Source organism: Staphylococcus epidermidis (genome assembly GCF_006742205.1).
Taxonomy (GTDB): domain Bacteria; phylum Bacillota; class Bacilli; order Staphylococcales; family Staphylococcaceae; genus Staphylococcus; species Staphylococcus epidermidis.
Map to the genome: position 1 here is coordinate 1,211,103 of NZ_AP019721.1, position 461,373 is coordinate 1,672,475.

At 31.8% G+C, this 461,373-nt stretch carries 405 protein-coding genes, 1 other RNA gene, 6 pseudogenes and 3 riboswitches (2 of these 415 running past the window's edge); of the genes and pseudogenes, 219 read left to right on the plus strand and 193 right to left on the minus strand.

Annotated elements, in window-relative coordinates; translation table 11 throughout:
- The 24 genes from FNL83_RS06005 to holA form a co-directional block, all read left to right on the plus strand.
- Positions 1-51 carry the 3' end of a peptidase U32 family protein gene (locus FNL83_RS06005; protein ID WP_002456168.1) on the plus strand. Its footprint begins 873 nt before the window's first position, so the window shows 51 of its 924 coding nt (coding positions 874-924); the start codon falls outside the window, past its left edge; it ends in the stop codon at positions 49-51.
- Positions 52-68: 17 nt separating this feature from the next.
- Positions 69-1,337, plus strand: a complete 1,269-nt coding sequence (locus FNL83_RS06010) for a peptidase U32 family protein (protein ID WP_001830748.1) — start codon at positions 69-71, stop codon at positions 1,335-1,337.
- The gene (gene udk / locus FNL83_RS06015; protein WP_001830824.1) at positions 1,337-1,960 is read left to right on the plus strand and encodes a uridine kinase; all 624 of its coding nucleotides are present in this window, start codon (positions 1,337-1,339) and stop codon (positions 1,958-1,960) included. The genes FNL83_RS06010 and udk overlap by 1 nt, the downstream gene beginning before the upstream one ends.
- Positions 1,961-1,990: 30 nt before the next feature.
- The gene (gene greA, locus FNL83_RS06020) at positions 1,991-2,467 is read left to right on the plus strand and encodes a transcription elongation factor GreA (protein WP_001830881.1); all 477 of its coding nucleotides are present in this window, start codon (positions 1,991-1,993) and stop codon (positions 2,465-2,467) included.
- A 297-nt stretch (positions 2,468-2,764) separates the two neighbouring features.
- Positions 2,765-3,247, plus strand: a complete 483-nt coding sequence (gene tnpA / locus FNL83_RS06025) for an IS200/IS605-like element ISSep3 family transposase (RefSeq protein ID WP_001832700.1) — start codon at positions 2,765-2,767, stop codon at positions 3,245-3,247.
- A 519-nt stretch (positions 3,248-3,766) separates the two neighbouring features.
- Positions 3,767-4,498, plus strand: coding sequence for a 5-oxoprolinase subunit PxpB (gene pxpB / locus FNL83_RS06030; protein WP_001831296.1), 732 nt, complete (start codon positions 3,767-3,769; stop codon positions 4,496-4,498).
- On the plus strand, positions 4,488-5,492 hold the full coding sequence (locus tag FNL83_RS06035; RefSeq protein WP_001832780.1) for a 5-oxoprolinase subunit C family protein: 1,005 nt from the start codon (positions 4,488-4,490) through the stop codon (positions 5,490-5,492). Before pxpB ends, FNL83_RS06035 begins: the two co-directional genes overlap by 11 nt.
- Positions 5,493-5,933, plus strand: a complete 441-nt coding sequence (locus FNL83_RS06040) for an acetyl-CoA carboxylase biotin carboxyl carrier protein (protein WP_001832766.1) — start codon at positions 5,493-5,495, stop codon at positions 5,931-5,933.
- 13 nt (positions 5,934-5,946) lie between these two features.
- Positions 5,947-7,305, plus strand: a complete 1,359-nt coding sequence (locus FNL83_RS06045) for an acetyl-CoA carboxylase biotin carboxylase subunit (RefSeq protein WP_002493556.1) — start codon at positions 5,947-5,949, stop codon at positions 7,303-7,305.
- A gap of 2 nt (positions 7,306-7,307) precedes the next feature.
- Positions 7,308-8,060 carry a 5-oxoprolinase subunit PxpA gene (pxpA, locus tag FNL83_RS06050; RefSeq protein ID WP_001830928.1) on the plus strand — a complete coding sequence of 251 codons (753 nt, stop codon included), beginning with the start codon at positions 7,308-7,310 and terminating at the stop codon, positions 8,058-8,060.
- A gap of 11 nt (positions 8,061-8,071) precedes the next feature.
- Entirely contained in the window at positions 8,072-9,316 is a 1,245-nt protein-coding gene (locus FNL83_RS06055; RefSeq protein ID WP_001831227.1) for an NRAMP family divalent metal transporter, read from the plus strand.
- Positions 9,317-9,514: 198 nt separating this feature from the next.
- On the plus strand, positions 9,515-10,201 hold the full coding sequence (locus tag FNL83_RS06060; protein ID WP_001831322.1) for a 5'-methylthioadenosine/adenosylhomocysteine nucleosidase: 687 nt from the start codon (positions 9,515-9,517) through the stop codon (positions 10,199-10,201).
- Between the two features lie 43 nt (positions 10,202-10,244).
- Positions 10,245-10,748, plus strand: a complete 504-nt coding sequence (locus FNL83_RS06065) for a YqeG family HAD IIIA-type phosphatase (RefSeq protein WP_153647389.1) — start codon at positions 10,245-10,247, stop codon at positions 10,746-10,748.
- Positions 10,749-11,849 (plus strand): ribosome biogenesis GTPase YqeH, encoded by a 1,101-nt coding sequence (yqeH, locus tag FNL83_RS06070; protein ID WP_001832784.1) that lies wholly within the window; start codon positions 10,749-10,751, stop codon positions 11,847-11,849. It begins immediately after the preceding gene.
- A 15-nt stretch (positions 11,850-11,864) separates the two neighbouring features.
- Positions 11,865-12,674 carry a shikimate dehydrogenase gene (gene aroE / locus FNL83_RS06075; protein WP_001831091.1) on the plus strand — a complete coding sequence of 270 codons (810 nt, stop codon included), beginning with the start codon at positions 11,865-11,867 and terminating at the stop codon, positions 12,672-12,674.
- Positions 12,674-12,967 (plus strand): ribosome assembly RNA-binding protein YhbY, encoded by a 294-nt coding sequence (yhbY, locus tag FNL83_RS06080; RefSeq protein WP_001830956.1) that lies wholly within the window; start codon positions 12,674-12,676, stop codon positions 12,965-12,967. Before aroE ends, yhbY begins: the two co-directional genes overlap by 1 nt.
- Entirely contained in the window at positions 12,964-13,539 is a 576-nt protein-coding gene (locus FNL83_RS06085; RefSeq protein WP_001831250.1) for a nicotinate-nucleotide adenylyltransferase, read from the plus strand. The genes yhbY and FNL83_RS06085 overlap by 4 nt, the downstream gene beginning before the upstream one ends.
- On the plus strand, positions 13,526-14,110 hold the full coding sequence (yqeK, locus tag FNL83_RS06090) for a bis(5'-nucleosyl)-tetraphosphatase (symmetrical) YqeK (RefSeq protein WP_001831144.1): 585 nt from the start codon (positions 13,526-13,528) through the stop codon (positions 14,108-14,110). The genes FNL83_RS06085 and yqeK overlap by 14 nt, the downstream gene beginning before the upstream one ends.
- Complete coding sequence (gene rsfS, locus FNL83_RS06095; protein WP_001831075.1) at positions 14,111-14,464, plus strand: ribosome silencing factor; 354 nt, start codon at positions 14,111-14,113, stop codon at positions 14,462-14,464.
- Positions 14,465-14,466: 2 nt separating this feature from the next.
- Positions 14,467-15,186 (plus strand): class I SAM-dependent DNA methyltransferase, encoded by a 720-nt coding sequence (locus FNL83_RS06100; protein ID WP_001831220.1) that lies wholly within the window; start codon positions 14,467-14,469, stop codon positions 15,184-15,186.
- A 58-nt stretch (positions 15,187-15,244) separates the two neighbouring features.
- Positions 15,245-15,919, plus strand: coding sequence for a helix-hairpin-helix domain-containing protein (locus FNL83_RS06105; RefSeq protein WP_001830931.1), 675 nt, complete (start codon positions 15,245-15,247; stop codon positions 15,917-15,919).
- A 79-nt stretch (positions 15,920-15,998) separates the two neighbouring features.
- The gene (locus FNL83_RS06110) at positions 15,999-16,460 is read left to right on the plus strand and encodes a ComE operon protein 2 (RefSeq protein WP_001831274.1); all 462 of its coding nucleotides are present in this window, start codon (positions 15,999-16,001) and stop codon (positions 16,458-16,460) included.
- A gap of 3 nt (positions 16,461-16,463) precedes the next feature.
- Entirely contained in the window at positions 16,464-18,680 is a 2,217-nt protein-coding gene (locus FNL83_RS06115) for a DNA internalization-related competence protein ComEC/Rec2 (protein ID WP_001831012.1), read from the plus strand.
- A gap of 44 nt (positions 18,681-18,724) precedes the next feature.
- Positions 18,725-19,699 carry a DNA polymerase III subunit delta gene (holA, locus tag FNL83_RS06120; RefSeq protein WP_001831125.1) on the plus strand — a complete coding sequence of 325 codons (975 nt, stop codon included), beginning with the start codon at positions 18,725-18,727 and terminating at the stop codon, positions 19,697-19,699.
- Between the two features lie 117 nt (positions 19,700-19,816).
- Here holA and rpsT read toward each other — a convergent pair whose 3' ends face one another.
- Positions 19,817-20,068 (minus strand): 30S ribosomal protein S20, encoded by a 252-nt coding sequence (gene rpsT, locus FNL83_RS06125; protein ID WP_001831221.1) that lies wholly within the window; start codon positions 20,066-20,068, stop codon positions 19,817-19,819.
- A 292-nt stretch (positions 20,069-20,360) separates the two neighbouring features.
- Here rpsT and lepA point away from each other — a divergent pair, with 292 nt between their 5' ends.
- From lepA to recO, 19 genes are all read left to right on the plus strand, one after another.
- Complete coding sequence (gene lepA, locus FNL83_RS06130; RefSeq protein ID WP_001831284.1) at positions 20,361-22,184, plus strand: translation elongation factor 4; 1,824 nt, start codon at positions 20,361-20,363, stop codon at positions 22,182-22,184.
- Between the two features lie 118 nt (positions 22,185-22,302).
- The gene (hemW, locus tag FNL83_RS06135; RefSeq protein WP_001831094.1) at positions 22,303-23,427 is read left to right on the plus strand and encodes a radical SAM family heme chaperone HemW; all 1,125 of its coding nucleotides are present in this window, start codon (positions 22,303-22,305) and stop codon (positions 23,425-23,427) included.
- A 99-nt stretch (positions 23,428-23,526) separates the two neighbouring features.
- Positions 23,527-24,504 (plus strand): heat-inducible transcriptional repressor HrcA, encoded by a 978-nt coding sequence (gene hrcA, locus FNL83_RS06140; protein WP_001831038.1) that lies wholly within the window; start codon positions 23,527-23,529, stop codon positions 24,502-24,504.
- Between the two features lie 28 nt (positions 24,505-24,532).
- A complete protein-coding gene (gene grpE, locus FNL83_RS06145; protein WP_001831117.1) occupies positions 24,533-25,165 on the plus strand; it encodes a nucleotide exchange factor GrpE in 633 nt (210 codons plus the stop codon).
- Between the two features lie 55 nt (positions 25,166-25,220).
- Entirely contained in the window at positions 25,221-27,050 is a 1,830-nt protein-coding gene (dnaK, locus tag FNL83_RS06150) for a molecular chaperone DnaK (protein ID WP_001831007.1), read from the plus strand.
- Between the two features lie 144 nt (positions 27,051-27,194).
- Complete coding sequence (gene dnaJ, locus FNL83_RS06155; protein ID WP_001830934.1) at positions 27,195-28,316, plus strand: molecular chaperone DnaJ; 1,122 nt, start codon at positions 27,195-27,197, stop codon at positions 28,314-28,316.
- Between the two features lie 3 nt (positions 28,317-28,319).
- Positions 28,320-29,258 carry a 50S ribosomal protein L11 methyltransferase gene (prmA, locus tag FNL83_RS06160; protein WP_001831256.1) on the plus strand — a complete coding sequence of 313 codons (939 nt, stop codon included), beginning with the start codon at positions 28,320-28,322 and terminating at the stop codon, positions 29,256-29,258.
- 1 nt (position 29,259) lies between these two features.
- Complete coding sequence (locus FNL83_RS06165; RefSeq protein WP_002456176.1) at positions 29,260-30,012, plus strand: 16S rRNA (uracil(1498)-N(3))-methyltransferase; 753 nt, start codon at positions 29,260-29,262, stop codon at positions 30,010-30,012.
- A 5-nt stretch (positions 30,013-30,017) separates the two neighbouring features.
- The gene (mtaB, locus tag FNL83_RS06170) at positions 30,018-31,364 is read left to right on the plus strand and encodes a tRNA (N(6)-L-threonylcarbamoyladenosine(37)-C(2))-methylthiotransferase MtaB (protein WP_001831098.1); all 1,347 of its coding nucleotides are present in this window, start codon (positions 30,018-30,020) and stop codon (positions 31,362-31,364) included.
- Between the two features lie 125 nt (positions 31,365-31,489).
- The gene (gene rpsU, locus FNL83_RS06175; RefSeq protein ID WP_000048060.1) at positions 31,490-31,666 is read left to right on the plus strand and encodes a 30S ribosomal protein S21; all 177 of its coding nucleotides are present in this window, start codon (positions 31,490-31,492) and stop codon (positions 31,664-31,666) included.
- An 845-nt stretch (positions 31,667-32,511) separates the two neighbouring features.
- The gene (locus FNL83_RS06180; protein WP_001831053.1) at positions 32,512-33,222 is read left to right on the plus strand and encodes an NfeD family protein; all 711 of its coding nucleotides are present in this window, start codon (positions 32,512-32,514) and stop codon (positions 33,220-33,222) included.
- 14 nt (positions 33,223-33,236) lie between these two features.
- The gene (floA, locus tag FNL83_RS06185; protein WP_001830989.1) at positions 33,237-34,226 is read left to right on the plus strand and encodes a flotillin-like protein FloA; all 990 of its coding nucleotides are present in this window, start codon (positions 33,237-33,239) and stop codon (positions 34,224-34,226) included.
- 15 nt (positions 34,227-34,241) lie between these two features.
- Positions 34,242-34,925, plus strand: coding sequence for a hypothetical protein (locus FNL83_RS06190; RefSeq protein WP_002456484.1), 684 nt, complete (start codon positions 34,242-34,244; stop codon positions 34,923-34,925).
- A gap of 285 nt (positions 34,926-35,210) precedes the next feature.
- A complete protein-coding gene (locus FNL83_RS06195) occupies positions 35,211-36,158 on the plus strand; it encodes a PhoH family protein (RefSeq protein ID WP_001831049.1) in 948 nt (315 codons plus the stop codon).
- A complete protein-coding gene (ybeY, locus tag FNL83_RS06200; RefSeq protein ID WP_001831142.1) occupies positions 36,159-36,626 on the plus strand; it encodes an rRNA maturation RNase YbeY in 468 nt (155 codons plus the stop codon).
- Between the two features lies 1 nt (position 36,627).
- The gene (locus FNL83_RS06205) at positions 36,628-36,984 is read left to right on the plus strand and encodes a diacylglycerol kinase family protein (protein ID WP_001831257.1); all 357 of its coding nucleotides are present in this window, start codon (positions 36,628-36,630) and stop codon (positions 36,982-36,984) included.
- Positions 36,984-37,388 (plus strand): cytidine deaminase, encoded by a 405-nt coding sequence (gene cdd, locus FNL83_RS06210; protein ID WP_001830967.1) that lies wholly within the window; start codon positions 36,984-36,986, stop codon positions 37,386-37,388. The genes FNL83_RS06205 and cdd overlap by 1 nt, the downstream gene beginning before the upstream one ends.
- Positions 37,388-38,287 carry a GTPase Era gene (era, locus tag FNL83_RS06215; protein WP_001831081.1) on the plus strand — a complete coding sequence of 300 codons (900 nt, stop codon included), beginning with the start codon at positions 37,388-37,390 and terminating at the stop codon, positions 38,285-38,287. The genes cdd and era overlap by 1 nt, the downstream gene beginning before the upstream one ends.
- A 25-nt stretch (positions 38,288-38,312) precedes the next feature.
- Positions 38,313-39,074, plus strand: a complete 762-nt coding sequence (recO, locus tag FNL83_RS06220) for a DNA repair protein RecO (protein WP_001830983.1) — start codon at positions 38,313-38,315, stop codon at positions 39,072-39,074.
- Positions 39,075-39,203: 129 nt separating this feature from the next.
- Here the strand turns inward: recO and FNL83_RS06225 are convergent, their stop codons facing one another.
- A complete protein-coding gene (locus FNL83_RS06225; protein WP_002456487.1) occupies positions 39,204-40,595 on the minus strand; it encodes a glycine--tRNA ligase in 1,392 nt (463 codons plus the stop codon).
- Positions 40,596-40,930: 335 nt separating this feature from the next.
- Here FNL83_RS06225 and FNL83_RS06230 point away from each other — a divergent pair, with 335 nt between their 5' ends.
- The 31 genes and pseudogenes from FNL83_RS06230 to FNL83_RS06390 form a co-directional block, all read left to right on the plus strand.
- Positions 40,931-41,554, plus strand: coding sequence for a transcriptional regulator CcpN (locus FNL83_RS06230; RefSeq protein ID WP_010959185.1), 624 nt, complete (start codon positions 40,931-40,933; stop codon positions 41,552-41,554).
- Positions 41,555-41,565: 11 nt separating this feature from the next.
- Entirely contained in the window at positions 41,566-42,384 is an 819-nt protein-coding gene (locus FNL83_RS06235) for a pyruvate, water dikinase regulatory protein (RefSeq protein WP_001831146.1), read from the plus strand.
- A 173-nt stretch (positions 42,385-42,557) separates the two neighbouring features.
- Entirely contained in the window at positions 42,558-44,354 is a 1,797-nt protein-coding gene (gene dnaG, locus FNL83_RS06240) for a DNA primase (protein WP_001831005.1), read from the plus strand.
- Positions 44,355-44,624: 270 nt separating this feature from the next.
- Positions 44,625-45,731, plus strand: coding sequence for an RNA polymerase sigma factor RpoD (gene rpoD / locus FNL83_RS06245; RefSeq protein WP_002440071.1), 1,107 nt, complete (start codon positions 44,625-44,627; stop codon positions 45,729-45,731).
- 154 nt (positions 45,732-45,885) lie between these two features.
- Positions 45,886-46,575: a tRNA (adenine(22)-N(1))-methyltransferase gene (locus FNL83_RS06250; protein ID WP_001831175.1), complete on the plus strand. Its 690-nt coding sequence runs from the start codon at positions 45,886-45,888 to the stop codon at positions 46,573-46,575.
- A complete protein-coding gene (locus FNL83_RS06255) occupies positions 46,565-47,665 on the plus strand; it encodes a Nif3-like dinuclear metal center hexameric protein (protein WP_001831093.1) in 1,101 nt (366 codons plus the stop codon). The genes FNL83_RS06250 and FNL83_RS06255 overlap by 11 nt, the downstream gene beginning before the upstream one ends.
- Positions 47,666-47,699: 34 nt before the next feature.
- Entirely contained in the window at positions 47,700-49,046 is a 1,347-nt protein-coding gene (locus FNL83_RS06260) for a DEAD/DEAH box helicase (RefSeq protein WP_001832762.1), read from the plus strand.
- A 9-nt stretch (positions 49,047-49,055) separates the two neighbouring features.
- Entirely contained in the window at positions 49,056-49,946 is an 891-nt protein-coding gene (locus FNL83_RS06265) for a deoxyribonuclease IV (protein WP_002456488.1), read from the plus strand.
- Positions 49,947-50,147: 201 nt separating this feature from the next.
- Positions 50,148-50,946: pseudogene (locus tag FNL83_RS06270) on the plus strand (metal ABC transporter ATP-binding protein).
- Between the two features lie 33 nt (positions 50,947-50,979).
- The gene (locus tag FNL83_RS06275; protein WP_001831102.1) at positions 50,980-51,828 is read left to right on the plus strand and encodes a metal ABC transporter permease; all 849 of its coding nucleotides are present in this window, start codon (positions 50,980-50,982) and stop codon (positions 51,826-51,828) included.
- Positions 51,829-51,830: 2 nt separating this feature from the next.
- On the plus strand, positions 51,831-52,250 hold the full coding sequence (locus FNL83_RS06280; protein ID WP_001831164.1) for a Fur family transcriptional regulator: 420 nt from the start codon (positions 51,831-51,833) through the stop codon (positions 52,248-52,250).
- A 412-nt stretch (positions 52,251-52,662) separates the two neighbouring features.
- Positions 52,663-53,262 carry a superoxide dismutase gene (locus tag FNL83_RS06285; RefSeq protein WP_001831217.1) on the plus strand — a complete coding sequence of 200 codons (600 nt, stop codon included), beginning with the start codon at positions 52,663-52,665 and terminating at the stop codon, positions 53,260-53,262.
- A gap of 400 nt (positions 53,263-53,662) precedes the next feature.
- The gene (locus FNL83_RS06295; RefSeq protein WP_002456490.1) at positions 53,663-55,753 is read left to right on the plus strand and encodes a peptidoglycan D,D-transpeptidase FtsI family protein; all 2,091 of its coding nucleotides are present in this window, start codon (positions 53,663-53,665) and stop codon (positions 55,751-55,753) included.
- 104 nt (positions 55,754-55,857) lie between these two features.
- Complete coding sequence (gene rpmG, locus FNL83_RS06300; RefSeq protein WP_001830957.1) at positions 55,858-56,007, plus strand: 50S ribosomal protein L33; 150 nt, start codon at positions 55,858-55,860, stop codon at positions 56,005-56,007.
- A gap of 182 nt (positions 56,008-56,189) precedes the next feature.
- Positions 56,190-56,741: a 5-formyltetrahydrofolate cyclo-ligase gene (locus tag FNL83_RS06305; protein WP_001831001.1), complete on the plus strand. Its 552-nt coding sequence runs from the start codon at positions 56,190-56,192 to the stop codon at positions 56,739-56,741.
- Positions 56,742-58,202: a rhomboid family protein gene (locus FNL83_RS06310; protein ID WP_001832757.1), complete on the plus strand. Its 1,461-nt coding sequence runs from the start codon at positions 56,742-56,744 to the stop codon at positions 58,200-58,202. It begins immediately after the preceding gene.
- The gene (locus FNL83_RS06315) at positions 58,186-58,386 is read left to right on the plus strand and encodes a YqgQ family protein (protein ID WP_001831138.1); all 201 of its coding nucleotides are present in this window, start codon (positions 58,186-58,188) and stop codon (positions 58,384-58,386) included. Before FNL83_RS06310 ends, FNL83_RS06315 begins: the two co-directional genes overlap by 17 nt.
- Positions 58,386-59,372 (plus strand): ROK family glucokinase, encoded by a 987-nt coding sequence (locus FNL83_RS06320; RefSeq protein WP_001831113.1) that lies wholly within the window; start codon positions 58,386-58,388, stop codon positions 59,370-59,372. The genes FNL83_RS06315 and FNL83_RS06320 overlap by 1 nt, the downstream gene beginning before the upstream one ends.
- Complete coding sequence (locus FNL83_RS06325; protein ID WP_001831234.1) at positions 59,372-59,698, plus strand: MTH1187 family thiamine-binding protein; 327 nt, start codon at positions 59,372-59,374, stop codon at positions 59,696-59,698. The genes FNL83_RS06320 and FNL83_RS06325 overlap by 1 nt, the downstream gene beginning before the upstream one ends.
- The gene (locus FNL83_RS06330) at positions 59,698-60,321 is read left to right on the plus strand and encodes an MBL fold metallo-hydrolase (protein WP_001831016.1); all 624 of its coding nucleotides are present in this window, start codon (positions 59,698-59,700) and stop codon (positions 60,319-60,321) included. The genes FNL83_RS06325 and FNL83_RS06330 overlap by 1 nt, the downstream gene beginning before the upstream one ends.
- 56 nt (positions 60,322-60,377) lie before the next feature.
- Positions 60,378-61,352: a competence type IV pilus ATPase ComGA gene (gene comGA, locus FNL83_RS06335; RefSeq protein ID WP_001831109.1), complete on the plus strand. Its 975-nt coding sequence runs from the start codon at positions 60,378-60,380 to the stop codon at positions 61,350-61,352.
- Positions 61,324-62,391, plus strand: a complete 1,068-nt coding sequence (comGB, locus tag FNL83_RS06340) for a competence type IV pilus assembly protein ComGB (protein ID WP_001831131.1) — start codon at positions 61,324-61,326, stop codon at positions 62,389-62,391. Before comGA ends, comGB begins: the two co-directional genes overlap by 29 nt.
- A gap of 17 nt (positions 62,392-62,408) precedes the next feature.
- A complete protein-coding gene (comGC, locus tag FNL83_RS06345; RefSeq protein WP_001831271.1) occupies positions 62,409-62,726 on the plus strand; it encodes a competence type IV pilus major pilin ComGC in 318 nt (105 codons plus the stop codon).
- A complete protein-coding gene (comGD, locus tag FNL83_RS06350) occupies positions 62,716-63,153 on the plus strand; it encodes a competence type IV pilus minor pilin ComGD (RefSeq protein ID WP_001831025.1) in 438 nt (145 codons plus the stop codon). The genes comGC and comGD overlap by 11 nt, the downstream gene beginning before the upstream one ends.
- Complete coding sequence (locus FNL83_RS06355; RefSeq protein WP_001831116.1) at positions 63,140-63,433, plus strand: hypothetical protein; 294 nt, start codon at positions 63,140-63,142, stop codon at positions 63,431-63,433. Before comGD ends, FNL83_RS06355 begins: the two co-directional genes overlap by 14 nt.
- Positions 63,357-63,848: a competence type IV pilus minor pilin ComGF gene (locus FNL83_RS06360; protein WP_002440043.1), complete on the plus strand. Its 492-nt coding sequence runs from the start codon at positions 63,357-63,359 to the stop codon at positions 63,846-63,848. The genes FNL83_RS06355 and FNL83_RS06360 overlap by 77 nt, the downstream gene beginning before the upstream one ends.
- 164 nt (positions 63,849-64,012) lie before the next feature.
- Positions 64,013-64,525: a shikimate kinase gene (locus tag FNL83_RS06370; protein WP_002440040.1), complete on the plus strand. Its 513-nt coding sequence runs from the start codon at positions 64,013-64,015 to the stop codon at positions 64,523-64,525.
- A riboswitch (glycine riboswitch) is annotated at positions 64,522-64,664 on the plus strand. (Overlaps the previous gene by 4 nt.)
- 78 nt (positions 64,665-64,742) lie before the next feature.
- Positions 64,743-65,834 (plus strand): glycine cleavage system aminomethyltransferase GcvT, encoded by a 1,092-nt coding sequence (gene gcvT, locus FNL83_RS06375; RefSeq protein WP_001831107.1) that lies wholly within the window; start codon positions 64,743-64,745, stop codon positions 65,832-65,834.
- A gap of 19 nt (positions 65,835-65,853) precedes the next feature.
- The gene (gene gcvPA / locus FNL83_RS06380) at positions 65,854-67,200 is read left to right on the plus strand and encodes an aminomethyl-transferring glycine dehydrogenase subunit GcvPA (protein ID WP_002456181.1); all 1,347 of its coding nucleotides are present in this window, start codon (positions 65,854-65,856) and stop codon (positions 67,198-67,200) included.
- A complete protein-coding gene (gene gcvPB, locus FNL83_RS06385) occupies positions 67,193-68,701 on the plus strand; it encodes an aminomethyl-transferring glycine dehydrogenase subunit GcvPB (protein WP_001831087.1) in 1,509 nt (502 codons plus the stop codon). Before gcvPA ends, gcvPB begins: the two co-directional genes overlap by 8 nt.
- 407 nt (positions 68,702-69,108) lie before the next feature.
- Positions 69,109-69,451: pseudogene (locus FNL83_RS06390) on the plus strand (transposase); the annotation flags it as partial.
- Between the two features lie 98 nt (positions 69,452-69,549).
- Here FNL83_RS06390 and FNL83_RS06395 read toward each other — a convergent pair.
- Positions 69,550-69,936: a rhodanese-like domain-containing protein gene (locus FNL83_RS06395; RefSeq protein ID WP_001831303.1), complete on the minus strand. Its 387-nt coding sequence runs from the start codon at positions 69,934-69,936 to the stop codon at positions 69,550-69,552.
- A gap of 159 nt (positions 69,937-70,095) precedes the next feature.
- On the opposite strand from FNL83_RS06395, the gene FNL83_RS06400 reads away from it, so the two are divergent.
- The gene (locus tag FNL83_RS06400; protein ID WP_001830993.1) at positions 70,096-70,926 is read left to right on the plus strand and encodes a lipoate--protein ligase family protein; all 831 of its coding nucleotides are present in this window, start codon (positions 70,096-70,098) and stop codon (positions 70,924-70,926) included.
- Between the two features lie 40 nt (positions 70,927-70,966).
- On the opposite strand, the gene FNL83_RS06405 is transcribed toward FNL83_RS06400, so the two are convergent.
- Both FNL83_RS06405 and FNL83_RS06410 read right to left on the minus strand, forming a co-directional pair.
- On the minus strand, positions 70,967-71,185 hold the full coding sequence (locus tag FNL83_RS06405; RefSeq protein WP_001831076.1) for an SA1362 family protein: 219 nt from the start codon (positions 71,183-71,185) through the stop codon (positions 70,967-70,969).
- 13 nt (positions 71,186-71,198) lie between these two features.
- The gene (locus FNL83_RS06410; RefSeq protein WP_001831193.1) at positions 71,199-71,777 is read right to left on the minus strand and encodes a hypothetical protein; all 579 of its coding nucleotides are present in this window, start codon (positions 71,775-71,777) and stop codon (positions 71,199-71,201) included.
- A gap of 102 nt (positions 71,778-71,879) precedes the next feature.
- Between FNL83_RS06410 and FNL83_RS06415 the strand changes: the two genes are divergently transcribed.
- From FNL83_RS06415 to FNL83_RS06515, 21 genes are all read left to right on the plus strand, one after another.
- Entirely contained in the window at positions 71,880-72,941 is a 1,062-nt protein-coding gene (locus FNL83_RS06415; RefSeq protein WP_001831174.1) for a M24 family metallopeptidase, read from the plus strand.
- Between the two features lie 26 nt (positions 72,942-72,967).
- Positions 72,968-73,525: an elongation factor P gene (efp, locus tag FNL83_RS06420; RefSeq protein ID WP_001831269.1), complete on the plus strand. Its 558-nt coding sequence runs from the start codon at positions 72,968-72,970 to the stop codon at positions 73,523-73,525.
- Positions 73,526-73,674: 149 nt separating this feature from the next.
- A complete protein-coding gene (gene argC, locus FNL83_RS06425) occupies positions 73,675-74,700 on the plus strand; it encodes an N-acetyl-gamma-glutamyl-phosphate reductase (protein ID WP_001830986.1) in 1,026 nt (341 codons plus the stop codon).
- A gap of 17 nt (positions 74,701-74,717) precedes the next feature.
- Positions 74,718-75,911 (plus strand): bifunctional glutamate N-acetyltransferase/amino-acid acetyltransferase ArgJ, encoded by a 1,194-nt coding sequence (gene argJ, locus FNL83_RS06430; protein WP_001831095.1) that lies wholly within the window; start codon positions 74,718-74,720, stop codon positions 75,909-75,911.
- A 9-nt stretch (positions 75,912-75,920) separates the two neighbouring features.
- Positions 75,921-76,658, plus strand: a complete 738-nt coding sequence (gene argB, locus FNL83_RS06435; protein ID WP_001830946.1) for an acetylglutamate kinase — start codon at positions 75,921-75,923, stop codon at positions 76,656-76,658.
- The gene (locus tag FNL83_RS06440; RefSeq protein WP_001831058.1) at positions 76,658-77,788 is read left to right on the plus strand and encodes an acetylornithine transaminase; all 1,131 of its coding nucleotides are present in this window, start codon (positions 76,658-76,660) and stop codon (positions 77,786-77,788) included. The genes argB and FNL83_RS06440 overlap by 1 nt, the downstream gene beginning before the upstream one ends.
- Before the next feature lie 257 nt (positions 77,789-78,045).
- Positions 78,046-78,513, plus strand: coding sequence for an acetyl-CoA carboxylase biotin carboxyl carrier protein (gene accB / locus FNL83_RS06445; protein WP_001831211.1), 468 nt, complete (start codon positions 78,046-78,048; stop codon positions 78,511-78,513).
- Positions 78,513-79,871, plus strand: a complete 1,359-nt coding sequence (gene accC, locus FNL83_RS06450; protein WP_001831301.1) for an acetyl-CoA carboxylase biotin carboxylase subunit — start codon at positions 78,513-78,515, stop codon at positions 79,869-79,871. Before accB ends, accC begins: the two co-directional genes overlap by 1 nt.
- 11 nt (positions 79,872-79,882) lie before the next feature.
- The gene (locus FNL83_RS06455; RefSeq protein ID WP_002456495.1) at positions 79,883-80,245 is read left to right on the plus strand and encodes an Asp23/Gls24 family envelope stress response protein; all 363 of its coding nucleotides are present in this window, start codon (positions 79,883-79,885) and stop codon (positions 80,243-80,245) included.
- Positions 80,246-80,320: 75 nt separating this feature from the next.
- Entirely contained in the window at positions 80,321-80,710 is a 390-nt protein-coding gene (nusB, locus tag FNL83_RS06460; RefSeq protein WP_001831090.1) for a transcription antitermination factor NusB, read from the plus strand.
- Positions 80,711-80,724: 14 nt separating this feature from the next.
- Positions 80,725-82,062 carry an exodeoxyribonuclease VII large subunit gene (gene xseA, locus FNL83_RS06465; RefSeq protein WP_001831186.1) on the plus strand — a complete coding sequence of 446 codons (1,338 nt, stop codon included), beginning with the start codon at positions 80,725-80,727 and terminating at the stop codon, positions 82,060-82,062.
- Positions 82,055-82,285, plus strand: a complete 231-nt coding sequence (locus FNL83_RS06470) for an exodeoxyribonuclease VII small subunit (RefSeq protein WP_001830935.1) — start codon at positions 82,055-82,057, stop codon at positions 82,283-82,285. Before xseA ends, FNL83_RS06470 begins: the two co-directional genes overlap by 8 nt.
- Positions 82,263-83,144, plus strand: coding sequence for a polyprenyl synthetase family protein (locus FNL83_RS06475; RefSeq protein WP_002456496.1), 882 nt, complete (start codon positions 82,263-82,265; stop codon positions 83,142-83,144). Before FNL83_RS06470 ends, FNL83_RS06475 begins: the two co-directional genes overlap by 23 nt.
- Positions 83,145-83,458: 314 nt before the next feature.
- On the plus strand, positions 83,459-83,911 hold the full coding sequence (gene ahrC / locus FNL83_RS06480; protein WP_002456185.1) for a transcriptional regulator AhrC/ArgR: 453 nt from the start codon (positions 83,459-83,461) through the stop codon (positions 83,909-83,911).
- A 15-nt stretch (positions 83,912-83,926) separates the two neighbouring features.
- Positions 83,927-85,603 carry a DNA repair protein RecN gene (recN, locus tag FNL83_RS06485; protein ID WP_001830981.1) on the plus strand — a complete coding sequence of 559 codons (1,677 nt, stop codon included), beginning with the start codon at positions 83,927-83,929 and terminating at the stop codon, positions 85,601-85,603.
- A gap of 259 nt (positions 85,604-85,862) precedes the next feature.
- On the plus strand, positions 85,863-87,284 hold the full coding sequence (gene lpdA / locus FNL83_RS06490) for a dihydrolipoyl dehydrogenase (protein WP_001830939.1): 1,422 nt from the start codon (positions 85,863-85,865) through the stop codon (positions 87,282-87,284).
- 14 nt (positions 87,285-87,298) lie between these two features.
- Positions 87,299-88,297 (plus strand): thiamine pyrophosphate-dependent dehydrogenase E1 component subunit alpha, encoded by a 999-nt coding sequence (locus tag FNL83_RS06495; protein WP_001831036.1) that lies wholly within the window; start codon positions 87,299-87,301, stop codon positions 88,295-88,297.
- Positions 88,290-89,273: an alpha-ketoacid dehydrogenase subunit beta gene (locus FNL83_RS06500; RefSeq protein WP_001830933.1), complete on the plus strand. Its 984-nt coding sequence runs from the start codon at positions 88,290-88,292 to the stop codon at positions 89,271-89,273. Before FNL83_RS06495 ends, FNL83_RS06500 begins: the two co-directional genes overlap by 8 nt.
- Positions 89,274-89,285: 12 nt before the next feature.
- Positions 89,286-90,605: a dihydrolipoamide acetyltransferase family protein gene (locus FNL83_RS06505; RefSeq protein WP_001831238.1), complete on the plus strand. Its 1,320-nt coding sequence runs from the start codon at positions 89,286-89,288 to the stop codon at positions 90,603-90,605.
- Between the two features lie 204 nt (positions 90,606-90,809).
- The gene (gene brxB, locus FNL83_RS06510) at positions 90,810-91,247 is read left to right on the plus strand and encodes a bacilliredoxin BrxB (protein ID WP_001831204.1); all 438 of its coding nucleotides are present in this window, start codon (positions 90,810-90,812) and stop codon (positions 91,245-91,247) included.
- A 12-nt stretch (positions 91,248-91,259) separates the two neighbouring features.
- Entirely contained in the window at positions 91,260-92,237 is a 978-nt protein-coding gene (locus FNL83_RS06515) for an aromatic acid exporter family protein (protein ID WP_002456499.1), read from the plus strand.
- Positions 92,238-92,288: 51 nt separating this feature from the next.
- Here FNL83_RS06515 and prli42 read toward each other — a convergent pair whose 3' ends face one another.
- Positions 92,289-92,384, minus strand: a complete 96-nt coding sequence (gene prli42, locus FNL83_RS12070) for a stressosome-associated protein Prli42 (protein ID WP_002493579.1) — start codon at positions 92,382-92,384, stop codon at positions 92,289-92,291.
- Positions 92,385-92,614: 230 nt separating this feature from the next.
- On the opposite strand from prli42, the gene FNL83_RS06520 reads away from it, so the two are divergent.
- The 3 genes from FNL83_RS06520 (at position 92,615) to FNL83_RS06530 (ending at position 97,050) form a co-directional block, all read left to right on the plus strand.
- Positions 92,615-93,739, plus strand: coding sequence for a M20/M25/M40 family metallo-hydrolase (locus FNL83_RS06520; RefSeq protein ID WP_001831086.1), 1,125 nt, complete (start codon positions 92,615-92,617; stop codon positions 93,737-93,739).
- A 79-nt stretch (positions 93,740-93,818) separates the two neighbouring features.
- Positions 93,819-95,225, plus strand: coding sequence for an NADP-dependent phosphogluconate dehydrogenase (gene gndA / locus FNL83_RS06525; RefSeq protein WP_001831189.1), 1,407 nt, complete (start codon positions 93,819-93,821; stop codon positions 95,223-95,225).
- Positions 95,226-95,394: 169 nt separating this feature from the next.
- The gene (locus FNL83_RS06530) at positions 95,395-97,050 is read left to right on the plus strand and encodes a glycoside hydrolase family 13 protein (protein WP_002456500.1); all 1,656 of its coding nucleotides are present in this window, start codon (positions 95,395-95,397) and stop codon (positions 97,048-97,050) included.
- Between the two features lie 262 nt (positions 97,051-97,312).
- On the opposite strand, the gene FNL83_RS06535 is transcribed toward FNL83_RS06530, so the two are convergent.
- Both FNL83_RS06535 and zwf read right to left on the minus strand, forming a co-directional pair.
- Positions 97,313-98,194, minus strand: a complete 882-nt coding sequence (locus FNL83_RS06535) for an AraC family transcriptional regulator (RefSeq protein ID WP_001831085.1) — start codon at positions 98,192-98,194, stop codon at positions 97,313-97,315.
- Between the two features lie 200 nt (positions 98,195-98,394).
- Positions 98,395-99,879 carry a glucose-6-phosphate dehydrogenase gene (zwf, locus tag FNL83_RS06545; protein WP_001831167.1) on the minus strand — a complete coding sequence of 495 codons (1,485 nt, stop codon included), beginning with the start codon at positions 99,877-99,879 and terminating at the stop codon, positions 98,395-98,397.
- A gap of 423 nt (positions 99,880-100,302) precedes the next feature.
- Between zwf and rnz the strand changes: the two genes are divergently transcribed.
- A complete protein-coding gene (rnz, locus tag FNL83_RS06550) occupies positions 100,303-101,223 on the plus strand; it encodes a ribonuclease Z (RefSeq protein ID WP_001831008.1) in 921 nt (306 codons plus the stop codon).
- Positions 101,224-101,272: 49 nt separating this feature from the next.
- On the opposite strand, the gene proC is transcribed toward rnz, so the two are convergent.
- A complete protein-coding gene (gene proC, locus FNL83_RS06555; RefSeq protein WP_001831307.1) occupies positions 101,273-102,088 on the minus strand; it encodes a pyrroline-5-carboxylate reductase in 816 nt (271 codons plus the stop codon).
- A gap of 160 nt (positions 102,089-102,248) precedes the next feature.
- Here proC and FNL83_RS06560 point away from each other — a divergent pair, with 160 nt between their 5' ends.
- The gene (locus FNL83_RS06560; protein ID WP_001831231.1) at positions 102,249-103,007 is read left to right on the plus strand and encodes an SDR family NAD(P)-dependent oxidoreductase; all 759 of its coding nucleotides are present in this window, start codon (positions 102,249-102,251) and stop codon (positions 103,005-103,007) included.
- Between the two features lie 222 nt (positions 103,008-103,229).
- Here FNL83_RS06560 and FNL83_RS06565 read toward each other — a convergent pair whose 3' ends face one another.
- A complete protein-coding gene (locus FNL83_RS06565; protein WP_001831310.1) occupies positions 103,230-104,138 on the minus strand; it encodes an aldo/keto reductase in 909 nt (302 codons plus the stop codon).
- Between the two features lie 82 nt (positions 104,139-104,220).
- Between FNL83_RS06565 and FNL83_RS06570 the strand changes: the two genes are divergently transcribed.
- The 3 genes from FNL83_RS06570 to xerD all read left to right on the plus strand — a co-directional run bounded on the left by FNL83_RS06570 (position 104,221) and on the right by xerD (position 106,247).
- Complete coding sequence (locus FNL83_RS06570; RefSeq protein WP_001831173.1) at positions 104,221-104,763, plus strand: NUDIX hydrolase; 543 nt, start codon at positions 104,221-104,223, stop codon at positions 104,761-104,763.
- Between the two features lie 104 nt (positions 104,764-104,867).
- Positions 104,868-105,317, plus strand: coding sequence for a ferric iron uptake transcriptional regulator (fur, locus tag FNL83_RS06575; RefSeq protein WP_001831103.1), 450 nt, complete (start codon positions 104,868-104,870; stop codon positions 105,315-105,317).
- Positions 105,318-105,359: 42 nt separating this feature from the next.
- Positions 105,360-106,247: a site-specific tyrosine recombinase XerD gene (xerD, locus tag FNL83_RS06580; protein WP_001831286.1), complete on the plus strand. Its 888-nt coding sequence runs from the start codon at positions 105,360-105,362 to the stop codon at positions 106,245-106,247.
- A 52-nt stretch (positions 106,248-106,299) separates the two neighbouring features.
- Here xerD and FNL83_RS06585 read toward each other — a convergent pair whose 3' ends face one another.
- A complete protein-coding gene (locus FNL83_RS06585) occupies positions 106,300-106,824 on the minus strand; it encodes a DUF309 domain-containing protein (RefSeq protein ID WP_001831156.1) in 525 nt (174 codons plus the stop codon).
- A 97-nt stretch (positions 106,825-106,921) separates the two neighbouring features.
- Here FNL83_RS06585 and FNL83_RS06590 point away from each other — a divergent pair, with 97 nt between their 5' ends.
- The 6 genes from FNL83_RS06590 to FNL83_RS06615 all read left to right on the plus strand — a co-directional run bounded on the left by FNL83_RS06590 (position 106,922) and on the right by FNL83_RS06615 (position 112,658).
- Positions 106,922-107,653: a segregation and condensation protein A gene (locus FNL83_RS06590; RefSeq protein ID WP_001831064.1), complete on the plus strand. Its 732-nt coding sequence runs from the start codon at positions 106,922-106,924 to the stop codon at positions 107,651-107,653.
- The gene (gene scpB / locus FNL83_RS06595) at positions 107,646-108,188 is read left to right on the plus strand and encodes an SMC-Scp complex subunit ScpB (protein WP_001830975.1); all 543 of its coding nucleotides are present in this window, start codon (positions 107,646-107,648) and stop codon (positions 108,186-108,188) included. Before FNL83_RS06590 ends, scpB begins: the two co-directional genes overlap by 8 nt.
- Positions 108,181-108,918: a pseudouridine synthase gene (locus FNL83_RS06600; protein WP_001830978.1), complete on the plus strand. Its 738-nt coding sequence runs from the start codon at positions 108,181-108,183 to the stop codon at positions 108,916-108,918. Before scpB ends, FNL83_RS06600 begins: the two co-directional genes overlap by 8 nt.
- 133 nt (positions 108,919-109,051) lie before the next feature.
- The gene (locus FNL83_RS06605; protein ID WP_001831066.1) at positions 109,052-109,777 is read left to right on the plus strand and encodes a response regulator transcription factor; all 726 of its coding nucleotides are present in this window, start codon (positions 109,052-109,054) and stop codon (positions 109,775-109,777) included.
- Positions 109,761-111,527 carry an ATP-binding protein gene (locus FNL83_RS06610; RefSeq protein WP_001831150.1) on the plus strand — a complete coding sequence of 589 codons (1,767 nt, stop codon included), beginning with the start codon at positions 109,761-109,763 and terminating at the stop codon, positions 111,525-111,527. The genes FNL83_RS06605 and FNL83_RS06610 overlap by 17 nt, the downstream gene beginning before the upstream one ends.
- Before the next feature lie 393 nt (positions 111,528-111,920).
- Positions 111,921-112,056, plus strand: a riboswitch (FMN riboswitch).
- A gap of 62 nt (positions 112,057-112,118) precedes the next feature.
- Complete coding sequence (locus tag FNL83_RS06615) at positions 112,119-112,658, plus strand: ECF transporter S component (RefSeq protein WP_001830988.1); 540 nt, start codon at positions 112,119-112,121, stop codon at positions 112,656-112,658.
- A gap of 404 nt (positions 112,659-113,062) precedes the next feature.
- On the opposite strand, the gene FNL83_RS06625 is transcribed toward FNL83_RS06615, so the two are convergent.
- Positions 113,063-113,311: a ferredoxin gene (locus FNL83_RS06625; RefSeq protein WP_001831262.1), complete on the minus strand. Its 249-nt coding sequence runs from the start codon at positions 113,309-113,311 to the stop codon at positions 113,063-113,065.
- A gap of 108 nt (positions 113,312-113,419) precedes the next feature.
- Between FNL83_RS06625 and FNL83_RS06630 the strand changes: the two genes are divergently transcribed.
- The 4 genes from FNL83_RS06630 (at position 113,420) to ypdA (ending at position 118,406) form a co-directional block, all read left to right on the plus strand.
- Entirely contained in the window at positions 113,420-114,382 is a 963-nt protein-coding gene (locus tag FNL83_RS06630; RefSeq protein WP_001831191.1) for a YpbB family protein, read from the plus strand.
- Positions 114,369-115,748 carry a RecQ family ATP-dependent DNA helicase gene (locus FNL83_RS06635; protein WP_001831100.1) on the plus strand — a complete coding sequence of 460 codons (1,380 nt, stop codon included), beginning with the start codon at positions 114,369-114,371 and terminating at the stop codon, positions 115,746-115,748. Before FNL83_RS06630 ends, FNL83_RS06635 begins: the two co-directional genes overlap by 14 nt.
- 156 nt (positions 115,749-115,904) lie before the next feature.
- Positions 115,905-117,287, plus strand: a complete 1,383-nt coding sequence (gene ebpS, locus FNL83_RS06640; protein WP_010959181.1) for an elastin-binding protein EbpS — start codon at positions 115,905-115,907, stop codon at positions 117,285-117,287.
- 132 nt (positions 117,288-117,419) lie between these two features.
- Complete coding sequence (ypdA, locus tag FNL83_RS06645; protein ID WP_001831121.1) at positions 117,420-118,406, plus strand: bacillithiol disulfide reductase YpdA; 987 nt, start codon at positions 117,420-117,422, stop codon at positions 118,404-118,406.
- Between the two features lie 211 nt (positions 118,407-118,617).
- On the opposite strand, the gene FNL83_RS06650 is transcribed toward ypdA, so the two are convergent.
- On the minus strand, positions 118,618-119,586 hold the full coding sequence (locus FNL83_RS06650; RefSeq protein ID WP_001831213.1) for an asparaginase: 969 nt from the start codon (positions 119,584-119,586) through the stop codon (positions 118,618-118,620).
- 78 nt (positions 119,587-119,664) lie between these two features.
- On the opposite strand from FNL83_RS06650, the gene cmk reads away from it, so the two are divergent.
- From cmk to FNL83_RS06775, 25 genes are all read left to right on the plus strand, one after another.
- Complete coding sequence (cmk, locus tag FNL83_RS06655) at positions 119,665-120,312, plus strand: (d)CMP kinase (RefSeq protein ID WP_001830943.1); 648 nt, start codon at positions 119,665-119,667, stop codon at positions 120,310-120,312.
- Between the two features lie 483 nt (positions 120,313-120,795).
- Positions 120,796-121,974: a 30S ribosomal protein S1 gene (rpsA, locus tag FNL83_RS06660; RefSeq protein WP_001831057.1), complete on the plus strand. Its 1,179-nt coding sequence runs from the start codon at positions 120,796-120,798 to the stop codon at positions 121,972-121,974.
- A gap of 215 nt (positions 121,975-122,189) precedes the next feature.
- Positions 122,190-123,500, plus strand: a complete 1,311-nt coding sequence (gene der / locus FNL83_RS06665; protein ID WP_001831042.1) for a ribosome biogenesis GTPase Der — start codon at positions 122,190-122,192, stop codon at positions 123,498-123,500.
- Positions 123,501-123,520: 20 nt separating this feature from the next.
- Positions 123,521-124,519 (plus strand): NAD(P)H-dependent glycerol-3-phosphate dehydrogenase, encoded by a 999-nt coding sequence (locus FNL83_RS06670; RefSeq protein ID WP_001831154.1) that lies wholly within the window; start codon positions 123,521-123,523, stop codon positions 124,517-124,519.
- Positions 124,520-124,689: 170 nt separating this feature from the next.
- A complete protein-coding gene (locus FNL83_RS06675; protein ID WP_001043863.1) occupies positions 124,690-124,962 on the plus strand; it encodes an HU family DNA-binding protein in 273 nt (90 codons plus the stop codon).
- Between the two features lie 469 nt (positions 124,963-125,431).
- The gene (locus FNL83_RS06680) at positions 125,432-126,010 is read left to right on the plus strand and encodes a hypothetical protein (RefSeq protein WP_001831003.1); all 579 of its coding nucleotides are present in this window, start codon (positions 125,432-125,434) and stop codon (positions 126,008-126,010) included.
- Positions 126,003-126,728: a demethylmenaquinone methyltransferase gene (locus FNL83_RS06685; RefSeq protein ID WP_001831089.1), complete on the plus strand. Its 726-nt coding sequence runs from the start codon at positions 126,003-126,005 to the stop codon at positions 126,726-126,728. Before FNL83_RS06680 ends, FNL83_RS06685 begins: the two co-directional genes overlap by 8 nt.
- Before the next feature lies 1 nt (position 126,729).
- Complete coding sequence (locus tag FNL83_RS06690) at positions 126,730-127,689, plus strand: polyprenyl synthetase family protein (protein WP_001831120.1); 960 nt, start codon at positions 126,730-126,732, stop codon at positions 127,687-127,689.
- 139 nt (positions 127,690-127,828) lie between these two features.
- Positions 127,829-128,278, plus strand: coding sequence for a nucleoside-diphosphate kinase (gene ndk, locus FNL83_RS06695; RefSeq protein WP_001831235.1), 450 nt, complete (start codon positions 127,829-127,831; stop codon positions 128,276-128,278).
- A 480-nt stretch (positions 128,279-128,758) separates the two neighbouring features.
- On the plus strand, positions 128,759-129,925 hold the full coding sequence (gene aroC / locus FNL83_RS06700; protein ID WP_001831020.1) for a chorismate synthase: 1,167 nt from the start codon (positions 128,759-128,761) through the stop codon (positions 129,923-129,925).
- A gap of 27 nt (positions 129,926-129,952) precedes the next feature.
- Entirely contained in the window at positions 129,953-131,017 is a 1,065-nt protein-coding gene (aroB, locus tag FNL83_RS06705) for a 3-dehydroquinate synthase (RefSeq protein WP_001831320.1), read from the plus strand.
- Positions 131,018-131,026: 9 nt separating this feature from the next.
- Entirely contained in the window at positions 131,027-132,328 is a 1,302-nt protein-coding gene (gene aroA / locus FNL83_RS06710) for a 3-phosphoshikimate 1-carboxyvinyltransferase (RefSeq protein WP_001831249.1), read from the plus strand.
- A 3-nt stretch (positions 132,329-132,331) separates the two neighbouring features.
- Positions 132,332-133,576, plus strand: coding sequence for a tetratricopeptide repeat protein (locus FNL83_RS06715; RefSeq protein WP_001831060.1), 1,245 nt, complete (start codon positions 132,332-132,334; stop codon positions 133,574-133,576).
- A 13-nt stretch (positions 133,577-133,589) separates the two neighbouring features.
- Positions 133,590-134,153 (plus strand): YpiB family protein, encoded by a 564-nt coding sequence (locus tag FNL83_RS06720; RefSeq protein WP_001831161.1) that lies wholly within the window; start codon positions 133,590-133,592, stop codon positions 134,151-134,153.
- 11 nt (positions 134,154-134,164) lie between these two features.
- Positions 134,165-134,758, plus strand: coding sequence for a DUF1405 domain-containing protein (locus FNL83_RS06725; RefSeq protein ID WP_001831230.1), 594 nt, complete (start codon positions 134,165-134,167; stop codon positions 134,756-134,758).
- Positions 134,759-134,802: 44 nt separating this feature from the next.
- The gene (locus FNL83_RS06730) at positions 134,803-135,498 is read left to right on the plus strand and encodes a zinc metallopeptidase (protein ID WP_001831045.1); all 696 of its coding nucleotides are present in this window, start codon (positions 134,803-134,805) and stop codon (positions 135,496-135,498) included.
- 180 nt (positions 135,499-135,678) lie between these two features.
- Positions 135,679-135,996 (plus strand): nucleotide pyrophosphohydrolase, encoded by a 318-nt coding sequence (locus FNL83_RS06735; protein WP_001832769.1) that lies wholly within the window; start codon positions 135,679-135,681, stop codon positions 135,994-135,996.
- A gap of 21 nt (positions 135,997-136,017) precedes the next feature.
- Positions 136,018-137,160 carry an N-acetyl-alpha-D-glucosaminyl L-malate synthase BshA gene (bshA, locus tag FNL83_RS06740; protein ID WP_001831222.1) on the plus strand — a complete coding sequence of 381 codons (1,143 nt, stop codon included), beginning with the start codon at positions 136,018-136,020 and terminating at the stop codon, positions 137,158-137,160.
- Positions 137,150-138,352 carry a CCA tRNA nucleotidyltransferase gene (locus FNL83_RS06745; protein WP_001831104.1) on the plus strand — a complete coding sequence of 401 codons (1,203 nt, stop codon included), beginning with the start codon at positions 137,150-137,152 and terminating at the stop codon, positions 138,350-138,352. The genes bshA and FNL83_RS06745 overlap by 11 nt, the downstream gene beginning before the upstream one ends.
- Positions 138,339-139,310, plus strand: coding sequence for a biotin--[acetyl-CoA-carboxylase] ligase (locus FNL83_RS06750; RefSeq protein ID WP_001831050.1), 972 nt, complete (start codon positions 138,339-138,341; stop codon positions 139,308-139,310). Before FNL83_RS06745 ends, FNL83_RS06750 begins: the two co-directional genes overlap by 14 nt.
- Before the next feature lie 24 nt (positions 139,311-139,334).
- Positions 139,335-142,043: a helicase C-terminal domain-containing protein gene (locus tag FNL83_RS06755; RefSeq protein ID WP_001831318.1), complete on the plus strand. Its 2,709-nt coding sequence runs from the start codon at positions 139,335-139,337 to the stop codon at positions 142,041-142,043.
- A 120-nt stretch (positions 142,044-142,163) separates the two neighbouring features.
- Positions 142,164-143,456, plus strand: a complete 1,293-nt coding sequence (asnS, locus tag FNL83_RS06760) for an asparagine--tRNA ligase (RefSeq protein ID WP_002439780.1) — start codon at positions 142,164-142,166, stop codon at positions 143,454-143,456.
- A gap of 92 nt (positions 143,457-143,548) precedes the next feature.
- On the plus strand, positions 143,549-144,235 hold the full coding sequence (locus FNL83_RS06765) for a DnaD domain-containing protein (RefSeq protein WP_001831014.1): 687 nt from the start codon (positions 143,549-143,551) through the stop codon (positions 144,233-144,235).
- The gene (gene nth / locus FNL83_RS06770; protein WP_001831179.1) at positions 144,225-144,884 is read left to right on the plus strand and encodes an endonuclease III; all 660 of its coding nucleotides are present in this window, start codon (positions 144,225-144,227) and stop codon (positions 144,882-144,884) included. The genes FNL83_RS06765 and nth overlap by 11 nt, the downstream gene beginning before the upstream one ends.
- Positions 144,885-144,888: 4 nt before the next feature.
- Positions 144,889-145,221 (plus strand): YpoC family protein, encoded by a 333-nt coding sequence (locus FNL83_RS06775; RefSeq protein ID WP_001831277.1) that lies wholly within the window; start codon positions 144,889-144,891, stop codon positions 145,219-145,221.
- Between the two features lie 189 nt (positions 145,222-145,410).
- Here the strand turns inward: FNL83_RS06775 and FNL83_RS06780 are convergent, their stop codons facing one another.
- Positions 145,411-147,642, minus strand: coding sequence for a transglycosylase domain-containing protein (locus FNL83_RS06780; protein WP_001831032.1), 2,232 nt, complete (start codon positions 147,640-147,642; stop codon positions 145,411-145,413).
- The gene (gene recU, locus FNL83_RS06785; protein ID WP_002476769.1) at positions 147,639-148,265 is read right to left on the minus strand and encodes a Holliday junction resolvase RecU; all 627 of its coding nucleotides are present in this window, start codon (positions 148,263-148,265) and stop codon (positions 147,639-147,641) included. Before recU ends, FNL83_RS06780 begins: the two co-directional genes overlap by 4 nt.
- A gap of 343 nt (positions 148,266-148,608) precedes the next feature.
- Between recU and FNL83_RS06790 the strand changes: the two genes are divergently transcribed.
- The 9 genes from FNL83_RS06790 (at position 148,609) to ebh (ending at position 187,960) form a co-directional block, all read left to right on the plus strand.
- Complete coding sequence (locus FNL83_RS06790; protein WP_001831244.1) at positions 148,609-148,941, plus strand: YppE family protein; 333 nt, start codon at positions 148,609-148,611, stop codon at positions 148,939-148,941.
- Between the two features lie 11 nt (positions 148,942-148,952).
- Positions 148,953-149,519, plus strand: a complete 567-nt coding sequence (locus FNL83_RS06795) for an SLOG family protein (RefSeq protein WP_001831285.1) — start codon at positions 148,953-148,955, stop codon at positions 149,517-149,519.
- A 13-nt stretch (positions 149,520-149,532) separates the two neighbouring features.
- Positions 149,533-149,871 carry a cell division regulator GpsB gene (gpsB, locus tag FNL83_RS06800; protein ID WP_001831034.1) on the plus strand — a complete coding sequence of 113 codons (339 nt, stop codon included), beginning with the start codon at positions 149,533-149,535 and terminating at the stop codon, positions 149,869-149,871.
- A 68-nt stretch (positions 149,872-149,939) separates the two neighbouring features.
- Positions 149,940-150,323: RNase P RNA component class B (rnpB, locus tag FNL83_RS06805), an RNA gene on the plus strand.
- A 190-nt stretch (positions 150,324-150,513) separates the two neighbouring features.
- On the plus strand, positions 150,514-151,650 hold the full coding sequence (locus FNL83_RS06810) for a THUMP domain-containing class I SAM-dependent RNA methyltransferase (protein ID WP_001831166.1): 1,137 nt from the start codon (positions 150,514-150,516) through the stop codon (positions 151,648-151,650).
- A gap of 167 nt (positions 151,651-151,817) precedes the next feature.
- Positions 151,818-152,456 (plus strand): SDR family oxidoreductase, encoded by a 639-nt coding sequence (locus FNL83_RS06815; protein WP_001831317.1) that lies wholly within the window; start codon positions 151,818-151,820, stop codon positions 152,454-152,456.
- A 376-nt stretch (positions 152,457-152,832) separates the two neighbouring features.
- Positions 152,833-156,270 carry a dynamin family protein gene (locus tag FNL83_RS06820; protein WP_001830977.1) on the plus strand — a complete coding sequence of 1,146 codons (3,438 nt, stop codon included), beginning with the start codon at positions 152,833-152,835 and terminating at the stop codon, positions 156,268-156,270.
- Between the two features lie 18 nt (positions 156,271-156,288).
- Positions 156,289-157,167 (plus strand): 5'-3' exonuclease, encoded by an 879-nt coding sequence (locus FNL83_RS06825; protein WP_001830929.1) that lies wholly within the window; start codon positions 156,289-156,291, stop codon positions 157,165-157,167.
- A gap of 343 nt (positions 157,168-157,510) precedes the next feature.
- Positions 157,511-187,960: a hyperosmolarity resistance protein Ebh gene (gene ebh, locus FNL83_RS06830; RefSeq protein WP_080388512.1), complete on the plus strand. Its 30,450-nt coding sequence runs from the start codon at positions 157,511-157,513 to the stop codon at positions 187,958-187,960.
- 171 nt (positions 187,961-188,131) lie between these two features.
- Here ebh and FNL83_RS06835 read toward each other — a convergent pair whose 3' ends face one another.
- Together FNL83_RS06835 and FNL83_RS06840 are read right to left on the minus strand one after the other, a co-directional pair.
- Positions 188,132-188,527: a ribonuclease HI family protein gene (locus tag FNL83_RS06835; RefSeq protein ID WP_001831152.1), complete on the minus strand. Its 396-nt coding sequence runs from the start codon at positions 188,525-188,527 to the stop codon at positions 188,132-188,134.
- 324 nt (positions 188,528-188,851) lie between these two features.
- The gene (locus FNL83_RS06840; protein ID WP_001831106.1) at positions 188,852-189,556 is read right to left on the minus strand and encodes a queuosine precursor transporter; all 705 of its coding nucleotides are present in this window, start codon (positions 189,554-189,556) and stop codon (positions 188,852-188,854) included.
- A gap of 250 nt (positions 189,557-189,806) precedes the next feature.
- On the opposite strand from FNL83_RS06840, the gene FNL83_RS06845 reads away from it, so the two are divergent.
- From FNL83_RS06845 to sucB, 27 genes are all read left to right on the plus strand, one after another.
- A complete protein-coding gene (locus tag FNL83_RS06845; protein ID WP_001831026.1) occupies positions 189,807-190,001 on the plus strand; it encodes a zinc-finger domain-containing protein in 195 nt (64 codons plus the stop codon).
- Positions 190,002-190,012: 11 nt separating this feature from the next.
- On the plus strand, positions 190,013-190,273 hold the full coding sequence (locus tag FNL83_RS06850; protein WP_001831110.1) for a NifU N-terminal domain-containing protein: 261 nt from the start codon (positions 190,013-190,015) through the stop codon (positions 190,271-190,273).
- Between the two features lie 51 nt (positions 190,274-190,324).
- Positions 190,325-190,762: a bacilliredoxin BrxA gene (gene brxA / locus FNL83_RS06855; RefSeq protein ID WP_002457670.1), complete on the plus strand. Its 438-nt coding sequence runs from the start codon at positions 190,325-190,327 to the stop codon at positions 190,760-190,762.
- Between the two features lie 211 nt (positions 190,763-190,973).
- Entirely contained in the window at positions 190,974-192,023 is a 1,050-nt protein-coding gene (locus FNL83_RS06860) for an ABC transporter permease (RefSeq protein ID WP_001831083.1), read from the plus strand.
- A 15-nt stretch (positions 192,024-192,038) separates the two neighbouring features.
- The gene (locus FNL83_RS06865) at positions 192,039-192,701 is read left to right on the plus strand and encodes an ABC transporter ATP-binding protein (protein ID WP_001832777.1); all 663 of its coding nucleotides are present in this window, start codon (positions 192,039-192,041) and stop codon (positions 192,699-192,701) included.
- Between the two features lie 313 nt (positions 192,702-193,014).
- A complete protein-coding gene (locus FNL83_RS06870; protein WP_000282655.1) occupies positions 193,015-193,971 on the plus strand; it encodes a thymidylate synthase in 957 nt (318 codons plus the stop codon).
- Between the two features lie 41 nt (positions 193,972-194,012).
- Positions 194,013-194,498 carry a trimethoprim-sensitive dihydrofolate reductase DfrC gene (gene dfrC, locus FNL83_RS06875; protein WP_001830952.1) on the plus strand — a complete coding sequence of 162 codons (486 nt, stop codon included), beginning with the start codon at positions 194,013-194,015 and terminating at the stop codon, positions 194,496-194,498.
- Between the two features lie 9 nt (positions 194,499-194,507).
- Positions 194,508-195,356, plus strand: coding sequence for a fatty acid kinase binding subunit FakB2 (gene fakB2 / locus FNL83_RS06880; protein ID WP_001831247.1), 849 nt, complete (start codon positions 194,508-194,510; stop codon positions 195,354-195,356).
- Positions 195,357-195,458: 102 nt separating this feature from the next.
- Positions 195,459-195,983 (plus strand): peptide-methionine (S)-S-oxide reductase MsrA, encoded by a 525-nt coding sequence (gene msrA, locus FNL83_RS06885; RefSeq protein WP_001831118.1) that lies wholly within the window; start codon positions 195,459-195,461, stop codon positions 195,981-195,983.
- Positions 195,980-196,408 (plus strand): peptide-methionine (R)-S-oxide reductase MsrB, encoded by a 429-nt coding sequence (msrB, locus tag FNL83_RS06890; RefSeq protein ID WP_002439748.1) that lies wholly within the window; start codon positions 195,980-195,982, stop codon positions 196,406-196,408. The genes msrA (FNL83_RS06885) and msrB overlap by 4 nt, the downstream gene beginning before the upstream one ends.
- 12 nt (positions 196,409-196,420) lie before the next feature.
- On the plus strand, positions 196,421-196,921 hold the full coding sequence (locus FNL83_RS06895) for a PTS sugar transporter subunit IIA (protein WP_001831133.1): 501 nt from the start codon (positions 196,421-196,423) through the stop codon (positions 196,919-196,921).
- A complete protein-coding gene (locus tag FNL83_RS06900) occupies positions 196,921-197,145 on the plus strand; it encodes a YozE family protein (RefSeq protein WP_001831241.1) in 225 nt (74 codons plus the stop codon). Before FNL83_RS06895 ends, FNL83_RS06900 begins: the two co-directional genes overlap by 1 nt.
- Positions 197,146-197,489: 344 nt before the next feature.
- On the plus strand, positions 197,490-198,965 hold the full coding sequence (locus FNL83_RS06905) for a S41 family peptidase (protein WP_001831212.1): 1,476 nt from the start codon (positions 197,490-197,492) through the stop codon (positions 198,963-198,965).
- A gap of 335 nt (positions 198,966-199,300) precedes the next feature.
- Positions 199,301-199,804 carry a GNAT family N-acetyltransferase gene (locus FNL83_RS06915; protein ID WP_001831293.1) on the plus strand — a complete coding sequence of 168 codons (504 nt, stop codon included), beginning with the start codon at positions 199,301-199,303 and terminating at the stop codon, positions 199,802-199,804.
- Positions 199,805-199,821: 17 nt separating this feature from the next.
- Positions 199,822-200,895, plus strand: coding sequence for an undecaprenyldiphospho-muramoylpentapeptide beta-N-acetylglucosaminyltransferase (locus tag FNL83_RS06920; RefSeq protein ID WP_001831309.1), 1,074 nt, complete (start codon positions 199,822-199,824; stop codon positions 200,893-200,895).
- A gap of 12 nt (positions 200,896-200,907) precedes the next feature.
- Entirely contained in the window at positions 200,908-201,522 is a 615-nt protein-coding gene (locus tag FNL83_RS06925; RefSeq protein ID WP_001831017.1) for a phosphatase PAP2 family protein, read from the plus strand.
- A 350-nt stretch (positions 201,523-201,872) separates the two neighbouring features.
- Entirely contained in the window at positions 201,873-202,964 is a 1,092-nt protein-coding gene (locus FNL83_RS06930; RefSeq protein ID WP_002456515.1) for an ABC transporter ATP-binding protein, read from the plus strand.
- Positions 202,961-203,917, plus strand: a complete 957-nt coding sequence (locus FNL83_RS06935; RefSeq protein ID WP_001831280.1) for an ABC transporter permease — start codon at positions 202,961-202,963, stop codon at positions 203,915-203,917. The genes FNL83_RS06930 and FNL83_RS06935 overlap by 4 nt, the downstream gene beginning before the upstream one ends.
- Positions 203,918-203,928: 11 nt before the next feature.
- Positions 203,929-205,617 carry an extracellular solute-binding protein gene (locus tag FNL83_RS06940; protein WP_001831225.1) on the plus strand — a complete coding sequence of 563 codons (1,689 nt, stop codon included), beginning with the start codon at positions 203,929-203,931 and terminating at the stop codon, positions 205,615-205,617.
- A gap of 15 nt (positions 205,618-205,632) precedes the next feature.
- A complete protein-coding gene (locus FNL83_RS06945) occupies positions 205,633-206,529 on the plus strand; it encodes a carbohydrate ABC transporter permease (protein ID WP_001830948.1) in 897 nt (298 codons plus the stop codon).
- Between the two features lie 13 nt (positions 206,530-206,542).
- A complete protein-coding gene (locus tag FNL83_RS06950; RefSeq protein ID WP_001831294.1) occupies positions 206,543-207,397 on the plus strand; it encodes a metallophosphoesterase family protein in 855 nt (284 codons plus the stop codon).
- Positions 207,384-208,709, plus strand: a complete 1,326-nt coding sequence (locus FNL83_RS06955; protein WP_001832781.1) for an MATE family efflux transporter — start codon at positions 207,384-207,386, stop codon at positions 208,707-208,709. Before FNL83_RS06950 ends, FNL83_RS06955 begins: the two co-directional genes overlap by 14 nt.
- Positions 208,710-208,715: 6 nt before the next feature.
- Positions 208,716-209,483, plus strand: coding sequence for a DeoR/GlpR family DNA-binding transcription regulator (locus FNL83_RS06960; protein ID WP_001831263.1), 768 nt, complete (start codon positions 208,716-208,718; stop codon positions 209,481-209,483).
- Between the two features lie 558 nt (positions 209,484-210,041).
- On the plus strand, positions 210,042-210,701 hold the full coding sequence (locus FNL83_RS06970) for a response regulator transcription factor (RefSeq protein WP_001830971.1): 660 nt from the start codon (positions 210,042-210,044) through the stop codon (positions 210,699-210,701).
- Positions 210,698-212,068 carry a HAMP domain-containing sensor histidine kinase gene (locus FNL83_RS06975; RefSeq protein WP_001831043.1) on the plus strand — a complete coding sequence of 457 codons (1,371 nt, stop codon included), beginning with the start codon at positions 210,698-210,700 and terminating at the stop codon, positions 212,066-212,068. Before FNL83_RS06970 ends, FNL83_RS06975 begins: the two co-directional genes overlap by 4 nt.
- Before the next feature lie 414 nt (positions 212,069-212,482).
- Positions 212,483-215,287, plus strand: a complete 2,805-nt coding sequence (locus FNL83_RS06985) for a 2-oxoglutarate dehydrogenase E1 component (RefSeq protein ID WP_002456517.1) — start codon at positions 212,483-212,485, stop codon at positions 215,285-215,287.
- Between the two features lie 18 nt (positions 215,288-215,305).
- The gene (gene sucB, locus FNL83_RS06990; protein ID WP_001832759.1) at positions 215,306-216,568 is read left to right on the plus strand and encodes a dihydrolipoyllysine-residue succinyltransferase; all 1,263 of its coding nucleotides are present in this window, start codon (positions 215,306-215,308) and stop codon (positions 216,566-216,568) included.
- Positions 216,569-216,724: 156 nt separating this feature from the next.
- On the opposite strand, the gene FNL83_RS06995 is transcribed toward sucB, so the two are convergent.
- Entirely contained in the window at positions 216,725-216,898 is a 174-nt protein-coding gene (locus tag FNL83_RS06995) for a hypothetical protein (protein WP_001831077.1), read from the minus strand.
- A 200-nt stretch (positions 216,899-217,098) separates the two neighbouring features.
- Here FNL83_RS06995 and FNL83_RS07000 point away from each other — a divergent pair, with 200 nt between their 5' ends.
- The 5 genes from FNL83_RS07000 to brnQ3 all read left to right on the plus strand — a co-directional run bounded on the left by FNL83_RS07000 (position 217,099) and on the right by brnQ3 (position 222,537).
- Entirely contained in the window at positions 217,099-217,908 is an 810-nt protein-coding gene (locus tag FNL83_RS07000) for a VOC family protein (RefSeq protein WP_002456519.1), read from the plus strand.
- 24 nt (positions 217,909-217,932) lie between these two features.
- Positions 217,933-218,136 carry a DUF6501 family protein gene (locus FNL83_RS07005; protein WP_001831030.1) on the plus strand — a complete coding sequence of 68 codons (204 nt, stop codon included), beginning with the start codon at positions 217,933-217,935 and terminating at the stop codon, positions 218,134-218,136.
- 177 nt (positions 218,137-218,313) lie between these two features.
- Positions 218,314-219,105, plus strand: a complete 792-nt coding sequence (locus FNL83_RS07010) for an ATP-binding protein (protein WP_002469511.1) — start codon at positions 218,314-218,316, stop codon at positions 219,103-219,105.
- Positions 219,106-219,117: 12 nt separating this feature from the next.
- Positions 219,118-221,007 (plus strand): vWA domain-containing protein, encoded by a 1,890-nt coding sequence (locus FNL83_RS07015; protein WP_001831071.1) that lies wholly within the window; start codon positions 219,118-219,120, stop codon positions 221,005-221,007.
- 186 nt (positions 221,008-221,193) lie between these two features.
- The gene (brnQ3, locus tag FNL83_RS07020) at positions 221,194-222,537 is read left to right on the plus strand and encodes a branched-chain amino acid-like transporter carrier protein BrnQ3 (protein WP_001830938.1); all 1,344 of its coding nucleotides are present in this window, start codon (positions 221,194-221,196) and stop codon (positions 222,535-222,537) included.
- Positions 222,538-222,612: 75 nt separating this feature from the next.
- On the opposite strand, the gene FNL83_RS07025 is transcribed toward brnQ3, so the two are convergent.
- From FNL83_RS07025 to FNL83_RS07035, 3 genes are read right to left on the minus strand one after another with little or no spacing between them, the layout of a single operon-like run.
- Entirely contained in the window at positions 222,613-223,743 is a 1,131-nt protein-coding gene (locus FNL83_RS07025; RefSeq protein ID WP_001831251.1) for a toxic anion resistance protein, read from the minus strand.
- A 22-nt stretch (positions 223,744-223,765) separates the two neighbouring features.
- Positions 223,766-224,392, minus strand: a complete 627-nt coding sequence (locus FNL83_RS07030) for a 5-bromo-4-chloroindolyl phosphate hydrolysis family protein (protein ID WP_002476740.1) — start codon at positions 224,390-224,392, stop codon at positions 223,766-223,768.
- Between the two features lie 39 nt (positions 224,393-224,431).
- On the minus strand, positions 224,432-224,701 hold the full coding sequence (locus FNL83_RS07035) for an acylphosphatase (protein WP_001831190.1): 270 nt from the start codon (positions 224,699-224,701) through the stop codon (positions 224,432-224,434).
- Between the two features lie 158 nt (positions 224,702-224,859).
- On the opposite strand from FNL83_RS07035, the gene msaA reads away from it, so the two are divergent.
- From msaA to FNL83_RS07065, 6 genes and pseudogenes are all read left to right on the plus strand, one after another.
- Positions 224,860-225,168: a regulatory protein MsaA gene (gene msaA / locus FNL83_RS07040; protein WP_002439708.1), complete on the plus strand. Its 309-nt coding sequence runs from the start codon at positions 224,860-224,862 to the stop codon at positions 225,166-225,168.
- Positions 225,169-225,348: 180 nt separating this feature from the next.
- On the plus strand, positions 225,349-225,549 hold the full coding sequence (gene cspA, locus FNL83_RS07045; RefSeq protein ID WP_001831260.1) for a cold shock protein CspA: 201 nt from the start codon (positions 225,349-225,351) through the stop codon (positions 225,547-225,549).
- A gap of 358 nt (positions 225,550-225,907) precedes the next feature.
- A pseudogene (locus FNL83_RS07050) lies at positions 225,908-226,488 on the plus strand (lysostaphin resistance A-like protein).
- Positions 226,489-226,493: 5 nt separating this feature from the next.
- A complete protein-coding gene (locus tag FNL83_RS07055) occupies positions 226,494-226,904 on the plus strand; it encodes an Msa family membrane protein (RefSeq protein WP_001830954.1) in 411 nt (136 codons plus the stop codon).
- Positions 226,891-227,754 (plus strand): ABC transporter ATP-binding protein, encoded by an 864-nt coding sequence (locus FNL83_RS07060; protein WP_002456525.1) that lies wholly within the window; start codon positions 226,891-226,893, stop codon positions 227,752-227,754. The genes FNL83_RS07055 and FNL83_RS07060 overlap by 14 nt, the downstream gene beginning before the upstream one ends.
- A gap of 8 nt (positions 227,755-227,762) precedes the next feature.
- On the plus strand, positions 227,763-228,512 hold the full coding sequence (locus FNL83_RS07065; RefSeq protein ID WP_001831136.1) for an ABC transporter permease: 750 nt from the start codon (positions 227,763-227,765) through the stop codon (positions 228,510-228,512).
- 131 nt (positions 228,513-228,643) lie between these two features.
- On the opposite strand, the gene lysA is transcribed toward FNL83_RS07065, so the two are convergent.
- From lysA to FNL83_RS07110, 9 genes are all read right to left on the minus strand, one after another.
- Complete coding sequence (gene lysA, locus FNL83_RS07070) at positions 228,644-229,909, minus strand: diaminopimelate decarboxylase (RefSeq protein WP_001831198.1); 1,266 nt, start codon at positions 229,907-229,909, stop codon at positions 228,644-228,646.
- The gene (locus tag FNL83_RS07075; RefSeq protein ID WP_001831203.1) at positions 229,910-230,983 is read right to left on the minus strand and encodes an alanine racemase; all 1,074 of its coding nucleotides are present in this window, start codon (positions 230,981-230,983) and stop codon (positions 229,910-229,912) included. It abuts the gene before it with no gap.
- A 5-nt stretch (positions 230,984-230,988) separates the two neighbouring features.
- Positions 230,989-232,140, minus strand: coding sequence for an amidohydrolase (locus FNL83_RS07080; RefSeq protein ID WP_001832789.1), 1,152 nt, complete (start codon positions 232,138-232,140; stop codon positions 230,989-230,991).
- 157 nt (positions 232,141-232,297) lie between these two features.
- Positions 232,298-233,020: a 2,3,4,5-tetrahydropyridine-2,6-dicarboxylate N-acetyltransferase gene (gene dapD / locus FNL83_RS07085; protein WP_001830955.1), complete on the minus strand. Its 723-nt coding sequence runs from the start codon at positions 233,018-233,020 to the stop codon at positions 232,298-232,300.
- A gap of 21 nt (positions 233,021-233,041) precedes the next feature.
- Positions 233,042-233,764 carry a 4-hydroxy-tetrahydrodipicolinate reductase gene (dapB, locus tag FNL83_RS07090; protein ID WP_001830951.1) on the minus strand — a complete coding sequence of 241 codons (723 nt, stop codon included), beginning with the start codon at positions 233,762-233,764 and terminating at the stop codon, positions 233,042-233,044.
- On the minus strand, positions 233,764-234,648 hold the full coding sequence (gene dapA, locus FNL83_RS07095) for a 4-hydroxy-tetrahydrodipicolinate synthase (protein ID WP_001831141.1): 885 nt from the start codon (positions 234,646-234,648) through the stop codon (positions 233,764-233,766). The genes dapB and dapA overlap by 1 nt, the downstream gene beginning before the upstream one ends.
- 1 nt (position 234,649) lies before the next feature.
- Positions 234,650-235,639: an aspartate-semialdehyde dehydrogenase gene (locus FNL83_RS07100; RefSeq protein WP_001831123.1), complete on the minus strand. Its 990-nt coding sequence runs from the start codon at positions 235,637-235,639 to the stop codon at positions 234,650-234,652.
- Between the two features lie 70 nt (positions 235,640-235,709).
- A complete protein-coding gene (locus tag FNL83_RS07105) occupies positions 235,710-236,942 on the minus strand; it encodes an aspartate kinase (RefSeq protein WP_002456528.1) in 1,233 nt (410 codons plus the stop codon).
- Positions 236,943-236,995: 53 nt separating this feature from the next.
- Positions 236,996-237,175: riboswitch (Lysine riboswitch) on the minus strand.
- 343 nt (positions 237,176-237,518) lie between these two features.
- Positions 237,519-239,126 carry an ABC-F family ATP-binding cassette domain-containing protein gene (locus tag FNL83_RS07110; RefSeq protein WP_001830940.1) on the minus strand — a complete coding sequence of 536 codons (1,608 nt, stop codon included), beginning with the start codon at positions 239,124-239,126 and terminating at the stop codon, positions 237,519-237,521.
- Positions 239,127-239,340: 214 nt separating this feature from the next.
- On the opposite strand from FNL83_RS07110, the gene cvfB reads away from it, so the two are divergent.
- The 6 genes from cvfB to phoU all read left to right on the plus strand — a co-directional run bounded on the left by cvfB (position 239,341) and on the right by phoU (position 245,481).
- The gene (cvfB, locus tag FNL83_RS07115; RefSeq protein WP_001831239.1) at positions 239,341-240,237 is read left to right on the plus strand and encodes an RNA-binding virulence regulatory protein CvfB; all 897 of its coding nucleotides are present in this window, start codon (positions 239,341-239,343) and stop codon (positions 240,235-240,237) included.
- A 603-nt stretch (positions 240,238-240,840) separates the two neighbouring features.
- Positions 240,841-241,818, plus strand: a complete 978-nt coding sequence (locus FNL83_RS07120; RefSeq protein WP_001831206.1) for a PstS family phosphate ABC transporter substrate-binding protein — start codon at positions 240,841-240,843, stop codon at positions 241,816-241,818.
- Between the two features lie 207 nt (positions 241,819-242,025).
- Complete coding sequence (gene pstC, locus FNL83_RS07125; RefSeq protein WP_001830936.1) at positions 242,026-242,952, plus strand: phosphate ABC transporter permease subunit PstC; 927 nt, start codon at positions 242,026-242,028, stop codon at positions 242,950-242,952.
- Between the two features lies 1 nt (position 242,953).
- Positions 242,954-243,859, plus strand: coding sequence for a phosphate ABC transporter permease PstA (gene pstA / locus FNL83_RS07130; protein ID WP_001831209.1), 906 nt, complete (start codon positions 242,954-242,956; stop codon positions 243,857-243,859).
- 92 nt (positions 243,860-243,951) lie between these two features.
- Positions 243,952-244,827: a phosphate ABC transporter ATP-binding protein PstB gene (gene pstB, locus FNL83_RS07135; RefSeq protein WP_001831097.1), complete on the plus strand. Its 876-nt coding sequence runs from the start codon at positions 243,952-243,954 to the stop codon at positions 244,825-244,827.
- 6 nt (positions 244,828-244,833) lie between these two features.
- Entirely contained in the window at positions 244,834-245,481 is a 648-nt protein-coding gene (gene phoU / locus FNL83_RS07140) for a phosphate signaling complex protein PhoU (RefSeq protein ID WP_001830968.1), read from the plus strand.
- Positions 245,482-245,574: 93 nt separating this feature from the next.
- Here the strand turns inward: phoU and pepF are convergent, their stop codons facing one another.
- Positions 245,575-247,386 (minus strand): oligoendopeptidase F, encoded by a 1,812-nt coding sequence (pepF, locus tag FNL83_RS07145; protein WP_001831236.1) that lies wholly within the window; start codon positions 247,384-247,386, stop codon positions 245,575-245,577.
- A gap of 247 nt (positions 247,387-247,633) precedes the next feature.
- Here pepF and FNL83_RS07150 point away from each other — a divergent pair, with 247 nt between their 5' ends.
- The 5 genes from FNL83_RS07150 to FNL83_RS07170 all read left to right on the plus strand — a co-directional run bounded on the left by FNL83_RS07150 (position 247,634) and on the right by FNL83_RS07170 (position 251,433).
- Positions 247,634-247,969 carry a hypothetical protein gene (locus FNL83_RS07150; RefSeq protein WP_001831305.1) on the plus strand — a complete coding sequence of 112 codons (336 nt, stop codon included), beginning with the start codon at positions 247,634-247,636 and terminating at the stop codon, positions 247,967-247,969.
- Between the two features lie 178 nt (positions 247,970-248,147).
- Positions 248,148-249,149 carry a nickel ABC transporter permease gene (nikB, locus tag FNL83_RS07155; RefSeq protein WP_001831013.1) on the plus strand — a complete coding sequence of 334 codons (1,002 nt, stop codon included), beginning with the start codon at positions 248,148-248,150 and terminating at the stop codon, positions 249,147-249,149.
- Positions 249,139-249,993, plus strand: coding sequence for a nickel transporter permease (gene nikC / locus FNL83_RS07160; RefSeq protein WP_001831062.1), 855 nt, complete (start codon positions 249,139-249,141; stop codon positions 249,991-249,993). Before nikB ends, nikC begins: the two co-directional genes overlap by 11 nt.
- Complete coding sequence (locus tag FNL83_RS07165; protein WP_001831134.1) at positions 249,956-250,732, plus strand: ATP-binding cassette domain-containing protein; 777 nt, start codon at positions 249,956-249,958, stop codon at positions 250,730-250,732. The genes nikC and FNL83_RS07165 overlap by 38 nt, the downstream gene beginning before the upstream one ends.
- A 2-nt stretch (positions 250,733-250,734) precedes the next feature.
- The gene (locus FNL83_RS07170) at positions 250,735-251,433 is read left to right on the plus strand and encodes an ABC transporter ATP-binding protein (RefSeq protein ID WP_001831327.1); all 699 of its coding nucleotides are present in this window, start codon (positions 250,735-250,737) and stop codon (positions 251,431-251,433) included.
- A gap of 230 nt (positions 251,434-251,663) precedes the next feature.
- Here the strand turns inward: FNL83_RS07170 and FNL83_RS07175 are convergent, their stop codons facing one another.
- From FNL83_RS07175 to FNL83_RS07230, 11 genes are all read right to left on the minus strand, one after another.
- Positions 251,664-252,428 carry an HAD-IIB family hydrolase gene (locus tag FNL83_RS07175; protein WP_001831126.1) on the minus strand — a complete coding sequence of 255 codons (765 nt, stop codon included), beginning with the start codon at positions 252,426-252,428 and terminating at the stop codon, positions 251,664-251,666.
- Between the two features lie 1,020 nt (positions 252,429-253,448).
- The gene (locus FNL83_RS07180) at positions 253,449-254,702 is read right to left on the minus strand and encodes an aminoacyltransferase (RefSeq protein ID WP_001831101.1); all 1,254 of its coding nucleotides are present in this window, start codon (positions 254,700-254,702) and stop codon (positions 253,449-253,451) included.
- Between the two features lie 25 nt (positions 254,703-254,727).
- A complete protein-coding gene (locus FNL83_RS07185; protein WP_001830979.1) occupies positions 254,728-255,981 on the minus strand; it encodes an aminoacyltransferase in 1,254 nt (417 codons plus the stop codon).
- Between the two features lie 272 nt (positions 255,982-256,253).
- Positions 256,254-256,913: a type 1 glutamine amidotransferase domain-containing protein gene (locus tag FNL83_RS07195; RefSeq protein WP_001830963.1), complete on the minus strand. Its 660-nt coding sequence runs from the start codon at positions 256,911-256,913 to the stop codon at positions 256,254-256,256.
- A gap of 190 nt (positions 256,914-257,103) precedes the next feature.
- The gene (gene trpA, locus FNL83_RS07200) at positions 257,104-257,835 is read right to left on the minus strand and encodes a tryptophan synthase subunit alpha (RefSeq protein ID WP_002456200.1); all 732 of its coding nucleotides are present in this window, start codon (positions 257,833-257,835) and stop codon (positions 257,104-257,106) included.
- On the minus strand, positions 257,828-259,036 hold the full coding sequence (gene trpB, locus FNL83_RS07205) for a tryptophan synthase subunit beta (RefSeq protein ID WP_001831324.1): 1,209 nt from the start codon (positions 259,034-259,036) through the stop codon (positions 257,828-257,830). The genes trpA and trpB overlap by 8 nt, the downstream gene beginning before the upstream one ends.
- Before the next feature lie 3 nt (positions 259,037-259,039).
- Positions 259,040-259,663 (minus strand): phosphoribosylanthranilate isomerase, encoded by a 624-nt coding sequence (locus FNL83_RS07210; RefSeq protein WP_001832767.1) that lies wholly within the window; start codon positions 259,661-259,663, stop codon positions 259,040-259,042.
- Complete coding sequence (gene trpC / locus FNL83_RS07215; protein WP_001831115.1) at positions 259,653-260,441, minus strand: indole-3-glycerol phosphate synthase TrpC; 789 nt, start codon at positions 260,439-260,441, stop codon at positions 259,653-259,655. Before trpC ends, FNL83_RS07210 begins: the two co-directional genes overlap by 11 nt.
- Before the next feature lie 3 nt (positions 260,442-260,444).
- Positions 260,445-261,440: an anthranilate phosphoribosyltransferase gene (trpD, locus tag FNL83_RS07220; RefSeq protein WP_001830976.1), complete on the minus strand. Its 996-nt coding sequence runs from the start codon at positions 261,438-261,440 to the stop codon at positions 260,445-260,447.
- A gap of 2 nt (positions 261,441-261,442) precedes the next feature.
- Complete coding sequence (locus FNL83_RS07225) at positions 261,443-262,009, minus strand: anthranilate synthase component II (RefSeq protein WP_001831157.1); 567 nt, start codon at positions 262,007-262,009, stop codon at positions 261,443-261,445.
- Positions 262,006-263,412 (minus strand): anthranilate synthase component I, encoded by a 1,407-nt coding sequence (locus FNL83_RS07230; protein WP_001831072.1) that lies wholly within the window; start codon positions 263,410-263,412, stop codon positions 262,006-262,008. Before FNL83_RS07230 ends, FNL83_RS07225 begins: the two co-directional genes overlap by 4 nt.
- Before the next feature lie 658 nt (positions 263,413-264,070).
- On the opposite strand from FNL83_RS07230, the gene FNL83_RS07235 reads away from it, so the two are divergent.
- Positions 264,071-265,159, plus strand: a complete 1,089-nt coding sequence (locus tag FNL83_RS07235; protein WP_001831297.1) for a prephenate dehydrogenase — start codon at positions 264,071-264,073, stop codon at positions 265,157-265,159.
- A gap of 71 nt (positions 265,160-265,230) precedes the next feature.
- Here the strand turns inward: FNL83_RS07235 and FNL83_RS07240 are convergent, their stop codons facing one another.
- Positions 265,231-266,493, minus strand: a complete 1,263-nt coding sequence (locus FNL83_RS07240; protein WP_001831129.1) for a Y-family DNA polymerase — start codon at positions 266,491-266,493, stop codon at positions 265,231-265,233.
- 143 nt (positions 266,494-266,636) lie between these two features.
- Here FNL83_RS07240 and FNL83_RS07245 point away from each other — a divergent pair, with 143 nt between their 5' ends.
- Together FNL83_RS07245 and FNL83_RS12345 are read left to right on the plus strand one after the other, a co-directional pair.
- The gene (locus tag FNL83_RS07245) at positions 266,637-266,822 is read left to right on the plus strand and encodes a 2-hydroxymuconate tautomerase (RefSeq protein ID WP_001831035.1); all 186 of its coding nucleotides are present in this window, start codon (positions 266,637-266,639) and stop codon (positions 266,820-266,822) included.
- Between the two features lie 54 nt (positions 266,823-266,876).
- Positions 266,877-267,064 (plus strand): annotated as a pseudogene (locus FNL83_RS12345) (hypothetical protein).
- A gap of 298 nt (positions 267,065-267,362) precedes the next feature.
- On the opposite strand, the gene FNL83_RS07255 reads toward FNL83_RS12345, so the two are convergent.
- Positions 267,363-268,352: an LCP family protein gene (locus FNL83_RS07255; protein WP_001831067.1), complete on the minus strand. Its 990-nt coding sequence runs from the start codon at positions 268,350-268,352 to the stop codon at positions 267,363-267,365.
- A gap of 135 nt (positions 268,353-268,487) precedes the next feature.
- Between FNL83_RS07255 and msrA (FNL83_RS07260) the strand changes: the two genes are divergently transcribed.
- The gene (gene msrA, locus FNL83_RS07260) at positions 268,488-269,003 is read left to right on the plus strand and encodes a peptide-methionine (S)-S-oxide reductase MsrA (protein ID WP_001831153.1); all 516 of its coding nucleotides are present in this window, start codon (positions 268,488-268,490) and stop codon (positions 269,001-269,003) included.
- Positions 269,004-269,196: 193 nt separating this feature from the next.
- Here the strand turns inward: msrA (FNL83_RS07260) and mprF are convergent, their stop codons facing one another.
- The 6 genes from mprF to parE form a co-directional block, all read right to left on the minus strand.
- The gene (mprF, locus tag FNL83_RS07265) at positions 269,197-271,719 is read right to left on the minus strand and encodes a bifunctional lysylphosphatidylglycerol flippase/synthetase MprF (RefSeq protein WP_001831275.1); all 2,523 of its coding nucleotides are present in this window, start codon (positions 271,717-271,719) and stop codon (positions 269,197-269,199) included.
- A gap of 253 nt (positions 271,720-271,972) precedes the next feature.
- Complete coding sequence (locus FNL83_RS07270; RefSeq protein ID WP_001832647.1) at positions 271,973-273,190, minus strand: AI-2E family transporter; 1,218 nt, start codon at positions 273,188-273,190, stop codon at positions 271,973-271,975.
- Between the two features lie 145 nt (positions 273,191-273,335).
- Positions 273,336-274,184, minus strand: a complete 849-nt coding sequence (glcT, locus tag FNL83_RS07275) for a glucose PTS transporter transcription antiterminator GlcT (RefSeq protein ID WP_002456203.1) — start codon at positions 274,182-274,184, stop codon at positions 273,336-273,338.
- Between the two features lie 194 nt (positions 274,185-274,378).
- Positions 274,379-275,836 (minus strand): glutamine transporter AlsT, encoded by a 1,458-nt coding sequence (gene alsT / locus FNL83_RS07280; RefSeq protein ID WP_001831046.1) that lies wholly within the window; start codon positions 275,834-275,836, stop codon positions 274,379-274,381.
- A gap of 211 nt (positions 275,837-276,047) precedes the next feature.
- On the minus strand, positions 276,048-278,450 hold the full coding sequence (gene parC / locus FNL83_RS07285) for a DNA topoisomerase IV subunit A (protein ID WP_002439655.1): 2,403 nt from the start codon (positions 278,448-278,450) through the stop codon (positions 276,048-276,050).
- On the minus strand, positions 278,447-280,441 hold the full coding sequence (gene parE / locus FNL83_RS07290; RefSeq protein ID WP_002456533.1) for a DNA topoisomerase IV subunit B: 1,995 nt from the start codon (positions 280,439-280,441) through the stop codon (positions 278,447-278,449). The genes parC and parE overlap by 4 nt, the downstream gene beginning before the upstream one ends.
- A 209-nt stretch (positions 280,442-280,650) precedes the next feature.
- Here parE and plsY point away from each other — a divergent pair, with 209 nt between their 5' ends.
- Both plsY and FNL83_RS07300 read left to right on the plus strand, forming a co-directional pair.
- Positions 280,651-281,259, plus strand: a complete 609-nt coding sequence (plsY, locus tag FNL83_RS07295; RefSeq protein ID WP_002439653.1) for a glycerol-3-phosphate 1-O-acyltransferase PlsY — start codon at positions 280,651-280,653, stop codon at positions 281,257-281,259.
- 243 nt (positions 281,260-281,502) lie between these two features.
- Positions 281,503-281,799, plus strand: coding sequence for a HesB/YadR/YfhF family protein (locus FNL83_RS07300; RefSeq protein WP_001831009.1), 297 nt, complete (start codon positions 281,503-281,505; stop codon positions 281,797-281,799).
- A gap of 50 nt (positions 281,800-281,849) precedes the next feature.
- Here the strand turns inward: FNL83_RS07300 and menI are convergent, their stop codons facing one another.
- From menI to FNL83_RS07315, 3 genes are all read right to left on the minus strand, one after another.
- Positions 281,850-282,317, minus strand: a complete 468-nt coding sequence (gene menI, locus FNL83_RS07305) for a 1,4-dihydroxy-2-naphthoyl-CoA hydrolase MenI (RefSeq protein ID WP_002487683.1) — start codon at positions 282,315-282,317, stop codon at positions 281,850-281,852.
- Between the two features lie 122 nt (positions 282,318-282,439).
- On the minus strand, positions 282,440-285,145 hold the full coding sequence (gene acnA / locus FNL83_RS07310) for an aconitate hydratase AcnA (protein ID WP_002487711.1): 2,706 nt from the start codon (positions 285,143-285,145) through the stop codon (positions 282,440-282,442).
- Between the two features lie 420 nt (positions 285,146-285,565).
- A complete protein-coding gene (locus FNL83_RS07315; protein ID WP_001831122.1) occupies positions 285,566-287,206 on the minus strand; it encodes a BCCT family transporter in 1,641 nt (546 codons plus the stop codon).
- A 211-nt stretch (positions 287,207-287,417) separates the two neighbouring features.
- Between FNL83_RS07315 and mscL the strand changes: the two genes are divergently transcribed.
- Positions 287,418-287,768, plus strand: coding sequence for a large conductance mechanosensitive channel protein MscL (gene mscL / locus FNL83_RS07320; protein ID WP_001831237.1), 351 nt, complete (start codon positions 287,418-287,420; stop codon positions 287,766-287,768).
- 117 nt (positions 287,769-287,885) lie between these two features.
- Here the strand turns inward: mscL and sbcC are convergent, their stop codons facing one another.
- From sbcC to sosA, 7 genes are all read right to left on the minus strand, one after another.
- Positions 287,886-290,915 carry an exonuclease subunit SbcC gene (gene sbcC, locus FNL83_RS07325; protein ID WP_002456208.1) on the minus strand — a complete coding sequence of 1,010 codons (3,030 nt, stop codon included), beginning with the start codon at positions 290,913-290,915 and terminating at the stop codon, positions 287,886-287,888.
- A 3-nt stretch (positions 290,916-290,918) separates the two neighbouring features.
- Positions 290,919-292,043, minus strand: a complete 1,125-nt coding sequence (gene sbcD / locus FNL83_RS07330; RefSeq protein WP_001830960.1) for an exonuclease subunit SbcD — start codon at positions 292,041-292,043, stop codon at positions 290,919-290,921.
- Between the two features lie 107 nt (positions 292,044-292,150).
- Positions 292,151-292,618: a CcdC family protein gene (locus FNL83_RS07335; protein ID WP_001831312.1), complete on the minus strand. Its 468-nt coding sequence runs from the start codon at positions 292,616-292,618 to the stop codon at positions 292,151-292,153.
- A 231-nt stretch (positions 292,619-292,849) separates the two neighbouring features.
- Entirely contained in the window at positions 292,850-293,077 is a 228-nt protein-coding gene (locus FNL83_RS07340; protein WP_001831215.1) for a YneF family protein, read from the minus strand.
- A gap of 206 nt (positions 293,078-293,283) precedes the next feature.
- Complete coding sequence (tkt, locus tag FNL83_RS07345; RefSeq protein WP_001831061.1) at positions 293,284-295,272, minus strand: transketolase; 1,989 nt, start codon at positions 295,270-295,272, stop codon at positions 293,284-293,286.
- Between the two features lie 231 nt (positions 295,273-295,503).
- Positions 295,504-295,740, minus strand: a complete 237-nt coding sequence (locus tag FNL83_RS07350; RefSeq protein ID WP_001831015.1) for a DUF896 domain-containing protein — start codon at positions 295,738-295,740, stop codon at positions 295,504-295,506.
- Between the two features lie 160 nt (positions 295,741-295,900).
- Positions 295,901-296,134: a DNA damage-induced cell division inhibitor SosA gene (sosA, locus tag FNL83_RS07355; protein ID WP_001831148.1), complete on the minus strand. Its 234-nt coding sequence runs from the start codon at positions 296,132-296,134 to the stop codon at positions 295,901-295,903.
- A gap of 143 nt (positions 296,135-296,277) precedes the next feature.
- Here sosA and lexA point away from each other — a divergent pair, with 143 nt between their 5' ends.
- Positions 296,278-296,898: a transcriptional repressor LexA gene (gene lexA, locus FNL83_RS07360; protein ID WP_001831182.1), complete on the plus strand. Its 621-nt coding sequence runs from the start codon at positions 296,278-296,280 to the stop codon at positions 296,896-296,898.
- Between the two features lie 353 nt (positions 296,899-297,251).
- Here lexA and FNL83_RS07370 read toward each other — a convergent pair whose 3' ends face one another.
- The 5 genes from FNL83_RS07370 to FNL83_RS07390 form a co-directional block, all read right to left on the minus strand.
- The gene (locus FNL83_RS07370; RefSeq protein ID WP_002439636.1) at positions 297,252-298,277 is read right to left on the minus strand and encodes a CAP domain-containing protein; all 1,026 of its coding nucleotides are present in this window, start codon (positions 298,275-298,277) and stop codon (positions 297,252-297,254) included.
- Positions 298,278-298,290: 13 nt separating this feature from the next.
- Positions 298,291-299,268 (minus strand): GMP reductase, encoded by a 978-nt coding sequence (guaC, locus tag FNL83_RS07375; protein ID WP_001832645.1) that lies wholly within the window; start codon positions 299,266-299,268, stop codon positions 298,291-298,293.
- Between the two features lie 153 nt (positions 299,269-299,421).
- Complete coding sequence (gene rpsN / locus FNL83_RS07380; protein WP_001831302.1) at positions 299,422-299,691, minus strand: 30S ribosomal protein S14; 270 nt, start codon at positions 299,689-299,691, stop codon at positions 299,422-299,424.
- Between the two features lie 165 nt (positions 299,692-299,856).
- The gene (gene rpmG / locus FNL83_RS07385; RefSeq protein ID WP_001831295.1) at positions 299,857-300,006 is read right to left on the minus strand and encodes a 50S ribosomal protein L33; all 150 of its coding nucleotides are present in this window, start codon (positions 300,004-300,006) and stop codon (positions 299,857-299,859) included.
- A gap of 89 nt (positions 300,007-300,095) precedes the next feature.
- Positions 300,096-301,610, minus strand: a complete 1,515-nt coding sequence (locus FNL83_RS07390) for a catalase (RefSeq protein WP_001831169.1) — start codon at positions 301,608-301,610, stop codon at positions 300,096-300,098.
- Positions 301,611-301,840: 230 nt separating this feature from the next.
- Between FNL83_RS07390 and FNL83_RS07395 the strand changes: the two genes are divergently transcribed.
- Both FNL83_RS07395 and FNL83_RS07400 read left to right on the plus strand, forming a co-directional pair.
- Entirely contained in the window at positions 301,841-303,289 is a 1,449-nt protein-coding gene (locus tag FNL83_RS07395; RefSeq protein WP_002456211.1) for an amino acid permease, read from the plus strand.
- A 305-nt stretch (positions 303,290-303,594) separates the two neighbouring features.
- Positions 303,595-303,909: a hypothetical protein gene (locus tag FNL83_RS07400; protein WP_002439628.1), complete on the plus strand. Its 315-nt coding sequence runs from the start codon at positions 303,595-303,597 to the stop codon at positions 303,907-303,909.
- A gap of 331 nt (positions 303,910-304,240) precedes the next feature.
- Here the strand turns inward: FNL83_RS07400 and FNL83_RS07405 are convergent, their stop codons facing one another.
- The 4 genes from FNL83_RS07405 to FNL83_RS07420 form a co-directional block, all read right to left on the minus strand.
- A complete protein-coding gene (locus FNL83_RS07405) occupies positions 304,241-305,047 on the minus strand; it encodes a Cof-type HAD-IIB family hydrolase (RefSeq protein WP_001829516.1) in 807 nt (268 codons plus the stop codon).
- 62 nt (positions 305,048-305,109) lie between these two features.
- A complete protein-coding gene (thrB, locus tag FNL83_RS07410) occupies positions 305,110-306,030 on the minus strand; it encodes a homoserine kinase (protein WP_002456538.1) in 921 nt (306 codons plus the stop codon).
- A gap of 1 nt (position 306,031) precedes the next feature.
- Positions 306,032-307,096, minus strand: coding sequence for a threonine synthase (gene thrC, locus FNL83_RS07415; RefSeq protein WP_002456539.1), 1,065 nt, complete (start codon positions 307,094-307,096; stop codon positions 306,032-306,034).
- Positions 307,097-307,101: 5 nt separating this feature from the next.
- Positions 307,102-308,382: a homoserine dehydrogenase gene (locus FNL83_RS07420; protein WP_002468463.1), complete on the minus strand. Its 1,281-nt coding sequence runs from the start codon at positions 308,380-308,382 to the stop codon at positions 307,102-307,104.
- 188 nt (positions 308,383-308,570) lie between these two features.
- Here FNL83_RS07420 and FNL83_RS07425 point away from each other — a divergent pair, with 188 nt between their 5' ends.
- Positions 308,571-309,947 (plus strand): aspartate kinase, encoded by a 1,377-nt coding sequence (locus FNL83_RS07425; protein ID WP_001829461.1) that lies wholly within the window; start codon positions 308,571-308,573, stop codon positions 309,945-309,947.
- Positions 309,948-310,024: 77 nt separating this feature from the next.
- Here FNL83_RS07425 and FNL83_RS07430 read toward each other — a convergent pair whose 3' ends face one another.
- Positions 310,025-310,624 (minus strand): hypothetical protein, encoded by a 600-nt coding sequence (locus FNL83_RS07430; protein ID WP_002439621.1) that lies wholly within the window; start codon positions 310,622-310,624, stop codon positions 310,025-310,027.
- Positions 310,625-310,950: 326 nt separating this feature from the next.
- Here FNL83_RS07430 and FNL83_RS07435 point away from each other — a divergent pair, with 326 nt between their 5' ends.
- A complete protein-coding gene (locus FNL83_RS07435) occupies positions 310,951-311,823 on the plus strand; it encodes a hypothetical protein (RefSeq protein WP_002468460.1) in 873 nt (290 codons plus the stop codon).
- Positions 311,824-312,558: 735 nt separating this feature from the next.
- On the opposite strand, the gene nucI is transcribed toward FNL83_RS07435, so the two are convergent.
- On the minus strand, positions 312,559-313,095 hold the full coding sequence (gene nucI, locus FNL83_RS07440; RefSeq protein WP_002468003.1) for a thermonuclease NucI: 537 nt from the start codon (positions 313,093-313,095) through the stop codon (positions 312,559-312,561).
- A gap of 164 nt (positions 313,096-313,259) precedes the next feature.
- Between nucI and FNL83_RS07445 the strand changes: the two genes are divergently transcribed.
- Complete coding sequence (locus FNL83_RS07445) at positions 313,260-313,448, plus strand: membrane protein (protein WP_001829458.1); 189 nt, start codon at positions 313,260-313,262, stop codon at positions 313,446-313,448.
- Positions 313,449-313,616: 168 nt separating this feature from the next.
- On the opposite strand, the gene FNL83_RS07450 is transcribed toward FNL83_RS07445, so the two are convergent.
- From FNL83_RS07450 to FNL83_RS07475, 6 genes are all read right to left on the minus strand, one after another.
- Positions 313,617-314,219 carry a response regulator transcription factor gene (locus FNL83_RS07450; protein ID WP_002439610.1) on the minus strand — a complete coding sequence of 201 codons (603 nt, stop codon included), beginning with the start codon at positions 314,217-314,219 and terminating at the stop codon, positions 313,617-313,619.
- Positions 314,216-315,310 (minus strand): sensor histidine kinase, encoded by a 1,095-nt coding sequence (locus tag FNL83_RS07455; RefSeq protein ID WP_002456544.1) that lies wholly within the window; start codon positions 315,308-315,310, stop codon positions 314,216-314,218. The genes FNL83_RS07450 and FNL83_RS07455 overlap by 4 nt, the downstream gene beginning before the upstream one ends.
- The gene (locus tag FNL83_RS07460) at positions 315,310-316,041 is read right to left on the minus strand and encodes an ABC transporter permease (RefSeq protein ID WP_002469377.1); all 732 of its coding nucleotides are present in this window, start codon (positions 316,039-316,041) and stop codon (positions 315,310-315,312) included. Before FNL83_RS07460 ends, FNL83_RS07455 begins: the two co-directional genes overlap by 1 nt.
- On the minus strand, positions 316,038-316,913 hold the full coding sequence (locus FNL83_RS07465) for an ABC transporter ATP-binding protein (protein ID WP_002468002.1): 876 nt from the start codon (positions 316,911-316,913) through the stop codon (positions 316,038-316,040). The genes FNL83_RS07460 and FNL83_RS07465 overlap by 4 nt, the downstream gene beginning before the upstream one ends.
- Positions 316,914-317,090: 177 nt before the next feature.
- A complete protein-coding gene (gene cls, locus FNL83_RS07470) occupies positions 317,091-318,563 on the minus strand; it encodes a cardiolipin synthase (protein ID WP_002456547.1) in 1,473 nt (490 codons plus the stop codon).
- A 57-nt stretch (positions 318,564-318,620) separates the two neighbouring features.
- Positions 318,621-318,818 (minus strand): hypothetical protein, encoded by a 198-nt coding sequence (locus FNL83_RS07475; protein ID WP_001829481.1) that lies wholly within the window; start codon positions 318,816-318,818, stop codon positions 318,621-318,623.
- A 313-nt stretch (positions 318,819-319,131) separates the two neighbouring features.
- On the opposite strand from FNL83_RS07475, the gene FNL83_RS07480 reads away from it, so the two are divergent.
- The gene (locus FNL83_RS07480) at positions 319,132-320,157 is read left to right on the plus strand and encodes a threonine aldolase family protein (protein WP_002456217.1); all 1,026 of its coding nucleotides are present in this window, start codon (positions 319,132-319,134) and stop codon (positions 320,155-320,157) included.
- 69 nt (positions 320,158-320,226) lie between these two features.
- Positions 320,227-320,910: an Ltp family lipoprotein gene (locus FNL83_RS07485; RefSeq protein WP_002456548.1), complete on the plus strand. Its 684-nt coding sequence runs from the start codon at positions 320,227-320,229 to the stop codon at positions 320,908-320,910.
- Positions 320,911-321,160: 250 nt separating this feature from the next.
- Here FNL83_RS07485 and FNL83_RS07490 read toward each other — a convergent pair whose 3' ends face one another.
- From FNL83_RS07490 to hflX, 10 genes and pseudogenes are all read right to left on the minus strand, one after another.
- The gene (locus FNL83_RS07490) at positions 321,161-321,544 is read right to left on the minus strand and encodes a DUF4355 domain-containing protein (protein WP_002468913.1); all 384 of its coding nucleotides are present in this window, start codon (positions 321,542-321,544) and stop codon (positions 321,161-321,163) included.
- A complete protein-coding gene (locus FNL83_RS12210; RefSeq protein ID WP_002456550.1) occupies positions 321,541-321,708 on the minus strand; it encodes a hypothetical protein in 168 nt (55 codons plus the stop codon). Before FNL83_RS12210 ends, FNL83_RS07490 begins: the two co-directional genes overlap by 4 nt.
- Positions 321,696-321,792 (minus strand): annotated as a pseudogene (locus FNL83_RS12215) (hypothetical protein); the annotation flags it as partial. The pseudogene FNL83_RS12215 and the gene FNL83_RS12210, both read right to left, overlap by 13 nt.
- A 76-nt stretch (positions 321,793-321,868) precedes the next feature.
- Positions 321,869-322,063, minus strand: coding sequence for a hypothetical protein (locus FNL83_RS07495; RefSeq protein WP_002456551.1), 195 nt, complete (start codon positions 322,061-322,063; stop codon positions 321,869-321,871).
- A gap of 1 nt (position 322,064) precedes the next feature.
- On the minus strand, positions 322,065-322,418 hold the full coding sequence (locus FNL83_RS12080; RefSeq protein WP_002456552.1) for a polymorphic toxin type 50 domain-containing protein: 354 nt from the start codon (positions 322,416-322,418) through the stop codon (positions 322,065-322,067).
- A gap of 42 nt (positions 322,419-322,460) precedes the next feature.
- On the minus strand, positions 322,461-323,108 hold the full coding sequence (locus tag FNL83_RS12085; protein ID WP_002456553.1) for a minor capsid protein: 648 nt from the start codon (positions 323,106-323,108) through the stop codon (positions 322,461-322,463).
- Positions 323,109-323,371: 263 nt separating this feature from the next.
- Entirely contained in the window at positions 323,372-324,712 is a 1,341-nt protein-coding gene (gene glnA / locus FNL83_RS07505; protein WP_001829492.1) for a type I glutamate--ammonia ligase, read from the minus strand.
- Between the two features lie 18 nt (positions 324,713-324,730).
- Positions 324,731-325,096 carry a MerR family transcriptional regulator gene (locus tag FNL83_RS07510; RefSeq protein ID WP_001829488.1) on the minus strand — a complete coding sequence of 122 codons (366 nt, stop codon included), beginning with the start codon at positions 325,094-325,096 and terminating at the stop codon, positions 324,731-324,733.
- A gap of 480 nt (positions 325,097-325,576) precedes the next feature.
- Positions 325,577-326,815, minus strand: a complete 1,239-nt coding sequence (locus tag FNL83_RS07515) for a methionine gamma-lyase family protein (RefSeq protein ID WP_002456554.1) — start codon at positions 326,813-326,815, stop codon at positions 325,577-325,579.
- 15 nt (positions 326,816-326,830) lie between these two features.
- Complete coding sequence (gene hflX / locus FNL83_RS07520; protein ID WP_002456218.1) at positions 326,831-328,072, minus strand: GTPase HflX; 1,242 nt, start codon at positions 328,070-328,072, stop codon at positions 326,831-326,833.
- Positions 328,073-328,181: 109 nt separating this feature from the next.
- Between hflX and FNL83_RS07525 the strand changes: the two genes are divergently transcribed.
- Entirely contained in the window at positions 328,182-328,658 is a 477-nt protein-coding gene (locus FNL83_RS07525; RefSeq protein WP_002456556.1) for a glutathione peroxidase, read from the plus strand.
- 221 nt (positions 328,659-328,879) lie between these two features.
- Here FNL83_RS07525 and hfq read toward each other — a convergent pair whose 3' ends face one another.
- The 17 genes from hfq to FNL83_RS07610 all read right to left on the minus strand — a co-directional run bounded on the left by hfq (position 328,880) and on the right by FNL83_RS07610 (position 349,109).
- Positions 328,880-329,119 (minus strand): RNA chaperone Hfq, encoded by a 240-nt coding sequence (hfq, locus tag FNL83_RS07530; RefSeq protein ID WP_001829517.1) that lies wholly within the window; start codon positions 329,117-329,119, stop codon positions 328,880-328,882.
- On the minus strand, positions 329,073-330,071 hold the full coding sequence (gene miaA, locus FNL83_RS07535) for a tRNA (adenosine(37)-N6)-dimethylallyltransferase MiaA (protein ID WP_002439583.1): 999 nt from the start codon (positions 330,069-330,071) through the stop codon (positions 329,073-329,075). The genes hfq and miaA overlap by 47 nt, the downstream gene beginning before the upstream one ends.
- An 11-nt stretch (positions 330,072-330,082) precedes the next feature.
- A complete protein-coding gene (locus FNL83_RS07540) occupies positions 330,083-331,009 on the minus strand; it encodes an alpha/beta hydrolase (RefSeq protein ID WP_002456557.1) in 927 nt (308 codons plus the stop codon).
- A 223-nt stretch (positions 331,010-331,232) separates the two neighbouring features.
- On the minus strand, positions 331,233-332,906 hold the full coding sequence (locus tag FNL83_RS07545) for a glycerol-3-phosphate dehydrogenase/oxidase (protein WP_001832566.1): 1,674 nt from the start codon (positions 332,904-332,906) through the stop codon (positions 331,233-331,235).
- Between the two features lie 176 nt (positions 332,907-333,082).
- The gene (gene glpK, locus FNL83_RS07550) at positions 333,083-334,582 is read right to left on the minus strand and encodes a glycerol kinase GlpK (protein ID WP_001829522.1); all 1,500 of its coding nucleotides are present in this window, start codon (positions 334,580-334,582) and stop codon (positions 333,083-333,085) included.
- Between the two features lie 153 nt (positions 334,583-334,735).
- Positions 334,736-335,560, minus strand: coding sequence for an MIP/aquaporin family protein (locus FNL83_RS07555; protein ID WP_001829504.1), 825 nt, complete (start codon positions 335,558-335,560; stop codon positions 334,736-334,738).
- A 374-nt stretch (positions 335,561-335,934) separates the two neighbouring features.
- Positions 335,935-336,468: a glycerol-3-phosphate responsive antiterminator gene (locus tag FNL83_RS07560; protein ID WP_001829471.1), complete on the minus strand. Its 534-nt coding sequence runs from the start codon at positions 336,466-336,468 to the stop codon at positions 335,935-335,937.
- Positions 336,469-336,481: 13 nt separating this feature from the next.
- Entirely contained in the window at positions 336,482-338,419 is a 1,938-nt protein-coding gene (gene mutL, locus FNL83_RS07565; RefSeq protein ID WP_002456559.1) for a DNA mismatch repair endonuclease MutL, read from the minus strand.
- A 14-nt stretch (positions 338,420-338,433) separates the two neighbouring features.
- Positions 338,434-341,055 carry a DNA mismatch repair protein MutS gene (gene mutS / locus FNL83_RS07570; protein WP_001832553.1) on the minus strand — a complete coding sequence of 874 codons (2,622 nt, stop codon included), beginning with the start codon at positions 341,053-341,055 and terminating at the stop codon, positions 338,434-338,436.
- A 197-nt stretch (positions 341,056-341,252) separates the two neighbouring features.
- On the minus strand, positions 341,253-341,747 hold the full coding sequence (thiW, locus tag FNL83_RS07575; RefSeq protein ID WP_001829480.1) for an energy coupling factor transporter S component ThiW: 495 nt from the start codon (positions 341,745-341,747) through the stop codon (positions 341,253-341,255).
- A 23-nt stretch (positions 341,748-341,770) separates the two neighbouring features.
- The gene (locus tag FNL83_RS07580) at positions 341,771-342,136 is read right to left on the minus strand and encodes a YlbF/YmcA family competence regulator (RefSeq protein WP_001829463.1); all 366 of its coding nucleotides are present in this window, start codon (positions 342,134-342,136) and stop codon (positions 341,771-341,773) included.
- A gap of 1 nt (position 342,137) precedes the next feature.
- Positions 342,138-343,682, minus strand: a complete 1,545-nt coding sequence (miaB, locus tag FNL83_RS07585; RefSeq protein ID WP_002439565.1) for a tRNA (N6-isopentenyl adenosine(37)-C2)-methylthiotransferase MiaB — start codon at positions 343,680-343,682, stop codon at positions 342,138-342,140.
- 342 nt (positions 343,683-344,024) lie between these two features.
- Complete coding sequence (locus FNL83_RS07590) at positions 344,025-344,315, minus strand: thiamine-binding protein (protein ID WP_001829496.1); 291 nt, start codon at positions 344,313-344,315, stop codon at positions 344,025-344,027.
- Between the two features lie 56 nt (positions 344,316-344,371).
- A complete protein-coding gene (locus tag FNL83_RS07595; RefSeq protein WP_001832558.1) occupies positions 344,372-344,989 on the minus strand; it encodes a poly-gamma-glutamate hydrolase family protein in 618 nt (205 codons plus the stop codon).
- Between the two features lie 585 nt (positions 344,990-345,574).
- Positions 345,575-346,441, minus strand: a complete 867-nt coding sequence (locus FNL83_RS07600; protein ID WP_002439562.1) for a 2-oxoacid:ferredoxin oxidoreductase subunit beta — start codon at positions 346,439-346,441, stop codon at positions 345,575-345,577.
- On the minus strand, positions 346,442-348,202 hold the full coding sequence (locus tag FNL83_RS07605) for a 2-oxoacid:acceptor oxidoreductase subunit alpha (protein ID WP_002469373.1): 1,761 nt from the start codon (positions 348,200-348,202) through the stop codon (positions 346,442-346,444).
- A gap of 112 nt (positions 348,203-348,314) precedes the next feature.
- Positions 348,315-349,109 (minus strand): TIGR00282 family metallophosphoesterase, encoded by a 795-nt coding sequence (locus FNL83_RS07610; RefSeq protein ID WP_001832548.1) that lies wholly within the window; start codon positions 349,107-349,109, stop codon positions 348,315-348,317.
- Between the two features lie 163 nt (positions 349,110-349,272).
- Between FNL83_RS07610 and FNL83_RS07615 the strand changes: the two genes are divergently transcribed.
- Positions 349,273-349,488, plus strand: coding sequence for a hypothetical protein (locus tag FNL83_RS07615; RefSeq protein WP_002439555.1), 216 nt, complete (start codon positions 349,273-349,275; stop codon positions 349,486-349,488).
- An 88-nt stretch (positions 349,489-349,576) separates the two neighbouring features.
- On the opposite strand, the gene rny is transcribed toward FNL83_RS07615, so the two are convergent.
- From rny to ylqF, 42 genes are all read right to left on the minus strand, one after another.
- Positions 349,577-351,136: a ribonuclease Y gene (gene rny, locus FNL83_RS07620; protein WP_001829512.1), complete on the minus strand. Its 1,560-nt coding sequence runs from the start codon at positions 351,134-351,136 to the stop codon at positions 349,577-349,579.
- A 225-nt stretch (positions 351,137-351,361) separates the two neighbouring features.
- Complete coding sequence (gene recA / locus FNL83_RS07625; RefSeq protein ID WP_002439552.1) at positions 351,362-352,411, minus strand: recombinase RecA; 1,050 nt, start codon at positions 352,409-352,411, stop codon at positions 351,362-351,364.
- A gap of 170 nt (positions 352,412-352,581) precedes the next feature.
- Complete coding sequence (locus FNL83_RS07630) at positions 352,582-353,727, minus strand: CinA family nicotinamide mononucleotide deamidase-related protein (protein ID WP_001829470.1); 1,146 nt, start codon at positions 353,725-353,727, stop codon at positions 352,582-352,584.
- Positions 353,728-354,174: 447 nt separating this feature from the next.
- Positions 354,175-354,756 (minus strand): CDP-diacylglycerol--glycerol-3-phosphate 3-phosphatidyltransferase, encoded by a 582-nt coding sequence (pgsA, locus tag FNL83_RS07635; protein WP_001829485.1) that lies wholly within the window; start codon positions 354,754-354,756, stop codon positions 354,175-354,177.
- 28 nt (positions 354,757-354,784) lie between these two features.
- Positions 354,785-355,177 carry a helix-turn-helix domain-containing protein gene (locus FNL83_RS07640; protein ID WP_001832565.1) on the minus strand — a complete coding sequence of 131 codons (393 nt, stop codon included), beginning with the start codon at positions 355,175-355,177 and terminating at the stop codon, positions 354,785-354,787.
- Between the two features lie 18 nt (positions 355,178-355,195).
- Positions 355,196-356,023 carry a YmfK family protein gene (locus FNL83_RS07645; RefSeq protein ID WP_002456562.1) on the minus strand — a complete coding sequence of 276 codons (828 nt, stop codon included), beginning with the start codon at positions 356,021-356,023 and terminating at the stop codon, positions 355,196-355,198.
- A gap of 152 nt (positions 356,024-356,175) precedes the next feature.
- Positions 356,176-356,880, minus strand: a complete 705-nt coding sequence (ymfI, locus tag FNL83_RS07650) for an elongation factor P 5-aminopentanone reductase (RefSeq protein ID WP_002439542.1) — start codon at positions 356,878-356,880, stop codon at positions 356,176-356,178.
- Entirely contained in the window at positions 356,877-358,166 is a 1,290-nt protein-coding gene (yfmH, locus tag FNL83_RS07655) for an EF-P 5-aminopentanol modification-associated protein YfmH (protein WP_001832569.1), read from the minus strand. Before yfmH ends, ymfI begins: the two co-directional genes overlap by 4 nt.
- On the minus strand, positions 358,166-359,437 hold the full coding sequence (gene yfmF, locus FNL83_RS07660) for an EF-P 5-aminopentanol modification-associated protein YfmF (RefSeq protein WP_002439538.1): 1,272 nt from the start codon (positions 359,435-359,437) through the stop codon (positions 358,166-358,168). The genes yfmH and yfmF overlap by 1 nt, the downstream gene beginning before the upstream one ends.
- Before the next feature lie 30 nt (positions 359,438-359,467).
- Positions 359,468-360,181 carry a GntR family transcriptional regulator gene (locus FNL83_RS07665; RefSeq protein ID WP_002439536.1) on the minus strand — a complete coding sequence of 238 codons (714 nt, stop codon included), beginning with the start codon at positions 360,179-360,181 and terminating at the stop codon, positions 359,468-359,470.
- Between the two features lie 2 nt (positions 360,182-360,183).
- The gene (locus FNL83_RS07670; protein WP_002439534.1) at positions 360,184-362,577 is read right to left on the minus strand and encodes a DNA translocase FtsK; all 2,394 of its coding nucleotides are present in this window, start codon (positions 362,575-362,577) and stop codon (positions 360,184-360,186) included.
- A 265-nt stretch (positions 362,578-362,842) separates the two neighbouring features.
- Positions 362,843-364,516 (minus strand): ribonuclease J2, encoded by a 1,674-nt coding sequence (gene rnjB / locus FNL83_RS07675; RefSeq protein ID WP_002457357.1) that lies wholly within the window; start codon positions 364,514-364,516, stop codon positions 362,843-362,845.
- A 367-nt stretch (positions 364,517-364,883) separates the two neighbouring features.
- Positions 364,884-366,989 (minus strand): polyribonucleotide nucleotidyltransferase, encoded by a 2,106-nt coding sequence (gene pnp, locus FNL83_RS07680; RefSeq protein WP_001832554.1) that lies wholly within the window; start codon positions 366,987-366,989, stop codon positions 364,884-364,886.
- Between the two features lie 131 nt (positions 366,990-367,120).
- Positions 367,121-367,390, minus strand: coding sequence for a 30S ribosomal protein S15 (gene rpsO, locus FNL83_RS07685; RefSeq protein WP_002439528.1), 270 nt, complete (start codon positions 367,388-367,390; stop codon positions 367,121-367,123).
- Positions 367,391-367,509: 119 nt separating this feature from the next.
- A complete protein-coding gene (locus tag FNL83_RS07690; RefSeq protein ID WP_001832563.1) occupies positions 367,510-368,481 on the minus strand; it encodes a bifunctional riboflavin kinase/FAD synthetase in 972 nt (323 codons plus the stop codon).
- A 15-nt stretch (positions 368,482-368,496) separates the two neighbouring features.
- Positions 368,497-369,414, minus strand: a complete 918-nt coding sequence (gene truB, locus FNL83_RS07695; protein WP_002456563.1) for a tRNA pseudouridine(55) synthase TruB — start codon at positions 369,412-369,414, stop codon at positions 368,497-368,499.
- Positions 369,415-369,551: 137 nt separating this feature from the next.
- On the minus strand, positions 369,552-369,902 hold the full coding sequence (gene rbfA / locus FNL83_RS07700) for a 30S ribosome-binding factor RbfA (RefSeq protein WP_001829509.1): 351 nt from the start codon (positions 369,900-369,902) through the stop codon (positions 369,552-369,554).
- Positions 369,903-370,204: 302 nt separating this feature from the next.
- Positions 370,205-372,367 (minus strand): translation initiation factor IF-2, encoded by a 2,163-nt coding sequence (gene infB, locus FNL83_RS07705; RefSeq protein WP_002468903.1) that lies wholly within the window; start codon positions 372,365-372,367, stop codon positions 370,205-370,207.
- Positions 372,368-372,371: 4 nt separating this feature from the next.
- The gene (locus FNL83_RS07710; RefSeq protein WP_002439520.1) at positions 372,372-372,689 is read right to left on the minus strand and encodes a YlxQ family RNA-binding protein; all 318 of its coding nucleotides are present in this window, start codon (positions 372,687-372,689) and stop codon (positions 372,372-372,374) included.
- Positions 372,689-372,973, minus strand: a complete 285-nt coding sequence (gene rnpM / locus FNL83_RS07715; protein ID WP_001829465.1) for an RNase P modulator RnpM — start codon at positions 372,971-372,973, stop codon at positions 372,689-372,691. Before rnpM ends, FNL83_RS07710 begins: the two co-directional genes overlap by 1 nt.
- A gap of 17 nt (positions 372,974-372,990) precedes the next feature.
- Positions 372,991-374,214 carry a transcription termination factor NusA gene (gene nusA / locus FNL83_RS07720; RefSeq protein ID WP_002456565.1) on the minus strand — a complete coding sequence of 408 codons (1,224 nt, stop codon included), beginning with the start codon at positions 374,212-374,214 and terminating at the stop codon, positions 372,991-372,993.
- A 20-nt stretch (positions 374,215-374,234) separates the two neighbouring features.
- Positions 374,235-374,702 carry a ribosome maturation factor RimP gene (gene rimP, locus FNL83_RS07725; RefSeq protein ID WP_002439519.1) on the minus strand — a complete coding sequence of 156 codons (468 nt, stop codon included), beginning with the start codon at positions 374,700-374,702 and terminating at the stop codon, positions 374,235-374,237.
- Positions 374,703-374,880: 178 nt separating this feature from the next.
- Entirely contained in the window at positions 374,881-379,191 is a 4,311-nt protein-coding gene (locus tag FNL83_RS07730) for a PolC-type DNA polymerase III (RefSeq protein ID WP_002456566.1), read from the minus strand.
- A gap of 249 nt (positions 379,192-379,440) precedes the next feature.
- On the minus strand, positions 379,441-381,144 hold the full coding sequence (locus tag FNL83_RS07735) for a proline--tRNA ligase (protein ID WP_001829513.1): 1,704 nt from the start codon (positions 381,142-381,144) through the stop codon (positions 379,441-379,443).
- Between the two features lie 18 nt (positions 381,145-381,162).
- Complete coding sequence (gene rseP / locus FNL83_RS07740) at positions 381,163-382,449, minus strand: RIP metalloprotease RseP (protein ID WP_001829501.1); 1,287 nt, start codon at positions 382,447-382,449, stop codon at positions 381,163-381,165.
- Between the two features lie 233 nt (positions 382,450-382,682).
- Positions 382,683-383,465: a phosphatidate cytidylyltransferase gene (locus FNL83_RS07745; protein WP_001829499.1), complete on the minus strand. Its 783-nt coding sequence runs from the start codon at positions 383,463-383,465 to the stop codon at positions 382,683-382,685.
- 3 nt (positions 383,466-383,468) lie between these two features.
- Complete coding sequence (locus FNL83_RS07750; RefSeq protein WP_001832561.1) at positions 383,469-384,239, minus strand: undecaprenyl pyrophosphate synthase; 771 nt, start codon at positions 384,237-384,239, stop codon at positions 383,469-383,471.
- 220 nt (positions 384,240-384,459) lie between these two features.
- Complete coding sequence (gene frr / locus FNL83_RS07755; RefSeq protein ID WP_001829472.1) at positions 384,460-385,014, minus strand: ribosome recycling factor; 555 nt, start codon at positions 385,012-385,014, stop codon at positions 384,460-384,462.
- Between the two features lie 16 nt (positions 385,015-385,030).
- Positions 385,031-385,753, minus strand: a complete 723-nt coding sequence (gene pyrH, locus FNL83_RS07760) for a UMP kinase (protein WP_002439511.1) — start codon at positions 385,751-385,753, stop codon at positions 385,031-385,033.
- 140 nt (positions 385,754-385,893) lie between these two features.
- Positions 385,894-386,772 carry a translation elongation factor Ts gene (gene tsf, locus FNL83_RS07765; protein ID WP_002439509.1) on the minus strand — a complete coding sequence of 293 codons (879 nt, stop codon included), beginning with the start codon at positions 386,770-386,772 and terminating at the stop codon, positions 385,894-385,896.
- 151 nt (positions 386,773-386,923) lie between these two features.
- On the minus strand, positions 386,924-387,712 hold the full coding sequence (gene rpsB / locus FNL83_RS07770) for a 30S ribosomal protein S2 (protein WP_001832557.1): 789 nt from the start codon (positions 387,710-387,712) through the stop codon (positions 386,924-386,926).
- Between the two features lie 362 nt (positions 387,713-388,074).
- Positions 388,075-388,845: a GTP-sensing pleiotropic transcriptional regulator CodY gene (codY, locus tag FNL83_RS07775; RefSeq protein WP_002439506.1), complete on the minus strand. Its 771-nt coding sequence runs from the start codon at positions 388,843-388,845 to the stop codon at positions 388,075-388,077.
- A gap of 23 nt (positions 388,846-388,868) precedes the next feature.
- Positions 388,869-390,272 (minus strand): ATP-dependent protease ATPase subunit HslU, encoded by a 1,404-nt coding sequence (hslU, locus tag FNL83_RS07780; protein WP_001829474.1) that lies wholly within the window; start codon positions 390,270-390,272, stop codon positions 388,869-388,871.
- Between the two features lie 68 nt (positions 390,273-390,340).
- Positions 390,341-390,883 (minus strand): ATP-dependent protease subunit HslV, encoded by a 543-nt coding sequence (hslV, locus tag FNL83_RS07785; RefSeq protein WP_001829498.1) that lies wholly within the window; start codon positions 390,881-390,883, stop codon positions 390,341-390,343.
- A 3-nt stretch (positions 390,884-390,886) separates the two neighbouring features.
- Positions 390,887-391,747: a tyrosine recombinase XerC gene (xerC, locus tag FNL83_RS07790; RefSeq protein WP_002439503.1), complete on the minus strand. Its 861-nt coding sequence runs from the start codon at positions 391,745-391,747 to the stop codon at positions 390,887-390,889.
- 254 nt (positions 391,748-392,001) lie between these two features.
- Positions 392,002-393,309 (minus strand): FADH(2)-oxidizing methylenetetrahydrofolate--tRNA-(uracil(54)-C(5))-methyltransferase TrmFO, encoded by a 1,308-nt coding sequence (gene trmFO / locus FNL83_RS07795; protein ID WP_001832560.1) that lies wholly within the window; start codon positions 393,307-393,309, stop codon positions 392,002-392,004.
- Positions 393,310-393,333: 24 nt separating this feature from the next.
- Complete coding sequence (gene topA / locus FNL83_RS07800) at positions 393,334-395,403, minus strand: type I DNA topoisomerase (protein WP_002489763.1); 2,070 nt, start codon at positions 395,401-395,403, stop codon at positions 393,334-393,336.
- 182 nt (positions 395,404-395,585) lie between these two features.
- A complete protein-coding gene (dprA, locus tag FNL83_RS07805; RefSeq protein WP_001829468.1) occupies positions 395,586-396,458 on the minus strand; it encodes a DNA-processing protein DprA in 873 nt (290 codons plus the stop codon).
- 805 nt (positions 396,459-397,263) lie between these two features.
- The gene (sucD, locus tag FNL83_RS07810) at positions 397,264-398,172 is read right to left on the minus strand and encodes a succinate--CoA ligase subunit alpha (RefSeq protein ID WP_002446283.1); all 909 of its coding nucleotides are present in this window, start codon (positions 398,170-398,172) and stop codon (positions 397,264-397,266) included.
- Positions 398,173-398,193: 21 nt separating this feature from the next.
- Entirely contained in the window at positions 398,194-399,360 is a 1,167-nt protein-coding gene (gene sucC / locus FNL83_RS07815) for an ADP-forming succinate--CoA ligase subunit beta (protein WP_002439496.1), read from the minus strand.
- 107 nt (positions 399,361-399,467) lie between these two features.
- Entirely contained in the window at positions 399,468-400,238 is a 771-nt protein-coding gene (locus FNL83_RS07820) for a ribonuclease HII (protein WP_001829514.1), read from the minus strand.
- A 4-nt stretch (positions 400,239-400,242) separates the two neighbouring features.
- On the minus strand, positions 400,243-401,106 hold the full coding sequence (gene ylqF / locus FNL83_RS07825; protein WP_001829495.1) for a ribosome biogenesis GTPase YlqF: 864 nt from the start codon (positions 401,104-401,106) through the stop codon (positions 400,243-400,245).
- A 328-nt stretch (positions 401,107-401,434) separates the two neighbouring features.
- Between ylqF and FNL83_RS07835 the strand changes: the two genes are divergently transcribed.
- Both FNL83_RS07835 and FNL83_RS07840 read left to right on the plus strand, forming a co-directional pair.
- The gene (locus FNL83_RS07835) at positions 401,435-404,035 is read left to right on the plus strand and encodes a YfhO family protein (protein ID WP_002468914.1); all 2,601 of its coding nucleotides are present in this window, start codon (positions 401,435-401,437) and stop codon (positions 404,033-404,035) included.
- Positions 404,028-406,631 (plus strand): YfhO family protein, encoded by a 2,604-nt coding sequence (locus tag FNL83_RS07840; protein ID WP_002470232.1) that lies wholly within the window; start codon positions 404,028-404,030, stop codon positions 406,629-406,631. The genes FNL83_RS07835 and FNL83_RS07840 overlap by 8 nt, the downstream gene beginning before the upstream one ends.
- Positions 406,632-407,160: 529 nt before the next feature.
- Here the strand turns inward: FNL83_RS07840 and rplS are convergent.
- The 17 genes from rplS to FNL83_RS07925 all read right to left on the minus strand — a co-directional run bounded on the left by rplS (position 407,161) and on the right by FNL83_RS07925 (position 425,120).
- Positions 407,161-407,511, minus strand: coding sequence for a 50S ribosomal protein L19 (rplS, locus tag FNL83_RS07845; protein WP_054828570.1), 351 nt, complete (start codon positions 407,509-407,511; stop codon positions 407,161-407,163).
- Positions 407,512-407,616: 105 nt separating this feature from the next.
- Positions 407,617-408,354 carry a tRNA (guanosine(37)-N1)-methyltransferase TrmD gene (gene trmD / locus FNL83_RS07850; protein WP_001829466.1) on the minus strand — a complete coding sequence of 246 codons (738 nt, stop codon included), beginning with the start codon at positions 408,352-408,354 and terminating at the stop codon, positions 407,617-407,619.
- Positions 408,354-408,857 (minus strand): ribosome maturation factor RimM, encoded by a 504-nt coding sequence (gene rimM / locus FNL83_RS07855; protein WP_001832559.1) that lies wholly within the window; start codon positions 408,855-408,857, stop codon positions 408,354-408,356. The genes trmD and rimM overlap by 1 nt, the downstream gene beginning before the upstream one ends.
- A 126-nt stretch (positions 408,858-408,983) precedes the next feature.
- Positions 408,984-409,259, minus strand: a complete 276-nt coding sequence (gene rpsP, locus FNL83_RS07860; RefSeq protein ID WP_002439483.1) for a 30S ribosomal protein S16 — start codon at positions 409,257-409,259, stop codon at positions 408,984-408,986.
- A 245-nt stretch (positions 409,260-409,504) separates the two neighbouring features.
- Positions 409,505-410,872, minus strand: a complete 1,368-nt coding sequence (gene ffh / locus FNL83_RS07865; RefSeq protein ID WP_001830113.1) for a signal recognition particle protein — start codon at positions 410,870-410,872, stop codon at positions 409,505-409,507.
- 30 nt (positions 410,873-410,902) lie between these two features.
- Complete coding sequence (locus tag FNL83_RS07870; RefSeq protein ID WP_002457379.1) at positions 410,903-411,235, minus strand: putative DNA-binding protein; 333 nt, start codon at positions 411,233-411,235, stop codon at positions 410,903-410,905.
- Between the two features lies 1 nt (position 411,236).
- Complete coding sequence (gene ftsY / locus FNL83_RS07875; protein WP_001830080.1) at positions 411,237-412,463, minus strand: signal recognition particle-docking protein FtsY; 1,227 nt, start codon at positions 412,461-412,463, stop codon at positions 411,237-411,239.
- Positions 412,460-416,029, minus strand: a complete 3,570-nt coding sequence (gene smc, locus FNL83_RS07880; RefSeq protein ID WP_002468549.1) for a chromosome segregation protein SMC — start codon at positions 416,027-416,029, stop codon at positions 412,460-412,462. Before smc ends, ftsY begins: the two co-directional genes overlap by 4 nt.
- Positions 416,030-416,155: 126 nt before the next feature.
- Positions 416,156-416,893: a ribonuclease III gene (gene rnc / locus FNL83_RS07885; RefSeq protein ID WP_002470220.1), complete on the minus strand. Its 738-nt coding sequence runs from the start codon at positions 416,891-416,893 to the stop codon at positions 416,156-416,158.
- Between the two features lie 114 nt (positions 416,894-417,007).
- Complete coding sequence (locus FNL83_RS07890; RefSeq protein ID WP_001830184.1) at positions 417,008-417,241, minus strand: acyl carrier protein; 234 nt, start codon at positions 417,239-417,241, stop codon at positions 417,008-417,010.
- 226 nt (positions 417,242-417,467) lie between these two features.
- Positions 417,468-418,202: a 3-oxoacyl-[acyl-carrier-protein] reductase gene (gene fabG, locus FNL83_RS07895; RefSeq protein WP_001830161.1), complete on the minus strand. Its 735-nt coding sequence runs from the start codon at positions 418,200-418,202 to the stop codon at positions 417,468-417,470.
- On the minus strand, positions 418,195-419,121 hold the full coding sequence (gene fabD, locus FNL83_RS07900) for an ACP S-malonyltransferase (RefSeq protein ID WP_002489765.1): 927 nt from the start codon (positions 419,119-419,121) through the stop codon (positions 418,195-418,197). The genes fabG and fabD overlap by 8 nt, the downstream gene beginning before the upstream one ends.
- Position 419,122: 1 nt before the next feature.
- A complete protein-coding gene (gene plsX / locus FNL83_RS07905) occupies positions 419,123-420,100 on the minus strand; it encodes a phosphate acyltransferase PlsX (RefSeq protein WP_001830112.1) in 978 nt (325 codons plus the stop codon).
- A gap of 1 nt (position 420,101) precedes the next feature.
- Positions 420,102-420,662, minus strand: coding sequence for a transcription factor FapR (gene fapR / locus FNL83_RS07910; protein ID WP_001830099.1), 561 nt, complete (start codon positions 420,660-420,662; stop codon positions 420,102-420,104).
- A 158-nt stretch (positions 420,663-420,820) separates the two neighbouring features.
- Complete coding sequence (gene recG / locus FNL83_RS07915; protein ID WP_001830069.1) at positions 420,821-422,869, minus strand: ATP-dependent DNA helicase RecG; 2,049 nt, start codon at positions 422,867-422,869, stop codon at positions 420,821-420,823.
- Between the two features lie 203 nt (positions 422,870-423,072).
- Positions 423,073-424,731, minus strand: a complete 1,659-nt coding sequence (fakA, locus tag FNL83_RS07920; RefSeq protein WP_001830116.1) for a fatty acid kinase catalytic subunit FakA — start codon at positions 424,729-424,731, stop codon at positions 423,073-423,075.
- Between the two features lie 14 nt (positions 424,732-424,745).
- Positions 424,746-425,120 carry an Asp23/Gls24 family envelope stress response protein gene (locus FNL83_RS07925; protein ID WP_001830156.1) on the minus strand — a complete coding sequence of 125 codons (375 nt, stop codon included), beginning with the start codon at positions 425,118-425,120 and terminating at the stop codon, positions 424,746-424,748.
- 357 nt (positions 425,121-425,477) lie between these two features.
- On the opposite strand from FNL83_RS07925, the gene rpmB reads away from it, so the two are divergent.
- Positions 425,478-425,666, plus strand: a complete 189-nt coding sequence (gene rpmB, locus FNL83_RS07930) for a 50S ribosomal protein L28 (protein WP_001830107.1) — start codon at positions 425,478-425,480, stop codon at positions 425,664-425,666.
- An 82-nt stretch (positions 425,667-425,748) separates the two neighbouring features.
- Here the strand turns inward: rpmB and FNL83_RS07935 are convergent, their stop codons facing one another.
- From FNL83_RS07935 to FNL83_RS07975, 9 genes are all read right to left on the minus strand, one after another.
- Positions 425,749-426,384 carry a thiamine diphosphokinase gene (locus tag FNL83_RS07935; RefSeq protein ID WP_001830164.1) on the minus strand — a complete coding sequence of 212 codons (636 nt, stop codon included), beginning with the start codon at positions 426,382-426,384 and terminating at the stop codon, positions 425,749-425,751.
- Between the two features lie 4 nt (positions 426,385-426,388).
- Positions 426,389-427,033 (minus strand): ribulose-phosphate 3-epimerase, encoded by a 645-nt coding sequence (gene rpe, locus FNL83_RS07940; protein WP_001830173.1) that lies wholly within the window; start codon positions 427,031-427,033, stop codon positions 426,389-426,391.
- Positions 427,034-427,909: a ribosome small subunit-dependent GTPase A gene (gene rsgA / locus FNL83_RS07945; protein ID WP_001830137.1), complete on the minus strand. Its 876-nt coding sequence runs from the start codon at positions 427,907-427,909 to the stop codon at positions 427,034-427,036.
- A 308-nt stretch (positions 427,910-428,217) separates the two neighbouring features.
- The gene (pknB, locus tag FNL83_RS07950; RefSeq protein WP_001833032.1) at positions 428,218-430,221 is read right to left on the minus strand and encodes a Stk1 family PASTA domain-containing Ser/Thr kinase; all 2,004 of its coding nucleotides are present in this window, start codon (positions 430,219-430,221) and stop codon (positions 428,218-428,220) included.
- Positions 430,218-430,961 carry a Stp1/IreP family PP2C-type Ser/Thr phosphatase gene (locus FNL83_RS07955; RefSeq protein WP_002439460.1) on the minus strand — a complete coding sequence of 248 codons (744 nt, stop codon included), beginning with the start codon at positions 430,959-430,961 and terminating at the stop codon, positions 430,218-430,220. The genes pknB and FNL83_RS07955 overlap by 4 nt, the downstream gene beginning before the upstream one ends.
- 6 nt (positions 430,962-430,967) lie before the next feature.
- Complete coding sequence (gene rlmN / locus FNL83_RS07960) at positions 430,968-432,062, minus strand: dual-specificity RNA methyltransferase RlmN (RefSeq protein ID WP_001830070.1); 1,095 nt, start codon at positions 432,060-432,062, stop codon at positions 430,968-430,970.
- Positions 432,063-432,064: 2 nt separating this feature from the next.
- Positions 432,065-433,372: a 16S rRNA (cytosine(967)-C(5))-methyltransferase RsmB gene (gene rsmB / locus FNL83_RS07965; RefSeq protein ID WP_001830124.1), complete on the minus strand. Its 1,308-nt coding sequence runs from the start codon at positions 433,370-433,372 to the stop codon at positions 432,065-432,067.
- Positions 433,369-434,301 (minus strand): methionyl-tRNA formyltransferase, encoded by a 933-nt coding sequence (gene fmt / locus FNL83_RS07970; protein WP_002439455.1) that lies wholly within the window; start codon positions 434,299-434,301, stop codon positions 433,369-433,371. Before fmt ends, rsmB begins: the two co-directional genes overlap by 4 nt.
- Complete coding sequence (locus FNL83_RS07975; RefSeq protein ID WP_054828569.1) at positions 434,294-434,782, minus strand: peptide deformylase; 489 nt, start codon at positions 434,780-434,782, stop codon at positions 434,294-434,296. The genes fmt and FNL83_RS07975 overlap by 8 nt, the downstream gene beginning before the upstream one ends.
- A gap of 221 nt (positions 434,783-435,003) precedes the next feature.
- Between FNL83_RS07975 and FNL83_RS07980 the strand changes: the two genes are divergently transcribed.
- A complete protein-coding gene (locus tag FNL83_RS07980) occupies positions 435,004-435,207 on the plus strand; it encodes a TM2 domain-containing protein (protein WP_001830141.1) in 204 nt (67 codons plus the stop codon).
- 107 nt (positions 435,208-435,314) lie between these two features.
- Here the strand turns inward: FNL83_RS07980 and priA are convergent, their stop codons facing one another.
- From priA to gmk, 4 genes are all read right to left on the minus strand, one after another.
- Complete coding sequence (gene priA / locus FNL83_RS07985) at positions 435,315-437,723, minus strand: primosomal protein N' (RefSeq protein ID WP_001830152.1); 2,409 nt, start codon at positions 437,721-437,723, stop codon at positions 435,315-435,317.
- Positions 437,723-438,922: a bifunctional phosphopantothenoylcysteine decarboxylase/phosphopantothenate--cysteine ligase CoaBC gene (gene coaBC, locus FNL83_RS07990; protein WP_002489766.1), complete on the minus strand. Its 1,200-nt coding sequence runs from the start codon at positions 438,920-438,922 to the stop codon at positions 437,723-437,725. The genes priA and coaBC overlap by 1 nt, the downstream gene beginning before the upstream one ends.
- A 537-nt stretch (positions 438,923-439,459) precedes the next feature.
- The gene (rpoZ, locus tag FNL83_RS07995) at positions 439,460-439,672 is read right to left on the minus strand and encodes a DNA-directed RNA polymerase subunit omega (RefSeq protein ID WP_002456586.1); all 213 of its coding nucleotides are present in this window, start codon (positions 439,670-439,672) and stop codon (positions 439,460-439,462) included.
- Entirely contained in the window at positions 439,672-440,295 is a 624-nt protein-coding gene (gmk, locus tag FNL83_RS08000) for a guanylate kinase (RefSeq protein WP_001830096.1), read from the minus strand. Before gmk ends, rpoZ begins: the two co-directional genes overlap by 1 nt.
- A gap of 269 nt (positions 440,296-440,564) precedes the next feature.
- Between gmk and FNL83_RS08005 the strand changes: the two genes are divergently transcribed.
- Positions 440,565-442,262, plus strand: a complete 1,698-nt coding sequence (locus tag FNL83_RS08005) for an Rqc2 family fibronectin-binding protein (protein ID WP_002456587.1) — start codon at positions 440,565-440,567, stop codon at positions 442,260-442,262.
- Positions 442,263-442,323: 61 nt separating this feature from the next.
- Here FNL83_RS08005 and FNL83_RS08010 read toward each other — a convergent pair whose 3' ends face one another.
- The 17 genes and pseudogenes from FNL83_RS08010 to FNL83_RS08090 form a co-directional block, all read right to left on the minus strand.
- Positions 442,324-442,731, minus strand: a complete 408-nt coding sequence (locus FNL83_RS08010) for a VOC family protein (RefSeq protein WP_001830181.1) — start codon at positions 442,729-442,731, stop codon at positions 442,324-442,326.
- Between the two features lie 537 nt (positions 442,732-443,268).
- Positions 443,269-443,475 (minus strand): hypothetical protein, encoded by a 207-nt coding sequence (locus FNL83_RS08015; RefSeq protein WP_001830061.1) that lies wholly within the window; start codon positions 443,473-443,475, stop codon positions 443,269-443,271.
- Between the two features lie 25 nt (positions 443,476-443,500).
- The gene (gene pyrE, locus FNL83_RS08020; protein WP_001830179.1) at positions 443,501-444,112 is read right to left on the minus strand and encodes an orotate phosphoribosyltransferase; all 612 of its coding nucleotides are present in this window, start codon (positions 444,110-444,112) and stop codon (positions 443,501-443,503) included.
- Positions 444,113-444,805 carry an orotidine-5'-phosphate decarboxylase gene (gene pyrF / locus FNL83_RS08025; protein ID WP_002469379.1) on the minus strand — a complete coding sequence of 231 codons (693 nt, stop codon included), beginning with the start codon at positions 444,803-444,805 and terminating at the stop codon, positions 444,113-444,115. It abuts the gene before it with no gap.
- A gap of 34 nt (positions 444,806-444,839) precedes the next feature.
- The gene (carB, locus tag FNL83_RS08030) at positions 444,840-448,013 is read right to left on the minus strand and encodes a carbamoyl-phosphate synthase large subunit (protein ID WP_002439440.1); all 3,174 of its coding nucleotides are present in this window, start codon (positions 448,011-448,013) and stop codon (positions 444,840-444,842) included.
- Positions 448,006-449,106: a carbamoyl phosphate synthase small subunit gene (locus tag FNL83_RS08035; RefSeq protein WP_142191178.1), complete on the minus strand. Its 1,101-nt coding sequence runs from the start codon at positions 449,104-449,106 to the stop codon at positions 448,006-448,008. Before FNL83_RS08035 ends, carB begins: the two co-directional genes overlap by 8 nt.
- The gene (locus FNL83_RS08040) at positions 449,107-450,384 is read right to left on the minus strand and encodes a dihydroorotase (RefSeq protein ID WP_001830129.1); all 1,278 of its coding nucleotides are present in this window, start codon (positions 450,382-450,384) and stop codon (positions 449,107-449,109) included.
- Positions 450,385-450,401: 17 nt separating this feature from the next.
- Positions 450,402-451,283 carry an aspartate carbamoyltransferase catalytic subunit gene (locus FNL83_RS08045; protein WP_001830068.1) on the minus strand — a complete coding sequence of 294 codons (882 nt, stop codon included), beginning with the start codon at positions 451,281-451,283 and terminating at the stop codon, positions 450,402-450,404.
- 25 nt (positions 451,284-451,308) lie between these two features.
- Positions 451,309-452,616, minus strand: a complete 1,308-nt coding sequence (locus FNL83_RS08050; protein WP_001830174.1) for a uracil-xanthine permease family protein — start codon at positions 452,614-452,616, stop codon at positions 451,309-451,311.
- 232 nt (positions 452,617-452,848) lie between these two features.
- Positions 452,849-453,376 carry a bifunctional pyr operon transcriptional regulator/uracil phosphoribosyltransferase PyrR gene (pyrR, locus tag FNL83_RS08055; RefSeq protein ID WP_001830167.1) on the minus strand — a complete coding sequence of 176 codons (528 nt, stop codon included), beginning with the start codon at positions 453,374-453,376 and terminating at the stop codon, positions 452,849-452,851.
- A 302-nt stretch (positions 453,377-453,678) separates the two neighbouring features.
- The gene (locus FNL83_RS08060; RefSeq protein ID WP_001830176.1) at positions 453,679-454,596 is read right to left on the minus strand and encodes an RluA family pseudouridine synthase; all 918 of its coding nucleotides are present in this window, start codon (positions 454,594-454,596) and stop codon (positions 453,679-453,681) included.
- Between the two features lie 2 nt (positions 454,597-454,598).
- Positions 454,599-455,084, minus strand: a complete 486-nt coding sequence (gene lspA, locus FNL83_RS08065; protein ID WP_002494957.1) for a signal peptidase II — start codon at positions 455,082-455,084, stop codon at positions 454,599-454,601.
- 88 nt (positions 455,085-455,172) lie between these two features.
- A pseudogene (locus tag FNL83_RS08070) lies at positions 455,173-455,643 on the minus strand (CHAP domain-containing protein).
- Positions 455,644-455,647: 4 nt separating this feature from the next.
- Complete coding sequence (locus FNL83_RS08075) at positions 455,648-456,445, minus strand: VOC family protein (RefSeq protein ID WP_001830106.1); 798 nt, start codon at positions 456,443-456,445, stop codon at positions 455,648-455,650.
- Between the two features lie 788 nt (positions 456,446-457,233).
- A complete protein-coding gene (gene ileS, locus FNL83_RS08080) occupies positions 457,234-459,984 on the minus strand; it encodes an isoleucine--tRNA ligase (protein WP_002469567.1) in 2,751 nt (916 codons plus the stop codon).
- Positions 459,985-460,298: 314 nt separating this feature from the next.
- On the minus strand, positions 460,299-460,955 hold the full coding sequence (locus tag FNL83_RS08085) for a DivIVA domain-containing protein (protein ID WP_001830163.1): 657 nt from the start codon (positions 460,953-460,955) through the stop codon (positions 460,299-460,301).
- Positions 460,956-460,977: 22 nt separating this feature from the next.
- On the minus strand, positions 460,978-461,373 hold the 3' portion of the coding sequence (locus FNL83_RS08090) for a YlmH family RNA-binding protein (protein ID WP_032604113.1). Its footprint extends 381 nt past the window's final position; the window shows 396 of its 777 coding nt (coding positions 382-777); its start codon lies off the right edge, out of view; its stop codon occupies positions 460,978-460,980.

Here is a 461,373-nt window from a genome sequence, read left to right on the forward strand (position 1 = left end):
GAACATCGTCCATTCGACGAAGGTTTCTTGTATAAACAAACAGTATATTAAGGAGGCTTATCATTAAAATGAAAACTTTAGAAGAAGTTAAATCCAAAACCCAAAAGATAATGAAAAAGCCTGAACTACTTGCACCAGCTGGTAACTTAGAGAAACTTAAGATTGCTGTTCATTATGGTGCAGATGCAGTGTTTTTAGGTGGCCAAGAATATGGATTACGTTCTAATGCTGATAATTTTACTATGGAAGAAATTGCTGAAGGTGTAGACTTTGCTAATCGTTATGGCGCTAAAATTTATGTTACAACGAATATTATTGCACATGATGAAAATATGGAGGGACTAGAAGAGTACTTACAAAACCTTGAATCTACAGGTGCTACTGGTATCATAGTAGCGGATCCTCTTATCATAGAAACTTGTAAAAAAGTTGCGCCCAGATTAGAAATTCATTTATCAACACAACAATCACTTTCAAATTATAAAGCTGTTGAATTTTGGAAACAAGAAGGATTAGACCGTGTTGTACTTGCACGTGAAACTGGTGCAATGGAAATGAGTGAAATGAAAGAAAAAGTTGATATTGAAATAGAAGCGTTTATACATGGCGCAATGTGTATCGCATATTCTGGTCGTTGTACTTTAAGTAATCATATGACAGCTCGAGATTCTAATCGAGGTGGTTGTTGTCAGAGTTGTCGTTGGGACTATGATTTACTTGAAGTTGATAGTGATGGAGAATTAGATTTATATTACGACAATAGTGATGTTACTCCTTTTGCAATGAGTCCTAAAGATTTAAAATTAATAGAATCTATACCTCAAATGATGGAATTAGGCATCGATTCGTTAAAAATTGAGGGACGAATGAAATCTATACATTATATTGCCACAGTTGTTTCTGTATATCGTAAAGTCATTGATGCATATGCCGAGGACCCCGAAAACTTTAAAATAAAAACGGAATGGTTAATGGAATTAAATAAATGTGCCAATCGTGACACAGCACCAGCTTTCTTTCAAGGTACACCTGGTTATGAAGAGCAAATGTTTGGTGAAGAACAGTCTAAAAAATCATCTTATGATTTTTGTGGCCTCGTGCTAGATTATGACCATGAAACACAATTAGCAACAATACAGCAGAGAAATCATTTTAAACCAGGACAAGAAATTGAGTTCTTTGGTCCAGAAATTGATAGTTTTAAACAAGTTGTTGAAGCGATTTACGACGAAGAAGGTAATTCTTTAGATGCAGCACGTCATCCATTACAAATTGTACAAATTAAAGTAGATAAGCCTATTTATTCTAACAACATGATGAGAAAGGAAATTGGCTAATGAATCAGACAACGATTATTGGCATTGCAGGGGGTTCAGGCTCTGGGAAAACCACAGTTACTAATGCAATCATGAAGAATTTAGAAGGTCATAGTGTCGCACTCTTAGCACAAGATTATTACTATAAAGATCAATCACATTTAACTTTTGAAGAACGGCTTGAAACAAATTATGACCACCCATTTGCATTTGATAATGATTTACTTATTCATAATTTAAAAGATTTAAGAAATGGAAAACCAGTAGAGGTACCTACGTACGATTATTCTCAACATACACGTAGTAAAGAAACAATTGCATTTGATCCAAAAGATGTTATTATCGTAGAAGGTATCTTTGCTTTAGAAAACAACACATTACGAGACATGATGGATGTGAAAATTTATGTCGATACTGATGCTGATTTACGAATTTTACGTAGGCTTACAAGAGATACTAAAGAGCGTGGTCGTACAATGGAATCAGTAATTAATCAATATCTTAATGTAGTAAGACCTATGCATGAGCAATTTATTGAACCTACAAAAAAGCATGCTGACATCATAATTCCTGAAGGAGGCAGCAATAAAGTTGCCATAGATATTATGACTACTAAAATCCAGTCACTCGTAAGCAAAAAATAGTAATTTTTATAGTAAAGGAAGATGAGATTTATGGAAAACCAAAAACAATATCCTATGACTCAAGAAGGTTATGAGAAACTTGAACAAGAATTAGAAGAATTAAAAACGGTTAAAAGACCTGAGGTAGTTGAAAAAATAAAAGTAGCTCGTTCATTTGGAGACCTATCTGAGAACTCTGAATATGATGCTGCTAAAGATGAACAAGGCTTTATTGAACAAGATATACAACGTATTGAACATATGATTAGAAATGCGTTAATCATTGAAGATAACGGTGATAACAATGTAGTTCAAATTGGTAAAACAGTTACTTTTATTGAATTACCTGGAGATGAAGAAGAAAGTTATCAAATCGTTGGTTCTGCTGAAGCTGACGCATTTAAAGGAAAAATTTCTAACGAATCTCCAATGGCAAAAGCACTAATCGGTAAAGGATTAAATGATCAAGTACGTGTTCCACTTCCTAACGGTGGCGAAATGAATGTTAAAATCGTTGAAATTAAATAATTTACTAAATGGGGGAAATCGAACTTAAATATCATTGAAGTACTTTCCAAACTCGGTTCCGGATAGTAATATATATAAATTTTGAGTTCAATGAGTCTGGGATATAATTCCTAGCAAAATAGCCAGTAAATGAATTTTTTATAAATTCATTACTGGCTTCTTTATTGTATAAAGAAAACCATGCGCTATGCGTATGGTTCAGAAAAGGTTTTACCGTTATCTAAAAAAACATCTCATCATGCTAGAATATATATTGGTCAGCCAACCAAAATATTCAACACGAGGAGATGCTTTTTTATGTCATCTGACACAAACAGTTTAGCACATACAAAATGGAATTGTAAGTATCACATAGTCTTTGTACCAAAATATAGAAGACAAGTGATATACGGAAAAATCAAAAGAGATATTGGAGTTATTTTACGTCAACTATGTGAAAGAAAAGGCGTAGAAATAATAGAAGCAGAAGCATCTAAAGATCATATTCATATGTTAGTTAGTATTCCACCTAAATTAGGAGTATCCTCATTTGTTGGATATTTAAAAGGTAAAAGCAGTTTAATGATTTTTGATAGACATGCTAATTTAAAATATAGATATGGAAATAGAAAGTTTTGGTGTAAAGGATTTTATGTAGATACAGTAGGTAGAAATAAAAAGGTAATTGAAAATTACATTCGTAATCAATTACAAGAAGATATCGTTGCAGATCAAATTTCAATGGAAGAATACCTAGATCCCTTTACAGGAGAAGAAATTAAAAAAAGACGAAAAAAATAGTACCCCTTTAGGGGTGCTGGGAAAGTAGTGCAGTTGGCTGACCTATCAGTGCCCTTTTAGGGCTGGCCAGTAAGAAAGGCTTATAGCCGTAGAACAAACCACCCGTTCATACGGGTGGTTTTGATTTACTTATCCTGGAACTTTATGTCCCTGACTCATAAAAAGTGCATTATACTTGTAGTTTGATAGTTATGATTACACTTCAATGCACTTTAAAAGTTGAGACTATTTTCGATGTCTCAGGTATTTTGTGTAATTTGAGAATGGTTTAAATAAATGTTTGATGAGGTTTTATCCACCAAAATATGACAAACTGTTATCAATATGATTAAATGATAATAGAAATTTAATGTTTGGAAGTTTGCAATAATTAAGATAACCCAATAACTTTAATTCAATTTATTATTTGTTATTATTAGCTATTTGAATTAATTATTAAACAACATCTTTATTGCAATGGTACAATAAAATTGTTGTAACAAATAATTCCTTAGTATTTTTAAAAGGAGGGATTTTGTTTTGAGGACACAATTTATTAATGAACAAACAATGATGATTTACTTTGAAAATGAAATTAGTGAATCAACTTTCAAAAAGGTACAACAAACAATTCAATATATAAAATCGAAAAATTTATCTGAAATAACAAACATGATACCTTCATATCGTGCTATTCTAATTTACTTTGATAATTCGGGGATAAACGGAACTGAATTATTAGAAAATTTAGAACTCGATGAAAATTCGAACAGTAGAAAACAATCACATTTTAAACAGCGTATCATTCATATACCTGTATTATATGGTGGAGATTTTGGTCCAGATTTATCAGAAGTAGCTAACGTTAATAAATTAAGTCAGGAAGAAGTTATTCAAATACATACACAACAACCTTATCTAATCTATATGCTTGGGTTTATGCCGGGTTTCCCATACTTAGGTGGATTGGATGCTAAGTTGCACACACCTAGACGGTCTGAACCTAGAATCAAAATTAACGCTGGTTCTGTTGGAATAGCAAATAATCAAACAGGTTTATATCCTATGGACTCACCTGGTGGTTGGCAGATAATTGGTCGCACACCAATAAAAGTCTTTGATTTAAATAGGACACCAATGACGTTATATGAAGCTGGTGATTACATACAATTTTATAGTATAAATTATCAAGAGTTTGAAAAAATATCAAACGATATTAATAAAGGAAAATTTGATATAGATAAGTGGGTGACATATCAAGATGAGTATTAAAATTTTAAAGCCTGGCCTGTTTTCAACAATTCAAGATATAGGTAGATTAGGGTATCAGGATTTAGGATTTTCTGAAGCAGGTGCATTAGATTACTATAGTTTATCTATTGCCCAAAAACTTATCGGAAATCATGGACCAGCAATTGAATATACTTTAGTAGGTCCTAATATAGAATTTTTAACAGACAATACTTTTGCCATTGTCGGTGGTGATTCAGAACCGAAACTTAATGGTAACAAAATTGACTTATTAACTGTTTATCATGTAAGAAATGGAGACCAATTAGACATTGGTCAAATCACTGAAGGAGCAAGAGGATATATTGTTTTTGGACACCCACTTAAAATTAATAAAGTGGCTCAAAGCTATTCTACACATGTTAGAAGTGGAATGGGCGGATTTAAAGGTCGTGCATTAAAGAAATACGATGTTATTGCAACTCAAGTAAATCATAACTATAAAACTAATTTAGGAAAAACAATTGATTTCTCATCTATACCTGATAATAATTACATACACGTCATTGAAGGACCTCAGATCAATGAATTTGATGAAGAAACGATAGCTAAATTCGTAAATAGCGATTTCAAAATTTCTGATCAATCAGATCGAATGGGATACAGATTAAAAGGTAATACAGTAGCACCTAAAAATAGTGCTGATATCATTTCTGAACCTGTCGCTTTGGGAAGTATTCAAGTACCTAACGATGGTAATCCCATTATTCTTTTAAATGATAAGCAAACAATTGGTGGTTATACAAAAATTGCAACGGTAACACAATTAGATTTAAGAAAATTAGCACAGATGAAGCCTGGAGACATTATACAGTTTAAATGGATAACTGTTGAAGAAGCTTCAAAAAAGCTTAAAGAATTTAATACTAAATTTGAACAATTATTAAAGCGTTTTGATGAGCAACCATTGTTTAACCTAAATCAACTTAGACATACTTCTAATAAAATCGCAGAAATAATTAAGGAGGATAGATAAATGGATATTAAAAAAATTGAGGAAGTCATTAAATTGGTAAAAGCTAATGATGTAAAAAAATTTAAGTATAAGGACTCTCATAATGAAATAGAACTTGATTTTACTAATGGAGCATCTCAACAACATTCGCAACAATCATCTCAAGATATTCAACAAGAGAATATTAAATCCTTAGATGAAAAGCAAGAGTCCATATCAAATGACCAGCAAGAGATTAAATCTCCTATGGTTGGAACATTTTTCTTACAAGATAGTAAAGAACTAACAGAACCTAAGATTAAAGTTGGCGATACTGTAACTGAAGGAGATATTATCGGTTACATTGAAGCTATGAAAGTTATGAATGAAGTAACTACGGATGTTACTGGTGAGGTCACTGAAATATTAGTAGAACATGGAGACAATGTTGAATATGATCAGCTACTAGTCAGAGTTAAATAGGAGGAATTCAATGATGTATCGATGTTTGATTGCAAATAGAGGCGAAATAGCAGTAAGAATTATAAGAGCTTGTAGAGAGCTTAACATAGAGACAGTTGCCATTTATGCAAAAGGTGATGAAAATAGCTTACATGTAAGTTTAGCCGATCAAGCAATATGCATAGGTGAAGCAAATCCATTAGACAGTTATTTAAATATTGATCGTATTATATCTGCTGCAAAAGTTACAGAATCAAACGTAATTCACCCTGGCTATGGTTTCTTATCGGAATCTACGAATTTTGCGAAAGCCGTTGAAGACAATCATATACATTTTATTGGACCTAGTAAGACAACTATGGAAATGATGGGGGATAAAATTACTGCCAGACAAACTGTTAAACAAGCAGGAGTACCTGTTATACCAGGTTCTAATGATGCTGTTCAAAGTGTAGATGAAATTAAATTATTATCCAAAGAAATAGGATTTCCAGTTGTACTAAAAGCAGCTAGTGGTGGTGGTGGGAAAGGCATCAGAATTGTTAAAGAAGCATCTCATTTGGATCAGGCTTTGAAAGAAGCTAAAAGTGAAGGACAAAAATATTTTAATGATGATCGAGTGTATGTAGAGGCGTTCATACCAGTAGCAAAACATGTAGAAGTGCAGATTATCGGAGACGGTAAAAATAACTATGTTCACTTAGGTGAACGCGATTGTTCTGTTCAACGAAAGAATCAAAAATTAATAGAAGAAGCGCCTTGTGCTGCATTAACTGAAGAAAGAAGAACAAGAATATGTGGCGACGCAGTTAAAGTAGCTCAAGCTTCAAGATATCGTAGTGCTGGAACAATAGAATTTTTAGTTACAGAAGATGCACATTATTTTATTGAAATGAATGCTCGTATTCAAGTTGAACATACAGTTACAGAAATGCGTGCTGATAGAGACCTATTACAAGCTCAGTTATATTTATTAACACACGGTGAATTACCATTCACTCAGAAAGATATTTTATTTAATGGTCATGTAATTGAGGCGCGTATAAATGCTGAAAATCCTGAAAAAAACTTTTTACCCACTCCAGGAAAAGTTAATAAATTACACTTACCACAAGGATTTAATATACGTGTAGATTCTTTACTTTACACAGGTTATCAGGTTTCTCCTTATTATGATTCACTTGTAGCTAAAGTGATTGTAAAGGATTCTAATAGACAAACTGCTATTAATAAATTAAAAGTTGCGTTAGATGAAATGGTCATCGAAGGTTTTACTACTACAGCTGACTTTTTATATGCGGTTTTAAATTATCCAATATATGCAAAAGGCGATGCCAGTAAAGTAGATATAAAATTTCTTGAAAAACATCAAATCATTAAAGAGGTGAAATGAAGTTGAAAATTGATTTAAATTGTGATTTAGGAGAAGCTTTTGGTAACTATACATTCGGTGGAGATCAGCACATTTTACCATTAATAACTTCTGCTAATATTGCTTGTGGTTATCATGCAGGTGATGAAGATGTTATGAATGAAACTGTTCAATTAGCGAAAAAAAATAATATAAGTATTGGAGCACATCCGGGTCTTCCTGATTTGAAAGGCTTTGGTCGTCGTAAAATGGATCTTACTCCAAATGAAATTTATAACTTAGTTATATATCAATTAGGTGCGTTAAGTGGCTTTTGTAAAATCAATCATGTAAAAATGATGCATGTTAAACCTCATGGTGCCCTTTATCAAATGGGGGCTAGAAATAAAGAAATTGCACATGCAATTGCTCAAGCAGTTTTTGATTTCGACTCAAATCTAATTTTCGTCGGCTTAGCGAATACATTACTTATTTCGGAAGCTGAATTAGTGGGGCTTAAGGTAGCTTCGGAAGTATTTGCTGACCGTCGTTATGAAGATGACGGACAATTGGTAAGTAGAAAAAAAACCGATGCCACTATCACTAATACTGACGAAGCAATCCAACAAGCATTAAAAATGGTTTTGGAAAATAAAGTTGTAAGTAAAAATGGAAAAATCATCGATTTGAAAGCTGATACAATTTGTGTTCACGGAGATGGAAAACACGCATTAGAATTTGTTACGCAAATTAGAAATGAATTAATGAAAGAAGGCATTGATATTCAATCCTTATAGGGGGTCAAAAGATGGGGGAAAATACAAAACAAGATTTCAATCAAAAAGGACAAAATTTTAAATTCACAAAAAAACATAGACGATTATTATATGGTTCAGTTTTTTTAATGGCTACATCAGCTATTGGTCCAGCATTTCTGACTCAAACTGCAGTGTTTACTGCACAATTTTATGCTAGTTTTGCATTTGCAATATTAATTTCTATTATTATAGATATAGGCGCTCAAATAAATATTTGGAGAATATTAGTGGTAACTGGATTACGTGGACAAGAAATATCTAATAAAGTATTACCTGGACTTGGTACTATTATCTCCATACTAATTGCATTTGGTGGTCTCGCATTTAACATAGGTAATATTGCTGGTGCAGGTTTAGGTTTAAATGCAATGTTTGGTCTTGATGTAAAATGGGGTGCTGCAATAACAGCTATTTTTGCGATACTTATCTTTGTTAGTAGAAGTGGTCAGAAAATAATGGATGTTATTAGTATGATTCTAGGTATCGTAATGATTTTAGTAGTCGCTTATGTCATGGTTGTTTCAAATCCCCCTTATGGAGATGCATTAGTACATACATTTGCACCTGAACATCCTTTCAAACTTATATTACCTATAATTACATTAGTTGGTGGTACAGTAGGGGGTTATATTACTTTTGCAGGTGCACATAGAATTCTAGATTCTGGTATAAAAGGTAAGTCATACCTTCCTTTCGTAAATCGATCTGCTGTAGCAGGTATTTTAACAACTGGTGTCATGCGCACCTTATTGTTTTTAGCTGTACTAGGTGTTGTTGTAACTGGCGTTACGCTTAGTTCAGAAAATCCACCAGCATCAGTTTTCCAACATGCATTAGGTCCTATAGGTAAAAATATTTTTGGCGTAGTAATATTTGCAGCAGCAATGTCCTCAGTAATTGGTTCTGCATATACAAGCGCAACATTTTTAAAAACACTACACAAATCGTTACTCAATAAAAATAATCTTATCGTTATTACATTTATTGTAATTTCAACTTTTGTTTTCTTATTTATTGGTAAACCGGTGAGTTTACTTATAATAGCTGGTGCGATTAATGGTTGGATTCTACCAATCACATTAGGTGCAATTCTCATTGCAAGTAGGAAAAAATCTATCGTTGGTAATTACCAACACCCAACATGGATGCTTGTTTTTGGTATTATAGCCGTAATTGTCACAATAATGACTGGTATCTTTTCATTACAAGATTTAGCAAGTCTTTGGAAAGGTTAATTGTATAATAAAGTTCTATGACTACCCGCAACTGTTTTTAAATCAATTGCAGGGTAGTTTTTAATTATAAATAAGAAGAGATATTATTTAATCATAGTGATTTAAGCATTGATACTTTAAAACTAGCTATCGTGGAGATATTTAAAATGTGATAAAATACTTATGCTAATGCTTTATAAATGAGGTGTGAAAAGATATATGATAGGAATTATTGGAGCAATGGAAGAAGAAGTGACGATTTTAAAGCGTAAATTGAATGATATGAATGAAATAAATATTGCGCATGTTAAATTTTATGTTGGCAAGCTAAACCACAAAGAGGTGGTTTTAACACAAAGTGGTATAGGTAAAGTTAATGCTTCTATCTCAACGACTTTGTTAATAGAAAAATTTAATCCAGAAGTCGTCATTAATACTGGATCAGCAGGTGCACTAGATCAAACACTATCTATTGGAGATATATTAGTGAGTAATCATGTATTATATCATGATGCTAATGCTACAGCGTTTGGTTATGAATATGGACAAATACCTCAAATGCCTAAAACTTATACTACTGATCCTACTTTGTTGAAAAAAACAATGCATGTATTAGAACAACAACAACTGAATGGTAAAGTAGGTATGATTGTTAGTGGTGATAGTTTTATAGGTAGCTCAGAACAGCGACAAAAAATTAAGCAACAATTTCCAGAAGCTATGGCTGTCGAAATGGAGGCAACTGCAATTGCGCAAACATGTTATCAATTTAAAGTACCATTTATCGTAACTAGAGCTGTTTCTGATTTAGCAAACGGTAAAGCCGATATTTCTTTTGAAGAATTTTTAGATAAAGCAGCTTTATCATCTAGTGAGACAGTTTCATTATTAGTAGAATCATTATAAAGGTAAAGGTGAAAAGATAGTGGGAATCATAAAAAAATTATTTATGCCAAATGCATATGTGAAATCAATATTTGAAATTGATATAGAAAAACTTGCCGATAGTGGTGTTAAAGGTATCATAACTGATTTAGATAATACACTTGTTGGTTGGGATGTTAAAGAACCTACTAAGGGTGTTAAATCATGGTTTGCTAAGGCTAAAGATTTAGGAATAACTGTCACAATTGTGTCAAATAATAATAAAAGTCGAGTATCAAGTTTCTCAAGTAATTTAGGTGTAGATTATATATTCAAAGCACGTAAACCGATGGGGAAAGCCTTTAAGATGGCTATTAAAAAAATGAAAATTCAACCGAGAGAAACCGTTGTTGTAGGAGATCAAATGCTTACTGATGTGTTTGGTGGCAATTGTAATGGTTTATATACAATTATGGTAGTACCTGTTAAACGGACTGATGGATTAATTACAAAGTTTAATCGATTAATTGAAAGACGATTATTAAATCATTTTAGAAAAAAAGGTTATATTAAATGGGAGGAAAATTGATTGAATGAAATACTAAAATGTATTGGATGTGGTGCACCCCTACAGTCAGAAAATAAAGACGCACCCGGCTATGTTCCAGAACATAATATGTTTCGAGAAGATGTCATCTGTAGAAGATGTTTTAGATTGAAAAATTATAATGAAGTTCAAGATGTGGGTATGGAAAGTGAAGATTTTTTAAATCTACTTACTGGACTATCTGAAAAAAAAGGAATTATTGTCAATGTAGTAGATGTGTTTGATTTTGAAGGGTCATTCATCAATGCAATACAACGGATTGTTGGTAATAAAAAAATTATATTAGTGGCAAATAAAATAGATTTATTACCTAAACAAATTAATCATCGACGTGTAAAAGAATGGTTGAGAAAATCTGCTCGTAAATATGGATTAGAAGCAGAAGATGTCGTTCTTATTTCTGCAAATAAAGGTTGGGGGATTGATGAATTATTGCAATCTATAAACCATGTAAGAAATAAAGATGACGTATACATTGTAGGTACAACGAATGTTGGAAAATCTACATTAATTAATAAATTAATTGAACAGAGTGTGGGAGAAAAAGATGTAGTAACTACATCACGCTTTCCAGGAACAACTTTAGATATGATAGATATTCCATTAGACGAAAAATCATTTATGTTTGATACACCAGGTATCATTCAATCACATCAAATGACAAATTATGTATCTGAAAATGAGTTGAAAATCATTATACCTAAAAATGAAATAAAGCAACGTGTGTATCAACTTAATGAAAAACAGACATTATTTTTCGGAGGATTGGCACGCATTGATTATGTATCTGGTGGTAAAAGACCACTTGTTTGTTTCTTTTCAAATGATTTAAATATTCATAGAACTAAAACCGAGAAAGCTAATGATTTATGGAAATCCCAATTAGGCGCATTGCTTTCACCGCCTCAAGATGCACAACAATTTAATCTTAATGATGTAAAAGCAGTAAGACTGGAAACTGGTAAAACTAAACGTGACATCATGATATCTGGTTTAGGATTCATAACTATTGATGCTGGTGCAAAAGTGATAGTTCGTGTTCCAAAACATGTAGATGTTATTTTAAGAAATTCAATTCTTTAAAAAGAGGTGATAAAAGTGAAATTTGCAGTAATTGGAAACCCCATTTCTCATTCATTATCGCCATTGATGCATCATGCTAATTTTCAATCTTTAAATTTGGAAAACACGTATGAAGCGATAAATGTACCAGTTAATCAATTTCAAGACATTAAAAAAATAATTTCAGAAAAGAGCATTGATGGATTCAATGTTACTATTCCACATAAAGAACGTATTATTCCGTACCTAGATGATATTAATGAACAAGCGAAATCTGTTGGGGCGGTAAATACAGTTTTAGTTAAAGATGGTAAGTGGATTGGTTATAATACTGATGGAATTGGTTATGTTAATGGTTTAAAACAAATATATGAAGGTATAGAAGACGCTTATATATTAATTTTAGGTGCAGGTGGAGCAAGTAAAGGTATAGCAAATGAATTATATAAAATCGTTCGTCCGACTTTAACAGTTGCAAATAGAACGATGTCTCGTTTTAATAATTGGTCGTTAAATATTAACAAAATAAATTTAAGCCATGCAGAAAGCCATTTAGATGAATTTGATATTATAATAAACACTACACCTGCTGGTATGAACGGCAATACAGATTCTGTAATTTCTTTAAATCGTTTAGCTTCACATACTTTAGTAAGTGATATTGTTTATAATCCATATAAAACACCAATACTAATAGAAGCTGAACAAAGAGGTAATCCAATCTATAATGGTCTTGATATGTTCGTTCATCAAGGTGCTGAAAGTTTTAAAATTTGGACTAATCTAGAACCAGATATAAAAGCAATGAAAAACATAGTAATTCAAAAATTGAAAGGAGAATTATGATGTTAACTGGTAAGCAAAAAAGATATTTACGTAGTTTAGCTCATAACATTGATCCAACTTTCCAAATAGGTAAAGGTGGTATTAATGAAAATATGATTCAACAAATTTCTGAAACATTAGAAAAGAGAGAATTAATTAAGATTCATATATTACAAAATAATTTTGATGATAAAAAAGATTTAGCAGCAATAGTATCTCAACAAACGCAAAGTGAATTGGTACAAATAATCGGGTCAATGATTGTGTTATATAAAGAGTCTGAAGAAAATAAAGAAATCAAATTGCCACAATGAATAAAAAAATCGTTCTCTTTGGCGGTCAATTTAACCCGATTCACACTGCTCACTTAGCAGTAGCAAGTGAGGTTTATCATGCTATTAAACCAGATATATTTTTCTTTTTGCCTAGTTATATGGCTCCTTTAAAGCATCATAATACACAATTATATTCTGAACATCGAGTGAAAATGATACAGCTCGCTATTAAGGAGATTGGATTTGGTGAAATTTGCACTACTGATTTAGATAGAAAAGGTCCAAGCTATACGTATGAAACCATTTTGCATCTCAAAGAAATATATCATAATGCACAGTTATACTTTATTATTGGAACAGATCAGTATAATCAATTGGATAAGTGGTATAAAATTAATGAATTAAAAAAACTTGTAACCTTTATTGTAGTGAATAGAGAAACTGATAACCAAAATGTAAGTAAAGAGATGATTTCTATAAAGATACCTCGAATAGATATAAGCTCAACAATGATTAGAAATAGAGTGAGAATGAACCAATCTATAAAAGTTTTAGTACCTAAAAGGGTAGAGAATTATATTAAAGAGGAGGGGTTTTATGGAGATAAGTAGAGCTAAAGAACTGGTAAAAGAAAAACTGCCTGATAAACGTTATCAACATTCATTACGAGTGGCGGATACAGCAGTTAAGTTAGCAGAAATATACGATGGTGATATCAAAAAAGCTGAGTTGGCAGGTATATTACATGATTACTGTAAATACGAAGACTTAAGTACAATGTATCAAATTGTTAGACAATACGAACTTGAAAGTGATTTGCTTAGCTATGGTGGAGAGATTCTTCATGGACCAGTATGTGCGGCACTTATGAAGCATGAATTTGATGTAAATGATGAAGAAGTTTTACTTGCTATAAAATATCATACGACTGGGCGTCAACAAATGACTAAAACAGAGAAACTTGTTTTTATTGCAGACTATATAGAGCCTGGTAGAAAAACGCCTGGAGTTGAAGAAATTAGAGATATGGCATACAATCAAGGTAGCTTAGATAAGACAATTTATGAGATTTCTAAGCGTACTGTATTATTTTTAATAGAAAAGGATATTACTGTATATGGCGCCACAATTGCGTGTTTAAATTATTATAATTATAGCGATGAAAGAATAAAGGATGATTAAATGAATTCAGAAGAATTATTAAATATTGCTGTCGAAGCGGCAGAGAATAAGAAAGCAGAAGATATTATTTCTCTCAATATGAATGAAATTAGTGATATGACAGATTATTTTGTAGTCTGTCACGGGAACAATGAACGTCAAGTTCAATCCATTGCTAGATCTGTTAAAGAAGTGGCACATAAACATGATATTGACGTTAAACGTATGGAAGGCTATCAAGAAGCTCGATGGATACTTATTGATTTAGCAAATGTAGTTGTTCATGTTTTTCATAAGGATGAAAGAAGCTATTACAATTTAGAGAAATTATATCAAGATGCACCTATTAAAGAATACGGTCAGGCAGTATTTTAGTCATGAATCAATATGAAGATATGAGTTTAGTATATGACAAACTTACTCAAGATCAACCGTATCATTCGTGGTTTAATATTGTTGAGCATTTCTTACCTTCTGATAGTCATGATTTGTTAGATATTGGTTGCGGTACTGGCAACTTAACACAATTACTAACGTCACTAGGTGAAGTCACTGGTATGGATATTAGTGTAGATATGTTATCAATAGCTAGACAAAAAACAAATCAAGTGAAGTGGATCGAAGGTAATATGACTCACTTTAATTTGAACAAAAAATTTAATATGATTACAATATTTTGTGATTCACTGAATTATTTAGAAACATTAAATGACGTAAAAATGACATTCAAAAGAGTGTATCAACATTTAAATAAAAATGGTGTTTTTATTTTTGATGTACATACTGTTCATAAAATGAAAACATTATTTAATAATAAAAGTTATATTGATGAATCTGATAATGTTTTTGTAGGTTGGGATGCAATATGTGGGGATGAACCATTAAGTGTTTATCATGAAATGACTTTCTTTGTATCACAGCAAAATGGATTGTATCAACGCTTTGACGAATCACATTATCAAAGAACATATGAGGAACAAATTTATCGAAATTTACTAAAAGATGTTGGGTATCATAGTGTTAAGACTTTTACAGACTTTAACATTCACAGTCATGAAGAAGATGCCCATCGCTTGTTTTTTGTTGCTAAAAAATAAATTTTTAAAAGTAAAATCACTTCTCAGTACGTTAATAATACTGAAGGAGTGATTTTTTGTGTTTAATATTAACAGACGATATATCGATTTTTTTATGAAATGGAAGTTGTACATCTTGATTATATTAATAATGTTAACAACATTCTTTTTTTACTTACTCAATGATAACAATAATGATTTGATACAGAATAGTCAGGAAAGACAATCTAAAATATCTGACCAGCAAATAAAAAATAGCAAAAAGTTAAATAAAAAAGAAGTGTCTATTCAAAAAGATAATACAAAAGAAACTAAAATATTTATCGATATTAAAGGTGCTGTTAAACATCCGAATGTATATGAAATGTCTTCTTCGAATAGAGTCATTGATGCTTTAAATAAAGCAGAGGTATTAAAGGATGCAGACTTATCACAATTAAATCTTTCTGAAAAATTAGTTGATCAAAAACTTATCTATGTTCCTAAAAAGGGTGAGAATAGTATGAAAATCAACTCACAGCAATCAACATTGAATTCGAGTGACGTAAAAATCAACACGAATCAACCTTTAAATTTAAACTCTGCTACTGAAGAACAATTGAAAAACATACCAGGAATAGGTCCAAGTAAAGCTAAAGAAATTTTAAATTACAGAGAACAAAATCATGGATTTAATAGTATCGATGACTTAATGAAAATAAAAGGATTCGGAAAGAAAACATTTGAAAAACTGAAAGAACATTTTACTATTTAAATTATCATTCATTGCAATATTAAGTCTAAATGATTAAGCTATAAATATTACAACTACTTAATTTAAGGAGGCATAGTTAATGGAACGAATTAAATGGGAAGAATACTTCATGGCTCAGAGTCATTTACTGGCATTAAGATCAACGTGTAAAAGATTATCAGTTGGTGCTACAATCGTAAAGGATAATAGAATAATAGCGGGTGGATATAACGGCTCAGTAGCTGGAGAAGTGCACTGTATTGATGAGGGGTGCTTAATTGAAGATGGACATTGTATACGTACTATACATGCAGAAATGAACGCACTACTACAATGTGCAAAACAGGGTGTATCAACAGAAGGAGCAACGATTTACGTTACTCATTTCCCTTGTTTAAACTGTACGAAATCAATAATACAAGCAGGTATCAAAACGATTTACTATGCACAAGATTATCATAATAATGACTATGCCATTAAATTATTGAAGCAATCAGGAATTGAATATAAAAAAATTCCGTTTTCACCTGAATATGTTGCTCAATATCTGACTCAAGAATAACCAATGTTTTACATTGCTCTTGCTTTTTTGGTAGGGGTACTTTGGATAAAATTCAAAGTAATCTCTATCTCCTTAATATTAACTCTTTTGTTACTAATTATGATAAAAAGGCTTAATATTATAATACTATTATTAATGTTTATTTCAGCTATAAGTTCATTTTTTTTAATAAGTTCCTATAACCAAACCGAAATTAAAAACATAAATAGTTTATATAATGAACCGTTTATTGATGATTTTGTTACTTTCAAATCTTTTACGCCTAAATCAACATACTATACTGGCATATTAAATTATAAAAATAAAGACTATAGATACTTTTACAAAATATTAAAGTCAAATTTCAAGCAAGATTTAACTCATAAAAGTTGTCGAGTTAAAGGAGAATTTAAATTCGAAAAAGAGTTGTCCTTGTTGAATATTTCAACAGTTCAATTTAAGTCTTGCCAAGAAAACAATATTTTCACTCCTATATATCATCATCAAAATTATATCACCAAAATAATTCATAAATCTGGGGTCACGCATCCTGAAAGAATATTAGCGTTGATAACAGGTGATACCTCTCTAATTGATGAATATTACAAATCTAACATCAAAGATATAGGTATTTACCATTTACTAGCTATAAGTGGTACACATGTTGGTACAATTATTGTCCTCGTTTATCAACTGTTAGTACGTTTAAATATACCTCTAGTTCTCATTAAAGGTGTAACTATTTTACTATTATTAATCTACGCTGTTTATACTGGATTTGTACCTAGTGCCATGCGTGCCATTTCAATTGCAATCATTATACTTATGTTGCCAATCCATTTTAGGAAAAGTTCTATACATGTGCTTTCATTTATATTTGTGTTAATGATTCTCTTAAATCCTCAATTTATAAATCACATTGGTTTTCAGTTCTCTTTTTTGATAAGTTTATTTATTATATTGGCAAAACCATATATAAGTGCTTTAAAACCACTTAAATGTTTGTTTATTATTAGTTTTTTGGCTCAATTAGGTTCAATTGTAATTAATACCTATCATTTTAATCAATTTCAATGGATAGGTTTGCTATCTAATTTTATATTTGTTCCATTCTATTCTTTTATATTATTTCCTTCGGTCATTATCTACTTTATTTTAATTCACTTTTTTCAACATAGCTTCCTATTAAATACTTATATAAATATGCTTTTTAAAATTCATGACTGGCTAGTTCAATTATTTTTAAATTTAAATCATTTAAAGTGGTACATTCCTAAATTAAACCAATATAGTTTACTTATTTTGATTATACTAACGTTAATTTTTCTTTACATACTTGTCTATAGAGGGTTTGTTACATCCGTACTAAGTTTTTTAATTGTTTTAATCATTTTTACACATTTAATTAGACCACATTATGCCGAGTTAACACTTTTTGATGTGGGTCAAGGAGATAGCATTTTATTCAAAACAAAGTCAAATAAAAGTGTTTTGATTGATACAGGAGGTAAAAGAAATGAAAATGTAAGTTTTAAACATAATAATATTGCCAAATATAAAATTTTACCAAGTATTAAGAAAAAGGGTATTACCACTATAAATTATTTAGTAATTACACATCCTCATGCCGATCATATGGGTGAATTAATATATTTTTTAAATAATATTAATGTGAATAATCTCGTTTTAAATATTGAAAGTTTCCCATTAGAATTACTTAAAGAGGTTACGACAAAATGCAAGGAAAAAAAGATAAATATCTTGGATGTAAATCAAGTTAAAAAAATAGATATTGATAATAGTAAGATAAGCTTTTTAAATAGTTTTATACCATTAAGTGATGATAAAAATGAACATTCCATTGTTACATTAATTGAATATAACGGCATTAATATTCTACTGATGGGAGATGCAACTGTTAATAATGAAGACATTCTATTGAAGAGATATAATTTACCAAAAATAGATATTCTAAAAGTTGGTCATCATGGAAGTAGGACAAGTAGTTCGAAATTATTTATTAAAGATATAGAACCTAAAATCAGTCTTATATCTAGTGGTAAAAATAATAAGTATCATTTACCTAATTTGGATGTTATTCAAAGATTAAAATATTATGGTAGTAAAGTTTTTGATACTCAAGACAACGGGGAATTAACTATAAATTTAGATGAAGAAGTTTACATAGTCTACCGTGATAATTTAAATCAAAAGAGTTTAGCTAGAGAAAGTGTATCGTAAAGTGATATAATTCATGAGTATGATATATAGAGGAAGGTGTACGTATGAGCAACAATATCTTCACTGTCTACGGTGAAGTACCAGAATTAGTCGAAAAGAAAACAAAAGAAATTGTAAATGATTATCTAGGACAAGAGATAGATGACTTTAATTATGTAAAATACAACTTGTATGAGAGTGACCTAACTCCGATTATTGAAGAGACACTTACTATGCCTTTTTTCTCAAATAAAAAAGCAATTGTTGTAAAGAACTCGTATGTTTTTACAGGGGAAAAATTTTCTAAAGATTTAAATCACAATTCTGACGAGCTTATAAAATTTTTAGAAAAATATGATGGTGAAAATCTCATTATCTTTGAAGTGTATCAGCCTAAACTAGATGAGCGCAAAAAACTCACGAAAACGTTGAAGAAAAATGCACAACTTAAGAAAATTGAACAAATGTCTGAAAAGGAATTAAAGCATTGGATTAAAAATACACTAAACAATAATTATAAAGATATTAAGCAAGATGCTCTTGAATTATTTATTGAATTAACTGGTGTTAACTATAATATTGTTTCTCAAGAATTAGAAAAATTAATTTTATTCATAGGTGAGAGACCTATAATTAATAAAGAAGATATCGATTTAATTATTAATAGAAGTTTAGAACAAAATGTATTTCTACTAACTGAATACATTCAAAAAGGTAATAAGAATAAAGCTATACAATTAGTCAATGATTTAATCATTATGAAAGAAGAACCTATAAAATTACTGGCATTAATTACTAGTAATTATAGATTATATTATCAATGTAAAATTCTTAGTCAAAAAGGCTATAGTGGGCAACAAATTGCAAAGACTGTAAATGCACACCCTTATAGAGTAAAACTAGCACTCAATCAATCCCGACATTATAAACTAGAAAGTTTGTTTAACATCATAAACGCTTGTGCAGAGACTGACTACAAACTAAAATCATCTTATATGGATAAACAACTCATTTTAGAATTATTCATACTATCTCTATAAAAAATTTGAGGTAGGAGATATAAAATAAATCCTATCGACAATAGAAATATTGGTTGTAAAGTAATAAAACAGAGCCTAGGACAATTCGTTTTGTCCTAAGCTCTGTTTTAATAATCATTATTTATTAGCTGACATAAGTTTAGATTTAATACGGTCAGCTTTATTAGAATGGATTAAATTACTTTGAGATGCTTTGTCAACTTGTTTGATAGCAAATCTTAATAATTCATCTTTGTTTTCAGCATCAGTAGAGATAGCTGTTTTAGCTCGTTTCACAGCTGTACGCATAGCGTTTTTCTTAGAAATATTTCTTTCTTCAGCTGTTTCAGTTGTTCTTACACGTTTGATTGCAGATTTAATATTTGGCATTACTGTCACCTCCTAAAAGTGATCATAACTTATCAAAATTTATTTGATTACAACAAGAAATATTTTATCAAATGTCTTATATTTGTGCAATCATTTATTTAAAAGTAACTTCATTTGAATTTATTACTTTTTAATTGTTGGAATGAACTACTGAACTAGATATAATAGTTATGTTAGAATTTACATTTAATTAATTATGTCAAAGATATATTGCATTAAAGTAATAAAAACGTTACTATATCAAAGATACATAGAAGTGACAGGTTATAAAGATGAAAGCGAGAAGGATAAAATGGATAAGCAAGAACGATACAATAGAAGAGAAAATATTAGAAATTTCTCCATTATTGCTCATATAGACCATGGTAAATCGACATTAGCTGATCGAATTTTAGAGAATACAAAATCAGTTGAAACTCGAGAAATGCAAGATCAATTACTTGACTCTATGGATTTGGAAAGAGAACGAGGCATCACTATTAAACTAAATGCTGTTCGATTAAAATACGAAGCTAAAGATGGAGAAACTTACACATTTCATTTGATAGATACACCAGGACATGTCGACTTTACATATGAGGTTTCTCGCTCATTAGCTGCATGTGAAGGTGCAATTCTTGTAGTTGATGCTGCCCAAGGTATAGAAGCACAAACCTTAGCAAACGTTTATTTAGCATTAGATAACGATTTGGAACTTTTGCCAGTTGTTAATAAAATAGACTTGCCTGCAGCTGAGCCCGATAGAGTTAAGCAAGAATTAGAAGATGTTATAGGTATAGATCAAGAAGATGTAGTACTTGCAAGTGCTAAGTCAAATATAGGTATTGAAGAAATTTTAGAGAAAATAGTTGATGTTGTACCAGCACCGGACGGTGATCCAGAAGCCCCACTTAAAGCACTTATCTTTGATTCAGAATATGATCCATACAGAGGAGTAATATCTTCAATTCGAATTATTGATGGTGTTGTTAAAGCTGGAGATAGGATTAAAATGATGGCTACCGGTAAAGAATTTGAAGTTACAGAAGTCGGAATCAATACACCTAAGCAACTACCGGTAGAAGAATTAACAGTTGGTGATGTGGGTTATATTATCGCAAGTATCAAAAATGTTGATGATTCTAGAGTAGGTGACACAATTACTTTAGCTGAAAGACCTGCTGACAAACCGTTACAAGGATATAAAAAGATGAATCCAATGGTATTTTGTGGTCTATTCCCTATTGACAATAAAGACTATAATGACCTAAGAGAAGCTTTAGAAAAATTACAACTTAATGACGCATCCTTAGAGTTTGAACCAGAGTCTTCACAAGCACTTGGTTTTGGATACAGAACTGGATTTTTAGGAATGTTACATATGGAGATTATTCAAGAAAGAATTGAAAGAGAATTTGGTATTGAACTCATTGCAACAGCGCCTTCTGTTATCTATCAATGTATCTTAAAAGATGGTTCTGAAGTTTCAGTTGATAATCCAGCACAAATGCCCGAAAGAGATAAAATAGAACATATTTATGAACCATTTGTCAAAGCTACGATGATGGTGCCGAATGATTATGTAGGTGCAGTGATGGAATTATGTCAACGTAAAAGAGGTCAATTTATAAACATGGATTATCTTGATGATATAAGAGTTAATATTGTTTATGAAATTCCATTATCAGAAGTAGTTTTCGATTTCTTTGATCAACTTAAATCTAACACAAAAGGGTATGCTTCTTTTGATTATGAATTTATTGAGAATAAAGAAAGTAATCTTGTTAAAATGGACATATTACTGAATGGAGATAAAGTTGATGCTCTAAGTTTTATTGTCCATAGAGATTTTGCATATGAAAGAGGGAAAGCGCTTGTCGAAAAATTAAAAACATTAATTCCACGACAACAATTTGAAGTGCCAGTTCAGGCGGCTATTGGTCAAAAAATTGTTGCACGAACAAACATTAAATCTATGGGTAAAAATGTTTTATCTAAATGTTATGGTGGAGATATCAGTCGTAAACGAAAACTTTTAGAAAAACAAAAAGCAGGTAAAGCTAAAATGAAAGCAGTAGGCAATGTAGAAATTCCGCAAGATGCATTTTTAGCAGTATTAAAAATGGACGATGAATAATGTAGATTAATGGGGTATAGACATTCTTAATGTCTTACCTCATTTTATAATGTCTAGAATGATATAAATATATAATGTAAAAACTATACTAAATGATTTAAAGATTGGTGGTTATAAAGTGAATGTAAAAAGTGCATATATTCATATTCCATTTTGCTATAGAATTTGTACTTATTGTGATTTCAACAAATACTTTATCGATAAACAGCCAGTTGATGAATACTTAGACGCACTTATTAGCGAGATGCAAGTTAAAAATAATAGAGACCTTGAAACAATGTATGTCGGAGGTGGTACACCGACAGCCTTGAATATGAGACAACTTGAGAAGCTACTTAGAGCAATTAATCAAACATTTACAATTAGCGGAGAATTTTCTTTTGAAGCTAATCCTGATGAGTTAACTTATGAAAAAGTTGCACTTTTAAAACAATATGGCGTAAATAGAATATCGATGGGTGTACAAACATTTAAACCTGAATTATTAAAAATTTTAGGCAGAACCCATAAAACTGAAGATATATATGATGCTGTTAGTCATGCCCGAAAGGCAGGTATTGAATCAATAAGTTTGGATTTAATGTATCATTTACCACAACAAACTATCGACGATTTTAAAGACAGCCTGGAGCGTGCCATTGCATTGGATATTGATCATATTTCAAGTTATGGATTAATTCTTGAACCTAAAACCCAGTTTTATAATTTGTATAGAAAGGGACATTTAAAATTACCAAATGAAGATTTAGGGGCAGAAATGTATCGGTTTTTAATGGAGCGTATGAAAAACTCACCATTTCATCAATATGAGATTTCTAATTTTGGTAAACTTAATCATGAATCAAACCATAATAAAGTATATTGGTTAAATGAAGAATACTATGGCTTTGGTGCTGGTGCAAGTGGTTATGTAAACGGTGTACGTTACACAAATCTTAATCCAGTAAATCATTATATTAAAGCGATAAATGAAGGGAAAAAACCAATACTATCTGAAACGTCTCCTACTTATAACGAAAGAATGGAAGAAGAAATGTTTCTTGGTTTAAGAATGAATCAAGGTGTGAGTAAAAGCCGTTTTAAGAAAAAGTTTAATAAATTAATCGATGAGGTGTTTGGTGAAACTATTAAAGATTTGAGGTGTAGGGGACTCATAAAAGAAGAAGGAGAATTTATATCTTTAACCGAACGCGGAAAAGTTATAGGTAACGAAGTTTTTGAAGCATTTTTACTAAACTCATAAAAAGTTAGAAATTTTAGTGCTTTAACATTGACTTACTTTGACCAATTTGATAGATTATAATTAGCACTTGAGATAAAAGAGTGCTAATGAGGTGAAAACATGATTACAAAAAGACAATTAAGCATCCTTAATGCTATTGTTGAAGATTATGTTGATTTTGGACAACCGATTGGATCTAAAACTCTAATTCATCGTCATCACTTGGATGTGAGTCCAGCTACCATTAGAAATGAAATGAAGCAACTTGAAGAAATGCATTTCATTGAGAAGACACACACATCTTCTGGAAGGGTGCCATCTGAATCAGGGATTAGATATTATGTCAATCGCCTTTTAGAACAAACATCTCATCAAAGTCAAAACAAAATTCAACGTTTAAATCAATTATTAATTGAGAATCATTATGATAGTTCGACTGCACTCACAAACTTTGCACACGAATTATCTATGAAATCTCAATATGCAACGTTGGTAGTCCGCCCTAATCATAAACAAGATGTTATAAATGATATACATCTTATTCGTGCTAACAACCATTTGATTATTTTAGTAATGGTATTTTCCTCTGGACATGTTGAAAATATACATTTTGTATCACATGCTCAACTAAATAATATTAATTTAAATAAAATAGCAAACTTTTTGACCGAACATTTCAGTTTTAATCGTAAAGTACTAACTCAAAACATTGAGTCTTACTTTAGTCAAAAAGAAGAGCTATTACTTGCAAATGAAGTAGTTGAGATGATAAATTTACAAATTGGTAATCAAAGTAATAGCATTTATATGGGTGGAAAGGTTAAACTTATTGATGCGTTAAATGAGTCCAACGTTTCATCTATTCAACCGATTCTTCAATATATAGAATCAAATAAAATAACTGAATTATTAGAAGATATATCAACATCTCAAATCAATGTCCGAATTGGTAAAGAGATTGATGATAGTTTAAGCGATATATCAATTGTGACTAGTCAGTATCATTTTGATGAGTCACTAAAAGGTCAAATTGCAGTAATCGGACCAACTGCAATGCATTATCAAAATGTAATTCAATTATTAAACCGTATATGGTAGTAATTGGAATTGTATTGGAGGTCAGACTATGTCAGAAAAAGATCAGTCAGTGAATAATACTGAGGAAGATTTCAATGTAGAAACTGAAGACAATCAGAATGATACAAATATTGAAAACTCAGTATCTAACACAGATAATAGTGAAGCTAATGCTAGCGATTCAGAAAATAATTCAGAAGAAAGTATCAAGGATGAAGAGTCAGAGTCTCAAGATACTAAAATTAAAGAATTAGAAAAGCTTGCAAATGACAATGAAGAAAAATATTTAAGATTATATGCTGAATTCGAAAATTATAAACGTCGAATTCAAAAAGAAAATCAAATTAATGCTACTTATAAAGCTCAAGGTGTTTTAACTGACATTTTACCGTCTATAGATAATATTGAGCGTGCACTACAAATTGAAGGTGATGATGAATCGTTCAAATCACTTCAAAAAGGAGTGCAGATGGTTCATGAAAGTTTACTAAGAGCTTTAAAAGACAATGGTCTTGAAGAAATTTTAGCTGAAGGTAAGGAATTCGATCCTAATTTACATCAAGCTGTCGTTCAAGATGACAATCCTGATTTTAAATCAGGAGAAGTTACTCAAGAATTACAAAAAGGATACAAACTTAAGGATCGTGTTTTAAGACCATCAATGGTAAAAGTAAATCAATAATTTGATTGAAAATACATTGAAATAAATAAAATGATTAAATTGGAGGAATTATATTATGGGTAAAGTAATTGGAATTGATTTAGGTACAACTAACTCTTGTGTTTCTATCTTAGAAGGAGATGAACCAAAAGTAATTCAAAACCCAGAAGGTGCACGTACTACACCATCAGTGGTTGCATTTAAAAATGGTGAAACTCAAGTGGGTGAAGTAGCAAAACGACAAGCTATCACAAACCCTAACACTGTACAATCTATTAAACGTCATATGGGTACAGATTATAAAGTAGATATTGAAGGTAAATCATATACACCACAAGAACTTTCAGCAATGATTTTACAAAATTTAAAAAGCACTGCAGAAAACTATTTAGGGGATACAGTAGACAAAGCTGTTATCACTGTCCCTGCTTATTTCAATGATGGTGAACGTCAAGCAACTAAAGATGCTGGTAAAATTGCAGGCTTAGAAGTTGAACGTATTATCAACGAACCTACAGCTGCTGCACTTGCTTATGGTTTAGATAAAACTGAAACAGATCAAAAGGTTCTCGTATTTGACTTAGGTGGGGGAACATTTGACGTATCTATTCTAGAGTTAGGCGACGGCGTATTTGAAGTATTATCAACTGCCGGAGATAATAAACTTGGTGGCGATGACTTCGACCAAGTGATTATTGATTATCTTGTTTCAGAATTCAAGAAAGAGAATGGTGTAGATTTATCACAAGATAAAATGGCATTACAAAGATTAAAAGATGCTGCCGAAAAAGCTAAAAAAGATTTATCAGGTGTTTCTCAAACTCAAATTTCATTACCATTCATTTCTGCTGGAGAAAATGGCCCATTACACTTAGAAATTAGTTTAACTCGTTCTAAATTTGAGGAATTAGCTGATTCATTAATCAAAAAAACTATGGAACCGACTCGTCAAGCATTAAAAGATGCTGGTTTATCTACTTCAGAAATAGATGAAGTTATTTTAGTTGGTGGTTCAACACGTATTCCGGCCGTTCAAGAAGCTGTTAAAAAAGAAATTGGGAAAGAACCACATAAAGGTGTTAACCCAGATGAAGTTGTAGCAATGGGTGCTGCTATTCAAGCTGGTGTAATCACAGGTGATGTTAAAGATGTAGTATTACTTGATGTTACGCCATTATCTTTAGGTATCGAAATTATGGGTGGACGTATGAACACATTAATTGAACGTAATACTACTATTCCAACTTCCAAATCACAAGTTTATTCTACAGCAGCTGACAATCAACCAGCAGTAGATATTCATGTATTACAAGGTGAACGTCCAATGGCATCTGACAACAAAACTTTAGGAAGATTCCAATTAACTGACATTCCACCTGCACCACGTGGTGTACCTCAAATCGAAGTAACATTTGATATCGATAAAAACGGTATTGTTAACGTTACAGCTAAAGATTTAGGTACTAATAAAGAACAAAACATTACAATACAATCAAGCTCATCTCTATCTGATGAAGAAATCGATCGCATGGTGAAAGATGCTGAAGAAAATGCTGAAGCAGATAAAAAACGTCGTGAAGAAGTAGACTTGCGAAACGAAGCAGATAGTCTAGTATTCCAAGTTGAAAAAACAGTTAAAGACTTAGGCGAAAATATTAGCGATGAAGATAAGAAAAATGCTGAAGAGAAAAAAGATGCACTTAAAACAGCATTAGAAGGTGAAGACATCGACGATATTAAAGCTAAAAAAGAAGAACTTGAAAAAGTAATTCAGGAATTATCTGCAAAAGTTTATGAACAAGCTCAACAAGCACAACAACAAGGCCAAGAAGAACAAGGTTCTCAAGATAGCACTGTTGAAGATGCAGACTTTAAAGAAGTTAAAGATGACGAAGATAAAAAATAAGTTTAGTATCTAACTTATAATTATCTATTAATTTTTAGTAAAAAAAGTCAAAGTCAATCGATCATTGACTTTGACTTTTTATTTGGATATTAAGAAACAATTAGATAAACTATTCTTGTTAAACGTATAAAAGGAGAGGTAATTATGGCCAAAAGAGACTATTATGAAGTCTTAGGCGTAAACAAAAGCGCTTCTAAAGACGAAATTAAAAAAGCTTATCGTAAATTATCAAAAAAATACCATCCAGATATAAATAAAGAAGAAGGCGCAGACGAAAAATTCAAAGAAATCTCCGAAGCATATGAAGTTTTAAGTGATGAAAACAAACGTGCAAATTATGATCAATTTGGTCATGACGGACCACAAGGCGGATTTGGAAGTCAAGGCTTTGGTGGCAGTGACTTTGGTGGATTTGAAGATATTTTCAGCTCATTCTTTGGTGGCGGTTCACGTCAAAGAGATCCTAATGCACCTCGCAAAGGTGATGACCTTCAATACACAATGACAATAACATTTGAAGAGGCTGTATTCGGGACAAAAAAAGAAATATCAATAAAAAAAGATGTAACATGTCATACATGTAACGGTGATGGGGCTAAACCTGGTACAAGTAAAAAAACTTGTAGCTATTGTAATGGCGCTGGTCGTGTTTCTGTTGAACAAAATACTATTTTGGGTAGAGTGAGAACTGAACAAGTTTGTCCTAAATGTGAAGGTAGTGGACAAGAATTTGAAGAACCATGTCCAACATGTAAAGGAAAAGGTACTGAAAATAAAACAGTTAAACTAGAAGTAACTGTTCCTGAAGGTGTAGATAACGAACAACAAGTTCGTTTAGCTGGAGAAGGTTCACCTGGTGTTAACGGAGGACCACATGGTGACCTATATGTGGTGTTCAGAGTTAAACCATCCAATACATTTGAACGTGATGGAGACGATATCTACTATAATCTAGATATTAGCTTTTCACAGGCTGCACTAGGTGATGAAATTAAGATACCTACATTAAAAAGTAATGTTGTTTTAACCATTCCGGCAGGTACACAAACGGGTAAACAATTCCGACTTAAAGATAAAGGTGTAAAGAATGTTCATGGTTATGGCTACGGGGACTTATTTGTCAACATAAAAGTGGTTACACCAACAAAATTAAATGACCGTCAAAAAGAATTATTAAAAGAATTTGCTGAAATTAATGGTGAAAATATAAATGAACAGTCCTCTAATTTCAAAGATAGAGCGAAAAGATTCTTTAAAGGAGAATAGTCAATGAATTGGATGGAACTCTCAATTGTAGTTAATCACGAAGTAGAATACGATGTTACAGAAATTCTTGAAAGTTATGGCTCTAATGGAGTTGTAATTGAAGATTCAAATATTTTAGAAGAACAACCTGTTGATAAGTTTGGAGAAATTTATGACTTAAACCCTGAAGACTATCCTGAAAAAGGAGTTCGATTAAAAGCTTACTTTAATGAGTTCACTTATAATGAAAACTTAAAATCTAACATCAATTATGAAATATTAAGTCTTCAGCAAATTGATAAAACAATTTATGATTACCAGGAAAAACTTATTGCCGAAGTAGATTGGGAAAATGAATGGAAGAATTATTTTCATCCATTTAGAGCTTCAAAACAATTTACGATAGTACCAAGTTGGGAATCATATGTTAAAGAAAATGATAACGAATTGTGCATTGAATTAGATCCAGGTATGGCTTTTGGAACAGGTGATCATCCAACGACAAGTATGTGTTTAAAAGCAATTGAAACTTTTGTAAAACCAACTGATTCAGTTATCGACGTTGGAACAGGGTCAGGCATTTTAAGTATTGCTAGTCATTTACTTGGAGTTCAAAGAATAAAGGCATTAGATATAGATGAAATGGCTGTAAATGTGGCAAAAGAAAACTTTAAGAAAAATCATTGTGATGATGCAATTGAAGCAGTTCCAGGTAATTTATTAAAAAATGAAAATGAGAAATTTAATATCGTTATTGCAAATATTCTTGCTCATATTATTGAAGAAATGATTGAAGATACTTATAATACTTTAATTGAAGATGGTTATTTTATCACATCAGGTATTATTGAAGAAAAGTATCAAGATATAGAATCACAAATGAAGCGTATTGGTTTCAAAATTATTTCAGTAGAACATGACAATGGCTGGGTTTGTATAGTTGGTCAGAAAGTGAGTGGATAATTTGCAAAGATATTTTATGAATCAAAGCGCTGATGAAAATCAGTGCTTTTTTATTGAAAACAAAGAAGACTATCATCATATCGTGAATGTTATGCGCTATAAAGAAGGACAAAATATTATTGTCACTTTTTCAGATGAAAATGTATTCAAATGTAAAATTATTTCAATAAACGATCAATCGATTGAAATTAAATTAGTAGAAAAGCAACAAATTAACACTGAACTACCTCAGAACATTACAATATGTAGTGGTTTAATCAAAGCAGACAAATATGAATGGATGATACAAAAAGCAACTGAAATGGGGGCAAATGAGTTTATAGCTGTAGCCATGGAACGTTCTGTGGTCAAGCTCAATGATTCTAAAGTAGAAAAGAAATTATCGAGATGGCAAAAAATTATAAAGGAAGCTGCAGAACAAAGTTATCGTTTAACAATACCAAATATAAAATTTAAGTCGAATTTAAAAGAAATTTATGGTATGATAAGTCAATATGACTATGTTCTTATAGCATATGAAGAACAAGCAAAGCACGGTGAATTAAGTCAATTTAAGCAAACAATTAAACAATTTAAGACACAGGATCGTGTTTTAATCATATTTGGACCTGAAGGTGGGCTATCAGATAGTGAAATTTCATTATTCGGTGATGTAAGTACTATAGTTGGATTAGGTCCACGTATCTTGCGTGCTGAAACTGCACCTCTTTACGCTTTAAGTGCAGTAAGTTATGAAAAAGAATTATTGGGGTGAAGATTATGTCAACAGTTGCGTTTCACACATTAGGTTGTAAAGTAAACCATTACGAAACTGAAGCAATTTGGCAATTATTTAAAGATGCAAATTATGAAAGAGTAGAATTTGAAACAAATGCTGATGTATTTGTTATTAATACATGTACGGTGACAAATACAGGGGATAAAAAAAGTCGTCAGATAATAAGAAGAGCTATTAGACAAAATCCTGATGCAGTCGTTTGTGTAACTGGGTGTTACGCACAAACATCATCTGCCGAAATTATGGAAATCCCTGGTGTTGACATCGTTGTAGGTACTCAAGACCGACATAAATTGTTAGACTATATACAACAATTTCAGGACGAGAGACAACCTATTAATGGTGTAGGCAATATCATGAAAAATAGAACTTATGAAGAATTAGAAGTTCCTTACTTTACTGATAGAACACGTGCTTCATTAAAAATACAGGAAGGCTGCAATAATTTTTGCACGTTCTGTATTATCCCGTGGGCACGTGGATTGATGCGTTCTAGAGATCCAGAAAAAGTAGTAGAACAAGCTACTCAACTTGTTAACTCTGGTTATAAGGAGATTGTATTAACAGGTATTCACACTGGTGGTTATGGGCAAGACCTTAAAAATTATAATCTAGCACAATTGCTAAGAGATTTAGATACTATTGAAGGGCTTGAACGTATACGTATTTCTTCTATTGAAGCAAGTCAACTTACTGATGAAGTTATTGATGTCATTGGAAACTCAAATAAGGTGGTACGTCATTTACATATACCGCTACAATCTGGGTCTGATGATGTGTTAAAACGTATGAGACGTAAATATACCATGGCACATTTTTCAGAAAGATTGACAAAATTACATCAAGCATTACCTGATTTAGCAGTTACTAGTGATGTAATCGTTGGTTTCCCTGGAGAATCTGAAGATGAATTCCAAGAAACTTACGATTTCATCGTAAATCATCATTTTTCAGAGTTACACGTATTCCCTTATTCTCCTAGAATAGGAACGCCTGCTGCAAGAATGGACAATCAAATTGATGAAGAAACAAAAAATGTTCGTGTACACAAACTAATTAGTCTAAGTAATCAATTAGCCAAAGAATATGCTTCTAAATTTGAAGATGAAGTTTTAGAAGTTATACCTGAAGAAATGGGTGAAGAACCACATACACTTGTTGGCTATGCTGACAATTATATGAAGGTAAGATTTGAAGGAGATGACTCATTAATAGGTCAAATAGTAAAGGTCAAGATAGTTAAAGCCAATTATCCAATTAATGAAGGCAAAGCAATACGTGTTGTTAAACATGCAACGAATCAATCTGAAAAAGAAGTACTTGTTTAATTAATAAAAAATTGTAAATTTTACTGATTGACCGTCATTTAGAGTTATATTATACTAATAACTGCATAGTTTTACTATGCAATGACTATAAAGTTCCGTTGATATTTGGAGGGAGGGAAATACAGATGTCTAAAACAGTAGTACGTAAAAATGAATCACTAGAAGATGCTTTACGTAGATTTAAACGTTCAGTATCAAAAAGTGGAACTATTCAAGAAGTACGTAAACGTGAATTTTACGAAAAACCAAGCGTAAAACGTAAAAAGAAATCTGAAGCTGCACGTAAACGTAAGTTCAAATAATTAATAGCTCTGTTGACTCCCTCAACAAGAATGTTAATTATATATTAGGACAGAATTTGAATTGAATTCACTGTTCTATCGAAAAATGAAGACTAGAACTGATTTATTTGTTTTTAACTTATTTCAGTTCTGGTCTTTAATTGTTAATAAGTAAAAAACTTGGGACAATGTCCCAAATATCGAAAAAAACACTTTCGTTGAATTCATATTAAAATTGATTCATGCGAAAGTGTTTTTCTATTAAAAGGAAATCTTATTCAATAGAAACAAAATATCAAGTAGTTGAAATGAAAGTAGATGAGTATAATTTAAAACAATTATGGAACCATTGAATATTCAAAATCATACACAAGTTAAGTATTGTTGGCGATGATATAAAAATATTATAAGCTACACATTTTCTCAACATACTAGAAAATATCAGAAAAGATATAGAATTGGAGATTAAAAGAGTATAAGGTAATGAAAAAACGGTATCAGCAAAAATGATTGAATTAGTGGAGCACTTAAAACTAAAATATCTATCCAAACTGATAATAAAAGTATTGTGCATATCTAAATTACCATAATACTATGATAGAAAGTTTCCATTCTTTTCAAGCGTGTGTTATTAATTATGCTCAGTTTTTTATTTTTATGCCCCGACTTCACGCTTGTACCTATAACAAACTGTTGTAACTAAATCTAAATGCGTTTGAGTAATAGTTAAAATGCTTTGATTTTATATTGTCTAATATTGCGTTTTTATTTTACTAAATTAACATACTATTTTTATTATAGATAAGTAAATGACTATATGATATGTTTCATTTCATGTATAATTATTTTGAGGGCGAGGTGAAAAAATGGATAACTTACATCTAATACATATGCTATTTATGGCAAAACCTTTAAATGGAATGAATTGGGTTGAAAACCTTGCACAGTTTATCACTCAACCTTTTGTTTCTCTTATTTTCACTTGTATTATATTTATTGGCTTTTTATACCAACTATATTCAAAGCGCATAAACTTAATGGGAATAATAGCATTACTTGCTTTACTACTTTTATTTTTAGCATTCCTAATTAATGGCGATGTCAATGTGATGTCAGTATTACTGTTTACAATTGGCCTCATACTACTGATTGTTGAATTATTTGTTATAGGCGCTGTAATAGGTATTATTGGTATTATTCTAATAACACTAAGTATTATTATACTTGGTGACAATATTTTATTAATGCTTGGAAATGTTATAGTTGCATTAATATTATCAATTGTAGAATGGGTGATTTTAGTGAAAATATTCAATAGAAAAATTCCATTTTTAGATAAAGTTATTTTAAAGGATTCAACAAATTCTGAAGCAGGTTATCGTTCACATGACGACCGCTCTCATCTTGTAGGAAAAACTGCACATACTGTTACCGATTTAAGACCAGCAGGAATTATAACTTGTGACAATGATCGAATAGACGCAGTATCTGATGGATCATTTATTTTACGTAATCGACAAGTTAAGATTCTTGAAGTTGAAGGTACACGTGTTGTTGTTAGAGAAATCGAAAAATAAAAAGGAGCGATTTAATGTTTAGTATTGGTTTTATAATCATTGCAGTCATTATAGTAGTTGCACTACTCATTCTGTTTTCATTTGTTCCGGTCGGATTATGGATTTCAGCACTAGCTGCTGGAGTACATGTTGGAATAGGCACACTTGTGGGGATGCGTTTAAGACGGGTTTCACCAAGAAAAGTTATCGCACCTCTGATCAAAGCGCATAAAGCTGGTTTAAACTTAACTACAAATCAACTTGAGTCTCATTACCTAGCAGGCGGTAATGTTGATCGTGTTGTAGATGCAAACATTGCAGCACAACGAGCAGATATCGACTTACCATTTGAGCGAGGCGCTGCCATTGATTTAGCAGGTAGAGATGTATTAGAAGCAGTACAAATGTCAGTTAATCCAAAAGTTATTGAAACGCCATTTATTGCAGGTGTAGCGATGAATGGTATCGAAGTTAAGGCGAAAGCTCGTATTACCGTACGCGCTAACATAGCAAGACTTGTTGGTGGTGCTGGTGAAGAAACAATCATTGCTAGGGTCGGAGAAGGTATAGTATCTACAATTGGTTCTAGTGAGCATCATACAGAAGTGCTCGAGAATCCAGATAATATCTCAAAAACAGTACTAAGTAAAGGTTTGGACTCTGGAACTGCATTCGAAATTCTATCTATCGATATTGCCGATGTTGATATTAGCAAAAACATCGGTGCTGATTTACAAACAGAACAAGCACTTGCTGATAAGAACATTGCACAAGCTAAAGCAGAAGAACGTCGCGCAATGGCTGTTGCTTCTGAACAAGAAATGAAAGCGCGTGTTCAAGAAATGAGAGCTAAAGTTGTTGAAGCTGAATCCGAAGTGCCTTTAGCTATGGCGGAAGCATTAAGATCAGGCAATATTGGAGTTAAAGATTATTATAACCTTAAAAATATTGAAGCGGATACAGGTATGAGAAATGCAATAAATAAGCGCACTGATCAAAACGATGATGAATCACCACAACAATAATGAAGAGGTGATAAGATGAATATTGGCATTATCATTTTCATCATATCTGTGATAATTACAGGTGTTAGCGCATTACGAGATAAAAGTCACGAGGACAGACAAAATCAAAGACCCAATCAAAAAACCTCAAACGAGCAACATCAAGAAGGTGGTTTCTTTGAAAAATTAGAAAAAACTTTTCAAGAAATTAGTGACGAATTAAATGATGAACCTGAAAAAAAACAGAGTAAACCTTTTGAAACTTCATTACCACCACTGAACGAAGATTGGAATGAAAATGAAAAGAAAAAAACATCACATCATAAAGAAAAACAAAATACTTCACAATCCAAACGTCAAACAACGTCTACTCATGAACATCAAAATATCCCTCAGCCAGATAAAACAACATCAAGAGATGATAATTATGAAAAACTTAAGCAAGAACTTGAACAAGATGTAACTAAAAATTTAATTGACGTACGTAAAGAAATTGATAAAGAAAAAGAAAAGCAACTTGTTATGATTGAGAGGAAAGCTCAAGACATTATCAACGATAAATATCTTTCAGAAAGAACAAAACGATATAGAATAAAACAACTACTAAATTCTAGGAATGTTGAGAAAAACATGTCGCGCTCTGCTTTTCAATATGATAGTGATGAAGTTATTAATGGTATTATTTGGTCAGAAATTTTAAATAAACCAAAACAGCTTTAATTATTTTTTTCAAACATTAATTTAAATATTTAAGCATATAAGAGAGTATATTGTAATTTATTACGGTATACTCTCTTTTTAGTTTGTCTAAAAACACGTATTTTAGTAAAATTTAATTAAGATTTAAAATGAATTTTAGCTATGAATGATAATAAGAGTTTAATTCAACATTTATTTATAGCAAGCATGATACAATATTGATGTATCAAGCTAAAATTTATATTATGAAATTTATCTCATGTTGATGAAACATTAAATTTACGTAACTTGAAAAGGAGCGCGTTTATGCCAGGAATAATTCAAATTGACGATATTAATCAATCTCAAGCTTTAATAGGAAATAACGATGAAAACCTAAAAGCGATTGAAGCACATTTTAATGTCGTAATACATGCTAGAGGTCAAGAAATTGCTGTTAAAGGTGAAAAAATAGAGCATGTTGAAAAAGCAGAATTAGTTCTAAAGAATTTACTTAAAGTAATTGAATTAGGTAATACAATTACGCTTAAAGATGTAGAAGCTGCTATAAAAATGGCCGACAATAATACAATTCATCATTTATTAGATTTATACGATGAAGAAATTACAAAAGATGCTTATGGTAAAACAATTCGTGCTAAGACTATGGGACAACGTATATATATTAATGCTATGAAACGTAATGATTTAGTATTTGGCATTGGTCCAGCTGGAACTGGTAAAACCTTTTTAGCAGTCGTATATGCGGCTAAACAACTACGTAAAGGATCTGTTAAGCGTATTGTTCTAACGAGACCTGCTGTTGAAGCAGGTGAATCTCTAGGATTTCTACCAGGCGATTTAAAAGAAAAAGTAGATCCATATTTAAGACCTCTTTACGATGGGTTAAATACTGTTTTAGGTAGAGAGCAAACTCAAAGACTCATCGAACGAGGTGTAATAGAAATTGCGCCATTAGCATATATGAGAGGTAGAACCCTAGATGATGCATTTGTTATATTAGATGAAGCTCAAAATACGACACATGCACAAATGAAAATGTTTCTTACCCGCTTAGGATTTGGATCAAAAATGGTTGTCACTGGTGATCAAACTCAAATCGATTTACCAAAAGGTGTAAAAAGTGGTTTGAAAGAAGCGGTAAAAAAACTAAGTGGTGTCAGCGGCATAAGTATCATGAAAATGGATCAAAGTGATGTAGTTAGACATCCACTTGTAAGTAAAATTATTAATCGTTATGAAGGAGTTGAATAAATGTTTACTATAGATTTTAGTGACCATACAGGTCTAGTAGAAACGTCTTGGTTTGACCAAATAGATCAATTATTAACATTCGCTAAGAAGAAAGAAAATATTCATAATGATGCCGAATTGTCAGTAACTTTTGTAGATAAAGATGAAATTCAAAATATAAATAAAGTATATCGCGACAAAGATAAAGTTACTGATGTCATCTCATTTGCTCTAGAAGAAGATGAACCAGAAATAGATTTCAATGACTTTGATATACCACGTGTTCTAGGTGATATTATTATATGTACAGATGTTGCCAAAGAACAATCAGAAAGCTACGGACACTCATTTGAGCGTGAATTAGGATTTTTAGCATTACATGGCTTTTTACATTTGCTAGGATATGATCATATGAATGATAATGATGAAAAAGAAATGTTTGGTCGACAAGATGCTATACTAAACGAATTTGGTCTAACTAGAAATTAATATGAAACGTTTTAAATATGCATATGAGGGTTTTTGCGCAATTTTAAAAAAAGACCAAAATTTCTTATTACACATTTTAGCGGCCATAATTATTATCATATTAGGATTTGTGTTAAATATTGATCGTATAGATTGGATATTAATCATCGTAGCTATAGGACTTGTTTTAAGTTTTGAAGCTATTAATACCTCAATTGAATTTGTTGTTGACCTAATTACAACTGACTATCATGAATATGCAAAATACGCTAAAGATATAGCTGCGTTTAGTGTTGTCATCGTTTCAATCGTTTCAATATGTATTGGGTTAATCGTTTTTTTACCATATATATTAGAAATATTTAAGGGAGGAATGTAATGAGTTATCAATCACACTACTTTAAAGAAGTCCGAGAGGCACAAAAAAATGCTTACGCACCATACAGTAACTTTAAAGTTGGTGCTTATTTAAAGACGAAAGATGGTCGATGTTTTTATGGAGCAAATGTTGAGAACGCTGCATATCCGATGGGAATATGTGCAGAAAGATCAAGTTTAGTAAGCGCTATATCAGAAGGTTATCAACCAGGTGATTTTGAATCCATTACAGTTACTGTCGATGCTGATAAACCATCATCCCCATGTGGCGCATGTCGCCAGGTGATGATGGAACTTTGTGATAAAGATATGCCTGTATATATGACCAATCAAAACGGAGATATGATAGAAGCTACAGTTGATGAATTATTACCATTAGGATTTTCTGGAAAGGATTTAAATTAATGACAGAACATAAATCAGGATTTGTTTCAATTATCGGTAGACCTAATGTAGGTAAATCTACCTTTGTAAACAGAGTAATAGGACATAAAATTGCTATTATGTCAGATAAAGCTCAGACGACTAGAAATAAAATACAAGGTGTGATGACAAGAGATGATGCTCAAATCATCTTTATCGATACACCTGGTATCCATAAGCCTAAACATAAATTGGGAGATTACATGATGAGAGTAGCTAAAAACACACTTTCTGAAATTGATGCTATTATGTTTATGGTTAATGTAAATGAAGATATAGGTAGAGGAGACGAGTATATAATGGAAATGCTAAAAAACGTCAAAACACCTATATTTTTAGTTTTAAATAAAATTGATTTGGTTCATCCAGATACATTGATGCCAAAAATTGAACAATATCAGTCATATATGGATTTTACAGACATAATTCCAATTTCTGCTTTAGAAGGGTTGAATGTTGATCATTTTATTGATGTATTAAAATCTTTTTTACCAGAAGGGCCTAAATATTATCCTGACAATCAAATTTCAGACCATCCTGAGCAATTTGTGGTGAGTGAAATCATTAGAGAAAAAATTCTACATTTGACTAGTGAAGAAATTCCACATGCAATTGGTGTCAATGTCGATCGTATGATTAAAGAGGATGAAGATAGAGTACGTATTGAGGCGACAATTTATGTTGAAAGAGATTCACAAAAAGGTATAGTAATAGGTAAAGGTGGTAAAAAGCTTAAAGAAGTGGGTAAACGTGCACGTAGAGATATCGAGATGTTACTTGGCTCGAAAGTTTATCTTGAATTATGGGTGAAAGTACAACGTGATTGGAGAAATAAGGTTAATTTTATAAGACAAATTGGATATGTTGAAGATCAAGATTAATCAATAGAAGGTTGGTGATCAACTGATGCTAATGAAACAAAAGGGCATCATTATCAAATCTGTTGATTATGGTGAATCAGACAAAATTATTACAATTTTAAATGAATACGGAGCTAAAATACCACTAATGGCCAGACGAGCAAAAAAAGTTAAGTCTGGACTTCAAGCAAATACACAGCTTTTCGTATATGGCTTATTTATATATAATAAATGGCGAGGCATGGGAACACTAAATTCTGTTGATGTGATTAATCAACATTATGAACTCCAACTCGACTTATTTGAAAGTAGCTATGCATCTTTATGTGCTGAAACAATTGACCGATCAATGGAAGAGAATGAGGTTTCAAAATATAATTATGACTTACTTCAATTTGTTCTTTCCAAAATTAACGAAGGAACCCCTGCACAATTAATGTCTGTAATCGTCTTATTAAAAAATATGTCTAAATTTGGATTCACAGCTTCATTTGATCACTGTGCAATTACCGGCATTCAAGATCAATCAAAACTTATAGCGTATAGTTTTAAATTTGACGGTGCTATTTCAGAATCTGCATTATATCAGGATCAACATGCTTTTCATCTCTCTAATCGCACCTTATATCTTCTTAATATCCTGCAGCAATTACCTATAAGTAAGATGAATCATTTAAATATTCAGCAAGACATATTAAATGAAATGTCTGAACTACTTATCATGCTTTATCGTGAGTATGCTGGTATGTTTTTTAAAAGTCAAAAATTAATAAATCAATTAAATAGATTAGAAAAAGATTCATTGTAAAAAGATTTCTATTATAATGAAAGATCTTAAAATAAATTTATCAATAAAAAGCTCCTATCTTTTGTTGTTAAAACTTAAGATAGGAGCTTTATTCGTATTCAAAATTTTTACTTATAACTAAATAGTAAACTAAAATTTAACTTTCTCAGCTAAAAATGTTTCAAGTTCTGATATTGGCATACGTACTTGTTCCATACTATCTCTGTCACGCACTGTTACTTGGTTGTCCTCTAATGAATCAAAATCAAAAGTAATACAATATGGTGTACCTATTTCATCTTGACGACGATAACGTTTACCAATAGATTGTGATTCATCAAAGTCTATTGCAAAGCTAGAGCTTAGTTGTTCAAAAATTTTAATAGCTTCACTTGATAATTTTTTACTTAATGGTAATACTGCCGCTTTATATGGTGCTAAAGCAGGGTGGAAGTGCATAACTGTACGTGCATCTTTACTACCTTCAACACCTTCTTCAGCATACGCGTCACATAAAAATGCTAAAGTCACACGATCTGCACCAAGAGATGGTTCAATACAATAAGGAATGTATTTTTCGTTTGTTTCAGGATCGTGATATTTAAAATCTTCACCTGAATGTTCACTATGTTGTCTTAAATCATAGTCTGTACGACTCGCAATACCCCATAATTCACCCCAACCAAATGGGAATTTATATTCAATATCAGTAGTAGCATTGGAATAGTGTGATAATTCATCTTCATCATGATCTCTAAGGCGCATATTGTCTTCTGAGATGTTTAAATCTGTTAACCATTCACTTGCAAAAGTTTTCCAATAATTTTGCCACTCAATTTCTTCGCCAGGTTTACAGAAGAATTCAAGTTCCATTTGTTCGAATTCTCTTGTTCTGAAAATAAAGTTTCCTGGTGTGATTTCATTACGGAATGATTTACCAATTTGACCAATACCAAAAGGTAATTTTTTACGCATAGAACGTTGAACATTTTTATAGTTCACAAAAATACCTTGAGCTGTTTCAGGTCGTAAAAATAATTCATTAGTAGAATCTTCAGTAACACCTTGGAAAGTCTTGAACATAAGATTAAATTGACGGATATCGGTCCAGTTTGCAGTCTTACTGACCGGACAAACAATTCCTTCATCATCTATAATTTTTTTCATCTCATCAAAACTTAAGCCATCTGCTATAAAGTTTTCGTCACCTTTTTCATTTTGCATATAATCTTCGATTAATTTATCTGCACGATAACGAATTTTACTGTCCTTATTATCAATCATAGGATCATTAAAATTTCCTAAATGTCCTGATGCTTCCCATGTTTTTGGATTCATAAGAATCGCAGCATCAATACCCACATTGTAAGGTGATTGCGTAATAAATTTTTGCCACCAAGCTTTTTTAATATTATTTTTTAATTCAACACCTAACGGACCATAATCCCATGTATTCGATAATCCACCATAAATATCACTACCAGGGAATACAAATCCTCTATGCTTCGCAAGTTGTACAATTGTATCCATATTTTTAACCATAAAAGCCTCTCCTTATACATAAAAACGCCCCAAGACAATACACATAGATTATGCAATATTATCTTGGGACGAGTTTAAATTATTTAAAACACATTGTTGTAATAACATGTGTTTATTTACTTTTCAACCCGCGGTTCCACCCAAATTAGTGTAAACACTCGCTTTTATAAAAATTTAATCATATGCCAAAATATATTTGTTAAGCTCACACCATCCTTAACTCGCTTATTAATAATTCTAATTGAAATAATTTTTAATAGCAAGTGTTTATATGTATTTGTAGCAATTGAAAATAAAAGTTATAATGAGTAAGTATTAAAAAGGGGTGAAGACCTATAGAATTAAGTCAAAGACAAGAACAAATAATAGAGATTGTTAAATCGGAAGGACCTATCACGGGCGAGCATATAGCTGAAAAAATCAATTTAACTCGTGCTACATTACGTCCTGACTTGGCTATACTCACGATGTCTGGTTTTATAGAGGCACGTCCTCGAGTAGGTTATTTCTATTCTGGTAAATCTAAAAATAAAATCATAAACGAAAAATTACGAAAATATGTTGTAAAAGATTATATGTCGCATCCTGTTGTCATAAAAGAAAACATGACTGTTTATGATGCTATATGTACCATCTTTTTAGAAGATGTCAGTACATTATTTATTACAAATGAGAATAACGATTTTGTAGGAGTATGTTCTAGGAAAGACTTACTTCGTGCCTCAATGATTGGTGAGGACATACATACAATGCCTATCAGTGTAAATATGACTAGAATGCCTCATGTTTCATATTTAAAAGAACAGGAACTCGTTATTTATGCTGCAAATCAAATGATTGATAAAGAGATAGATTCATTACCAATTGTTAGACCTAAAGAAAACGACAAATTTGAAGTAATAGGTCGCATCTCTAAAACAACAATCACTAAATTATTCGTTTCATTATTTAAAGAATAGGTGGTAAGTACATGGATAATATAAAGATAATTGTTGCCTCTGATTCAATTGGTGAAACTGCGGAACTCGTTGCAAGAGCAGGCGTTTCACAATTCAACCCTAAACAATGTAAGCATGAATTCCTTCGATATCCATATATCGAATCATTTGAAAATGTTGATGAAGTGATTCAGGTTGCTAAAGATACGAATGCAATCATTGTTTATACATTAATAAAACCCGAAATTAAAAAGTATATGATATCAAAAGTCAATGAACATGCATTGAAATCTGTTGACATCATGGGTCCACTAATGGAATTGTTATCGAATTCTATTGAAGAAACACCTTATTATGAACCAGGAATGGTTCACCGATTGGACGATGCTTATTTTAAAAAGATTGATGCAATCGAATTTGCTGTTAAATACGATGACGGAAAAGATCCTAAAGGATTGCCGAAAGCAGATATTGTGTTACTTGGCATTTCAAGAACATCAAAAACACCTTTATCTCAATATTTAGCACATAAAAGCTATAAAGTAATGAATATTCCAATAGTACCTGAAGTGACTCCACCAGACGGTTTATTTAATGTTGATCCATCAAAATGTATTGCGTTAAAAATTAGTGAAGAAAAATTAAATCGTATACGTAAAGAGAGATTAAAACAATTAGGATTAGGTGACAAAGCTAGATATGCAACTGAAGCAAGAATTCAGGAAGAATTAGATTACTTTGAAAAGTTAGTCGATAAGATTGGTTGTCCTGTTATTGACGTTTCAGATAAAGCCATTGAAGAAACAGCAAATGATATTATTCATTTTATCGAACAAAATAAATCGAAATGATTTCTTTTCCAATAAATTGAAGGTATAATAATAGAACTTTAATAAGATTGCTACCATAGAAATAAATGTATTTTATAGGTGGTATTTAATGTTTGAAATATATTCCTTCATTCTTTTAGCAACCACATAAAAATAAACAATTAGCAATTATGAATATTGATAGGTGATGTCTTTTGCGTATAGATCAATCCGTCATTGATGAAATAAAAAATAAAACTGATATATTAGATTTAGTTAGTGAATATGTAAAACTTGAAAAAAGAGGACGCAATTATATCGGTTTGTGTCCTTTTCATGATGAAAAAACACCCTCATTTACAGTTTCAGAAGATAAACAAATTTGTCATTGTTTTGGATGTAAAAAAGGTGGTAATGTTTTTCAATTTACGCAAGAAATTAAAGACGTATCATTTGTTGAAGCTGTAAAGGACTTGGGTGAACGAGTTAATATTCAAGTTGATATCGGGCAGAACCAAACAAATTCCTCGACAAAAATTGCGTCTGATGAGTTGAAAATGATTGAGATGCATGAACTCATTAAAGATTATTATCATTATGCTTTAATGAAAACAGTTGAAGGTGAGGAAGCCCTAAATTATTTACATGAACGCGGCTTTACGGATGACCTTATTAAAGAAAGAGAAATTGGATATGCACCTGATAACTCACATTTTTGTCATGATTTTCTTGAAAAAAAAGGATATGATATAGAACTAGCATTTGAAGCGGGTTTGTTATCTCGTAATGAAGAGAATTTCACATATTTTGATAGATTTAGAAATAGAATTATGTTTCCATTAAAGAATGGACAAGGACGAATTGTTGGGTATTCAGGACGGACATATACTGATCAAGAACCAAAATATTTAAATAGTCCAGAAACACCTATTTTCCAGAAGCGTAGAATTTTATATAATTTAAATAAAGCACGTAAATTTATTCGAAAGCAAGATGAAATTATTTTATTAGAAGGTTTCATGGATGTAATTAAATCAGATTATGCTGGTTTAAAACAAGTTGTCGCTAGTATGGGTACACAGTTATCACAAGAACATATTACTTTTTTACAAAAACTAACGCAAAATGTAACATTAATGTTTGATGGTGATTATGCTGGTAAAGAAGCTACTCTAAAAACTGGACAAGCACTGTTGAATCAAGGCTTAAATGTGTATGTGGTTCAACTACCTTCAGGTATGGATCCTGATGACTATATTAGAAAATATGATAACGAACAATTCTTAAAATTTGTTCAACAAGACAAACAATCATTTGTGCTATTTAAAGTTAAAATGTATCAAAATGAGATTAATCATAATGATCTTGCATACGAAAAACATTTTAAAGAAACTGTGCGAGACCTTTCTTTAGTCAATTCAGGTATCATTCGTAATAAACTTATTCAAAACATAGCTGATATATTTAAAGTTAATCCAGAAACCATTCAATATGAGTTAGATGCAACTTATCAACATCAGATGTCGTCGAACACTTATCCCACTTTTCAAGATGAGCCAAGCAAACAACAATTAATACTCGGTCGTCTGACTAAAAATGAGAAAGCAGAAAGAGCTTTAATTAAGCATTTAACGAAAGATAAAGATACTTTTTTGAATTATTATCAAAAAATTGTGCCAGAAGACTTTACAAATAGCTATTTAAAGCGTATATTTAGTTATTTGTACGACTATTATTCAAAAAATGATTATTATACAATTAGCGATATGATGCAATATATTGAATCTAATGAATTGAGAGAAGTTCTTATTGAATTAGATCAATATCATCTAAATGATGAACCTTATGAAAACGAAATAGAGGACTATATTCAAATTATTAAAAATAATAATAACGAAGATTCCTTAGAAAGTTTGAATTATAAATTAAGGGAAGCATCGCGTATTGGAGATTCAGAATTACAAAAATATTATTTGCAACTTATCGTTAACAAAAATAAAAATCGAATGTAAAAGCAATATTTAAAAGGATTTAATTTAAAATTCAAGAGTAGTTAATCGAATATGGTTACTTTAATTATTTATCGGGTAAATTTGTTATATCAGAACTTCAAAAGTGTATATTTATTCAATTGAACACCGCTTATTTAAGGTAATATCACTTGATTTTCACTTACTCAGTGTAATCTAGTGATTATTTAGAATATACAAATCATATTAAATTGATATAATATATAATTATTAATAGATTATCAGTATTTACTAAAATCGGGAGGCCTTTTCATGTCTGACAACCAAGTTAAAATTAAAAAGCAAACAATTGATCCGACTTTAACACTAGAAGATGTTAAAAAACAATTAATTGATAAAGGAAAAAAAGAAGGTCATTTAAGTCACGAAGAAATCGCTGAAAAACTGCAAAATTTTGAAATGGACTCAGATCAAATGGATGATTTCTTCGACCAATTGAATGACAATGACATTACACTTGTTAATGAAAAAGATAGTTCTGACACGGATGATAAAATCAATCCTAATGATTTGAGTGCCCCTCCTGGTGTCAAAATCAATGACCCAGTGCGTATGTATTTAAAGGAAATTGGTAGAGTTAATCTTTTAAGTGCTCAAGAAGAAATTGAGCTTGCAAAAAGAATTGAACAAGGTGATGAAATTGCTAAATCACGATTAGCTGAAGCAAACTTGCGTTTAGTTGTTAGTATTGCTAAACGATATGTTGGTCGTGGAATGTTATTCTTAGATTTGATTCAAGAAGGTAATATGGGCTTAATTAAAGCTGTGGAAAAGTTTGATTTTAGCAAAGGATTTAAATTTTCAACATATGCCACTTGGTGGATTAGACAAGCTATTACACGAGCAATTGCTGACCAAGCACGTACAATTCGAATACCAGTACACATGGTAGAAACGATTAATAAATTGATTCGTGTTCAACGTCAATTATTGCAAGATTTAGGAAGAGATCCAGCTCCTGAAGAAATTGGAGAAGAAATGGATTTACCACCAGAAAAAGTCAGAGAGATTTTAAAAATTGCACAAGAACCCGTTTCATTAGAGACGCCAATTGGTGAAGAAGATGATAGTCATTTAGGAGATTTCATTGAGGACCAAGAAGCTCAAAGTCCATCTGACCATGCAGCATACGAATTGTTAAAAGAACAATTAGAAGATGTTTTAGATACACTTACTGACAGAGAAGAAAATGTTTTACGTTTACGTTTTGGTTTAGATGATGGACGAACAAGAACACTAGAAGAAGTTGGAAAAGTATTCGGTGTAACACGTGAAAGAATTCGTCAGATTGAAGCAAAAGCTTTAAGAAAACTAAGACATCCTAGTCGAAGTAAACGTCTTAAAGATTTCATGGATTAAATTAAAGGAATAAGACATTGGCGTTTGAATTATTAATTAATAGTAATGTCGTTTAACTAAATCATCACACTAAAGAAGGGTGGGATAGTGAATTCAAATTTCTTATTACTGAATTCTATCCTACTCTTTTTTAATACATATAAGGAGTTTAAAAATGATTAACCTTAACCAAAGATTATCAATTGTATGCTCATTTATTAAAAGAGGAACATTGGCTGATATTGGCTCAGACCACGCATATCTACCTATATATGCAATTCAAAACGACTTATGCACAAAAGCAATAGCGGGAGAAGTGATTCAAGGACCTTATAAGGCTGCTAAAAGAAATATTGCAAATTATGAATTAAATCAACAGGTTGATGTACGTCTAGGCGATGGTCTAAGCGTTATAAACTCAGAAGACCAAATTGATAATATAACTGTTTGTGGTATGGGAGGGCCATTAATTGCAAAAATATTAAACGATGGAAAAGATAAATTAGTTAACCATCCAAGACTCATACTACAAAGCAACATACAAACTCAAGCATTAAGACAAACTCTTAATAAACTTTCATATGAAATCGTTGATGAAAGAATCATTGAGGAAAAGGGTCACATATATGAAATCGTGGTAGCTGAGTTTAATAATAACTTAGTTAAATTAAATATATTACAAGAAAAATTCGGACCATTTTTACTTAGAGAATGTAATAACATTTTTCAAAAAAAATGGCAAAGAGAGTTAGAAGCACTGCGTGATATAAAATCCCAATTGAATTCAACATCACATCATGAGAGACTAAAAGAAATAGAAGATGAAATTAACTTAATACAAGAGGTGTTAATTAATGAAAATTAGTGAACTGATGGAAGTTTTAAATAATCACGTTCCATTTCATCAAGCTGAATCATGGGATAATGTAGGATTATTAATTGGTAATGATAAGTTAGATATTACAGGTATTCTGACAACACTCGACTGCACCGATGATGTTGTTAACCAAGCAATTGAACTTAATACCAATACCATCATTGCTCATCATCCACTTATTTTCAAAGGAGTAAAACGTATCGTTGAAGATGGATATGGTAGTATAATTCGTAAACTTATCCAAAATAATATCAATCTTATAGCATTACACACTAATCTTGATGTAAATCCTAAAGGTGTCAATCGAATGTTAGCGGATCAAATAGGTTTAGAGAACATATCAATGATTAATACAAATAGCTCATATTATTACAAAGTTCAAACTTTTATACCTAAAAATTATATTGAAGATTTCAAAGACAGTTTAAACGAACTTGGATTAGCTAAAGAAGGTAATTACGAATATTGTTTCTTTGAAAGTGAAGGTAAAGGGCAATTTAAACCAGTAGGTGATGCAAGTCCTTATATAGGGAAGTTAGATAGTATCGAATATGTTGATGAAATAAAACTTGAGTTTATGATAAAAGACAATGAATTAGAAATAACTAAACGTGCTATTTTAGATAATCACCCATACGAAACACCAGTTTTTGATTTTATTAAAATGAACAAAGAAAGTGAGTATGGATTAGGGATTATTGGACAATTAAACCAAACTATGACTTTAGATGAATTTTCTGAATATGCCAAAAAACAGCTCAATATACCGAGCGTACGATATACAGGTCAACATGATAGTCCAATTAAGAAAGTAGCTATCATAGGTGGTTCAGGTATAGGATTTGAGTATAAAGCTAGCCAACTTGGAGCAGATGTTTTTGTTACTGGTGATATTAAACACCATGATGCTTTAGATGCTAAAATCCAAAATGTAAATTTATTAGACATCAATCATTATAGTGAGTATGTTATGAAAGAAGGATTAAAAGAATTATTAGAAAAATGGTTATTTAAATATGAAAATCAATTTCCAATATATGCTTCTGAAATCAACACAGATCCATTTAAATATAAATAAATGTTATTGATAAACATTTAAAGGAGAACAAATTATGTCAAAACATCCATTTGAACACTTTAATTTAGATGAGAATTTAATTGAAGCTGTTAAAAATCTCAATTTTGAAAAACCGACTGAAATCCAAAATAGAATCATACCGAGAATTCTTAAAGGAACAAATTTAATAGGACAATCTCAAACTGGAACTGGAAAGTCACACGCTTTTCTTTTACCATTAATTCAACTTATAGAAAGTGACATTCAAGAGCCACAAGCCATCGTAGTAGCTCCAACACGTGAACTTGCTCAGCAACTATATCAAGTTGCTATGCATTTAGTAAAATTCAAAAAAGGTATAAATGTAAAACTTTTCATTGGTGGTACCGATTTAGAAAAAGATAAACAACGATGTAGCCATCAACCACAACTCATTATTGGTACACCAACAAGAATTAATGATTTAGCACATTCAGGTTATCTTCATGCACATTTAGCGTCATATTTAATTATAGATGAAGCTGATTTAATGATTGACCTCGGTCTCATTGAAGATGTTGACCATATTGCAGCGAGATTAGATGATGAAAATGCTCATCTAGCGGTATTTAGTGCAACAATACCTAAATCATTACAACCATTTTTAAATAAATATTTAAGTCAACCAGAATTTGTAGAAGTTGATGGCAAAGCTCATAATAAAGAAAATATCGAATTTTATCTAATTCCTACAAAAGGTTCTGCTAAGGTAGATAAAACATTGGAATTGATAGATATATTGAATCCTTATCTATGTATTATTTTCTGTAACAGTCGTGAAAATGCCGATGAATTGGCAGACACTTTAAATAAAGAAGGAATTAAAATAGGTATGATTCATGGTGGTTTAACACCAAGAGAACGTAAACAACAAATGAAAAGAATAAGAAATTTAGATTTTCAATTTGTCATTGCAAGCGATCTTGCTTCTAGAGGAATAGATATTGAAGGCGTAAGTCATGTTATTAATTTCGATGTACCCAATGATATCGATTTCTTCACACATCGCGTAGGTCGAACAGGAAGAGGTAATTATAAAGGTGTAGCCATTACATTATATAGTCCTGATGAAGAAAGTAATATTACTCTTATTGAAGACAGAGGTTATAAATTTGAAAATGTAGATATTAAGAATGGTGAATTAAAACCGATAAAGGCATACAATATGCGTAAATCAAGACAGCGCAAAGATGACCATTTAACAAATGAAGTTAAACACAAAGTAAGAAGTAAATCAAAACGTAAAGTTAAACCAGGCTATAAAAAGAAGTTTAAACAAGAAGTTGAAAAAATGAAACGTCAAGAAAGAAAGCAGTATAGTAAAAAGCAAAATAGACAAAAACGAAAAAATAATAAAGGATAGGTGAAATGAATGTTAATAGGATCACATGTTTCAATGAGTGGCAAAAAAATGCTGCAAGGGTCAGCAGAAGAAGCACATAAATATGGTGAATCTACATTTATGATTTATACAGGTGCGCCTCAAAATACAAGACGTAAAAATATTGAAGATTTAAATATCGAAAAAGGCCAGCAGGCAATGAAAACATATGGCTTATCAAATATCGTTGTACATGCACCATATATCATTAACATTGCAAATACAACCAAACCTGAAGTATTTAATTTAGGAGTCGACTTTCTACAAAAAGAAATCGAAAGAACTCAAGCGCTCGGAGCGAAAGATATTGTACTGCATCCTGGAGCGCATGTCGGAGCAGGTGTAGATAAAGGAATTCAAAAAATTATTGAAGGACTTAATGAAGTACTCACACATGATAATGATGTAAGAATAGCACTTGAAACTATGGCGGGTAAAGGAACAGAAGTAGGGAGATCTTTTGAAGAAATTGCTCAAATAATTGATGGTGTTACACATAATGATCGCTTATCAGTATGTTTTGATACGTGCCACACTCATGATGCCGGTTATAACGTCAAAGAAGATTTCGATGGTGTACTAGAAAAATTCGACAGCATAATTGGAGTAGATCGAATTAAAGTAGTACATGTTAATGACAGTAAAAACCTAAGAGGTGCTCAGAAGGATCGTCACGAAAATATCGGCTTTGGTCATATTGGCTTTGATGCACTTAATTACGTAGTACATCATGATACTTTTAAAAATATTCCCAAAATATTAGAAACTCCATATGTTGGTGAAGATAAAAAAAATAAAAAACCACCGTATAAATTAGAAATAGACATGTTAAAATCACAAAAATTTGATCCAGAACTCAAAAACAAAATTTTAACTCAATAAAATATTTATAAAATTAAGCCATTCATCGTCTTTTCATTCAGTGAATGGCTTAATTATTTCATCATGTTAAATAAAAATAACATCGTTTTAATTGCGACTATAAAGTCACTAGACTAATTATAGAACAAGCAAAACTATATGTAATTTAAAATAGTCGTAAACATTACTATTTACATAAAAATTAATAAGTTGTATAGTTATATGCGAGGTGAAAACCATGACAACACCAGTTTTTGAATTACGAAATTTAGATTATTATTTCGATAATAAGCATGTATTAGAGAACATAAATATCAAAATTAATCAGGGAGAATTTTTAGCAATTGTTGGTCCGAACGGGGCAGGCAAATCTACTTTACTAAAAGTTATACTAGGGCTATTGCCTATACAAAAGGGCGAGATAATTGTTGATGGAAAACCATTTAAAGGTAATAAATCTTCATTGAAAATTAGCTATGTTTCTCAAAAAGCTTCTGCCTTCAATGCAGGTTTCCCAGCTAGTGTAAAGGAAGTTGTTTTAAGTGGTCTGACTAAAACAAAAAAATTATTTCAAAGATTTAATAAAAATGACTATCAAAAAGTCACAAAGGTATTAGAGAGATTAAATATATCTCATTTAATAAATAAAAATATAGCTGAACTATCTGGTGGTCAACAACAACGTGTACTTATTGCTAGAGCACTTATTTCAGACCCAAGTGTGCTAGTGTTAGATGAACCTACAAACGGAATTGATGCAAAACATGTAAGCAAATTTTACGATACACTTGATAAATTAAAAAAACAGGGGATTACAATAATTTTAGTCACTCACGATATTGGCGTTGTAGCAGATACCGCTACTGAAGTAGCATGTTTAAATAAACATCTTCATTTCCACGGTTCCACAGAAGCATTTAAGTCTTTAGATGAAGTTGAAATTTCAAAAATTTATGGTCATCCTATTCAATTTGTTGATCATCAACACAACCGAACATGTTGTAATGAGGGAAATGAATAAATTTATATTAGAAACAAAGAGGAAGTGTAACTTTTGATAGATGCGTTATTAAATTTTGATTTTATTAGATATTCTTTGATTAGCGGTCTGCTTATTGGCTTTATCGCACCATTAATAGGTGCATTTATTGTAGTTCGGAGACTATCTTTAATTGCTGACGCTTTAAGCCACGTGACATTAGGTGGTATTTCCTTTGGTATGTTTTTGCTTACCATTATTCCAGTTTTCTCAGTAATAAACCCTATGTGGTTTGGTATTCTTTTTGCTGTTATTGGAGCGTTATTAATTGAAAAATTAAGGACTTCGTTTTCTAATTATCAAGAAATTGCAATTCCTATTATAATGAGCGCTGGTATTGCTCTAAGTGCTATTTTTATTTCTCTAGCAGATGGTTTTAATCAAGAAATCGTAGGCCTACTATTTGGATCAATTAGTGCAGTAAATATTAGTGATTTAACTACAATTATTATCATTACAATAATTGTTCTCATATTTATTGTTTTATTTTATAAAGAATTGTTTATTTTATCATTTGACGAAGAATATAGTAAGGTCATAGGTATACCAAAGTGGATTCAATTTTTATTTATAGTAATTGTTGCTATGGTAATATCTGCATCAATGAGAGTTGTAGGTATATTATTAGTAAGCGCGTTAATAACTCTTCCTATAGCAATTTCAATGAGAATAACTAAAGGATTTAAACAATTAATAGCATTAAGTGTTATATTAGGAGAATTATCTGTAATTCTAGGATTAATTATAGCTTTTTATATGAATATATCACCTGGTGGCGTCATTGTTGTACTATTGGTATTAATGCTCATACTAACGATGATTATTCAGAAGTTAAAAATTAAGTTTAAAAAGGGAGTCGTTTAAGAATGAATACAAATGATGCAATTAAAGTTTTAAAGGAAAACGGACTTAAATATACTGATAAACGTAAAGATATGCTAGATATCTTTGTTAAAGAGGATAAATATTTAAATGCTAAACATATTCAACAACAAATGGATAAAGACTATCCTGGAATATCATTTGATACTGTATACAGAAATCTTCATTTATTTAAAGATTTAGGCATTATAGAGAGTACCGAATTAGATGGAGAAATGAAATTCAGAATCGCATGCACAAATCATCACCATCATCATTTTATTTGCGAAAATTGCGGAGAAACTAAAGTGATTGATTTTTGTCCAATAGAAAAGATTAAAAGTCAATTACCCAATGTAAATATTCATACTCATAAATTAGAAGTGTATGGTATTTGTGAAGAATGTCAACGTAAAGCAAACTAAAATATCATTCGGATTATAATACTGGCACATTTCATCATTTAAATTTAAGATTTTCAATCATCGAATTTTAAATATTTAATTCTTAGCATAAAGTGAATACTCATGATTAGTAGGAAAAGAACCTAGTGACAATAACTGAGGTTCTTTTTATTAATTATAGGCCATTGGTCGTATTTATTAAAATTTATGCATTTTTATGTTTAATCTTCACAAATTTGAGATATATTTATAGTATATCAATTAGTAGGTTTAGAAAAATATTAACAAGATTCACATTAACAATTTTGTTTAATTGTCGTGTGAGTCGGGAAAATAATTTAATAATTAAAACTTTTTTGAAAGCATATTCTTTGTTGCTTATAAATCTACTTGTTATGATATAGTTATAGACAATTTAGGAGGATGATTATTTATGGCTTTTGAATTACCAAATTTACCTTATGCATATGATGCATTAGAACCACACATCGACAAACAAACTATGGAAATTCATCATGACAAACATCATAACACATATGTTACAAAATTAAATTCAGCAGTTGAAGGGACAGATTTAGAAGCTAAATCAATCGAAGAAATTGTTGCTAATTTAGATAGTGTGCCATCTAATATTCAAACAGCTGTTCGTAATAATGGCGGTGGTCACCTTAACCATTCATTGTTCTGGGAACTATTATCACCAAATTCTGAAGAAAAAGGTGAAGTAGTAGATAAAATTAAAGAACAATGGGGTTCTTTAGATGAATTTAAAAAAGAATTTGCAGATAAAGCTGCAGCACGCTTTGGTTCAGGATGGGCTTGGTTAGTTGTAAACAATGGACAATTAGAAATTGTTACAACACCAAATCAAGATAATCCAATTACTGAAGGAAAAACACCAATTTTAGGTTTAGATGTTTGGGAGCATGCTTATTATCTTAAATATCAAAATAAACGCCCAGATTATATCAATGCATTCTGGAATGTTGTTAACTGGGAAAAAGTTAATGAATTATATAATGCAACTAAATAATCAATATTAAATAACTTTAGAACATAAAAATTCTAAAAATCAGTTTGAACAATACCTTATATTTATTGTCATAGCCCTTAGATGATTTGCATCTAAGGGCTAATTACATATATAACTATATACTATCTACAACACGTGAGAAATGAGATTCATTACTTAATATCCATTTTTATTAAAATCTAAATGAACATAAAAGTATATACATTTAGTTTGAATTACAATACTGATGAAACCGATGTAAAAATTTTTGTTATTGATTATTGTTTAAAAGTATATTTATAAATTTGACTATCAATTGATAAAGGAATTTTTCTGCGCTTCTTTTTTGTTAAAATGATAGAAAAATAATCTAATATCATATATCATTTGTATGAGAGACTTTGAATAGAGGTAGGTTGTTTTGCTAAAAAGATTAAAAGAAAAATCAAATGATGAAAAAATGAGAAACACCATGAATAAAAGAATCAATTTCATATTTGGATTTATAGTATTTATCTTTGCTATAGTCGTATTGAGATTAGGTTATTTACAAATAGCACAAGGATCTCATTACAAACAATTAATCAAAAACGATGAAAACATAACTGTTAATGAATCAGTACCAAGAGGCCGAATACTAGATAGAAATGGCAAAGTACTAGTTGATAATGCTTCAAAGATGTCTATTACATACACTAGAAACCGTAAAACATCACAAAAGGAAATGTTAAATACTGCTAAGAAACTGACAGATTTAATTAAAATGGATACAGATAAAATTACTGAGAGAGATAAAAAGGATTTTTGGATTCAAATGTATCCGTCATCTGCTAAAAAGTTAATGAGAAAAGAACAATTAATGTTAGAGGATGGCAGTATTTCACAAGACCAATTTGATACCCAACTTAGAGATAAAATAGGAAAAAAACAATTAAAACAGTTAACTAAAAAAGATTTGCAAGTTTTAGCAATTTATCGGGAAATGAACGCTGGGTCAACTCTAGATCCTCAAACAATTAAAAATGAAGACGTAAGCGAGAAAGAATATGCAGCCGTATCACAACAGCTTTCTAAATTACCTGGTGTAAATACTACAATGGATTGGGATAGAAAATACCCATACGGTGATACTTTAAGAGGCATATTTGGAGATGTGTCGACTTCGACTGAAGGTATACCTAAAGAATTAACTGAACAATATTTATCAAAAGGTTATTCACGAAATGATCGGGTCGGTAAATCTTATCTTGAATATCAATACGAAGATGTTCTTAAAGGCACGAAGAAACAAATGAAATATACAACTGATAAATCTGGAAGAGTAATAAGTTCAGAAGTACTTAATCCTGGCTCAAGAGGTCATGATTTACAATTAACTATAGATATTGATTTACAGAAAAAAGTAGAATCTTTATTAGAAAAACAAATTTCTAAATTACGTAGTCAAGGTGCTAAGGATATGGACAATGCGTTAATGGTTGTCCAAAATCCTAAAAATGGAGACATTCTCGCTATTGCAGGAAAGCAAATTGATAAGCAAGGTAAACTCAAAGATTATGATATCGGCAACTTTACAGCTCAATACACAGTAGGTTCTTCAGTAAAAGGAGGAACATTATTAGCTGGATACCAAAATAAAGCTATTAATGTTGGAGAAACTATGGTAGATGAGCCATTAAAATTCCAAGGTGGTTTAACTAAGCGTTCTTATTTTAATAAAAATGGTCATGTATCTATCGATGATAAACAAGCACTTATGCATTCATCAAACGTATACATGTTTAAAACCGCACTTAAATTAGCAGGTGACCCCTATACTTCAGGTATGTCATTACCTAATAATATAGCAGATGCTGGTCGTAAATTGCGTAAAGGGTTAAATCAAGTAGGTCTTGGCTTAAAAACAGGTATTGACTTACCGAACGAAACGCCAGGCCAAATAGAACCCTTAACTAATAATCCTGGTAACTATTTAGACTTAGCTATTGGACAATACGACACATATACACCACTTCAGTTGTCCCAATACGTATCAACTATTGCTAATGATGGCTATAGAATTCAACCACATATTGGATTGTCTATTTATGAATCTACTAATAAAGATGAAACTGGTCCATTAAAACGTAAAATTAAGGGTAATGTTTTAAATAAGGTAAATAACTCAAATGACGAAATTAAAGAAGTTCAAGAAGGCTTCAAAATGGCTTTCAATGAAAAGCAAGGTACAGGTTATGCTAGTTTTAGAAATACTGTAGTACCTTCAGCTGGTAAAACAGGAACTGCTGAAGTTTTTCAAGACGGAGAACCTAGAGTTAACTCAACATATATCGGTTATGCACCCGTCGATGATCCTAAATTATCTTTTTCAATTGTCTATACAAATCAACCTGTTCCACCACCTTGGTTAAATGGTGGAGATTTAGGTAGAGACGTAATCAACTACTATTTTAAAGATAAGGATAATAAAAAAGATGACTCTCAATCTAATAACGAAGAGAAAGAAGATTAATTTAAATTGTCAACTCAACTAATCACGAAATTATACTTTGCAATTAGTTAAGTAATTGGTATAATAAAAAAGTCGTATTTTGAAAAGGTAAGGAGGAGAAACTCATGCGCGTAAACGTTACATTAGCTTGTACAGAATGTGGAGATAGAAACTATATCTCAACAAAAAACAAAAGAAATAATCCTGAACGTGTAGAAATGAAAAAATATTGTTCACGTGATAACAAACATACTTTACATCGTGAAACTAAATAATAAATTTTTTAAAATTTGTACATGACAATATAAAATCGATTTAATCCCTTTAAAGTAACCACTTATAAAAGTGAAAACTTTGAAGGGATTTTTCATTTACTTTTTTTATCATTAAATACCAACTTAATGACATTAGTAACTATAAACGTTATAATGTTAAGTGAACGAAATGGGTGAATAAAATGGATAAAAAAGGACTACGTAGAAATATAATTAAAAAGATGAAATCTTACGACAAAGAACAAAAATATTTGGCTGATGAATGGTTGGCTAAGAAATTATATCAAAGTGAAGCTTATCGCAAAGCTAACACAATTGGTTTTGTTTTATCGATGCCTCATGAAGTTAATACATATCCAATTATTACTCATTCGCTAAACAATAATAAGAAAATTTTTGTTCCTGAAACAAATTATCAACAGCAAGACATGACTTTTAAGCAACTATTATCAATTGAGGATATCGAGAAAGATAGCAAAGGTATTTATCATTCTATTTCCCCAGTCGGTACAACGAATAAAATGGACTTAGTTGTAGTACCGGGGGTTGCATTTGACAAATTGGGCTATCGAATAGGATATGGTGGTGGTTATTATGACCGATTCCTGAGCCAACATAAATGTAATACAGTTAGTTTACTATACGATTTTCAGTTAGCCCAATTCAATATAGAACCACACGATCAACCTGTAGAGCAATTAATTATTTATCACAATAAAGTGGTGGAGGAATAAATGAATATTAATAAACTTTATTGGAAGGCTTTATACTACTGGATTAGGTATCTTAATTATAATGTAATTTATCGTGATAAAGAGGACGATGAAATATGGTTGTCTCATAAGAGAAAACATTCAATTGTTGTATTTAGAAAAGATGTCACATCTACCCAAGAGATTAGGTTTGATAAATCAAAAATTATGGAACGACCTGAAGAAATACAACAATTCATCGGTTATATACCTGAATCTTATGAATTTTATTATTTTACGGATAAAGAGCTTTCAAAAGAAAATTTAAATGAAGAAAAACCAATTAAACTGAAATTTAAAATTATAAGCAATGAGCAAAGCTTAAATTCACTCCCTATAAACTTTTTACTTTTAAAAATGCTAATTAATAATGAAGATAAAAGGACTTACCTTCATTACAAAAGAAAAGTTTTAACACAAAATCTTGTTGATAAACATATGCAACGTTTTACCCCTATTACATATACACTTATCTTAATTAATATTGTGATATGGTTATGTATGATTTTATACTTAAATCGATTTTCTGATGTTAAACTATTAGAAGTAGGTGGACTTGTTCATTTTAATGTTGTTCACGGAGAATGGTATAGACTTATTTCGTCAATGTTTTTACATTTTAATTTCGAACACATTTTAATGAATATGCTCTCTCTATTTATTTTTGGTAAAATTGTCGAATCAATCATTGGATCATGGCGAATGCTAATAATTTATATAATATCCGGATTATATGGAAATTTTGTTTCTCTATCATTTAATACGACTACAATTTCAGTCGGTGCTAGTGGAGCAATATTTGGTCTAATTGGTTCTATTTTTGTGATTATGTATTTAAGCAAGAATTTTAATAAAAAAATGATTGGCCAGTTATTAATTGCTTTGGTTGTTTTAATCGTTTTTTCACTTTTTATGTCTAATATTAATATAATGGCACATTTAGGTGGATTTATCAGTGGTGTATTAATTACATTAATAGGCTATTATTTCAAAACACAACGCTCTTTATTTTGGTCATTTTTGATTGTATTTTTACTTATATTCATCATTTTACAAATTAGAATATTTACTATAAGTGAGGATAATATCTATGATAAATTAATTCGGGATGAAATGATTAAAGGTAATTATAGCGAAGCAAAAAATGTTGTAAAACAAACACTTAATAATAATTACGCCGATGATGAAACATATTACCTTAGTGGTTTGATTACTGCAACTAAGAGTTCGCAAGCAGAGGCCGTATCAGAATGGGAAAGAGGTTTAAGAAAATTTCCAAATTCAGGTGTACTTAATTATGAATTAGCTATAGCTAATCGTTCTTTAAGTGATGATAAAAAGGCTTTAAAATATATAAAAAAAGCTGTAGCAATTAATCCTAATAATAAAAAATATGTTAATTTAAAAAAAGAGTTGAGTAAATCTAATGACACGAAAAATTAAAAGTTTTTATGACGTGTTACAATTACTTAAAACATATGGTTTCATTATATATTTTAAAAATCCAGATGATATGTATGAAATGATGATACAAGAGATTAAATCCTTATATAGTTATCAATTGTTAACGAAGGATGAATATCTAAATTGTATACTGATAATTAATCAAAGAAGGAATGAAAAGTAATGACAGATATTATTTTAGCTGCTGATATAGGCGGAACAACTTGTAAATTGGGGATATTTGACAAGGATTTAGAACAATTGCATAAATGGTCTATTGATACTGATACAAGTGACCACACTGGTGAGTTACTTTTAAAAAACATTTATAATTCTTTTACTGAAAAGATTGCAGAATATAAATATGATTTTAACAATGTAGTTGGAGTCGGTATTGGTGTTCCTGGGCCTGTTGATTTTGATACTGGAGTTGTATACGGAGCTGTTAATTTACATTGGCCCGATAGTGTCAATGTAAGAGAAATTTTCAAACAATATGTTAATTGTCCAGTTTATGTTGATAATGATGCTAATGTTGCTGCTTTGGGAGAAAAACATAAAGGTGCCGGCGAAGGTGCTGATGATGTAGTAGCCATTACTTTAGGTACCGGCCTAGGTGGAGGTATAATTTCTAATGGAGAAATTGTACATGGACACAATGGGTCTGGCGCTGAGATTGGACATTTAAGAGCTGATTTTGATCAACGTTTTCAATGCAATTGTGGTAAATCAGGTTGTATAGAAACAGTTGCTTCTGCTACTGGTGTAGTAAATTTAGTTAATTTCTATTATCCTAAATTAACGTTTAAATCATCAATTTTACAACTTATTAAAGATAACCAAGTAACTGCAAAAGCTGTATTTGATGCGGCTAAAGCTGGCGATCAATTCTGTATATTTATAACTGAAAAAGTGGCAAATTATATCGGTTATTTATGCAGTATCATTAGCGTTACTAGTAATCCAAAATATATTGTTCTAGGAGGGGGCATGTCTACAGCGGGACTTATCCTTATAGAAAATATTAAAACTGAATACCGTAATTTAACTTTTACTCCAGCTCAAAATAATACTGAGATAGTACAAGCTAAGTTAGGGAATGACGCTGGTATTACTGGTGCAGCTGGGCTTATCAAAACATATATCATAGATAAAGAGGGTGCTAAATAATGGCAATTGTTGATGTAGTAGTTATTCCAGTAGGAACAGAGGGACCTAGTGTAAGTAAATATATAGCTGAAATCCAAACAAAGTTAAATGAATTTAAACAACAAGGGAAAATTGATTATCAATTGACACCAATGAATACATTAATCGAAGGTGATTTGAAAGACCTTTTTGAGGTGATTCAAGCGATTCATGAATTACCTTTTGATAAAGGGTTAGATAGGGTTTGTACAAATATTAGAATTGATGATCGTCGAGATAAATCAAGAAAAATGAATGATAAATTAAAATCAGTACAAAAACATCTAGACCATAGTGGTGAATTATAATGCGAATTTCAAATTTAACATTAGGAATAGTTGATACTAATACGTATTTCATTGAGAATGAAGAAAATGTAATATTAATCGATCCCTCAAGTGAAAGTCAAAAAATAATAAAAAAATTAAATCAAATCAATAAACCTTTAAAAGCAATTTTATTAACACATGCACACTATGATCATATCGGAGCATTAGATAATATTATTGAAAAATATCAGGTTCCAGTTTATATGAGTAAAGATGAGTTTGATTTTTTAACTGATCCAGATAAAAATGGCTCATCTAAATTTACACAATATGGTTTATCTAAAATAGAAAGTCACGCAAATCCCTTAAGTTTATCAGAAGGTCCTGCAGAGATTGAAGGATTTAAATTTAAAGTATTACATACGCCAGGTCATTCGCCAGGTAGTCTTAGTTTTGTTTTTAATGACTTTGCTGTTGTTGGCGATACTCTGTTCAAAAATGGTATCGGTCGTACAGACCTTTATAAGGGAGATTATGAAACATTAATTGATTCAATAAAAGATAAATTATTTGAATTAGAGGGTGATATGCCACTTTTCCCTGGACATGGGCCTTACACTACAGTTGACGATGAGCAACTCAATCCGTTTATAAATGGTTAAATATTATAGAGTAAAAAAATCACCTCCTACGTTTATATATGTAGGAGGTGATTTTTTTGAAAATTTTATTTGAACAGATTATCAATCATGCAATTAAGCAAGAAGCAAGTGACATACACTTTATACCATGTGAGGAACACACTATAATTAAGCTAAGAATTAAAGATGAGCTCACAATATATGATAGACTTTCATTTCCAATTTATAAAAAATTACTTATATACATGAAGTTTCAATCTGGCTTAGATGTATCAACACAGCATAGAGCACAAAGTGGTAGATATAGTTATAAGATGAAGCATTTATATTATTTAAGAATCTCTACATTACCTTTATCATTAGGCAATGAAAGTTGTGTAATTCGTATAGTACCTCAATACTTCCAAACTACACGAGAATCATATGAATTTAAAGATTTTAAACACTTTATGAAAAAGAAACAAGGTCTACTTTTGTTTAGTGGACCAACTGGCTCTGGCAAAAGTACTTTAATGTACCAAATGGTCCTTTATGCACATCAAAAATTGAATTTAAATGTAATATCAGTTGAAGATCCAGTTGAGCAAATACTTAATGGAATCACACAAATATCAGTCAATGAAAAGGCAGGTATAAATTATGAAAGCTCTTTCAAAGCCATTTTAAGGTGTGATCCAGATGTAATTTTAATTGGTGAAATCAGAGATTCTACCGTAGCTAAATACGTGATTCAAGCCAGTTTAAGCGGGCATTTAGTTTTGTCGACAATGCACGCGAATGATTGCAAGGGAGCACTATTACGATTATTAGAAATGGGTATTTCTGTCCAAGAGTTGTGCCAGGCAATCAATTTAATTTCTAATCAAAGATTAATCACTACTACTACAAATTATCGTCAACTAGTATCGGAATTAATGTTTCAAAGCCAAATAAATTATTTTTTTGAACATAATCATTCTTTACCTAAAAATTTCACAAAATTAGCTACACATTTAAACAAAATGTCTAAAGAAGGTGTTATATGTGAAGAAGTTGTCGATAAATACATTTAAATATAAGAGGAATAAATATCTTACTGAAATACAATCAATAGACTTACTACAGAGATTACAACAGCTTTTAAGTCACGGATTCACTTTATATCAAAGTTTTAAATTTTTAAACTCCTATTTTAAATATAAAGAGCGAACAATAAATAAAAAGATTATCCAACATCTACAAAACGGTGCTACATGTTATGATATTTTAAAAATAATAGGGTATCCAGAATTAGTTCTTCTTCAAATAAAATTTGCTGAAAACTACGGCAACATTGAGGAGGCTCTCGTTGATACTGTTCAATATATGAAAAGAAATCTGAAAGCTAAAAAACGACTCATCAAAACCTTACAATATCCTGTTGCATTAATTTCTATCTTCTTATTCATATTAACCATTTTAAATATAACTGTCATACCTCAATTTCAACAACTTTATGAGACTATGAATGTTAAATTATCAACATTTCAAAATCTACTAACTCTTATTATTACCCGTCTTCCCAAACTAACTTTCATTTTTATCTTTATTAGTGGTATAGCATTTTTTATCACTTATAAATTCTACTATTATCTACCAATTGAGAAAAAGTTAAAATCTATTTTAAAAATCCCAATGATTAATACGTATTATAAAATATATAGAACTTATCAACTTTCCAATCAACTTTCTTTATTTTACAGAAATGGTACAAGTCTTCAACAAATTGTCCGTATATATCGTAATGAGCAAGATAACGATTTTCTTAAATTTCTGGGTGATTATCTTTTTAAAGAAGCTAATAAAGGGCTCCCGTTACCTGTTATATTAATGAATTTAAAATGTTTTCAAAATGATTTGATTAAATTCATAGAACAAGGAGAGAAAAATGGGAAATTAGATATAGAATTAAAGTTATACAGTCAAATGCTATTACAGCAATTTGAAGAAAAAGTGTTAAAACAAACAAAATTTATACAACCTATCATCTTCTTTATCTTGGGAATTTTTATTGTATCTTTATACTTAGTCATTATGCTTCCTATGTTTGAACTTATGCAAACAATAAAATAATTTGAGGAGTGACATCAATGAAAACATTGAAATTATTGAAAAAAACACGAGCATTTACCTTGATAGAAATGCTTTTAGTATTACTAATAATAAGTTTATTGTTAATACTTATAATTCCAAATATTGCAAAACAAACATCTCATATTCAGTCAACTGGATGTGATGCTCAAGTTAAAATGGTAAACAGTCAAATAGAAGCCTACGCTTTAAAACATAATCGCAACCCTTCTAATATTGATGATTTGGTTTCAGATGGTTTTATAAAAGAAGGACAAAAAACATGTAAATCCGGTCAGACAATTAGTATTGCAAATGGAGAAGCAGTTGCCAATTAAAAACATTAAAGCATTTAGTTTAGTCGAGATGATTTTTACTTTATTTATTATCAGTTGCTTGTTGATAACAACTTTATGGTCACGAAGCCTGTTCGACATTCAGCTAATTGATGAAGAATATGAAATTAAACAATTAATAACAAAATTTAATTACTATAAATCTAAAGCTATTAGCAACAACGAATCAATAACTTTATTATTTTTTAATAATTCAAATAGAGTACAAGTAATTGAAGAAAATGGAGATAAATATAGTTTTAAACTTAATAAAGGCAAAGTGATTAATATAGCTAAAATTCAAACATTAAATTTTGATAAAAATGGAAATATAAATCATTTTGGATCGCTCATTTTACAATATAATTCACATGCTTATAGATTAATCTTCCATATTGAAAAGGGGCGTTTGAGATTTGTCAAAATATAAATTTAAAGGGTCTTTAATTATTGATGCATTGCTAGCCTTTTTTATAGTTAGTACAATAACAATGATTTTAATACCTATGTTTTCAAACTTAAACAATCAGTATCTTATCAATTTAAATAATATAAAAATCAAGCAAATCATGATAACTAGCCTTCAACACTATAAAAAGAAAGAACTTTATCAAGGGGTTGTAATAGAAAATTATGAAATACAATTATTCAATAATAAAATATGTGGGGAGGATAAAGCATTTAATACGCGAACATGTATTTCAATTTAATATAAAAGCATTTACTTACATCGAAGCATTATTTGCTTTATTTGTGACTACTTTAATTCTCGCTTTATTACCTACTATACTTAAATTGACTTCGTTTTATCTTAATACTGCTCAAAATAACGAAGATATTCAATTTGAATTTTTTAGAAGAGATTTACTTAAAGAGAAAATGACGACTCAAAACAATTATGAGATAGAAAATGCATATACAATTAAACTTAAGAAAGATAAAGATGTTATTAGATATATTTATAAAAACCGTAAAATTTACAAAAACATTAATCAAAAAGGTAATATTACATTGTTAAATCACGTCTTGTCTACTCGTATATTAAAAACGAACGATAATATAGTAAAATTATTAATAACAACAGGAGAAACGAACGATGAACACAAAGAAATCCTGTTTATATAGCCGAAAAGCGTTCATTAGTTTATATTTAATAGTAATTTTTTCAATTTATTTATCAATTATATCTTTTTATATCTCTCAATATAGTTTAAAATTAAAGACAATACATAACTTAGATGTTTACTACAATAAAGTTATCGTTAATAAGTTAAAAGAGGTAGATTAATTTGAAGAGTATTCAAGTGCCTATTATTTTAGTTGGTTTCATGGGAACTGGTAAAACTACTGTTGGAAAATATCTTTCAGATTTATATAATTTAAGTTATGTGGATTTAGATAATTTTATTGAAGTAAATGAATGTAAATCTATACCTAATATATTTAATGATATCGGAGAAAAAGGATTTAGATCATTGGAGACTAGATACCTAAAATCTTGTCTCAATACTTTCGATATTATTTCAACTGGAGGAGGTATTATAGAAGATACGAATTCATTAAAGCTCTTAAAAAATCAAAAGCATGTAGTTTGGCTAGACTGTGACATTGAAATCATTTTCAAACGAGTTAAAAATGATTCACATAGACCCAATGCTAAAAGTAAAAATCTTAACCAACTTGATGCCTTGTATTCTTCAAGACTTTCAAGATATAATGAAATCGCATTCATGAAAGTTGATAGTGCACAGAGTGTTTCTGAAATTTGCACTTTAATTAAAACAAAATTATTAAGCGATTGATCAGTATTAGAGAGAATAGAGATCAAAACTTGAATCATTATAAGTTAAACGTTTTTAGTCTATTACAATTTTGACTCTCTATCGCCGAAGGTGCAAGTGAAATAACGAAACTCTCAGGCAAAAGGATAATACTGTAACGCATTCCTGAAATGTGTATTAAAACAGGGTAGCTTTATGCTATCCTGTTTTTTAAAAATTATTAATTGGGGGTACACGTATGACAACAGATTTGAAAAAAACACCTTTATATCAAAATTACGTTGATAGTGGTGCTAAAATTGTTGAGTTCGGAGGATGGGCAATGCCTGTTCAATTCTCAAGTATCAAAGAAGAACATAATGCAGTTAGATATAATGTTGGTCTTTTTGATGTAAGTCATATGGGAGAGATAGAAATTAGTGGTAAAGATGCAGAACAATTCATACAATACATCCTTTCTAATGATACAAATCTTCTAACAAATGATAAAGCAATGTATAGTGCGTTATGTAATGATGAGGGGGGCATCATTGATGATTTAGTTACATATAAACTTAATGAAAACCACTACTTGCTTATTGTAAATGCAGCCAATACCAATAAAGATTATCAATGGATTAAGAAACATAGCTCTAATTTTACTGTAGATGTGAGCAATACTTCAGACAAATACGGCCAATTAGCTATTCAAGGTCCTCATTCAAGAGCATTAATAAATGAATTAGTGGATATAGATGTAAGCCATATGGCAATGTTTGAATTCAAACAGAACGTACAAATCTTTGGTAAATCTATTATTCTTTCGCAGTCTGGTTATACTGGAGAAGATGGCTTTGAAATTTACTGTAAGCAAGAAGATACTAAGGATATATGGGAGCAATTATTAGAATACGATGTTACACCATGCGGTTTAGGTGCTCGTGATACGCTAAGACTTGAAGCAGGATTACCTTTACATGGTCAAGATTTATCTGAATCAATTACTCCTTATGAAGGAGGGATAGCCTTCGCTGCTAAACCGTTAATTGAAAATCATTTTATTGGCAAATCCGTACTCAAAGCTCAAAAAGAAAATGGTTCCGAGCGTAGAACAGTAGGTCTTGAACTATTAGGTAAAGGCATTGCTAGAACAGGTTATGACGTACTAGATGAAAATAGTAATGAAATTGGTTTCGTTACATCAGGAACACAATCCCCATCTTCTGGTAAATCTATAGCACTTGCAATAATAGATAGAGATGCATTTGAAATGGGCAAAAAAGTAATTGTGCAAATACGTAAGCGTCAAGTTGAGGCAAAAATAGTTAAAAAAAATCAAATTGAGAAATAAATATAAAGGGGTGTAAATATTGAGTCATCGTTATATACCATTAACAGAACAAGATAAAAATGAAATGCTAAATAGTATTGGGGCAAAATCTATTTCCGAATTATTTGATGATATACCTACAGATATTTTATTAAAAAGAAATTTAAATATTGCCGAAAGCGAAGCGGAGACGATATTACTTAGAAGGTTAAATCGTCTCGCAGCTAAAAATACAACTAAAGAAACACATGCAACATTTCTAGGTGCGGGCGTTTATGATCATTATACTCCAGCTGTTGTCGATGCAATGATTTCAAGATCTGAATTCTACACCGCATATACACCTTATCAACCTGAAATTTCTCAAGGTGAGTTACAAGCAATTTTTGAATTTCAAACACTCATTTGTGAATTAACAGATATGGATGTAGCAAATTCTTCTATGTATGATGGTATGACTAGTTTTGCTGAAGCATGTATATTGGCACTAAGTCATACGAAAAAAAATAAAATTGTAGTTTCAAGTGGACTACATTATCAAGCTTTACAAATTCTACACACATACGCCAAAACTCGTGATGAATTTGAAATAATTGAAGTTGATCTTAAAGGTACTATTACTGATTTAGAGAAATTAGAACAACTTATCGATGACAACACAGCAGCTGTCGCTGTCCAATATCCCAATTTTTATGGTTCTATTGAAGATTTAGAACAAATTAATAACTATATAAAGGATAAAAAAGCTTTATTTATCGTATATGCCAATCCACTTTCTTTAGGATTACTAACACCCCCAGGTACATTCGGGGCAGACATAGTAGTGGGAGATACACAGCCTTTTGGTATTCCTACACAATTTGGGGGTCCGCATTGTGGATACTTTGCTACAACAAAGAAATTAATGAGAAAAGTACCTGGTCGATTAGTTGGGCAAACTCAAGATGACGAAGGTAATCGTGGATTTGTTCTCACGTTACAAGCTAGAGAACAACATATCCGCCGTGATAAAGCAACTTCTAATATTTGTTCAAATCAAGCTTTAAATGCACTTGCATCTTCAATAGCAATGTCAGCTTTAGGTAAACAAGGTATTTATGAAATTGCAGTTCAAAATCTTAAAAATGCCAATTATGCCAAAAATAAGTTTGAAGAACATGGTTTTGAGGTACTAAAAGCACAATCTTTTAATGAATTTGTAGTCAAATTTAATCAACCAATAAAAAATATTAATCTTAAATTAGCAGAATATGGATATATTGGTGGTTTTGACTTAGGTGAAGTATCTGATGATTTTAAAAACCATATGTTAGTAGCAGTTACAGAGTTAAGATCTAAAGATGAAATCGATGATTTCGTTACGAAAGCAGGTGAGTTAAATGATTAGTAAATCAAGTCCTTTAATATTTGAAAGATCCAAAAAAGATAGATATGCGTATTCATTACCACAAAATGACATTGAGAATATCAGTATTGCTTCACTCTTAGATGATAAGTATATTCGTAAACATAAGGCTGAATTTCCCGAGGTTTCAGAATTAGATTTAGTTAGACATTATACCGAACTATCAAATAAAAATTTCGGGGTAGATACTGGATTTTACCCATTAGGTTCTTGTACGATGAAATATAATCCTAAAATCAATGAAAAGGTAGCGCGTATTTCTGGTTTTAGTGAATCTCATCCTTTACAAGAAGAAGAACACGTTCAAGGTTCTCTTGAAATTATATATAGTTTACAAGAAGAATTGAAGGAAATTACTGGTATGGATGAAGTTACCCTACAACCTGCTGCAGGTGCACATGGTGAGTGGACTGCTTTAATGATTTTCAAAGCTTATCATGAAAAAAATGGACAAAGCCATCGTGATGAAGTAATAGTGCCTGATTCAGCACATGGTACTAATCCTGCTTCTGCCTCATTTGCTGGATTTAAATCAGTAACTGTAAAATCTAATCAACGTGGGGAAGTTGACATAGAAGATTTAAAAAGAGTAGTAAACGATAATACAGCTGCAATCATGTTAACTAATCCAAATACATTAGGTATATTTGAACAGGATATTATTGAAATAGGGAAAATCGTTCATGAAGCAGGAGGTTTATTATATTACGATGGAGCAAATTTAAATGCTATTTTAGATAAAGTACGTCCTGGTGATATGGGCTTTGATGCGGTACATCTTAATTTGCACAAAACATTCACTGGTCCTCATGGCGGTGGTGGACCAGGATCAGGACCAGTTGGAGTAGTAGAGAAATTAGCCAGTTATCTACCTAAGCCTATGGTTATAAAAGATAACGATAGGTATAAATATGATAATGATATTCCAAATTCAATTGGACGAGTAAAACCGTTTTATGGAAATTTCGGCATTTATTTAAGAGCATATACTTATATCAGATCAATGGGAGCCAATGGTTTAAAAGAAGTATCTGAAGCTGCCGTTCTTAATGCGAATTATATAAAATCTCGCCTTAAAAATCACTTTGAAATTCCGTTCAATCAATATTGTAAACATGAATTTGTATTAAGTGGAACTTTACAAAAACAATATGGTGTCAGAACATTAGATATGGCTAAGCGACTGTTAGATTTTGGTGTGCATCCACCTACAATATATTTTCCTCTCAATGTCGAAGAAGGAATGATGATTGAGCCAACAGAAACTGAATCTAAAGAAACACTTGATTACTTTATTGATGCGATGATTCAAATCGCTGACGAAACAAAAAATGATCCAGATAAAGTTTTAGAAGCACCACATACGACTATAATTGATCGATTAGATGAGACCACTGCAGCACGAAAACCAATTCTTAAATTTGAAGAACTTAAGGACGAAAAGTATAAAGAACACACAAATATTGATTCTGAAGATAATTAAATCGCTAATTAGAAATCTATATACTAGCTAAAACTTCTAAAAGTAACAATAATCAAAAGTTAACTTATACTAATCTTTTACTAAATAAAAAATATCTTTTTTAAAACATTTAAAAATAAGATTATATGTTAATACGTAGTGTTTTTACGATATTTCTGTGAAAGGTGCGCGAATCCAAAATACAGGCTGAAACGGTAACTTTTGATGACGAGTCGTTCAATATGAAAGTTATATAAATAAAGAAAAAGCAGGGACATAATTACTGGCTTCTTTATTTACAATACTTCGTATTGTTGACTCGCATTCTTAGGAGGTAGCTTCAGCCTGTAGTCTTCAGCTATCCTGTTCTCTCAAGAGTCTCGCCAAAATATTTTTGTTGATATGTAATTTTACATTGAAATGTTTAAAAAATAATGAAGAATTTTAAATGGAAATATTTTATAAAACCCAAATTAATAAAACTTTCAGAACAAAAAGCAAAAACCATCTACAGTCAAAGAAAATTTGGTCTGGAAGCTTTTTTGGATTTGTGAAGTCTATTTTGAGTTTCACTCGAATGTCCGTTCGAGAGATAAATAAAGCCAAAAGAGAACTAGAATTTGTACTAATGGCACTTAATATAAGAAAAGTAACAGTTCAACGAGCTAAAAATAATCAAAAAAATTATAAAAAGACAATTTCTATATTTTTTCAATAGAAATTGTCTTTATTAACTTATCTTGGAACTTTATGTCCCAGCTTCTTCTTTGAAAGGTTTATATATCATCATCTAAAAAAACTCTTTGAAAGCATCTATTAACATAATCCTTTCAAAGAGTTTAATAACTTAAAGACATCATTTCGTAAAATTACTTTTTAGATTTTATTTTACCTGTCCATTTTTTGTAACCGCCTTTAAGCATGTAAATATTTTTATATCCATTTTTTCTTAATATACGTGCAGCACGATAACTTGCTATACCATTAGCATCACATAAATAAATAGGTTGGTCATTTCTTAGTCCTTGATATCGTTGCTTAAATACTGTGATAGGAATATTACGTGCACCATTAATATGTCCATAATCATAATCCACTTTTTCCCTCACATCAATAACTTGAGCTTTTCTTAAACCTTTATGGAATTCATTTTGGTCTAATTCATTTACAGCTCGCTTATTAAGAATTTGTTGGATAATCATATATGCAATGATAATAACAATAATACCAATTGCAATGTACAAAGAGATACTCATCTTGCATCCTCCCTAATTTACCGATATTATAATTATAAGACTGTTAGTACAATTTATCAAAATATTTTTTCGAGTTAGATTATGTTTATATCACATAATCTAAATATACAAAGAGATACATAATAGTTTTAATTTTAATATTTCGATAGGGGTATGATTATGACTGAAATATGGAATTTTATAAATACTGGAAGCAAAAATCCTTATTATAATATGGCAATGGACGAAGCGTTACTAAATTTTGTATCGCGTGGAGAAATCGATCCAGTTATAAGATTTTATACTTGGAATCCTGCAACACTCTCAATAGGCTACTTTCAGCGTCTCCAAAAAGAAATTGATATTGATAAAGTAAAAGAAAAGGGCTATGGCTTAGTAAGACGTCAAACGGGTGGTAGAGGCGTGTTACACGATAAAGAATTAACATATAGCGTTATTGTTCCTGAGTCTCATCCAAATATGCCTTCAACTGTAACTGAAGCTTATAAAATTATTTCACAAGGATTATTAGAAGGTTTTAAAAATTTAGGTTTTGAAACTTATTTCGCTATCCCCCGTTCTAAAGAAGAACGAGACAAATTAAAGCAACCACGAAGTTCAGTATGTTTTGATGCACCTAGTTGGTATGAGCTTGTAGTAGAAGGCAGAAAAATTGCAGGTAGCGCTCAAACCAGACAAAAAGGTGTCATTCTTCAACATGGTTCAATTTTACAAGATATAGATATCGATGATTTATTTGATATGTTTAAATTTAAAAATGAACGACTAAAAGCAAAAATGAAAGAAAATTTTGTTCAAAAAGCTGTAGCTATTAATGACATTTCAAATCAACATATTACATTAAATGAAATGGAGAACGCCTTTGAGGCAGGTTTTAAAAAAGGACTGAATATAGATTTTAAACCTCTAGAATTAACGGAAAAACAATTAGAGGAAGTACAAGAACTCGAAGATAAATACCGCTCTGAAGCATGGATGTACCGTAAATAATTATGAAGAGAGCAATAAGGCGACATCATTTGATATCGCCTTATTGCTTTCTTTTTTGTCTTTTATATTTACGAAGTGCTTTTTTATACTTTCTTTGATCTTCTGTTAAAAAGAAGAAATAGTATATAATATAAATAATTAAAGCTATAATTGCAAAACTAATAATGGCTTTCATAATCGAAAATAAAAACTCATCAAGATTCATCATTAAACCAAATGCAGCTATCGCTAATATTAAATAAAAGATGAATTTGCGCATCTCAAAACTCCTATTAATTTAAATTTGTATTTATTGTTGCAAGTTTTTTTTGACCTTTTTCTATTTTTTTATTATCTTTCGTTTCATATCCTTTTTTTATTGTATTGAATGCTGAAGATAAGTCTTTATTAAGTTGACGTATTTCTTTTTCTTTTTTCTTATCTTCTTCAGATTGTGATTCAGAGTCTACAGATTCTTTATATTTAATGAAAGTACCGTCAATATCATTTAAAATGTCATCTAATTTTCTTTGAATCGCTACTTTATTATTATTTTTATTAACTTTTGATTCAATATCTCTATAATCTTTAATGGTTTTTGCAATAGAGTCGTAATAATCAGATGATGCTTTTAAATTTTTTATTTTTAACTTATTAGATGAAGCCTCTTTAGTATTTTCTTTATCTTGTTTAAGGGCGGCTATTTTAGATTTATGTTCGCCAATTTCTTGATTAAGTTCTTGAATATCAAGTTTTAATTGATGATTATCATCACGTAACTCAGTCGTTTTATCTTCTAAAGGAGCTAAGTTCTGACTTCCACAACCCATAAGCAAACTGCTCGCACCAACTATTAATATTAACTTTTTCATTGTCTTCTCCCTAAACCAAAAACTATTATTATTATTACTAGTTATGCTATCATTTTAATGTATAAAATAAAAATGTACAAATGTAAACGTAGGAGGGAAAAAATGAATAAATTAAGAAAAGTTCTAGATATCATTGAACATAAGCACTTAGATGCAATCATAGTATTATCAGATTATAATAGACGTTATCTTTCAGATTTTACTGGTACAAGTGGTGCACTAATCATAACACCTAAAAAACAATATCTTATTACTGATTTTAGATATATAGACCAAGCTACAGAACAGGCACAGGATTTTGAAATTATAAATCGAAAATCAAGTTTGATTTCTGAAATTAAATCCATATTAGAAAGAGAAAATTTATCAAATATTGGTTTTGAAGGTCATTTAATCAGTTATGATACTTATGTTGAACTTAATAAAGGATTAATTACTTTAATAAGCATATCTAATGAAATTGATAAGATTAGAGAAATTAAAAATAAGGAAGAAATTCAGCTCATTCAAAAAGCGGCTAAGATAGTAGATCAAACATATGAATATATCCTCACTCAAGTAAGTATCGGAATGACAGAACGAGAAATTAAAGCTAAATTAGAAAGTAAGATGTTAGAATTAGGCGCAGATGGCCCTTCATTCGACACAATAGTGGCTTCAGGTTACCGAGGTGCGTTACCGCATGGTGTTGCAAGTGATAAGCGTATTGAAAAGGGTGATATGATTACATTAGATTTTGGTGCATACTATAGAGGATATTGTTCAGATATTACGCGCACGTTTGCAATAGGAGAACCGGATCCAAAACTCAAAGAAATATTTAATATAGTTCTAACTTCTCAAAAGAAAGCTATTGAACAAATCAAACCAGGTATGACTGCAAAAGAAGCAGATGCTATATCTAGAGAGTATATTTCATCTCACAACTATGGTGAGCAGTTTGGCCATTCACTTGGTCATGGTATCGGCCTTGATATTCATGAAGGTCCACTATTATCTCAAAATAGTTCAGATGAATTAAAAATAAATAACTGTGTTACTATAGAACCAGGCATATACATTGAGGGATTGGGTGGCGTTAGAATAGAAGATGACATTCTTATTACAGAAAATGGATGTCATGTCTTTACTAAATGCTCAAAAGACCTTATTATTTTAGAGTAAGCGCGTATAATTGAGGAGGAGACTGAATGATTTCAGTAAATGATTTTAAAACAGGTTTAACGATTTCTGTTGATAACGGAATCTGGAAAGTTATTGATTTCCAACATGTCAAACCAGGAAAAGGTTCAGCTTTTGTTCGTTCTAAATTACGTAATTTAAGAACAGGTGCTATTCAAGAAAAAACTTTCAGAGCTGGCGAAAAAGTTGAGCAAGCAATGATCGAGAATCGTCGTATGCAATATTTATATGCTGATGGCGATAACCATGTATTCATGGATAACGAGACATTTGATCAAATCGAATTACCTGGTGACTACTTAAAAGATGAATTAAATTACTTAAAAGCGAATATGGAAGTTCAAGTTCAATCTTATGAAAGTGAAGTTATTGGTGTTGAATTACCAAAAACTGTAGAACTTGAAGTTACTGAAACTGAACCTGGAATCAAAGGTGATACTGCCACTGGCGCAACAAAATCTGCGACTGTTGAAACAGGTTATACTCTAAATGTACCTTTATTTGTAAATGAAGGTGACACACTAGTGATAAATACTAGTGATGGAAGTTACATTTCTAGAGGATAAACACTAATTAACTAAACTCCAGAGTATACATCAATTAGATGTTATACTTTGGAGTTTTTGTTTTCAAAATGTAAAATTACATAATATAGTATTGTAATTATTAATAAATATGTATATAATTACATAATAATACAATAAGGAGTGTATATATGCATATTTCTATAGTAGGTATCACAGGCTATACAGGACTAGAATTGTTAAGATTAGCACTTAATCACCCTCATGTAACAGTTTCATCGATTCATGCTACAAAAGAAGTGGGAGTGCAAATTTCTGATATATTCCCTCATTTGAAAGGTATTTTTGATAAAGAAATTCAGGTTTTCGACAGTGAATTTATTATGACACATTCAGATTTGGTATTTTTTGCTACTCCGAGTGGCGTTGCAAAAGATTTATCCAAAAATTTCGTTAAAAATAATTTTCCTGTTATAGACTTATCAGGTGACCATCGTTTATCTCCAGATGTTTATCTCAAATGGTATAAAAAATCACCGTGTACTGTTGATATACAAAAGCGTTTTACATATGGTCTCTCAGAAGTAATGAATATTAGTCATCGCAATAGATTTATTGCTAACCCTGGTTGTTATGCAACTGCAACTGAATTAGCGCTATATCCCATAATCAGCAATCATTTAATCCGTGTTGATTCTATAATTGTTGATGCTAAAAGTGGTCTTACTGGAGCTGGTAAAAAATTAAATCAGTCATCGCATTACGTAAATGTAAACAATAATTATGTGACGTATAAACTTAATAAACATCAACATATTCCTGAAATTGTACAAACGTTGCAGTTTTTTAACAAAAGTTTACAGAATATTCAGTTTTCGACATCGCTTATTCCGGTTAATAGAGGTATTGTTGCAACTATATACACACGGCTTGAAAACGGAGTTAAAATAAATCAAATAGAATCTACCTACAAGGATGTATATAAAAATAAGCCTTTCATAAGAATTAAAGATGGATTACCACAGTTAAATGAAGTAATAGGAACAAATTACACTGATATTGGTTTTGTTTATAACGAAACCACGGGTGTTTTAACAATTTCATCAGTTATTGATAATTTAATTAAAGGTGCCGCTGGACAAGCAATTCAAAACATGAATCTGATGTTTAATTTCGACGAAACTGATGGTTTAATTTTGGCGCCTTTATATATCTAATATAGGGGGACTAAATTATGAATATAATTAAGGGAAATATTGCAAGTCCTCTTGGATTTTCAGCTGATGGTCTGCACGCTGGCTTTAAAAAGAAAAAATTAGACTTTGGTTGGATTGTTTCAGAAGTACCTGCAAATGTAGCTGGTGTATTTACAACTAATAAGGTCATTGCTGCACCATTAAAATTAACAAAAAACAGCATCGAAAAAAGTGGTAAAATGCAAGCTATTGTTGTTAATTCAGGTATTGCTAATTCTTGTACTGGTAAACAAGGAGAAAAAGATGCTTTTAAAATGCAACAACTGGCCGCAAATAAATTACAAATTCAACCAGAATATGTTGGTGTCGCATCTACTGGTGTTATTGGAAAGGTGATGCCAATGTCTATTCTAAAGAATGGCTTTTCCAAACTAGTTAAAAACGGTAATGCTGATGACTTTGCAAAAGCGATATTAACAACGGATACTCATACAAAAACATGCGTTGTAAACGAAGAATTTGGTAGCGATACAGTAACGATGGCAGGTGTAGCAAAAGGGTCAGGAATGATACATCCTAATTTGGCTACAATGCTAGCATTTATAACCTGTGACGCTAACATCTCATCACAAACATTACAACAGGCTTTAAAAGATGTGGTTGAAGTTACATTCAATCAAATCACTGTAGATGGTGACACTTCAACAAATGATATGGTGCTTGTGATGTCAAATGGATGTACAAATAATAACGAAATTAAAAAAGACAGCGAAGACTACTATAAATTTAAGCAGATGCTTCTATATATTATGACCGATTTAGCAAAAAGTATTGCAAGGGATGGCGAAGGTGCTTCTAAATTAATAGAAGTCACGGTTAAAGGTGCAAAAGAATCTAGTGCTGCAAGAATGATTGCTAAAAGTGTGGTGGGTTCAAGTTTAGTAAAAACCGCAATTTTTGGCGAAGATCCTAATTGGGGTAGAATTATTGCTGCTGCAGGTTATGCTAAAACATATTTTGATATTAATCAGGTAGACATTTTTATAGGTAGGATACCTGTATTAATAAGATCCTCACCAGTAAAGTACGATAAAGAAGAAATTCAAGAAATAATGAGTGCTGAAGAAATATCAATTCAGCTTGACCTTCATCAAGGGAATTGTGAAGGTCAAGCATGGGGATGTGATTTATCGTATGACTACGTTAAAATCAACGCACTATACACCACTTAGGAGGAACATATGAAAAACATCATCGTAATTAAGCTCGGTGGTATAGCTATAGAAAATTTAAACGACGCATTTATACAACAAATTAATGCTTGGCACCTTGAAAACAAAAAAATAATTATTGTTCACGGTGGCGGCCAAGTCATCAGTAATTTATTAACTAAAAACAATCATTCAACTATTAAAATTGATGGCATGAGAGTAACTGCTAAAAATGATTTACCTATCATATATGATGCTTTAATTAACATAGTTGGCCATCAACTTTTAGAAAGACTTAAAGAATCTAATTTAGAATTTTTTCAATTTAAAGAAAAGATAAAAGAACTTGTAAGCGCCGAATTTTTAAATAAAAATATCTATGGTTACGTTGGTAAAGTTAAAGAAATCAACACGATGCTATTAGAAAAAATGTTATCACGCGACATAATACCAATTATCACTAGTTTGGGTGTAAATGAGCAAGGGGAGTATCTTAATGTTAATGCTGATCATCTCGCCACCGCAATTGCTAAGAAACTAAAAGTCGAAAAATTAGTATATATGACTGATGTCCCTGGTGTAATTGAAAAAGATAAAACGCTTGCTACTCTTACAATTAATGAAGCAAAAACAAAAATTGAAAATAAAATAATTACAGGCGGAATGATACCTAAAATTGAGAGTGCAATCCAAACATTAGAATCTGGTGTTGAATCGATTTTAATTGCAAATAATTTACAAAAAGGAACAATCATAAGGGGTGATTAATGATGAGTTATCTTTTTAATAATTACAAGCGTGACAATATAGAGTTTGTTGATGCTAATCAAAATGAATTAATTGATAAAGATAATAATGTCTACCTAGATTTTTCGTCAGGTATAGGTGTGACAAATCTGGGTTTTAATATGGAAATTTACCAAGCAGTTTATAATCAACTGAATTTAATATGGCATTCACCCAATTTATACCTAAGTAGTATCCAAGAGGAAGTGGCTCAAAAATTAATTGGTCAACGAGATTATTTAGCTTTCTTTTGTAATAGCGGAACAGAAGCGAATGAGGCAGCTATCAAACTCGCACGTAAAGCTACTGGTAAGTCGGAAATTATTGCTTTTAAAAAGTCTTTTCACGGCAGAACGTACGGCGCAATGTCTGCAACAGGACAGAAGAAAATTACAGATCAATTTGGTCCGGTTGTTCCTGGATTCAAATTTGCTATTTTTAATGATTTTAATTCATTTAAATCATTAACTTCAAATAATACTGCTGCTGTAATTATAGAAATAATTCAAGGTGAATCAGGAGTACTACCTGCTGATTCTTTATTTATGAAGCAATTAAATGAGTATTGTAAACAAAAAGATATCCTTATAATTGTAGACGAGGTTCAAACGGGCATAGGTAGAACCGGTAAGTTATATGCTCATGAACATTATCAATTGTCTCCAGATATCATCACATTAGCTAAAGGATTAGGTAATGGCCTTCCTATTGGAGCAATGTTAGGCAAAAAAAATTTAGGTCATGCATTTGGCTACGGTTCTCATGGTACAACATTCGGTGGAAATAGATTATCATTGGCTGCTGCAAACCAAACGCTTTCTATCATTAATGATGCTGATTTGCTGAATGATGTTCAATCAAAGGGGCAATTTCTTATTGAAAACTTAAGAAAAAGTTTAGTAAATAAAAGAAATGTAATTGAAGTACGTGGTGTAGGTTTAATGGTAGGAATAGAGGTCACTAATGATCCTAGTCAAGTAGTGCGAGAAGCTAAACGTATGGGGTTAATCATTTTAACAGCTGGTAAAAATGTGATTAGGTTATTACCGCCATTGACCATCACTAAAAAACAATTAGAAAAAGGTATAGAAATATTAACTGAAATCATTTGATTTATAAATGGTAACTTATCTAAAATATCGAGTTGATATACAGAGTGTACAATTCAGCAAAGTAACTTTTAAAACACCGTTTCGTTAAAATACAAAAAATAAAACGAAACGAGTGTCTTTTTTATGCTTTTAGTCAATCTCTAAAATATTTAAATAAATACCGACGTTTTGATGTTTAATGAACATGCTTGAATTGAATCTTTTACTCAAGTAAAATAGATGGGTAGATGAAAACAAACCTAAGGAGTCAGTAAGAAATGAACTTTAAAGAAATAAAAGAATTAATCGAAATTCTTGATCAATCTAGTTTAACTGAAATAAATATTGAAGATAATAAAGGTAGCGTAGTTAATTTAAAAAAAGAAAAAGAGACTGAAATAGTTACACCGCAAGTTACTCAACAACCAACTCAACCGATAAATCATACGCATAATGAAACACAACAAAAGCCATCACATAGCTCTAAAGATGAACAAAGTAGTGATAATGAATACAATACCATTAATGCACCAATGGTTGGTACATTTTATAAATCACCTTCACCAGATGAAGAAGCATACGTTCAAGTTGGAGATAAAGTTACGAATGAAAGTACTGTTTGTATATTAGAAGCTATGAAATTATTTAATGAGATTCAAGCCGAAACAACAGGTGAAATCATAGAAATTTTAGTAGAAGACGGACAAATGGTAGAGTATGGCCAGCCGTTATTTAAGGTGAAATAATGAAAAAGATTTTAATCGCTAATCGTGGTGAAATCGCAGTAAGAATAATAAGAGCGGCACACGATTTAGGTATTCAAACAGTAGCTATATACTCAGAAGGTGACAAAGATGCATTACATACTCAAATTGCTGATGAAGCATACTGCGTCGGTCCTACTTTATCAAAAGATTCTTATTTAAATATACCAAATATTTTATCTATCGCTACTTCTACAGGATGTGATGGTGTTCATCCTGGATACGGCTTTTTGGCTGAAAATGGTGATTTTGCTGAATTGTGTGAAGCATGCCAATTAAAATTTATTGGGCCAAGCTATCAATCAATTCAGAAAATGGGAATAAAAGATATTGCTAAAGCTGAAATGATTAAAGCCAATGTACCTGTAGTACCAGGAAGTGAAGGACTTATTCAAAGTATAGATGACGCTAAAAAAATAGCTAAAAAAATCGGCTATCCAGTTATCATCAAAGCCACAGCAGGTGGTGGTGGAAAAGGTATTCGGGTTGCTCGTGATGAGAAAGAACTTGAAACTGGTTACCGTATGACACAACAAGAAGCTGAAACCGCGTTCGGAAATGGTGGTTTATACTTAGAAAAATTTATAGAAAACTTTAGACATATAGAGATTCAAATTATTGGCGATACTTATGGAAACGTTATACATTTAGGTGAACGTGATTGTACAATTCAAAGAAGAATGCAAAAGCTCGTTGAAGAAGCACCCTCACCAGTTTTAAGTGAAGATAAACGCCAAGAAATGGGTAATGCTGCAATTAGAGCCGCAAAAGCTGTAAATTATGAAAACGCAGGTACAATTGAATTTATATATGATTTAGATGATAACCAATTTTATTTCATGGAAATGAATACACGTATTCAAGTTGAACACCCAGTAACTGAAATGGTAACAGGAGTAGATTTAGTAAAATTACAACTCAAAGTTGCTATGGGTGAGGCGTTACCTTTTAAACAAGAAGATATTTCCATTAACGGTCACGCTATTGAATTTCGAATCAATGCTGAAAATCCTTACAAAAACTTTATGCCATCACCAGGCAAGATTACCCAATATCTTGCTCCAGGCGGTTTTGGAGTGAGAATTGAATCAGCATGTTATACTAATTATACGATACCACCTTACTATGACTCCATGGTGGCAAAACTTATAGTTCACGAACCTACACGTGAAGAATCAATTATGACAGGCATTCGTGCTTTAAGTGAATATCTTGTTTTAGGTATCGACACTACGATTCCATTCCACTTAAGACTTCTAAATAATCATATTTTTAGAAGTGGGGAATTTAATACAAAATTCCTAGAAAAGTATAATATTATAGACGATAATAACCAATAGGAGGATAAAGAATGGTCAATGTAGCAGATTATTCTCAATCTAATTTAGGAAAAATTGAAATAGCACCAGAAGTATTATCTGTTATCGCATCCATTGCGACATCAGAAGTAGAAGGTATTACAGGCCATTTTGCTGAACTAAAAAAAACAAATCTAGAGAAGATTAGTCGAAAAAATTTAAACAGAGATTTAAAAATCGAAGCTAAAGAAGACGGAATATACATTGATGTATTTTGTTCTTTAAAACATGGCGTAAATATTTCTAAAACTGCAAATCAAATTCAAGAAGCAATTTTCAATTCAATTACGACAATGACAGCTATTGAACCACAGCAAATTAATATTCACATCAGAAGTATCGTCGCAGAAAAATAAATAATTTAAATTATAGGTGCACTTTACTAGAAAGTTGTACCTATAATTTTATAAATACATTTGAAGGAGTAAAATATGAGTCGTAAAGATGCAAGAGTACAAGCTTTTCAAACTTTATTTCAACTTGAAATAAAAGAGACAGATTTAACAATTCAAGAAGCAATTGAATTTATTAAAGATGATCATTCTGATTTAGACTTTGATTTTATATACTGGTTAGTTACTGGAGTCAAAGATCATCAAATCGTTTTAGACGAAACAATTAAACCCCATTTAAAAGACTGGTCTATCGATCGTTTACTGAAATCAGATCGTATTATTTTAAGAATGGCAACTTTTGAAATATTGCACAGCGACACACCTAAAAAAGTAGTTGTTAATGAAGCTGTAGAACTCACAAAACAGTTTAGTGATGATGATCATTATAAATTTGTTAATGGTGTTTTAAGTAATATAAATGATTAAAATGAGTGATAACTATGACTGAATATTTAAGTGTTTCTGCACTAACTAAATATATAAAATATAAATTTGACCAAGATCCTCATCTACAGTCAGTTCTTATTAAAGGAGAATTATCTAACTTTAAAAAGCATTCAAGCGGACATTTATATTTTAATGTCAAGGACAAAGAAAGTGTCATCAGTGGAATGATGTTTAAAGGAAATGCTTCTAAGTTAGGCTTTGAGCCTAAAGAAGGTGATGAGGTTTTAATTGAAGCTCGCGTTTCTGTTTATGAAAGACGAGGAAATTATCAAATATATGTTAATAAGATGCAACTCGATGGTATTGGTAATTTATACCAAAAGCTTGAACTACTAAAAAAGAAATTGAAAAAAGAAGGCTATTTTGATCAAAGTAACAAAAAACTCATACCAAAGTATCCAAAGAAAATAGCGGTTTTAACAGCGAGCACAGGTGCAGCCATTAGAGACATACATAGTACGATTAACAATCGCTACCCTTTGGTCGAACAAATTCAAATCAGTACCCTTGTTCAAGGCACGCAAGCTAGACAAGATATAATAGAAAAGATTCAATATGCTGATTCATTAGATGTTGATACAATAATAGTTGGACGTGGTGGTGGTTCAATTGAAGATTTGTGGAACTTTAATGAAGAAGATGTTGTTAAAACCATCTTTAATTGTCAAACACCTATTATATCAGCTGTAGGTCATGAGACTGATTTTACATTGAGCGATTTTGTAGCAGATGTTAGAGCTGCGACACCTACTCAAGCTGCTGTTATAGCAACACCTGATCAATATGAGTTATTACAACAAATTAAACAGTATGAATATACATTATCAAGATATATAAAACAATATATCGAACATCAGAAGAAACAACTTAATCACATATCATCATATTACAAATTTAAGCAACCGAGTTTATTGTACGATCAACAAATTCAAAAACGAGATGAATTAGAAAGACAATTAAATCATCTATTAAATACTAAAGTTGAAAAGTCAAAACATCACCTCAAGTTACTTCAACAAAGTTTTAATTTTAAAAATTTAAATCAGCAGATTACTCAGGAAAAGCAATCTATTTATCAATTGCATTCTAGATTGTCCAAAATAATGTCCAATAACATTACTAATTTAAAAACAGTGCTAAAAAACAAATTAGAAAGTCTTAATAATTTAAGCCCCACCAATACGATGCTTAGAGGGTACGCAATTGTCAATAAAGACAATGAAGTGGTTACAAGCACACATAAATTGAATGAAAACGACCAAATATCTTTAACAATGAAAGACGGAAGTGTCGATGCAACGGTTAAGAAAGTAAGGTGTAATGATGAGTAAAGAAAAGCAAAGTTTCGAAGAAATGATGAAAGAACTTGAAAATATCGTTCAAAAATTGGATAATGAAGCAGTTTCTTTAGAAGAATCCCTCGATTTATACCAACGTGGTATGAAACTATCTGCTAATTGTGATTCAACTTTAAAAGAAGCAGAGAAAAAAGTGAATGAATTAATGCAAGAAGAAGTTGGTGATAAAGGAAATGAAGAAACTACAGATGAATAAATTAATAAATATAATTAATACATCACTGAATAAGTCAATACAATCATCACCATTAAAAACTAATTTAGAAGAAAGTATGAAATATTCATTAAATGCTGGTGGTAAAAGAATCAGACCAGTCATATTATTATTAACACTAAAAATGCTTAACAAAGATTATCAACAAGGACTAAATAGTGCTTTAGCATTGGAAATGATTCATACTTATTCTTTAATTCATGATGATTTACCAGCAATGGATAATGACGATTACCGTAGAGGAAAATTAACAAATCATAAAGTTTATGGTGAATGGAAAGCCATTCTTGCTGGTGATGCATTATTAACAAAAGCTTTTGAATTAGTTTCTAATGATACTACCATTGAAGATAGTGTGAAAGTAAGTATTATAAAAAGACTTTCAAAAGCAAGTGGACATTTGGGAATGGTGGGTGGCCAAGCGCTTGATATGGAAAGTGAAGGGAAGTCAATTCGTTTAGAAACTTTAGAATCAATTCATGAAACTAAGACAGGCGCTTTACTAAATTTTTCAGTTATGGCTGCGGTAGACATTGCTCAAGTAGAACAAAATATTGCTAAGAATTTAGATGAATTTAGTCATCATTTAGGAATGATGTTTCAAATTAAAGATGATTTACTGGATGTGTATGGTGATGAATCAAAACTTGGCAAAAAAGTAGGCAGTGATATAGTAAATCATAAAAGTACTTATGTTTCTTTACTTGGAAAAGAAGGAGCAGAAGAAAAGTTAAACAATCATCAATATCTTGCTATGAACTGCTTAAATCAAATTTCTGATCAATATGATACTTCTGAATTAAGTGATATTGTAGATTTATTCTATAACAGAGACCATTAATTTATAAAAAAATATACTATATTTAGAATGTCTATTTTAACGTTATAACGCATTTATATCTATAGGTTGTCTTCATAGCTTATCTATGAGGCAATCTTTTTTAATTCTTCAATTTATATACAAGAATTATTCACATTTTTATTTCTAAACACTTATTTTAGTATTATTAATTAGGAAAATGATTTTGTAATAAATACTGATATAGTGCTCGTTAGATATTTTAACTTTACAATTTCAAAATAGTGTTTAGTAGTAGTTCAGAACTCCATGTGTTAAAATCAATGTATAAATATTCGTAATTTGAGGTGTTAATTGTGCCAAAAAAGTCAGTGAGACATATAAAAATAAGAGAGATAATTTCAAATGAACAAATAGAAACACAAGATGAACTAGTTAAACGTTTGAATGAGTATGATTTAAATGTTACACAAGCTACTGTTTCACGAGATATTAAAGAATTGCAATTAATTAAAGTTCCTGCACCTACAGGGCAATATGTTTATAGTTTACCAAATGATCGTAGATATCATCCATTAGAGAAGTTGGGTAGATATTTAATGGATTCATTTGTAAACATTGAGGGTACTGGTAATCTACTAGTTCTTAAAACGCTTCCTGGTAATGCTCAATCCATTGGTGCTATACTTGATCAAATTGATTGGGATGAGGTACTTGGTACAATTTGTGGTGATGATACATGCTTACTTATTTGTCGAGACGAAGAAGCGAGTGAAGAAATCAAAACTCGAATTTTCAATTTATTATAAGGATGCGATGAATTTATGTTACAAACCTTATCAATAAAACAATTTGCCATTATTGACGAACTTGATATAAACTTTTCTGACGGTCTAACAGTTATGAGTGGTGAAACTGGCTCAGGAAAATCTATCATTATTGATGCCATTGGACAGTTAATCGGTATGAGAGCTTCTTCTGATTACGTCAGACATGGTGAAAAGAAAGCAATTATCGAAGGTATCTTTGATATAGACGAGAGTAAAGACGCAATTAATATACTAGAATCATTAGCTATAGATGTTGATGAAGATTTTTTATTAGTTAAAAGAGAAATTTTCAGTTCTGGTAAGAGTATTTGTCGTATTAATAACCAAACTGTCACTCTACAGGACTTAAGAAAAGTGATGCAAGAACTGCTTGATATTCATGGTCAACATGAAACGCAATCTTTACTTAAGCAAAAATATCATCTTCAACTATTAGATGATTATGCAGACAATCAGTATTCAGATTTACTTAATCAATATCAACTTTCTTATAACCAATATAAAAATAAACGTAAAGAATTAGAGGAATTAGAATCCGCGGACCAGGCTTTATTACAACGATTAGACTTAATGAAATTTCAATTAGAGGAACTAACCGAAGCTTCACTGAAAGAAGGCGAAGTGGACCAACTTGAATCCGATATTAAAAGAATTCAAAACTCCGAAAAATTAAATCTAGCTTTAAACAATGCACATCAAGTTCTAACTGATGAAAGTGCAATACCCGATAGGTTGTACGAATTAAGCAACTACTTGCAAACGATTAATGATATCGTTCCAGAAAAATTCGTAAGATTAAAAGAGGACATTGATCAATTTTACTATATGCTAGAAGATGCAAAGCATGAAATTTACGACGAAATGGCTAACACTGAATTCGATGAGCAAGTTTTAAATGAGTATGAATCCAGAATGAATTTACTTAATAATTTAAAACGTAAATATGGTAAGGATATTACTGAACTTATTGCTTATCAGAGTAAACTTGCAAATGAAATTGATAAAATAGAAAACTATGAACAAAGTACATCACAATTAAGGGAAGAAATTAAAACGCTTTATAACGAAGTGATAGATATAGGAAAAAAACTTTCTCAAGAACGTAGGCGTGTAGCGAGAGAGTTAAGGGACCATATTGTTTCTGAAATACAAAATTTACAAATGAAAGATGCTAACCTTGAAATTTCGTTTAAACCATTAGATGAACCTACAATTGAAGGTATTGAATTTGTGGAATTTTTAATTAGTCCAAATCGTGGTGAACCACTTAAAAGTCTTAATAAAATCGCTTCAGGTGGTGAACTTTCAAGAATTATGCTTGCTCTAAAAAGTATATTTGTTAAATCACGCGGCCAAACCGCGATTCTTTTTGATGAAGTTGACTCGGGTGTATCTGGTCAAGCAGCACAAAAAATGGCTGAAAAAATGCGAGATATTGCTCAATATATACAAGTTATTTGTATTTCACACTTACCTCAGGTAGCTTCAATGAGTGACCATCATCTTCTAATAAGCAAGGCATCCAATGCCGATAGAACTACAACTCAAGTCAAAGAATTGAAAGATGAAAACAAAATAGATGAAATAGCACGTATGATTTCAGGAGCAAGTGTGACTGAGCTCACGAGAGAAAATGCAAAAGAAATGATTAAGCAAAATCACAATATTTAATTATGATTACCAAATTCAAACATAATGATTTTGGTTTTGATTAAATTTACAAATGATGTAAAATAGTTAAGTATTATTTTAAATTGAAGAAAACAAGATTGTAATTAGAAATATCAATAATGTTGGTACAACTATTTCCATTTCTTGTTTATTCTTTTTATCTAATGAAAAGCGTGAACATTAAATAAACCATTAGAGGACTAAAATACAGAATTTATATTTGTATTTTTAGTCTTCTATAAATTTAAGGAGTTAGACCATGTCAGAAAAACAATACGATTTAGTCGTGTTAGGTGGTGGTACGGCAGGATATGTAGCCGCCATCAGAGCTTCTCAATTAGGAAAAAAAGTAGCGATAGTAGAAAAATCACTCTTAGGTGGTACGTGTTTACATAAAGGATGTATACCTACTAAAGCACTTTTAAAATCGGCTGAAGTCAATCATACTATTAAAAACGCGCATACATTTGGAATTGATGTCAATCATTTTAAAATTAATTTCCCTAAAATTTTAGAACGTAAAGATGCTATTGTTAAGCAATTGCATGAAGGCGTCAATCAACTGATGAAACATCATCATATAGATATTTATAACGGTATTGGACGAATTATGGGAACATCTATATTTTCTCCTCAAAGCGGTACAATTTCTGTGGAATATGAAGACGGCGAATCAGATATACTCCCTAATAAAAATGTGCTTATAGCTACTGGGTCATCACCACAGTCTCTTCCGTTCATTAAATTTGACCATAAACAAATACTATCGAGTGATGATATCCTAAGGTTAAATACACTACCACAAAGATTAGCAATCATAGGTGGAGGTGTTATTGGTTTAGAATTTGCATCTCTGATGAATGATTTAGGTGCTGATGTAGTAGTAATCGAAGCGAATGACAGAGTTCTTCCTACCGAGAGCACACAAGTTGCGTCATTGCTAAAAGAAGAATTAACTAATCGAGGCGTTACATTCTACGAAAATATTCAATTGACCAAAGATCATTTTAACCAAACTGATAAGGGTGTAACTATTAATATTTCAGATGAGCCCGTCCAATTCGATAAAGTACTTGTTGCAATTGGTAGAAAGCCTAATACAAATGATATTGGTTTAAATAACACTCAAATTAAGACTTCTGATGCTGGTCATATTATAACAAATGGTTATCAGCAAACTGAAGATAAACATATATACGCAGCAGGAGATTGTATAGGGCAATTACAATTGGCACACGTCGGTTCAAAAGAAGCTATAGTTGCAGTTGAACATATGTTTGATTGTTCTCCTATACCTATCAATTATGACCTGATACCAAAATGTGTTTATACAAACCCAGAAATTGCTTCAATTGGTAAAAATTTAGAACAAGCAAAAAAAGCAGGCATCAAAGCAAAAAGTATCAAAGTTCCTTTTAAAGCTATAGGAAAGGCAATAATTGAGGATGTAACCCAATCAAAAGGATTTTGCGAGATGGTAGTTAACAAAGATGACGATGAAATCATAGGTCTTAATATGATAGGGCCACATGTTACAGAATTAATAAATGAAATTTCATTGTTACAATTTATGAATGGCTCATCTTTAGAACTTGGTTTAACAACACATGCACATCCTTCATTATCCGAGGTAGTCATGGAATTAGGTTTAAAAGCTAATGGTCAAGCAATTCATGTATAGTTGGAGGTAAAAAAATGATAGATTACAAGTCAGCAGGCCTTACAGAAGAAGACCTCAAAAAAATATATAAATGGATGGACTTAGGAAGAAAAACAGACGAAAGGCTATGGTTACTCAATCGTGCAGGTAAAATTCCATTTGTTGTCAGTGGTCAAGGGCAGGAAGCAACTCAAATTGGTATGGCATATGCAATGCAAAAAGGTGATATCTCATCACCTTATTATCGTGATTTAGCATTTGTCACTTATATGGGAATTTCTCCATTGGATACTATGTTATCAGCTTTTGGAAAACGTGATGACATTAACTCAGGAGGTAAACAAATGCCTTCTCATTTTAGTCACAAAGAAAAAGGCATTTTATCTCAAAGTTCTCCAGTAGCCACTCAAATACCACATTCTGTCGGTGCTGCATTAGCACTTAAAATGGATAACAAGCCAAATATTGCTACCGCAACAGTTGGAGAAGGCAGTTCAAATCAAGGTGACTTTCACGAAGGTATGAACTTTGCTGCAGTTCACAAATTACCTTTCGTCTGTGTAATAATTAACAATAAATATGCGATATCTGTACCAGATTCACTACAATATGCTGCTGAAAAGTTATCAGATCGTGCATTAGGTTACGGTATGCATGGAATACAGGTAGATGGAAATGACCCAATTGCAGTATACAAAGCGATGAAAGAAGCAAGAGAACGAGCGCTAGCAGGTGAAGGTCCAACATTGATAGAAGCTGTCACTTCACGTATGACACCACATTCATCTGATGATGATGATACATATCGTACAAAAGAAGAAAGAGACCTATTGAAACAAGAGGATTGTAATATAAAATTTAAAACGGCCTTACTCGATCAAGGCATCATAAACGAAAATTGGTTGAGTCAATTGGAAAAAGAGCATAAAGAACTCATTAATGAAGCTACTAAATCTGCTGAAGCAGCACCATATCCTTCAGAAGAAGAAGCTTTGACATATGTTTATGAAGAGGGAGGTCAACGAAATGACTAAATTATCATACTTAGAAGCTATACAAAATGCACAAGACTTAGCACTAAATCATTTTAGTAATGCATTTATACTTGGCGAAGATGTAGGAAAAAAGGGTGGCGTTTTCGGCACAACCAAAGGATTACAAAGTAAGTATGGTGATGAACGTGTAATTGATACACCTCTTGCGGAATCGAATATTATTGGTACTGCTATTGGTGCAGCAATGCTAGGTAAGAGACCTATTGCCGAAATACAATTTGCAGATTTCATTTTGCCTGCTACAAATCAAATTATAAGTGAAGCAGCTAAAATGAGATACCGTTCAAATAATGACTGGAATTGCCCACTGACTATCAGAGCACCTTTTGGTGGTGGAGTTCATGGTGGATTATATCATTCACAAAGTGTTGAAAGCATTTTTGCTTCAACTCCTGGATTAACTATTGTTATTCCTTCATCACCTTATGATGCTAAAGGTCTTCTATTGTCCTCTATAGAGTCTAACGATCCAGTCTTATACTTTGAACATAAAAAAGCATATCGTTTTCTAAAAGAGGAAGTTCCCGAAACATATTATACTGTACCTCTAGGTAAAGCAGATGTTAAAAGGCCAGGCGAGGACATCACTGTATTTTGTTACGGATTGATGGTGAATTACTGTTTACAAGCTGCAGATATTTTGGCAAATGACGGCATCGATGTTGAAGTAGTCGACTTAAGAACAGTTTATCCACTAGATAAAGCAACTATCATTGAACGCTCTCAACGTACTGGTAAAGTTCTTCTTGTTACTGAAGATAATCTAGAGGGAAGCATTATGTCTGAAGTATCTGCAATTATAGCTGAAAACTGTCTGTTCGATTTAGATGCGCCAATCATGCGATTAGCTGCACCGGATGTCCCATCTATGCCATTTTCACCAACATTAGAAAATGAAATTATGATGAACCCAGAAAAGATACAGGACAAAATGCGTGAACTCGCACAATTTTAAGGAGGGTGTCAATTGGATATAAAAATGCCTAAGCTTGGTGAAAGTGTGCATGAAGGTACGATTGAACAATGGTTAGTATCAGTAGGAGATCATGTAGATGAGTATGAACCATTATGTGAAGTTATTACAGATAAAGTAACAGCTGAAGTGCCTTCAACAATTTCTGGAACAATAACAGAATTAGTGGTTGAAGAAGGACAAACTGTCAATATTAACACGGTGATTTGTAAAATCGATTCGGAAAATGGTCAAAATCAAACAGAATCGGCAAATGAGTTTAAGGAAGAACAAAATCAGCATTCTCAATCAAATATAAACGTGTCACAATTCGAAAATAATCCTAAAACTCATGAAAGTGAGGTGCATACAGCCTCTAGTCGCGCAAATAACAATGGACGATTTTCACCAGTTGTCTTTAAATTAGCTTCTGAACATGATATTGATTTAACACAAGTCAAAGGAACTGGTTTTGAAGGTCGTGTTACTAAGAAAGATATTCAAAATATTATTAACAATCCAAACGATCAAGAAAAAGAGAAAGAATTTAAACAAACAGATAAAAAAGATCATTCAACGAACCATGGTGACTTTTTACATCAATCCTCAACTAAAAACGAACACTCACCATTATCAAATGAACGTGTCGTACCAGTTAAAGGTATTAGAAAAGCTATCGCACAAAATATGGTTACTAGTGTCAGCGAAATACCACACGGTTGGATGATGGTTGAAGCTGATGCAACGAATTTGGTTCAGACTAGAAACTATCATAAAGCTCAATTTAAACAGAATGAGGGTTACAATTTAACTTTCTTTGCGTTTTTTGTAAAAGCTGTTGCAGAGGCTTTAAAAGTAAATCCATTACTCAATAGTACATGGCAAGGAGATGAAATTGTTATCCACAAAGATATTAATATCTCTATTGCTGTTGCAGACGATGATAAGTTGTATGTGCCAGTCATTAAAAATGCAGATGAAAAATCAATTAAAGGTATCGCGCGTGAAATCAATGATTTAGCTACTAAAGCAAGATTAGGAAAATTAGCACAAAGTGATATGCAAAACGGTACATTTACGGTTAATAATACTGGTTCTTTTGGTTCTGTTTCTTCAATGGGAATCATTAATCATCCACAAGCTGCCATTTTACAAGTAGAATCAGTCGTTAAGAAACCTGTAGTTATAGATGATATGATTGCAATTAGAAATATGGTTAATTTGTGTATTTCAATCGATCATCGTATTCTCGATGGTGTTCAAACGGGAAAATTTATGAATCTTGTTAAGAAAAAAATAGAACAATATTCTATTGAAAACACTTCTATTTATTAATTACAAACAATGATTACCAATTAAACTTCATATTAAAGTTGAACGCTTTAAGGAGGATAATTTCTTCTTAAAGCGTTCTTCAGTATTCGTTTTAAATTTCAACTAGAATTTTTCAATCATCATAAATTAATCCTGTTGAACAATGTGTTGTTAATTAGTAGAATAAAATAAGTAAAATTAACTTATTATGGAAGGTGACAAATCATGGATTTAAACTTTGATTTATATATGAATGATGTTGTTGAACAAGCACGAAACGAAATTGAGCATGCTGGTTATCAACAATTAACTTCTGCTGAGGATGTTGATCAAGTTTTACAACAAAAGGGGACATCTTTAGTCATGGTAAATTCCGTATGCGGATGCGCAGGTGGGATTGCACGTCCTGCAGCGGCACATGCATTACATTATGATAAATTACCTCAACGATTAGTTACAGTATTTGCAGGACAAGATAAAGAGGCAACACAACAAGCTAGAGAATATTTTGAAGGATATGCACCCTCAAGTCCATCTTTTGCTTTGATTAAAGATGGTAAAATCACCGAGATGATTGAACGACATCAGATTGAAGGTCATGATGTAATGGACGTAATCAATCAGTTGCAAGCATTGTTTGATAAATATTGTGAAGAAAGATAAAAGGTTAGTTCCATGCTTAAGTTAAATCCCTATAAAATAGGATTTAGAACTGTCAAAACTGCTGTGGGAATGACTTTAGGAGTAATCATATGTAAACTTCTAAGCTTAGATAATTATGCATCCAGTGCTATTTTAGTTGTATTGTGCATAAAGCACACTAAGATGCATTCAGTACAAGCAATTTTATCTCGACTAGTTTCATGTTTACTCATATTATTTTTAGGTTCAGCAATTTTTAGTCTTTTAGGACAACATGCATTTGTTTTAGGTTTAATTGTTTTGTTGTTTATTCCTTTGACAGTTGTTCTAAATGTGCAAGAAGGTGTTATCACTAGTTGTGTCATATTATTACATGTCTTTAACGCCAAAGCTATTAATGGGCACCTTATTTTAAATGAAATAATGCTATTAATAGTGGGCTTAGGTATAGCATTTCTAATGAACTTAATGATGCCTAGTTTAGATAAGAAATTGAATCATTTTAAGCAGGATATAGAAAATCAAATAACTGAAATATTTAATATTTTTAGTCAAGCCTGCTCAATGCATAATGATCATTTAAATATTAAATTTGATTCATTACTTTTAAATATTAAAAAAGCAAAATCACTTGCTTTTAGAGATGTTAAAAATCACTTTGTACGAAACGAAAATTCATTTTATCATTATTTTGATATGAGAGAAGAACAAGTTGAATTATTAAAACGTATGACATCGTTATTAGAAAGAATAAATACAGATGATCCTATACTCGAAAAGATTTCACAATTAATGTATGAAATTGGAAGTAACGTAAATAGCAATGATTATACGGCTCTAAGACTACATTCACTTTATGAAATACGTTTATCTCTCGATGATTTACCATTACCGACTACTCATAAGACTTTAAATTCCCGAGCACATATTATTCAAATTCTAAATGAACTAGAAGAATACTTAAATATTAAATCTCAATTTGGTTCTTTAAAATTGCATAGTGAAATATAAAAAAGCCGTTACGTGACGAAATATTAATTAACGCCATGTAACGGTTTTTTATTAGTTCATTAATGGTGCTATGCTAGTTAATAGCAATGCTAGTACTACTGCAATTAACATAACAACAATAATGACACGTAACACTTTATTATTCAATTTCAATCCTCCGCATCATTAGGTCATATATAACCATTGAGTAATTGACACTATAAACTATAATTCATTCACTCGTAAAATATCAACTTTATAATAATAAAATTATATACTTTATCTTGTAGGTTGTAAAATGTCATAGAATTAAATCATTAGTGAGTAGTTAAATTAGTTTTGACAATTCATAATGTCAGTTAAAATATATTTATACAAGTAAAAAAGGGGTACCATATATGATTAATCAAAAACGTTTATTAGATTGTTTTCTAGAATTAGTGCAAATTGATTCGGAAACAGGGCACGAAGAAACAATTCAACCTTATCTTAAAGATACGTTTGAAAAAATGGGGCTCCATGTTATTGAAGATGAAGCTTCAAAAAATAATAGATTAGGTGCTAACAATCTTATTTGTACGTTAAAAAGTAATATAAGTCATCAGAATGTGCCGAAAATTTATTTTACAAGCCACATGGATACTGTCGTTCCAGGAAAAAACATCCAACCTGTAGTAAAAGAAGATGGATACGTTTATAGCGATGGAACTACGATACTCGGGGCGGACGATAAAGCCGGTCTTGCGGCAATAATTGAAGCGATTAAACAAATTAAGGAATCAAATTTGCCACACGGACAGATTCAAATAATTATTACCGTGGGAGAGGAATCTGGATTAGTAGGTGCTAAAGCAATAGATACTCGCCTTCTTGATGCAGATTTCGGCTATGCTGTAGATGCAAGTAAAGATGTTGGAACTACTGTTATCGGTGCTCCAACTCAAGTAAAGATTTATACAACTATAAAAGGGAAAACCGCCCATGCAAGCACACCTAAAAAAGGTATTAGCGCAATAAATATTGCATCAAAAGCAATCAGTCGAATGAAATTGGGACAAGTCGATGCATTAACAACAGCCAATATAGGTAAATTTCACGGAGGTTGTGCCACTAATATTATAGCTGATGAAGTCACTTTAGAGGCAGAAGCACGGTCACATGATGATCAAAGCATTAATAAACAAGTGAAACATATGAAAGAGACTTTCGAAACGACAGCAAATGAATTAGGCGGTCAAGCTGAAGTGTTAGTTGAAAAAAGTTATCCGGGATTTGAAGTTAGTGAAGCTGACAAAGTAACACAATATGCTATATCTAGTGCATTAGCCCTCGGTCTAAAAGGTGATACTTGTATTGCTGGTGGTGGTTCAGACGGCAACATCATGAATCAATATGGCATTCCTTCTGTGATTTTAGGAGTAGGATATGAAAACATACATACTACTTCGGAAAGAATAGCAATAAAGGATATGTATATGCTCACAAGACAAATAATAAAAATTATTGAGCTAGTAGCTGAATAAAACATGCATATCGTAATTGTTAATTAGCGATTTATGTTACAATATTATTGAAAATTTTTGAACAAGAGAGGTAAGTAATATGACACAACAAATTGGAGTAGTGGGTTTAGCAGTAATGGGGAAAAACCTAGCTTGGAATATTGAATCACGTGGTTATAGTGTTTCTGTTTATAACCGATCAAGACAAAAAACTGATGAAATGGTTAAAGAATCGCCTGGAAGAGAAATTTACCCAACATACTCATTAGAAGAATTTGTAGAATCTTTAGAGAAACCTCGTAAGATTTTATTAATGGTAAAAGCTGGACCTGCAACAGATGCCACTATAGATGGTTTATTACCTTTATTAGACGATGATGATATTTTAATTGATGGTGGTAATACTAATTACCAAGATACGATTCGTCGAAATAAAGCTTTAGCTGAAAGTAGTATTAACTTTATTGGTATGGGAGTTTCTGGTGGAGAAATCGGCGCACTCACGGGCCCTTCTTTAATGCCAGGTGGTCAAAAAGATGCTTATAACAAAGTCAGCGATATCTTGGACGCAATTGCTGCTAAGGCACAAGATGGTGCTTCATGTGTAACTTACATTGGCCCTAATGGTGCAGGACATTATGTTAAGATGGTACACAATGGTATCGAATATGCAGATATGCAATTAATTGCTGAAAGTTATGCAATGATGAAAGATTTATTAGTCATGTCACATAAAGAAATTTCTCAAACTTTTAAAGAATGGAATGCTGGAGAACTTGAAAGTTATTTAATAGAAATTACAGGTGATATTTTCAATAAATTAGATGATGACAATGAAGCACTTGTAGAAAAAATATTAGATACTGCAGGTCAAAAAGGCACAGGTAAATGGACTTCAATTAACGCACTAGAATTAGGTGTTCCTTTAACAATCATTACAGAATCTGTATTTGCGAGATTCATCTCATCAATTAAAGAAGAACGTGTTACTGCTTCTAAATCTTTAAAAGGACCTAAAGCACATTTTGAAGGCGATAAAAAAACATTCTTAGAAAAAATACGTAAGGCACTTTATATGAGTAAAATATGCTCATATGCACAAGGTTTCGCTCAAATGAGAAAAGCCAGTGAAGATAATGAGTGGAATTTGAAATTAGGCGAATTAGCAATGATTTGGCGTGAAGGTTGTATTATTCGTGCACAATTCCTACAAAAAATTAAAGATGCCTACGATAATAATGAAAACTTACAAAACTTATTATTAGACCCTTACTTCAAAAACATTGTTATGGAATATCAAGATGCACTACGTGAAGTAGTAGCTACTAGCGTGTACAATGGCGTGCCAACACCTGGTTTTTCAGCAAGTATAAATTATTATGATAGTTATCGCTCAGAGGATTTACCTGCAAACTTAATTCAAGCACAACGTGATTACTTTGGCGCACATACTTATGAACGTAAAGACCGTGAAGGTATTTTCCATACACAATGGGTAGAAGAATAATTTACGCTATAAAATCTCACTCTAAATTGGGTGAGATTTTATAAAAATTTTAATGTAAACGTTTTCTCTTAGTATAGTTTTTATCAAAATTAATGAGTCCTTTTATTTAAACTTATTAATTTTGTTTATATAAATTATTTAGTTTTTTAATAACATAGGAGGAGATATTATGAAAAGAAATTGGTGGAAAGAAGCAGTTGCATATCAAGTATATCCACGAAGTTTTAATGATAGTAATGGAGATGGAATAGGTGATCTACCTGGATTAATTGAAAAATTAGATTATCTAGAAAATTTAGGAATAGATGTCATTTGGTTAAGCCCAATGTATCCATCACCAAACGATGATAATGGATATGATATTAGTGACTACAAAGGCATTATGAGTGAATTTGGTACAATGAACGATTTTGATCAATTGTTATCAAGCATACATCAAAGAGGGATGAAATTAATATTAGACTTAGTGGTTAATCACACATCAGATGAACACCCTTGGTTTATTGAATCAAAATCTAGTAAAACAAATGCAAAAAGAGATTGGTATATTTGGGCAGATCCTAAACCTGATGGATCTGAACCTAATAACTGGGAAAGTATCTTTAATGGTTCAACTTGGGAGTTTGACGAATCGACTAAGCAATACTATTTCCATTTATTTAGCAAAAAGCAGCCAGATTTAAATTGGGAAAATCCAGATGTAAGACAAGCTGTGTTTGAAATGATGAATTGGTGGTTTGAAAAAGGTATTGACGGATTTAGAGTTGATGCCATTACTCATATTAAAAAGAATTTTGAAGCAGGAGATTTACCTGTACCTGATGGCAAAAAATTTGCTCCAGCATTTGATGTAGATATGAATCAGCCAGGAATACAAGAATGGCTCCAAGAAATGAAAGATAAATCGTTAAGTCGGTATGACATTATGACTGTAGGCGAGGCTAATGGTGTTACTCCTAATGATGCTGAAGAATGGGTAGGAGAAGAAAATGGGAAATTTAATATGATATTCCAGTTTGAACATCTTGGTTTATGGAGTACTGGCGATACGAAATTCGATGTTAAATCCTATAAACAAGTCTTAAATCGTTGGCAAAAGCAACTAGAAAATGTAGGTTGGAATGCTTTATTTATCGAAAACCATGATCAACCACGTCGTGTTTCAACCTGGGGTGATGATAAAAATTATTGGTATGAATCAGCAACTAGTCACGCTACTGCCTACTTTTTACAACAGGGCACACCTTTTATTTACCAAGGTCAAGAAATAGGTATGACTAATTATCCATTTGAAAGCATTGAAAGTTTCAACGATGTCGCAGTGAAAACTGAATATCAAATAGTCAAAAAAGAAGGTGGAGATGTCAATCAATTACTAGATAAATATAAAATGGAAAACCGAGACAATGCAAGGACTCCAATGCAATGGAATAATTCTATCAATGCTGGATTCACTACTGGTAAGCCATGGTTTCATGTAAACCCTAACTATACAGAAATTAATGTTAAACAACAACTAAATGATAAGTTTTCGATACTTTCTTATTATAAAGCGTTAATTCAACTAAAAAAATCTGATTTGATTTACACCTACGGTAAGTTTAATATGGTCGATGCTGAAAATAAGCAGGTTTTTGCATATACACGCACATTTAAAAACAATACTGTATTAATTGTAGCCAATCTCACAAATGAAGTATCAGAACTAAACCTACCTTTTGAATTAGATATTTCATCTGTAGATATAAAATTGCATAATTATCACTTAAATGATATAAATTTAGACCATATTAAACCTTATGAATCATTCGTCGTTGAAATATAATACCATGACGATAATTCAAAAATTAAAAATAAACACGCCAGTGATTTTAAATACGTCACTGGCGTGTTTCACTATACATTGGTGGTATTGGTAGTCCATAACTTAATTAATTTGAAAAACTCATTTATATTAAGTTTGTCCCAACTAAATTTAGGTGAACACAACTCGAAGAATTTCATTCTAAAATTCAACAAATCTATCGAGTTGAAATTCGAAACACGATTCATATAATACTGATAATCTCATAACTCTATGTCACATCTTAATTTTGATAACCTTCATCTAAATCATAGATTTCTTGTTTAATAGGCAACCATAATTGAATCTTAGTGAATGGGTCATTAAATGAAATATCAAGTGGATAAATCTCAACATATAAACTATTTCGCTCATAAGGTAAAGTAAGTTGCAAGCTAGACTCAATATAATACCAAGCCTCGTTTGTAGCATAATCAATTTCACCTTGTAAATTAAACAATGCATAATGGCGACCAGGTAAAAATCTGCTTTCAAGATGTGAAGGGTAACGTTCACTCGGAACACCAACAAATATTTCTAAACCTTGTTCCAGAGGACAGCTGACTACAAATAATTCATACGGGCTCGTATCATTATAACGTTTAAGTTCTTTAATATAACCATCTACTAATAGATCCTCTAAAAAGTCTGGAATATTAAATGGATTTGATAATTGCTCAGTAGGAATAAATCTTGAATAGCCAACTAAAGAAATATCATCAGTCTCTTGAAGTCTGTATGTATAGGGTGCATTTTCAGTCGTTGATAATTTTATATACAGTCGTTGCTGTATTTTTAGTTCATCTTTTTTTGTTGTAGCTTGAATAGGTGAGATACCATGAAAATCGCTAAAATCATTTGCGAAATCATTAGAATTCGCATAACGATATTTCTTAGCAACATCCATTAATCGACTAGCTCCATTAACTACATCGTTTGCTGCTATTGTCATTTTACGTGCACGCGCATATTCCTCTGGGGACTGACCAACTATCATCTTAAAAGATTGATCCAAATGATACGGAGAAAGACCAACGTAATCACTTAATTCTTGCAAATTAAAAGGCTCTAACAAACGATCCTCAATATATACAATTGCCTGTTGTATTTGCTTGATAACGTCCAAAACTTTCACTCCAATTAAATTCAATCATAATCTTTATTGTACATTATTTTTAAATATTATACATCTTAAAGCCAGATTAATTTTTTGCAAAATATAAAAAATGTGAATGATTAAGTCCTAAATCACTACAAGTTCTTTTAAACGTTGCGTAATTTAAGATATCATCATTCACACTAATCTATATTTATATAAAATCCATATTAGTGGATATCATCCCACCAATGATTTCCATCACGACTTAATAAAAGATCACTTTCAAGAGGTCCATTCGTACCCGCTTCATAGTTAGGGAAACATGGTTCAACCATTGTCCATTGATCTTGGATTGCATCTACAAATTTCCAAGTAGATTTTAATTCTTCCCAATGTGTAAAATTAGTCGCATCACCTTTAAGACAATCAAACAATAAGTTTTCATATGCATCAACTGTATTCATTTTATCTTGAGCACTCATTGCGTATGATAATTGCACTGGCTCAGTATCAATTCCTTGAATGTTCTTTTTAGCATTTAAATGCAATGAAATTCCTTCATTTGGTTGAATATTAATGACTAGCAAATTAGAATCTAGTAAATTGTCAGTTTCATAATATAAATTCATAGGTACTTCTTTAAATTCTACTACGACTTGTATCGTTTTTGATTTCATACGTTTACCCGTTCTAATGTAGAAAGGAACTCCAGCCCATCTAAAGTTATCAATTGTTAATTTACCCGATACAAATGTCGGTGTAACCGAATCCTTTGCTACGCGATCTTCTTCTCGATATGACTTAACCTGTTTACCATCTATATTGCCTTGATCATATTGACCACGCACGAAATTCTTTTTAACTTCTTCTGGTTTTAATTGTCTAAGAGATTTAAGTACTTTGACTTTTTCTGCACGTATATCTTCACTATTCAAACTTATCGGTGCTTCCATTGCAAGTAAAGCAACCATCTGTAGCATGTGATTTTGTACCATGTCTTTAAGTGCACCACTAGATTCATAGTAGCCACCACGATCTTCGACACCTAATACTTCTGATGATGTAACTTGAATATTTGAAATGTATTTATTATTCCATAAAGGTTCAAACATCGCGTTTGCGAATCGCAAAACTTCTATATTTTGCACCATATCTTTGCCAAGATAGTGATCTATCCGATAAATTTCTTCTTCTTTAAACGAACGTCTTATTTGATTATTTAATGATTCAGCAGATTTAAGATCACTGCCAAATGGTTTCTCTATAACTAAGCGTTTAAATCCTGTAGTTTGAGTAAGACCAGAAGATTTAAGGTAATCTGAGATCACTCCAAAAAATTGTGGTGCCATCGCTAAGTAAAACAGACGATTCCCACCTAAAGCAAATTCTGAATCTAGTCGCTCACTAAATTGAAGTAATGACTGATAACTTTCTTTATCACTCACGTCAGTTTTATGATAAAAAACATGCGTCATAAACTCATCAATTCTATCTGTATCTTTAACATAAGTTTGAATTGACGCTTTAACTTGGTCGCGAAATTGTTCGTTATTATAATCGCGACGTCCTATACCAATAATAGCAATATGTTCATCTAAATTGTCTTGTTGATATAAATGGAATATAGAAGGAAATAGCTTTCTATGACTCAAATCTCCTGTGGCACCGAATATTGTAATCAAACAGGGAATGTGTTTTTGTTTAGTACTCAAGATTAAAACCTCAATTCTTAAATAAATATAATAAAAGATGATATTCTTTATGATTAAACATAATTTTAGTTACGATACTTTTATTGCGTAGTATTAAAAGTAACTCAATCGCATAGTCAAATATGTTTATGGATTTCATTTGATATGAATACAATTTTAATTCATATCAAAGCATACTAGATTAATTTATTATATGATAATCACAACCTAAGGTCATTATATTTGCTTAAAGTTAAGTAAAATAAATTGAAAAATACATTATGACTTAAAAATCAACTTTAACAAATATGAGACACAAGTTTGCGCTTAATAAAATAATATCAAAAATGATTATTCGATAATAGTTTATAATTATATTTTATTTCTTGATATAGAAATTATTCTTACGTATGATAAAATGAGTTAAGAAGAGGAGGATGAAGCATGGAAGTTACATTTTTCGGTACAAGTGCTGGGTTACCGACGAAAGAGAGAAACACACAATCCATTGCTTTAAATCTAGAACCATATTCAAATTCGATATGGTTATTTGATGTGGGCGAGGGAACACAACATCAAATTTTAAGACACTCTATTAAGTTAGGGAAGATAGATCATATTTTTATAACACACATGCATGGTGATCATATTTTTGGTCTCCCTGGACTTTTAACAAGTCGTTCGTTTCAAGGTGGAGAAAATAAACCCCTTACTATTATAGGGCCTAAAGGTATTCAAAATTACATAGAAACATCTTTACAACTTTCTGAATCGCATTTGAATTATCCGATTACCTATATCGAAATCAATCAACAATTAGCGTATCACCACAATGGTTTTACTGTACAAGCTGAAATGCTTAACCATGGCATACCTTCATTCGGATATCGTATTGAAGCCCCAATCACGCCTGGTACAATCAATGTAGAGGCCTTGAGAGGTATTGGACTAGAGCCTGGTCCAAAATATCAGGAAGTCAAATTACAAGAAACGTTCGAATATAAAGGATTAATTTACAATTCGGATGATTTTAAAGGTAAAGCTAAACCTGGTCCAATTATCAGTATATTTGGTGATACAAAACCGTGTGAAAATGAATATGAATTAGCAAAGAACTCAGATTTAATGATTCATGAAGCAACTTACATTGAAGGAGATAAGAAACTTGCTAATAATTACCATCATAGTCATATAGACGATGTATTTAATCTAATTAAGCAAGCTAATGTAAATAAAAGTCTTATCACTCATATCAGTAACAGATATAACATTGATGAAGTTACATCAATATACAATGAGTTATCCCTTGATCAAACTTCTCCACATTTTTATTTCGTTAAAGATTTTGATACTTTCAAAATATAATAAAACGCTTTTCTCTCAGAATACTATCTTAGGAGAAAAGCGTTTTTATTTATTCATCTTCTTTATGTGATAATTCCATACTTCTATTCACAGCTGCACCTAAACAATCTTCAAACATCGATACAATATCATATTGAGATAGTGCATCAAGTCCAGCTTGTGTAGTACCACCTTTAGATGTAATATTTTTCCTTAATTGAGACATACTTAAGTCTGAACGCTCAATCATTTTACTTGTTCCAATAATTAAATTGCGTATAGATTCTTCGACTTGATTTCGTTCTAAACCTAATTCTGTACCTGCTTTTACATATTGTTCAAATACATGATATAAAAATGCAGGCCCACTTCCTGTAATTGCAGTAACTTGATGTAGATGTTCTTCGGAGACTTCTATAACTGATCCAAATGCATTGATTAATTCATCCACTTCATTTTTAGATTTAGGATCAAAATTATTTGAAAAACTTATTCCAGTAACCGAATGTCCAACTTGAGCATTTGTATTTGGCATAATACGAGCTAATGGATTATTGGTATTAAGCTGCTGACGAATATAATCAATAGATAAACCTGCCATTATAGAAATAAACCTATTATCATTAGTAATGTGTTCTCTAATACGATTAGCTAAATTTTCAAAATCATGGGGCTTTGTACCTAAAAATACATAATCGGCATCTTTGAGTAATGCTTCATCATCATAACTATAATTAACCCCTAATTTTTCTGCAAAGCTTTTTAATGCTTGTTCATTGGATTTATTAGTTAAATAAATATCATTTGCATTTAAATTGTTGGAATTAATAATTCCAGTAAAAATTGCCTGCGCCATATTACCAGCACCATAAAATACAAGTTTCATATTCAACTCAACTCCTTCAATTTTGAATTCTATTCATTGACTTAAAGTTATGCATATATAGTATCATATATCATAGATAAGTAATATTACACATAAATAAAATTGAATGCTATCACACTTATTAAGCTTGTTATTAAAATATACATAAAGGAGGAGCGACGTGATAGGCAAACACTTTATTATAACTGGAGCAACGAGTGGGTTAGGTTTTGCAATAACCAATGAATTACTTCAAAGAGGGGCCCATGTTACTATACTTGCAAGAAATATAGATAAGTTCAATCGAATCAAAGAAAACTATTTTAAACCTGAACATATCAATGTGATTAAATGTGATTTAATGCAACGAAAAGATATTGAATCATTACAAAAATTTTTAAATACACCTATAAATGGTTTCATCTACAGTTCAGGTGTTGGATATTTTAAGTCTATAAGTGAGCATTCAACTCGTGAAGTAGTAGAAACTTACGAGGTTAATCTTACAAATTTTAATTTGTTATACAAAGTGATTCAACCACAATTAGTAAAAGCAGCATATATCGTTGGTATATCTAGTCAAGCTGCTCTTGTTTCACAGGCTAATGCGGCACATTACGGTGCATCGAAAGCAGGGTTTAGCGCCGTTCTTAATGCATTGAGATTAGAACAACCGGAATTAAAAGTGCTCAATGTACAGCCCGGTCCAATAGATACACCATTCCAAAAAAACGCAGATCCTACTCTAAAGTATTTTAAAAATTATAGACACATGATGATACAACCTCAACAACTTGCCAAGCAAATAGTGGAAGGAATAATACTAAATAAAATTGAAATTAATCAACCATCATGGATGCAAATAATGCTTAAATTTTATCAATTATGTCCACGTACACTAGAAAAATTATGTCCAAATCTATTTAAAAATAAAGTTTAAACACAGGTCAATTTTAAGGTAATCAAAAGTATTGACTGAATGAACATTTTATAAATGATTTTTTCAAAAACTCATCTTTGGCTTTTGTCAACGTTATCAATATGATTTTTGTATTGCCTTAAAGTAAAGAGATCCTACAGACGTCATTTAACCGTTTCATCTGTTGGATCTCTTTATTTAAGTATAGTCATCTAGGTATTTAACAAGTTGGTTAATATCCTTTTATTTCAAATGTTGTGTATATTCAATATCTTTAACTCTATTACGTGCAGATTTGATTTGATCTAAACTGATTTCTTTATAATAATTGCGGACATTCTCTTCAAGTTGTTCAACGCTACTAGCTCCTACAATAATTGACCCCATAGCATCATGAGAAGTTAAATATTTAAATGATAACGCGGTTAAATTACTTTCCAATTCTTTAATAGAAGCAATCGTGCTACCTAATTCGTCTTGAGTGTAATCTAACACACCGTTTTTAAATTTTTCATCTATAACATCAACACTTTTTGAAGTTAATAAACCTTTAAATACAGGGCCACGTGCTAGAATTTTAACTTGCTTATCATGAACGTCATTAATAAGACTTTCAGGGCGATTATCTATTAAATTAAACTGGGACATAAGTGTTTCAATTTGACTATTTTTAAGATAATAGTCTATCACGTTAGGCCGTATAGATGAAATTCCATATGCACGAATATATCCTTCTTGCTTTAATTCATCAAATGCACTAATAGTTTCGTCTAGAGGATCATCTATTGTTCCGCCATGTAATTGATATAAGTCTAAATGGTTTAATCCTAATCGTTTCAATGATCCCTTAACACTTTCTTTAATATGTTTTTTCGAAGGATCCCACGTCATATGTCCATCGTCAGTTAATCGATTTCCAACTTTAGTTCCGATAACGATGTCATCACGATTTTGATATTTTTTTAAGGCTTTACCAACAATTTCTTCATTAACTCCTTGATCGTAAATATCTGCAGTATCAAAATACGTAATACCATTATCAATTGCACTTTCAATAATTGGTTGCGCTTTTTTATAATCTGTGCCTAAACTCATGCAACCTAACCCAAGTTCAGAAATTTCGATGCCACTTTTTAGAATATTTTTTTGCATGTCCAGTCTCCTTTCGATACACTTTAACTGACGAATTCAGTTTATCAATTTATAAAACCAATTAAAAGGAACGTGTTTAAATATGAGATTAAACGAAAAAACAATCGATAGAACAGTTATATATAATGGTAGTATTATTGATTTAGAAGTACATGATGTTGAATTACCCGATGGTAGCACATCTAAACGTGAACTTGTATTTCATCATGGTGCGGTGGCAGTGTGTGCAATAACTCCTGAAAATGAAGTTTTATTAGTTAAACAATTTCGTAAGCCTGCAGATCAACCACTTTTGGAAATTCCCGCAGGCAAATTAGAAAAGGGTGAAGATCGTAAAGAAGCGGCTATTAGAGAACTACAAGAAGAAACAGGATATATTGCTTCAGATTTGCAATTTGTCACTAATATGTATGGGTCTCCTGGATTTTCAAGTGAAAAACTTTCTATATACTTCACAGACCAATTAACGGTTGGAGAAACCAATTTAGATGATGATGAATTTGTGGAGCTTCACAAAGTACCTTTAAGTCAAATCGATTCATTGTTAAAAGATAATAAAATTGAGGATGCCAAAACAATCATTGCATTGCAACATCTATTATTAAATTATAATCATTCTAAATAACAAGCAAATCTCCTTGCTTTTTACCGACAATATTGGTATTTTATTAAATGAATCATGGATTAAATTAAAATGATTATAATTCTTAGTAGAGGAGTGAGGCTTCCGTGGAAGAACGATTAAATCGCGTGAAGCAACAATTACAACAATCTTCATATAAATTGACTCCACAAAGAGAGGCAACTGTTAGAGTATTAATTGAAAATGAAAAAGATCATCTTAGCGCAGAAGATGTGTACTTAAAAGTCAAAGATAAGGCTCCAGAAATAGGATTAGCTACCGTTTATAGAACTTTAGAATTGCTAGCTGAAATAAAAGTGCTAGATAAAATAAATTTTGGTGATGGTGTAGCTCGTTTTGATTTAAGAAAAGAAGGAGCCAAGCATTTCCATCATCATCTTGTTTGTATGGAATGTGGTAAAGTTGAAGAAATTGAAGAAGATTTATTACCTGAGGTTGAAAATCGTGTTGAAAATGAGTTTAATTTCAAGATTTTAGATCACCGTTTAACGTTTCACGGTGTATGTTCTGAATGCCAAGCCAAAAATAAGCAATAACTTATCCAATAGACAAGTTACCGCTTCAATAGGGGTGCCAACATGAATACTATCATTGAAGAATATTTAAATTTCATTCAAATTGAAAAAGGATTAAGTAACAATACTATAGGAGCGTATCGAAGAGATTTAAAAAAATATAAAGATTATCTTGAAGATAACAAGATTTCACATATCGATTTTATTGATAGACAAATTATCCAAGAGTGTCTTGGACACCTTATAGATATGGGGCAATCTTCAAAATCTCTCGCAAGGTTTATTTCTACAATAAGAAGCTTTCATCAGTTTGCATTACGCGAAAAATATGCTGCTAAAGACCCAACTGTTTTAATTGAAACACCCAAATATGAAAAGAAATTACCAGATGTGCTTGAAATAGACGAAGTAATAGCATTACTGGAAACGCCTGATTTAACTAAGAATAATGGATATCGTGATCGTACGATGTTGGAGCTTTTATACGCCACAGGTATGCGTGTAACTGAAATTATTCAATTAGATGTTGAAGACGTAAACTTAATGATGGGATTTGTAAGAGTTTTCGGGAAAGGGAATAAGGAAAGAATCGTTCCCTTAGGAGATACCGTCATCGAATATTTAACTACATATATTGAAACCGTAAGACCTCAATTACTCAAACAAACCACAACTCAAGCGCTATTTCTTAACATGCATGGAAAGTCTTTATCAAGACAAGGCATTTGGAAAATCATTAAACAATATGGTTTGAAAGCTAATATCAATAAAACGCTTACACCACATACATTACGGCATTCATTTGCAACACATCTCTTAGAAAATGGTGCTGATTTAAGAGCCGTACAAGAAATGTTAGGTCACTCTGATATTTCTACAACTCAACTTTATACACATGTATCTAAATCACAAATTAGAAAAATGTATACGCAGTTTCATCCAAGAGCTTAGTAATATAGGAATATGTAACCAGTAAATTTATGTTTAATAGCCAACCATAAATTTACTGGTCTTTTTTATTGCTTTTGTTTCGATACTGTCTATGGAATAGAGCACGTTCTCTATTTTTTATCACTTCAGTTCTGTCACGTTTAATATGATGATCAACAATATAAGGTTCCTTAATTATTTGAGAGGTAAACAAATAATCCGGATATTTACGTTTAATAAGTGTCTGAAACTCTGGTTCAATAGGTAATTGTAACGGAGTAAATTGTTTTTGTAATTTTACTGCTTCAATCATTTTCACAATAAGTTGTTTAAATTCATTGATATTAAGGTGTAATTGAGTGTCATCTTTAGCGTGGTTAATAGTTAATAAAGCTTTTTCAAAAGATTTTAATGCGCCTTTTAAATTCCCACGACGATAGTGATAATTAGCTGTTGCAAACAAAATGAGACTTACTACTGCATCATGTTTTGAAAAAGTATTTTGTGATTTCCAAGCATCTTCTAAAATATCATGACATAGGAAGTAATGTTGATGCTTATGAAATTGATAATAATAATCCATTAATGATTGATCCATTAGATTTCACCCATAATTTAAAAGTTGTATGTATTCATGCTATAATAATTTAGTGAAATATGCATTAACGATGCAATTTGATATAGAGGTAGATGTAATGTATGAAGTAAAACTCGATGCATTTAATGGTCCATTAGACTTATTATTGCATCTAATTCAAAAATATGAAATTGATATTTATGATATCCCTATGAAAGCCTTAACTGAACAGTACATGCAATATGTTCATGCGATGAATCAGCTAGAAATTAATGTTGCTAGTGAATATTTAGTTATGGCATCAGAATTACTAATGATTAAAAGTAAATTACTATTGCCTCAAACGAGCATCGAAGAAGATATAGAAGAGGATCCTCGTGAGGATTTAGTAGGAAGACTTATTGAGTATCAAAACTATAAAGAATATACTGAAATATTAAATACTATGAAAGAAGAACGCGATCTTTATTTTACTAAACATCCGACGGACCTTACTCATTTAGAGACAAATGAATCGTGGGATCCTAATCAAACGATTGATTTAACTGAATTGATTGTAGCTTATCAAAGAGTAAAAAATCGAGTTGAACTTAACACTCCTAAATCTGTAGAAATTAAAAAAGAAACCTTTACGATTCAACAAGCTACAGCACAGGTTACCGAACGATTAAAACAACATGAATCGTTTAACTTTTTCAGTTTATTTACATTTCATGAACCGGTCGAACAAGTTGTTACTCATTTTTTGGCAATTTTAGAAATGTCAAAATCAGGAATAGTTAATATCAAACAAACTAAACAATTTGATGACATTGACATAATTAGAGGAGTGAACTATAGCATTGGATAATATTGCAATACTTGAGGCATTACTATATACTTCTGGCGATGAAGGATTAGAACAAAAACAAATTATTGACATATTAGACATCAACCTCAATCAATTAGAAGATTTAGTTAGTAAATATCATTCACATGGCTTAACAATTCAAAGATACGGCTCAACTTATGTACTTACAACAAAAAAAGAAACTTCTACATACATAGAACAATTAGTCAAAGAAAAGTCTAAAATGAAATTATCCCAAGCAGCAATGGAAACACTCTCTATTATTGCATATAATCAACCGCTGACTCGTGGAGATATAGAAATGATTAGAGGAATTAATTCGGATGGAGCTGTAAAGACTTTAATCGCTAGGGGATTAGTAGAAGCCAAAGATGTTGATCATTCTAGAAGCCATCATTTAATAACCACAGATTTATTTCTAAATGTATTTGGAATCGAAAACTTAGATGCATTACCTACTACAGAAGAAGATGAAGCAGAAATGGATGAATTCTTTAGTAATTTAGTTAACCAAAAAGGAGAGTCAAATGAGTAAAGAACAAGAGAGATTACAAAAAAGAATCGCTAATAGCGGATATACATCTCGTCGAAAAGCAGAAGTACTTATCACTGAAGGACGAGTTAAAGTCAATGGACAAACTGTAACAGAATTAGGTTCCAAAGTGATGCCATCAGATTTAGTTGAAGTTGATGGTATTAAAATCGAACAAGAAGACAAAATTTATATTTTATTTTATAAACCAACTCAAGTCATTACAAGTGTCTCTGATGATCGTGGACGTAGGGTGGTTACGGATTACTTTGATGATCTAGAATCACGTATTTATCCGGTTGGACGATTAGATTATGACACATCTGGAGTTTTATTATTAACTAATGATGGAGAATTTACTAATTTGATGACACATCCTCGATATCACATTAAAAAGAAATACGTTGCTAAATTAAAAGGTTATTTAATGAGAGAGGAAATTAAGCAACTTGAAAAAGGAATAGAATTAGAAGATGGTTACACACAACCAGCACAAGTTAAAATAAAAAAGCAAGATAAAGAAAAAAATACGACTTTAGTTGAAATTACAATTAGTGAAGGGCGAAATAGACAAGTTAGACGTATGTTTGAGTATTTCGGTCATCAAGTTAATAAGTTAACAAGAATTCAATTTGGCCCTATAGATTTAAAAGGTTTGAACGCCGGTGAAGGAAGAGTTCTTACACCACATGAAGTAAAAATATTAAGACATTTGGCAGAAAACGGTAAATAAACACCAAAAAGATGTAATTACCATTAAGATTGATATTTTTTTCACAAGGTTAACCTTTGAGTCACTCAATAACGTTAACCTATGATATAATGACAAATGTATTTAACAGCAAGTGTAGGAGGTAGTAGAAAGTATGACTAACGAAATTTTAATCGTTGATGATGAAGATAGAATTAGAAGATTACTTAAATTATATTTAGAAAGAGAATCTTTTGAAATTCATGAAGCAAGAGATGGTAAAGAAGCCTACGAGCTTGCTCTTGAAAACAACTATGCGTGCATCCTCTTAGATTTAATGCTTCCTGAAATGGATGGAATTGAAGTTGCCTCTAAACTTAGAGAACATAAAGATACACCTATCATCATGCTTACTGCAAAAGGTGAAGAAACAAATCGTGTTGAAGGATTTGAATCGGGAGCAGATGATTATATTGTTAAGCCTTTCTCACCTAGAGAAGTAGTATTGAGAGTAAAGGCGTTATTAAGACGTACACAAACTGCAAACACTGAGCAAAGCGAACCGCATGCACGCGATATTATTGAATTTAGTCATCTAGTGATTGATAATGACGCTCATCGAGTCCTTGCGGATGATCAACAAGTGAATCTAACACCTAAAGAGTATGAATTACTCATCTATTTAGCTAAAACTCCAAATAAAGTATTTGATCGAGAACAGTTACTTAAAGAGGTTTGGCATTACGAATTTTATGGGGACTTGCGTACAGTAGACACTCACGTCAAAAGACTTAGAGAAAAGTTAAATCGAGTATCAAGTGATGCTGCACAAATGATACAAACTGTGTGGGGTGTCGGTTATAAATTTGAGGTAAAACCTAGTGATGAACCGACTAAATAGTGTTGTTATAAAACTGTGGTTAACTATTATTTTAATAGTAGCGACAGTTTTAATTTTATTAAGTGTTTCATTAATCACTTTTATACAATATTACTTTACGCAAGAAACAGAAAATGCAATTAAAGAAGATGCCAAAAGAATTAGTTCACTTGTTGAGAAGTCTCATAACAAAACATTAGCTATCCAAAATAGCCAAACACTCATTGATGGTGATGGACCGGGTGGCCTCATTATTATGAAAGACATGAGCGAGAAACCAGACTCATCGTATAAAGACACTAAAAAACAAATGTTTAATGAAATAAAAAAGAGTACTAAATTTAAAAAAGTGTTTAAAGAAGGTGAGTATGAAACTCAAAATATTACAATAAAAAATAAAGGTAATTCTCAATCTTATCTTTTGCTAGGATACCCAATGAAAGCTCAAAAAGGTGCTCAAAGTCATTATAGTGGTGTTTTTATATATAAAGATTTGAAATCTATCGAAGATACAAATAATGCTATTACAATTATTATATTAATAACTGCTATTATATTTACTATAGCAAGCACAATATTTGCATTCTTTTTATCTAATAGAATAACGAAACCCTTACGTCAATTAAAAACACAAGCACAAAAAGTTTCTGAAGGGGATTATAGTCAAATTTCAACTGTCGCTACTAAAGATGAAATAGGTGATTTATCACGTGCATTTAACAACATGAACGTAGAAATTCAAGAACATATCAAAGCAATTTCTTCATCTAAGAATATAAGAGATACATTATTAAACTCTATGGTAGAAGGCGTTCTAGGCATTAATAATCAACGTGAAATCATATTGTCAAACAAGATGGCTGATGATATTATGCGTCACATTGATGATTTTTCAAAAGAATCTATTGAACAGCAAATTGAAGCAACATTTGAATCACAACAGAATGAGTATTTAGAATTAGAAATTAATACAAGGTACTATGTATTTATCTCCAGTTATATAGATAGAATTCAAACAAATGGTAGAAGTGGTATTGTCATGGTCATCCGTGATATGACAAATGAACATAATCTTGATCAAATGAAAAAAGATTTTATAGCAAATGTATCACATGAATTACGTACGCCAATCTCTTTATTACAGGGTTACACTGAGTCCATAGTAGACGGTATAGTTACCGAACCAGATGAAATACGTGACTCATTAGCAATCGTTTTAGATGAATCTAAGCGACTTAATCGTTTAGTCAATGAATTACTAAATGTAGCTCGTATGGATGCTGAAGGATTATCAGTTGAGAAGGAATTACAACCTATTCAACACCTTCTTGATAAAATGGAGTCTAAATATCGCATGCAAAGTGAAGAATTAGGTTTAACAATGACGTTTGATTCTAATAATGACGAACAATTATGGAACTATGATATGGATAGAATGGACCAAGTGTTAACTAATTTAATTGATAACGCAACAAGATATACACAAGCTGGTGATTCTATAAAGATTTCTATTGATGAAGATTCAGATTTCAATATTTTAACAATAACTGATACAGGCACTGGTATAGCACCGGAACATCTGAAACAAGTATTTGACCGTTTTTATAAAGTGGACGCTGCTCGAAAAAGAGGTAAGCAAGGCACCGGATTAGGACTTTTCATTTGTAAAATGATTATTGAAGAACACGGGGGACGTATTGATGTTGAGAGCGAATTAGGCAAAGGTACTTCATTTATTATTAGACTACCTAAATCAAAACAAATTAGTTAGAAACTGAAAAGTATCATAAATTGTCAGTTTCAATGATTCTTTTGAAAACAGAGAAATTATAACGCAATACATCAAAAATAATATATGAAAAACGCCTGCGACTCAGAGTGATGTCTCAGGCGTTTTTTTGTATATAATCAGTAGATAACTAAATTGAACATAAATTTAATTATCATTTTATTTGAATAACTTCTACAAGTTTAAAGACATAATTTCAGAATCAATAAAGCCTATTTATTTATTTGTAAATATTTTATGTGTTAAAACTTAAATTCATGTTATATATTGATTTCATATTTTGTTATTAATGTCAAAACATTATATTAACCGTAAGCAGAAATATTGAGTTTTTAAAACTAATCATGTAATATAAATTTAAAATAAAATTGATATATTCATCTTCGGGGTAGGGTGTAATTCCCAACCGGCAGTAATCTAAGCCTGCGACGACAACGTATTAATTTTTGCTTTGTCTTGATTCAGTGAGAGTCTGAAGCCGACAGTATAGTCTGGATGGGAGAAGATGGAGGTTTTTTGTTGTTCAAATTTCCTCCTTTTCTAAGTAAGATGAATGGAAGGAGAAAATTATATATGCAACAAAACAAACGTTTGATTACAATTAGTATGTTAAGTGCGGTAGCGTTTGTGTTAACTTTCATCAAGTTTCCATTGCCATTTATACCACCGTATCTAACTCTCGATTTTAGTGATGTACCGACGTTATTAGCAACATTCCTCTTAAGTCCTATTGCTGGGATTATCGTTGCACTCATCAAAAATATTTTAAATTTTCTATTCAATATAGGGGATCCTGTTGGACCAGTAGCTAACTTTTTAGCAGGCGTCAGCTTTTTGCTATCATCATACTATGTTTATAGAAAAAGAAAAAATAATCGTTCTTTAATTTATGGATTAATTACAGGTACAATCGTTATGACTATTGTTTTGAGCATCTTAAATTATTTTGTGTTACTTCCATTATATGGAATGATATTTAATTTAGGTGATGTGCTTAATAACGTAAAAATTGTTATTGTGTCTGGAGTCATACCTTTTAATTTAATTAAAGGCATAATCATTTCCATTATATTTGTGCTGTTATTTAGAAGATTAAGACATATCATCAAATAAAAAACATTTAAAACCTTTTTTATTTATCTATTATAAAGACAATGTTCATATTCAAAATTGGACATTGTCTTTATCTTTATACTATTACTGAAGATATAAAGAAAGTGTAACTCATAAAAAATTTAACAATAGTGAGCGTAACGTTTTAAGGTATTATGTTTTTAAATTTCTTATCAAATAGAACACTGGTTTTAAAGAGCCATATAAAATGTCATCATTAGTTCCTAATAAACAACCCCAAATGAATCATATTAAACAATTCATTTGGGGATCAATTCATCTAATAGCTGATTATTTTATTGTTTATGGCTAGTTACCTTAAAAATTAATTCTCATACAAATTGTATACTATAAATAGTAATAAATCATTTAGATTAATTTTTATGTATTCTAAGAATCATATATTATTCAAATTTCAGTGCGTCACCATCAAATGGTTCGTCTTCAATTTTGATTGAGTCAGTAGGACAACCTTCTAGCGCATCTTCCATATCTTCATATAACTCTTCAGGCACTTCAGCAGTACCTTGGTTATCGTCAAGGATTACGTATGCAATACCTTCATCATCGTAATCATATATATCTGGAGCAGCTGCACCGCAAGCACCGCATGCTATACATGTATCCATATCAACGATTGTATATTTTGCCATATTTATTCGCCTCCTTTGATAAAAATGCTACACTAGTATTATAAATACAATTGTAGACATCGATAGATTACATTTCAATTTATTCGTTTTATAGAGTGAGGGTTTAATTTGTACAATATACTATCATACGCTATGAGTCATGCATTTAACTACAAAACCAATAAAAGTATCTATAATATTTTAACAGGCAAGAAGTCACACCAAACGTTTTTCGATGCGTCAAGCCAACAACTTTTGTCATTATATCATAGTTTACCTAACTTAAAGTATTCAACTTTTGAGCAATTTATACTCCAAAAGGATGATTTTAAAAAATCAATTCAAGTAAAAATACATCCACAATACACTTATGATAGTCTCACTCAAACCTTTAGTTGCATACAATTACTTATCCAAACGTTATCTCATACACGCAAGGAGTCAAATACATTTATTCCAATCGTTCAAAATACCTATATCCAACAAAGGGTTAAACAACTTTATCATCAGGTCATTGAATCAAATCAAGTATCAAATACTATAGACGAAATATATTTATTATTTGAGAATTTAAATAATAAATATAACCATACATTTCTTCATTATTATTTACAAGGATATGAGGAATCCATGTATACTAGACAACAAATAAGTTTAATTGAGAGTATACCACAATCAGAATTATTTGAACGAGAAATGAATGAACTGATTGACATATTGAATCAATTAAAAGATTCAACGAAATATCCAATACTTTCTCAAGCTATCATTCTTTCACCATTACTAACAAATACATACTTAAGCTATCAAAAGTTAAAATCTGGTCTCAATTTAAAAGAAATTGCTCAATTACAAAATGTAAAACTTAACACAATTGAAGATCATATTCTAGAAATGTATATTAAAGGTTATTTGATAGACTATACATTATTTATAAATAAAAAAGATATTCTCGAATTTATAAACTACTATCAAAAACATCGCGGTGAACGATTAAAATTTTATAAAGAACATTTTACTGATTGGACTTACTTTCAAATTAAGTTAGTTATAGTAGGAATAGAAAGAGGTGATTTAATTGCTGAAAGATAATTTAAAGGAATGGTTTGGTTTTGATGAATTTAAAGAGGGGCAAGAAGAAATTATTGATAGTGTCCTTCATGGAAGGCATACACTTGGAATTTTACCAACTGGTAGCGGTAAAAGCTTATGTTATCAACTCCCTACATATATATTAGAAAAACCGACATTAATTATATCACCACTCATTTCGCTTATGGATGATCAAGTTATGCAAATGAAGTTAAAAGGTGAAACACATGTTGCATGTGTACATTCCGGCATGGACGAAGTAGAAAAAAGAGACAATATTAAACGACTAAGTAAAAGTCGATTTATTTATTTAAGTCCAGAATATATACTGCAACCTCATAATTTTAAGTACATCGCTCATATCAACTTTGGATTAATAGTATTAGATGAAGCGCACTGTTTATCAGAGTGGGGGTATGATTTTAGACCTCACTATGCTTTAGTTGGTAAAATTATTCATCATTTTAATTCAGCAACAGTGTTAGCACTAACAGCTACAGCACCACCTCAATTAGAAACTGATTTATCTCACATTTTATCACTCAAATTAAATGTAGTTCAAAAAAGTATGAATCGAGAAAATATTAGCTTACAACACTATAATTTTAATGATGATGAGGGGAAGATTGAATGGCTGTTACCATTTTTATCTAATTCTGGGCCTACAATTATATATGTTTCTTCTAAAAAAAGATGTTTAGAACTAGCTCAAATGATTTATGACTCAGGATATCTAACAGGTATATATCATGGAGATTTAAGTTATCAGGAACGCCAAACAGTTCAACAACAGTTTTTTAATAATGACATCCCCGTTATAGTAGCAACAAGTGCTTTTGGAATGGGAATAAATAAAAAAGATATTCGTACAGTCATACATTTTCATTTATCATCTTCACCATCTAACTATTTACAAGAAATTGGTCGTGCTGGTAGGGATGGTAAACAAAGTCAAGCCATTAGTTTATTTCAACCTGATGATAGTTTTATTCTAGAAACACTACTATTCACTGATATTATCACAGATGACGATATTACAATGTTTGAGACGGGAAACCACTTACCAGATGAAAAGGAAAAAATTTTAAGTACTTTAAATATACAATTCACATTTAGCCAACTTAAAGATATATTTCATCAATCATATCAACGTAAGCGACTAGGTTATATGAGAATGATGGGCTATACTAATTTAGATCAATGTCGACGTAAATACTTACTAGAATTTTTTGGCGAACATCCTCAAAGTCCAAAACAATGTTGTGATCAAGATTCAAGATTAGAGCCTATTCAGATATTGAATCGTAAAAAGGTGAAAAGAAAACTAAGTTTTAATGAAAAATTATATAATTTGTTCGAAACCTAGCTATCACTTTACTTACTGAAATTTAACAAGCTATAATCAATATGTAGACCCAATTAAGCAGTGTTAAATACTTTTAATTATTTTACATATTTAATTTCAACTTGGGTATAGAGTTATAACGTGATTGAATTAATTAAAATGGAAGGGATGATAGTTGTGTCTAATAATAATTTTAAAGATGATTTCGAAAAGAATCGTCAATCTATTAATCCAGACGAACATCAAACAGAATTAAAAGAAGATGATAAAACAAATGAAAATAAAAAAGAAGCTGACTCTCAAAACAGTTTATCTAATAACTCAAATCAACAATTTCCTCCGAGAAATGCCCAACGACGAAAAAGACGCAGAGAGACAGCAACTAATCAAAGCAAACAACAAGACGACAAACATCAAAAAAATAGTGACGCTAAAACTACAGAAGGTTCATTAGATGACCGTTATGACGAAGCACAGTTACAGCAACAACATGATAAATCGCAACAACAAAATAAAACTGAAAAACAATCACAAGATAATAGAATGAAAGATGGAAAAGATGCAGCTATTGTAAATGGAACATCTGAGTCACCAGAACATAAATCAAAATCAACACAAAATAGACCCGGCCCTAAAGCTCAACAACAAAAGCGTAAATCAGAAAGTACGCAATCAAAACCGTCAACAAACAAAGATAAAAAAGCAGCTACAGGTGCTGGAATAGCTGGTGCAGCTGGTGTTGCTGGTGCAGCAGAAACATCCAAACGTCATCATAATAAAAAAGATAAACAAGATTCTAAACACTCAAACCATGAGAATGACGAAAAATCTGTTAAAAATGATGACCAAAAGCAATCTAAAAAAGGCAAAAAAGCAGCAGTCGGTGCTGGCGCAGCTGCAGGAGTTGGTGCGGCTGGTGTTGCGCATCATAATAATCAAAATAAACATCATAATGAGGAAAAAAATTCTAATCAAAACAATCAGTACAATGACCAATCAGAAGGTAAGAAAAAAGGTGGTTTCATGAAAATCTTGTTACCACTTATAGCAGCCATTCTTATTCTAGGTGCAATAGCAATATTCGGTGGTATGGCTCTAAATAATCACAACGATAGTAAAAGTGATGACCAAAAAATAGCGAATCAAAGTAAGAAAGACTCAGATAAAAAAGATGGTGCGCAATCCGAAGATAACAAAGACAAAAAATCTGATAGTAACAAAGACAAAAAATCTGATTCTGATAAGAACGCAGATGATGACTCTGATAATAGTTCCTCAAATCCTAACGCTACTTCAACTAATAATAACGATAATGTAGCCAATAATAACTCAAATTATACAAACCAAAATCAACAAGATAATGCAAACCAAAATAGCAATAATCAACAGGCAACTCAAGGTCAACAATCACATACAGTATACGGTCAAGAAAACTTATATCGTATCGCCATACAATATTATGGAGAAGGAACTCAAGCTAACGTAGATAAAATTAAACGTGCGAATGGATTAAGCAGTAATAATATTCATAATGGTCAAACATTAGTTATTCCTCAATAACATTATTAATAGTCTCAGTATTGGTGATAAACACCAATATTGGGGCTATATTTTTATTTAATTCAAAATTCAGGTCTTAGCTAAAATAGAAAATAACTGATATAATAATTTGGTGATTAAAGGAGGATAAGTATGCAAACTATTGAAAGCATCATTATAGGTGGCGGTCCATGCGGATTAAGCGCGGCAATTGAACAAAAGAAAAAAGGTATTGAAACATTAGTAATTGAAAAAGGTAATGTTGTTGAATCAATCTATAATTATCCAACACATCAGACTTTTTTCTCATCAAGTGATAAATTAAGTATCGGCGATATTCCTTTTATTGTTGAAGATAGTAAGCCAAGACGTAATCAAGCGCTTGTATATTATAGGGAAGTCGTTAAACATCATCAACTTAACATACATCCATTCGAAGAAGTTTTAACAGTTAAAAAAATAAACAATAAATTTGCAATTACAACTACAAAAGGTGTATATGAATGTAAATATTTAACTGTTGCTACGGGTTATTATGGTCAACATAACACTTTAGAAGCGGAAGGGGCAGAATTACCAAAAGTATTCCATTACTTTAAAGAAGCACATCCGTATTTTAATCAAAATGTTGTTATTATTGGAGGCAAAAACTCTGCTGTTGATGCTGCCTTAGAATTAGAAAAAGCTGGTGCTAATGTAACTGTTTTATATCGTGGCGAACAGTACCCTAAAGCAATTAAACCATGGATATTACCCAATTTCGAATCATTAGTCAATCACGAAAAAATTACGATGGAATTTAATGCGACAGTAACCAAAATTACCGATCATTCAGTGACTTATGAAAAAGATGGTCAACTTATAGAAATTGATAATGACTACGTTTTTGCTATGATTGGTTATCATCCAGATTACGATTTCTTAAAAACAATAGGTATTGATATCCATACCAATGAATATGGAACTGCTCCTGTTTATAATCGAGAAACATTCGAAACAAACGTCGAAAATTGTTATATAGCTGGTGTTATTGCTGCGGGTAATGATGCAAATACTATTTTTATCGAAAATGGTAAATATCATGGTGGTGTCATTACACAAAGCATTTTGACAAAAAAACAAACACCTCTTGAAACATAGAGCTTACAAAAAGCTTGGGATACTAAACAATGTCCCAAGCTTTCTTAATGTATAGTCAATCAATGACTCAATTAAAATGCACATATTAATAATAGGTAATCCTTAATTATAGTATAATTGCACTAAAGAAGTTTCATAGACAATGCATACAACTAATAGAAATCGGAGTGTGACAATGAACTTGATACGAATTTTGTCCCACTCTTTTTAATTACTCTTCGAAATATCGCTCTAATTGATTTTGAGTCATGTCTTGACTCAAACCAACTAGTAATTTTAGCCTTGCCTTTGGTCCATTTAAACCGTTCGAAAAAATAACACCATTATTTTTCAAATCTGCGCCACCACCTTCATAAGCATATACAGGACTAACAATACCATTGAATGATCTAGATACGAGAACTAGAGGAATGTTTTTCTTTAGACATTGCTGTAGTCCATTAAGACAACTTTTTGGAAGGTTACCTTGTCCTAGTGCTTCGATGACTATACCATCAACGTGTTGTTGTGAATAAAATGATAGTACATCATCTTCCATACCCATGTATGCTTTTACAAGTGGAACACGTAAATTTACATCGATATATTGGTAGGTAGTTTGTCTGTAAGGATGATGATAAAATTGTACTCGATTCTTGGTAAGTACACCTAGAGGCCCCTGATTAGGACTTTGAAATGTATTAATATTCGAAGTATGTGTCTTTGTCACATTACGAGCAGTGTGAATCTCATCATTAAATACGACCATAACACCTTTATGATTAGCCTCAGATGAAGAAGCAACCCTTATAGCAGAAATAAAATTATAGAGACCATCGGAACCAATTTCATTGGATGATCTCATTGCTCCAGTAATTACTATAGGCTCTTGAATATCAATTAATAAATCTATTAAAAAAGCTGTTTCCTCAAGTGTATCTGTTCCATGAGTAATGACAAATCCATCATATATATTTTCTTTAGAATATGTAATGATTTCGTCTCTTAATCGCACAACATTCGAAATTGTCATATGCGGCGAGGGTATATTTAAAAGATTGATTTCGTCAACCTCTGCATATTGACTAATGATATTTTGATGTTGTGATATTGGATTTTCTTCATTCGTTATCACTTTATTAGTTTGATCTTGTGACATACTTATTGTGCCACCAGTATGTATGATAAGTAGACGTTTCATTACGTATTCCTCCTATTTATTCTTTACTTTTTTATGATAAAATAATATCTATAAAACAACAAGGAAGGTTATCAAATAATGAGTTCAATTAATATTGCACTAGATGGCCCAGCTGCTGCAGGTAAGAGTACAATTGCTAAACGTGTAGCCAGTCGTCTATCAATGATATATGTTGATACAGGAGCAATGTATCGTGCCATTACATATAAATATTTACAAAATGGCAAACCCGAAAATTTTGATTATCTGATTAATAACACTAAACTTGAGCTTACTTATGATGAAGTAAAAGGGCAAAGAATCTTACTAGATAATCAAGACGTCACTGATTATTTAAGAGAAAATGATGTAACACATCACGTATCTTATGTTGCTTCTAAAGAACCAGTGCGTTCATTTGCAGTGAAAATACAAAAAGAATTAGCTGCTAAAAAAGGTATCGTTATGGATGGCCGAGATATTGGTACAGTTGTATTACCAGATGCCGAATTAAAAGTTTATATGATTGCATCTGTTGCTGAACGTGCTGAACGTCGACAAAAAGAGAATGAGCAACGTGGCATTGAATCAAATTTAGAACAATTAAAGGAGGAAATTGAAGCACGAGATCATTATGATATGAATCGTGAAATTTCGCCATTACAAAAAGCCGAAGATGCTATTACACTTGATACAACTGGCAAATCTATAGAAGAGGTAACAAATGAAATATTATCTCTACTTTAAATGTTAAAATTAAACTTTTTATATTGTTTATTGTAAACATTTAAGCGGAGTAGAATTAATAATCAATGACTCGAAAATATTGAATATATTAGTATTGATTTATAGAAAAGCCACGGACGCTCTGTCTCTGGCTTTTATTTTTGACCATTGAGAACTATGTAAATAAACTTATTTTTAACCAAGTCCCCTCTATAGAGAAGTAATACTATGTTTATTACCAATTTTAATATATCTTTTTCATTTTTATTCCTCATATTATTATGAGCTTAGGGTTAATTGCCATAAAATTTATGTTACAATAAAAATAACAATGTTATTAAATATACTACAAACTAAATTGACCATCACTTAACTAGGTGCTCTGTTAAACTTTTGTTATAAATTAAAGATAGAAGCAACCTATTCATATAAAGTGGTATCTCTTGACAATTTTACTCGTTTATAAGATGTTATAATTATGTAGTGTATAAGGAGGCATACAAGATGACTGAAGAATTCAATGAATCAATGATTAATGATATTAAAGAAGGTGACAAAGTCACTGGTGAAGTTCAACAAGTAGAGGATAAACAAGTTGTTGTGCATATTAATGGTGGCAAATTTAATGGAATTATTCCTATTAGCCAGCTTTCAACACATCATATCGAAAACCCTAGTGAAGTTGTAAAAGTCGGTGATGAAGTCGAAGCATATGTCACTAAAATCGAGTTCGACGAAGAAAATGATACTGGGGCATACATTTTATCAAAAAGACAACTTGAAACTGAAAAATCTTATGAATATTTACAAGAAAAACTAGATAACGATGAAGTGATTGAAGCTGAAGTTACTGAAGTAGTTAAAGGTGGTTTAGTCGTTGACGTTGGTCAAAGAGGGTTTGTACCTGCTTCTCTAATTTCAACTGATTTCATTGAAGATTTTTCTGTATTCGATGGTCAAACAATCCGTATTAAAGTGGAAGAACTTGATCCTGAAAACAATAGAGTCATTTTAAGCCGTAAAGCTGTGGAACAGTTAGAAAACGACGCTAAAAAAGCTTCAATATTAGATTCTTTAAATGAAGGCGATGTTATTGATGGTAAAGTTGCTCGATTAACTAACTTTGGTGCTTTCATTGATATTGGTGGCGTAGATGGTTTAGTTCACGTTTCTGAATTATCTCATGAACATGTTCAAACACCAGAAGAAGTTGTGTCAGTAGGTGAAGCAGTCAAAGTTAAAGTTAAATCTGTAGAAAAAGATTCTGAACGTATTTCTTTATCTATTAAAGACACTTTACCAACACCATTTGAAAACATTAAAGGGAAATTTCACGAAGATGATGTTATTGAAGGTACTGTAGTACGTTTGGCGAACTTTGGCGCATTCGTAGAAATTGCTCCATCCGTCCAAGGTTTAGTGCATATTTCTGAAATCGATCATAAACATATCGGTTCTCCTAACGAAGTATTAGAACCTGGACAACAAGTTAATGTAAAAATATTAGGTATCGATGAAGATAATGAAAGAATTTCATTATCAATCAAAGCAACGTTACCTAAAGAAAATGTCATTGAAAGTGACGCATCCACAACTCAATCATATCTTGAAGATGATAATGATGAAGATAAACCAACATTAGGCGATGTTTTTGGTGATAAATTTAAAGACCTTAAGTTTTAATTAAACTAAAATCATTTGCGATATAAAATGTAATGACTCCAATTTACGTGTAAGCTTAAAATCAAATTTACGCGTGATAATTGGAGTCTTTTTTTAAATGATATACTGTACAAAATATATCTTTTCGAACATGTAAAATAAACATATTCAAGTTTTGAATAAATCTGCTCTTGTGATAAAATTATGTAGATTAAAAAAGAGAGGAAGTTTATCCTATGACTAAACCGATAGTAGCAATTGTAGGAAAACCAAATGTAGGAAAATCTACAATTTTTAATAGAGTTGTCGGCGAACGTATATCTATCGTAGAAGATACGCCAGGCGTTACTCGTGATCGTATTTATTCATCTGGCGAGTGGTTAACTCATGAATTTAACATCATTGATACAGGTGGTATTGAAATTGGAGATGCTCCTTTTCAAACTCAAATCCGTGCACAGGCAGAAATAGCAATTGAAGAAGCAGATGTCATCATTTTTATGGTCAATGTTAGAGAAGGACTTACACAAAGTGACGAAATGGTCGCACAAATGCTTTATAAATCTAAGAAACCTGTTGTATTAGCTGTGAATAAAGTTGATAATCTTGAAATGCGTAATGATATCTATGATTTCTATTCTTTAGGCTTTGGAGATCCATATCCTATTTCTGGTTCACATGGATTAGGACTTGGAGATTTGCTAGATGCAGTTGTTGAAAACTTTAATAAAGAATCAGAAGATCCTTATGACGAAGATACGATACGTCTTTCTATCATCGGTAGACCTAATGTTGGTAAATCTAGCTTGGTCAATGCTATTTTAGGCGAAGAACGTGTTATTGTGTCTAATGTTGCTGGTACAACTCGAGATGCCATTGATACCGAGTACTCTTATGATGGACAAGATTATGTATTGATTGATACTGCTGGAATGAGAAAAAAAGGTAAGGTGTATGAATCGACTGAAAAATATTCTGTATTACGTGCATTAAAAGCGATTGAGCGTTCAGAAGTAGTATTAGTAGTTATCGATGCTGAACAAGGTATAATTGAACAAGATAAACGTGTAGCTGGCTATGCACATGAGGAAGGTAAAGCTATTGTCATTGTAGTAAATAAATGGGATACAGTTGAAAAAGATAGTAAGACAATGAAAAAATTCACTGATGATGTTAGAAATGAATTTCAATTTTTAGATTATGCTCAAATCGCGTTCGTATCAGCAAAAGAAGGGCTAAGATTAAAAACATTATTCCCTTATATCAATCAAGCCAGTGAAAATCATAAAAAGCGTGTCCAAAGTTCTACACTAAATGAAGTTGTTACTGATGCCATCTCTATGAATCCAACACCTACTGACAAAGGTAGAAGACTTAATGTATTCTATACAACTCAGGTTGCAATTGAACCACCGACATTTGTAGTATTTGTCAATGATGTTGAATTAATGCATTTTTCTTATAGGAGATATTTAGAAAATCAAATACGTAATGCTTTTGGTTTTGAAGGAACACCTATTCATATTATTCCAAGAAAAAGAAATTAAAAACAAAGGGGAATTCAATAATGAGAAAAATTACAGTTTTTGGTATGGGTAGTTTTGGTACTGCATTAGCTAATGTATTAGCTCAAAATGGTCATGATGTTTTAATGTGGGGCAAAAATGTAGAGAATGTAGATGAACTTAACACACATCATATGAACAAAAATTATCTTAAAGATGCTAAATTAGATTCATCTATAAAAGCAACTGTAGATTTAAATAAGGCAGTGCAATTTTCAGATATCTATCTTATGGCACTACCTACAAAAGCAATTAGAGAAGTATCAAAAGATATCGATCAATTACTCACATCTAAAAAGACTTTTATTCATGTTGCTAAAGGCATTGAAAACGATACATTTAAGCGCGTATCTGAAATGATTGAGGACTCTATCTCTTCAGAACATAATGGAGGAATCGGCGTCTTATCAGGTCCAAGTCATGCTGAAGAAGTTGTTATAAAACAACCTACAACTGTAGCTGCATCATCTAAAGATAATAATGTGAGCAAACTTATTCAAGATTTATTTATGAACGACTATTTACGTGTTTACACAAATAATGATTTAGTAGGTGTAGAATTAGGTGGTGCTTTAAAAAATATTATAGCTATAGCTAGTGGTATCGTTGCCGGCATGGGTTACGGTGATAATGCAAAAGCAGCTTTAATGACACGAGGTTTAGCCGAAATCAGTCGACTTGGTGAGAAACTTGGTGCAGATCCAATGACTTTCTTAGGTCTAGGTGGCATAGGTGACTTGATCGTAACTTGTACGTCCACACATTCACGAAATTACACACTTGGGTTTAAATTAGGGCAAGGCAAAACAGCAGAAGAAGCTTTAAAAGAGATGAAAATGGTGGTTGAAGGTATTTATACAACTAAATCAGTATATCATCTTGCTCAACAAGAAGGAGTAGAGATGCCTATCACTAACGCATTATATGAAGTTTTATTTGAAGATGTCCCTGTAAGTAAAAGTGTTAGAACACTTATGGAAAGAGACAAAAAAGCAGAATAAAGAGTGTAATATTACTTTTTATGAGCGAATGTTAAAAAATTTCGTCATAAATCGCATAAAACCAACGTTTCTATTACATAAATCGTTGCGATGACAGTAACCCTTGTGTTAAAGTCAAAACATAATGATATAATGAATATCATTATAAAACCTCAGGAGGTGAATTCATAATGAATAAAACTGATTTAATTAATGCAGTTGCAGAACAAGCTGACTTAACTAAAAAAGAAGCTGGTTCAGCAGTAGATGCTGTATTTGAATCTATCCAAAACTCACTTGCTAAAGGTGAAAAAGTACAATTAATCGGTTTCGGTAACTTTGAAGTACGTGAACGCGCTGCTCGTAAAGGTCGTAACCCTCAAACAGGTAAAGAAATTGACATCCCTGCAAGTAAAGTACCAGCATTTAAAGCTGGTAAAGCATTAAAAGATGCTGTAAAATAATTTACTTAAAAAAGCCCCTTTGAGGGCTTTTTCTTTTTAACTTATACATCAATGGTCTATCGCTCTAAGTATTTTATTTTTAAGTAGATTCAACACTTCATAACTCATATCAATACTAAAATATTTATTATCGACTGTCTTGTTTTTAAAATTTTATAAATTACGTCATCCCAATCACTTACATATATTTAGAAATGATCTTGAGTTAATATACTCATTTACTATTTATTTAAAATCGTTTATCTAGCTATATTGGCTAATAATCATCTAGTTAAAAATTTTATAAAGCCATCTAGTAACTATTATCATATTAGTAATTACTAGATCTTTGGTAAAAATGAGTTTTATTCCTCAAATCGCAAACCACTTACATAGAATAACTATTTATTTTAAAAGACTTAATCCAATAGATTTTATTTTTTTACATATAATGTTAATATTGTTAATGATAATATCGTGAGGTGTGAACATGGAAACGACAATAAGCAAACTAAACAAACATGTAGAACAACTGCTTAAGGGCATTAATGAGTATGAGCCTATTGAAATCAATAGCTCTTTAAGTCATTTATTAGATATGTACTCTATCCCAGATGAAGCTAAGATTGCTTGCCTCACTATTGATACATCAATGCGTCATTTGGACGCTATTGGTGATAATCATCTATCTAAGAAAGCAATATTAATAGGGGACCTATTAAGCGCTCATTTCTATACTCTATTAGCAAATATTCAAGATTCCGCTTTTCAACTTGCAATGAGCAAGGCCATTGTTAAAATCAATGAAGATAAATCATCAATTAATCAAAATGATCTCACTGATAAAGAGTTGAAAGATGCGATTCTAGATATAGAAACACTATTTCCATATCTTACAATTAACCATTTTGGAAGTTCTGTTGATAAAATCAAATTATTCGCTGAATTGACTTCTAAATATAAAGATTACCATCCTGAGTATCTGGGTAAGTTTAACAGATATGAAATAGATAAATATATTCAAGAAATTAGCAAAAGTTATAAAAAAAGAGGTAATGAAAATGGCTGAAAATCAAGCTAAAAAAGAACAAGTTCATACAGTATTCCAAAATATTTCTCAAAAATACGATCGACTCAACAACATCATAAGTTTCGAACAGCATAAAGTATGGAGAAAACATGTTATGAGTACTATGAATGTACAAAAAGGCAGTAAAGCTTTAGATGTGTGTTGTGGTACTGCAGATTGGACTATTGCATTAAGCGAAGCAGTAGGCTCAAAAGGCCAAGTAACTGGTCTTGATTTTAGTGAAAATATGCTTGAGGTAGGTAAACAGAAAACTGCTTCATTGGAAAATATCCAGCTTGTTCATGGTGATGCTATGAATTTACCTTTTGATGATAACTCATTTGATTATGTTACTATTGGTTTTGGCTTACGCAATGTTCCGGATTATTTGTCAGCACTCAAAGAAATGCATCGAGTTTTAAAACCAGGAGGCATGGTGGTATGTCTTGAAACAAGCCAACCGACATTGCCATTATTCAAACAAATCTATAGTTTATACTTTAAATTTGTGATGCCAATTTTTGGTAAAATGTTTGCTAAGTCCAAAGAAGAATATGAATGGTTGCAACAATCAACATTTAATTTTCCTGACAAACAAACATTGAAAGGCTTATTCTTCGAAGCAGGATTTAACGATATCATTGTACGTAGCTTTACAGGTGGCGTTGCTGCAATGCACCTTGGCTATAAAGAAAACAGTTCTAGCAAAGGTGATTAACGTGGCAAAGTTAAACATTAACAACGAAATAAAGAAAGTAGAAAAGCGACTTGAAGAAGCAATTATAAGTTCTGATCAAACATTACAAGAAGCCTCATTCCATTTACTATCTTCAGGGGGAAAAAGAGTTAGACCCGCTTTTGTTATTTTAAGTGGTCAATTTGGCTCTAACAACAAACCTTCAGAAGACACGTATCGTGTAGCAGTAGCTTTAGAACTAATTCACATGGCTACCTTAGTCCACGATGATGTGATAGATAAAAGTGATAAACGTAGAGGCCGACTCACTATTTCAAAAAAATGGGACCAAAGTACAGCTATTTTAACAGGAAATTTCTTACTTGCTATGGGGCTCAAGCATTTATCTGAAATCAGTGATACTCGTGTCCATTCGACCATTTCTAAATCAATTGTTGATGTGTGTAGAGGAGAACTATTCCAATTTCAAGATCAATTTAATAGCAATCAAACAATTACTAATTACTTACGTCGTATCAACCGTAAAACAGCACTTCTTATTCAACTGTCTACACAAGTTGGTGCGATTACTTCCAATGCGTCAAATGACGTTATTCGTAAATTAAAAATGATCGGACATTATATAGGTATGAGTTTCCAAATAATAGATGATGTGCTAGATTTTACTAGTTCTGAAAAGAAACTTGGTAAGCCGGTTGGTAGTGACCTTATGAATGGTCATATTACATTACCTGTACTATTAGAAATGCGAAAAAATAAGACTTTTAAAGATAAAATTTCACAACTTAATCCTGACAGTCCTCAACATGCCTTTGAAACTTGTATAACAATAATTAGACAGTCCGAAAGCATAGAACAATCAAAACAAATAAGTGAAAAGTATTTAAATAAAGCAATCAATTTAATCGATGAATTAGAGGATGGTCCTAATAAAGAACTATTTAGAAAGCTTATTAAAAAAATGGGAAGTCGAAATAAGTAAGTTTTGTGACAAAAGTTGAAAGCGCTTCATTATCCTGTTACCATACTAAGTAGCAGGATATTTTTATAGCTTGCAATGTTTTAAGTTTTTTACATACTTATAAAAATGAATGAAACACATGCACAGGGGGACACACGAAGTGGAACGCACATTTTTGATGATTAAACCGGACGCTGTCCAAAGAAATTTAATTGGTGAGATTATATCTCGCATTGAAAAGAAAGGTCTTAAGCTTGTTGGCGGTAAGTTTATGCAAGTGCCTATGGAACTAGCTGAAAAACATTATAGTGAACATGAAGGAAAACCGTTCTACGACAAGTTAATTTCATTCATTACTTCTGCACCCGTTTTTGCTATGGTAGTAGAAGGTGAAAATGCTGTAGCTGTATCTCGTAAAATTATTGGAAGCACAAATCCAAGCGAAGCAGCTCCTGGTACAATCCGAGGCGACTATGGTTTAAATCTAGGTCGTAATATTATACATGGTTCAGATTCAACAGAATCAGCACAACGTGAAGTTAAATTATGGTTTACAAGTAGCGAAATTGCTGATTATAAAGAACCAAGAGAAGATTGGCTATACGAATAATAAAAATATCAAATAATGAAATTCATTTTATCCATTAATGTCTGTGACGCATATTTGTGTCTCAGGCATTTTTTATGATTAACCAAATTTTATTTGCTTAAAATAATACTTATTGAATTAGTCTATTTATTTTTTTATCTAGGGATTTAACGATGCAATACCGTATATTGTTCGATTATATAGCAATTTTATCTTTTGACAATTGAGCATTCATTATTAAGTAATGACCTACTTTTAATATATCAATCATGTATCTAATGATTTCGGTCTTTTGAGTTTTTTAATAGACTGATCTTTAATTGGTATAATGTCACTATGACATAACAATCATCTTGGTGCTATTCTTTTTTAAATATTTATAACTGCTAAAATAAAAATCTCCTTGTTTGTCTAACTGACTTATGTTGTGTGATTGAATATGATAATATATTAAACATATTACAATTTAATGTATTGAAGAATAGAAAGGGGCGTGCGATCATGAGATACCTTACATCCGGTGAATCACATGGACCACAACTTACAGTCATCATAGAAGGTGTACCAGCTAATTTAGAAATTAAGGCTGAAGATATTAATAAGGAAATGTTTAAACGTCAAGGGGGATATGGTCGGGGGCGTCGTATGAAAATTGAAAAAGATACTATAGAAATTGTGTCAGGCGTCAGAAATGGCTTTACTTTAGGAAGTCCAATAACTTTAGTAGTTACTAACGACGATTTCACTCATTGGAGAAAAATAATGGGCGTCGCACCAATTAGTGATGAAGAAAGAGAAAATATGAAACGTACCATTACAAAACCTAGACCGGGCCATGCTGATCTTATAGGTGGCATGAAATATAATCATCGTGATTTAAGAAATGTGCTTGAGCGTTCATCTGCTAGAGAAACAGCAGCAAGAGTTGCTGTGGGTGCTGTTTCAAAAATTCTTTTAGAACAATTAGATATCCACTTATATAGCCGTGTAGTCGAAATTGGTGGTATTAAAGACAAAGGTTTATATGATGTAGATATGTTCAAAAATAATGTAGATAAAAATGATGTACGTGTAATTGACGAAAATATTGCGCAACAAATGAGAGATAAAATAGATGAAGCGAAAAAAGACGGAGATTCAATCGGGGGCGTAGTTCAAGTAATGGCTGAAAACATGCCTATTGGAGTGGGAAGTTATGTACACTATGACCGTAAATTAGATGGACGCATTGCACAGGGTGTTGTGAGTATCAACGCCTTCAAAGGTGTAAGTTTTGGTGAGGGATTTAAAGCAGCTGAAAAACCTGGTAGCGAAATTCAAGATGAAATTCATTATAATCAAGATTCAGGCTATTTTAGAGCTACAAATCACTTAGGTGGATTTGAAGGAGGCATGAGTAATGGGATGCCTATAATTGTTAATGGTGTCATGAAGCCTATTCCTACTTTATATAAACCACTAAACTCAGTTGATATTAATACTAAAGAAGACTTCAAAGCTACTATAGAACGCTCAGATAGTTGTGCAGTGCCCGCAGCTAGCGTAGTATGTGAACACGTTGTCGCTTTTGAGTTAGCAAAAGCAGTACTCGAAGAGTTTCAATCTAACCACATGGACCAACTCGTAGCACAAATTAAAGAGCGTCGACAACTCAACATAGAATTTTAATTACCCTAGAATGATTGAGGTGAAAGCATGGAACTTAAAACATCATATGCAAGTGATAATTATCCCATCATCGTTAAACATCACGCAATTAACTCTTTAGAAAGATACATTAAAAATGAAGAACAACGATTTTTCATTATAGATAAGCAAGTCTATAATTTATTTGTAGATAAACTTGAAGCTTTGGCTCAAAAATTTGATGCTAAATGTATCGTAATCCCTTCTGGGGAAACGTCAAAATCATTCGAACATTATCATCGTACTATTGAATATTTACTAAGCCATCAATTAACACGTCAAACATGTATTGTTGCCATTGGTGGTGGTGCAACAGGAGATTTCGCAGGGTTTATTGCTGCAACTTTACTTAGAGGAGTATCATTTGTTCAAGTACCGACAACTATTTTAGCCCACGATTCAAGTGTAGGTGGTAAAGTTGGAATTAATTCTGAGCATGGTAAAAATTTAATTGGTGCTTTTTATCGACCCAAAGCTGTCATTTATGATTTAGATTTTTTAGAAACTCTACCATATTCTGAAATACTAAGTGGCTATGCTGAGGTCTATAAACACGCTTTATTAAACGGTGAGAAATCAACAAAAAATATCGAATCTAATTTTACCTCAAATAAAGTTTTACAAGCGTTAAAAAATCTAGATTATTATTTATTTGAGGGTATAAAAACAAAACTAAATATTGTTGTTGAAGATGAAAAAGAAAAAGGTAAAAGAAAGTTTCTTAATCTTGGTCATACATTCGGTCATGCAATTGAATATGAGCATAAAATACCTCATGGTCATGCAGTTATGATTGGTATTCTTTATCAATTTATTGTTGCGAACCATTTGTTCGAGACAAATTATAACATTCAACACTATATTAATTATATGAAAAAACTTAAATATCCATTATCTATCATCAAACAACTTCATTTTGAAGATACTTACCATTTTATGCTTCTAGATAAAAAAAATGATTACAATGGTATTCAAATGGTCTTACTTAAAAATTTAGGGAAACCAGTTGTCACTCATGTTGATAAGGATACACTTTTATCAGCTTTCGAGGAATTACAATCTTATTTTAAGTAGGTGAATCAAATGAATAACAGTGAAATAATTAATATTAATGGACCACTCAAAGGTGAAATAGAAGTACCCGGTGATAAATCGATGACACACCGCGCTATTATGTTAGCTTCATTAGCTAAAGGCATATCAACCATTTATGAACCCTTAATGGGCGAAGATTGTCGACGTACTATGGATATCTTTAAACTATTAGGTGTAACAATTGAAGAGCAGGACAATTCTATCATAATCAATTCACCAGGATATCAAAATTTCATAACGCCACACCAAGTGCTCTATACTGGTAATTCTGGTACTACTACACGGTTACTTGCAGGTCTTTTAAGCGGATTAGGCATTGAAAGTGTGTTATCTGGTGATGTATCTATAGGCAAAAGACCCATGGATAGAGTGATGAAACCTCTGTTAAAAATGAATGCTAATATATCTGGAATTGATAATAATTACACACCACTTATAATTAAGCCTTCAACTATTAAAGGTATAAATTATCAAATGGAAGTTGCAAGTGCACAAGTTAAAAGTGCTATTTTACTTGCTAGCCTATTTTCAAAAGAAGCCACGACACTTACAGAATTTGATGTAAGTAGAAATCATACAGAAACATTGTTTGCACACTTTAACATTCCTATATCAATTCAAGGTAAAACAATCCAAACCATACCTTATGCAATTGAACATATACAGCCTAGAGATTTTCATGTTCCAGGAGATATCTCATCTGCTGCATTTTTCATAGTCGCAGCCCTAATTACGCCCGGTAGTGACATTACAATTCATAATGTTGGCATTAATCCCACTCGTTCAGGTATCATAGATATCGTTAAACAAATGGGAGGAAACATTGAATTAAGTAATGTAAGCAAGGGTGCAGAACCAACTGCATCAATACATGTAAAATATACACCGAACTTGAATGCTGTTACAATTAAAGGCGACTTAGTTCCAAGGGCTATCGATGAATTACCAGTTATTGCACTACTTTGCACACAAGCTTCAAATTCTTGTATTATCAAAAACGCGGAAGAATTAAAAGTGAAGGAAACAAATCGTATAGATACTACTGCAGACATGCTAAATTTACTTGGTTTTAATTTACAACCCACACATGATGGACTTATTATACATCCATCAGAGTTTAGATCAAATGCAACTGTAGATAGTCAAACAGATCATCGTATAGGAATGATGTTAGCTGTAGCTTCACTACTTAGTTCAGAACCACTCAAAATAGAGCAATTTGACGCTGTTAATGTTTCCTTCCCAGGTTTTTTACCTAAACTAAAGCTTTTAGAAAATGAGGGAAAATAAACAATGGAAGATATCTACAAACTTATAGACGATATCAATCTACAAAAAATAGAAAACTTAGATTCTCGAGTAAATGAGGCATTGAGTTCAAACAATGATGATGCATTATTTATACTTGGTGAAACTTTATATAATTTCGGTCTTACACCTCAAGGGTTAGAAGTTTTTAGAACGTTGTATCATAAATACCCAGATGAAAGTGAATTACTCATTTACTTTATCGAAGGTCTCATGTCTGAAAACCAAACTGACGAAGCACTTGAATATTTAGCACAAGTAGAACCATCTACCGAAAAGTTGATGCTAGAAGCCGATTTATACCAACAAATAAATATGTTAGAAGTAGCAATTGACAAATTGCAAGAAGCATTAGATCTTGAACCTAATGATCCAATTATTCACTTCGCCTTAGCAGAGCTATTATACTACGATGGGCAATACTTACGAGCTACAAGAGAGTATGAAACAGTATTAGAAACTGGTGAATATGAAGTTAATGGAGTAAATATTTTTTCGCGAATGGCAGATTGTAGTTTACAAAGTGGTAATTATTCAGATGCTATTAGCTTATTTGATGAAATTAATGAAGAAGAGATGAATTCTGAAGATTACTTTAAAAAATCAATTGCTTATGAAAAAAACGATTTAACTCAAGAAGCAATTAAAATTATGCAAACATTACTTTCAAAAGATCCTGATTTTATACAAGGATATTTTTATCTTCAATCTCTATTTGAAAATGAAAAAAATTATCCTGATGCTATAGAAACTGGTAAGGAAGGATTACGTTTAAGTCAATTTTACAAAGAATTAATGGTTTCTACAGGTAGCTTAGAAATTGAGCATGGAGATGCAAATGAAGGTGTAGAATTGCTAAAACAAGCCTTAGAAGTCGATAATGCATATCATGAACCATTGTTGATTTTAAGTGATTTATATCGTAATGAAGAAGACTATGAATCAATTATACAATTGTTGACTTATGTAGATGAAGAAGATTTAGACCCTATTTTCATGTGGCATTTAGCATATGCATACGGTCAAGAAGAACGAGATAAAGAAGCGCAACATTTCTTTGAATTAGCATATCCAACATTACAAACCCAAGTTGAATTTTTAAGCGATTATTATTTCTATTTATTAGAAATTGGACAAAAAGAAAAAGCAATTTTGATTTTAAATCAATTATTAGAAATTGATCCAAGCAATGAAAATTGGCATGACGAGTCAATGAGATTGCAAATATAAGTTGGTGACTTAAATGAATGATTCTCTTATTCGTATCAAACAAAATTTTATAGAATATATTCTGTTTAACTATCGTTTTAAATCAAGAATCACTGTGTGGGTATTAAATTATTTAAAGGCAAATCAAGATAAGCTAAATAATGTACATTTCGTAAATAGTAAAATCAATAATCATTATACCTTAGAAATTGCAGAAGTGGATGCAACTGCTTCTGCAATTCAATTGAGCAAGGATAATAAATCTTATATTAATACAAATCAAATTTTTAATTATATTGCAAATCATACATTAAGATTAGATATACAAATACATTTTGCTAATTGTCACATCCGAGAATCTCGCTTAGATGATTTAATATTAATGCAGCTCATACATTCACCTAGTTATTCATCTTATGTACAAGACTTATATTCAATTTCTATGGATAAAAGAAAACAAACATTTATTATTCAAACCTTACAAAACAATATTGATTTAAGTTTACAAATGAATGAACCTGATTATTTTTATCAACTCACACAAATACTTAATGTATTAAAATCAAAAGATATTCAATCAACTTTACATGAAAGGTAGTTCATACTAAGATGTATCAATGGCTTTGGGAAACTTCACTTTATCAAAAATGGTTGATTTCTTTTATTTTAATTTGCAATATATTTGGTACGATATACGGTTATCATTGGTATAGTAGTCAATTAGCTAACACACCAAATTATTTTAAATTATTTGTTCCAGATAGTCCCACTGCTACATTATTTTTATGTTTATCATTATTATTCATACTATTTAATAAGCGTTATGCCCTGATTGACGCTTTAGCTTTTATAACTCTATTTAAATATGGTAGTTGGGCTGTAATTATGAATATTTTGATGTTTATAAAAATGAATGATATTGCCATAAACGGACTTATGTTGCTCATTTCTCACGCAATTATGATATTAGAAGCTATCTATTTTTATCCTCGTTTTAAAATATCTAAATTGGCTGGATTGATGAGTTTCATATGGGTGACGATCAATGACGTAATAGATTACATATACGGACAATATCCCTACTATGATTTTATCGCCAAACATTTAATTGAAGTAGGGGTATTGGCTTATAGTCTCACTATCATTTCGTATATTTTATTTTTAAAATTACAAAAGTGGTTGAAAGTTAAAACATTTGATTAAAGACAAATTTGACAGTAAAATGAAAATAAAGGAGAGTGAGTTTAATGTCTTTAATATCAATGATTATATATTTCGTAATATTAATGGTCATTCCAATGTGGGCTCAACACAAAGTTAAATCTAATTATGAAAAATACTCACAAGTGAGATCCACAAGCGGTAAAACTGGTCGTGAAGTTGCTGAAGAAATTTTACATGCTAATGGCATTTACGATGTTGACGTCGTTAAAGGCGAAGGTTTCTTAACTGATCACTATGACCCAAATAAAAAAGTTGTTTGTTTATCTCCTGCAAACTACGATAGACCATCAGTTGCTGGTACTGCAATTGCAGCCCATGAAGTAGGACATGCAATTCAACATCAGCAAGGATACGCACCATTAAGATTTAGAACAGCATTAGTACCATTAGCTAATATTGGTAGTTCTTTAAGCTACATTATTATTATGGTAGGTATTGTTTTAACAGCTCTCGGTAGTGTCTTTGGCTCTACAGTTCTATGGGTTGGTGCTGGTTTAATGTCACTTGCAGTTTTATTCTCTATCGTGACATTACCTGTTGAGTTTAACGCTAGTTCAAGAGCGATGAAACAAATAACAGCTTTAAATATCGTTAATGAGAAAGAATACAAACACGCGAAAAAAGTTTTATCTGCAGCAGCAATGACATATGTGGCATCTACTGCAGTTGCGTTAGCTGAACTTGCTCGTATTATATTAATTGCAAGATCAAGTGATTAATCATATATAACAACGCAGTTCCTGGTAATCATTACAATGGATTTGTAATGGTTACCTTTTTTTATTTGAATACGTGACAAAATCCTATCTTTTAATCCATATTAAACATTGCACTTGAAATGCAAGTCACTTTATTTTGTAATATACTATATAAGAATAGCGATAAAGGAGTACTTCTATATGAAATCTATGGAGCAAATGCAACAAGAAGTTGATGACTATATCAGTCAGTTTAAAGCTGGTTATTTTTCTCCACTTGCTAATCTAGCAAGAATGACAGAAGAAGTTGGAGAATTAGCACGCGAAATTAACCATCATTTTGGAGAGAAAAAAAAGAAAGATACAGAAGAAGATAATACAATTAAAGCTGAATTGGGAGACAATTTATTTGTTTTACTGTGTATTGCAAACTCTCTAAACATAGATATGACAGAAAGCTTTAATGACACGATGAATAAGTTTAATACAAGAGATAAAAATCGCTTTGAAAGAAAATAATTTAAGAAAGGATGGGCACAAATGAAAATCGGTATAACGTGTTACCCGTCCATGGGTGGTTCTGGCATTATTGCTACAGAACTCGGTATTAAAATGGCAGAACGTGGCCATGAAGTTCACTTTATTACCTCAAACATACCCTTTAGAATACGCAAACCTTTACCTAACATGACGTTCCACCAAGTTGAAGTCAATCAATATGCCGTATTCCAATATCCACCATACGATATTACATTAAGTACAAAAATTTCTGACGTTATACAAGAATATGATTTAGACATATTGCATATGCATTATGCTGTACCTCACGCTGTATGTGGTATATTAGCGAAACAAATGTCAGGTAAAAACGTCAAAATTATGACAACACTACATGGCACTGATATAACTGTGTTAGGTTATGACCATACTTTACAAAACGCGATAAAATTTGGCATAGAACAAAGTGATATTGTAACAAGTGTTAGCCATTCTCTAGCACAGCAAACTTATGAAATTATCAATACTAAAAAGGAAATCATCCCTATATATAATTTTGTAAGGGAAAATGAATTCCCAACTCGGCATAATGAAGAATTAAAAGATTGTTATGGTATTTCACCTGAAGAAAAGGTATTGATACATGTTTCTAATTTCAGAAAAGTAAAACGTATTGATACAGTGATTGAGACATTTGCAAAAGTTCATGAGAGTATACCATCCAAGTTGATACTTTTAGGAGATGGTCCAGAATTAATCGATATGCGACATAAAGCACGAGAACTTGATGTTGAAACACACGTACTCTTTTTAGGCAAACAAAATGACGTAAGCGCATTCTACCAACTATCTGATTTAGTACTACTCTTAAGTGAGAAAGAAAGTTTTGGATTAACTCTCTTAGAAGCAATGAAAACAGGCGTCTTACCTATAGGGAGTCATGCAGGTGGTATTAAAGAGGTCATCAGACATGAAGAAACTGGATTTATAGTAGATATAGGGGATAGTACACAAGCTGCAAAATATGCTATTAAACTTTTATCAAATCCAGAGTTATATCAAAAAATGCAATCACAAATGCTGAAAGATATTGAAGCAAGATTTAGTTCAGATTTAATTACTGACCAATATGAAAACTATTATCGAAAGATGCTAGAACAAGGTGAGAACAACAATGAGTCATGAGATATTTGAACAAGCAAAACCTATTTTAAAAAAGATTCAAAATAAAGGTTTTAAGGCTTATTTCGTTGGCGGATCAGTACGTGATTACATCATGCAACGACCTATACATGATGTTGATATTACCACCAGTGCAACGCCTGACGAAATAGAATCTATATTCGATAAAACCATACCAGTGGGGAAAGAACACGGTACGATCAACGTGGTCTTTCAAAATGACAATTATGAAATTACTACATTCAGATCTGAAGATGAATACATCGATCATCGTAGGCCAAGTGAAGTGTATTTTGTAAGAGACTTATATCAAGATGTTCAACGTAGAGATTTTACAATGAATGCTATAGCAATGGATTTAAATTACCGGTTGTATGATTATTTTAATGGTCAACAAGATATAAACAATCGAGTAATTCGTACTGTTGGTGTACCAAGTGAAAGGTTTTCAGAAGACGCGCTTCGTATCATTAGAGGATTACGTTTTCAATCACAACTTAATTTTCAAATTGATTCAGACACATTACATGCAATGTCTTCTCAGATTTCAGATATACAATATTTATCCGTTGAACGTGTAGTAGTAGAGCTTAAAAAACTTATCATGGGAAACAATGTTAAACAAAGTTTTGAAGTCATGCAAAACATGAAAGCATTTAATTATATACCTTTTTTCAAATCATTTGAGATGTCTCATCTTCATATAGATGAGCCCATCACATTTGAACTTTGGATTGCAATCTTAATCGTCCAACAACCAAAAGATATACAATTAAGCACCTTGAAAATCAGCAATCAAGAAAAAGCAACTATCAAAAAATGGGTTACACTCATCCAAACATTGCCTAAGATACAGTCAAAGCAATCTTTAATAACATTAGTATATGATTACAATTTAAATGATATTGAAATCCTATTATCATTACATCATTTGCTTAAACAAAATGGGCTTACAACAGCCAATCATTTAATCATTAATGAAATAAGTATTCGCGAAGCAAATGAAAAATTACCTATCCATTGCAGAAAAGAATTGGCAATAAATGGTAAAGATATACTCAATCATACGAATAAAAATTCAGGACCATGGCTAAAAGATACACTTAGAGAAATAGAAATCGCAGTCATATCAAATCAAATAGTCAACACTAAAGAAGAAATATTAGAATGGGTGGATGCACATGTCAAAATATAGTCAAGACGTCATTAGAATGTTGTATGAACATCAATCAAATTACATATCAGGGCAATATATTGCCGATCAACTCAATATTTCTAGAGCAGGTGTCAAAAAAGTTATTGACCTATTAAAAGAAGATGGTTGTGATATCAAGTCAATAAACCACAAAGGCCATCAACTGAATTCATTACCTGATCAGTGGTATAGCGGTATTGTAAAACCTATTCTCGATGAACTTGGCCTTTTTAATCATCTAGAAGTTTATCACACTGTAGATTCAACACAATTAAAAGCAAAGAGAGCACTCGTTGGAAATAAAGATACTTTTTTAATTTTGAGCGATGAACAAACCGAAGGTAGAGGTAGATTCAATCGTAATTGGGAATCATCTAAAGGAAAAGGCTTATGGATGTCACTAGTGCTAAGACCTGACGTACCTTTTTCTATGATACCTAAATTTAATTTATTTATTGCTTTAGGTATTAGAGATGCTATTCAACAATTTTCGAACGAACGTGTAACAATTAAATGGCCAAATGATATATATATTGGTAATAAAAAAATTTGCGGATTTTTAACTGAAATGGTTGCAAATTATGATGAAATAGAAGCAATAATTTGTGGTATAGGTATAAATATGAATCATGTTGAAAGTGATTTTGACGAGGATATTAAAGATAAAGCAACAAGTATACGCATGCATTCCGATAGTATAATTAATAGATATACTTTTTTAACTGCATTATTAACTCAAATTATACATCGCTTTGATCAATTTTTACATCAAACTTTTGAGTCAATTCGAGAAGAATATATTCACGCTACAAATATATGGCATCGTCAACTTAAATTCACTGAAAATAATCATCAATTTTTGGGGGAAGCCATAGATATTGATTCAGATGGATTCCTTATTGTTAAAGATGAAAAAGGTCAATTACATCGACTTATGAGTGCAGATATAGATTTATAAACACAAAAATGAGGAGCGGACATTATGGGAATAGCAACATTTGCAGTTGTTGATTTAGAAACAACTGGAAATCAACTGGATTATGATGAAATCATTCAAATTGGTATTACGTTTGTGCGTCAGAATCAAGTAATTGATACATACCATTCAATGATACGTACCGATTTAGAAATTCCACCGTTTATCCAAGCCTTAACTTCTATAGAAGAAGAAATGTTAGTACAGGCACCTTATTTTAATGAGGTCGCAGATGACATTTATCAACTTATCAAAGACTGTGTTTTTGTTGCACATAATATCTCATTTGATCTTAATTTTATAAAAAAAGCTTTTGAAAAATGTAATATTCAATTTAAACCTAAAAGAGTAATGGATACTTTAGAATTGTTTAAAATCGCATTCCCTACAGACAAAAGCTACCAGTTAAGTGCATTGGCTGAATCTCATCATATACCATTAAATAATGCACATAGAGCAGATGAAGATGCAACAACAACTGCTAAATTGATGATTAAAGCTTTTGAGAAGTTCGAGCAATTGCATTTAGATACACAAAAACAACTGTACTATTTAAGTAAAAATCTCAAGTATGATCTTTATCATATTTTGTTTGAAATGGTTAGAAATTATCAAACTAAACCGCCTAACAACCAATTTGAACAATTTGAACAAATTATTTACCGTAAACAAATTGATTTAAAAAAACCGGCTGTCAATTTTGATGGTACCTTAAAAGATTTATATAAAAATGTCACTCAATCATTAAATCTTACATATCGGCCACAACAGTTATACCTAGCCGAAATTATACTTGATCAGTTGATGCATAGTGATAAGGCAATGATTGAAGCTCCTTTGGGTAGTGGAAAGTCTCTTGCTTACCTGCTTGCAGCAACAATGTATAATATTGAGACCGGTCGTCATGTAATGATTTCAACAAATACAAAATTATTACAAAGTCAGCTATTAGAGAAAGACATACCATTACTCAATGATGTTTTAGATTTTAAAATTAACGCGTCATTAATCAAAAGTAAAAATGATTATATATCTCTTGGTCTTATCAGCCAAATTCTTAAAGACGATACAAATAATTATGAAGTAAGTATTCTTAAAATGCAGTTACTTATTTGGATAACTGAAACAAATACTGGGGACATACAGGAATTAAATCTTAAAGGTGGACAAAAAATGTATGTTGACCAAAAAATTGAAACATACGTTCCAGTTCGTCATGATATCCATTATTATAATTATATAAAAAGAAATGCTCAAAACATACAAATTGGTATCACTAATCATGCGCACTTAATTCATTCAGACAGTGAAAACACTATATATCAACTATTTGATGATTGCATCATCGATGAAGCACATAGATTGCCTGACTATGCGCTAAATCAAGTTACTAATGATTTAAATTATTCAGATGTTAAATATCAATTAGGACTTATTGGCAAAAATGAAAATGAAAAACTACTTAAAGCAGTAGACAAACTTGAGCAACAACGTATTTTAGAGAAACTAGATATTGCACCTATAGACGTTTTTGGACTGAAAATAAATATCAATGAGTTACATGATTTAAATGAGCAACTATTCACTACAATTTATAATATTATTCAAACATCAGACGTTTATGATGATGACATTCATAAGTATCATTACGTTTATGACTTTGAAACGGGTGAGATTTTAAAAGATTTACGTGCAATCATAGATAAATTAAATAAAACGATAGAAATTTTTAACGGAATGAATCACAAAACAATCAAGTCTGTACGGAAACAATTATTATACTTACATGACAAATTTAAACTTATCGAACAAAGTATAAAAGATCATCATACAAGCTTTATTTCAATTAAAAATTTAGCACAAAAATCAACAATCCGACTCTTAGTCAAGGATTATGATGTTAAAGATATCTTGACGAAACAAGTACTCGAAAAATTTAAGTCTCTTACATTTATATCTGGCACATTAACTTTCAATCACTCATTTAAAGCATTTCAAAATTGGTTTAATGAAGATATAGACTTTAATACATTTGAAATTTCAACACCTTTAACATCATCCAACCATACAAATGTTTTTGTGCCCAATGATGTTGAAACGTACAATTATAAAAATTTAGACGATTATGTAGCTTCAATTGTAGACTATATTGTTGAATACATCACAGTGACACAGTCGAAATGTCTTGTCTTATTTACAAGCTATAAAATGATGCATATGGTTCAAGATTTGTTAAATGAATTACCTGAGTTAGAAGATTATGTCATTTTAACCCAACAACAAAACCAAAATTATAAAATTGTTCAACAATTTAATAACTTTGATAAATCTATACTTCTTGGAACATCAACATTTTTTGAAGGTTTTGATTTTCAAGCCAATGGCCTTAAATGTGTAATGATAGCTAAATTACCATTTATGAATAAACATAATATTAAATACTGGCTTATGGATTCTGAATTCACATCAACTTTTAAAGATTATGTATTACCTGATGCTGTAACAAGGTTTAGACAAGGTCTTGGACGTCTTATTCGACACGAAGACGACAAAGGACTTATTGTGTCATTTGATGATCGACTAGTAAATAGCACATATAAAAGCTTTTTTGCTCAATCACTAGAACATTTTAAACAACGAAAAGGTAATATTAAACAGTTTAATAAATTACTGAATCAAATACAGAGGTCTATCGATAATGAGAGTAAAAGCTAACGTTTTAGAAATATATAATAAATAATATCGAATGATTCCAGTTACTCAACTTGTAGAAGTTAAAGACATATTTTGTTAAAATAAATAAGTATTTAAAAAGAAAAATATAGGAGTTTGGTTATGAAAACTACGATTAAACAAGCGAAAAAACATCTTAACCAAGAAGTAACAATTGGTGCTTGGTTAACTAATAAACGTTCAAGTGGTAAAATAGCGTTTTTACAATTACGCGATGGTACAGGATTTATGCAAGGAGTAGTAGTAAAATCTGAAGTAGATGAAGAAACATTTCAACTAGCAAAAGATATAACTCAAGAATCATCTTTATACATCACAGGAACGATTACAGAAGATAATCGTTCTGATTTAGGCTACGAAATGCAAGTTAAATCAATCGAAATTGTACATGAAGCACACGATTATCCTATTACACCAAAGAATCATGGAACAGAATTTTTAATGGATCATCGTCACTTATGGTTACGTTCAAAAAAACAACATGCTGTCATGAAAATAAGAAATGAAATTATCCGTGCAACATATGAGTTTTTCAATGAAAATGGCTTCACTAAAATTGATCCACCTATTTTAACAGCAAGTGCACCAGAGGGAACAAGTGAGTTATTCCATACAAAATATTTCGATGAAGATGCATTCTTATCACAAAGTGGGCAGTTGTATATGGAAGCAGCCGCAATGGCTCACGGACGTGTTTTTTCATTTGGCCCAACTTTTCGTGCAGAAAAATCTAAAACACGCCGTCATTTAATTGAATTCTGGATGATTGAACCAGAAATGGCCTTTACAAATCATGCAGAAAGCTTAGAAATACAAGAACAGTATGTGTCTCACATTGTTCAATCTGTTTTAAATCATTGCCAATTAGAACTCAAAGCTTTAGATAGAGATACAACTAAACTAGAAAAAGTTGCTACACCTTTCCCTAGAATTTCTTATGATGATGCTATCGAATTCTTGAAAAAAGAGGGATTCGATGATATTGAATGGGGTGAAGACTTTGGTGCACCTCATGAAACAGCCATCGCTAATCACTATGATTTACCAGTATTCATTACAAATTATCCAACTAAAATTAAACCATTCTATATGCAACCAAATCCAGACAATGAAGATACAGTATTATGTGCTGATTTAATTGCGCCTGAAGGTTACGGTGAAATTATTGGTGGTTCCGAACGTATTAATGATTTAGAATTATTAGAACAACGCATTAATGAGCACGAATTGGATGAGGAAAGTTATAGCTATTATTTAGATTTACGTCGCTATGGTAGCGTACCACATAGTGGTTTTGGCTTAGGCTTAGAGCGAACAGTAGCTTGGATTTCTGGAGTTGAACATGTTCGTGAAACATCCCCATTCCCACGTTTACTTAATCGCTTATATCCATAATTGATTATTCATATTTATGTTCAAAATGCCATTTTGAAACGTCCAGTCACTTTAAGGCTGGACGTTCATTTTAAATAGGAGGTAGTAATATTATGGATCTAATTCAATTAAAAACAAGACCTGTTGTTATAAGACGAGAATTGTTTGATCATTATTCAGAGTTAGGTTTGGATGAACAAGATTTAGTTATTTTGATAAAACTTTTATATGCATCTGAAACTTCTAATAAGCAACCTTCTATTGAATTTCTTCAAAAAGGATCAACTATGGAACCTCGTCAAATTACTTCCGTAATACAAAACTTAATTCAAAGAGAATTATTAGAACTCAATGTTAGTAAAGACGAAGAAGGTAAATTCACTGAATACATGAATTTGGATCCCTTCTATCACAAATTAAATCAATTATTAAAACATCAATACTTAAAACATGAGGAACAAGATAAAAAAGAGCAGTTTAAGCAATTGTTTCAGATAGTTGAGCAATCGTTCGGCAGACCACTATCGCCGTATGAAATTGAAACATTAAATCAGTGGATTGATGTCGATCACCATGACTTATCAGTTATACAAGCCGCTCTTGATGAGGCACTTAGCCAAAATAAACTTAGTTTTAAATATATTGATCGTATTTTATTAAATTGGAAAAAGAATAATGTGAAAACAGTTGACGATTCAAAGAAAATAAGAGAACAGTTTAACAAACCAAAAATGAAACATGTTGTTAAAAAGGTGCCTAAATTTGACTGGTTGAATGGAGAGAATCCTAATGATAAGTAAGAAAAAAGCATTACAAATGATTGACGTTATAGCAGATATGTTTCCTAATGCAGAATGCGAATTAAACCATAGAAATGCATTCGATCTTACAATAGCTGTATTATTATCAGCACAGTGTACTGATAATCTAGTCAATCGTGTCACTCAATCATTATTTAGAAAATATCGAACACCTGAAGATTATTTAAATGTGAGTGATGAAGAATTACAAAATGATATACGCTCTATTGGATTATATCGCAATAAAGCCAAAAATATAAAAAAATTATGCCACTCTTTAATTGAACAATTTAATGGTCAAATCCCACAAACACATAAAGAATTAGAGAGTCTAGCTGGAGTGGGGCGTAAAACAGCAAATGTTGTAATGAGTGTCGCATTTGGAGAACCTTCTTTAGCTGTCGATACTCATGTTGAGAGAGTTTCTAAACGTTTGGGAATTAATCGTTGGAAAGATAGTGTAAGACAAGTAGAAGATCGATTATGTGATATTATCCCAAGAGATAGATGGAATAAAAGCCATCATCAATTAATATTTTTTGGGAGATATCATTGTCTTGCTAGAAAACCTAAATGTGAGATATGTCCGCTGTTAAATGATTGTAGAGAAGGACAAAAACGACATAAAGCAAAGATAAAGGAGGCGTGATGATATGATTGAAAAACAGGATTTCAATCATATAGAGGACCAACTTGATCAACTAGCAAGTAATAAACAACTCAAAACACCAGAAGCTAGGGAACTTTTAGATAGTTATTTCGATTTAATTATTAATTATTTTAAACAAATAAATAACATAGATGAAATTCATTTTAATCAACTCGATACATATCCAGTAGTTCCAATGAATTTTGATGAACGCTATCATTATATGGTTGCACGTAAACACCATTTTATGGGCTATCGTCAAATGAAAACATTGAAATCAGAATTAATAAAAATGAATGCATCTTATCTAATTAGAAAGCAACGTCAACAAAAATAAATTATACTTAATTTTAATTATTCGATTTTATACCTATATCAACATTTACACTTCACATACAATGTAGTTAATCAAATTAATTAATAACTAGAGAACTTAGATTATTATTGCACATGCTAAATTTACTTTTCTAAGACAGAAAAAGCTCCAATTTCATTTTCTTGAAATTGGAGCTTTAAGTTTATTTATTTATGAAACTTTATAATCGAATATAGAGTTTAAATTGAACAGACGTGTAAATGCATTGCCTGAGTTACCTTGACTGGTACCATTCGAACTATTCGAGTTGTTTCCACTTGATGCTGAGTTAGAGCCACCATTTGATGAAGAAGATGTATCGCTACTTCCATGAACACTACGGTTAGTAGTATTATTATCAGAATGACCTGATACAGATAGACTGTCCGGTGAACTTCCTTGTACATCATTAGGCTTTTTGAAATCTTCACCATCTTTAGATGAGATACTAGACATCACATCTTCATACAAGTATTGTGGATAATCTTGTTCTGAATGACCGATAAATGAATTTGTTCCATATTGTTTAACCTTATTGAAGCCCATCCATACCGACATAGTATATTCTGGACTGAAACCATTAATCCAAACATCTTTGGCAGCATTATCAGGTAAATTATACTTTTCGTATATTTCTTGTCCATACGTACCAGTACCAGTTTTCGCACCCATGTTTACGCCTGACACACCATGTCCATAAGCCGAACCATATGCTTTAAATGTACCTTTAAGAATTTCAGCTAACATATATGATGTATAGTCTTTCATAGCTTTGTGACTCGTATGTTCATACTCAATTGTATCTCCTTCATGAGTAACAACTTTTTGTATTGAATGCGCGTTATTATAAGTACCACCATTTGCTATTGCTGCAAAAGCGGAAGCTAGTTGAGTAGGTGAGAATTCTGATGAAGATCCACCTAATACTTCAGAAGGTCCAATTTTGCCACTATAATCCAATCCTAATTTAGATGCAAATTTCTGAGGTGCATCATTACCAGCTTGACTTTTAACTTGTTGCCAAGTTTTTAAAGCTGGAATATTGAAACTTTGACGCAATGCATCATAGATAGAAACTGTTCCATGGCCTTTCGTATCATAGTTCTTGAATTGAGAACCATCTACCCAATATGATGATTCGTCTTGAATCGCATGATTTGTTGACCACTTCATATTTTCTATTGCAGGTCCATAAGCTAAGAAAGGTTTTAATGATGAACCAGTAGGGTGAGGGTCAGTAGCTTGGTTTCTTTCAACAACATTTTTATAATTACGTCCACCTGAGATCGCAACTAATCCACCAGTTTTACTATCTAGAATTGTTGCACCAACTTGTTGGTCTTCATTCTTGTAGAAAGAACCATTGTTAATTCGATCTTGTAACGTTTGTTGAACATCTTTATCCATATTAGTATAAATTTTTATACCACTTTGAAGAACTGAACCTAAATTTTTATCCTTAAAGTACTTGTTATTCATTAATTCAGATTGAACGAAATTAACGTAAGAATCATACTCAGGATTTTTTTCATTTCCAGTGACTTGACGTTCTTTTTTAGTACGTTCAACTAAGTTAGCTTTAAGATCAATCTTCTTCGCATCCGCATATTGTTTATCATTAATACGGTTATGTTTATGCATAAGATAAAGCACAGTATCTTTACGATTATTAGCTTCCTTAGGATTGTTGTAAATGTTGTAAAGGTTAGGAACTTGAGGTAAACCAGCTAGATAAGCTTCTTCAGCTAAATTTAAATCCTTCATATCTTTGTTGAAGTAATATTTAGCGGCGGCCTTAATTCCAGTAACGCCATCCGAATAATAAATCTTATTCATGTAAACTTGGAATATTTCATCTTTGCTGTACTCTTGTTCTAATCTATAAGAAAGATAAGCTTCTTGTGCTTTACGACCGATAGATTTTTGTTGTGTCAAGAATGAGTCTTTTACAACTTGTTGTGTAAGTGTAGACGCACCTTGCGAACCAAATCCACCTGTTAAGTTTTTACCAATGGCACCAAATAAACGTTTGTAATCTAATGCTCCATGTTGGTAGAAACGGTTATCTTCAGTAGCTAAAACAGCGTTTTTCATGTCTTTAGGAACATCTTTGATATTCACATGTTCATGTCGCTGTCCGTTATCAAGTGTTTTTACAAGTTCTCCGTTTTTATCGTAAATCTTTGCTGGAATTGGATCATCTAATTTTGATTCGCTAAATGCTGGAGCTTTCCACGCATAATAAGCAAACAACAAGATACCGAGTAGCAATAGAACGAAAAAGGCAATAATCATAAAACCTATAATCTTAATAATCGTTCTCTTTACATTCCTATTCTTTTTTCCATTGGACTTCCCATTGTTGTTCTTTTTAGGTTGGGAAGACCCTTTATTTTCCGTCATACGCGGTCCTCACTTTCATCTAATATCAACTTATCAACTGCCTTGAGGTAATTCAATCTTGGTTGATATTGATAAGGAATATGGTAACCATTTTTCCGAATTTCTTCAACAGTTATCGACTTTTTAATATTATTAATGTATCTTTGCCAATATTTTTCAAATTTTGAATAGGGTAAAAGATACACTTCATCAAGTGATTTAAAACGTATCATTAAAAAGACAATTCCTTTTTGATGATATGTATTTTTCATATGTTCTACTTGATGTGCATGAATATTATTGAGTGGAAATGAAGTTTTGTTCTTAGTTTCTTTAGCTTCAAAATCAATGTAATATCCATTATAGACACCATTATAATCAGTTGTTGAAGGAGTGCGAAAATAAGCCTCATTTATTACAGCCTTACTACGTTTCGGATAGTGAACATTAACTATTTGAACCGGAGTCGGCTTTTTATGAATAACTGCTATGCCACTTTTAAGATAGAAAGTATTCGATTGTTCAATATCTTTCTCTAGTGTCATACCTCGTCCACCATATTCAATATTACTTGAAAATGGCGAACTCTTACGTCCGTCCAAAGGCTTATTTTTAGAGTATGGTTTACCATTTGGATAATTCATCATAATTCACCACACAAGTTTGTTCCTATTTTATACTAAATGATTATTTAAAATTATAAAATTAAAACAAACTATCGTATTTGAATGTATATGTCACAAAGAAAACATACATCAATCACTATTTTAACTTGCTTATGCCAATCTGTCACGATTTCTTTCATAAATGAAAGATAAATGTAATCTTCAAGTTAATAAAATTCCATAAATTTCATATTTTTTTATTTAGTATTACTAATAGAATTTAACAAACCAAAAATATCATTTTCTAATTTTTTACTCTATGTATATTTCCATGACTTTCGGATTTATAATATGTTAAATTAATTAAGTAGGAGGCATCTAAATGTATCAAATCATTAAACAATTGTTAGAGGATATTGATGAAATGAATTATAGGTATCAACATGTAAAAATTAATGGCGGTTCATTCGATTTTTATAAAGATGTTGAACCCTATGTCAAAAATATTGATAATCATTTAGAGGCACTCAACTGTTACTCAAAAAGCATTACAGAAACACAATATATGAGCCAACAAAAGTTAGATATATTGATATTAAATATACAAAAGCTTTCTGTAGATTGTCATTTTCCTAGAACGAGCCGTAAATTATTTGTCGAAAAACTTAAAAGTGCCCAGTACGATTTAAAAAATATTTTATCGAATTATGTTTAGTGAGGAAAAAAATGGTTAAAACTGTTTATATTACTGGTTATAAATCTTTTGAACTGAATATCTATAAAGACGATGCGCCAGAAGTATATTATTTAAAGCAATTTATAGCTCATAAATTAAAACATCTTTTAGATGAAGGTTTAGAGTGGGTATTGATACAAGGACAAATGGGTATAGAATTATGGTCTGCTGAAGTAGTGATTGAACTAAAAAAAGACTTCCCAGATATTAAACTAGGTATAATTACGCCATTTATAGGTCATACACAACGATGGAATGATAAGAATCAAGCTAAGTATACAAATATTATACAACAAGCCGATTTTACTGAAAGCATTCATCACACTGAGTATATGGGTGCCTATCAATTTAAACAAGCAGATCAATTCATGCTTGATCATACCGATTACACTATTTTAATTTATGATGATGAACAAGAGGCAAGCCCTAAATACTTTAAGGCTATGTTAGTTGAATTTATGGAAAAAACAAACTATACTTGTGATATTGTGACGTTTGATGAACTCACTGACTTCATCAACGACTTGCAGTGGTCTCAAGATCAAAGTTTCGAATGAGGTGGAAAAAAAGATGTCAGATGTTTCATTAAAATTATCAGCGAAAGATATTTATGAAAAAGATTTCGAAAAAACTATGGCAAGAGGCTATAGAAGAGAAGAAGTAGACGCTTTTTTAGATGATATCATTACAGATTATCAAAAAATGGCGGATATGAACAATGAAGTAGTAAAGCTTTCTGAAGAAAATCACAAATTAAAAAAAGAACTTGAGGAATTAAGATTACGTGTTGCTACATCAAGACCACAAGACAATAAAAACTTTTCTTCAAATAATTCAAGCAGTGCTTCAAATAATGTAGATATTTTAAAACGTATTTCAAACCTTGAAAAAGCAGTATTCGGCAAATAAAATTTTTACTTATTTCGTATAAATTTTATGACTTTATACTTAAAATTATGTTATAATCTCAAAAGTGATATTTCGGGTAATCGCTATAGCAATATAGAGGAAAGTCCATGCTCACACAATCTGAGATGATTGTAGTGTTCGTGCTTGATGAAACAATAAATCAAGGCATTAATTTGACGGCAATGAAATAACCTAAGTCATTGGATATGGTTAGAATAGTTTGAAAGTGCCACAGTGACGTAGCTTTTATAGAAATATAAAAGGTGGAACGCGGTAAACCCCTCGAGTGAGCAATCCAAATTGGGTAGGAGCACTTGTTTAGCGGAATTCAACGTATAGACGAGACGATTTTTACGCGAAAGTAAAAATATGTAGACAGATGGTTACCACCGACGTACCAGTGTAACTAGTACACATTATGAGTACAACGGAACAGAACATGGCTTACAGAAATATCATCACTAGTTTAGCTCTCCCAATTATGGAGAGCTTTTTTAATTGAAATCATAATTGATTTAGAATAATTTATTACAATATACACTTTACATTTATGGTTTTCCGCTTCAAAATCAAATTAATTAATACTTATAAATATTAAAATTATACATATATTGATTCAATAAATTAAAAGGAGACTCGGTCATGTTTCAATTATTAGCAGTATGTCCAATGGGATTAGAAGCAGTTGTAGCTAAAGAAATACAAGAATTAGGTTACGATACACAAGTAGAAAACGGTCGTATCTTTTTTGAAGGTGATGAAAGTGCTATTGTTAGATGTAACTTATGGTTACGTACCGCAGACCGAATAAAAATTGTAATGGGTCGATTCAATGCTACTACTTTCGACGAATTATTTGAGCAAACAAAGTCATTACCATGGGAGACCGTAATTGACAAAGAAGGTAATTTCCCGGTTCAAGGGCGGAGTGTAAAATCAACATTATATAGTGTACCTGACTGCCAAGCAATTACTAAAAAGGCTATAGTAGAACGACTTAAGCATGCTCATCAAGAAAAAGGATGGCTAAGTGAAACAGGCGCCAAATATCCTGTAGAAGTAGCAATATTAAAAGATAATGTATTATTGACCATTGATACTGCTGGTTCTGGACTCAACAAGCGAGGTTATCGCATTGCTCAAGGTGAAGCACCCATTAAAGAAACATTGGCAGCAAGCCTCATTCGTTTAGCAAATTGGAATGGTAACACACCTTTAATTGATCCTTTCTGTGGTTCAGGCACCATTGCTATTGAAGCATGTCTTATTGCACAAAATATTGCACCTGGTTTTAATAGGGATTTTGTATCTGAACAATGGAATATGATGCCACCTAATATTTATGACAAATTTCGTGATGAAGCTGATCAATTGGCTGACTATGATAAAGACATACAAGTATATGCTTCTGATATTGATCCAGAAATGATTGAAATTGCAAAACGTAATGCAGAAGAAGTTGGTCTCGGAGATATCATACAGTTCAATGTTAAAGATGTGAATACTTTGTCTATTGATACCGACAAGCCTGTAGCACTTGTTGGCAATCCACCGTATGGTGAAAGAATTGGAGATCGTGAAGAAGTTGAAGAAATGTATCGTTATATAGGTACACTTTTGAAACAACATCCTCATTTATCGGCCTACATATTAACAAGTAACAAAGAATTTGAATACTTAGTTAATCGAAAAGCGACTAAAAGACGTAAGTTGTTCAACGGGTATATTGAATGTACGTACTATCAGTATTGGGGTAAAAAGCAAAGTAATAAAAATTAAATTTTACATTTTATAATACTTGTGTAATTATAGTAATTATTCAAGTACTATTTATTCGCACTCTTATCTTGACTGTAGTACAGTTAAATAGGAGTGTTTAATTTTATTAAAAAATAAGTCATATACTAAAAATGTATCATATTTTAATTAGAAAGGGGCTTTTAAATATGAAGACTGTTTTGATTGTAGGCGCAAATGGTAGAGTATCTATCGAAGCGACAAAAATTTTCCTAGAGAACTCAAGATTTAATGTTGATTTATTTTTGAGAAATGCGCATCGTATACCTGATTACGCCTCTAATAGAATTAAAGTTTATGAGGGAGACGCTAAAAATATTGAGGATTTAGAAAGTGCTTTAAACAATGTTGATGTTGTTTTTGCAAGTTTATCGGGATCACTTGATAAACAAGCTGAAACTATCGTAAAAGCCATGGATAACAAAAATGTTAAGAGACTGATTTTTGTAGCAGCTCCTGGTATTTATGATGAACTACCAGAACCATTCAATCAATGGAATAAAGAACAATTTGGCGAAAAATTGAATCGCTACCGCAAAGCATCTGATATTATAGAAAATTCAGATTTAGATTACACAATAATACGTCCAGGCTGGCTTACAGATAAAAATGAAAATGTATATGAGATCACAGCAAAGAACGAAACATTTAAAGGTACTGAAGTATCACGTAAAAGTGTAGCATCTTTAGCAGTACAAATTGCCAAAAACCCAGAACTACACTCTAAAGAAAATATTGGTGTGAATAAACCTAATACAGAAGGTAATAAACCTGCTTGGTTCAATTAGTATAAAGTTTGTATCTACATGCATGGGTTTTCAATCAATATTATGATAGAATTTGAAATAGATAAATAAGCTTAAATTTAGGGCAAGTCATCATGGCTGCCTTATTTTTTTGAATTTATTGCTAATTATCATAAAATAAATTGTACAATATTACTTAAATTCAAACAGGGGATTATCTTTCATTCAATTATAAAAACAAGATAGAATTCATTTATTATACTTCTAATATCTTTGATGAAAGTCACAATAATCATTTAGCTACAGATACTTTTCATTTAAATTTAATTTACCTTTCAAATAATTTTGAATTCTGATTTTGTTACTTTAATCGAGTAAAAATACTGTGATTTATCACTGAACTAAAGGGGTAATACTTATGGCAATAAATGAACAATTAGATACTTTATATAAATTAAAAAAAGAATTGGAAAAATCTAATAACAGACCTTTAATTAATACCATTAATCAAGTAATAAAAAAAGTTTATTTAAATCAATACACCGCAACATTTGTAGGACATTTCTCAGCTGGAAAATCAACGTTAATTAATTTGTTATTAGAACAAGATATACTACCAAGTTCTCCAGTACCAACAACGAGCAATACAGCTATCGTTTCAGTAGCCAAGGAAGACGAAATCATTGCCAATCTTACGCAACAACAATATACAAAATTAAAAACGTACAACGATGTTAAACAAATGAATCGACAAAATGTCGATGTAGAATCGATAGAAATTAATTTTCCATCAAACAAATTTAATCTAGGGTTTACATTTCAAGATACACCGGGTGTTGACTCTAACGTTGCAACGCATCAGTCGAGTACAGAGCAATTTATGTATACAAGTAACTTGTTGTTTTATACAGTAGACTATAATCATGTCCAATCAGCGTTGAACTTTAAATTTATGAAACGTATTAATGAAGTTGGTATACCAATTATTTTTGTGATTAATCAGATTGATAAACATAATGAAGAAGAAATTACATTTGAAACTTTTAAATCAAGAGTCGAAAAATCAATCAAAGACTGGGATATCAAACTTCAAGATACTTATTACGTTTCAAAGTTTGATCATCCACAGAATGAAATTGACAAACTTTCAAATTTTCTAGTATTTATGGATCAACATCGTGAATCAACAGAAGACTATGTTAATAGAACAATTCAATTCATTACCGACGCACAATACATATACATTCAAAATGAAATGCAATCTATTCTTGACACCCTTCAAATTAATGAAGAACAATTCGAGGAAGCATATATTCAATTTCAACAAAATCAAGAAGTCAGCGCAGAAGCACAATTGCTCAATGACTCTAATCAATTATTTAATTATTTAAAACAGAAGCGTAAAGATATATTAGATAATGCTTATATCATGACGTACGATATGCGTGAATCTTTACGGAATTATTTAGAAAGCATGGCAACTGATTTTAAAGTGAATGGATTTTTTAATAAAAGGAAGAAAAAAGAAGAAGAACAAATCAAACGACTTAATGAGGCGACCACTCAATTGCAAGAGAAAGTTAATCAACAAGTACGACAACCACTTCGTGAAGATATGTCATTTTTAACTAGATTCATAAATAAACATGCTGTGAATGAAAAAATACTAAATCAAGAATATGACGTCGTTCCGTCACTTATATCAGAGCTATATCAAACTCAAACGAGCATTAGCAACACATACGTTTTAACATTTTCAGATGAAGTTATAAAAGCTTTGAATAAAAAAATAGAAAATGAGTCAACACCACTATTTGAAGAAGCTGTCAATCATGTACAAGTTAATGAATTATCGAGTGATGAAAATGAAGATAGGTATGAATATGATAGATACATTGAACTTAACACATTAAAGGATTCGCTTACATCCCACAACTACAAACATTACTATATCCATTTAGACGATTCTTTAGATAAATTAATTGGAAGAACAGAGACTCATTTTGAACTTAAACAAGAAAATTCAACTGCTTATCATCGTAAACATGAGACACAACATCGTAACGAGTTTGTTACATCTAATCAAGATATTAAGCGTGCATTAGATATCGTTAAAGATGTACCATTATTTGATCGCACTAAACAAGATATCACCGATACCATTCTGAGACTCGATAATCAAATAACAAAAGTAGGTGTTTTTGGTACATTTAGCGCAGGTAAAAGCAGCTTAATCAACGCTCTACTAGGTGATAACTATTTAGTTAGTTCTCCTAATCCAACAACAGCGGCAACGACGGAATTATCATATGGTAAAGAGAGTCAAATCACATTAAAATCTAAAGAGCAATTACTAGAGGAAGTTAATCATGTACTAGAATTTTATGAAATATCGTTTAACACCTTAGACAACTTTATTAAGAGCGATTTAGAGAAGTTAAAATCGAAACTAGAAAAGAACCAACTTGCATTTATTAGTGCAATTGAGAAACATTATGAAATGTACACGTCAATGCTAGAACATTCACTTATACACACAGTATCGCTTGAAGAAATTAAAAAGTGGAGTGCCGAGGATGAGTATGCCACTTTCGTGAAAACTGTACACCTTAAGCTACCTTTAGATTGGCTTAAGGGTAAAATCATTATTGATTCACTGGGTTTACATTCCAATAATCAAAGACACACGAATGAAACTGAACAAATTCTCACTTCTTCTGACCTTATTTTGTATGTAACTTACTTCAATCATTCATTTACAGATAACGACAAAGCCTTTATCGAACATATGAAAGATATGAATCAATTAAATGAAAATCAAGCTTTTAAAATGATAATTAATGCGGTTGACCTAGCTGAAGATAAACAGGATATACAAGCCGTTGAGGATTATGTTGCAGATGCACTGGGGCAAGTTAACTTACACTCTGATATATATAGTGTTTCAAGTCGTCAAAGTTTAAATGGGAATAACATTGGCATAAATGAATTAAGAGAAAGTATACAATACTTTGCAAAGGTTGAATCTAGAACAATTTTAGAGCAGCAGATGACTTATCAATTGCAACAAATGAATAACTCCTTTAAAAAAATGATTAAAGATTTTCACGATGACAACGCAAAATTATCAGCTAGACAACATAAATTAAATCACTATAAAAACCAAACCCTATTAAATCAAGAGTTGATTGATACAACTGCACAACGTACTTTCAATGAAGTAGAAGAACAAGTATATCATCTAAATGAACGGTTAAAACTACAACTTTTAGATGAGGTTAAATCTGTGTTTAATAGTCAGATGACACAAAATAACGACTTTAATGAGGAAAAGAAAATTTCAACTAAAATATATTTAGATCAAATTCATCAACGCTTATTCTTAGAGCAATCACTTATCACAGAAAGGATTAAAAAATATTTTAATTCACAACTAGAAGAACAAATCCTACCAGTCATGAAAAAGTTAAATCAGATTCATGTTATTATAAATGCAAAATTTAATGTTGAGCCATCACTGGTTGATACGGCGTTACTTCAAATTGAACTTAATTCAATGTTGCAATCACTACCAAAACAGTTAACTAAACGTAAAATAGTTAATCCAAAGTCACAAAAGGATATACAAGTACACATAGCTAATCAAACTCTTGAATTATTACAAGATGATTTGAACTCATTGCGCCGACAATTAAATGATTATATCCATGAGATGACTCAACTTGCCGAACATCAATTTCAAATGTTGGAGACATCCATTCAACAACAAATTGATGAGTTACTTTCATTCACTATCGATGATACATTAATACAACAACTAGAATTGAAAACGACACAATTAGACAATATTTTATAGTAGAAAGAAGGATTAAAAATGCCTCAAAGAGTATTGCTCGTTGATGGAATGGCTTTATTATTTAGACATTTTTATGCAACAAGCTTACACAATCAATTTATGTACAATTCTAAAGGAATTCCTACAAATGGTATTCAAGGTTTTGTAAGACATATTTTTAGCGCTATCAAGGAAATCGAACCTACTCACGTAGCAGTTTGTTGGGATATGGGGCAAGAAACATTCAGAAATGAAATGTATGATGGCTATAAACAAAATCGCCCAGCACCTCCTGATGAACTTATTCCTCAATTCGATTATGTTAAAGAAATATCCCATCAGTTTGGTTTTGTAAATGTTGGTAAGCGTAATTATGAAGCTGATGATATTATTGGCAGTTTAGCGGAAACATATTCACAAGAACATGAAGTTTATATCATTACCGGAGACCGAGACTTACTCCAATGCATTAATCATAATGTAGAAGTTTGGCTTATAAAAAAAGGTTTTACAATCTATCAACGTTACACGCTTGATCGTTTCATTGATGAATACGGGCTTAATCCTCAACAATTAATAGATGTTAAAGCTTTTATGGGTGATACAGCAGATGGCTATTCTGGTGTAAAAGGGATAGGTGAAAAAACAGCAATTAAATTAATTCAAAATCATGGAACTGTCGAAAATGTAGTGAACAATTTATCATCATTAACTCCCGCTCAACAGAAAAAAATAACAAATAATTTAAATCATCTGCATTTATCAAAATCACTCGCAGAAATATATACCAAAGTTCCAATTGAAACAGACAAACTTTTTAAAGAGATGACATATGCTCATACACTAAATGAGATTTTATCCATTTGTAATGAACATGAACTATACGTTTCAAGTAAATATATTGCAACTCACCTCTAACCATAAACCAATGAACATTTCATTTAGATATTGTTCATTGGTTTTTTTAATATCAATTAGCATCTCCACTAAAAATATAAATATTTTATTAAAACTTCGTGAATTAATTTCACAAAGTTATCTTAAAGTGATATTATTGTTTAGAACAAATAAATTGTTGTTCAAAATGCTATTGTGATAAATGAAGAGCAAACCGAAATTAAACGGTCGGAACATCTGCTCTTTTTTATTGAGCAAATGTATGAGTTATTCATTGTCAAAATTATCAACATTAAAAACGTATAATTTTCAAATCACATCAAACAACAAAGAAAAAACATCAAGAATAGGAGTGGCAATAGCTTTGAATAATCGTGATAAATTACAAAAATTTAGTATTCGAAAATACGCAATTGGAACATTTTCTACTGTGATTGCAACACTTGTGTTCATGGGTATCAATACAAACCATGCAAGTGCCGACGAGTTGAATCAAAATCAAAAGTTAATTAAACAATTAAATCAAACAGATGATGATGATTCGAATACGCATAGTCAAGAAATCGAAAATAACAAACAAAATTCTAGTGGGAAGACTGAATCATTACGTTCATCAACTAGTCAAAATCAAGCAAATGCACGACTGTCGGATCAATTCAAAGACACTAATGAAACATCGCAACAATTACCTACAAATGTTTCGGATGATAGTATCAATCAATCGCATAGTGAAGCAAATATGAATAACGAACCATTGAAAGTTGATAATAGTACTATGCAAGCACATAGTAAAATAGTAAGCGATAGCGATGGGAATGCTTCTGAAAATAAACATCATAAACTAACAGAAAATGTACTTGCAGAAAGCCGAGCAAGTAAAAATGACAAAGAGAAAGAGAATCTACAAGAGAAAGATAAATCGCAGCAAGTACATCCACCATTAGATAAAAATGCATTACAAGCTTTTTTTGACGCATCATATCACAATTACAGAATGATTGATAGAGATCGTGCGGATGCAACAGAATATCAAAAAGTCAAATCTACTTTTGACTACGTCAATGACTTACTAGGTAATAATCAAAATATTCCTTCAGAACAGCTTGTTTCGGCATATCAACAATTAGAGAAAGCATTAGAACTTGCACGTACGTTACCACAACAATCTACTACAGAAAAACGTGGTAGAAGAAGTACGAGAAGTGTTGTTGAGAATCGTTCATCAAGAAGCGATTACTTAGATGCTAGAACTGAATATTATGTTTCAAAAGACGATGATGATTCTGGTTTCCCTCCTGGTACTTTCTTCCATGCTTCAAATAGAAGATGGCCTTATAATTTACCAAGATCTAGGAACATCTTACGTGCTTCTGATGTACAAGGTAATGCTTATATCACTACAAAACGACTTAAAGATGGATATCAATGGGATATTTTATTTAATAGTAATCATAAAGGGCATGAATATATGTACTATTGGTTTGGACTTCCAAGTGATCAAACACCAACTGGTCCAGTAACTTTCACTATTATCAACCGTGATGGTTCAAGTACATCTACTGGTGGCGTTGGATTTGGATCAGGTGCACCACTACCTCAATTTTGGAGATCAGCAGGTGCTATTAATTCTAGCGTAGCGAATGATTTTAAACATGGCTCCGCTACAAATTATGCATTTTATGATGGTGTTAATAATTTTTCTGACTTTGCTAGAGGGGGAGAATTATACTTCGACAGAGAAGGCGCTACACAAACTAATAAATATTATGGCGATGAAAACTTCGCATTGCTAAATAGTGAGAAACCAGATCAAATAAGAGGATTAGATACAATATATAGTTTTAAAGGTAGTGGTGATGTAAGTTATCGTATTTCATTTAAAACTCAAGGAGCTCCAACTGCAAGATTGTATTATGCTGCTGGCGCGCGTTCTGGTGAATATAAACAAGCAACGAACTATAACCAACTCTATGTCGAACCTTATAAGAATTATCGAAATCGAGTACAGTCAAATGTCCAAGTTAAAAATCGTACACTTCATTTAAAAAGAACAATCAGACAATTCGATCCTACATTACAGAGAACTACTGATGTTCCTATTTTGGATAGTGACGGTTCCGGAAGTATTGATTCGGTATACGACCCATTAAGTTATGTAAAGAATGTGACTGGTACAGTCCTAGGTATTTATCCATCTTATCTTCCTTATAATCAGGAAAGATGGCAGGGAGCTAATGCAATGAATGCCTATCAAATTGAAGAACTTTTTTCACAAGAAAATCTTCAAAATGCAGCACGTTCAGGCCGTCCAATTCAATTTCTTGTAGGTTTTGATGTTGAAGATAGCCATCATAACCCTGAAACTCTTTTACCAGTAAATTTATATGTAAAACCTGAGTTAAAACATACAATTGAGTTATATCACGATAATGAAAAACAAGATAGAAAGGAATTTTCAGTATCGAAACGAGCGGGCCATGGTGTTTTCCAAGTAATGAGTGGAACGCTTCATAACACTGTAGGATCAGGAATATTACCTTATCAACAAGAGATACGTATCAAACTTACTAGTAATGAACCAATTAAAGATAGTGAATGGTCTATTACAGGATATCCTAACACGCTTACATTACAAAACGCTGTGGGTAGAACAAATAATGCTACTGAAAAAAACTTAGCTCTTGTTGGTCATATTGATCCAGGAAATTATTTCATCACTGTTAAGTTTGGTGATAAAGTAGAACAATTTGAAATTAGATCAAAACCAACTCCACCAAGAATCATTACAACTGCTAATGAATTACGTGGAAATCCTAACCATAAGCCTGAAATAAGAGTAACAGATATACCAAATGATACTACTGCTAAAATCAAACTTGTGATGGGCGGAACCGATGGCGATCATGATCCAGAAATAAATCCATATACTGTCCCTGAAAACTACACAGTAGTTGCAGAAGCATACCATGATAATGATCCAAGTAAAAATGGGGTCTTAACATTCCGTTCATCAGACTACCTTAAAGATCTACCATTAAGCGGTGAATTAAAGGCAATTGTTTATTACAATCAATATGTACAATCAAACTTTAGTAATAGCGTTCCGTTTAGTAGCGATACAACACCACCTACAATTAATGAACCGGCAGGACTAGTTCATAAGTATTACAGGGGAGATCATGTAGAAATTACTCTTCCAGTCACTGATAATACTGGCGGTTCAGGTTTAAGAGATGTAAACGTCAATTTACCTCAAGGTTGGACAAAAACCTTTACAATCAATCCTAATAATAATACTGAGGGTACGCTTAAGTTAATTGGTAATATACCTAGTAATGAAGCATATAATACGACATATCATTTCAATATTACTGCAACCGATAATTCTGGAAATACAACAAATCCAGCTAAAACCTTTATTTTAAATGTTGGTAAGTTGGCTGATGATTTAAATCCAGTCGGATTATCTAGAGATCAACTACAATTAGTGACAGACCCTTCTTCATTATCTAATTCCGAACGAGAAGAGGTAAAAAGAAAAATAAGTGAAGCAAATGCTAATATAAGATCATATTTATTACAAAATAACCCAATACTCGCTGGAGTAAACGGCGATGTTACATTTTATTATAGAGATGGTTCTGTAGATGTTATTGATGCTGAAAATGTAATCACATATGAGCCCGAAAGAAAATCCATTTTCAGTGAAAATGGTAATACAAATAAAAAAGAAGCAGTAATCACTATTGCTAGAGGACAAAACTATACCATTGGTCCAAACTTAAGAAAATATTTCTCATTAAGTAATGGTTCGGATTTACCTAATAGAGATTTCACCTCTATATCAGCTATTGGATCTTTACCTTCATCGAGTGAAATTAGTCGACTCAATGTTGGAAATTATAACTATAGAGTTAATGCTAAAAATGCTTATCATAAGACTCAACAAGAACTTAATTTAAAACTTAAAATAGTAGAGGTTAATGCACCTACTGGTAATAATCGTGTATATAGAGTTAGTACTTATAATTTAACTAATGATGAAATCAATAAAATCAAACAAGCATTTAAAGCAGCTAATTCTGGACTTAATTTAAACGATAACGATATCACTGTTTCGAATAACTTTGACCATAGAAATGTTAGTAGTGTGACAGTAACTATACGTAAGGGCGATTTGATAAAAGAGTTTTCATCAAATCTCAATAATATGAATTTCTTACGTTGGGTTAATATAAGGGATGATTATACCATTTCGTGGACTTCTAGTAAGATTCAAGGTAGAAATACAGATGGTGGATTAGAATGGTCACCAGATCATAAATCACTTATTTATAAATATGATGCAACATTAGGTAGACAAATAAATACTAATGACGTGTTAACTTTACTTCAAGCAACAGCTAAAAACTCAAATTTACGTTCAAATATCAATAGTAATGAAAAACAGTTAGCAGAACGAGGGTCTAATGGGTATTCTAAATCTATAATTAGAGATGATGGCGAGAAATCTTATTTACTTAACTCAAATCCTATTCAAGTATTAGACTTAGTAGAACCAGATAATGGTTACGGTGGACGTCAAGTCAGTCATTCTAACGTTATATATAATGAAAAAAATTCTTCTATCGTAAATGGTCAAGTTCCAGAAGCTAATGGGGCATCCGCTTTTAATATTGATAAAGTTGTTAAAGCTAATGCGGCAAATAATGGTATTATGGGTGTTATCTATAAGGCACAATTATACTTAGCACCATACAGTCCAAAAGGTTACATTGAAAAATTAGGCCAAAATTTAAGCAATACCAATAACGTGATTAATGTTTATTTTGTGCCTTCTGATAAAATAAATCCTAGTATAACTGTAGGTAATTACGACCATCATACGGTATATTCTGGTGAAACATTTAAAAATACTATCAATGTAAATGATAATTATGGATTAAATACAGTAGCTTCTACAAGTGATAGTGCAATTACTATGACCAGAAACAACAACGAGTTAGTAGGTCAGGCTCCTAATGTTACTAATAGCATAAATAAAATTGTAAAAGTTAAAGCCACAGATAAAAGTGGAAATGAAAGTATTGTTTCTTTCACAGTAAATATAAAACCATTAAACGAGAAATATAGAATAACAACTTCATCAAGTAATCAAACACCAGTGAGAATTAGTAATATTCAAAACAATGCTAACCTTTCAATTGAAGATCAAAATAGAGTAAAATCTTCACTCAGCATGACTAAAATTTTAGGTACAAGAAATTATGTCAATGAGTCAAATAATGACGTTCGTAGTCAAGTTGTAAGTAAAGTAAATAGAAGTGGGAACAATGCTACAGTTAATGTTACAACTACATTTTCTGATGGTACAACTAATACAATAACCGTTCCAGTTAAACATGTGTTATTAGAAGTTGTACCTACTACTAGAACAACAGTAAGAGGACAACAATTTCCAACCGGCAAAGGAACTTCCCCAAATGATTTCTTTAGTTTAAGAACGGGAGGTCCAGTTGATGCGAGAATAGTTTGGGTTAATAATCAGGGACCCGATATAAATAGTAATCAAATTGGTAGAGATTTAACATTACACGCTGAAATATTCTTTGATGGTGAAACAACACCAATTAGAAAAGATACTACTTACAAACTTAGTCAATCTATTCCAAAGCAAATATATGAAACAACTATCAATGGTCGATTTAATTCATCAGGTGATGCATATCCAGGAAATTTTGTTCAAGCAGTAAATCAATATTGGCCAGAACATATGGACTTCAGATGGGCCCAAGGATCAGGCACACCAAGTTCTCGTAATGCAGGTTCATTTACTAAAACAGTTACGGTAGTTTATCAAAACGGCCAAACTGAAAACGTTAATGTACTATTCAAAGTCAAACCAAATAAACCTGTTATTGATAGTAATAGTGTGATTTCAAAAGGACAATTAAATGGTCAACAAATTTTAGTTCGAAATGTTCCACAAAATGCACAAGTCACTCTATATCAATCAAATGGAACTGTTATTCCTAATACAAATACAACTATAGATTCTAATGGTATAGCTACTGTAACAATTCAAGGCACTCTACCAACCGGAAATATTACTGCTAAAACCTCAATGACAAATAATGTAACGTACACTAAACAAAATAGTAGTGGAATTGCTTCAAATACAACTGAAGATATAAGTGTTTTTTCAGAAAACAGTGATCAAGTAAATGTTACCGCTGGCATGCAAGCTAAAAATGATGGTATTAAAATAATTAAAGGTACAAACTATAATTTTAATGACTTCAATAGTTTCATAAGTAATATACCAGCCCATTCTACTCTTACATGGAACGAGGAGCCTAATAGTTGGAAAAACAACATCGGTACTACAACAAAAACTGTTACAGTTACTCTACCTAATCATCAAGGTACGAGAACTGTAGATATTCCAATAACAATCTATCCAACAGTTACAGCTAAGAATCCAGTAAGAGATCAAAAAGGACGAAACTTAACCAATGGTACTGACGTTTATAATTATATTATTTTTGAAAATAATAACCGTCTTGGAGGAACAGCTTCTTGGAAAGACAATCGTCAACCTGATAAAAACATAGCCGGTGTACAAAATTTAATTGCACTTGTTAATTATCCTGGCATATCTACACCATTAGAAGTTCCTGTTAAAGTGTGGGTATATAATTTTGATTTCACTCAACCTATCTACAAAATTCAAGTAGGAGATACATTCCCTAAAGGAACATGGGCAGGCTATTACAAACATCTTGAAAATGGAGAGGGATTACCAATAGATGGTTGGAAATTTTATTGGAACCAGCAAAGTACAGGAACTACTAGTGATCAATGGCAATCATTAGCATATACTAGAACTCCTTTTGTTAAAACTGGTACTTATGATGTCGTTAATCCTAGCAACTGGGGTGTTTGGCAAACATCACAATCAGCTAAATTTATAGTTACAAATGCTAAACCTAATCAACCAACCATAACTCAGTCTAAAACTGGTGATGTAACAGTAACACCTGGTGCTGTGCGTAATATACTAATAAGTGGGACAAATGATTATATCCAAGCATCTGCAGATAAGATTGTTATTAATAAAAATGGAAATAAATTAACTACATTTGTTAAAAATAATGATGGTCGTTGGACTGTTGAAACTGGGTCACCTGACATAAATGGTATCGGACCAACAAATAACGGAACTGCTATATCTTTAAGTCGATTAGCAGTTAGACCTGGGGATTCAATAGAAGCAATAGCGACTGAAGGTTCCGGAGAAACTATAAGTACTTCAGCAACTAGTGAAATTTATATTGTCAAAGCTCCACAACCTGAACAAGTAGCAACTCATACTTATGATAATGGAACATTCGATATATTACCTGACAATTCACGTAATTCTTTAAATCCAACTGAACGTGTCGAAATTAATTACACTGAAAAATTAAATGGCAATGAAACACAAAAATCATTCACTATTACTAAAAATAACAACGGCAAATGGACGATAAATAATAAACCAAATTATGTCGAGTTCAATCAGGATAATGGTAAAGTTGTATTTTCGGCCAATACAATTAAACCTAATTCTCAAATTACAATAACTCCTAAAGCAGGTCAGGGTAACACTGAAAACACAAATCCTACTGTAATTCAAGCACCTGCGCAACATACTTTAACAATCAATGAAATTGTTAAAGAACAGGGTCAAAATGTGACTAATGATGATATTAATAATGCGGTTCAAGTGCCAAATAAAAATAGAGTTGCGATTAAACAAGGAAACGCTCTTCCAACAAATTTAGCTGGTGGTAGTACATCACATATTCCAGTAGTTATTTATTACAGTGATGGAAGTTCTGAAGAAGCTACTGAGACTGTTAGAACTAAAGTTAATAAAACCGAATTAATCAATGCTCGTCGTCGACTAGATGAAGAAATTAGTAAAGAGAACAAAACACCATCAAGTATCAGAAACTTTGATCAAGCTATGAATCGTGCTCAATCACAAATTAATACAGCTAAAAGTGATGCTGACCAAGTTATAGGCACAGAATTTGCAACACCTCAACAAGTAAATTCAGCTTTATCTAAAGTTCAAGCGGCACAAAATAAAATAAATGAAGCTAAAGCATTATTACAAAACAAGGCTGATAATAGTCAACTTGTGAGAGCAAAAGAACAATTACAACAATCGATTCAACCAGCCGCTTCAACTGATGGTATGACTCAAGATAGCACAAGGAACTACAAAAATAAACGCCAAGCAGCTGAACAAGCAATACAACATGCAAATAGCGTTATAAATAATGGAGATGCAACATCCCAACAAATTAATGATGCTAAAAACACAGTTGAACAGGCACAGAGAGATTATGTTGAAGCTAAAAGCAACTTACGTGCTGATAAGTCACAGTTACAAAGCGCTTATGATACGTTAAATAGAGATGTTTTAACAAATGATAAAAAGCCAGCATCTGTAAGACGCTATAATGAAGCCATTTCAAATATTAGAAAAGAATTAGATACAGCTAAAGCGGATGCAAGTAGTACTTTGCGAAACACCAATCCTTCCGTTGAACAAGTTAGAGACGCTTTAAATAAAATAAATACTGTTCAACCTAAAGTGAATCAAGCAATTGCTTTACTTCAACCAAAAGAAAATAATTCAGAACTTGTACAAGCTAAAAAACGTTTACAAGACGCTGTAAATGACATACCTCAAACACAAGGTATGACACAACAAACAATTAATAATTATAATGACAAACAACGTGAAGCTGAAAGAGCACTTACATCTGCACAAAGAGTGATTGATAATGGGGATGCTACAACTCAAGAAATTACTTCTGAAAAATCTAAAGTAGAGCAAGCAATGCAAGCTTTAACTAATGCTAAAAGTAATCTGAGAGCTGATAAGAATGAGTTACAGACTGCATATAACAAATTAATTGAGAACGTATCTACCAATGGTAAAAAACCGGCGAGTATACGTCAATACGAAACAGCCAAAGCCAGAATACAAAATCAAATTAATGATGCTAAAAATGAAGCGGAGCGAATTTTAGGTAATGATAATCCACAAGTATCACAAGTAACTCAAGCATTGAACAAAATCAAAGCTATTCAACCAAAATTAACAGAAGCTATCAACATGCTTCAAAACAAAGAAAATAATACAGAATTAGTCAATGCTAAAAACAGACTTGAAAATGCAGTAAATGATACAGATCCAACACACGGTATGACTCAAGAAACAATTAATAATTACAACGCTAAAAAGCGAGAAGCTCAAAATGAAATACAAAAAGCGAACATGATTATTAATAATGGAGATGCTACTGCTCAAGATATTTCTTCTGAAAAATCTAAAGTAGAGCAAGTATTACAAGCATTACAAAATGCTAAGAATGACTTAAGAGCTGATAAAAGAGAATTACAGACTGCATACAATAAACTTATACAAAATGTTAATACCAATGGTAAAAAACCATCTAGTATTCAAAACTATAAGTCTGCAAGACGAAATATCGAAAACCAATATAATACCGCTAAAAATGAAGCACATAATGTTCTTGAAAATACAAACCCTACTGTAAATGCAGTAGAAGATGCTTTACGTAAGATAAATGCAATTCAACCAGAGGTTACAAAAGCTATTAATATACTTCAAGATAAAGAAGATAATAGCGAACTTGTTAGAGCAAAAGAAAAATTAGATCAAGCGATTAATAGTCAACCATCACTAAATGGTATGACTCAAGAATCTATTAATAATTACACAACAAAACGTAGAGAAGCACAAAATATAGCAAGTTCTGCTGACACTATTATTAATAATGGGGATGCATCTATTGAACAAATAACAGAAAATAAAATTCGAGTTGAAGAGGCAACTAATGCACTTAACGAAGCAAAACAACATTTAACGGCAGATACAACTTCTTTAAAAACTGAAGTACGGAAATTAAGTAGGAGAGGCGACACAAACAACAAAAAGCCTAGCAGTGTTAGTGCTTATAACAATACTATTCATTCGCTACAATCTGAAATTACACAGACTGAAAATAGAGCAAATACTATCATCAATAAGCCTATTCGTTCTGTTGAAGAAGTAAATAATGCATTGCATGAAGTAAACCAATTGAACCAACGCTTAACAGATACAATTAACTTATTACAACCTTTAGCGAATAAAGAAAGCTTAAAAGAAGCTCGTAATCGACTTGAAAGTAAAATTAATGAAACCGTTCAAACAGACGGTATGACTCAACAATCTGTTGAGAATTATAAGCAAGCTAAAATAAAAGCTCAAAATGAATCTAGTATTGCACAAACTCTTATTAATAATGGTGATGCATCTGATCAAGAAGTTTCTACAGAAATAGAAAAATTAAATCAAAAGCTGTCTGAATTAACAAATTCAATCAATCACTTAACAGTTAATAAAGAACCTTTAGAAACTGCCAAAAATCAGTTACAAGCAAATATTGACCAAAAACCTAGCACTGATGGTATGACGCAACAATCTGTACAAAGCTATGAACGTAAACTACAAGAAGCCAAAGATAAAATAAACTCAATTAATAATGTCTTAGCTAACAATCCAGATGTTAATGCTATCAGAACAAACAAAGTTGAGACGGAACAAATCAATAATGAATTAACACAGGCGAAACAAGGTCTTACTGTTGATAAACAACCATTGATTAATGCAAAAACTGCTTTGCAACAAAGTCTAGATAATCAACCAAGTACTACTGGTATGACTGAAGCAACAATTCAAAATTATAACGCTAAACGTCAAAAAGCAGAGCAAGTTATACAAAATGCAAATAAAATTATTGAAAACGCTCAACCTAGTGTACAACAAGTGTCTGATGAGAAATCTAAGGTAGAGCAAGCACTCAGTGAATTGAACAACGCCAAATCAGCGCTTAGAGCTGATAAACAAGAATTACAGCAAGCATATAATCAGTTGATTCAACCAACGGATTTAAATAATAAGAAACCAGCTTCTATCACTGCGTACAATCAAAGATATCAACAATTTAGTAACGAATTGAACAGCACTAAAACAAATACAGATCGCATTTTAAAAGAGCAAAATCCAAGTGTAGCTGATGTCAACAATGCACTAAATAAAGTAAGAGAAGTACAACAAAAATTAAACGAAGCCAGAGCACTTTTACAAAATAAAGAAGATAATAGTGCACTAGTTCGAGCCAAAGAACAACTTCAACAGGCAGTTGACCAAGTCCCTTCAACAGAAGGTATGACGCAACAAACTAAAGATGATTACAATTCAAAACAACAAGCTGCTCAACAAGAAATATCAAAAGCACAACAAGTTATCGATAATGGCGATGCGACTACACAACAAATTTCTAACGCCAAAACAAATGTTGAACGCGCTTTAGAAGCATTAAATAATGCAAAAACTGGTTTAAGAGCAGATAAAGAGGAACTTCAAAATGCATATAATCAATTAACTCAAAATATTGATACGAGCGGTAAAACGCCTGCAAGTATCAGGAAATACAATGAAGCTAAGTCACGTATTCAAACTCAAATTGATTCAGCTAAAAATGAAGCAAACAGTATTTTAACAAATGACAATCCTCAAGTATCACAAGTGACTGCTGCGTTAAACAAAATAAAAGCTGTTCAACCTGAATTAGATAAAGCGATAGCAATGCTTAAAAATAAAGAGAATAATAATGCATTGGTTCAAGCGAAACAACAACTTCAACAAATTGTTAATGAAGTAGATCCAACACAAGGCATGACAACAGATACTGCTAATAACTATAAATCAAAAAAACGTGAAGCTGAAGATGAAATACAAAAAGCTCAACAAATCATTAACAATGGCGATGCCACTGAGCAACAAATTACTAACGAAACAAATAGAGTAAATCAAGCGATTAATGCAATAAACAAAGCCAAAAACGATTTACGTGCTGATAAGTCTCAATTGGAAAATGCTTATAACCAATTAATACAAAATGTTGATACAAATGGTAAAAAACCTGCTAGTATTCAACAATACCAAGCTGCTCGACAAGCTATTGAGACGCAATACAATAACGCTAAATCAGAAGCACATCAAATTCTTGAAAATAGTAACCCTTCAGTTAATGAAGTAGCACAAGCATTACAAAAAGTTGAAGCTGTACAACTTAAAGTTAATGACGCGATTCATATACTTCAAAATAAAGAGAATAATAGTGCACTTGTCACAGCTAAAAATCAACTTCAGCAATCAGTTAATGATCAACCATTAACAACAGGTATGACTCAAGATTCTATTAATAACTATGAAGCTAAGAGAAATGAGGCTCAAAGTGCTATCAGAAATGCAGAAGCTGTCATCAACAATGGCGATGCAACTGCAAAACAAATTTCAGACGAGAAATCTAAAGTTGAACAAGCACTAGCACATTTGAATGATGCTAAACAGCAATTAACTGCAGATACTACTGAATTACAAACAGCAGTTCAACAATTAAACAGAAGAGGCGATACAAATAATAAAAAGCCAAGAAGTATCAATGCATATAATAAAGCAATTCAATCATTAGAAACACAAATTACTTCTGCTAAAGATAATGCCAACGCTGTGATACAAAAACCTATACGTACTGTTCAAGAGGTAAATAATGCATTACAACAAGTAAATCAGTTGAATCAACAATTAACTGAAGCAATTAATCAACTTCAACCGCTATCAAATAATGATGCATTAAAAGCTGCAAGATTAAATTTAGAAAATAAAATTAATCAAACTGTACAAACTGATGGTATGACACAACAATCTATAGAGGCTTATCAAAACGCTAAACGCGTAGCCCAAAATGAATCTAACACTGCTTTAGCATTAATTAATAACGGCGATGCCGATGAACAACAAATTACAACTGAAACAGACCGAGTCAATCAGCAAACTACAAACTTAACTCAAGCAATTAACGGGTTAACAGTTAATAAAGAACCATTAGAAACCGCTAAAACAGCGTTACAAAATAACATCGACCAGGTACCTAGTACAGATGGTATGACTCAGCAATCTGTTGCAAATTATAATCAAAAACTACAAATAGCTAAAAACGAAATTAACACAATTAATAACGTTTTAGCGAACAATCCAGATGTTAATGCAATCAAAACGAATAAAGCAGAAGCGGAACGAATCAGTAACGATTTAACACAAGCTAAGAATAACTTACAAGTTGATACTCAACCTTTAGAAAAAATAAAAAGACAACTTCAAGATGAAATTGATCAAGGTACTAACACAGATGGAATGACTCAAGATTCAGTGGATAATTACAATGATAGCTTAAGTGCAGCAATTATAGAAAAAGGCAAAGTAAATAAATTACTTAAACGTAATCCGACAGTAGAACAAGTTAAAGAGAGCGTTGCTAATGCACAACAAGTCATACAAGATTTACAAAATGCTCGAACTTCACTTGTTCCAGACAAAACTCAACTTCAAGAAGCTAAAAATAGATTAGAAAACAGTATTAACCAACAAACAGATACTGACGGCATGACTCAAGATTCGCTTAACAATTATAATGATAAATTAGCAAAAGCTAGACAAAACCTTGAAAAAATATCTAAAGTTTTAGGTGGTCAACCTACTGTAGCTGAAATTAGACAAAATACAGATGAAGCAAATGCACATAAACAAGCATTAGACACTGCACGTTCTCAACTTACATTAAATAGAGAGCCATATATCAATCATATTAATAATGAAAGTCATTTAAATAACGCGCAAAAAGATAATTTTAAAGCTCAAGTTAACTCAGCACCTAATCATAATACTTTAGAAACGATTAAAAATAAGGCTGATACTTTAAATCAATCTATGACAGCATTAAGTGAAAGTATTGCAGATTACGAAAATCAAAAACAACAAGAAAATTATTTAGATGCATCTAACAATAAACGTCAAGACTATGACAATGCAGTCAATGCGGCTAAAGGTATTTTAAACCAAACTCAAAGTCCGACAATGAGTGCTGATGTGATTGATCAAAAAGCTGAAGATGTTAAACGTACGAAAACTGCGTTAGATGGAAATCAAAGATTAGAAGTTGCTAAACAACAAGCACTTAATCATTTAAATACCTTAAATGATTTAAACGATGCTCAGCGACAAACTTTAACTGATACTATAAATCACTCTCCAAACATCAATTCAGTGAATCAAGCTAAAGAAAAAGCTAATACTGTTAACACAGCAATGACTCAACTGAAACAAACTATTGCTAACTATGACGATGAATTGCATGACGGCAATTACATTAATGCAGATAAAGACAAAAAAGATGCTTATAATAACGCTGTTAACAATGCTAAACAACTGATTAATCAATCTGATGCTAATCAAGCACAACTTGATCCAGCTGAAATTAATAAAGTTACACAAAGAGTCAATACGACTAAAAATGATCTAAATGGTAATGACAAATTGGCTGAAGCTAAAAGAGATGCTAATACAACCATTGATGGTTTAACTTATCTAAATGAAGCTCAACGTAACAAAGCTAAAGAAAATGTAGGCAAAGCTTCTACAAAAACAAATATTACGAGTCAGTTACAAGATTACAATCAATTGAATATTGCTATGCAAGCATTACGTAACAGTGTGAACGACGTTAACAATGTTAAAGCAAATAGCAATTATATAAATGAAGATAATGGTCCAAAAGAAGCTTACAATCAAGCCGTTACTCATGCTCAAACATTGATAAATGCACAATCTAACCCTGAAATGAGCCGTGACGTAGTAAATCAAAAAACACAAGCAGTAAATACTGCCCATCAGAATTTACATGGACAACAAAAGTTAGAACAAGCACAAAGTAGTGCTAATACAGAAATCGGTAACTTACCAAACTTAACTAATACTCAAAAAGCTAAAGAAAAGGAACTGGTAAATAGTAAACAAACTCGTACGGAAGTACAAGAACAACTTAACCAAGCTAAGTCACTAGATAGTTCTATGGGCACGTTAAAATCATTAGTTGCTAAACAACCTACAGTACAAAAAACAAGTGTTTATATTAACGAAGATCAACCTGAGCAATCTGCCTACAATGATTCCATTACAATGGGACAAACTATAATTAATAAAACAGCTGATCCAGTACTTGATAAAACTTTAGTTGATAACGCAATCAGTAACATTTCAACTAAAGAGAATGCACTGCATGGTGAACAAAAATTAACAACTGCTAAAACGGAAGCAATTAATGCACTTAATACATTAGCTGATTTAAACACACCTCAGAAAGAGGCTATTAAAACAGCTATTAACACTGCTCATACAAGAACTGATGTAACTGCAGAGCAAAGTAAGGCTAATCAAATAAATAGTGCAATGCACACGTTGAGACAAAACATTTCTGACAACGAATCAGTAACAAACGAAAGTAATTATATTAACGCTGAACCCGAAAAACAACATGCCTTTACTGAGGCTCTAAATAATGCTAAAGAAATAGTTAATGAACAACAAGCCACTCTTGATGCCAATTCAATTAACCAAAAAGCACAAGCGATTCTTACTACTAAAAATGCTTTAGATGGTGAAGAACAATTACGTCGTGCTAAAGAAAATGCCGATCAAGAAATCAATACGTTAAATCAATTGACTGATGCGCAAAGAAATAGTGAAAAAGGTTTAGTCAACAGTTCTCAAACTAGAACAGAAGTTGCTTCTCAATTAGCAAAAGCTAAAGAACTAAATAAGGTGATGGAACAACTGAATCACCTTATCAATGGTAAAAACCAAATGATAAATAGCAGTAAATTTATCAATGAAGATGCGAACCAACAACAAGCATATTCAAATGCGATTGCAAGTGCAGAAGCGCTTAAAAACAAATCACAAAACCCTGAATTAGATAAAGTAACAATTGAACAAGCAATTAATAATATTAATTCTGCAATTAACAATCTAAACGGTGAAGCTAAACTGACTAAAGCTAAAGAAGATGCTGTTGCTTCAATAAACAACCTAAGCGGATTAACAAACGAGCAAAAAACAAAAGAAAATCAAGCCGTTAATGGCGCTCAAACTAGAGACCAAGTTGCTAATAAATTACGTGATGCTGAAGCATTAGATCAATCAATGCAAACATTACGTGACTTAGTTAACAATCAAAATGCAATACATTCAACAAGTAATTATTTTAACGAGGATTCAACTCAAAAGAATACTTATGATAATGCAATTGATAATGGCTCGACATATATAACTGGTCAACACAATCCAGAATTAAATAAATCTACTATTGATCAAACGATTAGCCGAATTAACACAGCTAAAAATGATTTACATGGTGTAGAAAAGTTACAAAGAGATAAGGGAACTGCTAATCAAGAAATTGGACAATTAGGTTATTTAAATGACCCTCAAAAATCTGGTGAGGAATCCTTAGTCAACGGTTCAAATACACGTTCTGAAGTAGAAGAGCATCTTAATGAAGCTAAATCATTAAATAATGCAATGAAACAATTAAGAGATAAAGTAGCTGAAAAGACTAATGTCAAACAAAGTAGCGATTACATTAATGATTCAACTGAACATCAACGTGGGTATGATCAAGCACTTCAAGAAGCAGAAAATATTATTAATGAAATCGGTAATCCAACATTAAATAAATCGGAAATTGAACAAAAGTTACAACAATTGACTGACGCTCAAAATGCGTTACAAGGTTCACATCTATTAGAAGAAGCTAAAAATAATGCGATTACTGGAATCAATAAACTTACAGCATTAAATGATGCACAACGTCAAAAAGCAATTGAAAATGTTCAAGCACAGCAGACAATCCCAGCAGTTAATCAACAATTAACTTTGGATAGAGAAATAAATACTGCAATGCAAGCTTTACGAGATAAAGTAGGCCAACAAAATAACGTTCACCAACAAAGTAATTATTTCAATGAAGATGAACAACCAAAACATAACTATGATAATTCTGTACAAGCCGGTCAAACTATTATTGATAAACTTCAAGATCCAATCATGAACAAAAATGAAATTGAGCAGGCTATTAATCAAATCAATACGACTCAAACAGCGTTAAGTGGAGAAAATAAATTACACACTGACCAAGAAAGCACAAATAGACAAATAGAAGGTTTATCTAGTTTGAACACAGCTCAAATCAACGCCGAAAAAGATTTAGTCAATCAAGCTAAAACAAGAACAGATGTTGCTCAAAAGTTAGCTGCAGCTAAAGAAATAAATTCTGCTATGAGTAATTTAAGAGATGGCATTCAAAATAAAGAGGACATCAAACGTAGCAGTGCATATATCAACGCAGATCCGACTAAAGTTACAGCTTACGATCAAGCACTACAGAACGCAGAAAATATCATCAATGCCACACCAAACGTAGAGCTTAATAAAGCTACAATTGAACAAGCGCTATCACGCGTTCAACAAGCACAACAAGATCTTGATGGTGTTCAACAATTAGCTAATGCTAAACAACAAGCTACACAAACTGTCAATGGGTTAAATAGCTTAAATGACGGTCAAAAGCGTGAATTAAATCTATTAATTAATTCAGCTAATACCCGTACAAAAGTACAAGAAGAATTAAACAAAGCAACTGAATTGAACCATGCGATGGAAGCTTTAAGAAACAGTGTTCAAAACGTTGATCAAGTAAAACAAAGTAGCAATTATGTCAATGAAGATCAACCTGAACAGCACAATTATGATAATGCTGTCAATGAAGCTCAAGCTACAATCAACAACAATGCTCAACCTGTTCTAGACAAATTAGCTATAGAACGTTTAACTCAAACTGTTAACACTACAAAAGATGCATTACATGGTGCTCAAAAACTGACACAAGACCAACAAGCTGCTGAAACTGGAATACGTGGTTTAACGAGTCTCAATGAACCTCAGAAAAATGCTGAAGTAGCTAAAGTAACTGCAGCAACAACACGTGATGAAGTGAGAAATATTCGTCAAGAAGCAACAACATTAGATACTGCAATGCTTGGTTTACGTAAAAGCATTAAAGATAAAAACGATACTAAAAATAGTAGTAAATATATTAATGAGGATCATGACCAACAACAAGCTTATGACAATGCTGTAAATAATGCTCAACAAGTTATCGATGAAACTCAAGCAACGTTAAGCTCAGATACAATCAATCAATTGGCAAATGCCGTAACTCAAGCTAAATCTAATCTTCATGGAGATACTAAACTACAACACGATAAAGATAGTGCTAAACAAACGATTGCTCAATTACAGAATTTGAATTCAGCTCAAAAACATATGGAAGATTCTTTAATTGATAATGAATCTACACGTACGCAAGTCCAACACGATTTAACAGAAGCTCAAGCTTTAGATGGTTTAATGGGTGCCTTAAAAGAAAGTATTAAAGATTATACTAATATTGTTTCAAACGGTAATTACATCAATGCGGAACCATCTAAGAAACAAGCATATGATGCAGCTGTACAAAATGCTCAAAATATAATAAATGGAACGAATCAACCAACAATTAATAAAGGTAATGTCACTACAGCAACACAAACCGTGAAAAATACTAAAGATGCCTTAGACGGTGATCATAGATTAGAGGAAGCTAAAAATAATGCCAATCAAACAATCAGAAATCTATCTAATTTGAACAATGCCCAAAAAGATGCAGAGAAAAATCTAGTTAATAGCGCATCAACATTAGAACAAGTTCAACAAAACTTACAAACCGCTCAACAATTAGATAATGCTATGGGTGAGTTACGACAAAGTATTGCTAAAAAAGATCAAGTGAAAGCAGATAGTAAATATCTAAATGAAGATCCTCAAATTAAGCAAAACTATGATGATGCAGTTCAACGTGTTGAAACTATTATTAACGAAACTCAAAACCCTGAATTACTTAAAGCAAACATTGACCAAGCAACTCAATCCGTTCAAAATGCAGAACAAGCTTTACATGGTGCTGAAAAATTAAATCAAGACAAACAAACGTCTTCGACAGAACTAGATGGATTAACAGATTTAACAGATGCACAACGTGAAAAACTCAGAGAACAAATTAACACTTCTAATAGTAGAGATGATATTAAGCAAAAAATTGAGCAAGCAAAAGCACTAAATGACGCAATGAAAAAACTTAAAGAACAAGTTGCGCAAAAAGATGGTGTTCATGCTAACAGTGATTATACAAATGAAGATTCTGCACAAAAAGATGCGTATAATAATGCACTTAAACAAGCGGAAGACATTATTAATAACAGCTCAAATCCTAACTTAAATGCACAAGACATTACTAATGCTTTAAATAATATTAAACAAGCACAAGATAACCTTCATGGAGCTCAAAAATTACAGCAAGACAAAAATACAACTAATCAAGCCATTGGTAACTTAAATCATCTTAATCAACCTCAAAAAGATGCGCTTATACAAGCTATTAATGGAGCTACATCTAGGGACCAAGTTGCAGAAAAACTTAAAGAGGCCGAAGCGCTTGATGAAGCTATGAAACAACTTGAAGATCAAGTGAATCAAGATGATCAAATTTCAAATAGCAGCCCATTCATAAATGAAGACTCAGACAAACAAAAAACTTATAATGATAAAATCCAAGCTGCAAAAGAAATAATTAATCAAACATCTAATCCAACCTTAGATAAACAAAAAATTGCTGATACACTTCAAAATATTAAAGATGCAGTGAATAATTTACATGGTGATCAAAAATTAGCTCAATCTAAACAAGATGCTAATAATCAATTAAATCATTTAGATGACTTAACCGAAGAACAAAAAAACCATTTTAAACCGTTAATTAATAATGCTGATACTCGAGATGAGGTAAATAAACAACTAGAGATTGCTAAACAATTAAATGGTGATATGAGTACACTTCATAAAGTCATAAATGATAAAGATCAAATTCAACATTTAAGCAATTACATTAATGCTGATAATGATAAAAAACAAAATTATGATAATGCTATTAAAGAAGCTGAGGATTTAATTCATAATCATCCAGATACATTAGATCATAAAGCATTACAAGATTTATTAAACAAGATAGACCAAGCGCATAACGAATTAAATGGAGAATCCAGATTTAAACAGGCTTTAGACAATGCTTTAAACGACATAGATAGCTTAAACAGTCTCAATGTTCCACAACGCCAAACTGTTAAGGATAACATCAACCATGTGACAACTCTAGAAAGTTTAGCTCAAGAATTGCAGAAAGCAAAAGAGCTTAATGATGCTATGAAAGCAATGAGAGATAGCATTATGAATCAAGAGCAAATTCGTAAAAATAGCAATTATACTAATGAAGACTTAGCTCAACAAAATGCCTATAATCATGCAGTAGATAAAATAAATAACATTATTGGTGAAGACAATGCGACGATGGATCCTCAAATAATCAAACAAGCAACTCAAGATATAAATACAGCTATAAATGGATTAAATGGAGATCAAAAACTTCAAGATGCAAAGACAGATGCTAAACAACAAATTACTAACTTTACTGGTTTAACTGAACCACAAAAACAAGCATTGGAAAACATCATTAACCAACAAACAAGCAGAGCAAATGTTGCTAAACAGTTAAGTCATGCTAAATTCTTAAATGGAAAAATGGAAGAATTAAAAGTTGCAGTAGCCAAAGCGTCATTAGTAAGACAAAATAGTAACTATATTAATGAAGATGTCTCTGAAAAAGAAGCATATGAACAAGCTATCGCAAAAGGTCAGGAAATAATTAATTCAGAAAATAATCCAACAATAAGTAGTACTGATATCAATCGTACCATTCAAGAAATTAATGATGCTGAACAAAATCTTCATGGTGATAATAAATTAAGACAAGCACAGGAAATTGCAAAGAATGAAATACAAAATCTAGACGGATTAAATTCAGCTCAAATAACAAAATTAATCCAAGATATAGGCAGAACAACAACTAAACCTGCAGTAACTCAGAAACTAGAAGAAGCAAAAGCAATAAACCAAGCTATGCAACAACTTAAACAAAGTATAGCCGATAAGGATGCTACTCTAAATTCTAGTAACTATCTCAATGAAGATTCTGAGAAAAAGTTAGCGTACGATAATGCTGTAAGCCAAGCTGAACAACTCATAAATCAACTTAACGACCCAACTATGGATATAAGTAATATTCAAGCTATTACTCAAAAGGTCATTCAAGCAAAAGATTCATTGCACGGTGCGAATAAACTTGCACAAAATCAAGCAGATTCAAATTTAATAATAAATCAATCAACAAATTTAAATGATAAACAAAAGCAAGCATTAAATGACTTAATTAATCATGCTCAAACTAAACAGCAAGTGGCAGAAATAATTGCACAAGCTAATAAGTTAAATAACGAAATGGGCACACTAAAAACACTCGTAGAAGAACAGTCAAACGTTCATCAACAAAGTAAATATATTAATGAAGATCCGCAAGTTCAAAATATTTATAATGACTCCATTCAAAAAGGTCGAGAAATATTAAACGGCACTACAGATGATGTTTTAAACAACAATAAAATAGCAGATGCCATTCAAAACATTCATTTAACTAAAAACGATTTACATGGTGATCAAAAATTACAAAAAGCACAACAAGATGCAACCAATGAATTAAACTATTTAACAAATCTAAACAATTCTCAAAGACAAAGCGAGCATGATGAGATTAACTCTGCTCCTTCAAGAACTGAAGTTTCTAATGATTTAAATCATGCTAAAGCACTTAATGAAGCTATGCGTCAACTTGAGAATGAAGTTGCTCTTGAAAACAGTGTTAAAAAATTAAGCGACTTTATCAATGAAGATGAAGCGGCACAAAATGAATATAGTAATGCACTTCAAAAAGCTAAAGACATTATCAACGGCGTTCCAAGTAGCACTTTAGATAAAGCTACAATTGAAGATGCTTTATTAGAATTGCAAAATGCTAGAGAAAGTTTACATGGTGAGCAAAAACTTCAAGAGGCTAAAAATCAAGCTGTTGCTGAAATTGATAATTTACAAGCATTAAATCCTGGACAGGTTCTTGCTGAAAAAACATTAGTTAACCAAGCATCAACCAAACCAGAAGTTCAAGAAGCCTTACAAAAAGCAAAAGAACTTAATGAAGCTATGAAAGCACTGAAAACTGAAATAAATAAAAAAGAACAAATCAAGGCTGATAGTAGATATGTAAATGCTGACAGTGGTCTTCAAGCAAATTACAATTCTGCGTTAAATTATGGTTCTCAAATTATTGCAACTACCCAACCACCAGAGCTTAATAAAGATGTAATAAATAGAGCAACTCAAACGATTAAAACTGCTGAAAATAATTTAAATGGGCAATCTAAATTAGCAGAGGCTAAGTCAGACGGAAATCAAAGCATCGAACATTTGCAAGGATTAACACAATCACAAAAAGATAAACAACATGATTTAATTAATCAAGCTCAAACTAAACAACAGGTAGATGATATCGTAAATAACTCTAAACAATTAGATAACTCTATGAATCAACTACAACAAATTGTTAACAATGACAATACAGTAAAACAAAATAGTGATTTCATTAATGAAGATTCCAGCCAACAGGATGCTTATAATCATGCAATTCAAGCAGCAAAAGATTTGATAACTGCTCATCCAACTATCATGGATAAAAATCAAATAGATCAAGCTATTGAAAATATCAAACAAGCACTTAATGATTTACACGGTAGTAATAAACTATCAGAAGATAAAAAAGAAGCTTCAGAACAACTACAAAACCTTAATAGCTTGACGAACGGGCAAAAAGATACGATTTTAAATCATATTTTCAGTGCACCAACAAGAAGCCAAGTAGGAGAAAAAATTGCAAGTGCTAAACAATTAAATAATACAATGAAAGCACTTAGAGATTCTATTGCTGATAATAATGAAATTTTACAAAGTAGTAAGTACTTCAATGAAGATTCTGAACAACAAAATGCTTATAATCAAGCCGTAAATAAAGCTAAAAATATAATTAATGATCAACCAACACCAGTAATGGCAAATGATGAGATTCAAAGTGTCCTAAATGAAGTTAAACAAACTAAAGATAATTTACATGGTGATCAAAAACTTGCTAACGACAAGACAGATGCTCAAGCAACATTAAATGCGTTAAATTACTTAAATCAAGCGCAAAGAGGTAATCTTGAAACTAAAGTTCAAAACTCTAATTCTAGACCAGAAGTACAAAAAGTAGTTCAATTAGCAAATCAACTTAATGATGCGATGAAAAAATTAGATGATGCTTTAACTGGTAATGACGCAATAAAACAAACGAGTAATTATATTAATGAAGATACTTCTCAACAAGTTAACTTTGATGAGTATACAGATAGAGGTAAAAACATAGTTGCTGAACAAACAAATCCAAATATGTCTCCAACTAATATTAACACTATTGCTGATAAAATTACTGAAGCTAAAAACGATTTACATGGCGTACAAAAACTAAAACAAGCTCAACAACAGTCCATCAATACTATTAATCAAATGACTGGTCTAAACCAAGCTCAAAAAGAACAATTAAATCAAGAAATTCAACAAACTCAAACCCGTTCTGAAGTACATCAAGTAATTAATAAAGCACAAGCTTTAAATGATTCAATGAATACTTTACGTCAAAGTATTACTGATGAACATGAAGTTAAACAAACAAGTAACTACATCAATGAAACTGTTGGTAATCAAACTGCATATAACAATGCCGTTGATCGTGTAAAACAAATAATCAATCAAACATCTAATCCAACTATGAATCCTTTAGAGGTGGAACGTGCAACATCAAATGTAAAAATTTCTAAAGATGCACTTCATGGTGAACGTGAATTGAATGACAATAAAAATTCAAAAACTTTTGCAGTCAATCACTTAGATAACCTCAATCAAGCTCAAAAAGAAGCATTAACTCATGAAATTGAACAAGCAACTATAGTTTCACAAGTAAATAATATCTATAACAAAGCGAAAGCTTTAAATAATGATATGAAAAAACTTAAAGATATCGTTGCTCAACAAGATAATGTGAGACAATCAAACAATTATATAAACGAGGATAGTACACCTCAAAATATGTACAACGATACAATTAATCATGCACAATCAATCATTGATCAAGTAGCAAACCCTACGATGTCTCATGACGAAATAGAGAATGCAATCAATAACATAAAGCATGCCATCAATGCACTCGATGGAGAACATAAATTACAACAAGCAAAAGAAAATGCAAACTTATTGATTAATAGTTTAAACGATTTAAATGCACCACAAAGAGATGCCATAAATAGATTGGTTAATGAAGCTCAAACAAGAGAAAAAGTAGCTGAACAACTTCAAAGTGCTCAAGCTTTAAATGACGCTATGAAGCATTTAAGAAACAGCATTCAAAATCAATCATCCGTAAGACAAGAGAGCAAATATATTAATGCAAGTGATGCTAAAAAAGAGCAATATAATCACGCAGTTAGAGAAGTCGAAAATATTATCAATGAACAACATCCAACATTGGATAAAGAAATAATTAAGCAACTAACGGATGGTGTAAATCAAGCGAATAATGACTTAAATGGCGTTGAATTATTAGATGCTGATAAGCAAAACGCACATCAATCGATACCTACATTGATGCACTTAAATCAAGCACAACAAAACGCATTAAATGAAAAAATTAATAACGCAGTTACCAGAACTGAAGTTGCGGCTATTATTGGCCAAGCAAAACTACTCGATCATGCTATGGAGAATTTAGAAGAAAGTATCAAAGATAAAGAGCAAGTCAAACAGTCAAGTAACTATATTAATGAAGATTCTGATGTTCAAGAAACATACGATAACGCCGTTGATCATGTGACAGAAATACTTAATCAAACAGTAAATCCAACTTTATCTATTGAAGATATAGAGCATGCTATCAACGAAGTTAATCAAGCGAAAAAACAACTCAGAGGTAAACAAAAACTTTATCAAACTATCGATTTAGCTGATAAAGAATTAAGTAAATTGGATGATTTAACATCACAACAAAGCAGTTCAATATCTAATCAAATATATACTGCTAAAACGAGAACAGAAGTTGCCCAAGCAATTGAAAAAGCAAAATCATTAAATCATGCAATGAAAGCACTTAACAAAGTATATAAAAATGCAGATAAAGTGTTAGATAGTAGTCGATTCATTAACGAAGATCAACCTGAAAAAAAGGCGTATCAACAAGCTATAAATCATGTTGATTCAATCATTCATAGACAAACAAATCCTGAAATGGATCCAACAGTAATCAATAGCATAACTCATGAACTCGAAACAGCTCAAAATAACTTACATGGTGATCAGAAACTTGCTCATGCACAACAAGATGCCGCTAATGTAATTAATGGTCTAATTCATCTTAATGTTGCTCAACGTGAGGTAATGATAAATACGAATACAAATGCTACAACACGCGAAAAAGTTGCAAAGAACTTAGATAATGCTCAAGCTCTTGATAAAGCTATGGAAACACTACAACAAGTAGTTGCTCATAAAAATAATATATTGAACGATAGTAAATATTTAAATGAAGATTCAAAATATCAACAACAATACGATCGAGTTATTGCTGATGCCGAACAACTACTTAATCAGACAACAAATCCAACATTAGAACCTTATAAAGTCGATATTGTTAAGGATAATGTCCTAGCTAACGAAAAAATACTATTTGGCGCAGAAAAACTATCATATGACAAATCAAATGCAAATGATGAAATTAAACATATGAATTATCTTAATAATGCACAAAAGCAATCTATAAAAGATATGATTTCTCACGCAGCATTAAGAACTGAAGTTAAACAACTTCTGCAACAAGCTAAAATCCTTGATGAAGCCATGAAATCACTTGAAGATAAAACTCAAGTAGTGATTACAGATACTACTTTGCCTAATTACACTGAAGCTTCAGAGGATAAAAAGGAAAAAGTAGACCAAACTGTATCACATGCTCAAGCGATTATTGATAAAATAAATGGCTCAAATGTAAGTTTAGATCAAGTACGACAAGCACTAGAACAATTAACTCAAGCATCAGAAAACCTCGATGGTGATCAGCGAGTTGAAGAAGCTAAAGTTCATGCTAATCAAACAATTGATCAATTAACACATCTTAATTCATTACAACAACAAACTGCGAAAGAAAGTGTTAAAAACGCAACAAAACTAGAAGAAATCGCTACTGTTAGTAACAATGCTCAGGCATTAAACAAAGTAATGGGTAAATTAGAACAATTCATTAATCATGCTGATTCTGTTGAAAATAGTGATAATTATAGACAAGCCGACGACGACAAAATCATCGCTTATGATGAAGCACTTGAACATGGACAAGATATACAAAAAACTAACGCAACCCAAAATGAAACAAAACAAGCGTTACAACAATTAATATATGCAGAAACATCGTTAAATGGTTTCGAAAGATTAAATCATGCTAGACCACGAGCTTTAGAATATATCAAATCACTAGAAAAAATAAACAATGCTCAAAAGTCTGCTTTAGAGGATAAAGTAACGCAATCGCATGATTTATTAGAATTAGAACATATTGTCAACGAGGGCACAAACCTCAATGACATTATGGGTGAATTAGCTAACGCAATCGTTAATAACTATGCTCCAACCAAAGCAAGTATAAATTATATTAACGCCGATAACCTACGCAAAGATAACTTTACTCAAGCTATCAACAATGCACGTGATGCACTCAACAAAACTCAAGGTCAGAACTTAGATTTCAATGCAATTGATACATTTAAAGATGATATATTCAAAACTAAAGATGCACTTAACGGTATTGAACGTTTAACAGCTGCAAAATCAAAAGCAGAAAAACTAATTGATAGTTTAAAATTTATTAATAAAGCTCAATTCACACATGCAAATGATGAAATTATGAATACTAATTCTATTGCACAATTGTCTAGAATCGTGAATCAAGCATTTGATTTAAATGATGCAATGAAATCTTTAAGAGATGAACTTAATAATCAAGCTTTTCCTGTCCAAGCAAGCTCAAATTATATAAATTCAGATGAAGATTTAAAACAACAATTTGACCATGCTTTAAGTAATGCTCGAAAAGTTCTTGCAAAAGAAAATGGTAAAAATTTAGATGAAAAACAAATTCAGGGACTCAAACAAGTGATTGAGGATACTAAAGATGCTTTAAATGGTATCCAACGTTTATCAAAAGCTAAAGCTAAAGCAATTCAATACGTACAATCTTTATCTTATATCAATGATGCACAGCGTCATATTGCTGAAAATAATATTCACAACTCTGATGATTTATCATCTTTAGCAAATACATTATCTAAAGCTAGTGATTTAGATAATGCAATGAAAGACTTACGAGATACTATAGAAAGTAATTCAACTTCTGTTCCAAATAGTGTGAATTATATTAATGCTGATAAGAATTTACAAATTGAATTTGATGAGGCGCTACAACAAGCAAGTGCAACAAGTTCTAAAACTTCAGAAAATCCAGCAACGATTGAAGAAGTATTAGGTCTTAGTCAAGCCATTTACGATACAAAAAATGCATTAAATGGTGAACAACGACTTGCAACTGAGAAGAGCAAAGATCTAAAATTAATAAAAGGATTAAAAGATTTAAATAAAGCACAACTTGAAGATGTCACAAACAAGGTAAATTCAGCAAATACTTTAACAGAGTTATCTCAGCTCACTCAATCAACGTTAGAATTAAACGATAAAATGAAATTATTGAGAGATAAGCTTAAAACTTTAGTAAATCCTGTTAAAGCAAGTTTAAATTATAGAAACGCTGATTATAATTTAAAACGTCAATTTAACAAAGCTTTAAAAGAAGCTAAAGGCGTATTAAATAAAAATAGCGGTACAAATGTCAATATCAATGACATTCAACATCTTTTAACACAAATAGATAATGCTAAAGACCAATTAAATGGTGAACGACGTCTAAAAGAACATCAACAAAAATCTGAAGTATTTATTATTAAAGAATTAGATATACTTAATAATGCTCAAAAAGCTGCAATAATTAATCAGATTAGAGCGTCTAAAGACATTAAAATAATTAATCAAATCGTTGATAATGCAATAGAATTAAATGATGCTATGCAAGGTTTAAAAGAACATGTAGCTCAATTAACAGCAACTACAAAAGACAACATTGAATATTTAAATGCTGATGAAGACCATAAATTACAATATGATTACGCTATCAACTTAGCGAATAATGTTCTTGACAAAGAAAACGGTACAAATAAAGACGCTAATATCATAATTGGAATGATTCAAAACATGGATGATGCTAGAGCACTTCTAAATGGAATTGAAAGACTTAAAGATGCTCAAACAAAAGCACATAATGACATTAAAGATACGCTCAAACGTCAACTTGATGAAATTGAACACGCTAATGCAACATCAAATTCTAAAGCTCAAGCTAAACAAATGGTAAATGAGGAAGCTAGAAAAGCGCTTTCTAATATTAATGACGCAACATCAAATGATTTAGTTAATCAAGCAAAAGATGAAGGGCAATCTGCAATTGAACACATACATGCAGATGAATTACCTAAAGCAAAACTAGATGCTAATCAAATGATTGACCAAAAAGTTGAAGATATAAATCACTTAATTAGTCAAAATCCAAACTTATCAAATGAAGAAAAAAATAAACTAATATCTCAAATTAATAAGTTAGTAAATGGAATTAAGAATGAAATTCAACAAGCTATAAACAAACAACAAATAGAAAATGCTACAACAAAACTAGATGAAGTCATTGAAACTACTAAAAAATTAATTATCGCCAAAGCAGAAGCTAAACAAATGATAAAAGAGTTATCACAAAAGAAACGAGATGCAATAAATAACAACACTGATTTAACACCTTCTCAAAAGGCACATGCTTTAGCAGATATTGATAAAACAGAAAAAGATGCACTTCAACATATCGAAAATTCTAATTCAATTGATGATATCAATAACAATAAAGAGCATGCATTTAATACTTTAGCTCATATCATTATTTGGGATACTGATCAGCAACCATTAGTTTTTGAACTACCTGAATTGAGCCTTCAAAATGCTCTAGTAACAAGTGAGGTGGTTGTTCACAGAGATGAAACTATTTCATTAGAATCTATAATTGGAGCTATGACTTTAACTGATGAACTTAAAGTCAATATTGTTTCATTACCGAACACTGATAAAGTAGCTGATCACCTAACCGCTAAAGTTAAGGTTATTTTAGCTGATGGCTCATATGTCACTGTAAATGTTCCAGTCAAAGTTGTAGAAAAAGAATTACAAATAGCTAAAAAGGATGCTATAAAAACAATTGATGTTCTGGTAAAACAAAAAATCAAAGATATAGATTCTAATAACGAATTAACGTCTACTCAACGTGAAGATGCAAAAGCTGAAATTGAAAGATTGAAAAAGCAAGCCATCGATAAAGTGAATCATTCAAAATCGATTAAAGATATTGAAACAGTAAAACGAACTGATTTTGAAGAAATAGATCAGTTTGATCCTAAACGCTTTACGCTAAATAAAGCTAAAAAGGATATCATTACTGATGTTAATACTCAAATCCAAAATGGTTTCAAAGAAATTGAAACAATAAAAGGTTTAACTTCTAATGAAAAAACTCAGTTTGATAAACAATTAACTGCACTACAAAAAGAATTTTTAGAAAAAGTCGAGCATGCTCATAATTTAGTAGAATTAAATCAATTACAACAAGAGTTTAATAATAGATATAAACATATTTTAAACCAAGCACATTTACTAGGTGAAAAACATATAGCAGAACATAAATTAGGATATGTTGTAGTAAACAAAACTCAGCAAATACTAAATAATCAATCTGCTTCTTACTTTATAAAACAATGGGCACTTGATAGAATTAAACAAATTCAACTAGAAACGATGAATTCAATTCGTGGTGCGCATACCGTACAAGATGTACACAAAGCATTATTACAAGGTATAGAGCAAATCTTGAAAGTAAATGTAAGTATTATAAATCAATCTTTCAACGATTCCTTGCATAACTTTAATTATCTTCATTCAAAATTTGATGCTAGATTAAGAGAAAAGGATGTTGCAAACCATATCGTACAAACTGAAACATTCAAAGAAGTTCTAAAAGGAACGGGTGTTGAACCAGGTAAAATCAACAAAGAAACACAGCAACCAAAACTTCATAAGAATGATAATGATAGCCTATTCAAACATTTAGTTGATAATTTCGGCAAAACTGTAGGTGTTATTACATTAACTGGTTTACTTTCTAGTTTCTGGTTAGTTTTGGCTAAAAGACGTAAAAAAGAAGAAGAAGAAAAACAATCGATAAAAAATCATCACAAAGATATTCGTCTTTCAGATACTGATAAAATAGATCCAATTGTAATAACTAAGCGTAAAATAGATAAAGAAGAACAAATTCAAAACGATGACAAACATTCAATTCCAGTTGCTAAACATAAGAAATCTAAAGAAAAGCAATTGAGTGAAGAGGATATTCATTCAATCCCCGTCGTTAAGCGTAAACAAAACAGTGATAACAAAGATACAAAACAGAAGAAAGTTACTTCTAAAAAGAAGAAAACGCCTCAATCAACTAAAAAAGTTGTAAAAACCAAAAAGCGTTCTAAAAAGTAAAATATATCTTTAACACAGAACAAGCCCGGGACTTAATGTCCCAGGCTTGTTTTTTGTTAACCATCGATAATTCAGTACAAACATATTATAATAAGCTTTTCAAAGCCGAAATCTTATTGGTAAGGTTGAACAAACAATTAAATACGTAACATATCATATTAACACTTTAGATTATTGTGATGTAAGTTTGTATAGTGTTTGTTGAGCAAGTTGATTCGCTTCTTTATTTTGCTTTCGTGGAATCCATCTCACAAACATCAAATCAAAACTTTGCTCTAAGATTTCTATGTTTTCAAAATAAACTTTAAACTTAGCATTTTTAACTTTACCTTGCATCATACTATCTTCAATTAATTTTGAATCAGTATAAAGTAACGCGTTAGATACTTTTAATTCGCGTGCATGTTCCAAAGCGTGTAACATTGCTGCCCATTCTGCACTATGATTATCCATTTTACCTAAATCATGGGTAAATGTATATCTTTGTGAATTTTCTTTAATAATAATCGCACAAGCACTTCGGCCGGGATTTCCTTTAGTCGCAGCATCAAAATATATTTTAGCCATTACTTTTACTCCTCTTCAGAATTGTCTACTCACTAAAATGTATCTATTCTATTGTATCAAACTAAAAAGACAAAGCACTAAAAATTAAATCAAAAACAAACAGAACCTAAGATAACATATATACTTCAGGTTCTGCTAACAAATAGGGCATTGATGTCTAAATTTAGCCCTTTTATTAAGATTTATTTAACTTTGGTCGTAGGTCCTATCATTGAGAATTTCGCTCGAAAATTCTACGGACAAACCAAATTGAATTTCGAAGCTAGTTCAGCACATGGAACTCTGATTCGCTTTTGTATAACTATATTTCTGATACAATAAATATCAATACCCATTATCTAGTTGTTCTATCTTTCCTTTTCGATATAGTGACTTAGCGATATATCCAAATGGTACATTAAAAATAGTTGACACTAGTTTTAACAAGTAAGTGGTAATAAATATTTCAAAAACAGCAGTACCAGGCATAGTACCAATAAAAGCAATTGAAACAAATAAACCGGTATCAATGATAGAACTTAAAATGGTACTACCATATGCTCTAATAAAAAAGGTCTTATCAGAGCTAAATATCTTTTTAATCATACTGAATATAAATACATCAATATGTTGGCCTATGATATAAGCAATAATGGAACCTATAGCAATTCTAGGAACTAAATCAAAAATCATTTTTAATGAGTTTTGCGCATTGTCTACTGGAGCAGGAATAAAATGCAATGACATTTGCATGACTATAATCATTACTAAGGTAGAAGAGAAACCAAGCCACACCGCTCTTTTAGCAACTTTACGACCATAGATGTCATTTAATATATCAGTAGCTAAATATATAGAAGCAAACATGACATTTCCAAGTGTAGCCGTAATACCAAAAATATGAACCGCTTTTATGACCTGTATATTAGCGATAATCGTTCCTATTGCTACCCAAGCAATTAGTCCTTGTTTACCAAAACAGCGATACATCAGTACCATTAAAGCGAATGTAACAATAAATGACGCAATACCAAATATTTCATTATACATATAACTTTCCTCCTAAATTTTGTTAAAGCGGGTGTTTAGAAACCGCCAAAATTAACTATACTATTTTACTTAAAATTCATCTTTAATGCAATGCTAAAAAAGAAGAGTAAATAAATAATAACTTAAACCAACGTCTAAGTTATCAGTTTTCTCAAAACTAAAATTGATTATTTCAAATTCCCAACTTATAAATGCTATAATACAAACATGTGAAATGGGTATAAATATAAATAGTCTATAGCTAAGGGAAGTGAAAGCTATACTCACTAATACAGAACAACAAGCAATTCAACACATCGACCAATTGATGAATATTTATTGTCACCAATGTCCATTAAAAAAGCACAATAGAAAAACTCACGGTAAAACACAAGCACATCATTTTTGTATAAATGAATGTACGGTCGGTAAACAAATTAAACAAATTGGTAATGAGTTACAATAGGAGGATGTCACATGGAGATTATAGCAATTTCAGAAACACCTAATCATAATACAATGAAAGTTTCGTTGAGTGAACCACGTCAAGATAACTCATCTACAACATATACTGCCGCTCAAGAAGGTCAACCTGAATTTATTAATCGATTATTTGAAATAGAAGGTGTTAAATCAATATTCTATGTTTTGGATTTTATATCAATTGATAAAGAAGATAACGCTAACTGGAATGAATTATTACCACAAATTGAAAACACGTTCGCTAAAAGCAATTAATTTTCTATATAGTACAATTAGAAACAATTATTAGTAGAGGAGCATTTTATGATGAATGGATACGAAGCTTATATGAAAGAACTTGCACAACAAATGAGAGCTGAATTAACAGACAATGGATTCACAAGTCTTGAAACGAGTGATGACGTCAATCAGTATATGCAAAATATAGATAATGATGATACAACATTTGTTGTAATCAACTCAACATGCGGTTGTGCTGCAGGATTAGCACGTCCAGCAGCTGTTGCAGTTGCAGAGCAAAATGAAGTAAAACCAGATCATAAAGTAACTGTATTTGCTGGTCAAGATAAAGAAGCAACACAAACAATGAGAGATTACATCCAACAAGTTCCTTCAAGTCCCTCATACGCATTATTTAAAGGTCAACATTTAGTTCATTTTATACCTCGCGAACATATTGAAGGGCGCGACATCAATGATATAGCTATGGATTTAAAAGATGCTTTTGATGATAATTGTCAATAAACTTAATATTGTCTAATAAGATAGCTATGTCAAAGAATCACTAAAAGTAATATCATTCACAAGAGTGGGACAGTCGATTCAACATGAATCCTGTCCTATTTTTTATTTTCAATTACAATCATACTTATATTAAATATAGTTGTTCTTTAACTAATTCTATTTGATTATTTTCTCTACCAACGATTACGTAAAAAATTGAGGTGCATCATTCATGTTTTTAGCTTGGAATGAAATAAAAAGAAATAAAATTAAATTCAGTTTAGTCATTGGCATATTAGTACTTATAAGTTATTTATTATTCCTACTGTCAGGACTTGCAAACGGCCTTATTAAAATGAATACTGAAGGTATAGAAAAGTGGAATGCAGACGCTATCATATTAAAAAAAGAAGCTAATCAAACCGTAGAGCAATCCTTATTCAATATATCCAAAGTACAAAATACTTATGAAAAATCAACCACATTAAAACAACAAGGAGTTATTATCTCAAACCATCATCGGGAAGAAAACGCGTTACTTTTTGGCGTTACACACAAATCATTTTTAATTCCGCCTATAATTAAAGGTCATCAAGTTGAAAGTTCAAATGAAATAGTCATTGATCAAACATTAGCTGATAAGGGGTTCAAAATAGGTGACATCTTATCTTTATCTCAATCAGACGAAAAGCTAAAAGTGGTAGGTATTGTAGAAAGTGCTAAATATAATGCTTCACCCGTGCTATTCTCTAATAATCAAACCATTGAGAAACTTAATCCCAAATTATCAAAAGATAAAACAAATGCTATAGTAATCAAAGACTCAAATTGGAAAAATCATAAACTTAACAAAGATTTAGAAAGCATTTCAATATCGCAGTTTATTAAAAATCTTCCTGGCTATAAAGCTCAAAATTTAACTTTGAACTTTATGATCGTTTTCTTATTTATAATTTCAGCAACAGTAATTGGCGTATTCTTATATGTTATAACACTCCAAAAAACACACTTATTTGGTGTACTTAAAGCACAAGGCTTTACCAACTGCTATTTAGCAAAAATGGTTTTTGCTCAAACTTTCATATTATCTTTAATTGGAACAATCATAGGATTTCTCTTAACACTATTAACAGGTACATTTTTACCGCCTGTCGTTCCAATTCATTTTAATTTATTAACGATGTTGATATATGGAATTGTTCTTATCATTATTTCTTTATTAGGCAGTCTATTTTCTGTGTTGTCTATAATAAAAATAAATCCACTTAAAGCAATTGGATAGAAAGGAATCATAAACATGTTAGAGTTCAAACAAGTGAGCAAATCTTTCAGAGATGGCAATCAAATGATTCAGGCAGTAAAACCTACCGATTTAAAAATAATTCAGGGGGAACTGATTGCTATCGTGGGACCCTCAGGTTCAGGGAAAAGTACATTTTTAACTATGGCTGGCGCCTTACAAAGACCTACGTCAGGAAATATTTACATCAATAACAAAAATATATCAATATTATCTGAAAAACAGTTATCTCAAATAAGAATTAACGAAATAGGTTTTATATTACAATCGACGAATCTCGTGCCTTTTTTAACAATCGAACAACAATTCAAACTTCTTGGTAAATATAAAAAAGATACATTAAGTGAAGATGAATACCAAAAGTTGGTTAAACAGCTAAATTTATCGGATATTACCAATCAATTACCAAATCAAATATCTGGCGGTCAAAAACAGCGCGTGGCAATAGCTAAAGCTATTTACACAAATCCATCAATCATACTAGCAGATGAACCTACCGCTTCACTAGATACGAATAATGCAATGGCTGTAATGAAAATACTTCAAAAACAAACGAAAGAAAGAAATAAAACATGTGTGATTGTTACTCATGATGAACGTTTAACTCATTTTTGTGATAAAACATATTTCATGGAGGATGGAGTTCTTTCACTCCAATAGAAATAAAACATTCACAATTACTTGCATTTCATATTTGAAAATCCCGAGTCAACATTTGTTGTGACTCGGTTTTTTTATAAAACAACAGTCCATTGAATCTTTAAAAATATTATGTAAGAAAAACTCAAATTCATATTGTCAAGATTGAACAATCAATTCAACACCTTCCTGTTTATTAACTTGTTTTATATGAGATATTTTACATAAAAGGTTTAAAATTTTATAAACTCAAAACCCTCTCTCTTCTATCGATACATCTTTTCTAGTATAATGTTTATTAATATAATACATATTTTTATAAGGAGTTGTACGCATGTATAATCCATTCGACGAAGCTTATCATGGCTTATGCGAAGAGATATTAGAAATAGGGAATAGACGCGATGATCGCACACATACCGGGACAATTTCCAAATTTGGGCATCAATTGCGTTTCGATTTAACCAAAGGGTTTCCTTTACTTACAACCAAAAAGGTTTCTTTTAAATTAGTAGCAACTGAATTATTATGGTTTATTAAAGGAGATACAAACATTCAATACCTACTTAAATATAATAACAATATATGGAATGAATGGGCATTTGAAAATTATGTTCAGTCTGATGATTATCATGGACCAGACATGACAGATTTTGGACATCGTTCCCAGCAAGACCCTGAATTTAACGAGCAGTATAAAGAAGAAATGAAAAAATTTAAAGAACGTATTCTAAACGATGATGCATTTGCTAAAAAATATGGCAACTTAGGGAATGTTTATGGTAAACAATGGAGAGATTGGGAAGATAAAAATGGGAATCATTACGATCAATTAAAATCAGTTATACAACAAATTAAAACCAATCCAAACTCTCGACGTCACATTGTTTCAGCATGGAATCCTACTGAAATCGATTCAATGGCATTACCACCTTGCCACACAATGTTTCAATTTTACGTACAAGAGGGTAAATTAAATTGTCAATTATATCAAAGAAGTGCTGATATATTTTTAGGTGTTCCTTTCAATATTGCAAGTTATGCTTTACTGACACATCTTGTTGCAAAAGAATGTGGACTTGAGGTGGGTGAATTCATTCATACATTTGGAGATGCACATATTTATTCCAATCATATGGATGCAATACATACACAATTATCAAGAGATAGTTATCTACCACCTCAATTAAAAATTAATACAGATAAATCAATTTTTGATATTAATTATGAAGATTTAGAATTGATAAATTATGAATCACACCCTGCTATTAAAGCACCTATTGCGGTATAAAAAGATGCATTAATATTTCGCATACAGAAAGGAGGTATACCATGACATTATCAATAATTGTCGCTCACGATAAACAAAGAGTCATTGGGTACCAAAATCAATTACCTTGGCACTTACCAAATGATTTAAAGCATGTTAAACAACTGACCACTGGGAATACACTTGTAATGGGACGGAAAACTTTTAATTCTATAGGGAAACCATTGCCAAATAGACGTAACGTCGTACTCACTAACCAAGCTTCATTTCACCATGAAGGGGTAGATGTTATAAACTCTCTTGATGAAATTAAAGAGTTATCTGGTCATGTTTTTATATTTGGAGGACAAACGTTATTCGAGGCAATGATTGACCAGGTAGATGATATGTATATCACAGTAATAGATGGAAAGTTTCAAGGAGACACATTCTTTCCACCATACACATTCGAAAACTGGGAAGTCGAATCTTCAGTAGAAGGTCAACTAGATGAAAAAAATACTATACCGCATACATTCTTACATTTAGTGCGTAGAAAAGGGAAATAGGAGGCAATTATGGCTAAACAAATTATCGTCACAGATTCAACCTCTGATTTATCACATGAATATTTAAAACAACATAACATTCATGTTATACCATTAAGCCTGACAATCGACGGGAAATCTTACACTGATCAAGTTGATATCTCTTCAAGTGAGTATATCGATCATATTGAAAATGATGCAGACGTCAAAACAAGTCAACCACCTATTGGTCGATTTATTGAAACATATGAGCAATTAGCTCAAGATGACGTTGAAATTATAAGTATTCATCTTTCGTCAGGCTTAAGTGGTACTTATAATACTGCTGTTCAAGCGAGCCATATGGTAGATGGCAATATCACAGTGATTGATTCTAAATCTATTTCGTTTGGGTTAGGTTATCAAATTAAGCAAATTGTTGAATTAATAAGTCAAGGTACATCAACAGAAGAAATAGTGAAGGAAATGACACAGTTACGTGATAACTTGCAACTGTTTGTGGTTATCGGTCAGCTTAATCAACTCATTAAAGGTGGAAGGATAAGTAAAACAAAAGGTTTAATTGGAAACATTATGAAAATTAAGCCAATCGGAACTTTAAGAGATGGTAAACTTGAACTAGTGCATAATTCTAGAACTCAAAACTCTAGTGTGCAATATTTAAAAAAAGAAATTACAGATTTTGTTAAAGATCATAAAATTAAATCAATAGGTATTGCTCACGCCAACGTTAAAGATTTCGTTGATAAAATCATAAAATCATTTACAGAGTCATTTGATTTTAGCCAATTTGATATTAATGTAACAACTCCAGTGATTTCTACACACACTGGACAAGGTGCAATTGGACTTGTGGTATTGAGAGATACGTTGAACTAAGTTGTCACAAAATCACATGAATGATTCTGAGTTAAATACTTTAAATTCCCGACAATATAGCGTAAATTTAAACAAACAGATAACTTAAGGAGGGAATATAACATGGCATATGCGACACTAGCTGGAGGTTGTTTTTGGTGCATGGTTAAACCCTTCACCTCATATCCTGGAATAAAATCAGTCGTTTCCGGATATAGTGGAGGACATGTAGAAAATCCAACATACGAACAGGTATGCACAAATCAAACAGGACATGTGGAAGCTGTACAAATTGAATATGACCCTAATATTACAACATTTGAAAATATCTTAGACGTTTACTTTAAAACATTTGACCCAACTGATGACGGAGGGCAGTTCTTTGATAGAGGTGAAAGCTATCAACCTGTCATTTTTTATCATGATGAGAATCAACTCAAAGCTGCCGAGTTAAAGAAACAACAAATTGACGAAGAGGGTATCTTTAAAAAACCTGTTATCACACCGATAAAACCATATAAAAATTTCTATCCTGCAGAAGAATATCATCAAGATTACTACAAAAAGAATCCTACGCATTATGAACAATACCAACGTGGATCTGGTAGAAAAGCATTTATCGAATCACACTGGGGAGGCTCAAAATGATTAAAAAAAACAAAGAAGAACTGAATGACATGGAGTATCTAGTCACTCAAGAAAATGGTACTGAACCTCCGTTTCAAAACGAGTATTGGAATCACTTTGAAAAAGGAATTTACGTTGATAAATTGTCCGGCAAACCATTATTTACTTCAGAGGATAAATTTGAATCTAATTGCGGTTGGCCAAGTTTCTCCAAAGCATTAAATGATGATGAAATCGTAGAACTTGTTGATAAATCATTTGGTATGATTAGAACTGAAGTTCGATCAGAAAAAGCAAATAGTCACTTGGGGCATGTTTTTAATGACGGACCTAAAGAAAAAGGTGGTTTAAGATACTGTATTAACTCTGCTGCGATTCAGTTTATACCTTATGATAAACTAGAAGAGTTAGGATATGGAGATTTAATTAAACATTTTAAAAAATAGGAGTGCATTTACATGTTTAAAAAGTTATTTGGAAAAGCTAAAGAAGTTGACAAAAACATTAAAATCTACGCACCTTTGACAGGTGAGTATGTCAAAATTGAAGATATTCCTGATCCAGTGTTTGCGCAAAAAATGATGGGAGAAGGCTTTGGTATTAATCCTACAGAGGGTGAAGTTGTTTCACCGATTGAAGGCAAAGTCGATAATGTTTTTCCAACGAAACATGCCGTAGGGTTAAAAGCCGAAAATGGATTAGAGTTATTAGTTCATATCGGATTAGATACCGTTCAATTGGATGGAAAAGGGTTTGAAGTACTTGTTGAAAGTGGAGATGACATTAAAATAGGTGACCCACTTATACGTTTTGACTTAGAATATATTAATAATAATGCAAAATCTATTATTTCTCCTATTATTATTACAAACTCTGATCAAACTGAATCAATTCATATTGAAGACGTACAAGCAGTAGTTAAAGGGGAAACACAAGTTATTGATGTGACAGTAAGCTAATGGTTAAGAATTATTCATTTTATCAATTTATTATGACCGTGCGCGGAAGAAAAGACGATAAAGGTGTTTTTGCTGAGCAAATTTTTGAAGACCTTGCCTTTCCAAAACACGAAGATGATTTTAATACATTATCTGAATATATTGAGACACATAGCGAATTCACCCTACCAATGTCTGTATTTGATGACTTATATGATGACTATACAGAATGGTTGAAGTTTTAAATTCTTTTCATTAATAAATATTGATAGAGCCTGGGACACGACTCAATGTCTCAGGTGTTTTAATGTAAAGGGATTCAAACTGTACACTTTTTAATTATAACTTCTGCTAGATGCACACAAAATAATTACGCTGTTTTCTCAATGAAACATTCGTTTAATATATTAATTTTTTGCATGTACTACTCAAGCCTCATGCGATTTTCACTTACATACATCATAATTAAAAATATTCGAATACATACAGAATGAACATTCCTAAATAACTTGTTAATGATTAAGTTTGAATATAATCTATGAATTTATATTTTGTATAACTCAATATGAACGTATAAGGATGTGATACCATGAATGATCATCAAAAAAATCATGCAACATCTCAAGATGATAACACAAAGTCAACACCATCTAAGAATAGCAAGCATATAAAAATTAAATTATGGCATTTCATACTCGTTATTTTGGGTATTATTCTTTTAACATCCATCATTACTGTAGTATCAACAATTTTAATTAGCCATCAAAAAAGTGGTTTAAATAAAGAACAACGTGCAAATTTAAAAAAAATTGAATATGTCTATCAAACACTTAATAAAGATTATTACAAAAAGCAAAGTTCTGATAAATTAACTCAATCTGCCATAGATGGTATGGTTAAAGAACTTAAAGATCCATATTCAGAATATATGACTGCTGAAGAAACAAAACAATTTAATGAAGGTGTATCAGGTGATTTCGTTGGCATAGGTGCTGAAATGCAAAAGAAAAATGAACAGATAAGTGTTACTAGTCCAATGAAGGATTCACCAGCAGAAAAAGCTGGTATTCAACCTAAAGATATCGTCACACAAGTGAATCATCATTCGGTAGTCGGTAAACCACTTGATCAAGTTGTTAAAATGGTCCGCGGTAAAAAAGGAACATATGTTACTTTAACTATAAAACGTGGTTCGCAAGAAAAGGATATTAAGATTAAACGCGATACCATTCACGTTAAGAGTGTAGAGTATGAGAAGAAAGGCAATGTAGGCGTACTAACAATCAATAAATTCCAAAGCAATACTTCTGGTGAACTCAAATCTGCAATCATCAAAGCGCATAAGCAAGGCATCCGTCATATCATTTTAGATTTGAGAAATAATCCGGGGGGGTTATTAGATGAGGCAGTCAAGATGGCTAACATCTTTATTGATAAGGGAAATACTGTCGTTCAATTAGAAAAAGGTAAGGATAAGGAAGAATTAAAAACTTCTAATCAAGCACTAAAACAAGCAAAAGATATGAAAGTATCCATCTTAGTTAATGAGGGATCAGCTAGTGCTTCAGAAGTGTTTACAGGTGCTATGAAAGACTATCATAAAGCTAAAGTTTACGGTTCTAAAACATTTGGTAAAGGTATCGTTCAGACCACTCGTGAATTTAGTGATGGTTCATTAATTAAATATACAGAGATGAAATGGCTAACGCCTGATGGCCATTATATTCATGGTAAAGGAATTAGACCAGATGTTAGTATCTCAACACCAAAATACCAATCACTCAATGTCATTCCAGATAACAAAACTTATCATCAAGGTGAAAAAGATAAAAATGTTAAAACGATGAAAATAGGTCTAAAAGCTTTAGGTTATCCAATTGATAACGAAACAAACATATTTGACGAACAATTAGAATCTGCTATTAAAACATTTCAACAAGACAATAATTTAAAAGTTAATGGCAATTTTGATAAAAAAACAAATGATAAATTTACTGAAAAACTAGTTGAAAAAGCGAATAAAAAAGATACTGTTTTAAACGATTTACTAAACAAACTAAAATAAACTTGCGAGTAAATCGTTAAACAAAAATAATGTATTCAACCCTTTAAGTGTAATTTCATACTTAAAGGGTTGGATTCCTTAAATTTAATAACCATTCACGTTTGAATTAAGAGCCTGAGACATATAGTATATGTACAGGCTCTTAATCATATCTGATAATTCTGATTAGTTAGAAATACAACTTTAATAAAAAGTTATTCCTATTAAGGTATAATCCCAATCATTTCTTAACTTTTTCAGATTTTCGTTAATTGATTGAGTCTTAAAAGTATCAATATGATTTAAATTTATTGTTACCACTCGTTAAAATTCTAAAAAAGAGGTGTTTTAGTAAGATGATTAGATTAGCAACTAAAAATGATTTACTTAGTATTACTCAATTAGTCAAAGAGGCTAAACAGATTATGGAAGAATTCAACAACAACCAATGGGATGATGAATATCCCGCGAAAGAGCATTTTGAAGAAGACATCGAAAATAAAACACTATATGTTTTAGACGTTGATCATACAATTTATGGTTTTATTGTTATCGACCAAAATCAATCGGAGTGGTATGATGACATTGATTGGCCTGTTAATCGAAATGGGGCATACGTTATTCACAGATTAGCTGGATCAAAACAATATAAAGGTGCTGCGACTGAACTTTTCCAATTTGCCATTGACTTAGCAAATGAACATGATATTCATGTCATTTTAACAGATACATTTGCCCTCAATAAACCTGCTCAAGGATTATTTGAAAAGTTTGGTTTTACTAAAGTTGATGAGATAGAGATAGATTATCATCCTTTTGATAGAGGGGCACCTTTTTATGCATATTATAAAAACATATAAGAATAGAGGTTGTAATTATGACAAAAATTGCATATACAGGTGGAGGAACAGTAGGACACGTTTCAGTGAATTTAAGTTTAATTCCTACTTCGATTGAAAAAGGACACGAAGCATTTTATATTGGTTCAAAACATGGTATTGAAAGGGAAATGATAGAGTCACAACTCCCTGATATTCAATATTATCCAATATCAAGCGGTAAATTACGTCGTTATCTATCTTTTGAAAATGCAAAAGATGTCTTTAAAGTTTTGAAAGGAATTTTAGATGCACGTAAAATACTTAAAAAACAAAAACCAGACTTACTTTTTTCAAAAGGTGGTTTTGTTAGTGTTCCGGTAGTTATAGCCGCACGTTCTTTAAAAATTCCAACTATCATACACGAATCAGATTTAACTCCTGGATTAGCTAATAAAATTTCTTTAAAATTTGCTAAGAAAATATACACAACCTTTGAAGATACACTTACATATCTTCCAAAAGATAAAGCTGATTTTGTTGGGGCTACTGTACGTGAGGACTTAAAACAAGGGAATAAAGAAAGAGGATATCAACTCACTGATTTTGATAAAAATAAAAAAGTGTTATTAGTCATGGGAGGAAGTTTAGGTAGTAAAAAACTTAATAATATCATTCGTCAAAATATTGAGGCACTTCTCCATGATTATCAAATTATACACTTAACTGGAAAAGGACTTGTTGATGACTCAATCAATAAAAAAGGGTATGTTCAATTTGAATTTGTTAAAGACGACTTAACTGATTTATTAGCAATCACTGATACTGTTGTAAGTCGTGCAGGTTCTAACGCAATTTATGAATTTTTATCGCTACGTATACCGATGTTACTCATCCCCTTAGGACTTGATCAATCAAGAGGAGATCAAATTGATAATGCTAAAAACTTTGAATCTAAGGGTTATGGTCGTCATATTCCTGAAGATCAACTTACAGAAGTTAACTTATTGCAAGAATTAAATGATATTGAATTACATCGTGAATCTATTATTAAACAAATGGAAACATATCAAGAGAGTTACACGAAAGAAGATTTATTTGATAAAATTATTCATGATGCATTAAACAAGTAGGGGGCACCTATAATGAATCGATGGAAACGCATTTCATTGCTTATTGTTTTTACACTTATTTTTGGTATAATAGCTTTTTTTCATGAATCAAGGCTTGGAAAATGGATAGATAACGAAGTATATGAATTTATTTATTCATCTGAAAGTTTCATTACCACATCTATTATGTTAGGTGTAACAAAAATTGGTGAAGTTTGGGCAATGGTTGCGCTATCCTTATTATTAGTTGCTTACCTTATGCTAAAACGTTTCAAGATTGAGACATTATTCTTTGTAATAGTAATGAGCTTATCTAGTACACTCAATCCACTATTAAAGAATATCTTTGATAGGGAACGTCCAACATTATTGCGTTTAATTGACATTTCAGGCTTTAGTTTTCCAAGCGGTCATGCTATGGGCTCAACTTCATTCTTTGGAAGCGCTATATATGTAATAAACCGTCATGATTCGGGTATCTCTAAAGGCGTGTTAATCGGTTTATGCGCACTTTTCATTTTATTAATATCAACTTCTAGAGTGTATCTAGGCGTTCATTACCCTACAGATATTATTGCCGGCATTATTGGTGGTGTATTCTGCATTGTTTTATCAACGTTAATATTGAAAAAACAACTCGCTGTATAAAGAAGCGCGGTTGGAATTTTAAATTAAATAGGTATTGACCAAACCACTGAAATGATTGTGAGTAAACAATGATTTTAGTGGTTTATTTAGTATATTCAAATCGGCGTTTTTAAATAAATATTGTTTGTAAGCTCAATGTTAATAATATTTATCTTATATTAATTTCTTTGTTTTCATTTTTGTTAATAAAAGACTTAAAATGTTGTCTTATAAATGTTTTAAGTCTTTTGTTTTTTGAAAAATTACAAACAAAAAATTTTGATTTACGAAAACTTAAATTTGAAAAAAGTTTACTTTAATAGCGATTACTTATACTGAACTTGTGATTAAATCTTCAAAGGAGCAAAGACATGATACAAATCAAGGATTTAAACAAAGTTTACGACAATGGTAGTTACGCAGTTAAAGATTTCAATTTAGATATTGAGGACAATGAATTTGTAGTATTTGTAGGACCTTCGGGATGTGGGAAATCAACAACGTTACGTATGATTGCAGGACTTGAAGATGTGAGCAAAGGGACAATTAGTATCAACGATAAAGTAATCAACGATTTACAACCTAAAGATCGTAAGATTGCTATGGTCTTTCAAAACTATGCATTATATCCACATATGACAGTTTATAAAAATTTAGCTTTCGGCTTAAAAATGCGAGGAATCAAGAAGAAAATTTATGACGAAAAAATTCAACATGCAGCTCAAATATTAGAAATTGAAAACCTCCTCGACCGTAAACCTAAAGCCTTATCTGGAGGACAACGTCAACGTGTGGCACTTGGTCGAGCTATCGTTAGAGAAGCTCAAATCTTTCTCATGGATGAACCACTTTCTAATTTAGATGCTAAATTACGAAGTAACATGAGAAGCGAAATTATAAAAATACATAAACAAATGAAAGCAACAACGATTTACGTGACACACGACCAAACTGAAGCTATGACAATGGCATCACGTATCGTCATATTAAAACAAGGCGAAATACAACAAATTGGTACGCCTGAAGAAATTTATCGTCATCCTGTCAATGAATTTGTTGCCACTTTCATTGGTAGCCCATCAATGAATATGGTTCCAATGACCTACAACATGGATGCTTGGTACTTCGATGGACAAAAAGTGGCTGATGCTACATTACTTCAACTTGCATCGCATGCACAATACAGACTTGGTATACGACCTGAAGACTTACATCTTGTTAATGATAACGAAATAAGTAATTATCCAATCCAACTTTCTCAATTCACTGTAGACTTAGTTGAGTTAACTGGTTCATACAAATTACTTCACTGTCATCACAATGAGCATAAAATCATAGCAGCTGTAGATAGTAATTTGGATTTTGAATTAGGACAAACAGTTTCCTTCGGTATAAAAACGGAAGATGCACACTTTTTCGATTCTGATTCAGGCGAAAGAGTACAAGAGGAGGTTTTATCATGAGTAAAAACAAAAAACAAAGCCTTCAATCCGCTCATCAAAAACCTTTGTTAAAAAGAATGTGGGAACACAAAGTACTTTACTTAATGATTTTACCTTGTTTACTCTTTTTCTTGATTTTCAACTATATTCCAATGACAAGTCTTGTTCTGGCATTCAAAGATTTCCGCTTCGATACTGGTATCATCGGCGGTGATTGGAAAGGGCTATACTATTTTAAACGCTTTTTCTCTGACCCTCGATGTATTCAAATTATTATGAATACGCTAATTATAAGTGGCATGAAATTGATTTTAGCTCTACCATTTCCAATTATTTTAGCCATTATGTTTAACGAAATTAAAGATTCTAAATTAGGTAAGATCAGAGGTTTATTTCAAGGCGTACTTTACATCCCTCATTTTTTATCTTGGGTTGTAGTTATCAGTATTTTCAAGAAATTACTCGCTCCAGATGATGGACTTATGAATCAACTGATCCATCAATTTGGTGGCGACGGGTCGACTTACTTTATGATGAACCCTGAGTATTTCCACACCATCATGTTTTCTAGTTATATATGGAAGAATGTAGGGTGGGATTCCATTATTTATTTTGCAGCAATTATGAGTATTAATCCTGAAATTTATGAATCAGCTGCGATTGATGGCGCGAATCGTTTCAAACAAATTATACATATTACCTTACCTATGTTAACACCAACAATTGTTATTTTATTCATCATTTCTCTAGGCGATATTTTAAAAGCAGGGTTCGATCAAATTTACCTACTCAAAACACCAGGTAACGCTAACGTTTCAGAAATACTGGATACATTTGTGATTCGTACTGGTATTGAGCAAGGCGATTTCAGTTACGCAATTGCGATTAGTCTATTACAGGGTGTGATAGGACTTATCGCTGTCGTCATTATTAATAAATTCGCAGATAAGAAACTGGATACATCACTATATTAAGGAGAATGTACATGTTTAGAAAGTCTATGCTCATCTTAATGATTGCTGTCATTTTGTTCGTAACAGCATGTAGCAAAGATAAAACGCAAGATGAAGCGAAAAGAAAAGCAGATGCTAAAGGTAAACCAGATACATGGATTGCAGATAGAAAGCTTAAAGGACTTGTGTTTCAAAGTGATAACGATGCCTCCCCTAAAATGAATAAAGAAGTCGCTCAAGAACTTAAGAAAAAGACTGGCATCACGTTAGAACTTCAAACCGTTTCTAATGAAGATTCCACAGAAGCATTAACTTCAGGACTCGCTTCAGGAGATTTACCCGACTTCATCGTTTATTACTTAGACGATAGTGGAAGACCTGAAATGAAAGTACTAAATAAAGCAGCGAAACAAGGTCGACTCACAGACTTAACGAAAATGCTTAAAAACACAAAAATTTATAGTAAGTATTTCAAAAAAGGATATTTACCAAAAGATACGAAAGATAACATCATGTTTAATAAAGAACAAGATGGAACGTACCTTGTACATATGGGGATTAACCGTCATCCAGGACAAGAAGAACGTCGCACTGTAGGTGGTCCTTACGTCAGAAAAGATATCATGGATAAACTTCATATCGACCCTACTTCTATCAAGACGTCCAAAGATGTAGAAAAACTTGCTGAAAAGATGAAAGAACACCACTTCAAAGATGATAATGGTAAAGAAATCACACCTATTGGCCCAACAGCGTGGGGCGGTGACGATCGTACTAAATTCTATAATGACCTTGTGTGGACTGGTCAGTCTGATGAGAAATTTTTAAATAAAGGTAAGAAAATTATACATGAATCACAAACCGAATATCCACTTAAACGTGTACATTACGTTAAAGACCTTATGAAGAAAGGCTTAATGACAAAAGAGTTCTATACAATGGAAGAAAATAAAGCAAAAGAAGGACTCGTTAATGGCTCATGGGGCATTGTTTCAGATTTACATAACTATGTTACTGAAAATCAAAGTATGAAATACGTTCCTCTTGGGCCACTCAATACAGTCAAAGGTAAATTTAGAGTTGAAAAGCCATATAAATCAGGCGCAAACGGTTGGGCTGTACCAAGTACGACTGAACATCCTGAAGACGTCGTTAAACTCGCTGATTTCCTTGCAAGTCGCAGAGGTAAATTACTCGGTCAGTACGGTATTAAAGGACGTGACTATACGTTAGATAAGAAAGGTAACCCTCATGTTAAACCTGAAGTGTTAAAAGAAGTTGAAAATAATCCAGACGAAGCTAAAAAACGTGGTTTTAGAGGTGCGGGTTCTTATTGGGCAGATCATCTTGGTTATACTGATATAGATAATAAAGCTGATTTCGGTGAAACTGAATACGGAGATAATACAAAAACGAAAAAGACGACTCCTGAAAAGATTGCTGATATGTGGCATTATGATCAAAGACAGAAACACGCCAAAATCGTAAACGGACTCACAGTAAAGTCATTCTTATCTAAATATGAATATGGCGAAGATTTAGAAGTTGCACTCGATGATTATAGTGACGCTATTAAACGTGCTTATTATTCTCAATCAGACAAGGAAACGAAACAAATTATTGATAGTGCTAAGCAACGTTTAGAAGAGGCAGGCTTAAATCAATTTGAAAGATACGTTGAAAATCAAAGAGATAAAAAAGGAACTCAAATTATTTATTAAGAGGTGGCAGAGACAATGAAAGTTTCACAAGATAAAAGTGCGCTTGTCATTCGTATTATCTCATTAATCATTATTATTGGCTTAGTAATCACAATTATCCTCCCGATGATTAATATCTTTGCCTTAGCATTTAACTCTGGGGTAGATGCTCAAAAAGGTGGCATCACTTTCTACCCGCGTAAATTTTCACTAGATAATTTTAAGGAGATATTTAAACAAGGCACGTTATTAAATGCATTATTTATTAGTATCGCAAAGACAGTCATAGGAACGATACTAAGCGTCATATTAACAGCTATGGCTGCATACGTTCTAACAATCAAAAGTTTACCGTTTCGAAGAATCATCTCATTCTTCCTAGTCTTTACGATGTTATTCAGTGTCGGTGTTGTACCACTTTATATCCTATTAAATCAACTTCATTTAACTGATACATTCTGGGTATACATTTTACCGTCACTTTATAGCGTTTATAACATTTTAATTATGCGTACATTCTTCAATCAATTACCTAGTAGTGTGATTGAAGCCGCTAGAGTAGATGGTTGTAATGACTTTCAAATCTTTTGGAAAATTGTCTTACCCATGAGTAAACCCGTGGTGGCATCAATTACATTATTTAACGCCGTGAGTCAGTGGAATGATTGGTTTACAGGTGCATTCTTCGTACGTAATCCAAACCTCAAACCGTTAGCTACTGTTTTACAAGATATGTTAACGAAACAAGCTGCCATTGCAGATGCTTTAAAACAAAAGTCAGGTTCATATGCGATGTTAGACAAGTTGACAATTACAGGGGACTCAATGCAGATGGCAATGATTGTACTATTAACAATTCCAGTATTATTCCTCTTCCCATTTGTTCAGAAGCATTTTGTAAAAGGTATAACTATCGGTTCGACAAAAGAGTAAAGGAGACGAAACAATGACTACAATTCTACAATTAAGCGATTTACATATTGGGCCACACAATGATGAAAAAGATCAAAAAACTTACGATTTAATTCATCATATGATGACACACTATCAACCTGACATCACAGTATTAACAGGTGACCAAATTTGGTCTGAAGGCGTCATTGATTCAGGTCGCGTTTATAAAAAATTAATGGAGTATTTAAATCGATATGATACGCAAATTGCAACGACATTTGGTAATCACGATACAGAGGGGCATCTCAAACGTTCAGACTTACGCGCTATTGAGGACCAATATTCTACCAACTATGTACAGAAAAATCATAGCCTCATTGTTGATGATAAAGAAGCTTATACAATAGAAGTTGTAAACAACGATACAGTCACACATGTGCTTTATGTTATTGATGGAGGAGATTATAATCCATTTGGCATAGGTGATTATGATTTTATAAGACCTGAACATGTGAATTGGCTTAGGGAAACACATCAAGCATATCAAACTCAATTTCAACACAACTTTCAACATAACTTATTATTTACACATATTCCATTACAAGAATATAGAGAAGTTGAGAATATTGGTGAATATCATGGCATTTTCAATGAACCTATTGCGTGCTCAAAAATTAATTCCGGATTATTTAGTCAGATGTTACTAAACGGTGATATTGAAGGTATGTTCTGCGGTCATGACCATGACAATGATTTTACGATTAATTTATATGGGATTCGCCTTAGCTTTGGTCGTATTGGTGGTTACAATACTTATGGTGATTTACAACGTGGGGCTAGATTAATTGAGTTGCAACCTGACGCTATATATAAATCGAAAGTGTTAGAATTTGATGATCGTTTCTAAAAGAACGTTTCGGTCATTATACATTCCTATTTTGATAGAACAACTTTTCATACTCATCATGGGTCAAGCTGATACATTGATGTTAAACAGCTATAGCACTGATGCCGTTGCTGCTTCGGGAATGATAAGCCAAATACTCATGCTCATCACGTTTCTGATTACAATCATTCATGTGGGTACAAATATACGTATTGTTCATTTGAAGGAACATCAACCTTCAAGTATTTCACAAGAGATTTATCATAATTTGTTATTCAATAGCATAGTATCTATCGTATTTACGATTGTGATTGGGATCGCATTCGAACTTATCTTACGACTTTTTCAGGTACCTCAAGATATATTCAAACTGACCTATCAATTTGGAATGATTATATTGAGTGTACTCACTTTAACGACCTGTCACATGTATATTGGTACTGTATTACGTGTCATGAATCATGCATCATCAGCTACACGCATTACTATCATTAGTAATGTGACTAATATCATTTTGAACGGTATCGTACTCTTTATTATTCCACAATATGTAGGTAACCCTGTATTAGGTGTCGCGGTGGTAACAGCGTTCAGTCGTTTATTGGGATGTACTTTAGCTTTAATTGCGCTGATACAAATTTTCCGTCCATTCAAGCATTACTTCAAGCTGAGCTGGAAGAAAATATATCAGGTTTCGACATTAGGTATCCCAACAGCAGGTGAACAAATTTCTTATAATTTTGCACAGACATTTACAACTGCATTTATTGCGATGTTAGGCACTCAAGTCATCGCTGCGAAATCTGTTTCTACTGTTTTAAGCGGCCTGTCTTTTAGTTGTGCTATGGCATTTAGTGCTGCTAGCCAAATTTATTTAGGAAAATTTATATCCCGTCGACGTTACCGTACTTTAAAGAAAGTTGTTATAAAAAGTATTTGGTTTAATATCACACAATCTTTCATGATTATGACGTGTGTATTTATAGGATTTATAGTGTGTGGACGTTGGATAACACACGACATACAAACCTATCATTTAATCATTTACTATCTTGTTATACTTTTTGGATTAGAACCGATACGTGCAATTAATAATCTAATTGTAGATTTATTAAACGTGACAGGGGATGTACGTTATCCAGTCACCGTGAGTGTTGTGACCACATGGTTGTTATTATTACCTGGAAGTTATCTATTAGGGATTCATTGGAGATTAGGTTATACAGGAATTATTTTAGTGAGTATTGCTGATGAAGCGCTGAGATTTATCATTATGTATCTTAGATGGCGAAATGATCGTTGGCAAGCACGAATGAAGCAGATTGGAGTATAGATAATTATGTATAAAAGAAATGAACGTTTGAATCTTATTCGTAAACGTGTTGATCAGTACGGACAGGTGGCAGTAAAAGATTTAGCTATATTCTTACAAGTTACGCCTGAAACCGTGAGAAAAGATTTAGAAACCTTAGAAAACGATAAACTGATTACACGTACACATGGAGGTGCGATACAATACAATCATATTAATAAAGAGAAATCATATGCGAATAAGTGGCAGAAACAATCACAAGTAAAAGAGCGTATTGCTAAGAAAGCTGCTTTGCAAATAAAGTCTGGAGAAATTATTGTCATCGATGGTGGAACCACAACAGGGCGAATTCCTCAATATCTCAATGATATTACTCAGACCACGATTGTGACGAATTCTCTGAAGATTGCGGATGAATTGAATCGTGCTATAGAGGAGCAACGAATTCAAGCAGAAGTGATTATGCTTGCTGGAAAGACGAATACTGAACAAGATGTTGTGCGCGGGCATATGACGAATGAGTTATTACAACGTTTTAAATTTGATAAAGCTTTTATTTCATGTGGTTCGTTTGATACGAGTGATTGTTATGAATTTGATCTGGAAGAAGCGCATGCAAGTCACATTATGATTCAAAAAAGTCAACTGAGTTATCTCTTAGCGGATAGTAGTAAGCGAGATGCGCATGCGTCGTATCGTATTGATGGTTTTAGCGAAATTGATTATATGATTTCTGATTATGCTAAACCTCAGAATATAGAATATTTTAATCAGAAGCATTGGTTACAGATTTAACTTATAGAAAATGAAGCCTGAGACTTCGTCTTTTTTAAATAAAAGAAGACGCCTCAGGCTTTATTTAATTTTACGAATGGTAACACCTGAGGCTTTGCCCAAGTATAAGTGCCACTAGCAATGAATATTTTTTCGTTGCAGTGGCACTAAAAAACAGCAGACCTCAAGTGTCAAAGGTCTACTGCTTTTATTGAAACGTCATTTCTTAACGTTAGTCTTTTACGGGCATATAAAAGGGGATAGTTGAAAATGACCAATCCAAAAGAACAACTTGTATGTGGGGGGAATGTTTTTCAATTGGTATTGATAATCATTTTCAATTATCATTATACATGATTGATAATGATTGTCAATTAGAAATATATATTTTATTCCATTTAACTTAAATACAATGATAATACTAGAGTGACTTTTTCTAAATACAGACTACTTATTCGACTATCTATTATCGTGGTTCATGGTAAAATGATACTAGTTTCATAACAAATCATTTACAATTTTGAATTACATCTTTAGAAATACGAGTTAATTGTTTAAGATGTAGCGTGAGGTGCAAATATGACAAATATTTTAATTGTAGAAGATGAGCAAAATCTTGCTAGATTTATAGAGCTTGAGTTAACTCATGAAAATTATACTGTTGATATAGAGAATGATGGAAAGGTGGGTTTGGATAAAGCATTATCTAAGCCCTATGATTTATATATATTAGACTTAATGCTTCCAAACATAAATGGTCTAGAAATTTGTAGACAAATTCGTCAAAAAACAACTACTCCAATTATCATCATTACTGCGAAAAGCGAGACATATGATAAAGTAGCTGGATTGGACTATGGGGCAGATGACTACATTGTAAAACCCTTTGATATAGAAGAATTGCTTGCAAGAATAAGAGCGGTATTGCGCAGACAGCCAGATAAAGATGTTTTAGATATCAATGGTATTATCATTGATAAAGATGCCTTTAAAGTTACTGTTAATGGCCATCAATTAGAATTAACTAAAACAGAATACGATTTACTATATGTTTTAGCTGAAAATCGTAACCACGTCATGCAACGTGAACAAATTCTCGATCACGTATGGGGGTATAATAGTGAAGTAGAAACGAATGTCGTTGATGTTTATATTCGTTATTTACGTAATAAACTCAAACCTTTTAATAAAGAAAAATCCATAGAAACAGTACGTGGCGTAGGGTATGTGATTCGATGATTAAGCGCCAAAAATTAAAATATAAATGGATGCTTATTACGACGCTCATTACCTTCACGACAATATTACTTTTCTGCTTAATTATTATTTTCTTTTTAAAAGATACTTTACGAAGTAGTGAAATTGACGAAGCTGAAAGAAGTTCAAATGATATCGCCAATCTGTTCCATTCTAAATCTTTAAGTGATATATCTGCATTGGATTTAAATGCATCCTTAGAAAATTTTCAAGAAATATTGATTTATGATGATAAGGGTAGGAAGTTAATTCAAACATCAAATGATAATACACTTGCTTATGATAACAAAATTGATTTCAAACATCCTGAACGTATACATATTCAAAGAAGCCACGGTATTAATTACTTAGTAATAACTGAACCTATACGTTCGAAAGATTTTTCTGGATACAGTGTATTAGTCCATTCTCTTCAAAATTATGATAATCTCGTTAAATCACTTTATATAGTTGCACTTGCTTTTGGATTAATTGCAACCATTATTACTGCCGGCGTGAGTTATATCTTTTCTTCACAAATTACTAAACCGATAGTTACAATGTCCAATAAAATGAATCAAATTAGAAGAGATGGTTTTCAAAATAAACTTGAATTAACTACAAATTATGAAGAAACAGATAATTTAATTGATACTTTTAATGAAATGATGTATCAAATAGAAGAATCTTTTAATCAGCAACGTCAATTTGTCGAGGATGCTTCACACGAATTAAGAACGCCACTGCAGATTATTCAAGGTCATCTAAATTTAATCCAACGTTGGGGGAAAAAAGATCCAGCAGTTTTGGAAGAATCTTTGAATATTTCAATTGAAGAAGTGAATCGAATAACAAAACTTGTCGAAGAACTACTTTTACTTACCAAAGATAGAGTCAATCATAATGTTTTGGAATGTGAAAATGTAGACGTAAATAGCGAGATTCAATCACGTGTGAAGTCACTGCAACACCTACATCCAGATTATACTTTTGAAACACATCTTGCTACTAAGCCTATCCAATTAAAAATTAACCGTCATCAGTTTGAACAACTCTTACTCATATTTATTGATAATGCAATGAAATACGACACTGAACATAAGCACATTAAAATTGTTACTCAACTAAAAAATAAAATGATTATGATTGATATTACTGATCATGGTATGGGTATACCAAAAGCTGACTTAGAATTTATCTTTGATAGATTTTATCGTGTAGATAAATCACGTGCTCGTAGTCAAGGAGGCAATGGATTAGGACTATCAATAGCGGAAAAAATTGTGCAACTTAACGGTGGTATGATTCAGGTAGAAAGTGAACTACAAAAGTACACGACTTTCAAAATCAGTTTTCCAGTACTAAACTAAATGAATAGTATTTTTTAAGTAACGAATGATTACGATTAAACAAGTTACAAATAAATTATTACAGGACTTAAATATTAACAATCCTTAAACTAGTACTATAAATAATCAAATCCATCGACATCTATCATTATAAATAAAGATTCCAGTCACTACACTAAGATGCTGACTAGAATAGCTATATCATGTCATACTAATGAGAGGACATCTTCTTCACAAAGATTCTCTTACTATAGAATCGACGAGCTAAACTTGATAGACGGAGATAGCAATTATACGGGAGCGAGACTATGAATTTGGAGTAAATTCTGTCTTGCTCCTATTTTGTATAATAATAGGTAAATGTACTTTAACAATATATGAAATAATGCTATGATAACCATGTAAGCGTTTCATCATTTTTGTGGAGGGTGTTAAATGACTAAGAACAAGAAAGAATTTACAGAGGCTCCTGTAAACTTCGGCGCAAATCTTGGCCTTATGCTAGATTTGTATGATGATTATCTACAAGATCCATCATCCGTACCTGAAGATTTACAAGTCTTGTTCAGTACAATTAAAACAGGTGAAGCTCATATCGAAGCTAAACCTACCACTGATGGGGGTGGTTCACAAGCGGGAGATAGCACAATTAAACGTGTTATGCGCTTAATCGATAATATTCGTCAATACGGACATTTAAAAGCAGATATTTATCCAGTAAATCCTCCAGAGCGTCAAAATGTTCCTAAATTGGAAATCGAAGATTTTGATTTAGATAAAGAAACTTTGGAAAAAATATCATCTGGAATTGTCTCTGAACATTTTAAAGACATTTATGACAATGCCTATGATGCAATTGTTCGTATGGAAAGACGTTACAAAGGACCGATAGCTTTTGAATACACTCACATTAATAATAATAAAGAACGTGTGTGGTTAAAAAGAAGAATTGAAACGCCTTATAAAGCAAGTTTAAACGATAATCAAAAAAAAGAACTTTTCAAAAAACTCGCACACGTAGAAGGTTTTGAAAAATATTTGCACAAAAATTTTGTTGGGGCTAAACGTTTTTCAATTGAAGGCGTCGACACATTAGTTCCAATGCTTCAACACACAATCACATTAGCAGGTAACGAGGGGATTAAAAACATTCAAATCGGTATGGCTCACCGTGGACGTTTAAATGTATTAACGCATGTCTTGGAAAAACCTTATGAGATGATGATTTCAGAATTTATGCATACAGATCCAATGAAGTTTTTACCTGAAGATGGTAGTTTAGAATTAACCTCAGGTTGGACTTCAGATGTGAAGTATCACCTAGGTGGCGTTAAAACGACTAACTCATACGGAATAGAACAGCGTATTTCTTTAGCGAATAATCCAAGTCATTTAGAAATCGTTGCACCCGTTGTTGCTGGTAAAACAAGAGCAGCCCAAGATAATACACATCAAGTAGGAGCTCCATCTACCGACTTCCATAAAGCAATGCCGATTATTATACATGGTGATGCGGCATATCCAGGTCAAGGTATTAATTTTGAAACGATGAACTTAGGTAGTTTAAAAGGATATTCTACAGGTGGTTCACTTCATATTATTACAAATAATAGAATCGGTTTTACAACTGAACCTATTGATGGACGTTCAACAACGTACTCTTCCGACGTAGCTAAAGGTTACGATGTTCCAATACTACATGTAAATGCCGATGATGTAGAAGCAACAATTGAAGCTATTGAAATTGCAATGGAATTCCGTAAAGAATTTCATAAAGATGTCGTTATTGACTTAGTAGGTTATCGTCGCTATGGGCACAATGAAATGGATGAACCTTCTATTACTAATCCAGTTCCATACCAAAACATTAGAAAACATGATTCAGTTGAAATTTTATATGGTAAAAAGTTAGTTGATGAAGGAATTATTTCCGAAGACGAAATGAATGAAGTCATTGACGGTGTTCAAAAAGAAATGCGAACAGCACATGATAAAATTGATAAAAATGACAAAATGAATAATCCAGATATGGAAAAACCAGAATCACTTCAACTACCTTTACAAAGTGATACGAAAGATTTCTCATTTGATCATTTAAAAGAAATCAATGATGCAATGCTTGATTACCCAAAAGATTTTCATGTGCTAAAAAAGCTCAATAAAGTACTAGAAAAACGTAGAGAACCTTTTGAAAAAGAGGAGGGGCTCGTCGATTGGGCTCAAGCAGAGCAACTTGCATTTGCAACCATATTACAAGATGGAACTTCAATTCGTTTAACAGGTCAAGATAGTGAAAGGGGAACATTTAGCCATAGACATGCTGTGCTTCATGATGAAGAAAATGGTAATACATTCACACCATTGCATCATGTACCTCAACAACAGGCTACTTTTGATATTCATAATTCGCCATTATCTGAAGCAGCTGTAGTTGGATTTGAGTATGGTTATAACGTCGAAAATAAAGGTAACTTTAACATATGGGAAGCTCAATATGGCGACTTTTCGAATATGTCCCAAATGATGTTTGACAATTTCCTCTCAAGTTCTCGCGCAAAATGGGGTGAGCGTTCAGGTTTAACACTTTTCTTACCACATGCTTTTGAAGGACAGGGACCAGAGCATTCATCGGCACGCTTAGAAAGATTTCTACAATTAGCCGCTGAAAATAATTCAACTGTAGTTAATCTATCTAGTGCAAGTAATTACTTCCATTTACTACGTGCACAAGCCGCTAGTTTAGATACCTTAGAAATGAGACCATTAATTGTCATGTCACCTAAGAGTCTTTTAAGAAATAAAACAGTAGCTAAACCTATTGATGAGTTTACATCTGGCGGTTTTAAACCTATCATCACAGAAGATATCGATGAACAAAAAGTCAAAAAAGTGATTTTAGCATCAGGAAAGATGTATATTGACCTAAAAGAATATTTAGCTAAAAATCCTAACGATTCTATTCTTCTCATAGCAGTAGAAAGATTATATCCGTTCCCAGAAGAAGAAATTAAAGAAGTATTAAAATCGTTACCTCATCTTGAAAATGTGTCATGGGTTCAAGAAGAACCTAAAAATCAAGGTGCATGGTTATTCGTGTATCCTTATCTAAAAGCACTTGTTGCTAATAAATATGATTTAACTTATCACGGTAGAATACAAAGAGCTGCACCTGCTGAAGGCGATGGAGAAATTCATAAACTTGTACAAACTAAAATTATTGAAAGTAGCATTAACAATTAACTAGGGGGAAAAATAAGTATGGCAGAGGTAAAAGTTCCAGAATTAGCAGAATCAATCACAGAGGGTACCATTGCAGAATGGTTAAAAAATGTAGGCGATAATGTAGATAAAGGTGAAGCTATCTTAGAACTAGAAACAGATAAAGTTAACGTCGAAGTAGTTTCTGAAGAAGCTGGGGTATTATCAGAACAATTAGCCGAGGAAGGCGATACAGTTGAAGTAGGTCAAGCTGTAGCTGTAGTAGGAGAAGGACAAGTAAACACATCTAACGATAGTTCTAACGAATCTTCACAAAAAGATGAAGCTAAAGAGAAAGAAACGCCAAAACAATCTAATCCGAATTCTAGTGAAAGTGAAAATACACAAGATAATAGCCAGCAACGTATCAATGCAACACCATCTGCACGTCGACATGCGCGTAAAAATGGCGTTGATTTAAGCGAAGTATCCGGAAAAGGCAATGATGTTCTAAGAAAAGATGATGTTGAAAATAGTCAAAAATCTTCAAGTCAAACAGCTAAAAGTGAAAGCAAATCACAAAACAGTGGTTCTAAACAATCTAATAACAATCCATCAAAACCTGTTATTCGTGAAAAAATGTCTCGACGCAAAAAAACTGCTGCAAAAAAATTATTAGAAGTATCAAATCAAACAGCTATGCTTACTACATTTAATGAAGTTGATATGACAAACGTTATGGATTTACGTAAACGTAAAAAAGAACAATTTATCAAAGATCATGATGGTACTAAATTAGGATTTATGTCCTTCTTTACTAAAGCTGCCGTTGCAGCTCTCAAAAAATATCCTGAAGTAAATGCTGAGATAGATGGCGATGATATGATTACTAAACAATTTTACGATATTGGCATTGCAGTATCCACTGACGATGGATTACTCGTACCATTTGTTAGAGATTGTGATAAGAAAAATTTTGCAGAAATTGAACAAGAAATCGCTAATTTAGCCGTAAAAGCTCGTGATAAAAAATTAGGCCTTGATGACATGGTTAACGGTTCGTTTACCATCACTAATGGCGGTATCTTTGGCTCAATGATGAGTACACCGATTATAAATGGTAATCAAGCAGCTATCTTAGGTATGCATTCAATTATTACACGCCCAATTGCAGTTGATAAAGATACAATTGAAAATCGTCCAATGATGTATATCGCATTAAGCTATGATCATAGAATCATCGATGGGAAAGAGGCTGTAGGATTCTTAAAAACAATCAAAGAACTCATTGAAAACCCTGAAGATTTATTACTTGAATCATAATTTGGAACCTAACATACTTAAAAAACAACGACGTAAATCGTCGTTGTTTTTTTGTTCAATATGTCTAAAGTGTAATGATAATCTTATATATATAAATATCTGTAAAGAAATCAAAATAACACGATGTCTTTACAGATATACTTTAGTATTAACCTATCATTGAGCAAGAAATATAACTTCTATAATCGCTAAGATAATAAACACAACAAATGCGATAGTAAAATATTTAAATCTTGGTTGTTGTTTATGATTTAAATTTGTAAATACTTCAATTGCGGAATAAACTGCTATTAGTACAGTAACTGCAAATATAATCCATAAATTAGACATACTCATGCCTCCTTGATTACTTCTTTAATTACATTTTAATACATACAAAATATTTAGCCAATCTGTATGTTTTATTTTTCTAATAAATAATAAATCAACAACAAATAAATATCTATCTTTATATGAGTGTTCATCATATTCAAGTGTTACAAAATACGTTATAATGTTATCTGTAAAGATAAATAGAGGAGTGTCAGTTAATGAGTGGACTTAGAAGTGTCACTTTAGGAACAAACGATTTATCTAAAACGAAAGAATTATTTAACCACATCATTGGTTTACAACATTCAACTAAAAATGAACATGCCATAAGATTTGGTGACGCTAATTTAAGTCCTGGAACGCGTGTTCACTTTGTTGAAGTTCCAGAGGAAGATTATAAAAATCTACACATAGATAGCGTTGGACTTAGAACACCTTCTGATTCTGGATTAGTAGAATATCAAAATATTTTTGACAAGTTTAATATATCCTATAGTTCAATCACTGAACTTAATGGTCTTAAACATTTTACTTTTGAAGATCATAATCAACAAAAATTTGATATTTATTCTAACGAGTTAAATACGGGTATAGGATTAGGTATGCCTGCTTTTGATAGTCCTGTTAACCCTTTACATCAAGTTCAAGGCTTAGGTCCAGTCATTATTAAGGTGAACGAGTTATCTGTCACCACTTCAATTCTCACACAAGTATTTCAATTAGATTTATTTGCTGAGTATCTTCCACATGAAGATGCCCAACAACCTATTCAAGTGTTTCGTATAGGTGAGGGTGGTCTTGGTGGTGAAATCCACTTATTTGAAAGCGATGAAGATATTCAAATGAATACACACGGGCCAATTGAGCAAGTGGAATTCTCTACAAATGATACCCAATTGTATCTTCAAGCAAAAAATCGTTTAGATGAGATTGGTGTTCCATATCAAACTCTCGAACAGGATACTTCAGAATCTCTTAGAATCACTGAAAATAGTGGCATTTCATTTATTTATACACTTGAAAAGTAAATATGATTTAAGGATGGTTATTACATGTTACATGAAACTTGGAAAGAACGTACACCAATTAAAAAAGTAGAAGTGACAAATACTGATGCCAAAAAATTTACAGTTGCAGATATGCTAACTATCGGCAAACAGTATGATGTTATTAACGAAACTGAAGAATATTATCAAATTATAGATAATTCTGGTTTAGTAGGTGGCTATTACAAAGACTACTTTAAAGAGATATAATTTAATCTTTTTCAACCAAATGCGTTATCATTGCATTGGAAATATTTTTCAATCATCAGTTTACATTAACTCGATAATGACTAAATAAGTCATTTATTTTAATCATTTTAAATAAGACTAAGACTATGCACCAAAAACTAATGTCTTAGTCTTTTTTAACATTAAAGGATGGAAATTATGGTACAAACAGTTTACAAAAATTCAGATCAAACAGTTTTTGAAGATGCTAAAGCTTTATTTCAATTAAATAAGAATATACTACTAAAAGGGCCAACAGGCTCAGGAAAAACCAAGCTTGCCGAAACGTTAAGTCATGTTATGAAATTGCCTATGCACCAAGTTAATTGTTCAGTAGATCTAGATACTGAAAGCTTATTAGGTTTTAAAACAATTCAAACTAATGAAGAAGGTCACCAAGAAATTGTCTTCATAGACGGTCCTGTAATAAAAGCAATGAAAGAAGGTCACATTTTATATATAGATGAAATTAATATGGCAAAACCGGAAACATTACCTATACTTAACGGTGTATTAGATTATCGACGTCAATTGACAAATCCTTATACTGGTGAAGTGATTAAAGCAGCACCTGGATTTAATGTAATTGCTGCTATAAACGAAGGTTATGTAGGAACATTACCAATGAACGAGGCTTTAAAAAATAGATTTATCGTCATAGAAGTAGATTATATCGATGGTGACATTCTTAAAACAGTCATTAAAGAGCAAAGTAAATTACAAGATGAACAATTGATTCAAGATATTGTTAAATTTAATGAAGATTTACGTACTATGACCAAACAAGGTCAAATTTCTGAAGAGGCTGCAAGTATTCGAGCTTTAATCGACCTTAGTGATTTAGCAACTGTCATGCCTATTGAACGTGCTGTACAACGTACAATTATTGATAAATTAGAGGATGAGCGAGAACAACAAGCGATACTTAACGCTATCGAGCTCAATTTTTAAAGAGGGATAAAAATGAGTGATCGTTTTATAAAATTCAACGATGAACAATTAGATGCAAAACAAGTAATGATGTTACAAGACTTAGCACGTTTACTTTTAAAAAATGAGCAAACGCAAGTTAAAATACAAAAATTCCCTTACTATAATCCTTATAGTAATACACTCATTGCGAGTTGGTTTTGGTCTCATAGACCGAAACATATTGAACAAGCTGGACTAAAAACAGATGTCTTACTCGCAACGTATGGATATCTGAATATGGATCTTTCAATCATCAATCAAGTTTTACACAACAACGATTTTGAACACCCTAAGTTCTTTCATCAATTATTTAAACTTTTAGAGGACGTACGTATATTTGAACATATTAGACAACAAAGACCTAGTACTACAAAAATGATTGATTTACGCATAGAAACACGATTATCTTTTACAGAATCTCAAATTAATTTCTACAAAACTAAAACTGTATATACTGATTTACTTTTTCTTTATTTAGAACATGCATTTTTAAGTCAAAACTTTTTTAATATTCCATCCATACATCCAGCATTTGATGATATTTTAGTTCATATGTATCAGTACTTACCAAATATTTTTCAGAATCAAACATCAGAAGATAATATGTATTTAGCAGAACGTATTATGTATCAAGTGGATGATTTATTAAAGGAAGATATGCTAAATGAATATTACTACTTACCTCAAAAATTATATGAAGATATTTATGCAGATAGTTTTGAAGACTTAAAGCGTACAGATGCGAGCAATACTGATGGTAAAGATAATCAACAGACAGACGAAGATGTAGAAACAGCTGAAGCTGAAACAAAAGCCGCAGACAGTGAGTCTAAAGGCGGGGCATATTTAGAAATGGAGCTACATGAGGGTGAAAACAGTGAAGTTATGGCTGATAATGATACGGCTCGAGAAGGCGACAGCACTGATGATATGACTGATATGATGACCAAAAAAGGAAAAGGGTCAGAAAATACACTTGATCATGATGAAGGTGGATTTATAGGACAAAACCAAGCTTTTGCTTTAAAAGGCATTAATAAAGACGTAAGTATTGAATGGAATATCCCTGATATTACACCTCAAAATGTGATAGATTATCAATATTCAAAAAATGATGTACAGTTTGAAATTAAAGATTTAATACAAATTATCAAAAAGACCATCGACAGAGAACATGAAGATGAAAGACATAATTTAACAAAGGGCCGTTTACAAAAAGACCTTATTAATTGGTTTATTGATGATCAATTTAAGTTATTTTACAAAAAACAGGATTTAAGTAAGACATTCGATGCAACATTTACCTTACTCATTGATGCATCAGCGAGTATGCACGATAAAATGGATGAAACGATTAAAGGTGTCGTCTTGTTCCATGAAACATTAAAATCTTTGAATATTAAACATGAAATACTAGCATTTAATGAAGATGCTTTTGAAGCTGACCAACGTCAACAACCAAATATCATTGATGAAATCATTAATTATAATTACTCTATCTTTGAAAAAGAAGGCCCACGTATCATGACATTAGAACCTCAAGATGATAATCGTGACGGCGTAGCTATCAGAATTGCGAGCGAGCGTTTATTACAAAGAAGTCATGAACAACGCTTTTTAATCGTATTCTCAGATGGTGAACCGTCTGCATTTAATTACAGTCAAGATGGTATTTTAGATACGTATGAAGCTGTTGAACGTGCGCGTAAATTTGGTATAGAAGTATTTAATGTCTTTCTTAGCCAAGAGCCAATTACTGAAGACATTGAACAAACCATTCATAACATATATGGCCAATTTGCTTTATTTGTAGAAGGTGTGGAACATTTACCGAGTCACTTATCACCATTACTAAAAAAATTGTTACTTAAATCTTTATAAAAGTTAGTTTATCAATTCAAAATCTCTAACTTGTAACTTCATAGATATAAATCATTACGTATTTTTGACGAATTAATTACATCAATTGTACAATGTTTTAATTTTCTGAAATTTTATATAGACTAATATTTCTTTATTATGATAGAATATTGAATGTTGCATTATTAGATAAAAAGGAGCAGCATTATGAATAAAAATACGTGGATTATAGGCTTTACTTTATTCGCTATGTTCTTTGGCGCAGGTAACCTTATATTTCCAACACAACTTGGACTCGAAAGTGGTCATTTCTTTTGGCCAGCCATACTAGCCTTTGCACTTACGGGTATTGGATTACCGCTTCTTGGCGTTGTGGTAGGCGCACTTGATAAACATGGTTATATTGGGTCTTTTAATAAAATATCACCACGATTTTCGTTAATCTTTTTAATTATCATATATCTCACTATAGGACCATTATTTGCGATACCACGTACAGCTTCAACTTCATTTGAAATGACTGTGACTCCTATTGCACATAATAGTGGGAATTTAGCATTATTTATTTTTACAGTAATCTATTTTTTAATCGTTCTTTATTTATGCTTGAATCCTAATAAGATGATAGATCGAATTGGTTCATTACTTACACCTTTATTACTTATTACCATTGTCGCTATGATTATTAAAGGTTTTGTAGATTTTAGTGGACATTCTTCAAATTACGGAATGACAAATGCTTATCATTCCAATTTAAGTGGATTTTCACAAGGATTTACACAAGGTTACCTTACAATGGATGCTATCGCTTCAATTGCATTTTCAATGATTGTTGTTAATGCGATTAAAACAACAGGAATACAGCATGCTGATAAAATCTTTAAACAGACCATTATTGCTGGTCTCATCGCTGCAATCGCATTAGTATTTATATATATTTCGCTAGGGTACATAGGCAATCATATTAATATTCCTTCAGACACTCTAAAGGAATTGAAAGCTAAAGATCAAAATATAGGGACGTATTTACTCACAACAATGGCAACGAAGGGCTTTGGAACTTTCGGAAAATACTTACTTGGTATTATCGTATCATTAGCATGTTTAACTACTGCTTGTGGATTAATTGTATCAGTAAGTGAATATTTCCACAGAATACTACCTAAGATACCTTATAAAGTATTTGTGATATTTTTCATTTTAGTTAGTTTCATTCTAGCTAACCAAGGACTTAATTCCGTAATTAAAATGTCAGTCCCTGTACTCAGTGTAATCTATCCAGTGGCTATTACAGTTATTTTGTTAATACTCATTGCTCGCTTCATACCTACAAAACGTATTGCACAACAAATACCGCTAATTATTGTAGCAATTGAATCAATCTTAAGCTTAATAACGACACAAGGGTGGATACGTATTTCATTTATAGATGGTTTACCTTTAAAAGAATATTCACTTGAATGGTTCCCAATTGCTGTTGTAGCAACTCTTGTTGGTTATATGATTAGTTATTTTGTTAAACAATCTAACATTGTATATCAAAAAGAATAAGTAAATTTAAAATAAAAAGCACTCGTCAAATAAGTGATTGACTAAATCTAAATCACATGTGACGAGTGTTTTTTATTATTTACGCATAGCTAATAGATGCTGTTTCAAATCTTGTTCTAACTCATTAAGTTCTTTCTCTGCAACTTGACGTTTCTGTCTACCATCTTCTTGAATTTGAAGTGTTTGTTCAATTGTTTCAATAATGTCATTTTGTGTTGTCTTTAACGTTTCGATGTCCACGATGCCACGCTCATTCTCAGCTGCCGTTTCAATAGCATTTTCCTTTAACATTGATGCATTTTGAGTAAGTAACTCATTCGTAGTATCGGTAACCGAACGTTGTGCTGAAACAGCATTTCTTTGTCTCATCAAAGTTAGGGCAATAGCCATTTGATTTTTCCATAAAGGAATACTTGTTAAAATTGAACTTTGAATTTTTTCGGCTAAAGCTTGGTTGACATTTTGTATCATACGGATTTGAGGTGCAGTTTGAATAGCAATTTGCCTAGATAATTGTAAATCATAAATGCGCTTATCTAAACGATCCACAAACTGTTCCATATCAGCAGTTGCCTGAATATCCATTTGATTACCAGTTTGATGCGCCTTTTCACGTAACTGTGGTATGGTTTCTGTCAATATCTCTTTTTTCTTTTTTTGAGCCGCTAAGATATATAAAGTAACGTTATCAAAATAAGTTTTATTTTGCTGATATAATTGATCAAGAAATTCAACATCTTTAGTTAACTGATCTTTATGTTTTTCTAATTGAATAGTAATACGATCAATTTGAGAACTTACAGATTGCATTCTAGAAAACACTTCATTAATAGAAGCTTTAGTACGTTTAAATAAACGCTTTAATCTAGATTGTTTTTCTGGATTTATGTCATTTGGATTTACAGATTTTAATTTTCCCATTAATTGACTTAAAGTTTCCCCAACTGGTCCCATATCTTTTGATTGAACATCATCTAAAATTTGATGCGAAAAATGAGACATCTTTTGTTGAAGATTAGCACCATATTTTAACAATCCTTCATGATTAAGTGGCTCAATTTGCTCACTTATTGATTTAATTCTTTGTTTATCATTTTCAGTTAATTGGATTTCAAGATCTTCAGCGATTGTATGATGATCAGTTGATTGATTATTCATATAGTAATCAAGTGGATGTGACTGATTACTACTTCGTTCACTTACCATCTCACTCATCTCTCCATTTCTATTAATTATTATGTCGACGTTGCTGTTCTAATTTATTTAATTCTATTTCAACATCTAGTCGCTCATAATCTTCCTCATTAAGCCTTTTAAGGTCAGCAATGAGCGTTCTCTTTATTTCATCTAGAGTAATACGTGTTTGTTCTAATTTTAGCTTTTCATCTTGCGACTTACGTGGCATTCTTGCAAGACGTGTATACGAGTCTACTAAGTTAAGTGCATTATCCAAATGAGAATAGAAAAAGCTTTCAACTTTAAAAAACATCGCGGGTCTTTGCTTAATGCTTGTATGAATAGAACGAGAAATTCGATATATATCATTTACTTGTCTAAAATCTTTGATTGAACGAATATTAATAAATGACTTTAAGATATTTCTAATTTTAGTATGTGCATGATGAAGCTGTGATTGAACATATCTGTAATCTCTTCTTGATAAACCAATTTCATTAAGATACTTTCGTGAAGTGAGCCTTTGCGTAGGGAAGTATGATGCAATGAAACTACCAAAACTGATAAGCATGTCTATAATGAATGATAAATCCAACGCAAAAACAGTAATAAGCCAAACAATAAAGGCCACTGGTATACCCACTAACACTCCAAATATACGTGAAATGTTATATCTCAAGTGTCATCTTCCTTTATATTAAAGTCTTATATTATAAACCTAAATTGTCTTAAACTCTGATAAAGATTCATCAAGGTCTAATTCTTCAATATTGTAATTAGACACTTGTGAAGCCGGTGAAGCACCTTGGATTACAGAATCAATAAACTGTTCTAATTCTGTATCGTCGCCCTGAGCATATATATCTACGTAGTCCTCAACATTTTGGACTGTACCTTTAATATTAAATTGATGAGCAATACGTTGCGTGTAAAATCTAAATCCTACACCTTGTACTGTACCAAAAACTTGAATATGTTTACGTTGCATAAAATCACCTCTTGTCTTTATTATACGTATTTTAATTGTAAAAAACTAATATTTGCTATTCAAAAAATTGTTTATATCACAAGGCTTGAAACTTGATTTTAAAACATGAAAAGTTAAAATTATTGATGTAGCTTTATAGTAGGGAAGGGGAAATTAATATGTGGACAGTAGTCAAGATCAGGGCTGACTACGAAGGTTGGTGGCTATTTGAGGATTGGCCACAAAAAATTGTGGAACAATCAGAATTTACTACATACGACCAAATGTTGGATTATTACATAAATGTATTAAACCATAGTAAGAAATGTTACGACAATTATGTAGTAGGCAAGTATAATATACATGCTTTTTACAACAATTGTGATTTAAACTTTTGTGAAGACTGTGAGGAAGATTTACAAATATTTTATAGTTTTATTATTTTAAAAAATAATGAGGTTTATTTTAATCTTCCAAAAATAGATTGAATGATAATTTTCTATAATTGTATTGCAATTTAGCTATGACTAAACTATAATGATTATTAAGCAATTGTTTTATTCCATATTGCAAAGAATATTTGATTTATATTAAATTTTAGACATGTATTTTTTGTAATATGCGAATAATGCATATTGAAAGAATTTAGTCTTGGAGGTTTCAGAATTATGAAACAAGGTACAGTTAAATGGTTTAATGCCGAAAAAGGTTTTGGTTTCATCGAAGTTGAAGGAGAAAACGACGTATTCGTACACTTCTCAGCAATTAACCAAGAAGGATACAAATCATTAGAAGAAGGTCAATCAGTTGAATTTGAAGTAGTTGAAGGCGATCGCGGTCCTCAAGCTGCAAACGTTGTTAAACTATAATAAATAGATTGTAATCATTGACTTTAACTAACACCTTACCAAGCAGTAAGGTGTTTTTTATATCAATACATACCGTATCACAGAAGGAAATTGATTTTAATTTCTTTCTGTTTTTTTATCCCCAAAATAAGAATTATGAGTATCTCATTATTTTTGCATGTCTGTGTCTAAAGACAAGCAAAACTTTCGTTAAATAATATAGCCTGCAATATATTTTTTATTGATTTATTAATGTAAACTCTTTATAATTTAAAAAGATAAGTAGGGGGGAAGGAGACATTGTTATGCCAAATCCTTTTAAATTATTGCAGGTTTCAATTGGTCGTTTTTATTTTGGTTACCGTGGTCGTTTCATTAAATGGTAAATTTTAAAATTGAAAAATTAAGACTAAATAATTTATTCATATCACTAAGTATTGTTATTATTACTACTATTGTACTAAATATAAGCATTGGAATAATAGCATACCTTAAATTATCTGAATATTGTGAATTTTTATCGATGATTCTTTCTCTTATAATAAGTTTTATAATAATACCTACTTTTCTCTCTTCAATATTTAATTATAAAACTAATCCATTTAAATTGTTAACTATAAAAATTTACTTTAATATTTTATAATCTTATTAATTTTAATAGTTTATGTTGATGATTATAAGTTAATCATATTTTATTTCTTTATAGCTTTAGGGGAAGAAATTTTATTTAGGGAAGTAGTATTTAACATTTTGCTAAATAACTTCAGTTTATTAACTTCTATTTCTATTGGTTCTTTACTATTTGCTTTAATCTTACATCTCAATGAGTCATTAGAATCTAATCTATTAATAAGATTTCCCTCAAGTATAATTTTGTATGTTATAAGATATAAATTCAAACTTAGTTTTTCAATTATAACTCATTGGATATATAATATTTTTATTGTAGTAATGAGATGATTTTCATGAAATCAATATTATTATCCCTATTTTTAAACTGTTTATTTTTCTCAATTTTAACTCTTTTAGAATTACGCATTGATGTTTACTTGGCAAATTTATTAATTATTTTAGTCCCATCTATTACATCAGCTATCTTAATTATTTTCACTTCAAAAATGAAATTATATTTATGGTTAAATGTAATTTCAAACCTAATTTTTTACATTATTTATAGTAAATATATCATGCATCTAGATGGTTATCTATCCTATATCGAGAGGGCGCAAATCAATAATAGTGATATAGAAATTAAAATATCTCCAAATATGCTTGAATTATCTCAGATTATCTTTTTATTTTTTGTTTATTTAATACCTCAAATGATTGTAGTTTTTATTAAACATAAAAGAGGTGAAATCAATGCTAGAATTTAGAAATGTGTATAAATCTTTTAAGAAGAAAGAAGTATTATGTGATGTTAATTACAAATTATCTGCTGGAGAAAAGGTTGGTCTTATAGGTTCTAATGGGTCTGGAAAATCAACATTAATGAAACTTATAGCTAAAACTCAATTACCATCTAAAGGAAATGTTTATTTTAACAATATAGATATACATAAATCTCACAATATGATAAAAGATTTTTCTTTCATGATAGGACAAATATATTATCCTGAGTTAAATGCAAGACAAAATATTGAAAATTACCTAAAAATTAATAATAAGATTAGCTATATAAGTGAAATTCAAAAGATGCTAAACATTGTAGGTTTAGAAGATATTGAAAAGAAGGTTAAAAATTATTCGTATGGAATGAAACAAAGACTTTGTTTAGCTATTTGTTTAATTACCAAACCAAAAGTAGCTGTATTAGACGAGCCATTCTTAGGTTTAGATCCGCTTGGGGTAAGGGAATTAAATAATATCACTGAGAAATATTCAAAAGAAAAAAACACTTTATTTTTAATATCTAGTCACCAGTTAAAAGAATTAGAAGATCTTTGTGATAGATTTCTATTACTCGAAAACCATCAAATTAGAGAAATTGACTTACATAATAGAATATTCACTCAAAAGTTAATATTCAAAAATACTTTAAACAATGCTCCAGAACTAAAGGCTAATTTCAATTTCATTAAAAAAATTGATAGCAATTCAATAACAATTATAAATAAAGATGAAGAAGTAGATCTTACAAATTTACTTAATTTAGTAGGTAAAAATCCCTTAATAAAAATTGAAAGTAATGATAATCTATTATCTTCATATTTCTATAAAGAGTAGGTAATATTATGTTTAAATTTAACTTCTTTTATATTTCAAAGATTCGTGCAACTTGGATGCTTTACCTCATTGGGATTTATCCTCTCTTGATATTCCTAGCTGAATTACTTAATAGTAATTTTCTTTCATTATCAGCAACTCATAAGAATAGTGTAAGCTTTTTAGAATTATTTATCGCAATATATGATACTCAACAAAAAGTAATGCTATCACTTATAATTATTGGATATTTATCTTCTTTATTATTTTATAGCGAAATTAGCACAGGAAGACTATTGTTTTATAAGGATCAAAGTCGCTACAAAATTTTTAATTCTAAATTAACATCTATTATTTCTAGTTACTTTATATTCTTATTCATTTTATTATTATCAACGTTAGTAGTTTATTTGTTTTATGTTAACAACCATGAATATTCATCTCATTCTTTTATGTTAAATAACTCAGAATTAAATCATACTCTAATCTTAAATCTTCTTGGAATCTTTTTAACTGATTTATTCTTAATTTTCTATGTTGTTATTTTTTCTGTGAAATTTAATTCTGGGATAACTATTATTAGTATGATTTTATGTTACGTGGTCATAAAGATTACAGACAATATTAATAAAATCAAGTTTTCCCCTTCAAATTTCACAAATTTAGATACCGATAAAAGTTTTATTTTCAACTTATCAATAATGAGCTCTATTACTATTGTTTATATATTCATTATTTACCTCTTAGCAATTACGATTTTCAGAAAAATTCAATTTTAAATTTCATTTAATTTAATGTAAGTATAAACGCCTCGGATAGATATACTGTACCTATCCAAGGCGTTTTCAAATAGTTTTTAATCGAAATCATATTGATAGTAGTTGAGCTTTTACTCGCTCACTTTTTAGAATTATTTCGTATCATTAATAATTAACTGTCTCAATGATTGACGTTTAATCACTTCACGTGCTTTTCCATCTTTCAAGAAAAATACTGGAGGTTTTTGCATTTGATTATAATTTGAAGCCATTGAATAATGATACGCACCAGTAGAAAGTATTGCTAGGTAATCACCTCTATGAACAGAAGAGGGTAATGGGGCATCTCGTACGATAATATCACCAGATTCACAGAGTTTACCTGCAATTGTTACAGATTCATTAGCTTTTTCATTTCTGTTAACTAACAACGCCTCATACTGTGCACCATAAAGTGCAGTTCGTATGTGATCACTCATTCCGCCATCAACTGATACATATTTATTAACTCCAGGGATATCTTTAATTGTACCAACCTCATATAAAGTGATACCTGCTTCTCCAACAATTGAACGGCCAGGTTCTATCCCAATTTCAGGAATATTGTACTGCAATGCTTGCGCAGTTTCTTTAATAGCTTCAGTAATTTCAGATATTCCTTGCTCAATAGGGAAACTTTCATCTCCTTCGACATATTTAATTCCGAAACCACCGCCTATGTTTAGTAAACTCACTTCAATTCGTTCACTTGCTAACCAATTAAGCACAATTTTAGCTGTCTTAATCATCGGCTCAGTGCCTTCGATTTGAGAGCCAATATGGAAATGTATACCTTTAAGTTGCAAATGTTTCGTTGCTTTTACTTTATTAACTGCATTTAATGCTAGACCGTGTTTGATTGATAATCCAAATTTACTATCTTCCTGTCCAGTTTGAATAAATTCATGTGTATGGGCTTCAACCCCAGGATTTACACGTAATACAACATCTACATTACTATCAGCATATTTATCAATAAGCTCTATTTCCTCGAGCGTATCCACTACAAAATAACCAATCTGATTATCTAATGCATATTGAATCTCGCGTTTCGTCTTGTTGTTCCCATGGAAGTGAATACGTTTCGAATCAAATCCTGCTTCAAGAGCAGTATAAAGTTCACCTTCAGAAACAACATCTAATTGTAAATTTTCTTCATCAATTAATTTAACCATCTGAATACAAGTGAAAGCTTTTGAGGCATAAGATATATTGTAGCTTAAACCACTTGCTTCAAATGCTTTATGATATCTTCTTATCTGATTACGAATTTGGTCTTCATCGTAAACAATCGAAGGTGTACCAAAACTTTGTGCAATAGTTTTTAAGCTTGTACCTCCCATTGTCAGTTCGCCATTATCATTATAATTAACTACCATTTATAAATACTCCTTCATAAGAGAATCGTGATTCATTGCGCTTAATTGTTCTGAATTTGCGCCAACACCTTTAAATGTAAATTCATCTATACGTATATCCTTATTATATAATATGACTTCGTCTTGTGCATGAACTTCGTCATCAACTTCAATAAACATATGACTCATCATTAGTGCTCTAATTGGATATCGCTTGCCATTAATTATAGCTTCGTGTTTTGCTCTTGATTTTAGAATACCATCGCCATAACCTATATCAACAACAGCTAATTGAGTGTGGTCATTCTTTACTTCAAAGGCGAAACTATATCCACAATAATCACCTTTATTTACATCACGAACTTGTATAACATTACCTTTAACAGTCAAAGATTGAGTAATGCGTTCTTCATTTATAAGACTATATGGTCTTGAACCATAAAGGGCAATTCCAACTCTAGCATGAGTGTGATGAGGAAGTAACATTTGATTCTCACGAAAATAACTTGCACTATTTTGTGAATGTATCATATCAAAATGATAATTTTCATTTAAAAGTGTATTTATCAAGTTTAACCAAGCATCACGTTCCATTTTATATTCATCTACGTCAAATTCGTCTGCATACCCAAAATGCGTCCATATTCCTGAAATAATCATTTTATCTTGATTATTTTGATCATGATCTTTTAAAACTTCACGTATTTCTTCGATATTTCTAAAACCGGAACGATGTAATAAATTTTCATATTCTAAATGTACATGAATGCCTTTTAAATCTTGTTTATATTTATAATAATAGTTTAAAGAGGGGAGTGTCATATGAATATCATAACGTTTTACTAAATCAAAATCATAAACAGGATTCATTAAAAATATAGTTGCTTCAGGTGCTATTTTTCTAACTCGTATAGCTTCATTTAATGAAGTTGTGCTAAATGTATTAATTTCCGCTTTTAAAAATGTTTTCACTGCAAACTCAAGTCCATAATGATATGCATTGTTTTTTACAACTGCCATTATTGGTTCGTTATTTTTTACTTTTACTGCATTCTGATAAAATGCTTCTGTGTCTAATGACCAAATTGCTGTCAATTGCTTTACACCTCTTTATAATTTCTTAACAAATGCTCGTAATAATTTACAACGTCAATTAATATTTTCTCATCAAAATTAAGATGGGCAGTATGAAGACCAGTCACAAAACCTTTTTCATTGTTTTGTGTACCAACAAATACAAAATATGAAGGGGCAAGTTGTTGACCATAAAAACTAAAATCTTCACCGAACAGGAAGGGTAGTTTTTTTTCAACTATTTCTAAATTTGCACCTTTTATAGCGTTCTCAACGGCTTGACGTAATTGTGGATGATTCATTGTTGGTGGATATCCTTCTTCAAATTTAACCTCACATTCAACATTAAATAATAATTGAACACTTTTCGCAATTTTATGCATTTGGTGTTTTACAATAGCTAAATCTTCTGTGTCATATGTACGAATTGTACCTTCAAGATAACCATGACTCGGTACTGTATTAATAGCTTCACCAGCTTCAAAATGACCCATATGAATAATGTTACGTTTCAATCCATTCAAATGAAATTGTTGGATTTGGCCGATTTGACTTAAGACATGCTGTAACCCCTCACCACATGAATGACCTTGCTCCTTATCAGCAACATGACTAGATAATCCTTTTAAAAAGAAGCGATATTCAGTGGCACTTGCAGTGATTTCTTCATCTCGAATTACAATTTTACCTTCTTTTTCAAACGGATTAACGTGAAAACCAAACACCGCTTCAATAGGGTACTTGTCAAAAGCGCCAGCTTTGATTAAACGATTAGCTCCTCCACCGGTTTCTTCGGCAGGTTGAAATATAAACACTACATTATGAGGTAATTCAGATTTGTCATACAATGCTTTACACCTTTTAACAAAAAGCATAAGTGCTGTCGTATGACCATCATGACCACACGCGTGCATGACATTATCATTCTTACTTTTAAAATCAATATCATTTTCTTCATAAATTGGTAACGCGTCTATATCTGCTCTGAATGCAATAGTGTGGTGACTATTACCTTCCAAATAAGCAATAACACCAGTTTTAAGTGGTCGGTCGTAAGGTACGCCTAAATCCTCTAAAAATGATGTTATATACGATGTCGTTTCAAATTCATGTAAACTTAATTCTGGATACTGATGTAAATGTCTTCTGTGCAATGTAACGAATTCTAACTCGTTCATAAAATTATCCATCCCTTATATAACTATTTCTTTAATATTTCAATGTGTATCATTCTATAATAAAAAGGCGAAATTAATGATTAATGCATCATATATAAATTAATCATTGGATTCCACCTTGAACATATTTTTTTATCTACACAATTATTCTATGTCGTTATTCATTATTTAATTTACGCAGTGCAGACACAATCTCACGTTTTGAGTCTTGAACTTCTGAAGTTTGTTTAATTACTTTAGCAGGCGTACCAGCAACTACAGCTCCAGCTGGCACATCTTGAGTTACAATAGCTCCAGCTGCTACAATAGCACCTGCACCAACGCGTACACCTTCAAGAATAACAGCATTTGCTCCAATTAAAACATTGTCTTCAATGACAACTGGGGAAGCACTTGGAGGTTCAATGACACCAGCTAAAACAGCACCTGCACCAACATGAACATTTTTTCCTGTTGTAGCTCGTCCACCAAGTGTTGCGTTCATGTCTATCATTGTTCCTTCTCCTACAATAGCTCCAATATTAATCGTAGCACCCATCATAACCACAGCACCATCTTCAATGATTGCTTGCTCACGAATAAACGCACCTGGCTCAATACGAGCATTTGTGTTTGTTAAATCTTTAAGCGGTATAGCTGAATTACGACGATCCATCTCAATTTCTAATTCAGTGATTAATGAATGATTTTGTTGATAAAATTGTTTCCATTCATCTGCTTCACAGAAAATTACTTTTGAATGTTCAGAGCCAAAAACTTTAAAAGATTCTGGGAATGTGACATTTTCAAAATGACCATTTACATAAACTTTGAGTGGTGTTGATTTCTTAGCATCACTAATATATTGAATGATTTCTTGAGCTGATAAATGTTGTACCATAAGTTGAATAACTCCTTTGATTTATAGATTATTAAAAGTATAAAAACCTGGGTTTTTGTGAATTAATTTTTCTGCAGCGCCAATGGCACCATTTGCAAAGATATCTTTTGATTGTGCTTTATGTGAGATAGTAATTGTTTCATCAGTACCTGCAAATAATATGTCATGTTCCCCGACAATCGTACCACCACGAACAGCATGTATACCTATCTCATCATGAGTTCTCTTCTCAGTTTTTTCGTGTCTATCATAAACAGGTGAGACATTGTCACGTAATTCTTTAATGACATCATACAATTTAACTAATGTGCCACTAGGAGCATCGACTTTTTTATTATGATGCGCTTCTGTTAGTTCGATATCGAAATCTTGTAGTAGGGGAACTGCAGTTTCTAATATTTTAGTTAATGCATGGACACCGTAACTCATATTTGCACTAAAAAATACAGGTGTTCTTTGACTTAGCGTTTCCAATTTTTGTATTAACGTTTCTTTTTCACCTGTAGTTGCTATGACAAGAGGCAAATTGAATTGTTCTTCTAATAGAGGAAAGAGCAATTCAGGATTTGAAAAGTCAATAGCAACATCAGCTTCTTTACATTCACTAATGTGTTGATATTGTGAATAAGGTGTCGACGCTTTTGAAGTTCTATCTATAACTCCAACAATTTCATGACCTTTATCTTCAGCTAATCGTGCAACTCTTTGATTCATTGCACCATATCCAATTAATAGTATGTTCATTATTGTTCACCTGCTTTAAATTGTTCAAATGCTCGTTCAACTTGTTTACATTGTGCTTCTTCTAAAGGCACTAATGGTAATCTCACTTCGTAGTGACCATAACCCAAATATGCGGTAAGAACTTTAATAGGTATTGGGTTAACGTCAAGTGACAACGCTTCTAACAATTTCTCGATAGGTTTAAAGTAATTAGTAATATCGGTTTCATTTTGTCTTTGGTCATATAAATATTGAAATTCTTGTGGAATTACATTCGCAATTACAGAGATGACACCATTACCTCCACGTTGATAGAACTTCACAACATTGTCGTCATTCCCACTATATAATGCAAATTCATTTGTATTAATACGTTGTTTTACTTGATCAAAATAATCAAAATCATTTGTCGCATCTTTTAAAGCAACGATATATGGATTATGACTGAGAATTCCAACTGTTTCTGGTTCTATCGTCATATTTGTTCGTGATGGCACATTGTAAAGAATTACTGGTAATTTCACTTCATTTGCGATTGTCTCAAAATGTTGAATTAAACCACGTTGATTCGTTTTGTTGTAGTAGGGCGTAATCAACATGACTGCATCTGCACCAATTTCTTTAGCACGTATTGAAGCTTGAATTGATTTATACGTATTATTAGTGCCAGTACCCGCAATAACAGGAACGCTATGATTCACGAGTTTAACTACTGTCGCCAATACTTTCTCTTTTTCTTCGTCACTTAATGTAGGACTTTCTGCTGTAGTGCCATTCACTATAATTGCTTGAATATTGTTATTTAAAAGAAATTGAACATGTCTTTCTAATGCGTTGAAATCAACCTCATTATTGGTAAAGGGAGTCGCTAATGCTACACCAACGCCTTCAAACATGTGTGTCATATTATCTTGCTCCTTTCAAAGTTAAAATTTGTTCTAACACTTGAACTGCATTTAATGCTGCGCCCTTGAGCAAATTATCAGAGGTACACCATACATGGAACGTATTTTCAAGAGAGTCATCTCGGCGGATACGTCCTACAAATACTTCATCTTTGCCAGTAGAATGAATGGCTAATGGATATTCATTTTTACTTGGATTATCTACAAGAACAACACGTTGATCTTGTGCAAATAATTCTTGTATCTCTTTAACTGTAGTGTCTTGATTTAAAGTCACATCGATTTCAATACTGTGACTATCTTGTACTGGTACACGTACACATGTGGCAGTCACTTTTAAGTCTTGGTCGTTGAGAATTTTTTTCGTTTCATCAATCATTTTTTGTTCTTCTTTTGTATACCCATTTTCAAGAAAAACATCTATATGTGGTAATACATTATTGTAAATTGGATACGGATATGCTTCAGGTTCTTTTCCATTAGCACCTTCAGCTAAATCTCTTTTACCTTTAACACCAGAACCTGATACGGCTTGATAAGTCGTATAAGCGACACGTTTTAAACCATATGCATCTTGTAAAATTTTAAGAGGTACAACTGATTGAATTGTAGAGCAATTTGGATTAGCAATAATACCACGTGTAAATTGAGGCTCATTCACTTCTGGAACAATTAAATCGACATCTTCAGCCATTCTCCATTGGCTAGAATTATCAATAACAATGGCTCCAGCCGCTTCAAATAGTGGAGCAAAGTGCTCACTTGTGCTACCTCCTGCACTCATTAAAACATAATCAAAATGTTCACTTGCTGCTTCATCAGTTAATTCTTGAACAGTATACAATTGTCCTTGAAATTCAACTTTTTTTCCTGCTGAGCGAGCAGAAGAAAATAATACTAATTCATCAAAAGGTATTTGTTTTCGATCTAGTGTCTCTAACATTTTTGTTCCAACTAATCCGGTTGCTCCGGCTACTGCTAATCTTGTCATAATAAATAGTCACTCCATTCTTAATATTGGTAATTTTTAGAAAATTTATAATAAATATATCATATGAATACTAAATTTCGAAGGCATGATACAATTCTTCTACTGCTTTTTCACCATTTTCTTCGTCTATTACATAAGAAATGCTAATTTCCGATGTCGTCGTTTGATAAAATGGAATATCTGAATTGATAAGTGTCGTAAAAGCTTTTGATGCTACTCCTGACATATCTCTCATACCTGATCCAATTAAAGATATTTTGACATATGCTTCATTAATTTTATAATCAAGTGCTGAAAAGTGTGTTGATAAATTTTCCAGAATTGAAGAAATTTGATGTGCATCACTATCTTTAATTGAAAAAGATAATTGTAAACCTTCTAAATTTACAATTTGAGAAATCATATCAACATTTACAGATTCTTCTTCCAATGCGGTAAACAATTGTGTCAGTAACTGATTATCCGGTAGGGGATAACTTATCGTGACGTGCATCATGTGTGTATCCAATGCGACACCAGTTACTGCTTTTTTCTCTAATAAATCACTTTTAGACATAATCCATGTTCCTTTCACATTTGATAACGTTCTTCCTAAGTAAAGTGGAATATCATAATTCTTAGCTAATTCAACACTTCTCGTTTCAAGTACACCTGCACCAAGCGCGCTCATTTCCATCATTTCCTCATAAGAGACATATTCTAAACGCTTCGCTTCATTATGTATTCTAGGATCTGTTGCATACACACCATCAACGTCAGTGTAAATTTCACAAGGTGTCTGATTACTTGCTGCTAAAGCTACAGCTGTTGTATCAGAACCACCTCGTCCAAGTGTAGTAAGTTCGAAATCTTCATTTATACCTTGAAACCCAGCTACAACTAAAATGTCATGATTTTTAAAAGCCTCATTAAAAATATTAGGATTAATTTCTGCTATTTTACTTTTTAAGTGATGTCCTACAGTCTTAATGCCAGCTTGATAACCTGTCATCGCTTTAGCATTTACACCTATATCATTGAGTACCATAGAAAGGTAAGAAACCGTTTGTTGTTCACCCGTTGTTAATAGCAATGCAAGTTCTTGATCTTTAGGGGTAGAAGTAAGACTTGATACATTATTCATCAATTGATCAGTTGTCTTACCCATAGCACTGACAACAACGATTAATTCTTCACCATCTTCAATGCGTGTTTTAAGCATTTCAGCGATATTTTTTATTTTTTTAAAATCACTGACGGAAGAACCGCCAAATTTTAAAACACTTCTATTCAATTTCAGTCCTCCTATAATTAGAGGAGACATACACAGTATAAAAAAGAACAAGTTCGGAATGCCGAACTTGTTCTACATTTATGTACAAGTGATGCACTCCATTATTTAATAATAATGACAAACTTATAGCTCTTAACCATTAAGTCCAACGATTCATAACTGCTATTATGAATCATTTCGGCATCTCACCCTTTTAACTCTATAATTGTTAGCAGACAAATTATCTAAAGTTTACTCATGATTGATGCGCCTCATCAAAATCTTATTCAATTGATATGTTTTCATTATACATAGACAATATATCTATGTAAACCAATATTTTAGATTTTTTAAAATATACTGAAAATTTAAGGGTGAATTCACACGATAAGTCATTTTTATAAATTTAATACGCTTATTACAAATTAAATAGCTTATCTAGATTTTCTAAGTATTAGTATTTCAAAGTATATATTTTTAATTTTTTCAATGTTAAAAGCTTATAGCTGAGACGATAACAATAATTAATCTAATATTCATACCGAATAAAGATTAAACTTTATATAAACAAAGAGCCCGGGACATTGATAAATATCCCAGACTCTTGTGTAAATGTTAAAACAATTATTAATTATTTTGTAATACACCAATTTCTTGTAAGTATTCCTCATAAGGTACTTCTTTAGAAAGGGCACCAGCTTGATTCAAGTCAATCACTCGATTTGCGATTGTATTAATAAATTCAAAATCATAAGAAGTGAAGATGATAGAACCTTTAAATGATTTTAATCCGTCATTTACAGCAGTGATACTTTCCAAATCTAAATGGTTTGTTGGCTCATCAAGTAAAAGTACGTTAGCACTTGATAACATCATTTTACTTAACATGCAACGTACTTTTTCTCCACCTGAAAGCACGCTTGCTTTTTTCTTAACTTCCTCACCACTAAATAACATGCGACCTAAGAAACCACGTAAAAATGTTTCAGTTTGTTCATCTTCTGGAGCGTATTGACGTAACCATTCAACTAAATTCATATCGACACCATCAAAGAACTCAGAGTTATCTTTAGGGAAGTAACTTAAAGATGTCGTTACACCCCATTTAAATGTACCTTCATCTGGTTCCATTTCTCCAGCTAAAATTTTTAACAATGTTGTTTTAGCAATTTCGCTATCACCAACTAAAATAGCTTTATCATTAGGATTCATAGTGAATGAAACATTGTCTAGTACTTTTTCGCCGTCAATTGTTTTAGAAAGATTTTCTACTGTAAGTAAATCATTTCCAATTTCACGTTCAGGAGTAAATTTCACGTAAGGGTATCTACGAGATGATGGCTGGATATCATCTAATTCAATTTTTTCTAATTGTTTCTTACGACTTGTTGCCTGTTTAGATTTAGAAGCATTTGCTGAGAAGCGTGCGATGAAATCCTGTAACTCTTTCATTTTTTCTTCTTTTTTCTTATTTTGTTCTTGTGCCATTTTTTGTGCTAATTGACTTGATTGATACCAAAAATCATAGTTACCAACATAAAGTTTAATTTTGCCAAAGTCTAAATCAGCAATATGAGTACAAACATTATTTAAGAAGTGACGGTCATGCGAAACGACAATGACAGTATTTTCAAAATTAATTAAAAAGTCTTCTAACCAACTTATTGCTGGTATATCTAAACCATTGGTAGGCTCATCTAGTAAAAGAACGTCAGGATCACCAAATAAACTTTGAGCTAACAATACCTTAACTTTTTGATTATTTTCAAGTTCAGACATATTTTTATCATGTAAGTCAGGTTCTATGCCTAATCCTGATAATAAGTTAGCAGCATCAGCTTCAGCATTCCAACCGTTCATTTCTGCAAATTCTCCTTCAAGTTCTGCAGCGCGAATACCGTCCTCATCGCTGAAATCAGGTTTCATATAAATTTCATCTTTCTCTTTCATCACTTGATACAAACGTTCATGTCCTTTAATCACAACATCTAAAACACGTTCATCTTCATAAGCAAAATGATCTTGTTTTAACACAGCCAAACGCTCATCTTTACCTAGAGATACATGACCAGTCTGTGAATCAATTTCGCCTGATAAAATCTTCAAGAATGTAGATTTCCCAGCACCATTTGCACCAATTAATCCATAACAATTACCCTCTGTAAATTTTATATTTACATCTTCAAATAGTTTACGATCACCAAAACGTAAACTTACATCAGTTACTTGTAACATTCATCTGCTCCTTTTTGGTTATTCTAACGGAAAAATTATATCATATAATAAGTAGAGTTTCGACCTGACAGTTAAGCTAATGATAGAATACGTAACTCGTGTTATAATTAATAAGAATTTTATAGATACGAATAAAGTTTATTAAATTAAATCTAACTATTTAATATAGAAGAAAGTAAATGAAATTGAATAATAATAGATTAAGGAGAATAGAATGGCACTAGATAAAGATATAGTAGGTTCAATAGAATTTTTAGAAGTCGTAGGATTACAAGGGTCAACATATTTACTTAAAGGGCCAAATGGTGAAAGTGTCAAACTCAATCAGTCAGAAGTTGCTGATGAAGATAATTTTGAATTAGGTGAGGAATATAGTTTTTTCGTTTATCCAAACCGTTCAGGAGATTTATTTGCGACGCAAAACATGCCTGATATTACAAAAGATAAATATGATTTTGCTAAAGTTATAAAAACCGATAGAGACGGTGCACATATTGACGTAGGACTTCCTCGTGAAGTCTTAGTTCCATGGGAAGATTTACCGAAACTTAAAGAACTTTGGCCTAAAGCAGGTGATTACTTGCTAGTTACTTTGAGAATAGACAGTACGAATCAAATGTTTGGACGATTAGCTAGCGAAACGATTGTTGAGTCAATGTTCACCCCAGTAAATGACGATAGCAAACAAAACGAATATATTTCTGCACGCGCTTATAGATTACTCAGAGTAGGTAGCTTCTTATTAAGTAATGAGGGTTATAAAATCTTTGTTCACGAATCTGAACGTAAACATGAGCCTCGGTTAGGTGAGGCAGTAGAGGTCCGAATTATAGGTCATAATGAAAAAGGTGAATTAAATGGTTCGTTTTTACCATTAGCTCATGAACGCCTTGATGATGATGGACAGGTCATATTTGATTTACTTGTTGAGTATGATGGTGAATTACCTTTTTGGGATAAATCTAGTCCTGATGCAATCAAAGAAGTCTTTAATATGAGTAAAGGCTCGTTTAAACGTGCAATCGGACATTTATATAAGAAAAAGATAATCAATATAGAAACAGGAAAAATCACTCTTACCAAAAAAGGGTGGAGCCGTGTAGATGATTAAAGATAATGAAATTAATTAATATACTTAATTAATGTAGATTCTTATAGAATTCGTTGACTCATCATGAAAAAAATTCTAAATTACAGTATTTATAGCATTCTATATTTTGGGAAACTTGTCTGACACAAAAAAACTTAATATAAGCGTACTTTTAATTAATTTAATCATAAGATTACCTATACGTCATACACACTTGAGATATCAACTGATAACTCAAGTGTTTTTTTATGTTTAACACTTATTTAAAAAACTAAATGATATATATTTTAAAGTGCTTCATTTAAAAGAACTAAATTACTCATAAACGTACGTATTTAAATATTTAATATGACCTTAAAGGACCAGTTTAGATACTATTTATTATAATTCTCTTTCCATTTTAATGATTCCCAATTTATCTTCTATTCATTCAATCAAGTATTTTTATTCTTTATAAAACTATGTTAGCAAATTAAATTTTAATACACGTTTCATTAATTCAAATCCCATTCTTAACAAAAAATTTACAATAACTCTATTTTGATTTAATAAAAGATATGTAACATGAGAACTGTAAGAAATACATATACCATTATAGGTTATTTACATTAGGAGGATGTTTCAATGAAAAAGTGGCAATTAGTCGGTACTACTGTATTAGGAGCTTCGGTTTTACTTGGCGCTTGTGGCGGAAATGATGGAGGTTCAGGAGACGGCAAAGATCTTAAAGGTTCTGCTAAAGGTGAAGGTTCGTCCACAGTAGCTCCTATCGTTGAAAAATTAAACGAAAAATGGGCTAAAGATCATAAAGACGCCAAAATTTCTTCAGGTCAAGCCGGTACAGGTGCTGGTTTCCAAAAATTCATTGCTGGCGAAACTGATTTCTCAGACGCTTCAAGACCTATTAAAGACGAAGAAAAGAAAAAATTAGAAGATAAAGGGATTAAATATCACGAATTCAAAATCGCACAAGATGGTGTAACAATTGCGGTTAATAAAGATAACGACTTTGTTAAAGAATTAACTAAATCACAATTAAAAGATATTTACTCTGGTAAAGCTAAAACATGGAAAGACGTTAACTCTAGTTGGCCAGATAAAAAAATCAATGCTGTTTCACCTAACTCAAGTCATGGTACTTACGACTTCTTTGAAGAAGAAGTTATGGACAAACAAGATATCAAAGCTGAGAAGAACGCTGATACTAACGCGATCGTATCTTCAGTAACTAAAAACAAAGAAGGTATCGGTTACTTCGGTTATAATTTCTACGAACAAAATAAAGATAAATTAAAAGAAGTTAAAATCAAAGATGACAATGGCAAAGTTACAGAACCAACTAAGAAAACAATTCAGAACGGTTCATACGCACTAAGCAGACCATTATTTATCTACGCTAAAGACAAATCATTAAAAGACAATAAAGTAATGTCAGAATTCATGAAATTTGTACTTGAAGATGAAGGTAAAGCAGCTGAAGACGCTGGTTATGTAGCTTCACCTAAGAAAACTTATAAATCTCAATTAGATGACTTAAAAGATTTTTTAGATAAACATCAAAAATCTGATAAGAAAGACGACAAAAAATCAGAAGATAAATAATGAATATTAAGGTAATAAACACCTAGGGTTGGGAATTTTTGAAAGGGTATCAGACAAAGTGGTCAATGTGCCACTTTGTCGAACCCTTTTCAGCTTTGCAGATAATGAGTAAATATTCTATTAAATATGAATGAACTCATTTTCTCATAAAAGCAATTCCCACTCTTTTTTTTAAATTATTTTGGGAGATAAGAGAGAGGGTTTTACATGGCTTCACAAACAAAGGTGAGAGAAATGATAGCTAAGAATAATGCTAAAAAGGGCGGGCTAAGTGATAAAATTGTCCCAATTATTTTAGCCATTATTTCAGCTATATCTATATTAACTACAATTGCTATTTTATTTACACTTTTAACCGAGACGATTACGTTTTTCACACGAGTGCCATTATCTAAATTCTTTTTATCTGGTACTTGGAACCCAACTGGTTCATCACCAGAATTTGGAATTTGGGCACTCATCATCGGCACATTGAAAATTACTGTTATTGCTACAATCGTAGCAGTTCCGATTGGTTTAGGAGCAGCTATCTACCTTAATGAATATGCATCTGATCGTTCACGTAGAATCATTAAACCAATATTAGAAATTTTGGCTGGGATTCCTACAATTGTATTTGGCTTCTTTGCTTTGACATTTGTTACACCTATATTGAGAAATCTAATTCCTAACTTGGGAGAGTTTAATTCAATCAGTCCCGGTATTGTTGTGGGTATAATGATTGTCCCTATGATTACAAGTATGAGTGAAGATGCAATGTCATCTGTACCTGATAAAATTCGTGAAGGTGCATTTGGATTAGGCGCAACTAAATTTGAAGTCGCTACAAAAGTTGTATTACCAGCTGCGACTTCTGGCGTTGTTGCTTCAATTGTATTAGGTATATCAAGAGCAATAGGTGAAACAATGATCGTTTCTTTAGCTGCTGGTAGTTCACCAACATCATCTCTAAGTTTAACTAGTTCAATTCAAACGATGACAGGATATATTGTTGAAATTGCTACAGGTGATGCAGCATTTGGTTCTGATATTTACTACAGTATTTACGCTGTAGGTTTTACACTTTTCATTTTCACTTTAATTATGAATTTATTATCACAATGGATCTCTAAACGATTCAGAGAGGAGTATTAATATGTCTACACATTCAAATACTGCTAACAAAACATTGATTGATAAAGATGCCGTAGAAAAAAATATTTCTTCTCGTGATAGGAAAAACTCGGTAAACAAATGGTTATTTTTATTATGTACATTAATTGGGCTCATTGTTTTAGTAGCACTATTAATTCAAACTTTCGTTAAAGGGGCGGGACATCTAACTCCCGAATTTTTCACTAATTTTTCATCTTCAACACCAGCAGATGCTGGTATTAAAGGGGCTTTAGTAGGTTCTATTTGGTTAATCTTAAGTATTATTCCAATTAGTATCATTTTAGGAATAGGTACAGCAATTTATTTAGAAGAATACGCAAGAGACAATATTTTTACACAAATCGTAAAGGTGAGTATATCTAATTTAGCTGGTGTTCCTTCAATTGTTTTCGGTTTACTAGGTTATACATTATTTGTAGGCGCGGCAGGTTTAGGTAATAGCGTGCTAGCCGCTGCGCTTACAATGTCACTACTAATCTTGCCTGTTATTATCGTTGCTAGTCAGGAAGCTATCAGAGCAGTTCCTAGTTCAGTCAGAGAAGCATCATATGGTCTTGGTGCTAATAAATGGCAAACAATTAGAAGAGTTGTTTTACCTGCAGCATTACCTGGTATTTTAACAGGTTTCATTTTATCTTTATCACGCGCATTAGGAGAAACAGCACCACTTGTAATGATAGGTATACCTACGATACTTTTAGCAACACCAAGTGGATTACTCGACCAATTCTCTGCGTTACCAACTCAAATTTATACATGGGCAAAAATGCCTCAAGCAGAATTCCAAAACGTTGCATCAGCAGGTATTATCGTTCTACTCGTTATCTTATTATTGATGAACACTGTAGCGATACTTCTTCGTAATAAATTTAGTAAAAAATTCTAATCAAAATTATAAGGGAAATGCATTTTTATAAATAAACGTTATTGACCTATAACATCACATCTAGGTCTCAATATATAAAGGAGTTTTTAATTATGGCTAATTCACAAGTAGCAGAAAAAGAGAAACTAGACGCACAAACAAATAATCAAGACTCAGTTGCCACAATAGTAACTACTGAAAACAATAAGAAAAATACAATTCCAGACAGTGAAAAGAAGATTGTTTATTCAACTCAAAATCTAGATTTATGGTATGGAGAAAATCATGCGTTACAAAACATTAATTTAGATATATTGGAAAATAATGTAACTGCAATAATCGGACCTTCTGGATGTGGTAAATCTACATACATCAAAGCTTTAAATAGAATGGTCGAATTAGTTCCATCTGTGAAAACTGCAGGTAAAATTTTGTATCGTGACCAAAATATATTTGATGCAAAGTATTCTAAAGAAAAGCTACGTACTAACGTTGGAATGGTCTTTCAACAACCTAACCCATTCCCTAAGTCAATTTATGATAATATTACTTATGGCCCTAAGACTCACGGTATTAAAAACAAAAAAATTCTAGATGAAATCGTAGAAAAATCATTACGTGGCGCTGCAATATGGGATGAATTAAAAGATAGATTGCATACAAATGCTTATGGATTATCAGGTGGACAACAACAACGTGTTTGTATAGCTAGATGTTTAGCAATTGAACCAGATGTCATTTTAATGGATGAACCTACATCAGCATTAGATCCTATTTCTACGTTAAGAGTTGAAGAACTTGTACAAGAATTAAAAGAAAATTACTCAATTATCATGGTTACGCACAACATGCAACAAGCTGCGCGTGTTTCAGATAAAACTGCTTTCTTCTTAAATGGATATGTCAATGAATATGATGATACTGATAAAATCTTTTCAAATCCTGCCGACAAACAAACTGAAGATTATATATCTGGTCGTTTTGGATAAGATGCAATGGCAATTATTAGACAAAAATATGAAGGTCAGCTAGATGGATTAATTAAAGATTTACGGCGTCTTGGTCTTCGTGTATATTTTAATATTAACAATGCACTAGTATCTTTAGGGGAAGAAAAGAAATCATTCGCAAGACAAACCATTGAGAAAGACAAAGAAATTAACCATTTAGATCATGAAATTAACGAGAAGGTAATCATGCTAATTACGAGACAACAACCTATTGCCAAAGATTTACGTATGATGATGGCAGCACTCAAAATCTCTACTGACTTTGAACGAATGGGGGATAATGCTGCTAGTATCGCTCATATACGTTTAAGAGTTAAAATAAATGATAACTATGTGTTTACACGTTTAAAAACCATGGGTAAATTAGCGATGCTCATGTTAGAAGATTTAAATAACGCTATTAGAAATAAAGATTTACCACTGATAAAAGAAGTCATTGAGAGAGATGAAGATATTGATGATTTATACGTTAACATCGTCAATACCAGTTACTTAATTGATAATGACCCATTCGTAGCTGGTCAAGCACACTTAGCAGCTAGACACTTAGAACGAATAGGTGATCATATAAGCAATATTGCTGAAAGTGTTTATTATTATTTAACAGGCCAACATTTTGAAACTTTTGATTAAATTATCAAATCCTATTGTATATCTATAATGAGCAACCCCACCTGAATTTTATGCCACAATTTCAGGTGGGGTTTGATATTTTTCTTTAACTTTTTATGAATTTTCTTTTATTTGATATGTTAATACTTCTAATTCATCTACTAAATTTGAAATATAGTTAATTGTCTCTTTTAAAGGGGCGTCAGTCGTAATATCAACGCCAGCTATTTGCGCCAATTCAATTGGAGATTGACTACCACCAGCTTGTAGCGTTTTTAACCAGCGATCAACAGCAGGTTGACCTTCTTTCTTGATACATTGTGATACAACTGTACCAATTGTCAATCCAGCAGAGTACGTATATGAGTACAATCCCATATAATAATGTGGTTGTCTCATCCATGTTAATTCAACCCCATCTGTCATTTCAACAGTGTCACCGAAAAATGCTTTATAAGTGTTCAACATTATTTCATTTAGCAGTGGGGCAGTTAATGACTCTCCATTGTCGACTCGGCTATACACTTCACGTTGATAAGCTGCTTCTAAAAGGTGGGTAACCATATTATGATAATAAGTTCGAGATAAAATCGAACCAATAACCCAACGTTTAAATCGAGGATTATTACTACTATTAAATAAGTAATTTGCCATCAACATTTCATTCATTGTGGAAGGTGCTTCTACAAAATACATAGACGCTTCAGATTCCAACAAATTTTGATGATTCTGCGCTAATGTAAAATGACCTGCATGTCCTAATTCATGCGCAAGAACGAATGTTTCAGCCATTTTCCCAGTCCATGAAATAAATACATATGAATGTGTAATGTATGGACTTGCACAATATGCTCCAGTATCTTTTCCTTTATTCTGAGCAAAATCAATCCAACGGTAATCATAGGCAGACTCTAACATTTTGACATAATCATCACCAAGTACTTTGAGCGCTCCATAAATGTATTTTTTCGATTCTTCAATTGATATTTCTGGTTCAAAGTTAGGGTCTATTGAAATTTTTAAATCCTCAAATCGCATTTTATCCAGGTTATGTACACGTTGAATAATTTTTGCATACTTTTGCATAACTGGGGCTAAATCACTCATAATGACATCAATTTGTCTATCGAACATATCTTTTGTTACTTCTTGATCTTGTAGTAGATAATCAATAACAGAATCATATCCTCGTAAATCCGCTTCAATCTTTTCTTGTTGGACTTGCATATTATATGTTGCGGCCGTCGTATGTTGATATTGTCGTAATGCATCACTAAAAGCTCTAAAACTTTTACGTCTAAATTCAGGAGATGGATGATCTTCATATTCATTTTCAAATGTTGCATAATCCAATGGATAGGTAACACCCTCATAATCAAACGATTCAAAATTAATATCCAAACTCTTTGTAGTACCATACAATTCAAACGGACTTCTCAATGTTGGTGTTAATGTAGCTAATACTTTTTCAACATCAGCAGATAATTGATAAGGCTTACGATCTTGAAGTTGTTTAATAAAATGAGGGTATTTTGTTTGAGACCTCAATTCGCTTATTATCTCATCGGGTAACTCCAAAATCTCGGAATCAACAAAAGATAATAAACCAGCAAGTTTTCCAGAAGTCGTATTAAGTTTTGCGTTAACTTTTTGTGCTTCTTCATTAGACGTATCAACGCTTAATCTAAGTTCTGGATAATTATATAAACGATCTATTTCTATAAGTATCCTTTCATATTCATCTAATGCCTTTTCTATTGTTTCTATGTTATTAAGTTTCTGATAATATGTATGATTAAAATCTAAAGACATTTGTACTACTTGTTCCAATGTTTGATAGAATGCTTGATCACTTGTAAATAAATCTTTCAAATCCCAAGTTTCTTTTACCGGAACTTCTTCTCTCAAAGGTAAACCTTCACTCATTTATGACACTCCTTTATAAATCATTTAATGACATTATACTAAAATTCAATAACAAACTCACAAAGGACGCCTAAACAGATGATGTGTAACATTTAGTAATGTTATAATTAGTTTAATCATATTATGAGTATTAACATATTCTTGTTAAATAAATAATATTAAAAAATGATTACTTCTTAAGTCTGAATGATATTATATTAATAAGTTGTATAATAGTAACTAAATATTACTTATAGGAGCACGTGCAATGACAATATTTGATATGCCAAACTATTTGTGGATTACCATTCTTGGTATGATTTTATTAACTGTATTTTACACACTTGTATTAAATAAATGGTTCCAGTCTGCAATCATTACTTTTGTAGTTTTAGCAGTACTTGCCTTTTTTATACCAAATTTTCAAAACATTTCATATCAACCACTGCTTGGATATGCAGGATTCTTAGGCATAATGAGCTTAATCATAAGCTTTCTTATTTGGTATTTTTCTAGAAACTGGAGAAAAAATCGTAGAAAAATAAAATTGGAAAAAGAGATTCGCAAATATGATGATGAAGAGTCACTTCGTCGTCATAAATAACAACTTTTCAACTTTGCTACCATCTTATCTTAAGCAAAGTTGTTTTTTATTTCTTTTTTATCTCTTTTCCTATTAATTTAAAAAAAGTCATACTATAATAGATTTTGATGAAAACAATTTAATAAAATTTATTATTTAATATTTTTTATATTCGTTGAAAGTGAAAGGATGCCAACATATGTTTAAAATGATAATTTATAAACTTTCACAAATGATTGTCGTACTATTTATATTAACTACAATCACATTTATATTAATGAAACTCTCTCCAGGTAATCCTGTAGACAAAATTTTACATCTTGATATTTCGCATGTATCTAATGAGCAAATAGAAACGACAGAGAATAAGCTTGGCTTAAATAATCCTATTTTTATTCAATGGTGGGACTGGTTAAATCAATTGTTTCATTTTGATTTAGGAACAAGTTATCAAACAAGCGAGCCTGTAATTAGGGAAATAGCAAATTATCTTGGTCCTACACTTATTATTACTTTTGGTACGCTTATAGTGTCATTAGTTATTTCTATACCATTAGGGATTATAGCAGCGGTTTACTACCATAAAATTTGGGATAGGATAATCCGTGTTATGACATCATTATCCGTAAGCCTACCATCATTTTTTATCGGTCTTATCTTATTATATATATTTAGCTTGAAGTTGAATATTTTACCAACTTCAGATGAGGGGCGTTTCGTTTCATATATTTTACCAATAATTACCATGAGTATTGGAATGTGTGCTTATTATATTCGATTTATTCGTTCTACTTTATTAGAACAATATCAAACACCTATAGTTGAATCGTCTCGTCTCAGAGGTATGCCCGAAAGATATATACTTTTTCAAGATATCCTTAAACCTACGATACTACCAATCATACCTCTATTAGGATTATCCATTGGTAGTTTGATAGGTGGAACAGTAGTCATTGAAAATTTATTTGATATTCCTGGGTTAGGCTATTTTTTAGTTGACAGTATAAAGTCGAGAGATTATCCAGTCATTCAAGGTTGTGTATTATTTATTGGTTTCTTTGTAGTGATTATAAACACAATTGCAGATTTACTTTCATTACTTATCGATCCTAAACAACGTTATGCTATTACTCAGAAAGAAACATCAAAGTTTAAATGGTTTAATTCACATAGAAAAGAAGGTCGTAACGATGAAGTTTAAGTTGTCAAAGAAAAACACTATATTTTTCATTTTTACGGTCTATATTATATGTCTTATTGTATTGCAATTTATAATCAATGATGAAGCTGCGTATCAGGTACATTTGTCAAACTCATTTGAACCTATGAGTATGAATCATTTACTTGGCACAGATGATTACGGACGTGATTTATTCAGTCGTTTAGTCGTGGGCTCTCGTGCAACATTGTTTGTTACACTACTTACTTTACTTTTCACTGTAGTGGTTGGAGTACCTTTAGGGTTACTTGCAGGCTATAAAAAAGGTTGGATTGATACGATTATCATGCGAATTATTGATATAGGATTAAGCATACCAGAATTCGTTATTATGATTGCCTTAGCAAGTTTTTTTCATCCTAGTCTTTGGAATTTAGTAATAGCTATTACAATCATAAAATGGATGAATTATACTCGCGTGACAAGAGGGATTGTCAATACCGAAATGAATCAATCGTATATACAGATGGCACAATTTTTTAATGTCTCAACTTTGAATATCTTATTTAAACACTTATTACCAAAAGTTTTACCATCTATATTTGTTATTATGATAGTTGATTTTGGAAAAATCATTTTATACATTAGTTCATTATCATTTTTAGGTTTAGGTGCACAACCACCATCTCCAGAGTGGGGGGCAATGTTACAAGCAGGGCGTGAATTTATTACTTCACATCCTATCATGATTATCGCTCCAGCATCTTTGATATCAGGTACAATATTGATATTTAATTTAACTGGTGATGCTGTAAGAGATCGTTTATTAGAACAAAGAGGTGTAAAAGTTGAAACTTTTAACAATAAAAAATCTAAACATCAATGATAAAGAAGGGCAAGCAATTATTAAAAATGTCGACTTAAATATATATAATCAATCTCTAAATGTCATTATAGGTGAAAGTGGTGCTGGAAAAAGTTTGACTGTTAAAGCAATATTAAATCATTTACCTACTCAGTTACATATGAGTTTCGATGAATTTAAAATGCAAGGTCAAAATACTTCTGGTATCAAGCAACTTTTAGGTAAACATATCGGCTATATCTCTCAAAATTATGCTCAAAGTTTTAATGAATATACTCGTTTGGATAAACAACTTATAGCTATATATCGTTATCATTTTAATGTTTCTAAGGATAATGCATTGAAAAAGATAAAAAAAGCTTTAACTTGGGTTAACTTAAATGATGAATCAATCATTAATAAATATAGTTTCCAACTTTCAGGAGGACAATTAGAGCGAGTTAATATTGCTAGCGTTTTAATGTTAGATCCAGAATTAATTATTGCAGATGAACCTGTTGCATCTTTAGATGTAGTGAACGGTCATCAAATAATGCAACTCCTTCAACACATTGTTAAAGATCATCATAATACTGTATTACTTATCACTCATAACATGAATCATGTCCTCAAATATGCTGATTATTTTAATGTAATGAGAAATGGCATGATGATTGAATCTGGAGAAATAGACAAATTATTTAATCACCATCATCTTCATCGGTATACAGAACAATTATTAAACTATAGAAGCAAGCTGCAAAAGGAGGACAACATCTAATTATGATTCAATTTGATCATGTAGATTATTCATATCATCGAAAACAGCCTGTTTTAAAAGATATTAATATAAGTATTCAACGTGGTGAAAAAATAGGGGTTTTAGGGGAAAGCGGTGCTGGAAAAAGTACTATTGGTTCTTTAATATTAGGTCAATTAAAGCCAACAAAAGGAAAAATAAGTATCGATTCAGGAAAGGTTCTACCTATTTTTCAACATGCGACAGAAAGTTTTGATCGTCAATTCACGATTGAACAGTCTTTGAGAGAGCCACTTTTATTTTATCGACAATTAATACGACAAAATATCAAAAATATCATTCTTAACTATTTAATTGAATTTAATTTGTCTACAGATCTAATAACAAAGTTTCCTCAAGAGGTAAGTGGTGGGCAACTACAAAGATTAAATATTATACGTTCTCTCTTAGCACAACCAGATATATTGGTTTGTGATGAAATAACTTCGAACTTAGACGTCATGGCCGAACAAAATGTAATCAATATTTTACTTAACGAAAAAAACATTCAAAATAAAACACTAATCGTCATCTCGCATGATTTATCTGTTTTACAAAGGTTAACGAATAGGATAATAGTTATCAAAGACGGTCAAATAGTAGATGATTTTAAAAGTAAAGATTTATTTAGCCATAAAAGACATCCATATACAAAACTATTAATTCAAACGTATGAATATTGAATATAGTCATAGTCATTTAAATGATTAAGATATTTTTCATTCACATAATAACCCCCAAAAGTTGGAATTAAAATCTAACTTTTGGGGGTTATTAGTTAATCATTTGAGTAAATTTTACCGCTATATAATCATTTTACTTTAGGAATGCCTGTTTAATTCTCTTTAGTTGTTCAATCGTTATTTGATTGCCACCTTCACCAAAATACCATGCATTGGACTCAAATTGTTAATTACAGATATCGATCTAAAACCTCACATATTGCATATATTGTGTCATCAATAACTGTAATATTTTTATTTTTAAAAAATGATGTGTGTTCTATAAATTGATTAGTCACAAAATAACCTTGGCTCGCATGTTCAAGCATATGAACATCATTGTGATCATTACCAAAAGCGATATAATCACTATTAGTTCCTAAAATATATTGAATAGTAGTATACTTATCAACGCCACGTGCCGTTACATCAATATAGGACTCACTGTAATGACGAATTAATTCAATACCATGAGACTGACTTACTAATTGATGAGCAATCATGTCAAAATCTTTGTTATCTATATTTAATAGAATTGCTTTTATAGGATTTCGAATCTCATCCATATCTAGAGATTGTGCTTTACCATCAGGATCAATGCGTTGATACAGTTCATTATTACTATCCAAATTTGAAGCATAATTAAATTTATCATCAATGATGTATGATAATTGATATTTCTTTATAATTTTTTTAATTAGACTGATATCATGCTCATTGATTACCGAAACAATTTCGATTTGTCCATTTTTAGAGATAATTGAGCCATTACCACCAATCAAGGTATCATCCGCAAATTCAGGAATGACTGGAAGCAAGTCTCTAATGGGACGTGCTGAAGCAAATATTACATTGTGATTAGCTTGACGTAGCTTGAAAAGTCGTTGCTTAATAGATGAATCGATGGAACATCCATCAAAACAAATCGTACCATCAATATCAAAAATAAAATTCATTATTAGTCACTCCAAAATTTTAGAATGATTTAATTATAGCATATGAGCACGAACTCAAATTTAAATATTTTCATTTAAATTGTATAAACTTGAAACTTGGCATTCCAACTTGTTAGTTTATATAAATTAACAAATATAGATTGCTATAATGAACTCAACTAAAAAAGTAAATAAGAGAAAACTCTGTAGATAATAAATATAAATGCCATGTAGATTTAACTGTAAATTGAGTGAAGGGCTTTTATGATTATATATACAACTTCCTATAATATATATTATGTAAACTAAAATAAAGAATTAAGATACTTAGCCATATAGATGAACATATGCTTCATTTATGTTGTTACATATACTATATATTTTTTATTTGGAAGTATATACACGTATCAAAAGTTATGTATTGATCAAGAGTTCTTTATTCATTAAAGACTTAAATATTTAATTCTTTGTATTTACAAGAACGTTCCTTTAATTAGCATCAGTAATAATTAATTACGTATTACATAATTGCATTACGTATTTATTTATCATGTTTAAATGCTAGTAAGTAGTATCATGATAAATATTATACGTTACAACAACTTAGCAATGTAATTGCTATTATCATGAATATTCATTTTTATATTTAGATAAATCATCAAAAATCTTTTGTTACAACACCCAAATACACAACTACAAAATTTAATATAAGAGAATTATAAGTATTATTATTAAATCGCAGTATAAATATACCTTTAGTTTACATAATGTTTTTATAATCTTCTCACCGCACTAAAAGAATTACATTTAAAGCATTTTAGTATTACAAAATTATAATTCGTATATAAAAAATATATTGGCGAGCATTATTGTATAGTTTTCATAATATGCTATGATTAAATATGTAGGGAGCAACATGAATTTTCATCCTAGACTCAAACATCCTACGCCGAGTGCTTTAGAGTACACAATCCTTCTCTAAAGCTAAACGAGCAGATTGGATATCTCAATCTGCTCGTCATATACTTGTATCATTTATTTTTACTTTTTCAATTTATTACGTATGCAATCTAATGTATTGAATAACCAATATTTCACTTTATTGATTGGTTTATAGAAATCACCGATTAATTCCTCAATCCTAACATTAAAACCTCTCTTAAAGCGATAAACACCATAGTCTTCACTGTTTTCAGTAAAATCACCTGATAAGCCATAGAAATTATATCTATCATAACCGTTATCAAAACAATAATTAATCATGTGCCAATGCATTGCATATGGTCCCATATATTGATTATATTTTTCTGAAGACCCTCCAGAGAAATAGTTCACTTCATATGCATTAGCAAAGTATACTCCTGAAGCTAAATTTAAAATTTCGCCATCTGTTTGACGTAATTCACTAGCTTGAAGCAATTCTTTTTTATCGTGATCAATTTGTTTATCTAACTCAGCTATTTTCTTTAACTGTTTATCTGTTTTATTTTCTTTCGCCATCATATCATCACGTCGATTTTCTTTATCATTTAGTGATTCTTGCAAATGTTGTATATATTCATTTAAATCTATGTAAGCTAAAGGAACTAATACTTTATCGCCATAATGCTCTATAAAGTTATAGAAATAATCGTCAGTTTTAGAAGCAAATCCAGTTCTAGCTTCAGTCTCTCGGTATAAGTCTAAGAATAAATCAAATTCATCCTTACTAAGAAATCTAACTTTCACACCGTAGTTTATCGCTTTATTAATATTTCGTTTTCTTTGACTATCAAACTCTTTCCTTAGAGATGCAGGGGTTTTGCCTTCTAAATCTAATACCCCCATCCATCTAACTTGGCTGGAAGAATCATATTGGGTTGTAAATCCGTGATGATCATAACCATGTGATTTAAATAGATTTACTAAAGCATCATTTTTTTCTGTTAAAGGATTAATATCTTTATCATAAACTTGATACAACCAGTAAGGATCTAATTTTACATATAAGCATTGATGTTGATGTAAATATTTATCAAGCTCTTTTAAATAAAAATCCACTAAACCTAAATCTGAATAGTCCATTACAGGGCCTCTATTGGAATAATACACATAACTGCCCATTGTAGGGATTTTAGAAAACAGGCTAGCTGCTATCACTCTATTGTCGTCGTCTTTTACACCTAATAACACTACTTGAAACCCATCTGATTCACGTGTAGCAATATTTTCCTTCACTTGGAAATAATGACTTTCTAATGATGGATTTTGTACAAAGTTTTCAAATTCTTTAACTGTTAACTCTGTAAATTTCATAATTAGATAATTCCCTTCTTAAAATCTATTTCTTTAGTTTTTTAAGTGTTCTATAAATGTTATACATTGGTTTATTAATAGGTTTAATAAAGTCACCAACGTATTCTATAACATCGGCATCATAGCCCTTTTTAAACTTAACTACGCCAGCATCTTCAGCATCTTCACTAAAGTCACCACTAATACCATAGAAATTATACCGATTAATACCATGTTCAATTGCATAGTTAATCATCTTCCATTGAACCGCATAGCTCCCTGCAAAATGGCGATAACGATTTGAAGTTCCACCAGCGTAGTAAACTACTTCAAACGGATTAATTATAAAGAAGCCAGCAGAGATGGGTAATTCATTGCCATGTTCTTGTTTTAAGTTTTTAGCTTCATTAATTTTTTGCTGATTTGCATCGAGTTGTTGTTCTAAATTTTCCTTTTTGTTATGTGCTTTTTTATTCTCTGGACGTTTCTCAATGTCTTTTAAAGCTTTATTATAATCTTTATTAAGCACATTTCTTTCATTATTTAGTTCCTCTATATACTCATCAAAGTTAATATAGGCTAGTGGTACTAAAACACGGTCTTTATAATGTTTGAATCTGTTGTAATAAAAACTATCTTCTCTATCTGCAAAATCTTTAGTTTCAGAGGTATCCTCCATAAATGACCTAAATATAGGTAACTCTTCTTCAGATAAAAAGCGGACTTTAACTCCATTTTTCTTAACTTTTTTAGTATTACGCTTTCTTAAACCATCCATGTTTTTTAAAACATCATTAGCACTTTTGTTTGCTAAATTTAGAACAGAATGATATCGGATTTGTAATACAGGATCAAATCCTTTGTGGAATCCTTCGTGTTTATATCCTAAACTCTCTAATTCATCAAAAATCCAATCATGACCTGCATTTCCAGTTATTTCTCCCTCATGATTTAAATATTGATATGGAAGGTATGGGTCAACTCTTAAATATAAACAATTATATTTTTTTACATATTTACTCAATTCATTAAAGAAAAAATGTACAAGCTCTTTATTATTATAATCTATTACTGGACCGCGATTGGAATAAAAATATTTAAATATTTTCATTACAGGAACAGCTGTTAATAAACAAGCTGCAATCACTTCGTTATCATTATTTTTAATTCCAACTAAATGTGACTCGGTACCTTCAGCAACCTTTAATTCGTAATTACCTTCCATTTGTGTAAAATGACTATATGTCATACGATCAGTAAAGTCACTAAATTCTTTAGCTGTCAAATTCGTAAACTTCATCTTCATAACTCCCATTTATATCTTTATATCTATTTCTTTTTATTTTTAGAAAAATAGGTCGTTTTACTTCACCTTTTATATTTAACATTCGGTTCATTTAATACTATTTATATTTCTAATCTAAACAAGTATACAATAGTTGTAGTGAAAACTAAAATATTATCCTGCAAAACTTTTATATAAAATTAAAAGTTAAATCTCGTTTATTCTGTTTATGTATAAAATAATATGGGCTAAACACTAATGTCGCCCATATCACTAATTATTTACTATTATTTTAATTCATTTGCAAGTGCTTTACCAATGTCTTCACTTGATTGGGGATTTTGTCCAGTGATAAATTGACCGTCTTTTTCTACGTGAGATGTAAAGTCATCTTTCACTACAAAATTTGCACCTTGCTCTTCTAATTTAGATTGAGTTAAAAATGGTACTTTATTTTCAAATCCCATTGCTTTTTCTTCACTATCAGTAAATGAAGTTATTTTGACACCATCTACTAGATAGTGATTATTTGCATCTTTTACACCTACAAACGCACTAGGTCCATGACATACTGAAGAGATTATTTTATTACTATTTTTAAATTGAAGTAAAATATCAGCTAATTTCTCATTATTGGCAAAATCGTATACAGTACCATGTCCACCTGGTAGATAAATAGCGTCATACTCATCTGCATTTACATTTTCGATACTAGGTGTATCGTTTAAGTGTGACACGAATTTAGCATACTGATTCAGTGATTCATTAGAAACAGAATTAGGATCAAGATTTACTTTTCCACCTTTAATAGAAATAACATCAACATTGATACCTTCTTCAGTCAATATATTATATGGTGCTCCAGCTTCTTCTAACCATAATCCAGTTTCTGTACCGTCTGTAAATTGACTTGTACTTGTTAAAACAAATAAAACTTTTTTACTCATGAATATATACACCTCTTCAAATTAATTGTGATTATTATTTACCCACATTAGTAGTAGGTTATTCAATAGTGATCATTTAATTTTTTGAAGTTACTATTAGTATAGTAGTTAATTCATAGAGTAATCATTGTTTTTGATATGTATATTTTTCATCTATTTTCTTAACTTTGATTTAACTTAATATTAATTTTTATAAAGAATTCAACGTGGTTCTTATTGATTTGATATAAGTGATAAATTCTTTTCTTGAATCTATTTCAATACGTTTTACAATTTCACTACCAATTACAATACCATCTGCAACGGACGCTATATCTTTAACATGTTCAGGATTTTTGATACCAAATCCAGCAACCACAGGAATTTTTGAAACTTTTTTTATATATTCAATTTTTCTCTTTAAATCTGGATGGAACTCCCCACTGTTACCTGTTGTGGCATTCATTGTTACCGTGTAAATAAATCCTTCTGAGTTCTTTGCAATTTGCATAATCCTAGCATCACTTGCGGTCATGGCAATTAACGATATTATTTTAACAGAATGATGATAAAAATCTTTTTTAAACTTTTTTGTAAGTTCGTAAGGTAAATCTGGAATAATTAAACCATAAACACCAGCTTCATCACACTTATCCAAAAATAATTCTTCTCCATAAGCACTTAGAATATTATAATAAGTCATTAATACATACTTAGATGAAATAGTATTTTTATTTTTTATTAATTCATCAAAAATGAATTTAATGTTTGAACCCTCGTCAATAGCGTTGCGCCCTGCTTTCATGATTATAGGTCCATCTGCAACAGGATCAGAAAATGGCACACCAATTTCAACAATGTCTGCTCCATTCTCAGTTAATGTTTTTAAATGATGAATAAAATTTAAATCACCCATAATATACGGAATGAATAATTTACTCATTTTGTTCACCACCGTTTTCTTTGTATTGTTTAATTGTTTCCATATCTTTATCTCCACGACCTGAAATAGTCACAACAATAATTTCTTTTTCATCCATATTTGGCGCTAATTTTTCAACATAACTCAATGCATGTGCACTTTCAATTGCTGGAATGATACCTTCAACTTTTGAGAATGTTATAAGTGCTTCCATAGCTTCATTATCTGTAGCACTTACATATGATACACGACCAATATCATTATAATACGAATGTTCAGGTCCAATACCTGGATAATCTAGTCCCGCTGATATAGAGTGTGCCAATTCAATTTGTCCATCATCATTTTGAATAAGGTACATTTTGGAACCATGTAATACACCTGGTTTACCTTTCCCTATAGCTAAAGCATGATTATGCGTATGACTTCCTTTTCCCGCAGCTTCTACCCCATATAATTTAACATCATCTTGTATAAATGGATAGAACGTACCTATTGAATTGGATCCTCCACCAACACACGCGACTAACGCATCTGGAAGTCGTCCTTCTTTACTTAAAATTTGGCTTTTAATTTCATTACCAATCACACTCTGAAAATCTCTGACCATAGTTGGAAACGGATCAGGTCCCAACGCTGAGCCTAATAAATAATGTGTATCCTCGACATGATTCACCCAATATTGCAAAGCTTTATTTACAGCATCTGATAGTGTTCCTTGCCCATCTGACACAGACACTACTTTAGCTCCTAGCAATTCCATTCTAAATACGTTAAGTTGTTGACGTTTGATATCTTCACTTCCCATGAAAACAATAAGATCCATATCGAATAAAGCAGCGATGGTGGCACTTGCTACACCATGTTGACCAGCACCTGTTTCGGCTACTAATTTAGTTTTCCCCATCCTTTTAGCTAATAGTGCCTGTCCTATCGCGTTATTAATTTTATGAGCACCAGTGTGATTTAAGTCTTCTCTTTTAAGATATATTTTGGCACCACCTAACAATTTTGTGTATGATTCAGCAAATGTTAAAGGCGTTTCTCTACCAACATATTCACTTAAATAATAATTAAATTCTTTCTTGAAGTGAGTATCTGATTTCGCGTCCTCATATGCTTTTTTAAGTTCAATAATAGCTGGCATCAATGTTTCAGGTACATATTGGCCACCATATTCACCGAAAAAGCCCAATTCATCTACTTCTGTTTGAATTTTCATTAATCATTCGTCTCCTTTCAAAAATTTTAATATTCGAGTCATCTTATTAAAATCTTTTTCATTATGTGACTCAATGCCAGTTGAGATGTCATAACCACATTGTCCAAATGAATATATTTCTAATCGTTTTATCTTTTCAAAATCCAAACCACCCGCAATGAGAAAATCAACGCCCTTTATTTTTTTTAATAATTTCCAGTCAAAACTTTGACCTGTCCCTCCGTATGTGATTGATGGTGTATCTATAATAAACATGTCTATCTCATCTTTATACTTTTGAATGTTATTATTTAAATTTCTTGTTGCTGGAATTGCTTTTATGATTCTTATTTTTGAATTAAGTTTCTTAATATTTCTAATTAATTGAATGCTTTCATTTCCATGTAATTGGATTGTGTTAATATCAGTTTGATTAATTATTCTCTTTATGGTGGACATTTGAGGATTTACTACGACCACTACTTTCTCTATATGATCTGGCACTATTTTAGCCAAATATTTTAATTGTTTCAGTGAGACATGTCTCTTACTATCGGGATAATGTATAAACCCTACTGCATCAACTTCTAATTTTTTAATTTTCTTAATATCACTTTCGGTTTTAAAACCACAAAATTTAACTATCATAGAGATTCTTCTTTAACTTTAAACTAGGCAAAAACTGACTTAAGTCATTTGTTTTCATTAATGCCTCCCCTACAAGTAAACCGTCAATACTTGAATCTACTATTTTCTCAACATCTTCTTTTGTATGAATGCCACTCTCTGAAATGTAGCAGCAATTAGACTTTTTAAACTTAAGTAATTTATTTGTATGTAGAACATCGGTTTCAAATCGTTTTAAATCACGATTATTAACACCAATAATTTTAGGGTTAATTTGGTGTGCACGTTCAAGTTCTCTAATTGTATGAACTTCTACTAGAGCTTCTAAATTATGGTTTGTTGCATATGAATACAATTCTTTTAATTGGTCATCACTTAAAATATTTACTATTAATAAAATAATAGATGCACCAGCTCGTTTTGCAACATCTATTTGAATTTTATCAATAATAAAATCTTTACATAAAACTGGTAACGATGTTATCTTTGATAACTGATTTAATCGTTCAAAACTACCGCCAAAGTATTTTTCATCAGTTAATATTGAAATAGCATTAGCACCATATTTTTGATAATCTTTAACTTGTTGAACAAGATCACGTTGCGGTAATTGAGGTACAGATGGGCTTTTCGATTTTATTTCAGCAATAACTGATAATGTTCTATCATAGTTAAGTGAATCAATCAGCTTTCTCCTCTTAACATTTCCGTTATCTTGTAAAATTTCAAGTTTTTTATCATAGTATTTACGCTCAAGCAAAGTTTTTTTATACTCAATAATTTCATTTAAAATAGTCATTACTTAACCTCCCATTTTTAAATATTGTTTCATTGCCATACCTGTATCAATGAGATATTTCGCTCTCTCTACGCCATGTTTGATACTTTCCACTTGCTCAGCAACATATAAAGCAATTCCAGCATTTAACAAAACTACATCTCGTTTACTTGAGTGATCCGTGCCACTTAGGATATTCAATGCAATTTGTTTATTTGTTTGAGGTGAACCACCTATCAACGTGTCATTATTTGCATAAGCTAAACCGACTTCTTCTGCTTTTAAACTATATTTTTTTAATGCTCTTTCGCTGCTAACTTCATAAATGATATTTTCACCAGAAAGCGTGGCCTCATCCATCCCATTTGCACCATGAATTAAAATTGCTCGTTTTCTACCTAAATCCTTTAATGTTTGTGCTATATTTTCAAGTTGTGAAGCTTCATATACCCCCATCACTTGATAAGTTAATTTGAAAGGATTAATTAATGGTCCAATCAAGTTAAAAATTGTAGGTGTTGCAATCGATTTTCTAATTGATTGAAGCTTTTTCATCATTGGATAAGAATCAGTTGCACTTATGAATGCTAATCCTTTCAAATTTAATTGTTGCTCTACTTCGTTCATTTTGTTTGTTTTTATATTCATTTCATGTAATACATCTGTACTTCCTGAATGTGAAGTAATACTTTTATTACCGTGTTTAATGACTGGCACTCCTGCACTTGCTACAACAAAAGCTACAGTTGTAGAAATATTAAAGCTATTTGATTGATCTCCACCTGTGCCACAAACACACATAGCTTTATTATAAAATGGTTGGTTTGGATAGTTTGTCTGGATAAAATATTCAACTAAATACGTTAGCTCATATTGACCCATGTCTTTATTTGTATAAGCTTTCAATAATTCAACCTTTACATTGGTTTCTATATTTGAATCAAACAGTGTAACAATAAATGATTGCATATCTTTTTTAGATAAAGATTTATTTTGTTTAATTTTCTCAAGAAGGGTCATTTTCAACTTCCTCTCGTTGCTATATTTATAAAATTAATAATGATTTGTTTCCCATTTTCTGTAGCGAATGACTCTGGATGAAACTGTATGCCATAATGTTTTCTGTTTTTGTGTTGGAAAGATTGTATACTATCATATGTTTGGCCAGTGATTAATAAACTTTCTGGAAATGAGCATGGATCACTAATTAATGAATGATAACGCATAACTTTGAAACTTGACTTAATTCCTTTGTATAGTGGTGACTGATTAACAATAGTTAAAGTATCTACTTTTCCATGTTTGACACAACTACCTTGTATAACATCGCCACCGTAATAACAAGTGAGCGCTTGTGCACCTAAGCAAACACCTAAAATAGGTAAATTTTCGAAATTTTCAATTAATTTAATTAATAATTGATTGTCTAATGGATGTCCAGGTCCTGGTGAAATAATAACTGCTGTAATACCTTTCAGATTACATATATCTGTATCATCGGGATATTTAACAATCGTTTCACATTGTTTTTCTACAATATCTACAAGATTGTAGGTAAAAGAATCATAGTTATCTATTATTAATATCATGGAGTTACCTCCAATAAACTTTTAGCTTTAAGTTTTGTTTCTTCAAGTTCTTTCTCTGGAATAGAATCATATACTACTCCACATCCTGCCTCGACACTGACTTTTTCCTCATCGATAATCATGGTACGTATAGCCAATGCAAAATCTAAATGATGATTACAGTTGATATACCCAACACCACCGCTATAGATACCTCTTTTATAAGGATAAGATTCGTATATTCTCTGTATAGCTCTAAGTTTAGGTGCACCTGAGACAGTACCCGTTGGTAGCAAACTTGCGATGACGCTCATAGGAGATAGATGGGGTTTTAATTCTCCAATAACTTCACTAACGATATGCATGACATGTTCATAACGTTCTATTGTCATTAGTTTGGTAATTTGTGAAGTGCCTGTTTTACTTATTCGATGAATATCATTTCTTCCTAAATCTACGAGCATACGATGTTCACTCAATTCCTTTTCATCTTTCATTAATGTCTTTTCATTATTTTCATCTTCTTTTTTATTTTGACCTCTTTTAATTGTTCCAGCTATAGGATTCGTATAAACTTTTCCATCTTTTACCTTTACAAAACTTTCAGGAGAACTTCCTATTACAATCGGTACATCTTTATTAATATAATACATATATGGACTAGGATTTTGTCGCTTTAAATTTTGATATAACTGAAAAGTTAATTGATGTAAATTGTGTTGAAAATGGTGTTTATAACTATAAATTCTTGAAGGAACTACTTGAAACATATCTCCTTCAGTAATTTTCTTTTTTAAAATTCTAATAGTTTGAACAAATTGTTGCTCTGATATATTGGTGGTTATATGTCGAGGGATGGATTTATAATTTATATCCTCAACCGAAAAATGTATGTTTTTTAAATCTTCAATTTTACGTTCAATAGATTCCTTTAATCTCTCTTTTGTTCTATCAGAAAATAAGTTACTTGCGATAATATATAATTCATCTTTATAATGATCAAAAACAAATACATCTTCCACTAGATAAAATTGGACATCATGAGTTTGATGATCTTCTAATTTAATATCTTGTAATTTTTTAAATTCATGTCGTACTAAATCAAAGCTACATGTCCCTATAAAGCCCGAAATAAAAGGTAAATCTTTTAAATATTTATCTTTGATTTCAAAATAATATTTATCTACAAATTCCTTAAGTCGTTGATACGGTTGATTCTTAACTATTTCACAATGATTGTCTAACTTAATTAAAAGTTGAGAATTATCTAATGTAATTTTGCCATAATGATCGAATACTACTATCGAGTACCTACCTTTAAGTTTCTGTTGATTTGTACTTTCAAAAATGATCTTTTTTTGTTTTAATTTTGCTAAAGCTTCTGGCGTAATTTGAGCATTCACCTTTTTGTATACAATATCCATTGATTTCCTCCTTTTCCGAAAAAAATCAGCCTCCTTCGTTATAAGGACGCTGACGCGCGGTACCACCTTTATTAGCAGAATATAATATATTCATAGCTCACTTGTTCAATTTATGTTAAGTTGTTCCACAAAACCCAATTTCACTAAAGACGGTGTTAGTTCTCATCTACCACTAACTTTCTGGTGCTACCTCAACTTTAGTTACTTCACTTTGCTTCAAAAAAACCACAATAACGCTATCATTCTATAAGGACGCGTTACCGTGGTGCCACCTTAGTTAACATATATGTTCACTTTAATGATTAAGTTAAAATTTGAAAGCCCATTTCATCTATTATCATGTGCTAATTTACATCTACCATTAGCTTTCTGCTTGCTACAAAATATAATGATTACTCTATCAATCAAATTATCTGATTTTTCTAATTATTTAGTATAATACCTATCCTCCTCCAGTTTGTCAACTAGCTTAAAATGAAAATGAAAAATTTGTTGTGTTTATCTTTATTTCCTATACAAAATGTACTGAAATCAAACTATAAATCTTTCTTTATTTAATATCTTAAAATCATACATAAGTTATATTTGTTATTGAATACTTGAAATGACTCATATACAATATTGTTATTCTGAAAATTCTGAAACAAGGAGGCGCTCTATGCGAAATATTTTATTTGTAGGGTTAGGCCTTATTGGCGGTAGCTTGGCGAGTAATTTAAAATATCATTACAGTAATTTCAATATTCTTGCATACGATTCGGACTACACACAACTTGATGAAGCCCTTTCTATAGGTATTATTGATCAAAAAGTTAATGATTATGCTACTGCTGTTGAGATAGCGGATATAATCATCTTTGCAACTCCTGTTGAGCAAACAATTAAATATCTATCTGAACTTACAAATTACAATACAAAAACTCATTTGATTGTAACAGACACAGGTAGTACCAAACTTACTATACAATCATTCGAAAAAGAATTATTAAAACATGATATTCATTTAATTAGTGGTCATCCTATGGCAGGAAGTCATAAATCTGGTGTTTTAAACGCGAAAAAACATTTATTTGAAAATGCTTATTACATTCTTGTATTTAATGAAATCGAAAATAATGAAGCCGCGACATATTTAAAGAAATTACTTAAACCTACGTTAGCAAAATTTATCGTTACTCATGCAAATGAACATGATTTCGTAACCGGTATAGTGAGTCATGTTCCACATATCATCGCTTCAATTTTAGTTCATCTAAGTGCTAATCATGTCAAAGACCATTCTTTAATCGAAAAATTAGCAGCCGGTGGCTTTAGAGATATAACTCGTATAGCAAGTAGTAATGCTCAGATGTGGAAGGATATCACTTTAAATAATCAAAATCATATTTTATCTTTACTTAACGAGATTAAAGAACAAATTACTGGTATTGAAAATTTGATACGAGAACAAAATAGTAATAGTATTTACGATTTCTTCGTTAAAGCTAAAGATTATCGTGATCAACTTCCTGTTAAACAACACGGTGCAATATCTACTGCGTATGATCTTTATGTTGATATCCCTGATAAGCCGGGTATGATAAGTCAAATTACAAACATCATAAGTTCACATAATATTTCTATTATAAACTTAAAGATTTTAGAAGTACGGGAAGATATTTATGGAGCTTTACAAATCAGTTTTAAAAGTCCCGAAGATCGAGAGAATGCTATAAAAGCCCTCGCAAATTTTGATACTTATTATTAAATAAATCCCCTTCAAGTCGTTATCTTTTCGCTTCTATATGTTGCACGACGAGGGGGACTCTCTTTGTATATCTACATTTTATGACCAGCCATTAGTCCTAATCGACCATGCTTTGTACCAGCTTCGGTGTATGAAGTCGCTTTTGACACAATTCCTTTTCCATATTTTAAATGTAAGTGATCAATGGTTTTAGCAAGTTTTACATCTTTCTTACGTTCATATTCATCAATGAATAAGTTGAGTTGTCGATCGCTTTCTTTAATAAACTGAGTTAACGATACACTTAACGTTCTATACAATGCTTTTTTGTCACACAGACGATTTGCAAAATAATTAATGACTTTGAATATATCTCTTTCTAAATTTGTAGGATCCTCCAAAGTATATTGCTTATGTATGCCACCACCTTCAGCATAACCGAAAGAAAAATGAATTGTTCGAGCAAGCTTCTTTTCTGCTCTTAAACGACTTGCTACATCTTCTATCAATTCTTGCATGACAACTTTGGATTCTTCAAATTGATAATCTCGCATTAGAATCTGACTTTTACATATTGAAGGATTTGTTACTTTATATTTTTCTCTTACTTTACTTTGATCAATACCGTTTGCATGTAGATGCATATCTATACCTAAAACTCCAAAATCTCTTTTTAAATAATGATATGGATACTTTGCTAAATCTCCTATTGTAAATATTCCTCTTTTATTCAATTTCTTTTCTGTACGCTTATTAATCCCCCAAAAATCTCTAAGTGGTTGAATTGGCCATAATTTTTCAGGTACATCTTGATAACGCCATTCAGCTATACCGTTTTCCGAATGCTTAGCTTCAATATCCATTGCAACCTTGCTCAATAGCATATTCGAGCCTATTCCAATGGTACAGTGAATACCTGTTTCTTCTAATATTTCATTTTGAAATCTTTTACAAAAAGCAAAAACTGTTGAATTAAATCTATGGTAACTATCCGTTACATCCATGAAAAATTCATCAATACTATACTGATGTAAATCTTCAGGTGGAACGTACCGCAGTGCAATCTTTGAAATTGCAACAGATACATTTAAATACTTTCTCATACTTGGATTAATAATATAAATGTCATTACGATGTGGTATCTCAAAAAGTCTTGATCCCGTTTTAATACCTAATTCTTTTAACTTTGGAGTTGCTGCTAGAACGACCGAACCTTGCCTTTTCGTATCTGCTACAACTGCTAGTTTAGTTGTTAATGGGTCCAATCCTTTTTCCATACATGATACACTCGCAAAAAAGCTTTTTTGGTCTATGCAGAGTACATCCCTATCTTCTAATAAATTGTAATCATACATAACTGATCCTCCCTTACAAAAACATTATATAAGAACACGTGTTCTATTTCAATATTTATAAGAACATTTGTTCTTATTCATTCTTCTCATTTTCATGCTATACTAAAAGAGCCAACGTTATATAGCAAAGGAGAATGTTGATTATGCCAATCATTAATGTGAAATTATTAGAAGGCCGTTCTGATGAACAACTTAAGGATTTAGTTACAGAAGTCACTCATGCTGTAGAAAAAACTACAGGTGCAAATAAAGAAGCGATTCACGTGGTCATTGAAGAAATGAGAAAAGATCATTATGCTGTCGGTGGCGTAAGAAAATCTGATCAGTAAACATAAAATCCCTGAAGAGGCTGGGACATAATTCCCTAGCATAATAGCCAGTAAATGAGTTTTCATAAATTCATTTACTGGCTATTTATTTACAATACTTCGTATTGTTGGCTCGCTTTCTTAGGGGACAGCTTCAGCCTGTAGTCTTCAGCTTGTCCTGTTCCCTCAAGAGTCTCGCCAAAATACTTTATAAAAATAAAGCCCTTTCGTATAATTTAATAAATATCAATAAACTAAATTAACGAGGTGCCTTATGTATAAAGAATATAACTTGACTTAACATACTCTATGGAAACTTCAGTTCTTATCCCCACAAATGATATTTCACGACATGTAAATGATATTGTAGAAACAATTCCCGATACTGAATTTGATGAATTCAGACATCATCGTGGCTTAATATAAGAAAAGTAACAGCTCAACGAGCTGAAAATAATCAAAAAAATTATAAAAAAGACAATTTCTATATTTTTTCAATAGAAATTGTCTTTTTTACTTATCTTGAACCTTTTTGTCCCAGCCTCTTCAGGGATTCATTTTTTAATTATCTTCAAAGAAATTTTTGATTGCTTGCTTATTTTTCTCAGAGTCTATTTGAAGCGCACTACCATCATTATTTGTATTAATATCTTGATAGCTTCCTTTAATAGGGACTGTCAAAGATTGCACATCTTTATCTCCACGAATTCCAAAACTTATACCTGTTTGAAAAATCGCAGAGTTAGGCATATTTGTATTAACATAACCTCTTAAAATACCAGCAACTTTTGGTAGTTTCGCAACTGTATTGAAATTAACTAACTCTTGCTTTAATGTTTGCATCACTTGTTGTTGTCTTCTCACACGACCAAAATCGCCTTCCGGATCATGACGGAATCTAGCATAACCAAGTAATTCTTTACCATTTAACTTATGATGTCCTTTTTTCAAAGACACACCTATATTTTCAGACATGTCTTTTTCCACATCAATTGGGACACCATTAGGCTGTAGTTCATCTATCATTTTTTCAAATCCAGTAAAATCTACTACAGCGTAATACTCAGGATTAACACCTAAATTTTTGTTAAGTGTTTTTCTTAACAATTCCGGGCCTCCAAGTGAATATGCGGCATTAATTTTATATTTATCATAACCAGGAATATCAGCATAAATATCTCTCATGACAGACATCATTTTCATTTTTTTATGTACGTAATCATATTGAACAATCATAATCGAGTCAGTACGTGATTTACCACCTTGAGCCTTATCCGCGCCAAGGACAAGAACTGAAATCTTCCCATCATTTTTCATATTCCCATTAAATTTATGCACCTTAACATCCTTAGCATGTTCTTTAGCATACTTCATACCACTGTTATACTGATGGGTAATATACACAATGATAGAAATTAAAATAATAAGGATGACTAAAATGATAAAAGGTAACTTCCGCATTCTTTTTTTATTTCTTCGCCTAGAAGGTGTCGAAGTTGTTCCTTTCTGTCGTCGATACTCTGTTTCTTTAATATCCTTCTGTTCAGTCATATTTACCTACCTTATACCTTCAAAATTACATATCTATATACTATAATTAATATGTATTAACGTTATAGAAAAAGTATTCAAATTGCAAGAGTTTTTTAATAAATGGTACTAAGGTCCAATGAGAGGATGGCATAAATGAATATCAATACTGCATACTTTGCTGGTGGCTGTTTTTGGTGTATGACTAAACCTTTTGATACATTCGATGGTATCGAAAAAGTCACGTCGGGATATATGGGAGGACACTTAGTTAATCCTTCTTATGAAGAAGTAAAAACTGGATCTACTGGGCATTATGAAGTGGTTAAAATTGAGTATGATGTTGCTCTATTTTCATATCATAAATTATTAGAAATTTTCTTTTCAGTTATCGATCCTTTGGATGATGGTGGTCAATTTCAAGATAGAGGTTCTCAATATAAGACTGCTATTTTCTATTCAAATGAACATCAAAGACAGTTAGCAGAACAATATATATGTGAACTCCAAGATAGTTTTAACGCTGATAAAGCAATTGCAACAAAAATTTTACCGGCATCAACTTTTTATGAAGCGGAAGCATACCATCAAGATTTCTACAAAAAGAACCCTGAACGTTATGAACAAGAACAACAAGATCGTGCTAGTTATGTCAAAAATAATCATATGTAAATAATAGATTGGACCATGATTCATTTTGAATATATCATTCCATCTTGAGAATAAAAAATATGAATGAAGAATTTTGATAAAAATATTTTTTCAATTAAGTCAACAACTACCTTACATTAAAAATGCCTGGAACAACAATTGATGTTCCAGGCTATATTTATGGATGTTTAGAGATAAATGTTTAAAATATTCATTATTTATGGCGTATGACTCTCATCACTTTAAGCATACTCTCCCACAGAGAATAATGCTTTTGATAAACTAAAAATCTAGGTTCCCAATTGGGGCTATATTTTTCTTTATAACGTCTTAATCCTTGAAAACGGTATAAACCATTGAAATGTTCAAATACACGTCCTGCCATTCTCTCTCTTAAATAAGAATAATGCAATTGACCTACATTCGAGAGTGTCGCCATTCCCATATTAAATGCTTTATACCCCTTTTCTTTACTCCATAACAACATATGAAGATATAATCCATCCATTAAAGGTAAATCCAATTCAGGCAACCATCTAATTAAATCAACAGATATTGCATTATTAGAATAAGTAGGCATCAAACTACAAAATGCAATCATCTTGCCAGAGTGATCTCTCATTACTCCAATAGGTGCTTTCGATAAATAAGTTTGAGTAAATTGACCTACAGAAAAATGCATTTCACTTCTTCCATCCAACCATTTATCACTCACAAATTTAAGTTCATCAAAGAAATCTTGAGTAAATGGTGGTTCAATAATTTCAAAATTGATATTTAAATCATCAAATTTATTGAGCGTCGCTCTGAAACCACGTCGCTTTTTACCAGATGTTGTAAACGTTGTTAAATCAATAATAGCTTCTTCACCTAATTTGAAGAATTGATTCCCAAAATTATGATATAAAGGCATATATTGATCACTTATTTGATAAAAAATAATCTCATAACCTTGATACTCTGCAAACTGATAAAATGCTTCTAATAATGACTCGAATGATTTAGTATTGCCAATTGGATCACCCAAAACGACAAGGGCATTGGACTTATATCGATACATAATAAATGAATCTTTATTTTCATTAAAGAAACAATCTTTGTCACCACTATAAACAAGGTGACTTAAATAATTACCACCGTATTTTTGAATAATTGCATCGCAAAGTGTTAAATCAATGCTATGATGAGGGCATTTATACTTATAGTCAAAAAGCCAAGCAATAACGCCAACGAGTAGCATAATAATAACAATGGTCATCCAAAAGTAATATCGTAATAAAGACGTATCAATCTCAATATGATAAACATCTAATGCATATAAAGTTCCTGATATTAAAATATGATTTAAATAAAGAATAAAGATACTAAGAAGTAGCATAACCGCCAACTTTTTAAAGCGTAATGGTCGTTTAAGTACTTGAGCACGTTGATAAGCTAAAATCAGTAACACAAATATGATAATGAGCCATGACAATAATAAAAATGACGCATAAGTATATATAGTCGCACTAGCAATTAAAATAATAGAAATAAAGGCATAAATTATTGCACGACGACTGCCTTTATAAATACCTCTTACATTTAAAATAAGTAACAAACAAGCACTCGTTTGTACAGCTAAAGCAATATAATAGGCAAAATGATTTCCATCATACAATCCATCATAGACAATAGTTAAATTATTAATAAAGAAAATAATACTAGTTAAAAATATTAAAATCGCTAACGAAAATGAAGGCACTTTAGCTAAAATATCTTTCTGATAAGACCTCAAAAATGAAGTGAAGTCTTTTACAGGTATAAAGTACTTCGAATTGTCGAGATATTTTTTAGCAGTATTTCCAAATTCAAATGAAGATAGTATAAGTGCAATCATCACTGGCACAAAATAATAAGCAAATCGATATAAAACTAATGCTAGAAGTATCTTTTCTTCAGAAATACCAAGTGATTTCAGTCCTAGTAACACGACTAAATCAAACGCGCCAAAACCACCTGGAATAAAACTAACTAAACCAGATAAAGCTGCAATAACAAATATACCTACAAAAGTCATAAATGAGATATGTATATCGACAATCAATGCAGCAAAATATAATACAGTAGCTGCTGCCATCCACTCAACACATGATACAACTGTACAATACACACCCATATAACGATTATTTCTATCTACAGGTCGTGCGACGGTATAAAAAATAAAAATTGGTAAAAATAATGCAACAATATATAAAATCCAACGTACCCACGAAATTTCATCAATCATGTGAGAAGCATTAAATATACGCAGGACAACTAAGATGGATAATAAACTTAATCCCGTAAGCATAGATACTAAAATAATAGAAATATATTGTACAAGTTTTTTCGTGTCATTAGTATAATTTTTATACACAAAAGCTCTTACGCCTGCACCTATAAACCCTCCAAAACCAATTATAGAATTAAGGGCGTTGATAATATAACTCACTCTAAAGACTCTAATCAACGGCATTTTAAGTTTAAGAGCCTTTACTAAAATAATATCGTACAGTGATAATAAGATGAGTGACAGTCCCCCACCAGCAAATAGTAGTACGAGCCATAATCTATTAATTTTGCCGAACTGTATGAATGTCTCTTTAAAATTGATATGTGATAATTCTCTATAGAGTGTAAAAATTACAAAGATAAATAAAGCAGTGGCGAAAATAAATTTAAAAAAAGAAAGTAATTTACTTTTTAATTCTTGTGTCATGTTTTCACTTCGATTCTAATTCAATATGATATATATCAAAATATATCATAAAGCTATGTCATATAGAATATCAATAAGCAAGATGAACCTTACATTATTGTAATACAATTTTCACATCATCCGCGAGATTAATTTGAATAAAATCATTTATCATATGATTACTAAGCATATCATGATTGCAAATGTATGTGATTTAAAAATAAAAAAGACTGGAACATTGTTGTTTTGTTGTTCCAGTCTAAAATTATATATATTATTGTTTAATTCCTTTTTCTTCTTCAGTGATAATGTACTCACCAGCATCATTTCCATAGTAGCGATTGTATCTTCGTTTAAATAACATAAATATGTGTGAAACCAATACCTTAAGTACAGCGTATAGAGGAATACCAATAATCACACCAACAATGCCCATTAAATTTCCTGCACATAATAAAATGAAAATAATTGTTAAAGGATGAATTTTCAATGTTTTCCCCATAACGTTAGGAGAGATAAAGTGGCCTTCAAAGAATTGGACAAGCGTCCATACAACAGCTAACTTTAATAACATTAAAGGTGAAGTAATAATCGCGATAACAATCGCAGGTGATATTGCTATTGTCGGTCCTAAATAAGGAACCACACTAGTTACTGCAGCAATACTTGCTAAAACTAAGGCGTACTTAAGACCAATAATTGAATAGCCAATAAATAGTAATAATCCAATACAAAATGACACAATAATTTGACCTTGAATGTATGAACCAACTTGTACACTCATCTTTTCTAACAAGTCATGAAAATCTTTTCTAAATTTAGGTGGCATAATTTTTGTAGTATAATCTTTAAATTTATGACCATCTTTTAACATAAAGAATAACACAAAAGGTGTAGTCCCAATAACAATACCGATATTTGCGACTGCCTCAGCAAAAGTTGCGAGTTTAGATCCAAATCCGTCTGAGTAATCTGAAACCATAGATGGTATCTTTTTCTGAGCAGATTCTAACCATTCGTTCACTTGTCCCATGTAACCAGATAAAATGGTATTATTATTAAGTTTATCAAGTGAACGCGTAATTTTATGTAAATAATTAGGTGTATTTTTGATAAAACTTTCTATCTGTGATCCAATAATTGGAATAAGTAAATTAACTATTAATGTAATAATACCAACAATTGCAACATAAATAATTGTTATACCTAATAGTCTTGGAATACGATATCTCTCCATCATATTTACAATAGGATTGAATAAATAAAATAGCACTAATGAAACAATAATAGGTGCTGCTATTGTATTAAATACAATAATAAATGGTTGAAAGACATATGAAATTTTATCAAAGATAAAAATGACAATACCTAAAAGAACCAATGCAATTAAAGCATAAATAAGGTCATTTCCGCCTAAAAACCTCATAAATCTAGACTCTGACAAACTAAAAAAATGGCTTTTTTTTCCATTTATTTCTTTTTCATTTTTCATTAAATTCACCACGCCTTAAAAATACATCTATTTACTTTTTAATTTATTGTAAAAATAAGCTTAAAAACACAATATTTATCTTACCACAAATAACAATACTCTAATCATTAAAGTCACTTTTCTTATTAAAAGAATATTTTAAGATTTATTCACTACTAATTTGAACTTCAAAATGATTGATATGTAATGTTAAATAAACTATTTCCGCTTCGTATACATACACACTAAACTCACGTTGAATCATTTTTAATATTTTATAAGCCGTATTAAAACTACGAGGATACATAGTTTTTATCATCGATATAAAATTCTCCTGTGCTTCTAAATACTCACCTTTAGTTAATCGATATATTAAAAATTGTATGTGTCTTATAAAACGCTGATATTGTATTGTTTGTTTATCAATTGAATGTTGTAAATCAGTTTCAATAATTGTAATACTCTTATTGATTAACTTGTTTATTACTGAAATATCGTGAATTGATAATTTTTCAGAGTTGGATGCAATATGTAATGCGATGAATCCAATTTCATCTTCTGGAAAATGTACGTCTAAGGTTTTATTTAATTTATCGATTACCTTTCGAGCAACATTGTATGCATTACTATAGAGATGTTTTGTTTCAATCACAAATGGATTTGTAATCATTTGATGTTGCTTAAGTCTTTTATAGGCATAAATGATGTGATCTGTAAGTGCAACAACCAAATTTTTATCATCTGTAATTAGACCAGATTCATTGATAATATTAACTGATTCTATCACCGCTTGAACAACATGATCTTCTCCGAGCTCCAAAAGTGTTTTGTAGTGTTCTTGTTGCTCTTGTTGTTCTAATTTATAAATTTTTTCTATTGAAGCATTCTCTTGAACTGTCATACCAACCTTTTTATTAAAACCAATACCTTTACCAATTAAAACAACCTCTTGATGATTTTTTGTGCATATGATGACATTGTTATTGAGTGTTTTCGTTATTACATACTTGCTCATCATAATCACCTTTCTAATATCATTATTAAAATTATAATGCTTAATACCTAAATTGAAAAGGAATCTATTTTGAAATTTTTTACTGTTATATAGAGATTGAATCAATGACATCAATACTTTAAATCTTGCCAAAAATAAAGCGGCTTGATACATCAAGGGATATGTATCAAGCCGTTATTTTATTGATTTATTCACTATTTTTTTGGCATTTTTGCATGTTGTCCCCAAGTCTCAATGCCAAATAAATTTATTTCTAAGTTTTCGGGTTTAAACACAGGTCTCTTACCTTCTTTACGCTGTCTTTGATAATCTTTCATCACTGCAAACGCAATATTCGACAAACCTATAATTGATATGATATTTACTATTGCCATAAGACCCATAAATAAATCGGCAGTACTCCAAACTGTTTCTGTTTTAGCAACAGCACCTACAAATACTAAAAGTACTACAAAACATCTAAAAATAAATAATATCATCTTATTGTTAGATAAAAATTCAATATTGGATTGTCCATAGTAATAGTTACCTACAACAGATGAAAATGCAAATAAGGTAACTGCTACAGTTAAGAAAATACCTCCTGCTGAACCTAAATGTTCGTTCAACGCTGATTGCGTAACTGCTACACCTTGAGGCGCGCTATCACCAAATTGCAAACCAGAATATAATAAAATCATAATTGCTGTAGCTGTACAAACAAGCATAGTGTCAAAGAATACACCTAATGATTGAATTAAACCTTGTTTAACGGGATGGGGCACAGCAGATGTAGCAGCAGCATTAGGTGCAGATCCCATACCAGCTTCGTTTGAGAATAAACCACGTTTAATACCTTGAAGAATAGCAGCTCCTACAGCACCACCAGTAACCTGCTGAACTCCGAATGCACTTTTAATAATAGTGCCAATCATAGGTACAATTTGATCTATATTGAGTAATAAAATGATTAAAACCATACCTATATAAACAATAGCCATAATAGGCACAATAAGTGAAGATAGTGTAGCTATGCTACGAACACCACCAAAGATGATAATACCTGTAATAACTGCAAGTACTATTCCAGTAATTACCGGGCTAATATTGTATTGTGTATTTAATGATTCAGCAATTGTATTCGCTTGAACAGTATTAAATACAAAAGCAAATGTAACTGTAATTAAAACAGCAAATACAATTCCAAGCCATTTTTGGTTTAGCCCTTTTGTTATGTAATAGGCTGGTCCGCCACGGAATCCACCTTCTTTGTCATGTACCTTATAAACTTGAGCAAGCGTTGCTTCCATAAATGCACTAGCTGCACCAATAAAAGCAATAATCCACATCCAGAAGACTGCACCGGGGCCACCAAGAACAATAGCAGTTGCAACACCGGCAATATTTCCAGTTCCTACTCTTGACCCAGCACTAATCGCAAAAGCTTGAAATGGTGAAATACCCTTCTCACCACTACTTAAAGTTTCTGGCTTTTCAGTTAATGCTCTAAACATCTCTGGTAACATTCTGAGTTGAATAAATTTAGAACTAATTGTAAAGAAAAAACCTGCTGTTAATAATAATCCAATAAGATATTGAGACCAAATTAAGTCATTCCCGACTTGAACAAATGTTTTAAACCAGCCAGGAATTAAGTTATCAAAATCTTGCAAAACGAATCCCTCTCATCCACTTAAATTTATCGTTTTAAATACACCAAGAGATTTATGCTTTAATTTCATTAACAAAGATTAAACATTCATATTAACAATAAATGTATATTATCACTTTGATAGTTCAAATTAGACATAAATCCCTTGTGCTCATTTTAGTTGCTATTATTAATTTTTATTTTATCATTTTATTTTGTGATTGCATATACTTTTACTCTAGAATCATACTTTCTACTTCTCCAAAATCATCAGTATCAATAATAAATGATCCATTAGTATATTGTTCAGATAAGTGTACATCATCGATATTACCATATTCTTCATGATGTTGAGAGAATACAATATATTTCGTGTGATTTTCTTTAACTACTGCACCTGCCACAATTCGATGCGGTTTTTTCTTTAATTCTTTTAGTAAAGTAATTCCACGTTGTGCGCGTTTAGCTTCTTGAAGAACATTAAAATCAATACGCTTCATAGCACCACGTTGTGTAACCATTATTATGGAATCTGAGTCGTTCACATCTTCTGTCATAACAACATAGTCTTCATCTTTAAGATTAATTGATTTAACACCAGCTGCTCTTAAGCCTGTATCCGATAATTCATTAGTTGAATAAGTTAATGACATGCCTTTATGGGTTAGAACAGTAATTAACTGATCAGACTCTAATCGAACGACATTAATAAGTTCATCTTTGTCTTTAACCTTCATATTTATGAGTGGTTTATTAAACCGAGTAGTTTTAAATTGTGAAGCACTACTTTTCTTAATCATGCCGTTTTTTGTAGCCATAATATAAAAGGCTTCATTTTTAAAATCTTTTTCGTTGTATACATTTACCACTTCTTCATCTTCATCTATTGGCACAATTTGTGATATGTGTTGACCAAGCTCTTTCCAACGGATATCGGCTAATTTATGAACAGGTATAAACAAATATCTACCTTTATTTGTAAATACAAGAACAGTATCTTGAGTATTCACGCTTTCATGTTTTAATAAACGGTCGCCGTCCTTCAAACCGATTTCAGTCACACCACTTGCGTTAAAACTACGTGTAGATGTACGTTTTATATAGCCATGTTGCGTCAAACTTAAAATCACTTCTTCACTAGGCACCATAACTTCTTTATCAATTTTGATTTCGGAAATTTCAGCTTCGATTGTAGATAGTCGATCCACTTTAAATTTCTTTTTAATTTCATTTAGTTCATCTTTAATTACTGCTAAAAGTGCCTCATGATTATCTAAGATATTTCTTAATTCTTTTATTAAAGCTTCTAACTCTTCATGTTCTTTTTTCAAAGCTTCAATGTCAGTATTTGTTAATCTATACAGCTGTAACATGACAATAGCTTCTGCTTGAGCTTCAGTAAAGTCATACTCTGCAACTAAATTATCTTTAGCATCTTTTTTATTTTTAGAATTACGTATCAATGCAATAACTTCATCAAGTATAGATAAAGCTTTCATTAATCCTTCCACAATATGCATACGTTTTTCAGCTTGCTCTAAGTCATAACGCGTTCTATTTGTAACCACTTCAATTTGATGATTTAAATAACTTTCTATAATTTCACGTAATCCCATCAACTTAGGGCGACCTTCACTAATAGCAACCATATTAAAATTATATGAAATTTGTAAATCCGAATTCTTATATAAATAGTTTTTGATTGATTCGCTATTAGCATCTTTTTTTAATTCGATTGCAATTCGTAATCCAGTTCTATCAGTCTCATCTCGAACTTCTACAATACCATCAACCTTTTTATCGGCACGTAATTCGTCAATTCTTTTAACTAAACTACTTTTATTCACTTCATACGGAATTTCAGTCACAATTAATTGTTTACGTCCACTTCTTAAAGGCTCTTCATCTACTCGTGAACGCACGACAACCTTTCCTTTACCGGTCTCATACGCTTTTTTTATACCTTCTATTCCTTGAATGATACCACCTGTAGGAAAGTCAGGCCCTTTGATATATTTCATCAGTTGATTAATTGTAATATCAGGTTGATCGATATACTTCAATGTGCCTTGTATTACTTCGGCGAGGTTATGCGGCGGGATATCAGTAGCATATCCTGAAGAAATCCCCGTAGATCCATTAATTAATAAATTAGGGAATCTCGCTGGTAATACCATTGGTTCCAAAGTTGTGTCATCATAGTTTGGAATAAATGATACTGTTTCCTTATTAATATCCCTTAATAGTTCTTCTGATAATTGACTAAGTTTAGCTTCTGTGTAACGCATAGCAGCTGGAGGATCGTTATCGATACTACCATTATTACCATGCATTTCAATTAGAACATGACGTAACTTCCAATCTTGACTTAAGCGCACCATAGCATCATATACTGAAGAGTCTCCATGAGGATGATATTGACCTATTACATCACCGACAGTTTTCGCACTTTTACGGAAATTTTTATCATACGTATTCCCACTTGAATACATTGCGAATAGTATACGTCGTTGTACTGGTTTTAAACCATCACGTACATCAGGTAATGCACGTTCTTGAATGATATATTTACTATAACGTCCAAATCGGTCACCAATAACATCTTCAAGTGACAAATCTTGAATTATCTCACTCAATTCGTTTCCTCCTCAATATATTTTTCATTCTCTAGTATTTGGACTTCTTTATTATCCAAAATGCTTTGATCTTCTTGCATACCAAATTCAACGTGTTTTTCAATCCACTCTCTTCGTGGGGCAACCTTATCCCCCATCAAAGTAGTGACACGTTTTGATGAACGAACTTCATCTTCAACTTGAACTCTAATTAATGTCCGAGTTTCTGGATTCATGGTAGTTTCCCATAATTGTTCTGGATTCATTTCACCAAGACCTTTATAACGCTGTAATATGAAACCTTTTCCTAATTGCTTTTGTAAATTTTCTAATTCTTCATCAGTCCAAGCGTACTCAACTTTTTTATTCTTACCTTTGCCTTTTTCTAATTTGTATAAAGGCGGTAACGCAATAAAGACACGCCCAGCTTGAACAAGTGGTTTCATATATTTAAAGAAAAATGTAAGCAATAATACTTGAATATGTGCACCATCCGTATCAGCATCTGTCATGATAATAATTCTGTTGTAATTACTATCCTCAATTTTAAAGTCAGTACCAACACCAGCACCAATAGTATGAATAATCGTATTAATTTCTTCATTTTTAAAAATATCCTCTAAACGTGCCTTTTCTGTATTAATAACCTTTCCACGAAGAGGTAAAATAGCTTGGAATTTACGGTCGCGTCCCAATTTTGCAGAACCTCCCGCTGAATCACCCTCAACTAGATATAACTCGTTTTTATCAGTATTTTTACTTTGCGCAGGAGTTAACTTACCTGATAACAATGTATCTTTACGTTTATTTTTCTTTCCGGAGCGTGCATCTTCTCTAGCTTTACGAGCAGCCTCGCGTGCTTGTTGAGCTTTAATTGCTTTTTTAACTAATGATTTAGATAATTGGCCCTTTTCTTCTAAGTAATATGGTAATTTTTCTGAAACAACAGAGTCTACAGCACTCCTTGCTTCTGAAGTGCCAAGTTTTGATTTCGTTTGCCCTTCAAATTGAAGAAGTTCTTCTGGTATACGTACTGAAATTATCGCTGTTAAACCTTCGCGTATATCATTACCGTCTAAATTTTTATCTTTATCTTTCAGTTCGTTTATACGACGTGCATATTCATTAAAAACACGAGTCATCGCCGTTTTGAAACCAACTTCATGAGTACCTCCGTCCTTTGTACGAACATTATTTACAAAACTTAATATGCTCTCAGAGTACTGATCATTATATTGGAATGCTACGTCTACCTCTATTCCATTGGAATGCCCTGCAAATGTAGTAACATCATGTAATACTTCTTTACCTTCATTGACATAACTAACAAATTCTTTAATTCCTTCTTCGTAATGGTAAATTTCTTCTCGTTCTTTTCCACTACGTAAATCAGTAAGTGTAATTTTTAAATCTTTAAGTAAAAATGCAGATTCTTGTAAACGCTCACTTAAAATATCAAAATTAAAAGTCGTCGTTGACTTAAATATTTCTGAGTCTGGTTTAAATGTAACTTTAGTACCAGTTTTTTTTGTTTTTCCAGTTTTTACTAAACCTGTCGCTGGAATACCACCATTTTTGAAATTTTGTGTGTAGATATTACCATCTCTATGAATTTCAACTTCAAGCCATTCACTAAGGGCATTTACTACAGAAGCACCCACCCCATGGAGACCTCCAGATGTTTTATAACCTCCTTGTCCAAATTTACCTCCAGCATGTAAAACAGTAAATATAACTTCTGCAGTAGGTTTGCCAGACGCATGTATACCTGTTGGCATACCTCGACCATTATCTTCTATAGAAATACTACCATCCTGATTAATTGTTACTGTAATCGCATCACCATAACCATTTAATACTTCATCGACGGAGTTATCGACAACTTCATATACAAGATGATGTAATCCTCGTTTATCAGTTGATCCAATGTACATACCAGGTCTCTTCCTAACTGCTTCTAGTCCTTCAAGTACCTGAATTGAATCATCTGAATAATTATTTTGTTTATTCATTGCCAATGATTTCGCCCTCCTACAAACGTACGTTCGTTATTAAAACTATACAATAGTTATTCTTATATAAATTCACCTAAATTGCAAGTGTCATTTAAATTACTAAGTTGTTTGAGTAACTTTATTGAATTAAATTAAATTAACAATGTTCTAATTAATATTGAGTGTGGTAGAATGAAGCTAAGTTTCTAAAGGATGTGTAAGTTTTTATGATGATCATCGTCATGTTAATCTTGAGTTATCTGATTGGTGCATTCCCAAGCGGGTTAATTATTGGTAAATTATTTTTTAAAAAAGATATAAGACAATACGGTAGTGGAAATACTGGAGCAACTAACAGTTTTCGTGTTCTTGGAAGACCAGCTGGATTTATAGTTACGTTTTTAGATATTTTCAAGGGATTTATTACAGTCTTTTTTCCACTATGGTTCCCAGTTCATGCGGATGGTGTTATAAGCACCTTCTTTACAAATGGTTTAATAGTAGGATTGTTTGCAATACTCGGTCACGTGTATCCAATATATCTGAAATTTAATGGCGGAAAAGCAGTAGCTACCAGTGCAGGAGTTGTATTAGGTGTCAATCCTATTTTACTTCTTATCTTGGCAATTATCTTTTTTAGTGTATTAAAAATCTTTAAATATGTTTCTTTATCAAGTATCATTGCAGCAATTAGTTGTGTGATTGGTTCAATCATCATTCATGATTATATTTTACTTGCTGTTAGCGGAATTGTTTCAATCATATTAATAATTCGACACAAATCTAATATAGTTAGAATTTTTAAAGGAGAAGAACCTAAAATTAAATGGATGTAACTCAAATTTCTAATTGCTTAGAGCCTGGGACTTCAAATCAATGTTCCAGGCATTATTAATATATTAGCGATTAATAACTTAATTGCCAAAATAAAATAAAGACTTAAAATTTTGAAAAGATTCATTATTTTCCATGAATTTATATTTACTCGATTACAATAAAAGAGCATATCCAATGTATTATGCTATCATGCCTTTAAAATTTAGATAAATAAAAATTTAAAAAAGTAAGGTGATAACACTATGAATATAAAATTAACTCAAAAGGCAGTAGAATGGTTTAAAAACGAATTGGATTTACCTATAAGCAATAAAGTTCTTCAATTTTATGTAAAATATGGAGGAGAATTCCAATTAAAACAAGGATTTAGTCCAGCGTTCACCGTAGAAAATAAAGATGCTATTGATATAGGTTTTGAACAAACATTCTATGAAATAAATGTCGTTATTGCGGAAAAAGATTTATGGTATTTTCAAGATGAAAAACTAACTGTAGATGCAATCGATCATGAAGATGAGATCATCTACAAACGAAATTAATATAATTATACATATAAAAAAAGAAGCGATAAAAACTACTTCGCTTCTTTTTATAAATGATTAATGCCAAACGTAACCTCAGCATCTTTACCTTCTTTATTTAACTGGTTAACTTTACTATAAGTCTCATGCCACTCAGGAAAATATCTATCCAAGCGTATGGGTTTAAATGTATCTGCTTTAATACAGATAAGTTCTGTTGAACCAGTAGTAGCTAACTCTCCATTTTCATTATAAACCTTATAACAATAAGTTGAACGTAATCTAGAATATTTTTCCACCCATGTTTTTACTGTCACCTTTTCAGGATAGTAAATTGATTTTTTATATTGCACTTTTAAATCTACAACTGGTGAAATAACACCTTGTTCTTCCATAGAGGCATAACTGAAGCCAAGCTTTCTTATATAGTCTGTTCTCGCAACTTCAAACCATGTTGCGTAGTTACCGTGATAGATAACCCCCATTTTATCGGTTTCTTGATATCTTGCTTCAATTTCAGTCAAACTGTATATCATTGGAATAATCCTTCTTTCAACTTTAACTTATTCTTTCAATTAAGGATAACATAAAGCAGTCATGCCAACACAATAGTTAGCATGACTGCTTGTACTCAATAGTGAGTCAAAATCATATTAAATTACTGCGCAAGTTTATTTCTTAGTACCATTTGTAAAATACCACCATGACGATAATAATCTAATTCTACTAGTGAATCAAAACGTACAATAGCTTTGAAATTAATGATTTCACCATTTTCTTTTTTTGCAGTCACATTTACAAGATCATGTGGCTGTACATCTTCATTAATATCTACAGATATTTCTTCTTTTCCATCAAGACCCAGTGCTTCTGCAGATTCTCCTTGTTGGAATTGAAGCGGTAGTACACCCATCATAACTAAGTTAGAGCGATGAATACGTTCATAGCTTTGTGCAATGACAGTTTTAACTCCTAATAAATTGGTACCTTTTGCAGCCCAGTCACGAGAAGATCCCATTCCATAGTCATTACCAGCTAAGACAACTAAGCCAGTTCCATCTTCTTTATATTTCATTGCTGCATCATATATAGGCATTATTTCTCCGGTAGGCCAATATGTTGTAAATCCGCCTTCAGTACCTGGAGCAAGTTGGTTTTTGATACGAATATTGGCAAATGTACCACGTACCATAACTTCGTGGTTACCGCGACGGGAACCATAAGAGTTAAAGTTGCGAATTGCAACATCATGATCTAATAAGTATTTTCCTGCTGGTGTATCTTTACCGATAGCACCTGCTGGAGAAATATGGTCTGTTGTAACAGAATCACCAAATTTACCCATAACTCTCAAACTTTTAAGTGGTTCAATTTTACCCGGCTCTTTAGATAATCCTTGGAAAAATGTTGGATTTTGAATATATGTTGAATTAGGATCGAAATCATATAATGGTTCATCGGTTACATCTATTTCATTCCACATTTCATTGTTATGATATACATTTTTATATTCTTCTAAGAATAGTTCAGGTGTAACAACTTTATCTACAGTATCAGAAACTTCTTGTATTGAAGGCCAAATGTCTTGTAAATATACATCTTTACCATCTTTACCTTTACCAATTGGTTCATTTTGTAAATCAATATCTACTGTACCAGCAAGCGCATAAGCTACAACAAGTTGTGGTGAGGCTAAATAGTTTGCTTTCACTAATGGATGGATTCGCCCCTCAAAATTACGATTACCTGATAAAACTGAAGTTACTAATAAATCTTCATCCGCAACTGCCTTTTCAATTTCAATTAATAGTGGCCCTGAGTTACCAATACATGTAGTACAACCATAACCAACAAGATTGAAACCTAAATCATCTAAATACTGTTGTAATCCAGAATCTCTTAAATATCCTGTAACAACTTTTGAACCTGGAGCAAGTGACGTCTTAACAAACTCTGGTACTTTCAATCCTTTTTCTACAGCTTTTTTAGCAACTAAACCAGCACCTAACATAACATATGGATTAGAAGTGTTAGTACATGAGGTAATAGCAGCAATTGCTATATCTCCTGTTTTCATTGTTGCTTTAGATCCATCATTAAAATTAATTTCTGCTTTTTTATCAAATTCACTTTGATCAAGTCCATGTCCTTGATTACCAGCAGGAGCAGTTACTGATTTTTCAAATTCTTTTTTCATATCACTTAAGAAAATTAAGTCTTGTGGACGCTTTGGACCAGAAAGTGATGCCTCTACTGTAGATAAGTCTAAATCAATAACATCTGTATATTCAGGATCCTCTTTTTCTACATCAAAGAACATATGGTTTTGTTGTAAATATTCTTTAACCAATTCAATATGTTCTTCGTCACGGCCTGTAAGTTTCATATATTTCAATGATTCTTCATCTACTGGGAAGAAACCACACGTTGCACCATATTCTGGAGCCATGTTAGCAATTGTAGCTCTGTCTGCTAATGGTAAATGTTGAACACCTGGACCGAAGAATTCAACAAATTTTCCAACTACACCTTTTTTACGTAATTCTTCAGTCACACGTAAAGCTAAATCCGTAGCTGTTGAGCCTTGTGGTAAAGAGTGAGTTAAACGCACTCCGATAACTTCAGGAATTGGGAAATATGATGGTTGTCCTAACATACCTGCTTCGGCTTCGATACCACCAACGCCCCAACCTAGAACACCAATACCATTAATCATTGTAGTATGTGAATCAGTACCTACTAAAGTGTCAGGAAATGCTGTTTTTTCACCATCAACATCTCTTACATGTACTACATTTGCTAAATACTCTAAGTTTACTTGATGGACAATACCTGTAGCAGGAGGTACTGCATTATAGTTATCAAAAGCTTTTGTTGCCCAGTTTAAAAATTGATAACGTTCATAGTTACGTTCAAATTCTAATTTCATATTACGTTCTAATGCTTCTGGATTAGCGTAACTATCAACTTGAACTGAATGGTCGATAACTAAATCCACAGGTACTTCTGGGTTGATTTTATTAATATCCCCACCAACATCATTCATAGCTTTACGTAAAGAAGCCAAATCTACTACTGCTGGCACACCTGTAAAGTCTTGTAAAATAACTCTAGAAGGTTTGAATGGAACTTCACCTTCGTTACCTGCATTTCCGAATTTACTTAATGCTTTGATATGATCATCTGTTATAACAAAATCATCCTCTTGTCGTAACACAGATTCTAACAATACGCGAATTGAGTATGGTAATTTAGAAATTTTAGCTAGCCCTTTTTCTTCTAATGTTTGTAAGTCATAGTAAGTATATGATTGGCCATTTAATTCGAATTGTTTCTTTGCTTGTTCTTTAATATTAGAAGCCATTTTATATCCCCCTTGATATTTATATATATTTATATGCCGTTAATTAAATTGTATTATTATATGTTTATCAAAACAACTATGTACCGTTAGAAAACGCTTTATTTTCATTTCGCTTTTGTAATCAGTTTATATAAGAAAAACTTATCTTAAAATATTTGTGCAATAAGAAAATGTTATTAATTGAGAATGGTTATCAATAATGAACATCATTTTAAATCTCAAACTACTATTCGGTTTCTTCATACATATTGAATGACTAAAACTTATAAGCGTATGCACTCAAAAATGAAATGATATCAATTTGATACTGTATCTATATGCAGATATGATAATAAAATTTTAGTTGTGAGACATTAATGATTTTTATTAAAAAAACCTGAGACAATTTTGTTTGTCTCAGGTTAATAAAGCAATTACACACTATTCTTCTTTTTCTTTATTTCTTCTAACTTCTCTTTTTTCAAGAATATCTGTTTCATAATCTTCTTGTTGATATTTAACATATTCTTGTAAGCGATGTTTATTTGGCGTAAGTGTTAATCCAAGGAATTTACGTTCCTTATTTGCATCTTTGTAGAAACTTATCATCATCATTATGACGACGAATGAGAATGGGAAGGCACTTATAATGGCAGCACTTTGAATAGCATTCAAGGCTTTAGAGCCATCTCCTCCACCAGCTAATAATAGTACAAAGGCAATAAGTGCTTGCGCAACTCCCCAGGTTACTTTAACTAGACTACTTGGATTTAATGATCCAAATGTAGTTTGCATACCTAATACGAATGTTGCTGAGTCAGCTGAAGTAACAAAGAAAGAAGCGATAAGCAATAATGCAATGATAGATAAAACAATACCTAACGGAATATGGTTGAATACACCAAATAACTGTGTTTCAGGTGACATTTTAAAGAGACCCGAATCTTTTTTACCAGCTTCAATGCCTAATACGCCGAAAACACTGAACCATATAAAGCTAACAAGTGCCGGTACTAATAAAACACCTGAAATAAATTCTCTTATAGAACGTCCTTTAGATACACGTGCGATGAATACACCAACGAATGGACTCCAACTTAGCCACCAACCCCAATAGTATAATGTCCAAGTTGACATCCAATCACGCTTTTGACCGTTTAACGCAGCAGTATCAAAACTGTTAAATAAGAATGAATTTAATAAGCTACCCGTAGAACTTGTCATCATATTTAAGATTAAAACAGTTGGTCCAACAATTAAGGTTACAATCATTAATATCGTACCAAGACCTATATTTAAATTACTTAAATATTGAATTCCCTTGCTTAAACCTGACCAAGCACTAGCAATAAATAAAATTGTTACGACAACAATAATAATACCTTGAACAAAAGTGTTGTTCGGCACACCAAATAAATAATGCAAGCCACCATTAATTTGAAGTGCGCCCATACCTAGAGACACAGCTACACCAACTAATGTAGCAAAAACAGAAAGTACATCAATAAGAGTACCTATTGGTCCTTCAACTTTATCTCCCAATAATGGACGTAAGGTTCTAGAAATTAATCCAGGTTCACCTTTACGGAATTGAGAATAAGCAAGTGCTAAAGCTACCACGCCATAAATTGCCCAAGCATGGAATCCCCAATGGAAAAATGTAGATCTTAAAGACTCAGTGTAGGCCTTTGTCGTTTCAGGATCAGCTGTTGGTGGAGCAGCAAAATGTGCCATAGGTTCAGCTGCACCATAGAATACTAAACCAATACCCATACCAGCACTGAATAGCATTGCGAACCAAGAAATTGTATTAAATTCTGGTTTGTCATTAGGTTTACCTAATTTAAGTTTCCCAATTGGACTGAAAATCAAGAAAACACAGAAGAATACAATTACTGTTGTTAAAATAAGGTAATACCAACCCAAATTATTAGTAATCCACATCTTAGCCGTATTAGTAACGCTATCGAATTTCTCAGGCCAAACAGCACCGATAATCACTACTATAGCTGCAATAATTGAACTATAGATGAAAACCGAAGAAAACTTTTTATTTTTCTTCTCTTGTGAAGAAGAATTCATAATTAATTACTCCCTTCATTCGAATATTTAATTTTTCAAGGCAGTAAAATCAAAAAATTAAATTTTATTTTAAAATTTTTAACTTTACCAATACACTTTAATAGATTAACAAAGGTCTTCAACATTATCAAATTTACATAATTATAGTATTTGCTAAAATATTTATATGTTGTATAATCAGAAATATATTTTAAAAGAAGGGTTATGCTTTATGTTAAAAGAATTTAAAGAGTTTGCACTCAAAGGCAATGTTTTAGACTTAGCTATTGCTGTAGTTATGGGAGCAGCGTTTAATAAAATAGTTACATCCCTAGTCCAATACATCATCATGCCATTAATTGGTAAATTATTTGGTTCAGTTAATTTTGCTGAAGATTGGTCTTTTTGGGGGATTAAGTATGGACTTTTCATACAATCAATAATTGACTTCATCATAATTGCTTTTGCTTTATTTATCTTTGTTAAGATAGCTAATACAGTTATGAAAAAAGAAGAGAAAGAAGAAGAAGTAGAAGAAAATACTGTTTTATTAACAGAAATTAGAGACTTGCTTAAAAAATAATCAAATCACTATATCCAATTATAGAGACTTAAAGAAATTATACGTGTTCTTATTAAAGTATTGAAAAATCAATAGCTTTAAATTAGAGCATGTCACAAAATCTTAAGTCTCTATTTTTTAATTTTTTCTAAATTGTGTATGACTTTCGTATTGGTTACTTGTCACTTCTAAAATCAAAGGTATGCGTTGCTTAAGTTCGCTTACATGTGAGATTATACCAACCATGCGCCCAGATGATTTTAAATTAATTAATGTATCTATCGCAGTTTCGAGTGTTTCTTGATCTAAAGTGCCAAATCCTTCATCTATAAACATAGAATCTAAAGTGATTCCACCTGATTCTTGTTGTACAACTTCACTTAATCCTAAAGCTAAAGCTAGTGATGCTTGAAATGTTTCTCCTCCTGAAAGTGAACTTATGTGTCTCGATTTATTTGAATGAAAATCAAACACGTCAATTTCCAATCCACTTAACCCTAAGGAAATGGCCTCTCTTCTAATCAGTTGATATCTATTTCCACTCATAAATGAAAGTCGTTGATTCGCTTGAAAAATTATTTTTTCCAAGTAATAAATTAAAACATAATTTTCTAGTGTTAATTTATAATCATTTTTACCAGCTAATATTTCTGATAGCAAGAAAATTTCTTTTTGCACTTTTAATTCATCATCGAGAATCTGAATTATATTTTTTATTTTATTAAATTTGTTAGAGTTATTATCTATTTTATAGCTAATCGTAGCTATTTGTGAATTCGTTTCATCTAGTTTCAAGTTTGTTTTTTCTATAGATTGTCGTAATTCTTCTAAATTTAATAATTTTTTGCCCTTAACCAATTCTTTGAGTCTGTTAATCTCTATTTCATAACTTTGATAGTTCTTATTATAAATATTAATTTCTCTTTCTATTTCATCTTTTTGAGCACTTAAATCTGCAGCGCTTTTGACTTGATCATAAGACTCAAAACCAAGTTGTTGCATTTCTTTTTCCATTTTTAATTCTAAATTATTTATTTCCTTACTTGTTTGAGTTAAATTCTCAGTTAAATGTTTTTGATCATTCATTTCTATCTTTAACTTATTATTCAACTCGTTCAATTTATCTTTAGTTTTCTCATTCTCATACTCATACGTCTCAACTTGTTTTTTAGCATGAGAATAATAAGTTTCAAAATCATTTACTGATGAAAATTGTGAATGTCGTTCAAAATCATTAATTTGAATTTCCAGTTTTTCTTTTTGCGTGTTCTTTCGACTCAAATCTAAATCAAACTGATGTATTTTATTAACTATTTCTTTTTCTTGTTTCTCAAAATTTTCTACTAACTTATTTATGCTTTGTTGCTCGTCTTTTAGTTGATTCAAATGATTAAGCTGTTTTTGAAGCTCACTAATATCCTTCTTTTCTTGTTTCTCAAAATTTAATTCATTTTCTCTATGATTTAATTCTTCAATTCGAGTTTCTATTTTGATTATTTCATCACGAATTTTTACCTTCTTACTTTCTAACCGTTTTATTTTATTATTTTTTTGAGCAATTGATTCAAAATCAATATGTTCTCCCAATGAATGTATTTCATTACCACAAATTGGACAGGTATCTCCAATTGACATAGCGGACTTTATTTCATTTACAAAATCCTTTTTGTCATTCAAATCAATTAAAGTCGCATCTATATTGGTGATTGATGATTCAATTTCATTTAACTGTTCTTTCTTCTCTTTTAATTTGCTAAGATAAGATGATTTATCTAGTTGTAATTTATCAAATAATTTCTCATCCTTTTTTTGTCTTTCAGATTCATCTATAATCTTTTTCAGCTTATAAATCTCTTCAGTGTAATGTTCAATAATTGCAAAATCTTTGTTCTTGTTGTTCATTTCTTTCGTCAATTCTTCTTTTTTGGTTATTAAATCATTATATTCACTGTATAATCTTTTTATTTCTTCTTCAATTACCGGTTTTTGTTGATAACTACTAATAATCTTATCTAATTGATTGAAGAAAACTTGGTTTTTTTCTAGATACTGATTAAATTGAGTTATTTCATTTTCTCGTGTTGATAAATGTTCGAGTTGTTTTTGAAAACCTTTAATTTCATTGTGATAGTTTGTTTCGTTTAATTTTGATTGCTCATGAAGTGACACTAATTCATCTTTATCTTTTTTTAAACTTTGTAACCTAGTAAAATAAGTGATTAATACTTTAGATTCCTGAATCATTTTTAATTCTTGCTTTAATTTATCAATATAATTTTGTTCTTTTTTCAAATCGTCAAATTTGATTTTTTCCGCTTTTAATTTTTTAGTATTCTCACTTAATTCAACATTCACTTTATATTTATGATTTAAATCATCTAATTCCTTAGTTATTTTATTCTTAGCTTCTTCAAATGACTTGAGAATTTTGCATCCATAATCATTAAATTGTGGGAATTTTTCAATCATTTTATCTGTCTGAGAACTCTCTAATTCTTTATATAAGGCCAATTCATCATTATTAAATGTATCTATATCATTCCATAAATTTTCAATTTGAGTGTATCTATTTTCAATTTGTACTTTTTCTTGCTTTACATTTTCTACAAGTAGATGTCTAATCTCATCAAATCGCTCACTATTAAAAAGTGTTCTAAGAATCGATTGTTTGTCTTTACTATTTGACTGAAGAAACTTTTTAAATTCTCCTTGAGGCAAAATAAATAATTGACGAAATTGTTCAGCATTAACGCCTAATAATTGTACGATAAATTGATTACCTTGATTCACTTTACTTTCTCTTAATTCAAATTGATTATCAACTAATTCATATATATTTAACTTGGCTTGTGTTTTAGTTATATTCCCCTCTTTAATAAATGGCGCTTCTCTATGAATTTTAAAAGTTTGATTATTAACTTTAAATTGATAAATTACAGACATTGGCGATTTACCGTCTGCAAAATGACTTCTTAAATCTCCTTCTTTTCTAGTTTTGGTCGAAGCCATACCGTATAATGCGTATACTATAGCATCAAAAATCATTGTTTTACCAGATCCAGTTTTACCACTAATTAAAAAGAGTTGATCAGTTTCAACTTGCTCAAAATCAATAGTTTCTTTAATAAAAGGGCCAAAGTTCTCCATAACTATATGTAAAGGCTTCAAATCTTACCCCTCCCTATCCAATATAAAACTTAACAAGTGCTTTATTTTGTCTGATTGAACTTGACTCAGATGTTGATCTGTCATATTTTTATAAAAATTTTCTATAATTGTCTGATCATCTTGTTTTTTGATTTCAACATGGCTAAAATTCTCACTATGATCAAATACTACATTCGATAGTGCTAATATATTGGGATAAATTTGTTTCAGTTTCATCATTGGATCAGTAATATGAGAAACATTCGTTAACTTAAAATGAAAATAATTATTTTTATTTTTTACTTTAATTCTTTCTTGAATAATATCCTCATAATCACCTTCAATAACTTCTAGTTCTCTTAGAGGTTTTAAAGGAACGAAGGTTTCATTTAATAGTTGGTTGTTTTCAATATCAAGAACTCTATATCCTTTAGATTGATTTACTTCAGAGAAAGAGTATTGCAAAATCGAACCGCTATATTTGATAAAAGAGTTATTTATACTAAATGGATGATGTAGGTGCCCGAGCATTACATAATCAAACAACCGAAAAGAATGCATATCAACTGATTCTACTGTTCCAATAGTTAATGGTCTTTCTGAATCTGAAGTTTTACCGCCCTCAATAGTTAAATGACCAATTAATATATTCACCTTATTATTATCTATGGAACTAGACATTTGCTCTAAGCATTCGTTTAATGCTTGTTGATATGTTTCTATTTGCTTATCTTTAAAATAATTTTGTACTTCACTCACAGTTGCGAAAGGTAAAGTGAAAAATTGAACACCACTCAATTCTATTGGATCATCAATATTTTCTAGTTGAGTTCTTATGTAAAGTTGATTATTCTCAAACCATTTAGAGCCATAATTCAATCTTTCCCTACCATCATGGTTACCGCTTATCATGATTATTGGAATTTTAAGTTCTATATTTAGGTATTCAATAGTCTCTTCAAGTAAACCTATCGCTTCTTTACTTGGATATGAGGTATCATACAAATCACCTGCAATTACTATTAAATCTGGCTGTTCTTTCTCCATATGTTGTTTAAACTGAGTTAAAATATATTTTTGATCTTCAAGCAATTGTTTTCCATTTAAAATTTTACCCAGATGCCAATCAGCGGTATGTACAATTTTCATAATTATCCTCCTGATAAGAACGTTTGTTCGTTTTAATTCTATATGCTTTTTTTATCTTTTTCAAGTAAAAAACCACCTATCAAGATAATGATAAGTGGTTAAATATATTACTTAATAAGATTCTTTTGCAATTTTTTATATTTATAAAGCATTGCACATCTCCAAGGTACTATCATACAAAATGCGAGTAAAAAAAACATACCAGCAATTTCACCTGGATCAATTTCGCTACTTATAAATATTTTAATAACTGTTCTTATTATTAATAATGATATTAAAATAATTGGAAATGCTTTAGACCGTTTCATATAAATATTATCATCTTTAACTTCGAATCTAGAAGTCCAGATTAAAACAGTAGAAAACAAAACACCTAATATCAATGATTCTAACATTTCCATACCAGTTAATCGAAAGTATGGTACCACATACATCAATGCACCGGTAGCCATGAAAAATGGTGGTAAGATAATTTTCTTTTCATTGACTGGAAACTGTTGTGCTTTCATTCTTATCACTATAACGACAGCACCCATTAGAAATGCAAATACAATGGAAAAGACTAAATAAGTCAAATTGACACCCTCTTTTGACATAAACTTATTCGCTTAAATAATCATTTGATAGTATATCATTATCACTATAAAATTGACACTTTAAACGTTCAATTTTTAACATTTAAATACATATATAGTATTTAATTCATTACTAGAACATAAAATTAATATATTAATAATAATAAAAAAAGAGCGCTACAGTTATTCGATAAGTTTCTGTAACACTCGTTAATATAATGTCTATGAACCTTACATTTTTTGATTCATATTTTTATTCATCATTGTCATCATTTGATTAATTTTCTTTTGAGATGGTTTTTGTCCCATTTGCATCATCATCATACGTAGCATTTCCTCATTGATAGGTGGATTTTTCTTTAAGTAATCTTTCATATATTTTCTAGCTAATAAGAAACCACCAATTAAACCTGCAATAAGTGCTATAACGATTAGAATAATTGCTACCCAAATTGCCATTGTTTCACCCGCTTTCTTTATCCTTATGCATTTTACTAAATTCGTTCTGTTATTTCAAGACATTCTTGAATAATAACGATTAGTACTCCAATTATTATCATAACAAAGCCAAAGATATTATTAAATTCTATTTTAAAATCTAAAAGGTTACTAACCAAATTTGATGGTTAGTAACCTAAAAAGTTCAACTAAATCATTGTCTAGATTTATAATGAACGGACTTGTTTTAAAATATTTTCTTTAGTGAATCCATACTTTTCAACTACTAAATCTCCAGGAGCACTAGCGCCAAAACTATTTATACCAATGACTTTACCTTCAATTCCAACATATTTATGCCAACCAAGTGGTGATGCCATTTCGATAGCTATACGTTTAGTAACATCAGAAGGTAAAATTGATTCTTTATATTCAGAAGATTGTTGTTCAAATGCGTACCAGTTTGGCATAGAAATAACTCGTACACCTTTACCTTGTTGCTCTAATTCTTTTGCGGCTTCTACAGCTAAATTAACTTCTGATCCAGATGCCAATAATAAATATTCAAGTTGTTGTTCTGTTTCAAAAACAATATATGCGCCTTTTCTCACACCATTTTCAACTGTTTGTTTATCAACATCCAAAGTTGGTAAATTTTGACGAGTTAACACTAATGATGTTGGTGTGTGTTCTGATTCAAGTGCAACTTCCCAAGCTACACGTGTTTCATTACCATCAGCTGGACGAATAACATTCATGTTAGGAATAGCACGAAGACCTGCTAATTGTTCAATAGGTTCGTGTGTAGGGCCATCTTCACCTACAGCAATTGAATCATGAGTAAAGATGAACGTTGAATTGAGTCCCATGATTGATGATAATCGTAAAGCTGGTTTTAGGTAATCACTGAATACAAAGAATGTTGCTGCATATGGATGAAGTCCACCATGTGCTGCCATGCCGTTTATTGCTGCTCCCATTGCAAATTCACGTACACCAAACCATACGTTTTTACCTTCTGGAGTATCTTTATTATAATCTTTAGCTTCTTTAACGTTAGATTTATTTGAACCTGCTAAGTCTGCTGATCCACCAAAGAATGAAGGTACAAACTCGCTTAATTTTTGAATTATTTCTCCTGAATCAGCTCTAGAAGCACCACTGTGATTTAAATCATATTCTGGTAAGGCATCAGCGTAATTATTTGGTAACTTACCACTCATTGCTAATTTAAATTCTTCAGCTAATTCCGGATAGGCTTCACTATAATTTTTAAGCATATTATTCCAAGCCTCTTCATTTTCATTTGCACGTTTTAACATTGTTGATTTAAATATTTCGTATACATCTTCAGGAACATTAAAACGTTTTTCAGGATCTAATCCATATTCTTTAAATGTAAGTGCACGTTCTTCTTCACCAAGTGGGGCACCATGAACTCCATTTGAACCAGCTTTATTAGGAGAACCAAAACCGATAATAGTTTTAACTTCGATAATAGTAGGTCCTTGTTGTGATTTAGCTTGAGTGATTGCATTATCAATCTCATCTAAATCGTTACCATTTTCAACTAGAATATAGTTCCAACCATAGGCTTCGAAACGCTGTTTTGTATCTTCAGAAAATGATTTATCTAAATCTCCATCTAAAGATATATCATTTGAATCATAAAGGACAATTAATTTATCTAACTGATTATGACCTGCAAAAGATGCAGCTTCATGTGAGATACCTTCCATTAAGTCACCATCTGACGCTAATACATAAGTGTAATGATTAACTATATCAAATTGGTCCTTATTAAATTTACCTGCTAAATGACTTTCTGCTAACGCCATCCCTACAGACATGGCAAAACCTTGACCTAATGGACCAGTAGTAACTTCTACGCCATCAGTATGTCTATATTCTGGATGTCCAGGCGTCTTCGAACCCCATTGTCTAAATTGTTTAAGTTCTTCAAGTTCTAAACTACCAGAGACATGTAATAAGCTATACAATAAAGCCGAACCATGACCTGCTGATAGAATAAATCTATCTCTATTAAAAAAATCTTTAGATTGAGGGTTAAAATTAAGGTGGCGCGTCCATAAAGTATACGCCATAGGTGCTGCTCCCATAGGTAATCCAGGGTGTCCTGAATTTGCTTTTTCGATTGCATCAATGCTTAAAGCACGTATCGTATCTATAGCTAATTGATCTTTTTCATTAAACATCGTTGTGTCTTCCCTTCTACAATTAATATCTATTTTTAATTATAACTTATTTTATTTTAAAATGATAAAGAAAAATCAGATAAATTAGATCTAAGGATATAACTGGATTCAAACTATATACGTAGTTTAACTCCCTAAAAGTTAATTAAAAATAAATTATTTCTAAGTAAATCATCAATGACTACGAAAATTTTCAACTTATATATCAATGATGGGTCGAGCTCTATTGTTTTATTTATTGTGTTTCTCTTCTTGTATCTTTTTTAACTTTTCAGGTGTCACATCATTTCCTTCAGGGTCAATGACCTTAGTATTTTCTATCTGTTGCTTAAACCCTTTTCTAAATTCTTCTAAATACTGTCTTCTTAATTTAGTCTGTTCTTTAGCCTCTTCATTGGTTAAGCCATGTTCTTTCTTTTTTCTGGCTAATTCATTTATTCTATCAATATTTAAATTTTCTTTACTCATTTGAAACCTCTTTCTTAATGCATTAAATTTTATTATTGCTATCATAATAATTAACAAATATTCTGTTAGTTTTAATAATACTTATTACTTGAGTAGAATATATCAAAAAAATAAGCATAACCAAATTGTTACGCTCATTTTACAGTAGATAATATGAAAGTTAATTAACTAATGCGAACACAGACTGATCATTCTGTTCGCTATTTTGTTTGTCTTTATAGTTTTGAGTAGTTCCTTGTTGATTATGTTGATGAATCTTGTGGTCAGTCATTTCGTACGTTTGTTCTGATTGAGCACCTTGGTTAACGCTTAAAAAGAAAGTTGAAAAAATAATACAAGATACTATTACTATTGTCATATATGTTAAAAATTTATATTTGTATTTTAAAATCATCCAATATCACTCCTAGAACATTTGTTTGTATAAGTAATTTATCAGAACATAAATTCTGTGTCAACAACATTACGAACAAATGTTTGTTAGAAAATGTAATTAATGATATAATAATCTCAAACAACAATAAGGAGTGCCTATTTATGAGAGAACTCACTAAGCGACAAAGTGAAATATATGATTATATTAAGAAAATTGTTCAAACAAAAGGTTATCCACCAAGTGTTCGAGAAATTGGCGAAGCTGTCGGTTTAGCTTCAAGTTCTACAGTACATGGACATTTATCTAGATTAGAAGAAAAAGGATATATAAGAAGAGATCCTACTAAACCTAGAGCTATCGAGATAGTTAGTGAACAATTAGATGAGGTAAATGTAGAGGAAACAATACATGTTCCGGTTATCGGTAAAGTTACAGCCGGCGTTCCAATTACAGCTGTAGAAAATATAGAAGAATATTTTCCACTACCAGAGCACTTAACTTCAACACATAACAGCGATATATTTATTTTAAATGTAGTTGGGGAAAGTATGATTGAAGCTGGAATATTAGATGGCGACAAAGTAATTGTACGAAGTCAAACTATTGCTGAAAATGGTGATATTATAGTAGCTATGACTGAAGATGAAGAAGCTACTGTTAAACGCTTCTATAAAGAAAAAAATCGTTATAGACTACAACCTGAAAATAGTACTATGGAGCCTATTTACTTAGATAATGTCATTGTAGTAGGTAAAGTAATAGGATTATATAGAGAAATGTAATAAATTTATAATCAATATCTTATTTTTAAGTGTAGGCCTCCTTATATTTTTTATATGGTTTAAAAAACAAATACCCTAGGACAGCAACTGATGTCCTAGGGTTATTTAATATATTAATTTCGATGCCAGTGTTAGTGTTAAGATAACGCTTTTATCAATTTTTTCACTCTAAACCACACCTGTTGCGAGAGAAAAATTCAATACAACTTCTGACCAACCGATTTTGTTTTTTTTTTCTTATCTAATATTTCTTTCACTTTTTCAAGTATATCAGTTTGTTTTTTATTTTTTTGCTTCATATTTATCTACATCCTTACGGACTATATTTACCCATAAGTCATATATATAAACATTTAACTTGTATAATTTTCGGTCCAAAAGGGTTGTCTTCGATCATTGAAATATACACCTACGCCCAAATAATCAAAATGGGTGTTTAAAATATTCTTTCTATGCCCCAATGAATTCATCAAACCTTCATGTGCATAGATACTATTCAATTGTCCATATGCTAAGTTTTCTCCAGCAGCATTAAATTCTATTCCATCTTTTTTTAATCTATCAAAAGGAGAAAGTTTCTTTTGATTTACATGGTCAAAATAATTATGCTTAACCATGTCAACACTATGCTTACGCGCAGTATGAGAAACATCCTTAGAATAATCTAATGTTTTTAAGCCATGCTGTTTTCTTTCAGCATTGACAATGTCAAAATTTTGCAACTCAAAACTCTTTGCAAGTAATTTAGATGGTTTCCCATATTGATATCTTAATCGATTTTCCATTTTCTCACTAACTTGTAATAATGACTTCACACCATTATCTCTGTGCTTATCATAAAATACTGTGGTATAAATATGGTCTTTATGGAAAACATCATATTCATTACTTTTTACATCAAAACCAACTTTCCCTTTTTTTATAACTTGAATCGGGGGCCCATATCTTTCCCTAACAACATCTTTAGGAGTATCATACTTAATTTGAGATTTTGATGAAATAAGATTTTGATTTGTATACAGTGCATTAACATGATTGTTAATATAACTCACCATCAAAAATTGATTATAATCATTTGAATAATATGTGTACCAATTTGTGCCATACACACTCGAAGTCATACGCTTATGTTGTCCCAATTGTGCTTCAACATCTTTTTTAGTCATATTCATCTGTATATTGTTGATTGCAAATTCTTGCTTTTTAGGAATCGCTAATTGAGTATTATCGTCATTTGAATCAGAATCAATCCATCGATTAATTTGATGACGTATATCATTTTGAGCTTTAATCATAAAAGTAGTTTCTTTGACTGGCGTAAAAATAACGATGCAAAGTAAAACTGTAATCAATAAAAGAAATCTTTTAATTGTATTCACCTACTACTTTTTACTAATCTCTATCACCATTAAAGATTGAATTTCTTACTATGACGTAATCAACTGTTCTTAATGACTTCAAGTCCTTTCCTCCTGCATATGAAATTGAACTCTGTAAATCTTGTTCCATTTCAGTAAGGGTATCTTTAAGAGATCCTTTGTGTTCTACAAACATTTTTTTACCTTCAACGTTCTTATGTTCACCTTTTTGATATTCTGAGGCACTACCAAAATATTCTTTATATTTTTTGCCATCTAGCTCGACGGTTTCACCCGGTGATTCCTCGTGGGCAGCAAATAAAGAGCCAATCATTACCATAGTGGCACCAAAACGAATTGATTTGGCTATATCACCGTGGGTTCTTAACCCTCCATCTGCAATAATAGGTTTTCTAGCTGCCTTATTACAAAGATTTAACGCAGAAAGTTGCCAACCTCCTGTACCAAATCCAGTTTTAATTTTAGTAATACATACTCTTCCTGGACCAATACCTACTTTTGTAGCATCTGCACCGGCATTCTCAAGTTCTCTTACTCCTTCAGGCGTCCCAACATTACCAGCTATCACAAAACTATTTGGTAAATGTTTTTTTATATGCTTAATCATATTTATAACTGAATTTGAGTGACCATGAGCAATATCAATTGTTATATATTCTGGTATGAGCGATGAAGAAGCTAATTTTTCAATAAAATTAAATTCGTTTTCTTTAACTCCAACAGAAATAGAAGCAAATAACCCTGCATGATGCATTTTTTTTATAAATGGAATTCTATTTTCTTCATTAAATCTATGCATGATATAAAAATAATCGTTTTCTGCAAACCATTGTGCAAGTTCTTCATTCATGACTGTTTGCATATTTGCTGGAACAACTGGCAATTTAAAAGTACGAGGCCCAAATTTAACCGAAGTATTACACTCAGATCTGCTTTCAACAATACATTTATTGGGAATTAATTGTATATCTTCATAATCAAAAATTTTCATCTTTTTTAACCCCTTACAATAGAATTAATCTTCAAAATGTTTAATGAAAATACGAATAATACCTTTAATTTTGTAAAAATCATTCATATTATTCATCCTTTTTAAATGTACATTGTTTTTCTTCTATTGTAAATGGACCTAAGTAGTAAATTTTTACCAACTAGATTTTTTTACACCTGGAATTTGACCTTTATGCGCATGTTCTCTAAATGCAATTCTAGACATTTCAAATTTACGTAACACACCTCTAGGTCTACCAGTTACTTTACATCTTCTAGTTAATCTAGTTGGAGATGAATCTCTTGGCAACTTTCTTAATGCTTCATAGTCCCCTTTTGCTTTTAATTCTTTACGTAACTCGTAATATTTATTTACTAATTCTTGTCTTTTTTGTTCTTTTGCTATTTTAGATTTCTTCGCCATATATTATAACCTCTTTCTACAAATCGTAATAATTACGTTTTATAGAATAACATATATTTCAAAATATACAAGTGAAAATTCTTCTAAGTACAAACTATAAAAAAAACTCCCCTATGAGTTAAGGAGAGTTTTCGTTTCAAATTGTCGTATTTGAAAGATAAGTAATTATTTTGTTTCACGATGTAACGTATATTTATTTAATCTTGGACAATATTTTTTCATTTCAATGCGTTCAGGATTATTACGTTTATTTTTAGTAGTAATATAGTTACGATCGCCACACTCTGTGCAAGCTAATGTAATATTTACGCGCACGTTAAACACCCTTTCTAATGTTGTTAGGAATTCTTACGATTTAAGATTGTATCATATAATTCAGTGGTAAGCAATCTAAGAATTTTAGATTATTTAAAGTTTTCATATGTTTCGTCTTGATTTGTCTCTAAATCTATTTGATTGATATCAATACCTAAAGCTTTTGCTACACCTTTCCCATATTCTGGATCAGCTTTATAGCAATGGCGAATGTGGCGAACTTTGACATCTTTAGAAACCCCATCCATTGCATTAGCTGTATTTGTGAAGATACGCTCTTTTGCATCTTCAGACTGTAATCTGAATAATTTACCTGGCTGTTCAAAGTAATTGTCATCATCCTGGCGATAATTATATTCATAACCATCACCATCTGTCGGGAATGGTGGCTTCTTGTGTTCAGGCTGTGACTCATATATACCTTGATTATTAGGATAATAATGTGGGCCTCCACCTTGGTTATTATCTAAGAAACGCATTTGTCCATCACGACTAAATGGACATAAGTTCTCAACTCCAACTCCCTTAGGTTGATTGACAGGAATCTGCCAATGATTAACTCCTAAACGATAACGTTGGGCATCTCCATATGAGAATAAACGTCCTTGTAGCATTTTATCTGGTGAATAATCTAACCCAGGAACAATATTTGTAGGCGTAAACGCTGCCTGCTCTACATCAAGAAAATAATTCTCAGGATTACGATTCAATTCAAATTCTCCCACTTCAATCAGTGGATAGTCTTTTTTATACCATACCTTTGTTAAATCAAAAGGATTGTCTGGATGATTTTTAGCTTGTTCCTCTGTCATAACTTGAATGTACATTTTCCATTTTGGATAATCTCCATTTTCGATAGCATTATATAAATCCCTCTGTGAAGAATCTCTATCCATACCTACAATTTTAGCTGCTTCCTCGTCAGTATAGTTTTCAATTCCTTGTTGTGTACGGAAATGATATTTTACCCATACACGTTCACCTTTATCATTATACATAGAATACGTATGAGAACCGAATCCATGCATATTTCGGAATCCTTTTGGCATACCTCTATCTGACATTAATATTGTCACTTGATGCAATGCTTCCGGTAGACCTGTCCAAAAGTCCCAGTTATTTTGTGCACTTCTCATATTTGTACGTGGATCTCGTTTTACAGCACGATTCAAACTAATAAATAGTTTAGGATCTCTAAAGAAGAAAACTGGCGTATTGTTACCTACTAAATCCCAGTTTCCATCTTCAGTGTAGAATTTCAAGGCAAACCCACGTATATCACGTTCTAAATCTGCTGCTCCACGTTCTCCTGAAACAGTAGAAAAACGTGCAAACATCTCTGTTTGTTTTCCGACTTCTGAGAATATTTTCGCATTTGTATATTGTGTGATGTCATTTGTAACTGTGAACGTACCAAATGCACCTGAACCTTTCGCATGCATACGACGTTCAGGAATCACTTCTCTATCGAAGTGAGAAATTTGTTCTAAATAATAAACGTCTTGCATTAATAATGGTCCACGTTGTCCTGCTGTCATACTATTTTCTCTATCCGAAACTGGCGCACCAAAAAGTCCAGTTAATTTTCCATCCTGTTTTGACATAGCAAGCTCCCCCTCACTTTTATATTTAATATTGATTACTATGTAGTATCTATTTTAATTAAACCCTTTTCCGATAGCAAATAAACTTATTTTAAAGTTATTGATAGAAAAATATAAGAAATATCAGAAAAATTTAACAATTACGCTTTAAAGTACTAAAAAGTTATTGAATAGTATCTTTAAAAAGATTAAAATGAGGGATATATTTTAAGATAGATGGGAGACGGCATATGGAAGATAATAATATGAAACGTGGTCTCAATTCGAGACATATATCCATGATAGCAATAGGTGGCGCTATAGGTACTGGACTTTTTGTGGCAACTGGAAGTGTCATTTCTCAAGCTGGCCCAGGAGGAGCTATATTAGCTTATATACTAATTGGTATTATGCTTTATTTTTTAATGTCATCAATAGGAGAATTAGCAACTTTCTATCCGGTTTCTGGTTCTTTTAGTTCATACTCTACCAGATTTGTTGATTCGTCACTTGGTTTTACAATGGGTTGGTTGTATTGGGGTATGTGGTCACTTGTAACAAGTGTAGATATCATTGTTGCTTCCAATGTATTACAATATTGGGATGTATTTAAAGTTTTAAATCCACTTACATGGAGCTTAATTTTCTTAACTCTGTTGTTTTTAATTAATATTTTTTCTGTTAAAGCTTTTGGAGAAACTGAGTTTTGGTTATCACTGATCAAAGTCATTACTATAATTGTATTTATTATTTTTGGAATTATGATGATTTTCGGTATTCTTGGTGGTCATACATATGGCTTTGAGAATTATACTAAAGGTCAAGCACCTTTTGTCGGTGGAATATCAGGCATATTAAGCGTTCTTTTAGTTGCAGGTTTTTCAGTTGGTGGTACTGAAGTAGTCGCAGTAACAGCTGGTGAATCAAATAATCCCGAAAAATCAATGCCTAAAGCTATAAAACAGGTATTTTGGAGAATATTACTCTTTTACGTATTGTCTATAGCTGTGATAGCTGCCATCATTCCATATACGGATCCACTTTTACTTAATGAAAATGAGTCTGTATCACAAAGTCCGTTTACAATTGTTTTCGATAGAATAGGGATCGCTTTTGCTGCATCAGTCATCAACGCTGTTATCTTAACATCATTATTATCAGCAGCTAACTCTGGTATTTATACAACAAGTAGAATGCTATTTTCTTTAAGTGCTGATAAACAAGCACCTAAATTCTTTGGAAAACTCAATGATAAAACTAAATTACCTATGCGTGCATTAATTACAACATATATTATTATTGTATTAGTCATTGTTTATGCTAATTTTAATGCTAATGCTGTATTTAACTTATTAAATATCATAGGATCTATGGTTATTGTAGTTTGGGGATCTAGTATTTGGTCACAAATTAGATTAAGACAAGCAATTAAAAAACAGGGTAAAAATCCAGATAAACTGTTGCCATATAAAGCACCTTTTTACCCAGTCGGACCTATTATTGTCCTTTTCACATTATTATTCTTATTATTAGGTAGTTCCTTTGGTAGTATCGCATCTGGTGATATTTTAGGTGTCATTCGAAACTTTACACCATTATTTATTCTAGCTATCATCTATATTGCTCATAAATTAATCAAACGGACACATTTTGTCAAACTGGAAGAAATAGATTTAACTCCGCATAATTACAAGAATTAATTATTAAGAAGGCCTGTGACGTGTATTTTTGTCACAGGCCTTTTTAATATTAGTAATTGATAGTTGAACTCAAAATGCATACATCAATTTCAATATCAGTAATCTCAATGCTAAAGAGTATTTCATACTTAATTTCTACTGAAAATATATGTCGAGACTATAGACTATAGTGGAGCTTCGAATTCGATAGGAAATTTGTTCACCCTCTTTTGAATGATTTAACACCATATATAAATTTTCGTTATTTTATGATTAAAACTTATAATGTATAATAAAGATAATAAAATGGTATAGAGGTGGATAACATGGTTGGACAAACAAATTTATTCGATGATGTTATAAAGAAAGAGGAACGCTTTGTTATAGTTGTTCAAGCACTTGAAGAAAAAAATGGTAAGCTCTTAAAACGGACTTTGAGAGAATATCCAAGCTTAGAGCACACGCAAATGAATGACCTTTTCTCTCATCTTAAAGAAGTATTTCTTGAAGAACCTTTTGGGGTCAATCAATCAGCATATAGCATTACTGTTTATACAAACCTAGATTATGCCGCAGATCAAGTATATGCACATGTTAAACGCTATAAAGGAAAACATGACTGGACACATACTGCGAAATAGCAAATCAATTGAAAGTCTCGATTTTCAATTGATTTGAAAGAAAAAGTAAATAAAGATTTAAATATATTCAATAAAGAAATTGTAGGCATGGATGAAGGTTAATTATGTAACTTATATTATGAATAAAGAAGCCCGTAAATAAATTTTGAAAATTCATTTACGGGCTATTATTCTAGATTATGTTTCAGACTTATATATTATATTAAAAAGAAAATTTTTTAATTATATTTATATCGACAGTTTTTTATGACTTACTACTTATATTTAGAGAAGTCAGATTCAATTAACCTTAAAATTATTAATTTACATATTAATTCATTGTAATAATACTTTAAACCAAAAGTTCTTTTAAAGCATAAGGAATACCGTTAGAATTATTATCTAAAGTTACCTCGTCAGCAATTTTCTTGAGTTCATCACTAGCATTTCCCATTGCTACAGAATATCCAGCAACTTCAAACATTGACTTATCATTCAAACTGTCCCCGAATACTATAACTTCTTCTAGAGAAATTTGTAATCTTTTACAAAGTGCTTTTATTGCGTTCCCCTTCGAAACATTCTTTGCCATAAACTCTAGGAAAAAAGGCTTACTCGTTGTCACATCAATATCATTATTGAAGTAACCATCCAATTCAATACGTGCTTCGGTAATATGACCTACATAATCCACACCCATAACTTTGGGTACACTATGATTAATATATTCCTTCAAATCAGCAACACGATTCATTGGTAATCCGGTAAGTTGTGATTCTATGTTCATATATTCATGACTACTATCGTGAATGATATATCCATTATCATAAGTAAGTACTAAAAAGTTCTTATCTCTACAATAATCTACAATATTATCGAAATCTTCCTTTGAAACAGGCTGATCGACCTCTACATTTTCATTAGCCATATTTATAGTTTTACCTCCATTATAACTAATAATGAAGCTGTTATATTTATTTAACTCTAATTCTCTCGCAGTAGGTAACATACCTTCTGTTGGTCTACCTGAGGCCAATACCACATAATAACCACGCTTTTGAATATCTAATAAGTAAGATTTTGTCTCAATGGATAATTTATTATCACTATTCATTAAAGTATCATCCATATCTAAAACTACCATTTTATACTGAGTCATATAGTATAGAACTCCTTTCAAGAGTTATTAAAAGTTTATTCTTAACTATATTTTACAATAATTTAGGACTTTAGGTACACCACTTCATCTTTAACACCTATTTCATTAATTGTTACTAGTTCTGAAGCACAATTATTAATTTTCTCACGTAGTGTTCTAACTAATTTACCACTTTTTTCTTTTGGACAAAGAGTGAGTATCGTAGGTCCAGCTCCACTTATAACAGTTGCATATGCATCATGTTGACGTGATAGTTTACGTACTTGATTGAATTCTGGAATAAGGTGTTGCCTATATGGTTCATGAAAACCATCTTGTTCCATCATCTTTCCAGCAAGTTTATATTTATGCTGAATGAGAGCACAAATCATAGTGTTACTAATGGCACTATTTTGCACAGCACCTTTATGTGAAAATGTATCGGGTAAGACCCTTCTAGAGTCTTCTGTACGAAGCTCATATGGAGGTATAGTTAAAATTATATCTACGTGCGGAACTTCTATTCTAGCAACATCTGTTATTTTAGTTATTGGATTATAAAAACCTGCAATCAAACCTCCATATATTGTAGGTGCTACATTATCAGGGTGTCCCTCAATTTCAGTCGCTAGTTGTAACAATTCGTATTTAGATAATTGAATATTACCAAAGTAATTAGCAATAAAAAGAGCACCGACTAATGCAGAAGCAGATGAACCTAGTCCTCTAGCTAATGGAATATCACTTCTCATTTCAATTTGCAAGCTTGGAAGTGTAACATTGTATTTACGCGCAACATTTAGAGCAGTTTGATAAATATAATTATTCTCATCTTTAGGTAAACCTTCTAGTTCTGAACTATAATATAGAAATTCCCAATTAGCTCTTTCAATCTTACGTATAGACATATGCAAATATTTATCCAATGCCATACCAATTGAGTCAAAACCTACACCTAGATTCGCGGTTGATGCAGGGATTTTAAGTTTTAAAACTTCCTCCATACTAGATTGCCCCTTTGATGTATCTAATTATACTTTCTTTATTATTAGGTAAAGGTTGAATAGGATTATCTAAGAGAGAAATAGCTGTGTCAGGATCTTTAAGTCCATTCCCAGTTAATATTGCAACTATCTTTTTACCTTTAGGTAACTTACCAGAGCGATGAAGTTTGATTAGACCTGCAATTGAAGCATTACTCGCTGGTTCACTAAAAACACCTTCATTTGTTGTCATTAACTGATAAGCTTCTAAAATTTCTTCATCTATCACACTATCAATTAAACCATTTGATTCATCTAGTGCATTAACAGCTTTTTGCCAACTAGCAGGATTCCCTATTCGGATAGCTGTAGCTATTGTTTCTGGATTTTTGATTATTTTATTTTGAACAATTGGAGATGCTCCTTCTGCTTGGAAGCCAAACATTTGTGGTAATTGTGTATTCTTTTTATTATGATATTCAACAAATCCTTGCCAATAAGCAGTTATATTACCTGCATTTCCCACTGGTATTGCTAAAATGTCAGGGGCTTGACCATCTAACTGTTCAACAATTTCAAAGGCACCCGTCTTTTGTCCTTCAATCCTAAATGGATTAACAGAATTAACTAATTCAATTTCATCATTTTCTTCAGCAATCTCTTTTACAATTTCTAGTGCTTCATCGAAGTTTCCTTCTATAGAAACAATTTCTGCACCATACATAACTGCTTGTGATAATTTACCTAATGCTATTTTACCTTCAGGAATTACGACAATTGCTTTTAAACCAGCTCTTGCAGCATAAGCAGCTGCTGATGCTGAAGTATTACCAGTTGAAGCACAAATAACAACTTTTTTCCCTTGTTCTTTTGCCTTTGTTACAGCCATAACCATACCACGATCTTTAAATGAGCCAGTCGGATTTGCTCCTTCATATTTAACATATAATTCAATATCTAATTTTTGAGAAAGATTTTCACAATAAATAAGTGGTGTATGTCCTTCATTGAGTGTTAGTGCTGGTGTAGATTGATTGACTGGTAAATATTCTTTAAATTCTTTAACTAATCCTTGCCATCTTTTCATAATTATTAAACTCCCTCTACAGGATAAACTTTCTTGATATTAAATCCTGATTGATTTAGAACTTTTTCTGGAGATGTTTCTATTCCAGTAACGATAATTGCATAAGTATCTTGATCCCTCTCAACAAGTTGCAACGATTTATGGAATGGTAATTTCTTTTTAATGTCATATTCAACTTTCTCCAAAGATTTATTATTGTTACTAATTACTATATAGTAATTAGATTTCTCTTGAATAACCACTGGTTCTGCACCATCCATCATTTCTTTAGTTTCCTCTGTCTTTAATTCAAAATGAGGTGGTAAAGTGTGTAAGTTTGATTCAAAGAAAAGTGCCACATTTAATAAATCACTTACAACTGCACTTCCTGTTGCTAAACTACCTGCACCTTTACCATAAAACATTGTATCGCCAACAGCATCACCTATAACATATATTGCATTGTATTCGTTCTCTACAGCTGCAAGTTGGTGATTCTTATGTATCAGTGTCGGTTCCACAGAAGCATTCACATATCCATTTTCATATGTACCTTTACCTATTGATTTAATTTTATAATTTAATGCGCTTGCTGCATTGATGTCTGCTAATGTAATGTCACTAATTCCTACCGATTTAACATCATTCAGTTTAATGACTTGGTTAAAAGATAAATAAGATGTAATAACTACCTTTCTTGCAGCATCTACACCTTCTACATCATCTGTTGGATCAGCTTCAGCAAATCCTAATCTTTGTGCTTCTTCTAACGCATCTTTAAAAGTTGTTTGTTCATGAGTCATTTTTGAGAGAATAAAGTTAGAAGTTCCGTTAAATATTCCCATAAATTTAGAAATATTATTTGCATTCAGTCCGTTATTAATAGCATTGACAATAGGGATACCACCTGCCACACTTGCTTCAAATTTAAGAGCGACGCCATTTTCTTCAGCTAAGTCTTCTAATAATTTTAAATGGATAGCTAGTAAATCCTTATTTGCTGTAATCACATGTTTTTTATTTTTAAGGGCTGTTCTTAACCAATCAACAGTAGGTTCAATACCACCCATAACTTCAACGACTATATCAATAGAATTGTCATTTAAGATGTCATTAATATCTTCTGTAAGATGATATTGACTAATATTTAACGGACGTTTCTTAGATTTATCTCGGACTAGAATATGTTTAATGACAATATCCTTATTGATGGTGTCTTTAATCTGTTGTCTATTCTCTTCAATAATCTTTACAACACCTGATCCGACTGTTCCCAAACCAAGTAATGCGATATTTAACTCTTTCATGTAAATTACCTCCGTTTGTGCTTTTGAGAAAAACAATTGTACTGTTGAAAAATACTAGATAATGGTTTAGTATAAAATCATTCTAAATTTTTGTAAAGTTCTTAATATTGAAAATATAAATCTATATTACCATGCTTAATCAGAAAACTAAATAAAATTTTCTGATTTTTTAGAAAGGTAGGAAAATTATGAAAGTTGCTAAGTTTGGTGGAAGTTCTGTATCAACTGCAGAACAAATTAAAAAGGTATTAACTATAGTGAATGAAGACCCTGAACGTAAAATCATTATCGTTTCAGCTCCAGGCAAAAGGCATAATGACGACATTAAAACTACTGATTTATTAATTCGTCTCTATGAAAAAGTACTTAATAAATTAAATTATGAAAGTAAAAAACAAGAAATTATCCAAAGATATGCTGATATAGTAGAAGAATTAGGTATAGGAAATGACATTTTAATAACAATTAATGACACTTTAGAGGAATACATTAAACATCTTTCTGACAAACCTAACCGTTTATATGATGCTTTATTATCTTGTGGCGAAAATTTTAATGCTCAATTAATAGCCCAGTATAATAATAGTCAAGGTATTCCTACTCGTTATATTTCTCCTAAAGAAGCTGGATTAACTGTAACTGATTTACCACAGCAAGCTCAAATTTTAGATTCCGCATATAATGAAATATACAAATTGCGTGATTATGATGAAAAGCTAATTATTCCTGGTTTTTTCGGAGTTTCAAAGCAAAATTATATCGTTACGTTTCCACGCGGTGGTTCTGACATAACTGGTGCTATCATAGCACGTGGCGTCCGAGCCTCACTTTATGAGAACTTCACTGATGTATCAGGAATATATAAAGCTAATCCGAATATCATAAATAATCCTGAACTCATAGAGGAAATAACTTATAGAGAAATGCGAGAGCTATCTTATGCAGGATTTGGAGTTTTTCACGATGAAGCTCTACAACCTTTATACAAAGATCGAATTCCCGTAGTTATCAAAAATACTAATCGTCCAAATGATAAAGGGACCTACATTTTACATGACCGTGAAATCGATTCTAAAAATGTCATTAGTGGAATTAGTTGTGATAAAGGCTTTACTGTGATTAATATTAAAAAATATTTAATGAATAGATTAGTTGGATTTACACGAAAGATTCTTGGCGTTTTAGAAGAATTTAATATATCATTTGACCACATGCCTTCTGGTATTGATAACATAAGTATTATCATGCGTACAAATCAAATTCAAGGTAAAGAAAGTCAAGTTCTTAATGCCATACGCAAACGTTGTGAAGTTGATGAATTAAGTATCGACCATGATTTAGCAGTACTAATGATTGTTGGTGAAGGTATGAATCAAGTTGTTGGTACAGCTAGTAAAATTACTCACGCCCTTTCAGAATCAAACATTAATTTAATAATGATTAACCAAGGTGCTTCTGAAATTTCAATGATGTTTGGAATTCATGAAGCAGATGCTGAAAAAGCAGTATTATCTACGTACGAATTTTGTTACAACGGTGTTTGTTTAAAAAATTTGTGTAAATAAAATAAAAAAGATTTCTACATCACTTTCAATACATAAAGTAAATTTATTAACTCTGTATCAATGATGTAGAAATCTTTTTAAGATATCTTTTTAGTGGAACTATTTACTATAGCTTTTTTAATACGCTGTTCACCTACTACCAATTTTAAAATATAGAATTGATAATAACTAAGAGAATCAATAACAGCTTTATAATTACTAAACTGATGATATTTTTGTTCACTCATTAAATCATACATAAGAACTATTTCTGGCTTAATATAATCTACGTTCCAACTTAAAGAATGAAAATATATATTATTTTTTGGTAAACGTATATGATGATCTAACCTAAATAGCCATTCATCATTTACAACATCATAAACAAATATTGTCATGACTTCTGTATCGTTTTTAAAGACTTTAACATGTTCAACATCTGATAAAGATAAAGATTCTCTTAATCTTTCATATAACTGATTATCATAATAGTGAATCGTAAATTCTTCAGGAATCACCCTGATAATTTCCAATAACTTTTTGCGCTCAACACAAATATCTATTTTCGATGGTAATATAAAATCATCATTCAGAAATAGATGCATCGCTACCTCGCCGTGAAATTTGAATAAATGAGATGATGTTTTCCTTAAAATTTCGACTATTTTATTCACTGGTTTTTCTTCTTTAACAAACATGTTACCACCCCTATAGCAAGCGCTTTCACAATCAAATTATACATTTTCTTTTTTCACTTATCAAACAAATAAATGTGAACATTTAGTAAAATTTATTTTATTTTCAATAAAATTATTTTCATAAAAAGTTACTATATCACTATTCGCTACGCATATGATAGGGCTCTCATAAAAATTCACGAAAGTTTAATTGATATGTAAATATTTCGTCACTACTATTTGATAAAACACATTTCCCCTTTCATTTTCATTGAACTCAAAATTTAAGAAGTTTATAATTTATCTTGCAAATAGAATTTAATATTAAAAGATTTGGGTGAGTAGTAATGTCTTTAACGATTATCTTATCTATAATAATTATTATTTTGATTATGGCTATGGTTCTTAATCAAAAATTTATGAAAGATAGGGTTGAAACAGAAGAATATGCTAGAAATCAATTAATCTCTAAAAATTCAATTTTAAGTGAAGAAAATTTATCATTGAAAAACCAAATGTTAAGTACAAACAATGACGTCGGTCAACACGCTTTTAAAAACGCCAAGCGTGAATTAAGAAAAATATTAAATAGATTTAAAGAAGAGGGTCGTTTACGATCATATACAATTGTTCCTACGAGTAATTTGGCTGTTAAACATCCCCTTTTCGAATATGCACGTTCATTCGATTTTATTATCATTACTGATGTTGGTTTGATAAATGTGGATGTTAAAAATTGGAACCAAAAAACGTTTTATCATTTTGATGTGCCAGATCAACATCTTGAAGAAGGACAACCACAATATAATACCGAAAAAGTTGTCGGTCATTATATTAGCAATCGATATCATAGTCAGTTTAAAACAACACGTTCTGGTGTCTATACTTTTATTGAGATTTTACAGGATAATCGTGTAATATATGAATTTTATGACCACGATCCATACGATAAAGCCGCAAACAATGCAAAAGCATTAAAAGATAAAATTGAAAATGATTATAATTTTAAAATTCAAAGTATTGGCGTCATATATTTTAGTGATGGTAGCGTTAATATTATTGAAGGATCCGACGAGAGTGATAAATACGTCGACACCGTATCTACACCGATATCACTTGAAAAAGTAATTGAGGAAGCTATCGATTTATCTAAGCACCCCCTTACTGATAAACAAATCGAAGAAATTTCTGAAAACTTTAAACAACATATGAATAATTAAAATTCAAAAAGAGTTTGGGGCATGAAGTTATTTGACTAATAAAAAGACAATTTCTATTTATAAAATGTAGAAATTGTCTTTTTATTATAATTATTTAAATTGTTGAGCAACTACTTTTTTTATATTCATTAGCATTAATACAAATGCAATTTCTCTTTTGACTTTAATTATGTTTCGAATCGACATTCTGATGAAACTTAAAATAACTTTCGTAAATCCATCAACAAGTTCCACATCAAATTTCTTTAACTGCAAACGTTTCTTCTAAAATAAGAAATCTTATCCCAATTTGAATTTTAAAATATCTTAAATTGTAATTTTACATTCCAACTTATTAAATTATCTATTATCAACAATGTTGTCATATATATTTTTAATTTTAACGTTTTAATACGATTCAGTAGTCATAGCACACATTTATATGACAACACTTATAGCAATTATTTCATGAATAAATAAACTTAATTATAAACTGTATCAGTTTACATTAGAAATCTTTTTAAAACATAATGTTTTTCACTAGACTAAGAAGTAGATATCCTAATTTCTACTTTATTGAAACACTAGTCAGAAACGTAGTTGAAATCTACTAAATATCACTCTTTTTTTATTCTAATCTCTTTAGCTAGAATAAGAAAACGCTGCTAAACAAAATGGTCCAACTGAGTTTCTACTTATTGATATAACAAATGAATTTTATATTTCCACTCAATATCAGACTCTAAATTATCGCTACTAGCTCCAAATATTTAATTTTCTCTTTTTTGCCTCTTCTTGAGCGTTTACGAAGGTATCCCTATATTTTCCGTTTGGAGAAAAATACTTTTCTCTGGCTAGACCTTTTTTCACCAGCGATTCGTTAAACATATCTCCATTTTTTAACCATACGTACGCCAAAGTACGACCATACCTATCAGTTTTTTCTTTATCATATTCTAAATAAACATTTTGATGCGTGAGATACTTCTTCGTATAATTAGATGCTTGTTTACCATATGGTTGAACTGGCGTATTAGGTTTAACAGTCTCTGGCGTATCTACACCAATTAATCTGACTTTAATTTCCTCTCCATTTTTTTGAGCAACAAATGTATCACCATCTACAACTCGTTTCACATATACTTTGTCTTTACCATTTAAATTGGAATTATCTGATTGATGTTGAGATTCTGAACCACTAAACGGTCCAGAATGGTTTACAAACTGGAAAATAATTACAAGTATTCCTATCATCGCTACTACTAAAAGCGATGACATTTTCTTAGATTTCAATAATGTCACCTTATTTCACTTAATATCCCGATTTATACTAAAGAAAATTTGATCCAACGTCAAATGATTTCATACTATTATATGTAATCGATTTTATATAATTACAATCTCGCTTTCCAAATTATAAGAGCATGATATAATACATGATGTTAGGAGTGAAAGAAATGGATACATCTAATGAAAATAAAATAACAATCATTGCCGTTATAGTAGCAATAATTGTTGGTGTCGTACTACAAATTGTCTTTAAACTACCCTTAATCGTGAGTTTAGTGGGGTCAGTATTTTTAGGTATGTTCGTTGGTTTTATCGTCTACCTAATTCAATCATTTCGTCGTAAAAAAAAGAATTAAAATTGGGTAATATCTTTAGTATATATGGTTTGAAATTAAACATCATTCACTCAGTATCTTTGTCTCAATACAAAGTTTTACTTATCAAAACTTTATCATATTGATAACTGTTAGATTAATTTAATTTTATAGAGTCTGCCTCAATTACGTATGGTGGACTCTTATTAATTAAATCCACCCCTTTTCATTTGCTTTTTTCCATGCCTCAAAACGATGATCTGAATTCATTTTGTCTATAATAGTACTCGTATAGTTACGCACAGTCCCGTTCGATAAATACAATTTGCTAGCAATCTCTTTGCTACTTAACCCATTGCCTATTTCTCTTAAAACAACTTGTTCTTTATGAGTTAATGGATTCGATTCAGTAAACAATGATGTCATGAGCGAAGGGCTATATTCCTTCTCACCCTTTGTCACTTTATAAATAGTTTTAATTAAATCATCAATTGAACGCTCTTTTAGTACATAAGCATCAACATCATTTGCTACGGCTTTTTCAAAATAACCTGGACGTTTAAATGTAGTCACTATGATTATTCTTGTATTGAGTTGTTTTTTTCTTACATAAGATAAGATTTCCAAGCCTGTTAAACCCGGAATTTCAATATCTAAAATGGCTACATTGGGTTCATTATTTTCAATAAATTCGAGTGCCTCTACACCATTTTCAAAATCTTTTATTACATTCATTTCTTCATGCATTTCTATCAGTTGTACCATAGCTTTTCTTAACATCAATTGATCCTCAGTTATAACAAGCGATATCATAATAAATCACCTCTAGGTATTTCAACAATAATAAGTGTTCCATTATTTGATTGTACAATTAATTTACCATTTAAATAATCTACACGTTCTTTAATACTTTTCAAATTTGAAGCATCTTCATTTTCTATTCCCACACCATTATCTTTAATTTTTAAAATGATTTGATGCTCATGTACCTTCAATTCACCTATTACTTCAGTCGCATGCGCATGTTTAATAACATTATTAATTGCTTCTCTAAAAATCATAGATAATATTGATTGTTTCGCTGGATTTAATGATTTAGCCGCACTTTTATTGTTAAATTTAAAATGTAGATTAGCATTTTGCAATAAGTGTTCCAATGATGAAATTTCATCTTCAAAAGATTGTATCTTCAAATCATCAATAATGAGTCTGACTTTATTTAAGGCTTCTGTTGAAAGTTGATTTATTGCCTGCATTTCATTTTTTGCTTCTTTAGGATTAGTATCTATGAGTTTAACAGCTAATTCAGACTTCAAAGTAAGACTAGCAAATACATGTCCTAATGTATCATGAAGATCTTGACTTATTCTATTACGCTCTTGTTGAGCTATTAGTACATTAATATACTTATTCTTTTCTTCAAGTTTAGCTTTCATAATTCGTTCGTCTCTATTTTTAAAATTACCTACAGCAACAATTAATATAACCAAATAAAATGCACTTAATGGAACCACAAATGTTGGATTAAATATATAAGTTAGTATTAAACAACTTATCATAGCTATTAAAAAGGTTATAAATTCTTTTGATACAACACGAACATTAAAAATAAAAGGTAAGGCGAAAGCACTATAGAAGAAAAACAAACTATTCATAGGATTGACACTATAGACAAAATAAAAGATTCCTAAATAATGAATAACCAGTAATGAATATAAAATACTATCACTAAGGTATTTATAAAATATAATCATCGTCACATAGCTGATTATAAAAATAGTACAAACAATTAAATAAGTTAAGAAATTACCACGTTTGTCAACAAATATAGCTAAAATCGGAAATATTAAATATATTAAAGTACTTAATTCCCCTATTCTCACTCCCCAACTTCTTGATTCCATTAGTGTACATCTCCTTTCTTATTCATGAATAAAGCAATACTCACAAAGATTATACAATAGACCACGAGATAGCCAAACGCTTCTATATTCACCCCTTTATTTTGCGCTAAATCTATAGCAAGTAGCTTTAAATTATATGTTGGCATGTGTTTAGAAATCGACTGAAGCCAATCAGGAAACGTGTATACTGGAAACCATAGACCTCCTAATATAGCTAGTGTAATATTAAGTAAATTGGCAAAACTACTTGCTTTTTGAATATCGTTGAGTTGAGCGATAATCAATCCTAAAGTCAAAAATAAACTAACCCCAATCCATAAAGTTAATGCAGAGAATATCCATTGAAAAACAGTCATGTGAACATCTTTGTAAAAATGAGCTACTGAAAAAATAATTGTAATTGCTATTAAAAACTGACACATTGTCTTACTAATTTTAACTAAATAATATTGAAATGATGATAATGGGGTCACCATTAACCGCTTATACCAACCTTGATTTCGCTCTTCAATCAAATCTAATGGAAATGACAATAGACAAAAGTTCATTAAACTAAATACTGTCATACTGTACATATACTCTTTATAAAACTTAAGTTTTGCTTCTTCTGGCATGTCTAATATAGAAGTAAATAATAAATAAAACACGACAGGTAGGAATATGGACATAACTAAATACAATTTCTTTCTAAATATAATCTTTAATTCTATTTTAAAATAAGTTGATATCACTGGTAATTCCCTCCTTTAGACAAATCATTAGAAAACATGACTTCTAATAAAGATTTTTTAAGAATTTCAATCTTATTGAAATTGACATGATATTGTTTCAATAATTGTAAAACATCACTCACATCAGTTGTTTTTATTTCATATCTATTTTTTATTAATTCAATTTCGTATTTATGTTTCAGTTGATTGATAAGTTCTTGATATTTGCAAGGAATTCGAATTACAGAATAACTTTGATTCCTTTTTATATTTTCAGGTGAATCATCTAATTGTATTTTACCTTTATCTAACATCATTACTTGATCTGCCATTCTTTCAACTTCTTCAATGTAATGAGAGGTATATAGTATCGTAGTGTTATTCATTTTTAATTTATCTATAACATTCCAAAAATGTTGACGCATTTCTACATCCATAGCTGACGTAGGCTCATCTAAAATTAACAGTTCAGGTTTACCTACCAATGCTAAAGCAAAATCTAAAATCCTCTGCTGTCCACCTGATAAATTACATGCAAACTGATTCATTTGTCGGTCACTAAATTGTGTGATTTCTTTAAACTGATGAAAAGAAATAAACGTTTGATAAAAGGATTGATATAAATGTAATAATTCGCAAACCTTTATGTATTTAGGAAACTCTGTTTTTTGAAAAAGAATACCCATCTTATGTCTATTTAACAAATTTGATTTATCAGCGATTTGACCACTATCATAGTGATTATTTCCAACGATAATATCAATTAACGTTGACTTACCTGCTCCATTTTTACCTATTAATGCCGTACAACAATTATTTTTTATATCAATACTTATATCTTCTAAAACTTTATGTTCCTTGAAAGATTTAGATATATGTCGTAGTTCAATCATTATCGTCACACCTCTTGATTTATGTTACTTATAATTTAGCAAGTTTAAGTTAGTGATATAAGTACCGAATGTCATTAATTAACTATGACATTTGTCATATCATACATATAAGTTTACATAATATATTTACCGTTAAAAAAATACCCTCGTTCATTTTAACGAGGGTATTTTGAAATTTTATAAAATTGGAGATATTAATTTTGCTAGTCCTTCTTTAAATTTAATTGATAATGGACGCTTGTCGTATACTTCTTTTGTAAGTAATTTAGATTGCTCAATATCTTTTTCAAATGCTTGACGTAACTGTTTAGCTATATCTTCATCATATATAAATGCATTCACTTCGAAATTCAGTTCAAAGCTTCTAAAGTCCATGTTTGCACTACCAATTGAAGAAATTTCATCATCAATCATTAATATTTTAGAATGAATAAATCCATTTTGATAAGTGTAAATATTAACTCCGCTATCCAATAAATCAGCTGCATTTGAAAATGTAGCCCAATAAACGAATGGATGATCAGGTTTACACGGTATCATAAGGTTTACTTCAACGCCGCTATTAGCAGCCATTTTTAATGCATTAATGTATGATTGGTCTGGAATAAAGTAAGGGCTTTGTAGATAGATAGACTTTTTAGCGCTCATTATCATTTTTGTATAACCATATTCTATTTGATGTAAATCAAATGCAGGTCCACTAGAAGCGATTTGAATAGCCGCGTTTCCTTTGTCCCCATTTTTTTTAGGGAAATATTTTTGATCAAATTTAAATTGTGGACGATGCGACTGTGAATTCCAGTCTAAAATAAATCTTAATTGTAGTGCATCGATGCATTCACCTTGAACACGTGTATGTGTATCTCTCCAGTAACCTAACTTACCTAATCCTAAATAATCATCGCCGACATTAAAACCGCCAACGTAACCAATTTGTCCATCTATAATGATAATCTTTCTATGATTTCGATTATTCATTCTGAAATTGATTAAAGGTACTTTCGAAGGGAAAAATGCTTCAACTTCTCCACCTAATGCTCTGAAATGTTTAAATTTTGATAATCTAACCTTTTTAGAACCAACATCGTCATACAAAAGTTTAACTTCTAAACCTTCTTTAAGTTTAGTTTCAAGTGCATCTAAGATTCTTTTACCTAATCCATCAAGTTCAAAGGTATAGTACTCTAGATGTATATAGTCTTGAGCATTGTAAATATCCTCAAGTACTTTTTCATAAAGCTTATGACCATCTGTAAATAAATCGATTTTATTATTTTCTGTTAAAAAGGCATCTTGTTTCATTAACAACATACGTATTAAATCACGGTGTTTAATGACTTGATCATTGATATAACCATAATTATGTTTATCAAAACTGTCGATTTGGTCTTGAACTAAATCTTCAAATGCATGTAATTCATCACCGTTATTTTTTTCCATCTTTTTCTTGGAAACCGTTCGTCCTAAAAATAGATACAAAATAAATCCAATGACAGGAAGAACGAATAATACGAATAACCACGCCCAAGTTGAACTGGCAGTACGTCGATCACGTTCAAGGAAAATGATGACAAATGCCAATACTACGTTAGTTATAAACCCAACTACTAACAATATAGTTAAAATAGTACCCAAAAATCCAAAATTCATTACTAAATACTCCTATTCAGTCTTTCACCAAGAAAATTTAGCCGCCGATTTACTGAACTATGCTTCCGTTACCAATGTTAAAATAGCATTAAAGTCCTCGTCATTATGCGGAAATGCACGTTCTTCGATTTGTTTAATAGTAATGTTTAATAATTTGTAACCATTACCCTCTTGAGACTTTAAAAACGAATTAACACTTTTCTCTAAGCTCTCCAGTGTTTCCTCAGTTAAAGTTTTAAATTTTATTTGTTGCATAAATCCCATACCCCTTTCATTATATTGATTAAATCATAGAACTTTTCATACAAAATTTCAATTAATTTAGAGAAATTATCTTTTATAAATCAAACGTTCATTATCTTGAACAGAATATATTTTAATTTAAATGGTATTGATGTATAATAAATTACATTCGATTGAATATTCAGAAATTTTATTAGTCTAGATTCACATCAATGTCTTTATTGCTCCTCTTTTAATTGATTGAAATCTTTTCTAATTGAGAGCAAATCAACACTTTTCATCGAATAAATTAATAAATATCGATTTAACATTGGAGGGAACGCTTGTGATTTCATTTGAAAATGATTATTTAGAAGGTGCACATGAAAAAGTTTTAAATCGATTAGTAGAGACAAATCGAATACAAGCTGCTGGATATGGCTTCGATGACTTTTCGGCACAAGCTGCAGATAAAATTAGACAACGTATTGACTGTCCAGATGCTACCATTCGTTTTTTAGTAGGTGGTACGCAAACCAATCAAGTAGTTATTAACTCAATGCTTGATAGTTATGAAGGTGTTATATCCGCTGATACAGGACATGTGGCAGTCCATGAAGGTGGTGCGATAGAATTCAGTGGACATAAAGTTCTAACCATACCCTCCCAAGAAGGTAAGATTACTGCTCAAGACGTTGAGAATTATATAGAAACTTTTGAAAGTGATTTTAAAAAAGAACACATGGTGTATCCAGGGATGGTTTATATTTCACATCCAACCGAATATGGAACTTTATACACGAAAGAAGAATTACAATCTTTATCTAGAGTTTGCCGTAGACATCAGATTCCACTATTTATGGATGGTGCACGTTTAGGCTATGGCCTTATGAGCAATCAAACTAATGTAACTATCGAAGATGTTGCAAAATACTGTGATGTGTTTTACATAGGAGGTACTAAGATTGGAGCACTTTGTGGTGAAGCAATTGTCTTCACTAAACAAAATGAACCTAAAAACTTCACTACAATTATAAAACATCATGGTGCTTTATTAGCAAAAGGCCGTCTAACTGGTGTTCAATTTTTAGAATTATTCACTGATGATTTATATTTTGATATAAGTCGACATGCTATTAAAATGGCTGAAAAGGTAAAAAAAGGATTTATAGATAAAGGATATCAAGTCTATTTTGATTCACCAACCAATCAACAATTTTTTATTTTAAGCAACGATAAAATTGAAGAACTAAAACAAAAGGTAAAATTCGCAGTTTGGGAGAAATACGATAATCAACATCGTGTAGTTCGCTTCGCAACAAGTTGGGCCACAACTGAAGAAAATGTTAATCAACTACTTGAACTAATATAAAATACAAAATGAAGTTATAAAAACTGTATCACTACAGGCAGCTAAGAATGTAGTCAGGAGGACTATGCTATGCAACAAGAACGACAATCGTGGTACCAAAAATCTTGGTTTATTATTCTCACATTGCTATTTATTTTTCCATTAGGTCTCTTTCTAATGTGGAGGTATGCGCATTGGAAGAATTGGTTAAAATTGACTGTTTCATCAGTCTATATTATTAGTTTAGTTTTAACACTTTTATTTCAAGTTAGTCTATTAAATGAGAATAAAACAAATCAAATAGAACATGCATCAACTATGAAAGAAAAGTCTAATATAAATAATGTAAAAACAACTAAAAATAAAAATATGGAAAAATCAACGCAGACAGACAAACAAAACTCTGTGAACTTAAAGCAAAACACAAAAGATCAAAATAATAACGCAAATGATGAAGCAGCTTCTCCAACTAGCGAACAAAATGCAGCTATAGCACAAGCAAAGTCATATGCAAATACATTACCTATCTCTAAGAAAAGTTTATACAAACAATTAACTTCGGAATACGGAGAGAAATATCCGGCAGACATAGCACAGTATGCTGTTGACCATATCAGTGTAGATTATAAAATGAATGCACTGAGATTAGCAAAAAGTTACGTAAAAAATATAAACATTTCTAATCAAGCGTTATATGATCAACTCGTTTCAGAAAATGGAGAAGGATTTACTCCTGAAGAAGCACAATATGCAATGAATCATTTAGATAGGTAATCATTAAGAAAGAGTTTTAACATTAAAGGTTTGTTTTCTTAGTTGAAAGCAAACCTTTAATATATTCGTATAAATATAATCTTTATAGACTGTAAATTCAGTTATTATAAAATTTTATAGTTACAATTACTTTCAATCTTTTAAAATGTCATCGATATAGAGAAAATTCTCCACCTAGTAGGTTAAACTCAATTTTCTATTTAATTTTTATAAAGTAGAATGTTAAAAATTGAGAATTTAGTACATTTGTTTATAGACATTTTCTCCCTGAAACAAGATAATCTGATTCTTCATCTTTTGTCATTTTATTTGATTGAGTGCTTACTGGTGAGTCTTGTCTTAATGCTTTTTCAACATTTGATTTTACCATTTGATTAAGTAAGTTAGTAAATGATTCAACATTTTTCCTTGTTTTTTCAGCATCAGTATTTACTAATATATTAACAATTTGATCATCGAAGTTTTCTAAACCTGACTCATTAAGCATTGAACGAGTCTCATTCTTCATTTGAGATAAAGCTTTTTCTGCTTTTAGTTCTTCATTTTCTTTTAACAGCTTTTCCAACTCATATTGATTCTTTTGGTCTTTATTCATCTTGGCTAGTTTTTCAGCTTCTTGAATTGCATCTTTCATACGTTATTCAGATTTCTTTTTTTTCTAGCTAAACGATCCTTAATCATTTGAGATACTTCTTCTTGAGAGAATGTTTTCTCTTTTTGTTGCGTTTGTTCATAAGTTGTTTCTAAATTATCATTGTGTTTCGTTTCTTCAGTAATATTACTTTGATTGTTCTCCATGAGATATACCTCCGTTTATAGTCTGTCGACTGCGTATTCCATACTTGCTTTTATAACGTCATCAGCACGTTTTGGACATAAAAAATAACCTTCCGTAGAAGGTTAAAAAAGCTTATAAAAATAGCACCACTTTCTATTTATCTATGCAGAAAGGATGCTACTAAGATATTAATTTTATACTTTTTATTTCCGATTCATCAATTGAATATATTCCTAAATCTGTCTCTAAATCCAGGGAATAGTTTCCAGTATCACTTTCTAATGGGTTTTCATAATCAAACACAAAACCTTTAAACTTTTCATTATTTTTAAGTGTGACAATAACATTTTTACGATAAGCATCTTTAATTAACATTTTATTTCTCCTTACTTATAAAAGGTATTATATGAGAGTCTGTTTTTGAATAATGCACTTTACCAAATGTAGTCTCAATATATTTTCCATCTATAAATGCTTTTCCTATAATCCTCTCAAAATTTATTACTTTTTTATGGTTAAAACCGTTTTTATTTATTAAGATTTTACCAGAAGTTGAGTACTGTTGTACTAATCTATTTAATTCATTGATAGATAACGTAGTATAACTTGGTAATCTTTCATTATTTTTTAATGCAAAATTTTTATTTTTCAAATATAAACTATGATTTAAGGAATGTCTATTTTGTTTTTCAGGATTTATATCTAATTTTATTTTACCACTACGTATCACATCAGGAATTTCTTTTTTGCTTTTTCTTGTATTTTTTTCTTTTTATGATTCTTTATTCTCTGTCTGATACTTACCTTTACGCTCAGTAAAGAATCTATCTCGCCAATTGCCCACATGTGTTACTGTAGTACTTCTACACCAAGGGTGCATAGGTGGAGCATTAACTCCAGGCATCATATCTTTAACTTTAAATACTTTGCCATTTAAAGAGTGACATATTTTAGATGTTTTCTTGTCGATTTTGGCCACGTATTTATATTCGCCATCTTCACCTAAATCTTTAAGATAAGTTAACTTCTGTGATTCAGCCTGCACACATGCTGATTCAGTAACTAACAATCTACTTGCATTATATGTTGTGGTATTTGTTTGCTTTTTAAACTTAGCTACGTACTCATTAGGATGTCTCCCTCTAAGTAATACATTACTCGTTGTTTTTTCTACTTCTTTTTGAACTACAGCCATATCTTGACATAATCTTGTAGACCAGTTCACACCTTTAAAGTTACTGTTAACAACCGCTTTTACTTCAGTGTCATCAATTTTCACATGTTCACCAAGTATATGTGCTTGTCTTTCAACTTCTCTATCAACCAACTTATTTTCTATTTCATCATGAATGTCTAAAGCGGAGTCTTTGACTATCAAATCTAATTGCTGCTTTAATAGCTTTTCTCTAGATACTTTCATAGACAAATTATAAAGTTTAAGTGCTTTGTTTGCCTCATCACAAGATTTCTTCAGTACATTTCACTAAATTGAATCATTGATGGCTTGTTGATTTATTTAAGTTTTGTCGATAAAAAGTACATTAAGATTACATTTTAATGCATTCGACCAAATACTTTACTCATTATAAAATGATTAACAAAATATAGCTGTAAAAAAAGAAGCTAAGGCAAAATGCCTTAACTCCTTACCCCTATTAGGTTTCCCCTGAAATTGTTTAGCGCTTAGTATTGCTTAATATACTGTTCTCTTTCCCATTCGGATACTTGAGTTCTATAGTAATCCCATTCAATCGATTTTGAGTTAATAAATTGATTGTAAATATGATTACCTAATGCGTTTTTAATTGATTTATTTTCACGCATTGCTTTTAACGCAGTGTATAAAGTTGAAGGTAAGTCTTGGATACCAACCGCTTCTCGTTCTTCACGATTCATTTCGTAGATATTTTGGTTTACAGGTTCTGGAACCTCAAGTTTATTCTCAATTCCATCTAACCCTGCTTCTAAGATTGCTGCTAATGCCATGTACGGGTTAGCTGCAGGGTCAACTGAGCGTACTTCAATACGAGTTGATAGACCTCTAGATGTTGGAACACGTACTAAAGGTGAACGGTTTTTACCACTCCATGCAATATAACATGGTGCTTCGTAACCTGGTACAAGACGTTTATATGAGTTGACAATTGGATTACATACTGCAGTGAATCCTCTAGCGTTTTTAAGGACACCAGCTGTAAATTGATATGCAGTATCAGTCAATTGTAAATCACCTTCAGGATCAAAGAACGCATTCTCTTTTCCTTTAAATAGTGATACGTTGAAGTGCATACCACTACCGTTTACACCAAATAATGGTTTTGGCATAAATGTTGCATGTAAATTATGCTTACGTGCAATTGTTTTAACAACTAGTTTAAATGTTTGGATATTATCACATGCTGTAACGGCATCTGCATATTTAAAGTCAATTTCATGTTGACCTGGCGCTACTTCATGGTGGCTTGCTTCAATGTCAAAGCCCATATCTTCTAATTCTAAAACGATGTCACGGCGACAATTTTCACCTAAATCTGTAGGAGCTAAATCGAAATAACCACCATCATCGTTTAATTCTAATGTAGGTTCGCCTTTTTCGTCTAATTTAAATAAGAAAAATTCTGGTTCAGGCCCTAGATTAAAATCAGTAAAGCCCATATCTTCCATTCTTCTTAATACACGCTTCAAGTTAGCTCGTGGATCACCTTCAAATGGTGTACCATCTGTTTTAAATACATCACAGATTAGTCGTGCAACTTTTCCTTGTCCAGCAGTCCAAGGGAAGATAACCCAAGTATCTAAATCAGGATGTAAATACATATCTGATTCTTCGATACGAACGAAACCTTCAATAGATGAACCATCAAACATCATTTCATTATCTAATACTTTTTCTAATTGACTTACTGGAACTTCAACATTTTTAATAGTCCCTAAAATATCAGTGAATTGTAATCTTAAATATCTTACGTTTTCTTCTTCAGCAAATTTACGAATATCATCTTTTGTAAAACTACGTTTTGGCATGGTATAAATCCTCCAATTTCATTTAATAAATCGAGATAAATCGCCGCGATTTATTGGTAATGTTTCACTACGTGGTTTCTGCGTTGCGTCAACAATCATTCTCTTTCTTGTCTCTTGTTCATCAGTAGTTAAATGCCCTTGCTCATCGAATATAATTTGTTTAATACCTCTAATATTAAATCCCTTTTCGATAAGAGACTTTATTTCTAACAACCTCTCTAAATCGTTCATAGAAAATAATCTCTTATTTCCATCTGTTCTTTCAGGCATCACAAGTTCATGTGTTTCATAGTAACGAATTTGTCTTGGTGATAAATCTGTCAATTTACTAACCACACTCATAGAGAAAACGGCCATGTTTCGTCTGATTGAATCATTAGACATTACTTGAACCTCTCCTCTACTTTTGAACTTGTTATTAATTTAGCATAGTTTTACTTTAATTACAAAATTATGTAAGGTTTTCTGACATAAACCCTCTAAACCTTATTATATCAATGTTTAGTTATTAGTAATTAATTAAAATTAGAAATGAAAATGGCTTATGACACAAAATTTTTTATAATTTTCAGACATTTTATAATGTTTGAAATAAAAAGAGATTGCTTTTCAAAGTATAACTAAGCTTAAAAACTTTTATCTTAGGCGTAACAACTCTAAGAATAAGGCTAGAACATGGTCCATTCTCTCTATACCTATTACTTTTGGGGAGTCGAAAATCTTATCTAAAACAAACTCCTTATAACATCGTTATCATTTATATCATATTTCCTTGATGTTTTAATGAATTATACGAGAATGCTTTTATTCTATATTCTTATATTGAGCCCAACCTTTTATACTTTGATCTCAATCTCTTAAAAATTATAGTAAATTGTTTTCTTGCATATGTTGCACCGCACGTGTAACAGCTAATTTGACATGTTCATAAGTTAAACCACCTTGAACATATGCTTCATAAGGCGGACGTATAGGTCCGTCTGCGGATAATTCAATAGACGAGCCCTGAATAAATGTACCTGCAGCCATGATGACATCATCTTCGTATCCAGGCATATAGCTAGGTTCTGGACTAAAATGTGCGTTAATTGGTGAAGCGTGTTGTATACTTTGGCAAAATGAAATCATTTGCTCTTTGGTCTCAAATTGAACCGTTTGAATTAAGTCTGTACGATAAACATTATATTTAGGGGAGGTCTTCATGTTTATTTTTTCTAATAACAAACTAGTAAACAGTGCACCTTTTAAACTTTGGCTAACCACATGTGGCGCTAGAAAGAATCCTTGATACATTTCTTGTAAAGAATTAAGTGAGGCTCCTGCTTCCTTACCAATGCCTGGTGCTGTTAAACGATAACCACAGCGTTCAATTAAGTCTTGTCTACCAGCAATATATCCTCCAATTTTAGCTAAACCTCCACCTGGATTTTTAATTAATGATCCGGCGATTAAATCAGCACCTACTTCAATCGGTTCTTTATCTTCTACAAATTCTCCATAACAATTATCAACAAAAATAATGATATTGGGATAAACCTCTTTAATAGATGTTATTGCTTGTTCAATTTCATTAATTGTAATTGATGGACGTTGATCATATCCTTTTGATCGTTGAATTGCTACAACTTTTGTATTGTCATTAATTGCAGTGATGACTTTAGGAATATCAATTCGACCGTCACGTAATTCGACTTCATTATAGCGAACACCATATTCTTTAAGACTTTCAACACCATTGCCATTTATACCAATGACTTCTAGAAGTGTATCATATGGACTACCTGTAATATAAAGTAGTTCATCATTGTTTTTTAACGTACTTTGTAAAGCTAAAGTAATAGCATGAGTACCTGAAATAATTTGAGGTCTTACAAGTGCGTCATCTGCTTTAAATGTGTGCGCATAAATTTGTTCTAAATGGTCTCTCCCAAAATCATCATATCCATAACCCGTAGACCCCTGTAAATCACTTTCGCTAGCTTTAACATGGTGAAAAGCATTTAAGACCTTTTCCTGATTAAATAATGCACGCTTTTCAATTTTTCTAAAGTAAGGAATAAGTGTGTTTTCAACTTCTTCAACTAAATTGCTAAAATCTTGCATAATCTGTCTTCCTTTTTATAATTTTTTAAATCCTTTGATACGATAAGATGCTTGTGTTTCGTCAAATATTAATTCAGTAACAAGCGTGTGTTGTTTAAGAAAATATAATCTATCTGCATCAGCACTATCTACAATTTCTTCGTATGGGCTGAGACTATTTTTTATTTCTTGAATTACTAAATTTTTCACCTTTTGTTTATCATTTTCATCACGACTAGATACAAAAACATGCGCAGATTTAGATACAGGTACATCCATCTGTTCGTTACATAAGTCTTTTTTATTAAAAATAACTACTTGTGGAATATGGTCCATATCTAAATCATTAATAATTTGATTTACAGTGTCAATTTGAGTACGGTATTCCGAATGACTTGCATCGACGACATGCATAAGTACGTCTGCACCTTTAGCTTCTTCTAGTGTAGATTTAAACGCAGCCACCAATGTCGTTGGTAATTTCTGAATAAATCCTACCGTATCAGAAATAATTAAATTAAATCCTTCATTCACTTGTATTTGTCGTGTTTTGGGATCTAATGTTGCAAACAAAATATTTTTTTCATAGGTCTCCTCATTAGCTAAAACATTAAACCATGACGATTTTCCTGCATTTGTATAACCAACTAAAGCGATTTGAAAAACTTGATTTTGTTCACGTTTATTTCTATATCTTTCCCGATGATCCACGACCGTTTTTAATTGATGTTTAATCTCATTCATACGTGTTCTAATATGGCGACGATCCATTTCTAATTTTGTTTCACCTGGGCCTCTTGTTCCTATGCCACCACCAAGACGAGATAGGCTTTTACCATGACCATGTAGTCTTGGTAACAAATAATCGAGTTGTGCAAGTTCTACTTGTAGCTTTCCCTCTCTACTTCTCGCTCGCAACGCGAATATCTCTAAAATTAATTGGGTTCTATCGATGATTTTAATGCCCAAATTATCATTTAACGTTTTAGACTGTGCCGTCGTTAATTCATCGTTGGTTACGACAACATCTATATCATGGAATTCTATGAAAGATTTTATTTCATCGATTTTTCCTTTTCCAACATAATATTTATGGTCAAATTGCTCTCTATTTTGAGTGATTTGTCCTTTAACATTAAGTTGGCAAGTTTGTGATAAAGCATCGAGCTCTTCCATAGTAGATTCAAAATTAAATTGACGATCCGTTTGAGCATGTACACCGATTAATACAGCAGTTTCTCGTTTATTTTTTGTTTTATAAGTCGCATGCTGTGTCACGTTATACATCTCCTTTTAAAAGTTACTCAAGACATTTTATCATAGAGTGTGAACAAAGACTAACTACACAAATTGTGTTAAATTAGATGTATATCGAAAGGGTGATAAAATGGAAAGTATTTATGATTTTGTTGTACAAAAAAACAATGGTGAAAGTTATAAATTAGAGCAGTATAAGGGTGACGTTATGCTTATTGTCAACACTGCTAGCGAATGTGGTTTTACACCTCAATTCGAAGGTTTACAGAAGTTATATGATGAGTATAAGGATCAAGGATTTATTATTTTAGGATTTCCATGTAACCAATTTGGCGGTCAAGAACCAGGATCGGGAGAAGAAGCTGCTCAAAATTGCAAAATTAACTATGGTGTGACTTTCCCTATTCATGAAAAAGTTGATGTTAAAGGTGATAATCAACATCCATTATTTCACTTTTTAACAAACGCTGCTAAAGGTATGATAAACGAAAAAATCAAATGGAATTTCACTAAATTCCTAATCGACCGTGAAGGTAATGTGATTAAACGTTTCTCCCCTCAAAAGAAACCGGAACAAATTAAGACTGAAATTGAAAAATTACTATAATAAATTTTAACAAGAAAATGCTTCATCTAATGTTTTTGAACTGAATTAATGAATTCAATATTTACATTAGATGAAGCATTTTTTATTACAAACATTCCTTGGTTTGTGTTAAAGTGCTACGTTTAAAACATGTGCTTCAATATTTAATAACATTCTTAAATAAGTCGAAATCTGACTTCTATTGAGGTGATGCATTATGAATGCACTTTGATTACAACTTTTTATTCTTCACTATTCACTTCAGTTGCTTCAGACGATTCATTATCTACAGTGAAAGTGCTGATCGCATGTTTGTAAATCAGATGTTGCTTACCCTGAGAATTTAAACTTACAACATATTTGTCATAATTTTCAACGACACCTTTCATTTGAAAGCCATTTAAAAAGAAAATTGTGACTTCAGTTTTTTCCGATTTAAAGTTCTCTAGTGCTTGGTCTTGGATGTTTTCGTTTGCAATCATGGTTAGAACTCCTTTTATTTATTTGGGTTGTAATCTCATCTAACATCATTTGAAGTGACATCCTTTCTTTATTTAACCAATGAACATTCATTTTATTTTTAAACCAAGTCAACTGTCTTTTAGCATATTGTCGAGAATGCTGTTTTAATTTCTCTACAGCATTTTCCATGCTTATATTTCCCTTAATAACGGGTACAAGCTCTTTATACCCAATGGCTTGCATACTTTGACTCGCTTCAAAACCTTGTTCAACGAGATGTTGCACTTCATTAAATAATCCGTGGCCCAACATAATATCAACACGTTTATTTATTCTTAAATATAATGTTTCACGCGACATTTCAATCCCTATTAATAATGTATCATAATTTTCAGTAAATTGTTGCACTTTCTTGCGAGAACTTAAAAGTTTTTTTGTTTTCAAATAATATTCTATTGCTCGCAACACTCTTTTTCTGTTATTAGGATGTATATCCTTGGCTGATTCTTTGTCGAATGAAGCTAAATATTCGTGGAGCTTATTATTATTTAGATGCTCAAGTTCTTTTAACTTTAATTTAACTTGTTTCATTTTATCTTCAGATATGGATTCATCTTCAAAAGCATAGTTGTATAAGAGAGATTGTATATATAGTCCTGTTCCTCCTGCTATAATAGGCACCTTGCCTCTTCTAGTAATATCTTTAATATATTTTTCTGCCCTTTTTTTAAATTCATATGCAGAAAAGGAAGCATCTGGAGGCAAAATATCTATCATATAATGTGGTATACCTTCCATTTCTTCAGTTGTAACTTTTGCTGTACCAATATCCATTCCTTGATAGACCTGCATTGAATCTCCGCTAATAATTTCTCCATTAAATTTTTTAGCAACTTCAATACTTAACTCAGTTTTACCTGAAGCAGTTGGACCTACAATAACGATTAAAAAAGGCTTTGTCATTTCAGTCATTTAAGATTCACTCACTTTTGTTTTTTCAAAATTTGCTTTTCCATCCATTCAAACATGTGTTGCCATGTTTTCAAATAATCTTCTTCAAATAATATTTCATGACGCTTATGTTTATATAGTTGTACTGTTATATGTTTAATACCTGCTCTTTTATATAATCTAGCTAAATGCTTTATACCTTTACCATATTCACCAAAAGGATCATCTTTCCCAGAAATAAATAGTATAGGTAGTTCTTTGTCCATTCTTTTTAGTTGTTGTCGTTCTACTGTCTTCATCATGGTCTTTAAAGTTTGATAAATGAGCTGATTAGATACTTTGAATCCACAAAATTCATCTTCCACAAATTTATCAACTTCATCCTGACGTGTAGAAATCCAATCACTATCTGTTCGAGGTTGAGTGATTTTTTTATTGAAAGTTTTATTCAATAATTGATTCACCCACTTGAGTCGACGTCGTTTCCCAAAAATAAATGTAACTAACTTCATTGCTAAACGTATTGGTACACCTTTCCACTTGGGGAACATACCTGTTCCTGTAAGAATTAAACCTTGAGCAATGTCAGGATACTTTTCAACAAATGATCTAGCAATAATGGAGCCCATTGAATGACCTATGATAATATAGGGTACATTGAGCTCTTCAAGATATAATGTCTCAATAATTTCATAAGCATCATCTACAATTTGATTCATGCTATTAAAATGACCACGTTCATTCTCATCTATTTCTTTACCATGTCCACGGTGATTATGTCTAACAACGTCATAACCTTGTGTATTTAAAGCCTCAACTAACTCTTGATAACGGTCCATATGTTCAGCCATGCCATGGAAAAGATGAACAATACCAATAGTACTCTTTTTTGCTTTATCAATTTTCACCTCTAACATTGTTCCATCTTCAACTGTTATTTTAAAATGACTTTGACTCACAACATCTGCCCCTATTCCTTTTTTTATTTGTTATGTCATTTATAGTACATCTACCTATATCATATTTAATATACCGTGTGTGAGATATCATATCAAATCGTACGCATATTGAGTTTATATAAGCTTATAGCATTAAAATAAAAAACTACTTGTAGATAAAAAGATCTATTCCATCTACAAGTAGTTTATTATAATCTATTAGATATTCAATCAATAGGAATGATTAAGCTTTAGTTGCAGGTTGATCATTACCTGTACGTGCCTCATCAATCGCAACTTCTACTTCTTCAGTATAAGCTTCTTTTTGAGTTTCACTATAATTAAGCATATCCGCCATAACATCTATCACAGCATTTTTATAATCTAACACATCTTGAATATTAAAGTATAATTTGCCAGAACGACGTACTAAGAAGTCAGTTGGTTTGTAAACCATTTCTTGTTGAATACTATAAACTAATTCAACATAAATTTCTAATGGTAATTTACTATCATGATATGGTGCCGTTTGAGCAATATTAAATAGTTGATCAACATTTGAACCATATTTACTTGCTAAGCGACGTGCCACATCTTCATCAATTCCAAATCCTTTAGCTGCATCAACTTTTTGTTCAACAAAGTGTTCAAAGTTTTTGCTTCCGCCAACGTCACCACCGGAAATTTTTAGATTTTTTGTGGCACATGATTCAAATTTCAATCCGTATTCTTGTTTTAAACGTTTAGCTAATAAATCAACAATTTCTAGTGCCATATGACGATAACCAGTTAATTTACCGCCTGCTATAGTTAATAATCCAGATTCACCTTCCCAAACTTCATCTTTACGTGAGATTTCAGAAGGATCTTTACCTTTTTCAAGAATTAGCGGACGAATACCAGCCCATGTTGATTCAATATCTTCATCTTTAACATTAACTGTTGGGAACATATAGTTAATTGCATTAATTAAGTAGTCTCTATCTTCTTGTGTTGTTAAAGGTGTTGCTTTTTCATTATCATAAAACGTGTCAGTTGTTCCTACATAAGCTTTTCCTTCACGTGGAATCGCAAAAATCATGCGTCCGTCTTTTTCAGTATCAAAGTAAACTGCTTGACCTAATGGGAATTTAGATTGATCTATAACAACGTGTACACCTTTAGTTAATCTTAATTGCTTATTGTTACGTGCATAATCGCCACTTCTCACTTCATCAACCCAAGGACCAGAAGCATTAATAACTTTTTTAGCTTTAATCGCATACGTTTCGCCATCAATCATATCCAATACTTCAATACCATTTACTTTCTTATTGGAATCATAAGTGAAGTGTTCTGATTTTGTATAATTAATGATTTCTGCTCCATTTTCAGCAGCTTTTTTCATAACTTCAATAGTTAAACGCGCATCATCAGTGCGGTATTCCACATAGTAGCCACCGCCTTTTAATCCATCACGTTTAACTAAAGGTTCTTTATTTAACGTTTCTTGCTTAGATAACATTTTTTTACGTTCGGATTTTTTGACACCAGCTAGACGATCGTACATAGCTAGTCCAATAGAAGTTGAGAATTTACCAAATGTACCACCTTTATGCATAGGTAAAAGCATCCATTCTGGTGTTGTCACATGTGGACCATTTTCATAAACAATAGCACGTTCTTTACCTGTTTCTGCAACTACCCCTACTTGCAGTTGTTTTAAATATCTTAAACCACCGTGTACAAGTTTAGTTGAGCGTGAACTTGTACCTTGTGCAAAGTCTTGCATCTCTACTAAAGCTACCTTCATCCCACGATTACTTGCATCTAAAGCAATACCTGCACCTGTAATACCGCCACCTACGATAACAACATCGTATTCAGTGTCTCTTAAATTCTTTTTAATATGATCCCTTTTCAATGTAGATAATGACATTATCTAAACGCCTCCTAGTTATAAATAAAAAACGAGAAATTTATCCCCACAATAACATTAAATTGTTTTGTACGAACAAATCTCTCGTTTCTCGATTTTCTTATTAACTTATCTAGATTATAACACAGTTAAGAAAATCAAGTCCATTTAAAGATTTAAAAAGTCTAATACATAGCTTAATCTTCTAATTTAAATACTTGAGTCGCCTTAACAGCTTTTTTCCAACCACTATAAAGTTTATGACGTTGATCTGCATCCATTTCTGGTTTGAACTCAGTTTGAAGTTTCCAACGTTCACGGATATCCTCTTTATCATCCCAGAATCCAACAGCTAATCCAGCTAAATATGCAGCACCAAGTGCTGTTGTTTCTTGGATTTCAGGTCTTTCAACAGATGAATTTACGATATCTGCTTGGAACTGCATAATGAAGTTATTTTTTACAGCACCACCATCAACGCGTAAATTTTGAACTTCAATACCTGAGTCCTTAGACATAGCTTCCATAACATCTCTTGTTTGATAGCACAAAGATTCTAATGTAGCACGAATGAAATGTTCTTTTTCCGTACCACGAGATAATCCGAAAATAGCACCTCTTGCTTCTGAATCCCAATAAGGTGTACCTAAACCAACAAATGCTGGAACCATATAAACACCCTCAGTTGACTCTACTCTTGAAGCATAGTTTTCGGTTTGTGGCGCAGAATTAATCATTCTCAAACCATCTCGTAGCCATTGGATAGCAGAACCAGATACGAAAATTGAACCTTCAAGTGCATAATTAACTTTTCCATCTAAACCGTATGCAATGGTTGTTAACAAGCCACTTTCTGACTTAACTGCTTCTTCACCAGTATTCATTAGCATAAATCCACCTGTGCCGTATGTATTTTTTACATCACCACGGTCAAAACATGCTTGACCAAATAATGCTGCTTGTTGGTCACCGGCAATACCAGCAATAGGTACTTCTTGACCAAAGAAGTGATAGTCGATAGTTTTCCCGTAAATTTCACTTGATTCTTTAACTTCAGGTAACATTTGTTTAGGAATATTTAAAAGTTCTAACAACTCATCATCCCATTTTAGGTCATAAATATTAAACATTAATGTACGACTTGCATTAGTGTAATCTGTAATATGAGCAGTACGTCCTGACAATTTCCATACTAACCATGAATCGATTGTTCCGAAGAGTAAATCACCATTTTCAGCTTTTTCTCTAGCACCTTCAACATGATCAAGAATCCATTTTACTTTAGTTCCCGCAAAGTACGGGTCTAAAAGTAAACCTGTTTTTTCTCTAAATGTTTCTTCATAACCCTGTTCCTTTAAATTTGTACAAATATCTTGTGTCTGACGTGATTGCCAAACGATAGCGTGATAGATTGGACGACCTGTATTTTTATCCCATACAACTGTCGTTTCACGTTGGTTTGTAATACCAATACCTTCAATTTGATTTGCATTAATATTGTTTTCATTAAGTAACTCAGCCATAACTGATAGAACAGATGTCCATATTTCATTAGCATCATGTTCTACCCAGCCTGGATGTGGAAAGTGTTGTTTAAATTCTCTTTGAGAAACACCTTTAATTTCTCCTTCTTTATTAAAAAGTATCGCACGTGAACTCGTAGTTCCTTGATCAATTGATAAAATATATTTTTCCATAGGTATATGACTCCTTCAAAAGTGAATAATGAATTCATTATCTAAACAATTATACATTCTAAAATGATAATTAAATAGACTTTTAAATGTGATTGTTCAACACTCATGAACATATCACGTTAATCATACGGTTATATATACGAATGCCATATGTTAATAAATTGATTCAATATCGTTGTTTTTATTTTGAGATATCTTATTTAGTATCACGCCAAGTATAAGTGTGAATATAAGTACAATTAAACCAATGAAACAACTAAAATTGAATGTTTGTTTATAAAACACTTCGTAAACAATCGCACCTAACATACCACCTGCCATGGGTCCCAGAACGGGTACAATTGCGTAAGACCAGTTAGATTTACCTTTACCATGAATTGGCAAAATAGCATGTGCAATACGTGGTGCTAGGTCACGGGCTGGATTAATAGCGTAACCAGTAGTACCTCCTAAGCTTAAACCAATTGCTATGATAAGACTACCAACAATAATTGGATTTAAACCATCAGCAATTTTATTAACCCCGATAAATAAAATTCCTAATGTTAAAGCCATAGTCCCGATAATCTCACTTAAAAAGTTAGCAAAATAATTTTTAATGGCTGGTGCTGTTGAAAATACACCTAATTTGACTGCTGGATCTTCTGTAACTTTCCAGTGTGGTAAATACATTAACCATACAAAAACTCCACCAACAATACCGCCAAGCATTTGACAAACAATATAGCCCGGTACTTGCGCCCAGCTAAATCCACCATCCATGGCTAAAGCAACTGTTACAGCTGGATTTAAATGTGCACCAGAAAACGTTCCAACAGCATAAACGCCCATTGTTACTGCCAAACCCCAACCAAATGCAATAACAATCCAATCTGCACCGTTACCAGCACTTCTCTTTAAGTTAACGTTTGCACAAACGCCACCACCAAAAAGAATAAGGATTGCAGTACCTAAAAATTCTGCTAAATAAGCATTCATATACATTCCTCCCAAAAAACAGGGAGACCCCTACGTCAAATATATTACTTGTAGAAATCTCCTCGTCTCTCTTCTAATATTAACTTTTTAACTTGTTATAAGTTTACTATTACGTTGTAAGCGTTGTCAACAATTTTGTAAAAAAATTGTCATATTTGATTAAAGTTTTTATTGATATAGTGTGCATTTATTTTTGATGCACTAAATAAAAGGTTTAACAATTCTTTTAAAAGTACATTCTTCTTTTTTATTCATAAAAAAAAGAATGCACTTTAAGTTATTAATCTTTCGGTATTCAAATTCACTCGTCCTATGAAAAAATGATAATACCTTGATTAACAAACTTAAATACATTCTTATTAACAGTATACAAATTACCAAAGTTTCTCGTAACTTGTAGTGACGTACTTAGCGCCATTGGAAATTGCTTCTCTAATTTCCGATTGTTCATCGATAAGACCACCAGCTATTACTGACGCTGATGTTTCTTGTTGAATTTTACTCACTGCTTTACTTGCAACACCAGGTAAAACTTCAACATAGTCAGGCTCTACTTTTTTAATGAGTTCAATACTTCTTGTTAATGCTTGACTATCTATGATAAACACTCTAAATATCGTCAAAGTATTTAACATTTTAGCTTTTTTGATGACCTTAGCTTTTGTAGAAACAATACCTTTAGGTTTATATTGTTGAATAATGTACTCACAAGCAAATTCATCATGACTGAGTCCTTTGATTAAATCGATATGTACATAACATTCAATCGAATGACTTTTAAGTAACTCCATAATGCTTTTCAAATGACCTATATGCATATCTAACACAACACATGCTTTGTAGTCTGTTTTAATTAACTTTTCTAAATCTCTCATATTTCTAATAGCTGGCAAAATATTCTCTTTCATAATTAAAACTCCCCTACATTACTCTTTTAAATAACTTTTCTAATTCATAATTTGAAAAATTGATAATAATCGGTCTACCATGAGGACAAGTAAAAGGATCTTCTGCTTCTCTTAGTTGATCAATTAAATCTGCCATTTCATTATTTTTTAAATAGTGATTAGCCTTAATTGATTTCTTACAAGACATCATGATTGCTGCATCTTCTCTTATTTTCTTCACATCAACACTTTTGTGTTTTAAGACAAGTTCAATCATATCTTTAATAATTTCTTCCGCTTCTTCTTTCGGAAACCATACTGGATAGCTATTTACAATATAATCATGCCCACCAAAATGTTCAAGATGTACTCCTACTTTATCTAATTCATCTTTGTACTGATCAATAATCATTTGTTCATCTTTAGAGAAATGGAAAGTAAGTGGTATTAATAAGTTTTGCACTTCATTGGTCACTTCGCCAATTTTTTCTCTAAAATATTCATATTTAATTCTTTCCTGAGCAGCATGTTGGTCAATCATAAACATTCCATTTTCATTTTGTGCAATGATATACGTACCGTGTACTTGACCTACAATTTCCATATAAGGCACCCTACGATGAGGTGTCTGACTCACTGTTCCTTTAATATCGTTTGATTGCTGATTTGATATCTCATATTCGTTAGATGTGTTTTGTTCCATATCAAACAATACTTCTTTTTGACTTTGTAAGTAACTATCATCAATGTAATTGTGTAATTCATTAGAAACTTCCGTACTTTCATTATTTGTCGATGAAGTTGAATCTAAATTATTCTTATGCGACTCTACATCATGATTCTTATCTTTTTGATCATGTACATATGGTGCAGATGTTTCTCCAATTTGTGATTGTTGCTTCTCGAAATTAATTTTTTGTTGTTCAAATGTTTCTAAAACCTTATTCTTTTTGGGCGCGTGATTTAAATCGTTTTGTGGGATGAGGATTTTGTCTTTAAAAGCCTCTCTGATTTTGGTTACGATAAGATCATAAAGTTGATCTTCTTTAGAAAGTCTCACCTCTAATTTTGTTGGATGAACATTTACATCAACCAAAATAGGATCCATTTGGATATTAATGTAACATATAGGAAATCTTCCTATTGTAAGCAATGTGTGATATCCCTCTAAAATTGCTTTATTGAGTACAAAGTTTTTGATGTATCTACCATTGATGAAAATAGAAATGTAATGTTTATTACTTCTAGAATGCTCAGGTTTAGCTACAAACCCTTCAAGATGATAATCACTAGTATCACCCGAAATATGCACTAAATCCTTTGCTACTTTCATTCCATAAATTTCAGCCATTACTTCATTTGTTCTTCCTGAGCCATTCGTACTTAAAAGTTTTTTACCATCTGAAACTAAAGAAATTCTAATTTCGGGATGACTCATCGCCATTCTATTTACAATGTCCGTAATTTTACCCAGTTCGGTATACAAACTTTTTATATATTTTAATCGAGCAGGTGTATTGTAGAATAATGAATCCACTTGTATATCTGTACCCTTTTTAGCTTTTGCAGGTTTTTGATGAATAATTTTACCATCTTCAGCATATATTTCATGTCCATTTTCATTATCAGTACAGGTCTTTAATGTCACCTTTGCTACTGATGAAATACTAGCTAAAGCTTCTCCCCTAAAACCTAAAGTACGAATATGGAACAAATCATCATCTGCGACTATTTTACTCGTTGCGTGTCTATGAAATACTAACCCTAAATCTTCCTGAGCAATACCAGTGCCATTATCTACAACCCTTATTGATGAAACTCCAGACTGTTCAACTTCAATATTAATTTCTGTCGCTTGTGCATCAATTGCATTTTCTAAGAGCTCTTTAACTACGGAACTTGGTCTTTCAACCACTTCACCCGCAGCTATTTTATTAGCTAGAGACGTCTCAAGTTCTTTTATTTTCCCCATCGTTTACACCTCTTCTACTTTAATTGACTTTGTAATTCATTCAGCTTGATTAAGGCTTCCAATGGTGTCATATTGGATAGATTCAATTCTCGAATTTGACATTCAACTTCACTTTGTTGATTGTAACCATCAAATAAATCAAAGGTCGCTTGCTCATAATTATGATTTGATGTATGTGTTTCTATAACTGATTGCTCTTCTTCTGTTCGACCAAAATCGTTATACGACGGAACCGTTTGTTGATCGTCAGTATTCTCATGAGAGAGTTGATACGAAGGTTTTTGCTCAAATGCATTTAATATAACTTGCGCTCTATCAATGACTTCATTAGGTAAATCCGCTAATTTTGCCACTTGAATACCATAGCTATCATCCACAGCGCCATCTTTGACTTTATGCAAAAATATCAGTTCACCTTGATACTCGTTTGCAGCAACATGTACATTTTTTAAACACTTAAGCATTTGATCAAGTGATGTCAATTCATGATAATGTGTTGAGAAAAGTGTCTTAGCATGGGAAGTTTGAGCAACATATTCAATCATCGCTTGCGCTAACGCAAGACCATCATAAGTAGATGTACCTCTTCCTATTTCGTCAAAGATAATTAAACTATTTTCAGTAGCATAAGTTAAAGCTTTTTGAGCTTCTAACATTTCTACCATAAATGTACTTTTACCTGATACAAGGTCATCTGCTGCACCAATCCTAGTAAAAATTTGATCAAATATAGGTAATGTTGCTGAATCACATGGTACATATGCTCCCATTTGAGCCATGATACTTATTATAGCAACTTGTCTCATATATGTTGACTTACCTGACATATTAGGTCCCGTAATGAGATAAATAAACGTTTCATCATCAAGATGGCAATCATTAGGTACATAATCATTATAATCCATCACTCTCTCAACAACAGGATGTCTTGAGTTTTCTAAATGTAAAACTTTATCATCACTAAATGTAGGTTTGACATAATTATATTTTTGAGCAATTTCAGCAAAACTTTGTAAACAATCAAGTTCTGAAATGATTTTCGCTTGCTTTTGTAAACGTTCAGTGTACGTTTTAATGTGTTCTCGTAATTTAACAAATAATTCATATTCTAACTCTACTGCTTTATCTTCAGCACCAAGTATTATATCTTCTTTTTCTTTTAATTCATCCGTAATAAATCGTTCAGCATTAGATAATGTTTGTTTTCGATTATAGCCAAACGCTTCAGGTTGAAAATTATTTAAGTTTGCACGTGTAATTTCAATAAAATAACCAAACACTTTATTAAAACTAATTTTCAATGACTTAATACCTGTACGTTCACGTTCCTTAGCTTGTAATTCTGCAAGCCAAGTTTTACCATTTTTTGAAGCTTCTAAATATTCATCAAGTTGCGCGTTGAAGCCATTTTTAAATAATCCTCCATCTTTGATGGAAATAGGTGGTTCTTCAACTAAACTTTCTTCTAAAATTTGTAACAAGTCATCTAAAGGTTCTAATTCTTTAAATTGCGTGGTAGTTTGTGCACCCAATTCATTGAGTAATGCTTTAATGTGAGGTATTTCGGATATAGAATGCTTAAGTTGTATTAAATCTCTTGCATTTACGTTTCCATAACTCACTCTTCCTACTAGTCGTTCTATGTCATACACTTGATTTAAATGATTACGTAATGTATCTCTTTCAATAAAACGGTCCATAAACTCTTCAACAATATTTAATCTGTCGTTGATTTGTTGTTTATTAATTAATGGACGATCAATCCACTGCTTTAAACGTCTAGCACCCATCGGTGTTTTTGTCTCATCCATTAACCATAACAAAGTCCCTTTTTTTGATTTTAATCGTATGCTCTCTGTCAGCTCTAAATTTCGCTTCGCATAATAATCCATCTTCATATAATCAACTGCAGCATATTCAATTACTTCCTCAATATGAGATAAATCTCGCTTTTGTGTGTGATGAATGTAATCTAACAATAATTGAGTTGTGTCATGCATTAACTGATGTGTCAACTGATTCATATCATAATCTTCATCAGATATATCTTCGCGAACAGTAATCGTCTCAGTTATCATGTTGATTTGTCTTTTTAATTCTTCAGATAGAGCTTGCTTTATGACGATTTCATTGGGATTAATTGTTGTAATCTCATTAAGCAAGGTTGCTGTATCTTTGAAATGAGTTACTTTGAGTTCGCCTGTAGAAACATCACAATAGCATAATCCAAATTCTTCATTTTCGATAAAACTTAAAATATAATTATTTTTCTTTTCATCCATACCATTTTGATCCATAACAGTTCCTGGTGTGATGATTCTTACAACTTCTCTTCTAACCATTCCTTTTGTTTGCTTTGGATCTTCCATTTGTTCACATATAGCGACCTTATACCCATTATTAATCAATGTTTCAATGTAATTATCAGCAGAATGATATGGTACGCCACACATCGGAATAGGATTTTCTTTTTTAGCATCTCTTTTCGTCAATGTTATTTCAAGTACTCTTGATGCTTCTTTAGCATCATCAAAGAACATTTCATAGAAATCTCCGAGTCTAAAAAATAGCAAACAATCATCATATTCAGATTTTATCTTTAAATATTGTTGCATCATTGGTGTAATGTTAGCCATTTCTATTTTCACAACCCTTATTCTTATATCTTTATTTATATTATATGTATAAATTTATGGTTTTTAACTCATTCATTTTAACATATATGTTTTTGAAACGCTTTTGTGTAATAGATACAAAAAGTACGCTTTCATATGAACAGATATCAACATTTCACTTATAATCCCCTATTCATCAAGCGTACTTCAAATAAATATTAATTTTTGTTAAATCTATCTAGTAAACCTCTTCTTTTCAAAATAATAAGCAATATATAACTAATTAAAGCCCCAATAAAACTTGATACTATGAACATAAGCATTAATGGTTTAATAAAGAAATCTTGAAGTCCTAAAAACCATGCTAAAGGTATACACATTAAACTACCAATAACACCAGTCCCTAATACTTCACCAACTGAAGCCATAAAAATATGCTTCCTATACATATAAAACAGACTGGAAAGTAAGACACCTATCATACTTCCTGGAAAAGCAAATGCGCTTCCAGTTCCAAATGAAATTCGTAGTACAGAAGAAATAAAAGCTTGCGCTAAACCATACCATGGTCCAACAAATACAGCACATAATACATTTACAAAATGTTGAACGGGTGCGGCTTTAATTGGACCTAAAGGAATGACAATTAAACTACTTAACACGACATTAATAGCTATTAAGAATGCTGTGATGGTCAACTTTCTAATATTCATTGTACTTAACTCCTCTAAAATAATTATTCATTGTGTTCTTTTTTATTATATTCATTGAGTCTATCTTCCATTGTTTTGACCATCATTTGTAGTAAATCATTCGCTTCATATTGTGCTGAACGAAATTCTTCAACAATAGGTAATTCATTAATTTCATCTTTTAGATTCTGAATTTTAACTTCAGATTGCTCGAGTGCATTTTGTTTTCCATAATTTTGAAAATTAACCGATTGTTTTTGTTGCGCTTTCAAACGATTCATCTTTTGTTTTATTGCTTGATTATTATGAATTTGTTTTTCTACATTATGATAATCTTGAACAACTTCTAGTTTTCCAATTTTCTCTGCTAAACTTTCGACTTTTCGTATGATTTCTTTTTCACTATACATATTATTGTGTCACCATTGAACGTTGATGTTCTTGTATAAATGTTCCATTTAAAGAATATTGTTTTGCCTCGTCAATTTTGACATCAACGAGTTTACCAATGCTCTCTCTTGGTCCTTTAAAATTCACAAGTTTATTTTTATCAGTATAGCCTGCTAGAACATTCTCATCTTTTTTACTAGAACCTTCACATAATACCGTAACAATCTTACCTTCATACTGACTCATTGCTTGTTGAGAATATATTCCAACCTTCTTATTAAGCCTTTGCAAACGTTCTTTTTTCACTTCTAAAGGTACGTTATCCTTCATTTTAGCTGCTGGTGTTCCATCTCTTTGTGAATATAAATATGTGTATGCATGCTCAAATTGAACGTCATCATATAATGATAATGTTTCTTCAAATTGTTCTTCAGTTTCATTAGGATAACCTACTATGATATCAGTAGTTAGAGCTACGTTAGGGATAGCTTCCTTTATTCTTGAAACTAAATCAAGATAACTCTCTCTTGTATATTTACGCCCCATTATCTTTAATACTTGGTTATTACCTGATTGTACCGGTAAATGGATATGCGGTACTATGTTCCCACCTTTAGCTATAACTTCAATCATTCGATCTGTAAAGTCCCAAGGATGACTTGTTGTAAAACGAACACGAGGTATATCAATTTTAGAAATATCTTCCAATAAGTCACCTAATTCATAATCCAGACCTTCGATATCTTTACCATATGAATTTACATTTTGACCTAATAAGGTAATTTCTTGATAACCTTCTCTTGCTAATTCTCTAACCTCATCAATGATGTCCTCTGGACGACGACTACGTTCTTTTCCTCTAGTAAATGGAACAATACAATAAGTACAAAACTTATCGCAACCATACATAATATTAACCCAAGCTTTAATGTGACCGTCACGCACTTTAGGTAAATTTTCGATGATGTCTCCCTCTTTAGACCATACTTCAACTACCATCGCTTTAGATAAATATGCCTCTTCTAAAATCTCAGGTAAATGATGAATGTTGTGTGTCCCAAAAACCATATCTACATTTTGATAAGATTTTAATATTTTATTTACGACTGATTCTTCTTGAGACATGCAACCACACACCCCAATTAAACAATCTGGGCGTTCTTTTTTTAAATGTTTTAAATTTCCTATTTCACTAAAGACTTTATTTTCAGCATTTTCTCTAATGGCGCATGTATTAATTAAAATCACATCCGCTTCATTAATATCCGAAGTAGCACTATATCCTAATGCATTTAATATTCCTGCCATAACTTCAGTGTCATGTGCATTCATTTGACATCCATATGTTTTAATTAAAAAAGTGCGACCTTTACCCATACCTTTGTATTTTTCATCTATATGAAAATCTCTGTTATATTGAACTTCTTGTTTTCCTCTTTTTTTAGCTTCTTTTAAGCTAGGTGGCTGATACACTTGTTCAAAGTATTTACTATAATCTTTCTCAGCTTTACGATCACGTTCTGCTAGAATATTTATCGTTCCAGCCTTTCTTTGCTCTTCATTCACTTTGAAAATCCTTTCTATATGCCCATAATCATTATTTCATTATATTAAATTTATAGTCAAAGTGCAAAAAGACATGTATATGATGTTACATCTATCTTTGATAATTAACTTATTAGCCTTTTATTACTGTAATTAATGTAAATCATATCTAAATGTTTATTTAGACACCATTTATTTATAATAAATCAGTTGATAAAAGTCTTTTATATCATATTTTCAGTGTGATAATGTATGGCGTCTATAGCATACCAATATTTTCATACAAAATTTTAAGAGCCTTAAACACTATGGCATGTTAGGCTCTTAAATAAATAAGATAAGAAATATTATTCTAATTTAAACTTAGTCGTATTTTCCTGTAAGCGTCTCAATTTCTATTCCTTCAGGTACGTGATAAAACTTAACTTGACTAATAATACTTGGACATTCTAATTCAACCATTCTATCATTTAATTTTTGAATTAAAATAAGACATTCACTCATTTCACCTTGAACTGTTGTTTCTAACGGTCCCACTCTAAAATGCAAACCTGAATCATCAATAATTTTAATTGCCTCATCAACATATGGAATAACATCGTTGTTGTTCGGTGTTTTTGGAATAATTTGAATACTCATTAATGTATCTTGCATGCTTCATCTCTCCAATTAAGTTTTATAATATTATTTTAACATGCGTTAGAATTTAATTATGCACGTTCTATAGCTTTTTTCATTGCATCAGCAAAGTCGTACATTAAATCATCCCAATTATCTTTATTTTCACGGTTTTTGCGTGAACTTTTTCTATTTTTAAATAGCTCCTTTCTTAACTGAGCTGTCAGTTCTAATTGCACTCCTCCTTGGGTTTGAGTCATATTAACAATATTATTTTCTTGAGTTCCAGAAATATGATGTGGTGCTTCTCGCACGCTAATTCCTATATCTTCAAGAGATTCGGTGATTAACTCAATTAGTCTGTCATCACTACCTCCTATATAAGCCACACTTTCATTACCTTCACAACCATGGATGGCTACAGTTCTTTGGCTACCTCTCACTAAATCTAATGCAATTTGGTCATCATAATGTGTGGAAGTCACATGTAACTCATTATTCCCCTTACTTCTCATACCTTTAAAGGAAAAATAGTTATAGTCGCCACAATGTGCAATTGTATAGGCTAATTCAGTTGTGGCAGGTTCAATTCCACCGCCATGTAATGCTAATATAGTGACTATGCTAGAACGATTTTCACACTCTATTTCCCAATCTTTTCCTTCTTTAGTCAATTCTTTTAATTCTGTCATAGATTTAAATTTGTCCATATTAACCTCCGAAAAATCATCTTATATTTTTATTATTCCCAAAATTCATATTCTTAAAATCTTTTTACAAAATCTTTTACATATTTATTAAAAAAACAAACTTATTGCATTGATTAGGACTGTGCGTTTAACTGTTCACATTATTTATGTATTTAATAATAACTCTGAGTAAAATTTCATTTGTTAAATACTTTATCTATATTTTTAAAATAATTTGGAATAAATTATGTCATTCTTATATTATTTACTTTTAGATGAGATGGGTGATTAATCATGTAAAAAACGTTAAATGAGAATTACATTATTGAATCGTAGTGCTTTTGACAAGCAACATAGAGATAAAATAAGAGTGAGCAGAATTAAAATGTTATTCTGACCCACTCTTTAAATATGTTATTTACTTATATGCATGTTCTCTAATACTTTTAAATTGAAACGTACTTCTTGATTTTCTATAGTAATCATTAACGTTATTAGATAAGAAATTACAGTAAAATTAGATAGTCATGATGTATCAAGTACACCTTCGTTTTTATTTTACCTACTTATTTTGACGCAATTCTAGTTACTATGAATGAGTATCCTTTATAAAAATTGTGCAGTTAAATCGTTGAAAGTTTCTTCTGTAATATGAATATCTCTTTTAGCTAACGCCTCATGTTCTAGTTCTGAAATTTGCGATTCATAAGAAGGTGTTGTTGTATCTTGATAAACGATACCTTTAACCAGTGACTCATGATCCAGCACAGTTTTCATAGCAAGTTGTTTATCTGTGATGTCATAGCCCTCAATATCATCGATACTTGTTAAATGTTCTTTAAACCAGTCATAAGTATTCACTTTATTGTAAGTAACACAAGGTGAGAAAACATTAACAAAAGAAAAACCATCATGATGAATCGCATCTTCAATCATTTTAGTTAATGCCTTTATATCACTTGAGAATCCTTGTGCTACAAAAGTTGCACCAGAGGACAGTGCCAATTCCAATGGAGCTACATTCTTTTCTATATTTCCTTTAGGTGTTGATTTAGTTACAAATCCTTTAGCTGAGGAAGGTGATGTTTGTCCTTTAGTTAATCCATATATTTGATTGTCCATGACAATATACGTCATATTCATATTACGTCTAAGAGCATGAATAGTATGTCCCATTCCTATTGCATAGCCGTCTCCATCACCACCAGAAGCGATAACTGTTAAATCTTTGTTTGCCATTTTAACGCCTTGTGCTAGAGGCAATGCACGTCCATGAATAGAGTGTACGCCATAAGAATTAATATAACCTGATAGTCTACCAGAACAACCAATCCCTGTAATGATTGCTACATCTTCTGGTTCTAAACCAATATTCGCTGTCGCTTTTTGTATAGCAGCTTGAACTGAAAAGTCACCGCAACCAGGGCACCAGTTTGGCTTCACATTATTTCTAAAATCTTTAAATGTAGCCAATTACACCAACTCCTTTAACTCTTTAGCAATTTCCAAACCTTTTTCTTCAATTTCATAAGGTAAGAAAGGTTTCCCATCGTATTTTGTTTGATTAACTAATTTATCATTAACTTGTGTGTTCATTTTTAAAATACTTGATAATTGTCCTTGATAATTATGTTCTGCAACTATTACTTTCGAAGCTTTATTAATAGCTTGTTGAACAATATCTTTAGGGAAAGGATGTAATTGTCGAATATGCATCGTATTCACTTTTACACCATGTCGTTCTAGTCTTTCTGCACCTTCTCCAATAGCACCTTTAGTAGATATAAATCCTATATACAGTATATCTGCTTCGTCTTCATGTTCATTGAGTAACACAGGATTATTGATAACCAAGCTTTCAGTTTTGCGCATTCGTTTTTCCATCTGATTCTGACGATTCATAGGCGCCTCACTTGGCTTCCCTTCTTCATTATGTTCAACACCTGTTACATGATGTATACCACCTTTAACACCTGGTATTGGTCGTGGTGATACGCCACTAGCTGTTAATGCATATCTTTTAAAGTATGCTTTATCATCTTCAGCTCTCTCGATATCTGACTGTATTATTTCTCCACGACGAATATCGATTTTATTATAATCGAGTGTTTTAACAGTTTGTTTTCCTAATGATAATTGTAAATCACTTAACAGAATGACTGGACATTGGTATTCTTCAGCTAAATTAAATGCTTCCATAGTAAGATAAAACGCATCTTCAGCATCTGTAGGAGCAACGACAATTTTCGGAATATCACCATGGGTACCATAAATCATTTGCATTAAATCTGATTGTTCTTGCTTTGTTGGTAAGCCAGTAGAAGGACCACCTCTTTGAGTATTAATAATGACTAATGGCGTTTCAGTCATACCAGACAATCCAATAGATTCCATCATTAAAGAAAGACCTGGACCCGCACTCGCTGTAAAGCCTCGTACGCCAGCATAGTTAGCTCCAATCGCCATCGTTGCTGCTGCTATTTCATCTTCAGTTTGAACAACAGTACCATCAACTTTAGGTAGATTGGCAATCATGTATTCCATAATTTCAGAAGCTGGCGTAATTGGATAAGCGGACATAAATCTTGATCCAGCTGCTATTGCTCCTAATCCGATTGCGTCATTACCTATCATATATAAATGAGGATGACCGCTACCATTCTCTAATGTAAAGTCTCCATTAACGTTGGTAACTTGTTGCTTCATTAAATCATAACCCATATTAAGGGCTTGTATATTCATATCAACGACTTTATTACCTTTTTTTGAAAACATGTTATCGATTAAAGTTTCAAAAGTTGATGTATTTAAATCCATCAGTGCAGATGTCGCACCAATTGCCACCATATTCTTCATTAATGCTGTTCCAAGTTCCTTTGCCGTGCTAGTGAATGGTAACTCAATTAATTGAGCCACACAGTTCTCTGGCTTTTGGGGTTTTGCTTTAGCATCCGCAATTATAATACTATCTTCTCTCATTTCATGATGATTTAATTCAATCGTTTCCTGGTCAAAAGCAATGAGTATATCCAAATCATCACTAATCGCATGCACAGGCGATTTTGAAACTCTTATCTTATTATTAGTATGGCCACCTTTTATACGACTAGAAAAGTGTCTATATCCATACAAAAAATAACCTTTTCTATTCATCGCAGTAGCAAAGATTTCACCGGTAGATTCAATACCTTCGCCTTGCTGACCGCCCACTTTCCATGATATTTGTGATTTCATATCACATGCCTCCTGTGGTATTAATTCATACTCTATGATAACAAAATAAACCACCGTTTTACTATTTCAACAGTGGTACAAGTTTAAATTCATACTAATGGACTATATCCCTTTAAATTTGGAAAGGATGGTCCTCATTTATTAACAGTCTTTTTATTTGAGTCGTTTTACCTTCTTTATCTAAATCTATGATAACTCCTGATAATACGCCTCGCCCATCATCTGGAACAACATGCCTTTGTGGCAAACTAGTAATAAAACGTTGAATAACTTCATCTCTATTGATACCTAAAATACCATCGTAATAACCTGTCATCCCGACATCTGTGATATATCCTGTGCCATGAGGTAATATACGATCATCAGAAGTTTGAATATGTGTGTGAGTACCAACAACAGCGCTCACTCTACCATCTAAATACCAACCCATAGCATTTTTTTCAGATGTAGTTTCAGCATGAAAATCTACAAATATATATGGTGTAGATTTTTGAGCTTCTTCGATTAGCTGGTCAGCCTTTTTAAATGGATCATCAATGTCTTGCATAAATGAACGGCCTTGTAAATTAATAATAGCCAATTTAATATCGTTAATTTTTATTATTCTCATACCTGTTCCTGGAGCTTCATCAGGAAAATTTGCAGGTCTCACCATTCGATGAGCATCATCAATAAAATCGTAAATTTCTCTTTGACCATATGTATGATTACCCATAGTCATGAAATCCACGCCTTCTCTCAAAAGTTGTTTGTAAATTTTTTCTGTTAATCCTTTACCGTGTGCGGCATTTTCAGCGTTTACTATAGAAACTGTTGGGTGATAAGTTTGTTTAATTTTAGGTAAATAAGTAGTAATCATTTTCCTGCCCACTTTACCAACGATGTCGCCTATAAACAATATTCTCATTCTCTGTTCATCCTCTCATAAATTAAGTTTAATGGATACTGTACTATAATAAAAGTCTCATTAACAAATTAATTATTCTGAAAATTAAAAGACTTTACTTTTTTGTATTTAAGTATTGTGTTAATATGAAACTAATAAAAATATAGGAGTTGTTTATTCATTCATGTCTATTAATATTGATCCTGAAAAATTTGCTGAATTAGTTGTAACTTCAAATCCAGCCAAATCTGATGACGCTGAAGATATCGCTAAAGAAAGTTTAATTTTATACATTAATGCTTATCGTTTAGCAGAGAAATATGCAAATATCGCTACAAATTGCTATGATACAGCTGAAATTTTAAAAGAAATAAATGAAGTTGATTTACAATTAAAATAAATCATTATATCCGAGCGTTTATACGCTCGGTTTTTTATATTATATTTAATAAGCCACTGGCCGTAAATACGGTCAGTGGCTTATGGAATTATTTAGCATATTCTATTGCTCTAGTCTCTCGAACAACTGTCACTTTGATATGTCCAGGATATTGTAACTCTTCTTCAATTTGGTTCTTAATATCTCTTGCCAATCTATATGATTTTAAATCATCAATTTCTTCAGGTGAGACGACTACACGAATCTCTCTACCAGCTTGTATAGCAAATGCTTTTTCTACCCCATCATAACTTTCAGATAACGTTTCGAGTCTCTCAAGTCTTCTAATATAATTTTCAAGTGTCTCTTTACGTGCACCTGGTCGCGCTGCTGATAATGCATCAGCTGCTGCAACTAAAATAGAAATGATAGAGGTTGGTTCAACATCACCATGATGTGAGTGAATAGCATTAATAATTATGTTATTTTCATTATATTTCTTAGCTAATTCAACACCTATTTCTACGTGACTACCTTCAACTTCATGATCAATGGCTTTACCAACATCATGTAATAATCCAGCACGTTTAGCTAAAGTAACATCCTCTCCTAATTCTGCTGCAAGCATACCTGAAAGGTGGGCAACTTCAATTGAATGTTTAAGTACATTCTGACCATAACTAGTTCGATAATTTAATCGACCCAAAATTTTCACTAAATCAGGATGCATATTGTGTACATTTATTTCAAAGGTAGCTTGTTCTCCAGCATCTCTAATGATATCGTCTACTTCCTTTCTAGCTTTTTCGACCATATCTTCAATACGTCCAGGATGAATACGTCCATCAGAAACCAAATTAACTAGTGCAGTTCTAGCAATTTCACGTCTAATTGGGTCAAAACCTGATAAAATAACTGCTTCTGGTGTGTCATCAATAATTAAATCTATGCCAGTAAGTGTTTCTAATGTGCGTATATTTCTACCTTCTCTACCTATGATACGACCTTTCATTTCATCGTTAGGCAGATTTACGACTGAAACAGTTGATTCAGTTGTATGTTCGGCTGCTAATCTTTGTACAGTTGTAGCAAGTAATTCTTTAGCTGTCTTATCAACTTTTTCTTTCGCTTCTTTTTCTTTTTCTTTAACAAGTATTGCAATATCTTGTGACAGTTCTTCTTCAACTCTTTGAAGCTGTTCTTTCACAGCTTCTTCTTGAGTGAGACCGGAGATGCGTTCTAATTCTTGTTCATGCTTCATTATTAATGTTTGAACACTACTCTCTTTTGCATCTACTTGTTGTTGTCTTTCTTCAAGTTTTGATTCTTTTTGTTCCAAAATCTCATCTTTTTTATCTAAAAGATCAGATTTCCGATCCAAATTTTCTTCTTTTTGAAGAAGTCGGGTTTCTTGTCTTTGAAGTTCACCACGTCTTTCACGCAGTTCATTCTCAGCTTGTTCTTTTAAAATTTGGTTCTCTTCTTTTGCCTCAAGTAATTTTTCTTTTTTAATATTGTCTGCTTCTTTATTAGCATAGCTAACAATATCATCGGCAGTTTGTCTTGCTTGAACTTGTTTTTGGTGTAATAAATTTCGGGCAACAATATACCCTACAACAACGCCTAGAATAATCCCCAGCAAAATGAGTAGGAGGCTTAATAAATTCACATAAACACCTCCTTTATCTAGGGTTTGCTTTGTATATCAAAATCAATATGATTATATGAAATTATATAAGAATCATACATACTAATTGTACGTTTATCGACAGATATGTGTCAAGATATGAAATTGCACTACACTCATTTTAAATTGCTTTTTTTAAAGAACAAATCAAAAACTACAAAAAAGGATGGCTAAATAAGCCATCCTTTTAATTAGTCAACTAAAAAACTATTCATCAAATAAAGTTTTTGGTGAATCGTCTTCATTCTCATTTTCATCCACATCACCATCGAAAATACCTAACTTTTCACGTAACTTACGGTCAATTTCTTCTTTGATTTGTGGATTTTCCTTAAGATAATTTTTGACGTTTTCTTTACCTTGGCCCATTCTATCTCCATTATAAGAATACCAAGCACCTGATTTATCAACGATATCATTCTCTACACCTAAATCAATGAGCTCTCCTTCCTTAGAGATACCTTGACCATACATAATATCTACTTCTGCAACTCTAAATGGAGGTGCAACTTTATTTTTTACAACTTTTATTTTGGTTCTGTTACCTACAATATCTTGACCTTGTTTTAACTGCTCTGCTCTTCTTACCTCTAAACGTACAGAACTATAGAATTTTAGGGCTCTACCACCGGGCGTTGTTTCAGGATTCCCGAACATCACACCGACCTTTTCACGAATTTGGTTAATAAATATAGCTGTAGTATTAGATTTAGAAATAGCCCCTGATAACTTTCTTAATGCTTGAGACATTAATCTTGCTTGTAAACCAACATGAGTATCTCCCATTTCACCTTCAATTTCAGCTTTAGGTGTTAATGCTGCTACTGAATCGACAACAACAATGTCCACAGCACCACTACGAACAAAAGCTTCGGCGATTTCAAGACCTTGTTCACCATGATCAGGTTGAGATAAATATAAATTATCAATATCTACACCTAATGCTTGTGCATATACTGGATCGAGAGCATGTTCGGCATCGATAAATGCTGCTACACCACCGTTTTTTTGTACTTCAGCGATAGCATGTAAAGCTACTGTCGTCTTACCTGAACTTTCAGGTCCATATATTTCGATAATTCTTCCTTTAGGATAACCTCCAACCCCTAATGCATTATCAACTGTGACAGAACCACTTGAAGTGCTTGATACTCTGCGACCTTTATTATCGCCTAACTTCATAACGGCACCTTTACCAAAAGATTTTTCCATGTTTTTAATTACTGTATCTAAAGCTTTTTGACGTTCATTATCCAAAACGAGACCTCCTACTACAGAAAGTTATCTGTATAATATCTTATACTTACTATACAAGCATTTTAAGCAAAATACAAGTCTTTTGCGAATATTTGTTCGCATTTATTGTGTGATAGCTGATACAAAAACGAACAAACGTACTTATATTTTTTGCAAAAATTTAAAATATACTATTTATTAAACCAATTTAATAATCTAATCATTGCATAATTTTGACTTCTGCTTCTCAATAAATTACGACTTTGAGACATCTTAAATGTTTCGATATCGAAATTATTTCCATCATAAATTCCTAAATATACAATGTTATCTTTATTTAAAAGTACAATACCCAAATCTGTTTGGTACAAATCCCTGACATATTGTGCTGCATTGAATAACACGGCATTAAACTCAGAAGTCACATCAATAAATTGATTAGAATGTGGTAGCATACCTTTAACTAGATTTTTACTGTCAGCATTTTTTAATCGAGTAAACAAAGCTCCATTAGTTACACCGTCATAAATAGCAAAATTCTGTTTTGCACTATTTATAACCGATTCTTCAATATTAACTTCGTCTGAGCCAAAATAATAAGTACCAACCCTATTTAAAATTTCATCTCGAATAGGCTTAATAAGCAGTTGACATCGTTCCTTACTTTCAGCATTGGCTGTTAATCTAAAATATACTTCATGCGTACCTGCAAGAGGTGCGATTGTCGGATTAGTTTGATCATCTATTAGATCAATTAATAGTGTTTCTAATTTCGACTCTCCTATACCAGCAAATCTAAGTAATTCAGAAAAAATAACTTCATCTTTATCCATAAGATAAGGTAATAATTCATTCTTCGCCATAGGTTGCATCTCTTTCGGTGGACCTGGTAGTAGAATTATTTTTTGTTTACCTAATTCTACAAGCATACCAGGAGCCATACCATTTTTATTTGGTAAAACTATGGCATCTTCAATTACTAATGCTTGTTGCTTATTATTAGAGGTCATATCTTGACCTTGTTCTTTAAAATAGTTTTTGATAAAGTTTAACGATGCTTCATCCGTCACTAGATTTTTTCCTAATACTTTAGCTACAGTATGTTTAGTTAAATCATCTTTTGTTGGTCCTAAGCCACCTGTTAAAACAATGGTATCAAATCTAGATAGACATTGCTTTATTACATATTCTAACCTTTGAGGGTTATCACCAATAACTGTGTGTTCTACTACACTTTTACCAATACTATTAAAAAGTTTTGAAAGATATTGCCCATTTGTATTAGCTATTTGACCTAGTAATAATTCAGAGCCAACAGCTACAATTGAAATATTCATCAATGATATACTCCCTGATATTTATATTGTCTTTTCAATAAGTCCATTATATATATTTTTGTAATATAAATCTAAAATATGAATCTTTATAAAAACAGTTTAATTATTTATCACAGAACTGTCATCTAATATAACTTAAACATAGCATCACATTATTTTTATAACATACTGACATTACATTTATATAAAAGATTTACAGATGTATATCGATATTACACCTGAAAATTGAAAATATTAAATCAATTATAGTAATTGTTTTATCTTCTTTGTCACACTAAAGCAACCGAAAAATAAAAGGTTTGCACCCCATATAGAATAGGGAACAAACCTTTGACAAAGATAACTTAATCAAAATGTATATATTTTAGAGAGTATGATTATATAACAAATTGATATGGTAATTTATATATGAAATAAATATACAAGCTCAATTTTTTAATTACACATTTATTTAGAATGTTTAAATACATCTCTTCCTTTATAAAAATATTCAATACCTGAAAGAATAGTAAAGAATACTCCAATGTATAATAACCACACTCCAATTGGGAAATGTAGATAGTGTAAGAAAGGATCGCCCAATAAAATCCATATAATTGCAACCATTGTCACTGCTGTTTTTATTTTCCCTAGTTGTCCTGCAGCACTTACAAACCCCTGTTCAATTTGTAGTAATCGTAATCCTGTGACGGCAAATTCTCGAGCAATAATTATGATAGCAACGACAGAATTAGTAAAACCAAGTTGTACCATAACAATTAATGCACTCGCGACCAATAATTTGTCTGCAAGTGGATCTAAGAATTTCCCCATATTAGTAACTAATTGCCATTTACGGGCAAGATAACCATCAGCAAAATCACTTAATGATGCAACCACAAATATGATAGCACTAATTAATATTTCAATTCTAATATGATTTCCACCTAAAATTGAAATTTGTCCAAAACCAAAATCAACTAAAGCAAATAAAATAAAAAATGGTATTAAAATAACTCTAAATACCGTTATTTGATTCGGTATATTCATATTAAATCCTCATTTCTAAAACATATATTTATATAATTAATACTGCGAGTATCCAAACGATTAAAGATATTAAAATAATGAAACCCATCCACATCAACAATTGAAACGCTTCCTTAGATTGACGTCGGTAAGGGGGTTCATACCCATTAGAAAATGTTTGTATCACATCATCAATTTGATATTGTGTTTCAGGAATCTCATCTTGATGTGCTTCAATAAGTTGATTTGGTTCGATATTTACAACTTTAGCGTATTTTCTAATAAAACCTTCAGTATAATCACTCTTGGCTAGTTCATTAAAATCATTATTTTCTATATGTATTAACGTTTGACGCTTTAACTGAGTTCTTTGTTCTAATTCACTTAGTGTCATACCCAATCTTTCACGTCTACTTTTCAACACTTCACCAATCGTTTTCACTCAAAGTCCTCCTAGACATTATTCAAAGAAACCAAACCCTCCACCAAATGGATCTCCAAAATCTAAATTATTCTTGCTTTGAACCGTATGTTTCTTCATTTCTTCATATCGAATCTCTTGATCTTCATTTTCTCTCAATTCAATAATATAGTCAAAATCTTCCATATTATAATTGCACGACTCTACAAATAAATCTGGATGTTCAACTACTTTTATTGAGGGTAACGTCATAACCTCTCTCACCAATTCTTGGTGCTCAGGGTTCAATTCACGTGCTGTTACCGCACCATCAATGATATATACGTGATTAGAATCATATTCACCTTTAAATAGTGAACGCCTTACTGTTTGTTTAATTAAAGTTGAGCTTATGAATAACCATCTTTTATGTGCACAAACACTTCCAGCTACAATAGATTCAGTTTTACCAACTCTAGGCATTCCACGTATTCCGATTAATTTATGTCCTTCTTCTTTAAATAACTCAGCTAAAAAATCAACAAGTAATCCTAAATCTTCTCGTTCAAATTTAAAAGTCTTTTTATCATCAGCATCTTGTTCAATATATCTACCGTGTCGTACAGCGAGTCTATCTCGTAATTCAGGAACTCTTAACTTTGTAATTTCTATTTCATTAATTTCTTTTACAATTTGTTCGAACCTTTCGACCTTTTCTAGTTGATCTGTTTTAATTAACAATCCCCTTTTTCCCTGATCAACACCATTAATTGTAACAATACTAATGCCGAGCATTCCAAGCAAACTTGAAATATCACCGAGTAAGCCAGCACGATTTACAGTTATCTCATATTCTAAGTACCACTCTTTCCTTTTTGCAAAAGTCATTTCTTGATCACCCCTTGTTAACAACGAAGCACATGAAATCTTTGTTTATCATATTATAACACCAATAATAAAAAGATACTTCTTTTATTATTACTAAAATGTTGCTCCTATAACAATTGAAACAAGAAACTTATCTTTTACTGACAAAGCATTTAAATATACCATCCGCCATTCACTTTATGTACTGTACCCGTAATACTTTTTGACATAGTACTACACAAGTATGCACAAGCATGTGCCACTTCAGAAGGATCAATCATTCTTTGCTGAGGTAACTCTGATACTATATTCGATAACTCATCTTTCGACCATACATCGCTCATTTTCCCTTTTACCATACCTGGTGTAATAGCATTTACAGTTACTGAAGTTAAAGCTAATTCTTGACTTAATGCTTTAACAAAACCAATTTGAGCACTTTTCATCGCTGAATAGATTGTCTCTAAACTAGCTCCAGTTTCTCCCCAAATTGATGAAATAACAATGATACGTCCATTGTTACTCTGCCTTAAAATATCAATAAAGTAGCGAGTCAAACGTATAAATTGTCTTACATTTAATGCATAACTATTATCGATGTCACAATCACTCATATCTTGTAACATGCCATATAATGCTGTCCCACTGGTATAAATTAGACAATCTAGCTCGTCAATGTGTCCAAAGTAATCTTCGAGCTCTATATCTTTGGTTAAATCACATTGAATAAATGTAACTTTGCTATTTTTAAATTGATTACTTAAATCAGAATATTGAGCTGAATGATAATGTAAGAAAACTTCATAACCTTCAAATAGCAGTCGTTTTACAATGGCACGACCTATTGTTCCAGAACCACCTATGACTAGCGCTTTCATCTATTTTCCATCTCCAAACGACTATCAACAAGTTGGTCAAAGTTCAAGAATAATTCGGAAGTTTCATTTACACTCTCTAACGTAATATTTTCTACGATATCAAGCATATCAAATACACTCACTCCCTCGAAATAGAGTTTTGCATATTGATTAGCAATATATTCTGGAGAATTTAAACTTGATATGAATTCTCCAATAAATTGCTTTTTCAACAAATCAAATGCTTCTTGATCTTTAAGGTTTCCTTTATATTTTCTTAATTCATCCATTATTAATTGTTTAAATAGATCAGGCTGTTGTGTTGCACTAGTAATAATTGAAAAACTGTAGCTCGGTTCCAATACAAATTGATAACCGAATGTTTCATCTATTAAATCTTTATTTAAAAGTTGTTGATAAAACTCCGTTTCCTCTCCAAAAACCAATTCGTAGAAAAATGTCATTTCCAAATCTCTTTGAACAAATTTAGTTGCACTTTCATCTAATGGTTCATTTTTAAAACCTAGCATCAATCGTGGTGACTGTAACTTCATTTTCTCAGAAACAAACCGTTGATTTATCTCTCTAGGCTCATCAATTTGCGCACGTTCAATACGTGGTTGATAAGTTTTATTTCTTTGATTTTCATGCTTTTCTACAAGTTTAATTATCGATTGAGGACTAACATCGCCTACCACAAACAACACCATATTAGAGGGATGATAAAATGTCTCATAGCATAGATATAAATCATCTTTTGTTATTTCATAAATGCTTTCAACACTACCAGCGATATCCACCCGTATCGGGTGCTTGGAATACATAGCCCTTAAAGTATTAAACATTAATTTATATCCTGGTTGTTCCTGGTACATTTTAATTTCCTCAGCTATAATCCCTTTTTCTTTATTAACTGTTTCTTCAGTAAAATAAGGTGTTTCTACCATATTGAGGAGACGTTTAATGTTACTTTCAATATTACTTGTTGCGCTAAATAAATAACTCGTACGATCAAAGCTTGTAAAAGCATTAGCTTGCGCATTCTCTTCGGCAAATGCAGTAAATAAATCTTCATCTTCTTTTTCAAACAATTTATGTTCTAAAAAATGTGCCACACCGTCAGGAACTTTTACAAATTGCTGACTACCTATGGGCTTAAAATGATTGTCCAATGAACCAAACTGTGTTGTGTAGGTCACATACGTTTTTTGAAAACCAGGCTTAGGAATGATAAATAATTTCAATCCATTATCAAACTCATGTTCGAAAACTTTCTCATCTATAAGTTCATATTGATGTGTTTTCATCAGTGTTGGTCTCCTTTCGTTAGTACATAAATTGTATCTAGAACAGCTTCATTTGCCAATTTAATAACATCTTTTTTCGTCACTTGATTAACTGCATTTATAAAATCTTGATCAGTTTGCTGTCGGTTTAATAATAATTGATTATGTAGTATTTCAATTATACTTTTAGGTCTATCTGATGCTTCGTGTCTATGGGAAATAATGATTTTTTTAGCTAATTCAATTTTATTAGAATCAAAATCTCCATTTTTTATCTTATCAAACTCTTTGATGACAGTATCTTTTGCTTGCTCATATTTCTCAGCAGAAACACCACTTAAAACAAATAAAAATCCGTTTTTACCATCAATTTGTGAATGTATAGAGTATGCCAAACTTTGCTTTTCTCTGACTTCATTAAATAGTACTGAGGAAGGATCTCCTCCAAACATCATATTTAATACTATAAATGCATAGTAATTACTTTTCCCATAATAAGATGGAAAGCGATATCCCAAATTCAATTTAGCTTGGTCAACATCGTCTTTTTCAATTATATATTGCGGTTGATCAAAAGAAGGTGTGATTTCAGTACTTTCTTTATTTTCTAAATAGAAAGGCTTAATTGCAAACTTATCTAGAATTAGTTGCGTTACTTCCTCTTTGTTAATATTTCCTACAACATATATGGCACAATCATCATTTTGTACCATGGATAGATATGTATCGTATAGACTTTCAGAAGTCACTTGTGGAATTTGTTCTAATTGACCTGTCGCTATATATCGATAGGGTTCTTGTTTAAACATATAATTCATTAACTGAAGAAATGAATACTGTGCTTTATTATCTTCCATTGCTTCAAGTTTTTTGCTAAGTAAAGACTTTTCTTGAGCTACATATGTATGATCAAAGCATCTATCTTTGATTAATGGATTCCAAATTATTTCTTTTAACGTATCTAATCCCTTTTCAAATAAAGGGGTTTTATCTTTTAAGAATTTTTCATTAACTACTTCTAATGAGATTGTAATAACATGCTTATCTTTAAACTTAGAAACAAAACTATTAACATAGGCGCCATACAATTCTGATAACTGTTTATTTAAAGTTTTATCGGTGGGCCATTGTTGTGTTGCACGAACTAATACTTTACTTAAAATTGAACGTGAAGTAATTGTTTTATAGTTTAATGGTGCCATAAATTTAAATGTAATTGTCGTTGTTTTAAATTTATCGGTAGGCAAAACATTGACTCGAACTTTTGTGTTATCTTGATTGAATCTCTTCAAAATCTAACCTCCTGGTTTTAATATGACAATTTATTCACTTTTAGTAATAGTGAATTTAACTAAACTACTCTTAATATAATTTAAAGAATACAAAATTGGTTGATGCTTTTCGTCATAATGTACTACTTTAAGTAACATAAGCCCTTCGTGAGGTGAAGCATTAAGCACTTCAGAGATATGGGGTTCGTAACTAATTGCTTCTAAATCCATTTCTGCATGCATGATTTGATGATTTGTAGATGCTTTAATAGCTTCTAACATTGAACCACTACTCTGTTGATAATCTGTACAAGTTAGATAAGTTTTTGCTATTTTGTCTAAACAATATACGACAGGCTTATGATTAGCAGTCCTTAGTCTCTCAATAATTGTTATAGGTTCTTTTGTTTCTATACCTAAATGTTCAGCATCTAAAATAGTTGCAGGTTGCTCGTCAAGATTCAGATATTCTGTTCCTGCTTCATAACCCGCTTCTTTAATCATAGTCCCTATACTAATAATTTTATTTAACGGGTAATAGAAAGGGGGCTTTACTTTTACGCTAGTCCCCTCTTCAAAATTATCCGTTACTACTTGTTCAGTAATCAACTCATCTATACCATCATAAACATCATCTGTTTTAACATTTAATGCTCTCGCAATTGACAAATTACTAGGTAATTTACTTCCATTGGTTAGTTCACCATCTTTGATTAAATTTAAAATGTATTGTTTTACTCTATAGATTGCACTCATTTCCGACATTTTTACACCTCGTCATTTTCTAAATCAACTAATATTTGTCTAGGTTTACTTCCTTTTTGTGGACCAATAACTTGGTTACGTTCCAAATCATCCATGAGCCTTGAAGCTCGATTATAACCGATTCTAAATTGTCGTTGTAATAAAGAAGTACTAGCTTTTTGCTTTTCTATTACAAATAAATAAGCTTCATCATATAAAGCATCCTCACTCTTCATTTCTGATTTATCTACAGGTGCATCTGGTTCCATTTCTTTAACATAATTTGCTTTCTGTTGCTCTACAACATAATTAACAACATCTTGCACTTCTTGATCACTTAAAAAAGCACCTTGAATTCGGGTTGTAGTAGATTCTCCGTTACCAACATATAGCATATCACCTTTACCAAGTAGCTTTTCAGCTCCACCAGCACCAATTATTGTTCTAGAGTCAGTTTGAGAACTTACAGCGAACGCAATTCTTGATGGAATGTTATTTTTAATAATACCAGTAATAACATCAACGGAAGGTCTTTGAGTAGCTACAATTAAGTGTATACCCGCTGCTCTAGCCATTTGAGTAATACGTTGGATAGCATTTTCTACTTCTTTACCTGCAACCATCATTAAATCAGCCAATTCATCCACTATTACGACGATATACGGTAACTCAGGTTGTTTTTCATCAAGTTCTTCATTCTGTTTGCGTATATATTGGTTATATCCTTCAATATTTCGTGTCGATGAATGTTGAAACAAATCATAACGACGTTCCATTTCTGAAACAATTTTTTCTAAAGCTTGAGACGCTTTATGTGGGTTTGTTACAACCGGTATAAGTAAATGAGGAATACCATTGTAAACATTTAACTCTACCATTTTAGGATCGATTAACATAAGTTTAACTTCGTGCGGTTTTGTGTTGAGTAATATACTCGTTATAATACCATTAATACAAACTGATTTACCGCTTCCTGTTGAACCAGCAACGAGTAAGTGAGGCATTTCATTTAATTGAATTGATATTGGATCACCAGAAATATCTCTACCAATGCCGACTTCTAATTTATACTTAGATGGGAACTTATCTTCTAAAACTTCTTTTAGAGTGACAAGTGAGATTTTATCATTGGGAACCTCAATTCCTACCGCAGAGCGACCTGGAATAGGTGCTTCTATTCGTACATCTTTCGCAGCCAAAGCTAATGCAATGTCATTATGGAGATTGACTATTTTACTTACTTTAACACCTTGCGCTGGTTGAATTTCATATTGCGTAACTGCAGGACCGATTTTAATTTGTGTTACTTTAGCATTAACTCCAAAGTTTTTTAGTGTAGATTCTAAAACCTGACCTTTACGTTGGACTTCAGCTTTTGAAGTAGTTTTTTGTTTAGTAGGCTGTTTTAATAAGGATAAAGGTGGCACCGTATACTCAATATTGGCTTCTTCACCAGCTTCAGATATTGAGCCTTCAGCCTGACTTTGTTGTTGATTGTTTTCAGCGGTTGTAGATGGCTGATTATTATTTATTGATTGATTTTTGGTACTTGGTAATGATTGTTGAAATTGTTCATTATCCAAAACACGTTTTTGACGTTGGTTAGCAGTATTTGGTCTTTTATCTTCTTGCTCATTATGACCATATATTGGAATATCGTCTGACTGAGAAATCTCTGGAAAATCACTAACATCTTTAATGACATTATTATTCTGACGTGATTTTTTTTGTTTTTTTCGTTCAATTTTTGCCTCTTTTAATTGGGCTTTTTCTTCTTTTTTAATCTTATTTTGTTCTCTTTTTTGTTTTATTGACTCAGATGCATGATTACTTGATGACTTGAGGTTGTCGAATAAACTTTTTGTAACATCTCTATGTCTTAAATTAAGTAATAAAATGAAACTCGAAGCTAGTAATAGGATAGTAATTATTATTACACCTACAATAGATATGAGAGGTATAAATAGTTTAAGTAAATAAAAACCTATTAAGCCTCCCCCAAAATTTGGAAAATGTGTTTGTTCATAAGCTTTATAAACAAAGGACAGTACAGGCTCTCTTTGAGAAGTGATATTATGTGAAAAATGAAAATACAATTGCGCTATAAATAACAAAGCTAATTGTAAAACTATTGCACCGATACTACGTCGAGTTCTAGGTATTTGCTTAGAGTATGTTATAAAAATTGTTGCAATAAGTACTAAAATATAAGTTAAATATCGACTCATACCAAAAAGATAATTAAAAAAGCTATCAATCATTCTACCAATGATTCCTAATTGAAAAGCGCCTAGTATAATAAGAATTACTACAATTATTGAGAATATATATCTTAAAGGCGTTTCATTTTGCTTTTTTTTATTCGTTTTTTTATTACCCTTTCTCTTCGTCGATGTTCTTTTTTTTGCTTGTGGCAATACCTACACCTTCTTTTTTAATCTCTCATCATTACTATATTTAGAGTATTCATCCCATTTGAATATATACTTATATGTATTTTTAATAAGATGAAAGAGGCAAGAACAACTTAGATTATTTAGATTCACTTTCATATTTACCAAACTCTAAGATTTTAGAAACTGATAAATAATTAAAAGAAAAACTAATTGTTGAACAAAGTCATTAAACATGATTTTGCTTTACTAAATTGTCCCAACCTCTTTAAATATTATTCTATTAAGATTAGATCTCCGATATGACTGGAATAATCATTGGACGGCGTTTTGTACTCTCAAATAGTAACTTACTGATTTGATCTCTCATATTTTGCTTGATTTCTGACCATTCTATTCGTTTTTCTTGAAGACCTTCCTCTACAATTTTACGTACTTTTTCTTCAGCCTCTTTCAAAAGTTCTTCACTTTCTCTAACATAGACGAAGCCTCTTGATTGAATTTCAGGTCCTGCAGCAATACGTCGATTTTTAGGATCTAATGTCACAACCGCAATAAAAATACCGTCTTCGGCTAATAGATGTCTGTCTCTTAATACGATATTACCTACGTCACCAACGCCAATCCCATCAATAAGTATATTACCTGATTGAACTTTTTCATTTAAAATCATATCTTTACCGTTATAACTAATCACGTCGCCTTTTTCAACTAAGAAAATTTTCTCAGGTGCTACACCGGTTTCTGCTGCTAATTTGGCATGTGCAATCTGCATTTTAAATTCACCTTGAACAGGTACAAAATATTCAGGTTTCATAATATTTAACATCATTTTCAATTCTTCCATACAACCATGACTTGACGCATGAATTTTCTTGTTGTTTGGAATTATATGTGCTCCAGCACGCACTAACTCATTTAATGTATCTGCAATAATAACCTCCATATTAGCTGAAGCAGTAATTGCTAGGAATATTGAATCTCCTTCTTCTATGTTCATAATTTTATGCTTTTTGCGAGCCATTTGACTTAATGCTTCTACTGGTTCACCTTGCATACCTGTAGCAATAATAATCACTTCATTTTTAGGATAATTTTCCACTTCGTTAATAGGTATTAATAAATCTTTTGGTATATCAAAGTATCCCATTTTACGTGCTATGTTAAACGAACTTTCAAGTGAACGACCTAAAAATGACACTTTACGATTAAGTTGACTTGCAATGTTAAGCACTTGTTGAATACGAACGAAGTTTGAAGCATAGCATGATACAATAAGTCTACCTTTAACCTTGGCAAAAGCATCATACATGTGATGTTCAATAATATTTTCAGGCGTGTTATATCCAGGCTTTTCAGCTTCTGTTGAATCACTGATTAATGCGAACACACCCTCATCACCAATTTCTGCCATTCGTTTCAAGTCTGGAGCATAATGTCCATGCAAACTTTGATCAAACTTAAACTCTCCAGTATAAACTATAGAACCATACGAAGTATGAATACATACGCCTAAGCTATCAGGAATGCTATGTGTCGTATTAAAGAAACTCACGTTAACATTTTTAAATCTCATAATTGAATCATGGTTTACAGTATAGTAACGTACTTTCTTTTTAATATTTCGGGCCTTCATTGCTTCTTTAACAAGTGCGATTGTCAATTTAGAACCATAAACTGGTGCATCGATTTGTTCTAACACATAACTTACTGCGCCTATAGCATGTTCATGACCGTGTGTAAGAAATATTCCTTTTAATCTTTCTTTGTTTTCAATGACATATTGAATGTCAGGAATAACGATATCTACCCCAAGCATTTCATCTTCTGGGAACATTAATCCTGCATCCAACATAAACATTTCATCGTCTACTTCAACGATGTACATATTTTTAGCGATTTCGCCTACTCCACCGAGTGGAATAATACGAATATCTTTATTTTTTTTCTTTATTAAACTCAAAATGTTACCTCCTATAAATAGTGACCCGTCCATATATAAACTCACTATTTATTATAAGTTAAAACGACCTTGATGTACACTATTATTGCACTGTTATACCATTTGATTATTGAGATTATATTTTTTAAGATTAATATTTTTATCATATTTAATAAAGCAATTGTCGCATGTACATACTAAATATTACTTTTACTTATTAAATGATTTTAATTGAATATATGTTTTTCAGTCACCATATAACATCACTAACAAAATACATTTATCTCACTGAATAGTCATATTAAAATAAAAAAACTGCTCGCAAAGCATTTAGCTTTGTCGGCAGCTTTTTACAGAACAAATACATTAAGTTCATATATGATACATTTTAATTTTTAGATTGCTCTAATACTTTATGTGACGCATTAACGCGACCTTGTTTATCGATTTCAGTAATTTTCACTTCAATTGTATCTCCAATTTTAAGAACATCTTCTACTTTATTAATTCTTTCTTGTGAAATTTGAGAAATGTGTAATAACGCGTCTTTACCAGGGAACAATTCAACGAAAGCACCATACTTTTCAATACGTTTTACTTTAGCATGATATACTTGTCCAACTTCCGCTTCGCGTGTAATATCTTCGATAATTTCTTTTGCACGGTTAATCATCGCTTGATCTACAGCACCTATAAAGATTGTACCATCTTGTTCAATATCTAATTTAACTCCAGTTTCGTCGATAATTTCATTGATTTTCTTACCACCTGGTCCAATCACGTCTCGAATTTTATCTGGATTAATACTCATAGTTACCACTTTTGGTGCGTAAGCACTTAATTCTTCGCGTGGTTGTTCAATCGTGTGAAGCATATGATCCATAATAGCTAATCGTCCTTGACGCGCTTGTTCTAGTGCTTCTTCAATAACTTCTCGAGTTAAACCATCAATTTTAATATCCATTTGAATCGCAGTAATACCGTCTTTAGTACCTGCTACTTTGAAGTCCATATCACCTAATGCATCTTCCATTCCTTGAATATCAGTTAAAATTGTATAGCTATCGTCACGCGTTACTAGTCCCATTGCAATCCCTGCGACTGGCGCTTTAATTGGTACACCGGCATCCATTAATGCTAATGTTGAACCACAAATCGATGCTTGAGATGATGAACCGTTAGACTCTAATACTTCACTTACAATACGAATTGTATAAGGGAAATCTTGAGTATCAGGTATAATGTAACGTAATGCTCTTTCACCAAGCGCACCATGCCCAATCTCACGTCTACCAGGTGCACGTACAGGGCCAGTTTCTCCTACAGAGAAATTAGGAAAGTTATAATGATGCATAAAACGTTTTTCTACCTCAGGTCCTAAACCATCAATTAATTGATAATCTCCAAGTGCGCCTAAAGTTAAAACTGAAAGTGCTTGTGTCTGACCACGAGTAAATAAACCTGACCCATGAGCTCTTGGTAACAAACCAACTTCTGATTCAAGAGGTCTTATTTCATCTACTTTACGTCCATCAGGTCGTATTTTTTCATCTGCAATTAGACGTCTTACTTCTTCTTTAATTAAGTCATTTAGAATTGCATAAACTTCTTTAACAAGCGTTTCATTTTCAGGATCTTCTTCATCTAGAAAATGACCAACAACTTCTTCTTTCAGAGCATCTAAGTTTTCATCTCGTTGTTGCTTATCGAAAGTTAAAACCGTGTCCTTAAGTCCTTTATCTTCAGTTAAACTTTTTACTTTTTCAACTAAATCTTCGTCTCTTTCCACCGGTACAAATTCTTGTTTTATCGGTTGAATGTGATCGATGATTTCTTGTTGGAATGCAACAAGTCGTTTGATTTCCTCGTGTCCGAAGAAAATAGCCTCAAGCATCTCACTCTCAGTAATTTCACTTGCGCCTGCTTCAACCATGTTTACCGCATCTTTATGACCAGCAACTTCTAAATCTAATCTAGAAATTTCTTTATCAGCGACGGAAGGATTAATGACATATTTGCCATCGATATAACCTACATTTACACCTGCGATGGGACCTTGGAATGGAATATCTGAAACACTTAACGCCATCGAAGAACCAATCATTGCTGCCATTTCTGGTGAGCAATCTGGATCAGCACTTAAGACAATATTCATGATTTGTACGTCATGTCTATATCCTTTTGGAAACAGTGGACGAATAGGTCTATCAATGAGACGAGCTGTTAACGTTGCTTCATCACCAGGGCGACCTTCTCTTTTTTTGAATCCTCCTGGTATTTTACCAGCAGCATACATTTTTTCTTCGTAATTTACAGTTAATGGGAAAAAATCGCCATCTCTAGGTTCTTTAGAAGCAGTTGCAGTTGATAGGACAACTGTATCTCCATAACGCACTAAAACAGCACCATTAGCTTGCTTTGCTAATTGTCCTGTCTCAATAGTTAAAGAACGCCCAGCCCATTCAGTTTTAAAAACTTTCTTCTCTTGAGACATTATGAATCTCCTCTCTTAATTCTAATATTTATATCATATCATTTATTTAACTGATTTTATATTTTTTATTATGATACATAATAAAAAAAGGAAAGTACCATCCATGGTGCTTTCCTAATTCTATATTAAGATTAACGACGAATACCTAATGATTTAATTAATTCACGGTAACGTTGAATATCTTTACTACGTAAGTAGTTTAATAAGTGACGACGACGACCTACCATTTTCAATAAACCACGACGTGAATGGTGGTCTTTCTTGTGTTCACGTAAATGCTCATTTAATGCAGTAATTTCTGCAGTTAATACAGCGATTTGGACTTCTGGTGAACCAGTATCAGTTTCGTGCACACGATATTCTTTAATTAATTCATCTTTACGTTGTTGTGAAATTGCCATTATCAATTTCCTCCTTAATTATAATTTAACTCCTTAATCTGAGTGAGGCGTCGGAGAATCGACCTACTAAGAAAAAGGTATATCTAGAGAATAAGAATAATCTTGTATCTCTGTCAACTTTATATATTATATGATATATCATCATCGAAATCAATAGATAATAAATGTTTAGCCTGCGCTTTATCTTCATTCATTTGTTTAACTAATGGATCGATACCATCAAATTTAACTTCTGGTCTTAAAAAGTGATGCCAATACACAGTCACACGTTCACCGTAAATATTTTCATTAAAATCAAATATATTCACTTCAATAACTAACTCAGCCCTAGTTGGATCGTGGAATGTTGGTTTAACTCCAACGTTAGCTACACCACGATGTAATTTACTCTCTGGACCAATTTCCATACTCACTGCGTAAACACCTTTTTTTGGTAGTACATAATCATCACTGGGTTGCACATTAGCTGTTGGAAAACCAATTGTTCTTCCACGTTTTTCACCTTGTACTACAGTTCCTTTAATCCTATATATATACCCTAATTCGTCATTTGCTTTCTGTAAATGACCATCTGTAAGCGCTTGGCGTATTGCAGTTGTAGAAATTTTTTCAGAATCCATCTCTTGTTTTCCTACAATAGTCGTATTAAAAGCTTTTGATTCCTGAAGTACCGTCATATTTCCTTTTCCAAATTTACCAAAGGTGAAATCAAACCCTGCAATCACTTCTTTAACATGATTATTAATAATATAATTTTTTATGAAATCGTCAGATGTCACATTAGCAAATCTTGATGAAAAATTGATAACGATACAATAGTCTATACCGTGTTCTGCTATCATTTCTAACTTATCTGAAAGTGGTGTAAGATAGGTTGTACGTTTACGCTCAGGGTTTAATACGACTGAGGGGTGTGGATCAAACGTCATAACAGCCTTTTTAAGTTGATGCTCTTTTGCTTTTTCATCAAGCACTTGAAACACCTTGTCGTGACCTCTATGCATACCATCGAAGAAACCAAAAGCCATAGCAACATTTTCAGTTATGAATTGATTACTTTGTATGGGATGTGTAACTTCTATCACTTTCATAATATTATTTCTCCTTTAATTAAAAACTTTTTTAGGTTTTATTTCATAAGGTTTATCTGGATGAACTATATATATTGCTAAAACTTTTTGAGTGCTACTATCGACAAATATAAAAGGTTCTTTAACATTTTGACTTAACACTTTTTTATGAAATTTTTGACCGTTACAGATTTTCTTTTTAAAATTTGAATCTTTCACTTGGAATGATTTCAGACCTTTTAAGCCATATTCTATAGGAAACAATTCATTATGTAATGAATCATGCTCATGTAATTCTTTAATTTGATCAATCGTTAAACTACTTTCTAATTGAAAACCGCCAGAAGCAATTCTAGTTAGACGTGACATATGAGCTGGAAAACCAAGTTTAAGTCCAATATCTGTAGCTAAAGTTCTAATATAAGTTCCTTTACCACATGTTACTTCAACTTCAAAATGACATGTCTGCTCCTGGAAAGTAACTTCAGATATTCTATGTATATCTTTAATAAAAACTTGTCGTTTAGGGCGTTCGACAGTTTCATTATTTCTCGCATATTCATATAATTTTCTTCCATTTACTTTAACAGAAGAATACATAGGCGGAATTTGTTGAATATGCCCCTCAAATTGCTGCAACACTTGGTCAATCGTATCTTCATTAATATCATTCTTATCAACAGCCCTAGTTTCTAAAATATCTCCAGTTTGGTCTTCAGTAGTCGTACTCTTTCCTAGCGTTATCATAGCGTGATAAGTTTTTCCCATTTCCATGATATAATCACTGACTTTTGTCGCATCGCCTAAACAAATTGGTAACACACCATTAACTTCAGGATCTAATGTTCCTGTATGACCAATTTTTTTCATTTTTAAAATTTTACGTAATTTAAAAACGACGTCGTGACTTGTTAAACCTCGTTTCTTAAATACCGGTAGTATGCCATTATACATGTTGTCACACCTTTAACTTTTAATAACGTGTATTATTATAACACGATATTTTAATTCTTTAATTAGCGTTTTACATAAAAATAGTAGGCAATATCAAAAATATGCTTTATGAATGATTGTGCCTACTATAAAATATATTATTTATCATTTTTGTGTAACTCTTGAATCATGCGTTCTATCTTATTACCGTATTCGATAGATTCATCATATTCGAATGTTAACTCAGGTATAATTCTTAGGCGCATTCGAGAACCAAGTTCAGATTTTATAAACCCAGTTGCTTTATGCAAAGCTTTAAACGTATTATCAACTTCTTTATCATTCCCTAACACTGTTAAATATACCTTTGCTTGTGAAAGGTCATTGGTTAGTTCAACATCAGTAATTGTTAAAAAACCAACTCTAGGGTCTTTAACTTTATTATTAACAATGTCCATGATTTCCTGTTTCATTTGTTCTCCTACACGTTCTGCTCTTATATTATTCATCATCTCACCTCTCTTTATTTTTACTTTACTCACAAATAAATGTGAAATATCAGATTTAATGATTAACTATTGATGTTCATTTTATTAAATTATCAACAACGAATCAATAAAATAATACTAAATGAGAGACCATAACTAAAGTATTGATAGCATAACATTAAGCTTTTCCAAATCAAAAATTTATATCTTCAATTTGATTGTTGGTTAAGCAAAGTATGTCATACTCTACTTTAAGATATTAGGTTTATGAAATATCTTAAAGTACTTAACTTAGCATATAGCCTCTCAATAAGTTTCAAAAATTATCTTTGAATTTCTACCATTTCAAACGCTTCAATAATGTCTCCTTCTTTGAGATCATTATATTTTTCAATTGTAATACCACATTCATAGCCTTGAGCTACTTCTTTAGCATCATCTTTGAAACGTTTTAATGTGTCAAGTTCACCTTCAAATAACACGATACCATCTCTAATTACGCGTACACCAGCGTTACGAGTGATTTTACCTTCAGTCACATAACTACCAGCAATTGTACCAACTTTAGAAACTTTAAATGTTTGACGCACTTCAGCTTGTCCAATGACTTGCTCTTCAAATTCTGGGTCAAGTAAACCTTTCATAGCTGATTCTATCTCTTCAATAACATTATAGATAACTCTGTGTAATCGCATATCTACATTTTCAGCTTCAGCCGCACGTTTCGCACCTGCATCTGGGCGTACATTAAAACCAATAATAATACCATTTGATGCATTTGCTAATGTAACATCTGATTCATTGATAGCACCAACAGCTGTATGAATAATTCGTACATTCACACCTTCAACATCTATTTTCATTAGAGATGCGGCCAATGCTTCAACTGAACCTTGTACATCACCTTTAATGATGACATTTAAATCTTTCATTTCACCTTGTTTCATTTGCTCAAATAAATTGTCTAATGAAACATTTTTACTTTCTTGACGTTGCTGTATGACACTTGCCTCATGACGTGCTTCACCAATTCGACGTGCTTGTTTTTCATCACCAAATACAACAAAACGATCACCTGCAAGTGGAACATCGTTAATACCAGTAATTTCTACAGGTGTTGAAGGACCGGCAGATTTAATTCTTTTTCCTAAATCATTAACCATTGCACGTATACGTCCATAAGTATTACCTACAACAATTGCATCTCCAACGTTTAAAGTACCATTTTGAACAAGTAAAGATGCAGCTGGACCTCGTGATTTATCTAATTCAGCCTCAATCACAGTACCTACAGCTTGTTTATTAGGATTAGCTTTAAGTTCTTGTACCTCCGCTACTAAACCGATCATTTCTAATAAATCATCAATACCGTCTCCACTCAATGCAGATAGTGGTACAAAGATTGTGTCACCGCCCCAGTCTTCTGGAATTAATCCATACTCAGTGAGTTCTTGCATAACACGATCAGGGTTAGCAGTTGGTTTATCAATTTTGTTTACTGCAACAATCGTAGGTACTTCTGCTTCTTTAGCGTGATTTATAGCTTCAATTGTTTGAGGCATCACACCATCATCAGCGGCCACGACTAAAATTGTAATATCAGTAACTTGAGCACCACGTGCACGCATAGTCGTAAATGCAGCATGTCCAGGAGTATCTAAGAACGTAATTTTTTTACCTGAATTTTCAATTTGATAAGCACCAATATGTTGAGTGATTCCGCCAGCTTCTCCTTCTGTAACTTTAGTGTTACGAATAGAATCTAATAAAGTCGTTTTACCATGGTCTACGTGGCCCATGATTGTAACAACTGCTGGACGTTCAATTGCATCAGAATCATCAGTCTCATCATCAAAATAAATTGATAAATCTTCTTCATCAACGACTACTTCTTTCTCTATTTCAACGCCATAGTCATCTGCAATTAATTCTAATGTTTCTTCATCCAATGATTGATTGATATTAGCCATAATACCTAGTAAGAACAATTTTTTAATAATACCAGCTGATTCTACATTTAGCTTTTCAGCTAACTCACCGACAGTTATGCCTTCTTGATAAGTGATTTTAGAGGGCATTTCTTTTGTTTCTGCTACCTCATTTTGAGGTTTATTATTTTTATTATTCTTTTTATTTTTATTGTTTTTTTGATTCTTATTAGTTTTATTGTTTTTATTTTGCTGTTTTCCTTTGTTGTTTTGTTCTTTTTTCTTCGTTGGTTTACTATTATTCTTACTTTGTTGTTTTTCTTTATCGTTAGAATTTTGTTTATTATTAGATTTTTGGTGATTATTTTGAGTATTTTGTTTATTAGTGTCTTTCGCTTGAGAGGCTTTAAATTTTTTATCTAATGCTTTGATTTGTTCTTCTTCTAAAGCTTGCATATGATTTGACACTTCAACATTCATACTTTTTAACTCATCTATAATCTCTTTACTCTTTAGATTTAATTCTTTCGCATATTCGTAAATTCTTTTTTTACTCATATAATCACTCCTTACCATATTCATCTATCATTGATAACAATTTTTTTGCAAAACCATTATCTGTTATACCAATATTAACTCTATCGCTTTTACCTATTGCTAACCCTAATTCATTTCTAGTACCAAACACTTTTAATGGCACTTGGTAACTATTACATTTATTATTCATTTGTTTTAGAGTGTTACTAGATGCATCGCTAGCTAATATGACAAGTTTTATTTGATTCTTTTTAAGCTCATTTAAGATGACCGATTCGCCACTTTTGATTTTACCAGCTCTCATAGCTAAACCAAGCAAATTAAAAATTTTCATTTTAGTCATTATTTTGGGATCTCTTCTCTATAAATCAGTCTTATTATTTCTTTATAAACAGGATCAAGTGTATCTTTAGTAGCGTTAAAATATTTTTCTAAAACTTCTCTTTGTTGAGCCTTTTCAACTAAAGCTACATCTTTAGACACATATGCACCGCGCCCTTGTTTTTTTCCTGTCGCATCTGCAAAGATTTCGCCTTCTTTGTTAATAACCACTCGAATCATATCTTTTTTTGGACGCATTTCATTAGATATAATACATTTTCTCATTGGAATTTTTTTCTTTCTCATTAATTTATCACTCCAACCTATGATTCTGTGTCATTATCTTCTTCTGTTTTATCTTTTTTATCTTCATCATTTTCAGCAGCTAATTCTGTACTAGTTAAGTTTGTCTCTTCCAAGTTAACATTATCAAACTCAACATCTTCGTCACCGGAATTAACAATTTCATCTGCAACTTCTTCTGATTCAATAACAGGATAAATTCCAGCTTCTCGGGCATCAGATTCTGATTTAATATCTATCTTCCAACTTGTTAATTTAGCAGCTAAACGTGCGTTTTGCCCTCTTTTACCTATAGCTAAGGATAATTGGTAATCAGGAACTACAACTACAGTTGATTGATTCTCTTCATCAACAATTACTTCTAAAACTTGTGATGGACTTAAAGCATTACGAACAAATACTTTCGGATCTTCATCCCATTGGACGATATCGATTTTTTCGCCACCAAGTTCTTCAACAACCGCTTCTACTCGTGCTCCTTTAGAACCTACACATGCGCCAACAGCATCTATATCAGGATTATCAGAATACACGCTAATTTTAGAACGATCTCCAGCTTCACGCGCTACTGATTTAACAATAACAGTACCATCATAAATTTCTGGAACTTCTTGTTCGAATAAGCGTTTTAGTAATCCAGGATGACTTCTTGATACGTAAATTTGTGGACCTTTTGTAGTCTGTTCAACTTTATTTACGTACACCTTGATACGTTCATTAGGAATATATTTCTCATTAGGACTTCTTTCAGCTTCTGACAGCACAGCTTCAATTCTTCCTAAATTCACATATACATAGCGATGGTCTACACGGTCAATCACACCTGTTAGAATATCTTCTTCTTTATCGATAAATTCATCATATAAAATTTCTCTTTCTGCGTCTCTAAGTCGTTGCATCACAGCTTGCTTAGCTGCTTGAGCTCCTACACGTCCGAAGTCTTTCGGTGTTACATCTTGTTCATAAATATCTCCTACTTCATAGGCAGGATTTTTGACTAAAGCAGTACTTAAATCAACTTCATCTCTGTCATCAAACACTTCTTCTACGACTTCTTTACGTGCAATCACTCTAAATGAACCTTCGTCCATATTTAATTCTACTCTTACATTTCTGGCACTATCATAGTTTTTCTTGTACGCAGTAATTAAAGCTGCTTCAATTGCATCAATTAAAACTTCTCTAGGAATTTTCTTTTCCTTTTCTAAATATTCAGTAGCTAATAATAATTCATTACTTGACACGTTTTTTCCTCCTCATCACGTTAAATCATTACAGCGTGACGTGCTTTTGCTATTTTATTTCTTGGAATTTCAATTTCTTTTGTTTTTGCCTTTTCTTTAACTTCCATATTAATTGATTCATCATTTACAGATTTTAAAACACCTAACCATTCTTTATCTCCTTCAATTGGTGCATAAAGAGATACAAAAATGGGTTGATTGATAGCATTATAAAAATCTTTTTCTTTTTTTATTGGTCTTTCTGCCCCTGGCGATGCAACATCAAGATAATACATTTCAGGTATTGGATCATTTTCATCCATAACTTCACTAATTTTTTCTGAAGCTATAGTACAATCATTAAGATCTACGCCACCTTCTTTATCAATGGAAATCCTTAAAAAATGGTCTTTACCTTCTTTAACATACTCAATGTCTACTAATTCAAAGTTCAAATCATTTAAAACTGGTTGAATCAATGCTTCAACTTGCTCAGTAATTTTACTCATACAGGCCTCCTTTTTTGGCAAATAGAAAAGAGCGGGTTTATGCCCACTCTTCTGCCTGAGTTAATCATTTTTTACGCATATTTAGTATATCACAAGTCTAATAAGTAAACAAACTGATATAGGGTTACTAATAAAGATGATTGAACATATATGATATCAATTTAGTAATTAGAAATGCTTACATATCAAATATCGACAATTGTGCCTTGTCAGGTAAATCTGGCAATGAGCCTAATTCATCTAAATAGTCAATAACCTTTTGAGATAAGCCGGCTTTTTTATTTAAATCTTCTTTGGATAAAAATGGTCCCTCTTCTCTCGCTTCAACAATTCTTTGTGCAACGTTTTCTCCAAGTCCTGGCACTGAAATGAATGGAGGAATCAATGTATCCCCTTCAATGATGAAGTCAAAAGCTTGGCTTTTTTCTAAACTAATCGGTTGCAATCGAAAACCTCGATGCGCCATTTCATTCATTATTTCTAATACAGTTAATACATCTTTCTCTTTTTTCCCTAAATCCATATATCGTGAATACATATCTTTAACTGTATTACGAATACTCGTTTTATCTTTAATCATTGTTATAAGGTCAAAATCGGAAGCTCTTATGGTAAAGTATGCTGCATAATAATATAGTGGATGATGTACTTTAAAGTATGCAATTCTTACAGCCATCAGTACATAAGCAGCGGCATGAGCTTTAGGGAACATATATTTAATTTTACGACAAGAATCTAAATACCAATCTGGCACGTTATTTTCCTTCATCGCTTCAACCATTTCATCTGTTAAGCCACGACCTTTACGTACAAATTCCATCGTTTTAAAAGCCATTGACGGTTCAAGTCCAGCATACATCAGATATACCATGATATCATCACGACAGCCTATCACACTAGATAAGTCACATATCCCTTGACGAATTAACTCTTGTGCATTACCTAACCAAACGTCCGTACCATGAGATAAACCTGAAATTTGAACTAATTCTGAGAATGTCGTTGGCTTAGTATCTTCAAGCATTTGACGTACAAATCCAGTACCAAATTCTGGTACACCAAATGTACCTGTCTTACATAATATTTCGTCTTCTGTAACACCTAAACTCTCAGGACCACTAAATATTTGCATTGTTTCTTTATCATCTACTGGTATAGTTTTGGGGTCAATTCCTGATAAGTCTTGTAACATACGAATCATCGTTGGGTCATCATGTCCTAATATATCTAATTTTAAGACATTATCGTGTATTGAATGGAAGTCGAAATGGGTTGTCATCCACGCTGCACTTTGGTCGTCTGCTGGGAATTGAATCGGTGTAAAATCATAAATATCCATGTAATCCGGTACAACAATGATTCCTCCAGGATGTTGACCAGTTGTACGTTTGACCCCTGTACAACCTTTAACCAACCGATCAATTTCAGCACCACGTTTGTGAATACCTTGATCATTTAAGTAACCTTTTACGAAACCAAAAGCTGTTTTTTCAGCAACAGTACCTATTGTTCCAGCACGAAATACTTTATCTTCACCAAACAATACTTTTGTGTAATTATGAGCGTTAGGTTGATATTCACCACTAAAGTTCAAATCAATATCTGGAACTTTATCTCCTTTAAATCCAAGGAATGTCTCAAAAGGGATATCTTGTCCTTCTTTAATTAATTCATTACCACAAGTAGGACATTTTTTATCTGGTAAATCGAATCCAGATCCAACCGAACCATCATCAAAGAACTCACTTGTCTTACAATGTGAACAAATGTAGTGTGGTGGAAGCGGATTAACTTCTGTAATTTCAGTCATTGTTGCTACGAAACTAGAACCAACTGAACCACGCGATCCAACTAAATAACCATCATCTAGCGATTTCTTCACCAAACGTTGAGATATGAGGTAAATAACAGAAAAGCCATTACCAATAATACTATCTAATTCCTTTTCAAGGCGATCTATAACAATTTGTGGTAAATCTTCACCATATAGTTTTTTCGCATTAGAATAACTCAACTCACGAATTTCTTCATTAGCCCCATCCATTCTTGGCGTAAATAGTTTATCTTTTATAGGAACCACTTTTTCAATTTTATTAGCGAGCTCATTTGTATTTGTTACAACGATTTCATATGCTTTTTCTTCACCTAAGAAGTGAAAATCATCTAACATTTCATCAGTGGTTCTAAAGTGAGCTTCTGGTAATGTTGAACGATTTAATGGATTCCCTGGTTGGGATGCAATTAAAATTTTTCTGGCTATAGCATCATGTTCATATAGATAATGCGCGTTACCAGTAGCAATCACTGGGATATTAGCGCTTTTACCAGCATCTATTAATCGCTTGTAAATTTGTGTTAACGTTTCATTATCTCGTATTAATTCTCTATCCATTAAATCTTGATAAAGCGCAGGCGGTTGAACTTCTATAAAATCATAGAACTTTGCTATTTTTTCTACTTCCGACTGATCCTTCTGCATTACTGCTGTGAATAATTCACCCTCATCACAAGCTGTACCAATCAAGATCCCTTCTCGATATTCATTTAAAAGAGAACGTGGAATTCTTGGCGTACGGTAATAATACTTAACTAATGAAGCACTAACTATTTTAAATAAATTTTTAAGACCTTCTTGATTTTGAACAATGAGTGTAACGTGAGATGGACGAGCTCTTTTATATGCATCTTCATTAGTTAATTTTTTATTAATTTCTAGATGGTTGTTCACACCTAGTTCTTTCATTTGTTGAACCATTTTTATAAAAATATAAGCTGTTGCTTCTGTATCATAAATCGCTCTATGATGTTGCGTTAATTCGACACCATATTTTTTGGCAAGGAAATTCAAACCATGTTTCCCATATTCGGTATTAATTGTACGTGAAAGCTCAAGTGTATCAATTACACCGTTTGTAGAAGGTCCAAAGCCTAACCTTTCATATCCTGTGTCAATAAATCCCATATCAAATGAAGCATTATGAGCTACAAATATAGCATCTCCAACCCACTCTTTAAATTCAGTTAACACTTCTTCAATTTCGGGAGCATCAGTTAACATATCATCAGTGATATGTGTAAGATTGATAATGGTTTCAGATAATCTTTCGTGTGGATTACTAAAACGTTCAAACTTATCTATAATTTCACCGTTATGCACTTTTACTGCAGCTAATTCAATAATTTTATCATATTGATTAGAAAGACCTGTTGTCTCTACGTCAAACACCACATATGTTGCATCTTTTAAATTACGGTCTGTTGGTTTATAAGCTATAGGAACACCATCGTCTACTAGCATACCTTCCATACCATAAATCATCTTAATACCATGTTTTTCGGCAGCATTATGTGCATCAGGAAAAGCTTGTACTACGTTGTGATCTGTTACTGCTAAAGCTTGGTGCCCCCATTTAGCAGCTTGTTCAACATATGCACTAATATTAGGAATACCATCCATTTGACTCATAGACGTATGTAAATGAAACTCTACACGCTTATCTTCTGCTTTATCTTGTTTAGGTGTCTTTTTAATTTCTTCAATATCTGACATCATCATGACAAGATCCCTAACAAAAGTATCTTCTTCAATACGACCTTGAGCTCTAACCCATTTACCAACACTAAGTGCCTTAAAGTGGTCCAAGTCATCTTTATTTTTTCTTGTAAACATTTTTAATACAAGTGAATCTGTGTAATCAGTAACTTTAAGCTCAACTATATGACGTCCACTTTTAAGTTCTTTTAGGTTAATATCAAATATAACACCTTCAATAGCTACTTTGAATTCTTCTTCAATAATTGATTCAATTGGTTTTATATTTTCAATCTGAATTGGTTTTCCAATCTGACATTTTTCCACTGTACTTTCATTATTATCTTGTTGTTTCGCTTTTTCTGCTTTCATTTTTTCTAATTTTTCAGTTGCTTCTCTTGCACTTTGTTCATCTTCTTGTTGAATATGTGCTTCTAACGATGCAAGGTCATCATCGTGATTTGTTGAATCTGTTTCAAAAACGACTTTATCAATTTCAAAGCCACACTGTCTAAATGCTTTAACCAAACTACCATTACATGCCTTATCAAAATGATTTCTCTCAATGTCATTTGAAACTAAGACTTTTAAAACATTTCCACTCATAATGAGTTTTTTTTGTTTCAATTGACCTTTCACTTTTGGCGACAATCGTGTTTGATCAATACAATGTCCGAAATATTTTAAAGCAAACTCATCTTGATTGTTGGTATCTTTAATTGAAAAATCAATTGCTACTGTAGCTATTTCTTTAAATTCTTCTTCAATTGCATGTGTAAAAAGAAGATAATCTTCATGAGATAAAAAATGTGGGAGTGATATTTGGAAAGTCCATGTTCTGTTTTTATTTGAAACATCTATACGAGTGAGTTCACCTTGTTCAAGAATATCTTGTTCTAGTTGATTTGATATTTTTATTTGATCGGCAAGCACTTTAAACTTTTCTCGATTTGTCATTGCCAAAATAATAACCACCTTAATTAATACTAAATTTAAAACTATTAAACATCATTGGATATGTTACAACTGCTCATAAAGTCACTAAATAAATTCGTTTCATATTATACTACTGATTGCACGTATTTTCATGAAAAACAAATAGTAAATAATACAATAAAGAAGAGCAGGTTAGATTTAAAATTATGTTTCATCATCTTTCCTGCTCTTTATTAATATCAATTTGACTATCAAAAATTTTATTGCAACTTACTTAATATTCTTAAATAATTCTTGTAAGTAATACTCTAATTCATCAATTTGCACTTCTTCACTTAAACCGTTAATGCGTTGTTTTACCTCAACAATACCTTCTTCAGCTCTTTTACCAACAACAACTCGTACCGGTAACCCAATTAGGTCTGAATCATTAAATTTAACACCAGCACGTTCTTTTCGGTCATCATATAAAACATCGTATGAATCCATTAATTTTTGATAAAGTTGATCACCTAAAGTACGTTGATCATCCTTTTTAGGATTGATAGTAATTAGATGGATATCGAAAGGCGTTACTGATTTTGGCCAAATAATTCCATTCTCGTCATTGTTTTGTTCAACAATTGCACTTAATGTTCTTGATACTCCAATACCATAACAGCCCATAATGAGTGGTTGAGCTTTTCCCTGATTATCTAGAAAAGTTGCATTCATTGATTCAGAATATTTTGTCCCTAATTTGAAAACTTGTCCTACTTCAATGCCTTCAGCAAATTGTGCTACTCCCGAGCCATCACTTAACATCTCACCTTGTGTAATGAATCTAAAGTCACCGTATTCTGTTACATCAAAGTCTCTACCAATATTGACATTTATATAGTGATAATGATCTTCATTAGCTCCTACAACAAAGTTATTTAAATCTTGTAAGTAATTATCGGCATAAATTTTAATATCTTTATCAAAAATAGGACCAAGAGACCCCGGATTGGCATCTACAAGATTAACAATTTCATCTGGAGTAGCCATTTCAACATGTTCCGTGCCGAAATATGATTTTAATTTCACTTCATTTAATTCATGATGTCCACGAACTAGAAACATAATAAATTCGCCATCTATTTTAAAGATCATAGTTTTTACAATTTCATCTAATGGTCTCTTTAAATATTCTGCAACTTCTTGAGCTGTTTTAACATTGGGCGTCTCAACTTTAGTCAATTCCGCAAGTGCAGAATGCTTATGAGAAGGATGATAAACAACTTCAGCCTTTTCAATATTCGCTGCATAGTCACTCTCATTACTATAAACTATTGTATCTTCCCCAATTTCACTCAATGCCATAAACTCGTGTGTATGACTTCCCCCTATTGCACCTGAATCTGCCACAACCGGTCTTGCATTGATGCCTACACGTTTGAATATGCGACTATATGCTTGATACATATCTTGATAAGTTGCATCTAATGAAGCTTCATCTGAATGGAAGGAATATGCATCTTTCATAAGAAATTCGCGTCCTCTTAATAATCCAAAGCGTGGTCTTTTCTCATCTCTATATTTGGATTGAATTTGAAATAAAGTAAGGGGTAACTGTTTATATGATTTTAATTCATCTCTTACTAAAGAAGTGACTACTTCCTCATGAGTAGGTCCTAATGCAAATTCACGTCCGTTTCTGTCTTTTAAACGCATTAGTTCTGGACCATATGCACTCCAACGTCCTGACTCTTCCCATAATTCTGCTTGTTGTAAAGCTGGCATAAGAATTTCTACAGCATCTATACTTTCCATTTCTTCACGTATGATTTTAGATATATTATTTAGTACACGTGTAGCAAGTGGTAAGTAACTATATATACCACTTGTACTCTGTTTAATTAACCCTGCTTTTAATAATAAACGATGGCTTAATGCTTCCGCCTCTGCAGGGACTTCTCTCATCGTTGGTATAAATACTTTAGATTGTTTCATTCTCTTTTTCCTCCCTATTTATAAGAAATACCGTTGTATATCATTCCAAGTGACTAAAATCATAATAATAACCACAAAAAGTGCGCCTACAGCAATAATTCCTGTTTCCGCTTTTTTATTCACTGGTTTTCTAAAAATAGCCTCATATAGTACAAATAATATGCGACCACCATCAAGCGCTGGAATAGGTAGCAAATTCATTATTCCTAAGTTAACACTTAATAAAGCGGTGTATCCTACTAAATTAATAATTCCAGATTTAACAACAGAATCAACACTGTGATAAATACCAACAGGGCCATTTAACATATCAAATGAAAATTCTCCTGTAAATATACTAGCTAACATACCAACAACAGCTGTAAAAATAAGCTTACCTTTATCGAAAAAGTTATAAATACCGTAGCTTATTGGTTTAAAAACGCTGTGTTCTGTAGTAGGGGCAAAACCAATTTGATAAGTTGTTTGAGTTTTAGTTTTAGTTATCTTTCTCTCTACTTTTTTAGGTTGGAGATCTACAGACTTGTTTTGGCCATCCCTTTTAATTTTTACAGTTGTTTTCGCCGTTTTATTTTGGTCAAGAACATGTTTGATATCATCAAAATTTTTAATTTTATGATTACCTACCTGAACTATTTTATCACCTTTGTGCAATCCAGCTTCATCAGCTGGAGATTTCTTCACAACTTCTCCTATGACATTGGTTGGCGTACCTTGGTAGTATGCTAATCCAATAAATAGAACTAAAGCTAAAATAAAATTAAATAACGGACCTGCAAATAATGTTAAAAACTTTGGCAATGGTTTCTTATGTGTAAACTGTCTATCTCTTGGAGCAATTTGAACAAGGCTTCCATTTTCGACAAAAAATGCCTTTTTCGCTATAGTGAAGTGATGCCTTTCATCATCATAAGAAGTGATACCTTCAATATATAGGTCATCTTTAAAATCACATTTCTTAACTTCTATGGCTTCAATTTGTTGGAATTTATGTTGGTCATCTAGAATTATATGTGTGATTTCGTCTTGGTTATTTAACTTTATTTTTACGTTCATACCTGGTTGAACTGGTGGTTCTTCAAGACCATCACCAGCCATCCTGACATAACCACCCACCGGTAATAGACGAATTGTATATAATGTTTCATCTTTACGAAAACTAAAAATTTTAGGACCCATACCAATCGCAAATTCAGGACACATAATTCCTGCTCGCTTAGCAAAAAACATGTGTCCATATTCGTGAACAGTTACGAGTACACCAAATACGATGATAAATGAAATAATCGTAATTAAAATGCTCATGTTCTACACCTCTAATGAATTTATGTTTAATTAAAAAATCATCTAAGTAATTAAATCGATAGATAATATTAAATATTATAATATGTTAATACTTAATATCATATTATTTTGTGTTGTTGTATCTTTTCAGTTTATCAATAAGTGCTGAAAAGGAGTTAAGAGATATTCACCACTAATCAACATCTCAATAACTCCTTCATTATAACATCTATTTCATTTTACAATTCATAAATTTAAGTTTGTATCAGTAAAATATTTAATAGCGGTAATACAAACATGAAGCTATCAAATCTATCTAATATACCACCATGTCCTGGTAGTATACGTCCTGAATCTTTAACACCAAAATGACGTTTAAACCCAGATTCTACTAAATCACCTAATTGACCAAACATACTTAAAACAATTGTGACTAATAGTAAAAGCCAAATATTCATATGTAAATCTACAAACATTTGCATCACTAATGGTACTAAAATGCTACATAAAATACCACCAAAGAAACCTTCAATTGTTTTATTAGGGCTAATGACTGGCCATAACTTATGTTTACCCATAAGGCGACCAAAAATATAAGCACCCGTATCTGTTAGCCAAACTATTAAAAATGCAAATAAAATATATCTCAAGCCCTCAGAACGTGTCTCATAAAAATACATGAAGCCAATTCCTACGTATGCTACAGACATCAAACAAAATGCAGCATCCATAAAACTAAATCTGTTTTTAGATAGCACTGTATAACTTAAAACTATGAAACTCATAGCAATTAAACCTTTAAGTTGGATAACTTGAACCCATTCACCTGCATCTTGAGGTAACATGATAATAATTAGGGCTAAAGCACTAATCAGACCAGGTATAGATAAAAATTTGATCATATTCATATTAAGTAGTTCTTTTAAGGCTATCAAAGCTAATAAGAATGCGAAAAGCATTAATATTAAGCCACCTTTGAGCAAGATGGGCAAGAATATTAATAAGGCTATAATCGCGGTTAATGTTCTTACTTTCATTTTTTACTCCTCACTTAATCCTCCAAAACGTCTTTGGCGTGATTGATATATTTTCAAACACTCTCTTAACTCTTTTTCATCAAAATCTGGCCATAGCTTTTCATTAAAAATAAATTCACTATATGAAGCTTGCCATATTAAGAAATTGCTTATTCTTTGTTCTCCTGAAGTGCGTATTAATAAGTCTGGATCTGGATAACTATGAGTCATTAAATGACGCTTTATTAACGCCTCATCAATCACTTCAGATCCTTGTCCGTTTAATTGTAATTCGTTATATATTGCTTTCATACTCTGAATAATCTCAGCTCGTCCACCATAATTTATAGCAAACACAAGAGTTAACCCAGTATTGTGCTGAGTCTTAGCTTTAGCAAAATCAATAGCATCAATTGTAGATTGTGGTAAACCTTCATAAAACCCTATTGTTTCAATTTTAACATTCTTTTCAATTAATTCTGGTAGAAATGTTTTAAGGAAATTCACTGGAAGATTCATAATGTAATTAACTTCACTTTCAGGTCTAGACCAATTCTCTGTTGAAAATGCGTATAATGTTAAATACTTAATACCTATATCACTCGCTTCGCGAGTAATTTTTTTGATTGTTTGCATACCTTCATAATGGCCTTTAATTCTAGGCATTTTACGTTTTTTTGCCCAACGCCCATTTCCATCCATGATAATAGCCACATGTTCAGGTATATTATGTATGTCTAAGTCATTATTATGGTTTGTCTCAGTTTTATTTTTATTTTTCAGCTTTTTAAACATGGTCTTTCCTCCGAGCCTGATCGTCTCTGTTTATTATATTAGTTAATTAAACAATCATCTATCATTTTATCATACTCATTTATTCCATTGAATAAGCAAATAAAAAAACTGTACCAAAGTCTTAGTTGGTACAGTTTAGACTATGAAGATATTCAATGTCTAACAGATGTTTCATTTTAGATAATATACTAATATGAAAGTGTTTGCGATAATAAAATACCTATACTGACATAATATCTTTTTCTTTGTCGGCAACCAATTGATCTATTTCTTTAATCGAATTATCTGTAGCTTTTTGTACATCATCAGTTTGACTTCTTAAGTCGTCTTCAGTAATGTCACCATTTTTTTCGTCTTTTTTAAGCTGATCGTTAATATCACGACGAATATTTCTAATTGAGACTTTAGCATCTTCACCAATTTTTTTAACTTCTTTAACTAATTCTTTACGTCTTTCTTCAGTTAAAGCTGGTACAGAGATACGAATAACCTCACCATCACTCGTTGGATTAACCCCAAGATTAGCCGCGATAATTGCTTTTTCAATATCAGCAACTGATGACTTATCATATGGTGAAATAACTAATAGACGTGCTTCAGGCACATTGATACTTGCTAATTGTTGCACTGGTGTAGGTGCACCATAGTAGTCAACTGTAACACCATTAAGTAAATTAGAGTTTGCTCTACCAGCACTAATGTTAGCAAGTTCACGAGATAAGTTATCAATTGATTTTTGCATTCTAGACTTTGTATCTTTGATTATGTCACTCATTTTTTACACCTCAAAATTATTTTGTAATTAATGTTCCGATTTTTTCACCCATTACAGCACGCTTAATATTACCTTCTTCCATAATAGAGAAAACATTTAACGGAATATTATTATCCATGCAGAACGATGAAGCTGTTGAATCCATCACTTGTAAACCTTCTTGAAGCATTTGAATATGTGTCAAATGTTCATATTTAATTGCATTTGCATCAACTTTTGGATCAGCTGAATAAACACCATCTACATTATTTTTACCCATTAAAATTACATCTGCTTCTACTTCAGCCGCACGTAAAGCAGCAGTTGTGTCAGTTGAGAAGTAAGGATTACCAATTCCAGCGGCAAATATAACAACACGTTTTTTCTCCAAATGTCTAATTGCACGTCGACGAATATATGGTTCAGCAACTTGTTTCATTTCAATAGAAGTTAAAACACGTGTATCACAATCTAATTGTTCTAAACTGTCTTGTAATGCCAAAGCATTCATAACAGTAGCAAGCATCCCCATGTAATCGGCCGTACCACGATCCATACCTAGGTCGCTACCAGTTTTGCCTCTCCAAATATTTCCACCGCCGACAATGACAGCAATTTCACAATCCATTTTGGCAACTTCAGCAACTTGCTGTGCAACGCTTTTGATAATGATAGGATTTATGCCGAATCCTTTATCACCTGCTAAAGCTTCGCCACTCAATTTTAATACTACACGTTTATATTTAGAAGTTTGTGCCATTTTCTTATCCTCTCTATCGTAAAAATATGTAAATATATAAGTAAAGAAGACACGATTGTCTCCTTTCAGCTATCTTAACAATAGGCTAATAAAAAGGAAACGTGTGAGGTGTCTTCTTCCTTGTTAAACTTTATGACAGATTATTTCATTTGTCCTTTAACTTCTTCAGCAAAGTTTTCTTCACGTTTTTCCATACCTTCTCCAACTTCATAACGAACGAAATCAGTAAGTTTACCACCTTTAGCTTTTAAGAAAGCTTCAACAGTTTCGTCTGGATTTTTAACGAAGTTTTGATCTACAGCACAAATTTCTTGTAAATATTTACGTAAACGACCTTCAACCATTTTTTCAACGATTTTCTCTGGTTTACCTTCGTTTAATGCTTGTTGTTTTAATACTTCTCTTTCATGATTGATTTCTTCTTCGCTTACTTGTTCAGAAGAAACATACTTAGGGTTGATTGCCGCAATGTGCATTGCTACGTCTTTAGCAGCTTCTTCATCAGTAGTACCTTCCACTACAGTTAACACACCAATACGTCCACCCATGTGTAAATATGCACCAAATGCATCATTATCAGTTTTTGTTCTGATAGAGAAACGACGGATACTTAATTTTTCACCAATTGTTGAGATAGCTTCTTTCATTCTTTCATCAACAGTTTTACCGCTAGATAATTTAGATTCCATCAAAGCGTCTACTGTTTCTACCTTGCTATCTAAAATATGGTTAGCAATTTCTTTAACTAATTCTTGGAAACCTTCGTTACGTGCTACGAAGTCTGTTTCTGAATTAATCTCAACGATTGCAGCTTCATTATCTTTTACTTCAACGTGTACAAGTCCTTCTGCTGCGATACGGTCAGCTTTTTTAGCTGCTTTTGCAATACCTTTTTCACGTAAGTAGTCAATCGCTTTATCGATGTCACCATCAGTTTCAGTTAGCGCTTTTTTACAATCCATCATTCCTGCGCCAGTTTTTTCACGTAATTCTTTAACAAGTTTTGCTGAAATTGCCATTCATTATTCCTCCAATATAAATAGTAATTATTGATATACCTAAATTTTAGCATTATTTTAGGTTATATTTCCATTACAGTAATATGATTTAATTTTATTTTTAAAAAAAGGTGATAAGCATTAGTATCTTATCACCCATTTAAACTATCTCTTAGTTTGATTCAACAGAAGTGTTTTCTTCAGTTGTTTCTGCTTGTTCAGATTCTTCTTTGTCATCTAAATTGATGTTTTGTTCTGCAGCTACTTCTTCATTAGATACACCTTGTTGACCTTCTAAGATAGCGTCTGCCATTTTACCAGTTAATAATTTAACGGCACGAATAGCATCATCGTTTGCTGGGATAACGTAATCAATTTCATCAGGATCACAGTTAGTGTCAACAATACCTACGATAGGAATATTTAGTTTGCGAGCTTCAGCAATAGCGTTGCGCTCTTTACGAGGATCAACAACGAATAATGCTTGAGGCATTGATTTCATATCGCGAATACCGCCTAAGAACTTAATTAAACGGTCGTATTCTTTTTTAAGTTCAACAACTTCTTTTTTAGGTAATACTTCAAATAATCCGTCTTCTTCCATTTTTTCAATTTCAGAAATACGTTTAATTCGTTTTGAGATTGTTTTGTAGTTAGTTAAAATCCCACCTAACCATCTTTGGTTAACGTAGAATTGACCAGCACGCTCTGCCTCAGCTTTAACTGATTCTTGCGCTTGTTTTTTTGTACCTACGAATAAGACTTTTCCGCCTTCTTCAGAGATTTGTTTTACAAAGTTGTATGCTTCTTCAACTTTTTTCACTGTTTTTTGTAAATCAATGATATAAATACCATTTCTTTCAGTGAAGATATATTTTTTCATTTTTGGGTTCCAACGGCGTGTTTGGTGACCGAAGTGAACACCGGCTTCAAGTAATTGTTTCATAGAAATTACTGCCATTTTAAATTCCTCCTAGTGGTTATTTACCTCCATAATCAACTGATATAAAGACAAATATTTAATTTGCACCCTCTATATTTAAATTGATTATGTGTGTATTGGCTTTATAGCCGTCAATTAATATATCATATTTAATGCATAAAAGCAATAACATGAATTGTATTATTGAATTTCTGTTTTAAAAACAATAAAGATGGTGATTATTTAATAACATTCTTAATTCCTCTAACCATTGTATAGTGCGATAACTAACATATAAAGTAATAGGTTTCTGAAAAAGTTAAAAATCAGTCCATTCATTATTCGCATATTACTCTTAATTTACTAATATTTCAATAAAACATTTCAAGTGCAACTTTTACTTATTTTTTTTCAAGTTCATCAAGGAATTTATCTTTTTTTACTTTAATAAATGTCCCTTTCATTCCAAGAGAACGTGATTCTATGACACCAGCACTTTCAAGTTTACGTAAAGCATTCACAATGACTGATCGTGTAATGCCCACTCTGTCAGCTACTTTTGAAGCTATAAGTAAACCTTCTGTACCACCAAGTTCTTCAAATATATGTTCAATTGCTTCTTTTTCTGAATATGAAAGTGAGTTGATTGCCATTGTTATAGCAGCTTTATCTCTAGCTTCTTTTTCGACTTCATTATGTTTTTCTCGTAAAATTTCCATTCCAATTACAGTGGCTGCATATTCTCCTAATACTAAGTCATTTTCATTGAAGTCGTCTTGAACTCGACCTAAGACTAGCGTACCAAGTCTTTCGCCACCACCTAAAATTGGGAAAATAGTTGTTCTACTATTTAAAAATACCTCTCTATTCTCTGGCGGAAATACAGTTAATTCATTATCAATATCGATATTCGATTCTGTTTGTTTAACATTCATCAACTCTTCAGTATATTCACGCGGTATATGTCGATCTTCTAACATATCTTTAATGCGTTCACTTTTTAATAATTCATTCAAACAAGACCCTAAGATTTTACCTCTTCTCGACACAATAAATACATTAGTAACTGTAACATTACTAATTGTTTGAGCAACATCTTTAAAATCTACTGCAATACCTTTATGTTTTTGTAATAAAGTGTTTAATTCTCTTGTTTTAGATAATAAGCTCATAATTTTTCTCCTTCTATATATATTTATAAAATAAATGCACTTAAATCTTTATTTGTTGAGATTGATTTTAATTTGTCATCTACATATTGTGGAGTAATATCCACAACAGCATTCGGCATGCTTGGTGCTTCAAATGATAAATCTTCAAGCATTTTTTCTAGAATAGTGTGTAATCTACGAGCACCAATATTATCAGTATCTTGATTAACTTGATATGCAATTTCAGCTAATCGTTGAATGGCATCTTCTGAGAAATTTACTGTAACTTCTTCAGTTTGAAGCAATGCTTCATATTGTTTGACAAGCGATAATTTTGGTTCTGTCAGAATTCTCACGAAATCTTCTACTGAAAGACTTTCTAATTCAACTCTAATTGGAAATCGACCTTGTAATTCAGGAATTAAATCACTTGGTTTTGATACGTGGAATGCACCAGCACCTATAAATAGCATATGTTCAGTATTTACAGTACCATATTTTGTCTGAATCATGCTACCTTCAAGTATAGGAAGAATATCTCGTTGTACGCCTTGTCTTGACACATCTTGACCGCTATTTTGATTGTTAGTAGCAACCTTGTCTATTTCATCAATAAATATGATACCCATTTGTTCTGCAAGCTCTAAGGCTTGTTGATTCGCAGTTTCTTGGTCAATTAATTCATCTGCAAAATCATCAGCTAAGATTTTTCTAGCTGTTTCAACCGAAACTTCTCTTTCGACTTTTTTCTTGGGCATCAATTGATTCATCATATCTTGAATTTGTTGATTTTGATTAGTCCCTAACATACCCATTGATGCAGGATCTTGTTCTACTTTAATTCTTACTTTTTCATTTTCAAGTTTGCCCTGTTCAAGTTGTTTTTTTATTTCAGAACGTTTGGTTTTAATTTCTTCAGTTGGCGGTTCTTCCTCTTCATCTTGATTTTGACCGAAGTTTGGAATTGCTCCACCGAATAAATTTTCCAAAGGGTTGTTACCTTGTGCTGCCTTCTTTTTTAAACTCGGAACAAGTAATTTAACTAATTTGTCGTTTGCTTTCTTAGTTGCTTCATCTTTAACTAATGACTTTTTCTCGTCTTTTACTAAACGTACAGCAACATCAACTAAATCTCTAACCATGCTTTCAACGTCTCTTCCGACGTAACCGACTTCTGTAAATTTAGTTGCCTCAACTTTAATAAATGGTGCTCCAACAATTTTTGCCATGCGTCGAGCTATTTCAGTTTTACCAACTCCCGTTGGACCTATCATTAAAATATTTTTAGGCGCAATCTCTTGTTTCTCTTCTTCTTTTAAAAGACTTCTACGATAACGATTTCTTAGTGCAATAGCCACCTTACGTTTTGCGTCATTTTGTCCTACAATATACTCATTCAATTTAGATACGATGTCTTTTGGGGTTAATTTAATTCCATTTGTATCCATATTTAACATTCCTCCATATTGCTACTTTGTTTTATGAGATTCATTTCCTTAATTTGAGCAATGCGATTTTATAGCGTTTCTACAATTATATTGTCATTTGTAAACACACAAATATCAGCTGCAACTTTTAAACTTTCGTATGCCATTTCACTAGCAGAAAGTTGTGCTGCATGTCTTTTTAGTGCTCGACCTGCGCTAAGTGCATAGTTACCACCTGACCCAATGGCAATTAAATCATCATCAGGTGCAATAACCTCACCTGTACCACTAACAATAAGTATGGCATCTTTATTCATTACGATAAGCATCGCCTCTAATTGTCGTAATTGTTTATCTCCACGCCATTCTTGTGCTAGTTCAACAGCTGCGCGCTCTAAATTACCACTAAATTGCTGAAGCTTTGTCTCAAATTTTTCGAAAAGTGTGAAGGCGTCAGCAACACTACCTGCAAAACCAGCCAATACTTTTCCTTCGTATAAACGTCTTACTTTTCTAGCAGTTTGTTTCATAATAACTTGTTGACCTAATGTGACTTGACCATCACCAGCCATAGCTGCTTCACCATTATGGCGTACAGCATAAATTGTTGTAGCGTGTAAAGAATTATCCATAAATTACTCTCCTTTTTTTGCTCGAGGATGTGCGTTTAAATACACCTTTCTCAGTTGTTGATTCGAAACATGTGTATAACGTCCAGTAGTCGATAAATTGACGTGACCAAGTAAAGATTGTACAGTCCTTAAATCAGCACCTTGATTTAATAAATGTGTAGCAAAAGTATGTCTTAATTTATGAGGATGTATGTCATTGACGCCAGCGGTTCTTTTAACGACATCATTAAGTACATATCTTACTCCTCTTTCGGTGATAGGATCACCTTTCATATTTACAATTAAATAATCATGATTGGCTAATTGTTTAGGTTGGAATTCTTCTAAGTATCTTTCTATACTCTGTCTACAGAACTCTCCAAAAGGGATAAACCTTTCCTTATTTCCTTTACCTAAAACTTTTACACCTGGTAAGTTCATATCTATATCTTTTAGTTTAATATTTATTAATTCAGACACACGTATTCCTGTTGCATATAACAATTCAATAATAACTTTGTCTCGTATGCCTTTTTTATTATCATGCTCTACAGTTTGAAAAAGTGCTTCCATTTCTTCTTCATAAAAGAATTGAGGTAAATACTTCTCTTTTTTAGGATGCACTAGTTGAACAAAGGGATTAATAATTGAATTATCTTGAGTCATCCAAAATTCATAGAAGGTACGTAAAGTTGATATCTTTCTTGACACCGTAGTTCTTTTTAATTGATTAGAATATAAAAAAGCCAAATAGTTTCTAGCATCTTTATATTCAAAAGTCTCAAGTTGTAAATGTTCTCTTTCTAAAAAGTTGTTAAATTGAACTAAATCATCATGATAAGATTTTAACGTATACTCTGAAAAGTTTCTTTCAACCTTTAACATATATAAAAATGTTTCTTGGATTTTATCCAAAATCAATCCCCTCCATCATATTGCATTGTAGCATATGTGTAAAAACGCATACAATAATTTGATAATCAATTCAAAATCTTTAGAGAATTAATTTCAAACTTTATCCAAAATTAGTCATAATTTTCTCTAACTCACTTGTCTTACTTAATTTAAGTTAGTTTTAAATAATATTCATCACAAAAAAACCAGGTAGTTACCCACTACCTAGTTAACCTATTTGTAAATTACAGCGTTTGTTTGTAATTATCTAAATACTCTAACGCTCTTTTGGCTTGTGTTTCATATCTTTCTTTTTTATCTTTAATACGTTTTTCGAGAGATGGTAAAAGACCAAAATTGGCATTCATAGGTTGAAAATTCTTCTCATTTTTGGCATGTGATATGTAGTAAGCCATACTACCTATCATTGTCTCTCTAGGGAAAATAACTTCCCCTTTGTCTAAAATTTTATGCGCAAGATTAATACCTGCAACTAATCCACTGGCAGCACTTTCAACATAACCTTCAACGCCAGTCATTTGTCCAGCAAAATATAAATTATCATGTCCTTTTAATTCATATTTTTCGTTTAAAACATCAGGTGAATTAATAAAGGTATTTCGGTGCATCACACCATATCTTACAATATCAACATTTTCTAATCCTGGAATTAAACGAATGACTTCTTTTTGCGCACCCCATTTTAAATGTGTTTGAAAGCCAACAATATTATATAATGTTCCAGCTGCATCATCTTGTCTTAATTGAACAACTGCATAAGGGCGTTTCCCAGTCTTAGGATCTTCAAGTCCAACAGGTTTCATCGGACCAAATAACAAAGTTTTTCGCCCTCTTTCAGCCATGACTTCAAAAGGCATACACCCTTCAAAATATTTTTCTTTTTCAAACTCATTGACTGGTGCAACTTCAGCTTCTAATACTGCATCATAAAACCGGTTAAACTCTTCTTCAGTCATAGGACAATTAAGATACGCTGCTTCACCTTTATCATAACGTGATTTCAAATATACTTTATCCATATTAATTGAATCTTTTTCTATTATTGGTGCGGCAGCATCGTAAAAATACAATTGATCTTTACCAGTAATATCAACAATTTCTTGAGCTAAATGCTCAGTAGTTAGAGGGCCAGTTGCAATAATCGTATAACCTTCTGGTATATGATTAACTTCTTCATTTAATACAGTGATGTTAGGGTGGTTTCTTAAGGTATCTGTAATATAGCCAGCAAAATCATGTCTATCCACTGCTAAAGCACCACCCGCTGGCACACGTGCTTTATCTGCTGATGTGATAATTAACGAGTCTAAATGTCTCATTTCCTCTTTAAGAACACCAACAGCATTTGTAAGTGCATTACCTCTCAATGAATTTGAACATACCAATTCAGCAAATTTATCTGTATGGTGCGCCGGTGTCTGTTTAACTGGACGCATCTCAATTAAATTCACTTTAATTCCACGTTGAGCTAATTGATATGCAGCTTCAGAGCCAGCTAAACCAGCTCCTACAACGTTTACTTTTTGCGTCATTTTGCCCCTCCTAAAATCACTCATCTATTTTTGAACTTCTTCTTCATAATCACAGTTGGAGCACACAACTTGACTACTTTTACCTTTTTTCTTGTTCACAAGGTAATGATGACACTTAGGACAATCTCTTCCAACAGGTTTATCCCAAGAAATAAAATCACATTCTGGATATCTAGAACAACCATAGAAAATTCTATTTTTCTTTGATTTACGTTCTACGACATCTCCTTCATTACACTTCGGACATGTGACACCAATCGTTTTGACAATTGCTTTGGTGTTACGACAGTCCGGAAAGTTCGAACATGCCATAAACTTACCATATCTTCCCATTTTAATAACCATTGGAGAACCACAGACTTCACAATCTTCACCAGCTGGCTCGTCTTTAATCTCAATCTTTTCCATTTCAGATTCTGCGCGTTCAACATCTTGTTTAAAACTGTTGTAGAAGTCTCCTATTACTTTACGCCAATTCATGTCACCTTCGGCAATTTTATCAAGTAATGTTTCCATGTTTACAGTGAATTCTACATCAATAATTTCTGGGAAGTATTCTTTAACTTGCTCATAAACAATTTCTCCTAATTCAGTTGGGATGAAGCGTTTACTTTCTAACTTGACGTAGTTCCGCTTCTGAATCGTATCAATGGTTGGAGCATATGTTGAAGGTCTTCCAATTTTAAGTTCCTCAAGCGTTTTAACTAAACGCGCCTCAGTATAACGAGGAGGAGGTTGTGTAAAGTGTTGTGCCGGTTCAATCTTTGTCGCAGTTACCTTATCTCCTTTATCTAGTTGAGGAAGCTTATTTTCTTTATCATTCTCTTTATCATCTTTTGCTTCTACATATAGTGTCATAAAACCTTTAAATTTAATAGTTTGACCATTAGCTCTAAATTTAATGTCGTTTTGAGTTACATCTAAAGCTACTGTATCCAAAATAGCTGGAGCCATCTGACTTGCTACAAATCTTTCCCAAATTAATTTGTATAGACGGTGTTGATCTCTAGTAAGAAAAGCTTTCATGTCATCAGGAGTTCGCATTGTACTAGTAGGTCTAATAGCTTCGTGAGCATCTTGATCGCCCTGTTTACCCGATGATTTACGCTGAGACACGTACTGTTCACCATATTTATCATTTATATATTGCTGCGCTTCTGATTTTGCAGAAGTTGAGATACGAGTAGAATCGGTACGCATATACGTAATTAAACCTACTGTACCTTGACGCTTTAAGTCAATACCTTCGTATAATTGTTGTGCTAACATCATTGTCTTGCGTGCTTTAAAATTTAGTTTACGTGCAGCTTCTTGTTGTAAGGTTGATGTAGTAAATGGATGAGCAGGATAACGTGTTTTTTCTTTACGATTCACATTTGTGATTTCAAATTGATCACCATTTAATGCTTCAGTAATCCTTTGAACATCGTCTTTGTTGTTTAGCTTATAAGGTTTATTTTTATAGTGTAGAAATTTAGCTGTAAATTTAGATTTCTTGTATCTAAATTCACCTTCAATGGACCAATACTCTTCAGGTTTAAAATTACGAATTTCATTTTCACGATCAATGACTAAACGTAAAGCAACTGACTGAACTCTCCCAGCAGACAGCCCTTTTTTAACTTTCTTCCATAATACTGGAGAAATATTATAACCAACGAGTCTATCTAAAATACGACGTGCTTGTTGCGCGTCAACTAAATCCTTTTCAATACCACGAGGATGCTTAAAACTATCTTTAACAGCATCTTTTGTAATTTCATTAAATACTACTCTATTTTCTTTGCTATCTTCTAATTCTAAAATTTTTGATAAATGCCAAGCAATCGCTTCACCTTCACGGTCAGGGTCACTAGCTAAAAATATTTTTTTTGCTTTTTTCGCATGTTTTTTTAAATCTTTAACTACAGGACCTTTGCCACGAATTGTAATATATTTTGGTTCATAGTTATCTTCAGTGTCGACACCCATTTGACTTCTTGGTAAGTCACGAACATGTCCCATTGAAGCAATAACTTTATATCTTTTGCCTAAATATTTTTCAATGGTTTTAGCTTTTGCAGGCGATTCAACAATGACTAAATTATCTGCCAAAGTTTATTCCCCCTTGCAAATTGAATTACTAAAGATAAATGATAAACGGTTAATTTTGTATTTGTCAACGTTTTAATTTTTAATTTCCAATTTTGTAAGAATTGTTATTATTTTTGATTCATTAAACTTTAACTAAATTAAAGGATATAAATAATTAATTCAGAAAGTAAATCTATCATTTACTAAAATAGATAATCATATAATATACTACTTTCATCTATAACAACTTGAGCACCTTCATTTATCCTTCTTAAATTACCTTTAGTCATTTTGTTGAACATTGAACCAGGTAGAACATAAACATTTCTATTTTGCTCTAAAGCACAATCGATAGTGATTTGACTACCACTTCTTTCTTCAGCCTCAGTTATAAGTACCCCTCTGGACAGACCACTTATAAGCCTGTTTCTTTCAGGAAATTTATGCTTACTTATAGGAGAAAATGGTGGATATTCACTTATCACTAAGCCATTCCTTTCAACTTTAGTTCTTAAATTTAAGGTTGCTTTAGGATAATGATAACAATGGCCAAATCCAAGTACGCCAATAGTTGGTAATAGGTATTTAAGTGCGGTTTGATGTGCTACACTATCTGCACCGCGCGCTAATCCAGAAACAATCGCCATATTTAATTGTCTAAATGAAGGAAAAAGATAGTTTAAAGATTGACTTGTATATTGTGTGGCATTACGTGAGCCAATTACAGCTAAAGAGTGAGAATGATTAAAGAACTGTGGATTTCCTTTGTAGAATATCACATAAGGATAATCATACATTTCTTTGCAAAGAGAAGGGTAGTTATCATCAAAGTATGTTGTAAAACTAACATTTGCTTTTTTCATTTCTTTAATAATGTCCATCAGCTTTAATTCTTTGAAACGTTCATATTTGTTCCATAGCCTTTCAGAATTACGCTCTGTAAGCCACCTTTTTATCATGTCATGTTGATGAAATACGTTTTCTGATAGAAAGTCAGGATATGTACTTGTAAGATGATGAAGTTGTGCCGTAGTGAAATTTGCCCAATATAGTTTTAACATCGTATGTTGTATCAATTATCATTACTCCTTTGTCCTTATTATACCTTCAAATTCAAATATTTTAGTTTACTGTTTAAAGACATTTATTTTTTAAATATCATGTATTTGTAAGGAGTAATTTAATGACAAAGGTTTAATGTGTCATAGTGTATTGTAAAATTGTCGAATTTCATGTTTCTACTATTATATATAAATCAACGTATCAAAAAAAGATAACTAATTTTTTATAAATAAAATTATGCTAATACTTAATCCATTATTTTGATTTTTATTTAAATCAACCTACCTGGTTCCTCACCAAATTCTCTGCACTAAGATTTTCCGTTACCATTCTGTTCTCATATTTATATTTTCAATTGAAATATCTATCAAAAATTAAACTATTCTTCTATTTAAGTATTCAACAAATGATGATACACCTATATGGGATGGAATACTTACCAACATATGTATATACCTTTGCTTCAATTATTTTACAATTTTCCACTCACATCATTGACACAAGGGATTTCCTATACCTTATTTCTTTTCCATATATCACTAGCCTGCTATATCTGGGCTCAAAAACAATGTGCTACTTACAATTTCATTATGTATGTGCTAAACTGTTTGTGTCGGATGACATTAAAAAGCATCTCTTCGTGTTGAATATTTTGGTTGGCTGACCGATGTATATTCTAGCATGTAGAGATGCTTTTTTTAGATAAAGCTAAACTTTTGTGAATCATACGCATAGTGTATGGTGTTCTTTATACAAAAAACAACGAACCTGAACAAAGGTTTAATGTTCAAGGTTCGTTGAAATCAATACTAATATATATTATTTTTTAATAGTTAATAACTCTTCATAAATGCCTGCTTTTTTAGCTGCATCAATAAGGGTTGTTCCTATTTCAGAAGGTGTATCTGCAGTTTCAACACCACAATCGTTTAATGTTTTAATCTTTTCAGATGCTGTACCCTTACCTCCTGAAATAATAGCTCCAGCATGACCCATACGTTTACCTGGAGGTGCTGTCTGACCGCCGATAAAACCTACTACAGGTTTGTTCATATTTTCTTTAATCCATTGTGCCGCTTCTTCTTCTGCGGTACCACCAATTTCTCCAATCATTACAACGGCTTTAGTTTCAGAATCTTCATTGAACGCCTTTAAAACATCAATAAAGTTAGTCCCATTTACTGGATCACCGCCGATACCTACAGCAGTTGTTTGACCGATACCTTCTTCAGTTAATTGATGCACTGCCTCATACGTTAATGTACCAGAACGAGACACGACACCGACATGGCCTTTTTTATGGATATATCCCGGCATAATACCGATTTTACACTCGTCGGCAGTTATCACACCAGGACAGTTTGGTCCTACTAAACGTGTTTTACGACCTTGTAAATATCTTTTTACTTTAACCATATCAACAACAGGTATATGTTCAGTAATACAAATAACCATGTCTAAATCGGCATCAGCTGCTTCAATAATTGAATCAGCAGCGAATGGTGCTGGTACGTATACAACAGATACATTAGCTCCTGTTTCATTTTTAGCTTCTTCAACAGTGTTATATACTGGAACACCTTCTACAACTTGTCCACCTTTACCAGGTGTTACCCCTGCAACAATTTGTGTCCCATAATCAAGCATTTGTTTTGTATGGAAAAGGGCAGTAGACCCTGTGATACCTTGTACCATTACTTTCGTATTTTTATCAATAAATACACTCATCTTAGTGCTCCCATCCTTTCCTTATGCTTCTTTAACAAGTTTCACAATTTTTTGAGCACCTTCAGCCATAGTTGCTGCTGGCTCAATAGCTAAACCTGATTCGTTTAATATTGCTTTACCACGTTCGACATTAGTTCCTTCTAAACGAACAACTAATGGTAATGTTAGTTCAACTTCTTTAACCGCTGCTACAATACCTTCGGCAATAACATCACATTTCATAATTCCACCAAAAATATTTACAAAGATACCTTTAACATTGTCATCACCTAAAATAATTTTAAATGCTTCAGTTACCTTTTCTTTTGTAGCACCGCCACCTACATCTAAGAAGTTGGCTGGATTTCCACCAAAATGATTAATTGTATCCATTGTTGCCATGGCTAAACCTGCGCCATTAACCATACAACCAATATCTCCATCTAAAGCGATGTATGATAAATCATATTTAGAAGCTTCTATTTCCTTAGGATCTTCTTCTTCTAAATCTCGTAATTCTAAAATATCTTTATGTCTAAATAATGCATTATCATCAAAGTTTAATTTAGCATCTAAAGCCAATACCTGACCGTCTCCAGTTGTAACAAGTGGGTTAATTTCAACAATAGAACAATCTTTTTCGATAAAGACATTATATAGTGCTAATAAAAATTTAGTTGCTTTTCCAACTGATTCTTTTGGAATGTTAATATTAAAAGCGATACGTCGCGCTTGGTAAGGTGATAATCCTACTACTGGATCAATTGTTTCTTTGAAAATCTTTTCAGGTGTTTGAGCTGCAACCTCTTCAATTTCAGTTCCACCTTCTTCTGATGCCATCAAAGTCACTTTATCAGTAGCACGATCAATAACAAAACCAACATAATATTCTTTTTGGATATCGCATCCTTCTTCGATATATAAACGTTTGACCTCTTTGCCCTCTGGCCCAGTTTGATGTGTGACCAATTGTTTACCTAGCAGTTCATTTGCGTACGTTTCGACTTCAGATAATGATTTAGCAATTTTCACGCCGCCTGCTTTACCTCTACCCCCAGCGTGAATTTGCGCTTTAACCACATATACGTCTGAATTTAATTCTTTCGCTTTTTCCACTGCTTCTTCAGCAGTAAATGCTACTCGTCCCTCTGGAACTGCAACGCCCATTGAACGAAATATTTCTTTCCCTTGATACTCGTGGATATTCATCTTCCATCCTCCTGTTTCTTAGGTTAAGTTGCCCTTTAATTATAAAAAATGTAAGCGCTATTGTAAACTGATTGCCAGTATTTATTGCAATTTAAGCAAAATTCAAATTATTTCATCATTGATTTAATTGGTTCAAATGATTGACGATGTTCATTGATTATGCCCACTTGATCAATAGCCTTTAAATGTTGCTTAGTTCCATAACCTGCATTTTTATCAAAACCATATTCTGGAAACTGTTTAGATAGTTGTCTCATATATTGATCACGGTATTCTTTAGCCATGATACTTGCTGCTGCGATAGACACACTTTTAGCATCACCTTTAATAATTGAGGTTTGTGGAATATCAATATCTAGTGTCATTGCGTCTATTAATAAATGCGTCGGTGTAACATCTAATTGATTTATAGCACGTAGCATAGCTAATTGAGTTGCCCGATAAATGTTCAATTCATCTATTTCAACTGAGGACGCTATGCCATATGCATATTGATAGACATTTTCTTTTAAATTTTGATTAAGTCGTGCTCTATTTTTGGGAGACACTTTTTTAGAGTCATCTAAACCAATATAATGATGATTCTTCTCTAAGATGACTGCACAAGCCACCACTGGTCCAGCCAAGGGCCCACGCCCTACCTCATCAATTCCACAAATTAATGCATCTCTGTTAGAGGACATAATGTTGTTTTCGTATTGATTCATGGATAAATAGTGCTCTTCTAATGCTTGTTGCTTAAGAATATTTTTTTCCCTAGACTTAATCGCATTTATAACACCTTTACGTGAATCATTATTTGCTTCATGTTTATGTAACTCTTCCAACGTTTCAATTCGAGATAGTTTTTCTTTGATTTCTTTAATTGTTAGAGACATACTATCATTCACTCTTCATTTCTTTTAAAATATCAAAACAATAAGTTCCAATTTTTGCATTTCTCATATCATTGATGATCAACTCAATGACAGATTCATAATCTACTTCATTTCCTTTTTGTAACAATCCCCTTCTTCTTCCAATTGCATCAAACCAATCGAGTATCTCAGCGTCTTCATGTGTATCAATATTATAATGTCTCTTTAAAGCTGAAACATCATGTTTAATCATAAAATTCAAACCATAAATAGCTACCTCATCTAAATGAACGATACTATCCTTAATTGCACCAGTTAAACTTAATTTTTTACCGACTTCTTCATCTTCGAATTTAGGCCATAAAATACCTGGTGTATCTAGTAATTGAAGAGACTTCCCAACTTTAATCCATTGTTGCTGTTTTGTTACTCCTGGTTTATTTCCAGTTTCGGCGATACTACGTTTTGCTAACTTATTGATAAGTGTTGATTTTCCTACATTAGGAATGCCTACAATCATAGCTCTTATCGCTCTAGGTTTTAAACCTTTGGCTTTTTCACGATCAAATTTTTCTTGAGTTGCTTTTATAGCTTCAACTTCAACATTTTTAAGATTCTTGCCATGTTTTGCATCTACAGCTACCGGATAGAAACCTTCATTTTTAAAATAAATTTCCCATTTTTCTAATTCTTTTAAATTCGTCATATCTTTTTTATTTAAAATTACTACTCGAGGTTTTTGTTTAATGACATCATCAATCATAGGGTTTCTCGAACTGTATGGAATACGTGCATCGACGAGTTCAAAAACTACATCTACCTTTTTCAGTTGTTCACTAACTTGTCTTTTGGCTTTAGCCATATGACCTGGATACCATTGTATCGCCATGAGTCATCATCCTATTCTTATTATTTTCTTAAACTTTTATCTATAACTTCATAATTATACTTTATAATAGCTAACCCAACCACTTTAAGTTTAACACGTGCATCATTTAGTATAAAAATCATTTTTCTATTCATAAAAAATCTACGATGACTATTTGTAAACTTATTCAAAACTATTAAAATCAATTAACTTTATTAAATAACATTAAATTTAATGTAAATAGATTTAAATAATGCCACTAATACTTTCATTCATTGCCATAATAACCTACAATTTGACTAAGCTAACAAAATTTTTAGGTCAATATGATGCATTTTAGGAGAAGTAAATGAGAAGAAAAGCATGTTTCATTATATTATTAATTACATTATCATTAATTGGTCATAGTTATATTATTTTTCGCTTCCATCATGATGGTGTTCTTTCAACTGGCCCAAATGATGGTATGGAACAGATGATTCCTATTCAAATGTATCTTTATCATCAATGGACTCAAGGGAACTTATTTTATTCAACACATTTGGGTCTTGGCGGAGATTTTTTCACTGACTTAAGTTATTATTTTTCAACAAATTTAATATTTATTTTAAATGTCCCTATCATCAAATTATGTGAAATATTCTTTTCATTGAACACAAATCAAATTCTTCTTTGGATGTACAACGCACTAATTGTTTCAATTATTAAATCAACTATTGCTCTGTTTTGCACTTATTTATTTAGTTATTATATTTCTAAAAATAAAATAATCAGTTTATTGATTTCATTTATCTTTGTTATGTCACCTTTGTACTTTAGATTTACAATTTACTGGCCATTCTTTAGTGATACTTTCATTTGGTTACCACTCTTATTATTAGGGATTGAACGTTTATTAAGGGATTTTAAAGCAGGTTTATTTATACTAACTGTAAGTCTAATTCTAATTAATAACTTTTATTTTGCATATTATTTCCTCATTATTGGTATAGGTTATACCCTGATTAGAATTATTTACAGACATCCTAAAGATAGTTTAACTCGTTGGCAAGCTTCTCTTACAATTATATGTAGTGCTCTGCTCGCTTTAGGAAATAGTATGTTTGTGTTCTTTCATGGTGTTCAAAGTTTTCTTAATAATCGTCGACAATCATTTACAGGACAAGTGAATTGGATTGAACATTTAAATAAAGATACCAATATATTTTTCGATAATTACTTGATTGTTGTGATATTTTTATCTATTCAAGCTCTTTTGACAATCAAATTATACAAACATTTTTATTATAAATTATTTGCATTGTTATTATTGGCAACAATTATTTTTGCATTTCTCCCATTTGTTGACCAACTATTTAATGGGTTTTCAGCACCTCAAAAACGATGGCATTTTATCTTAGCTTTTAATAGTTCAATTTTAATTGGGTTATTTGTAAAATATTTTAAAACAATTCGACCAAAGACTTATATTTATACTAATCTGATAGCTCAAAGTGTCATCTACATAAGTTCAATTAGCTACAATACTTTTTTACCTTGGCTCTCTTTAGTTCCAGTAGTGTCAGTGATTGGACTATTAATTTTATTAATAAAAGAGAAAAAAGTACGTTATTATCTTACTTACCTTTATAGTATTTCAATCGCTGCTCTCAGTCTTATGATTACTTTCGTATTCATAAAAAATCAAATTTTCTTTCAAGATCATATCAATCGTGCGAACAAGCGATACATTAATTCAAGTTTCTATAGCTCGGCTATACAAAGATCGTTAGTAAAAGAAATGAACCAAACTAAGAATGACGATCAACGAATAAATTGGCGTGTCGATGAACAAGATAATACCCCTATGTATCAAAATTTTAAAGGACTTAGTATTTACTCTAGTATATTTCATCACAACATTCTCGATTTCTATTATGATGCCTTAAAAATTAATTTAGCTGAAGAATCTGTCAGTCGATACCAGTCTACTAATGCTCGGCAAAATATCGAGAGTCTGTTTTCAGTAAAATATTTAATGATGAAAGATTATCAAAATTTTATTCCATCTTATTTTAAGAAAGTTAAGTCACGTGGACAATATATTATTTATAAAAATCAACTTCCACTACCAAGTGTAAAAGTAACACAAAACATTTATAATCATAAAAGTTTAAAAAAACCTATAGATAGAGAACATGCAATGATTAATGGTGCTATTGTGACATCAAAAGGTACAGCGTATCACTCAAAAGTTAAAAATTTGTTAGACCAAACACGTGTATCAACACAAAATATAACACGATATTCAAACAATGAACTAACCGTTAATAAAGAGAGCGGAATAATCAAATTACATTTACCTAAGAATATAAGAGACAAATACAAAGATTTTTATCTCACTATGAATATTAAACGAGGCGATCCTGACAGTAATTACACTGTGAGCATCAATCAATATCATAATCATCGTCTATACAATGATTCTATATATCGCACGGGAATAAGCAAAGTACTTTATCGAAGTTTACCAGACAAAAATGGTGATATTACGATTCAACTATCACCAAAAGGTAAGTTCAATTTGGAACTGTTAGAATTAAACGGTGAAAATTATGATACGCTAAAACAAGCACACCATCATGCTAACTTTAATATGCGTTATAAAGATATAAAAAACGGGGTAAAAGTTAACTTAGATCACCATTCTAAAGGACTTGCAGTCATTAATATTCCATATCGTAAAGGTATGCGTGCATACGTGGATGACCGACAAAGCAATATCAAAAAGGTGAATTATATGATGACAGGTGTCCCGGTTAATAAAAATGATAAAACAATTACGATTCAATATCGACCACCTTTTCTAAAAACGATGTTTTCTATCTCAATATTTAGTATAGTGGTGAGTATTGTATTCATTAGATTAAAGAATATAAGGAAAAGAAAGATGAGGATTCGCCATGATTAAAAATATATGGAATAAACCTATTAAACGTTTTACACTAATCGTTTTAGTTAGTTGTATATTGTCATTTATTCTATATGGCCCTTTTCTCTATCAATTTATAACTAAAGGTATAGTATTTAGTGGTAGTGGAGATGGCTTCAGACAAATGATGCCTTTTCAAATGTACCTTTATGAACACTTCACATCATTAAAAGGATTTTATGATGCTTCATTTGGATTGGGAGGCGACTATGTTAAATCACTGGCATATTATTATTCACTATCTCCATTGATGTGGATCAACTTCTCTATGATATGGATATTAGAACAAACTATCAATGTGAATCCTCATGACATCAGCTTTTGGACAATAAACCAATTAATCATGGCATATGTGCGCACTGTAATCACATTTATTTTTTCATTTTATTTATTTAGTTATTTGCGACTTAAACCCGCACCAATGTTTATCGCAACTATTTTATATGGTATGTCTACTGTTGTTACATATTATAATTTTACTTGGTCTTTTTACGGTAATCTTTTAATTATGTTACCTATGTCACTTTGGGCTATAGAAAGATTCTTTAAAGAACGTAAAATAGGTTGGTTTATTTTCGCGATTGCTTATACATTATTCTCAAACTTTTATTTTAGTTACTATGAAGCAATTGTCATAGGTTTCTATTTTATTTATCGATTCGCTATTCCTCATGAGAAAGATATTGTGAATCGTTGGCAGAAATTATACATACTCGTATGTGCCACTTTGTTAAGTGTATTAGTAAGTATTTATGGACTATATACTGGTGTATCTTCTTTTTTAGATAATGACCGAACACAAAATCCTAATTTCAAAATTACTTTTTTCACAAATTTATTTGAAACCAATTATAATATTTTTGCTGATGGTTTTTACATTACAATTTCTTTTATTGCTATCATTGCATTATTTTGTTTTAAATTATATCAACACTATTATTATAAATTGTTCGCAATTGCAACTTGGATTTTACTTATCGGTTCCTTTTCTCAATGGTTTGACAGTGCATTTAATGGCTTTTCATTACCCCAAAGACGTTGGGTTTACTTTTTAGCATTATCAACAAGTGTATTAATTGCATTGTTCATACAACATTTAAGTGAAATATCAATTAAAGAATACACCTTTGTTGCTATACCAGTATTCATATACGGTTTCATATTTATCGCACTGTCGGAAAGATCAGTAAAGTGGATGTTTGTTGCATTGATTTTAATCATAGTGTTATTTATATTTATTAAATATAAATCGTTGTTAACACGTACCTCAATGATGGTATTACTCGTTGTCTTATTTTTAGCTCAACAAGTCTTAATGACTAATGATTCCAGAAAAATTACTATCGAACCTTATCAAACGACTATCAAAACAATTAATGATTCGAGCTATAGAAGCCCTGTCCTAAATAAAAAAATTAAGTATATGCATCAAAGCTCTACAGATCCATTGAAAAGATTAGATTATTTTTCATACTATGCATTAAACTCACCTTTGATATATCACTACAACGGCACATCATTGTATTCCAGTATTTTCGATGGAGATATATTGAAATACTATGACCAGACGTTACAAATTAATATGCCTGTAGATAAAAATAGTACTTATCGATATTTAAATAATCGTGCAAACTTAATGTCTCTTTGGGATGTTCAAGATCGATTACGACATCCTGATGATTTAAATATGCCTTATGGTTTTAAAAAGAAAGAACTTATAACTGATAAAAAAGATCAATGGATTCACTCTGTTAATACAATAAATTATCCTAGTGCACACATTACTAATAAAATTTATGATGCAAGAAAACTAAAATCTCCCCTTGATAGAGAGCAAGCTATGCTTAAAGGTGTCGTATTGAATCATAAATCCCAAGCCAATACTGATTTTAAACCTAATCCTAATTTACTTTCTAATGCAAAACAAAACTTAAATCATGCGAATTGGATTGATAGTAAACATTTAAAAGTTAAACAGCACAATGGTGGCGTCACCCTCAATTTACCTCGCAATATAGTTAAAAATTATAAAGATATGTATATTGAAATGGATGTTGAATTACTGTCTCCTGACAAAGAGCATAAAGTAGGGGTTAATGAATATTCGCAAGAAAGAAACCGTTTGTCATACAAATACCGTCGTTTTGTTTCGCCAGTGACGATGCGTGCTAAAGCTTCAAATCAACTTAACATTAAGATGTCAAAAGGAGTTTATCGTTTTAAAGTAAAAGGAATTTATGGTGAAAACTATCAAACATTAAAAAAAGCTTCTCAACAGCTCCAACCAGTTAAAGTAAAAAAAGAAAGAAATGGTTTCACAATTATTAAAAAGAAAAAGGAACACGGTTATCTTGTCTTGCCAATGGTATATGCTGAAGGAATGCATGCAATGGCAAATGGAAAGCCTCTAAAGGTTCAACAAGGAAACGGTATTATGACTACTATTCCTGTTAAAGAGGGACAAACAAAGATAAAATTAAGTTATACCCCTCCTTATTTTTATTTATTAATCACTGTCAGTTGCATTGGGATCATTTTAAGCATTCTTTTCACTCATTACGTAAAAAGAAAATAAATTAGTTATTAATGATTTAAATAACTCAATATTTTAAATTAGAAGTATTTAAGATTGCTTTAAATTAACTCATAGTTCATTATGATGATTTTTAATTGATAGAAAACAATCAATTTTTTCGATTTTATTTACAAAGTTAAAACAAAGACCTAAACATTTTAGTGCTTTGTTTTTAACATTAATTGTCAGTATCAGACTTAAACCTATGTTCAAGACTTACTTAATGTAAAGTTAGTTATTGACTGAATTAGAAAATAGCACTTTCATAGTTTTCATCAAAATTTTAGGCTTAATCATAGAAAATTTTATTTAGTATTCGGTGTAAAATATACAATCAATATGAATTCTGATTCATATCTTCAATAAATAGGACAGCAGTTTAATTTGAGATAAAATAAAAAAGCTTTCAAACTCTGGTAAAACAGAAGTTTGAAAGCTTTTTTCATTATGGCAAATCTTAAGCAATAAGTTGAAATTGGCAACTATAGTGCTTATAGACTGGCCTTTTATAAATTGTCGAATATACTGATTAGCGAATTTCTTGAATTCTAGCAGCTTTACCACGTAAACTACGTAAGTAATATAATTTAGCACGACGTACTTTACCACGACGTTTAACTTCAATTTTTTCGATTTTAGGCGTGTGTAATGGGAAAGTTCTTTCCACACCTACACCAGAAGAAATTTTACGAACTGTGAAAGTTTCTGAAATTCCTCCACCACGGCGTTTAATTACAACACCTTCGAAAACTTGGATACGTTCGCGAGAACCTTCAACGATTCTTACGTGTACACGTAAAGTGTCTCCTGAACGGAAAGTAGATAAATCAGTACGTAATTGTGATTTAGTTACTGCTTCGATTAACTTATGATTACTCATTATAAATTCTCTCCTTCAACCTATGTTCTTGCCTAGACAAAAGTATAGCAGCGGATCATAGTGATTATTAGTGTTTTTTCACACTTGAATTATAATAGCATAACGTTAATCATTTTTCAATTTCTTTTTATAGGTTTCTAAAATTTCTCTATCTTTTTCAGTTAATGGATATTGTTCTAATAAATCTGGTCGCTTTTCATAAGTACGAATGAGTTTTTGTTCATGTCTCCACTGATCAATGTGCGCATGATTGCCAGATAATAATACTTCAGGAACACTCATATTTTTATATTCACGAGGACGTGTATACTGAGGAAATTCTAACAATCCATCTGAAAATGAATCATCTTGATGTGATGCTTGATTACCTAAGACGCCTGGAATAAGCCTCACTATTGCATCGGTCATCGTCATTGCTGGTAACTCTCCACCAGTTAGGACATAATCCCCCATTGATATTTCATCAGTTACAAGATGCTTACGTATGCGCTCATCATATCCTTCATAGTGTCCACAAATAAAGACTATATGTTTTGCTTCACTTAATTCTTGTGCAATCTCTTGAGTAAAGGGACGACCTTGTGGACACATAAGTATCACTCGAGTATGTTCATTATGATTTATGTCTTCCATAGCATTAAAAACAGGTTCAGGCTTTAATACCATACCTTGGCCACCACCAAATGGGTAATCATCAACTTGATTATGCTTATTAATAGAATAATCTCGGAAATTGATAGTATTAACATTAATGATTCCCTTATCTTGCGCACGTTTTAATATTGAATGGTTTAAAACACCTTCAAACATTTCAGGAAATAGCGTTAAATAATCTATCTTCATTAATCTAACAATCCTTCCATCGGTGTAATTTTAATCGTTTTAGTTTCTATATCAATATCTTTCACAACATCTTCAATATAAGGAATGAGATACTCTTTTTCACCTTTAACAACCCAAACGTCATTAGCACCTGTTTCAAAAATATTAATCACCCGACCAATTGGCGTATCATCATCTTTAAATACTGTACAACCAATAATATCCGAATAATAGTATTCATGTTCTCCTAATTCTATATCTTGGTGATCACGTTCTTGATAAATATAATCACCTTTCAAATGTTCAATTTCATTTATATTGTTGATTCCTTCAAACCTTAACATGTGAAATCCTTTATGTATACGATAAGAAGCGACCGTATAAACAATTTCAGTATTATTATGTTTTACAAGTAATTGTTCACCAGGTTGAAATCGTGTTTCAGTAAAATCAGAATTGGATTTCACCTTTACTTCCCCTTTAATACCATGGGTATTGACTATTTGTCCAACCTCTACCTCCATGTATGACCCTCCTTCTAATTAAAGTTTATTAAACTGAATCAAATATATATTAACACGTATGTATGTAACAAATAAATATGATTAAAAAAGGACGCCATAATGGCGTCCCAAAAAAACATAAGCTAATTATTTAGCATTCTTTTGTTCATCAAATTTTTTCAAAATACCTTCTCTAGATAAGATATTGTGAACTGTATCAGTTGGTTTAGCACCGTCGTGTAACCATTTTAAAGCTAATTCTTCGTCGATTTTAACTTCTGGTGCATTAACGTGTGCTGGATTGTAAGTACCTAATTGCTCAATGATACGACCATCACGTGGTGAACGTGCATCTGCAACTACGATACGATAGAATGGGTTTCTTTTAGAACCTAAACGAGTTAAACGAATTTTAACTGCCATTTAAATTACTCTCCTTTATGTGTTTATTATTTTTATTTTCTACAAGAATAAATAATAACAGTTACACAAATTTTTGTAAAGACTTTTTTCTTTACCAAAAGTAGATTTACGAAGTAAATCGTACTTTTGGTTATGCATGTGCTTTAACTCAGGCGTTTCTATTAATTTTGTTAATAATCCTTATAAAGGTTCAAAAAAATCAAGCACCGAAGACACTCTCGAGTTTCGATGCTTGATTTCATAAATTAAAATGGTAAGTTCATACCCTTTAACATATTTTGCATTTGGTTTCGTTTAGCTTTTTTACCTTTACCGCCACCAGTAAATTGTTTCATCATTTTCTTCATATCATTAAATTGTTTCATTAATCGATTAACTTCTTGTAAAGATCGGCCGGATCCTTTTGCAATACGTTTTTTACGTGATACATTTAATGTTTCAGGGTTTGAACGTTCCTTAGGTGTCATAGATTGTATAATCGCTTTAATATGATCAATTTGTTTATCACTCATATTAAGCTTATCTAAACCTTTCATTTTATTCATACCAGGAATCATTTTCATAATGTCATCTAAAGGACCTAAATTCTTAACTTGATCTAACTGTTCTAAGAAATCATCTAATGTAAATGATGACTCTCTCATCTTCTTCTCTAAATCTTTAGCCTTTTCTTGATCTACATCTTGTTGCGCTTTTTCAATGAGGCTTAAAACATCACCCATACCTAAAATACGTGAGGCCATTCGTTCAGGATGGAATAATTCTAAACCATCCAATTTCTCACTCATACCTACAAATTTAATAGGTTTTTGGGTAACGGAACGGATTGAAAGTGCTGCACCACCGCGTGTATCACCATCTAATTTAGTCAATGTTACACCTGAAACATCTAATTGTTCATCAAATGATTGTGCCACATTCACAGCATCTTGACCTGTCATTGCATCAACAACAAGCATAATTTCGTCTGGTTTAGAGATTTCTTTAACTTCTTGAAGCTCATTCATAAGTGCTTCATCAATGTGTAAACGACCAGCTGTATCAATGATAACGAAATCTAGATGTTCTTCTTTAGCATGTTTTAAAGCATTTTCAACAATTTGTTGTGGTGATACTTGATCACCTTCACTATACACAGGGATATCAATTTGTTTACCTACTGTTTGTAATTGATCAATAGCAGCTGGACGATAAATATCTCCTGCCACAAGTAAAGGTTTCTTGTTATATTTTTTACGCATTAATAATGCCAACTTACCTGCTGTCGTCGTTTTACCTGCACCTTGTAAACCGACCATCATGACAACAGTTGGTGGTTTGTTTGCCATCTTAATGGAAGTATTTTCTCCACCCATTAAACTAGTAAGTTCTTCTTGTACGATTTTAATAACCTGTTGGCCAGGTGTTAAAGATTGCATGACATCAGAACCTAGCGCTCGTTCTGAAACAGTCTTAACAAATTCCTTAACAACTTTGAAGTTAACATCGGCTTCCAATAACGCTAATCTCACTTCACGCATCATCGTTTTAATATCTGCTTCTGTTACTTTCCCTTTACCACGCATTTTTTGCATCGTGGCTTGTAAGCGATCGGATAATCCTTCAAATGCCATAACGTTTGCCCTCCTTTATTATAATGATCACTACTCTAATTCTTCTAATTGAGTGATATATTGTTTAAGCAACTCAGGTTGATTAAGTGATTGTTTCATTAAGTTATATAATTCACGACGTTTCTCGAATCTTTGGTATAGTCGTAATTTCGATTCATAATCTTCTACTAAATCGCCAGTTCTTCTTATATTATCATAAACTGCTTGTCTACTCACTTCAAATGTATCAGCAATTTCACTTAAAGAATAATCTTGTAAATAAAATAATTCGAGATAATTTTTCTGTTTATTTGTAAGCAAACTTTGATAAAAATCAAATAGATAATTCATACGCAATGTTTTAACTAAATCATTTTGTCCCATTTTAGTTACCTTCTTCAGATTCAACGGATGAATTTCTAGAGATTTCTTCAGGAATATCTTCATTTTGTTCTATCATATCAGCAAATAATCCATATACATAGCTTTCAGGATTAAACGGTTGTAAGTCATCCATTTTTTCGCCTAAACCAACATATTTAACTGGAATGTGTAACTCATTTCGAATTGCTAATACAATACCCCCTTTAGCAGTACCGTCTAATTTAGTTAAAACTATACCTGAGACATTTGTAACTTCCTTAAATGAACGTGCTTGTGAAAGTGCATTTTGACCAGTTGTTGCATCCAAACATAATAAAGCTTCATGGGGGGCATCAGGTATTGCACGATTAATCACACGTTTCATTTTATCTAACTCTTGCATTAAATTAGATTTATTTTGCAAGCGTCCTGCAGTATCACAAATTAAAATATCTACGCCTTTATTTTTTGCGGCATTAATCGCATCATATACTACTGCTGCAGGGTCAGAACCTTCGTTTTGACTCACAACTTCAACACCAACACGTTCTCCCCAGACGTTTAATTGTTGAATTGCTCCAGCTCTGAAGGTATCACCAGCGGCTAACATTACTTTTTTACCTTCTTGTTGATAACGATAAGCTAATTTACCAATTGTTGTTGTTTTGCCGACACCATTCACACCAACCATCAGTATGACATTTAAACGTCCATCTTCAATATTCATTGCTTCAGAATGATCGTCCTCTTGATGATAGATTTCTACAATCTTCTCAACTATAACTTCTCTTAAGTCTTCTGTTTCTTGTATATTACGTCTTTGTGCTTCTGTACGTAGCTCATCAGTTAATTTCATAACGGTATTAAAACCAACGTCCGCAGTAATAAGCATTTCTTCCAGAGCTTCGAAGAAATCTTCGTCAACTTTTCTATATCGAGCAATTAAATTATTTAACTGTTCTTGGAAGTTTTGACGTGATTTTTCCAAACCGGCTTTGAATTTTGCTCCAATTTTTTGAGCTTCAATTTCTTCAAAATCTTCAATCGATATCAAGCCATCTTCGTCAAAATCAGCTTCACTTAATTTTTTAGGTTTCTTTTTGGGTTTAACTTGTTCATCAGAATCATTCGGGTCCATTGAATCTGAGTCACTATTAGCATTTGAATCTACAGTTTCATCTAGGTCTTTTTGAATATCATCTTCACTTTTACTAGAAAATTTATCTTTCAGACGTTTAAAAAAACTCATGCTTGTTCCTCCTTCATAACCTCATCTATTGTATTTAGGTTGACGCTAACTAACTTAGAAACACCAGACTCTTGCATTGTTACACCATATAAACGATCAGAAAACTCCATCGTTCCCTTCCGATGTGTAATTACAATGAATTGTGTTTCTGTAGATAATTCATTTAAATATTGGGCATATCGTATCACATTCGCTTCATCTAATGCCGCTTCTACTTCATCTAGTATAACAAAAGGTGCTGATCGAACTTTGAGAATGGCGAACAATAATGCTATAGCACTTAAAGCACGTTCACCACCGCTTAATAATGAAAGATGTTGTAATTTCTTTCCTGGCGGTTGTACGATGATATCAACGCCAGCAGACAAATAGTCATCTTCAGTTAAACGAAGTTCTGCTTGTCCACCACCAAATAATTGCTTAAACACTGTCGTAAAATGATCTTGAACCGCATGAAATGTTGTCTTAAAACGTCCTTCAACTTCTTTATCCATTTCATGAATGATTTGTTCTAAGGTTTCTTTTGCTTCTCTTAAATCTGTTCGTTGCTCATTTAAAAATGTGTATCGTTCATTCAACTCTTCAAATTGTTCTATTGCATTTAAATTTACAGGACCTAATTCATCGATTGACATCTTCGTTAATTTTACTTTTTTACGCAAATTGTCAATTGTTTCATCAGAATCATATTCCATTCTTGCACGTTCTACTGTGAGTTGATACGTGTCATTTAAATGATCTATTGCATGGTTGATTAATACATCTAGCTTTGATTGTTTTGCTTTAATATCTTGATAATGATTTTCTATAGAAAGTATATCTTGATGACATTTTTGAAGCTGACTTTCATTTATTTCGATTTTCTCATTAAGATCTTTACGTTGCTGTTTAATCTCACTAAGTTGTTGATTTAAATTTTGTCTTACATTTTCTTGTTGCTGAATTTGCTCTTTCAACTTTTCAAAAGCATCTTTACCCATCATTTCATCTGAATTAAACAATTTGATTTTTTCATTTACTTCAATTTTTTGACGTTCTGAATCGCTAAGTTGTTTATCTAAACGTTCATAAACTTGCTTTTGCGATTTAATTCGCTCTTTAACAACAGCTAAATCAGATTGTTTTTGATGTAGTTGTTGTTGTGTTTGATGTGTCGAAGCTTTTCCTTCTTTTGATAATTGTGTATATCTTTCAATATCACTTTCTAGTTGCTTCAATTGTTGTTGTATCTCAATTAAATGATTTTGTTTTTCTTTTAATGTTTCTTTACTTTTATCACTTTGATATCCATCATTTTTTTCAAATTCGAACTCTTCATGTTCATTTTTAAGATGTGCTTCTTGTGTTTTTAGTCTATCCAGTTCTAATTCGTGATGATGTACTTGTTCTTTTAAATTGTTGTACTGCTGACTTGCACTAAAATATTGTTCACTTAATTGTTCAGCTTGTGTTTTTTGTTCTTTAAACTGACGTTCAAATTCTGCTGTTTGTCGTTGATAATCTTCAAGTTGATTTCGCATTGTTGATAATTCATCTTTTTGTGACAATATACTTTTTGTTTTACGTGCTCCTCCACCTGTCATGGAACCACCAGGATTTACAACATCACCTTCTAAAGTTACTATTCTTGTCCGATATCGAATGGCACGTGCAAGTTCATTTGCATGTTTTAAATTTTCTACAATGATGGTATTACCTAATAAATTTTCAATGATGTTTTGATATTTAGCAGATACATTTATGGCATCAGATGCAATATTAATGAACCCTTGTGAACCACGAGCTACATCTTTAATGTCAGCAGCTACATGTCTTGGTTGAATCACGTTTAATGGTAAAAAAGTAGCACGACCTAAACCTCTTTGCTTCAAGTACTGGATTGCTTGGCGACCGTCTTTTTCATTATCAACAATAACGTGCTGTAACGATGCACCTAAGGCGGTTTCAATCGCTTGTGTCATTTCTGAAGGAACGTTAATCACTTCTGCAACCGCACCATGAATTCCTCTTAATTCTTTATCTTTTGCTTTCAAAATGTGCTTTACACCATTAAAGAAATACGTGTAATCTTCCTCTTGAGTAGCTAAACTATCAATTCTTGATTTTAACTTTTCATTATAACGATAGGCTTGATATAGTTTATTTTCATATTCAGATAGAAGTCTTTTAGAATCTGTCAACTGTTGTTCTAATTGTTGAATATTTTGTTCTACTTTTTCCATAGATTTCTTAGAACTTTGGTATTCCTTTTGTGTTTGAGTAATATTTTGTTGAATGTCTTTAAGTTGATTGAAAGCCTCTACTAAACGCGAATCTAATCGTGATTTTTTTGCTTCATTTTCATTGATTGTATGTTCTAAAAATCTTATATCATTATTAACATCTGATTGTTCTGACATCAATGTATAATAACTATTTTTAATTTCTTCTAGTTTTTCGTCGTGTTGTTCATCGGATATATAAAGAAGTGACTCTAATTCTTTAACTTCCTTGTTTAATTGCTTTTGCTTATTTTTTAACTCAGCTAATAATTTTTCATTTTGGGCTTTTTCATTTTTAATAGAATCAATTTGTGATTCTAAATTATCTAATTCTTCCTCATATCTTGCATTTGTTTCTGATTGGTTTTTCTTTCTTTCTTCTAATACATTTAGCTTACCTGATAATTGCTCATAATTCTCAGTTGCTTTAACTAATTCATAATTTAACTTTTCAATGTCATAATCGTTTTGTTGACGTTTACCTTTATATTTTTGTAGTAACTGATTGATTTGAGCTTGTTGACCTTCTTTCTCAGCCTGTTGACTCTTTAGGTGATTTAAACGCTCATCTAATCGCTGATTATCTTCAGTATAATGATCAATGTCAGATACTGTAACGATGACATCACTTTGCTCCATCTCTTTAGATAATTGCTTATATTCTTTAGCAATGGCCGCCTCTTCTTTTAACGGTTTCACTCGTCCCTCTAAATCATATAAGATATCTTCGACTCGATTAAGATTATCTTCAGTATGGTCAAGTTTTTGAATCGATTCAGCTTTACGTTTTTTATATTTAAGTACTCCGGCAGATTCTTCAATAATTTGTCGACGATTGATTGGTTTTGCATTCAATATTTCATCTACTCTTCCTTGAGAAATAATACTAAATGCTTCCTTTCCAAGTCCTGAATCGAGAAATAAATCTATAATATCCTTTAACCGTGCACGATCATTATTTAAATAATATTCACTCTCACCACTTCGATAGAGACGGCGTGTGACAACTAATTCCTCAGAATCAATTTGTAGTTTTTGTGAATGATTATCTAATTTAAGTTTTACTTCAGCAAAATTTTGAGCTTTTCTATGTTCAGCACCTGAAAAAATGATATCTTCCATTTTAGCACCGCGTAGTGATTTGGCAGACTGTTCACCTAGTACCCATTTAATTGCATCAGTAATATTACTTTTACCACTTCCATTAGGACCAACAATAGCTGTCACACCTTTATCAAATTGAACATTGGTATGGTCGGCAAAAGATTTAAATCCTATGGCATCAATTGATTTTAAATAAACCATTGTATTCTCCTTATCACAGTCGTGTTGAGTTGATAAGCTTGGGGCTATATTAACAATTATTAAAAATTATCAATATAGATTAAAGCTTTATATGATAATCAATCATAGATTATCATATTTTTATAATTATAATGATTTTTTATTTTTCATTAGTTTATACGCTTGTTCTGCTGCCTTTTGTTCGGATTCTTTCTTTGTCTTTCCTTTACCCTCTGCAACTGCTTTATTTTCTAAAATCACTTCCGATGTAAATAGTCTATGATGTGCGGGACCCTCTTCTTTAATTAATTGGTATGTCACATCTCCTTTATTTTGGCTATGTACATATTCTTGGAATTGTGTTTTAAAGTCTACGACGCCAACAAGCTCGTCATCTTCTACATACGGAAAGATGACTTTTTCAGCAAATGTCCATACTGAATCTAAACCTTGATCTAAATATAGTGCACCTACAAAAGCTTCAAATGCATCTGAAATAAGGGAAGGTCTTGTTCTGCCTCCTGTCTTCTCTTCACCTTTACCTAATAAAATCAGTTCGTTTAATTTAATTTTATTCGCAAATATCACAAGTGAAGGTTCACAAACAATTGTTGCGCGCATCTTTGTCAAATTACCTTCTGGTAAATGAGGATGTCTGTCAAAAAGATAGCGTGAAACCGTCAATTCTAATACCGCATCACCTAAAAATTCTAAGCGTTCGTTGTGTTCTAAACGATTCATATTAAAGTCATTAATAAAACTTGAATGAGAGAATGCCTGTTGATATAAATCAATATTTTTAAAATGTAACCCTAACGACTTCATCTTATCAGTAAATTTTTGTTGAAAATCATGTACCATTTCTTTCTTTTTCTGGTTAGTCACAACCTAACCTCCTAACTATAAATTTCAAAAGCTTAATTTAATTTTACGTGAAAACAGACTAAAACTAAAGAAAAAATCTGAGCCGACGAGAAGACGACTCAGATATTAATCATTTTATTTTTCAAGGCTGTTGATGTATTTAACAGCATCACCAACAGTGTTGATTTTTTCTGCTTCTTCATCAGGAATTTCAGTACCAAATTCGTCTTCTAATTCCATTACTAATTCAGCGATATCAAGTGAGTCAGCGCCTAAATCATCTTTGAATGATGCGTCTTCTGTTACCTTATCAGCATCTACGCCTAAACGATCAACGATGATGTCTTTTACTTTATCGAAGTTTTCCACGTCGCTTCACCTCCTTTTAAAGAGTCTTTTGATAGACTATTTTATTTTCCCATTTTACTTTCTAAAATACAAGTAGAATTTTAGAAACACTTAATGCAATAAGTATTTAGTGTTTCTTATACATGAGTCTCAGCTCATGTGTTCCTCTTTTCACTTAATACATAGGTATTTAGTGTTTCTTATACATGAGCCTCAGCTCATGTGTTCGTTTGCTCCTTTTCGAACATTACATATACATTCCACCGTTAACATGAATTGTTTGGCCTGTAATATATTTAGCTTTATCAGAAGCTAGGAAGGCAACAGTATTAGCTATATCTGTATCTTCTCCAAAACGTTTTAAAGGAATTTGCTCTAACATTTGATCCTTCAAATCATCACTTAAAGCATTTGTCATGTCTGAAACGATGAAACCAGGTGCTACAGCGTTCACTGTAATACCTCGTGATGCTAGTTCTCGTGCTGCAGTTTTTGTTAATCCAATGACACCTGCTTTTGTTGCAACATAGTTTGCTTGTCCAGGATTACCCATTGCACCAACAATACTAGTTAGATTAATGATTGCACCACTACGTTGACGCAACATTTGTGGCGTTACTTTTTGAATACAGTTAAACACACCTTTTAAGTTCGTATCAATCACGTCATCCCATTCTTGTTCTTTCATACGCATAAGTAAGTTGTCTTTAGTTATCCCTGCATTGTTAACCAATACATCTACAGAACCAAACTGACTTACCACTTCTTTAATCATTTCTTTAACTTCATCGCCTTTTGCAACATTGGCTTGTATTGCAAAGCTTTCTACACCTTTAGCTTTAATTTCTTCAACAACTGCTTCTGCTTTATCTTTACTTCCAGCATAATTGACAGCTACATTATATCCTTCTTCCGCTAATTGCAATGCAATGCTTCTACCAATACCACGAGAAGCACCTGTAACTAAAGCACTTTTATTCATGATTATTCCATCCTTTCACATCTTCGAGTGTTTGAATTGAAGTGATTTTTACATCTCGATTTATTTTTTTGATAAGCCCAGATAATACTTTTCCCGGTCCAATTTCAATAAAGTGATCGACACCTTGATTAATCAACCACTTCGTTGATTGAATAAATTGAACAGGTGAATATAATTGTTTAACCATATTGCGTTTAATTACTTCAGCATCGGTTTCTCCCTTTGCATTAACATTCTGAACAACTGGATAATTAGCATTATGCCATTCAAATTGATTAATGAAATTAGCAAAATCCTCTTCAATAACTTTCATCATTGAAGAATGAAAAGGACCGGAAACAGCTAATGGAAGAACGCGTTTAGCACCAAGTTCTTTGCCCTTTTTTACTAATTCATCAATTAAAGATTTATGTCCAGACACCACGATTTGACCTGGTGAGTTAATATTAGCAGGTTCAATTAACTGTTCTTTTGTAGATAACGTTTGACATATCTTATCAACATCATCATAATCCAAACCTAATACTGCTGCCATACCTCCAACACCGTTAGGAAACGCTCGAGCCATAAGTTGGCCACGTTTACGCACAATTCTAACCGCATCTTCAAAAGATAATACACCACTAGCAACTAAGCTTGAATATTCTCCTAAGCTATGTCCCATAGTATAATCTACTTTTAAATGATTTAATGATTCTAGTAACGCAACACTATGCGTTAATAGTGCAGGTTGTGTATTTTCTGTTTCTCCTAATTTCCCATCATTATCAGTAAACATCGTTTCTAGCAAATCAAAGTCTACTGTCTCTTGAGCTAAATTTAATACTCGAGTCGAGCGTTCCTCTTCATTATATAAGTCACTAGCCACCCCTACTTTTTGTGCACCTTGGCCTGGGAATACAACTGCTATTTTACCCATTTTACTCACCTACTGTATCTTTCATAATTTGAACGATATTCTCTTCACCAGCAATTTTTGCTTGTTTAATTGCAGAATAAAATGCTTTAGCGTTTGAACTACCATGAGCTTTTACAACCGTACCATCTAAACCTAATAATACTGATCCACCGTATTCAGAGTAGTCCATTTTCTTAGCAAATGTTTCTAAATCTTTTTTCAATACTGCACCAGCTAATTTATTTTTGAAGCTACTCATTATTGTTTCTTTCAACATTTTACCTATAGATTTTGCAGTACCTTCAAGATTTTTAAGAACCATGTTCCCTGTATAACCATCTGTTACTACGACATCAACATTTCCATCCATAAGTGTTTTTGCTTCAATATTACCTGTAAAGTTAAATGATTGATTTTTCTCAAATAAATCATATGCTTTTTTAGTTAAAGAATTTCCTTTAGCTGCTTCAGTGCCAATATTAAGAAGTGACACCGAAGGATTTTGAATACCACGAATTTTTTGAGCGTAAATATTTCCTAATTGCGCATATTGTAGTAAATGTTCTGCTTTAGCATCAGCATTGGCACCAACATCTAAGAACACAAATCCCTTGCCATCAGTAGTGGGCAATGTTACAACTAATGCAGGTCTCGCTACGCCTTTAATACGTCCAACAATAAATAATCCAGCCGACATTAAAGCTCCTGTATTTCCAGCTGATACACAACCATCAGCTTCTCCTGATTTTACCGCCTCAGCCATCTTAACCATCGAGCTATCTTTTTTACGTTTAATTGCACGTACTGGTTCATCTTCCATTTCAATCTTTTCAGTACAATGTCTAAACTCTATTCGCTCATGACTTAAATTGTATTGTGATTCGTCACCAAAAAGAATAATTTCCAAATCTTTAAAGTCCTCGACAGCTTTTTTAACTGCATCTAATACAATACCAGGCGCATCATCCCCGCCCATCATATCTACTGCAATTTTAACCATTTCATTCATCCTCACTTGTATAGTACATTTTGAATTTACCTTTAAAAACTAACATATCTGAAACATAAGAATTCACTTCAATAATATAATGCTTATCTGTTATATCTATGACACGGGCATCTGCTCGAACTGTATCATTTAATTTTACTTTTTCTTTAAATTCAACTTGACTTTCATGTGTCAATACTATTGGTTTATGTATAAGAGCTACACATAATGAGTTAGCTTGTGCAAATAAGACGTGCCCTCTAGCAATCTCACTTTTTGCAAAAACAGAATCAATTGTAATTTCAATTAGAGATTGTGCGCTAACATCAGGATTCACTTGAATCAAATCACCTATAATTTCATTGGCTTCTATTGATTTAATTCGTCCATAATTTTGTTCAGCTACCAATTTAATTCTTTTACGTAACTCAGGAATATTTAAATGCGTGCGATCTAAACGTATAGTTTGAATACTTACATCAAACTTCTCACACAATTCATAATCAGTGATGAAGGGGTTTAATTCGATAGCCTCTTTAATGGCTACTCGTCTATCGTTTTTCTTTAATTTCACACGCTCACCCCTCATTTTAGTACCAAGTCTTAAATATTCCTTAAATATCATAACACTTTCTTTATCTATTACTCAACAATAAACTGTATCAATCTATATTCAGCTGATTGTATCTTTTAATAAAATCAAAATATATCTTTGAATAGTATAATATTTTTCTAATCGAAACGAATATGGCGTAAGTTTTGTTTAATAAACTCTCTTAAATGACTATATTGTTGTTCGAAAAATTGGCCAGATTGTATAAGTTCTGCTGCTTCATCTCTAGCAACTTCAAGCATACGATAATCTTCTACTACATTTGCTACAAGAAAGTCTGGAAGACCGCTTTGTTTTACTCCAAAGAAATCCCCTGGACCTCTCATTTCTAAATCTCTTTCACTTAATTCGAATCCATCAGTAGTTTGAGTCATAATGGTCATACGTTCAATACCTGTTTCAGTCTTGGGAGATGCAATTAATACACAATAACTTTGATGTTCACTACGACCAACACGCCCACGTAATTGATGTAATGTAGATAAACCGAATCGATCTGCATCATAAATCATCATAAACGTTGCATTAGGTACATTTACACCTACCTCAACTACAGTAGTAGAAACTAAAATATCTATTTCATGTTTACTGAATTTTTGCATGACTTGATCTTTATCTTCTGCAGACATTTTCCCATGTAATAATCCAACTTTTTCATTACCATAATCACTTTGTAAGGATTCATAAAGTGCCACAACATTTTGTACATCTTCTAAATGCTCAGAGCTCTCAATTAATGGACAGATGACATAGGCTTGTCTACCTTTTTTTAATTCATTCGACATTTGTGCAAGTACTTGATCATATTGTTCATGTTTGGCCCAACTTGTTTTTATAGGTTTTCTCCCCTTTGGTAATTGTTTAATTGAAGATACATCCATTTCACCGAAAACAGAAATAGCGAGTGTTCTAGGGATTGGTGTAGCTGTCATAAACAACACATTTGTCATTGCACCTTTTTCTCTTAGAATTTGTCGTTGGTTAACACCAAATCGGTGCTGTTCATCTGTAATGACTAATCCAACATTATTGAAGACTACATCATCTTGAATCAAGGCGTGTGTACCAATCAAACAATCGATAGTTCCATTTTCTAATTGTTCTAAAAGAAGTCGTCTTTTTTTCCCTTTAACAGAACCAGTTAATAAAGCTACGTTCATTGTATTACCAAATAGTTGTATTAAACTTTCAGCGTGCTGTTCAGCTAAAATCTCCGTTGGAACCATTAATGCAGATTGATAGCCTGCAGTTTTTAAGGCGTACATACAAATTGCTGCTACCACAGTTTTGCCAGATCCAACATCACCTTGTAACAACCGATGCATACGAATAGGCGCCTTTAAATCACGAAATATTTCATTGACACTAACTTTTTGAGCGTCAGTTAACTCAAATGGCAAACTATCAATAAATTGTTTTACTTTATTTATATCGTAATTAATTTCAATAGCCTCATCTGATGTCTTTTCTAAGCGATTTAACCATTGCATACGTAGCTCAAACATAAATAGCTCTGTAAATGCATAAGTCCGTCTAGCTCTTAGTAAATTTTGTTTATTAATAGGATGATGTAGTGTTTGTATTGTATAAGCTAAAGTTTCTAATTTATACTTTTCTCTGAGGTCATCAGTTAACCATTCATGAATTGTAACATCACTAAGCGCCTGTCTAATATTATCGCGTAACTGCTTTTGCTTTATTCCTTCTTTAATCCTATATATTGGTTCTAAATGAGTATCCTCTTGATTTTTTTGATCTTTAAAAAATATACGATTACCATTAATCTCTTGTTTATTACGATTCCATTTCCCTTTTATAGTGACAATACTATTTAGTTCAAGTTTCTTTTTTAAATAAGGTTGATTAAAAAATACGCATTTAACAGCGATATGATTTATCATAAGATGGACAGTTAGTTTCGATTTATTACGACCAAAAAAAGCAACAGTTGGACTGGAATAAACCTCACCTTGCACTGTTACAGTTGCTTGATCGTCTGCTTGATTTAAGTCAATAACAGTATTATCTTCATAACGTGTTGGTAAATATAATACTAAATCTTCAACTGATTTAATATTTAATTCTTCTAACAACGCTAAACGTTTCGGACCTATACCTTTAATTTTATCTAATGCATATGGGCTCTCAATAAGATGAACTTTTGACATGATGAATCACCTATTATTTTCATTATCTTTAATCTCAACATCTATTCTACCATGTTCAATTGATTAATTTGCATTTCACGGGTTAATTATATGAACACTTCACTATTAAAATTCTCATTAATATATAAAAATAACGATTAGTGAGTTAAATTCACTAACCGTTAGTTCGACTATTTATTATCAAAAAGTAAATAGCATTTCATTTATTCTACTGCGAAGAAATATTGATAAATAGGTTGTCCACCTTCATGTTGTTCCACTTCTACATCAGGGTACTCCGATTCAATCCAATTAATGATTTGGTTTGTAATTGAATTATCAGCATCTTCGCCTGAAATCATTGTTAAAATTTCGCTATCTTCATTAAGAAGTTTGCTGAGTAGACCTTTTACTGCATGAAATTGATTAACATCACTTGTCACAATTTTGTCTTCAGCTAGACCCATGAATTCATCTTTCTTGATTTCAATACCGTCTATTTTAGTATCTCTAACTGCAAAAGTAATTGAACCAGATTGAACAGTTTCCAAAGCATCACTCATATGGCGTTTATTATCTTCTAAACTAGATTCTAAATCATATTGGAATAAGGCTGATATTCCCTGTGGAATAGATTTAGTAGGAATCACTACAGTTTCAGCTTCTACAATACTAGCTGCTTGTTCACTGGCCATCATAATATTTTTATTGTTTGGTAAGATAATTGCACGTTTACATTGTGATTGTTCAATAACTTTAACTATATCTTCAGTAGAAGGGTTCATTGTTTGCCCTCCACTAATAATGTGCGTTGCTCCCATAGATTTAAATAATTCAGCAATCCCATCGCCTACAGAAATTGTAACAATAGCTGTTTCAACTGTTTTGGATTCATTAGCTTCTTTATTTTGAAGTCCATCTTGTTCCTTACGAATAACTTCACGATGTTGTTCACGCATGTTTTCTACTTTAAGTTTAATTAGTTCACCATATTTTTGACCATAATTAAATACATCACCCGGATGTTCTGTATGTACGTGCACTTTAACAATTTCATCATCATTAATTACTAATAACGAATCACCGAATTCACTCATATCATTACGAAATTCTTGCTCGTCGAATGCTTTTTTATTTTTACCAAATCGAACCATCATTTCCGTACAATAACCGTAAACAATATCCTCTGTATTAATAACCCCATGAAAATCATGATCATCATTAACAAATGATTCAGTATCAAGTTTAGGTGCTTGTGCTTCTATTTTTTCGCCTTTAAGACCCTTTAAGAAGCCTTCATAAACGCATAATAAACCTTTACCACCACTATCAACAACGCCTACTTCTTTAAGTACTGCTAATAAATTAGGCGTATTATCTAGAGATTCGCTTGCAGCTTCAATCAGATGTGCCATTAAATCAACGCAATCTTCAGCTTGATCCACGTAATCCATTGCCGCTTTTGCTGCATCTTTGGCTACTGTTAAAATCGTTCCCTCTACCGGTTTCATAACTGCCTTATAAGCTGTTTCAACTCCAGCTTGAAAACTCTCAGCAAACTGTTGCACGCTTATTTCTTTTTCTTCTTCAATATTCTTACAAAAACCTCTGAATAATTGAGAAAGAATAACACCTGAATTACCACGAGCCCCCATAAGTAATCCTTTTGAAAATGTTTTACCTAACTCTCCAATATTTTGAGATAAATTATTTTCGACTTCCTCACGACCAGAAGTAATAGTTAAATTCATATTTGTCCCTGTATCTCCATCTGGAACAGGATAGACGTTTAATGAATCCACTAAGTCTGCATTATTTGATAAATTTTGTGCCCCTTGTATAATCATATCGGCAAATAATTTACCATTTATTTTGCTAATCATTTCACGTTGTCCTCCTAAACCTTTTTCACTGTCTCATTTACACGTACACCTTGTACGAAAATATTTATTGAATTAACTTTCACATTTAGTGTTTTTTCTAAAGTATATTTAACAGTTGATTGAAGATTGCTTGCTACTTCAGAAATTTTCACACCATAGCTCACGATGATATACATGTCTACATCAATAATTCCGTTGTCTTCTCTAACTTTAATGCCTTTAGCATAGTTATCGTGTCCAAGGATTTCAGCGATACCATCTCTAACTTGTTGTCTTGATGCCATACCAACAATTCCATAACTTTCAACGGCTTTGCCACCAACTACTGATGCAATTACATCATTTGAAATATCAATTTTACCGTAGTCATTTGAAATTTCTAATGTCATATCTGTTCCTCCTGAAAATTTCAGAGTTTTATTTTTAAAGCGTTATGCCTAGGTTATTTAATTAATGCCTTAAATACTTTAAAAATCAAATCATTGTTGATGCTTTAAATTAATAAAATTTGTATTTTTAAAAATTAGGTTTACATTGTTTGTAAATTTATCTAATTAATTTAACTGTTTCTTTACAGTATCATACTATATAACTCCACATCACACAATTATAGCATAATAAATTGCATTTTATTGTAATTTTTATAATTTATAAAAGTCTTTATTGCCGACAATCTCATTATGTGTTATCTTATTAAAGTATATAAGTAGTAGTGTGTATTTATATTTATTAAAGGAGGTACTTTCATGGGTAAACAATGTTTCGTAACAGGTCGTAAAGCTTCGACTGGTAATCATCGTTCACACGCTTTAAATGCGAATAAACGCAGATGGAACGCTAACCTTCAAAAAGTTAGAATCCTTGTAGACGGCAAACCAAAGAAAGTTTGGGTTTCTGCACGTGCTTTAAAATCTGGTAAAGTTACTAGAGTTTAATAAATATAATGCACATAATAAAAATATCCTTATGTGGAGGATAAATTTTAAGACCTTAAAGGTGAGACCTTTAAGGTCTTTTTTAGTCACGACTACGTATTTTTAAAACTGTTCCTTGTTCAACTCGAATGATTGCTTCATTAACCTTTACTTCATTTGAAATTGTGAGTGTAGAGCCTAAATTTAAGTGTTCTTGATTTAAATTATATTTGAAACCCTGTAAAGTTAATATAGTTTTATCATTTAGAGGGATAAACGATATATATGGATAAGTACTATCTCTGTTGATTACATACTTACCTTCATTTAATAATTGAATATGATTTTGTTGATCAATGACTTTTATTTTTATAGATTGATGTAAGTATTGAGGTTTTTGTAAAATTTGAAGCACACCCATAAAGTGGTCTAACCGACCGCCTGTTGCACCATAAATTGTAATTTCTGTGTATCCTCTTTCAACTGCTTGAGCTACTCCTAAAGCTAAATCAGTATCATCTTTTTCAGCTTCAACCGGTTCGATTTGAAGATTTTTCATCAACATCAAACGTTCTTCATTATTCACTGAGTCAAAATCACCTACAGAAAATATAGGTTGAATACCTTGTTTTACGAGTATAAGCGCACCTCTATCAATACCTGCCCAATTAGAATCTTTTTCTTTTTCAAAAATATGATTAGGTAATAAACGTTGAGAACATAATAAATTAATCTTCACATTATCATTCCTTTAATAAAGATGTTACTTTTGCATAATCCTCTTGTTTAAAGAAGTATGAACCAGTGACTAACATTGTAGCACCCTGTTCTACACATCGTTTACTCGTTTGATCGTTAATGCCTCCATCTACCTCAATATCAAAAGTTAAATGATTTTCATGTTTAAGTTGATTTAATTGCTCAATCTTAGTCACGCATTGTTCTATGAATGTTTGTCCACCAAAACCAGGATTTACAGTCATTACTAGAACATAATCAACAATACTCAATATAGGTAAAATTGTTTCTACAGATGTTCCGGGATTGATGACGACACCTGCTTTTTTCCCTAATTGTTTAATTTGTTCAATTGCTCTATGTATATGCGTTGTCGACTCAACATGAACAGAAATCATATCAGCACCATGTTCGGCAAAAAGATTAATATAATTTTCAGGTTGCTCAATCATTAAATGAACATCTATTGGCAAATGAGATTGTTGTCTAACAGCATCCAAAATCGGAATACCGATTGAAATATTAGGGACAAATTTACCGTCCATTACATCAAAGTGTAATCCGTCTACCTTTGCTGTTTCTAACAATTGAAGCTCTTCTTTTAAATTTAAAAAATCTATAGATAAAAGTGATGGTAAAATTTTAACCATTTAGTATCGAACCTTTCTATTGGAAATTTCATTATATAATTGCTGATAATGATCATACCTGAATTGTGGAATTTCTCCTTTTTCAACGAGTGCTTTGACATGACATTGTGGTTCTTTTATATGATTACAATTACGAAACTTACATTGCTCTCCAGCTTCATGAATATCAATAAAAAAATCTTTTAGTTGTTCTTTTTCAATATGATTAAAATCTAACGCACTAAACCCCGGTGTATCAGCGATGTAACCACCTTTTCTATCGTATAATTCGACATGTCTTGTAGTATGTTTACCCCTATTCAATGACTTAGAAATATCATTTGTTTCTAACTTCAACTGAGGCTGATAACTATTTAAGAAAGTAGATTTACCCACTCCAGATTGGCCACTTAATACTATTAAACCGTCAGACCATTCATCAACAGTAGCAGTATAATTACTATCTTTTCCAATAAACTGCGTAGCATATCCTATTTTTTGATATATTTTTATTGTGTCTTTGATTTTAAGAATTTCTTGTTCGGAAGCTAAATCATGTTTAGTGATTAAAATTCTAGGTTTGAGATGATAAGAATGAGCAATCACTAAATAGCGATCTAATAATTGTGTTGAAAATTCAGGCTCGACTGCACTCATTACTATAACTAACTCGTCAATATTACTTACAGGTGGTCGTTTTAGTTCATTATTTCGGTCATGTACATGATGAATATAGCCCTCTTTTGTATTTTGAACTTCAAAATCTACGATATCGCCCACCACAGGTGAAAACTTCTTTTTTCTGAATAAACCACGTGGTTTGGTATCAAATCTCTCACCTTCTACGTCTACTTGATACACACCACTGATTAGTTTAACGATTCGACCAGTCTTCAAAAAGACACCTCTCATTTATATTTTCTTAATCATATTATATCAAAATACTAGTACTTATAATATAACAACTCAATTCAAGCTCAATGATCTACCTACAAATATATAGTTTTTAATAAACTCTAAAGACCAATTGTCTCATATTAATAAAACGAGCCTGCAACATATGTATTCATATGTACAGACTCTTCATCTTTTACAAGGATTTTTTCATTTTAATCAGATAATCATTTAAAATTATTTCAATTATAATCATCATTGAAAAGTTACACTACAAATTTATTATTAATTTATCATTAGTTGTTACTCATTTAGCCATCATAGCTCACATCTTTATCAGCTACAATTTTATTATCAACTCTTATGGTGTACCCAGCGTCACTTCCTTTTTTAATTTTCAAAGGAATATTAATTGTTTTATCACTTTTAATATTAAACGTTTGAACTGCTGAATCACCTTTATTTTCAATATCACGAATAAATACTTCTACTTTTTGACTTTTACTTTTTTTACCGGTATACGGTACTTTAACAGTCTCATTTTTAGTCGTTGTATCCTTGTCCTCCTCATCATCTTCTTCTTCAGACTTTTCTCCTTTAGAAACCACTAATAGTATAGTAGAACCTTCATCAACAGTTTTATCCTTTGGAGATTGAGAAATGACATTACCTTTTTCGACATCATCGTTGTTTTCTTTTGTCACTTGAACTTTAAATCCTTTATCTTCAAGTTCTTTTTTTGCTGACTCATATGACTTATTTTCATAATTATTGACATATACTTGTCGAACACCTAATGATTCATAAATTGTAATATGATGATTATTAACGGCAACCTCACTATTAGCTACAACGCTTTGTTCAGAAATTAATCCTTTTTCATATGTTTGACTATAAGCTTGCTCAACGTGAATATCTTTAAATCCGATAGCCTTTAATTTTTTTAGCGCATCATTTTTCGACATACCTAAAACATTTGGCATCTTAACCTTCTCTGGTCCTTTGGATAGAACGATATCAACTCTATTCCCTTGTTCGACGCGTTCTCCACTATCTGGATTTGTTTTAATAATTTGGTTTTCAGGATATTTATCACTATAATTTCTTGATATGTCACCTACTTTTAGATGATGACTGTCTAATACCTTTTCAGCTTGTTTTTCAGTTTTCCCTTTAAGGTCAGGCATTTCTTCATATTTATTTCCAAAAACAGCCATAGCTACAAAAGAAAATAAACCAATTAATAATATTACAAAAATGATTGATAAAATTGCAATTTTCATTTTAGAACGTTTCTTGTCGCTTTTTTGATAATAACGTGGTTCAGACGATTGAAATTCTTGTTGCTTTATTGAATCGTTAACAATAGGTATTTGCATGGTTTTATTAAGGTCATTTTGATTTTGTTCATCATAGATTTTATGATTCAAATCATCTTTAGTGAGTGGTACCGTTTTAGTTTTATCTAGCTCGTATTTTTCTTCATTCAAACGATTCTCATGTAAAGCACTTGTTAAATCGTCACACATTTCTTGAACAGTATGATAGCGATGATATTTATCTTTCTCGGTAGCACGTAAAACGACATTACTCAATGATTGAGGTACATCATCTCTTTTATCCGTTGTTATATTTGGGATACTATCTTGAATATGCTTTATAGCAATACTCACTGCAGTCTCTCCATTGAATGGTGGCTCTCCAACTAACATCTCATATAATACAATTCCAATTGAATATATGTCAGTACTTTCATCAGTAGCTTCGCCTTTAGCCTGTTCAGGCGATAAATATTGAACAGTTCCTAAAACATGATTTGTTTGAGTCAGCGACGTTTCACTCAATGCTTTAGCAATACCAAAATCAAAAATTTGTAATTTTTTATTCTTATCAATTAATATATTCTGTGGTTTAATATCGCGATGAACAATTCTCATATCATGCGCATGTTTGATTCCACTCAAAATTTGTTCTGTAAACTGAATAGCAGTTTCTACACTAAGTGGACCATGACTGTGTATATATTCCGCTAAAGTAGGACCTTCTATGTATTCCATAACAATATAAAAACAATCATCTTCCTCATCTACGTCAATCATACTGACTATATTCTCATGAGAAAGTTGAGAAGAATTATGTACTTCTCTTTCAAAACGTTTAAATGTCTCTTCTTTTTCACTTGGAGGAATCGAAATCGCTTTAATAGCAACTTTTCTGTTAAGTATTGAATCTACAGCTAAGTAGACAATACTCATCCCACCACCACCGAGTTTATCGGTAATAGTATAGCGTTCATTTATGACTTTACCTATCATACTTTATCACCTTCTAACTTTAAAAGGATAAAGCTGACATTATCTTTTGAATCATGGGCAAGCGCTAAGTCCAATAACTCATTACCATGGACGTCTAATGAATTATTTGAACTTAGTAGTTCTTGGATTTCATAATCTCTGACATAATCAGTAAGTCCGTCAGAGTTCAAAAGAAGATAATCATAAAAATGAGTTCTCTTGATAAATAAATCTGGAGAAACACGTTTATCTGTTCCCATGACTTTAGTAATAATATTACGTTGTGGATGATGAAATGCTTCATCTTTAGTAATTTGTCCAGTCATTACTAAGTGATTAACAAATGAATGGTCGCTCGTAATTTGATCCATCTGTCTCTGATTAATTACATAAGCGCGCGAATCTCCTACATTTGCTACAACAACTTGTTTGTCATAAATGATGGCACAAACGAGCGTTGTACCCATACCTCTGTAATCTTCATTTTCTTGAGCATAGTTGTACAGCTGAAAATTGATTTCTTTAATGTTCGAACGCAACCACGATTCAGCACGATTTATTTCAATTAGATTTTCTTCTTCAAAACGCTTTTGAAGTTCATAAGTAACAAACTGACTAGCTATTTCTCCAGCTTGATGTCCACCCATGCCATCGCATAATACTAGCATTTGTTGCTGTGTTTGATTGTAAAATATACCGCCAGCGTCCTCGTTTTTCTCACGATGTTGCCCAGTATCAGTGAAAAATTGTGCGTTTAACATATGTCTTTACCTCGTTTCTACTTGTCGTTCCTTCGCTCTTAATTGTCCACACGCAGCATCAATATCTGACCCTTGCTCACGTCTAATTGTAGCATTAATTCCTAATCTCTTTAATTCCTTCTCGAATTTAAAAATATCATCTTTTGGTGTCTTTACATAATTTCTTTCTGGGACATGGTTAACTGGTATTAAATTAACGTGGCAATTGAGATTCTTAATTAAATGTGCCAAATCTCTCGCATGTTCAAGTTGGTCATTAACACCACCAAACAATCCATATTCAAAAGTAACACGGCGATTTGTCTTTTCTTGATAATAACGAATAGCTTCCATTAACTTATCAACGTTATAAGCACGATTGATAGGCATTAATCTTGATCTTATTTCGTCTTTAGCACCATGAAGACTCACAGCAAAATTTATTTGTATATCTTCTTCGGCAAAATCATAAATTCTTGGAATAATTCCTGAAGTAGATACAGTAATATGACGTGCACCAATATTTAAACTGTTATCATCATTAACAATTCTTAAGAAATCCATCATTTCATCATAATTCTCGAAAGGTTCACCTATGCCCATAATGACAATTTGTGATACACGTTCATTCGTTTCGTCTAGTGCCTTTTGTACAGTTAATACTTGAGAGACAATCTCTCCGGCCTCTAAATTACGCTTTAATCCGCCCAAAGTGGAAGCACAAAACGTACAACCAATTCTACATCCTACTTGTGTTGTTACACAGACAGAATTTCCATATTCATGTCTCATTAAAACAGTTTCAATAGTATAACCATCTTGTAATTCAAATAAGAACTTGATTGTTCCATCTTTACTTTCTTGTTTAACAACAGTGGTCAATGTCGTCATTGCAAAATGATCTTTGAGAATTTGACGTAACTCTTTAGACAGGTTAGTCATTTCATCAATAGTATTCACACGCTTTTGGTATAACCATTCAAAAATTTGTTTTGCTCTGAATTTTTGTTGTCCGTGATCAATAAGCCATTGTTGCATCTCGTCATATCTTAAGGAGTAGATCGATTGTTTTTCGAAATTAGGTAAGAATTTGTTTCTCTTCTTTTTTTCTGCAGTTATCATCTCTAACTTTCCTTTCTTTTTATCTTGCTAATAAAGAATCCATCCGAATTAAAATCTTGTGGAAGTATCTGTAACGTTTTAACCTGTTCACCAGTCGCTGGATTTTGGAATGGTTCAAACTCAAAATCTTTATGTCTCTTTAAAAAAGTATAGATGACATTTTCGTTTTCCATTTGTTCTATTGTACATGTTGAATACACTATTGTACCACCAGGTTTAATATTATCTTTAACATTTTCTAAAATTTGTAATTGTAATTCTACTAAAGACTTAATGCTATTTTGTGATTGACTATATTTAATTTCAGGTTTGTGTCTAAGAACACCTAATCCACTACATGGTGCATCAACAAGAATCTTATCATACATTTTATCGTATACTTCTGTAGCATCATGTTGAAAAGCCTTGATATTATTCAATTTCAATTTTTTAATATTTTGCTTTATAAGATTTATTTTATGTTCATGAATATCTGTTGCATCGACGTGACCTTCTGGTGAAAGAATTTCTGCCATATGACAAGCTTTACCACCAGGTGCGCTGCACGCATCTAAAACTTTGTCATCTCGCCCTAGGTTCATTACATAAGCTACCATCATTGAACTTTTATCTTGAATAGAGATATAACCTTCTTTAAAAGCGTTTGAATTAACCACAGGCATACCTGATATATGAAGACAAAATGGTAACATATCGTCTTTTTTAACGTGGTAACCTTCCTGTTCTAACTTAGAGATAATTGAATCAATAGAATCACGAGATATATTGGCGCGCACGGTTGTGGTTACAGGCTCTAAAAAAGATCGTGCAATGTTTTCAGTTTTTTCTACTCCAAAATGTGTAACCCAATGATCAACAATCCATTTGGGAAGACTATATTGAATTGCAATTCTTTTTTTAGTATCATCTATATCTTCAAAGCTTGGCAATTCAGTGCGCATTACTGTTCGTAATATACCATTGACTATATTCCCTGTGTGAAAGCCACCACGTTTCTTTGCTATATCTACCGCTTCATGAATAATAGCATGGTTAGGTATTTTATCTAAATATAAATATTGATATAAACTCATCCACAGTAATTGTCGCACCCATGATTTGATTTTAGTTTTGATAAAAGGCTTTAGTAGATAATCTAACGTGTATTTTCTTTTTATTGTTCCATATACTAATTCTGTGAACAAATTTTTATCTACTGTATTAATGTTATTTGTAGATAGAACTTCATTAATTTTCAAATTACTATAAGCACCTTTATTTAGGACGTCGTTGATTGTTTCTAATGCATATGTTCGCACTGATTTCATCATAATAGAACTTTCCCAACTAACGACTCTTGTACACCACTTAAATAATCAGTAACTTTCATACGTTTTTTCCCTGCAGGTTGAATCTCAGTAAGTGCGATGGCATCATCAGAACCGGTAGCTATGATGAGTTCATGCTTAGTAGTTTCAATAATTGTTCCTGGATTACCTTTTTTCCCTTTCACAATGAAAGCGCTAAATAATTTGAGATTCTTTTCATTCATAGTTGTATAAGCAACTGGCCATGGAGACAGTCCTCTAATATGGTTATGAATTGCTTGTGCACTCATATTCCAATCAACTCTCTCGTCTTCACGACGAATATTAGATGCAAATGTTGCAAGTGCATCATCTTGAGGGATACTGTCATTGGTATTATCAATGATACTAGGAAGTGTCTTCTTTAATAATTCGGCACCTAAAAAGCTTAATTTATCATGCATTGTGCCAACATTATCTTCTTCTTCAATACGAATTGATTGTTGCGAGATGATATTACCTGCATCAAGTTTTTTAACCATATACATAATCGTGATTCCAGTTTCTTCTTCACCATCAATTATAGCCTGATGTATAGGTGCTCCTCCTCTATACTTAGGTAGCAATGATGCATGGACATTAATAGCTCCTAATTTAGGTGCATTGAGTAAGGACTCTGGTAATAGTTGACCGAACGCAGCCGTTACTATTAAATCTGATTCTAAAGAAAGTAACGATTCTAATTCTTGAGAATCTTTAAGTTTTTCAGGTTGATATACCGGTATTTGATGCTTTGTAGCTACTCTTTTTACTGGTGGTGGTGTCATCACTTTCTTACGTCCCACTGGTCTATCAGGTTGTGTCACTACAGCGATAACTTCATGCTCAGCAATTAACATCTCTAAAATTTTCGTTGAAAAATCAGGTGTTCCCATAAAAATGATTTTACTCATTGTCAAAATACGCCTCCACTTCAGTTTCATTTAATATATGATGTGCTCTTTTGGTAAATTGAATTCCATTAAGATGATCAATCATATGTAAAATCATGCGTGCAATATCGTCATATGCAGTTAATTCAACTGCATTTCCATTGATATCATAGTTTTGTACAGTGATCATTTTGCTACGTTTAACTTCTCCATATATATGAGGTAAACTGATTGAGCCTTCTAAGTCAGAAACAGTCTCTTGAGATTGACTTTTAACGACAGGATTAATAAGTTGTAATAACCCTTCTTGTTCCATATCGATGAGTGCAACACTTTGATCTACTCCAATTTGAGGTGCACTAATTGCAGCAGCTTCCTCATGATATAATGTATCTTCCAAATCTTCCAATAACACTTTTAGTTTTTGATCATACGTGCTTACAGGTTGAATTGTTTTATTCAAAATAGGATGTGTTGATTTTACTAATTTCTTTACAGTCATCACTTAGGCTCCTCATTAAAATTCATCATATCATTATAACTTACTTAGTATGAAATTGCGACCTTTCGAAGTAAGCTTATATCTTAATCTCCTCTTCGTTCACCTCATACTTTAGAATGAAATATCAAAGTTATAAAGTAAAACAATTGCGTAATTTTGATTAAATTATAAAATAAGAAATGTAAGATATATAAAGTATTATGCTAAAGGAGTTGATATAAATGGAAGTTAATAAAGTCATTTATATTTTACTAGCAGTCTTTCTTGGTAGTTTTGGCATCCACAAATTTTATGCTGGTAAACCAATTCAAGGATTATTGCATATTCTATTTTGTTGGACTGCTATCCCGCATGTGTTAGCAATTATTAGTGCAGTTTTAACATTATTCAAACCTGCCGACGCAAACGGGAACGTCAGAATGTAAAATTAATTTAATGTCCATATGACGCATTTTAGTTTGATTTATAAGAATAGCCTCAAAAAACATCTAAAGTGATGGATTTTGAGGCTTTTTGATGTTTGGCACTTCATTCACATCATCATTTGTGGATTGATATCAATTTTTAATGATAGTTTATCCTTTACATATTGATCATGATAATAATCATCTAAATATTGTAACGCTTGATGTAATTGAGGCTCACTCTTATATTTTACTAGTATTTGAAAACGATACTCATTGTTAATTCTTGCTAGTGCTGCTGGTGAAGGGCCTAGCACGAATGCTTTTTCACTTAAGTGCTGTACTAAAATTTGATGTATATGCTTAGAGGCCATCATGACCTTTTTTATATCAGTATGTGAAATGGTAAAGTTAATCAAAAAATAGTAAGGTGGATATTTTCCTAATTTTCGATAATTCATTTCTTTTTGATAAAAAGAAAGATAATCGTTTAATTTCACATCCTTTATTGAATAATGATCAGGGTTGTACGTTTGTATGATAACTTGTCCTTCTTTTTCATGACGACCTGCGCGTCCAGATACCTGAGTTAAAAGTTGGTATGTTCGTTCACTGGCACGAAAGTCAGGTAAGTTTAACATAGTGTCAGCATTGAGCACACCAACTAGAGTAATGTTAGGATAATCCAAACCTTTAGCAATCATTTGCGTACCTAATAAGATATCTCCTTTTCCTGCTTCAAAGTCATTTAACAATTTCTCATGTGCACCTTTTCTTGAAGTTGTATCAACATCCATCCTTATAATACGAGCATGAGGGAATTCTTGTTGTAATAATTCTTCTACACGTTGCGTTCCAGTTCCGACTTGTCTGATATGATCACCTTCACAATTTGGACATTGAGATGGTGGATTTTCTTGATAACCACAGTAATGACATTTTAATTGATCGGTTGTTTTATGATATGTTAACGAAATATCACAATGGGGACATTGGGGAACGTAACCACAATCTCTACATAACATAAATGAAGCATATCCCCTTCTATTTAAGAATAGTACTATTTGTTCTTTTTTATCCAACCGTTCTTGTATCGCTTGTCTTAGTGCTATAGAAAACATGGAACGATTACCTTCACTTAATTCTTCTCTCATATCTATAATATCAATATGCGGTAACGCTTGTTGATTGACTCTATGTGGCAATGACAACAACTCGTAAACATTTTTTTCTGCTCTAGCATATGACTCAAGACTCGGTGTTGCGCTACCTAAAACTACAGGACAATGATGAAATTGACTTCTCCATTGTGCAATATCACGTGCATGATATCTGGGATAATCTTCTTGTTTATATGTAGATTCATGTTCTTCATCAATTATAATGATGCCTAAATTTTTAAACGGTGCGAAAATACTTGAACGAGCACCTACACTCACTCGAGCTCGACCGTCTCTAATTTTTTGCCACTCATCATAACGTTCACCTTTTGAAAGTCCGGAATGTAATACCGCTACATCATCTCCAAATCGACGTTTAAATCTTAGTACCATCTGAGGTGTTAAGGCGATTTCCGGCACTAACATCATGGCTTCTTTACCTTTATTAAGAACTTCTTCTATTGTTTGAAGATAGACTTCGGTTTTACCTGAACCTGTGACTCCGTGTAATAAAAATGTTCTTTCTTTTTCATCATGAATATAATGTTGAATAGCTTCAAATGCATCTTGCTGTTCTTTAGTTAATATCCTCTTTTGTTCTTGTTCAAATATACGATTTGCATATGGATCTCTGAAAACCTCGGCGATATATTTTTCAATATAACCTTTTTTGATTAAAGAATCTAAACTCGAGTGAGAGAAGCCCATATCATTGATTTCTTTTAAAAACACTGTTCGATGAGACTCTTCTAATAAAAATGCATACAAATCATATTGTTTTGTATATTTCTCGAGTTTTGCAAGTACTTCATCACCATTCAACGTATTAACTACGCCAACAGCTTTTTGAGTTTTCTTTTTTGTGTTTTGAGAAAGTATCGTGACCTCTTCAATCAATCCTTGATTTAACAAAGTCAACATTTCTTCTAAATCATTGTTTTGCTGAGCTTCTTTATATAAGTAATAACCGTCATTGTTAAATAGCGCTTTGGTTTTTGAAGATAAATTTTTTGGATCGATAATTGAAAAAGCTTTCTTATACTTTGCTTTAATGGCACTTGGCAACATCGCTTCTAAAACAGAAATACGTTTCATCACATGATAATGGCTCATCCATTCGCTTAATTGAATCAGTTCGGATGTTAATTCAGGTTTAATATCACGTACTTCTTTTATTTCTTTTAGTTTCGATATATCCATATTTCCATCTGGTTTTTGTTGAATATTCATGACGTATCCTTGTATAGTTCTAGGGCCAAAAGGTACCACAACGCGAACGCCAATTTGAATCACACGTTCTAAATTTTTAGGAACGATATAATCAAATTTAAAATCGACACTTTTCGACGGAATATCAACAATTACTTTTGCAATCATTACTGCCACCTAGTTTCTAAAATTTCTATAATTTGATGTGCTAAAGCTGATTTTTTTCCTTTCTTAATATTTACTTTTTCATTATTTTTAAAATGCATAGTTAATTCATTGTCATCTGAACTAAAGCCTATGGATGTATCACCTACATTGTTCGAAATGATAACATCTGCATTTTTTCTTTTGAGTTTGTCTAGAGCATACTGTTCAATATTTTGTGTTTCAGCAGCAAAACCAACAAGATATTGGTGCGTTTTATTTTCTCCTAAGTATTTTAAAATATCCTTTGTACGCTTAAATTGAACAGATAATCCTCCTTCTTGTTTTTTTAATTTATGTTCAAGTATGTCCATTGGTGTATAATCAGACACCGCCGCTGCTTTAATCACTATATCTTGTTTCGCAAAGCGTTCGGTTACAGCTTGAAACATATCATCTGCACTCTCAACTTTTACTACATTAATCCCTTCAGGTAGAGATAAGTGGGTGGGACCACTAATTAAAGTTACGATTGCTCCCTTATCTCGTAATGCTTCAGCTATAGCATATCCCATTTTTCCTGATGAACGATTTGATACGTATCGAACAGGATCAATAACTTCAACTGTAGGCCCAGCTGTAACTAATGCGCGCTTTCCAGAAAAAGAGCTTTTGATAACATTCTTCTGTTGAGTAAAAAATTTATTAATAACAGATAGGATTTGCATGGGTTCTTCCATTCGCCCTTTTGCTACATAACCACATGCTAAATAGCCACTACCAGGTTCAATAAAATAATATCCGTCTTGACTTAGCACTTTCATATTATGTTTAGTACGTGGATTGTTATACATATTTACATTCATTGCGGGTGCAACGAATTTTGGTGTTGTTGTAGCAAGTAATGTAGAAGTAATTAAATCATCAGCAATTCCAACACTTAATTTTGCGATAGTATTAGCAGTTGCTGGCGCGACTATAATCGCATCTGCCCAGTCTCCTAATGATACATGTTGAATCTCTTCAGGATTTTCTTCTTTAAATGTATTTGTGTAAACAGGATTTCTACTGATTGCTTGAAAAGCTAGCGGAGTAACAAACTCTTGAGCATGATCAGATAGCATAACTCTTACATCATAGCCGGATTGTATTAATTTACTTGTTAAATCAATTGCTTTATATGCTGCGATACCGCCTGTAACAGCTAATAAAATATGTTTCATTATTTATATTCTCCCTTAATACTTTATCAATACGCCTAAATTAGAAATGGAACGGAATAATTTAGTTATGTGTTATCTATTAAATATCAAATTTAAAGGCAACTTTGGCTAAGCAAAAGCATATCCCTCGTAAAAAGAGAGCGGAATAGAATTCATAATGAATTCATTATCCCACCCTCTCGCAATATGACCTTAAATAGAGAATCTAATAAAATTTTCATAACAGAAACTCAGACCCTTAAACGTTTTATTTTAAGTACATTTCAGGGTAGTCAATCTACTGCGAAGAGATTTAATGGCTAAAACTAGTCATTTATATTTCAGATTCATTGACGACTTATTTATAATTATTATACACAAATTAATCATTAAATTAAAAAAGTGACTATTACTAAATGTAACTTTCAAGTTGGACAAAGAATTTTTGTCTGATTTCAAGCTTGTTTTATACGCTATTCAACTATTTTATAATTTACTAGTAATTAAAAAACCTAGGACAATTTTTATGTCCCAGGCTCTACCAATATTAATAAAACTTTATCCTAAATACTCTTTCGGTACAACAGGTTCTATTTTACCATCAGCAATTTCTTCTAAAGCTTTTCCAACAGGTTTAGCTGAATGGTACTGATCTAAAAGCGCTGTTTCGCGTTTTTCATCTAATTCACGTGCTCTTTTAGCCGCCGTAGTGGCAATAAGATATTTTGAATTCACTTTTGCAGTAAGTTGGTTTAACGGTGGATTTAACATTATTTTTTGACCTCCAGTAACATTTTTCTATATTTAGCTTCGATTCGCTCTCTTTTTAAATGCTCAGCTTCAACTATTGACTGAATTCGATTCTTAGCGAGTTCAACCTCGTCGTTAACTACAACGTAGTCGTATAAATTCATCATTTCTACTTCTTTTCGTGCCTCGTTCACACGACTTTGAATCTTTTCATCTGATTCAGTTCCTCTACCAACAAGACGTTCTTTCAAGTCATCTAAACTTGGAGGCGCTAAAAATATGAACAACGCATCTGGAAATTTCTTTCTTACTTGCTTAGCACCTTCAACTTCGATTTCTAAAAAGACGTCATGACCTTCTTCCATAGTATCCTTTACATATTGTACAGGTGTACCATAGTAATTACCTACATATTGTGCATACTCAATAAACTGGTCGTCTTTAATTAACGCCTCAAATTCTTCCTTTGTTTTAAAGAAGTAATCTACACCATCAATTTCACCTTCACGCATATGACGTGTCGTCATTGATATAGAATACTTATATGAAGTAGTTGGGTCTTCAAATATCTTCTTTCTAACAGTTCCCTTTCCAACACCTGAAGGGCCTGAAAGAACAATTAACAGTCCTTTTTCCTTATCCATGCCTTACGACCTCTCTAAGCTATTCTTCTATTATTTAAATATAATATCATATTGCTACGATATATGTATAGCCGTACATTGTTATAGAGTCAAATTCATCTTATTTCGTCATATCTTTAAAATTTTTAAGCACTTCAATTCGCCTTTATAAATTGCTATAAAAATTAAGAATATTCAACTTTAAAATAATTTACAGTCTTTAATCATGACCTCTCAGTTTACGCATGTTACAATATGATGAATGAAAAAGTATAAGGTGGCAGATAATTATGGCATATGATGGCTTATTTACTAAAAAAATGATTGAATCATTACAAGGTTTAGTCTCAGGCCGAATTCATAAAATAAATCAACCAGAAAATGACACAATAATTATTGTAATAAGACAAAATCGTAAAAATCATCAACTACTTCTATCGATTCACCCTAGTTTCTCTCGTTTACAATTAACCACTAAAAAATACGACAATCCATTTACCCCACCAATGTTTGCAAGAGTTTTCCGTAAACACCTTGAGGGAGGCTTTATAAAAGCAATTCGACAGGTTGGTAACGATAGACGTATAGAGATTGATATCGAAAGTAAAGATGAAATTGGTGATACAATATATAGAACTATCATATTGGAAATAATGGGTAAACATAGTAACCTTATCCTTGTCGATGATCAACGTAAAATCATCGAAGGGTTTAAACATCTAACTCCTAACACAAATCAGTACAGAACCGTTATGCCTGGCTTCAAATATGAAGCACCACCAAATCAAAATAAAATCAATCCTTATGAATTAACAGGACAAGAGGTATTAAAATATATAGACTTTAATGCTGGAAAGATTGCCAAACAATTACTTAATATATGTGAGGGCTTTAGTCCGCTAATCGCTAATGAAATTGTGAATCGTCGTCAATTTATGACTCAAGAAACATTACCTGATGCTTTTGATGAAGTCATGGCCGAAACAAAATCAGCACCTACCCCTGTCTTTCATAAAAATCATGAAACAGGTAAAGAGGACTTCTATTTCATGAAACTTAATCAATTCTATGATGATATAGTTGAGTATCATTCACTTCATGAACTATTGGATCGCTTTTATGATGCACGTGGAGAGAGAGAAAGAGTCAAACAACGTGCAAATGATTTAGTCAGATTTGTACAACAGCAACTGCAAAAACAACAAAATAAATTGAGTAAACTTATCGATGAGTATGAAAGTGCTAAAAACAAAGAAACTCAGCAATTATATGGAGAGTTGATTACAGCTAATATATATCGTATTCAACAAGGTGACGATTCTGTTATAGCGTTGAATTACTATACTGGTGAAGAAGTAAAGATTCCACTTAACCCTACAAAATCGCCATCAACTAACGCTCAATATTATTATAAACAATATAACCGTATGAAAACACGGGAGCACGAATTGACTCATCAGATTAAACTTACTAAAGAGAATATTGATTACTTTGATAATATTGAACAACAGTTAAAGCACATTACCGTTGATGATATCGATGATATTCGCGATGAACTTGCTGAACAGGGATTCATGAAGCAAAGAAAACAAAGTAAAAAGAAAAAACAGTCTAAAATTCAACTTCAAACGTATCATTCTACTGATGGAGATACGATATTAGTAGGTAAAAATAATAAACAAAATGATTATCTTACCAATAAAAAGGCACGTAAAAATCATTTATGGTTTCATACAAAGGATATTCCAGGATCTCATGTTGTCATACTCAATGAGAGTCCAAGCGAAACAACGATTAAAGAAGCGGCAATGCTAGCTGGGTACTTCTCTAAAGCTGGGAGTTCAGCTCAGATTCCTGTAGATTATACAGAAATTAGACACGTTCATAAACCTTCTGGAGCAAAACCTGGATTCGTGACATATGACAACCAAAAGACCCTATTTGCAACACCTGATTATGATCATATTCAACAAATGAAAGAATCATAATATTAAAAAAGACAGCAGAATTGAATGCACATATCATTCAACATTCTGCTGTCTTTTTAATCTATTTGTTTTCTGGTAAAGCAAGTTGAAAACTCACGCCAAATTTATCTTGAACCCATGCAAACTCTCTAAATGGTGGCATTTCTGTTTTAGGCATTAAAATGGCGCCTTCATTTTTCAAACCATTAAATAAACGTTCCATCTCCATAGTATCCTTAACAGTGACATATAGTGACATTGCTGGATTCATAGGCAACTCTTCTCCACTATTTGCATCTATTGCCATAAATACTTGGCCATTTAGCGTAAAGATGGAGTGTTGTACTGATCCAGGTGTGCCCGGTCCTTCTTCGCCATACTTCACCATTGTAATAATTTCACTATCTTCAAATAAACTTGTGTATAATTGAATTGCTTCTTCAGCTTCATCATTAAACATTAAAAACGTCGTAATTTTTGGTATGTCCATGTGCTATTCCCTCTTTATATCGTATTCTTGTTATTTAAAAATCAATCTTACTTATTATTTTAACATGTATGTCCTTTCATTGTAGAATGTAGTTATATAGGATTTAAAAAATTAGAACTTTAATATAGTTTGATTCTTAATTTGATTGATAGTTCGATTAAGATTGGAGGCGTTGTTATGCTCATACATTATGGTGTGCCATTATTAATATTTGCATTAGTTCTATTAATTGGATGGCTAATGACTAAGATGTTTATACGTTAATTTTGAGTAATTATTATAACCTTTGATTTATCGTAAATAATGCGTGTAGAATTTATTGATTTGAATATAATTATTTCAAATATGCATTGAAGGTGAAGTACAATTGTACGATGAATTGGAATACTCTAGTGATTTTTCTTCTCAGCTTATTTCCACAATTCATTCTGACTTTATAATAAAAATTTACTATGATTTCGAAGTTAATTCATAAAAACACTCCGAAAGTTGATTGAATCATCACTTTTGGAGTGTTTTTAGAATATCGATTTATAGTTAATGATTTAAATTTTTCTTGGCACGTTTAAAAATTTCAATTGAATGTTTAAATACTTCATCATTCATTGTTTTTAAAATATTTTCATTATTAGAATGGTCTGATTGAGAATCAGATGGAATTCTATAATCATCTCGTCTATAAAGAAACTCATTACAATGTTTTATTAAAGTGTAAAGATGATTATTATCATTATTTTGTTCCATTAGACGCCTCCTCACCATTCATATATTACGATAAGTTATCTCGCCAATCAACTAATGTTTGGATATCATTTAAAGAGATTTTACCTTCATCTTTCGCAACTTCTATAAGCTCATTATAATCACTTAAAGTGTAAAACGGAATATGAGCCTTATTAAATGTCTTGTCTGCTTTCGCAAGACCATATGTGAATATAGCAACGACCCCAAGCACATTAGCTCCCGCTTCTTCCAATGCTTCGACAGCTGTAATCGAAGAACCTCCAGTAGAAATTAAATCCTCGACTACAACGACATTTTTATTCTCGCTTTTTGCACCTTCTATTTGGTTTTGTTTACCATGGCTTTTACTTTTTGATCTAACGTAATTCATAGGTAATTCTAATTTTTCAGAAATGTAAGCTGCATGAGGGATACCAGCAGTGGCCGTACCCGAGATAATTTCAACGTTAGAAAAATGTTCTTTAATTAATTGAATTAACCCATCTCTAATCGCATTACGCACTTCAGGGTAGCCTAAAGTTATTCGATTATCACAATATATAGGCGATTTAATTCCAGAGCTCCAAGTAAATAAATCATTTGGAGATAATGAAACTGCCTCTATGTCTAACAATGCTTTAGCAATATTTTTAGCCATTTAACTTAACCAACTTTCTTTTATTTTATGATAACTGTCAATTGGATGCTCACTTTGAGTGATAGGTCGACCTACTACGATATGTGTTGACCCCAAGGTTTTAGCTTCCTCTGGTGTTGTAATTCGTTGTTGATCATTACGAGCTGCGCCTTTCGGGCGAATACCTGGTGTCACTTTTAAAAAGTCAGTACCTAGTTCTTTAGAAATCATCTCAGCCTCAAGAGGAGAACATACGACACCGTCTAAACCAGCTTTTTTAGTAAGACGAGCATAATTTAAAACTGCCTCCTCTATTGAGGTTTGAATATTTTGTTCTTCATGTAATTGTCTTTCAGTAGTTGAAGTTAATTGAGTAACTGCAATGATTTTAATATCAGCATTATGTTTTCTTAACCCTTTTTTAGCTTCTTCCATCATTTTAATACCACCGGCAGCATGAACATTGACTAAATCTACATCTAAACGTGCTAAGCCTTCCATTGCTTTACTCACAGTATTAGGTATGTCATGTAATTTTAAATCTAAAAAGATATCATGACCTCTTTTTTTAATGGACTTAATTAAAGCTGGCCCTGTTTGATAAAATAACTCCATCCCAATTTTGACGCATAACGGTTCATTAAATTTATTTAAAAATGTATGAACCTCGTCTGCTGATTTAAAATCTAATGCTATAATGGGTAGATTTCTCACACTCATCTTCTCCTTTTAACTTCTATCATAAAGATTATACATTTCTCATAGTAAACGTCATGCTTTCAATGACATTTGTTAAAGCACTGGCAGTATCCAGTGATGTTAAACAAGGTACACCATTTTCAACTGTTGTACGTCGAATTTGGAATCCATCTCGTTCGATTTCTTTTCCTTTTGTCATAGTATTAATGACAATTTGCACTTCTCCATTTTGAATTCGTGTCAGTAAATCATCCTCGCCACCGATTTTACCTACGACCTCAACTGGAATATTATGATCTTTTAACTTTTGTGCTGTTCCACGAGTAGCCAATATTTTGTAGCCTATTTCATTTAATCGATGTGCAATCTTGACTATTTCATCTTTATCTTTATCACTTACAGTCATCAATACTGTACCATGATCTTTCACTTCAAATCCGCTACCAGTGAGACCTTTGTATAGCGCTTTTTCAAGTGTTAGGTCTTTACCCATAACTTCACCTGTAGACTTCATCTCTGGTCCAAGCGTTATATCTACATTTTTTAATTTATTAAAACTAAATACGGGCGCTTTAACATATACGCCTTCAGAGTATGGTTGGATACCTTGTTTGAACCCAATTTCGGCAAGCGTTTCACCCATAATTGCACGCATCGCTAATTGTGCCATTTGAATATCAGTAATCTTACTTAAGAATGGTACCGTACGGCTTGAACGCGGATTAACTTCTAACACATAAACACCGTCGTGAGCTATGACAAATTGAATGTTAATAAGACCTTTAATATTTAAACCTTTTGCCAATTTAATTGTGTAGTCTTCGAGTGTATTAATTTCGTCTTGAGTCAGTGTTTGTGGTGGATAAACTGCAATAGAATCTCCACTGTGAACACCTGCACGCTCTATATGTTCCATAATTCCTGGAATCACGACAGTCTCACCATCTGAAATAGCATCCACTTCTATCTCTTTTCCTGTTAAATAGCGGTCTACCAATACAGGATGTTCTGGACTTGCTTTAACAGCTTGAGTCATATAATTTTCAAGTTCTTGATCATTATCTACAATCTCCATTGCACGGCCACCAAGCACGTATGAAGGACGAACTACAACTGGATAGCCTATTTCTCTTGCATTTTCAAGAGCTTCTTTAGGTGATGTAGCAGTTTTACCTTGTGGCTGGGGTACAGCTATTTCACGTAATAACGCTTCAAATTCCTTTCTATCCTCAGCTCGATTTAAATCTTCTAATGATGTTCCGAGAATTTTAACACCATGTTGTGCTAACTTATCAGCTAAGTTTATTGCTGTTTGACCACCAAATTGTACTACAACACCTTTAGGTTGTTCTAAGTTAATGATATTCATAACATCTTCTTCTGTTAGTGGTTCAAAATATAATTTGTCAGAAATTGAAAAGTCAGTAGATACAGTCTCCGGATTATTATTCACAATAATAGCTTCGTAACCAGCATTTTGAATAGCCCATACTGCATGTACAGTTGCATAATCAAATTCTACCCCTTGGCCAATTCTAATTGGTCCTGAACCTAGTACTAGAATTTTCTCTTTATCAGTTACTATAGATTCATTTTCATATTCATACGTACCATAATAGTATGGCGTTGTGGATTCAAATTCAGCTGCACATGTATCAACCATTTTATAAACTGGTTTAATATTTTGACTCATACGTAGTTGATATATGTCTTTTTCTTCCTTATCCCATCTATGAGCAATCACTTTATCACTAAAACCATAATCTTTAGCGTATTTTAAATACTCTAAATCACCTTGATGATTTTTAAGTTCATGCTCAATATCAATAATGTTTTGGAACTTATTTAGGAAGAAATAGTCAATTTTTGTCATATTATGAAGTTCTTCAAGAGATGTTCCTCTACGAATTGCTTCGCCGATAAAGAACAATCTTTCATCATCTTGATGTCCAATACGCTCTTTAATGTAATCTAATTCATAACTTTCTCCATTTGGTAAACCTAAATGATGAACACCATATTCAAGTGAACGAATGGCTTTCAGTAAAGATTCTTCATATGTACGACCGATTGCCATGACTTCGCCTGTCGCTTTCATTTGAGTTCCAAGTTCACGTTCACCTTTTTCGAATTTATCAAATGGGAAACGTGGAATTTTAGAAATAACATAGTCTAAAGTTGGTTCAAATGCAGCATATGAAGTTCCTGTGATAGGGTTAAGCATTTCATCTAATGTTAAACCTACGGCAATCTTAGCAGCTAATTTTGCAATAGGATAACCCGTCGCTTTTGAAGCTAATGCTGATGAACGAGACACACGTGGGTTGACCTCAATGATGTAATAATTCAATGAATGTGGGTCAAGCGCGAGTTGCACATTACATCCACCTTCAATACCTAAAGCACGAATTACTTTTAAAGATACGTCTCGTAGCATTTGATATTCTACATCTGACAGTGTTTGACTCGGTGCAACAACGATTGAATCTCCAGTATGAATGCCTACAGGATCTATGTTCTCCATATTACATACTACGATTGCGTTATCATTTTTATCACGCATAACTTCATATTCGATTTCTTTATAACCTGCGATTGATTTTTCTATTAAACATTGTGTAGCAGGGCTATAGTGTAAACCATTACTAACAACTTCTTTTAATTCAGCATCATTATGGCAAATACCACCGCCAGTACCTCCCATCGTAAATGCAGGACGTACAATTAACGGGTATCCAACTTGTTCTTTAAATTCAAATGCTTGTTCTACTGTATTAACAATATCGCTTTCTGGTACAGGTACATTTAAATCATTCATTAATGTTCTAAACATTTCACGATCTTCGGCTTGTTGAATAGACTCTAGCTCTGTGCCTAACAACTTTACATTATTAGCTTCTAACACACCACTATCATGAAGTTGAATCGCCATGTTCAACCCAGTTTGACCACCTAAAGTAGGTAATAATGCATCTGGTTGTTCTTTTCTAATAATACGAGCAATAAAATCGTGCGTTAATGGTTCTATGTAGACTTTATCGGCAATTTCTTTATCTGTCATTATTGTTGCAGGATTAGAATTAACTAAAATAACTCTGTAGCCTTCTTCTTTTAATGCTAGACAAGCTTGTGTTCCTGCATAGTCAAATTCTGCAGCTTGTCCAATAATAATTGGGCCTGAACCGACTACTAAAATTGTCTTAATATCATCTCTTTTAGGCATTGATTTGACGCTCCTTTTCTTTGAAATCCTTCATCATTGCTATGAACTCATCAAATAAGTAATTAGAATCACTTGGACCTGGTCTTGCTTCAGGATGATATTGGACTGAAAACGCTGGAAGTTCTTTATGTCTTAGTCCTTCAACAGTACCATCGTTTAAAGCAATGTGTGTAACTTCAAGGTCAGTATTTTTTAGCGAGTCACGATCAATAGAATAGCCGTGATTTTGGCTCGTGATATCTATTTTACCTGTTCTTAAATCTTTAACGGGATGGTTCACACCACGATGTCCAAATTTCATTTTGAATGAAGTTGCGCCTTGTGATAATGCAAAAAGTTGATGACCAAGGCAGATACCAAAGAATGGTATCTTTCCTAATATGCCTCTGATCATATCTAAAGCAACGTCAACTTCGTCTGGATCACCAGGTCCGTTTGATAGCATGACACCATCTGGAGACATGCCTAAAATCTCTTCAGCTGACGTATCATATGGTACAACTGTGACGTTGCAACCACGTAAATTTAATTCACGAACGATATTTTGCTTTTTACCAAAGTCGAGTAAAACGACGCTTAAATCGGAACCTGTTGATACATATGGTGTTTTTGTAGAAACCGTTTGAACTTCATCTCTAGGTAATTCAGCAGTTTTCAACTGTTCAACAAGTTCCTGAATGTTATCTTTATTATCTGTAAATCCAGCTCTTAAAACACCATGATTTCTAATTTTACGAGTAATACTTCTAGTATCTACCCCCGATATACCAGGAATATGATATTGAGCAAGTGTTTCGTGTAAAGTTTTTTGGTGTCTAAAGTTACTAGGGTGTGTACTTGCTTCCTTTACTACTACCCCATTTAATTTAGGTGTTAATGATTCAAAATCATCGCGATTAATACCATAGTTTCCAATTAGTGGGTACGTAAAAGTTATGATTTGACCTGTGTAAGACGGGTCAGAGATTGTTTCTTGGTACCCCGTCATAGCAGTGTTGAATACAATTTCGCCTATAGATAAGTCATCTGACCCTAAGCGATATCCTTCGTAATAAGAGCCATCTTCCAGTACAAGATAACGTTTTTCAAGCATCTACTTTTCCTCCTCGAATACTACTTCACCTTTAAGCATTGTTAGTGTTGGATTTCCATAAACTTTTTCACCAATAAATGGAGTGTTATCAGCTTTAGATAAGAAATCTTCACTTTTGATTTCTTTTTCAGTATTAAGATCAATTATTGTTAAATCAGCGTAACTATCTTTGTGTAATTTTCCATAATTTAAGTTGAAAATAGTAGCTGGTTTAATAGTGAAATAATCAACTAATTGTTGCAGTGACCAATTACCTCGTCTTACAAAGTGTGTATAAAGTAATGGGAATGCTGTTTCACTACCTACGATGCCGAAAGGTGCTTTTGTCATAGGTTGTGCTTTTTCTTCTTTAGCGTGAGGTGCATGATCCGTTGCAATACAATCAATTGTTCCATCTAATAAGCCTTCTAAAAGTGCTTCTCTATCTTCATTACTTCTTAATGGTGGATTCATTTTGTAGTTTGAATCATCGCCAGGAACATCATTTTCAGTTAATAATAAATGATGTGGTGTAACTTCTGCTGTTACATGGATACCAGCTTTTTTAGCGTCTCTGATTACTCGAACACTTTCCTTAGTTGAAACATGACACACATGATAGTGACAACCAGTTGCTTCAGCCAATAATACATCTCTAGCAATTTGTACAGATTCAGCAATATTTGGAATACCAGGTATGCCTAATTCTTCACTACGTTTACCTTTATGCATTGCACCACCATAGATTAAGCTATTATCTTCACAGTGTGCGACAATCGGTTTTTTAACTTTTGCAGCTTGCTTCATAGCAGCATACATCATACTTGCTGTTTGAACTCCCACACCATCGTCAGTAAATGCAAACACACCTTCTAGTGCTAATTTTTCAAAATCAACAAGTTCAGTACCTGCTTGTCTCTTAGTAATAGCAGCATAAGGCAACACCCTAACTTGTGCTGTTTCAGAAATTCGTTGTCTTAATTCTCTGACATGTTCAACTGTATCTGGTACAGGTCTTGTATTAGGCATAGGGCATACTGTAGTAAAACCACCTCTTGCAGCGGCTTTTGTACCACTTTCAATTGTTTCTTTATGTTCACCACCTGGTTCACGTAGGTGCACATGAACATCTACAAAACCGGGAGCAATTAAATTTCCTTTTGCATCAATAACTTCAATATTTGAAGATGAGGCATTAATTTTACTACTAATTTGTTTAATACGTTTACCGTCGATTAATATTTCTGTGTCTTTTAGGATACCGTTTTTTAAGATTTTTCCGTTTTTAATTAATTTCATGTAGAATTAACCCCTTTCTATTGTAAAAGCGCACTTATTACTGCCATTCTTAAATACATTCCATTTTCCATCTGCTTAAATATTCGAGACTTAGGTGCTTCAACTAGCTCGCTTTTAATTTCAACACCTCTATTTACAGGAGCTGGATGCATTACAATGGCTTCCTCTTTTAATTTATCATATCTAGCCTGTGTTAAACCAAATTGTTGATGATATTCTTCAGCAGCAAAGTTAGCTTCACCTGAAATTCCATGTCTTTCATGTTGAACTCTAAGCAACATAACAATATCTACTTTATCAATGACTTCATCAATTTCAACATAAGGCGCCTCTAATGTATTATCTACCCATTCTTTTGGACTTGAGAACATTACGTTGGCACCTAATGATGTTAAACTATGATAATTACTTCTTGCGACACGAGAATTTTTAATGTCCCCGCATATTAGAATATTCAAACCTTCAAACGAACCATATTCTTCATATATTGTCATTATGTCTAATAAACTCTGAGTAGGATGTTGTCCACTTCCATCACCTGCATTAGCAATTGGAATATTTAATTGATCCAGTTCTTCGTAATAAGAATTTTGGGAGTGACGTATGACAAGTAAATCAACACCTATACTTTCAAGTGTTTTACATGTGTCATAAAGTGACTCACCCTTTTTTACAGATGATGTACTTGTTTCAAAATTAATAAGTTTTAATCCTAATTTTTGTTCTGCCATCTCAAAGCTACACTTTGTTCGCGTTGAATTTTCGAAGAATAAGTTTGATACGTATTGACCGTTAAATTGAGGTAATGGTCGCTCACCAGATTTGAATTGGCAAGCGATAGTAATTAAATCATAAATTTCTGAATTAGATAAATGCTCCATTGATAATAAGTGTTCCATAAAGCGCCTCCTATAGAAATAAAGCTTAATTTATTTGGTTTTTATCTTTTGGCAAAATTAAATTTAATATTATTCCTGAAAGTGCTGATAATGCCATTCCTTCAATTTGTAAATTGATACCTATGCCTTTTAAATTGATAAGAAGATTACCAATCCCGACAACAAGCACAACTGATGCTATAACCAAGTTGCGATTGCTTGCGAAATCTACTTGACTTTCAACAAGCATTCTTAAACCACTAGCTGCTATAATACCGAATAATAAAATTGAGACACCACCCATCACTGGCGTAGGTATTGAAGATATTAAAGCAGTGAACTTACCAATAAATGCAAGAATGATAGCTATAACTGCCGCACCACCAATAACGTAAATACTATATATTTTGGTGATCGCTAGTACACCTATATTTTCACCATAAGTTGTACTAGGAGGACCTCCTATCATACTTGCAAACATAGTTGAAACACCATCACCAATGATTGATTTATCTAAACCTGGATTTTCAAAGAAATTGCGTCCTACTATTTTATTAATTACCATTTGATGACCAATATGTTCACTTACCGTCACAAACACCACGGGTATCATCACGAGAATGAGTCCTAAATGAAAAGATGGTGTGTAATCTTTAAATGGTAGATAAATATGAGGAAAATCTATCCATTTCGCTTGTGCTATTGGAGCAAATTTAACTATGCCCATGAAAATGGATACAATATATCCCACTATAATACCTATAAGTACAGGTATTAGTGATAAAAATCCTTTGAAGAATCCTTGGACGATGATGGTTACTGCTAATGTAATCAAAGCAACAATTAAGTAACTTAAGTTATACCCTTTCATTTCAGCAGAATTTTCGAACATGGCCATGTTTACTGCTGTAGGAGCTAAACTTAACCCAATGACCATTATTACTGGTCCGACAACTACTGGTGGTAACAAGTGCATTAACCAATGTGTTCCACTCAATTTAATGAAAATACCTATAATCACGTACATTAATCCACTCATAAATAATGCAACCAGCATATCTCCAAGACTATGTGTACTTAACCCTGTAATGATAGGTGTAATAAAGGCAAAACTCGATCCTAGGTAGGCAGGAATTTTCGCTTTTGTGATTAATATGTATAAAAGTGTACCAATACCTGATGCCAACAAAGCTGCTGATATAGGCAGATGTGTTAAAAATGGTACAAGTACAGTTGATCCAAACATTGCAAATAAATGTTGAAGACTCAGAAATGCCCATTGTGCTGGTTTTGGTTTATCTTTTACATCAAGAACTGGCTGAACGGTACGCTCAAACATTTGCTCATTTTCCATGTTGATTCATTTCCTTTCATAAAAAAAGTCTCTTTACAATCAGTAGAATGTAAAGAGACTAAAATGAAATATATCTAAGTGTAATGTTAAGTTAAACTTTTATCATCACATTTATCAATGAAGCTTCTATTGGATATTTATAGTTTACATAATCTTTTTATAGTCATATTTAGATTTATCCATAAGAAACACTTCACCTTTTTCAGTCTCTCGTACTGTTTTAAAAGGATAATTATTCAATGACGACTGCATTTCTATCGTCAATTTCTTCTAAATAAACTGAAACAGATTCATCTCGTGCTGTAGGTATATTTTTTCCTACAAAATCTGCGCGTATAGGGAGTTCACGATGACCACGATCCACAAGTGCTGCAAGCCCTATTTTAATAGGTCTTGTATGTAATAAAATCGCATCTAATGAGGCTCTTACTGTACGTCCGGTATACAAAACATCGTCAATGATAACAACCACTTTGTTATTAATATCTACATTAATATCAAAAGCGTATTGATCAGCTTGTTGCACTACCTTATCAACGTCATCTCGAAAATGCGTGATATCGATAGTACCTGTTGGTACTAATTGTTGTTCAATTGAATTTATTTTATCTTGTATACGATGTGCTAAAAAAGCACCTCTTGTTTTAATGCCTAATAGAACTAAATCTTTAGTTCCCTTGTTATATTCTAGAATTTCATGAGCAATTCGTGTAATTGTACGTTGTATCGCTGCCTCATCTAAAATAATTCGTTCAGACATTGTTTCACCTCTTTTAATATAAAAAAACTCATATCTTTAATAAAGATATGAGACAAAAAGTTAAAGAGAATAATCTATATTCTCTATTATATTCACATTCTTAAGTTATAAACACAGCAAAAGTATTAGTAACTTAATCATCAAAATATTATTATCCTAATTATTCATATCTTCGGAGCCTCTCTGGACCCTCAATTAAAGATGACGTTTTTATATTTAAACTGTTATTAGTTTAAAACTTTTAATAGTATAAGTCAATGGCAAAGTTAGTATTTATAATTAAAAATCGATGCCTCATTCGTTTATGCATCTCTACGTCTTATATCATCTAGTAACTTTTCAAAATCGTTAGGTAATGTTGCATGCTTCTCAATGTATTCATGTGTTACAGGATGTTCGAAACCAATTATACCAGCATGTAAAGCTTGTCCATCGATATCTAACGTTTTTTTAGGTCCATACTTCGGATCCCCTACAAGAGGATAACCAATATATTTCATATGTACACGAATTTGATGTGTACGCCCTGTTTCTAATTGACATTCTATCAATGTATAATCTTTAAAATGCTCTAATACATTAAAGTGTGTCACAGCTTCTTTACCGTCATCAACCACAGCCATCGATTGTCTATCGTTTTTATTTCGACCAATTGGTGCGTCAATAGTGCCATAATCATGAGGGATATTACCATGAACTAACGCCGTGTATTTTCGTTTAACAGTTTTAGACATAAGTTGTTCAACTAAATGACGATGAGCAACATCATTTTTAGCAACCATTAATAAACCAGACGTATCTTTATCTATTCTATGAACTATGCCGGGACGTATTTCGCCATTGATTCCTGATAAATCTTTAATTTGATACATTAATCCATTTACTAATGTTCCACTATAATGGCCTGGAGATGGATGTACAACCATACCTTTTGGTTTATATACAACAGCAACGTCTTCGTCTTCATAATAAATATCTAAATTTAAGTTTTCAGGTTTTATATCTGCCTCTACGACTTCTTTCTCGGTTACAACAATTTTGTCATTTAACTTGACCTTATAGTTCGATTTAATTACTTTACCATTTACCTTGACTAAACCTTCTTTAATCCAATCTTGAAGTTGACTACGTGACCAATCTTTATTTAAATCTGAAACAAGTTTATCTATACGTTGTCCAACTTGTGATTGTTCGATAATATTAAAATTATAATTTTCCAAAACTAGACCTCCTTCTTATTTATGATTGCATCTTTAATGAGTGCGATGATTACGAATATAACTCCAATTGTTAAGCTTGAATCCGCAATATTAAAGATAGGAAAATCGTATCCGAATATATTTGTATCAATAAAATCCACAACTTCGCCATGTAATACGCGATCAATAAAATTTCCTAAAGCTCCAGCAAATAATAGGCTTATTGCAACTTGCATAAACAAATTAAATTGTGCTTCTTTAATATAAAAAATAACTAAAACGATTAAAATAATGATAGTAATAATATAGAAAAATAGCATTTTACCACTCAAAATCCCCCATGCTGCACCGTTGTTTCTATGGGATGTAATATTTAAAAAGTTAGGGATAATTTCATATGAATCTCCAACCTTCATTGAGATTGTAATAAGCCATTTAGAAACTTGATCGAAAACTAATACAATGATTGTCATAAGTAAAGAGATGCTAATATAGTATTTCTTTTTCAAAGAAGTGCCTCCATTCTTTTTAATGTCATCTAAAGCAACACTTAACATTATATCCTAGAACGTAATTTTGAAAAAGATATCTTGTCTATTATGTTTTTATCTTTTGCGGATGAATATAATAATAATTTTTAATATCATAGGTATGAATTGTGCGTTTTGTGATTTCATAAGGTTGTGTATAGTTCATTTCTGAAACTTACATAGAACCATCTTCATTTATTGTTTCTATATATGCAACATGACCGTATTTCCCTTTAGAAGATTGTAATATTGATCCTTTTTTAGGGTTACGGTCAACAATGTATCCATCATCAATTGCTTTTTTATCCCAATGCTTGGCGTCGCTCCAATTATTGTTTATCTTATTTCCATCATTTTTAACACGTTCAAAGACGTAATATGTACACTGCCCCTTTTTATATGTATTGATTTTCATAGGATGATGTGACGTAAAACGACTTTGACCATGTTTCGCATCTTGAATCATAAACTCGTCAATGAGTGCTGCTATTGTCAAGATAACAGTAACAACAAACATGACTATGATTGCTTTTTTCATATCATCACACTTCTTTTATTCTATTAAATCTAAAATAAATACCATCAGGTCCTTTAAGATTTTTATGTGTTGTTTTTGGATAGTGAAAATCTATCATAGCTAAACCATAGGTATGTTCATTATCTACTCGTTTTGTCGCAGATAACCACTGATTAACAGCCAAATGATTATAATACTCGTTTGAAGATAAAAATAGAGAATAATCGTCCATATATGCTGATTCTTCTAGTCCAAAATAATTTAAATAATATGATTTAACATCAGAAATTCGAATGGACTTAATATGTAATGAACCTAATTTAGTTTCATCTGGTATGCCCTGCCATTGAGTATGAGAGACGTTTTGCAGTAATCGAGGTACATTAATTGGAGCAATATCCATTCTAATTCTGCCTTCTTTCTCATCAATCCATGATTCTGTCTCACGATCGACATAAAACTTTATAGCATTGCCCTCTGGATCCTCAATAAATAAACATGTTGCAACACTTTGTTGTCCACCGTTCACTGGTACTTCAAAATCACTTAAATGTACGAGTAAATCAGCTAATGTAGTCAAAGTAGGCAACAATATACCAATATGGAAAAGACCTGCTTCAGACATTAACGGTTCTCGTCCATTCTGTATTTCAATAAAAGTAATAAATTGATTTGAATCGCCAACTTCAAATTGTACAGCAGTTTCAGATTCATTGATAAGATTAAATCCTAAAACATTCTCATAAAATGTTTTAATTGTTTCTTTATCTTTAATATTGATAGTTACACCATTTACAAAATTTGCATTTTTGTTATGAAACATCTTATTTTCCTTTCAATGATTACTTTTCTTTTAAATAATTAAATGATTACTTTTCTTTTAAATAATTAAATGATTACTTTGTTGAAAGTGTATGTTTATCTTTTTAAGCGCAGTAATAAAAAATATATACGTGTTTCTTCTTTTAATCTTTCTCTTTTTTTCACTCACATAATAAAGATAAATGAAAATCTAAATGCTATCTAAATTTAGTAACAACGTTTATTAAAAACATATGCCTATATTTTATTAAAAATTAAATATTTTTGTCCAAGACGTTTGATTATGAATTGTATCTATACAAAAATTTAATACATTTAGATAAAATTATTATATTGATGCTTTTATTATTAAATCCTAATGAATTCAATCAGTAATGTGAATAAATACTATACTACACTATCCAACACTTTGTATTTTATATATTATGACTAAAAATTAAATTGAACTCAAATGATTGATTTATACCTTATTAATATTGTTATCATTTTATACATGAAGATTCAATACAATCACTGTGCTTATAATGAGAAAAATATTCTATGACACAAAAATGTAATGAATATGAATCTACGAAACTTGTTCAATTTTATTAAAAACCAAACATTAAATATAGAAATCTACTTTATCAAATTACCTTTAAAAAGTTAGTGAAATTTCTTTATTTGAAATCTTATAACTTCACAAAAATAAGCCCAAAATGAAATTCATTTTGGGCTTTCTTATTGTATTTAATCAATAATTTAAAATTTATTTTCTTGAAATACACGCTCACATGTAAAAACTTTTTATTATACTAAAGTTTTTACTACTTCTTGACATCGTGGGCATAAATGTTCAAGTTCACCTACTGAACCTAATTCTTCTGTATAGTTCCAACATCTTTCACATTTTTCACCTTCAGCATGTTTAATATGGATATCTCCATATTGATAGGATACACCATCATTTACTTTATCTTTAACTTCAACTTGTGAAACGATGAATAATTGTTGTAAGTCATTAAATTGTTGTAAGAATTCCGCTGTATTAAATGTTTCATTGTTTCCAATAACCACTTTAGCTTCTAATGACTTACCAATTACTTTTTCATTACGTGCTTGTTCTAATGCACGGTTAACATCATCACGTAAATTCATAAATGTATTCCATTTTTCTAACAATTCTTCATCTACATCAACAACTTTAGGCATATCTGAAAGGTGTACACTTTCTTCTTTTACATGAGGCGTATGAGACCAAACTTCTTCAGCTGTATGCACTAAAATTGGTGCTAGTAATTTTGTCATGTCAATAAGTATTTGATATAAAACGGTTTGCATGCTACGACGTTTATGAGAATCTTTTTTCTCAATATAAAGTATATCTTTACCGTAATCTAAATAGAAGTTACTTAGTTCAACATTGATAAAGTTTTGAACTTCTTGATAAATATTCAAATAATCAAAATTCTCATAGTTATTAATCGTACTCGCTGTGAATTCACGTAAACGATTTAACAAATAGCGATCTACTTCAAGTAAATTTGTTTCAGCAATACTATCCGTTTCAGGGTTGAAATCGTTAATATTACCTAACATAAATCTTAAAGTATTTCGAATTTTTCGATATACATCAGACGTTTGTTTAAGAATTTCATCGGAAATACGCACATCAGAAAGGTAATCAGTACTACTTACCCATAAACGTGCAATATCTGCGCCTTTTTGTTTAACAACTTGATCAGGAACTATAACATTACCTAATGACTTACTCATCTTCTTACCTTCACCGTCCATGACAAAGCCATGTGATAACAAGAATTTATACGGCGCTTGACCACGAGTAGCTACAGCAGTTGTAATTGAAGAGTTGAACCAACCGCGATACTGATCACTACCCTCAAAATAGAGGTCTGCTGGGAATGAAAGTTCAGGTCTCGTTTCTAATACACCACGGTGTGATGAACCAGAATCAAACCAAACGTCCATAATATCAGTTTCTTTAGTAAATTCACCGTTAGGGCTTCCAGGATGACTAAATCCTTCAGGAAGTAATTCTTTAGCTTCTTTTTCAAACCAAATATTTGAACCGTATTTTTCAAATAAATCTGCAACATGATTTACTGTCTCTTTAGTCATAATGATGTCGCCATTTTCAGCATAAAATACCGGTAAAGGAACGCCCCATACACGTTGACGAGAAATTACCCATTCGCCACGATCGCGAATCATATTGTAAATTCGTGTTTTACCCCAGTCTACTTTAAAGTTCGTGTCTTCAATTGCATCAAGAATATCCTGTCTTACTTTATTAATGGATGCAAACCATTGTGGTGTAGCTCTAAAGATAACAGGTTTTTTCGTACGCCAATCATGAGGATAACTATGTGTAATAAAGTCAAGTTTAAGTAGTGCGTCTTTTTCTTTTAAAAGATCAGTCACAGCTTTGTTTGCTTTGTCGTAGAACATTCCTTCAAATGGTCCACCTTCTTCAGTGAATACACCTTTATCATTTAAAGGACTAATTACTGGTAAATCATATTTTTGACCTACAATATAGTCATCTTCCCCGTGACCGGGAGCTGTATGGACACATCCCGTACCAGCGTCTGTCGTAACATGTTCACCGTTAATTACTAATGATACACGATCTAGGAATGGATGTTGTGCCTCTATAAATTCCAATTCTTTACCTGTGAATTCTTTCTCTAATTGTATAGAATCTTTATCCCAACCTAATGCTTCTGCGACTTCTTCTGATAATGCTTGGGCAACTATGTATTTATGTCCATCAACATTATACTGACCATATTTTAGCTCTGGATGAACTGTAATTGCCACATTTGATGGAATTGTCCATGGTGTAGTTGTCCAAATAATAAATTGGGCATCAGAATCAACTTTACCTTTACTGTCTTTGACGTCAAAAGCAACGTAAATTGATGCAGAACGTTTGTCATGATATTCTATCTCAGCTTCTGCAAGTGATGATTCACTTGAAGGTGACCAATACACAGGTTTTTTCCCTTTATAAATCAAACCTTTGTCTGCCATTTCTCCAAATAATCTTATTTGTGCGGCTTCGTATTCAGGTGTTAATGTAATGTATGGATTATTAAAATCACCTCGTACACCAAGGCGCTTAAAATCTTTCTTTTGAATGTCAATTTGCTTTAATGCAAATTCTTTACATTTCTCTCTAAATTCTGCAACTGACATTTTTTTGCGATCAACGCCTTTTTTAGTTAAAGCCTGTTCAATTGGTAAACCATGAGTATCCCAACCTGGCACATACGGTGCATAAAAGCCTTGCATTGTTTTATAACGAACAATAAAATCCTTTATGATTTTATTTAATGCATGTCCCATATGTAAATTACCATTAGCATATGGTGGTCCGTCATGCAAAATGAATGATGGATTATTTTTATTTTTTTCTAACGCTTTGCGATATTGCTCATCATTATCCCACATTTCTTGAATTTGTGGTTCTTTATTCGGTAAGCCACCTCTCATAGGAAAATCAGTTTTCGGCATTAATAGGGTATCTTTGTAATTCATTAAATTCACTCCTTGTAATGATAAAAAAGAACTCTAAGTTCAATTAAAAGGGACGGTTAATCCGCGGTACCACCCTACTTAACTCAACTTAGAGTTCTCTTAAGAATATTTATAAAATTGAAAAAGCCAGTGATATAAGAAACAAACAATATGCTAGGCTCACACCAATCCTAACTCGCTGTACTATGTTCACTGTTTCTTACGCGTCTGTCTTTATATCATATCAATAAATTACTATTTAGAAAATGCATTTTTAATAAACAATGAAATTTCTTCGGTATTTTTACATCAAATAGTTAACCTGTGATTCGTTTTTAATTATTTGATGTTGATTGTGATGATTCGTTATTTGCATTTGATTGACTCACAGATTCTGAACTTGATGTAGAAGGCTGATTAGCCGATATTTCTTGATTTTGCTTTTGTTTCATTGCACGTTCTTCAGGTGTCAAATCATTATCATGAAGATGATGAATATCTTCTAATGTCACTTGCTCGGCGTCTAAATCATAATTGAGTAAGTAATCCCAATCTTCACTTTTGAGTAAGTCAAGTTGTGCTTCAACAAGCATACGGAAACGAGAGCGGAAAACTTTAGATTGTCGTTTCATGTCTTCAGTTTGGAAAGCTAGACGACGCGCTTTTTCAATTGCATCATTCACAATACTGTCAGCTTGTACTTGTGCTTTTGATAAAACGGCTTCAGCTTCTTTAGTTGCTGCTTGTTTTGTCTCTTCTCCTACTTTTTGTGCTTGAATAAGTGCATCGCTTACTGATTGGTGAACATCTTTATATGATTTAATATTAGAATCTCTATCTTCAATGACTTTTTCAAGTTGCTTTTTATCTTCTTTTAAACGTTCGATTTCATTACTTAGTTGCTCTAAGTAATTTGCAACTTCTGTAGGTTCTAAACCATTTTTTACTCGTGTAAATTCTTTATTCTTAATCTCACTTGGTGTAAAAGGCATGATAATCCTCCTTGATTGATAGCTATTTAAATAGTGTTTGATAATGAATGTGTAACTTGTTCTTTTTTGTTTTTCCACCTATTTCAACAATTTGAGCTCTACCATAACCTTGGATTGACAATAAATCATTCTGCTCTAATTGAAAATCTGTAGAATCTATTACTGTATGGTTAACTTTGACTCTTTTTTTTATAATTAATTGTTGTGCAATATTTCGAGACTTATGAATCATCTCTTTTAAAACTACATCTAATCTCAAAGCGCTCACAGTTGTACTATGAACTTTCCAATTCTCTTCTGATTGTATCATATCTTCAGTAGGAATAGAATTAAGTTTAACTGAGGCTCCCTTAATACGCGTTAATTCAGATATAATATATGATTCTAATTGTTTTGTCAAAACAAACTGTATATCTTC

What these genes read in the sequence shown, in the direction of transcription:
- FNL83_RS06010 (WP_001830748.1), top strand. Translation starts at nt 69, where the DNA reads ATGAAAACTTTAGAAGAAGTTAAATCCAAAACCCAAAAGATAATGAAA.
- udk (WP_001830824.1), top strand. Translation starts at nt 1,337, where the DNA reads ATGAATCAGACAACGATTATTGGCATTGCAGGGGGTTCAGGCTCTGGG.
- greA (WP_001830881.1), top strand. Translation starts at nt 1,991, where the DNA reads ATGGAAAACCAAAAACAATATCCTATGACTCAAGAAGGTTATGAGAAA.
- tnpA (WP_001832700.1), top strand. Translation starts at nt 2,765, where the DNA reads ATGTCATCTGACACAAACAGTTTAGCACATACAAAATGGAATTGTAAG.
- FNL83_RS06035 (WP_001832780.1), top strand. Translation starts at nt 4,488, where the DNA reads ATGAGTATTAAAATTTTAAAGCCTGGCCTGTTTTCAACAATTCAAGAT.
- FNL83_RS06040 (WP_001832766.1), top strand. Translation starts at nt 5,493, where the DNA reads ATGGATATTAAAAAAATTGAGGAAGTCATTAAATTGGTAAAAGCTAAT.
- FNL83_RS06045 (WP_002493556.1), top strand. Translation starts at nt 5,947, where the DNA reads ATGTATCGATGTTTGATTGCAAATAGAGGCGAAATAGCAGTAAGAATT.
- FNL83_RS06055 (WP_001831227.1), top strand. Translation starts at nt 8,072, where the DNA reads ATGGGGGAAAATACAAAACAAGATTTCAATCAAAAAGGACAAAATTTT.
- FNL83_RS06060 (WP_001831322.1), top strand. Translation starts at nt 9,515, where the DNA reads ATGATAGGAATTATTGGAGCAATGGAAGAAGAAGTGACGATTTTAAAG.
- FNL83_RS06065 (WP_153647389.1), top strand. Translation starts at nt 10,245, where the DNA reads ATGCCAAATGCATATGTGAAATCAATATTTGAAATTGATATAGAAAAA.
- yhbY (WP_001830956.1), top strand. Translation starts at nt 12,674, where the DNA reads ATGTTAACTGGTAAGCAAAAAAGATATTTACGTAGTTTAGCTCATAAC.
- FNL83_RS06085 (WP_001831250.1), top strand. Translation starts at nt 12,964, where the DNA reads ATGAATAAAAAAATCGTTCTCTTTGGCGGTCAATTTAACCCGATTCAC.
- yqeK (WP_001831144.1), top strand. Translation starts at nt 13,526, where the DNA reads ATGGAGATAAGTAGAGCTAAAGAACTGGTAAAAGAAAAACTGCCTGAT.
- rsfS (WP_001831075.1), top strand. Translation starts at nt 14,111, where the DNA reads ATGAATTCAGAAGAATTATTAAATATTGCTGTCGAAGCGGCAGAGAAT.
- FNL83_RS06100 (WP_001831220.1), top strand. Translation starts at nt 14,467, where the DNA reads ATGAATCAATATGAAGATATGAGTTTAGTATATGACAAACTTACTCAA.
- FNL83_RS06110 (WP_001831274.1), top strand. Translation starts at nt 15,999, where the DNA reads ATGGAACGAATTAAATGGGAAGAATACTTCATGGCTCAGAGTCATTTA.
- FNL83_RS06115 (WP_001831012.1), top strand. Translation starts at nt 16,464, where the DNA reads ATGTTTTACATTGCTCTTGCTTTTTTGGTAGGGGTACTTTGGATAAAA.
- holA (WP_001831125.1), top strand. Translation starts at nt 18,725, where the DNA reads ATGAGCAACAATATCTTCACTGTCTACGGTGAAGTACCAGAATTAGTC.
- rpsT (WP_001831221.1), bottom strand. Translation starts at nt 20,068, where the DNA reads ATGCCAAATATTAAATCTGCAATCAAACGTGTAAGAACAACTGAAACA.
- lepA (WP_001831284.1), top strand. Translation starts at nt 20,361, where the DNA reads ATGGATAAGCAAGAACGATACAATAGAAGAGAAAATATTAGAAATTTC.
- hrcA (WP_001831038.1), top strand. Translation starts at nt 23,527, where the DNA reads ATGATTACAAAAAGACAATTAAGCATCCTTAATGCTATTGTTGAAGAT.
- grpE (WP_001831117.1), top strand. Translation starts at nt 24,533, where the DNA reads ATGTCAGAAAAAGATCAGTCAGTGAATAATACTGAGGAAGATTTCAAT.
- dnaK (WP_001831007.1), top strand. Translation starts at nt 25,221, where the DNA reads ATGGGTAAAGTAATTGGAATTGATTTAGGTACAACTAACTCTTGTGTT.
- dnaJ (WP_001830934.1), top strand. Translation starts at nt 27,195, where the DNA reads ATGGCCAAAAGAGACTATTATGAAGTCTTAGGCGTAAACAAAAGCGCT.
- prmA (WP_001831256.1), top strand. Translation starts at nt 28,320, where the DNA reads ATGAATTGGATGGAACTCTCAATTGTAGTTAATCACGAAGTAGAATAC.
- mtaB (WP_001831098.1), top strand. Translation starts at nt 30,018, where the DNA reads ATGTCAACAGTTGCGTTTCACACATTAGGTTGTAAAGTAAACCATTAC.
- rpsU (WP_000048060.1), top strand. Translation starts at nt 31,490, where the DNA reads ATGTCTAAAACAGTAGTACGTAAAAATGAATCACTAGAAGATGCTTTA.
- FNL83_RS06180 (WP_001831053.1), top strand. Translation starts at nt 32,512, where the DNA reads ATGGATAACTTACATCTAATACATATGCTATTTATGGCAAAACCTTTA.
- floA (WP_001830989.1), top strand. Translation starts at nt 33,237, where the DNA reads ATGTTTAGTATTGGTTTTATAATCATTGCAGTCATTATAGTAGTTGCA.
- FNL83_RS06190 (WP_002456484.1), top strand. Translation starts at nt 34,242, where the DNA reads ATGAATATTGGCATTATCATTTTCATCATATCTGTGATAATTACAGGT.
- FNL83_RS06195 (WP_001831049.1), top strand. Translation starts at nt 35,211, where the DNA reads ATGCCAGGAATAATTCAAATTGACGATATTAATCAATCTCAAGCTTTA.
- ybeY (WP_001831142.1), top strand. Translation starts at nt 36,159, where the DNA reads ATGTTTACTATAGATTTTAGTGACCATACAGGTCTAGTAGAAACGTCT.
- FNL83_RS06205 (WP_001831257.1), top strand. Translation starts at nt 36,628, where the DNA reads ATGAAACGTTTTAAATATGCATATGAGGGTTTTTGCGCAATTTTAAAA.
- cdd (WP_001830967.1), top strand. Translation starts at nt 36,984, where the DNA reads ATGAGTTATCAATCACACTACTTTAAAGAAGTCCGAGAGGCACAAAAA.
- era (WP_001831081.1), top strand. Translation starts at nt 37,388, where the DNA reads ATGACAGAACATAAATCAGGATTTGTTTCAATTATCGGTAGACCTAAT.
- recO (WP_001830983.1), top strand. Translation starts at nt 38,313, where the DNA reads ATGCTAATGAAACAAAAGGGCATCATTATCAAATCTGTTGATTATGGT.
- FNL83_RS06225 (WP_002456487.1), bottom strand. Translation starts at nt 40,595, where the DNA reads ATGGTTAAAAATATGGATACAATTGTACAACTTGCGAAGCATAGAGGA.
- FNL83_RS06235 (WP_001831146.1), top strand. Translation starts at nt 41,566, where the DNA reads ATGGATAATATAAAGATAATTGTTGCCTCTGATTCAATTGGTGAAACT.
- rpoD (WP_002440071.1), top strand. Translation starts at nt 44,625, where the DNA reads ATGTCTGACAACCAAGTTAAAATTAAAAAGCAAACAATTGATCCGACT.
- FNL83_RS06250 (WP_001831175.1), top strand. Translation starts at nt 45,886, where the DNA reads ATGATTAACCTTAACCAAAGATTATCAATTGTATGCTCATTTATTAAA.
- FNL83_RS06255 (WP_001831093.1), top strand. Translation starts at nt 46,565, where the DNA reads ATGAAAATTAGTGAACTGATGGAAGTTTTAAATAATCACGTTCCATTT.
- FNL83_RS06260 (WP_001832762.1), top strand. Translation starts at nt 47,700, where the DNA reads ATGTCAAAACATCCATTTGAACACTTTAATTTAGATGAGAATTTAATT.
- FNL83_RS06265 (WP_002456488.1), top strand. Translation starts at nt 49,056, where the DNA reads ATGTTAATAGGATCACATGTTTCAATGAGTGGCAAAAAAATGCTGCAA.
- FNL83_RS06280 (WP_001831164.1), top strand. Translation starts at nt 51,831, where the DNA reads ATGAATACAAATGATGCAATTAAAGTTTTAAAGGAAAACGGACTTAAA.
- FNL83_RS06285 (WP_001831217.1), top strand. Translation starts at nt 52,663, where the DNA reads ATGGCTTTTGAATTACCAAATTTACCTTATGCATATGATGCATTAGAA.
- rpmG (WP_001830957.1), top strand. Translation starts at nt 55,858, where the DNA reads ATGCGCGTAAACGTTACATTAGCTTGTACAGAATGTGGAGATAGAAAC.
- FNL83_RS06305 (WP_001831001.1), top strand. Translation starts at nt 56,190, where the DNA reads ATGGATAAAAAAGGACTACGTAGAAATATAATTAAAAAGATGAAATCT.
- FNL83_RS06310 (WP_001832757.1), top strand. Translation starts at nt 56,742, where the DNA reads ATGAATATTAATAAACTTTATTGGAAGGCTTTATACTACTGGATTAGG.
- FNL83_RS06315 (WP_001831138.1), top strand. Translation starts at nt 58,186, where the DNA reads ATGACACGAAAAATTAAAAGTTTTTATGACGTGTTACAATTACTTAAA.
- FNL83_RS06320 (WP_001831113.1), top strand. Translation starts at nt 58,386, where the DNA reads ATGACAGATATTATTTTAGCTGCTGATATAGGCGGAACAACTTGTAAA.
- FNL83_RS06325 (WP_001831234.1), top strand. Translation starts at nt 59,372, where the DNA reads ATGGCAATTGTTGATGTAGTAGTTATTCCAGTAGGAACAGAGGGACCT.
- FNL83_RS06330 (WP_001831016.1), top strand. Translation starts at nt 59,698, where the DNA reads ATGCGAATTTCAAATTTAACATTAGGAATAGTTGATACTAATACGTAT.
- comGC (WP_001831271.1), top strand. Translation starts at nt 62,409, where the DNA reads ATGAAAACATTGAAATTATTGAAAAAAACACGAGCATTTACCTTGATA.
- FNL83_RS06360 (WP_002440043.1), top strand. Translation starts at nt 63,357, where the DNA reads ATGAAATACAATTATTCAATAATAAAATATGTGGGGAGGATAAAGCAT.
- gcvT (WP_001831107.1), top strand. Translation starts at nt 64,743, where the DNA reads ATGACAACAGATTTGAAAAAAACACCTTTATATCAAAATTACGTTGAT.
- gcvPB (WP_001831087.1), top strand. Translation starts at nt 67,193, where the DNA reads ATGATTAGTAAATCAAGTCCTTTAATATTTGAAAGATCCAAAAAAGAT.
- FNL83_RS06395 (WP_001831303.1), bottom strand. Translation starts at nt 69,936, where the DNA reads ATGAGTATCTCTTTGTACATTGCAATTGGTATTATTGTTATTATCATT.
- FNL83_RS06400 (WP_001830993.1), top strand. Translation starts at nt 70,096, where the DNA reads ATGACTGAAATATGGAATTTTATAAATACTGGAAGCAAAAATCCTTAT.
- FNL83_RS06405 (WP_001831076.1), bottom strand. Translation starts at nt 71,185, where the DNA reads ATGCGCAAATTCATCTTTTATTTAATATTAGCGATAGCTGCATTTGGT.
- FNL83_RS06410 (WP_001831193.1), bottom strand. Translation starts at nt 71,777, where the DNA reads ATGAAAAAGTTAATATTAATAGTTGGTGCGAGCAGTTTGCTTATGGGT.
- FNL83_RS06415 (WP_001831174.1), top strand. Translation starts at nt 71,880, where the DNA reads ATGAATAAATTAAGAAAAGTTCTAGATATCATTGAACATAAGCACTTA.
- efp (WP_001831269.1), top strand. Translation starts at nt 72,968, where the DNA reads ATGATTTCAGTAAATGATTTTAAAACAGGTTTAACGATTTCTGTTGAT.
- argC (WP_001830986.1), top strand. Translation starts at nt 73,675, where the DNA reads ATGCATATTTCTATAGTAGGTATCACAGGCTATACAGGACTAGAATTG.
- argJ (WP_001831095.1), top strand. Translation starts at nt 74,718, where the DNA reads ATGAATATAATTAAGGGAAATATTGCAAGTCCTCTTGGATTTTCAGCT.
- argB (WP_001830946.1), top strand. Translation starts at nt 75,921, where the DNA reads ATGAAAAACATCATCGTAATTAAGCTCGGTGGTATAGCTATAGAAAAT.
- FNL83_RS06440 (WP_001831058.1), top strand. Translation starts at nt 76,658, where the DNA reads ATGATGAGTTATCTTTTTAATAATTACAAGCGTGACAATATAGAGTTT.
- accB (WP_001831211.1), top strand. Translation starts at nt 78,046, where the DNA reads ATGAACTTTAAAGAAATAAAAGAATTAATCGAAATTCTTGATCAATCT.
- accC (WP_001831301.1), top strand. Translation starts at nt 78,513, where the DNA reads ATGAAAAAGATTTTAATCGCTAATCGTGGTGAAATCGCAGTAAGAATA.
- FNL83_RS06455 (WP_002456495.1), top strand. Translation starts at nt 79,883, where the DNA reads ATGGTCAATGTAGCAGATTATTCTCAATCTAATTTAGGAAAAATTGAA.
- nusB (WP_001831090.1), top strand. Translation starts at nt 80,321, where the DNA reads ATGAGTCGTAAAGATGCAAGAGTACAAGCTTTTCAAACTTTATTTCAA.
- xseA (WP_001831186.1), top strand. Translation starts at nt 80,725, where the DNA reads ATGACTGAATATTTAAGTGTTTCTGCACTAACTAAATATATAAAATAT.
- FNL83_RS06470 (WP_001830935.1), top strand. Translation starts at nt 82,055, where the DNA reads ATGAGTAAAGAAAAGCAAAGTTTCGAAGAAATGATGAAAGAACTTGAA.
- FNL83_RS06475 (WP_002456496.1), top strand. Translation starts at nt 82,263, where the DNA reads ATGAAGAAACTACAGATGAATAAATTAATAAATATAATTAATACATCA.
- recN (WP_001830981.1), top strand. Translation starts at nt 83,927, where the DNA reads ATGTTACAAACCTTATCAATAAAACAATTTGCCATTATTGACGAACTT.
- lpdA (WP_001830939.1), top strand. Translation starts at nt 85,863, where the DNA reads ATGTCAGAAAAACAATACGATTTAGTCGTGTTAGGTGGTGGTACGGCA.
- FNL83_RS06495 (WP_001831036.1), top strand. Translation starts at nt 87,299, where the DNA reads ATGATAGATTACAAGTCAGCAGGCCTTACAGAAGAAGACCTCAAAAAA.
- FNL83_RS06500 (WP_001830933.1), top strand. Translation starts at nt 88,290, where the DNA reads ATGACTAAATTATCATACTTAGAAGCTATACAAAATGCACAAGACTTA.
- brxB (WP_001831204.1), top strand. Translation starts at nt 90,810, where the DNA reads ATGGATTTAAACTTTGATTTATATATGAATGATGTTGTTGAACAAGCA.
- FNL83_RS06515 (WP_002456499.1), top strand. Translation starts at nt 91,260, where the DNA reads ATGCTTAAGTTAAATCCCTATAAAATAGGATTTAGAACTGTCAAAACT.
- FNL83_RS06520 (WP_001831086.1), top strand. Translation starts at nt 92,615, where the DNA reads ATGATTAATCAAAAACGTTTATTAGATTGTTTTCTAGAATTAGTGCAA.
- gndA (WP_001831189.1), top strand. Translation starts at nt 93,819, where the DNA reads ATGACACAACAAATTGGAGTAGTGGGTTTAGCAGTAATGGGGAAAAAC.
- FNL83_RS06530 (WP_002456500.1), top strand. Translation starts at nt 95,395, where the DNA reads ATGAAAAGAAATTGGTGGAAAGAAGCAGTTGCATATCAAGTATATCCA.
- rnz (WP_001831008.1), top strand. Translation starts at nt 100,303, where the DNA reads ATGGAAGTTACATTTTTCGGTACAAGTGCTGGGTTACCGACGAAAGAG.
- proC (WP_001831307.1), bottom strand. Translation starts at nt 102,088, where the DNA reads ATGAAACTTGTATTTTATGGTGCTGGTAATATGGCGCAGGCAATTTTT.
- FNL83_RS06565 (WP_001831310.1), bottom strand. Translation starts at nt 104,138, where the DNA reads ATGCAAAAAAATATTCTAAAAAGTGGCATCGAAATTTCTGAACTTGGG.
- FNL83_RS06570 (WP_001831173.1), top strand. Translation starts at nt 104,221, where the DNA reads ATGAGATTAAACGAAAAAACAATCGATAGAACAGTTATATATAATGGT.
- xerD (WP_001831286.1), top strand. Translation starts at nt 105,360, where the DNA reads ATGAATACTATCATTGAAGAATATTTAAATTTCATTCAAATTGAAAAA.
- FNL83_RS06585 (WP_001831156.1), bottom strand. Translation starts at nt 106,824, where the DNA reads ATGGATCAATCATTAATGGATTATTATTATCAATTTCATAAGCATCAA.
- FNL83_RS06590 (WP_001831064.1), top strand. Translation starts at nt 106,922, where the DNA reads ATGTATGAAGTAAAACTCGATGCATTTAATGGTCCATTAGACTTATTA.
- FNL83_RS06600 (WP_001830978.1), top strand. Translation starts at nt 108,181, where the DNA reads ATGAGTAAAGAACAAGAGAGATTACAAAAAAGAATCGCTAATAGCGGA.
- FNL83_RS06605 (WP_001831066.1), top strand. Translation starts at nt 109,052, where the DNA reads ATGACTAACGAAATTTTAATCGTTGATGATGAAGATAGAATTAGAAGA.
- FNL83_RS06610 (WP_001831150.1), top strand. Translation starts at nt 109,761, where the DNA reads ATGAACCGACTAAATAGTGTTGTTATAAAACTGTGGTTAACTATTATT.
- FNL83_RS06615 (WP_001830988.1), top strand. Translation starts at nt 112,119, where the DNA reads ATGCAACAAAACAAACGTTTGATTACAATTAGTATGTTAAGTGCGGTA.
- FNL83_RS06625 (WP_001831262.1), bottom strand. Translation starts at nt 113,311, where the DNA reads ATGGCAAAATATACAATCGTTGATATGGATACATGTATAGCATGCGGT.
- ypdA (WP_001831121.1), top strand. Translation starts at nt 117,420, where the DNA reads ATGCAAACTATTGAAAGCATCATTATAGGTGGCGGTCCATGCGGATTA.
- FNL83_RS06650 (WP_001831213.1), bottom strand. Translation starts at nt 119,586, where the DNA reads ATGAAACGTCTACTTATCATACATACTGGTGGCACAATAAGTATGTCA.
- cmk (WP_001830943.1), top strand. Translation starts at nt 119,665, where the DNA reads ATGAGTTCAATTAATATTGCACTAGATGGCCCAGCTGCTGCAGGTAAG.
- rpsA (WP_001831057.1), top strand. Translation starts at nt 120,796, where the DNA reads ATGACTGAAGAATTCAATGAATCAATGATTAATGATATTAAAGAAGGT.
- der (WP_001831042.1), top strand. Translation starts at nt 122,190, where the DNA reads ATGACTAAACCGATAGTAGCAATTGTAGGAAAACCAAATGTAGGAAAA.
- FNL83_RS06670 (WP_001831154.1), top strand. Translation starts at nt 123,521, where the DNA reads ATGAGAAAAATTACAGTTTTTGGTATGGGTAGTTTTGGTACTGCATTA.
- FNL83_RS06675 (WP_001043863.1), top strand. Translation starts at nt 124,690, where the DNA reads ATGAATAAAACTGATTTAATTAATGCAGTTGCAGAACAAGCTGACTTA.
- FNL83_RS06680 (WP_001831003.1), top strand. Translation starts at nt 125,432, where the DNA reads ATGGAAACGACAATAAGCAAACTAAACAAACATGTAGAACAACTGCTT.
- FNL83_RS06685 (WP_001831089.1), top strand. Translation starts at nt 126,003, where the DNA reads ATGGCTGAAAATCAAGCTAAAAAAGAACAAGTTCATACAGTATTCCAA.
- aroC (WP_001831020.1), top strand. Translation starts at nt 128,759, where the DNA reads ATGAGATACCTTACATCCGGTGAATCACATGGACCACAACTTACAGTC.
- aroB (WP_001831320.1), top strand. Translation starts at nt 129,953, where the DNA reads ATGGAACTTAAAACATCATATGCAAGTGATAATTATCCCATCATCGTT.
- aroA (WP_001831249.1), top strand. Translation starts at nt 131,027, where the DNA reads ATGAATAACAGTGAAATAATTAATATTAATGGACCACTCAAAGGTGAA.
- FNL83_RS06715 (WP_001831060.1), top strand. Translation starts at nt 132,332, where the DNA reads ATGGAAGATATCTACAAACTTATAGACGATATCAATCTACAAAAAATA.
- FNL83_RS06720 (WP_001831161.1), top strand. Translation starts at nt 133,590, where the DNA reads ATGAATGATTCTCTTATTCGTATCAAACAAAATTTTATAGAATATATT.
- FNL83_RS06725 (WP_001831230.1), top strand. Translation starts at nt 134,165, where the DNA reads ATGTATCAATGGCTTTGGGAAACTTCACTTTATCAAAAATGGTTGATT.
- FNL83_RS06730 (WP_001831045.1), top strand. Translation starts at nt 134,803, where the DNA reads ATGTCTTTAATATCAATGATTATATATTTCGTAATATTAATGGTCATT.
- FNL83_RS06735 (WP_001832769.1), top strand. Translation starts at nt 135,679, where the DNA reads ATGAAATCTATGGAGCAAATGCAACAAGAAGTTGATGACTATATCAGT.
- bshA (WP_001831222.1), top strand. Translation starts at nt 136,018, where the DNA reads ATGAAAATCGGTATAACGTGTTACCCGTCCATGGGTGGTTCTGGCATT.
- FNL83_RS06745 (WP_001831104.1), top strand. Translation starts at nt 137,150, where the DNA reads ATGAGTCATGAGATATTTGAACAAGCAAAACCTATTTTAAAAAAGATT.
- FNL83_RS06750 (WP_001831050.1), top strand. Translation starts at nt 138,339, where the DNA reads ATGTCAAAATATAGTCAAGACGTCATTAGAATGTTGTATGAACATCAA.
- FNL83_RS06755 (WP_001831318.1), top strand. Translation starts at nt 139,335, where the DNA reads ATGGGAATAGCAACATTTGCAGTTGTTGATTTAGAAACAACTGGAAAT.
- asnS (WP_002439780.1), top strand. Translation starts at nt 142,164, where the DNA reads ATGAAAACTACGATTAAACAAGCGAAAAAACATCTTAACCAAGAAGTA.
- FNL83_RS06765 (WP_001831014.1), top strand. Translation starts at nt 143,549, where the DNA reads ATGGATCTAATTCAATTAAAAACAAGACCTGTTGTTATAAGACGAGAA.
- nth (WP_001831179.1), top strand. Translation starts at nt 144,225, where the DNA reads ATGATAAGTAAGAAAAAAGCATTACAAATGATTGACGTTATAGCAGAT.
- FNL83_RS06775 (WP_001831277.1), top strand. Translation starts at nt 144,889, where the DNA reads ATGATTGAAAAACAGGATTTCAATCATATAGAGGACCAACTTGATCAA.
- FNL83_RS06780 (WP_001831032.1), bottom strand. Translation starts at nt 147,642, where the DNA reads ATGACGGAAAATAAAGGGTCTTCCCAACCTAAAAAGAACAACAATGGG.
- recU (WP_002476769.1), bottom strand. Translation starts at nt 148,265, where the DNA reads ATGAATTATCCAAATGGTAAACCATACTCTAAAAATAAGCCTTTGGAC.
- FNL83_RS06790 (WP_001831244.1), top strand. Translation starts at nt 148,609, where the DNA reads ATGTATCAAATCATTAAACAATTGTTAGAGGATATTGATGAAATGAAT.
- FNL83_RS06795 (WP_001831285.1), top strand. Translation starts at nt 148,953, where the DNA reads ATGGTTAAAACTGTTTATATTACTGGTTATAAATCTTTTGAACTGAAT.
- gpsB (WP_001831034.1), top strand. Translation starts at nt 149,533, where the DNA reads ATGTCAGATGTTTCATTAAAATTATCAGCGAAAGATATTTATGAAAAA.
- FNL83_RS06810 (WP_001831166.1), top strand. Translation starts at nt 150,514, where the DNA reads ATGTTTCAATTATTAGCAGTATGTCCAATGGGATTAGAAGCAGTTGTA.
- FNL83_RS06815 (WP_001831317.1), top strand. Translation starts at nt 151,818, where the DNA reads ATGAAGACTGTTTTGATTGTAGGCGCAAATGGTAGAGTATCTATCGAA.
- FNL83_RS06820 (WP_001830977.1), top strand. Translation starts at nt 152,833, where the DNA reads ATGGCAATAAATGAACAATTAGATACTTTATATAAATTAAAAAAAGAA.
- FNL83_RS06825 (WP_001830929.1), top strand. Translation starts at nt 156,289, where the DNA reads ATGCCTCAAAGAGTATTGCTCGTTGATGGAATGGCTTTATTATTTAGA.
- FNL83_RS06835 (WP_001831152.1), bottom strand. Translation starts at nt 188,527, where the DNA reads ATGGCTAAAATATATTTTGATGCTGCGACTAAAGGAAATCCCGGCCGA.
- FNL83_RS06840 (WP_001831106.1), bottom strand. Translation starts at nt 189,556, where the DNA reads ATGTATAATGAAATATTTGGTATTGCGTCATTTATTGTTACATTCGCT.
- FNL83_RS06850 (WP_001831110.1), top strand. Translation starts at nt 190,013, where the DNA reads ATGGAGATTATAGCAATTTCAGAAACACCTAATCATAATACAATGAAA.
- brxA (WP_002457670.1), top strand. Translation starts at nt 190,325, where the DNA reads ATGAATGGATACGAAGCTTATATGAAAGAACTTGCACAACAAATGAGA.
- FNL83_RS06860 (WP_001831083.1), top strand. Translation starts at nt 190,974, where the DNA reads ATGTTTTTAGCTTGGAATGAAATAAAAAGAAATAAAATTAAATTCAGT.
- FNL83_RS06865 (WP_001832777.1), top strand. Translation starts at nt 192,039, where the DNA reads ATGTTAGAGTTCAAACAAGTGAGCAAATCTTTCAGAGATGGCAATCAA.
- FNL83_RS06870 (WP_000282655.1), top strand. Translation starts at nt 193,015, where the DNA reads ATGTATAATCCATTCGACGAAGCTTATCATGGCTTATGCGAAGAGATA.
- dfrC (WP_001830952.1), top strand. Translation starts at nt 194,013, where the DNA reads ATGACATTATCAATAATTGTCGCTCACGATAAACAAAGAGTCATTGGG.
- fakB2 (WP_001831247.1), top strand. Translation starts at nt 194,508, where the DNA reads ATGGCTAAACAAATTATCGTCACAGATTCAACCTCTGATTTATCACAT.
- msrA (WP_001831118.1), top strand. Translation starts at nt 195,459, where the DNA reads ATGGCATATGCGACACTAGCTGGAGGTTGTTTTTGGTGCATGGTTAAA.
- msrB (WP_002439748.1), top strand. Translation starts at nt 195,980, where the DNA reads ATGATTAAAAAAAACAAAGAAGAACTGAATGACATGGAGTATCTAGTC.
- FNL83_RS06895 (WP_001831133.1), top strand. Translation starts at nt 196,421, where the DNA reads ATGTTTAAAAAGTTATTTGGAAAAGCTAAAGAAGTTGACAAAAACATT.
- FNL83_RS06900 (WP_001831241.1), top strand. Translation starts at nt 196,921, where the DNA reads ATGGTTAAGAATTATTCATTTTATCAATTTATTATGACCGTGCGCGGA.
- FNL83_RS06905 (WP_001831212.1), top strand. Translation starts at nt 197,490, where the DNA reads ATGAATGATCATCAAAAAAATCATGCAACATCTCAAGATGATAACACA.
- FNL83_RS06915 (WP_001831293.1), top strand. Translation starts at nt 199,301, where the DNA reads ATGATTAGATTAGCAACTAAAAATGATTTACTTAGTATTACTCAATTA.
- FNL83_RS06920 (WP_001831309.1), top strand. Translation starts at nt 199,822, where the DNA reads ATGACAAAAATTGCATATACAGGTGGAGGAACAGTAGGACACGTTTCA.
- FNL83_RS06925 (WP_001831017.1), top strand. Translation starts at nt 200,908, where the DNA reads ATGAATCGATGGAAACGCATTTCATTGCTTATTGTTTTTACACTTATT.
- FNL83_RS06930 (WP_002456515.1), top strand. Translation starts at nt 201,873, where the DNA reads ATGATACAAATCAAGGATTTAAACAAAGTTTACGACAATGGTAGTTAC.
- FNL83_RS06935 (WP_001831280.1), top strand. Translation starts at nt 202,961, where the DNA reads ATGAGTAAAAACAAAAAACAAAGCCTTCAATCCGCTCATCAAAAACCT.
- FNL83_RS06940 (WP_001831225.1), top strand. Translation starts at nt 203,929, where the DNA reads ATGTTTAGAAAGTCTATGCTCATCTTAATGATTGCTGTCATTTTGTTC.
- FNL83_RS06945 (WP_001830948.1), top strand. Translation starts at nt 205,633, where the DNA reads ATGAAAGTTTCACAAGATAAAAGTGCGCTTGTCATTCGTATTATCTCA.
- FNL83_RS06950 (WP_001831294.1), top strand. Translation starts at nt 206,543, where the DNA reads ATGACTACAATTCTACAATTAAGCGATTTACATATTGGGCCACACAAT.
- FNL83_RS06955 (WP_001832781.1), top strand. Translation starts at nt 207,384, where the DNA reads ATGATCGTTTCTAAAAGAACGTTTCGGTCATTATACATTCCTATTTTG.
- FNL83_RS06960 (WP_001831263.1), top strand. Translation starts at nt 208,716, where the DNA reads ATGTATAAAAGAAATGAACGTTTGAATCTTATTCGTAAACGTGTTGAT.
- FNL83_RS06970 (WP_001830971.1), top strand. Translation starts at nt 210,042, where the DNA reads ATGACAAATATTTTAATTGTAGAAGATGAGCAAAATCTTGCTAGATTT.
- FNL83_RS06975 (WP_001831043.1), top strand. Translation starts at nt 210,698, where the DNA reads ATGATTAAGCGCCAAAAATTAAAATATAAATGGATGCTTATTACGACG.
- FNL83_RS06985 (WP_002456517.1), top strand. Translation starts at nt 212,483, where the DNA reads ATGACTAAGAACAAGAAAGAATTTACAGAGGCTCCTGTAAACTTCGGC.
- sucB (WP_001832759.1), top strand. Translation starts at nt 215,306, where the DNA reads ATGGCAGAGGTAAAAGTTCCAGAATTAGCAGAATCAATCACAGAGGGT.
- FNL83_RS06995 (WP_001831077.1), bottom strand. Translation starts at nt 216,898, where the DNA reads ATGTCTAATTTATGGATTATATTTGCAGTTACTGTACTAATAGCAGTT.
- FNL83_RS07000 (WP_002456519.1), top strand. Translation starts at nt 217,099, where the DNA reads ATGAGTGGACTTAGAAGTGTCACTTTAGGAACAAACGATTTATCTAAA.
- FNL83_RS07005 (WP_001831030.1), top strand. Translation starts at nt 217,933, where the DNA reads ATGTTACATGAAACTTGGAAAGAACGTACACCAATTAAAAAAGTAGAA.
- FNL83_RS07010 (WP_002469511.1), top strand. Translation starts at nt 218,314, where the DNA reads ATGGTACAAACAGTTTACAAAAATTCAGATCAAACAGTTTTTGAAGAT.
- FNL83_RS07015 (WP_001831071.1), top strand. Translation starts at nt 219,118, where the DNA reads ATGAGTGATCGTTTTATAAAATTCAACGATGAACAATTAGATGCAAAA.
- brnQ3 (WP_001830938.1), top strand. Translation starts at nt 221,194, where the DNA reads ATGAATAAAAATACGTGGATTATAGGCTTTACTTTATTCGCTATGTTC.
- FNL83_RS07025 (WP_001831251.1), bottom strand. Translation starts at nt 223,743, where the DNA reads ATGGTAAGTGAACGAAGTAGTAATCAGTCACATCCACTTGATTACTAT.
- FNL83_RS07035 (WP_001831190.1), bottom strand. Translation starts at nt 224,701, where the DNA reads ATGCAACGTAAACATATTCAAGTTTTTGGTACAGTACAAGGTGTAGGA.
- msaA (WP_002439708.1), top strand. Translation starts at nt 224,860, where the DNA reads ATGTGGACAGTAGTCAAGATCAGGGCTGACTACGAAGGTTGGTGGCTA.
- cspA (WP_001831260.1), top strand. Translation starts at nt 225,349, where the DNA reads ATGAAACAAGGTACAGTTAAATGGTTTAATGCCGAAAAAGGTTTTGGT.
- FNL83_RS07055 (WP_001830954.1), top strand. Translation starts at nt 226,494, where the DNA reads ATGAAATCAATATTATTATCCCTATTTTTAAACTGTTTATTTTTCTCA.
- FNL83_RS07060 (WP_002456525.1), top strand. Translation starts at nt 226,891, where the DNA reads ATGCTAGAATTTAGAAATGTGTATAAATCTTTTAAGAAGAAAGAAGTA.
- FNL83_RS07065 (WP_001831136.1), top strand. Translation starts at nt 227,763, where the DNA reads ATGTTTAAATTTAACTTCTTTTATATTTCAAAGATTCGTGCAACTTGG.
- lysA (WP_001831198.1), bottom strand. Translation starts at nt 229,909, where the DNA reads ATGGTAGTTAATTATAATGATAATGGCGAACTGACAATGGGAGGTACA.
- FNL83_RS07080 (WP_001832789.1), bottom strand. Translation starts at nt 232,140, where the DNA reads ATGAACGAGTTAGAATTCGTTACATTGCACAGAAGACATTTACATCAG.
- dapD (WP_001830955.1), bottom strand. Translation starts at nt 233,020, where the DNA reads ATGGTACAACATTTATCAGCTCAAGAAATCATTCAATATATTAGTGAT.
- dapB (WP_001830951.1), bottom strand. Translation starts at nt 233,764, where the DNA reads ATGAACATACTATTAATTGGATATGGTGCAATGAATCAAAGAGTTGCA.
- dapA (WP_001831141.1), bottom strand. Translation starts at nt 234,648, where the DNA reads ATGACACACATGTTTGAAGGCGTTGGTGTAGCATTAGCGACTCCCTTT.
- FNL83_RS07100 (WP_001831123.1), bottom strand. Translation starts at nt 235,639, where the DNA reads ATGACAAGATTAGCAGTAGCCGGAGCAACCGGATTAGTTGGAACAAAA.
- FNL83_RS07105 (WP_002456528.1), bottom strand. Translation starts at nt 236,942, where the DNA reads ATGTCTCCTCTAATTATAGGAGGACTGAAATTGAATAGAAGTGTTTTA.
- FNL83_RS07110 (WP_001830940.1), bottom strand. Translation starts at nt 239,126, where the DNA reads ATGTTACAAGTAACTGATGTAAGTTTACGTTTTGGTGATCGTAAACTA.
- cvfB (WP_001831239.1), top strand. Translation starts at nt 239,341, where the DNA reads ATGGCACTAGATAAAGATATAGTAGGTTCAATAGAATTTTTAGAAGTC.
- FNL83_RS07120 (WP_001831206.1), top strand. Translation starts at nt 240,841, where the DNA reads ATGAAAAAGTGGCAATTAGTCGGTACTACTGTATTAGGAGCTTCGGTT.
- pstC (WP_001830936.1), top strand. Translation starts at nt 242,026, where the DNA reads ATGGCTTCACAAACAAAGGTGAGAGAAATGATAGCTAAGAATAATGCT.
- pstA (WP_001831209.1), top strand. Translation starts at nt 242,954, where the DNA reads ATGTCTACACATTCAAATACTGCTAACAAAACATTGATTGATAAAGAT.
- pstB (WP_001831097.1), top strand. Translation starts at nt 243,952, where the DNA reads ATGGCTAATTCACAAGTAGCAGAAAAAGAGAAACTAGACGCACAAACA.
- phoU (WP_001830968.1), top strand. Translation starts at nt 244,834, where the DNA reads ATGGCAATTATTAGACAAAAATATGAAGGTCAGCTAGATGGATTAATT.
- pepF (WP_001831236.1), bottom strand. Translation starts at nt 247,386, where the DNA reads ATGAGTGAAGGTTTACCTTTGAGAGAAGAAGTTCCGGTAAAAGAAACT.
- FNL83_RS07150 (WP_001831305.1), top strand. Translation starts at nt 247,634, where the DNA reads ATGACAATATTTGATATGCCAAACTATTTGTGGATTACCATTCTTGGT.
- nikB (WP_001831013.1), top strand. Translation starts at nt 248,148, where the DNA reads ATGTTTAAAATGATAATTTATAAACTTTCACAAATGATTGTCGTACTA.
- nikC (WP_001831062.1), top strand. Translation starts at nt 249,139, where the DNA reads ATGAAGTTTAAGTTGTCAAAGAAAAACACTATATTTTTCATTTTTACG.
- FNL83_RS07170 (WP_001831327.1), top strand. Translation starts at nt 250,735, where the DNA reads ATGATTCAATTTGATCATGTAGATTATTCATATCATCGAAAACAGCCT.
- FNL83_RS07175 (WP_001831126.1), bottom strand. Translation starts at nt 252,428, where the DNA reads ATGAATTTTATTTTTGATATTGATGGTACGATTTGTTTTGATGGATGT.
- FNL83_RS07180 (WP_001831101.1), bottom strand. Translation starts at nt 254,702, where the DNA reads ATGAAATTTACAGAGTTAACAGTTAAAGAATTTGAAAACTTTGTACAA.
- FNL83_RS07185 (WP_001830979.1), bottom strand. Translation starts at nt 255,981, where the DNA reads ATGAAGTTTACGAATTTGACAGCTAAAGAATTTAGTGACTTTACTGAT.
- FNL83_RS07195 (WP_001830963.1), bottom strand. Translation starts at nt 256,913, where the DNA reads ATGAGTAAAAAAGTTTTATTTGTTTTAACAAGTACAAGTCAATTTACA.
- trpA (WP_002456200.1), bottom strand. Translation starts at nt 257,835, where the DNA reads ATGAGTAAATTATTCATTCCGTATATTATGGGTGATTTAAATTTTATT.
- trpB (WP_001831324.1), bottom strand. Translation starts at nt 259,036, where the DNA reads ATGAAAATTCAAACAGAAGTAGATGAATTGGGCTTTTTCGGTGAATAT.
- FNL83_RS07210 (WP_001832767.1), bottom strand. Translation starts at nt 259,663, where the DNA reads ATGATAGTTAAATTTTGTGGTTTTAAAACCGAAAGTGATATTAAGAAA.
- trpC (WP_001831115.1), bottom strand. Translation starts at nt 260,441, where the DNA reads ATGACTATTTTAAATGAAATTATTGAGTATAAAAAAACTTTGCTTGAG.
- trpD (WP_001830976.1), bottom strand. Translation starts at nt 261,440, where the DNA reads ATGACCCTTCTTGAGAAAATTAAACAAAATAAATCTTTATCTAAAAAA.
- FNL83_RS07225 (WP_001831157.1), bottom strand. Translation starts at nt 262,009, where the DNA reads ATGATATTAATAATAGATAACTATGATTCTTTTACCTACAATCTTGTA.
- FNL83_RS07230 (WP_001831072.1), bottom strand. Translation starts at nt 263,412, where the DNA reads ATGGATATTGTATACAAAAAGGTGAATGCTCAAATTACGCCAGAAGCT.
- FNL83_RS07235 (WP_001831297.1), top strand. Translation starts at nt 264,071, where the DNA reads ATGCGAAATATTTTATTTGTAGGGTTAGGCCTTATTGGCGGTAGCTTG.
- FNL83_RS07240 (WP_001831129.1), bottom strand. Translation starts at nt 266,493, where the DNA reads ATGTATGATTACAATTTATTAGAAGATAGGGATGTACTCTGCATAGAC.
- FNL83_RS07245 (WP_001831035.1), top strand. Translation starts at nt 266,637, where the DNA reads ATGCCAATCATTAATGTGAAATTATTAGAAGGCCGTTCTGATGAACAA.
- FNL83_RS07255 (WP_001831067.1), bottom strand. Translation starts at nt 268,352, where the DNA reads ATGACTGAACAGAAGGATATTAAAGAAACAGAGTATCGACGACAGAAA.
- msrA (WP_001831153.1), top strand. Translation starts at nt 268,488, where the DNA reads ATGAATATCAATACTGCATACTTTGCTGGTGGCTGTTTTTGGTGTATG.
- mprF (WP_001831275.1), bottom strand. Translation starts at nt 271,719, where the DNA reads ATGACACAAGAATTAAAAAGTAAATTACTTTCTTTTTTTAAATTTATT.
- FNL83_RS07270 (WP_001832647.1), bottom strand. Translation starts at nt 273,190, where the DNA reads ATGAAAAATGAAAAAGAAATAAATGGAAAAAAAAGCCATTTTTTTAGT.
- glcT (WP_002456203.1), bottom strand. Translation starts at nt 274,184, where the DNA reads ATGAGCAAGTATGTAATAACGAAAACACTCAATAACAATGTCATCATA.
- parE (WP_002456533.1), bottom strand. Translation starts at nt 280,441, where the DNA reads ATGAATAAACAAAATAATTATTCAGATGATTCAATTCAGGTACTTGAA.
- plsY (WP_002439653.1), top strand. Translation starts at nt 280,651, where the DNA reads ATGATGATCATCGTCATGTTAATCTTGAGTTATCTGATTGGTGCATTC.
- FNL83_RS07300 (WP_001831009.1), top strand. Translation starts at nt 281,503, where the DNA reads ATGAATATAAAATTAACTCAAAAGGCAGTAGAATGGTTTAAAAACGAA.
- menI (WP_002487683.1), bottom strand. Translation starts at nt 282,317, where the DNA reads ATGATATACAGTTTGACTGAAATTGAAGCAAGATATCAAGAAACCGAT.
- acnA (WP_002487711.1), bottom strand. Translation starts at nt 285,145, where the DNA reads ATGGCTTCTAATATTAAAGAACAAGCAAAGAAACAATTCGAATTAAAT.
- FNL83_RS07315 (WP_001831122.1), bottom strand. Translation starts at nt 287,206, where the DNA reads ATGAATTCTTCTTCACAAGAGAAGAAAAATAAAAAGTTTTCTTCGGTT.
- mscL (WP_001831237.1), top strand. Translation starts at nt 287,418, where the DNA reads ATGTTAAAAGAATTTAAAGAGTTTGCACTCAAAGGCAATGTTTTAGAC.
- sbcD (WP_001830960.1), bottom strand. Translation starts at nt 292,043, where the DNA reads ATGAAAATTGTACATACCGCTGATTGGCATCTGGGTAAAATTTTAAAT.
- FNL83_RS07340 (WP_001831215.1), bottom strand. Translation starts at nt 293,077, where the DNA reads ATGGCAATTTGGGTAGCAATTATTCTAATCGTTATAGCACTTATTGCA.
- tkt (WP_001831061.1), bottom strand. Translation starts at nt 295,272, where the DNA reads ATGTTTAATGAAAAAGATCAATTAGCTATAGATACGATACGTGCTTTA.
- FNL83_RS07350 (WP_001831015.1), bottom strand. Translation starts at nt 295,740, where the DNA reads ATGAGTAAAGAAAATTTAAATATTGATAGAATAAATGAATTAGCCAGA.
- sosA (WP_001831148.1), bottom strand. Translation starts at nt 296,134, where the DNA reads ATGATTTTAAAATACAAATATAAATTTTTAACATATATGACAATAGTA.
- lexA (WP_001831182.1), top strand. Translation starts at nt 296,278, where the DNA reads ATGAGAGAACTCACTAAGCGACAAAGTGAAATATATGATTATATTAAG.
- guaC (WP_001832645.1), bottom strand. Translation starts at nt 299,268, where the DNA reads ATGAAAATTTTTGATTATGAAGATATACAATTAATTCCCAATAAATGT.
- rpsN (WP_001831302.1), bottom strand. Translation starts at nt 299,691, where the DNA reads ATGGCGAAGAAATCTAAAATAGCAAAAGAACAAAAAAGACAAGAATTA.
- FNL83_RS07390 (WP_001831169.1), bottom strand. Translation starts at nt 301,610, where the DNA reads ATGTCAAAACAGGATGGAAAATTAACTGGACTTTTTGGTGCGCCAGTT.
- FNL83_RS07395 (WP_002456211.1), top strand. Translation starts at nt 301,841, where the DNA reads ATGGAAGATAATAATATGAAACGTGGTCTCAATTCGAGACATATATCC.
- FNL83_RS07400 (WP_002439628.1), top strand. Translation starts at nt 303,595, where the DNA reads ATGGTTGGACAAACAAATTTATTCGATGATGTTATAAAGAAAGAGGAA.
- FNL83_RS07405 (WP_001829516.1), bottom strand. Translation starts at nt 305,047, where the DNA reads ATGACTCAGTATAAAATGGTAGTTTTAGATATGGATGATACTTTAATG.
- thrB (WP_002456538.1), bottom strand. Translation starts at nt 306,030, where the DNA reads ATGGAGGAAGTTTTAAAACTTAAAATCCCTGCATCAACCGCGAATCTA.
- thrC (WP_002456539.1), bottom strand. Translation starts at nt 307,096, where the DNA reads ATGAAAAGATGGCAAGGATTAGTTAAAGAATTTAAAGAATATTTACCA.
- FNL83_RS07420 (WP_002468463.1), bottom strand. Translation starts at nt 308,382, where the DNA reads ATGAAAGAGTTAAATATCGCATTACTTGGTTTGGGAACAGTCGGATCA.
- FNL83_RS07425 (WP_001829461.1), top strand. Translation starts at nt 308,571, where the DNA reads ATGAAAGTTGCTAAGTTTGGTGGAAGTTCTGTATCAACTGCAGAACAA.
- FNL83_RS07430 (WP_002439621.1), bottom strand. Translation starts at nt 310,624, where the DNA reads ATGTTTGTTAAAGAAGAAAAACCAGTGAATAAAATAGTCGAAATTTTA.
- FNL83_RS07435 (WP_002468460.1), top strand. Translation starts at nt 310,951, where the DNA reads ATGTCTTTAACGATTATCTTATCTATAATAATTATTATTTTGATTATG.
- FNL83_RS07445 (WP_001829458.1), top strand. Translation starts at nt 313,260, where the DNA reads ATGGATACATCTAATGAAAATAAAATAACAATCATTGCCGTTATAGTA.
- FNL83_RS07450 (WP_002439610.1), bottom strand. Translation starts at nt 314,219, where the DNA reads ATGATATCGCTTGTTATAACTGAGGATCAATTGATGTTAAGAAAAGCT.
- FNL83_RS07455 (WP_002456544.1), bottom strand. Translation starts at nt 315,310, where the DNA reads ATGGAATCAAGAAGTTGGGGAGTGAGAATAGGGGAATTAAGTACTTTA.
- FNL83_RS07465 (WP_002468002.1), bottom strand. Translation starts at nt 316,913, where the DNA reads ATGATTGAACTACGACATATATCTAAATCTTTCAAGGAACATAAAGTT.
- cls (WP_002456547.1), bottom strand. Translation starts at nt 318,563, where the DNA reads ATGAATTTTGGATTTTTGGGTACTATTTTAACTATATTGTTAGTAGTT.
- FNL83_RS07475 (WP_001829481.1), bottom strand. Translation starts at nt 318,818, where the DNA reads ATGCAACAAATAAAATTTAAAACTTTAACTGAGGAAACACTGGAGAGC.
- FNL83_RS07485 (WP_002456548.1), top strand. Translation starts at nt 320,227, where the DNA reads ATGCAACAAGAACGACAATCGTGGTACCAAAAATCTTGGTTTATTATT.
- FNL83_RS07490 (WP_002468913.1), bottom strand. Translation starts at nt 321,544, where the DNA reads ATGAAAGATGCAATTCAAGAAGCTGAAAAACTAGCCAAGATGAATAAA.
- FNL83_RS12210 (WP_002456550.1), bottom strand. Translation starts at nt 321,708, where the DNA reads ATGGAGAACAATCAAAGTAATATTACTGAAGAAACGAAACACAATGAT.
- FNL83_RS07495 (WP_002456551.1), bottom strand. Translation starts at nt 322,063, where the DNA reads ATGTTAATTAAAGATGCTTATCGTAAAAATGTTATTGTCACACTTAAA.
- FNL83_RS12085 (WP_002456553.1), bottom strand. Translation starts at nt 323,108, where the DNA reads ATGAAAGTATCTAGAGAAAAGCTATTAAAGCAGCAATTAGATTTGATA.
- glnA (WP_001829492.1), bottom strand. Translation starts at nt 324,712, where the DNA reads ATGCCAAAACGTAGTTTTACAAAAGATGATATTCGTAAATTTGCTGAA.
- FNL83_RS07510 (WP_001829488.1), bottom strand. Translation starts at nt 325,096, where the DNA reads ATGTCTAATGATTCAATCAGACGAAACATGGCCGTTTTCTCTATGAGT.
- FNL83_RS07515 (WP_002456554.1), bottom strand. Translation starts at nt 326,815, where the DNA reads ATGCAAGATTTTAGCAATTTAGTTGAAGAAGTTGAAAACACACTTATT.
- FNL83_RS07525 (WP_002456556.1), top strand. Translation starts at nt 328,182, where the DNA reads ATGGAAAGTATTTATGATTTTGTTGTACAAAAAAACAATGGTGAAAGT.
- hfq (WP_001829517.1), bottom strand. Translation starts at nt 329,119, where the DNA reads ATGATTGCAAACGAAAACATCCAAGACCAAGCACTAGAGAACTTTAAA.
- miaA (WP_002439583.1), bottom strand. Translation starts at nt 330,071, where the DNA reads ATGACTGAAATGACAAAGCCTTTTTTAATCGTTATTGTAGGTCCAACT.
- FNL83_RS07545 (WP_001832566.1), bottom strand. Translation starts at nt 332,906, where the DNA reads ATGTCATTATCTACATTGAAAAGGGATCATATTAAAAAGAATTTAAGA.
- glpK (WP_001829522.1), bottom strand. Translation starts at nt 334,582, where the DNA reads ATGGAAAAATATATTTTATCAATTGATCAAGGAACTACGAGTTCACGT.
- FNL83_RS07555 (WP_001829504.1), bottom strand. Translation starts at nt 335,560, where the DNA reads ATGAATGCTTATTTAGCAGAATTTTTAGGTACTGCAATCCTTATTCTT.
- FNL83_RS07560 (WP_001829471.1), bottom strand. Translation starts at nt 336,468, where the DNA reads ATGAAAGAGAATATTTTGCCAGCTATTAGAAATATGAGAGATTTAGAA.
- mutL (WP_002456559.1), bottom strand. Translation starts at nt 338,419, where the DNA reads ATGGGGAAAATAAAAGAACTTGAGACGTCTCTAGCTAATAAAATAGCT.
- mutS (WP_001832553.1), bottom strand. Translation starts at nt 341,055, where the DNA reads ATGGCTAACATTACACCAATGATGCAACAATATTTAAAGATAAAATCT.
- thiW (WP_001829480.1), bottom strand. Translation starts at nt 341,747, where the DNA reads ATGAATATTAGAAAGTTGACCATCACAGCATTCTTAATAGCTATTAAT.
- FNL83_RS07580 (WP_001829463.1), bottom strand. Translation starts at nt 342,136, where the DNA reads ATGTATAGTGAAAAAGAAATCATACGAAAAGTCGAAAGTTTAGCAGAG.
- FNL83_RS07590 (WP_001829496.1), bottom strand. Translation starts at nt 344,315, where the DNA reads ATGCAAGATACATTAATGAGTATTCAAATTATTCCAAAAACACCGAAC.
- FNL83_RS07595 (WP_001832558.1), bottom strand. Translation starts at nt 344,989, where the DNA reads ATGGACAAATTTAAATCTATGACAGAATTAAAAGAATTGACTAAAGAA.
- FNL83_RS07605 (WP_002469373.1), bottom strand. Translation starts at nt 348,202, where the DNA reads ATGAAATCACAAATATCATGGAAAGTGGGCGGTCAGCAAGGCGAAGGT.
- FNL83_RS07610 (WP_001832548.1), bottom strand. Translation starts at nt 349,109, where the DNA reads ATGAGAATATTGTTTATAGGCGACATCGTTGGTAAAGTGGGCAGGAAA.
- FNL83_RS07615 (WP_002439555.1), top strand. Translation starts at nt 349,273, where the DNA reads ATGTCTATTAATATTGATCCTGAAAAATTTGCTGAATTAGTTGTAACT.
- FNL83_RS07630 (WP_001829470.1), bottom strand. Translation starts at nt 353,727, where the DNA reads ATGAATATTTCAATTGTAGCTGTTGGCTCTGAATTATTACTAGGTCAA.
- pgsA (WP_001829485.1), bottom strand. Translation starts at nt 354,756, where the DNA reads ATGAATATACCGAATCAAATAACGGTATTTAGAGTTATTTTAATACCA.
- FNL83_RS07645 (WP_002456562.1), bottom strand. Translation starts at nt 356,023, where the DNA reads ATGACTTTTGCAAAAAGGAAAGAGTGGTACTTAGAATATGAGATAACT.
- ymfI (WP_002439542.1), bottom strand. Translation starts at nt 356,880, where the DNA reads ATGAAAGCGCTAGTCATAGGTGGTTCTGGAACAATAGGTCGTGCCATT.
- yfmH (WP_001832569.1), bottom strand. Translation starts at nt 358,166, where the DNA reads ATGAAAACACATCAATATGAACTTATAGATGAGAAAGTTTTCGAACAT.
- FNL83_RS07665 (WP_002439536.1), bottom strand. Translation starts at nt 360,181, where the DNA reads ATGTCGGAAATGAGTGCAATCTATAGAGTAAAACAATACATTTTAAAT.
- pnp (WP_001832554.1), bottom strand. Translation starts at nt 366,989, where the DNA reads ATGTCTCAAGAGAAGAAAGTTTTTAAAACTGAATGGGCTGGGCGTTCT.
- rpsO (WP_002439528.1), bottom strand. Translation starts at nt 367,390, where the DNA reads ATGGCAATTTCACAACAACGTAAAGATGAATTAATTAAAGAATATCGT.
- FNL83_RS07690 (WP_001832563.1), bottom strand. Translation starts at nt 368,481, where the DNA reads ATGAAAGTGATAGAAGTTACACATCCCATACAAAGTAATCAATTCATA.
- truB (WP_002456563.1), bottom strand. Translation starts at nt 369,414, where the DNA reads ATGTATAATGGCATACTACCGGTATTTAAGAAACGAGGTTTAACAAGT.
- rbfA (WP_001829509.1), bottom strand. Translation starts at nt 369,902, where the DNA reads ATGAATAATATAAGAGCAGAACGTGTAGGAGAACAAATGAAACAGGAA.
- infB (WP_002468903.1), bottom strand. Translation starts at nt 372,367, where the DNA reads ATGAGTAAAAAAAGAATTTACGAATATGCGAAAGAATTAAATCTAAAG.
- FNL83_RS07710 (WP_002439520.1), bottom strand. Translation starts at nt 372,689, where the DNA reads ATGACTAAAATGAAAATTTTTAATTTGCTTGGTTTAGCTATGAGAGCT.
- rnpM (WP_001829465.1), bottom strand. Translation starts at nt 372,973, where the DNA reads ATGAGAAAGAAAAAAATTCCAATGAGAAAATGTATTATATCTAATGAA.
- rimP (WP_002439519.1), bottom strand. Translation starts at nt 374,702, where the DNA reads ATGAGTAAAATTACTGAGCAAGTTGAAGCATTGATTCAACCAGTTTTA.
- FNL83_RS07730 (WP_002456566.1), bottom strand. Translation starts at nt 379,191, where the DNA reads ATGACAAATCGAGAAAAGTTTAAAGTGCTTGCCGATCAAATAAAAATA.
- FNL83_RS07735 (WP_001829513.1), bottom strand. Translation starts at nt 381,144, where the DNA reads ATGAAACAATCTAAAGTATTTATACCAACGATGAGAGAAGTCCCTGCA.
- rseP (WP_001829501.1), bottom strand. Translation starts at nt 382,449, where the DNA reads ATGAGCATTTTAATTACGATTATTTCATTTATCATCGTATTTGGTGTA.
- FNL83_RS07745 (WP_001829499.1), bottom strand. Translation starts at nt 383,465, where the DNA reads ATGAAAGTAAGAACATTAACCGCGATTATAGCCTTATTAATATTCTTG.
- FNL83_RS07750 (WP_001832561.1), bottom strand. Translation starts at nt 384,239, where the DNA reads ATGTTTAAAAAGCTGAAAAATAAAAATAAAACTGAGACAAACCATAAT.
- frr (WP_001829472.1), bottom strand. Translation starts at nt 385,014, where the DNA reads ATGAGTGACATAATCAAAGATACAAAGTCTAGAATGCAAAAATCAATT.
- pyrH (WP_002439511.1), bottom strand. Translation starts at nt 385,753, where the DNA reads ATGGCACAAACTTCTAAATATAAACGTGTAGTATTAAAATTGAGTGGC.
- tsf (WP_002439509.1), bottom strand. Translation starts at nt 386,772, where the DNA reads ATGGCAATTTCAGCAAAACTTGTTAAAGAATTACGTGAAAAAACTGGC.
- rpsB (WP_001832557.1), bottom strand. Translation starts at nt 387,712, where the DNA reads ATGGCAGTAATTTCTATGAAACAATTACTTGAAGCCGGTGTTCACTTC.
- codY (WP_002439506.1), bottom strand. Translation starts at nt 388,845, where the DNA reads ATGAGCTTATTATCTAAAACAAGAGAATTAAACACTTTATTACAAAAA.
- hslU (WP_001829474.1), bottom strand. Translation starts at nt 390,272, where the DNA reads ATGGATACAAATGGAATTAAATTAACCCCAAAAGACATCGTATCTAAA.
- hslV (WP_001829498.1), bottom strand. Translation starts at nt 390,883, where the DNA reads ATGGATAATTCTTTACACGCTACAACAATTTATGCTGTACGCCATAAT.
- xerC (WP_002439503.1), bottom strand. Translation starts at nt 391,747, where the DNA reads ATGTTAAAGGTTGAAAGAAACTTTTCAGAGTATACGTTAAAATCTTAT.
- trmFO (WP_001832560.1), bottom strand. Translation starts at nt 393,309, where the DNA reads ATGACGCAAAAAGTAAACGTTGTAGGAGCTGGTTTAGCTGGCTCTGAA.
- sucD (WP_002446283.1), bottom strand. Translation starts at nt 398,172, where the DNA reads ATGAGTGTATTTATTGATAAAAATACGAAAGTAATGGTACAAGGTATC.
- sucC (WP_002439496.1), bottom strand. Translation starts at nt 399,360, where the DNA reads ATGAATATCCACGAGTATCAAGGGAAAGAAATATTTCGTTCAATGGGC.
- FNL83_RS07820 (WP_001829514.1), bottom strand. Translation starts at nt 400,238, where the DNA reads ATGTCTCTAACAATTAAAGAAATCAAAGAAAAACTATCTCGAATTGAA.
- ylqF (WP_001829495.1), bottom strand. Translation starts at nt 401,106, where the DNA reads ATGGCGATACAATGGTATCCAGGTCATATGGCTAAAGCCAAAAGACAA.
- FNL83_RS07835 (WP_002468914.1), top strand. Translation starts at nt 401,435, where the DNA reads ATGAGAAGAAAAGCATGTTTCATTATATTATTAATTACATTATCATTA.
- FNL83_RS07840 (WP_002470232.1), top strand. Translation starts at nt 404,028, where the DNA reads ATGATTAAAAATATATGGAATAAACCTATTAAACGTTTTACACTAATC.
- rplS (WP_054828570.1), bottom strand. Translation starts at nt 407,511, where the DNA reads ATGAGTAATCATAAGTTAATCGAAGCAGTAACTAAATCACAATTACGT.
- trmD (WP_001829466.1), bottom strand. Translation starts at nt 408,354, where the DNA reads ATGAAGATAGATTATTTAACGCTATTTCCTGAAATGTTTGAAGGTGTT.
- rimM (WP_001832559.1), bottom strand. Translation starts at nt 408,857, where the DNA reads ATGGAGGTAGAGGTTGGACAAATAGTCAATACCCATGGTATTAAAGGG.
- rpsP (WP_002439483.1), bottom strand. Translation starts at nt 409,259, where the DNA reads ATGGCAGTTAAAATTCGTTTAACTCGTTTAGGTTCTAAAAGAAACCCA.
- ffh (WP_001830113.1), bottom strand. Translation starts at nt 410,872, where the DNA reads ATGGCATTTGAAGGATTATCCGATCGCTTACAAGCCACGATGCAAAAA.
- FNL83_RS07870 (WP_002457379.1), bottom strand. Translation starts at nt 411,235, where the DNA reads ATGGGACAAAATGATTTAGTTAAAACATTGCGTATGAATTATCTATTT.
- ftsY (WP_001830080.1), bottom strand. Translation starts at nt 412,463, where the DNA reads ATGAGTTTTTTTAAACGTCTGAAAGATAAATTTTCTAGTAAAAGTGAA.
- smc (WP_002468549.1), bottom strand. Translation starts at nt 416,029, where the DNA reads ATGGTTTATTTAAAATCAATTGATGCCATAGGATTTAAATCTTTTGCC.
- fabG (WP_001830161.1), bottom strand. Translation starts at nt 418,202, where the DNA reads ATGAATAAAAGTGCTTTAGTTACAGGTGCTTCTCGTGGTATTGGTAGA.
- fabD (WP_002489765.1), bottom strand. Translation starts at nt 419,121, where the DNA reads ATGGGTAAAATAGCAGTTGTATTCCCAGGCCAAGGTGCACAAAAAGTA.
- plsX (WP_001830112.1), bottom strand. Translation starts at nt 420,100, where the DNA reads ATGGTTAAAATTGCAGTAGATATGATGGGCGGGGATGATGCGCCTGGT.
- recG (WP_001830069.1), bottom strand. Translation starts at nt 422,869, where the DNA reads ATGTCAAAAGTTCATCTTATTGAGAGCCCATATGCATTAGATAAAATT.
- fakA (WP_001830116.1), bottom strand. Translation starts at nt 424,731, where the DNA reads ATGATTAGCAAAATAAATGGTAAATTATTTGCCGATATGATTATACAA.
- FNL83_RS07925 (WP_001830156.1), bottom strand. Translation starts at nt 425,120, where the DNA reads ATGACATTAGAAATTTCAAATGACTACGGTAAAATTGATATTTCAAAT.
- rpmB (WP_001830107.1), top strand. Translation starts at nt 425,478, where the DNA reads ATGGGTAAACAATGTTTCGTAACAGGTCGTAAAGCTTCGACTGGTAAT.
- rpe (WP_001830173.1), bottom strand. Translation starts at nt 427,033, where the DNA reads ATGGTTAAAATTTTACCATCACTTTTATCTATAGATTTTTTAAATTTA.
- pknB (WP_001833032.1), bottom strand. Translation starts at nt 430,221, where the DNA reads ATGATAGGTAAAGTCATAAATGAACGCTATACTATTACCGATAAACTC.
- FNL83_RS07955 (WP_002439460.1), bottom strand. Translation starts at nt 430,961, where the DNA reads ATGTTAAACGCACAATTTTTCACTGATACTGGGCAACATCGTGAGAAA.
- rlmN (WP_001830070.1), bottom strand. Translation starts at nt 432,062, where the DNA reads ATGATAACTGCAGAAAAAAAGAAGAGAAACAAATTCTTACCTAATTTC.
- rsmB (WP_001830124.1), bottom strand. Translation starts at nt 433,372, where the DNA reads ATGATGAAATCAGTGCGAACATATGCATTAGAAACAATCAACGACGTC.
- fmt (WP_002439455.1), bottom strand. Translation starts at nt 434,301, where the DNA reads ATGAGTAAAATCATTTTTATGGGAACACCTGATTTTTCAACGAAAATT.
- FNL83_RS07975 (WP_054828569.1), bottom strand. Translation starts at nt 434,782, where the DNA reads ATGACTGTAAAGAAATTAGTAAAATCAACACATCCTATTTTGAATAAA.
- FNL83_RS07980 (WP_001830141.1), top strand. Translation starts at nt 435,004, where the DNA reads ATGGAAGTTAATAAAGTCATTTATATTTTACTAGCAGTCTTTCTTGGT.
- priA (WP_001830152.1), bottom strand. Translation starts at nt 437,723, where the DNA reads ATGATTGCAAAAGTAATTGTTGATATTCCGTCGAAAAGTGTCGATTTT.
- coaBC (WP_002489766.1), bottom strand. Translation starts at nt 438,922, where the DNA reads ATGAAACATATTTTATTAGCTGTTACAGGCGGTATCGCAGCATATAAA.
- rpoZ (WP_002456586.1), bottom strand. Translation starts at nt 439,672, where the DNA reads ATGTTAAATCCACCGTTAAACCAACTTACTGCAAAAGTGAATTCAAAA.
- gmk (WP_001830096.1), bottom strand. Translation starts at nt 440,295, where the DNA reads ATGGATAAGGAAAAAGGACTGTTAATTGTTCTTTCAGGCCCTTCAGGT.
- FNL83_RS08005 (WP_002456587.1), top strand. Translation starts at nt 440,565, where the DNA reads ATGGCATATGATGGCTTATTTACTAAAAAAATGATTGAATCATTACAA.
- FNL83_RS08010 (WP_001830181.1), bottom strand. Translation starts at nt 442,731, where the DNA reads ATGGACATACCAAAAATTACGACGTTTTTAATGTTTAATGATGAAGCT.
- FNL83_RS08015 (WP_001830061.1), bottom strand. Translation starts at nt 443,475, where the DNA reads ATGGAACAAAATAATGATAATAATCATCTTTACACTTTAATAAAACAT.
- pyrE (WP_001830179.1), bottom strand. Translation starts at nt 444,112, where the DNA reads ATGGCTAAAAATATTGCTAAAGCATTGTTAGACATAGAGGCAGTTTCA.
- carB (WP_002439440.1), bottom strand. Translation starts at nt 448,013, where the DNA reads ATGCCTAAAAGAGATGATATTAAGACAATTTTAGTAGTCGGTTCAGGC.
- FNL83_RS08035 (WP_142191178.1), bottom strand. Translation starts at nt 449,106, where the DNA reads ATGCTTGAAAAACGTTATCTTGTACTGGAAGATGGCTCTTATTACGAA.
- FNL83_RS08040 (WP_001830129.1), bottom strand. Translation starts at nt 450,384, where the DNA reads ATGAAATTAATTAAAAACGGAAAAATCTTAAAAAACGGTATCCTAAAA.
- FNL83_RS08045 (WP_001830068.1), bottom strand. Translation starts at nt 451,283, where the DNA reads ATGGAACACTTATTATCAATGGAGCATTTATCTAATTCAGAAATTTAT.
- FNL83_RS08050 (WP_001830174.1), bottom strand. Translation starts at nt 452,616, where the DNA reads ATGGAAAATGAGCAAATGTTTGAGCGTACCGTTCAGCCAGTTCTTGAT.
- pyrR (WP_001830167.1), bottom strand. Translation starts at nt 453,376, where the DNA reads ATGTCTGAACGAATTATTTTAGATGAGGCAGCGATACAACGTACAATT.
- FNL83_RS08075 (WP_001830106.1), bottom strand. Translation starts at nt 456,445, where the DNA reads ATGTTTCATAACAAAAATGCAAATTTTGTAAATGGTGTAACTATCAAT.
- ileS (WP_002469567.1), bottom strand. Translation starts at nt 459,984, where the DNA reads ATGAATTACAAAGATACCCTATTAATGCCGAAAACTGATTTTCCTATG.
- FNL83_RS08085 (WP_001830163.1), bottom strand. Translation starts at nt 460,955, where the DNA reads ATGCCTTTTACACCAAGTGAGATTAAGAATAAAGAATTTACACGAGTA.